At 44.1% G+C, this 461,373-nt stretch carries 404 protein-coding genes, 8 tRNA genes, 13 pseudogenes, 1 CRISPR repeat array and 1 riboswitch (2 of these 427 running past the window's edge); of the genes and pseudogenes, 165 read left to right on the top strand and 260 right to left on the bottom strand.

The window, feature by feature from the left end; all coding sequences use genetic code 11:
* The 4 genes in view from metG to parC are tightly spaced (at most 53 nt apart) and all read left to right on the top strand, a layout consistent with a single transcriptional unit that may run on beyond the window.
* Nucleotides 1–809, top strand: partial view of a methionine--tRNA ligase gene (metG, locus tag JGUZn3_RS08635; RefSeq protein ID WP_203413143.1) — the 3' portion only. It extends 724 nt beyond the left edge of the window; 809 of the gene's 1,533 nt are visible here — the last part of the coding sequence; its start codon lies beyond the left edge, outside the window; it ends in the stop codon at nucleotides 807–809.
* Nucleotides 810–860: 51 nt separating this feature from the next.
* Nucleotides 861–1,646: a TatD family hydrolase gene (locus tag JGUZn3_RS08630; RefSeq protein ID WP_203413142.1), complete on the top strand. Its 786-nt coding sequence runs from the start codon at nucleotides 861–863 to the stop codon at nucleotides 1,644–1,646.
* Nucleotides 1,646–2,431 (top strand): MBL fold metallo-hydrolase, encoded by a 786-nt coding sequence (locus JGUZn3_RS08625; protein ID WP_203413141.1) that lies wholly within the window; start codon nucleotides 1,646–1,648, stop codon nucleotides 2,429–2,431. Before JGUZn3_RS08630 ends, JGUZn3_RS08625 begins: the two co-directional genes overlap by 1 nt.
* A gap of 53 nt (nucleotides 2,432–2,484) precedes the next feature.
* Nucleotides 2,485–4,713, top strand: coding sequence for a DNA topoisomerase IV subunit A (gene parC, locus JGUZn3_RS08620; protein WP_203413140.1), 2,229 nt, complete (start codon nucleotides 2,485–2,487; stop codon nucleotides 4,711–4,713).
* Nucleotides 4,714–4,768: 55 nt separating this feature from the next.
* On the opposite strand, the gene JGUZn3_RS08615 is transcribed toward parC, so the two are convergent.
* From JGUZn3_RS08615 to JGUZn3_RS08605, 3 genes are all read right to left on the bottom strand, one after another.
* A complete protein-coding gene (locus tag JGUZn3_RS08615; RefSeq protein ID WP_203413139.1) occupies nucleotides 4,769–5,539 on the bottom strand; it encodes an arginyltransferase in 771 nt (256 codons plus the stop codon).
* Nucleotides 5,540–5,712: 173 nt separating this feature from the next.
* The gene (hemB, locus tag JGUZn3_RS08610; RefSeq protein WP_203413138.1) at nucleotides 5,713–6,711 is read right to left on the bottom strand and encodes a porphobilinogen synthase; all 999 of its coding nucleotides are present in this window, start codon (nucleotides 6,709–6,711) and stop codon (nucleotides 5,713–5,715) included.
* A 56-nt stretch (nucleotides 6,712–6,767) separates the two neighbouring features.
* A complete protein-coding gene (locus JGUZn3_RS08605) occupies nucleotides 6,768–8,225 on the bottom strand; it encodes an amino acid permease (protein ID WP_203413137.1) in 1,458 nt (485 codons plus the stop codon).
* Between the two features lie 263 nt (nucleotides 8,226–8,488).
* Here JGUZn3_RS08605 and glyA point away from each other — a divergent pair, with 263 nt between their 5' ends.
* Nucleotides 8,489–9,778 (top strand): serine hydroxymethyltransferase, encoded by a 1,290-nt coding sequence (gene glyA / locus JGUZn3_RS08600; protein WP_203413136.1) that lies wholly within the window; start codon nucleotides 8,489–8,491, stop codon nucleotides 9,776–9,778.
* Nucleotides 9,779–9,834: 56 nt separating this feature from the next.
* Here glyA and JGUZn3_RS08595 read toward each other — a convergent pair whose 3' ends face one another.
* Entirely contained in the window at nucleotides 9,835–10,842 is a 1,008-nt protein-coding gene (locus JGUZn3_RS08595) for a M14 family metallopeptidase (RefSeq protein ID WP_203413135.1), read from the bottom strand.
* Nucleotides 10,843–10,966: 124 nt separating this feature from the next.
* On the opposite strand from JGUZn3_RS08595, the gene JGUZn3_RS08590 reads away from it, so the two are divergent.
* Nucleotides 10,967–12,004 (top strand): mitochondrial fission ELM1 family protein, encoded by a 1,038-nt coding sequence (locus JGUZn3_RS08590; RefSeq protein ID WP_203413134.1) that lies wholly within the window; start codon nucleotides 10,967–10,969, stop codon nucleotides 12,002–12,004.
* A 77-nt stretch (nucleotides 12,005–12,081) separates the two neighbouring features.
* On the opposite strand, the gene JGUZn3_RS08585 is transcribed toward JGUZn3_RS08590, so the two are convergent.
* The gene (locus JGUZn3_RS08585; RefSeq protein WP_203413133.1) at nucleotides 12,082–12,756 is read right to left on the bottom strand and encodes a DUF421 domain-containing protein; all 675 of its coding nucleotides are present in this window, start codon (nucleotides 12,754–12,756) and stop codon (nucleotides 12,082–12,084) included.
* A gap of 233 nt (nucleotides 12,757–12,989) precedes the next feature.
* On the opposite strand from JGUZn3_RS08585, the gene JGUZn3_RS08580 reads away from it, so the two are divergent.
* On the top strand, nucleotides 12,990–13,805 hold the full coding sequence (locus tag JGUZn3_RS08580; protein WP_203413132.1) for a DUF3108 domain-containing protein: 816 nt from the start codon (nucleotides 12,990–12,992) through the stop codon (nucleotides 13,803–13,805).
* 142 nt (nucleotides 13,806–13,947) lie between these two features.
* On the opposite strand, the gene JGUZn3_RS08575 is transcribed toward JGUZn3_RS08580, so the two are convergent.
* Entirely contained in the window at nucleotides 13,948–14,646 is a 699-nt protein-coding gene (locus tag JGUZn3_RS08575; RefSeq protein ID WP_203413131.1) for an HAD-IA family hydrolase, read from the bottom strand.
* A 131-nt stretch (nucleotides 14,647–14,777) separates the two neighbouring features.
* Here JGUZn3_RS08575 and glmU point away from each other — a divergent pair, with 131 nt between their 5' ends.
* From glmU to JGUZn3_RS08560, 3 genes are all read left to right on the top strand, one after another.
* The gene (glmU, locus tag JGUZn3_RS08570) at nucleotides 14,778–16,127 is read left to right on the top strand and encodes a bifunctional UDP-N-acetylglucosamine diphosphorylase/glucosamine-1-phosphate N-acetyltransferase GlmU (protein WP_203413130.1); all 1,350 of its coding nucleotides are present in this window, start codon (nucleotides 14,778–14,780) and stop codon (nucleotides 16,125–16,127) included.
* On the top strand, nucleotides 16,128–17,951 hold the full coding sequence (gene glmS / locus JGUZn3_RS08565) for a glutamine--fructose-6-phosphate transaminase (isomerizing) (protein ID WP_203413129.1): 1,824 nt from the start codon (nucleotides 16,128–16,130) through the stop codon (nucleotides 17,949–17,951).
* 372 nt (nucleotides 17,952–18,323) lie between these two features.
* On the top strand, nucleotides 18,324–18,473 hold the full coding sequence (locus JGUZn3_RS08560; protein WP_203413128.1) for a DNA recombination protein RmuC: 150 nt from the start codon (nucleotides 18,324–18,326) through the stop codon (nucleotides 18,471–18,473).
* A gap of 77 nt (nucleotides 18,474–18,550) precedes the next feature.
* Here JGUZn3_RS08560 and JGUZn3_RS08555 read toward each other — a convergent pair whose 3' ends face one another.
* On the bottom strand, nucleotides 18,551–19,405 hold the full coding sequence (locus tag JGUZn3_RS08555) for an undecaprenyl-diphosphate phosphatase (protein WP_203413127.1): 855 nt from the start codon (nucleotides 19,403–19,405) through the stop codon (nucleotides 18,551–18,553).
* A 140-nt stretch (nucleotides 19,406–19,545) separates the two neighbouring features.
* Here JGUZn3_RS08555 and JGUZn3_RS08550 point away from each other — a divergent pair, with 140 nt between their 5' ends.
* Entirely contained in the window at nucleotides 19,546–20,010 is a 465-nt protein-coding gene (locus JGUZn3_RS08550) for an MlaD family protein (protein ID WP_203413126.1), read from the top strand.
* Nucleotides 20,011–20,104: 94 nt separating this feature from the next.
* On the opposite strand, the gene gcvP is transcribed toward JGUZn3_RS08550, so the two are convergent.
* Genes gcvP through gcvT form a run of 3 tightly spaced genes read right to left on the bottom strand, consistent with a single transcriptional unit; the run spans nucleotide 20,105 to nucleotide 24,626 of the window.
* Complete coding sequence (gene gcvP, locus JGUZn3_RS08545) at nucleotides 20,105–22,981, bottom strand: aminomethyl-transferring glycine dehydrogenase (protein WP_203413125.1); 2,877 nt, start codon at nucleotides 22,979–22,981, stop codon at nucleotides 20,105–20,107.
* A 47-nt stretch (nucleotides 22,982–23,028) separates the two neighbouring features.
* The gene (gene gcvH / locus JGUZn3_RS08540; protein WP_203413124.1) at nucleotides 23,029–23,397 is read right to left on the bottom strand and encodes a glycine cleavage system protein GcvH; all 369 of its coding nucleotides are present in this window, start codon (nucleotides 23,395–23,397) and stop codon (nucleotides 23,029–23,031) included.
* 38 nt (nucleotides 23,398–23,435) lie between these two features.
* Nucleotides 23,436–24,626 (bottom strand): glycine cleavage system aminomethyltransferase GcvT, encoded by a 1,191-nt coding sequence (gcvT, locus tag JGUZn3_RS08535; RefSeq protein WP_203413123.1) that lies wholly within the window; start codon nucleotides 24,624–24,626, stop codon nucleotides 23,436–23,438.
* Nucleotides 24,627–24,846: 220 nt separating this feature from the next.
* A riboswitch (glycine riboswitch) is annotated at nucleotides 24,847–24,933 on the bottom strand.
* 360 nt (nucleotides 24,934–25,293) lie between these two features.
* Here gcvT and JGUZn3_RS08530 point away from each other — a divergent pair.
* Together JGUZn3_RS08530 and JGUZn3_RS08525 are read left to right on the top strand one after the other, a co-directional pair.
* Nucleotides 25,294–26,757, top strand: a complete 1,464-nt coding sequence (locus JGUZn3_RS08530) for an amino acid permease (RefSeq protein ID WP_203413122.1) — start codon at nucleotides 25,294–25,296, stop codon at nucleotides 26,755–26,757.
* 209 nt (nucleotides 26,758–26,966) lie between these two features.
* The gene (locus JGUZn3_RS08525) at nucleotides 26,967–27,560 is read left to right on the top strand and encodes a CatB-related O-acetyltransferase (RefSeq protein WP_203413121.1); all 594 of its coding nucleotides are present in this window, start codon (nucleotides 26,967–26,969) and stop codon (nucleotides 27,558–27,560) included.
* A gap of 63 nt (nucleotides 27,561–27,623) precedes the next feature.
* On the opposite strand, the gene thiL is transcribed toward JGUZn3_RS08525, so the two are convergent.
* The 32 genes from thiL to JGUZn3_RS08365 all read right to left on the bottom strand — a co-directional run bounded on the left by thiL (nucleotide 27,624) and on the right by JGUZn3_RS08365 (nucleotide 62,038).
* Complete coding sequence (gene thiL / locus JGUZn3_RS08520) at nucleotides 27,624–28,577, bottom strand: thiamine-phosphate kinase (RefSeq protein ID WP_203413120.1); 954 nt, start codon at nucleotides 28,575–28,577, stop codon at nucleotides 27,624–27,626.
* Between the two features lie 5 nt (nucleotides 28,578–28,582).
* Nucleotides 28,583–29,077 carry a transcription antitermination factor NusB gene (gene nusB / locus JGUZn3_RS08515; protein ID WP_203413119.1) on the bottom strand — a complete coding sequence of 165 codons (495 nt, stop codon included), beginning with the start codon at nucleotides 29,075–29,077 and terminating at the stop codon, nucleotides 28,583–28,585.
* 23 nt (nucleotides 29,078–29,100) lie between these two features.
* The gene (gene nrdR, locus JGUZn3_RS08510) at nucleotides 29,101–29,601 is read right to left on the bottom strand and encodes a transcriptional regulator NrdR (protein WP_203413118.1); all 501 of its coding nucleotides are present in this window, start codon (nucleotides 29,599–29,601) and stop codon (nucleotides 29,101–29,103) included.
* 75 nt (nucleotides 29,602–29,676) lie between these two features.
* On the bottom strand, nucleotides 29,677–33,129 hold the full coding sequence (dnaE, locus tag JGUZn3_RS08505) for a DNA polymerase III subunit alpha (RefSeq protein WP_203413117.1): 3,453 nt from the start codon (nucleotides 33,127–33,129) through the stop codon (nucleotides 29,677–29,679).
* Nucleotides 33,130–33,300: 171 nt separating this feature from the next.
* A complete protein-coding gene (locus JGUZn3_RS08500; RefSeq protein WP_203413116.1) occupies nucleotides 33,301–33,990 on the bottom strand; it encodes an ABC transporter ATP-binding protein in 690 nt (229 codons plus the stop codon).
* Nucleotides 33,983–35,230, bottom strand: coding sequence for a lipoprotein-releasing ABC transporter permease subunit (locus JGUZn3_RS08495; RefSeq protein ID WP_203413115.1), 1,248 nt, complete (start codon nucleotides 35,228–35,230; stop codon nucleotides 33,983–33,985). The genes JGUZn3_RS08500 and JGUZn3_RS08495 overlap by 8 nt, the downstream gene beginning before the upstream one ends.
* Before the next feature lie 14 nt (nucleotides 35,231–35,244).
* On the bottom strand, nucleotides 35,245–36,570 hold the full coding sequence (proS, locus tag JGUZn3_RS08490; protein WP_203413114.1) for a proline--tRNA ligase: 1,326 nt from the start codon (nucleotides 36,568–36,570) through the stop codon (nucleotides 35,245–35,247).
* A 53-nt stretch (nucleotides 36,571–36,623) separates the two neighbouring features.
* Entirely contained in the window at nucleotides 36,624–38,270 is a 1,647-nt protein-coding gene (locus JGUZn3_RS08485) for a ribonuclease J (protein WP_203413113.1), read from the bottom strand.
* A 25-nt stretch (nucleotides 38,271–38,295) separates the two neighbouring features.
* A complete protein-coding gene (locus JGUZn3_RS08480) occupies nucleotides 38,296–39,084 on the bottom strand; it encodes a type III pantothenate kinase (protein WP_203413112.1) in 789 nt (262 codons plus the stop codon).
* An 11-nt stretch (nucleotides 39,085–39,095) separates the two neighbouring features.
* Nucleotides 39,096–39,854: a biotin--[acetyl-CoA-carboxylase] ligase gene (locus JGUZn3_RS08475; protein ID WP_203413111.1), complete on the bottom strand. Its 759-nt coding sequence runs from the start codon at nucleotides 39,852–39,854 to the stop codon at nucleotides 39,096–39,098.
* Complete coding sequence (gene nuoN, locus JGUZn3_RS08470; RefSeq protein WP_203413110.1) at nucleotides 39,851–41,275, bottom strand: NADH-quinone oxidoreductase subunit NuoN; 1,425 nt, start codon at nucleotides 41,273–41,275, stop codon at nucleotides 39,851–39,853. Before nuoN ends, JGUZn3_RS08475 begins: the two co-directional genes overlap by 4 nt.
* A 27-nt stretch (nucleotides 41,276–41,302) precedes the next feature.
* Nucleotides 41,303–43,243, bottom strand: coding sequence for an NADH-quinone oxidoreductase subunit L (gene nuoL / locus JGUZn3_RS08465; RefSeq protein ID WP_203413109.1), 1,941 nt, complete (start codon nucleotides 43,241–43,243; stop codon nucleotides 41,303–41,305).
* 5 nt (nucleotides 43,244–43,248) lie between these two features.
* Nucleotides 43,249–43,572, bottom strand: coding sequence for an NADH-quinone oxidoreductase subunit NuoK (gene nuoK / locus JGUZn3_RS08460; protein WP_203413108.1), 324 nt, complete (start codon nucleotides 43,570–43,572; stop codon nucleotides 43,249–43,251).
* A 9-nt stretch (nucleotides 43,573–43,581) separates the two neighbouring features.
* Nucleotides 43,582–44,307, bottom strand: a complete 726-nt coding sequence (locus tag JGUZn3_RS08455) for an NADH-quinone oxidoreductase subunit J (RefSeq protein WP_203413107.1) — start codon at nucleotides 44,305–44,307, stop codon at nucleotides 43,582–43,584.
* Between the two features lie 63 nt (nucleotides 44,308–44,370).
* The gene (nuoI, locus tag JGUZn3_RS08450; RefSeq protein ID WP_203413106.1) at nucleotides 44,371–44,859 is read right to left on the bottom strand and encodes an NADH-quinone oxidoreductase subunit NuoI; all 489 of its coding nucleotides are present in this window, start codon (nucleotides 44,857–44,859) and stop codon (nucleotides 44,371–44,373) included.
* Between the two features lie 6 nt (nucleotides 44,860–44,865).
* Nucleotides 44,866–45,885, bottom strand: a complete 1,020-nt coding sequence (gene nuoH, locus JGUZn3_RS08445; protein ID WP_203413105.1) for an NADH-quinone oxidoreductase subunit NuoH — start codon at nucleotides 45,883–45,885, stop codon at nucleotides 44,866–44,868.
* A gap of 4 nt (nucleotides 45,886–45,889) precedes the next feature.
* Nucleotides 45,890–47,956, bottom strand: coding sequence for an NADH-quinone oxidoreductase subunit NuoG (gene nuoG, locus JGUZn3_RS08440; RefSeq protein WP_203413104.1), 2,067 nt, complete (start codon nucleotides 47,954–47,956; stop codon nucleotides 45,890–45,892).
* 6 nt (nucleotides 47,957–47,962) lie between these two features.
* Nucleotides 47,963–49,291, bottom strand: a complete 1,329-nt coding sequence (gene nuoF / locus JGUZn3_RS08435) for an NADH-quinone oxidoreductase subunit NuoF (RefSeq protein ID WP_203413103.1) — start codon at nucleotides 49,289–49,291, stop codon at nucleotides 47,963–47,965.
* Between the two features lie 15 nt (nucleotides 49,292–49,306).
* Nucleotides 49,307–49,969 (bottom strand): NADH-quinone oxidoreductase subunit NuoE, encoded by a 663-nt coding sequence (nuoE, locus tag JGUZn3_RS08430; protein ID WP_203413102.1) that lies wholly within the window; start codon nucleotides 49,967–49,969, stop codon nucleotides 49,307–49,309.
* Nucleotides 49,970–49,971: 2 nt separating this feature from the next.
* On the bottom strand, nucleotides 49,972–51,183 hold the full coding sequence (locus JGUZn3_RS08425) for an NADH-quinone oxidoreductase subunit D (protein WP_408871776.1): 1,212 nt from the start codon (nucleotides 51,181–51,183) through the stop codon (nucleotides 49,972–49,974).
* 86 nt (nucleotides 51,184–51,269) lie between these two features.
* Complete coding sequence (locus JGUZn3_RS08420) at nucleotides 51,270–51,914, bottom strand: NADH-quinone oxidoreductase subunit C (RefSeq protein WP_408871744.1); 645 nt, start codon at nucleotides 51,912–51,914, stop codon at nucleotides 51,270–51,272.
* A gap of 26 nt (nucleotides 51,915–51,940) precedes the next feature.
* A complete protein-coding gene (locus tag JGUZn3_RS08415; RefSeq protein WP_408871743.1) occupies nucleotides 51,941–52,531 on the bottom strand; it encodes a NuoB/complex I 20 kDa subunit family protein in 591 nt (196 codons plus the stop codon).
* Nucleotides 52,532–52,560: 29 nt separating this feature from the next.
* Nucleotides 52,561–52,926 carry an NADH-quinone oxidoreductase subunit A gene (gene ndhC / locus JGUZn3_RS08410; protein ID WP_203413099.1) on the bottom strand — a complete coding sequence of 122 codons (366 nt, stop codon included), beginning with the start codon at nucleotides 52,924–52,926 and terminating at the stop codon, nucleotides 52,561–52,563.
* 187 nt (nucleotides 52,927–53,113) lie between these two features.
* Nucleotides 53,114–53,190, bottom strand: a tRNA-Asp gene (locus JGUZn3_RS08405).
* A 103-nt stretch (nucleotides 53,191–53,293) separates the two neighbouring features.
* Nucleotides 53,294–53,368 (bottom strand) — tRNA-Val (locus JGUZn3_RS08400).
* A gap of 51 nt (nucleotides 53,369–53,419) precedes the next feature.
* On the bottom strand, nucleotides 53,420–53,704 hold the full coding sequence (locus JGUZn3_RS08395; RefSeq protein WP_203413098.1) for an HU family DNA-binding protein: 285 nt from the start codon (nucleotides 53,702–53,704) through the stop codon (nucleotides 53,420–53,422).
* A gap of 166 nt (nucleotides 53,705–53,870) precedes the next feature.
* Nucleotides 53,871–56,252, bottom strand: a complete 2,382-nt coding sequence (gene lon, locus JGUZn3_RS08390) for an endopeptidase La (protein ID WP_238996961.1) — start codon at nucleotides 56,250–56,252, stop codon at nucleotides 53,871–53,873.
* A gap of 513 nt (nucleotides 56,253–56,765) precedes the next feature.
* The gene (gene clpX / locus JGUZn3_RS08385; RefSeq protein ID WP_203413097.1) at nucleotides 56,766–58,025 is read right to left on the bottom strand and encodes an ATP-dependent Clp protease ATP-binding subunit ClpX; all 1,260 of its coding nucleotides are present in this window, start codon (nucleotides 58,023–58,025) and stop codon (nucleotides 56,766–56,768) included.
* A 93-nt stretch (nucleotides 58,026–58,118) separates the two neighbouring features.
* The gene (locus JGUZn3_RS08380) at nucleotides 58,119–58,766 is read right to left on the bottom strand and encodes an ATP-dependent Clp protease proteolytic subunit (RefSeq protein ID WP_203413096.1); all 648 of its coding nucleotides are present in this window, start codon (nucleotides 58,764–58,766) and stop codon (nucleotides 58,119–58,121) included.
* A gap of 193 nt (nucleotides 58,767–58,959) precedes the next feature.
* Nucleotides 58,960–60,300 (bottom strand): trigger factor, encoded by a 1,341-nt coding sequence (gene tig, locus JGUZn3_RS08375; protein WP_203413095.1) that lies wholly within the window; start codon nucleotides 60,298–60,300, stop codon nucleotides 58,960–58,962.
* Nucleotides 60,301–60,412: 112 nt separating this feature from the next.
* Nucleotides 60,413–60,497: transfer RNA gene (locus tag JGUZn3_RS08370), tRNA-Leu, on the bottom strand.
* A gap of 89 nt (nucleotides 60,498–60,586) precedes the next feature.
* Nucleotides 60,587–62,038: an NAD(P)H-hydrate dehydratase gene (locus JGUZn3_RS08365; RefSeq protein WP_203413094.1), complete on the bottom strand. Its 1,452-nt coding sequence runs from the start codon at nucleotides 62,036–62,038 to the stop codon at nucleotides 60,587–60,589.
* Nucleotides 62,039–62,219: 181 nt separating this feature from the next.
* Here JGUZn3_RS08365 and JGUZn3_RS08360 point away from each other — a divergent pair, with 181 nt between their 5' ends.
* Nucleotides 62,220–62,672 carry a CopD family protein gene (locus JGUZn3_RS08360; protein ID WP_203413093.1) on the top strand — a complete coding sequence of 151 codons (453 nt, stop codon included), beginning with the start codon at nucleotides 62,220–62,222 and terminating at the stop codon, nucleotides 62,670–62,672.
* Between the two features lie 53 nt (nucleotides 62,673–62,725).
* Here JGUZn3_RS08360 and JGUZn3_RS08355 read toward each other — a convergent pair whose 3' ends face one another.
* Nucleotides 62,726–64,573, bottom strand: coding sequence for a glycoside hydrolase family 15 protein (locus tag JGUZn3_RS08355; protein WP_203413092.1), 1,848 nt, complete (start codon nucleotides 64,571–64,573; stop codon nucleotides 62,726–62,728).
* 376 nt (nucleotides 64,574–64,949) lie between these two features.
* Between JGUZn3_RS08355 and JGUZn3_RS08350 the strand changes: the two genes are divergently transcribed.
* Complete coding sequence (locus tag JGUZn3_RS08350) at nucleotides 64,950–66,539, top strand: DEAD/DEAH box helicase (RefSeq protein WP_456305646.1); 1,590 nt, start codon at nucleotides 64,950–64,952, stop codon at nucleotides 66,537–66,539.
* Between the two features lie 39 nt (nucleotides 66,540–66,578).
* Nucleotides 66,579–67,868 carry a 23S rRNA (uracil(1939)-C(5))-methyltransferase RlmD gene (gene rlmD / locus JGUZn3_RS08345; protein ID WP_203413091.1) on the top strand — a complete coding sequence of 430 codons (1,290 nt, stop codon included), beginning with the start codon at nucleotides 66,579–66,581 and terminating at the stop codon, nucleotides 67,866–67,868.
* A 90-nt stretch (nucleotides 67,869–67,958) separates the two neighbouring features.
* Here rlmD and JGUZn3_RS08340 read toward each other — a convergent pair whose 3' ends face one another.
* From JGUZn3_RS08340 to JGUZn3_RS08300, 9 genes are all read right to left on the bottom strand, one after another.
* Nucleotides 67,959–68,330 carry a HesB/IscA family protein gene (locus JGUZn3_RS08340; protein ID WP_203413090.1) on the bottom strand — a complete coding sequence of 124 codons (372 nt, stop codon included), beginning with the start codon at nucleotides 68,328–68,330 and terminating at the stop codon, nucleotides 67,959–67,961.
* A 30-nt stretch (nucleotides 68,331–68,360) separates the two neighbouring features.
* Nucleotides 68,361–68,819 carry an SUF system Fe-S cluster assembly protein gene (locus tag JGUZn3_RS12740; protein WP_203414878.1) on the bottom strand — a complete coding sequence of 153 codons (459 nt, stop codon included), beginning with the start codon at nucleotides 68,817–68,819 and terminating at the stop codon, nucleotides 68,361–68,363.
* 34 nt (nucleotides 68,820–68,853) lie between these two features.
* A complete protein-coding gene (locus JGUZn3_RS08330; protein ID WP_275402837.1) occupies nucleotides 68,854–69,312 on the bottom strand; it encodes an iron-sulfur cluster assembly scaffold protein in 459 nt (152 codons plus the stop codon).
* A gap of 26 nt (nucleotides 69,313–69,338) precedes the next feature.
* Nucleotides 69,339–70,583, bottom strand: a complete 1,245-nt coding sequence (locus JGUZn3_RS08325; RefSeq protein WP_203414877.1) for a SufS family cysteine desulfurase — start codon at nucleotides 70,581–70,583, stop codon at nucleotides 69,339–69,341.
* Between the two features lie 8 nt (nucleotides 70,584–70,591).
* Complete coding sequence (gene sufD, locus JGUZn3_RS08320; RefSeq protein WP_203413088.1) at nucleotides 70,592–71,881, bottom strand: Fe-S cluster assembly protein SufD; 1,290 nt, start codon at nucleotides 71,879–71,881, stop codon at nucleotides 70,592–70,594.
* Nucleotides 71,878–72,657, bottom strand: a complete 780-nt coding sequence (gene sufC, locus JGUZn3_RS08315) for a Fe-S cluster assembly ATPase SufC (protein WP_203413087.1) — start codon at nucleotides 72,655–72,657, stop codon at nucleotides 71,878–71,880. Before sufC ends, sufD begins: the two co-directional genes overlap by 4 nt.
* 10 nt (nucleotides 72,658–72,667) lie before the next feature.
* Nucleotides 72,668–74,167 (bottom strand): Fe-S cluster assembly protein SufB, encoded by a 1,500-nt coding sequence (sufB, locus tag JGUZn3_RS08310; RefSeq protein WP_203413086.1) that lies wholly within the window; start codon nucleotides 74,165–74,167, stop codon nucleotides 72,668–72,670.
* Between the two features lie 48 nt (nucleotides 74,168–74,215).
* Nucleotides 74,216–74,791 carry an SUF system Fe-S cluster assembly regulator gene (locus tag JGUZn3_RS08305; protein WP_203413085.1) on the bottom strand — a complete coding sequence of 192 codons (576 nt, stop codon included), beginning with the start codon at nucleotides 74,789–74,791 and terminating at the stop codon, nucleotides 74,216–74,218.
* Nucleotides 74,792–74,950: 159 nt separating this feature from the next.
* Nucleotides 74,951–76,243 carry a DUF445 domain-containing protein gene (locus JGUZn3_RS08300; RefSeq protein ID WP_203413084.1) on the bottom strand — a complete coding sequence of 431 codons (1,293 nt, stop codon included), beginning with the start codon at nucleotides 76,241–76,243 and terminating at the stop codon, nucleotides 74,951–74,953.
* Nucleotides 76,244–76,412: 169 nt separating this feature from the next.
* Here JGUZn3_RS08300 and JGUZn3_RS08295 point away from each other — a divergent pair, with 169 nt between their 5' ends.
* Nucleotides 76,413–79,262 carry a phosphoenolpyruvate carboxylase gene (locus JGUZn3_RS08295; RefSeq protein ID WP_203413083.1) on the top strand — a complete coding sequence of 950 codons (2,850 nt, stop codon included), beginning with the start codon at nucleotides 76,413–76,415 and terminating at the stop codon, nucleotides 79,260–79,262.
* A 101-nt stretch (nucleotides 79,263–79,363) separates the two neighbouring features.
* Complete coding sequence (locus JGUZn3_RS08290; RefSeq protein ID WP_203413082.1) at nucleotides 79,364–79,624, top strand: GlsB/YeaQ/YmgE family stress response membrane protein; 261 nt, start codon at nucleotides 79,364–79,366, stop codon at nucleotides 79,622–79,624.
* A gap of 58 nt (nucleotides 79,625–79,682) precedes the next feature.
* Here the strand turns inward: JGUZn3_RS08290 and fusA are convergent, their stop codons facing one another.
* From fusA to JGUZn3_RS08275, 3 genes are all read right to left on the bottom strand, one after another.
* Nucleotides 79,683–81,764, bottom strand: a complete 2,082-nt coding sequence (fusA, locus tag JGUZn3_RS08285; RefSeq protein WP_238996790.1) for an elongation factor G — start codon at nucleotides 81,762–81,764, stop codon at nucleotides 79,683–79,685.
* 210 nt (nucleotides 81,765–81,974) lie between these two features.
* Complete coding sequence (gene rpmB / locus JGUZn3_RS08280) at nucleotides 81,975–82,277, bottom strand: 50S ribosomal protein L28 (RefSeq protein ID WP_203413081.1); 303 nt, start codon at nucleotides 82,275–82,277, stop codon at nucleotides 81,975–81,977.
* 206 nt (nucleotides 82,278–82,483) lie between these two features.
* The gene (locus JGUZn3_RS08275) at nucleotides 82,484–84,325 is read right to left on the bottom strand and encodes an ABCB family ABC transporter ATP-binding protein/permease (protein WP_203413080.1); all 1,842 of its coding nucleotides are present in this window, start codon (nucleotides 84,323–84,325) and stop codon (nucleotides 82,484–82,486) included.
* Nucleotides 84,326–84,480: 155 nt separating this feature from the next.
* Between JGUZn3_RS08275 and JGUZn3_RS08270 the strand changes: the two genes are divergently transcribed.
* A complete protein-coding gene (locus JGUZn3_RS08270) occupies nucleotides 84,481–85,377 on the top strand; it encodes an NUDIX hydrolase (protein ID WP_203413079.1) in 897 nt (298 codons plus the stop codon).
* Between the two features lie 128 nt (nucleotides 85,378–85,505).
* Here JGUZn3_RS08270 and purU read toward each other — a convergent pair whose 3' ends face one another.
* The gene (gene purU, locus JGUZn3_RS08265; protein ID WP_203413078.1) at nucleotides 85,506–86,372 is read right to left on the bottom strand and encodes a formyltetrahydrofolate deformylase; all 867 of its coding nucleotides are present in this window, start codon (nucleotides 86,370–86,372) and stop codon (nucleotides 85,506–85,508) included.
* A gap of 253 nt (nucleotides 86,373–86,625) precedes the next feature.
* Here purU and JGUZn3_RS08260 point away from each other — a divergent pair, with 253 nt between their 5' ends.
* Together JGUZn3_RS08260 and JGUZn3_RS08255 are read left to right on the top strand one after the other, a co-directional pair.
* Nucleotides 86,626–88,749 carry a S9 family peptidase gene (locus JGUZn3_RS08260; protein ID WP_203413077.1) on the top strand — a complete coding sequence of 708 codons (2,124 nt, stop codon included), beginning with the start codon at nucleotides 86,626–86,628 and terminating at the stop codon, nucleotides 88,747–88,749.
* A 79-nt stretch (nucleotides 88,750–88,828) separates the two neighbouring features.
* Complete coding sequence (locus JGUZn3_RS08255) at nucleotides 88,829–89,932, top strand: AI-2E family transporter (RefSeq protein WP_203413076.1); 1,104 nt, start codon at nucleotides 88,829–88,831, stop codon at nucleotides 89,930–89,932.
* A 27-nt stretch (nucleotides 89,933–89,959) separates the two neighbouring features.
* On the opposite strand, the gene JGUZn3_RS08250 is transcribed toward JGUZn3_RS08255, so the two are convergent.
* From JGUZn3_RS08250 to JGUZn3_RS08220, 7 genes and pseudogenes are all read right to left on the bottom strand, one after another.
* Nucleotides 89,960–90,033: transfer RNA gene (locus tag JGUZn3_RS08250), tRNA-Pro, on the bottom strand.
* Nucleotides 90,034–90,338: 305 nt separating this feature from the next.
* Nucleotides 90,339–90,545, bottom strand: a pseudogene (locus tag JGUZn3_RS12985) (MerR family transcriptional regulator); the annotation flags it as partial.
* Between the two features lie 77 nt (nucleotides 90,546–90,622).
* Nucleotides 90,623–90,943: an integration host factor subunit alpha gene (locus JGUZn3_RS08240; protein ID WP_203413074.1), complete on the bottom strand. Its 321-nt coding sequence runs from the start codon at nucleotides 90,941–90,943 to the stop codon at nucleotides 90,623–90,625.
* 41 nt (nucleotides 90,944–90,984) lie between these two features.
* Nucleotides 90,985–91,947, bottom strand: a complete 963-nt coding sequence (locus JGUZn3_RS08235; RefSeq protein ID WP_203413073.1) for a beta-ketoacyl-ACP synthase III — start codon at nucleotides 91,945–91,947, stop codon at nucleotides 90,985–90,987.
* Nucleotides 91,948–91,993: 46 nt separating this feature from the next.
* A complete protein-coding gene (gene plsX / locus JGUZn3_RS08230) occupies nucleotides 91,994–93,091 on the bottom strand; it encodes a phosphate acyltransferase PlsX (RefSeq protein ID WP_238996789.1) in 1,098 nt (365 codons plus the stop codon).
* 111 nt (nucleotides 93,092–93,202) lie between these two features.
* Complete coding sequence (rpmF, locus tag JGUZn3_RS08225) at nucleotides 93,203–93,415, bottom strand: 50S ribosomal protein L32 (protein WP_203413072.1); 213 nt, start codon at nucleotides 93,413–93,415, stop codon at nucleotides 93,203–93,205.
* A 211-nt stretch (nucleotides 93,416–93,626) separates the two neighbouring features.
* The gene (locus tag JGUZn3_RS08220) at nucleotides 93,627–94,223 is read right to left on the bottom strand and encodes a DUF177 domain-containing protein (protein ID WP_203413071.1); all 597 of its coding nucleotides are present in this window, start codon (nucleotides 94,221–94,223) and stop codon (nucleotides 93,627–93,629) included.
* 197 nt (nucleotides 94,224–94,420) lie between these two features.
* Between JGUZn3_RS08220 and JGUZn3_RS08215 the strand changes: the two genes are divergently transcribed.
* Nucleotides 94,421–94,960, top strand: a complete 540-nt coding sequence (locus tag JGUZn3_RS08215) for an outer membrane protein assembly factor BamE (RefSeq protein WP_238996788.1) — start codon at nucleotides 94,421–94,423, stop codon at nucleotides 94,958–94,960.
* Between the two features lie 121 nt (nucleotides 94,961–95,081).
* On the opposite strand, the gene JGUZn3_RS08210 is transcribed toward JGUZn3_RS08215, so the two are convergent.
* The 3 genes from JGUZn3_RS08210 to JGUZn3_RS08200 are packed head-to-tail and all read right to left on the bottom strand — an operon-like array spanning nucleotide 95,082 to nucleotide 97,722.
* Nucleotides 95,082–96,467, bottom strand: a complete 1,386-nt coding sequence (locus JGUZn3_RS08210) for an ATP-binding protein (RefSeq protein ID WP_203413070.1) — start codon at nucleotides 96,465–96,467, stop codon at nucleotides 95,082–95,084.
* Nucleotides 96,468–96,507: 40 nt separating this feature from the next.
* A complete protein-coding gene (locus JGUZn3_RS08205) occupies nucleotides 96,508–97,218 on the bottom strand; it encodes a response regulator (RefSeq protein WP_203413069.1) in 711 nt (236 codons plus the stop codon).
* An 18-nt stretch (nucleotides 97,219–97,236) separates the two neighbouring features.
* Nucleotides 97,237–97,722 (bottom strand): MarR family winged helix-turn-helix transcriptional regulator, encoded by a 486-nt coding sequence (locus tag JGUZn3_RS08200; protein ID WP_203413068.1) that lies wholly within the window; start codon nucleotides 97,720–97,722, stop codon nucleotides 97,237–97,239.
* Between the two features lie 207 nt (nucleotides 97,723–97,929).
* Here JGUZn3_RS08200 and rpsU point away from each other — a divergent pair, with 207 nt between their 5' ends.
* The gene (gene rpsU, locus JGUZn3_RS08195; protein WP_203413067.1) at nucleotides 97,930–98,133 is read left to right on the top strand and encodes a 30S ribosomal protein S21; all 204 of its coding nucleotides are present in this window, start codon (nucleotides 97,930–97,932) and stop codon (nucleotides 98,131–98,133) included.
* A gap of 157 nt (nucleotides 98,134–98,290) precedes the next feature.
* On the opposite strand, the gene rplS is transcribed toward rpsU, so the two are convergent.
* From rplS to JGUZn3_RS08120, 15 genes are all read right to left on the bottom strand, one after another.
* Nucleotides 98,291–98,680 (bottom strand): 50S ribosomal protein L19, encoded by a 390-nt coding sequence (rplS, locus tag JGUZn3_RS08190; protein ID WP_203413066.1) that lies wholly within the window; start codon nucleotides 98,678–98,680, stop codon nucleotides 98,291–98,293.
* A 62-nt stretch (nucleotides 98,681–98,742) separates the two neighbouring features.
* Complete coding sequence (gene trmD, locus JGUZn3_RS08185) at nucleotides 98,743–99,444, bottom strand: tRNA (guanosine(37)-N1)-methyltransferase TrmD (RefSeq protein ID WP_203413065.1); 702 nt, start codon at nucleotides 99,442–99,444, stop codon at nucleotides 98,743–98,745.
* 26 nt (nucleotides 99,445–99,470) lie between these two features.
* The gene (gene rimM / locus JGUZn3_RS08180; protein WP_238996787.1) at nucleotides 99,471–100,070 is read right to left on the bottom strand and encodes a ribosome maturation factor RimM; all 600 of its coding nucleotides are present in this window, start codon (nucleotides 100,068–100,070) and stop codon (nucleotides 99,471–99,473) included.
* Between the two features lie 12 nt (nucleotides 100,071–100,082).
* Nucleotides 100,083–100,490: a 30S ribosomal protein S16 gene (gene rpsP, locus JGUZn3_RS08175; RefSeq protein WP_203413064.1), complete on the bottom strand. Its 408-nt coding sequence runs from the start codon at nucleotides 100,488–100,490 to the stop codon at nucleotides 100,083–100,085.
* Between the two features lie 26 nt (nucleotides 100,491–100,516).
* The gene (ffh, locus tag JGUZn3_RS08170; protein ID WP_203413063.1) at nucleotides 100,517–101,896 is read right to left on the bottom strand and encodes a signal recognition particle protein; all 1,380 of its coding nucleotides are present in this window, start codon (nucleotides 101,894–101,896) and stop codon (nucleotides 100,517–100,519) included.
* A 125-nt stretch (nucleotides 101,897–102,021) separates the two neighbouring features.
* Nucleotides 102,022–102,552, bottom strand: a complete 531-nt coding sequence (locus tag JGUZn3_RS08165) for a Spy/CpxP family protein refolding chaperone (protein ID WP_203413062.1) — start codon at nucleotides 102,550–102,552, stop codon at nucleotides 102,022–102,024.
* A 110-nt stretch (nucleotides 102,553–102,662) separates the two neighbouring features.
* Nucleotides 102,663–103,898, bottom strand: a complete 1,236-nt coding sequence (locus tag JGUZn3_RS08160; RefSeq protein WP_203413061.1) for an MFS transporter — start codon at nucleotides 103,896–103,898, stop codon at nucleotides 102,663–102,665.
* Nucleotides 103,899–103,960: 62 nt separating this feature from the next.
* On the bottom strand, nucleotides 103,961–105,307 hold the full coding sequence (der, locus tag JGUZn3_RS08155) for a ribosome biogenesis GTPase Der (RefSeq protein WP_203413060.1): 1,347 nt from the start codon (nucleotides 105,305–105,307) through the stop codon (nucleotides 103,961–103,963).
* Nucleotides 105,308–105,406: 99 nt separating this feature from the next.
* Nucleotides 105,407–106,801 (bottom strand): PQQ-like beta-propeller repeat protein, encoded by a 1,395-nt coding sequence (locus tag JGUZn3_RS08150; RefSeq protein ID WP_203413059.1) that lies wholly within the window; start codon nucleotides 106,799–106,801, stop codon nucleotides 105,407–105,409.
* A 3-nt stretch (nucleotides 106,802–106,804) separates the two neighbouring features.
* Nucleotides 106,805–107,506, bottom strand: coding sequence for a hypothetical protein (locus JGUZn3_RS08145; RefSeq protein ID WP_203413058.1), 702 nt, complete (start codon nucleotides 107,504–107,506; stop codon nucleotides 106,805–106,807).
* 128 nt (nucleotides 107,507–107,634) lie between these two features.
* Nucleotides 107,635–107,994, bottom strand: a complete 360-nt coding sequence (locus JGUZn3_RS08140) for a hypothetical protein (protein ID WP_203413057.1) — start codon at nucleotides 107,992–107,994, stop codon at nucleotides 107,635–107,637.
* A 93-nt stretch (nucleotides 107,995–108,087) separates the two neighbouring features.
* Complete coding sequence (locus JGUZn3_RS08135; protein ID WP_203413056.1) at nucleotides 108,088–109,407, bottom strand: dihydroorotase; 1,320 nt, start codon at nucleotides 109,405–109,407, stop codon at nucleotides 108,088–108,090.
* 58 nt (nucleotides 109,408–109,465) lie between these two features.
* Nucleotides 109,466–111,286, bottom strand: a complete 1,821-nt coding sequence (gene asnB, locus JGUZn3_RS08130; protein WP_203413055.1) for an asparagine synthase (glutamine-hydrolyzing) — start codon at nucleotides 111,284–111,286, stop codon at nucleotides 109,466–109,468.
* A 4-nt stretch (nucleotides 111,287–111,290) separates the two neighbouring features.
* On the bottom strand, nucleotides 111,291–112,343 hold the full coding sequence (locus JGUZn3_RS08125) for a glycosyltransferase (protein ID WP_203413054.1): 1,053 nt from the start codon (nucleotides 112,341–112,343) through the stop codon (nucleotides 111,291–111,293).
* A gap of 62 nt (nucleotides 112,344–112,405) precedes the next feature.
* The gene (locus JGUZn3_RS08120) at nucleotides 112,406–113,320 is read right to left on the bottom strand and encodes a glycosyltransferase family 9 protein (protein WP_203413053.1); all 915 of its coding nucleotides are present in this window, start codon (nucleotides 113,318–113,320) and stop codon (nucleotides 112,406–112,408) included.
* A gap of 160 nt (nucleotides 113,321–113,480) precedes the next feature.
* On the opposite strand from JGUZn3_RS08120, the gene ygfZ reads away from it, so the two are divergent.
* The 3 genes from ygfZ to lpxB all read left to right on the top strand — a co-directional run bounded on the left by ygfZ (nucleotide 113,481) and on the right by lpxB (nucleotide 116,310).
* Complete coding sequence (ygfZ, locus tag JGUZn3_RS08115) at nucleotides 113,481–114,374, top strand: CAF17-like 4Fe-4S cluster assembly/insertion protein YgfZ (protein ID WP_203413052.1); 894 nt, start codon at nucleotides 113,481–113,483, stop codon at nucleotides 114,372–114,374.
* Nucleotides 114,371–114,802 carry a phosphoribosyl-AMP cyclohydrolase gene (gene hisI / locus JGUZn3_RS08110; protein WP_203413051.1) on the top strand — a complete coding sequence of 144 codons (432 nt, stop codon included), beginning with the start codon at nucleotides 114,371–114,373 and terminating at the stop codon, nucleotides 114,800–114,802. The genes ygfZ and hisI overlap by 4 nt, the downstream gene beginning before the upstream one ends.
* Before the next feature lie 278 nt (nucleotides 114,803–115,080).
* Nucleotides 115,081–116,310 carry a lipid-A-disaccharide synthase gene (gene lpxB, locus JGUZn3_RS08105; RefSeq protein ID WP_203413050.1) on the top strand — a complete coding sequence of 410 codons (1,230 nt, stop codon included), beginning with the start codon at nucleotides 115,081–115,083 and terminating at the stop codon, nucleotides 116,308–116,310.
* 53 nt (nucleotides 116,311–116,363) lie between these two features.
* Here the strand turns inward: lpxB and JGUZn3_RS08100 are convergent, their stop codons facing one another.
* From JGUZn3_RS08100 to JGUZn3_RS08075, 6 genes are all read right to left on the bottom strand, one after another.
* Nucleotides 116,364–118,895 (bottom strand): cation:proton antiporter, encoded by a 2,532-nt coding sequence (locus JGUZn3_RS08100; RefSeq protein ID WP_203413049.1) that lies wholly within the window; start codon nucleotides 118,893–118,895, stop codon nucleotides 116,364–116,366.
* Between the two features lie 201 nt (nucleotides 118,896–119,096).
* On the bottom strand, nucleotides 119,097–123,659 hold the full coding sequence (gene gltB / locus JGUZn3_RS08095) for a glutamate synthase large subunit (protein ID WP_238996957.1): 4,563 nt from the start codon (nucleotides 123,657–123,659) through the stop codon (nucleotides 119,097–119,099).
* Between the two features lie 17 nt (nucleotides 123,660–123,676).
* On the bottom strand, nucleotides 123,677–125,167 hold the full coding sequence (locus tag JGUZn3_RS08090) for an NAD(P)-dependent oxidoreductase (protein WP_203413048.1): 1,491 nt from the start codon (nucleotides 125,165–125,167) through the stop codon (nucleotides 123,677–123,679).
* 281 nt (nucleotides 125,168–125,448) lie between these two features.
* Nucleotides 125,449–126,048 (bottom strand): methionine biosynthesis protein MetW, encoded by a 600-nt coding sequence (gene metW, locus JGUZn3_RS08085; protein ID WP_203413047.1) that lies wholly within the window; start codon nucleotides 126,046–126,048, stop codon nucleotides 125,449–125,451.
* 14 nt (nucleotides 126,049–126,062) lie between these two features.
* On the bottom strand, nucleotides 126,063–127,187 hold the full coding sequence (metX, locus tag JGUZn3_RS08080; RefSeq protein WP_203413046.1) for a homoserine O-acetyltransferase MetX: 1,125 nt from the start codon (nucleotides 127,185–127,187) through the stop codon (nucleotides 126,063–126,065).
* 148 nt (nucleotides 127,188–127,335) lie between these two features.
* Nucleotides 127,336–128,286 carry a complex I NDUFA9 subunit family protein gene (locus tag JGUZn3_RS08075; protein WP_203413045.1) on the bottom strand — a complete coding sequence of 317 codons (951 nt, stop codon included), beginning with the start codon at nucleotides 128,284–128,286 and terminating at the stop codon, nucleotides 127,336–127,338.
* Nucleotides 128,287–128,531: 245 nt separating this feature from the next.
* Between JGUZn3_RS08075 and JGUZn3_RS08070 the strand changes: the two genes are divergently transcribed.
* The 4 genes from JGUZn3_RS08070 to JGUZn3_RS08055 all read left to right on the top strand — a co-directional run bounded on the left by JGUZn3_RS08070 (nucleotide 128,532) and on the right by JGUZn3_RS08055 (nucleotide 131,315).
* Nucleotides 128,532–128,618, top strand: a tRNA-Leu gene (locus JGUZn3_RS08070).
* A 191-nt stretch (nucleotides 128,619–128,809) separates the two neighbouring features.
* A complete protein-coding gene (gene virB10 / locus JGUZn3_RS08065; RefSeq protein WP_203413044.1) occupies nucleotides 128,810–129,574 on the top strand; it encodes a type IV secretion system protein VirB10 in 765 nt (254 codons plus the stop codon).
* Nucleotides 129,571–130,650, top strand: coding sequence for an ATPase, T2SS/T4P/T4SS family (locus tag JGUZn3_RS08060; RefSeq protein WP_203412723.1), 1,080 nt, complete (start codon nucleotides 129,571–129,573; stop codon nucleotides 130,648–130,650). The genes virB10 (JGUZn3_RS08065) and JGUZn3_RS08060 overlap by 4 nt, the downstream gene beginning before the upstream one ends.
* A complete protein-coding gene (locus JGUZn3_RS08055; RefSeq protein ID WP_203412722.1) occupies nucleotides 130,647–131,315 on the top strand; it encodes a phospholipase D-like domain-containing protein in 669 nt (222 codons plus the stop codon). Before JGUZn3_RS08060 ends, JGUZn3_RS08055 begins: the two co-directional genes overlap by 4 nt.
* Before the next feature lie 17 nt (nucleotides 131,316–131,332).
* Here JGUZn3_RS08055 and JGUZn3_RS08050 read toward each other — a convergent pair whose 3' ends face one another.
* Complete coding sequence (locus tag JGUZn3_RS08050; protein WP_203413043.1) at nucleotides 131,333–131,608, bottom strand: hypothetical protein; 276 nt, start codon at nucleotides 131,606–131,608, stop codon at nucleotides 131,333–131,335.
* Nucleotides 131,609–132,801: 1,193 nt separating this feature from the next.
* Entirely contained in the window at nucleotides 132,802–133,053 is a 252-nt protein-coding gene (locus tag JGUZn3_RS08045) for a hypothetical protein (RefSeq protein ID WP_203413042.1), read from the bottom strand.
* Between the two features lie 107 nt (nucleotides 133,054–133,160).
* On the opposite strand from JGUZn3_RS08045, the gene JGUZn3_RS08040 reads away from it, so the two are divergent.
* The 8 genes from JGUZn3_RS08040 to JGUZn3_RS08005 all read left to right on the top strand — a co-directional run bounded on the left by JGUZn3_RS08040 (nucleotide 133,161) and on the right by JGUZn3_RS08005 (nucleotide 139,925).
* The gene (locus JGUZn3_RS08040) at nucleotides 133,161–133,376 is read left to right on the top strand and encodes a hypothetical protein (RefSeq protein ID WP_203413041.1); all 216 of its coding nucleotides are present in this window, start codon (nucleotides 133,161–133,163) and stop codon (nucleotides 133,374–133,376) included.
* 60 nt (nucleotides 133,377–133,436) lie between these two features.
* Complete coding sequence (locus tag JGUZn3_RS08035) at nucleotides 133,437–133,670, top strand: hypothetical protein (RefSeq protein WP_203413040.1); 234 nt, start codon at nucleotides 133,437–133,439, stop codon at nucleotides 133,668–133,670.
* Complete coding sequence (locus JGUZn3_RS08030; protein WP_203413039.1) at nucleotides 133,660–134,967, top strand: YcaO-like family protein; 1,308 nt, start codon at nucleotides 133,660–133,662, stop codon at nucleotides 134,965–134,967. The genes JGUZn3_RS08035 and JGUZn3_RS08030 overlap by 11 nt, the downstream gene beginning before the upstream one ends.
* Nucleotides 134,964–135,536 (top strand): hypothetical protein, encoded by a 573-nt coding sequence (locus tag JGUZn3_RS08025; protein ID WP_203413038.1) that lies wholly within the window; start codon nucleotides 134,964–134,966, stop codon nucleotides 135,534–135,536. The genes JGUZn3_RS08030 and JGUZn3_RS08025 overlap by 4 nt, the downstream gene beginning before the upstream one ends.
* A 39-nt stretch (nucleotides 135,537–135,575) precedes the next feature.
* Nucleotides 135,576–136,937: a hypothetical protein gene (locus JGUZn3_RS08020; RefSeq protein ID WP_203413037.1), complete on the top strand. Its 1,362-nt coding sequence runs from the start codon at nucleotides 135,576–135,578 to the stop codon at nucleotides 136,935–136,937.
* A gap of 137 nt (nucleotides 136,938–137,074) precedes the next feature.
* Nucleotides 137,075–137,851: a nitroreductase family protein gene (locus tag JGUZn3_RS08015; RefSeq protein WP_203413036.1), complete on the top strand. Its 777-nt coding sequence runs from the start codon at nucleotides 137,075–137,077 to the stop codon at nucleotides 137,849–137,851.
* A 10-nt stretch (nucleotides 137,852–137,861) separates the two neighbouring features.
* Entirely contained in the window at nucleotides 137,862–138,269 is a 408-nt protein-coding gene (locus tag JGUZn3_RS08010; protein ID WP_203413035.1) for a hypothetical protein, read from the top strand.
* The gene (locus JGUZn3_RS08005) at nucleotides 138,270–139,925 is read left to right on the top strand and encodes a hypothetical protein (RefSeq protein ID WP_203413034.1); all 1,656 of its coding nucleotides are present in this window, start codon (nucleotides 138,270–138,272) and stop codon (nucleotides 139,923–139,925) included.
* A gap of 669 nt (nucleotides 139,926–140,594) precedes the next feature.
* On the opposite strand, the gene JGUZn3_RS08000 is transcribed toward JGUZn3_RS08005, so the two are convergent.
* From JGUZn3_RS08000 to JGUZn3_RS07990, 3 genes are all read right to left on the bottom strand, one after another.
* Nucleotides 140,595–140,846: a hypothetical protein gene (locus JGUZn3_RS08000; RefSeq protein WP_203413033.1), complete on the bottom strand. Its 252-nt coding sequence runs from the start codon at nucleotides 140,844–140,846 to the stop codon at nucleotides 140,595–140,597.
* On the bottom strand, nucleotides 140,837–141,175 hold the full coding sequence (locus tag JGUZn3_RS07995; protein WP_203413032.1) for a hypothetical protein: 339 nt from the start codon (nucleotides 141,173–141,175) through the stop codon (nucleotides 140,837–140,839). Before JGUZn3_RS07995 ends, JGUZn3_RS08000 begins: the two co-directional genes overlap by 10 nt.
* Nucleotides 141,176–141,351: 176 nt before the next feature.
* Entirely contained in the window at nucleotides 141,352–143,487 is a 2,136-nt protein-coding gene (locus JGUZn3_RS07990) for a TonB-dependent siderophore receptor (protein ID WP_203413031.1), read from the bottom strand.
* Between the two features lie 1,794 nt (nucleotides 143,488–145,281).
* Here JGUZn3_RS07990 and JGUZn3_RS07985 point away from each other — a divergent pair.
* The 7 genes from JGUZn3_RS07985 (at nucleotide 145,282) to hpf (ending at nucleotide 153,212) form a co-directional block, all read left to right on the top strand.
* Complete coding sequence (locus tag JGUZn3_RS07985) at nucleotides 145,282–146,691, top strand: hypothetical protein (protein WP_203413030.1); 1,410 nt, start codon at nucleotides 145,282–145,284, stop codon at nucleotides 146,689–146,691.
* Nucleotides 146,692–148,036: 1,345 nt separating this feature from the next.
* Nucleotides 148,037–148,675: a ribonuclease D gene (locus JGUZn3_RS07980; RefSeq protein WP_203413029.1), complete on the top strand. Its 639-nt coding sequence runs from the start codon at nucleotides 148,037–148,039 to the stop codon at nucleotides 148,673–148,675.
* A 107-nt stretch (nucleotides 148,676–148,782) separates the two neighbouring features.
* Nucleotides 148,783–149,820 (top strand): KpsF/GutQ family sugar-phosphate isomerase, encoded by a 1,038-nt coding sequence (locus tag JGUZn3_RS07975; protein WP_203413028.1) that lies wholly within the window; start codon nucleotides 148,783–148,785, stop codon nucleotides 149,818–149,820.
* On the top strand, nucleotides 149,817–150,614 hold the full coding sequence (lptC, locus tag JGUZn3_RS07970) for an LPS export ABC transporter periplasmic protein LptC (protein WP_203413027.1): 798 nt from the start codon (nucleotides 149,817–149,819) through the stop codon (nucleotides 150,612–150,614). The genes JGUZn3_RS07975 and lptC overlap by 4 nt, the downstream gene beginning before the upstream one ends.
* Nucleotides 150,598–151,560, top strand: coding sequence for an LptA/OstA family protein (locus tag JGUZn3_RS07965; RefSeq protein WP_203413026.1), 963 nt, complete (start codon nucleotides 150,598–150,600; stop codon nucleotides 151,558–151,560). Before lptC ends, JGUZn3_RS07965 begins: the two co-directional genes overlap by 17 nt.
* 21 nt (nucleotides 151,561–151,581) lie before the next feature.
* A complete protein-coding gene (lptB, locus tag JGUZn3_RS07960; RefSeq protein ID WP_203413025.1) occupies nucleotides 151,582–152,352 on the top strand; it encodes an LPS export ABC transporter ATP-binding protein in 771 nt (256 codons plus the stop codon).
* A gap of 242 nt (nucleotides 152,353–152,594) precedes the next feature.
* A complete protein-coding gene (gene hpf, locus JGUZn3_RS07955) occupies nucleotides 152,595–153,212 on the top strand; it encodes a ribosome hibernation-promoting factor, HPF/YfiA family (RefSeq protein WP_203413024.1) in 618 nt (205 codons plus the stop codon).
* Nucleotides 153,213–153,320: 108 nt separating this feature from the next.
* Here the strand turns inward: hpf and JGUZn3_RS07950 are convergent, their stop codons facing one another.
* Nucleotides 153,321–153,584 carry a DUF1150 family protein gene (locus tag JGUZn3_RS07950; RefSeq protein ID WP_203413023.1) on the bottom strand — a complete coding sequence of 88 codons (264 nt, stop codon included), beginning with the start codon at nucleotides 153,582–153,584 and terminating at the stop codon, nucleotides 153,321–153,323.
* Between the two features lie 52 nt (nucleotides 153,585–153,636).
* A complete protein-coding gene (locus JGUZn3_RS07945; protein WP_203413022.1) occupies nucleotides 153,637–154,161 on the bottom strand; it encodes an Hsp20 family protein in 525 nt (174 codons plus the stop codon).
* A gap of 253 nt (nucleotides 154,162–154,414) precedes the next feature.
* On the opposite strand from JGUZn3_RS07945, the gene def reads away from it, so the two are divergent.
* The 4 genes and pseudogenes from def to truA all read left to right on the top strand — a co-directional run bounded on the left by def (nucleotide 154,415) and on the right by truA (nucleotide 156,930).
* Entirely contained in the window at nucleotides 154,415–154,948 is a 534-nt protein-coding gene (gene def, locus JGUZn3_RS07940) for a peptide deformylase (RefSeq protein ID WP_203413021.1), read from the top strand.
* Between the two features lie 6 nt (nucleotides 154,949–154,954).
* Nucleotides 154,955–155,127 (top strand): annotated as a pseudogene (locus JGUZn3_RS07935) (Hsp20 family protein); the annotation flags it as partial.
* Nucleotides 155,121–156,056 carry a methionyl-tRNA formyltransferase gene (gene fmt / locus JGUZn3_RS07930; RefSeq protein WP_203413020.1) on the top strand — a complete coding sequence of 312 codons (936 nt, stop codon included), beginning with the start codon at nucleotides 155,121–155,123 and terminating at the stop codon, nucleotides 156,054–156,056. The pseudogene JGUZn3_RS07935 and the gene fmt, both read left to right, overlap by 7 nt.
* A gap of 49 nt (nucleotides 156,057–156,105) precedes the next feature.
* Nucleotides 156,106–156,930, top strand: a complete 825-nt coding sequence (truA, locus tag JGUZn3_RS07925) for a tRNA pseudouridine(38-40) synthase TruA (RefSeq protein ID WP_203413019.1) — start codon at nucleotides 156,106–156,108, stop codon at nucleotides 156,928–156,930.
* Between the two features lie 26 nt (nucleotides 156,931–156,956).
* Here the strand turns inward: truA and JGUZn3_RS07920 are convergent, their stop codons facing one another.
* From JGUZn3_RS07920 to rpmH, 9 genes are read right to left on the bottom strand one after another with little or no spacing between them, the layout of a single operon-like run.
* The gene (locus JGUZn3_RS07920; RefSeq protein WP_203413018.1) at nucleotides 156,957–157,595 is read right to left on the bottom strand and encodes a hypothetical protein; all 639 of its coding nucleotides are present in this window, start codon (nucleotides 157,593–157,595) and stop codon (nucleotides 156,957–156,959) included.
* Nucleotides 157,582–158,763 (bottom strand): succinyl-diaminopimelate desuccinylase, encoded by a 1,182-nt coding sequence (dapE, locus tag JGUZn3_RS07915; RefSeq protein WP_203413017.1) that lies wholly within the window; start codon nucleotides 158,761–158,763, stop codon nucleotides 157,582–157,584. The genes JGUZn3_RS07920 and dapE overlap by 14 nt, the downstream gene beginning before the upstream one ends.
* A 10-nt stretch (nucleotides 158,764–158,773) precedes the next feature.
* Complete coding sequence (gene dapD, locus JGUZn3_RS07910; protein WP_203413016.1) at nucleotides 158,774–159,655, bottom strand: 2,3,4,5-tetrahydropyridine-2,6-dicarboxylate N-succinyltransferase; 882 nt, start codon at nucleotides 159,653–159,655, stop codon at nucleotides 158,774–158,776.
* A gap of 2 nt (nucleotides 159,656–159,657) precedes the next feature.
* On the bottom strand, nucleotides 159,658–160,563 hold the full coding sequence (gene argB, locus JGUZn3_RS07905) for an acetylglutamate kinase (RefSeq protein WP_203413015.1): 906 nt from the start codon (nucleotides 160,561–160,563) through the stop codon (nucleotides 159,658–159,660).
* Nucleotides 160,564–160,585: 22 nt separating this feature from the next.
* Nucleotides 160,586–161,239, bottom strand: a complete 654-nt coding sequence (gene yihA / locus JGUZn3_RS07900; RefSeq protein WP_203413014.1) for a ribosome biogenesis GTP-binding protein YihA/YsxC — start codon at nucleotides 161,237–161,239, stop codon at nucleotides 160,586–160,588.
* Nucleotides 161,240–161,263: 24 nt separating this feature from the next.
* Nucleotides 161,264–163,024: a membrane protein insertase YidC gene (gene yidC / locus JGUZn3_RS07895; protein WP_203413013.1), complete on the bottom strand. Its 1,761-nt coding sequence runs from the start codon at nucleotides 163,022–163,024 to the stop codon at nucleotides 161,264–161,266.
* Between the two features lie 24 nt (nucleotides 163,025–163,048).
* Nucleotides 163,049–163,303, bottom strand: a complete 255-nt coding sequence (gene yidD, locus JGUZn3_RS07890; RefSeq protein WP_203413012.1) for a membrane protein insertion efficiency factor YidD — start codon at nucleotides 163,301–163,303, stop codon at nucleotides 163,049–163,051.
* Nucleotides 163,300–163,674, bottom strand: coding sequence for a ribonuclease P protein component (gene rnpA / locus JGUZn3_RS07885; RefSeq protein ID WP_203413011.1), 375 nt, complete (start codon nucleotides 163,672–163,674; stop codon nucleotides 163,300–163,302). The genes yidD and rnpA overlap by 4 nt, the downstream gene beginning before the upstream one ends.
* A gap of 24 nt (nucleotides 163,675–163,698) precedes the next feature.
* Complete coding sequence (gene rpmH, locus JGUZn3_RS07880) at nucleotides 163,699–163,833, bottom strand: 50S ribosomal protein L34 (protein ID WP_203413010.1); 135 nt, start codon at nucleotides 163,831–163,833, stop codon at nucleotides 163,699–163,701.
* Between the two features lie 355 nt (nucleotides 163,834–164,188).
* Between rpmH and JGUZn3_RS07875 the strand changes: the two genes are divergently transcribed.
* Nucleotides 164,189–164,398, top strand: a complete 210-nt coding sequence (locus tag JGUZn3_RS07875) for a hypothetical protein (protein ID WP_203413009.1) — start codon at nucleotides 164,189–164,191, stop codon at nucleotides 164,396–164,398.
* 58 nt (nucleotides 164,399–164,456) lie between these two features.
* Here the strand turns inward: JGUZn3_RS07875 and gloA are convergent, their stop codons facing one another.
* The 20 genes from gloA to folK form a co-directional block, all read right to left on the bottom strand.
* Nucleotides 164,457–164,846: a lactoylglutathione lyase gene (gene gloA, locus JGUZn3_RS07870; RefSeq protein WP_203413008.1), complete on the bottom strand. Its 390-nt coding sequence runs from the start codon at nucleotides 164,844–164,846 to the stop codon at nucleotides 164,457–164,459.
* Nucleotides 164,847–164,886: 40 nt separating this feature from the next.
* Nucleotides 164,887–165,735 (bottom strand): LpxI family protein, encoded by an 849-nt coding sequence (locus JGUZn3_RS07865; protein WP_238996785.1) that lies wholly within the window; start codon nucleotides 165,733–165,735, stop codon nucleotides 164,887–164,889.
* Nucleotides 165,736–165,775: 40 nt separating this feature from the next.
* A complete protein-coding gene (gene lpxA / locus JGUZn3_RS07860; protein WP_203413007.1) occupies nucleotides 165,776–166,618 on the bottom strand; it encodes an acyl-ACP--UDP-N-acetylglucosamine O-acyltransferase in 843 nt (280 codons plus the stop codon).
* Between the two features lie 110 nt (nucleotides 166,619–166,728).
* Nucleotides 166,729–167,166 carry a 3-hydroxyacyl-ACP dehydratase FabZ gene (gene fabZ / locus JGUZn3_RS07855; RefSeq protein WP_408871775.1) on the bottom strand — a complete coding sequence of 146 codons (438 nt, stop codon included), beginning with the start codon at nucleotides 167,164–167,166 and terminating at the stop codon, nucleotides 166,729–166,731.
* Nucleotides 167,167–167,286: 120 nt separating this feature from the next.
* Nucleotides 167,287–168,360 carry a UDP-3-O-(3-hydroxymyristoyl)glucosamine N-acyltransferase gene (lpxD, locus tag JGUZn3_RS07850; protein WP_203413006.1) on the bottom strand — a complete coding sequence of 358 codons (1,074 nt, stop codon included), beginning with the start codon at nucleotides 168,358–168,360 and terminating at the stop codon, nucleotides 167,287–167,289.
* 25 nt (nucleotides 168,361–168,385) lie between these two features.
* Complete coding sequence (locus tag JGUZn3_RS07845; protein ID WP_203413005.1) at nucleotides 168,386–169,330, bottom strand: OmpH family outer membrane protein; 945 nt, start codon at nucleotides 169,328–169,330, stop codon at nucleotides 168,386–168,388.
* 11 nt (nucleotides 169,331–169,341) lie between these two features.
* A complete protein-coding gene (bamA, locus tag JGUZn3_RS07840; protein WP_203413004.1) occupies nucleotides 169,342–171,906 on the bottom strand; it encodes an outer membrane protein assembly factor BamA in 2,565 nt (854 codons plus the stop codon).
* 163 nt (nucleotides 171,907–172,069) lie between these two features.
* Nucleotides 172,070–173,188, bottom strand: a complete 1,119-nt coding sequence (gene rseP / locus JGUZn3_RS07835) for an RIP metalloprotease RseP (RefSeq protein ID WP_203413003.1) — start codon at nucleotides 173,186–173,188, stop codon at nucleotides 172,070–172,072.
* 37 nt (nucleotides 173,189–173,225) lie between these two features.
* Nucleotides 173,226–174,383, bottom strand: coding sequence for a 1-deoxy-D-xylulose-5-phosphate reductoisomerase (gene dxr, locus JGUZn3_RS07830; RefSeq protein WP_203413002.1), 1,158 nt, complete (start codon nucleotides 174,381–174,383; stop codon nucleotides 173,226–173,228).
* A 132-nt stretch (nucleotides 174,384–174,515) separates the two neighbouring features.
* Nucleotides 174,516–175,295 (bottom strand): phosphatidate cytidylyltransferase, encoded by a 780-nt coding sequence (locus tag JGUZn3_RS07825; protein ID WP_203413001.1) that lies wholly within the window; start codon nucleotides 175,293–175,295, stop codon nucleotides 174,516–174,518.
* 52 nt (nucleotides 175,296–175,347) lie between these two features.
* On the bottom strand, nucleotides 175,348–176,070 hold the full coding sequence (uppS, locus tag JGUZn3_RS07820) for a polyprenyl diphosphate synthase (RefSeq protein WP_203413000.1): 723 nt from the start codon (nucleotides 176,068–176,070) through the stop codon (nucleotides 175,348–175,350).
* A gap of 110 nt (nucleotides 176,071–176,180) precedes the next feature.
* Nucleotides 176,181–176,747: a ribosome recycling factor gene (frr, locus tag JGUZn3_RS07815; RefSeq protein ID WP_203412999.1), complete on the bottom strand. Its 567-nt coding sequence runs from the start codon at nucleotides 176,745–176,747 to the stop codon at nucleotides 176,181–176,183.
* Nucleotides 176,748–176,820: 73 nt separating this feature from the next.
* Complete coding sequence (gene pyrH / locus JGUZn3_RS07810; protein WP_203412998.1) at nucleotides 176,821–177,555, bottom strand: UMP kinase; 735 nt, start codon at nucleotides 177,553–177,555, stop codon at nucleotides 176,821–176,823.
* Between the two features lie 148 nt (nucleotides 177,556–177,703).
* Nucleotides 177,704–178,603, bottom strand: coding sequence for a GTPase Era (gene era / locus JGUZn3_RS07805; RefSeq protein WP_203412997.1), 900 nt, complete (start codon nucleotides 178,601–178,603; stop codon nucleotides 177,704–177,706).
* A gap of 11 nt (nucleotides 178,604–178,614) precedes the next feature.
* Nucleotides 178,615–179,382 (bottom strand): ribonuclease III, encoded by a 768-nt coding sequence (gene rnc, locus JGUZn3_RS07800; RefSeq protein WP_203414869.1) that lies wholly within the window; start codon nucleotides 179,380–179,382, stop codon nucleotides 178,615–178,617.
* An 83-nt stretch (nucleotides 179,383–179,465) separates the two neighbouring features.
* Nucleotides 179,466–180,242, bottom strand: coding sequence for a signal peptidase I (lepB, locus tag JGUZn3_RS07795; protein ID WP_238996956.1), 777 nt, complete (start codon nucleotides 180,240–180,242; stop codon nucleotides 179,466–179,468).
* Between the two features lie 169 nt (nucleotides 180,243–180,411).
* On the bottom strand, nucleotides 180,412–180,831 hold the full coding sequence (gene acpS / locus JGUZn3_RS07790) for a holo-ACP synthase (RefSeq protein WP_203412995.1): 420 nt from the start codon (nucleotides 180,829–180,831) through the stop codon (nucleotides 180,412–180,414).
* A gap of 53 nt (nucleotides 180,832–180,884) precedes the next feature.
* On the bottom strand, nucleotides 180,885–183,086 hold the full coding sequence (locus JGUZn3_RS07785) for a RelA/SpoT family protein (RefSeq protein ID WP_238996955.1): 2,202 nt from the start codon (nucleotides 183,084–183,086) through the stop codon (nucleotides 180,885–180,887).
* Nucleotides 183,087–183,307: 221 nt separating this feature from the next.
* A complete protein-coding gene (rpoZ, locus tag JGUZn3_RS07780) occupies nucleotides 183,308–183,646 on the bottom strand; it encodes a DNA-directed RNA polymerase subunit omega (protein ID WP_203412994.1) in 339 nt (112 codons plus the stop codon).
* A gap of 110 nt (nucleotides 183,647–183,756) precedes the next feature.
* Nucleotides 183,757–184,269 (bottom strand): 2-amino-4-hydroxy-6-hydroxymethyldihydropteridine diphosphokinase, encoded by a 513-nt coding sequence (gene folK / locus JGUZn3_RS07775; protein ID WP_203412993.1) that lies wholly within the window; start codon nucleotides 184,267–184,269, stop codon nucleotides 183,757–183,759.
* A gap of 229 nt (nucleotides 184,270–184,498) precedes the next feature.
* On the opposite strand from folK, the gene JGUZn3_RS07770 reads away from it, so the two are divergent.
* The 3 genes from JGUZn3_RS07770 to JGUZn3_RS07760 all read left to right on the top strand — a co-directional run bounded on the left by JGUZn3_RS07770 (nucleotide 184,499) and on the right by JGUZn3_RS07760 (nucleotide 186,918).
* Nucleotides 184,499–185,119, top strand: a complete 621-nt coding sequence (locus JGUZn3_RS07770; RefSeq protein WP_203412992.1) for a LabA-like NYN domain-containing protein — start codon at nucleotides 184,499–184,501, stop codon at nucleotides 185,117–185,119.
* Between the two features lie 68 nt (nucleotides 185,120–185,187).
* Entirely contained in the window at nucleotides 185,188–185,775 is a 588-nt protein-coding gene (locus tag JGUZn3_RS07765; protein WP_338030724.1) for a uracil-DNA glycosylase, read from the top strand.
* 36 nt (nucleotides 185,776–185,811) lie between these two features.
* A complete protein-coding gene (locus tag JGUZn3_RS07760; RefSeq protein WP_338030805.1) occupies nucleotides 185,812–186,918 on the top strand; it encodes a glycosyltransferase in 1,107 nt (368 codons plus the stop codon).
* Nucleotides 186,919–187,344: 426 nt separating this feature from the next.
* Here the strand turns inward: JGUZn3_RS07760 and JGUZn3_RS07755 are convergent, their stop codons facing one another.
* The 7 genes from JGUZn3_RS07755 to JGUZn3_RS07725 form a co-directional block, all read right to left on the bottom strand.
* Nucleotides 187,345–187,494, bottom strand: coding sequence for a hypothetical protein (locus tag JGUZn3_RS07755; RefSeq protein ID WP_203412989.1), 150 nt, complete (start codon nucleotides 187,492–187,494; stop codon nucleotides 187,345–187,347).
* Between the two features lie 505 nt (nucleotides 187,495–187,999).
* The gene (locus JGUZn3_RS07750) at nucleotides 188,000–190,369 is read right to left on the bottom strand and encodes a phosphoketolase family protein (RefSeq protein ID WP_203412988.1); all 2,370 of its coding nucleotides are present in this window, start codon (nucleotides 190,367–190,369) and stop codon (nucleotides 188,000–188,002) included.
* 92 nt (nucleotides 190,370–190,461) lie between these two features.
* Nucleotides 190,462–191,694, bottom strand: a complete 1,233-nt coding sequence (locus JGUZn3_RS07745; RefSeq protein WP_203412987.1) for an acetate/propionate family kinase — start codon at nucleotides 191,692–191,694, stop codon at nucleotides 190,462–190,464.
* A gap of 563 nt (nucleotides 191,695–192,257) precedes the next feature.
* On the bottom strand, nucleotides 192,258–192,752 hold the full coding sequence (gene smpB / locus JGUZn3_RS07740; protein ID WP_203412986.1) for an SsrA-binding protein SmpB: 495 nt from the start codon (nucleotides 192,750–192,752) through the stop codon (nucleotides 192,258–192,260).
* A gap of 5 nt (nucleotides 192,753–192,757) precedes the next feature.
* A complete protein-coding gene (gene dapA / locus JGUZn3_RS07735; protein ID WP_203412985.1) occupies nucleotides 192,758–193,648 on the bottom strand; it encodes a 4-hydroxy-tetrahydrodipicolinate synthase in 891 nt (296 codons plus the stop codon).
* 199 nt (nucleotides 193,649–193,847) lie between these two features.
* Nucleotides 193,848–194,717 (bottom strand): prephenate dehydratase, encoded by an 870-nt coding sequence (locus tag JGUZn3_RS07730; RefSeq protein ID WP_203412984.1) that lies wholly within the window; start codon nucleotides 194,715–194,717, stop codon nucleotides 193,848–193,850.
* A gap of 15 nt (nucleotides 194,718–194,732) precedes the next feature.
* Nucleotides 194,733–195,476 (bottom strand): 3-deoxy-manno-octulosonate cytidylyltransferase, encoded by a 744-nt coding sequence (locus JGUZn3_RS07725; RefSeq protein ID WP_456305645.1) that lies wholly within the window; start codon nucleotides 195,474–195,476, stop codon nucleotides 194,733–194,735.
* 327 nt (nucleotides 195,477–195,803) lie between these two features.
* Between JGUZn3_RS07725 and JGUZn3_RS07720 the strand changes: the two genes are divergently transcribed.
* The 4 genes from JGUZn3_RS07720 to JGUZn3_RS07705 all read left to right on the top strand — a co-directional run bounded on the left by JGUZn3_RS07720 (nucleotide 195,804) and on the right by JGUZn3_RS07705 (nucleotide 200,018).
* A complete protein-coding gene (locus JGUZn3_RS07720; protein ID WP_203412983.1) occupies nucleotides 195,804–196,334 on the top strand; it encodes a c-type cytochrome in 531 nt (176 codons plus the stop codon).
* 96 nt (nucleotides 196,335–196,430) lie between these two features.
* The gene (locus JGUZn3_RS07715) at nucleotides 196,431–197,183 is read left to right on the top strand and encodes an inositol monophosphatase family protein (RefSeq protein ID WP_408871774.1); all 753 of its coding nucleotides are present in this window, start codon (nucleotides 196,431–196,433) and stop codon (nucleotides 197,181–197,183) included.
* A gap of 67 nt (nucleotides 197,184–197,250) precedes the next feature.
* Nucleotides 197,251–198,513 carry a phosphoglycerate dehydrogenase gene (gene serA, locus JGUZn3_RS07710; protein WP_203412981.1) on the top strand — a complete coding sequence of 421 codons (1,263 nt, stop codon included), beginning with the start codon at nucleotides 197,251–197,253 and terminating at the stop codon, nucleotides 198,511–198,513.
* Between the two features lie 23 nt (nucleotides 198,514–198,536).
* Entirely contained in the window at nucleotides 198,537–200,018 is a 1,482-nt protein-coding gene (locus JGUZn3_RS07705; protein WP_203412980.1) for a YifB family Mg chelatase-like AAA ATPase, read from the top strand.
* 41 nt (nucleotides 200,019–200,059) lie between these two features.
* On the opposite strand, the gene metC is transcribed toward JGUZn3_RS07705, so the two are convergent.
* The gene (gene metC, locus JGUZn3_RS07700) at nucleotides 200,060–201,304 is read right to left on the bottom strand and encodes a cystathionine beta-lyase (protein ID WP_408871773.1); all 1,245 of its coding nucleotides are present in this window, start codon (nucleotides 201,302–201,304) and stop codon (nucleotides 200,060–200,062) included.
* Between the two features lie 331 nt (nucleotides 201,305–201,635).
* On the opposite strand from metC, the gene JGUZn3_RS07695 reads away from it, so the two are divergent.
* Nucleotides 201,636–202,724, top strand: a complete 1,089-nt coding sequence (locus tag JGUZn3_RS07695; RefSeq protein WP_203412979.1) for an AI-2E family transporter — start codon at nucleotides 201,636–201,638, stop codon at nucleotides 202,722–202,724.
* Nucleotides 202,696–203,397 (top strand): endonuclease/exonuclease/phosphatase family protein, encoded by a 702-nt coding sequence (locus JGUZn3_RS07690; protein ID WP_408871735.1) that lies wholly within the window; start codon nucleotides 202,696–202,698, stop codon nucleotides 203,395–203,397. The genes JGUZn3_RS07695 and JGUZn3_RS07690 overlap by 29 nt, the downstream gene beginning before the upstream one ends.
* Here the strand turns inward: JGUZn3_RS07690 and cls are convergent.
* Nucleotides 203,388–204,809 carry a cardiolipin synthase gene (cls, locus tag JGUZn3_RS07685; RefSeq protein ID WP_203412978.1) on the bottom strand — a complete coding sequence of 474 codons (1,422 nt, stop codon included), beginning with the start codon at nucleotides 204,807–204,809 and terminating at the stop codon, nucleotides 203,388–203,390. The two genes, JGUZn3_RS07690 and cls, sit on opposite strands and share 10 nt — an antisense overlap.
* 25 nt (nucleotides 204,810–204,834) lie before the next feature.
* Between cls and JGUZn3_RS07680 the strand changes: the two genes are divergently transcribed.
* Nucleotides 204,835–205,293, top strand: coding sequence for a YraN family protein (locus JGUZn3_RS07680; RefSeq protein ID WP_203412977.1), 459 nt, complete (start codon nucleotides 204,835–204,837; stop codon nucleotides 205,291–205,293).
* A gap of 45 nt (nucleotides 205,294–205,338) precedes the next feature.
* Here JGUZn3_RS07680 and JGUZn3_RS07675 read toward each other — a convergent pair whose 3' ends face one another.
* From JGUZn3_RS07675 to purB, 14 genes are all read right to left on the bottom strand, one after another.
* A complete protein-coding gene (locus JGUZn3_RS07675) occupies nucleotides 205,339–205,656 on the bottom strand; it encodes a hypothetical protein (protein WP_203412976.1) in 318 nt (105 codons plus the stop codon).
* 180 nt (nucleotides 205,657–205,836) lie between these two features.
* Complete coding sequence (gene grxD, locus JGUZn3_RS07670; protein ID WP_203412975.1) at nucleotides 205,837–206,163, bottom strand: Grx4 family monothiol glutaredoxin; 327 nt, start codon at nucleotides 206,161–206,163, stop codon at nucleotides 205,837–205,839.
* A gap of 22 nt (nucleotides 206,164–206,185) precedes the next feature.
* Nucleotides 206,186–206,419 carry a BolA family protein gene (locus JGUZn3_RS07665; protein WP_203412974.1) on the bottom strand — a complete coding sequence of 78 codons (234 nt, stop codon included), beginning with the start codon at nucleotides 206,417–206,419 and terminating at the stop codon, nucleotides 206,186–206,188.
* A 13-nt stretch (nucleotides 206,420–206,432) separates the two neighbouring features.
* Nucleotides 206,433–208,661 carry a phosphoribosylformylglycinamidine synthase subunit PurL gene (gene purL / locus JGUZn3_RS07660; protein ID WP_456305644.1) on the bottom strand — a complete coding sequence of 743 codons (2,229 nt, stop codon included), beginning with the start codon at nucleotides 208,659–208,661 and terminating at the stop codon, nucleotides 206,433–206,435.
* Between the two features lie 27 nt (nucleotides 208,662–208,688).
* The gene (gene purQ, locus JGUZn3_RS07655; RefSeq protein WP_203412973.1) at nucleotides 208,689–209,390 is read right to left on the bottom strand and encodes a phosphoribosylformylglycinamidine synthase subunit PurQ; all 702 of its coding nucleotides are present in this window, start codon (nucleotides 209,388–209,390) and stop codon (nucleotides 208,689–208,691) included.
* On the bottom strand, nucleotides 209,387–209,839 hold the full coding sequence (locus tag JGUZn3_RS07650) for a Rap1a/Tai family immunity protein (protein WP_238996782.1): 453 nt from the start codon (nucleotides 209,837–209,839) through the stop codon (nucleotides 209,387–209,389). The genes purQ and JGUZn3_RS07650 overlap by 4 nt, the downstream gene beginning before the upstream one ends.
* Nucleotides 209,836–210,078 (bottom strand): phosphoribosylformylglycinamidine synthase subunit PurS, encoded by a 243-nt coding sequence (gene purS, locus JGUZn3_RS07645; RefSeq protein WP_203412972.1) that lies wholly within the window; start codon nucleotides 210,076–210,078, stop codon nucleotides 209,836–209,838. The genes JGUZn3_RS07650 and purS overlap by 4 nt, the downstream gene beginning before the upstream one ends.
* Entirely contained in the window at nucleotides 210,075–210,848 is a 774-nt protein-coding gene (gene purC, locus JGUZn3_RS07640; RefSeq protein WP_203412971.1) for a phosphoribosylaminoimidazolesuccinocarboxamide synthase, read from the bottom strand. The genes purS and purC overlap by 4 nt, the downstream gene beginning before the upstream one ends.
* Nucleotides 210,849–211,042: 194 nt before the next feature.
* The gene (locus tag JGUZn3_RS07635) at nucleotides 211,043–212,542 is read right to left on the bottom strand and encodes an alginate export family protein (RefSeq protein ID WP_203412970.1); all 1,500 of its coding nucleotides are present in this window, start codon (nucleotides 212,540–212,542) and stop codon (nucleotides 211,043–211,045) included.
* Nucleotides 212,543–212,665: 123 nt separating this feature from the next.
* Nucleotides 212,666–213,604: a glyoxalase gene (locus JGUZn3_RS07630; protein ID WP_203412969.1), complete on the bottom strand. Its 939-nt coding sequence runs from the start codon at nucleotides 213,602–213,604 to the stop codon at nucleotides 212,666–212,668.
* 109 nt (nucleotides 213,605–213,713) lie between these two features.
* Nucleotides 213,714–215,603: an amidohydrolase gene (locus tag JGUZn3_RS07625; protein ID WP_203412968.1), complete on the bottom strand. Its 1,890-nt coding sequence runs from the start codon at nucleotides 215,601–215,603 to the stop codon at nucleotides 213,714–213,716.
* A 281-nt stretch (nucleotides 215,604–215,884) separates the two neighbouring features.
* Nucleotides 215,885–216,130, bottom strand: coding sequence for a DUF1427 family protein (locus JGUZn3_RS07620; protein WP_203414862.1), 246 nt, complete (start codon nucleotides 216,128–216,130; stop codon nucleotides 215,885–215,887).
* A gap of 130 nt (nucleotides 216,131–216,260) precedes the next feature.
* Nucleotides 216,261–216,896 (bottom strand): hydrolase, encoded by a 636-nt coding sequence (locus JGUZn3_RS07615; protein ID WP_203412967.1) that lies wholly within the window; start codon nucleotides 216,894–216,896, stop codon nucleotides 216,261–216,263.
* 662 nt (nucleotides 216,897–217,558) lie between these two features.
* Nucleotides 217,559–218,902 (bottom strand): adenylosuccinate lyase, encoded by a 1,344-nt coding sequence (purB, locus tag JGUZn3_RS07610; protein ID WP_203412966.1) that lies wholly within the window; start codon nucleotides 218,900–218,902, stop codon nucleotides 217,559–217,561.
* 265 nt (nucleotides 218,903–219,167) lie between these two features.
* Here purB and JGUZn3_RS07605 point away from each other — a divergent pair, with 265 nt between their 5' ends.
* Together JGUZn3_RS07605 and JGUZn3_RS07600 are read left to right on the top strand one after the other, a co-directional pair.
* Entirely contained in the window at nucleotides 219,168–221,180 is a 2,013-nt protein-coding gene (locus JGUZn3_RS07605) for a lytic transglycosylase domain-containing protein (RefSeq protein ID WP_203412965.1), read from the top strand.
* A gap of 29 nt (nucleotides 221,181–221,209) precedes the next feature.
* Nucleotides 221,210–221,725, top strand: coding sequence for a CinA family protein (locus JGUZn3_RS07600; RefSeq protein WP_203412964.1), 516 nt, complete (start codon nucleotides 221,210–221,212; stop codon nucleotides 221,723–221,725).
* Nucleotides 221,726–221,791: 66 nt separating this feature from the next.
* On the opposite strand, the gene JGUZn3_RS07595 is transcribed toward JGUZn3_RS07600, so the two are convergent.
* From JGUZn3_RS07595 to JGUZn3_RS07565, 7 genes are all read right to left on the bottom strand, one after another.
* Entirely contained in the window at nucleotides 221,792–222,145 is a 354-nt protein-coding gene (locus tag JGUZn3_RS07595) for a hypothetical protein (protein WP_203412963.1), read from the bottom strand.
* Nucleotides 222,146–222,452: 307 nt separating this feature from the next.
* A complete protein-coding gene (locus JGUZn3_RS07590; RefSeq protein ID WP_203412962.1) occupies nucleotides 222,453–222,902 on the bottom strand; it encodes a type II toxin-antitoxin system RatA family toxin in 450 nt (149 codons plus the stop codon).
* A gap of 29 nt (nucleotides 222,903–222,931) precedes the next feature.
* On the bottom strand, nucleotides 222,932–223,930 hold the full coding sequence (gene lipA / locus JGUZn3_RS07585; RefSeq protein WP_203412961.1) for a lipoyl synthase: 999 nt from the start codon (nucleotides 223,928–223,930) through the stop codon (nucleotides 222,932–222,934).
* Between the two features lie 17 nt (nucleotides 223,931–223,947).
* On the bottom strand, nucleotides 223,948–224,424 hold the full coding sequence (moaC, locus tag JGUZn3_RS07580; protein ID WP_203412960.1) for a cyclic pyranopterin monophosphate synthase MoaC: 477 nt from the start codon (nucleotides 224,422–224,424) through the stop codon (nucleotides 223,948–223,950).
* 11 nt (nucleotides 224,425–224,435) lie between these two features.
* Complete coding sequence (gene trpC, locus JGUZn3_RS07575) at nucleotides 224,436–225,296, bottom strand: indole-3-glycerol phosphate synthase TrpC (protein ID WP_203412959.1); 861 nt, start codon at nucleotides 225,294–225,296, stop codon at nucleotides 224,436–224,438.
* 39 nt (nucleotides 225,297–225,335) lie between these two features.
* Entirely contained in the window at nucleotides 225,336–226,463 is a 1,128-nt protein-coding gene (gene trpD, locus JGUZn3_RS07570) for an anthranilate phosphoribosyltransferase (RefSeq protein ID WP_203412958.1), read from the bottom strand.
* A 50-nt stretch (nucleotides 226,464–226,513) separates the two neighbouring features.
* Entirely contained in the window at nucleotides 226,514–227,131 is a 618-nt protein-coding gene (locus JGUZn3_RS07565; RefSeq protein ID WP_203412957.1) for an anthranilate synthase component II, read from the bottom strand.
* A 326-nt stretch (nucleotides 227,132–227,457) separates the two neighbouring features.
* On the opposite strand from JGUZn3_RS07565, the gene JGUZn3_RS07560 reads away from it, so the two are divergent.
* Nucleotides 227,458–227,679 (top strand): hypothetical protein, encoded by a 222-nt coding sequence (locus JGUZn3_RS07560; protein ID WP_203412956.1) that lies wholly within the window; start codon nucleotides 227,458–227,460, stop codon nucleotides 227,677–227,679.
* Here the strand turns inward: JGUZn3_RS07560 and trpE are convergent.
* Both trpE and JGUZn3_RS07550 read right to left on the bottom strand, forming a co-directional pair.
* Nucleotides 227,676–229,205 (bottom strand): anthranilate synthase component I, encoded by a 1,530-nt coding sequence (gene trpE / locus JGUZn3_RS07555; protein WP_203412955.1) that lies wholly within the window; start codon nucleotides 229,203–229,205, stop codon nucleotides 227,676–227,678. The two genes, JGUZn3_RS07560 and trpE, sit on opposite strands and share 4 nt — an antisense overlap.
* 77 nt (nucleotides 229,206–229,282) lie before the next feature.
* Nucleotides 229,283–231,208: a peptidylprolyl isomerase gene (locus JGUZn3_RS07550; RefSeq protein ID WP_203412954.1), complete on the bottom strand. Its 1,926-nt coding sequence runs from the start codon at nucleotides 231,206–231,208 to the stop codon at nucleotides 229,283–229,285.
* Between the two features lie 417 nt (nucleotides 231,209–231,625).
* Between JGUZn3_RS07550 and tpiA the strand changes: the two genes are divergently transcribed.
* The 6 genes from tpiA (at nucleotide 231,626) to JGUZn3_RS07520 (ending at nucleotide 237,511) form a co-directional block, all read left to right on the top strand.
* Nucleotides 231,626–232,381, top strand: a complete 756-nt coding sequence (gene tpiA / locus JGUZn3_RS07545) for a triose-phosphate isomerase (RefSeq protein ID WP_203412953.1) — start codon at nucleotides 231,626–231,628, stop codon at nucleotides 232,379–232,381.
* A gap of 114 nt (nucleotides 232,382–232,495) precedes the next feature.
* Nucleotides 232,496–232,858: a preprotein translocase subunit SecG gene (gene secG / locus JGUZn3_RS07540; protein WP_203412952.1), complete on the top strand. Its 363-nt coding sequence runs from the start codon at nucleotides 232,496–232,498 to the stop codon at nucleotides 232,856–232,858.
* A 115-nt stretch (nucleotides 232,859–232,973) separates the two neighbouring features.
* Nucleotides 232,974–234,608, top strand: a complete 1,635-nt coding sequence (locus JGUZn3_RS07535; protein WP_203412951.1) for a CTP synthase — start codon at nucleotides 232,974–232,976, stop codon at nucleotides 234,606–234,608.
* Complete coding sequence (gene kdsA, locus JGUZn3_RS07530) at nucleotides 234,601–235,443, top strand: 3-deoxy-8-phosphooctulonate synthase (protein ID WP_203412950.1); 843 nt, start codon at nucleotides 234,601–234,603, stop codon at nucleotides 235,441–235,443. Before JGUZn3_RS07535 ends, kdsA begins: the two co-directional genes overlap by 8 nt.
* Nucleotides 235,444–235,751: 308 nt before the next feature.
* Nucleotides 235,752–237,035 (top strand): phosphopyruvate hydratase, encoded by a 1,284-nt coding sequence (gene eno, locus JGUZn3_RS07525; protein ID WP_203412949.1) that lies wholly within the window; start codon nucleotides 235,752–235,754, stop codon nucleotides 237,033–237,035.
* A gap of 146 nt (nucleotides 237,036–237,181) precedes the next feature.
* Nucleotides 237,182–237,511 (top strand): FtsB family cell division protein, encoded by a 330-nt coding sequence (locus JGUZn3_RS07520; RefSeq protein ID WP_203412948.1) that lies wholly within the window; start codon nucleotides 237,182–237,184, stop codon nucleotides 237,509–237,511.
* 129 nt (nucleotides 237,512–237,640) lie between these two features.
* On the opposite strand, the gene rpmG is transcribed toward JGUZn3_RS07520, so the two are convergent.
* On the bottom strand, nucleotides 237,641–237,808 hold the full coding sequence (rpmG, locus tag JGUZn3_RS07515; RefSeq protein WP_203412947.1) for a 50S ribosomal protein L33: 168 nt from the start codon (nucleotides 237,806–237,808) through the stop codon (nucleotides 237,641–237,643).
* A gap of 191 nt (nucleotides 237,809–237,999) precedes the next feature.
* Here rpmG and JGUZn3_RS07510 point away from each other — a divergent pair, with 191 nt between their 5' ends.
* The 3 genes from JGUZn3_RS07510 (at nucleotide 238,000) to mobB (ending at nucleotide 240,709) form a co-directional block, all read left to right on the top strand.
* Nucleotides 238,000–239,220 carry a molybdopterin molybdotransferase MoeA gene (locus JGUZn3_RS07510; protein ID WP_203412946.1) on the top strand — a complete coding sequence of 407 codons (1,221 nt, stop codon included), beginning with the start codon at nucleotides 238,000–238,002 and terminating at the stop codon, nucleotides 239,218–239,220.
* Between the two features lie 127 nt (nucleotides 239,221–239,347).
* Complete coding sequence (lexA, locus tag JGUZn3_RS07505; protein ID WP_203412945.1) at nucleotides 239,348–240,058, top strand: transcriptional repressor LexA; 711 nt, start codon at nucleotides 239,348–239,350, stop codon at nucleotides 240,056–240,058.
* 123 nt (nucleotides 240,059–240,181) lie between these two features.
* Nucleotides 240,182–240,709, top strand: a complete 528-nt coding sequence (gene mobB, locus JGUZn3_RS07500) for a molybdopterin-guanine dinucleotide biosynthesis protein B (protein ID WP_203412944.1) — start codon at nucleotides 240,182–240,184, stop codon at nucleotides 240,707–240,709.
* Here mobB and bioD read toward each other — a convergent pair.
* The 3 genes from bioD to JGUZn3_RS07485 form a co-directional block, all read right to left on the bottom strand.
* Entirely contained in the window at nucleotides 240,690–242,117 is a 1,428-nt protein-coding gene (gene bioD / locus JGUZn3_RS07495; protein WP_203412943.1) for a dethiobiotin synthase, read from the bottom strand. The genes mobB and bioD overlap by 20 nt on opposite strands.
* A gap of 61 nt (nucleotides 242,118–242,178) precedes the next feature.
* Nucleotides 242,179–242,910, bottom strand: a complete 732-nt coding sequence (locus JGUZn3_RS07490; protein WP_203412942.1) for an alpha/beta hydrolase family protein — start codon at nucleotides 242,908–242,910, stop codon at nucleotides 242,179–242,181.
* Nucleotides 242,898–244,112, bottom strand: a complete 1,215-nt coding sequence (locus tag JGUZn3_RS07485; RefSeq protein WP_203412941.1) for an aminotransferase class I/II-fold pyridoxal phosphate-dependent enzyme — start codon at nucleotides 244,110–244,112, stop codon at nucleotides 242,898–242,900. Before JGUZn3_RS07485 ends, JGUZn3_RS07490 begins: the two co-directional genes overlap by 13 nt.
* Nucleotide 244,113: 1 nt before the next feature.
* Here JGUZn3_RS07485 and JGUZn3_RS07480 point away from each other — a divergent pair, with 1 nt between their 5' ends.
* A complete protein-coding gene (locus JGUZn3_RS07480; RefSeq protein WP_203412940.1) occupies nucleotides 244,114–245,397 on the top strand; it encodes an adenosylmethionine--8-amino-7-oxononanoate transaminase in 1,284 nt (427 codons plus the stop codon).
* A 102-nt stretch (nucleotides 245,398–245,499) separates the two neighbouring features.
* Here the strand turns inward: JGUZn3_RS07480 and JGUZn3_RS07475 are convergent, their stop codons facing one another.
* From JGUZn3_RS07475 to JGUZn3_RS07450, 6 genes are all read right to left on the bottom strand, one after another.
* On the bottom strand, nucleotides 245,500–245,970 hold the full coding sequence (locus JGUZn3_RS07475; protein WP_203412939.1) for a molybdenum cofactor biosynthesis protein MoaE: 471 nt from the start codon (nucleotides 245,968–245,970) through the stop codon (nucleotides 245,500–245,502).
* Nucleotides 245,970–246,233 (bottom strand): molybdopterin converting factor subunit 1, encoded by a 264-nt coding sequence (gene moaD, locus JGUZn3_RS07470; RefSeq protein WP_203412938.1) that lies wholly within the window; start codon nucleotides 246,231–246,233, stop codon nucleotides 245,970–245,972. The genes JGUZn3_RS07475 and moaD overlap by 1 nt, the downstream gene beginning before the upstream one ends.
* Nucleotides 246,234–246,245: 12 nt before the next feature.
* Entirely contained in the window at nucleotides 246,246–246,905 is a 660-nt protein-coding gene (locus tag JGUZn3_RS07465; RefSeq protein ID WP_203412937.1) for a hypothetical protein, read from the bottom strand.
* 84 nt (nucleotides 246,906–246,989) lie between these two features.
* The gene (gene pgsA, locus JGUZn3_RS07460) at nucleotides 246,990–247,598 is read right to left on the bottom strand and encodes a CDP-diacylglycerol--glycerol-3-phosphate 3-phosphatidyltransferase (protein ID WP_203412936.1); all 609 of its coding nucleotides are present in this window, start codon (nucleotides 247,596–247,598) and stop codon (nucleotides 246,990–246,992) included.
* A gap of 131 nt (nucleotides 247,599–247,729) precedes the next feature.
* Nucleotides 247,730–249,742 (bottom strand): excinuclease ABC subunit UvrC, encoded by a 2,013-nt coding sequence (gene uvrC / locus JGUZn3_RS07455; RefSeq protein ID WP_203412935.1) that lies wholly within the window; start codon nucleotides 249,740–249,742, stop codon nucleotides 247,730–247,732.
* A 401-nt stretch (nucleotides 249,743–250,143) separates the two neighbouring features.
* Nucleotides 250,144–251,190, bottom strand: a complete 1,047-nt coding sequence (locus JGUZn3_RS07450) for a dipeptidase (protein ID WP_203412934.1) — start codon at nucleotides 251,188–251,190, stop codon at nucleotides 250,144–250,146.
* A 129-nt stretch (nucleotides 251,191–251,319) separates the two neighbouring features.
* Between JGUZn3_RS07450 and JGUZn3_RS07445 the strand changes: the two genes are divergently transcribed.
* A complete protein-coding gene (locus JGUZn3_RS07445) occupies nucleotides 251,320–252,114 on the top strand; it encodes an exodeoxyribonuclease III (protein ID WP_203412933.1) in 795 nt (264 codons plus the stop codon).
* A 57-nt stretch (nucleotides 252,115–252,171) separates the two neighbouring features.
* Nucleotides 252,172–252,429: pseudogene (locus JGUZn3_RS12955) on the top strand (N-acetyltransferase family protein); the annotation flags it as partial.
* Between the two features lie 939 nt (nucleotides 252,430–253,368).
* Here JGUZn3_RS12955 and JGUZn3_RS07435 read toward each other — a convergent pair.
* Nucleotides 253,369–254,076 (bottom strand): response regulator transcription factor, encoded by a 708-nt coding sequence (locus tag JGUZn3_RS07435; RefSeq protein ID WP_203412932.1) that lies wholly within the window; start codon nucleotides 254,074–254,076, stop codon nucleotides 253,369–253,371.
* A 101-nt stretch (nucleotides 254,077–254,177) separates the two neighbouring features.
* Nucleotides 254,178–256,034 (bottom strand): cation:proton antiporter, encoded by a 1,857-nt coding sequence (locus tag JGUZn3_RS07430; RefSeq protein WP_203412931.1) that lies wholly within the window; start codon nucleotides 256,032–256,034, stop codon nucleotides 254,178–254,180.
* Nucleotides 256,035–256,335: 301 nt separating this feature from the next.
* On the opposite strand from JGUZn3_RS07430, the gene JGUZn3_RS07425 reads away from it, so the two are divergent.
* Nucleotides 256,336–257,613: a cation:proton antiporter gene (locus JGUZn3_RS07425; protein ID WP_203412930.1), complete on the top strand. Its 1,278-nt coding sequence runs from the start codon at nucleotides 256,336–256,338 to the stop codon at nucleotides 257,611–257,613.
* A gap of 992 nt (nucleotides 257,614–258,605) precedes the next feature.
* Here JGUZn3_RS07425 and JGUZn3_RS07420 read toward each other — a convergent pair.
* The 4 genes from JGUZn3_RS07420 to JGUZn3_RS07405 form a co-directional block, all read right to left on the bottom strand.
* Nucleotides 258,606–259,937, bottom strand: coding sequence for an RsmB/NOP family class I SAM-dependent RNA methyltransferase (locus JGUZn3_RS07420; RefSeq protein WP_203412929.1), 1,332 nt, complete (start codon nucleotides 259,935–259,937; stop codon nucleotides 258,606–258,608).
* Nucleotides 259,938–260,011: 74 nt separating this feature from the next.
* The gene (guaB, locus tag JGUZn3_RS07415; protein WP_203412928.1) at nucleotides 260,012–261,508 is read right to left on the bottom strand and encodes an IMP dehydrogenase; all 1,497 of its coding nucleotides are present in this window, start codon (nucleotides 261,506–261,508) and stop codon (nucleotides 260,012–260,014) included.
* Nucleotides 261,509–261,650: 142 nt separating this feature from the next.
* Entirely contained in the window at nucleotides 261,651–262,364 is a 714-nt protein-coding gene (locus tag JGUZn3_RS07410; RefSeq protein WP_238996781.1) for an RlmE family RNA methyltransferase, read from the bottom strand.
* A 479-nt stretch (nucleotides 262,365–262,843) separates the two neighbouring features.
* On the bottom strand, nucleotides 262,844–263,968 hold the full coding sequence (locus tag JGUZn3_RS07405) for a Ppx/GppA phosphatase family protein (protein WP_203412927.1): 1,125 nt from the start codon (nucleotides 263,966–263,968) through the stop codon (nucleotides 262,844–262,846).
* 336 nt (nucleotides 263,969–264,304) lie between these two features.
* Here JGUZn3_RS07405 and JGUZn3_RS07400 point away from each other — a divergent pair.
* A tRNA-Gln gene (locus JGUZn3_RS07400) sits at nucleotides 264,305–264,378 on the top strand.
* A gap of 91 nt (nucleotides 264,379–264,469) precedes the next feature.
* Here the strand turns inward: JGUZn3_RS07400 and ydiJ are convergent.
* Nucleotides 264,470–267,547, bottom strand: coding sequence for a D-2-hydroxyglutarate dehydrogenase YdiJ (gene ydiJ, locus JGUZn3_RS07395; RefSeq protein ID WP_203412926.1), 3,078 nt, complete (start codon nucleotides 267,545–267,547; stop codon nucleotides 264,470–264,472).
* A 260-nt stretch (nucleotides 267,548–267,807) separates the two neighbouring features.
* Between ydiJ and JGUZn3_RS07390 the strand changes: the two genes are divergently transcribed.
* The 4 genes from JGUZn3_RS07390 to JGUZn3_RS07375 all read left to right on the top strand — a co-directional run bounded on the left by JGUZn3_RS07390 (nucleotide 267,808) and on the right by JGUZn3_RS07375 (nucleotide 271,747).
* Entirely contained in the window at nucleotides 267,808–269,022 is a 1,215-nt protein-coding gene (locus JGUZn3_RS07390; protein WP_203412925.1) for a WD40 repeat domain-containing protein, read from the top strand.
* Nucleotides 269,023–269,417: 395 nt separating this feature from the next.
* Complete coding sequence (locus JGUZn3_RS07385; RefSeq protein WP_203412924.1) at nucleotides 269,418–270,386, top strand: aldo/keto reductase; 969 nt, start codon at nucleotides 269,418–269,420, stop codon at nucleotides 270,384–270,386.
* Nucleotides 270,379–271,140 (top strand): NUDIX hydrolase, encoded by a 762-nt coding sequence (locus JGUZn3_RS07380; RefSeq protein WP_203412923.1) that lies wholly within the window; start codon nucleotides 270,379–270,381, stop codon nucleotides 271,138–271,140. The genes JGUZn3_RS07385 and JGUZn3_RS07380 overlap by 8 nt, the downstream gene beginning before the upstream one ends.
* A gap of 19 nt (nucleotides 271,141–271,159) precedes the next feature.
* Nucleotides 271,160–271,747 (top strand): META domain-containing protein, encoded by a 588-nt coding sequence (locus JGUZn3_RS07375; RefSeq protein ID WP_203412922.1) that lies wholly within the window; start codon nucleotides 271,160–271,162, stop codon nucleotides 271,745–271,747.
* A gap of 140 nt (nucleotides 271,748–271,887) precedes the next feature.
* Here JGUZn3_RS07375 and JGUZn3_RS07370 read toward each other — a convergent pair whose 3' ends face one another.
* Both JGUZn3_RS07370 and rpsD read right to left on the bottom strand, forming a co-directional pair.
* The gene (locus JGUZn3_RS07370) at nucleotides 271,888–273,423 is read right to left on the bottom strand and encodes a peptide chain release factor 3 (protein ID WP_203412921.1); all 1,536 of its coding nucleotides are present in this window, start codon (nucleotides 273,421–273,423) and stop codon (nucleotides 271,888–271,890) included.
* An 82-nt stretch (nucleotides 273,424–273,505) separates the two neighbouring features.
* Nucleotides 273,506–274,123, bottom strand: a complete 618-nt coding sequence (rpsD, locus tag JGUZn3_RS07365; protein ID WP_203412920.1) for a 30S ribosomal protein S4 — start codon at nucleotides 274,121–274,123, stop codon at nucleotides 273,506–273,508.
* A 1,095-nt stretch (nucleotides 274,124–275,218) separates the two neighbouring features.
* On the opposite strand from rpsD, the gene JGUZn3_RS07360 reads away from it, so the two are divergent.
* On the top strand, nucleotides 275,219–275,761 hold the full coding sequence (locus JGUZn3_RS07360; protein WP_203412919.1) for an HdeD family acid-resistance protein: 543 nt from the start codon (nucleotides 275,219–275,221) through the stop codon (nucleotides 275,759–275,761).
* A gap of 104 nt (nucleotides 275,762–275,865) precedes the next feature.
* Nucleotides 275,866–276,264: pseudogene (locus JGUZn3_RS07355) on the top strand (transporter associated domain-containing protein); the annotation flags it as partial.
* A 40-nt stretch (nucleotides 276,265–276,304) separates the two neighbouring features.
* On the opposite strand, the gene JGUZn3_RS07350 reads toward JGUZn3_RS07355, so the two are convergent.
* Nucleotides 276,305–277,075 carry an RNA methyltransferase gene (locus JGUZn3_RS07350; protein WP_203412918.1) on the bottom strand — a complete coding sequence of 257 codons (771 nt, stop codon included), beginning with the start codon at nucleotides 277,073–277,075 and terminating at the stop codon, nucleotides 276,305–276,307.
* On the bottom strand, nucleotides 277,072–278,460 hold the full coding sequence (gene cysS / locus JGUZn3_RS07345) for a cysteine--tRNA ligase (protein WP_203414860.1): 1,389 nt from the start codon (nucleotides 278,458–278,460) through the stop codon (nucleotides 277,072–277,074). The genes JGUZn3_RS07350 and cysS overlap by 4 nt, the downstream gene beginning before the upstream one ends.
* Nucleotides 278,461–278,645: 185 nt before the next feature.
* Here cysS and JGUZn3_RS07340 point away from each other — a divergent pair, with 185 nt between their 5' ends.
* A complete protein-coding gene (locus tag JGUZn3_RS07340) occupies nucleotides 278,646–280,010 on the top strand; it encodes an MATE family efflux transporter (RefSeq protein WP_203412917.1) in 1,365 nt (454 codons plus the stop codon).
* Between the two features lie 329 nt (nucleotides 280,011–280,339).
* Complete coding sequence (locus JGUZn3_RS12675; RefSeq protein WP_275402836.1) at nucleotides 280,340–281,014, top strand: cold-shock protein; 675 nt, start codon at nucleotides 280,340–280,342, stop codon at nucleotides 281,012–281,014.
* A gap of 100 nt (nucleotides 281,015–281,114) precedes the next feature.
* Here JGUZn3_RS12675 and dnaQ read toward each other — a convergent pair whose 3' ends face one another.
* The 5 genes from dnaQ to JGUZn3_RS07310 all read right to left on the bottom strand — a co-directional run bounded on the left by dnaQ (nucleotide 281,115) and on the right by JGUZn3_RS07310 (nucleotide 284,892).
* Complete coding sequence (dnaQ, locus tag JGUZn3_RS07330) at nucleotides 281,115–281,801, bottom strand: DNA polymerase III subunit epsilon (RefSeq protein WP_203412916.1); 687 nt, start codon at nucleotides 281,799–281,801, stop codon at nucleotides 281,115–281,117.
* Nucleotides 281,779–282,402 carry a dephospho-CoA kinase gene (coaE, locus tag JGUZn3_RS07325; protein WP_203412915.1) on the bottom strand — a complete coding sequence of 208 codons (624 nt, stop codon included), beginning with the start codon at nucleotides 282,400–282,402 and terminating at the stop codon, nucleotides 281,779–281,781. The genes dnaQ and coaE overlap by 23 nt, the downstream gene beginning before the upstream one ends.
* Nucleotides 282,403–283,278 (bottom strand): shikimate dehydrogenase, encoded by an 876-nt coding sequence (gene aroE, locus JGUZn3_RS07320; protein ID WP_203414858.1) that lies wholly within the window; start codon nucleotides 283,276–283,278, stop codon nucleotides 282,403–282,405.
* Nucleotides 283,278–284,069, bottom strand: coding sequence for an N-formylglutamate amidohydrolase (locus JGUZn3_RS07315; protein WP_203412914.1), 792 nt, complete (start codon nucleotides 284,067–284,069; stop codon nucleotides 283,278–283,280). Before JGUZn3_RS07315 ends, aroE begins: the two co-directional genes overlap by 1 nt.
* Nucleotides 284,070–284,178: 109 nt before the next feature.
* Nucleotides 284,179–284,892, bottom strand: coding sequence for a JAB domain-containing protein (locus JGUZn3_RS07310; protein WP_203412913.1), 714 nt, complete (start codon nucleotides 284,890–284,892; stop codon nucleotides 284,179–284,181).
* Nucleotides 284,893–285,038: 146 nt separating this feature from the next.
* Here JGUZn3_RS07310 and JGUZn3_RS07305 point away from each other — a divergent pair, with 146 nt between their 5' ends.
* The 4 genes from JGUZn3_RS07305 (at nucleotide 285,039) to JGUZn3_RS12670 (ending at nucleotide 289,447) form a co-directional block, all read left to right on the top strand.
* A complete protein-coding gene (locus JGUZn3_RS07305) occupies nucleotides 285,039–287,258 on the top strand; it encodes an ATP-dependent helicase (protein ID WP_203412912.1) in 2,220 nt (739 codons plus the stop codon).
* Nucleotides 287,255–288,151, top strand: a complete 897-nt coding sequence (locus tag JGUZn3_RS07300; RefSeq protein ID WP_203412911.1) for a 50S ribosomal protein L11 methyltransferase — start codon at nucleotides 287,255–287,257, stop codon at nucleotides 288,149–288,151. Before JGUZn3_RS07305 ends, JGUZn3_RS07300 begins: the two co-directional genes overlap by 4 nt.
* A gap of 17 nt (nucleotides 288,152–288,168) precedes the next feature.
* The gene (locus JGUZn3_RS07295) at nucleotides 288,169–288,672 is read left to right on the top strand and encodes a GNAT family N-acetyltransferase (RefSeq protein WP_203412910.1); all 504 of its coding nucleotides are present in this window, start codon (nucleotides 288,169–288,171) and stop codon (nucleotides 288,670–288,672) included.
* A 649-nt stretch (nucleotides 288,673–289,321) separates the two neighbouring features.
* A complete protein-coding gene (locus JGUZn3_RS12670) occupies nucleotides 289,322–289,447 on the top strand; it encodes a hypothetical protein (RefSeq protein WP_275402835.1) in 126 nt (41 codons plus the stop codon).
* A gap of 621 nt (nucleotides 289,448–290,068) precedes the next feature.
* On the opposite strand, the gene JGUZn3_RS07290 is transcribed toward JGUZn3_RS12670, so the two are convergent.
* Nucleotides 290,069–291,364: a hypothetical protein gene (locus JGUZn3_RS07290; protein ID WP_203412909.1), complete on the bottom strand. Its 1,296-nt coding sequence runs from the start codon at nucleotides 291,362–291,364 to the stop codon at nucleotides 290,069–290,071.
* A 447-nt stretch (nucleotides 291,365–291,811) separates the two neighbouring features.
* On the opposite strand from JGUZn3_RS07290, the gene JGUZn3_RS07285 reads away from it, so the two are divergent.
* The 4 genes from JGUZn3_RS07285 (at nucleotide 291,812) to JGUZn3_RS07270 (ending at nucleotide 295,534) form a co-directional block, all read left to right on the top strand.
* Nucleotides 291,812–293,608 (top strand): aminopeptidase family protein P, encoded by a 1,797-nt coding sequence (locus JGUZn3_RS07285; RefSeq protein WP_203412908.1) that lies wholly within the window; start codon nucleotides 291,812–291,814, stop codon nucleotides 293,606–293,608.
* A 173-nt stretch (nucleotides 293,609–293,781) separates the two neighbouring features.
* Nucleotides 293,782–294,807: an isocitrate/isopropylmalate dehydrogenase family protein gene (locus tag JGUZn3_RS07280; protein ID WP_203412907.1), complete on the top strand. Its 1,026-nt coding sequence runs from the start codon at nucleotides 293,782–293,784 to the stop codon at nucleotides 294,805–294,807.
* Nucleotides 294,808–294,888: 81 nt separating this feature from the next.
* A complete protein-coding gene (locus JGUZn3_RS12950) occupies nucleotides 294,889–295,014 on the top strand; it encodes a hypothetical protein (RefSeq protein ID WP_408871772.1) in 126 nt (41 codons plus the stop codon).
* A gap of 160 nt (nucleotides 295,015–295,174) precedes the next feature.
* The gene (locus tag JGUZn3_RS07270; protein WP_203412905.1) at nucleotides 295,175–295,534 is read left to right on the top strand and encodes a DoxX family protein; all 360 of its coding nucleotides are present in this window, start codon (nucleotides 295,175–295,177) and stop codon (nucleotides 295,532–295,534) included.
* Nucleotides 295,535–295,781: 247 nt separating this feature from the next.
* Here JGUZn3_RS07270 and JGUZn3_RS07265 read toward each other — a convergent pair whose 3' ends face one another.
* Nucleotides 295,782–296,195, bottom strand: a complete 414-nt coding sequence (locus JGUZn3_RS07265) for a CHRD domain-containing protein (RefSeq protein WP_203412904.1) — start codon at nucleotides 296,193–296,195, stop codon at nucleotides 295,782–295,784.
* Nucleotides 296,196–297,026: 831 nt separating this feature from the next.
* Here JGUZn3_RS07265 and dcd point away from each other — a divergent pair.
* From dcd to JGUZn3_RS07200, 13 genes are all read left to right on the top strand, one after another.
* Entirely contained in the window at nucleotides 297,027–297,581 is a 555-nt protein-coding gene (dcd, locus tag JGUZn3_RS07260; RefSeq protein ID WP_203412903.1) for a dCTP deaminase, read from the top strand.
* A 76-nt stretch (nucleotides 297,582–297,657) separates the two neighbouring features.
* The gene (gene murA / locus JGUZn3_RS07255) at nucleotides 297,658–298,920 is read left to right on the top strand and encodes a UDP-N-acetylglucosamine 1-carboxyvinyltransferase (protein WP_203412902.1); all 1,263 of its coding nucleotides are present in this window, start codon (nucleotides 297,658–297,660) and stop codon (nucleotides 298,918–298,920) included.
* Nucleotides 298,921–299,156: 236 nt separating this feature from the next.
* A complete protein-coding gene (gene hisG / locus JGUZn3_RS07250; RefSeq protein ID WP_203412901.1) occupies nucleotides 299,157–299,894 on the top strand; it encodes an ATP phosphoribosyltransferase in 738 nt (245 codons plus the stop codon).
* Nucleotides 299,891–301,195, top strand: coding sequence for a histidinol dehydrogenase (hisD, locus tag JGUZn3_RS07245; RefSeq protein ID WP_203412900.1), 1,305 nt, complete (start codon nucleotides 299,891–299,893; stop codon nucleotides 301,193–301,195). Before hisG ends, hisD begins: the two co-directional genes overlap by 4 nt.
* A gap of 156 nt (nucleotides 301,196–301,351) precedes the next feature.
* Nucleotides 301,352–301,570 (top strand): translation initiation factor IF-1, encoded by a 219-nt coding sequence (infA, locus tag JGUZn3_RS07240; RefSeq protein ID WP_203412899.1) that lies wholly within the window; start codon nucleotides 301,352–301,354, stop codon nucleotides 301,568–301,570.
* A gap of 91 nt (nucleotides 301,571–301,661) precedes the next feature.
* Complete coding sequence (locus JGUZn3_RS07235) at nucleotides 301,662–302,291, top strand: Maf family protein (RefSeq protein ID WP_203414857.1); 630 nt, start codon at nucleotides 301,662–301,664, stop codon at nucleotides 302,289–302,291.
* A 53-nt stretch (nucleotides 302,292–302,344) separates the two neighbouring features.
* Entirely contained in the window at nucleotides 302,345–303,397 is a 1,053-nt protein-coding gene (locus JGUZn3_RS07230; protein ID WP_203412898.1) for a ribonuclease E/G, read from the top strand.
* A complete protein-coding gene (locus tag JGUZn3_RS07225; protein WP_203412897.1) occupies nucleotides 303,394–303,618 on the top strand; it encodes a DNA gyrase inhibitor YacG in 225 nt (74 codons plus the stop codon). Before JGUZn3_RS07230 ends, JGUZn3_RS07225 begins: the two co-directional genes overlap by 4 nt.
* Before the next feature lie 41 nt (nucleotides 303,619–303,659).
* A tRNA-Phe gene (locus JGUZn3_RS07220) sits at nucleotides 303,660–303,735 on the top strand.
* Between the two features lie 197 nt (nucleotides 303,736–303,932).
* Nucleotides 303,933–304,697 (top strand): type IV secretion system protein VirB10, encoded by a 765-nt coding sequence (virB10, locus tag JGUZn3_RS07215; protein ID WP_203412896.1) that lies wholly within the window; start codon nucleotides 303,933–303,935, stop codon nucleotides 304,695–304,697.
* Nucleotides 304,694–305,773: an ATPase, T2SS/T4P/T4SS family gene (locus JGUZn3_RS07210; protein ID WP_203412723.1), complete on the top strand. Its 1,080-nt coding sequence runs from the start codon at nucleotides 304,694–304,696 to the stop codon at nucleotides 305,771–305,773. The genes virB10 (JGUZn3_RS07215) and JGUZn3_RS07210 overlap by 4 nt, the downstream gene beginning before the upstream one ends.
* Nucleotides 305,770–306,438, top strand: a complete 669-nt coding sequence (locus JGUZn3_RS07205) for a phospholipase D-like domain-containing protein (RefSeq protein ID WP_203412722.1) — start codon at nucleotides 305,770–305,772, stop codon at nucleotides 306,436–306,438. The genes JGUZn3_RS07210 and JGUZn3_RS07205 overlap by 4 nt, the downstream gene beginning before the upstream one ends.
* Nucleotides 306,439–306,750: 312 nt before the next feature.
* Nucleotides 306,751–308,217 carry an L-lactate permease gene (locus tag JGUZn3_RS07200; RefSeq protein ID WP_203412895.1) on the top strand — a complete coding sequence of 489 codons (1,467 nt, stop codon included), beginning with the start codon at nucleotides 306,751–306,753 and terminating at the stop codon, nucleotides 308,215–308,217.
* 359 nt (nucleotides 308,218–308,576) lie between these two features.
* Here JGUZn3_RS07200 and JGUZn3_RS07195 read toward each other — a convergent pair whose 3' ends face one another.
* From JGUZn3_RS07195 to JGUZn3_RS07185, 3 genes are all read right to left on the bottom strand, one after another.
* Nucleotides 308,577–309,269, bottom strand: a complete 693-nt coding sequence (locus JGUZn3_RS07195) for an aspartate/glutamate racemase family protein (RefSeq protein ID WP_203412894.1) — start codon at nucleotides 309,267–309,269, stop codon at nucleotides 308,577–308,579.
* Between the two features lie 340 nt (nucleotides 309,270–309,609).
* On the bottom strand, nucleotides 309,610–310,131 hold the full coding sequence (locus tag JGUZn3_RS07190) for a hypothetical protein (RefSeq protein ID WP_203412893.1): 522 nt from the start codon (nucleotides 310,129–310,131) through the stop codon (nucleotides 309,610–309,612).
* Between the two features lie 73 nt (nucleotides 310,132–310,204).
* On the bottom strand, nucleotides 310,205–310,711 hold the full coding sequence (locus JGUZn3_RS07185; protein ID WP_456305643.1) for a pesticin C-terminus-like muramidase: 507 nt from the start codon (nucleotides 310,709–310,711) through the stop codon (nucleotides 310,205–310,207).
* On the opposite strand from JGUZn3_RS07185, the gene JGUZn3_RS12945 reads away from it, so the two are divergent.
* The 3 genes from JGUZn3_RS12945 to JGUZn3_RS07170 all read left to right on the top strand — a co-directional run bounded on the left by JGUZn3_RS12945 (nucleotide 310,619) and on the right by JGUZn3_RS07170 (nucleotide 313,085).
* Nucleotides 310,619–310,882: a phospholipase D-like domain-containing protein gene (locus JGUZn3_RS12945; RefSeq protein ID WP_456305642.1), complete on the top strand. Its 264-nt coding sequence runs from the start codon at nucleotides 310,619–310,621 to the stop codon at nucleotides 310,880–310,882. The genes JGUZn3_RS07185 and JGUZn3_RS12945 overlap by 93 nt on opposite strands.
* A gap of 126 nt (nucleotides 310,883–311,008) precedes the next feature.
* Complete coding sequence (locus tag JGUZn3_RS07175) at nucleotides 311,009–311,185, top strand: hypothetical protein (protein WP_203412890.1); 177 nt, start codon at nucleotides 311,009–311,011, stop codon at nucleotides 311,183–311,185.
* 154 nt (nucleotides 311,186–311,339) lie between these two features.
* On the top strand, nucleotides 311,340–313,085 hold the full coding sequence (locus tag JGUZn3_RS07170; RefSeq protein WP_203412889.1) for a hypothetical protein: 1,746 nt from the start codon (nucleotides 311,340–311,342) through the stop codon (nucleotides 313,083–313,085).
* Here JGUZn3_RS07170 and JGUZn3_RS07165 read toward each other — a convergent pair.
* The 3 genes from JGUZn3_RS07165 to JGUZn3_RS07155 form a co-directional block, all read right to left on the bottom strand.
* Nucleotides 313,071–314,369: an ATP-dependent DNA helicase gene (locus JGUZn3_RS07165; RefSeq protein WP_275402872.1), complete on the bottom strand. Its 1,299-nt coding sequence runs from the start codon at nucleotides 314,367–314,369 to the stop codon at nucleotides 313,071–313,073. The genes JGUZn3_RS07170 and JGUZn3_RS07165 overlap by 15 nt on opposite strands.
* Before the next feature lie 1,090 nt (nucleotides 314,370–315,459).
* Nucleotides 315,460–315,630: a helix-turn-helix transcriptional regulator gene (locus JGUZn3_RS07160; RefSeq protein ID WP_203412887.1), complete on the bottom strand. Its 171-nt coding sequence runs from the start codon at nucleotides 315,628–315,630 to the stop codon at nucleotides 315,460–315,462.
* Nucleotides 315,620–315,826: a type II toxin-antitoxin system RelE/ParE family toxin gene (locus tag JGUZn3_RS07155; RefSeq protein ID WP_203412886.1), complete on the bottom strand. Its 207-nt coding sequence runs from the start codon at nucleotides 315,824–315,826 to the stop codon at nucleotides 315,620–315,622. Before JGUZn3_RS07155 ends, JGUZn3_RS07160 begins: the two co-directional genes overlap by 11 nt.
* 476 nt (nucleotides 315,827–316,302) lie before the next feature.
* On the opposite strand from JGUZn3_RS07155, the gene JGUZn3_RS07150 reads away from it, so the two are divergent.
* From JGUZn3_RS07150 to JGUZn3_RS07135, 4 genes are all read left to right on the top strand, one after another.
* Complete coding sequence (locus tag JGUZn3_RS07150) at nucleotides 316,303–316,476, top strand: hypothetical protein (protein ID WP_203412885.1); 174 nt, start codon at nucleotides 316,303–316,305, stop codon at nucleotides 316,474–316,476.
* 287 nt (nucleotides 316,477–316,763) lie between these two features.
* The gene (locus JGUZn3_RS07145; RefSeq protein WP_203412884.1) at nucleotides 316,764–317,102 is read left to right on the top strand and encodes a hypothetical protein; all 339 of its coding nucleotides are present in this window, start codon (nucleotides 316,764–316,766) and stop codon (nucleotides 317,100–317,102) included.
* A 24-nt stretch (nucleotides 317,103–317,126) separates the two neighbouring features.
* Nucleotides 317,127–317,423, top strand: a complete 297-nt coding sequence (locus JGUZn3_RS07140; protein WP_203412883.1) for a hypothetical protein — start codon at nucleotides 317,127–317,129, stop codon at nucleotides 317,421–317,423.
* A gap of 126 nt (nucleotides 317,424–317,549) precedes the next feature.
* Nucleotides 317,550–317,774 carry a hypothetical protein gene (locus JGUZn3_RS07135; protein WP_203412882.1) on the top strand — a complete coding sequence of 75 codons (225 nt, stop codon included), beginning with the start codon at nucleotides 317,550–317,552 and terminating at the stop codon, nucleotides 317,772–317,774.
* A 312-nt stretch (nucleotides 317,775–318,086) separates the two neighbouring features.
* Here the strand turns inward: JGUZn3_RS07135 and JGUZn3_RS07130 are convergent, their stop codons facing one another.
* Both JGUZn3_RS07130 and JGUZn3_RS07125 read right to left on the bottom strand, forming a co-directional pair.
* Entirely contained in the window at nucleotides 318,087–318,707 is a 621-nt protein-coding gene (locus JGUZn3_RS07130) for a LysR substrate-binding domain-containing protein (protein ID WP_203412881.1), read from the bottom strand.
* Nucleotides 318,708–318,734: 27 nt separating this feature from the next.
* Complete coding sequence (locus tag JGUZn3_RS07125) at nucleotides 318,735–318,956, bottom strand: LysR family transcriptional regulator (protein ID WP_203412880.1); 222 nt, start codon at nucleotides 318,954–318,956, stop codon at nucleotides 318,735–318,737.
* 204 nt (nucleotides 318,957–319,160) lie between these two features.
* Between JGUZn3_RS07125 and JGUZn3_RS07120 the strand changes: the two genes are divergently transcribed.
* Both JGUZn3_RS07120 and JGUZn3_RS07115 read left to right on the top strand, forming a co-directional pair.
* Nucleotides 319,161–320,138: an NAD(P)H-dependent flavin oxidoreductase gene (locus JGUZn3_RS07120; protein ID WP_203412879.1), complete on the top strand. Its 978-nt coding sequence runs from the start codon at nucleotides 319,161–319,163 to the stop codon at nucleotides 320,136–320,138.
* An 851-nt stretch (nucleotides 320,139–320,989) separates the two neighbouring features.
* Nucleotides 320,990–321,931 carry a DMT family transporter gene (locus JGUZn3_RS07115; RefSeq protein WP_203412878.1) on the top strand — a complete coding sequence of 314 codons (942 nt, stop codon included), beginning with the start codon at nucleotides 320,990–320,992 and terminating at the stop codon, nucleotides 321,929–321,931.
* A 411-nt stretch (nucleotides 321,932–322,342) separates the two neighbouring features.
* On the opposite strand, the gene JGUZn3_RS07110 is transcribed toward JGUZn3_RS07115, so the two are convergent.
* Complete coding sequence (locus JGUZn3_RS07110) at nucleotides 322,343–322,549, bottom strand: hypothetical protein (RefSeq protein ID WP_203412877.1); 207 nt, start codon at nucleotides 322,547–322,549, stop codon at nucleotides 322,343–322,345.
* A 26-nt stretch (nucleotides 322,550–322,575) separates the two neighbouring features.
* Here JGUZn3_RS07110 and JGUZn3_RS07105 point away from each other — a divergent pair, with 26 nt between their 5' ends.
* Nucleotides 322,576–322,818 carry a hypothetical protein gene (locus tag JGUZn3_RS07105; protein WP_203412876.1) on the top strand — a complete coding sequence of 81 codons (243 nt, stop codon included), beginning with the start codon at nucleotides 322,576–322,578 and terminating at the stop codon, nucleotides 322,816–322,818.
* 1,512 nt (nucleotides 322,819–324,330) lie between these two features.
* Here JGUZn3_RS07105 and JGUZn3_RS07100 read toward each other — a convergent pair.
* On the bottom strand, nucleotides 324,331–325,410 hold the full coding sequence (locus JGUZn3_RS07100) for a glycosyltransferase family 2 protein (protein WP_203412875.1): 1,080 nt from the start codon (nucleotides 325,408–325,410) through the stop codon (nucleotides 324,331–324,333).
* Nucleotides 325,411–326,347: 937 nt separating this feature from the next.
* Between JGUZn3_RS07100 and JGUZn3_RS07095 the strand changes: the two genes are divergently transcribed.
* Together JGUZn3_RS07095 and JGUZn3_RS07090 are read left to right on the top strand one after the other, a co-directional pair.
* A complete protein-coding gene (locus JGUZn3_RS07095) occupies nucleotides 326,348–326,539 on the top strand; it encodes a hypothetical protein (RefSeq protein WP_203412874.1) in 192 nt (63 codons plus the stop codon).
* Between the two features lie 857 nt (nucleotides 326,540–327,396).
* Nucleotides 327,397–328,134, top strand: a complete 738-nt coding sequence (locus JGUZn3_RS07090) for a manganese catalase family protein (RefSeq protein ID WP_203412873.1) — start codon at nucleotides 327,397–327,399, stop codon at nucleotides 328,132–328,134.
* 2,147 nt (nucleotides 328,135–330,281) lie between these two features.
* Here JGUZn3_RS07090 and JGUZn3_RS12665 read toward each other — a convergent pair.
* On the bottom strand, nucleotides 330,282–330,413 hold the full coding sequence (locus JGUZn3_RS12665; protein WP_275402834.1) for a hypothetical protein: 132 nt from the start codon (nucleotides 330,411–330,413) through the stop codon (nucleotides 330,282–330,284).
* Nucleotides 330,414–330,984: 571 nt separating this feature from the next.
* On the opposite strand from JGUZn3_RS12665, the gene JGUZn3_RS07085 reads away from it, so the two are divergent.
* From JGUZn3_RS07085 to JGUZn3_RS07065, 5 genes are all read left to right on the top strand, one after another.
* Nucleotides 330,985–332,196 carry a tyrosine-type recombinase/integrase gene (locus tag JGUZn3_RS07085; RefSeq protein ID WP_203412872.1) on the top strand — a complete coding sequence of 404 codons (1,212 nt, stop codon included), beginning with the start codon at nucleotides 330,985–330,987 and terminating at the stop codon, nucleotides 332,194–332,196.
* Between the two features lie 3 nt (nucleotides 332,197–332,199).
* On the top strand, nucleotides 332,200–333,153 hold the full coding sequence (locus tag JGUZn3_RS07080; RefSeq protein WP_203412871.1) for a hypothetical protein: 954 nt from the start codon (nucleotides 332,200–332,202) through the stop codon (nucleotides 333,151–333,153).
* A 96-nt stretch (nucleotides 333,154–333,249) separates the two neighbouring features.
* Nucleotides 333,250–333,603, top strand: coding sequence for a helix-turn-helix domain-containing protein (locus JGUZn3_RS07075; RefSeq protein ID WP_203412870.1), 354 nt, complete (start codon nucleotides 333,250–333,252; stop codon nucleotides 333,601–333,603).
* A 144-nt stretch (nucleotides 333,604–333,747) separates the two neighbouring features.
* Nucleotides 333,748–334,437: a hypothetical protein gene (locus tag JGUZn3_RS07070; RefSeq protein WP_203412869.1), complete on the top strand. Its 690-nt coding sequence runs from the start codon at nucleotides 333,748–333,750 to the stop codon at nucleotides 334,435–334,437.
* Between the two features lie 189 nt (nucleotides 334,438–334,626).
* Nucleotides 334,627–335,001, top strand: a complete 375-nt coding sequence (locus JGUZn3_RS07065; RefSeq protein WP_203412868.1) for a hypothetical protein — start codon at nucleotides 334,627–334,629, stop codon at nucleotides 334,999–335,001.
* Nucleotides 335,002–335,229: 228 nt separating this feature from the next.
* On the opposite strand, the gene JGUZn3_RS07060 is transcribed toward JGUZn3_RS07065, so the two are convergent.
* Nucleotides 335,230–335,583, bottom strand: coding sequence for a hypothetical protein (locus JGUZn3_RS07060; protein ID WP_203412867.1), 354 nt, complete (start codon nucleotides 335,581–335,583; stop codon nucleotides 335,230–335,232).
* Between the two features lie 213 nt (nucleotides 335,584–335,796).
* On the opposite strand from JGUZn3_RS07060, the gene JGUZn3_RS07055 reads away from it, so the two are divergent.
* Nucleotides 335,797–336,324, top strand: a complete 528-nt coding sequence (locus JGUZn3_RS07055; protein ID WP_203412866.1) for a hypothetical protein — start codon at nucleotides 335,797–335,799, stop codon at nucleotides 336,322–336,324.
* 199 nt (nucleotides 336,325–336,523) lie between these two features.
* Here JGUZn3_RS07055 and JGUZn3_RS07050 read toward each other — a convergent pair whose 3' ends face one another.
* Nucleotides 336,524–339,988 carry an SIR2 family protein gene (locus JGUZn3_RS07050; RefSeq protein WP_203412865.1) on the bottom strand — a complete coding sequence of 1,155 codons (3,465 nt, stop codon included), beginning with the start codon at nucleotides 339,986–339,988 and terminating at the stop codon, nucleotides 336,524–336,526.
* A gap of 260 nt (nucleotides 339,989–340,248) precedes the next feature.
* On the opposite strand from JGUZn3_RS07050, the gene JGUZn3_RS07045 reads away from it, so the two are divergent.
* The 3 genes from JGUZn3_RS07045 to JGUZn3_RS07035 all read left to right on the top strand — a co-directional run bounded on the left by JGUZn3_RS07045 (nucleotide 340,249) and on the right by JGUZn3_RS07035 (nucleotide 341,965).
* Nucleotides 340,249–340,599, top strand: coding sequence for a helix-turn-helix transcriptional regulator (locus tag JGUZn3_RS07045; RefSeq protein ID WP_203412864.1), 351 nt, complete (start codon nucleotides 340,249–340,251; stop codon nucleotides 340,597–340,599).
* A 190-nt stretch (nucleotides 340,600–340,789) separates the two neighbouring features.
* Nucleotides 340,790–340,993, top strand: a complete 204-nt coding sequence (locus tag JGUZn3_RS07040) for a hypothetical protein (RefSeq protein WP_203412863.1) — start codon at nucleotides 340,790–340,792, stop codon at nucleotides 340,991–340,993.
* Nucleotides 340,994–341,242: 249 nt separating this feature from the next.
* Entirely contained in the window at nucleotides 341,243–341,965 is a 723-nt protein-coding gene (locus JGUZn3_RS07035) for a hypothetical protein (RefSeq protein WP_203412862.1), read from the top strand.
* A 5-nt stretch (nucleotides 341,966–341,970) separates the two neighbouring features.
* Nucleotides 341,971–343,729: direct repeats of the CRISPR family, unit length 36 nt; unit sequence GCCGTGGTTTCCTTACAGTTCTCTATATGCTAAGGT.
* Nucleotides 343,730–343,786: 57 nt separating this feature from the next.
* Here JGUZn3_RS07035 and cas2 read toward each other — a convergent pair.
* The 7 genes from cas2 to gatC form a co-directional block, all read right to left on the bottom strand.
* On the bottom strand, nucleotides 343,787–344,092 hold the full coding sequence (gene cas2, locus JGUZn3_RS07030; RefSeq protein WP_275402871.1) for a CRISPR-associated endonuclease Cas2: 306 nt from the start codon (nucleotides 344,090–344,092) through the stop codon (nucleotides 343,787–343,789).
* A gap of 13 nt (nucleotides 344,093–344,105) precedes the next feature.
* A complete protein-coding gene (gene cas1 / locus JGUZn3_RS07025) occupies nucleotides 344,106–345,014 on the bottom strand; it encodes a type II CRISPR-associated endonuclease Cas1 (RefSeq protein ID WP_203412860.1) in 909 nt (302 codons plus the stop codon).
* Entirely contained in the window at nucleotides 344,972–348,217 is a 3,246-nt protein-coding gene (gene cas9, locus JGUZn3_RS07020) for a type II CRISPR RNA-guided endonuclease Cas9 (protein ID WP_203412859.1), read from the bottom strand. Before cas9 ends, cas1 begins: the two co-directional genes overlap by 43 nt.
* 986 nt (nucleotides 348,218–349,203) lie before the next feature.
* Nucleotides 349,204–349,295 (bottom strand) — tRNA-Ser (locus JGUZn3_RS07015).
* A gap of 89 nt (nucleotides 349,296–349,384) precedes the next feature.
* Nucleotides 349,385–350,839 carry an Asp-tRNA(Asn)/Glu-tRNA(Gln) amidotransferase subunit GatB gene (gene gatB, locus JGUZn3_RS07010; RefSeq protein ID WP_203412858.1) on the bottom strand — a complete coding sequence of 485 codons (1,455 nt, stop codon included), beginning with the start codon at nucleotides 350,837–350,839 and terminating at the stop codon, nucleotides 349,385–349,387.
* Nucleotides 350,836–352,317, bottom strand: coding sequence for an Asp-tRNA(Asn)/Glu-tRNA(Gln) amidotransferase subunit GatA (gatA, locus tag JGUZn3_RS07005; protein WP_203412857.1), 1,482 nt, complete (start codon nucleotides 352,315–352,317; stop codon nucleotides 350,836–350,838). The genes gatB and gatA overlap by 4 nt, the downstream gene beginning before the upstream one ends.
* Nucleotides 352,317–352,604 carry an Asp-tRNA(Asn)/Glu-tRNA(Gln) amidotransferase subunit GatC gene (gene gatC, locus JGUZn3_RS07000; protein ID WP_203412856.1) on the bottom strand — a complete coding sequence of 96 codons (288 nt, stop codon included), beginning with the start codon at nucleotides 352,602–352,604 and terminating at the stop codon, nucleotides 352,317–352,319. Before gatC ends, gatA begins: the two co-directional genes overlap by 1 nt.
* A gap of 80 nt (nucleotides 352,605–352,684) precedes the next feature.
* Here gatC and ruvX point away from each other — a divergent pair, with 80 nt between their 5' ends.
* Entirely contained in the window at nucleotides 352,685–353,149 is a 465-nt protein-coding gene (gene ruvX, locus JGUZn3_RS06995; protein WP_203412855.1) for a Holliday junction resolvase RuvX, read from the top strand.
* Between the two features lie 1,072 nt (nucleotides 353,150–354,221).
* Here ruvX and JGUZn3_RS06990 read toward each other — a convergent pair.
* The 4 genes from JGUZn3_RS06990 to rpsB form a co-directional block, all read right to left on the bottom strand.
* The gene (locus JGUZn3_RS06990) at nucleotides 354,222–354,593 is read right to left on the bottom strand and encodes a hypothetical protein (protein ID WP_203412854.1); all 372 of its coding nucleotides are present in this window, start codon (nucleotides 354,591–354,593) and stop codon (nucleotides 354,222–354,224) included.
* A 389-nt stretch (nucleotides 354,594–354,982) separates the two neighbouring features.
* Nucleotides 354,983–355,717, bottom strand: coding sequence for a DNA repair protein RecO (recO, locus tag JGUZn3_RS06985; RefSeq protein ID WP_203412853.1), 735 nt, complete (start codon nucleotides 355,715–355,717; stop codon nucleotides 354,983–354,985).
* A 43-nt stretch (nucleotides 355,718–355,760) separates the two neighbouring features.
* Entirely contained in the window at nucleotides 355,761–356,666 is a 906-nt protein-coding gene (gene tsf, locus JGUZn3_RS06980; protein WP_203412852.1) for a translation elongation factor Ts, read from the bottom strand.
* A gap of 122 nt (nucleotides 356,667–356,788) precedes the next feature.
* Nucleotides 356,789–357,589: a 30S ribosomal protein S2 gene (rpsB, locus tag JGUZn3_RS06975; protein ID WP_203412851.1), complete on the bottom strand. Its 801-nt coding sequence runs from the start codon at nucleotides 357,587–357,589 to the stop codon at nucleotides 356,789–356,791.
* Between the two features lie 567 nt (nucleotides 357,590–358,156).
* On the opposite strand from rpsB, the gene ytfE reads away from it, so the two are divergent.
* Nucleotides 358,157–358,831: an iron-sulfur cluster repair protein YtfE gene (gene ytfE, locus JGUZn3_RS06970; protein ID WP_203412850.1), complete on the top strand. Its 675-nt coding sequence runs from the start codon at nucleotides 358,157–358,159 to the stop codon at nucleotides 358,829–358,831.
* A gap of 134 nt (nucleotides 358,832–358,965) precedes the next feature.
* Here the strand turns inward: ytfE and JGUZn3_RS12660 are convergent, their stop codons facing one another.
* From JGUZn3_RS12660 to JGUZn3_RS12940, 3 genes and pseudogenes are all read right to left on the bottom strand, one after another.
* Nucleotides 358,966–359,100, bottom strand: coding sequence for a hypothetical protein (locus tag JGUZn3_RS12660; protein ID WP_275402833.1), 135 nt, complete (start codon nucleotides 359,098–359,100; stop codon nucleotides 358,966–358,968).
* 594 nt (nucleotides 359,101–359,694) lie between these two features.
* Nucleotides 359,695–359,808, bottom strand: a pseudogene (locus JGUZn3_RS06965) (translation initiation factor IF-2 N-terminal domain-containing protein); the annotation flags it as partial.
* Nucleotides 359,809–359,989: 181 nt separating this feature from the next.
* A pseudogene (locus JGUZn3_RS12940) lies at nucleotides 359,990–360,208 on the bottom strand (glutamate synthase central domain-containing protein); the annotation flags it as partial.
* A 318-nt stretch (nucleotides 360,209–360,526) separates the two neighbouring features.
* On the opposite strand from JGUZn3_RS12940, the gene JGUZn3_RS06955 reads away from it, so the two are divergent.
* On the top strand, nucleotides 360,527–360,898 hold the full coding sequence (locus tag JGUZn3_RS06955; RefSeq protein WP_203412848.1) for an OmpA family protein: 372 nt from the start codon (nucleotides 360,527–360,529) through the stop codon (nucleotides 360,896–360,898).
* A gap of 96 nt (nucleotides 360,899–360,994) precedes the next feature.
* On the top strand, nucleotides 360,995–362,881 hold the full coding sequence (gene recQ / locus JGUZn3_RS06950) for a DNA helicase RecQ (RefSeq protein ID WP_203412847.1): 1,887 nt from the start codon (nucleotides 360,995–360,997) through the stop codon (nucleotides 362,879–362,881).
* A gap of 749 nt (nucleotides 362,882–363,630) precedes the next feature.
* On the opposite strand, the pseudogene purH reads toward recQ, so the two are convergent.
* Both purH and JGUZn3_RS06940 read right to left on the bottom strand, forming a co-directional pair.
* Nucleotides 363,631–363,813 (bottom strand): annotated as a pseudogene (gene purH, locus JGUZn3_RS06945) (bifunctional phosphoribosylaminoimidazolecarboxamide formyltransferase/IMP cyclohydrolase); the annotation flags it as partial.
* A gap of 129 nt (nucleotides 363,814–363,942) precedes the next feature.
* Nucleotides 363,943–365,169 (bottom strand): SMP-30/gluconolactonase/LRE family protein, encoded by a 1,227-nt coding sequence (locus JGUZn3_RS06940; protein WP_203412846.1) that lies wholly within the window; start codon nucleotides 365,167–365,169, stop codon nucleotides 363,943–363,945.
* A 102-nt stretch (nucleotides 365,170–365,271) separates the two neighbouring features.
* Here JGUZn3_RS06940 and JGUZn3_RS12935 point away from each other — a divergent pair.
* Together JGUZn3_RS12935 and JGUZn3_RS12650 are read left to right on the top strand one after the other, a co-directional pair.
* Nucleotides 365,272–365,490: pseudogene (locus JGUZn3_RS12935) on the top strand (glutamate synthase central domain-containing protein); the annotation flags it as partial.
* Nucleotides 365,491–365,741: 251 nt separating this feature from the next.
* Nucleotides 365,742–365,855 (top strand): annotated as a pseudogene (locus JGUZn3_RS12650) (translation initiation factor IF-2 N-terminal domain-containing protein); the annotation flags it as partial.
* Between the two features lie 445 nt (nucleotides 365,856–366,300).
* On the opposite strand, the gene cydC reads toward JGUZn3_RS12650, so the two are convergent.
* The 6 genes from cydC to JGUZn3_RS06900 form a co-directional block, all read right to left on the bottom strand.
* Nucleotides 366,301–368,163, bottom strand: coding sequence for a thiol reductant ABC exporter subunit CydC (gene cydC / locus JGUZn3_RS06925; protein WP_203412843.1), 1,863 nt, complete (start codon nucleotides 368,161–368,163; stop codon nucleotides 366,301–366,303).
* Nucleotides 368,164–368,166: 3 nt separating this feature from the next.
* Entirely contained in the window at nucleotides 368,167–370,104 is a 1,938-nt protein-coding gene (locus JGUZn3_RS06920) for an ABC transporter ATP-binding protein/permease (RefSeq protein ID WP_203412842.1), read from the bottom strand.
* 230 nt (nucleotides 370,105–370,334) lie between these two features.
* Nucleotides 370,335–372,182: a sensor histidine kinase gene (locus JGUZn3_RS06915; RefSeq protein ID WP_238996951.1), complete on the bottom strand. Its 1,848-nt coding sequence runs from the start codon at nucleotides 372,180–372,182 to the stop codon at nucleotides 370,335–370,337.
* Nucleotides 372,183–372,186: 4 nt separating this feature from the next.
* Complete coding sequence (locus tag JGUZn3_RS06910) at nucleotides 372,187–372,372, bottom strand: NepR family anti-sigma factor (protein ID WP_203412840.1); 186 nt, start codon at nucleotides 372,370–372,372, stop codon at nucleotides 372,187–372,189.
* 324 nt (nucleotides 372,373–372,696) lie between these two features.
* A complete protein-coding gene (locus JGUZn3_RS06905) occupies nucleotides 372,697–373,296 on the bottom strand; it encodes a sigma-70 family RNA polymerase sigma factor (protein WP_203412839.1) in 600 nt (199 codons plus the stop codon).
* A gap of 355 nt (nucleotides 373,297–373,651) precedes the next feature.
* Nucleotides 373,652–374,356 carry a sigma factor gene (locus tag JGUZn3_RS06900; protein WP_203412838.1) on the bottom strand — a complete coding sequence of 235 codons (705 nt, stop codon included), beginning with the start codon at nucleotides 374,354–374,356 and terminating at the stop codon, nucleotides 373,652–373,654.
* Between the two features lie 44 nt (nucleotides 374,357–374,400).
* Between JGUZn3_RS06900 and JGUZn3_RS06895 the strand changes: the two genes are divergently transcribed.
* Both JGUZn3_RS06895 and JGUZn3_RS06890 read left to right on the top strand, forming a co-directional pair.
* Nucleotides 374,401–375,189 (top strand): response regulator, encoded by a 789-nt coding sequence (locus JGUZn3_RS06895; protein ID WP_203412837.1) that lies wholly within the window; start codon nucleotides 374,401–374,403, stop codon nucleotides 375,187–375,189.
* A 139-nt stretch (nucleotides 375,190–375,328) separates the two neighbouring features.
* A complete protein-coding gene (locus JGUZn3_RS06890) occupies nucleotides 375,329–377,158 on the top strand; it encodes an ABC-F family ATP-binding cassette domain-containing protein (protein WP_203412836.1) in 1,830 nt (609 codons plus the stop codon).
* A 2-nt stretch (nucleotides 377,159–377,160) separates the two neighbouring features.
* Here the strand turns inward: JGUZn3_RS06890 and JGUZn3_RS06885 are convergent, their stop codons facing one another.
* Together JGUZn3_RS06885 and JGUZn3_RS12460 are read right to left on the bottom strand one after the other, a co-directional pair.
* Nucleotides 377,161–377,469 carry a hypothetical protein gene (locus JGUZn3_RS06885; protein WP_203412835.1) on the bottom strand — a complete coding sequence of 103 codons (309 nt, stop codon included), beginning with the start codon at nucleotides 377,467–377,469 and terminating at the stop codon, nucleotides 377,161–377,163.
* Nucleotides 377,470–377,908: 439 nt separating this feature from the next.
* A pseudogene (locus JGUZn3_RS12460) lies at nucleotides 377,909–378,094 on the bottom strand (F0F1 ATP synthase subunit gamma); the annotation flags it as partial.
* 187 nt (nucleotides 378,095–378,281) lie between these two features.
* Here JGUZn3_RS12460 and JGUZn3_RS06875 point away from each other — a divergent pair.
* A complete protein-coding gene (locus JGUZn3_RS06875) occupies nucleotides 378,282–378,932 on the top strand; it encodes a glutathione S-transferase family protein (RefSeq protein ID WP_203412833.1) in 651 nt (216 codons plus the stop codon).
* On the opposite strand, the gene JGUZn3_RS06870 is transcribed toward JGUZn3_RS06875, so the two are convergent.
* Complete coding sequence (locus JGUZn3_RS06870; protein WP_203412832.1) at nucleotides 378,929–379,981, bottom strand: Gfo/Idh/MocA family protein; 1,053 nt, start codon at nucleotides 379,979–379,981, stop codon at nucleotides 378,929–378,931. The genes JGUZn3_RS06875 and JGUZn3_RS06870 overlap by 4 nt on opposite strands.
* 732 nt (nucleotides 379,982–380,713) lie before the next feature.
* Here JGUZn3_RS06870 and secD point away from each other — a divergent pair.
* Both secD and secF read left to right on the top strand, forming a co-directional pair.
* Complete coding sequence (gene secD / locus JGUZn3_RS06865) at nucleotides 380,714–382,273, top strand: protein translocase subunit SecD (RefSeq protein WP_203412831.1); 1,560 nt, start codon at nucleotides 380,714–380,716, stop codon at nucleotides 382,271–382,273.
* 137 nt (nucleotides 382,274–382,410) lie between these two features.
* The gene (gene secF / locus JGUZn3_RS06860) at nucleotides 382,411–383,391 is read left to right on the top strand and encodes a protein translocase subunit SecF (protein WP_203412830.1); all 981 of its coding nucleotides are present in this window, start codon (nucleotides 382,411–382,413) and stop codon (nucleotides 383,389–383,391) included.
* Between the two features lie 290 nt (nucleotides 383,392–383,681).
* Here secF and JGUZn3_RS06855 read toward each other — a convergent pair whose 3' ends face one another.
* The 3 genes from JGUZn3_RS06855 to pdxY form a co-directional block, all read right to left on the bottom strand.
* Entirely contained in the window at nucleotides 383,682–384,182 is a 501-nt protein-coding gene (locus JGUZn3_RS06855; RefSeq protein ID WP_203412829.1) for a hypothetical protein, read from the bottom strand.
* A gap of 386 nt (nucleotides 384,183–384,568) precedes the next feature.
* Nucleotides 384,569–385,009: a large-conductance mechanosensitive channel protein MscL gene (gene mscL, locus JGUZn3_RS06850; RefSeq protein ID WP_203412828.1), complete on the bottom strand. Its 441-nt coding sequence runs from the start codon at nucleotides 385,007–385,009 to the stop codon at nucleotides 384,569–384,571.
* A gap of 267 nt (nucleotides 385,010–385,276) precedes the next feature.
* Nucleotides 385,277–386,170 carry a pyridoxal kinase PdxY gene (gene pdxY / locus JGUZn3_RS06845; protein WP_238996779.1) on the bottom strand — a complete coding sequence of 298 codons (894 nt, stop codon included), beginning with the start codon at nucleotides 386,168–386,170 and terminating at the stop codon, nucleotides 385,277–385,279.
* 255 nt (nucleotides 386,171–386,425) lie between these two features.
* On the opposite strand from pdxY, the gene rpmE reads away from it, so the two are divergent.
* The 5 genes from rpmE to JGUZn3_RS12930 all read left to right on the top strand — a co-directional run bounded on the left by rpmE (nucleotide 386,426) and on the right by JGUZn3_RS12930 (nucleotide 388,893).
* Nucleotides 386,426–386,659, top strand: coding sequence for a 50S ribosomal protein L31 (gene rpmE, locus JGUZn3_RS06840; protein ID WP_203412827.1), 234 nt, complete (start codon nucleotides 386,426–386,428; stop codon nucleotides 386,657–386,659).
* A gap of 405 nt (nucleotides 386,660–387,064) precedes the next feature.
* The gene (locus tag JGUZn3_RS06835; protein ID WP_203412826.1) at nucleotides 387,065–387,721 is read left to right on the top strand and encodes a DUF1013 domain-containing protein; all 657 of its coding nucleotides are present in this window, start codon (nucleotides 387,065–387,067) and stop codon (nucleotides 387,719–387,721) included.
* Between the two features lie 344 nt (nucleotides 387,722–388,065).
* A complete protein-coding gene (locus JGUZn3_RS06830; protein WP_203412825.1) occupies nucleotides 388,066–388,266 on the top strand; it encodes a hypothetical protein in 201 nt (66 codons plus the stop codon).
* A gap of 324 nt (nucleotides 388,267–388,590) precedes the next feature.
* Complete coding sequence (locus tag JGUZn3_RS06825) at nucleotides 388,591–388,749, top strand: hypothetical protein (RefSeq protein WP_203412824.1); 159 nt, start codon at nucleotides 388,591–388,593, stop codon at nucleotides 388,747–388,749.
* A 12-nt stretch (nucleotides 388,750–388,761) separates the two neighbouring features.
* Nucleotides 388,762–388,893, top strand: coding sequence for a hypothetical protein (locus JGUZn3_RS12930; protein ID WP_203412823.1), 132 nt, complete (start codon nucleotides 388,762–388,764; stop codon nucleotides 388,891–388,893).
* Here the strand turns inward: JGUZn3_RS12930 and JGUZn3_RS06815 are convergent.
* Both JGUZn3_RS06815 and JGUZn3_RS06810 read right to left on the bottom strand, forming a co-directional pair.
* Entirely contained in the window at nucleotides 388,832–388,990 is a 159-nt protein-coding gene (locus JGUZn3_RS06815; protein WP_203414938.1) for a hypothetical protein, read from the bottom strand. The two genes, JGUZn3_RS12930 and JGUZn3_RS06815, sit on opposite strands and share 62 nt — an antisense overlap.
* A gap of 626 nt (nucleotides 388,991–389,616) precedes the next feature.
* On the bottom strand, nucleotides 389,617–389,796 hold the full coding sequence (locus JGUZn3_RS06810; protein ID WP_338030718.1) for a YdcH family protein: 180 nt from the start codon (nucleotides 389,794–389,796) through the stop codon (nucleotides 389,617–389,619).
* Between the two features lie 206 nt (nucleotides 389,797–390,002).
* On the opposite strand from JGUZn3_RS06810, the gene JGUZn3_RS06805 reads away from it, so the two are divergent.
* The 3 genes from JGUZn3_RS06805 to JGUZn3_RS06795 all read left to right on the top strand — a co-directional run bounded on the left by JGUZn3_RS06805 (nucleotide 390,003) and on the right by JGUZn3_RS06795 (nucleotide 392,056).
* Complete coding sequence (locus JGUZn3_RS06805; protein WP_203412822.1) at nucleotides 390,003–390,206, top strand: YdcH family protein; 204 nt, start codon at nucleotides 390,003–390,005, stop codon at nucleotides 390,204–390,206.
* Between the two features lie 192 nt (nucleotides 390,207–390,398).
* Nucleotides 390,399–390,908, top strand: a complete 510-nt coding sequence (gene purE / locus JGUZn3_RS06800; protein ID WP_203412821.1) for a 5-(carboxyamino)imidazole ribonucleotide mutase — start codon at nucleotides 390,399–390,401, stop codon at nucleotides 390,906–390,908.
* The gene (locus JGUZn3_RS06795; protein ID WP_203412820.1) at nucleotides 390,905–392,056 is read left to right on the top strand and encodes a 5-(carboxyamino)imidazole ribonucleotide synthase; all 1,152 of its coding nucleotides are present in this window, start codon (nucleotides 390,905–390,907) and stop codon (nucleotides 392,054–392,056) included. Before purE ends, JGUZn3_RS06795 begins: the two co-directional genes overlap by 4 nt.
* Before the next feature lie 1,301 nt (nucleotides 392,057–393,357).
* Here JGUZn3_RS06795 and JGUZn3_RS06790 read toward each other — a convergent pair.
* Nucleotides 393,358–394,047: a JAB domain-containing protein gene (locus JGUZn3_RS06790; protein WP_203412819.1), complete on the bottom strand. Its 690-nt coding sequence runs from the start codon at nucleotides 394,045–394,047 to the stop codon at nucleotides 393,358–393,360.
* A 244-nt stretch (nucleotides 394,048–394,291) separates the two neighbouring features.
* Here JGUZn3_RS06790 and argH point away from each other — a divergent pair, with 244 nt between their 5' ends.
* The 3 genes from argH to JGUZn3_RS06775 all read left to right on the top strand — a co-directional run bounded on the left by argH (nucleotide 394,292) and on the right by JGUZn3_RS06775 (nucleotide 400,078).
* Nucleotides 394,292–395,737 (top strand): argininosuccinate lyase, encoded by a 1,446-nt coding sequence (gene argH / locus JGUZn3_RS06785; RefSeq protein WP_203412818.1) that lies wholly within the window; start codon nucleotides 394,292–394,294, stop codon nucleotides 395,735–395,737.
* A gap of 331 nt (nucleotides 395,738–396,068) precedes the next feature.
* The gene (gene lysA / locus JGUZn3_RS06780) at nucleotides 396,069–397,400 is read left to right on the top strand and encodes a diaminopimelate decarboxylase (RefSeq protein WP_203412817.1); all 1,332 of its coding nucleotides are present in this window, start codon (nucleotides 396,069–396,071) and stop codon (nucleotides 397,398–397,400) included.
* 2 nt (nucleotides 397,401–397,402) lie between these two features.
* Nucleotides 397,403–400,078: a DUF4175 domain-containing protein gene (locus JGUZn3_RS06775; RefSeq protein ID WP_203412816.1), complete on the top strand. Its 2,676-nt coding sequence runs from the start codon at nucleotides 397,403–397,405 to the stop codon at nucleotides 400,076–400,078.
* Nucleotides 400,079–400,182: 104 nt separating this feature from the next.
* On the opposite strand, the pseudogene JGUZn3_RS06770 reads toward JGUZn3_RS06775, so the two are convergent.
* Nucleotides 400,183–400,455, bottom strand: a pseudogene (locus tag JGUZn3_RS06770) (pyridoxal-phosphate dependent enzyme); the annotation flags it as partial.
* 215 nt (nucleotides 400,456–400,670) lie between these two features.
* On the opposite strand from JGUZn3_RS06770, the gene JGUZn3_RS06765 reads away from it, so the two are divergent.
* Entirely contained in the window at nucleotides 400,671–400,964 is a 294-nt protein-coding gene (locus tag JGUZn3_RS06765) for a hypothetical protein (protein ID WP_203412814.1), read from the top strand.
* Between the two features lie 466 nt (nucleotides 400,965–401,430).
* Here JGUZn3_RS06765 and JGUZn3_RS06760 read toward each other — a convergent pair whose 3' ends face one another.
* The 3 genes from JGUZn3_RS06760 to JGUZn3_RS06750 all read right to left on the bottom strand — a co-directional run bounded on the left by JGUZn3_RS06760 (nucleotide 401,431) and on the right by JGUZn3_RS06750 (nucleotide 406,540).
* A complete protein-coding gene (locus JGUZn3_RS06760; RefSeq protein WP_203412813.1) occupies nucleotides 401,431–402,954 on the bottom strand; it encodes a Ppx/GppA family phosphatase in 1,524 nt (507 codons plus the stop codon).
* 139 nt (nucleotides 402,955–403,093) lie between these two features.
* Nucleotides 403,094–405,331, bottom strand: a complete 2,238-nt coding sequence (locus JGUZn3_RS06755; protein WP_203412812.1) for an RNA degradosome polyphosphate kinase — start codon at nucleotides 405,329–405,331, stop codon at nucleotides 403,094–403,096.
* Nucleotides 405,332–405,802: 471 nt separating this feature from the next.
* Nucleotides 405,803–406,540: a P-loop NTPase family protein gene (locus tag JGUZn3_RS06750; RefSeq protein WP_203412811.1), complete on the bottom strand. Its 738-nt coding sequence runs from the start codon at nucleotides 406,538–406,540 to the stop codon at nucleotides 405,803–405,805.
* Nucleotides 406,541–406,812: 272 nt separating this feature from the next.
* Between JGUZn3_RS06750 and purM the strand changes: the two genes are divergently transcribed.
* Together purM and purN are read left to right on the top strand one after the other, a co-directional pair.
* A complete protein-coding gene (purM, locus tag JGUZn3_RS06745) occupies nucleotides 406,813–407,883 on the top strand; it encodes a phosphoribosylformylglycinamidine cyclo-ligase (RefSeq protein ID WP_203412810.1) in 1,071 nt (356 codons plus the stop codon).
* A 240-nt stretch (nucleotides 407,884–408,123) separates the two neighbouring features.
* Nucleotides 408,124–408,747 (top strand): phosphoribosylglycinamide formyltransferase, encoded by a 624-nt coding sequence (gene purN, locus JGUZn3_RS06740; protein WP_203412809.1) that lies wholly within the window; start codon nucleotides 408,124–408,126, stop codon nucleotides 408,745–408,747.
* 991 nt (nucleotides 408,748–409,738) lie between these two features.
* Here purN and ndk read toward each other — a convergent pair.
* A complete protein-coding gene (gene ndk / locus JGUZn3_RS06735) occupies nucleotides 409,739–410,161 on the bottom strand; it encodes a nucleoside-diphosphate kinase (protein ID WP_203412808.1) in 423 nt (140 codons plus the stop codon).
* A gap of 519 nt (nucleotides 410,162–410,680) precedes the next feature.
* On the opposite strand from ndk, the gene JGUZn3_RS06730 reads away from it, so the two are divergent.
* From JGUZn3_RS06730 to JGUZn3_RS06720, 3 genes are all read left to right on the top strand, one after another.
* Entirely contained in the window at nucleotides 410,681–412,552 is a 1,872-nt protein-coding gene (locus JGUZn3_RS06730) for an ABC-F family ATP-binding cassette domain-containing protein (protein ID WP_203412807.1), read from the top strand.
* Between the two features lie 248 nt (nucleotides 412,553–412,800).
* Nucleotides 412,801–414,198 carry a glycine betaine/L-proline transporter ProP gene (gene proP, locus JGUZn3_RS06725; protein WP_203412806.1) on the top strand — a complete coding sequence of 466 codons (1,398 nt, stop codon included), beginning with the start codon at nucleotides 412,801–412,803 and terminating at the stop codon, nucleotides 414,196–414,198.
* A 47-nt stretch (nucleotides 414,199–414,245) separates the two neighbouring features.
* A complete protein-coding gene (locus tag JGUZn3_RS06720) occupies nucleotides 414,246–414,464 on the top strand; it encodes a hypothetical protein (protein WP_203412805.1) in 219 nt (72 codons plus the stop codon).
* 377 nt (nucleotides 414,465–414,841) lie between these two features.
* On the opposite strand, the gene JGUZn3_RS06715 is transcribed toward JGUZn3_RS06720, so the two are convergent.
* From JGUZn3_RS06715 to JGUZn3_RS06705, 3 genes are all read right to left on the bottom strand, one after another.
* On the bottom strand, nucleotides 414,842–415,372 hold the full coding sequence (locus JGUZn3_RS06715) for a hypothetical protein (RefSeq protein ID WP_203412804.1): 531 nt from the start codon (nucleotides 415,370–415,372) through the stop codon (nucleotides 414,842–414,844).
* A 125-nt stretch (nucleotides 415,373–415,497) separates the two neighbouring features.
* Nucleotides 415,498–416,697, bottom strand: coding sequence for a DegT/DnrJ/EryC1/StrS family aminotransferase (locus tag JGUZn3_RS06710; protein ID WP_203412803.1), 1,200 nt, complete (start codon nucleotides 416,695–416,697; stop codon nucleotides 415,498–415,500).
* A 54-nt stretch (nucleotides 416,698–416,751) separates the two neighbouring features.
* Nucleotides 416,752–418,878, bottom strand: a complete 2,127-nt coding sequence (locus JGUZn3_RS06705; protein ID WP_238996778.1) for a polysaccharide biosynthesis protein — start codon at nucleotides 418,876–418,878, stop codon at nucleotides 416,752–416,754.
* Nucleotides 418,879–419,100: 222 nt separating this feature from the next.
* On the opposite strand from JGUZn3_RS06705, the gene JGUZn3_RS06700 reads away from it, so the two are divergent.
* Nucleotides 419,101–420,045 (top strand): MraY family glycosyltransferase, encoded by a 945-nt coding sequence (locus tag JGUZn3_RS06700; protein ID WP_203412802.1) that lies wholly within the window; start codon nucleotides 419,101–419,103, stop codon nucleotides 420,043–420,045.
* A 65-nt stretch (nucleotides 420,046–420,110) separates the two neighbouring features.
* A pseudogene (locus tag JGUZn3_RS06695) lies at nucleotides 420,111–420,371 on the top strand (preprotein translocase subunit SecY); the annotation flags it as partial.
* Nucleotides 420,372–421,062: 691 nt separating this feature from the next.
* On the opposite strand, the gene JGUZn3_RS06690 reads toward JGUZn3_RS06695, so the two are convergent.
* From JGUZn3_RS06690 to JGUZn3_RS06680, 3 genes are all read right to left on the bottom strand, one after another.
* Entirely contained in the window at nucleotides 421,063–421,527 is a 465-nt protein-coding gene (locus JGUZn3_RS06690; protein ID WP_238996777.1) for a hypothetical protein, read from the bottom strand.
* Between the two features lie 252 nt (nucleotides 421,528–421,779).
* Nucleotides 421,780–422,181: a MarR family transcriptional regulator gene (locus JGUZn3_RS06685; RefSeq protein ID WP_203412801.1), complete on the bottom strand. Its 402-nt coding sequence runs from the start codon at nucleotides 422,179–422,181 to the stop codon at nucleotides 421,780–421,782.
* A 200-nt stretch (nucleotides 422,182–422,381) separates the two neighbouring features.
* A complete protein-coding gene (locus JGUZn3_RS06680; protein ID WP_238996776.1) occupies nucleotides 422,382–424,019 on the bottom strand; it encodes a leucyl aminopeptidase family protein in 1,638 nt (545 codons plus the stop codon).
* Nucleotides 424,020–424,204: 185 nt separating this feature from the next.
* On the opposite strand from JGUZn3_RS06680, the gene JGUZn3_RS06675 reads away from it, so the two are divergent.
* The 3 genes from JGUZn3_RS06675 (at nucleotide 424,205) to fdxA (ending at nucleotide 427,802) form a co-directional block, all read left to right on the top strand.
* On the top strand, nucleotides 424,205–426,913 hold the full coding sequence (locus JGUZn3_RS06675; RefSeq protein WP_203412800.1) for a helicase-related protein: 2,709 nt from the start codon (nucleotides 424,205–424,207) through the stop codon (nucleotides 426,911–426,913).
* 45 nt (nucleotides 426,914–426,958) lie between these two features.
* The gene (locus JGUZn3_RS06670; protein WP_203412799.1) at nucleotides 426,959–427,255 is read left to right on the top strand and encodes an RNA-binding S4 domain-containing protein; all 297 of its coding nucleotides are present in this window, start codon (nucleotides 426,959–426,961) and stop codon (nucleotides 427,253–427,255) included.
* Nucleotides 427,256–427,469: 214 nt separating this feature from the next.
* Entirely contained in the window at nucleotides 427,470–427,802 is a 333-nt protein-coding gene (fdxA, locus tag JGUZn3_RS06665; protein ID WP_203412798.1) for a ferredoxin FdxA, read from the top strand.
* A gap of 112 nt (nucleotides 427,803–427,914) precedes the next feature.
* On the opposite strand, the gene cyoD is transcribed toward fdxA, so the two are convergent.
* The 7 genes from cyoD to JGUZn3_RS06630 all read right to left on the bottom strand — a co-directional run bounded on the left by cyoD (nucleotide 427,915) and on the right by JGUZn3_RS06630 (nucleotide 437,158).
* Nucleotides 427,915–428,250: a cytochrome o ubiquinol oxidase subunit IV gene (gene cyoD, locus JGUZn3_RS06660; protein WP_203412797.1), complete on the bottom strand. Its 336-nt coding sequence runs from the start codon at nucleotides 428,248–428,250 to the stop codon at nucleotides 427,915–427,917.
* The gene (gene cyoC / locus JGUZn3_RS06655; RefSeq protein WP_203412796.1) at nucleotides 428,247–428,876 is read right to left on the bottom strand and encodes a cytochrome o ubiquinol oxidase subunit III; all 630 of its coding nucleotides are present in this window, start codon (nucleotides 428,874–428,876) and stop codon (nucleotides 428,247–428,249) included. The genes cyoD and cyoC overlap by 4 nt, the downstream gene beginning before the upstream one ends.
* The gene (gene cyoB / locus JGUZn3_RS06650) at nucleotides 428,876–430,867 is read right to left on the bottom strand and encodes a cytochrome o ubiquinol oxidase subunit I (RefSeq protein WP_203412795.1); all 1,992 of its coding nucleotides are present in this window, start codon (nucleotides 430,865–430,867) and stop codon (nucleotides 428,876–428,878) included. Before cyoB ends, cyoC begins: the two co-directional genes overlap by 1 nt.
* Nucleotides 430,868–430,882: 15 nt before the next feature.
* On the bottom strand, nucleotides 430,883–431,812 hold the full coding sequence (gene cyoA / locus JGUZn3_RS06645; RefSeq protein WP_203412794.1) for a ubiquinol oxidase subunit II: 930 nt from the start codon (nucleotides 431,810–431,812) through the stop codon (nucleotides 430,883–430,885).
* A 524-nt stretch (nucleotides 431,813–432,336) separates the two neighbouring features.
* Nucleotides 432,337–433,068, bottom strand: a complete 732-nt coding sequence (locus JGUZn3_RS06640; protein ID WP_203414851.1) for a Bax inhibitor-1/YccA family protein — start codon at nucleotides 433,066–433,068, stop codon at nucleotides 432,337–432,339.
* 250 nt (nucleotides 433,069–433,318) lie between these two features.
* Nucleotides 433,319–435,355 carry a lysylphosphatidylglycerol synthase domain-containing protein gene (locus tag JGUZn3_RS06635; RefSeq protein ID WP_203412793.1) on the bottom strand — a complete coding sequence of 679 codons (2,037 nt, stop codon included), beginning with the start codon at nucleotides 435,353–435,355 and terminating at the stop codon, nucleotides 433,319–433,321.
* Nucleotides 435,356–435,547: 192 nt separating this feature from the next.
* A complete protein-coding gene (locus JGUZn3_RS06630; protein WP_203412792.1) occupies nucleotides 435,548–437,158 on the bottom strand; it encodes a lysine--tRNA ligase in 1,611 nt (536 codons plus the stop codon).
* A gap of 146 nt (nucleotides 437,159–437,304) precedes the next feature.
* Between JGUZn3_RS06630 and JGUZn3_RS06625 the strand changes: the two genes are divergently transcribed.
* Nucleotides 437,305–440,475: an ATP-dependent DNA helicase gene (locus JGUZn3_RS06625; protein WP_203412791.1), complete on the top strand. Its 3,171-nt coding sequence runs from the start codon at nucleotides 437,305–437,307 to the stop codon at nucleotides 440,473–440,475.
* A 318-nt stretch (nucleotides 440,476–440,793) separates the two neighbouring features.
* Here JGUZn3_RS06625 and JGUZn3_RS06620 read toward each other — a convergent pair.
* The 4 genes and pseudogenes from JGUZn3_RS06620 to groES all read right to left on the bottom strand — a co-directional run.
* Nucleotides 440,794–441,411, bottom strand: a pseudogene (locus tag JGUZn3_RS06620) (DHA2 family efflux MFS transporter permease subunit); the annotation flags it as partial.
* Nucleotides 441,412–442,371: 960 nt separating this feature from the next.
* On the bottom strand, nucleotides 442,372–442,575 hold the full coding sequence (locus tag JGUZn3_RS06615) for a cold-shock protein (RefSeq protein ID WP_203412790.1): 204 nt from the start codon (nucleotides 442,573–442,575) through the stop codon (nucleotides 442,372–442,374).
* Between the two features lie 268 nt (nucleotides 442,576–442,843).
* Nucleotides 442,844–444,478 carry a chaperonin GroEL gene (gene groL, locus JGUZn3_RS06610; protein WP_203412789.1) on the bottom strand — a complete coding sequence of 545 codons (1,635 nt, stop codon included), beginning with the start codon at nucleotides 444,476–444,478 and terminating at the stop codon, nucleotides 442,844–442,846.
* A gap of 106 nt (nucleotides 444,479–444,584) precedes the next feature.
* Entirely contained in the window at nucleotides 444,585–444,875 is a 291-nt protein-coding gene (groES, locus tag JGUZn3_RS06605) for a co-chaperone GroES (protein WP_203412788.1), read from the bottom strand.
* A gap of 445 nt (nucleotides 444,876–445,320) precedes the next feature.
* Between groES and JGUZn3_RS06600 the strand changes: the two genes are divergently transcribed.
* Nucleotides 445,321–445,986 carry a dienelactone hydrolase family protein gene (locus JGUZn3_RS06600; RefSeq protein WP_203412787.1) on the top strand — a complete coding sequence of 222 codons (666 nt, stop codon included), beginning with the start codon at nucleotides 445,321–445,323 and terminating at the stop codon, nucleotides 445,984–445,986.
* 971 nt (nucleotides 445,987–446,957) lie between these two features.
* On the opposite strand, the gene JGUZn3_RS06595 is transcribed toward JGUZn3_RS06600, so the two are convergent.
* From JGUZn3_RS06595 to JGUZn3_RS06580, 4 genes are all read right to left on the bottom strand, one after another.
* Nucleotides 446,958–447,104, bottom strand: coding sequence for a hypothetical protein (locus JGUZn3_RS06595; RefSeq protein ID WP_203412786.1), 147 nt, complete (start codon nucleotides 447,102–447,104; stop codon nucleotides 446,958–446,960).
* An 8-nt stretch (nucleotides 447,105–447,112) separates the two neighbouring features.
* Nucleotides 447,113–447,985 carry an S-methyl-5'-thioadenosine phosphorylase gene (locus tag JGUZn3_RS06590; RefSeq protein WP_203412785.1) on the bottom strand — a complete coding sequence of 291 codons (873 nt, stop codon included), beginning with the start codon at nucleotides 447,983–447,985 and terminating at the stop codon, nucleotides 447,113–447,115.
* Between the two features lie 36 nt (nucleotides 447,986–448,021).
* Nucleotides 448,022–448,855: a cytochrome c1 gene (locus JGUZn3_RS06585; protein ID WP_203412784.1), complete on the bottom strand. Its 834-nt coding sequence runs from the start codon at nucleotides 448,853–448,855 to the stop codon at nucleotides 448,022–448,024.
* 99 nt (nucleotides 448,856–448,954) lie between these two features.
* Nucleotides 448,955–450,286 carry a cytochrome b gene (locus JGUZn3_RS06580; protein WP_203412783.1) on the bottom strand — a complete coding sequence of 444 codons (1,332 nt, stop codon included), beginning with the start codon at nucleotides 450,284–450,286 and terminating at the stop codon, nucleotides 448,955–448,957.
* Nucleotides 450,287–450,544: 258 nt separating this feature from the next.
* Here JGUZn3_RS06580 and JGUZn3_RS06575 point away from each other — a divergent pair, with 258 nt between their 5' ends.
* The 3 genes from JGUZn3_RS06575 (at nucleotide 450,545) to JGUZn3_RS06565 (ending at nucleotide 453,169) form a co-directional block, all read left to right on the top strand.
* Entirely contained in the window at nucleotides 450,545–450,769 is a 225-nt protein-coding gene (locus JGUZn3_RS06575; RefSeq protein ID WP_203412782.1) for a hypothetical protein, read from the top strand.
* Nucleotides 450,770–450,936: 167 nt separating this feature from the next.
* On the top strand, nucleotides 450,937–451,836 hold the full coding sequence (gene hemF, locus JGUZn3_RS06570) for an oxygen-dependent coproporphyrinogen oxidase (RefSeq protein WP_203412781.1): 900 nt from the start codon (nucleotides 450,937–450,939) through the stop codon (nucleotides 451,834–451,836).
* A gap of 214 nt (nucleotides 451,837–452,050) precedes the next feature.
* Nucleotides 452,051–453,169 carry a hypothetical protein gene (locus tag JGUZn3_RS06565; protein WP_203412780.1) on the top strand — a complete coding sequence of 373 codons (1,119 nt, stop codon included), beginning with the start codon at nucleotides 452,051–452,053 and terminating at the stop codon, nucleotides 453,167–453,169.
* A 113-nt stretch (nucleotides 453,170–453,282) separates the two neighbouring features.
* Here JGUZn3_RS06565 and JGUZn3_RS06560 read toward each other — a convergent pair whose 3' ends face one another.
* The 7 genes from JGUZn3_RS06560 to mltA form a co-directional block, all read right to left on the bottom strand.
* Nucleotides 453,283–454,083 carry an ABC transporter ATP-binding protein gene (locus JGUZn3_RS06560; RefSeq protein ID WP_203412779.1) on the bottom strand — a complete coding sequence of 267 codons (801 nt, stop codon included), beginning with the start codon at nucleotides 454,081–454,083 and terminating at the stop codon, nucleotides 453,283–453,285.
* Nucleotides 454,084–454,086: 3 nt separating this feature from the next.
* Nucleotides 454,087–455,151 carry a FecCD family ABC transporter permease gene (locus tag JGUZn3_RS06555; protein WP_203412778.1) on the bottom strand — a complete coding sequence of 355 codons (1,065 nt, stop codon included), beginning with the start codon at nucleotides 455,149–455,151 and terminating at the stop codon, nucleotides 454,087–454,089.
* A gap of 74 nt (nucleotides 455,152–455,225) precedes the next feature.
* Nucleotides 455,226–456,386, bottom strand: coding sequence for an ABC transporter substrate-binding protein (locus tag JGUZn3_RS06550; protein ID WP_238996775.1), 1,161 nt, complete (start codon nucleotides 456,384–456,386; stop codon nucleotides 455,226–455,228).
* Nucleotides 456,387–456,692: 306 nt separating this feature from the next.
* The gene (locus JGUZn3_RS06545; RefSeq protein ID WP_203412777.1) at nucleotides 456,693–457,544 is read right to left on the bottom strand and encodes a Smr/MutS family protein; all 852 of its coding nucleotides are present in this window, start codon (nucleotides 457,542–457,544) and stop codon (nucleotides 456,693–456,695) included.
* A 279-nt stretch (nucleotides 457,545–457,823) separates the two neighbouring features.
* Nucleotides 457,824–459,323, bottom strand: a complete 1,500-nt coding sequence (locus JGUZn3_RS06540; RefSeq protein ID WP_203412776.1) for a cytochrome-c peroxidase — start codon at nucleotides 459,321–459,323, stop codon at nucleotides 457,824–457,826.
* Between the two features lie 311 nt (nucleotides 459,324–459,634).
* The gene (locus tag JGUZn3_RS06535; RefSeq protein ID WP_203414849.1) at nucleotides 459,635–460,459 is read right to left on the bottom strand and encodes a DNA-methyltransferase; all 825 of its coding nucleotides are present in this window, start codon (nucleotides 460,457–460,459) and stop codon (nucleotides 459,635–459,637) included.
* Nucleotides 460,460–460,631: 172 nt separating this feature from the next.
* On the bottom strand, nucleotides 460,632–461,373 hold the 3' portion of the coding sequence (mltA, locus tag JGUZn3_RS06530; protein ID WP_203412775.1) for a murein transglycosylase A. Its footprint extends 512 nt past the window's final position; the window shows 742 of its 1,254 coding nt (coding positions 513–1,254); its start codon lies off the right edge, out of view — the gene reads right to left on this strand; the stop codon is at nucleotides 460,632–460,634.

Raw genomic sequence — 461,373 nt, 5'->3', positions numbered from 1 at the left:
ACCCTGAATCTCAAAGTGACTTATGGGCATTCTGGCCTGCAAACCTTCATTTGGTTGGTAAAGAAATTGCCCGCTTTCATGCTGTTTACTGGCCAGCCTTTTTAATGGCGGCCGGTATTGAGCTTCCCGCTCGGATTTACTCTCATGGATGGTGGACAGTTGAGGGAGAAAAAATGAGTAAATCTGTGGGGAATGTTATTAATCCCTCTGATCTGGTCGATGAATTTGGCCTTGATGCCGTAAGGTTTTTCTTGATGCGGGAAATCCCTTTTGGTGGGGATGGGAACTTTAGCAGAGAATCTCTCATCCGCCGAATGAATGTTGAACTCGCTAATGACCTTGGTAACCTTGCCCAGCGTACATTATCGTTAATAGCTCGTCATTGTGAGGGTAAGCTCCCCCGCCAGGATGAGCACACTGTGGAGGATAAAGCGCTGCTTTCTCAGGCTCACGCTCTTTTAGGGCAGGCGCGTATATTCATAGATGCCCAACAGTTCCATGAAATATTGGAAAAAATCTGGCAGGTTATTCGGGCCTGTAATGCCTATATTGACGCACAAGCTCCCTGGGCCCTGAAAAAAACAGATCTATCCCGGATGGAAACCGTTTTACGGGTATTAACCGATACATTAAGGGTGATTGGAACGCTTCTCTTACCCTTTATGCCCGATACAATGGGCAAATTGCTGACCCAGCTTGGAATTCCAAAAGGGGAATACTCTTTTGCGTCTCTTGCAACGCCTTTACCAGAAGGTACCATTTTACCTCCCCCTCAAGGGGTGTTTCCTCGGTACCAACCCGCGGCATAATGGAAGGATGACAATCAAGAAAGGTGTAAGAATGCAGGGGATCTTTTGTTTATGTTAATTGATTCACATTGCCATCTGGATCATTTCTCCCCCGAGGAGTTACCCCAGCTCCTGGCCAATGCACAAGAAGCAGGGCTAGAAGGGGTGGTAACGATTGGAACCAGGCTTTCTGAAGCTTCACGCCAGATTGCCCTTGCTGGACATTCTCAGGGCATGAAAATATGGTGCTCTGTTGGCACTCACCCCGATCATGCCCAAGAGACCCCCGATTTTTCTGTAAAAGACATTATTGCTCTAACACAGGAAAATACCGTTATTGGTATTGGAGAATGCGGGCTTGATTATTTCCATAGTGGCCCAGAAGCTTACCTCAAACAAGAAGAGGTTTTTCGCTGCCATATCGATGCTGCCCGTCAAACTGGTTTGCCCGTTATTATTCATTCCCGTAATGCGGATACGGATATGGCCAGAATCCTCCAGGAGGAAACGAGGGAGAAGGGGGCCTTTCCTTTTCTTCTACATTGTTTTTCCTCAGGAGCTGATTTAGCAGAAACAGCAATTGCCCTTGGGGGTTATATCAGTTTTTCAGGGATTTTAACTTTTCCAAAAGCCCAAGTTCTTCGTGACATCGCCAAGCATATTCCTCATGAAAGGGTGCTGGTTGAAACAGACTCTCCCTACCTTGCACCAGTTCCTAAGCGTGGCCAAAGAAATGAACCCGCCTATGTCGCCCATACGGCTCGCATATTAGCCAAGACCTTAGAAATAAGTTTTGAAGAAGTGCAGACATTAACCACCGATAATTTTTTTAATCTGTTTAAAAAGGCACGCAGCTGATGAGGGTCATTGTCCTTGGATGTGGAGGGTCAGCAGGGGTTCCCATGGTGGGGGGCCATGATGAAAAAGGAGATTGGGGTGCCTGTAACCCACAGGAAATAAAAAATAAAAGATCTCGTTCATCGATCATTCTGGAAGGTGAGTCAGGAAACAGGCTTTTGGTTGATACAGGGCCAGATTTGCGCTACCAGCTCTTAAGGGCTGGTATTGCACGGCTTGATGGCGTGCTTTATACTCACCCCCATGCTGATCATATCGCCGGATTGGATGATTTGCGAAGTGTGAACCGTTACATGAATAAACCCCTCAATATCTATGGGTTTGAAACTGTGATGGAGGAGTTGGAACGGCGATTTTCCTATGCTTTTCGTCCATGGAAGCCTCCTGGTTTTTTTGCCCCTGTTGTTCATAAACATCTCATAGAGGCATGGACAACAAAAACCATTGCCGATTTTTCCTTGCAGTTTTTCCTTCAAAACCATGGTCGAGTTGATACATTAGGCTTTCGTTGTGGAAATTTTGCCTATTCTACCGATGTGGTAAGGTTGAACAAACAGGCTTTGGACATTCTTCACGGTGTGGATATTTGGCTGGTAGATTGCTTTCAGCGCGAGGAGCATCCGGCCCATGCCCATTTAGGAAGGGTTCTTGAATGGCATAAGCAGATTAAGCCTAGGCTTACCCTTCTCACCCATATGGGAACAGATATGGATTGGGATTGGCTGAAACAGAATCTTCCCCCCACGATTGAACCGGCTTACGATGGGTTAGTGTTTAACGTTTAGAATGGCCCAAATATTTTTAAAATCATACTCTACGACCTGCAAGTGACCAAGCCATGACAGAAAAAACCTTACCAGACCGGATTCAGAATGTACCGCTGATTGATGCCCTTAGCGAGCGTTATCTTGCCTATGCGCTTTCTACCATTATGTCACGTTCGTTACCGGATGTCCGTGATGGGTTAAAGCCCGTACATAGACGCCTTATCTATGCTATGTATCAGCTTAAACTCCATCCCGATACAGGGTTTAAAAAATGTGCCCGTGTTGTTGGGGATGTGATTGGTAAGTTTCACCCCCACGGGGATTCTTCCGTCTATGATGCCCTGGTTCGCCTAGCCCAGGACTTTGCCGTAAGATATCCCTTAGTGGAAGGTCAAGGAAATTTTGGCTCGATCGATGGAGATAACGCAGCGGCCATGCGCTATACGGAATCTCGACTAACCGAGGTAGCCCAAGCCCTGCTATTGCATATTGATGAAGATGCAGTTGATTTTCATCCCACCTATGATGGAGAGGAAAATGAGCCCGATGTATTACCCGCAGCTTTTCCCAATCTTTTAGCCAATGGTGCCTCGGGAATTGCCGTTGGTATGGCCACAAGCATTCCTCCCCATAATGCTGCAGAACTGTACAAGGCTGCCATAGCGTTGATTGAAAAGCCAGACATAGAAAACCATACACTCACAGAACTTGTTCCCGGGCCAGATTTCCCTACGGGTGGGATCATCGTAGAAGAAAAAGAGCATCTCCGCCAGATTTATGAGACAGGAAAAGGGTATTTGCGCCTGCGTGCCCGATGGGAAGTAGAGCAAGGCCGTTTTGGTACCTGGCAGGTGGTGGTTACTGAAATTCCTTATCAGGTCCAGAAATCCCGCCTTATTGAACAAGTTGCTGATCTTCTTGAAAAAAAACGTCTTTCTCTCCTCTTAGATATTCGTGATGAGAGTGCTGATGAAATCCGCCTGGTTCTTGAACCCAAAAACAAAAATGTTGCCCCAGACATGTTAATGGAAACCCTTTTCAGGCAAACAGCGCTTGAAACCAGGTTTAGCGTTAACATGAATGTTTTAAATGCCAATCATGTTCCAGCGGTTATGAACCTTAAAGCATGCCTTCAAGCCTGGTTAGACCATCGGCATAGCGTATTGCTCAGACGGAGCCATTTTCGCTTGCATGCTGTCGTAAGAAGGCTTGAAATTCTCGATGGGTTTTTAGCGGTTTACCTTAACCTGGATGAGGTTATTCGTATCATTCGTGACTCTGAACGACCTAAAGAGGAGCTGATAAGGCATTTTTCCCTTACGGAGATTCAGGCTGAGTCCATTTTAAATATGCGGTTACGGAGCTTGCGCAAGCTTGAGGAACTAGAAATTAAAAAAGAACATGAAGGACTTTTGCTTGAAGAGAAAAGTCTGAACAAACTCCTTAAAGATACAAAACTGCAGTGGGCCAGTATTGGAAAGGAGCTGAAAGAAGGGTTAAAAAAATTCTCTTCAGAAAAAAATCCTTATTCTGCCCGACGGACGGGGTTTGGGGCTGTTCCTACCCCAATTGACCTGACAGTGATTGATGATATTGAAAAAGAACCCATTACCATCATTATTACAGAAAAAGAATGGATCAAGGCTTTAAAGGGTCATAATCTCAACCTTGAAAACCACAAATTCAAAGAGGGTGATCGCCTTCAGTTCCAGATTGAATGCGAAACGACAGACAGGATTGGCATTTTTAGCAGTGCGGGAAAGGTTTTCAGCTTATCTGCTGGAGAACTGCCGAGAGGCCGTGGAGATGGGCAGGGGATAAGGCTTCTGGTCGATCTTGCTAATGATGAAACCATCGTGACAGCATTTCCCCTTGAAACCGGAGAAACCCCTTATCTCGTTGCCTCGACCTCTGGGAGAGGGTTTATGGTGCAAGGTGCTATCTTACAAGCAGAGAAACGCACAGGTAAGCAGATCTTAACACTAAAAAAAGAAGAAAAAGCTTTTACTTGCCAAAAAGCAACAGGAGATCAGGTAGCTATTCTTTCCACCAGAAATGATTTGGTTATTTTTCCTCTTGAGCATATTCCCGTGCTTACAAAAGGCGTAGGGGTCATCCTTCAGAAAATGATCACTGCTGATGATCAGGTTAAATCAATAAGGACATTTGATAGCCAGAAAGGTTTACAGTGGTCAGAAGAGGCCCCACTTAAGACTTTTTCCGAATTAAGGGATTTCTGCTTTAAAAGGGCTGCCAAGGGGAGAAAAATTCCGACTTCCTGGAAAAAATGGATACTGTAAAATTAATTTTGTATCTTTATAAGGCCTTATAAACTGTTTATAATTTATAGACCGTTTATAAAAGAGTATTTTTTTCTTCTTCTATAATAGAAAGAATTTTTCCTTTACTTTCATTTTGCCATTTACCTTGAAGATAGACTTCATAAGGTTGAAATGAGTCCTTGTAAGACATTTTGGAACTGTAAGGAACCCAATAGCCCAAATAAGTATAAGGTAAATACTGCCCTTTTGTTAACTCGATCAACCATAAGATCATATAAGTTCCTAAAGAACAGTCGGAATATTCAGGGACAAAAAAATTATAAACAGCTGAAAAGCCATCTTCTAATTCGTCAAACAAACTTACTGCTACGAGAATATTGTGGGAATCCCGAAATTCGGCCACATAAGTATGTACTGGAGAATCTTCAATCATGCTTTGATATTCCAGATATGTCATCACGGCCATTTCACCTTGCTGGTGACGGTAATTCTGATAGGCAAGAAATAACTGGTACTGCTCGTCAGTGGCTTGAGGAACCCTAATATGACAGCTCAGGAACCTATTGCCTTTTTTTAAAATTTTCCGATGGGTTCTATGAGCAAGAAATTCTTGGGTTTTAATTCTCAGGGAAAGACATAAATTACATTTTGGGCAGGCGGGTGCGTAAGTAATGGTATGGCTTCTTCTAAAGCCTGCTTGGGAAAAATGATTATTAAGAAGAATACTATCATGGCCGGAGAGATCGGTAATAATTTTTCTTTCTACCTGGCCAGGCAAGTACGGACACGGCGCGGGAAGCGTCGTATAAAACTGTCTTGTGTAGAGGAGAAAATAAGTATTCATCTGCAACTTGTTTAAAAACTATAATCCACATAATAAAACAGTAAACCAACCTTCTAACCCTTTATAAGGGTTATGTGGGGTGATAACTTTTTAAAGTTTAAAAGGTTTGGGATTATAAATTCAATTTTTTTATTATTTTTTTATTAAAAATAACAGCTATGCAGAAATAGTTACTATTTTTGAGTCAGATATTCTGCTGCTTCCAGGGCAAAATAGGTTAAAACACCATTTGCTCCAGCGCGTTTAAACGCCAATAGGCTTTCCAGAACTGTTTTTTCCCTTTCCAGCCATCCATTTTGGATCGCTGCCATGAGCATGGCATACTCCCCTGAAACCTGATAGGCAAATGTTGGGACTCCAAAATTCTCTTTAACGCGGCGTAGAATATCCAAATAAGGCATCCCCGGCTTAACCATAACCATGTCTGCCCCTTCCGCTAGGTCCATTTCCACTTCCCGAAGTGCTTCATCGGAATTGGCCGGATCCATTTGATAGGTTTTTTTATCTCCCTTCAGGAGCCCACCAGAGCCGAGGGCATCACGAAAGGGTCCATAAAATACACTGGCATATTTAGCCGCATAGGACATAATACGGGTGTTTGTATAATGGTTTTGATCTAGAGCTGCACGAATAGCACCAATCCGACCATCCATCATATCGGAAGGGGCTAGGGTATCAATCCCTGCTTCTGCTTGATTAAGGGCCTGCTTGATTAAAACCTCTACTGTTTCATCATTCAGGATTTCGCCGTTCTTTATTATGCCATCATGCCCATGATCGGTATAGGGATCTAAGGCAACGTCCCCAATCAGCAAAAGATCTGGAAAATGGGCTTTAATGGTACGCGCTGCACGGCATATTAAATTGTGCGGATTATAAGATTCACTTCCCATAGCATCTCTTTTTGCCTTATCGGTTAGGGGGAAAAGAGCAAGGGCAGGAATACCCAGTTTAATGGCAGGCTCAACATAGGCAACAAGCTCATCTAGGGTGGTTCTTTTAACCCCTGGCATGGAGGAAATCTTTTCCTGCTGCTGATGATCCATAATAAAAACAGGCCAAATGAGGTCTTTAACACTCAAATAATTTTCTGCGACCAGACTACGGATATTGGCATTTGTACGATTACGCCGTAAACGGGCCAGGGGATAGCGTCCTGAATAGGAAAACATTGATCAAATCTCTTGAAATTATAATAAAATCTATAGTGTATTATGGCCAATAAAATTTAGGAACGAAGCCTACTATGTCTATAACCATAACAAAAATATAAGGCAATTCCAACAGCTAACCAAATAACAAGCCAAGACCATGTACTGACCCCAAGGGAAAGCATCATGAGAAGGCAACTGAATATTCCGAGGATCGGAATAATAATTCCGCCGGGAACCCTAAAGGGGCGCTTGATGTCTGGCATGGTAAAGCGAAGAATAAGCACTGTAAAACAAACAATCCCAAAGGCAAGTAAGGTTCCAATAGAAATCATTCGCCCTAAGGCCCCGATAGGAAGAAAGCCTGCCAGCAAACTGGTCATCACCATAAAAAACATATTGGAACGCCATGGTGTTTGCCAGGCATGGTGCACTTCAGAAAATAAACGGGGTAAAAGCCCATCTTTTGCCATGGAGTAAAAAATACGGCTTTGAGCTAAGAGCATCACCAAAAGTACAGAGGTGAATCCACAAAGAACACCAAGCTTTACAGCCACCTTTAACCACGGAAAAGAGGTTTGATCGATGGCTGTGGCTACGGGAGCTGCATCGTTGAGCATATCCTTGTAGTTAACCAACCCAGTGAGGATCAATGAAAATGTAATATAGACAACCGCACAAACGGCCAGGCTCCCCAGAATGCCGATAGGCATATCTCGTGAAGGATTTTTGGCTTCTTGCGTCACTGTTGAGACAGCGTCAAACCCAATATAGGCGAAGAAAGTTGTGGCTGCTGCACGCAAAATACCAGAGTACCCAAAATGTCCAAATTCACCGGTATTTTCAGGAATGAAGGGGATATAGTTGGCAGGTTTTATATAATAAAAACCAAAGCAGATCACCAAAACAATAACCAGGAGTTTAATGATAACCATAACAGTGTTGAGCCGGGTAGAGTGGCTAATACCACGGATCAGCACTAAGGAGAGGCAGCAGATTACCAATATGGCCGGCAGGTTGATAATACCTTGTCCTACACTCCCATCAGACAGGGTTACGGTCTCAAAGGGGGAGGCCGTAAGTTTTACAGGAAAGTAAACCCCCCAGGAATGCAGAATGGAGCCCACATATCGCGACCAGCTTACCGCAACGATGGCAGCACCAACCGCATATTCCATAATAAGGTCCCAACCAATAACCCATGCAGCCAGTTCTCCCAGAGCAATATAGGTATAGGTATAGGCACTTCCCACGATGGGGATCATGCTAGCCAATTCGCTATAACATAGCCCTATAAAGCTACACACAATAGCACCGAGCAAATAGGCTAATGCTACAGCTGGCCCAGCATTTTCAGCAGCCGCCACCCCCGTGATAGAAAAAAGACCTGCGCCAATCGTTGCCCCAACCCCTAACGCCAGTAATTGTTTGGCTGTAAGGTTCCTTTTTAACCCTGTAGAAAGCCCACGTTCAGTGATAGATTTGCGCCTGAATAGCGGGGCAAGACTTGTACGTAAGAACCCTAGTTGAGGCATGGATATTTACTCTCTTATTAATCAAATATTTGTGTAGGGTTATGGCATGTTCTTTACAAAAAACAAAGGATTCATCATCCATAAAGTTTAGTTATTACAAACTTTATTATCTAGAAATATATTTCTCTTGTGTAGGGATGAACAATGACCATAGAAACACCCTTCTAGAGATCATTTTTTTAATGATTCATCCCACAAACCGGTGTAAAAATAATTAAAAATTTTGGCTGTGCCGTCTTTATTTAGGATTTTACAGGTATTCCATGACCCAAACCGATATACACGCTTTTTTTAATAACACTGTTGAAGTAACAGATCCCGCCGTAGCCGAATCCCTTAAGGCTGAACTGAAACGCCAACAAAATGGTATAGAACTGATTGCAAGCGAAAACATTGTTTCTAAAGCTGTATTGCAAGCCCAAGGGAGTGTCTTAACCAACAAATATGCTGAAGGATATCCAGGGCGGCGCTATTATGGAGGCTGTCAGGATGTCGATAAAATCGAAACCCTTGCCATTGAACGGGCCAAGGAATTGTTTGGGGTTCAATTTGCCAATGTGCAACCCCATTCTGGTGCTAATGCTAACCAAGCCGCCTTTATGGCTCTTATTAAACCAGGAGATACTATTCTGGGGATGAGCCTTGCTGCAGGCGGCCATCTTACCCATGGTGCAGCTCCAAATTATTCAGGCAAATGGTTCAATGCAGTACAATATGGTGTACGCCAGAAAGATGGACAGCTTGATTATGAAGAGCTTGAAATGCTTGCCCATAAAGAAAAACCGAAACTCATTATTGCCGGTGGGTCGGCCTATCCAAGAATCATTGATTTTCCAAAAATAAGAACAATCGCAGAGGCAGTCGGCGCTTACTTTATGGTGGATATGGCCCATTTTGCAGGCCTGGTGGCAGCAGGACTTTATCCTTCACCCATTCCCCATGCCCATATTATCACCAGTACTACTCATAAAACCTTACGGGGCCCGAGAGGGGGATTAATTTTAACCAATGATACAGATATTGCCAAAAAGGTGAATTCCGCCGTTTTCCCAGGCCTGCAAGGGGGCCCACTGATGCATGTTATTGCTGGAAAAGCCGTATCTTTTGCCGAAGCCTTAACCCCTGCCTTTAAAACCTATCAACAAGCTGTGGTCGATAACGCCCAAGCTCTCGCCGACACTTTGCTAAAATGCGGGTTCGACCTCGTCACTGGCGGGACAGATAGCCATTTACTCCTTGTGGATCTTCGCCCCAAAAAGGTCACGGGAAAAGCAGCTGAACACAGCTTGGAACGCGCCGGTATTACTGCAAACAAGAATGCAGTCCCTTATGATCCTGAAAAACCAGCCATTACTTCTGGCATTCGTCTGGGAAGCCCAGCAGCCACTACCAGAGGGTTTGGAAAGAAGGAATTCATAGAAATTGGCCACATGATTAATGATGTGCTGACCTCTCTTGCACAAGTAGGAGAAGATGGCGATAATTCAGCTGTTGAACGGGCTGTTCTGAGCAAGGTCCATACCTTGTGCCAACAATTTCCTATCTATTCATAGTCATCATAGCTTATCGATAGGGGAGTATCCCCTATCATTTTTGATTTAATAGGATTTTATTCCTTGATAATGGCCATTCTCAAGGCAGTATGCCCTTTAGAGGGCATAAGGTTGGGCAGCACAATCATACAGTCATTATAAGGGGTGTAAATTGGCCATTTACCATCAAAAGCCAGAAGGGTATTTTTTTTGGCAATAATATCGCCTCCTCTTACGGGTCTTACAAATTCAAACATATTGGTATTGGCTGTTATAATATGAGTAACATCAGCCCAACGTACGGGTTTTGAAACCTCAGAGAGGGTAGAGTGATGTGGGTTGTTTTTTCGTGCAGGCCCTTGAGAGGAAAGGTTGGTGACTGCACAATTCAGAAAATGACTTACGAGGTCTTTTAGGGTATTAACTGTTTTTCTGCTCCAGTGATACCCCCCCTCTATAAGGCAAGCCTGGGCTGGGCCAGTTTCTGTAAAATGTTCAAAATCAATCAGCCTGGGGCCATGGGTGTGTCCACTATCTGTGATAATAAGGGGAATAGCATTTATTTTTTTTGCAAGAAGACGATTTTTCTTAGCTCTATTACAGAGAATGGCTCTTTCACCACCCCAAAGCATTGAATGTAAATCAATGACAATATCTGTACTTTCAATAAAAGGAAGAAGCTCCCGTGCACGGTTTAATTCCGTTGATTGTCGATGGCTGCGTAATATGGGGTAACTCCATAGACGATTCATGTCTTCATCAACAAAACGGGCCATGAGGGGAGAGAGGGGATCGAAACATTCAAAAGCAGAAATATTAAGAAATGCAAAGCTGATTGTGCCACGATAGGGCTGAAAATTCCCTCGTAATAACTCATCGAGTGCTATGGCTCCGCTATATTCATTGCCATGCATCAAAGAAAATACCCCAATATGAGGGCCAGGGAGATTTCCCTTCATTTGGATAACGCCACTCACCCCCATATTTCCACTCTTCCACGCTGAGAGATCAGGCATTGGCAGAAGCGAGGAGAAATGTGATAGATTAACCGTTGAAGATGTTGAGGCACAAAGGGGTAAAAACATAGAAACACATATTCTGTTTATAATGTAGCACATTACCTAGTTAATAATCGTATTACCTAGGTAATAATAAAGTAAAAGTAAATTCCCAGAAAGAGGGCATTTTAAGGTTGGAGAAATATCATTAATGCGTAAAAAAAACGTTGAATTAATTCTTTCTCGGGAGCTACAGAACCATAACGTCTCATCGGGGGAGTCTGTTGCACAGGCACAGGCTCATGGTAAAGCCAGCCTTATCTGTCTTGATCTCGCTGGCATGCGCTCACAAGGGCTTGGCGTAGCAGAACGCTGCCAGCTGGAAACAACATTTGTTCCTGTCTCGCCGCGCTTTTTATACAGAAAAATTCCTTCACAATTCTGGATCAACCCTCACAAGACCATTCAACCAGGTGATAGGGGCTTAGCACCCTACATTATCAGCGTTGGCGGTACTGGTGGAAGAGTAGGAAGTGCCATAAAAAAGACCTCAAAAAACAACCATTTACTTATACAAATTCAAAATCCTCGCCAATCGTTGGAGCCATTTGATGTGGTGATTGCCAATTATCACGACGAAATTACAGGCCCCAATGTTCTTTTAACCCGCACAGCAATGCATAGGGTTTCTCAAACGGTACTGGAGAGAGAACGACAAAAATGGGATGCCCGTTTGGCAATTTATCCCAGACCTCTTATTGCTGTTTTACTGGGTGGGAATAATGGAAGATACTCTTTTGGCCCCAAGGAGGCTGAAAAACTTTCAGAAGACCTGGCAAAAATTATGCAGGAACAGCAGGCTGGACTGGTTATTACACCGTCTCGACGAACAGACCCCAAAGTTATCGCCATTTTACAAAAAAAGCTTGGTCCCTTAGGAGCATGGATTTGGGATATGCAAGGAGAGAACCCATATTTTGGTCTTCTCTCCTGTGCAGATTGCATAATGGTAACAATGGATAGTGTTTCCATGGTTTCAGAAGCCGTTGCCACTCAAGCCCCTGTTTATATTATTGAACTTCCGGGAAAATCTCGCCGAATTAAGCTGTTCCTTGAATATTTACTGAAGATAGGAAGAATTCGTCTCTTTGAAGGCCAGCTCCATATTTGGCCGGCAGAGAAATTGGATGATACAGATATGGCAGTTGAATATATTAAAGAAAAAGTCTTAAAAATAGGAAATCCCTAGAAAATAAGGATTCCTAGAGTGCCTTCTTACTAGAGCGCTTTCTTAAGAGCCAGTATTATTGATCACTTACAGCCAGACTAGGCAGCCAGATTATTAGGAAGAACCACCATATTAGTACTGCCAACATGGTTGATAATATAAAGCCCTTGGTTTTCTATCCATTCTGCATAGAAAATATCTTTTATCTCTGTATAGCCTTGACAAGAAATCAGTTTTTCCAGCCACTCGCGGGAACGGTTAATTTCTCGTATTCCGTTGAGCTCAATCTGGCCTTCATTAATGAGCATGGTAGAAAAATAACTTATGCCTGTGGTTTTTACAGTAATTTGCCCGTTAATTTCTATCTGGGCATGCTCTACCTCCATGAGGGAAAAAATCCCTTTCATTCGCAATTGTATTCTTAAGCTTCCTAAGGTTAACCCCGACCGGGATAGCCCATCCTGGACAATTCGGCCCTTGGTAATAAGCCGTATATATTCCCCTTGAGTTAAACTTTGCAGGAGAGGGTTTTTTTGCCTAAGATATTCGAAAAGGTGATTAAGCCCACCCCATAAAAGCAACGCCATAATCATAGAAAGCGGATGTACATTGGGGTTATAGATAATCCCGCCAATAATGGCCCCAATGACCATCATGTTTATCAGGTCAATGGGGTTAACCATCGACATAAATTTTCTGCCATATAAGCGCATATAGATGGTCATACAGACCATATCTATGATAAGACGAACAAGAATATAAGTTGAAGGCATAATGTGGGATTCAGTATAATAGAACTCAGTTTATCAGAATACTTTCTGTGCCTACAAACCTTACAGACCGTCAACATAATTTTAAGAAAAAATTAATTTTATTCTATCTGGAAAAACAATAGGGTTAATCCAAAATCTGTGCCCCTTTTAAAGCAGTGCTTGAAATAAAGGGGAGAGGTGCCTTTATTGTAAGAGGCTATTTGTAGAGAGTTATAAAGGTTTAGGGAGTAGGGATGAAAGTGAAAAAAACAGCATGGGTTCTCTTTCTTGGCTTTTCTTATTTATGGACTGTTCCATTAACTTCTCCCTCTTATGCCGCTCCTAAAAATTCCTCAACTTCTGAACCGGTAAAGCTGGTCTATGCTGTTTATAATAAAGGGTTCCATGTTCTAGACTTAAATGCCCAATACAGGTTGGCAGATTGGGGCTACACCGGTCAAGTTCGATTGCATACGATTGGGGTTTTTGGATTTTTTGTTCATATTGATACCTATACCACTGCCAGTGGCCGGTTTTTAAATGACGGAAGCTTACAGCCCGTCTCCTATGATAGCTCTGGCTATTCTCGAGGTACGCTCCGCCATACCGTTTTAGGATTTGATCATAATATTACGAGTGTAAAACTTATCACTCCCCCTGATGATCCGGATCGGGAAAAAATTTCCTCCGCAGAAATGCAGCATACAATAGATATGCTCAGCGGAATGGCCCTTCTTTTACATAAGGTACAAACACAAAATACCTGTAATGGTGTTGTAACATTGTTTGATGGTGTGCGCCTAACCACCATGAAGGCTACAACACAAGGAAATGTGCAAATCCCTGAAGACGATAGAAATGAGTATACAGGACAAGCTTTGGAGTGTGATTTTGTAGGCCAACAAATTAAGGGTTTTATAAAAGATTCCCCTAATCTGGAAAAATTGCGTCAACCTCAAATCGGTAAGGCATGGTTTCAACCTGTAGGAAGTTATGGAAAAATACCGGTCAGGGTAGAGTTTCATCATCCAAAACTGGGTTATATCCTCGCTATCCTCCAGAAAGAGTAACGGAATTCAAAAAATAACAGACCAAAAATAATAAACTAAAAATCATAGGCCAAACTCTGCCTCTGCTATTTTAGTGCTCATCATCCTGTTTCTGTAATGGCCAAGGTCGAGCCGTTAAGGAAGGTAGTTGAGTATTGGGACTTTAATCTCTTTGTTCTAGAATTTTTTGGCCGTATGTTGGCAGGTCTGTTATGGTCTGAGCTACCAAAGTCGCTTCCTTTTCCATTTCCTTGCGTCCATACCCCCATTGGGCAAAAATACTGCCAGCGATTTTTGCATCTCGTGCTGCAAAAAGGTCGTTATAATGGTCGCCGACCATAATTGTCTTACGGATATCCCCAGAGATTTTCTGGATTGTACCAAGCAAGTGCTCTGGATGGGGTTTCATATGGGGAAAGCTATCTCCACCAGAGACAGTAGAGAAAAAGGAATTTATTCCTAAATGTTGGAGAATAGTCTCTGCCGCTTTAACGGGTTTGTTGGTGCAAACAGCCATAGCCCACCCCTTTTCAGCTAAGTTTTGTAAGGTAGAATGGGTATGGGGAAACAAATGGGTAAGGTCTGTAGAGTGGGGCGTATAATACGCCATATAGCGACGTGTTGCTTCCTCTATCAGGGGGGTGGGCAATTCTTCTTCTGAAACAGATTTTGCCGTTGAGAGGATTTTTCTAATTAAAACTTTTACCCCATCTCCTATCATAGCTCTTATCTGGGTGTCAGAAAGCGGGGGAAGGTTATAACTTTCCAGCATATGGTTAGCGGCTACGGTTAGGTCTGGTAAACTATCAATAAGGGTTCCATCCAGATCAAAAACCATAAGAGGAGCTGTGGTGTGAAGCATATGCAGTATTCCGTAACGCGATGTGAATGGAAAGTTCTAAAAAACAGCTATAGAATTCTTTATTAAAGGCTTTTATACAGTTCTTACGGATTAAATAGAATATTTAAAACATGGGAATATGCAATACTATTATGAATAAGCCTCCCCTGAAAAATACAACGGCAGTTATCTTGGCAGCAGGGCTTGGAACTCGTATGAAGTCTTCTCGGCCCAAGGCTGCGCATACCTTGGCCGGCAAAACCATGCTGGAACATTTATTACATTCAGCCAGCCAGGTTTATGAGAATATTATTGTTGTTCTTGGCCCAGAGATGGATGAATTGGCCAGGCTGGCCGCTCCCTATAGGGTGGTCATTCAGCAAGAAAGAAAAGGAACAGCTCATGCTGCCTTACAAGCGGCTCCCTTTTTTGGAGAGGGAGATGTGACTATTCTTTATGCGGATAACCCTTTAATTTCGGCAGAAACCATGCGCAATCTTATGGTGGTTCGCCAAAATAGTACCGTCTCAGTGGCGCTTCTTGCCATGCGCCCAAAAGAGCCTGGACACTATGGACGTGTGATTGAAAGAGATGGTTTTGTTGAGCGTATTGTTGAATGGCAGGATGCTACAGCAGAAGAGCGTGCAATTACCTTATGTAATGCGGGGGTTCTTAGTGCATCTGCCAAAAAACTGGCCAACTGGCTAGGCCGGGTAGAAAATCATAACGCCAAAGGGGAGTATTATTTAGGCGATGTCATTAGTTTGGCGGTAAAAGACGGAGAGCAGGTTAAATCCGTTGAGGCTCCGGCAGAAGAATTACAGGGCATTAATTCAGGAAGCGAACTTGCCCAGGCAGAACATTATTTGCAAAAAAGGTTGCGGCAAGTGGCTCTGGCCCGCGGGGTAAGGCTTATTGCCCCCGATACCGTCTTTTTATGTAGTGATACTGAGCTGGCAGAAGGGGTGATAATCCATCCCTACGTGGTCTTCGAGCCGGGTGTGGTCGTTCATAGGGATGTCGAGATTAAATCCTTCAGTCATCTCGCAAATTGTATTATCCATAGCCAGGCCATTATAGGGCCTTATGCTCGTATTCGTCCCGAGTCAGAAGTAGGAGAGGGGGCACATATTGGCAATTTTGTAGAAATTAAAAGTGCTCGTATTGCTGAGAAAACAAAAATCAATCATCTCAGCTATATAGGAAATGCCAACATAGGCAGTGGCACTAATATTGGTGCTGGCACTATCTTATGTAATTATGATGGCTACTCCAAACATACAACCATTATCGGAAATAATGTTTTTGTGGGTTCTGATTCTGTTATGGTCGCCCCTGTCAGTGTTGGGGATTCGGCCATTATCGCAGCAGGAAGCGTTATTACCCATAACGTCGAGAAAGGCGCTATGGCCTTTGGTCGTGCTCGACAAACCAATATTCAAAATCGCGCTACAGACTTCCGGAATAAAAAATCCATCTTAAAGAAAGAGGGAACACCCTAAATGTGTGGAATTGTTGCGGCTATTAGCCAGACCCCTGTAACACAAATTATTTTCGAAGCTTTACGCCGCCTGGAATATAGGGGGTATGATTCAGCTGGCATTGCCACCTTAGTGACAGACCGTATTGAAAGAAGGCGTGTAGCTGGCAAACTGGATAATCTAGAAAAGCTCCTAAAAGAAAAGCCTTTGCCCGGCCATACCGGCATAGGCCATACCAGATGGGCCACCCATGGGGCTCCGACTGAAATTAATGCCCATCCGCACATGACGGATAAAGTCTGTATTGTCCATAACGGTATCATTGAAAACTATGAAGAGCTTAGAACAGAGCTGACCGAAGCCGGCCAGATTTTTAGGACTGATACAGATAGTGAAGCGGTTGTCCAGTTATTGGATTACTACCTTACACAGGGGAAAACCCCTCTGCAAGCAGCGATTGCAACCCTTCAACGCCTTCGGGGGGCCTATGCTCTTGCTATGATTTTTGCTGGATACGACAATATGGTGATTGGGGCCCGCCATGGGGCTCCCCTGGTGATTGGCTACGGAGAAAAGGAAATGTTCCTAGGATCTGACAGCCTCGCCCTTGCTCCGCTTACGCAAAAAATCAGTTACCTGGAAGATGGTGATTGCGTGGTGATGACACAGCATGATGCAACCATTTACACAATGGATGGTAATCCAGTTGAAAGAGAAATCAAAACCACCGCCCTTGCAGCTGGTTCCATTGGCAAAGATGGTTACCGCCATTATATGGAAAAAGAACTCCACGAGCATCCGGTTGTTGTAGGCCAAACCCTTCAGCGCTTTATCGACCCGACCACCCATAGGATTGTTCCTTTAAACCTGCCATTTGATCTATCCTCCATCCACCGTGTTAGCATTTCAGCGTGTGGCTCAGCATTTTATGCTGGCTTGATTGGGCGTTATTGGATTGAGAATTATGCCCGTATTCCCGTTGATATCGACGTAGCAAGTGAGTTACGCTACCGTAATCCCCCGATGGAAAAAGGGGGCCTCGGTATTCTGGTTTCCCAGTCAGGGGAGACGGCCGATACCCTTGCTGCCCTAAAAACCTTTAGAGAAAATGAACAGCATATTGTCTCCATCGTCAATGTGGACCAAAGCAGCATTGCCCGCCAAAGTGATTATGTTTTTGGCACAGTCGCAGGCCCAGAAATTAGTGTTGCCAGCACCAAGGCCTTCTCTGCCCAGCTTTCGGTGCTGGCATGCCTAGCCATTGCATTGGCACGGGCCCATAATAAGATCGACCCTCTCCAGGAAGAGGAAATGGTTAATCATCTCTTGGAGCTGCCCAGCAAGATCTCTCAGATATTTGTCAAGAAAAAAGAGATTCAACAAATGGCAGAATTTGTTGCTGATGCCAAAACCGTTCTTTATCTCGGCCGTGGAAGTTTTTTCCCCCTTGCTTTGGAAGGGGCTTTAAAGCTTAAGGAGATTTCCTATATCCATGCCGAAGCCTATGCGGCGGGAGAGATGAAACATGGCCCCATTGCCTTGATTGACCAAACTGTTCCCGTTATTGCTATTGCACCCTCTGGCCCACAGTTTGATAAAATCGCCTCTAACTTACAGGAAGCCAAGGCCCGTGGTGGCCGGCTTTTGGTCTTTACGGATCAAGCAGGGGCTGAGCGCCTTCAAACCGTGGCCGAACAATGTATTATCCTCCCAGAGGTTGATGCTTTTGTAGCCCCTATCATCTATACCGTTCCCATTCAATATTTAGCTTATGAAGTTGCTATCAAGAAAGGCACCGATGTTGATCAACCAAGAAATCTGGCAAAATCTGTAACAGTAGAATAGATGTAGCCGTAGAATAGATAAGAAATGAAAAACTGCTTTTTGGTTCTCTACAATTATTATGCCCTGAAAAGCAGTTTTTTAATATTTAATGACGTGTTCATAACTGATAAAGAAGCCTATTAGCGCTCTTACAAATGGTTAAGCTGTTTTTGGCAGAAACCCTTTTGCACTCTCCGAATGATGTTGAATCCAAGCTCTGTTGAAATTGTACCTTCACATACAACCGTAAAACAGATTGATCAGTTTGTGCTCTTCTTATAAGACCATTCTAATTTTTTTGGTCTTAATAAAGAAAAATTTCTTAGCCTCGCTAATATAAAATTAACAAAGCCTAACATAGAACAGAAAAGCACTGTACGTTCAGAGGCAAAAATGGCGAGCAAATATAGTGTTTCCCCTGTTACGGTTGATTTTGTCCTTCTCTATTTGCCAACGGATGGTTTGTATGCCGAAGTTTCTCGCATGGCCGGACTTTTTAATGAACTCAATCGTTTTCACAGAATTCTGGTAGTGGGCCGTTAACAGAAAATTTGTTGCTATCAAATAAAATCACGTCTTAGTCTCTCTATCTTAGAAAAACCCTTTATTAAGAGTAAACCTTAAAATATCGCCAATACTAAAAAGCTGAAGAATCCCAAGCCAATACAGTAAAGAGCGAAAGGGGTCAGGGCCCATTTATCGTTATTTTTAAAATACTTCATTAAAAAGGCTGTGCTCAGCAAAGCTGTAATCGCAGCCAAAATTGAGCAGAAGCCCGCTAAAGCCCATTGTGAAAAGGCAATTTGCACACGCACTGCCTTAAAGCCCTCATGTGCAGAGGCGGCTAAAATAATGGGTAATGCCAGTAAAAATGAAAAACGCGCGGCCATTTCATGGTCGAGTTTTCGTAACAATCCCGCAACAATTGTGACTCCTGAACGGGAAATCCCTGGCAAAAAAGCTGCACACTGAAAACAGCCAATAAATAAGGCATCTCGATGGGTAAGTTGGGCAATGGAGGGCAGGGGGGTACGCTTTTCAAAATCATATCGGCTTTTTATTTTCTCAGCAATCAGCAATACCAGCCCGTTACAGATGAGTAACAAGGCGACAATGTCGGGGGTACCAAAGAGTGACCGTAAAAGAGATTCAAAAATAGCTCCAATAATAACTGCTGGAATGGTAGCAATAACCAGAAGTGAAAGGATATGCCAACTTTCTCGTTGGTGGAACTGGCCATAATGCCCTAATGCCCCTTTGGTAAGGGCTTCCCAATCTTTCCAGAAAAAGAGTAAAAGGGCTACTGCCGTCCCCAGATGGAGCATCACCAAAAATGGCAAGAAGGCCTCATCATGTCTGTCAACATGCCATCCAAATAATGCAGGAACGACGACTGCATGCCCTAAGCTGCTTACGGGGAAAAGCTCGGTCATCCCCTGTAAAATAGCAATGATGACACCTTGAAAGAAACCCATAGAACTTACGCCTTCGTTTATTTGAATTTATCTAATAGTCATAAAAAACTATTTCCTTTATAAGATTGTCTATCAGAGCTTCATCATGCTGAAAAGTGCCTATAATGATTTGGCTGGATTTGAGAAGGAGAAACCCATAAATGGCACAGGCCCATAGTAAAAGTGCAATTGCGTTTAGTAGCCTAGTGATTCTAGTTGCAGGCCTGTTTTGCTTTTATGCGAAAACTTCCCAGGTTAAAGTTCATGGCGATCTTTACCCATTACATGCCCGTTTTGTTTCTGCCAATGGACTGAAACCCCACGATGCTGTTTTAATTGGAGGGGTCACTGTAGGGATGGTGGATCAAATCACCCTTGATAAAAACAGTTATATGGCCGATGTTATCCTGTTTATTAATAAATCTTTAAAAATTCCCGATGATAGCCGGTTTGATATCGACAGTGCCACCATGACATCTGATTATGGGGTTTTTATCCGACCTGGAACTTCTACCAAAATGCTTTCTGAAAATGCTACTGTTACCAATACAAGAGATGCAGCAAGCCTTGAGCAGCAAATTAGCAATTATATTTTTGGCAATGGCGGCCTTCCTGAAGATAACTAATCTTCATTAAAGAATCTGAAAAAACAGGCTAAACTATGAAAAAAGGAGTATGGGACACATATAAAATTGTTATGTGCCCCATTAGAGCAGATCTTTAGCTATAAGCGGCCATTGGAGGACAAGAACAGATCAGGTTTCTATCACCATAAGCGTTATCTACCCTGTTAACAGGGGGCCAATATTTAGCTCCAGGAGGTATGGTGCCAGGAAGAAAAGCTTTTTCTCGTGAGTATGGCCTAGCCCAAAGAGACTCTGTGGCATCTCGCACAGTATGAGGGGCATGCCGAAGCGGGCTTTCTTCCACCTTAAGGGTTCCATTCTCGATTTCAGAAATTTCTTTACGGATCATAATCATCGCATCACAAAAACGATCCAATTCGTACTTATTTTCTGACTCTGTTGGTTCTATCATGAGGGTTCCGGCAACTGGAAAACTCACCGTTGGTGCATGGAAACCAAAATCCATTAATCGTTTGGCAACATCCTCTACGGTTACGCCCGTTGCCTGCTTCAAGGGTCGTAAATCAATAATACATTCATGGGCGACATGCCCTCTTTCTCCACTATATAACACGGGGAAAAATGGGTTAAGCCGACTGGCAATGTAATTGGCATTCAAAATAGCTATTTCTGTAGCCTTTCTTAACCCTTCACTCCCCATAAGCAACATATAAACCCATGAGATTGGCAGAATGGACGCAGAACCAAACTGGGTAGCGGAAACAGCATAACCCGAGCCCTTTTCTGGTTTTTCTGGAAGATAAGGTATTAAATGTTTCTTAACCCCAATCGGCCCCATACCAGGCCCCCCACCACCGTGCGGGATGCAGAAGGTTTTATGCAGGTTAAAATGACTTACATCCGCCCCATAATCTCCAGGACGTGAAATCCCGATTTGGGCATTCATATTGGCGCCATCTAGATAAACTTGCCCGCCAGCCTGATGAACAAGGGCACAGATCTCTTTGATAGATTCTTCAAAAACCCCATGTGTCGATGGGTAGGTGATCATAATGGCTGCTATCGTTTGATGATGTTGGGCAATTTTGGCCTTTAGATCGCTAATGTCAACATTTCCTTTCTGATCGCACTCTACCACCACAACATCCATCCCAGCCATATGGGCTGAAGCAGGATTGGTCCCATGAGCTGAGGAAGGAATAAGGCAAATCGTGCGGTGAAAATCCCCTTTGGCATGATGATAGTGCCTGATGGCTAAAAGACCCGCATATTCTCCTTGAGCTCCAGAGTTAGGCTGAAAGGAAATGGCATCATATCCGCTGAGAAGACACAATTTTTTTTCCATATCCGCAATCATCTCCCGATATCCAGCAGATTGATCATCGGGAACAAAGGGATGGATATCACTAAAACCAGGCCATGTGAGGGGAAGCATCTCTATGGTGGCATTTAGCTTCATCGTGCAAGACCCAAGCGGTATCATGGTACGATCGAGGGCAAGATCCTTATCTGATAAAGTACGCATATACCGTAATAACGCCGTTTCAGAACGGTGTGAGGAAAATACTGGATGCGTAAGATAAGGAAGACTCCGTTGAAGAGAGTCTGGAATAACAGAAGGGAGTGCACCTAACTGAGACTCTATTGTCTCTGCTGCGATTTCACTCTTAAGAGAGAAACATTGCCATAGAGTGTGAATATGATCAGGGGTAGTTTTTTCATCAAAACTAATACCGATACTCTCTGGAGAGGAATGGCGTAGATTTATCCCTGCCTGCAAGGCGTTATGTAAAATGACTTCGGTATAACCATCTGTCTTTACAGTAATAGTATCAAAGAATGTGCTATTTTTAATATCGTACCCTAAAAGCCTTAACCCCGCGACCAGGGTTTTTGTTAGGGTATGAATACGGCTAGCCATAACGTGAAGCCCTTCTGGCCCATGCCATACCGCATACATAGAAGCCAAAATAGCTGGCAACGCTTGGGCTGTACAGATATTAGATGTAGCCTTTTCCCGGCGAATATGCTGTTCACGAGTTTGCAGCGCCAGGCGTAGGGCAGGCTGCTTACGGCTATCAACAGAAACACCAACGATCCTTCCAGGAAGGGCTCGTTTATACTCCTCTTTAACCGCCATAAAACCCGCATGGGGTCCGCCAAACCCTAAGGGAAGGCCAAAGCGCTGTACAGAACCAATAGCGACATCAGCCTGTAATTCTCCTGGAGATTTTAGTAATGTCATAGCAAGGAGATCCACTGCCAAACAGGCAATGGCGTGGTTTTCATGAAGCGAACTGATCGTTGAAGAATAATCTTCAACCTGCCCTGAGCTCCCTGGATATTGGAAAAGAGCACCAAAAACAGAAACAGGATTGAGCTCTTTGGGTGATCCCACCTGAATGTCGATTTCTGCAGTTTCAGCTCTGGTTTTGATGACGGCAATTGTCTGCGGATGGCAATCCTCATCTATAAAGAAAATATTCTTATCAGAACGGCTGACCTTTCTAGCCAAAGCCATAGCTTCGGCAGCAGCTGTGGCTTCATCAAGCAAGGAGGCATTCGCAACTGCCAACCCTGTAAGATCTGAGACCATAGTTTGAAAATTCAGTAAAGCCTCTAGCCTGCCCTGGCTAATTTCTGGCTGATAAGGGGTGTAAGCTGTATACCACGCAGGATTTTCAAGAATATTACGCTGTATCACAAGAGGAAGAACAGTATTGTAGTACCCTTGGCCAATCATCGAAAATAAGACCTTATTGCGGGCGGCTACTTCCCTAACCTTTTTTAGCGTTTCCTCTTCACTTAAAGCGTTAAAAAGGGGAACATCCTGACCTTGATGGATGGAAGAGGGAATAGTTTCATCCACCAGTTGCTCGAGGTTTTCAAGCCCAATCTCCTTGAGCATCTCTGCAATTTCAACAGGAGAGGGGCCAATGTGACGGTCTGGAAAATTTTGTATGCTCATTGGCACGCTCTGCCATAGGTTTTTATCTGGTGAATTCAACATGATATCGATCCTTGCAAGGGGCTAGCCTAAAAACGCGTTTTCTGGGCTTATGCGGTAAGTTTCTTATAGCCTTCCTCATCCAGTAGGTCTGAGCGCTGCTCCGGGGCAGTCAACTTAATGCGTACAAGCCAACCTTTATTAAACGGATCTTCTGCCACCAAATTGGGAGTAGCGCCTAATTCTGTGTTAATTTCAATAACTTCTCCATCCACCGGGGCATAAATATCAGAAGCCGCTTTAACAGATTCTACCACCCCAATCGAATCCCCTTGGCTAAAGGTCGTGCCCACAGCCTGCATATCCACAAAAACTAACTCTCCTAGTGCTTCAACAGCGTAAGGCGTAATACCAACGAGAGCTGTATCACCCTCAATTTTAAGCCATTCATGATCTTTTGAAAAATAGAGTGAAGACATTTAAGTTTCCTTTATTGAAAAATAGTAAAATATTGTCGTTAACGTTTATAATGCGAAGTCACAAAGGGGAGGGGCGTTATTTCAAAAGGAAGAAATTTCCCTCGAAGCTCAGCATAGACAGTATTTCCTACTATACTAAAAGAAGACTGAACATATCCCATGGCAATTGCGCAGGAAAGAGAGGGGGAAAAGGTACCAGAAGTAACATGCCCTATAGGGTTTTGCCCCTGATCATCTGCAAAAAGCTTAGCAGACTCTCTCACAGGAGCTCGCCCTTGGCTTTTTAACCCCACGCGGCGCAAGGCTGTCCCTTGTTCCAGTTGATCTAAAATACTCCTCTCTCCAGGGAAACCACCCGCCCTGGCGCCCCCTTTTCTGCGCACTTTTTGAATAGACCATTCAAGAGCAGCCTCAACAGGGGTTGTTTTTTCAGTAATGTCGTGCCCATACAAACATAGCCCAGCTTCAAGGCGTAAACTGTCACGAGCGCCCAACCCAACGGGTTTGACGTCCTTATGAGTCAGGAGTTTTCTGGCAAAAGGCTCGGCATCTACAGCATTAAGGCTTATTTCAAAACCATCTTCACCTGTATAGCCGGAGCGAGAAATGAGGAGGGGAACCCCATCACGATCTTTTACTTCATAGATATCCATAAACTTCATATTCGATATCTGTGACACAAAACGAGACAACACAGAATCTGCTTTTGGCCCCTGAAGCGCAAATAATACTTTTTCATCAAGCATTTTAACGGAATATTCAGACATATGTTCAAAAACATGAGTAAAATCTTTATTCCTGCATGCAGCATTTACAACTAAGAACACAAAATGTTCTAAGTTGGCTACCATCAAGTCATCAAGAATACCACCTTGAGTATTTGTGAAAGTGGAGTAACGCTGTCTTCCCGATTTTAGGCCCTTTATATCTGCGGGAAGTAAACGTTCAAGTTTTAAAAGGATATCTGATATCGGCTCATGAGGGAGTGATTTATTTTCATTTGTAAATGAAAAATCTATATTTGAAGATTTATGGGTAATGGCCATTTGCCCCATATGGGAAATATCAAAAAAACCGGCAGAGTTACGTGTATGTAAATGCTCTGCAATAATCCCATCTTCATAATGAACAGGCATTTCATACCCTGCAAATGGTACAAAACGGGCCCCCAGCTCTTTATGCAAATTATATAATGGCGTTCTCTGTAACGGAGAAGAGAGAGTTGTCATTCGTAAATCACCCAACAAAAAGTAAACCAATAGCCCCAGACTAAAGTGAACAGTGAATTTGTTTTGAGGATGTTTACGGATACGGACGGATTAAGAAAAACCTCGTGAATTTGACAGGCATAAGACAGTCCTTCCCTAAAATGGTTGGCGTCCCCTTTTCTGTCTCGCTTGCCTGAGATCGTTATCCTTCGGCGGGTCTTAACCTCTTTCCAGAATGGTATTGAGTGTCATGGTTCTTTTGCCTGAGAGTTTCCAAGGGGTGTTGCTCCTTCGGCGCCAATTGAATGGTCTCTCCCATGACCTTGATCATTTCGATAGCAAGTTTCAAAAGGGAAGGAAAGGAAATTTTTAAGCTTTTTGGAAAAATCTCGCATTTTTGATTTCTAATTTAATCTTTCAGAAGAATTCAGAAAATTTTATTTTTTCGATCTTAATTATAATATTATTTGTATTAATGAGTAAAATTTGTATTAATATTAAACAGCGAGATCTTTTGTGGCTTCTTGCATCAGCAGAAAATCAGGTTGCTCTTTTTCAATAACAGCTTTTTTCAATACCATAAGCAATATCGTAAACTGAGACGCCAATGCGACGAAGCAAGTTCCAGCTAATAATCTTCAACCCTTTATAGAGAACAAACCCCTTCCACCACGATTAAGGAGAGAGCATGTCAGGGGCTATCAAACCAAAGCTGCCATTCCTTCATTTTTCCTTCAGAAAAAAAGACATTAATGAACAGACTCCCTCCCATCAATTAAAAAGAGCGCTTTCAGCCGTAAGCTTGGTCTCTATTGGCATTGGCGCTATTATTGGGGCAGGGCTATTTTCTCTCACTGGAATTGCTGCTGCAGAAAATGCTGGGCCTGCCATAACCCTTTCCTACCTTCTCGGGGCTATAGCCTGTGTTTTTGTGGGCCTATGTTATAGCGAAATGGCCTCCATGATTCCCTTTTCAGGCAGCGCCTATACATATTCCTACGTTACCATGGGAGAGCTTGTCGCCTGGATTGTGGGCTGGGATTTAATTCTGGAATACGGGGTTGCGAGTGCTACCGTAGCCGTAAGCTGGTCACAATATGTGGCGAAGATTTTGGATTCATGGGGCATCCATCTTTCTCCACGTTTTCTCTCTACTCCCTTTGAAACTGTAACATTGTCTGATGGCAGCCAAGTTCAGGCTTTTTTTAATCTTCCGGCTGTCTTTATTATCTGTGCCATCTCATTGCTTCTTATAAAGGGCATTACAGATTCAGCACGAATAAACAATATAATCGTGGGGATTAAAATTGCCGTTATTGTTGCGGTAATTGGTTTTGGTATTCCCTATATAGAAACCGCTAACTATCAGCCCTTTATTCCTCCTAATACTGGGGTCTATGGTCACTATGGCTGGTCTGGTGTTATTACTGGAGCAGGGACGGTCTTTTTTGCCTATATTGGCTTTGATGCCGTCTCCACCGCTGCTCAGGAAGCCAAAAAACCCGCCAGGGATATTCCCATTGGCATATTGGGAAGCTTGGCTATTTGTAGTTTGGCCTATATTACTTTTTCAATCGTATTAACCGGTATGGTTCGCTATTCAGATATGGTAGGAGATGCATCACCCGTTATAACAGCGATCAATAAAACACCTTACCTCTGGTTAAAAAATCTGATTGGTTTCGGTATTATATGTGGGTTTACCTCGGTAATACTTGTGATGCTTCTTGGCCAAAGCCGTATTTTATTCAGCATGTCACGAGATGGTTTGTTGCCAAAATTATTCTCTACAACTCATCAAAAATGGCAAACTCCATGGTATACACAAATTTTGCTTATGATTTGCGTAAGTATTATTGCTGCGGTTTCTCCCATACAGAAACTTGCTCATATGACATCCATAGGTACCCTTTTTGCTTTCACCATCGTCAGCATAGGCGTGATTATATTGAGGGTTGTTGAGCCTCATAAAACACGAAAATTCCGTATTCCAGGAGGTTTTACCATACCCATACTAGGCATTTTAACATGTGGAATGATGATGTTATCTCTTGATAGTATGACTTGGTTGAGGCTCATCCTTTGGTTAACTATAGGGATTATAATTTATTTCTGTTATGGACGATATAATAGCAAACTACAAAAGAAATAATCTTCTTTAAAGACAAGGGGATATCCGGTAAAATCAAGAAGAAACTTTACGAAAAAAAATAAGGTTTTATCGGCTTTAAAAGAGAAATTTAGCAAAAGAGAATTCAGCTTTAATTTTTAAAAGGGCCTTAATAAGAGCCCATCTAAATATTTTATAATATATATTATGCCAAATTGTATCTTAGAAAAAATTATGATAGAGATAATGAAATGATACATAAGAGAATTAAAGATCCTAAATGGAACCTGCTAACCCGTTTTCAATTGGCATGGGAAGTAGATCAGTGGCAATGGGAAATTGGTGAGTATACCTACGGTAAACCTCTTGTTCTTGAGCCAGAAATGGCGATGCTTAAAATCGGCAATTACTGTTCTATCGCCCCTGATGTTACAATAGCCTTGGGTAATCATAGAACTGATCTGGTAACCACCTATCCTTTTAATGTTTTAAAAGAATATTGGGGTAATTTTCCTGAGCATTATGAAGATCATGATACTAAAGGTGATGTTATTATCCATGACGATGTCTGGATTGGTAAAAATAGTATCATACTTTCCGGTGTTGAGATTGGAACTGGTGCCGTCATTGGGGCCCACTCCGTCGTCAGTAAATCGGTTGCCCCTTATACGATTGTGGCGGGTAACCCTGCGCGTCCCATAAAAAAGCGCTTTTCTGAGGAAATTTGTAATCGTCTGCTCAAAATATCCTGGTGGAAATGGGAAAAAGAGAAAGTAGAAAAGTTTCTTCCCCTTCTCTTAAGTAATGATATAGAGAAATTTCTGACCGAGGCAGAAAAATCGTAAATGCTCAAGACAGAATGCTTGTTGTATATTTAAAGCTGAATTCTCTTTTGATAAATTTCTCTTTTAAAAGTGACTCCATCCTTGATTTGAGAATTTCATTTCATGACCTTCTTTATTGATAATCTTCACGCTTGTATGTTTTGCAGTAAAAAAACCGATCTGCGTAACAGGAATATTCATACGATGGGATATTTCTTGTAATTGTTTAGAATTCTTCGGTGAGATGCCAATAAGAAGTTCGTAATCATCTCCCCCCGTTAAGCAGGTTTCTAACCATGCAGAAGAAAGCGAGCGAGCTTGTTGTGAAAAAGGGATTTTTTCAAGCTCTATTGTAACCCCCAATTGATTAGCACGCACTAAATGCCCAGCATCCTGAATGAGCCCATCTGAAACATCCATGGCAACATGGGCTAATCCTGCAATGGGCAACCCTACCCTTGGTTGAGGCAGCCGATAACGATTGACAAAATAGCCTGTTGACTCTTCCAGTTCATTCAACAAAGCTTTTAGGCCAAGCGCACTATCCCCTATGATTCCTGTAACCCATAATTCGTCACCCTCTTGAGCACCCGTTCGTTTAACCGACAAACCTTGTGTTACAGTTCCCAAAATCGTCAGAGATAAAACCAAATTACCCTCTGTTCGCGTGGTATCTCCACCCAGAAGAAATATTTTATAAGTCTCTTGATCTCTTCTTAAGCCCTCACAAAAAAGCTCGAACCATTCTTCTGAAATATGAGGTGGCCTTGAAATGGTTAGAAGATACCCTAAAGGTGTAGCTCCCATCGCAGCCATATCAGAAAGATTACACCGCAAAAGTTTTTGGCCGACCGTATCCGGTGGGTCAGAGCTGAAAAAATGAACCCCCTCTACCATGGCATCAGCAGAAACTACCAGCTCGTCTCCTGCAGAAATCTTTACAATTGCTGCATCATCTTTTAACCCTAAAGCACCTTCACCCGCTAGAGAACGAAAGTTTTTTTCAATAAAAACAAATTCTTTAGAGAGTTCCACCATACCTTTTATTGAGAAAAATCGTCGGGTCTGAGGGTTCTTGCTATTGTATTTAAAATACCATTCGCCATTTTTGGCTCATCACCGGAAAAAAAACTATGGGCTACATTAATATACTCATTAATCACTACCCGCGATGGGGTTTCCTTAAAGGCGTATAATTCTATAATAGCCATACAGAGCAAAGATTTTAAAACAGGATCAATACGATTAAGAGGCCATTCCACAGGCAACGTTTGCGTAATCTGCTCAAGACTTGTAGGAAAATAAACCTGTGCCGATTGAATAAGCTGGCTAAAGAATTTTACATCGGCCTTTTCCATAAGGGTATTATCACCACTTGTGGCGTCTATTTCGGCAGGACGCAAACGGAAGAACAAAAACTGTTGCTCTATTTGGTTTAAATCTTCGCTAGACTGTTGATGTTGAAATAAAGCTTGAACAGCAGCTATCCTTGCCGCTGTTCTAGATCCTAGTCTGTAATGCTCTGAAGGTTTATTCATAGTTTAGCGTCATGATATCAATTTCATTCTTTATGAGTGGGAAGAGGGTCATTTTGCTTCCCTTCAACCTCGATAGGGTTTGTAATAGACTGAACAATTTCTGAAAAGTCTTTTGCACCGCGAAAATCCTTATAAACGCTTGCAAAACGTATGTAAGCAACAGGATCCACAGTCAGTAATTTTTTCATAACCAGTTCTCCAATATAACTGGATCTGATTTCATTTTCACCATAATTTTCCAGTTCTCTTACAATATCATTGACCAAGCGGTCAACCTCACTTTCCTGAATAGGACGTTTCCTTACAGCAATTTTTATAGACCGCGCCAATTTATCACGATCAAAGGATACACTGCGACTATCACTTTTAATCACTGCAAAATCTCGTAAATAAATACGTTCGATGGTTGTAAATTTTTGTTGGCAAGAAGGACAAAACCTTCTTCGTTTTATGGAGGTTCCATCCTCTTGAGAACGACTATCTTTCACCTGCGTATCGTCAGAACCACAAAAAGGACAACGCATAATATTTAATTAACCTTTTTAAAAACCAATTATTAAAGTTTATATTTATGTATTTTTTAGTTTATAAATATAAACTTATGCTTGTTCTACTTTTACAATGCCCGGGAATGTTTTAATTCTTTCAATGGCTTCTGGTGTTATGCCATAGGTATCGGGCAAGCACATCTCAAGCTCTCTTCCTGTTTTAATTTCTGGAACCATAAGAACCTGCCCCTTACCAAAGGCTAACTGAGACAGCAGATCTTTTAAATAAGGCAATGGCGTTGTATCTTTTAGCCATATTCTTGTTTGTGTTGCTGTCTGCCCAATAATCTCTTCGAGTTTTTCGGCATCAAAAGCTGTGATCCGCACAGCATCATCGACAATCCGCAATTCTGCAGTAATGAGAACTGCTAAACCTGGTATGAGGACATCTCTTACTTTATGAAGAGTTTCTGAAAAAAATGTTACCTCGAAACCACCATAGCTATCAGAAAGACGAACCCATGCCATTTTCTTTCCTGTTTTTGTGGGTCTTTCTTTCTTATCAATAATACAGCCCGCAAGAAAAACTCTGCCCTGCCCTGCCCTAGCACTATGGTCAATATAGGCAGAGGGAATAACACCCTTTTTTTTCAAAAAACCTTTATAAGAATCGAGAGGGTGATTCGTCAGGTGAAATCCTATGGCTTCTGCCTCCTGACTTAATTTCTCAAATTCCATCCATTTCGTCTCTTCTACCAGTTTCATTGGGTTTTTGGCAACCGTAACCCCGCTTGAAAACAGGCCATTTTGACCACTCTCCTTTTCGGAAAAAACGGCATGAGCATATTTTAAAATAATTTCTGCAGAATAATAAATCTTTGCTCGGTCTTTATCCAAACTATCAAAAGCCCCTGCCTTGGCCAGATTTTCAAGCTGCATTTTATTAAGAAATTTTGGGTTAATGCGCTCTGAAAAATCCTCTATCGAAGCGAAAGGTCTCTGCCCACGGGCCTTAACCAGTTGTTCCATAGCATGGAAACCCACTTTTTTTATGGCCCCCAAGGCATAGCGAATAGATTGCTTGCTACTCTCTGGGTTAATTTCAATTTTAAAATCTGGAAAAGATTTGTTGATGTCCGGCGGTAAAATCTCTATCCCCATCCGTAAAGCTTCCTGGCGAAGGGAAGCAAGCTTATCCGTCTTTTCCCGCGCGAGAGACATACATGCTGCAATAAAGGCTACGGGATAGTTGGCTTTCATCCAAGCCGTACGATAAGAGACAAGAGCATATGCAGCCGCATGAGATTTATTAAACCCATAATCTGCAAATTTTGCCATTAATTCAAAAACTTCTGCAGCTTTCTCTTCTGAAACTCCCCGTTCTATAGCACCTTGGGTGAAAATGATTTTTTGCTGGTCCATTTCTGAGCGTATTTTTTTCCCCATGGCACGGCGCAGAATATCAGCAGCGCCTAGACTGTACCCTCCCATTTTCTGGGCGATCTGCATAACCTGTTCCTGATAGACCATAATCCCATAGGTTTCAGCCAGAATGTCTCGTAAATCTTCATGGGGAGGTTGCCATTCTTCACCATGTTTTCTATGACAATAATCAGGGATATTAGCCATAGGCCCTGGGCGATAGAGGGCAACCGCTGCAATCAGGTCTTCTAAGCGTGAAGGACGCATTTGTTTAAGAACATCGCGCATTCCTGCCCCTTCAAACTGAAATACCCCGGCAGTATCCCCCCGTGAGAGCATCTCGTAAGTAAGAGGGTCATCTAAAGGGATTTGTGAAAGATTGATAGAAACATCCAGCTCTTTAAGCATGTTAACACCGCGCTGCAGAACAGTAAGCGTTGTTAAGCCAAGAAAATCAAACTTCACCAGTCCTGCTTGTTCAACATATTTCATGTTAAACTGGGTTACCAACATATCGCTTCGTGGATCACGATAAAGAGGAACAACTTCGTCAAGCTTGCGATCTCCAATCACCACTCCGGCGGCGTGAGTACTGGCATGACGGTAAAGACCTTCAAGCTGTTGGGCGATTTCTAATAAGCGCCTAATCTCATCATCAGAATCTCGCATCTCTTGCAAACGAGGTTCTTCTTCAATCGCCTGCGCCAGCTTAACAGGTTTGGCCGGATTATTGGGAATAAGCTCGGCTACGCGATTAACCATTCCATAGGGAAGCCCCAAAACACGGCCAACATCTCTTACTGCTGCCCGCGCCTGGAGTTTTCCAAATGTTATAATTTGAGCGACCCTATCTGCTCCATATTCATTCCGAACATAAGAAATGACTTCATCGCGCCTATCCTGACAGAAATCGATATCAAAATCTGGCATAGAAATACGTTCTGGATTTAGAAACCGCTCAAAGAGCAGATTAAAAGGAATAGGGTCCAAATCAGTTATAGTTAAAGCCCACGCAACAAGAGAGCCCGCACCAGAACCGCGCCCCGGTCCAACTGGTATATCATGCTCTTTTGCCCACTGAATAAAATCGGCCACAATCATAAAATAGCCGGGAAAACCCATGCTGGAAATTACGCCAAGCTCAAAAGTTAACCGCTCTTGATAGATACGCTTGGTTTTTTCATCCAGAGCCATATCCTTTAACCGTTCCTGAAGGCCTTTGTTAGCCATCTCCCGAAGGGTTTCATCTTCTGTTTTCCCCTCATCCACTTTGGGACTGACAGGAAGCATAGGTTTACGTGTTGGAAATTTAATGGAGCATTTCTGGGCGATGGCAATAGTGTTATCACAGGCATCGGGAATGTCAGCAAATAACTCACGCATAACAGTTGGCGGTTTAAACCAGTGTTCTGGCGTTACACGCCAACGGTTTTCTTCAGCCATTGTACAGCCCTGTGCAATGCAGATTAACGCATCATGGGCCTCATACATTTCTTGTTTAGAAAAATAGCAATTGTTAGTGGCAACAAGAGGTAGGCCATATTTGTCAGCAAGGCTAATCAGCTCAGGCTCTATACTTCTTTCCAATGGCTGGCCATGACGATTTATTTCTATGGCTATATTGTCTTTAAACGCTCCTGATAATCTTTCAAGTAGGATATAAGCCTCTTTTGATCGATCTTGCTCAAAAAGAGCGGAAAGAACCCCTTCACTTCCTCCTGTTAAAAGATAAACCCCAGAAGTATGCTGAAGAAGAACTTCCAAAGGAACACTCGGTTTTGAGGGATCCTCGCCATGAATAAAGGCATAAGAACTCAGTTTTTGAATATTGGATAAACCTTCTTCGGTTTTTGCCAAAATCACAACAGGTTTTTGCCACGGCTGGAAGTCTGATAATTTGTTTTTATTATCGGAAAAATCAAGAATAACTCCAATTTCGCAACCAATAATGGGTTGAATTCCCTTAGAAGTGCTATATTGCGAAAATTCAAGTGCTCCAAACATATTGCCACTATCAGTCATTGCCACAGCTGGCATAGAATAGTGTTCAGCTAGGGCGACAAGATCTGCCACACGCATTGCCCCCTGGCTAAGCGAGTAGGCAGAATGGTTATGGAGATGAATAAAGTTGGCGTATGTCATGAGTAGACTTATCCAATTTTTCTGAACATATTCTTAAAAAGTACAGATAAAAGGCGCAGGATAGAATGCCCCTTCGACCGTAGGAAACACAGTTCATACAATAAAGCAAATAAAGCCAGAGGGTAAAGGTTTTTCGTTACGCTTGATCAAAAGTGTGGCTCTAACCACTTCCTAACGAAAGCTACACTGCCCATTTTCCATTATGGCAACTTTATCCATCTGGTCTGTCAGTTCTGCATTATGGGTTGCAATTAAAGCTGCCAATCCATGATCTCTGGCGGCAGATAAAAATTCCTTAAAAACCACTTCCGCTGTCTGATTGTCCAAATTCCCGGTAGGCTCATCAGCCAGCAAGATTTGTGGACGATTTGCTAAAGCCCGGGCAATAGCAACACGCTGCTTTTCACCACCAGAAAGTTTTCCCGGTAAATGATTGACCCGTTTCGCTAACCCAAAACCTGAAAGGAGCTCTTCTGCCCTTTTTCGAGCCGTTGATTGATCAACCCCTGCAATCATCATGGGAAGCATAACGTTTTCCACCGCAGTAAACTCCCCTAACAGATGATGGAATTGATAAACAAACCCTATTGATTTAAGACGTATCCTTGTTTTTTCTTTATCAGATAAGGCCGTTATCGGTTGACCATTGACAACAACACGCCCCTTATCGGGTGTTTCTAAAAGCCCAGCAATATGCAACAAAGTGGATTTTCCTGTTCCCGATGGGGCTACAAGCCCAACAATTTCCCCAGCTTTTAGCGATAAATTAAGCCCTTTAAGGATAGTAAGGGTTTCCTCTCCGCTGATATAGCTATGCGAAATCTCTTCAAGGATCAGGGGAAGCACTGTTTGACTATTCATGGCGAAGGGCCTCTACCGGGTCAGTTTTAGCAGCCTTCCAGGATGGATAAAGGGTGGCCAGTAAGGAAAGGGCTAAAGCCATAACGACAACTTCTATCACCTGCCCCCACACCAACTTGGCCGGTAGATGTTCCAGATAATACACTTCAGGATTAAAAAGGTTGGTTCCTGTAATAGCCTGTAGTCCCTGGCGGATATGTTCAATATTGAGGCAGAAAATAATTCCTAAAACTGTCCCTGCTACCGTTCCGAAAACGCCCACAGAAGCCCCACACATAAGGAATATTCGCATAATCGCCCCCTTGCTAGCCCCCATCGTGCGTAAAACAGCAATATCACGGTTTTTATCTTTTACCATCATAATCAAGGAGGAAATAACGTTAAAGGCTGCAACAATAATAATGAGGGTTAAAATAAGAAACATAACATTTTGCTCGACCTGAACAGCCCCAAAAAAAGCGTTGTTACTTTGGGTCCAATCCTGCACGCGCACACGAGAATGCTGCAAGGCCTGTTCTATGGTCTTGGTTACACTCCTAACATGCTCTGGGTCTGTTGTTGCGACCTGAATAAGGGTGACGGCATCAGGCATTTGAAAGTAGATTTGGGCTGAATGAAGGGGAATAAAAGCATAACTGGCGTTATAATCCCTTACGCCCGCATCAAATATAGCCACGACATGATAAGTCTTGATCCGCGGCACTGTTCCAAAGGCAGTGGCTGCCCCATTAGGCGAAATAACGGTAAGGTCAGACCCCACTGTAAGATTGGCGCGCCGAGCAAGAGTAATTCCGATAACAATGGCATCTGGCTCATTAAAGTTCGTGAGATTTCCCATCACAATGGAGGAGCTAATAGCCGGCATGTTTTTGAAATCTTCAGGTCTGATCCCTCGAAGCAGACCCCCACCACTATATTGGCCCACACTGAGCAACACTTGTCCATCAACCAAAGGCGTAACAGATTTTACACCTGGAACCGTTTTTAATCTCTCTGCCAGGGTTTGGTATTGTCCCAAATAGGTATTTTTGCCGTAAATGCTTAAATCTCCATTAAGGCCAAGAATACGCCCCAATAGATCGGCCTTAAAACCATTCATCACTGACATAACAATAATAAGGGTGGCCACACCAAGGGCTATTCCTATTAAAGAAAAAATAGCAATAATGGAAACAAAGCGCTCCCCTTTACGAGCTCGCAAATACCGCCCTGCTATTTTTCTCTCAAAGGGGCCAAACATATAAATATCCCTTACTATTTAAGCGTGTTTGACGAAAACCGTGCCAACAAGTTCTCAACAGAAATTTCTTCCTTCTGCCCTGTAGAACGCCTTTTGAGTTCAACAGTATTTTTTACAGCCCCTTTCGGGCCAACAACAATCTGCCATGGATAACCGATCAGATCAGCATCAGCAAATTTAACCCCAGCCCTTTCGTTACGATCATCATACAGGCACAGCTCAGATAAATGTGCATAAATTTTTTCACATAAGGCAAGACTTGCCTCATCTTTATTCCCAAGGTTCAGCAAAACCACTTTATAGGGGGCAACTTCATCTGGCCAGATAATGCCATTCTCATCATGGCTTGCTTCAATAATAGCACCAACCAAACGAGAAATACCAATACCGTAGGAGCCCATTTCAGGAAAAAAGGGAGCACCATCAGCACCATTGACACTAACTCCCATGGATTGGGTATATTTCTGACCAAAATAAAAAATATGCCCAACCTCAATCCCCCGCCCTTCCCTTTGCCGTTCTGCCGGCACGAGGCTCCACGCTTGTGTATCGTGCTTTTCATCCGTAGCAGCATAGTGGTGGGTTAGCTCATCAAAAAAACGATGCAAATCCTGGGAACTCGTTGTATCAACAGCAGTTTGAAGCCAGTCCTTTTCCTCAAGGAGGCTATCGTAAAAAACTCCGCTTTCTCCTGTAGGGGCCAGAATAATAAATTCGTGACTTAAATCTCCTCCAATAGGTCCTGTATCGGCCACCATGGGAATAGCCCTTACTCCCAATCGTTGAAAAGTACGCAAATAGGCCAACATCATTTTTTGATAGGTTTTACGTGCCTCCCCATAGCTGGCATCAAAACTATAAGCATCCTTCATAAGAAATTCACGCCCACGCATAACGCCAAAACGGGGACGGATTTCATCACGAAATTTCCATTGGATTTGGTAAAAAAGTTGGGGCAGCTCTTTATAGGATTTGACCACCTGACCAAAAAGGTCAGTAATCATTTCCTCATTCGTAGGGCCATAGAGCAAATCCCTTTTATGGCGATCTTGGATTCTAAGCATTTCTGGCCCATAGGCATCGTATCGACCCGATTGTTTCCATAAATCGGCAGATTGTAGAGTTGGCATTAAAACCTCTTGGCCGCCAATCCTATCCTGTTCCTCTCTCACAATTTGGGCAATCTTTCTGAGAACTTTCAAGCCTAATGGCAGCCAAGTATAAATGCCAGAGCTTGTCTGCCTAACCATGCCAGAACGCAACATAAGCCTATGAGAAGCAATTTGTGCCTCTGCCGGTGTTTCTTTAAGTGTAGCAATTACGCTTTGAGAAAGGCGCATAAAGTACGATCCTGTCAACAGAAATAAAAAAGCAGTATGGTATAACCCTTGAGCTAAACTCTCAGCAGATGGACATCCACTAATGGTCTTTTTTGCAGCTTGTTACCAAAGGCGCGACGCAAAGCCGTTTTACTGGCCTCTTTGAGCAGGTTATCATCAAGGCGTATTTCTTCAGGAAGATTTTCAATAGCGACAGCAAAACTTTCCGTTACCCGTTCTGCTTCAGGATCTTCTTTGGTCAACAAGCCAGGGGCACTGATTTTAGGATCACCAATGAGGTAGCCTTCATCATCGATAGCCAAGCTTGCAATGATCATACCATTATACAACATTTTGCGTCGCTTGGACATAATATCACCATCGATAGGAAGTAGCCGCCCCCCATCAACTGCAAGCTGGCCTGTTACAGCTGTATCTATTACCTTTACCTCCCCTGGTGAAAGGTTGAGAAGATCACCATCCTCCAGAAGAATGGCCTGGGCACCATGCTCTTTGGCAAGGGTTGCATGGCTGCTTAAATGGCGCCATTCACCATGAACAGGAATAATATATTGGGGCTTTATGGCTTCGTAAAGCTTATGCATATCCCTTCTGGTCGCATGGCCAGAAACATGCACGAGATCATCACGATCCGTAATAATTTTTACTCCCCGACGTGCCAGAAGATCCTGAACACGGATAACAGCCTGTTCGTTACCAGGTATCATACGGCTACTGTAGATAACAGTATCCCCGACCCCAAGAGAAATATTCTGGTGGGTATCTGCTGCTATTCGGGAAAGTGCTGAACGTGGTTCGCCTTGGCTTCCCGTAATGATCATGAGGGTCTCATGATCAGACAGAGAATTCACCTGCTGTTCTGTTAAAAAGGGTGGTATATCTTTTAAATAACCACATTCACGGGCTGAACCATCAATGTTTTTTAGAGAACGACCAACAATAACAACCTTTCTGTTGGCTTCCTGAGCAGCTATGGCAATGCTTTCTATCCTTGCAACATTGCTAGCAAAACAAGTTACTGCAACTCGCCCCTGTAAGTTTGAAATAATCTTGGCCAGGCTTTCTCTTACGCTCAGCTCTGAATCAGAATCTCTATCCGTTAGCACATTGGTGCTGTCGCCAATCAGGGCCAATACCCCTTCCTGACCAACCGCTTTGAAACGTTCCATATCTGTAACAGGCCCAATCAAGGGGGTTGGGTCTATTTTCCAGTCCCCCGTATGGACGATAGTCCCATAAGGTGTACGCATGATAAGAGACTGGGATTCGGGGATAGAATGGGCAACGGGAACAAATTCAATATCAAAAGGACCTACCGAAAACTGACTTCCTGGAGGGATAATATGGATTGTTATTTTAGAAAGAAGCTGGGCTTCATATAGCTTCTTTTTTAATACAGCAGCTGCAAAAGGGGTTGCATAAATAGGGCATCCTAATCCCTTCCATAAATGGGCAACCGCACCGATATGGTCTTCATGGGCATGTGTTATAACCATACCGCACAAATCATCCCTATACCCCTCAATAAAGGAGGAATCGGGAACGAGAATATCGGCTTCTGGAGTATTATTTCCACTAAACCCAATACCACAATCCACGATTAACCATTGACCGTCCATACGGTAAAGGTTGAAATTCATTCCGATCTCGCCCGTCCCTCCCAAGGGAAGGAAAGCAAGACCTTTACTCTGATTATTCATTTATTATTCCTTATAGTATTAAAAATTACTCTTTATCTTTTTGCATTGTCAAAAACGTTCTCTCTGCAAGAATACGTAATCCGTTGAGGGTCAGCTCACCGTCTATATAGTCAAAAATTGCGGTACCTTCAGAAAAAAGCGGTGCCAACCCACCCGTGGCAACAATTTTCATGACAGGTTGAAATTCTTTTTTTATGCGCTCCACAATACCTTCAATAAGGCCGATATATCCCCAGAATAAACCAGAGCGCATAGCTGGTATAGTACTACGGCCAATGACAGTTTGCGGACGACCTATACCAATACGAGGCAACTGGGCTGCAGCCCTATGCAAGGCTTCAACAGACAGGTTAATGCCAGGCGCTATAACACCACCACAATAAGCACCATTTTCATCAACGACATCAAAAGTCGTTGCTGTTCCAAAATCAATAACAATCAATGGTCCCTTATAATAATCCTGTGCTGCCAGGCCATTCAACAATCTATCAACGCCCACTTCATCAGGGTTATCTACATGGATAGGAAAGCCCCAATTTAACTTAGAAGATGCAATAATGGGCTCTATATTGAGCCATTCCATACATAGATGCCTCAAATGATATAATGCAGCAGGAACAACAGTACCAATAATTGCACGGCGAATTAATCGAGGAGAAATATTACACTCTCTCAGTAAGGAAAACAGCCATACCGCATACTCATCAGCAGTGCGTTGAATTTCCATGGAAATACGCCATATACCCTGCCATTTTTTTTCGTGATATACAGCAAATACAACATTTGTATTTCCTGCATCAATGACCAGCAACACAATATAGCATCCTATTCCAGTAACAAAACCTCACCCGTCGAAAATTCCTTTATGTGGCCTTCTTGGTCAAGCAAAAGAAATCCTCTTTCATCAATCCCAGCAAAATGCCCTGTATACTGAACGTTTTTTATTTTCACTGCAAGAGGATAACCCACGGGAAAGCTTCTTTCCATCCAAATCGTAAGTATATAAGAAAAGCCTTTTTCTAAAAGTTGTTTTTGAAAAAAAGAAAATTTTTTCAAAATCTCATAGGCCAATTCCAACACTGAAATAGAGACATTTCTTTCCCGTAAAGAGGTAGCCTTTCCTCCTAAATTCTTTGGTGATTGCTCAAGGTTAACCCCAAATCCAATCACCAGCCATTCTGTCTTCCCTGGTTCTTGTGAAGACAATTCTTGCTCAATGAGAATCCCTCCGAGCTTCTTCGAATCAAGCAACAGATCATTAGGCCATTTTATTTGAAGACCCTTTAGCCTGGTTAAGGAAAATAGTGCTTCGTAGACCACCACGGCTGATAAAAAGGGCCAAATATAAGGAGTCTTCTCAAGGCCTTGTTCAGGTCTTATTAGAAGAGAAAGTGCCAGGTTTCCCTCCCCACTCTTCCAGCTTCTTCCACGACTTCCTCTCCCCTTCGTTTGCCGATCCGCCAAAAGAGCCAAAAACGACCTTTCGCCATTTCTAGCCCTCTCTTTACATAAATCCGAAGTGGAAGTTACTTCTTGGTAATGCTCAAGACGCCACTCCCAATCGACGATATGATGAATAGTCAATTAAACAGTACGGATGCAGCAGATTGAGCGGCCATAGTAATGGGGCCCAAAACAAGGATAAAAGCGACTGTCACGATCCCGGTGACCAATGAAATAAAGGAATAAGATGACGGCACTGTATCGATGCCCTCAATAGAAGGATCAAAATACATGATCTTTATAATTCTTAGATAATAAAATGCTGTAATAATACTGCCAATAAGGGCAAAAATAACCAAAGTATATAAATGGGCGGAAAGAGCAGCATAAAAAACCATGAACTTTCCAAAAAAACCAGCCAATGGCGGCACGCCAACCATGCTGAACATAAAAATAGCCATAGCCAGGGCTAAAGATTTATTCTTCTGGGCCATACCTGCAAAATCATAGATACTCTCCACAGCATGGCCTTTTCTACGCAGGGCTGCAATAACGGCAAATGCCCCAGCATTCATAAAAAGATACGCCGTAAGATAAATCAAAGAACCCCGCAGCCCTAAAGGGGTTGCAGCGGCAACACCCATAAGGGCAAATCCCATATGCCCAATAGAAGAATAAGCCATAAGCCGTTTTATGTTTGTCTGTGCAATAGCTGCAATCGCCCCGACAAGAATTGAAGCAATGGAAATAATTTCGATCAACAACTGCCATTGATAATAAGTATGGCCAAATGGACCCGAGATAACCCGCAACAAAAGGGCAAAGGCAGCAAATTTTGGCGCACTCGCCAAATAAGTCGTAACAGAAGTTGGCGCGCCCTGATAGACATCGGGTGTCCACATATGAAATGGAACAGCTGAGAGCTTAAAACTCAGTCCAATTAAAATAAAGACTATACCAATGATAAGGCCAGGGTAAATCTGAGACGTAGCAAGAAGAGCAGATTTAATCCCTCTATAATCTAAAGTTCCAGTATAACCATAGACAAGCGAAGCTCCATAGAGCAATATTCCTGAGGCCAAAGACCCCAAAACAAAATATTTCAGGCCAGATTCTGCCGATAAAATACTATCCCTTGCAAAGGCACAAAGAATATAAAGTGCAAGGGAAGAGAGTTCCAACCCAACAAATAACGTTATCAAGTTTTCAGCAGACGCCATAATAAGGGCACCGACTGTCGAAAAAAGGATAAGGACTGGAAACTCAAACTTATCTATCTTTTCAAAACCATTAAATTCAGTGGCAAGAATAAGAGTGAAAATTGCTGCAATTAAGATAAGTATCTTAATGAATTTGGCAAAACTATCATTAATGAAGGCCCCATTATAAGCCACTCCATCGGAAGAAGTTCCCACCAAGAAAATACAGGCAATGAATGATGCAATCGTTAGCATAGTACAAATAAAGGCAGACTGCTCTTTTTTCTGCACCAAACCAAAAAGCAGGATAAGCAACCCACTTGCAGAGAGCAATATTTCCGGTAGGGCAAGATTCCAATTCATAATTACTGCCTAACGATTACAAAATAATTAACGAAAAATTAGCAATGTTGTAATAAGAACAACCAGACCAATAAGCATACTGAATGCGTAAACAGCGAGAGAGCCAGTTTGTAATTTAACAATTTGTCGAGCACCGCTGATAGTGATCTTTCCTATGACAATTGGCAGCCCTTCCACGGTATTTTCTTCACCATTTTTCCATAAAGATTTCGCAATGGCTCTATAGGGTTTAACAAAGACGAAATCATAAATTTCATCAAAAAACCATTTATTTTTAAATATACAATAAAGAGCAGAAAACCGCTTAGCAAAGAAATCTGGGAGTTTTGGATTGTAAATATAACAGATATAAGCAGCTATAAAACCTAAAATAGCCAAAATACTGGGTACCAATGAGAGTAATTGGGGAATATGTTCATAGTTACTCATAATCGTATTATTGGCGGCATTAACAATTGAGCCATTCCAAAATACGGCCTGTTGACTGCCAATATAAAAATTATTGACGCACATCCCTAAAAAGATCGCTCCAGCTGACAAAACAAGAAGAGGAAACAGCATGATAAAAGAAGATTCACTCACCTCGGACAGCTTAATATCGCCTCTATTTTGTCCATGAAATACCAGGAAAATAAGCCTCCAACTATACAGAGCGGTCATAAAGGCCGTAACAGACCCCAAAACCCAACCATAGATCCCCATTGAAGTATGACTCATCCAGGCGGCTTCAAGAATAGCATCCTTAGACCAATATCCTGAAAAAGGATATATACCTGCCAAAGCCAAAGAGCCAATCCAGAAGCAGGCATAAGTTACAGGGATCCTCTTCCATAAACCGCCCATTTTAAACATATCTTGCTCATCATGAAGAGCATGAATTACCACACCAGCCGCCAAAAAGAGCAAAGCCTTAAAAAAAGCATGGGTTGTTAAGTGAAAAACAGAAATCTGATAGGCCCCAACACCTACCGCAATAAACATATAGCCCAACTGTGAGCAGGTAGAGTAAGCAATTGTCCGTTTAATGTCCGTCTGCACCAGACCAACAGTAGCGGCAAAAAAGCTTGTAGTAGCACCAATAAATAAAATTAATGCTTTCGTATGCAGGGCATATTCAATCAACGGAGACATTCTTGCCATCAGAAAAACACCTGCCGTAACCATTGTCGCGGCATGAATAAGCGCTGAGACAGGAGTGGGGCCTTCCATGGCATCCGGTAGCCATACATGCAAAAACAGCTGAGCTGATTTACCAACTGCACCAATAAACAGCAGAATACCAATAACTTCAAACACCCGATGTTCCCCAAAAAGGATATAAACATCTGAGATTTTGTTGGGAATCATGGCAAAAATAACATCGTAAGAAACACTGCCAAATTCTAAAAAAAGAAGGGCAATCCCAACGATGAAAAATAAATCTGCAATACGATTAACCACAAAAGCCTTAATAGCAGCCGCAGCAGCACTGGGTTTATTGTACCAGTATCCAATAAGAAGATAACTTGCCAAGCCAACCCCTTCCCAACCACAAAAGAGCTGGATAAGATCGTTAGCTGTCACAAGCATAAGCATGGCAAATGTAAAAAATGATATATAGGCAAAAAATCGATATGAAGGCATGGAATCATGCCCCATATAGCCAATACTATAGAGATGAATTAAGGTAGAAATAACTGTAACCATCGCTACAATTGTAACGGAGAGTGTATCAAGCCTTAAATTCCAACCCGCATGGAATTGCCCGGCATCAATCCAGTTAAGTAAATGAACCTGAACAACGGAAAACTGGCTATGTTGAAAAATATACAAAGCCATTACGGCAGCTAGAGCCGACAGGCTCATACACCCTAAAGTAACACATTGCGCAAACCTATCACCCAGAGGTCGTCCTGCAAAACCCGCAACAAGCGCACCCAAAATGGGAAAAAGAAAAGCTGCACAAAATAAAGAAGTTAAGGGCTGCATTTTCTTTAACCCTTCATAATAGTGGCATCTTCAACTTCAATAGAGCCACGATTTCTAAAATAAACTGTAAGAATAGCCAGACCAATGGCTGATTCTGCAGCGGCAACAGTTAAGACAAACAAGGTAAAAACCTGGCCTGAATATTCTCCAAAAGCAGAAGAAAACGCGACAAGATTAATATTTGCAGCCAGCAGAATTAACTCAAGCGACATAAGAATAACAATAATACTTTTTCTGTTAATAAAAATGCCAAAAATACCGATAACCAGCAATATGGCACTTGTGACCATATAGGGCGTTAAACCAATATGAGAAAGACCATGTAACATAATTTCTTCTTACCTTTGTTTCTCTTCTGATATTACAGATTCTCTTTCTCCAGGAATAAAAGAGTCTGGAGCAGCGGTAATATAATAAGACTGCACAGGTCTAAGAATGCCTCCATTCTCTTTAACGCCTTGGCCAATATTGGTATTTACCATAACAAGAGTATCTTTGGGCTCTCTCTCATGCTGGAGCGAAATAATCTGTCGGCGCGCCGTGGGCCTTTCTCGTAGAGTAAGAACTATTGCCCCTATCATGGCCACAAGCAGAATAAGAGCAGAGGTCTGGAAAAGGAATATATAATGGGTATAGATGAGCTGCCCTAACGCTGCCGTATTTGTTAAGCCTGAATCCACGCTGATATTATACTGGCTATTATGCTCAACCGAAGATGGAGACAACTCCCATTGACCGAATGCCATAATAATCTCTACCAAAAGAACAACACTAATGGCAGCACCTACTGGGGCATAACGTTGAAATCCTTCCTTAACACTCGCAAAATCTATATCCAGCATCATGACAACGAACAAGAACAAAATTGCTACGGCACCCACATATACAATGATAAGCAAAAAGGCTAAAAATTCTGCCCCTGCTACCAAAAATAAGCCTGCGGCATTAAAAAAGGTAACAATAAGGAAAAGGACTGAATGTACAGGGTTACGAACGCTAACAACCATAGCTGCTGATAGAATCATTATTGTTGCAAAAACATAAAAAACAACCTGGGTTAACATCGATTCTTCCCTGAAAAAAACAGGCCTAAACTATTTCATTAAATATCTGTGAGCATATCGTGTTTAACGGTATGGTGCATCCATCTCAAGTCTTCTAGCAAGAAGAGATTCCCACCTGTCACCATTACTGAGAAGTTTCTCTTTGTTATACATAAGCTCTTCTCGGGTTTCAGTAGCAAACTCGTAGTTTGGCCCTTCAACGATTGAATCAACGGGACAGGATTCTTCACATAAGCCACAATAAATACATTTTGTCATATCAATATCGTAGCGTGTTGTCCTGCGAGAACCATCCTCTCTTGGTTCAGATTCTATAGTGATCGCTTCGGCAGGGCATGTTGCCTCGCACAATTTACAGGCTATACACCTTTCTTCACCATTAGGGTAGCGCCTTAGGGCATGCTCACCTCTAAAACGTGGAGAAAGTGGGCTTTTTTCATAAGGATAATTAAGAGTTACGGCTGGTTTGAACATATAACGGAACGTTTCACCCATACCCGCTAAAAGCTCTGCTAGTAAGAAAGACCCCAAGGTTTTATTTAAAAAACTCATTATTCACTATCCGATCTGCGGCAAAAGGCCAGTTGCCAATAAAAAACCTGCCGTGAGAACAACCCAAACAAGAGAAAAAGGTAAAAATATTTTCCACCCCAACCGCATAAGCTGATCATAACGATAACGCGGGAAAGTCCCTCTGACCCAGACAAAGACAAAAAGACAGAAGAAAATTTTTCCTATCAACCACAAATAGCCTGGAATCCAGTTAAAAGGTGCAACATCAACCAAAGGAAGCCACCCACCAAGAAAAAGAATACTTGTCATGGCTGACATAAGGAACATATTCGCATATTCACCCAGAAAGAACAGCCCAAATGCTAGGGAAGAATATTCTACGAAAAACCCCGCGACAAGCTCACTCTCCCCTTCTGGAAAATCAAAAGGTGCCCGATTTGTTTCAGCAAGAGCCGAAATAAAAAAGATAATAAACATTGGAAACATTGGCAAACAGAACCATACATGACGTTGTGCCAATACGATATCGTTCAGATTCAAGCTGCCAACAGCCAATAAGACTGAAATAATAACCAGGCCTATAGAAACTTCATAAGAAACCATTTGTGCGGCAGAACGTAGCCCGCCTAAAAAAGCATATTTGGAGTTTGATGCCCACCCTGCAATCAGGTTTCCGTAAACACTTAACGAAGAAATGGCCAATAAATATAAAACACCCACATTAATATTGGCGATTGCCCAACCATTATTAACAGGAATAACAGCCCACGCAATCATTGCCAAAGAGAAACTCAGAAAAGGAGCAAACAAAAATAGAAAACGATTAGCGCCAGAAGGAATAATCGTTTCTTTGGTAATCATTTTTATGGCATCCGCAAAGGCCTGCAACGTGCCATATAAGCCATTAACATTTGGCCCTTTTCGAATTTGTATCGCAGCCAGAATTTTGCGCTCTGCCAAGGTCAGATACGCAACACCAATTAACAAAGGAACAAGTATGGCCAGGGATTCTAGTAAAGTAATAAGAACAAGGCCAATTGTGGTATGAAAAAAGAAATGTTCCATAAAATTACCCAACCTCCCTTTCAAAAGAAGGTTGAACATACACACGCGTGCATTCTTCCATTGTCGGGCTATTTAAACTAATGATATTGGTTTGGTAGTAATTGATAACGGCAGGGTGTAGCGGGCTATTTTCAATCACCTGCCCCACATGATCTGGCTGTATTGTACTAAGATCGACCCTCTCATCCATCCATCGTTCTTCGGCAAAATGCGGGTAACACTTATATAACTCTTCTCGGAGTTGTTGATGGGTATTATAAGGAAGAGAACTGTTCAGCACTTCAGAAAATGCTCTTAAAATACGCCAATCTTCCTTTGCTTCCCCTGGTGGGAAAACAGCTTGGAATGACTGCTGTACACGCCCTTCCGTATTAACATACAAACCTGCTTTTTCCGTATAGGCAGTCCCTGGTAGGATCATATCTGCCCTTTGGGCACCATATCCCCCGTGATGACCTTGATAGATGACAAAAGAACTCTCTGGGATGCGGTCGATTACATCGGGGTTATCAACCCCTAAGAGCCATAAAATATCGACGCCCCCGTTCAACATCTCCACAATATTCAGCCCACCCTCTTGCGGCAGAAAATCTATATCCAAAGCACCAACGCGCGAGGCATCCATATGTAAGACGTTAAAGCCATTCCATTCAGAAGTCAGTGCACCAAATGCAGAGGCAACTGCCCAACTTTTGCTTAATACGGCCCGAGCATCTCTTCTTCTTAGCGCCCCATGCCCAACAATAATCATCGGTCTTTTGGCATTTTTTAAGGCCGTAGCGAAAGGATGCGTGCCATCAAGAATATTTTCAAGCATAGACAAATCGTCCCCCAGAAAATCCACCGCATAAGTCAGGTCGACATCTTCATGGCCAATCACCGCTATAGGCAGCTGATTTTGCAAATAGCGCTTACGAATACGAGCATTAATCACAGGGGCTTCATGACGAGGGACAGAACCAATTATCAAAAGGGCATCTGCCTGTTCAATACCCGCTATCCCAGAGTTAAATGTATAAAAAGCTCTATGTTGGGTATCATAATCTGCACCATCAATACGACAATCGATATTACCCGACCCAATAGCTGCCATCACCCCCTTTAAGGCGAACATGCTTTCTACGTCACAAAGATCTCCCACCAAGGCGCCAATACGATTGGCAGAAGACTGCTTTATCTTTTCTGCTAAGGATACAAAAGCTTCCTGCCAAGAAACAGCAACTTTTTGGCCTTCTCTTTTTAACCATGGCCTATCAAGGCGGTTCCTCGTTAACGCATCGACAGAAAAACGCCCTTTATCAGCAAGCCATTCTTCATTAACCCAATCATTTCTTCTAGGGGTAATCCTTAAAACTGCCCCACCTCTTGCCTGAACAGACACATTTGTACCAACAGCATCCAGAACATCTATGCCGTCGGTCCTTCTCAGTTCCCACGGTCTTGCAATAAAAGCATAAGGTTTAGAAGTAAGAGCTCCCACGGGGCATATATCAACCAAATTACCTGAAAGCTCAGAAGTCAAAGCTTTTGATACGTAGTTGGTAATTTCCATATTCTCACCACGAGAGATCGAACCCAACTCAGGCACTCCTGCAATCTCTGTTGCAAACCTCACGCATCGAGTACATAAAATACACCGCGTCATGACGGTTTTAACGAGTGGCCCTAAATATTTATCTTTGACAGCCCTTTTATTTTCAGTAAAGCGGGAATGATCCTTGCCATAACCTACCGCCTGATCCTGTAAGTCACACTCCCCCCCCTGATCGCAAATGGGGCAATCCAAAGGGTGGTTAATCAGCAGAAACTCCATAACCCCCCTACGGGCCCTACGAACCATTTCAGTATCTGTCCATATGACCATTCCAGGAGAAATGGGAAAAGCACAAGAGGCTACAGGCTTAGGGCCATTTCCAATTTGCACCAGACACATTCTACAATTACCAGCAATGGATAATTTCTCATGGTAGCAAAAACGCGGAATCTCTTTTCCTGCGAGTTCACAGGCCTGCAAGACAGAAGAGGCTTCTGGAACATCAACAGGGATTGTATCGACTATAACCCTTACCATACCCTATTACTCCGCAGCTACTGTTGGAATATCGGAAGAAAGTTGCGCAACCCGACCACTTCCATGAGCAGCCTTATACTGCTGGATCCGCTCTTCTAGAATAGGGCGAAAGTTCCTTATCAACCCCTGCACAGGCCAAGCCGCAGCATCTCCAAAAGCACAGATGGTATGGCCTTCAATTTGTTTCGTGAGCTGATCAAGGCTGTCAATTTCTTCAATCTCTGCACGCCCATCAACCAAACGCTGCATCACCCTCATAATCCAGCCTGTACCCTCACGACAAGGGGTACACTGCCCACAGCTTTCATGCTTAAAAAATTCAGAAAACCGACAAATGGCTTTTACAATATCTGTTGATTTATCCATAACAGTCATGCACCCTGTCCCCAAGCCAGAACGTAAGGCGCGCAAGCTATCAAAATCCATAGTCACCGTCTCACAGGTGGCTGCTGGAAGCACAGGCATAGAGGCCCCGCCAGGGATAACAGCAAGAAGATTATCCCATCCGCCGCGAACCCCACCCCCATGTTTTTCAATCACTTCTTTCATGGGAACACCCATTTCTTCTTCAACGACGCAAGGATGATTAACATGGCCCGTTACAGCCATAAGCTTTGTTCCCTTGCTTGTTTCTGTTCCCAACGATGAAAACCACGAAGCGCCGCGTCTTAAAATTGTCGCAGAAACAGCGATACTTTCAGTATTATTGACCGTTGTTGGGCAACCAAAAAGCCCCATACCTGCCGGAAAAGGTGGCTTCAAACGAGGCTGACCCTTTTTGCCTTCAATACTTTCCAGAAGGGCTGTTTCTTCTCCACAAATATAAGCCCCTGCCCCACGATGGATAAAAAAATCAAAATCCCAACCAGAACCGCAAGCATTTTTACCAATCAGGCCCGCATCATAAGCTTCATCTATGGCAGTCTGCAAATGCACAGCTTCGTTATAAAATTCGCCACGAATATAAATATAGGCTGTATGGGCCCCCATTGCGAAAGAAGCAATTAAAGCACTTTCTACCAGCTTATGGGGTTCGTGACGGATAATTTCCCGATCCTTACAGGTTCCAGGCTCTGACTCATCTCCATTAATCACAAGATAATGAGGAAGCCCATTTGAGGTTTTCGGCATAAAAGACCATTTAACACCAGTTGGAAACCCTGCCCCCCCTCGCCCTCTTAAGCCAGAGGCTTTCATCTCATTAATAATCCAATCTCTTCCTTTAGCAAGAATGCCCCCAGTATTATCCCAGTCACCTCTTGCCCTTGCTCCAGCAAGCCGCCAATCATTTTGACCATAAATATTGGTAAAAATTCTATCCTTATCACTCAACATTCCGTTATCACCTTACTATTGCTTATCAGTCTGAGAAACGGAAGAGGATGTATCCGTAAGAACCGTTAATCCCCCCTCAGGAGCCGAATTAAGGCGATTGGCTACGGTTCCTGGCGTTACTTTTTCACCTTTTTTAAGCTTTTCTATAATATCAGTCACATCCTGCGGAGTAAGATCTTCAAAATAATCATTGTTGATCTGCAAAACCGGTGCATTGGCACAAGCCCCAAGACATTCCACCTCAGAAAGCGTAAAAAGCCCATCAGAGCTCGTCTGCCCTAATTCATCAACACCGATACTCTTTTTACACGCCTCCACCACGTCATCACTCCCCTTTAACCAACAGGCTGTTGTTCTACAAACCTGAAGATGGAAGCGCCCAACGGGTTGGGTATTGAACATGGTGTAGAAACTCGCTACTTCATACACTCTAATAGGAGCCATATCCAAAATCATGGCAACTTCATCCATAGCCACTTTAGGAATCCACGACCTTCCTGTTTCTTCCAATATCTGATTTTGCACCAGATAAAGAAGCGGCATCACAGCACTCGCCTTACGGCTAGACGGATATTTTTGCAAAATTTTTGCAATCTCAGACTTATTAGCTTCTGAAAAACTGAAAGATTTTGGTTCCTCTCCGCCCGCATGAGAGGAAGTATCATTGGTTTCTGTCATAATTATCTATCCACTTCACCAAATACCAGATCCAATGAGCCAATAATAGCAACTGTATCTGCCAGCATATGGCGGTAGCTTAATTTATCCAAAGCCTGCAAATGAGCAAAGCCCGTTGGACGGATTTTACAACGATAAGGCCTGTTGCTACCATCTGCCACCAAATAAACACCAAACTCTCCCTTAGGGCTTTCCACAGCTGTATAGGTTGCCCCAGGAGGAACGTGATACCCCTCGGTATAGAGTTTGAAATGATGAATAAGCGATTCCATCGAACGCTTCATTTCAGAACGCGGCGGCGGGGTGATCTTATGATCTTTTACTTTAATTTCACCAGGCTTTATCGCAGCTAAACATTGCCGTATAATTTTTACACTTTCCCGCATTTCAGCTACCCGTACAAGATAACGATCATAGCAATCTCCATTACGGGCCACAGGAATATCAAAATCAACCTTATCATAATTATCATAGGGCTGAGAGCGCCTTAAATCCCACGGGATACCCGAAGCCCGCAGACAAGGACCACTAAACCCCCATGCCAAAGCTTGTTCAGAAGTAAAAACACCAATACCCACCGTACGTTGTTTCCAAATACGGTTATTGGTCAGCATCCCCTCCAGGTCATCAATAAAAGCTGGAAATCCTTCTGACCAATTCAAAATCCGCTCTTCCAAACCTTCAGGCAGATCTTTTGCAACACCGCCAGTACGGAAATAATTGGCGTGGAATCGAGCCCCCGATACGGCCTCATAAAACTCCAGCAATTTTTCTCGTTCCTCATACCCCCATAAAGCCGGTGTAAGAGCTCCACAATCCAACCCCAATGCCGTAACGTTCAATATATGGTTTAAGATTCGGGTTATTTCTGCAAACATAACCCGAATCCACTTTGCTCGCTCGGGAACGTCTAAAGACAGCAACTTCTCTACAGCTAATACAAAAGCATGCTCTTCGGCCATGGGAGAGACGTAATCCAGTCTATCGAAATAGGGAAGCGCCTTTTGATACGTCTTATACTCTATCAGTTTTTCAGTGCCCCTATGGAGGAGGCCAATATGAGGAATGGCACGATCCACCACCTCTCCATCCATTTCAAGAATAAGGCGTAATACCCCATGGGCAGAGGGATGCTGCGGGCCAAAATTCAGAGCATGGGAGTTGATTTCAACAGTATGTTGCAGCTTCCGCTCTGCTAAAGGGGCCGGCAACATAGATTCAGGAATTTCTTCCTCTACTTTTTCCTCAAAAGAGGAAACATACGGCGTTGGTTTTTCCACTGACATATATCTTTACCGGCCTAATATTTTATTTTTTTAATATCCTGGCGAAACTGATGAGCCTTCTCATCCCCAGGCAGGGTTAAAAGCCCTTCCCATGGTGATTCGAAATCAAAATTACGAAAATCCTGCGTAAGGCTAACAGGTTCATAAACAATTTGTCGTCGGTCTGGATCATAGCGTGTTTCGACAAAGCCCGTTAAAGGAAAATCCTTTCGTAGGGGGTGCCCTTCAAAACCATAATCCGTTAGAATTCTTCTTAAATCAGGCTGTCCAGAGAATCTAACCCCGAATAAATCAAAACATTCCCTTTCCCACCATGTTGCAGACGGCCAAAGATGATGCACTGATGGGACAGGCGTTTGCTCATCGGTTGTTACAATAACCCTTATACGAATATTATGCAGAACAGAGAGCAGGTTATAAACAACATCAAATCTTTCTAGTCTTTGCGGAAAATCAACCCCACAAATATCCATAACCTGTGCACATTTGGCATGGGGATTCTCCTTAAGCTCTATCATAATAGCTAAAAGATGTTCCTTCTCCACCTTTATTACAAGCTCATTTTTTTCTAGAGAAGCGCTTTTTACCCCCAATATAGAGGTAGAAAAATAAACGGCTAAAGAAGAAAGATGCCCGACATTAATACCAACCTGTACCATTGGAATATTTTCCATTCCTGAATAAATTATCTAAGGATTGTACTCGTTCTACGAATTTTTTTCTGTAAAAGTAGAATCCCGTAAATAAGCGCCTCAGCGGTAGGAGGACAACCAGGAACATACACATCTACAGGAACAATACGATCACATCCCCGAACAACAGAATAGGAGTAATGATAGTATCCTCCCCCATTTGCGCATGATCCCATGGAAATTACCCATCTGGGTTCTGCCATTTGGTCATAAACACGCCTTAGTGCCGGCGCCATTTTATTTGTAAGCGTTCCAGCAACGATCATAACATCAGATTGTCGAGGAGAGCCTCGGGGAATAATTCCCATCCTGTCCAAATCATAACGAGGCATATAGGCATGGATCATCTCCACCGCGCAACAGGCCAGCCCAAAAGACATGGGCCATAAACTTCCCGTCCGCCCCCAATTCACCAACTTATCCAGATTGGCAACCACAAAGCCTTTATTTTTAATTTCGCCCGTTATGCCTTGAATGACAGCATCTTGCTCAAGCCCTGGAGGAAGCATGTCCTTGTTCCACAAGACTTCCGAAGATTCAGAAGCATAACTTTTTGATAATCCTGATTGCGATTTTGCTGCCATTGCCTTATTCCCCAGGAATTTTGCTTATACTAAACCCACTCAAGGGCACCCTTACACCACTCATAGACAAAACCAACCGTAAGAATAGCCAAGAATAGAACCATTGACAAAAAACCAAATAAGCCAATCTTTGACAGACCTACAGCCCAGGGAAAGAGAAAAGCAATTTCCAAGTCAAAAATTATGAAGAGAATGGAAACCAAATAGAATCTTACATCAAAGCGATGACGAGCATTCTCAAAAGCCTCAAAGCCACACTCATAGGCTGAGACCTTCTCCGTATAAGGTTTTTGGTGCCCAAAGAGAAGTGAGCTTCCCAGCATTGCACCTGCTATAACTACAGAAATAATACCAAAAACAAGTATAGGAAAATAATCCCCTAATATTGAATGCATGGAAACCTCAAAAAAAATAATAAAAGGGAAGATTACCCTTTAATGCACTAAAATATAGTTTACCTAGAACATATTATGGGTATTTGCAATATATTTAAATGCGGAAACAGAAATTTTATATAAAATACAAAGAGATAGAACAAAACTTTTATTTATTAGATGATAAGGCTGATAACCTTATCAGACATGGCGCGAGTGACGGGGCTCGAACCCGCGACCTCCGGCGTGACAGGCCGGCGCTCTAACCAACTGAGCTACACCCGCTTGATTGTTCAATCAAGTTGCTGTTTTCTTATAGACAAGAAATATTTTCGTCAACTCTGATTTGGAAAATATTTATTTTATTTTCAAACTATTATCAAAATTATGGTGGGCGATGACGGGATTGAACCGCCGACCCTCTCGGTGTAAACGAGACGCTCTACCGCTGAGCTAATCGCCCCAAAATAATGGGTTTTTTACGGCCCATCATTTTGTTGAACATACTCTTATATTAATTTACGGCATCTTTCAATGCCTTTCCGGGCTTAAATCGCACAGAATTTGATGCCGGTATACGAATTTCTTCTCCTGTACGTGGATTTCGGCCAGTTGTAGCCTTTCTTGAAGCAACAACAAAAGACCCGAATCCAACTAACCGAACCTCCTGCCCGTCAGCCAAAGACTTCTCAATAGACGCAACGATAGCGTCAATGACTTCCCCAGCCTTTGTTTTCGGAATATCGGCAATCTCTGCCACAGAAGCAACCAAGTCTTGTTTGTTGAGTGGCTTCTTCATCGTATTACCTTTCTTATATTTTAAAGAACACACCAGAGAATCTATGCCTAGATTACTCTACTCTTAGCCTTTAAACTACGAACTCCCTCAAGAGGCAGTCAACAGACTAAAGAAAAAGAGAGAAATTCTCTTCTCTTCTGATGCCTTAAGAACACACAAAAATGAACTAATGTGGCAAAGAAGACTCAGAGGGTGACTGTTTTTGGCCCGATACCGTATCTCCTACTGGAGTCTCTTCCCATTCAATAGGTTGCGGTTTACGAACTAAAGCATAACCAATAACTTCATCGACATGCGAAACAGGCACAAGATTCAAGCTTTTCTTAATTGTAGACGGGAGCTCTTTTAAGTCTTTCTCATTTTCTTTAGGGAAACAAACTGTTTTTATTCCCGCCCTTAAGGCTGCCAAAAGCTTTTCTTTAAGGCCACCTATTGGAAGCACACGCCCCCTTAAGGTGATCTCACCTGTCATTGCAATATCCCGACGAATTGGGATGCCGGTCATCACACTGACTAGAGTGGTAACCATCGCTATCCCAGCAGAAGGACCATCTTTTGGAGTTGCTCCTTCTGGAACGTGAACATGAAAATCATGCTTTTCAAACAGAGTGGGAGCTATGCCATAAGAAAGACAACGGCTCTTGAGGTACGAAAAAGCTGCAGATACACTTTCTTGCATAACATCGCCCAGCTTCCCTGTGCTTTTAACATTCCCCTTACCAGGAACCATAACACTCTCAATGGTAAGAATCTCTCCTCCCACTTCGGTCCAGGCTAACCCCGTAACAATACCCACCATATCTTCCAATTCGGTTTCGCCGTAGTGGAAGCGTTTAACACCCGCATAGCGCTCAAGGTTCTTTTTGGTAATATGAACCGTTTTGGCTTTTCCTGTTACGATTTCCTTTACAGCTTTACGGGCAAGATTAGCAATTTCACGCTCCAAGCTCCTCACACCTGCCTCTCGAGTATAGGTGCGGACTAACTCTCTTAGAGCATCATCACTGACCGACCATTCATGGGGCTTAAGACTATGGGCTTGTCCTTGCTTTTCAATAAGGTGCCTTTTGGCAATTTCAATTTTCTCATCTTCAGTATAGCCACTGATTCTGATAATCTCCATCCGATCCAGTAAAGGCTGAGGCATGTTGAGGCTATTGGCCGTTGTAACAAACATAACATCTGAAAGGTCATAATCAACCTCTAGATAATGATCTACAAAAGTCGCATTCTGTTCTGGATCTAACACTTCAAGCAAGGCTGATGAAGGATCTCCTCTCCAATCAGCTCCGAGTTTATCTATCTCATCCATAAGAAAAAGTGGATTAGAAGATTTAGCCTTTTTCATCCCCTGAATAATTTTTCCAGGCATAGCTCCAATATACGTTCTTCTATGGCCACGAATCTCGGCTTCATCCCTAACGCCTCCCAAGGAAACACGGACATAATTCCGCCCTGTGGATTTGGCAATTGAACGTGCTAAAGATGTTTTACCCACACCTGGAGGGCCAACCAGACACAAAATAGGACCTTTAATCTTCGAAGATCGACTTTGAACAGCAAGATATTCAAGAATTCTTTCTTTTACTTTCTCTAATCCGTAATGGTCCGCATCTAGAATTTTTTCGGCATAAGCTAAATCATTTGAAACCTTTGTGCGTTTTTTCCAAGGAATACCCAACAACCAGTCAAGATAGTTACGAACCACTGTTGACTCTGCAGACATAGGGCTCATACCACGTAATTTTTTTAAATCAGAAAGCGCCTTTTCATGGGCTTCTTTACTTAAACGTGTCTTCTTGATTTTCTCTTCAAGCTCAGCCAATTCATCCTTACCGTCTTCTCCCTCACCCAGTTCTTTCTGAATCGCTTTAAGCTGCTCGTTTAGGTAATACTCCCGCTGAGTCTTTTCCATTTGCCGTTTAACACGGTTTCGAATGCGCTTTTCAACCTGAAGAACCCCTATTTCTGCTTCCATGTGGGCAAAAACACGCTCAAGACGCTCATTAACTGAAACAATCTCCAGTACATCTTGCTTCTCAGAAATCTTAAGGTTCAAATGGCTTGCAACTGTATCTGCCAATTTTGATGGGTCTGTAATCTGGTTGAGTGAAACCAGAACTTCAGGAGCAACTTTTTTATTAAGTTTTATATAATGCTCAAACTGGGTTAAAACCGATCGCGCAAGCGCTTCTGTCTCTTCGGTGTTTCCAGAAAAATTAGAAGTAATCTCTTCAATTTCAGCTTTAAAATAATTGTCTTGCTCAACAAATTTTTTGATCTTCCCGCGCTGAATACCTTCAACCAATACTTTTACAGTACCATCGGGGAGCTTCAACAATTGAAGAATTGTAGCGATTGTTCCAAATCGATAAATATCCTCAACAGACGGATCATCTATTGTGGCATCTTTCTGGCTAACCAAAAAGATACGACCATTTTCCTTCGTAACAGCTTCGAGCGCTCTTACCGATTTCTCGCGCCCTACAAAAAGAGGTACAATCATATATGGAAAAATAACGATATCTCTCAGAGGAAGAATCGCCATTGTTTTTTTATGAAGAGATTCTCTCTTTTCAGCAACCTGAACGGTTAACCCCTCAAGAGAATCCATGTCTCTTTTTTTTGTCGCTGGTGTTTTTTTTCGCCTTCCTACTACAGATTCTCCTTCTACGGCGACAGTATCTGTTTGCATTTTTGATTCAAAAGGCTTATCGCCTGCAGAAGAGTATTCTTCAGGGGGTTGTTTTTTAGACTTGATGACCATGTTCTCTTTAGCCTGCTGGGGCTTGCTTTTTACACTCTTTTCCTGATCGTTCTGCTTTTGATTATTTTTTTTCACAGAACCACGAAGAGTTTTTCTTTTAATGGGGGCTTCCGACATTCCTGACCTCCTGCAAGGACGGTCTTTTTATACTGCACCCTAAAAGGCGTACAGTATAAAAAACCAAAATAATAAATACGAACTACCTCAAATTATATTGGATCGTGTGCTGCTTTACACAAGAAAAAAACGATAAAATACAAAAATAATTATTTGCAGCACAATTTATAAGGAGTTTTAAGCAGACTGTTCAGCGGGTTTTTCACCTGAATATACATAAACAGGCGTAGATTTATCCAAAATCACGTCTGAGTTTACAACCACTTCCTCAACATTTTCTAAAGCAGGAAGCTCAAACATTGTCGAAAGAAGGATTTCTTCAATAATTGAACGTAAGCCTCTGGCTCCAGTATGCCTGGATATGGCTTTTTTGGCGATTTCCTTAAGGGCATTATCTGTGAAGGTAAGCTTTACATTTTCCATCTCAAAAAGACGGCTATATTGTTTAACCAGAGCGTTTTTAGGGGCTGTAAGAATTTCTACCAAAGCAGCCTCATCCAAATCATCCAATGTCGCTAATACAGGCAACCGACCAATAAACTCTGGGATCAAACCGAATTTCAACAAATCATCAGGTTCAACTTTTCTTAGGATTTCTCCCGTGCGCCTATCTTCTGGCGATTGAATTTCTGCACCAAACCCCATGGCAGAACCTGTACTCCGAGCGCTAATGATTTTTTCCAGGCCCGCAAATGCTCCACCACAAATAAAGAGCATATTTGTCGTATCAACCTGTAAAAACTCTTGCTGAGGATGTTTCCTTCCACCCTGAGGTGGCACAGACGCCACAGTTCCCTCCATGATTTTCAGAAGAGCCTGCTGTACGCCCTCCCCGCTCACATCTCTTGTAATAGAGGGATTGTCCGACTTCCTGGAGATTTTATCAATCTCATCAATATAAACGATTCCTTTTTGAGCCTTCTCAACATTATAATCTGCAGCTTGCAGAAGCTTGAGAATAATGTTTTCCACATCCTCACCCACATATCCTGCTTCTGTGAGAGTGGTAGCATCTGCCATAGTAAAGGGAACATCCAATATCCGCGCAAGCGTTTGTGCCAAAAGCGTCTTTCCTGAACCGGTAGGGCCAATCAGGAGGATATTGGACTTTGCCAATTCAACATCGTTATTTTTCTGACCATGAACCAAACGTTTATAATGATTATGGACTGCAACCGAGAGAACGCGCTTGGCCTGAAATTGCCCAACAACGTAATCATCCAGAACTTTACATATTTCCTGAGGTGTGGGAACACCATCCTTCGATTTAACAAGAAGGCTTTTGTGCTCTTCGCGAATAATATCCATACAGAGCTCTACGCATTCATCACAAATGAACACTGTAGGGCCAGCAATGAGCTTTCTGACCTCATGCTGCGACTTTCCGCAGAAAGAGCAATAGAGTGTATTTTTTGAATCGCTGGATTTAGTATCCATTCCTACTCCTCATCCTCAGCTCCAAAAGAAGAACTGACTCCAGTATAGTGCCCATTTTGTTATTTTTGCAGCAAGCCTTCAGAAAATCGAAAATTATTTCTTGCTCTTATCTCCTTCTGCCACCGAAGGATGACGCTGAACAACCTCGTCAATAATACCAAATGCTTTAGCTTCATCCGGCGACATATAAGAATCACGCTCAAGTTTTTGTTCAATCTCCTCAAGCGTTCTTCCTGTATGATGCTTATATATTTCGTTAAGGCGCTTGCGTAATTCAAGAATTTCTTTTGCCTGAATTTCAATATCGCTTGCTTGCCCTTGCGCCCCACCTGAAGGCTGATGGACCATTATACGAGAATTAGGTAGAGAAAAACGAGCACCTTTTTCCCCTCCCGCTAACAACAGAGACCCCATTGAAGCCGCCTGACCAAGACAGACAGTGCTCACAGGACAGCGGATATACTGCATAGTATCATAAATCGCTAACCCCGCAGAAACCACTCCCCCTGGGCTATTAATGTAAAAGGAAATCTCCTTGGTAGGATTAACACTTTCCAAAAACAGGAGCTGAGCAGAAATTAAAGAGGCTACCTGATCATAAACGGGCCCTGTAAGAAAAATAATCCGCTCTTGTAAAAGCCTTGAATAAATATCAAAAGCTCTCTCCCCTCTCGAGGTTTGCTCAACCACCATCGGGACGAGTGCATTATTCCATATATCTACAGGGTGGGTATCCCTCATATCCTTACGATCCTTAAATACAACAAGCACTAAAAGCTAGTTAAAATAATTTGACAGCCTACACAAATTTTACAGCAACACCAAGCTAAAACCCTTCACAGAAGGTTAACCCAATGGCACAACCTTCTGTTATCTCGTGCTATAAATAAGGACTCAGATATCTTCAATACAAGAGAAACAGAAGAGAAAGCTACTACGATAGCTTGGCTGGCGGCAACTCTGTTAATTGCTCTGCCGTTACCATCTCATCCTTTATATCAGCCGATTCAATAATATATTTTATTACTTTATCCTCAAATAAAGGCCCACGTAAAGACTCAGCAACCTGGGGATTCTGGCGGAAGAAATCAAATACTTGCTGTTCCTGACCCGGATAACGCATAGCCTCGTTACGAATAGCGTTAGCAAATTCATCTTGTGTAACGGTAATTGAGTTTACTCTCCCAATTTCAGCTAAAAGAATCCCAAGACGCACTCTCCGCTCCGCTATCTTACGATAATCAGATTTTAAGGTCTCTTCGTTCTTGTTTTTATCGTCCTCATCAAGTCTGTCTGCTTTTTTATCGGCCTCAATCTGTTGCCAAATCTGATTAAACTCATTAACCACCAGAGTTTCCGGCACGGCAAAATCCACGATCTCGGCGAGCTTGTCTAAAATTTCACGCTTAATACGCATGTAGGAGATTTTGTTATATTCATCATCAATTTGTCGACGAATCATATCTTTTAGGGCTTCCAAAGCAGGAAAGCCTAGTTTTTGAGCCATAGCATCATCAATGGTAACTTCTACAGCTTTTTTAAACCCATTAGCCTTAATATCAAAAGTAGCTTCCTTACCAGCCAAATTCTGTGCCTGATAATTCTCCGGGAAAGTCACTGTAATGGTTTTTTCCTCACCAGGAGACATTCCTTCAACCTGCTCAGCAAAACCAGGAATAAAGCCCGAACCACCAATTTCTACATTAACATCTGTGGCTGTTCCACCTTCAAACGGAACCCCATCCATCTTACCAATAAAATCAACGTTCATCACATCTCCTACAGCAGCAGGACGTTTTTGATCGCTATCTTCATATTCACGCTGACGTTTGGCAATTTCTTGCAGGGCGTTTTCTATCGATTCTTCAGTTGGTTCAGATTTATAACGCGTAAGAGAAAGCCCTTTGACCTCAGGAATATCAAAATCCGGTAAAATTTCAGTCTCTACTGCAATTTCAACATCTTCAACCTTGGACTCGTCATTCCCTTTAACAATATCCACCTTGGGATTAAAGGCAGGACGAAAACCGCGTTCTTCCATGGCTTTATTGAGGGATTCACCAACCACTTGCTCAAGAACTTCTGCATGCACAGCTTTTCCATAACGCTGTTTAACAAGAGCAGCAGGAACTTTTCCTGGCCTAAACCCTGGAAGATCAATGGTTTTTGCTAATTCCTGAAGGCGCTCAGTGCGTTTCCCTTCAACTGTATCTGCGGGAATAGTAATTGTGAAGTTACGTTTCAAACCTTCAGAAAGCGTTTCTTGAACCTGCATCTGCCAGGCCATCCTCTCAAATCAAAACAGAATTTTTGTGTAATCACCTGAATTCAGATGAAATGAATCCTAGTAATATCCTAACAATATTACATAAAGCTATAGTGCTATATGGTGCGGGTGGAGGGACTTGAACCCCCACAACTTGCGTTACCAGAACCTAAATCTGGCGTGTCTGCCAATTCCACCACACCCGCGATTTTTCTAACCATATATTGCGCATGTAGCGCAATTATAGGTTTCGGGCAACCCTGAATCCGTCTTCTATAGCACGATTAAGATCATTTTATGAGAAAAAAAGAGCCTTATGATAAGATTGAGGTAAGCAGGCTGCCAAATCTTCTGCCCTTGGAAGAAAACCTGCCAGTTTTCCACACTCTCCATGGATCCAGACCGCAGCACAGGCGGCATCCCATACGGGCATACCTGCTGCTATCAGTGCGGCCACAACCCCGCTCAAGATATCCCCAGAACCCGCTGTACCCACAGCAGAAGGGGCGTTATGATTAAGAGCAGCTCGCCCATCTGGAGCGGCTATAACAGTATCTGCCCCTTTTAATAACACAACAGAATCAATTTTCTGTGCAACAATTCTCGCCGCCTCAACCTTATCCGCTACAGCATGAACAAGGGGACCAAAAACTCTGGTAAACTCTCCAATATGCGGCGTTATTACACTTACCCCTCGTAGGTTTTGCACTATTTCACTTGTACTTTTGCCAGCAAAAGCAGTTAAGGCCCCAGCATCAGCAACAATATTCTTCCCATGGCCAATTAACAGGGGGAGGATTTTTTTTACTTCCCGAACCGTAAGCCCAGGGCCACACACCCATGTCTTTTGGCGTTCATCTGCTACCTGCCCTTTGATTGGCATCCCATCAACAATAATACCAGGATCCTCATGGTTAAACAATTTTACATGGTCCCGGGCGGCTATCCTTACCAAGCCAGCCCCTGCACCCCTTGCCCCTCGAGCAGATAACCGTGCAGCTCCTGGCATAGTCTGCCCTCCACACACTGTGACCAGCCCTCTGCTATATTTATAACTGTCTATTTTTAACGTAGGAAGAGTCCATAAACATGGATCATTTTCCCACAAATTAATGGTTATTTCATTAAAAACCGTAGCGGGAATCCCAATATCATACACCTCAAGAGCACCGATATGTGCGCGGCCTGGGAGTAAAAAATGCCCAGGTTTTGGCCGAAAGAATGTTATAGTAAGGTCTGACATGGGGGCATAGCCCAGAATCTTTCCTGTCTTTCCATCAAGACCTGAAGGAATATCCACAGAAATACATTTTTTGGCAGCCTTAAGAAGATTTGCATCCTCTTCTGACAAAGCACGTGTTAACCCTGCTCCAAATAAGGCATCCACCACCAAATCAGCGGCGGCTACCTCTTCTACCGTATAGGAAGCCATTCGCCCCTTCCATCGAGAGGCTGCTAGGGCTGCCTCACCATGGACAGGAGCCCTATCATGATAATGCGCTACCGATATTGGCCACCCTTTTTCAGCAAGATAACGCGCAGCAACATATCCATCACCCCCATTATTGCCAGGGCCACATAAAACAAGGGTATGACACGGGCGATAACGTTTATGGAGAGCATTGGCAATGGCCCAGCCGGCTCTACCCATTAAATATTCAATAGAGACGGTTCGGCTGGCCAGAGAATCTATGATTGCCATTTCTGCAGGAGTGGGAAGAACATTTTGAGGACAAAACTGTTTCATTAAACTTGCCAATCATAAAATACTGTAAAAACAGGAGGTTAAAACGCCTAACCTTACAGGAGGGTTGTCATAAAACTTTCCCAAAAAAGCGTTCTCTATAAGATGATCAAACAATTCGTATTTTACATCTGCCAAGATTAACATATAACGACCACATGCAAAATTATTTATGGAGCAACTTATGCAAGGTTCACCCTTATGGAGCTTAATCCTCTTCCTGCATATCCTATGCATGACCTTATGGATTGGTGGTGGGTTCTATGCCATCTATGTTCTGCGACCAAGCCTTACCCTTTTGGAAAAAACACAACAGGCTTCTGTACATTTGCAAACCCTTAAGCGTTTTTTCTTTCTTTTATGGCATGTTATTCCCCTTACCCTTCTCAGTGGTTGGGCAATGATTATTCATATCGGGGGGTTTAAAAATCTTTACTGGCCCATTAATGCCATGCAAGGGTTAGGACTCCTGATGGGTATTATTTTTGCCATCATGTTTTTTGGACCCTACAAAAAAACACGGCGCGCCATTCGCCCACAACCAGCTGATTTTGCAAAAATAAGGAAGCTTACAATATTAAATATCCTCCTTGGTTTCCTGACTATTTTAATGGCTGTATGCAGCAGACCCTTTTAGCATCTTCAAGCCTTTTATGATGATAAAGCCTCTGGCAAGGAGGCATGGAATATTCATACAGGGCTAGGTTCTACCGAAGTTTTAATATCATCCAAAACCGGGACCTTACCGGCATTGAGATGCAGTGCGGTATTAATTAAAGCCAGATGAGAAAATGCTTGAGGAAAATTCCCTACCAGCCTTTTCAGCTTTACATCATACTCTTCTGAAAGCAGCCCTAATTCGTTACTGATAGAGAGAACACGCTCAAATAACTCTACTGCTTCTTGCTTTCTGCCCTGCAATATATACACATCTACCAGCCAAAAGGAACAGGCTAAGAAAACCCCCTCATCCTGCCCATCCAATCCATCTACACCTGTCTCTGGGCGATAACGCTGAACAAAACCATCCACCAGAAGCTCTTTCTCTATGGCAGAAACAGTTCCCTGAATTTTGGGGTCCGTAATAGGCAAAAAATTTACAACAGGAAGAAGCAGCAAGGTCGCATCTAACTCACTTCCTCCGTAAAATTGTACAAAGCTATTCTTATCCTTATCAAATCCTTGTTCACAGACTTGTTGATGAATGCGATCCCTAATGGCTTTCCATCGTTCTATAGGAGCCTCTAGACCATATTGGATAGCATCATGAATAGCCCGATCAAAAGCAACCCAGCACGACACTTTGGAAAAAGTAAAATGCTGCCGTTTTTCTCTAATCTCCCACATTCCCTCATCAGGGAGGTGCCAGATATGCTCTAAATATTTCAACAGATTCAGCTCAAAATACCAATCCTCATCCGGAGAGCGTAACCCTGTTTTACGGCTAAGATGCAAGACCATGGCCATCTCTCCGGCAATATCAAGCTGTATTTGCCCTGCTGCGCCATTCCCTATACGCACAGGCAGAGAATTTTCATAACCGGAAAGCCATGGAACTTCCCATTCATTAAGCTGTCTTTCTCCACGAAGCCCATACATAATTTGGCTTTGCGCAGGTGTTCCTGCTATCGCCCTTCTAAACCATCCTCTCCAGCTATCGGCCTCTTCATGATAGCCGCATCGAATCATAGCGATAAGTGTGAGAGTAGAATCCCTTAGCCAGCAATAACGGTAATCCCAATTGCGGCTTCCCCCAATAGTTTCTGGCAAAGATGTGGTTGGAGCAGCAACAATCCCTCCTGTAGGCTCGTAAATCATGGCTTTTAGAACCAAGAGTGAACGCATAACCTCTTTTTGATAAAGCCCCTCATAATGGCATCGCTCGGACCACTCCTGCCAGAATTTCTTTGTTTTTTTAAAAGAGTCCTCGACATTAAAAGCAGGAGGAATACTTCTATAAGAAGCAGAAGTAGAAAGAGTAAAAACCGCCTTTTCACCGGTATTGAGTGTAAATAAAGAGACTGTTGAAAAGTTTTTACCCTCAAGCGGTACACTACTGCGCATGACACATTGCTGCGGGCCGGCTACAGCCTTTATAGCGTAACCTTCTTCACACTCAAGCCGGCTGACCCAAGGAATGGAGCGACCATAATCAAACCGAAGGCGCATTTGGTTTTCTACAACGGCCTTCCCTTTTTTGCATTCCACAATCCGAACAATACTTGAATGTGAATTTCCTATCGCCATAAAGTCTATAATTGAGAATGTATTCCCATCAGAAGAAGTAAAGACTGTTTCAAGAATATTCGTATTTTCATGATAAAAACGAGAAGGCTGCCACTCCTGACCAAGCTCGGATACTGGCATAATCTGCCAGTGACCATTTTCTCGATTTCCTAACAAGGCTGCAAAACAGGCAGCACTATCAAACCGTGGCCAGCATAGCCAGTCGATAGAGCCGTTCAACCCAACCAGGGCACAACTATGCCCATCACCAATCATTGCGTAATCTTCTATGAACAAGGCTGGGGAAGCCATCAACTCTTTCCTTCAGAGGGTTTTTCTTTAACGAATCTCAAAATATTATCAAATAAAGAAGGCCACCAAAAAATAAACTTTTAATGAACCCGTCATCGGGGTATTTTTCATTATCGTTGTCAAGTCAATAAGCGTTTTTCATATTGTAGCCTATTCAAGCATAATGTATAAAAACTAACAACGTACCAAAAATTCATTCTTTCCATTTTCCACTTCGTTATTCTGAGACCGGCTTGAATATTTTCCTTTTCTATAAAAATACATTCAAAATATGCAGCATTATGCATTTTATAAGAACAAGCAAAACTATAATTAGTCAATATTTAACGATCTGTATTATCTCCGGATTTCAGAGCATAAAGAATGGAGCAGTCATTTGGTAAACAAACCATCGGAAAAAAAATTGGCCCCTTCCCCATCTGAAAAGCAAAAAAACAAAACCATTTCGTTCAACGATCTTGAGCTTTCTGCCCCACTTTTACAAGCTATTGAAGAAATCGGTTATAAAACCCCCACGGAGATTCAAGTCCAGGCTATACCTGCCATTCTTATGGGCCGGGATATTTTAGGTGTGGCCCAAACTGGAACCGGAAAAACAGCCTCTTTTACTCTTCCCTTGCTTGAAATCCTCTCCGGCTCACGGGCTAGGGCCCGCATGCCGCGCTCTCTCATTCTTGCCCCCACCCGTGAGCTTGCTCTACAAGTTGCTGAAAATTTCCAACAATATGGGCGTTATACAAAACTGACCCATGCCCTCCTCATCGGAGGAGAAAGCATGACTGACCAAAAAGAAACCCTCAATAAAGGGGTAGATGTGCTTATCGCAACACCAGGGCGGTTGCTAGACCTTTTCGAACGAGGCGGTTTACTCCTCAATCAAATTCGTGCCTTGGTTATTGACGAAGCCGATCGTATGCTGGATATGGGATTTATCCCTGATGTTGAGAAAATTATTAACTTGTTGCCTACCACCCGCCAAACGTTATTATTTTCTGCAACCATTGCTGACGAAATTAAAACCCTGGCCGATAAATTTCTGTTCTCTCCCTTAGAAATCACCATAGCCAGCAGTGCCTCTGTTGCCTCCACCCTCACAGCGAAAGCCATTCATGTAACGCCGAGGCAAAAAAACGATGTAATAAAAATCCTTTTGGAGCAAGAAAACATCCAAAGTGCGATAACATTTTGCAACCGCAAAAGAGATGTGGATATTCTTGTACGATTTTTAAGGAAAAATAATTTCTCTGCCCAGGCTCTTCATGGTGACTTAACGCAGTCCTTGCGGACATCAACTTTGGAAAAGTTCCGCACGGGAGACATTAAAATCCTTATTTGTTCTGACATTGCAGCCCGTGGAATCGATGTAGATACCGTATCGCATGTCTTTAATTATGATCTTCCACGTCATCCGGAAGACTATGTTCATCGTATCGGTCGCGCTGGCAGGGCTGGAAGAACAGGATATGCCTATAGTCTTGTAACCGATTTAGACCAAAAAAGCCTCCTTGCCATTGAAAAACTTATTGGGACCAAAATTGAATTTATCGACATAGAGGAAATTAAGCCAAGCCTACAGGATACACCCCCCCAACAAAGGGAAAAAGCAAGATCTCATAGTTCGCACCGTACATCATCTTCTCCACGCCGCGAACCTGCGCATTCAGCAAGAATCTCTTCTAGTCCAGATCCTCTCGCTAACGAAGAGGTACAAAACCGAGGAGATGGTTCTGAAACGATCAGAGGGTTTGGTAATATGATACCCTCTTTTATGTTAAGAAGCCCGATTTCTCTGCGCGCTCTTCCCAATAATGAAATAGGTGAAGCTTTACCGGACGAACAGGAAAAATTACCTGCACATGAAGAGAGCGAGGAGTCTCATCAGGAGCCCCTTCTTGAGGAGGTCTCAGAAATCCCCCCTCGTAGATCTACAAAAAGATCTTACCGCAGACGATATTCACGCCGATAACTGCGTGTTCAAAAGCATAATTTTTCTGATTTCCAAAAAATGAGTCATCAAAAAAGGTCCTCCACACTCAAAGGCCACGTCATCTCTATGGGTGGAGAAGGCGATGGTCTGGTCCAAACAGAAGAAGGCGCTTTTTATACTCCTTTTGTTATTCCTCAAGAAGTGGTTCAAATACAGCCTATTTCCAGTAAAAAAGCCCTTTTAGTGGAAATCATTCATCCCTCCTCTCAAAGAGTTACTCCTGTTTGTAAGCATTTTAGTGTCTGTGGAGGGTGCTCTTTACAGCATATCTCACGCCCGTCTTCCCTTCTTTGGAAGCAAAATGTTGTTCAAGCGGCACTCTCTCATTTCCCCATTCAGACTATTCCTCTGCAAGAGTATCAAACCCAGCCTTATCAAAGGCGGCGGATGGATCTTGCCGTAACCCGTTTACAAAACAATATGTTAGCGATTGGCTTACATAAAAGAAATACTAAGGATATTCTTAATTTAATGGAATGCCATGTATTACAGCCTGAACTTTTTGAAATTACCAAAACAATAAACCCAGTTTTACAAAAATGTTCTGCTATTAAAAAACAAGCCAGCCTAGTGGCTAACCATCTCACGAGTGGAATAGATCTCCTTTTAAAAACAGATGCCCCCCTGTCCACACAGGATAGAGCCCTTCTTATTGAGTTTAGTAAGGCCCACTCTTCCCTTAATCGACTATCATGGGCACTTTCGCCCAATAAAGGATACTTTTTTGGAGAGTCCATCATTGAGCCTACTCGCCCAGCTCACATCCTAAATAATATTCGCATAACCCCACCCGCGGGGGCCTTCTTACAGGCAACAGAAGATGCTGAGCAAAAAATCAGCCATATCGTTGCTAGCATGCTTCAATCTATCAAAAAGAAAAAACGTATTATTGAGTTTTATGCTGGCTGTGGAACCCTGACTTTTCTACTCGCTCACTATGGGCAAGTTACAGCCTACGAAGAAAACACAGAGGCATTACAAAGTTTGAGAGAAGCTGCACAAACAAATCAGCTCAAAATACAAGCCATTCAACGTAACCTCGAACGCCAGCCTCTTTTAGCAAAAGAGCTAGAGAAAAAAGCCGATGTTATTTTACTCGATCCTCCTTATGCGGGAGCAGTTCATCAAATCGAGTTTATCGCCCAATCCAACGTTAAAAATATTATTTATGTAAGTTGTAACCCCTATACTCTTAAAAAGGATTCCGAGATTCTCAAACAGCATGGCTATTCTTTAAAGGAAATCGCTGTTATTGACCAATTTTTATGGTCTGCCCAAATGGAGATTATCTGCCATTTTTATAAATAGCTTATTGAGGAGAAAGCTCAATTTTTAAAAAACATTTTCAACATTCACCACTTTTCTGTTTCCTTAAGGGAAAAGTGAAAAAATGACATTTTAGACGTGAAAGCTTTCCCCGCATCCACACCGACTTTTTTCATTAGGATTATTAAAGACAAAACCTGATGATAAATCATCTTCCTGATAGTCCATAACTGTCCCAATGAGAAATAAAGTGGCCTGACGGTCTACCAAAATCGTCATTCCCTTATCAGTAACAATCTCATCATTCTCGCTAGGCTTTTCAACAAACTCCATTTCATATTTCATACCCGAACAGCCTTTGGTAGAAATATAAATCCGTAAAGTTTTCCCAGTATGATCAGACTGATAAAGAACCTTAAGGCGTTCAGCAGCAGCCTCCGATAATTGCATGAGCGGGGGAAGAGAACGCTTAGGCGCTGTGGCTTGTGCTTTTTGTATTGTCATTTAAGAGACTCCTTAATTCAGAAAGAATCGTTAGAACATGTTCAAAGCCAGGCGGGCATCCTCGCTCATCCGTGACATATCCCAAGGAGGATCCCAAACAACCTCAACTTCAGCTTCTACCACCTCCTCAAGATGTTCAAGAGCCTCCTTAACCTGCACGGGTAGCTCTTGCGCGCTGGGGCAACCCGGTGCCGTTAAAGTCATGGTGACTTTCACTTTTCCATTATCATAAAGGTCAATCGTGTAAATGAGCCCTAATTCGTAAATATTCACAGGTATTTCGGGGTCATACACAGAAGAAATAGCTTCTATCACCCGCTCTTCACTGACAACGGAAAAGTTCCGTTCGGGCTGAATTTCTCCTTCTGGCGTCCAAGAAGTATGTTGAACAGAACGAGAGTCTGGATCTGCCTTAGAGGGGTCTTCATCATGAAAAAAGCGATCAAACCCTTTTGCCTCTTCAGTAGGAGCTTGATCGGCCTTCTGCATTGCGGAAAGGTCTCCTTGCGAGGTATGTAATGAGCTATTTTGATCCATAAGATCTCCCTCCCGGTTTTTCCGGTGTATTTTGAACACCCAGTGCCGACAATAAAGCAAACCAGGATAATGTGGCACAATTGATACGTGCCTTATAATGATATAGGGGTGCAAAACCAGAATACAAATCCCCTTCTGCAGGAGAAGTTCCACTGATAATAATATTTTGAAAGTGGGTAAACTCTTTTTGTATTTCAGGCAAGCTCAGCCCCACAACCTTTTCTGCCATAATATCAGCCGCAACCTTACAGATAAGGCACCCTTCAGTAATGTGCTGAATTTTTTCGATTTTTTCCTCTGAGCAAAAAAGATTAATCTGCACAAAGTCGCCACATAAAGGATTCTTTGCCTGACCCATTTTATTTACCTGGGGTAACTCCTGCTTAAAAAGGGGGTGATTGGCCCTTTTTATTAACAGGGATTGATAAAGATCTTCATGGGCCATTTTCTTTTCTTACCACTCAATGGCCATTACTGAAGAAGAGTACGTATCTGTAAAAGAGTTTTTGCCAGTGTCTCTATTTCCTCATGGGTATTATATAAACCAAAACTGGCCCTTGCTGTCGCAAAAACCCCTAAACGCTTCATCAACGGTTCGGCACAATGCTGCCCTGCTCTGATGGCTATTCCGTTTTTATCCAGCAATGTTGCCATATCATGCGGATGAACTCCTTCCATCACAAAGGAAATAACCCCTCCCCGTTTTGAAGCAGAACCCAATATTTTAAGGCTGTTAATTTGGCTAAGCTTTTCTATTGCGTAGGAGAGTTGATAACGCTCGATATTTTTTAACGTTTCAAAACCTATTTCTTCTACATAGTCAATCGCAGCCCCCAGAGCAATGACTTCAGCGATAGCTGGAGTACCAGCCTCGAATTTATGAGGAATATCTGCCCAGGTCGTGTGTTCAAAACTTACAGAAGAAATCATGTCACCCCCCCCCATAAAAGGGGGCATGGCGTGGAGAATTTCAGAGCGAGCCCATAATACACCCACCCCTGTTGGGCCATAAAGCTTGTGGCCTGTAAATGTATAAAAATCCACATCCAGGTCGGTCACATGAACAGGGAAATGTACAACAGACTGGCTTCCATCCACCAATATTTTAGCCCCAGCGGCATGAGCAAGAGCAGCATAATGCTGAATATCGACAATGGTGCCCAAAACGTTGGACATATGGGTTAAGGCAACAAGAGCCACTTTTCCATCACTGAGCAAGGTTTTAAAGGCCTCTTCATCCAATTCACCACAATCGGTAATAGGGGCAACCCTTAACTCTATGCCAACCCTGTCTCTCAGTAACTGCCAGGGTACAATATTGGCATGATGTTCCATCTCCGAAATCACGATCGCCTGGCCAGGCTTCAGTAATGACCCATAACTATAAGAGACGAGATTAATGGCTTCAGTGCTATTTTTAGTAAAAATAATTTCCTGTGAGGTGGGTGCCCCTAAAAAACGGGCCACTTTCTGTCTACTTTCCTCATAGGCCTGTGTTGTTTTTTCACTCATCCAGTGCAAACCCCGGTGGATATTGGCATACTGGCTGGTAAAAACCGCCCTGAGGGCTTCTATGACTTTAACAGGCTTTTGGGCCGACGCAGCACTATCGAGGAAAACAAGCGGCTTGCCATGCACTTTTTGTGCGAGAATAGGAAAGTCTTTCCTTAATTGAAGAATTTTACCTTCAATATCATTTTGAACAGGATCCGTCATAAAAGTCATTATTCTAAGCCTGTGGACAAGGAAAAATGATCCAGAAAAGCCCTAAGTTCTTCATTTTCAATAAGGTCAAAAGCTTCTGTAACAAAAGCTGAAACCAGTAAGTTACGGGCCTCTTCCAAGGGTATTCCTCTTGAGCGAAGAAAAAATAGCTGTTCTGCATTCAGGGCACCAACCGTAGCCCCATGAGAGCACTTTACATCATCGGCATAAATTTCCAGCTCTGGCTTGGCATCTATCTCCGCTATGTCAGAGAGGAGCAAGGCTTGGTTCATTTGATAACCATCTGTTTTTTGGGCTGCACGATCCACATAGATTTTGCCCTGAAAAATCCCTTTGGCTTTTCCAGAAATAACATTCTTAATCGTCTGACGAGAAGCGGTATGCGGGGCCATATGGGCTATATAACTTGTAATATCTGCCTGTTGGGTATTACGAAGAACCTGAACCCCATTCACATGAGCTTTGGCATGCTCCCCAGCGAGAATGACTCTAACCTCGTTACGATGAAATTCTCCCCCTTTTAAGCACAAAAAGCTATCATACACCCCATGCTCTGCGACATAGGCATACACTCCCCCAAAGCCTCTGGCACTGGAAGAGTGGTCAAACAATCGGACATGATGAAAAGAAGCACCTTTTTCTACCTTAATAGTCAAAAACGGATGATGACCATAACTGCCCTCTCCTGAAGCCACCTCAACCATTTCAAGCGATGAGCCTTCCTCAAGCGTAATGGCATAATGGGTATGGCTAACCACATTTTCCTTGCGAGCATCTTGTAGATCTGCCAGAAAAAGCTTTTGATGTGCAGCCCCTTTGGGAATTCGGATATGAATAACCTGACGAGCCAATAAAATATTGAGAAGGTAAAGGGTATGAACCTTACTGGGACTTTCAGTCTGCCACCAAGCTAACGCTTCCTTCTGAGAGCACGGCTCTTCAATGAAGACAAGAATATCACGATGACTTGGCCTGATAGGCTCCCCAACCTTGCCATTGAGAACAACAAGCTGGGTAGCTTCTTGTAAAAAAGTAAGAGAATTATAACGCTCAAGCTGCTCCGTTACCCATTTCTCCTGAATAGAAGAAGAGTGCGTTTTTTGGAAAAATCCATCAAGCTTGTGAAGAGATGTATATTTCCAACTCTCATAGAGTTCTGGCAAAAACGCGGAGCTATGCAACTGCTGGATGATATCGTGCACAGCACCTGACTCTAGAGAGGCATGATTTTTTAACTCTTCTTCCCATTTGTCTATCTGGGAAACAAAAGCTGCTTGTTTGGCGTTCATGCCATTTCCTCTTTCAAGAAGCGATTATACCCCTCCTGTTCCAGCTGCTTGGCAAGCTCTGGACCAGCTGAGTGCACAATTTTCCCCTGCGCCATAATGTGGATACGGTTAGGTTCCAGATAATCCAAAAGACGTTGATGATGAGTAATGATCAGGGCTGAAAAATGTTCGGACTGCAGACGCCCTATCCCGCCTGCCACAATACGTAAGGCATCAATATCCAACCCGCTATCTGTTTCATCCAATATAGCAAAGGAAGGCTCAAGCAGGCTCATTTGCAAGACTTCATTGCGCTTTTTTTCTCCTCCAGAAAATCCAACATTGACCATGCGTTTTAGCATGTCTTCAGGCATGGCCAGTTCTTTAGCCTTCGCACGAGAAAACTTTAGAAAAGATATAGCATCGAGCTCTTCTTGCCCGCGTGCTTTTCTGACAGCATTCACAGAAGTACGCAAAAAATTGGCGTTGTTAACCCCAGGAAGCTCCACCGGATTTTGAAAGGCCAGAAAAACACCGGCTGCGGCACGCGCTTCCGGCTCAAGACTTAATAGGTCTTGCCCCTTGAAAAGCACTTCCCCATCAGTAATCTCATAATCTTCCTGGCCTGCCAAAACACTGGCCAAAGTAGATTTACCCGACCCGTTCTGCCCCATAATGACATGGATTTCACCTTCTGGAATACTCAGATTTACCCCTTTGAGAATAGGTTTTTCTGGCTCGGCCTCTGCAACACGGGCATGTAAGTTTTTAACTTCTAGCATGTGATTTTTGCTCATACTCTCATTCCTATCCCACGCTGCCTTCCAAGCTGATTTCCAAAAGTTTTTGGGCCTCTACAGCAAATTCCATCGGCAGCTCTTTAAGAACTTCACGGCAAAACCCATTCACAATAAGACCAATGGCATCTTCCTCAGAAAGCCCACGCTGGCGGCAATAAAACATTTGCTCGTCAGAGATTTTAGACGTGGTAGCCTCATGCTCTATCGTCGATGTCATATTTCTATTTTCTATATAAGGTACTGTATGCGCTCCACACTCACTTCCAATTAGCAAGCTATCACACTGTGTAAAATTACGACTATTGGCTGCCTTGGGCATCATCCGAACCAAACCCCGATAAGTACTATCTGAATGGCCGGCACTAATAGTTTTGGCAATAATGGTGGAACGTGTATTACGGCCAAGATGGATCATCTTCGTTCCTGTATCCGCCTGCTGGTAGTTATTTGTAACCGCTACCGAATAAAACTCTCCAACTGAACCTTCCCCTTGTAAAATACATGAAGGATATTTCCACGTTACAGCTGAGCCGGTCTCTACCTGAGTCCAGGAAATTTTGGCTCTGGCTCCACGGCAGGCTCCACGTTTGGTAACAAAATTGTAAATTCCACCATTCCCCTCTGAATCCCCTGGATACCAGTTCTGAACAGTGGAATATTTGATGGATGCGTCTTCCATGGCAATTAATTCTACCACAGCAGCATGAAGTTGGTTTTCATCACGTTGGGGTGCTGTACACCCTTCGAGATAAGAAACGGAGCCACCATCTTCTACAATAATCAGAGTTCTCTCAAACTGGCCGGTATTGCGTGCATTAATACGGAAATAGGTGGAAAGTTCCATGGGGCACCTTACCCCTTTAGGGATATAAACAAAGGAACCATCCGTAAAAACGGCTGAATTTAAAGCCGCGTAATAATTATCTGAAACAGGAACGACACTGCCCAAATATTTCTGCACCAGCTCAGGATATTGAATGACTGCCTCAGAAATGGGGCAAAAAATAACTCCAGCTTTCTCAAGCGTTTCCCGAAAAGTGGTTGCTACGGATACACTATCAAACACTGCATCCACAGCCACACTCACGGAAGGTTTGCCTACCCCCTCCAGCTGTGCTCCTTCTACCCCTGCCAATACCGCCTGTTCTTTTAAGGGAATACCAAGCTTTTCATAAGTTTTAAGCAGCTCAGGATCAACCTCATTGAGAGATTTGGGAGCATTTCTTTTCTTGGGGGCTGCATAATAATGCAATGCCTGAAAATCAATCGGGGGGTAATGCACCTTTGCCCATTGAGGCTCTTCCATGGCTTTCCACGCAGAAAACGCTTTAAGACGCCATTCAAGAAGCCATTGGGGCTCTTTTTTTCGATGAGAAATAAAACGAATAATCTCTTCATTCAACCCTTTTGGGGCGAAATCCATTTCAATATCAGTTTCAAACCCCCATTTGTAGGAAGACTCCCCCAAGGCTTGAACGGTGGCAACGGTTTGTGCTTCTGCAACCATAGAGACTATTTCTCACTTTTCCCTAATCAACTCTGGAACATCTTGTTCCTAATCTTTCTGACGACCCACAACATCCATAACCGGTTTTTTCATAACGCCAGGGCCGCAATGTTTTTCATCACAATACATCTCACAAGAGGCTTCTCCCCCACAGGAAAAAGAACATGCATCGTCATTGTTCTGCAAATTCCTCTCCCGCCCGAGAGCATCATGTTTTGACCGTGGTATAAAATAAAGGCTCATCTCAGCCAAGGTAATGGTATTCATAACCTTTTTTATCGCCTTATCGACAATATCCCACCCCCCATAAATCTGGCAGTTAGGATGAGCCTTACAGGGTTGGCCCTCTACACAGGCAGCAATATCAATATTTCCCTCTATAGCCTTAACAACCTGAGCAACAGTAATATGATAAAGTGGGCTTACAATCTTGTAACCACCATGAATCCCCCTTTTAGATGAAACCAGGCTTGAAAGGGATAAAATTTTTAAAACTTTTGCGACGGTGGGCTCTGGCACGTCTGTATGACGAGAAATGGCTGGAACTGTGCTCACACCCTCCTGTTCTGCAAGATGTGTTAGTATAATAACAGCATAATCAACAAGTTTTGATACCTTAAACATTTTATGCGTTACATCCAATACAAAACAGGTTAAAAAGGATAAGCTTTCAGCGTGGAATTTATACAGGACAAAAAAAGTCTTCTTTATTGAAATGGTTTTACCACGAGAAAGATCAAGACCCAAGCCCAAAACTTTATTTTTTTAAACTATTCTCTGTTCTTAACTCACACCACCACCAAAACAGAGATGCAGTAAAAGCGAAATCAAGAGCCCCGCCAAAAACCCCACAATTGTTCCATTAATCCGAACAAACTGCAGATCTTTGCCAATTCGCAGCTCAATTTTGCGGCTGGCGCGCTTGGCATCCCAATTTTTTACAACATCCCCCACAAAAATAATGAGCCATTCACGACAATATGGAAGGGTACCAAGAATGAGCTTATGGGCATTATTAACAATTTTCTCCTGTAAACCCTGATCTGTATCAAGCTGAGAAGAAATATGAAGCATCATGTCTTTTATGAGATGGTTAACCCATCCTTCTGAATTTTCAACATCTTCTGTAATCAAATGGCGAATTCGCCCCCAAATATCGTTTCCCCAACCCTTAACACTTTCGTGACTGATCACCGAGAGTATAGCGTCTCCTATTTCCTTTCCCCGTTCAGAATCTTTTTCTATACGAATAATCTCATTTCTGATCCACGCAGAAAAACTGTTTCTCAAGTCAGAATCGGCAGGATCAATACGGTCTACTTCTTCAGCCGCAGCGACAAGAACTTTTGTAGCGATAGATGAGCCAATCATCCATCCTAAAAAACGCCCCCCCTGCTCGCGTACACGCTCCTCAATCATCTGGCGCAAGGCCCCTTCCTTATTTTTAATGAAGGTTTTGGCCTGCATGAGCAAAAACGTCAGCACTTCCTGATGGTGATCTCCATCAACTAAGGCATGAAGGGCTTTTGCAACAATGGAAGCTGCCGATTCTCCGCTTAACAAACGCGGAAGGATTCGGCTAAATAGGGAGCCCGCCCGCCCATCCTCAAAACGGTCCAGCATATTTGGCATAGCGCTCGCTACCGCCCGGCTTACAGCATCAATAGCTGTAGGGCTTGCTAAAATGCGAGAAAGCACTCTGGGTAAGTCAATCTCTTTAAGGGTACGGCTTACCTCTTCCTCTGTAAAAAGCTGATTGGCGATAAAACGCCCTAAGCCTACCCCCAACCTGTTTTTCTGGGCAGGAAGAATAGCCGTATGAGGCAAGGGAAGTCCTAAAGGATGGCGAAAAAGGGCCGTAACAGCAAACCAATCTGCCAGACCACCAATAAAACCAGCTTTGGTACCGGCCTTTAAAACCTGCATCCATAAATCATTTTCCACTAACCCATATACGGTAACACTATATTCGACTATCGTCATAGTGCCCATAACCCCTAAAAGGCCCGTGGCTATGCGCTTATGGCGTTTAAGGGCTTTATAGGACTCTGCCTCTTCGTCGTAATTTTCTCGCATGCTAGCCTAATGTATGATTATGTTTTTCAAAATATTAAGGGGGTAGCTATTTTATATAGAACTAAAAATATAGCCTAAACTAATATTTTACCTTGCACATCCCAGGTTTTAAGAAATATTTATCCTGTGGACAACGCACACATTTACCATAATGGATGAGATTTAGCCAATGCATACACCCCCATCTTCCTTACCTATCCTGGATAAGCTTATTGCTTTTACTCAACAGGTAACAGATAAAAACGAGATTAACTATTCTGGCAATCCTATCCTTATGGTCAGCCATTATATTAGCCAACAAATGCTTTCGGGCCATATCTCTCTCGAAGAGATCGATAAGCTTATTGAACTATTGCGCGATAAGGCCTTTGTAAAACGGGCTCATCGCCTTCGCCATTATGTCAGTGCAGACGAAGCCGATAAAAACACACAAAAAACAACGCATGTTTTCAAAACATTCTTGGAAAGCCTTAAAGAGCGCTCCACAGATGGTAGCCCTGCACCCCTTTCTTTTACTACCTTCCAATCTGTTATCGAAAAAATACACTACGCTGCTGTTTTTACAGCACACCCTACCTTTGCCCTGGCTAATCCAGTATATGCCGAGCTTGCCCAAATTGCCTCCCAAAGTGAACAAGGCGGACCTGGTGCAAAATCGGCCTATATCCAGAAAAAACCTTTTTCCACCCATCGTCGTCATGCTCCGCCAACTCTGGAGGAAGAGTTCCGCCTCGCTAATGAAGCCATTTTAAGAGGCCGTAACAGCCTTGATCAACTCAATGAAACAATTTTCGGCCTGGCCAAGCAACACTGGCCAGAACAATGGCACACCCTTACTCCTTCTCCCATTGTACTCACCAGCTGGGTTGGATATGATACTGATGGCCGTGTAGATATCGGATGGTGGGATACCCTACGATTAAGGCTTCGCATGAAACATATGCAACTTAGCCGATTCTATGAGCAGACCTCCTCTATTCAGAAGGCTGCCCAATCTCTACGCAGTCGGTTAGAACTTGCCATGTCTACTGTGCAACAACAAATCGATAACTGCCCTTCTTCTGCCAATCCCAAAGAGGTTTCAACATTTGCTGAAATTCTGATCAAGCACCGGGAAGATGCAATCCTTAGCGCTGACAGTTTAAAAGAGCTCTATATCCAAACGGAAGAAAACCTTAAAACTCCTGAGGAGCAGTTAAGCTTTGCAATGGCCAAATCGGGTTTTATAAGCCACGGCTTGAGCATTGCCCACAGCCATGTCCGCCTTAACTCCCGACAGCTCCATAATGTTGCCCGTCAGCGTCTTGGGATTGTTGATAGCCCAGAAAACCCCATACACAGGCGCAGTATCCTGAGCAAAATCAACAACGAACTCGCTAATGTTCAGCCCGAAACGTCTGATTTTGGCTCTCTTATTCTCGAGCAAGCTTCAGCTGCACGTCTGATGATGACGGTGAGCAAAATTGTTAAACATATTGATACCACCAGCCCCATACGGTTTTTGGTGGCTGAAACAGAAAGCGGTTATACCCTTCTTGTTGCCCTGTGGCTTGCCAAGCTTTTTAATGTTGAAAAACACATTGAGATCTCCCCCCTCTTTGAAACCTATGATGCCCTGGTGCATGGGGCCCGTATTATCGAAGAAGCACTCCGCTCGTCCCACTGGCGGCACTATCTCCAAACCACTGGAAAACTCTGCCTTCAGTTTGGCTATTCTGATTCTGGACGATATGTGGGCCAAATGGCTTCAACCTACCTGATAGAGCGTTTGAAGCTCCAACTTGCCAACCTATTAAAACGCCATAATTTGCAAGATGTTCAACTTGTATTTTTTGATACACACGGAGAGAGCATCGGTAGAGGAGCGCATCCCTACCGGCTCGCCGATAGATTGAACTATCTTTCCCCACCCTATATGAGGCACGTTTTTGAAAAAAACAACATTACCTTTCGAGAGGAAAGTGCCTTCCAAGGAGGAGATGGCTACCTATTATTTGGTACCCAAATCCTTTCCAATTCAACAATTACCACCATTGTCGAACATATATTCCGCCCGACTATGCCGGTCGATGACCCTATCTACAACGATCCTGACTTTTCATCTGAGTTTTTCTCCTCAATTGAAGCCAACATGAATGGCCTTGTAGAGGATAAAGGCTATGCCGCCTTATTAGGTTCTTTTGGCCCCTCCCTCATTGATAAGACAGGGTCTCGCCCAAGCGCCAGGCAAAGCGATGGCAGTGCAGGAAGCATCCAAATCCGCCATCCGAGCGAATTGCGTGCCATTCCTAATAATGCCATTCTTCAACAAATGGGGTGGTGTGCTAATACCATACATGGTTTAGGTTCTGCAGCCTTGCGCAATCCAGAGAGCTTTCAGGAATTCATTCATAAAAGTGAACGTTTTCGTGTGGCCCTCGACTTTGTAGATCATGCTTTGAAACATTCTGATACGGAAGTACTTGGGGCAACCATTTTACTGTTTGATCCTGGTTATTGGCTTGAGCGGGCATCAAGCGAAAAAAATGAAGATCGAAAAATTACCAATATTGCCATTGCGCAAAAGCTTCAAAAACTCAATTTATGGTCTATTACCCAATCCATGTTCCACACCATACAAGCTGACCATCTCGCTCTAAGAATGGCATGGCCAGAAGCACCTTCCATGGCCGCAGAAGAACAGCTCCTTCATGCTTTAAGGTTAAGCCTTATCGAAAGGATATGGTCATTGGCCACCCATATTCCCTATTTTTCTCCACAATTTTCCGTAAATCGGGAAACTTTAGATGTCCAAATCTTTTATCTTAAAATTCCCACTGCTCTTGAAACCCTTTTAAGAATTTTTCCTCAAGGGACAGACAAAACCCTCACCCTTAATTTTTATGAACCGGCCTCACCGCAGCATGAAACGGCCTATAAAAGAGAAAATCTCGAAATTTTTCAGCCTATGGGAAAGATGTTTGATCAAATTAGAGAAATTGGTGTTGCCATTATGCATAACAATGGCTCTTTCGGATAAAAATACCCAATAATGTTCCATTATTCAAAATATACTGAGTAAAATACAAAATAAGTGTAATAACTTTATAACTACACAACAAAACTTACAAAGGTAACTTTATGCATTTCATTTATAGCCTTATCATAGGGTTTCTTGTTGGCCTTATCGCCAAGTTTCTTATGCCAGGAAGAGACCCTGGCGGGTTCATCATAACCATTCTTCTTGGGATAGCTGGCTCTTTTCTTGCTACATGGTTAGGCCAGCTTCTTCATTTTTACCACCCAGGAGATAAAGCCGGCTTTATTGCCTCAATCATCGGGGCAATTATTATCCTCTTTTTATATCGTAAATTTTTTAGCTCTCCTGGAGAAATCTCATAGCTATAAAAAAGCCGGTAAATTACCGGCTTTTTTATTACCCTATTCAAGAAAAAAGGCATTAGGCTGATTTAGTCATAATCTCATCAGCCACGTTCTTAGGAACAGGATCATAATGATGGAACTGCATGGTAAAAGATGCTCTTCCTTTTGTCATGGAGCGCAAATTAGAAATATACCCAAACATCTCCTTTAGAGGAACCTGAGCACGCACCATAACAGTTGAACCAGACGTTTCCTGTGATTGAATAATCCCACGCCTTCTGTTCAGATCACCCACAACATCTCCTACATGATCGTTCGGAGTGGTAATCTCAACATCCATAATAGGTTCCAGAATAACAGGGCCAGCTTTTTTCATTCCTTCACGGAAGCACGCTTTAGCAGCAATTTCAAAAGCCAGTGCAGAAGAGTCTACATCATGATATTTACCATCCAGAAGTGTAAACTTAAAATCTACCGTTGGGAACCCTGCCAACACACCAGTGGAGGCTTGATCACGAATACCCTTATCAACAGCAGGAATATATTCTTTTGGAACAGATCCCCCAACAACCTTATTTTCAAACTCGATTCCTTTATTACGCTCCTGAGGCACAAATTCAATTTTCACCTCAGCAAACTGCCCAGCACCACCAGACTGTTTTTTATGCGTATAAATTTCTGTATGTGGTTTGGAAATAGTTTCACGATAGGCCACTTGGGGTGCGCCCACATTGACATCAACACCATATTCACGGCGAAGCCTATCGATAATAATATCAAGATGAAGCTCACCCATTCCTGAAAGAATGGTCTGCCCAGTTTCCTGATCTGTCTTAAGATTCAGAGAGGGATCCTCAGCTGCAAGCTTTTGTAAGGCCAAGGTCATCTTTTCAACGGCATCTTTTGTTTTTGGTTCAACAGAAATATCAATAACCGGAACAGGGAATGACATTCTCTCCAAAATCACAGGGTCAGCCGCATCAGCCAAAGTATCTCCAGTCTTGGTATTTTTTAGCCCGACAAAGGCTGCAATATCACCGGCGTGAACCTCTTTAACTTCCTGGCGCTTATCTGCATGCATCTGGAATATACGCCCAATACGCTCTTTATGGCCTTGGGTTGTATTTAATACGGTATCCCCTGATTTTAAAACACCACGATAAACACGCACAAAGGTAAGGGTACCATATTTGTCGTTAATGATCTTAAAGGCCAAACCTGCAAATTTTCCATCCGGATCTACGGGAATAATAGGCAGGTTATTTTCGTCGATATCTTCCTCATCTTCTGGTGGAGCAATACGGATACCCTCTACATCATCAGGTGCTGGAAGATAATCTACGATCGCATCAAGAAGAGGCTGAACTCCCTTGTTTTTAAAGGCGGTACCACACAGAACAGGGCGAAATTCTCCAGTAATGGCCCCCCGTTTAATGCAGCGTTTAAGGGTTGCAACATCTACATCCCCTTTTTCAAAATATTCTTCCATGGCCGCATCATCCATGGCAAGGGCAGTATCAAGAAGAGTCTGGCGAGCTTCGGCAGCCTTTTCCTTCATATCAGCTGGGATTTCCTCATCATGGAATTTTGCTCCCAACTCTCCGCCTTCCCAGATGATAGCTTTCATCTCTACGAGGTCAACGACGCCCTGAAAATTATCTTCAATCCCAATAGGGAGTTGAAGGGGCACAGCAACGATATCCAGCTTCTCTTTCAGAGTATCAAAAGCACGATAAAAATCTGCCCCGACACGATCAAGCTTGTTGATAAAGATAATACGGGGCACGTTGTAACGGTCTGCCAAGCGCCAGTTTGTTTCAGACTGAGGCTGCACACCTGCCACACCCTCAATAATAAACACAGCTCCATCAAGCACGCGCAGAGAACGGTTGACTTCAATATTAAAGTCAATATGGCCTGGGGTATCAATAATATTGATACGATAGCCATTCCACTCACACGTCACCGCAGCGGATGTAATAGTAATCCCTCTTTCCCGCTCCTGATCCATATAATCAGTCGTGGTGTTTCCCTCATGGACCTCACCAATCCGGTGAGACATACCAGTATAGTAAAGTATGCGTTCTGTTGTTGTGGTTTTGCCAGCATCAATATGTGCTGTAATCCCGATATTGCGAATCTTCGAAAGGTCAGACACGAAGGGAAACCTCCAAAAAAGAATAAGGCGCGAAGAAGGAGTCTATCTTTTCGCGCCTGTAAAAACAAAATATTTTTTTCACTATCAACCCAGAAAGATATTCAAATATTAAAATTCCGATGAAAACAACAGAACATTTCTATCTACCTTCTGGTTTCAATGCTTTACAGGTTTATGGGCTTTACAGGTTTATAGAACCAAATGCGGTCTCTACCCTGCGGCTTGAGCCTTTTTCTCCTGAGCACGACGAATACGACGCTTGATCACCTGGGCCGCTAAGGGCAGCTTACGGTTAGGGGTAGAAAGCAGGAATGAATCCAACCCCCCGTTATGCTCAATAGTGCGCAAGCCATGTGTTGTAACGCGAAGCTTAATTGAAGCAGACAATATATCTGAATAAACAGATGTTTCATGTAAATTAGGCAGGAAACGTCTGCGGGTTTTATTATTGGCATGGCTGACGTTGTTACCACTCAACACAGCCTTACCTGATATCTGGCAACGGCGGGACATAATACCTTCCTCGGATTATTCTAGCCGAGGTGTATTACTCGGCAAAACCAACTAACTCTATTATGGCGGTTTATCACTAAAAAAACAGAACAAGTCAAGACAAAAGCGTAATTTTATTTACGAAAGACCCCAAAAAACGATCAGTTTTGCGCTTTTCCTTTAAAAACCTTTGCTTGATTTCTGTCAAAGCCAGCGGAGCATAAAACCTATGAATGATCCTGTTCCTTAATTTGGGCAGCCCACATGGCTGCATAAACGCCATTTTTGTGCAAAAGTTCGGTATGGGTTCCCTGTTCTATAATTTGCCCATCTTGAAGGGTAAGAATAAGATTGGCATTTACAATTGTAGAAAGCCTATGGGCAATAATAATGGTTGTGCGATGTTCTGCAATTTCATCCAGCGCCTGCTGAATATCTTTTTCAGTTCGTGTATCAAGGGCACTGGTTGCCTCATCAAGAATCAGGATACGGGGATTCTTTAAGATGGCACGGGCAATCGCCACACGCTGTTTTTCTCCTCCAGATAGCTTAAGCCCCCTTTCCCCAACCATCGTATTATACTGGTCTGGCATTCGCATGATAAAATTGTGAATATGGGCAAACTTGGCTGCCCCTTCAACTTCCTCCTGTGAGGCTGTCAGCCGCCCGTAGCGAATGTTATATTGGATGGTCTCATTAAATAAAACCGTATCTTGGGGAACAACGCCTATAGTCTCTCGTAAGCTTGCCTGCTTATAGTGGCGGATATCTTCCCCATCAATTGTAATAACTCCCTGATTAACATCGTAAAACCTAAATAAAAGCCGACTAATAGTAGACTTCCCTGCCCCTGTTGGCCCCACAATGGCCACGCGCGCACCAGGGGGCACAGAGAAGCTTATGCCCTTTAAAATCATCCTCTCGGGCTGATACCCAAACCAGACTGACTTAAACTCGATCGCCGCTGCGGGAGCCTCTCCTAAATGGGCAAGAAGAGTCTTTGCTCCGGCTTGATCCTCAATTTCAGCATGTTCTCCCAACAGAGAAAAGAGCTGTTCTAGATCAACAAACGATTGTCGAATAGAAGAATAGACTGACCCAAGAAAGTTAAGTGGCATATAGAGCTGAAGAAGATAAGTGTTGATGAGAACAAATTTTCCAATGGTAAAACGTCCTTCCCTTACCTCCTGCCCCGCCATAAGCATGGTAGCCATTAAAGCCAGGGCTATTATGCTCGCCTGGCCAAGATTAAGCCCACTTAGGGAATACTGGGTACGAATGGCCGCTTGCTCATAGCGGGCCTGGGCTTCATCATAGCGGGTGGCCTCATGCTCTTCGTTACCAAAATATTTAACAGTCTCATAATTCAGCAAGCTATCTACGGCTTTTCCGCTTGCCTCTGTATTAATCTGATTCATCTTACGCCTTATGGCAATACGCCAGGCTGTAAAACTAAAAGTAAAAACGATATAGGCACTCACAGCGATCACGATCACCATGGCGTAGCGCCAATTAAAAAGTTGCCAGATGACTCCCATCACAATGAGGGCTTCTATCAGGGTTGGAAAAATATTAAACACACCCAATCGCAAAATGGTCTCTATAGCCTCGGTTCCGCGTTCAATAATTCGCGATACCCCTCCCGATTGGCGATTATAATGAAACCTAAGGGAGAGTTTATGAAGATGAATAAAACTTTTTAATGCGGCCTTACGACTTATACGAAAACGCACAGGAGCAAAAAGGGCATCTCTAAGCTCTGCAAAGGCACTGGAGATCATACGCAGCAACGCATACCCAATAATAACCCCTGTAAGGCCCACCAGGAGAGTCTCCTGATAAGTGCGGTCATGGGCTAGAATATCAATAATATAACTATACACAAAAGGGACGTAAATAGTGGCAACCTTTGCTGCTATCATCAACAAGCAGGCCAACACGACCCTTAAACGCATGGAAAAATCGTCTTTTGGCCATAAATAGGGCACAAGATCCCATAAGGTAGACCAAGCCGTGACCGGCTTAAGTGGCTGGGTTTTAAACGCTGTTTTTTTTGAATTTCTAAGCATATTTCTCCCTATCTCCCCCGTAAGGCCCTTGTTATATCTCTTCCAGCATCCACATCCATGGTCATATAACAAGTTGTTCCCCATTAAGGAGATGGCACTCGCACTATAAATGGTGGCTTTTCTCGAAATGATCCAAAATAATTGGAAAAAATCTCATGTCTATTAATTCATCAGCCCTCTTTCAACATATTCAGCGGTGTAATCTGGCAAGAATACAAGGCTATCGCATCCCATTTTTTGTATCAGAAAACACTTTTCCCTTTGGATGGGTAGAGCCTAACCTTATTGATGAGTTAAAAAATTATGGGGTAAGATATTATAACAACGCTTTATATACAGATCATACAGAAACAGAATTCCTTACAGGACTTGGCGAGTTTCTTGCACATAGGGGCCAATATAAACCTCATCACGAGCTTTTTGATGTCTATTCCGATATAACCCTCCCCCCTATCAGCACAATTGATAGAGGAGCCCTCCCCCTTTTGGGGATTATTGGCATGGGCGTACATATGAACGGCCTAACCCGAAAACAAGGAAAAACCTACCTATGGGTAGCCAAACGCTCTGCCGACAAAAGGCTGGACCCTTCAAAACTGGACCATATTGTTGCAGGTGGCATTCCCGCCGGGCTTAATGCTTATTTCACCTTGATTAAAGAAGCTGACGAGGAAGCCAGCATTCCCCCCTCTATCATGCAAACAGCGACTTACGCCAGAAAAATAAGCTATACGATCGACCGCCCTGAAGGGTTAAGAAGAGATATTTTATTTTGTTACGACTTGAATCTCCCTGAAGATTTTACCCCAACACCCAAGGATGGTGAGGTGGAATCCTTTTCTCTAATTCCTCTGGAAGAAGTAGCTGAAATAGTTTGCACCACACAAAGGTTTAAATTTAATGTCAACTTAGTTCTGATAGACCTTTTTATACGCCATGGCCTTATAGAACCGACAACACCAGAAGCGATAAAACTGAGTGAAATGCTCGATCCATTATGCAATTCTCAACCCGATCTTATAAAGAAACACCCCCTCTTTGCTCAATTGTAAAACCAAGATCTGGCCAGCCCTTCAAGTAGGGGAACGACTGGGGATTGGGTAGTTTGAGTTTCTGACATGGCGGCCAGCACCTTAAGTAAAGGAACGATCCTTTATGAACTTACCGCTTTCCAAAAAGCCTAATCACCAAATACTACGGTTTTAGAGCCATTCAAAATAATTCTGTCCTGAATATAATCCCGCACTGCCTGTGCTAGCACACGGCGTTCAATATCCCTTCCCTTGCGAATAAAGTCTGCTGGGGTGTCACTATGGGTAACCCGTGTAACATCTTGCTCAATAATTGGGCCTTCATCAAGATCCGATGTTACAAAATGGGCTGTTGCACCAATCAGCTTTACGCCCCTCTCAAAAGCCTGATGATAGGGTTTGGCCCCCTTAAAGCCTGGAAGAAAAGAGTGATGAATGTTGATACAATGCCCAATAAGCTTTTGGGAAAGGTTAGAAGATAAAACCTGCATATACCGCGCTAGAATAACCAAATCTGCTTGCGTTTCCTCTATGATGGATTGAAGCTTCTCCTCTTGGGTCGTTTTGGTTTCAGGGGTAATTGGCAGGTAATAAAAGGGTACCTCCTGCATATCAATATGGGCGTAAAGCTCTTTGGGATGATTAGCAATAATGCCTGCAATATCCATGATCAATTCACCTATTCGCCACCTATAAAGCAAATCAACCAGGCAATGATCAAACCGTGAAACCATAATCAGGACTCTTTTCTTACGGGTCCTATCCGTAATGTGCCAATTCATCTGATATTGTTTGGCAATTTTTTCCATATTGGCAAACATAAGAGCCTTGTGACGAGCACGATCCTGCAAGGTAAAAACCACTCGCATAAAAAAACGCCCCGTAATGGTATCATCATGCTGTTGGGCTTCAGTAATATTCCCAGAGGCCTCGTACAAGCAGGAAGAAACCACCGAAACCAACCCAGGCTGATTGGGACACGATAGGGTTAAAGCAAAACTATCGGAATTTAGCATTAAAAGCTCCTATCTTAAGATAACCGTATTCTATAAGCATAAAACTTGCCTTCTATTTAGAGGAATTTAAAGGGATCTACCATTATTTAGGTTCAGAGGTGGCTCATCTGAAGCACCCGCATTTGAATGGATTGAAATGAATTGAAAAGGAATATTACAATCTTCCCCTCATCGTACCCTTTCTTTTAATATTATATTCAATCTACCTTACGAACAAAACCCATTAAGCAATATCAACAGGCAGAGCCTCCTTATGTCATACCCCTCAGCACCGCGTACCCCCAAAAAAGATCATACCATCGAACAATTAGGGCATATACGTCATGATCACTATGCATGGCTTAAAGATGAAAACTGGCAAAATATATTGGTTAACCCTGCCCTTTTACAAGATGAAATTGCTCAACACCTCAAAGAAGAAAACGCCTATACTGAAGCAGTTCTTGCCGATACCCGCCCCTTACAGGAAACCCTGTTTGAGGAAATGAAGGTTCGCCTTCCCCCAAAAGACAATTTCCCTCCTTATCCAGATGGCCCGTGGGAATATTATCGCCGTTTTCCAGAAGAAGGTCAGTATATTCTTTATGCTCGCAAACCCAGAACTGCTGCTAAACACGTTGGAGAAAACAGCTCAGACAAATCAGACGAGGATGAAACAATTCTTCTTGATGTCAACGCAATCGCCAGAGAAGAAAACTACTGCCACATAAGCCATGCAACCCACAGCCCTGATCATCTCTGTTTTGCCTATGCCTTAGATACACAAGGCTCAGAAAATTATCAGATTTTTGTAAAAGATATCACCACCCAAACTATTCTTTCCCCCACGATAGAAAACTGCTCAGGTGCTTTTACCTTCGGTGCCGATAGCCGTTACCTCTTTTGGGTTTACCGGAATAAAAACGGTCGTTCCACGCGGGTTTATCGGAGGGACATAGCCCTTGGAACCGATGATCTGGTTTATGAAGAAGAAGATTCCGGTTTTTTTCTCACTCTTAGCAAAACGTCCTCTGGCCAGTGGATTATTATTTCCACACACGATCACGATACATCAGAAACATGGCTGATCCCCACCAGACATCCCCTAAACATTCCCTTTTGTGTAGAACCTCGCGCAAAAGGACTCCAATACGACGTTCAAGACTGGGGTGGCCGCCTTATCATTCGCACCAATTGCGATGAAGCGGTGGATTTCAAGTTGATGGAAGCCCCTATAACCACTCCCTCTCGTCCTTTCTGGAAAAATTTTTATTCCCACAAAGAAGGAAGGTATCTTATTGATTTTAAAGTTTTTTCTCATTACCTCGTCTGCCTTGAGAGAGAAGAGGCCCAAACACGCATTACCATCTTAGATAAAAAAGGGAACAGCCACCGAGTTGGTAAAGGAAACGATCTTGGCACCTATTCTTTCGATGGGTCTCTTGAGTATGATACAGATGAACTGCGTTATGGCTACCAATCCCCTTCTGTACCACGGCAATGGTATTCATACAAAATGTCGACCCGCACTCAAATTCTCCTCAAGGAACAAACCATTCCCTCAGGCCACACCCCATCGGACTACATAACGGTAAGGCTTTTCGCTTATGCGGCTGATGGAGAAAGAATTCCCATTACCCTTACACGCCATAAGGATACCCCACAGGATGGCTCTGCTCCCCTCCTTCTCTATGGATACGGCTCTTATGGTTATGCCATTGACCCCGTCTTTTCTCCCTCAACCCTTAGCTTGCTCCAAAGAGGCTGGTGTTATGCTATAGCCCATGTTCGCGGCGGTTCAGAAAAAGGATGGCGCTGGTTTGAAAACGGACGATTAATGAAGAAAAAAAACACGTTTACAGATTTTATCAGCTGCGCCGAATATCTTATTGCGGAACAATATACCGCAAAAAAACGCATCGTCGCCGATGGCCGCTCTGCGGGGGGAATGCTTATGGGGGCAATTACCAATTTAAGACCAGATCTCTTCGGGGGTATTATTGCTGTAGTTCCCTTTGTGGATGTTTTAAATACAATGTCTGATGCGAGCCTACCTCTTACCCCACCGGAATGGCCAGAATGGGGAAACCCTTTAACAGACCCCCTAGCCTATGAATATATTGCTAGCTACTCCCCCTATGATAATATTACCTCAAAGGATTATCCGCCCATTCTTGCTATGGGTGGTTTAACAGACCCCAGAGTTACCTATTGGGAACCCGCCAAATGGGTTGCAAAATTAAGGGAATATTCCACCTCTCCTCATCCTGTCTTATTAAAAATCAATATGGAAGCGGGACATGGTGGCTCTTCCGGAAGGTATAAGACCTTACAGGAAACAGCCCTTCTTTACGCCTTCGCTCAATGGGCTGTGAGTTCTTTTCATACAGACTCCTAAGCCCTTTATATCTTCATAAAATATTGCTAAAACCTGATTTCGTTGTAACTAATACGGCTTTATTTCTAAGGTTTCCTTCATGTCATCTCATGAAAATAACGTTACTGTCTCCTCCCTCAAAACAATAGACTATTATCAGAAACAGCAAAATGCGCGCATTATCCTTACCCTCATCTTGCTGGTTTTTGGAATTTTTACGATTAAAAATTTTATTCCTGCCCTCGTCTGGGGAGGAATTTTTGCCATAGCCTGTTGGCCTTTATACAAAAAGGTAAAGCAAAAATGGCCATTTTATAACCATTACAATATGCTTTTCCCTTTTTTATTCACCACGGCAGTCGCCATGATCTTCATGCTACCCCTGACATGGATTATAGTACAATTTGTTAACGAAACAAAAAGTATCAGCACCTGGTTAACCCATGTTCAACAAACAGGTGTTCCCATTCCCTCGTGGATGGAAAAAATCCCTGTGGGGAAAAACGCTCTTGAACATTGGTGGACAAAAAATCTCACTGACCCGGAAGACTTAGCCTATTTTATTCATAATATCCAAGAATGGATCGTAGCATTTACCACCAAGATTGGCTCACAGGTTGCCCATAGAGGGATCCTATTTTTCTTTTCCATTACGACCTTGTTCTTTTTATTCAGAGATGGAGATACCCTCATCCGTCAATCTATTATAGCCTCCCGCAAGTTATTTGGCAGGCAAGGCGAGGCCATTGCCCAACAAATGATTATCACGGTTCATGGAACCGTAAGCGGTATGGTTTTTGTAGGACTTGGGGAGGGAATCGTCCTTGGGGCCCTCTATGCCATTAGCGGTACACCACACCCCGCCTTACTTGGGATTCTTACCGCACTGGGTGGGATGATTCCATTTTGCTCTTATATCGTTATCGTTTTAGTCAGTGTCTTAACGCTCCTCAATTCCTCTTTCTTAATAGCTCTTATTGTTTTTCTTCTAAGCGTGGTCATAGTTTTTGCTGCAGACCATTTTATTAGGCCTACACTTATTGGCGGAAATACCAAGTTACATTTTCTATGGGTGTTATTAGGTATTTTGGGTGGTATAGAAACCTGGGGTTTCTTAGGGCTCTTCTTGGGGCCAGCTATTATGGCAGCCCTCGACCTCATGTGGAAAAATTGGGTAAAAGAGAAGAAGATCCATAAGAGCTAAAAACTACAATCTATTCCGATTTTAGTATCGGGCAGGCGGGATTCGAACCCACGACCCCCAGTCCCCCAGACTGATGCGCTACCAGGCTGCGCTACTGCCCGTTCTTAACTCCCCTATGCTCTTAGCAGTGCCAAACTGTTTCGACAAGGGGTTAATGGCTAAAATTTAACTGTTTTTTTAAAATCTCCAATTCATCAAGCACTTTTCTAAGGGTTTCGCAAAGAAGCAATTCCTTTGTGCTCTTTTGATCCAGAAGAGTATCTTTTTGAAAATCCAATAAATCTAATTTTAGAGACTCTGCCTCTTTATCACTTTTATTTTTAGGTGATGTATTCTCATTTAAAGAGGATACATTCGCTTCCTGCTTCTTTTGTGTTCCCATAACTTTCTCTTTTTCTTCTGCAAATAGCTTTTGTACCCCTTTTATGGTATATCCCTGAATATAAAGTAGATCAGCAATACGCCTGATAAGGGTTACATCTTCTGGTCGATAATATCGTCGCCCCCCATTTTTTTTAACAGGCTTAACTTCCTCAAATCGGGTTTCCCAGAATCGCAACACATGCTGAGGAATCTGCAAATCATCTGCTACTTCGCTGATAGTTCTGAAAGCATCAAACGATTTTTGCATGGTCTCTCCCCATTAATCTTTTACTGTACCAAATAATATGAAAGGTTTTACTGAATAGCTTAAAGCCTATCACCTTCTGCCTTATGATTGATTCTTGCTTTTAAAACCTGGCTTGGCCGAAATATAAGAACGGTATGGGCCCGAATGGGTACCTCTTCTTTTGTTTTCGGGTTTCGGCCAATACGTTCCTTTTTTTTTCTTACAAGAAAAGTCCCAAAGCCACTTATCTTTACACTCTCATTCGCTTCAAGCGCCTGGGCAATGAGCTCTAAGATACGTTCAAGAAAAATCATGGAATCGTGCTGCGATAACCCAACCTGGCTATGAATACGTTCTACCAATTTGATCCGTGTTAGCGTCTCTGTCTTTTTTTGTATCATTATCGTGCGCTCAACCAAAAGATAATTCCCTTAAACCCACTCTAATAGATTGCTAATATTGCACCCCATGTAAGCCCACCCCCTAGTGCCTCTAAAAGAATAGTATCATCTTTTTTTATTCTTCCCCCTCTAATGGCCTCATCAAGAGCGAGCGGGATGGAAGCCGCAGACGTATTGGCATGCCGATCAACCGTAACAATAACCTGGCTATCCATCAACCCAAGTTTTTTACCCATCGCTTTAATAATTCTAAGATTCGCCTGATGCGGCACTAACCAATTCACACTTTCCTTGGTCATGCCATTACTTTTCAGGGCTTCATCAACCACTTCAGATAAACGCATTACCGCGTGTCTAAAAACCTCACGACCATTCATTCGTATATACCCGCTTGCATCCTTAATGCCCAAAGCACCATCAACATATAATATATCCCCAATGCTTCCATCTGAGTGAAGATGGGATGAAAGGATACCACCTTCTTTGTTCTTTGCTTTCACTAAAACCGCGCCCGCACCATCTCCAAACAACACACATGTGCGCCTATCAGACCAGTCCAGCAGGCGAGAATAGACTTCCGTACCGATAACAAGAGCGTTTTTGATCTGCCCGGAAAGAATAAAAGCATTTGCCGTAGCGAGTGCATAGACAAAACCAGAACAGGCTGCTGTAATATCCATTGCAAAACCGTGCTTAATGGAAAGTTCAGCCTGTATTCGTGCCGCAGTAGAGGGAAAAATCTGGTCCGGTGTGCTCGTAGCAACAAAAATGGCATCGACTTCTTCAGCCTTCTCTCCTGCAAACTCCAGGGCTTTAAGGGCTGCTTGTGTCCCCATATAGACAGCTGTTTCTTGTTCATCAGAGATATGACGCTGAACTATACCCGTACGCTCGTAAATCCATTCATGGGAAGTATCAACATAATGAGCAAGATCATCATTCGTTACAATTTTTTTTGGAAGGTAGCTTCCAAATCCTACTAGATGAGACCTCTGAGGCATCATTTAATTCCTGACACGGGATGGCTGATTCGTTTTTGGGCAAATAACTTCAAGTAGAAACCAGGTGATTAACTTCTTTCTCTGCCTGAGCCCTTCGAGAGGTCAAAGAGCCAATTTCCACAAGCCCCTCACTGATTTTTTTGTTAAATTGTTGTGTTACCATGTCAATAGCCACATCAATCGCAGCAGCGAAGCCTTCTCCGTCCGTACCGCCATGGGATTTTACAACAACCCCATTCAGCCCAACAAAAACGGCACCATTATACCGACGTGGATCTAACCATTCTTTCATACGGCGCAAACCTGGTCGAACGAGCAAATAGCCCAATTTGGCTAGAAAATTTGCTGTATATACTTTTTGCAGAAGAGTAAAAGCCAATTTTAGAGCACCCTCACCTGTTTTAAGGGCAACATTGCCCGTAAAACCATCAGTAACAACAATATCAGTCGTTCCTGCGGTAATATCGTGCCCTTCAACAAACCCATAAAACTGCTTTGAAAGAGGGCTCTCCTTGAGGATCTCCGCAGCAACCTTTAAGCGTTCATCACCCTTCAATTCTTCAGAACCAACATTCAGAAGCCCTATAGAAGGAGCATTAAGACCTAAAACTGCTTTTGCAAAAGCATCGCCCATAACGGCGAACTCTACAAGATTTCTCCAGTCACAATTAACATTGGCCCCCAAGTCCAGCATCACAACATCACCCTTAGCCGTAGGGCTAATAGCAGCCATGGCTGGCCTGGAGATACCTGGTAGGGTTTTTATAACAATTTTTGCCAAAGCCAGCATTGCTCCACTATTTCCAGCAGAGACAACACCTTGGGCCTCACCAGTTGTTACAGCCTGCATCGCCATACGCATGGACGAATCCTTAACCCGCAATGCTGCGGTAGGTTTCATGTCCATACTGATAACTGATGAGGCGTGCCTTATAGTAGTGATGCGCGCTGCCCGCGGGTACTGCAGAAGAAGATCCCCCAGTACCGCTTCATCACCCAAAAGGAGTATTTTCGCTAATGGATGACGCTCAGCAGCAATATCAATACCCTGCAAAACAATATCTGGAGCGCCATCCCCTCCCATACCATCTATGGCAAGGGTATAAGATGCCATCTCTTCAGAAGGAGAGACCATTACCTGCTGCATGCGACCCCCGACCACTTCCTAAAAGCCAAGCTATACAATGAATGATATAACCTTCTTTCGATTGCACTCTAGAAAAAGGCCTATCTTCTTATACTCTCGACCAGTCAGATATCATGCACGAACAGTATGCTTCAAAGCTTTCCTCTGATTGCCTGAGGCCACAACTTCGCGGCCATGATAATAGCCACAATGAGAGCAAACATTATGGGGGCGCATCAACTCACCACAATTGGGGCATTCTTGATATGCCGCAGCAGATAGCGCTTCGTGACTGCGACGCATACCACGCCGGGATGGAGATGTTTTCTTCTTTGGAACAGCCATGGGCCAGAGCCCCTCCAATTAAAATGAATATTAAAACAGAACGTAATCTTATATCATAATTACCGCTTCAAATAACAATAAAATATAATGTTATATAAAACAGTAACCGATGACGGCTGTAACAGACTCATTCTCATTTTTCAAGCCAAAGATCGCGTTTTCTTTGAATATAGGTGAATAAAACGTTCTCTCTTCATCTAAAATCCAAGTTTTACTTCTTGGAAACAGGAGCACGCGGGCTGCCTTTTAACGGCTGAGCATGGGATCTTTCAGAGATCAGACTATCTTTTAACGTGGCCAATGCTGCAAAAGGGCTGGTACGAAAAGACGGGGTGGAATCAGACTCCGATTCTGCAAAAACAAACTCCTTATCAAGGAGATCAGGCTTATGGGGGTAAAGGTCTAAAACCAAAGCTAGCTGTTCTACTGTTGCATCCCCAATATTGATATGATCCCCATCATAAATAATTTCATCATCCATATCAGGATCAATAAGGTTTTCATTATAAATATCTGATTTTAGAACAAAAAATATGGTAAAATGATCTTCAATAACAGAAGAAAAAAGCTCTAAACTTACCACACATTGCTGCTGAAGACGCGCAACAAGTTTGCCATCAGCCCTAATTCTTCCATCTTTCTCGTAACTCATCGTGTAATCACACTTCAAGCTCTCGATAAAAGGAATATGCAAACGTTCAGCAATTTGCCGACATTCTCTCTCATGGGCCTCTACAGTAATTTTATACGGGGTTTTCCCAATATTTCTTACTGAAATAGTGCGTAATAATTCTGGGTAAACCGGCATATCACTTCTCTCCACTACGATAAGAAAACCACAGTGACAGAAAAATAGATAAATCTTACACTATGGAATTGACACCACTCTTTTTATCAGGCACCGATTATTGTAACGCCTAAGTCTTAAAATAGTTACGTGGGTTATCCTGATAAAAACTGTTTTGGCTTTAAATGAAGCATTTTAAACAGAAGTCTAGCGGCAGAATGATACATAACACAATGAAATTTTTTACAGCTGTTGGAACACTCTTGGCTCTTGCAGCATGCACCACCCCCATTCCTCATGGCTCTCTGGTCGAAAAGCTTGACTATGACCAATTAAAGCCTGGGACCAGCACGCGTGCCGATGCCAGCCAGATTATGGGCTCTCCTACAGCGAAAGCAACCTTTGATGAAAACACATGGCTGTATATTTCCCAAAGAACAGTGCTTGTTCCTATGAGTTTTCCTGCAGCTGTTAGCCAGGATGTTGTGGTTCTTCATTTCGATCAAACAGGAACCCTACAAAATGTTAAAACCCTTACCCTAGCAGATGCCTATGATGTTGGCATGGTTTCAGAAGAAACTCCAACCCCAGGCACACAAATTAGTTTTCTTGAGCAGCTCTTAGGGAATATTGGTGAATATACACCCTTGAGTGCCATTGGGAGCACCTTTGGGCCTGGAGCCAGCGGAAATGGCCCATTCTCTCACACCAGTAATCCTGTCGGTAATAGTGGTAATACGGTTGGAAATAACTTCTAAGTTTTATCACCCTTTCTTAAGTCTCTGTTAATGCAAAATAGCAGTTTCCTTTAATGGTCCAGTCTTTAATGAATTTTGTCGACTTGTATGAAATGGGCGACTAAAATATGAAGACCAAAATCTAATAAGGCAAAAATAAATAAACCCTAAGCCCTCCCATGGTGCTGGTACCCAAGGTAATTTCTCCACCGTGGGCTCTAATAATATCTCTTGATATTGTTAACCCAAGCCCAGTGCCACCATTTTTCCCGCTTTCAAACGCCCCAAAAGCTGATTCTCTTTGATCTGGTGGTATCCCAGGGCCATTATCATCACACAATATAACAACCCCTTTGGCCGATGATTTCAGCTCGATAACAATTTCCCCTCCATGGCGGTAAGCGTTAGTGATAACGTTATTTAATACCCTTCTGATAGCTTCTTTTCTAACAATAATGGGTTTTACCTCTGAGACTGTTGAGCGTAGTATTTTTGCCCCGCTCCTCCGAGCTGATAAAACAACCTCTTCTAGAAGTTTTTTCATATCAATCTCTTTCGGTAGTTCCAGCCCCTCTCCGCGTGCAAAGGTTAAGTAACCCTCAATCATCCTTTCCATTTCTTCTATATCTGTCACCATGTCGGAAATTTCTTCCTGAAGAGTCTTCGCATCAATGCTCCCTTTTTGGGGGATGATGGCAAGACTTAACCTCATACGTGTTAAAGGCGTGCGCAAATCATGGGAAACTCCTGCCAAAACAGCCGTTCTTTGCGTAACAAAGTTAAGAATACGCTCTCTCATCCTGTTAAAAGCCACCGCAAGCCTTCTGACTTCCTTTGCTCCTTGGGGTCTAACGGGCCCATAATCGCGCCCGAGCCCAAAATTTTCGGCAGCCTTGGCTAGTCTACGAATAGCCCTCACCTGATTGCGCGTAAAAATAACAGCCAAAAAAAACAAAATAATAAACCCAATACTCTGCCAAAAAACAAACATCCAGACAGAGCCAATATCGAGCCTCTTACGAGGAAATGTAATGCTCAGAAGCCCTGTAGGCAGCTGTACCCAGACAGTGATATTTTCAGGATCTGTGTTCCAATCGGTGTGAAAAGGATAAGAGAGAAAGGTTTTGAGTGCTTTATCTAAGTCCTCATCAATAGGGCCCAAAACATACCGAGCAGATCGTGTTTCCAATCGGCGATGGGGATAAAATTTTACCTGCATAAGCCATACTTGCTCTATTGAGCTCTGCAAAGCAGGATTTACAGGATGAGTGGCAGTGGCCCCAATATGGTGGTAATTCTCAACCACAACCCTAATTTCGCCGGCTATACCATCAGTCAGCCTACGCGAAACTGTATGGTAATAGCTACCATAATAGAGAGAGAGAGAAATAAGTTGGATGACCACAAGGGGGATTAAAATAATCAGTAATGAACGACCAAGAAAGGAACGAGGAAGAATACGACGAATGAACCGTTCTAGGGACTGATCCCAATTCTTATTTAAAATACGATGAAAATAGGGAACCATACCAATCTACTCGTCCTATTATGATCTGTTCATCTTATTTCTATCCACCTGGTTTAAGAACATATCCTTTTCCTCTCACTGTTTGGAGAAACTGAGGCTCTCTGGGGTCTTTTTCCAGGCGCCTACGAAGCCGTGTTATTTGCACATCAACCGCCCGCTCCCCAATGTCATCCAAGGAAAGAGCCCGAGCAATGCTTTCTCTTGAAAGGACCTCGTTGGCATGCCAGGTTAGAAGTGAAAGTAAAGCAGCCTCACCACTTGTTAAATGAATAAAGTTATTATTTTTATCTTTCAGTAAACTCCGTTGTGGGTCATATTCAAGAGTACCCAGCTTAACAGGGCCTGATGGTTCATTTGGACTAGGGGTTGAGACCCGTTTAATATGCAGTTTTAACCGTAACATCAGCTCTTTAGGCTCAAACGGCTTTCCCAGATAATCGTCTGCGCCTGCTTCTAGACCCGCAATTCTATCTTGGGGTTCTCCTCTGGCTGTCAGCAGCAAAATCGGAAAATGAAATCCTTCCTTTCTGAGAGATTCTGTAAATTCTAGGCCATTTTCACCCGGCATCGTTACATCGACCACCAAGGCATCAGGGTAAACTGCAAGAAGAATGGTTCTGGCCTCCTTTGCGGAAGAGGCAATACTCACCCGAAACCCCTGTTCTGTTAGATAGCGCTGCAAAAGACGCAACAACCGTAAATCGTCATCGACGACCAGAATATGGGCACCGGTTTTTATTTCAACACTCATACAGCCCTTCTCTATTAGCTAATCTTTTTTAAAACTCTCTAAAAAATAACGCGTGTCATGATTCATTAGACAAAACATCACTTTTCTAAAACCTTCTATCGCTTCGCTACCTGCCTCTTTAAAAGCCAAATACAAACGGGCCTTTAAAGCATTAAAAACATCTTCCTCAATCTTCTGCCCCGAGTCAGTGAGAAAGAGATGTTTTTTCCTTTTGTCTTCACAAGAAGGGTGAATTTGAATAAAACCCTTTTCAAGAAGATCCTTCATAACTCGCCCCAGACTTTGTTTGGTGATGTTCAATAACTCCAAAAGGCCACCCACTGTAAGACCAGGGTAATGAGCAAGCATTTGTAGGGCCCTGTAGTGAGCCTGCCCAAGGTTATGCTCTTCTAGAACCGCTCTCCCCAGTTGCCACAAGTCTCTTCCTACAAAAAAAATAACCGTCTGGGCTTTTCTGAGCTGTTCCTCTTTGAGATAAAGAAGCTCTCTTTCTGCGCTACTCATCCTTCTGTTACTTTCAAAACCACGCTCAAAATCACGCTAAAGAAAAATATTTCATATTTCTCACTATTGTAAAAGTTTTTTATTCAAAATACCCATATTATCAATATAATGATTGCTCTTATGAAGTTTGCATAGTATTAATCCCAGTTAAATATATTCCATTAGCTATAGTCCATCCATTGAAATTTGAGGGAGACGATCGCCGAAATGCAGGTTCTGGTTAGAGATAATAATGTAGATCAGGCTTTAAAAGCCTTAAAAAAGAAACTTCAAAGAGAAGGCATTTTTCGTGAAATGAAACTTCGCCGCCATTACGAAAAGCCATCAGAAAAAAAAGCACGCGAAGCTGCAGAAGCTGTAAGGCGCGCCCGTAAAATGGAGCGTAAAAGGCTAGAGCGTGAAGGTTTTTAGTCTCACTAACCTGCAATAATAATAAGCAAAAACTGGTTATAAATTATAACCAGTTTTTTTATGGGCATCATAGTACCATTTTTTATAAATTAAAGGCAAAATCTTAGAGAAAGCTCCATAAGATTGAAGCCCTCTCTTATTAACCCTTAAAGCATTTCTAGCTTGCTGAAGAAGCAGCAGATTCCACTTCACGTGGCCGCTCAGCAATACGAGCCGATTTACCCTGACGGCCACGCAAATAATAGAGTTTTGCACGTCTAACCGCCCCACGACGCACCACTGTAATTTCTGCAACAGTTGGAGAATATAAAGGAAATACCCTTTCTACGCCTTCACCATTAGAAATTTTACGAACAGTAAAATTGCTGTTGAGCCCCTTATTAGAACGAGCAATAACAACCCCTTCGTAATTCTGGATACGCTGCCTATCTCCTTCAATAACTTTTACAGCCACCCGTACGGTATCACCAGCATCAAAATTAGGGACAGCCCGTACCGCTGCTAAACGCTCTACTTCGCGAGCTTCAAATTGTTGAATTATGTTCATTATCTTCATCCTTGATCTATAGTGACTGCTTTACGCAAAAGTTTGCATTTGAGCAAGATTTTTTATTTTACTGACCTTGAAATATACGCCTGCCACAAATCTGGGCGCTTTAACTGTGTAATTTTTTCTGCCTCCTGCCGCCGCCATGCCCTTATGGCCCTATGATTGCCTGAAACCAAAATATCTGGAACGCTCATCCCTTTCCACTCTGCAGGACGTGTATATTGAGGGTATTCCAGTAAACCCTCTGAAAAACTTTCCTCATCGGCACTTTCTTCTCCCCCCATAACGCCCGATAATAACCGTATGCAAGCATCCATCATCACCAGTGCAGCCCCTTCCCCACCTGAAAGAACAAAGTCCCCTACAGAGACGAGTTCCATGTCGTGGCAAGAAAAAATCCGCTCATCTACCCCTTCATAGCGACCACACAAGATAGTCAATCCTGGGGCAGCTGCGTACTGCCGAACCTTTTTCTGGGTTAAAGGCTCTCCCCGTGGGGTAAGGTAGATCAGAGGCCTGTCCTTTGGATACCCCACATGCGATAAAGCATTATCCAGTACATCAACCCTCATAACCATACCAGCTCCCCCACCAAAAGGGGTGTCATCTACAGCTTGGTGTCGACCTAATCCATAATGTCGTAAATCATACGTATTATAAGACCATAAGCCATTTCTCAAAGCTTTTCCCGCCAATGATACCCCTAAAAAACCAGGAAACATTTCAGGAAAAAGCGTTAAAACAGAAACATGCCAAGCCATTTCACTATGCCTTCCGATACGAAACGCTAGAGAGGGTCATCTTGAGCTTCTTCGTTTGATGAAGAGGAAGACGTGTCTGTAACCTCTACCTCATCAGGAAGAAAGACACGCATATAGTCTGCAGACAGATTAACATCAGGAACAAATTTTTTCATAAAAGGAACAATATAATCTTCACCGCCTGCCCCTTTTATTTCCAAACTAGCACCTGCGCCATAATCCATGACAGAATGAATGATTCCTACTCTGTCGTCTTTCTCCTCCAGATTACAAATTAATACCTTTTTTCCGATAAGATCGGAGATATAAAATTCCTCTTCTTCTGGTGGTGGCAGCTGAGAACGAAGAACATACAACCGCCTGTTAGTAAGCTGTTCGGCCTGTTCACGATCCGTAATAGAACGCCCATTGTCAAAAGCTGCTAAAGATGCAACACCCTTTTTCTTCCATGATAAAATCCACTCCTGTCCTAACTCATCAATAATGGGTTGATAGGAAGAAAGACTTTCAGGAAGGCTCATATAGCTATGCACATGGACTAACCCCCGCACTCCATGGGGGCGGCCAATCACACCAACCAAAATTTTAGGGCTCTCTACTTTCGCAGACAACAGAGCTGCACTCACAAAAAACGAGCCTTATTCTGCCTTAGCTTCCTCAGAGGGAGAGGCCTCTTCCTGAGGGGCTGCAGCTTCAGCTTGCTTGGCTTCTTCAGCCTCTTTAAGAGCAGCCAAGCGTTCCTGAGCCTTCTTCTTAGGGGCAGATTTTTTAGGTTGCTCACTATAAGCAGGCATTGGTGCTAAACCAGCTTTCCCCAGAAAACGAGCAATACGATCTGTTGGCTGAGCCCCTTGGGAGAGCCAATAAGTTACACGGTCTTGCACAAGACGTATACGATCTGCATGATCTTGAGGAAGCATAGGGTTATAAGAACCGATTTTTTCAACAAAACGGCCATCACGAGGGCTGCGGCTATCGGCTACAACAATGTGATAATAGGGGCGCTTTTTAGCACCAGCCCGAGCAAGACGAATTTTTACACTCATAATAATCTCCTTAATTGAATAAAACTTTACCGACCAAACCCCGGTGGCATCTTCCCCTTAGGAAGCAGTGCCCCAAGCCCTTGTCGCATTAACCCTTTTATGCCCAGCTTGTTAAAGCGCTTCATCACAGCTGACATATCATTAAACTGCTTGAGTAAACGATTAACTTCCTGCACACTTGTTCCTGAACCTGCGGCAATTCTTTTCTTGCGAGATGCCTTGATAATATCAGGTTGTTTACGTTCTCCCTTGGTCATAGAAGAAATAATGACCAGATGGCGATCAAGGATTGAAGTATCGATATCCTTACCGGACATGGCCTCTTTGAGTTTCCCCATCCCTGGCAACATATCCATTATCCCTGTAATGGAGCCCATTTTGTTAATCTGGCGCAACTGGGCGGCATAGTCTTCCAGGTCAAACTTGCCCTTCAGCATTTTTAGAGCAAGCTTTTCACTTTCTTCCTCGTCAATGGTTTCAGCTGCCTTTTCAACCAGGCCGGCAATATCACCGAGACCAAGAATACGGCTTGCGACACGTTCAGGATAAAACTCCTCCAGCTCTGTAAGCTTCTCCCCAGAACCCACCAGCTTTATCGGGGTACCTGTTATGGCACGCATTGAGAGAGCAGCGCCCCCTTTGGCATCGCCATCCATACGGGTCATAACAACACCCGTAAGCCCTACAGCAGCCTTAAAAGCCTGCGCAGTATTCACCGCATCTTGCCCTGTCATGGCATCAACCACCAAAAGGGTTTCATGCGGATTCACAAGGGTTTTAACAGCCCCCACTTCTGCCATAAGCGCTTCATCTATCGAAAGGCGGCCCGCCGTATCTAGGATAACAACATCGTATCCTTCTCGGCGCGCTGTATCCATAGCCCGTGCTGCGATCTCCAAAGGGGGTTGCCCCGATACAATCGGCAAACACGCCACCTTGGCCTGCTCAGCCAACTGGGCAAGCTGCAACTGTGCTGCTGGCCTTTGGGTATCTAAACTCGCGAGAAGAACTTTTTTGTGCTCACGCGCTGTAAGCCGTAATGCGATTTTCCCTGAAGATGTGGTTTTGCCAGACCCTTGCAAACCAACCATAAGAATAGCAACAGGGGGTGCAGCATTAAAACTTAAGGGAACAACACCTGCCCCCCCGAGTGACTCCACCAGCGCGTCATTAACAATTTTGGCCACAGCCTGCCCAGGGGAAATGGTATCGAGCACCTCTTTCCCGACAGCGCCTTCTTTAACCCGAGAAATAAAATCCTTTACAACTGGTAGGGCAACATCGGCATCAAGCATGGCCAGGCGTACTTCTCGCATGGCCTCTGAAACGTCTGCCTCGGAAAGGAGGCCCCGTTTTGACATCCCTTCAAATATACCGGAGAATTTACTCGAAAGTGATTCAAACACTATTTATTTCCCATAGAAGAATACACCACTGAGCGAGCCTTCGCCGGGTGGTGTTTCTTTTTGTAAAGACCGTCCCTTCCTACCCGAAGGGACAACTCTCTGTCAATTGCAATTATGGAGAATTCTTAGTTTTTAGAAGAATTGCCATGCATTGTCTCGTGCATTTCTTTGCGCAGAGACTGCATTTTTTCATGCAGCTTTTCCATATTCTCTAAATTGGTCTTCACGCGTGTGCGTTGCTCAGCTGTCAGGACATCGTGCATTTTAATACCACAGTCCAGCTTTGCCATTTCAATCCGTTTGGAGAGATCTGCTGATTTTTCAGCCAAGGCTGTTAAAGCCGCTTGATCAACGGCACCGCTTGCAGTTAATCCTTCAGCAATTTTCTTGCCAATAGCTCTTTTTTCTTCTTTTAAAGGTTTAATTTGCTCCTCTGCACTGTTCATGACTGTTTTTATTTTTTCTTTTTGTTCTTTTGTCAGGTTTGTGCCATGCAGGGCGGCCATCATCATGGCATGATCTTTCCCATGCCTCATCATCCCCATCCTGGAAGAGGGCATATCGTCTTTCATCTCCTGGGCATGGGCTGGTAAAGTCGTGCTGCCGAGAATGGTGCCTGAAGCAATAAGAGCTGAAAATACTATCTTCTTAATCATTTTTATTATCCCTTTTGTGATAATCTAAAATTACGTCAACAGCGTTATTATAACAGTTTCGTGCTGATGATGCAAAATCAGCCCGTCCCTGCTTTTTATTCTGAACAAAACTATCTGGAATTATAAGATGAAGGTAATAAAAAAGTTCCAATAAAAATAAGCAGGCAAAATACCATAACCACAATGAAAATACCTGCCATGGTAAAATACTGTCCCACTAATCCTAACAAGGGGGGGATACCAGCCAGACCTGCATAGGCTAAAGAGGCCGCCCAGCCTATTGAATGAACCTCGCCATGAATGCCATGACTTTCTCCAATTCGTCCTGCCAAGGCAAATAAAATCGGTGCAGCATTACAAATGGCAAGTCCTGTTAGGGCAAAGCAGAGTATTGTAAAAGTCACTGAGGAAGAAATCAGGCCAATCCCCAAAATAACAACTCCCAGCAATGCAAGGCGTAATACTGTAAAATCTGGAAAATAACTCCGCACCTTATCTCCACTCAAACGCCCTATAAGCATAACAAGGGCAAAGCTGGTAAACCCAAGCCCAGCTGCCGAATTAGAAAGATGATAAAATTCTTTTAAATATAAGCCCGCCCAATCTAACAATGATCCCTCAACTGCAAAGGCGAGCGCCATCATGAGCGCTACCAAAACCAGAGAGCAATAATCCATTCTTCCCGTTGTAAGAACGGAGGAACCCTCTGAGTGAAATGTGCTTTCTGAAGAAGAACTCCCTAAGGAGAGAGCAGCTGAGGAGGCCGATTGCTGCAAAGTCAGCTCCAGCTCAGTGGCTTTTGGTGAAATCGCTTCAACTGGAAGAGGAGAAGGGTTAAGAAGATAATGGCTTGAAAAATAGATTAAACCGCCTGCTAATAGGGCAGAAAATATGATTTCAACCTGAACCGTGGAAAAATGCAGAATAAAAGCCCCTACTCCACTGCCCATCAGGGTTCCCAAGCTCCACATCCCATGAAAGCTTGAAACAATCTTACGCCCAGAGCGCCTCTCTATAACAAGGGATTGTGCATTCATGAGCTGATCAAGCAACCCCATACCGCAGCCAATAAAGAAGAGGACGATCGCCAACTGAACAGAGTTATGAACCAACAACAACGCCATGAGCATAAAACAGCCAAAAAGGCCGCTTAACCCTAAAACCCTTGTCAGGGAAAAATTTTTTATAAGCCAGCCTGCTAACCGCATGGCTATAAGCCCACCTACCGTAAGCGATAGTAAAACCATCCCCAAAAGGCCTGGGAGGATCTGCAGTTGATCGCGCAAAATAGGAATAAGCGTAGCCCAAACCCCAAAAATAAACCCATGCGACCAGAAAATGCTCATACAAGCATTTCTTTGTGTTTTCCAATGAAGAGACTTAGGAAGTGTGGAGAAGAAAGCGCACATTAATTCACATAAGGGTTTTTTGTACCCCTAACCTGTAACCTAATGGGTGTTCCTGGCATATGGAAAGAGTGACGAAGCCCATTCACAAGGTAACGTTTATAGTCCTCAGGTAATTGCTCCGCCCTCGTCCCGAACACGACAAAAGTAGGCGGGCGGGCTTTGACCTGGGTAATATAGCGTAGTTTCAAACGTTTTCCCTCAATAAGGGGAGGAGTATGCTGGGCAAGCATTTCATCGAACCACCGGTTTAACTCACCAGTAGGGATACGCTTGTTCCATATCTCATAAGCCTTTCTAACAGCCGGCAGAAATTTTTTGACCCCAGCACCCGTTAAAGCCGAAAAAGCTATCATAGGGAGGCCTCGCATTTGGGTAAGGGAAATTTCTGCCCGATTGAGAATCTTTTTCCGCACACCCTCTCTATCTTCAATGGCATCCCATTTATTAAGTACTAATACACAACACCGACCTTCTCTTTCAATCAGGCGTGCAATCTGTAGATCCTGTTCTTCAAGTCCTAAAGTGGCATCAATGACCAGGGCTACAACCTCTGCCATTTTAAGGGATTCAATCGTGGCAGAAGTAGACATTTTTTCCAAAGCATCCTCAATACGGGCTTTCTTGCGCAAACCCGCTGTATCTACCAACTCAACCAAACCCGTACCATCATATAAGAAAACCGCTACGGAATCCCTAGTCAGGCCAGGCTCAGGCCCCGTAAGCATCCGTTCCTGCCCTAACAGCTGGTTTAATAGGGTAGATTTCCCGGCATTGGGCCGCCCGACAATAGCCAGTTTAAGGGGTTTATCTTGGTCTTCCTCTTCTGCGGCCATATCTGCTTCAGGGGGTAAATGGGCCAATATCTCCTGCATAAGGTCGGTTATTCCTTCACCATGTTCTGCAGAAACAGCAACAGGCTCCCCTAACCCCAAACTGAAACTCTCCATTGCTTCAGCAGCGCCAGAGCGCCCCTCCGCCTTATTGGCAACCAACAAAACTGGTTTTCCCATCTTCCGTAGCCAGATAGCAAAGTGCCTGTCAACAGGAGTAATGCCTGCCTTAACATCAACGCAAAACAACACAAGATCCGCCTTGGAAAGAGCAGATTCCGAAGAAGATCTCATACGCCCATAGAGCGTTTCTGGTGCAGATTCCTCTAACCCTGCTGTATCCATCAATCTCACAGGGCGTCCGAAAATCTCTATCTCCTTTTCCTTATGATCGCGTGTAACGCCCGCAACATCGGCAACCAAAGCGTAGCGCCGCCCTGCCAAACGATTAAATAAGGTCGATTTACCAACATTGGGGCGCCCAGCAATAACAACAACAGGCAAGGGTACAGCCATCGTTAACCCATTCAAATATTATAGAATTTTCAAAAAAACCAACTTTATCACTTCAGCTATAAGTATAAGGGCACGATCAACACTTAACCAAGCCCAACCTCAACTTTCTGACGCCCCAAAAACATGTAAGTCCCCTGATTGAGAAATCATGAACAGCTTTCCCTCACCCACAACGGCTGGTACAGCAGGAACAAAAGAGAGCTGTTTTTCCATCTGGATTTTGCCAGTGGCAGGATCAGCCACTATCAGCCCATTATCAGGAAAATTACTGATACAAACCAGCTTATCGTTAAGGAGCAAGGGCCCCATCCAGAACACAGCATCAGACTGTTCTTCCTCATCCCTAAAACGCTGAAGCTGTGTTACCCACCTTACACGTCCTGTTATCCTATCTAGGCATGCCAATTGCTGATCAAGAGAAATCATGAAAATCCATTCTCCGATCACCAGTAATGTGTTCTGCCCCGATACTTCCCGCTCCCACAACCGGCGCCCAGAGCGAATATCAATAGCGACCAGCACGTCAGCAATACTTACTGTATAAACCGTACCATCCATAATCACTGGCATACCGCGGATAGAGGCAAAATCTAGCACCGAGCTCCGGCCATTGGCATTGCCCAGAACATCACTCCAAATCACCTCGCCAGTTTCTGCCCGCAGGGCAACCAGATCCCCTGAAACAAAGCCCGCCAACAACGTACTATTCTCAATAGCGGGTGCAGGTTGGCCAAAAATAACGGTATCAGCAGGGGTTGCCGCATAATTCCATTTTTGTGTCCCGGTATCGATATCCAGAGCATAGAGTTTTTGATCGAGCGTACTAAAATAAAGAGTATTTCCCAATACTGTGGGGGCAGAGCGACCTGGTACCCCAACATTGACCCGCCATTTTATATCATTCGTATGAGCATCGACCGCCAGGGTTTCTGCAACACCATCAACAATATAAAGCGTATCTCCATCGATACACAGCCCACCCCCTACATTACTAGACTGCAACTTGGGAAGTTTAGGAGTAAAGTTCCAGATCGTTTCACGAGTGGCTAAATTAATTGCACTCACATTCCCTTGGGCATCGACCACGTAAATACGTCCATTGGAAATAATGGGGGTTGCCCCCAAAACACCACGCCCATTATCCCCCAACGCGATATAAGAAAGAATATCCGGCTCTGAAATCCCAGCCCCAATACTGGTGCTCCATAAGGGGTTCAATCCATCAATGGCGGCATTAAACCCTACGTGAGAAGGTATCCGCCCCGGCTGCTGCCATTCTCGCTCTGCCGATACTGCAGGAATGGTAATCGCTGCATGTTCATCAGGGTCTACCGTAAGCCCCGCCCCTGTCGACAGTATATCTTTGCGGTTTCCTGTTAAAGGGGGCTTTACTGCTGAATCAAACATCCCGCACCCTGCAAGCAAAGGCAGCAACGTACCACCGGCAAGAATAGATCTGCGCTTAAGTAAAGCCTGCCTGGGTTTAGGATTCATAGTTTAATTCCCTGTTATAGAAGCTGACGATAACGTTTGTAATAAGGAGCCTGCCCTGCTTCTTACACCAGGTGAGGCCATAGGGTTTTGAACAAGACTTGCCAATATTTGCTTAGCTTCGGAAATTTTATTTTCCCGAAGCGACAACAAGGCAGAAAATTCATCTGCATAAGTAGCCCACCTTTCAGAGCGGCTATGCAGTTCATTAATTTTCTTTCGTAAATCAGCAGGTTGGGCTTTATCAATCATGTGTTGTAACCATAAAAGATTTGCCATACCACTTAGCAAGGGGTCAATACCCTGGCTCCCTGCTGATAATCCCAACCATATTTGCAAGGCCTTTTGCTGATCAGCATTACGTAAGGCCAGAGCGGCCTCGTTCAAAAGGGCAAGCGCTCGCATATTTTCAGGCGCTTTTTCGCCAAGGCTATTAAAAATCGCCATAGCCTCTGCCTTATTCTCCTTAGGGGCAGACTGGCCGAGCAAAATAGCAGACTTATCCATTAAATCCATGGCCTTAAAATATTCTGCCGAATCCTCTGCATCACTCCTATATTGTTGCCAGCTATGATACTGCCACCCCCCAACACCGGCTAACACCAATACCGTAACCAGGCCTAGCCATGGGGCAACCTTTTTTAAGATCAGCCTTATCCGTTCAATTCGTGCCTCTTCTTCAATTTCCTGAAAAATCTTATCTGTCACGAATTTTTCCCTTTATAAACAACACAGATAGCCTTTTAACCTCTCACCAGCAGCGCATATTCTCAGGCTTTTTCCTTACCCTCTTACAGCGAGAACATGTAGGCCGCAATTTCTATTACGTACACCCTCTATTTCTTACCCCCCAGCTTTTTATGCGCCGCCTGGAGCTTGGCATTCAGCCCATTTAGGTTTTCCGTCATCCGATTATGAATGGTTTTCATACCATTCATAATGGGAGCGGTTTCCTGCCGTGCTTCCTTAAGTGCACAGGCATAATAGCTCCGAGCAGCCTTTTCATATGCGGTAAACTTTTCTGTGCTGGCATTGTAACGCTCAACACTAGCGACATCAAGAGTTGGTTTCTCCGGCTCTTTCCCACATTGGGTAGGAGCCCAAGCCGCCTGTGCTGAAGCCCCAAAAGCAGAAAATACAATACAGGACAATACCATAACCTGTGGAATTCTTACCCAAAACAATTTTTTACTCATAACCAAATATTCACTCATTTTAAATATTAAAACTCACTCAAATCCTTGCCAACAAAACTTGCTAGTAAAACTTACCAGTAAAAAACGTATTTTTTATGGTGAAAACAACGCAAGCTTTCCCAAAGGTTCACCTTGCATTTCATCTTCACGCATAACAATATTGCCTTGAGATATTGTGATTTTAGGCCATCCCCTTACGGTATAACCATCATAAGGGGTCCATCCAATGGGAGAAGCAATCCATTGATTGGTAATTTGCCGTGTCAGATTCATATCTACAATGGTAAAATCCGCATCATATCCAGCAGCTATCCGTCCTTTGGATTGCAGGCCGTAAATTCTTGCAGGGCCAGCGGCCATCAGGTCAACCAACCGTGCAAGCGAGAGCCTTCCCCCATTGACATGATTGAGCATCAGGGGAACTAATGTTTGTGTTCCTGGCAAACCTGATGGCGCCTCAAGCCATGGTTTTTTCTTAGCCTCCAGGGGATGAGGCGCATGGTCTGACCCCAAGGAATCTACTGTACCGTCCTGAACGGCCCGCCAGGCCGCCTCGAAATGGCGCTTGCCACGAATGGGGGGATTCATAACAGCAAGCCCGCCAAGGCGCTCGTAACATTCAGGAGCAACCATGGTGAGGTAATTCGCCAGCACCTCAACCGTAGCAACATCCCTGTAATCTTTAAGAAAATTCAGCTCCTCTTCCGTGCTGGTATGAAGGACATGGACAGGACGACGCGTTTTTCTTGCCAAGGCCATAATCCGGCGTGTCGCCAAAAAAGCGCATTCTTCATCACGCCACACCGCATGATTATCATAAGACATGCCAGGAGAAAACATTTTACGCCGTTCATTCAACCGGTTATTATCTTCCGCATGAAAGGCCACCCGCCGATGGCCAGACTTTAATACCTGTTCAATGCCCGCATCATCTTCAACCAATAACGAACCCGTTGACGACCCTGCAAAAACCTTAATGGCGCACACCCCATCAAGCTGTTCAAAATGGGCCAGCTCGGAACTATTCTCCCGTGTTGCTCCGACATAAAAGGCAAAATCAACCCAACTTTGAGTAGAAGCGTGTTCCTGCTTCCAACGAATGACATCAGCATCCGTAATTGGAGGGGCTGTATTGGGCATATCAAAAACCAGGGTTATTCCCCCCAGAGCGGCTGCCTTGGTCCCCGTATAAAATGTTTCGACGTCATCCTTACCTGGTTCCCGTAAGTGAACGTGCGGGTCTATCAGCCCTGGAAGCACATGCAAGCCGCGTGCATTAATTTCTTGTGGAGCCGAATCTGAGCGACTGGCTGATAAAGTTTCTATTTTTCCATTTTTAATGCCAAGGGAACACGTCTCCTCTCCCCATGGAGTAAGGCAGAGGCCATTACGGATAATTAGATCATATTGCATGGAGCAAACTCTTTCTTCCCAGCTGGTCTTTCTACAGTGCCTTCATAAACTGCCAAATTCAAGCTGACAATATCTCAAATACCTCACCATACGGAGATACCCCCTCAACATGAATACGATGCCATAGAGCATAAAACAGCACGTTCCACGCAGCAAGTTGAGCTTTTCGCTGACTGGCCTGCGCAAAAAGAGCCGGTATTTTATCTCTCTTTACCAGTTTTTGAAGAGCAGGAAGACCACACACCAATGAAGAAAGCCGTGCTGCTTGAGCTTCTATCCAAGACCCGATAGGTACACTAAAACCCTGTTTGGGAGCAAAAGGCTGGGCATTGGGCATCTCTTTTTCAAGCCACTTCCGTAAAAGCCATTTTCCTTTCCCTTGCCTGATCTTTAATGCGACGGGCAAACCCAAGGCGAAATGGGCCATTTCCCTATCTAAAAAAGGGGTACGGCCTTCTATCCCATGAGCCATCAAACAACGATCGAGTTTTAAAAGTAAATCATGAGGAACCCATTCAGCCAAATCTCTCAACTGGGCTTTCAGCACCCTACTCCCTGCGTTAAAAAAAGAGCCCCTCTCTGAAGAATCCCAAATATTTTCTACGCTTTCTTCTGCTGTTACCCTAGCGGGCTGCCAGCTTTTTTCATATTCTCGATGGAAAAGGGAAAAGTCTTCGCACATTCCTTTTTTCGTGGATCTTCCCAGTATACCTCCCAAAAACCGCATAGCCTTACGGTAACGCCCATAGCCCGCAAAAAGTTCGTCTCCACCCTCACCGCTGAGAATAACCTTCACTTCCTTTTTGGCTTGCTGGGCTAAAAACCAGGTAGGAATAATGGCATAGTCTGCGACTGGGTCATCAACACAAGCAACAATTTCCCCCAATCTTTTCCAGACATCATGGGCTGAAACGGTTACCGTTTCATGTTTAAAGCCGGCCTCCTTTGCCATTGCTGCAGCCTGCAAGCTTTCATCCACCCCTGTGGACGTTTCGTTAAAACGGGCTGTCCAGGCGGTAAGACCTTGTTGACGAAAGCGACGCATCATAGCCAAAAGGGCTGTACTATCTACCCCTCCAGAGAGAAAAAGGCCAAAAGGCACATCAGCACGCTCGTGCAGGCGAACACTTTCCTCAAAAATGGTATCAAACTTCTCAAGGGCCTCAGCTTCATCAATAGGCGCTACTTTGGAAGAAAGAGCGGGATAAAAATTCCGCAAGGCATGAACAGAACGGTGGGAAGATTGTATTTCTCCCTTCTCAATACACAGGCTTTCTCCTGGGAGAACTCGTTTAATGCCTTTAAAAATTGTCTCTTGGCCAGCAACAAATTGCTGCTGGAGTAATTCTACTGCCTTGGGAAGAACAACCTCGGGGGTCAAAAGCCCCGTAGAGAAAAGAGCAGATGGCTCAGAAGCAAAGATAATCCCTTCTGGAATAGAGGTATAATATAAGGGCTTCATCCCAAAACCATCCCGAGAAAGGACAAGTCTTTGCTCATCACTTTCATAAAGGGCTATGGCAAACATACCGCGCAATGTTTCTGTATAAGCCATTTTTGACTGATACCATAAATGTAAGGCGACTTCACAATCACTCCCGCTCATAAAGGAAACCGTGGGCATGGACTGGCGTAAGGATAGATCGTTATAAATCTCGCCATTCGCAATCAAGCTTGTGGCCCCTTGTATAAAGGGCTGTTGACCACCCACCAAGTCGACAATCGCCAAGCGGGTATGCACAAGCCCACCCTGCGGTGTGGTTTCAACCCCAATTCCATCAGGCCCACGATGATGCAAGGCTTTTGCCATAGCCGCACAGACCTCAAAACCTTTAAGGCCAGCGGATTCAGAACACAAAAAACCTGCAATCCCACACATGGACCTATTCCTTAAAAAACTGCATCAGAAAATTGTTCCATAACGTAACAACAGGCGCTATGGCAAACTGGGTTTGATACGTTCTATAGCCTGCACTGGCCAAACGTTCTGACAAGGTTTTATCTCCCAGAACATCCTGAATGGCTATAGCCAATGCCTCGGCATTTTCCAACGGGGCCAGCAGACCATTCACGTTATGCACGATCAACTCCACAGGCCCTTCAGAAGCAGCTGCCACCACAGGTTTTTTTGCTGCAAACCCTTCAATAATTACATTCCCCAATGGTTCATGACGAGAAGGGCAAACCAAAACATCACAGGCGGCTATCCAACGACCTGGCTGCTCAATCCACCCAGGCATATGAACCCGACCTTGAAGTTTTAGTTGTTCAACCATCGCCTCTAAAGTGCTTCGCTCTGGCCCGTCTCCAGCAATCACCACATGCAGAGTAGAGCATAAAGCTACTGCACGTAAAAGAACATCAAATGCTTTGTTTGTATGGAACCGCCCTAAGGCCAATACAAAAGGAACACCCAAAGGTAAAAAGGGTGGTCTTTCACCATGAGAAGTAACCGAATCAACAAAATTGGGTAAGTAATGCACATTCTCTGCAGGCCAGTTTTGCTGTTTTATCCATTCCACAATTCCGTGGGTATTCCCTACAAGGTGAAGGCAGTTTTTATAATAATTCAAACTATAAAACCCCCCTAATCGCCCAACGGTCTTCCATTCTCCCCTGGGGATGAAACGAGCCGCCCTATTCATCCACGCGACAACAACATGGGGCTGAAATTTTTTAAGAGAGTCCTTAAGGCAAATACCGGTGCGCATATCCAGGTACCCCCCAAAATTTAACTCAAGGGGGTTGAGCCCCTTTTCTTGTAACCGTGCGGATCGTTTCTCATTTTTACGGATAATAGGAAAAACATTTACACCAACATTATGCTGCGCCACTACAAGCCGCTCAAAAAACAACTCTGCTCCCCCTGTTTCAGCCCCGGCCATAACATGGACGACACGCAGAGAGGATAAGGGATAACGTGGTTCGAACGTCATAGACCTTTACCGTTCCCACTTTTGCTGATGATTTGATTCATTCTTTCTTATCCCCTCCTTGATCAACCAATAGTACCAGTTTTTTTCATTAAAGCCAAAACCCCTTGTGCCACCTCTTCCACCGAAAGGCCTTCAATGGGAGCTTCCCCTTTTTTCCCAGGGGCAACAATCGCTTGGCTCCACTCCCCACTCGGGGCATATTCTTCAACCTGGCTCGGCCCAAAAAGCCCAATGGTGGGAACCCTGGCTGCGGCAGAAAGATGCATAAGACCAGAATCATTTCCTATAAATATCTGGCACTTTTTTAATAATGCAACCACCTCTGTAATACTAAGGGTACCCCCTGTATCAATAGCATTGGGTAAGGCTTGTATAACCTTTTGCGCCAAAGCATATTCTTTAGGCCCTGCCCCATAAAACACAAGGGGTGTGACCGACTCACCAATATGATGAGCAAGAGTTTGATAAAGCTTGACAAAATTTTTTGCAGGCCAAATCTTCCCCTCCCAATTTGCCGTAGGGCCAAGACCAATAATAACCCCATATCCAGCAACCCATTCTTCTGCCTTTTCCATTGCTTTTGGCGTTGTCCAAACCACAGGGAGAGGAGGAGGCACAAGTTTAAAAACAGCTCCTAAATGCTGAAGCCGGGGCCCTGCTCTTCTTCCTCCACGCATAATAAAACGTTTTTTGGCCCTCAGCAGAAAACTTACCACCGAACCGCGAAGGTCTACGATAATATCCCACCTTTGGCCAATACATTTTTTCCATAACAAAACCCAGTGAAAATCGAATTTTCGTTTAATAATCAGATAGATTTGATCTTTTTGCGGAAATGATTCAAACACACCTTGCGCACTTTCACCACACGCTATGGTAAATTGGGCTGATGGATATTTTTGTGCCAAATAATTTAAAATGCCCGTTGAAAGTACGGCATCCCCCAAACGGGTTGAGGTAATAAATAAAATCTTCATATCCCTATCATAGCTATTTTTGCTATTCTATTATAGAGTGTTCCAAATTCTATAAAACCCTATAATAGCGTAACAAAGCTATTGTGATGACTTTTTCTCCCTTCTTTAAAATATCTCGAGCAGACCTTGCAAAACTTATACTTTTTCCCAGATCATCATCATGTATTATCAAGCACATCTTACTGATCGACGCGTTATCGAGGTTTCAGGTTCAGATAGAACCGCCTTTCTGCAGGGCCTTGTTTCCAACAATGTCGAGAAAGCCACTGCTCATACCGCCGTATGGGCTGCACTTCTGACGGCTCAAGGAAAATGGAAGGCTGACTTTTTTATAACTTCCACTGACTCCTCGCTGTATTTGGACTGCGAAGAAACCCAAGCCGATATGATTTTTACTACCCTTACGCGCTACAAGCTTAAGGCCGATGTAAAATTAAAGTCTACCTCTTTGCAGGTTTTTGCCTTTTGGAGCCATGATCAAACCCCGCTTTTCCCCCTCAATCAGTCATCTCCCCCCTTCTCGACAGCAGAGGCACTGATAACCCCAGACCCTCGATGCCAGCAGGCAGGCTACCGATGCCTTATTGCCTCTCAAAGCATTGCGGCCCTCGATAAGGGGCTGATAACCAGTCAAGATACAATCTCCTTGACCTCTCTGGCAACCTATCATGCCCACCGTATTACTCTTGGCCTCCCAGATCCCAAGGATTGTATTCTCTGCACTCCTATCCTGCTGGAAGCCAATTTCGATATTTTTAACGGGATAGACTGGAAAAAGGGCTGTTATTTGGGCCAAGAGGTCACAGCGCGGTCTCACTACAGAGGGTTAGTGAAAAAACGGATTATGCGTATAGAGGCTGAAGAGCCCCTCCCCATGCCGGGAAGCTCTATCACAGAGAGTGAAAAAGAGGTGGGGATACTCTGTACAACCAGCCATACTAAGGGGCTTGCCCTTCTGCGCTTAGATCATAGACATAAAAACCTTACGATCAACCAGATCGCCTTAAAAGTTAACCCAATACCACAACAATTTGATGGAAAACCCTTTTCATGACTTCCTATACCCCGCCTTCTGAAAAAGATATCAACCAGTTTATTGATATGGTCTCCTTTAACGCCGATGGTCTTGCTTCTGCGATTGCCCAGCAGCATGATACCAAAAAAATCCTTATGCAAGCATGGGTTAATCGTGATTCCCTTTATAAAACCCTTGCCACTGGCCAGGTATGTTATTTTTCCCGCAGCCGCCAGAAATTATGGACAAAAGGAGAAACGTCTGGCCAAACACAGGAGCTCATTGAAGCACGCCTTGATTGTGATGGAGATTCTCTTCTCTTACTTGTTCATCAAAATGGTGTTGCTTGTCATACGGGAAGAACAACCTGTTTTTTCAACGCTCTCACTCCAGAGGGAATAATTCATACAGAAGAACCCCTTATTTCTCCAGAAAAACTCTATGGCCACCACCCCCATCCTAAATAAGGCTACCCTATATAAGGCACCTGTCTGTTCAGCAAGTTGCCACAAATAAGCCGCAACAAAATGGCGCTGTAGCTTCAAAGCGGAATAAAAGGGGAAAATGAACTTTTTATAGGGAGCCACATAAGGGGCCTATCATGTTCCAAATATTTTAGACTCCAAAGTTTTTCGTAAAGGAAGCTCATTCCTTATTTCTGTTAAGACTGTCTTTACCTGCTACTGTACCTAATACCTATTCTGTACCTAACTACACCTAACTACCTATTGTCATATGAGTTTTCATGTCTCTTATTCATAGCGATCTCCCTTCCCCTCTCCCATCTCATAGCGCAAAAAACCTTCAAAAACCTCAAAAGGTTATATGGATACTTGCTGGTGAAGCTAGTGGAGATATATTGGGAGCGCGACTTATGGAAAGCCTCTTAAAAATTAACCCTTCTCTTGTCTTTTATGGGGTAGGTGGGCACGCTATGAAAGAAAAAGGCCTGCATAGCCTTTTTCCCATTCAAGAGCTTGCCGTGATGGGGCTGGTAGAAATCCTCCCCAAAATTTTTCATCTTTTCCAACGCCTTAGGCAGGCAGAACACCATATTGCAACCTTAAAGCCAGATGCCGTAGTCACAATTGATAGTCCGGCATTTTCTTTACGCCTTCTTAAGCGAATATCACATTTACATATTCCGCGCATTCACTACGTAGCCCCACAAGTATGGGCCTGGAAAGAAAAAAGAGTTAAAAAATTCCCAGGTCTTTGGGAAAAGTTGCTTTGCCTACTGCCTTTCGAGAAAGATTTTTTCTCAAAACACCATGTTCCTGTCCAATTTGTTGGCCATCCCATTTTACAGTCAGGGGCAAACCAAGGCCAGGCAGAACGTTTTCTAACAAAATATGCTATTCCTCCTTCTTCTCCCGTACTCATTCTGATGCCGGGCAGCCGGAGGTCGGAAATTCCAAAACTTCTCCCTGTTTTTAAGGAGATGCTTACCCTTCTTTATAAGAAAAAACCTTCCCTCAGTGTTGTTATCCCTACCCCTTCCATCATGGAAGAGCACGTTCGGCACGCTATAGAGGACTGGCCCATTCACCCTATCATCATCACCGATGTACAAGACAAATACGATGCCTTTGCCGCAGCCCAAGCGGCTTTGACCAAATCGGGAACATCAACCCTGGAGCTTGCCTTTGCAGGTGTGCCAATGGCTGTAACTTATAGGGTTAATCCCATTACGGCCATTTTAGCCCGGAGGCTTATAAAGGTTAAAAACGTTGCCATGATTAACCTACTTATGGAAACCCCTGCTGTTCCGGAACTGCTCCAGGAACACTGCACACCGCCCATTCTTGCCCAAACAGTTCTGGATTTGCTGGATAATACTCATGAAAAGCTTAAGCAAAAAATGGCATTCCAGCGGGCCCTTAAAAGCCTTCATTCCCCCCAGCCGAACAAAACCCCTTCAGAGACAGCAGCTCAGGCAATAATGTCTCTGCTCAATAAGGAAAATCGATCTTAAAGGCCATGCTATCGGCTAAACTTCCTACCATACAAGGCCTCTTCTACAGAGCTTCAGCTTTGGGAGGGTGGAGGTAAAAGAAGAAATTCCTGCGGTGCCAACAAGCTTTTCTTAGATTTAATAATCGTTCTAATGTTTGTTGCAATAACAGGATAGTCTTGCAATATCTTAATAAACGCACGACGGCTTAATACTAATGTATGGCCAAACTCCACAGCCCGAATGGTAGCACGAGCACGAAGCTCTCCTTCCATAACCTCTTCTGCACCCAAAACGTCCCCAGAGCTAAAATGAACATCATGTTCAGCAATATGGGCATCCATCAATCCAGAGCTAATAAAATAGATATATTTTATCTTTTTTCCTCTTCGATACACTTCCTCTTGAGGAGAAAAGAAATGAATAGAAAAAACCGTCACCAAATGCTGTAAAACTGCTTCTGAAACATTTCTAAAAGCAGGCAAACTACACACCTGGCGCTCGATACCGCTTTTAATATTCAGCCTTAGCCTTTTGCCAAATCGGTTTTCTCTCCTCTCCACATCTTTAAACAACTCGCTATGCAATTCTTCACTAATAAGAGATTCTGCTAGAAGTTCATCATACTCCTCCCCTTCTGCCCGAAGAGAGAGTAGGCGAAGAATGCGCACTTCCAGAGCTTCCATATATCCTGAATAATGCAGCCGAATGGTTCCCATAGCATCAGAGAGCTGTTTGCTCTGGCGATCTTGGACTTCTGTAACAATCTCTGTAATACGGGGCCCTAAGGTCGGCTCGATCCGTCGGCGGATAAATCGGTCTAGAGATTGGGAAACGAGATGGGCGATAATTAATGTTTCAAAACGTTCAATAAGGCCAAGGGCTAAAAAATAGTCTATCCTAAAATGATTATGCACAAATTGTCCAAACCGAAATGCCAGTGTCGGCCGCAATCTTCTTCTTTGGGCCCTAAGATACCCAAAACGCCCTTCAAGCCTTGCTGCTTCAATCATAGAATCAGCACCACGCAACAACAACTCCATCACTCGTCTGGGTAGGCCCCGCATACGGAATAAATCCAGCAGAATAGAGCGCTCCTGAGAGGCAATGGTAATAAGGCTTAGAATCACACGCTGTCTGTCACCCAGAGCCGTATCAAAATTATTAACCTCCTGCTCTTCTTCAATACGTTCATTAAGGGTTTCTATCACAGTATTGGTGGTTTGGGCCGAAAAGCGGAGTTCCCCTGCCAACCTACGTGTTCTATCTCGCACCTCCCCCAATCCAATGCCGATAATCTGATGTCTTAAGGCTTGATCAATGGGAGGAAGCTGATCCAACTTAAAAAATACCACCATAGCCCTTAAGGTGGTTCCGTTAACCAAAAGGGTAATCAACACAAAGCCTGTGGCGATAATCCCCACATAATGCGCTATAGGCGTTGAAACCTGTTCGTTTTCCGTAACAGCAAGTGCCAGTGCGAGTGTAATAGCACCACGCAACCCACCCCATGCCATTGTCATTTTAAATGGAAACGGCACAGGGGGTGAAAGGCGTAAAACTGAAAGAAGCGGAAGCATGGCGAACACAACAAAACCCCGCGCTAATAACCCAGCTGCTGATGCAATTAAAATCAGCACAAAATCCCACCGAGTCATGCCGATTAATAAGCGAGGAATCAGCATGGAGGCCATAATAAACACCAAGGAGCCTGCCCAAAATACCAACTGTTGCCATAATTGTTGCAAGAAGCGCCAGGTCTGTGGATGAAATGTAGAAGGTCCATAAACTGAAATGGTTAATCCTGCCACCGCTGTGGCCACTACCCCTGAAAATCTGAAAATCTCATCACAAACAATATAGGATAAATAAGGGAGAGCCACTGTTAAAGTGACCTCTGCAGCTGGAGCTGCCCCCAGAGAAACGATAAACATTAGCGTAAGCCTTGCCAGGATAATCCCAACAATCACAGCTCCGCCAAATGAGATTAAAAAATCTAAAAATGCCTCTCCTACATGGATATCCCGGTGGGACATAATAGCGGTCAGAAAAACAGAGAAAATAGCAATAGCTGCCGCATCATTAAACAGGGCCTCTCCTTCAACAAGGCGAAGAAGCCGGCTTGCTGCTCCAATCTCTCTAAAAATTCCTGCTACAGCCGAGGGATCAGTTGTGGCAACAATAGAGCCTACCAACAAGCAAACCACTAATGGCACATTAGAAAAAGGGTAAAGAGCCAACCCAATGGTGGCAGTAGAAACAATAACCGCGACCACAGCCAGCAAGAGCACTGTTGCTGTCTCTCTCACTAGGCGCCTGACATCAATGGCCAAGGCTCCCTGAAAAACCAATATAGGCAGGAAAATAAACAAGAAGGCTTCACTACTCATAGGAAAATCCAAGAGGATTTCTATAAGTGAATCCATCATATGGCTATGAGGCATACGAACAGCAAAGTCAGCGACCGCCCCAATAGAAATTCCCACGACAGCGAGAAGAACAGTTTCCGAAAGTTCAAGCCTACGGGCTAAGGGCTGCACTGTACTAACAATAACCAGCAAAACAGCAGTTGCCAGCAAAACAGCCGCCAATCCCGTAATGTACATCGTTCCTCCTCTTTTCTTAATCGTCCCTTTTCAAGGAGACTGACTGTTTTTTCTATATTTTAGAGCTTTATTCGCCCTAATTGCAAAAATATAAAATCCTGTACATTAAACTGTATAAAAACAAAATAATGAATAGGCCTGTCCTCAAAATCAGGCCTATTCTTTTATAAGCTATTAACAATCACACAATATGGCCTAAAATCAGGCCGTTTTGGCAATTTCTTTTGCCGAGAGTTTAAACCCTGTCGCCTTAGCGTATTCTTTGGGAATAATCTGCCAGAATTTTGGCAAAACATCCTCCCATTCATGCAGCAATAGCTGGGCGAAGTGGCTATGCGTCTCCCGAGCATGGTTTTCTATCTGCTCTTTTAGTTTTGCAACAGACTGTGGATCAGATACACGCTGCCAATAAAGGGTATCAGGGTTAATTCTTTGTTCAAAACTTCCATCTGCATCAAATACAAAGGCCATACCACCCGTAAAGCCAGCACCGAAATTATCACCAGCTTTACCCAGAACAACCACTAACCCACCGGTCATATATTCACATCCGTTAGACCCACACCCCTCCACCACAGCTGTAGCGCCAGAGTTTCTCACAGCAAACCGTTCACCAGCTTGACCAGCTGCATAAAGATAGCCCGCTGTTGCCCCATATAAAACCGTATTACCGATAATAGCATTCTGGTTAGAAACAAGGGTAGAAGACGGCGGCTGCCTAACAATAATGGTTGCCCCACATAAGCCTTTCCCTACATAGTCATTGGCATCTCCCATGACTTCAAGCCTTAACCCTTTTACCGCAAATGCCCCAAGTGACTGCCCAGCAGACCCCCTAAGCCTTACGGTTAAATGGCCTGCATCAAGAGAATTCATCCCAAATTGGCGAACAATATGAGATGAAATCCGCGTGCCAATTGCACGTAAAGTATTTTGTACATTATACTCCAGCTGCATCTTCTCACCATGATCAAATAAGGGTTTAGCATCTTCAATCATTTGGGCATCCAGGGTATCTGGAACCTCGTTACGCCCTTCACGGGTGCAGTAACGCGCATGCGGACCCGGATCAGCCTGGGCAAGGAGTGAGTTCAGATCGAGATCATCGAGATAAGAAGCCCCTCTGGAAACCTGCTTGAGAAGATCTGTACGACCAATGACCTCATTCAAGCTAGAAAACCCAAGCGAGGCCAGAATATTCCGAACATCTTCAGCAATAAAAGAAAATAGGTTTATAACATTTTCAGGCGTGCCCATAAATTTCTGCCTTAACTGCTCATCTTGGGTGCAAACGCCAACCGGGCAGGTATTAGAATGACATTGCCTAACCATAAGACAGCCCATCGCCACCAAACTTGCTGTACCAATACCGAATTCCTCAGCGCCCAACATGGCTGCAATCACCACATCACGCCCCGTTTTAAGGCCACCATCAGCCCTCAAGGTTACCCGATGGCGCAGGCGGTTAAGCATAAGAACCTGGTGAGCTTCTGCCAGCCCCATCTCCCAAGGCAGACCAGCATATTTTACCGATGTCAGTGGTGCTGCACCCGTTCCGCCTGAATGCCCTGAAATAAGAATAGTATCAGCCTTGGCCTTGGCAACACCGGCTGCAATAGTCCCAATACCTGAACGGGCAACCAGTTTGACGGCCACAGTCGCGTAAGGGTTAATCTGCTTTAAATCGTAAATCAGCTGAGCCAGATCCTCAATGGAATAAATATCATGATGAGGAGGAGGAGAGATTAATGTTACCCCTGGCAGAGCATGGCGTAACTTTGCAATAATGCCCGTTACCTTAAAGCCAGGAAGCTGCCCTCCCTCACCTGGTTTTGCCCCTTGCGCCATCTTAATTTCAATTTCACGACAATCATTAAGATATTGCGCAGTCACCCCAAAGCGCCCAGAAGCAATCTGTTTAATTGCTGAGGAGGCATTATCACCATTCGGGCGCGGTCTATTACGAGAAGGGTCCTCCCCCCCCTCACCAGAATCGGATTTAGCCCCAATACGGTTCATGGCTATGGAAAGGGTTTCGTGGGCTTCTGGGCTTAATGCTCCCAGCGATATCCCTGGGGAAACCAGCCGCCTACGGAGCTGGGTAATACTTTCAACCTCTTCAACGGAAATAGGGCTCCGTTTGCTGTTAAAATCCAAAAGATCGCGTAAAGCAATGGGAGGCTGACGGCGAATAGTATCTGCATAACGTTGATAAGCAGAAAAATTATCTGTTGATACTGCCCTTTGCAACATATGGATAACGTTTGGGGCAAACCCATGTTGCTCCCCCTTGTCTCGCAGCTTGTAAAACCCCCCAATGGGCAACGGCACGCTGCTATTATTCCACGATTTATAATGAAGTTGGCTCACATTCTGGGCAATACCAGGTAACCCAATACCAGAAATCCGAGAAGGCATACCAGGGAAAAACTCTGCAACCAAAGCACGAGAAAGGCCTATAGCCTCAAAATTATACCCCCCGCGATAAGATGCCAAGACCGAAATGCCAAACTTGGCCATGATTTTCAGCAGACCCTTATCAACCGCTTTACGGTAACGGTTTACTGCTTCCTTTAAGGACATGGCCCCAAACAGTCCCTTGCGGTGGCGTTCTGCTATGGCCTCCTGAGTTAGGTAAGCGTTGACGGTTGTTGCCCCCACCCCAATGGTGACGGCGAAAGCATGAACATCTAACACCTCGGAGCTGCGAACGTTCAATGAGGCAAATGTCCGAAGGGACTGCCTGACCAAATGGGTATGCACGGCCGCTGTAGCCAAAATCATAGGGATAAGGGCCCTGCCTTCATCCTGATGTTCATCGGTAAGAAAGATATGGGTGCACCCCTGACGGACACTATCTTCTGCTTCCTGCCTAATACGAGTAAGGGCAGCCCTAAGGCCTGCCTCGCCTTCTTCTACTGCAAAAGTACAATCAATGGTTACACCATTCGAGCCGCAAAATTTCTGTAAAGCCGAAAATTCACTGGTCGTTAACACAGGACTTGGGAGCTTTAACATATCACATTGGGATTCAGACTGGTCAAGGATATTCCCCAAATTTCCCAAACGGGTAGCAAGCGTCATCACCCGGGTTTCCCGTAAGCTGTCAATCGGGGGGTTGGTAACCTGGCTAAATCCCTGACGGAAATAATGGGCTAAACCCCGATATTTCCCTGATAACACGGCCAAGGGTGTATCATCCCCCATAGAGCCAACAGCCTCTACAGCATCTTCTACCATAGGCTGCAAAACAGCCTCCATTTCTTCAAGGGTCGCCCCTACCGCAAGCTGACGCCTTCTGAGCTCTTCTGTAGAATAGAGCGTATCTTCATCTTCCTCTGCTCCTACAATTGAGCGGATATTCTGAGTTTTCTTAACCCATTGAGAAAAAGGATGGCGCTTTGCCAGCATATCCACGACTTCTGTGGGGGAGTAAAGTTTTTTCTCCTGTAAATCAAGGGCAATAGTCTCTCCTGGGCCAAGGCGGCCGAGGCGGAGAATCTCATTTTCAGGAACGCGCACCATCCCTGTCTCAGAACCAACAATCAGGAGGTTCTTGGTGGTAATGGTATAACGAGAAGGTCTAAGACCACTTCTATCTAGCCCTGCGATAACCCAGCGGCCATCAGTTGCACAAATAGCAGCCGGCCCATCCCATGGTTCCATAACCGCATTACAATAATGATACATATCTTTCCATTCTTCAGGAATGGCAGTATCTGGCCCCGCAGCAGCAGGAATCATGAGGGTTTTTGCCATTGGGGCATCACGACCGGCAAAAGTCAGGAGCTCAAAAACGTTATCGAGTGCCGCGGTATCGGATCCACTAGCCTGAATAACGGGCTTAATAGAGGCCATATAGGAGTCTAAACTGGGATGAGAAAGCCGTGTTTCATGGCTTTTCATCCAGTTAATATTGCCTGAGAGTGTATTGATCTCACCATTATGGGCCAATTTTCGAAAAGGCTGGGCAAGCTTCCAGGTGGGAAAGGTATTTGTGGAATAACGCTGATGATAAATAGCAAAGCGGCTAACAAAACGTTCATCTAGCAGGTCGGGGTAAAAGGTTGTTAAATGTTCTGCCAGAAACATCCCCTTATAGACCATCGTACGACACGATAAGGAGCAAATATATAAATCGACCTGATTAGTAATGGCGCTTTTTTCGATCCTGCGGCGAATAATATAAAGATCTTGCTCAAACTGCTCTTCAGAACGCCCTAAAGCGTTTCGAATAAGAATTTGTTCAATTTCGGGACGGGTCACATTTGCCTTTTCCCCAATGCACGATGTATCAATAGGCACTTGCCGCCACCCGTAAATTCCATAACCAAATTCCAGAATTTCGGTTTCCACTATCTGGCGGCACTGCTCTTGGGCTGCAAGGTCTGTTTTGGGGAGAAAAACCATTCCAACCGCAATCACGCCCCCATCGGCCTGATCCCCGCCATTAAGAACAGCCTCAACAAAAAAATCCTGTGGGATTTCTACAAGAATACCCGCACCATCGCCTGTTTTGCCATCAGCATCCACAGCGCCACGGTGCCATACGGCCTTAAGGGCAGCAATGCCTGCTTCAACCACATCACGGCGTTTTTGCCCATCAAGGGCTGCAACCACACCCACGCCACAGGAATCATGCTCTTGCGCTGCAGAGTAGGTACCAGCCAGGCGTTGGGCATTTTCCTGCCAGGCCGCTACAAACTCCTCACCACTTTCCTGGGGAATTGCTTTTACGACCATGTGTTGACTATCTTTTTGCATCATTTGCCTCTCCTCGCCTAACCTTGCTGTATCTTCTGCTTCTTTTGGCCATGTGTTTTATAACTCTTGCGCTCATGGTATGGGTTAGAGTCAAGCCATGTATGAATTTGCTCTGCAGCATCCCGCCCATCGCGGATGGCCCATACAACCAAAGACGCACCACGCACAATATCACCAGCCGCAAAGACACCCGGCAGGCTCGTCATAAAAGTATGCTCATCAACCATAACGGTACCCCAACGCGAAAGGCCCAGCTCTGGCTGATTCCACAAGACAGGCAAAGGTTCTGGATCAAACCCCAAAGCCTTAATAACAAGATCGGCCGTTATGGTCAGCCCCTCACCTTCTATCGGCATGACAGATTGCCTGCCAGACTGATCAGGTAAACCAAGACGCACTTGGGCACACCGCACCCCTGTCACATGGGTTTCACCCAACACTGCCTCTGGTGAGGCCAGCCAAATAAACTCCACACCTTCTTCCTCAGCATTTTTTACTTCTCGCGCAGAGCCCGGCATATTGGCACGGTCACGACGATAGACACATTTTACAGAACGAGCCCCTTGGCGAATAGCTGTTCTTACGCAATCCATTGCCGTATCACCGCCCCCAATCACGACAACATTTTTCCCTTTAGCATTTAACAGCCCCTGATCAAAATCGGCAACAGCATCCCCCATGAGCACACGATTAGAGGCAACCAAGTAATCCAGCGCCTTGACACAACCAGTAAGATTACTGCCAATACATTCCATTTCCTTGGCCTTATACACCCCTGTCGCAATTAAAACTGCCTCATGTTTGGCCTGTAATGTGGCAAAAGATATCATTCCTGAGCCATCATGATCCCCAATTCCCATATTAAGATGAAAAATAATGCCTGCTTCTTCAAAAAGCTTTTGACGGCGTTCAACAATATATTTTTCAAGCTTGAAGGTTGGGATGCCATACATAAGCAACCCCCCAATCCGGTCGTAACGATCATAAACATGCACCTTATACCCTTGCTGGCGCAGCTGTTCTGCTGCAGCAAGCCCAGCAGGGCCTGCCCCTATAATGCCAACGGACTGCCCCTTTTCTCCTTGGGGTTTTACAGGCTTTACCCACCCATTCTCTAAGGCCGTATCCGTAAGGAAACTTTCAACAGCCCCAATCGTCACACTATTAAAATCATGCTCAATGACACAATTGCCTTCACAAAGCCGATCTTGAGGGCAAATCCTGCCACAGATTTCGGGGAAAGTATTCGTGGCAGCAGAAACCTCATAAGCCTCCTGGTACCGACCTTCAGCGGAGAGTTTAAGCCAGTCGGGGATATTGTTATGAAGTGGGCAATGAATGGAGCAAAAAGGAACACCACATTGTGAACACCGGCTAGCTTGTTGGGCGGCATGGGGTTTATCGAAACGATCATAAATTTCCTGAAAATCCCGCTTACGATCCTGTGCCTTTCGTTTATGAGGGCGGTTCTGCCCTAATGACACAAATTTGAGCATTTTTTCAACCATACCCATTCTCCTAAACATGGCTTCTGGTTTTGTGGCCAAATTTTACAGGCCCACATCCCCAAGACTTAACCCGAGCGCTTATTGTGATAATCTCTTTTTTTCGTTGATTTAGCATCTATAGTAATGAGGGAGTAAAAAAAAGACAGAAATACTGACCTATTTTAATTTTAATAAGTAAAACAGATCGAAACCCTAAAAAATAACAAAAGAAGAGCCCAGAGATACCCAGAGATACCCAGAGATTCTTTTTGATCACAAAAGAAATTATGTCCGATATGGTACTAATTAAGGGCTGAAAGCATAAATATGCCCTCTCTCCCCCATAAATTAGCAATTTTGCCCGTACCCTTGAAGGGATAAGGGCGGCCAGCATTATCCAACACAATCCCTTTTTCCAAATGAGCCCCTTGAGCCTGGCTGAGAGAGAGAAAATCTAAAATGGTAAAAGGGTGAATATTGGGGGTTTCATACCATTGGGTGGCCCATAGGGCTGTCATGGGCATTCGGCCCGATTTCAGGAGGGATAGGCGAATTTGCCAGAACCCAAAATTAGGAAAAGAAACAATCACATGCCGCCCGATCCTGAGCATATTTTGCAAAACAAGATGAGGTTTTTTTACTGTTTGCAAGGTACGAGAAAGAATAACATAGTCAAATGAATGATCAGGGTAAGAGGTAAGATCCGAATCAGCATCACCCTGCACAACAGAAAGACCCCGACTAACAGCTGTTATAGCCCTCTCGTGGCTTATTTCCACACCACGGGCATCGCATCCCATATTTTGGAGATACTCCAGCAATTCCCCTTCAGCACAACCAATTTCTAAAACTTTGCTACCCCGTTCGACCATAAGGGCAATTTGTTTTTGGTCTGCTCGCATATAAACCCCTCTTTCTATGCTAACCGCGGGTTCATAAATCCTCGCATGACCATCTCAAATTCTGGAACATCCAAAAGAAAAGCATCATGACCACGATCACTAGAAATTTCCACAAAAGAGACATTCGCTGCCACTTGATTAAGAACCTGAACCAATTGGCGAGATTGTGCGGTTGGATAAAGCCAATCTGATGAAATGGAAACAATACAAAACCGTATTCCTGTTCCTTTAAACGCATTAACCAGTGAACCTTCATATTCTGCGGCCAGGTCAAAGCGGTCAATCGCCTGCGTAATAGTAATATAGGCATTGGCATCAAAGCGTTTAATAAACATTGACCCCTGATAATGCAGGTAACTTTCCACCTCAAAAATATTCCCTAAAAACGTTCCCGATCTAAACTGCCTACTGGCCTGGTTTAGCAAGGATTGAGGACGAATCTTACGCCCGAATTTCTTGTTAAGAGAAACTTCTGAGAGATAAGTGATATGAGCAACCATTCTGGCAACAGCCAAGCCTTGTTCTGGAATCGTATTGTAATGGAAGTAAGCCCCTTGGTGCCAGTTCGGATCGTTAATAATCGCCTGCCTGCCCACCTCATTAAAGGCAATATTCTGCGCAGACTGATAAGGAGAGGAAGCAACAACCATGGCCGATTCCACCACAGACGGATACAGCGCAGCCCATTGCAAAACCTGCATTCCCCCCATAGACCCTCCAATAACAGCTTTTACAGTCTCAATTCCCATCTGTTGGAGAGCTGCATATTGCACACGCACCATATCACGAATGGAAATAGGAGGAAAATCTGTTCCCCATATTTTACCTGTCTGCTCATTAAGGGAAGCCGGGCCAGTGGTGCCCATGCAACTTCCAAGCACATTCATGCAAATAACAAAAAACCGCTCCGTATCAATAGCGCACCCTGGCCCAACGATACGACTCCACCATCCTTCTTTTCCTGTAACAGGATGATGGCTTGCAACATATTGGTCGCCCGTCATCGCATGGCAGATAATGATCACATTATCTTTCTTGTCGGCAAGGGTTCCATATGTCTGATAAGCCACTTGGACAGAAGGTAAAACCACCCCACAATCCAGCTCAATACCATGCTCAAGCTTAAGCGATAAAGACATTTGTATAGCTGCAGATATATCCAGTTTCTATTTCCCTTACTTAAAAACTCCTGGAAAAATATACGATAATCTCAGCCGGAGCAAAACCCCAAACGAAGCTATTCCTAAAGCTTTTTACAAGAGAAGCAAGTTTTTGGACTGCACATTCTTATACAGCCTCAATGGGCCTTTTCTCACCGCCCACCCTATACCGAAACAAATAAGAAGAAGCAATCATTTCTACAGGCGTCGGAACAATCCCAAGTGCAGATAGCCCTGGCAACATTCCGCTCTCTATCGAATCAGAAACAAGAAGATCAATAATATCTGGTGTTACGATCTCTCCCGGTAAAAATCTGAGTAAATGTCCTGCCATTCGCATTAACGCAGGAGAAACATTGACTAAAGGCTGTGGTCTGCGGGTTATCTGCATGATCATGGTCATAAGCTCACGGACTGTCCATACTCGTGGGCCAGCAAGCTCAAAAACTTTTCCAGCCGTGGCTGGGGTTTGAAGGGCTATCCGTAATGCATCACCTATATCCCCTGCATAGACGGGTTGCAGGCGTGTATCAGGGTAAATTACAGGCATAATAACCATATACCTTCCCCAGCTTGCCAATACGTTTAAAAACCTATCTTCTGGGCCAAAAACAACCGACGTTCTGAACACTGTCGCCTGTGGGAAATGCTGGATCGTTGCTTGCTCTGCTAAAAAATGGCTTTTTAAGAATGATGAAGCGCTTTTTTCTTCAGCCCCAAGCACAGAAATATAGAATAACCGCTCAACTCCGGCAGCTGCAGAAAGCCGGGCAATAAATTCTGCTCCCTTAACGCCATTTCTTTGAAAATCAAGCTTAGAGCGGCCACGTCCCCGACCAGAAATATTAATAACATAACGGGCACTTTCCACAGCCCGCGTTAAAGTGTCTTCATCTTTTAAATTGGCATAGAGTGGCACTATTTGGCCAACACGCCCTAGCATCCGTAACCATGCCAGCTGCTCAGGACGGGAAGACGCAACACGTATGATATACCCCAGTGCAGCCAACCGTTTGACAACATAATGAATTAATGGGCTGTTACTATCAAAAATTGTAACAATATTACGTGTTTCCATAATTTCTTTCATCCGCAATTGGTAAGCCACAAGGACTATTTCTTACCCATGGGCAGAAATACCTGCTCATATCATAACATAGCCGGCTCTCTTATACTTCTTAATAACCTCAAAAGCCAAGAGGAGATCCGTTAAACTTCGAACAGAATTTTTCTTTTGAAAATGGAAACCAAAATGGAAAAAATCCTTCCTAAGCATTGACCCTATCTTTTTTTCGGGATAATAAGCTTACAGATTTGGTTTATGCCCAGATGGCGGAATTGGTAGACGCGCAGGTTTCAGGTACCTGTGACCGCAAGGTTGTGGAAGTTCGAGTCTTCTTCTGGGCACCATTAATTTTTTTATTTCAATGGTTTATGTGATCATTTGGTGTAATTGGGTGTAAGCACAATTACGTTATCGCTCTATTTTAGCAAACCGTTCCTTCTCCCCTTAAAAAATAAATAAGAAAAACCTTACTGTTGTAGTCTGGCCACCCACCTCTCTCCCAAAAAAGCATATTCCCACTCCTGAAGAGCTGGCCTTGCAGCGCAGGCTGGAAAGTGGGTTTGGGGGCTCCATGGGCTCTGGCATTGATACAGGAAGTGCCGAGAAAAAACCGATGCCTGAACGCAAGTCTGAAGAAAGTTCTGCCTTGAGCAGAAGACTTTCAGGCGATCACAGAGCTCCAGCTCCTGCTTCCGTCATGGCCCATCCCCGCTTCATGGTGCCCAAGGGAACAATGATCACCTGTGGGACATTAACAGAGCTCGATACCACTGTGGCAGGGCTGGTCTCGTGCCGGGTCAGCCGGGATGTGTTTTCAGCTGATGGCACAGTGCGTCTGATTGACAAAGGGGCTGTGGTGGATGGGGAGGTCTCTTCTGGTCTCTCCCACGGACAGGAACGTATCTTTGTCTTGTGGACACGCCTGCGCAACCCTGATGGTGTGGTGGTCAATCTTGACAGCCCCGGCACCAACCGGCTTGGCAGTGCTGGTATTGAGGGGCAGGTCGATACCCACTTCTTCGACCGCTTTGGCGATGCAATGATGATCAGCCTGTTCTCTGACCTAAGCCAGTCTACTATTGGCACGCTGTCAAATCTCACGCAAAAACACAACACGGCCAATATCTCCACCTCCAATACCCAGCAACAGACCAGCCAGATGGGCAATACTGTGTTGCAGAACACGGTCAATATTCCCCCCACCCTTTATGACCAGCAAGGTGATGTGGTCTCCATCTATGTTGCCCGTGACCTCGACTTCTCATCGGTTTACTCACTGGCTTATGGAAGTGCCCCATGAGCCAGAACCTAAGTCCGAGTCAGGATCACAGTCAAGAGCTACGTCAGGGCCAATCCCCTACTCCTAGCCCAAACCCAACACCACGGCGCGATTATGCTGCAAGACAGGTGCTCTCCCCTCTGGATCGCTATCTTGGTGATCCAGACATCTTTGAGATCAGGATCAACCGTTTTGGCGAAGTGGTCTGTGACACCACCACAGGCAAGACATTCTTTCCTGATCCTGCCATAACAGAACCCATGCTGCACACTTTGACCAACGCCCTGCTCGCCTTTAATGGCAAGGGCAGAAAGCCCATTAATGATGTGCTGTTGCCTGACGGCACCCGAGGGATCATCTGCTGGCCTCCGGCAACGCTACCGGGCACTGTGCTTCTCTCCTTTCGCAAGCATTTGCCCGTGACCAAAACTCTGGCCCAGCTTGAACAGGAAAAGCGCTTTGCAGGCTTCAGCCACAAAAGGCAAAACCAGAAAGGCGAGCTTTTCCCCTTTGAAATGGAGATGCTTAAACTGCTTGATAAAGGGGATTTGCCAACCTTCTTTACCCTAGCCGTTCAAAACCACCAGAATATTGCAGTCGCCGGGTCCACCGGCTCTGGCAAGTCCACCCTCACCCGTTCCCTGCTTTTGGAAGTCCCTTCCCATGAGCGTCTTATCATCCTCGAAGATATTCATGAGATCACCGCCCCCAATGCGGGAGAAGCAGGCTTCCTGATGTATGAGCAAAAGGGTGACGTGGGTCGGATTACCGTTAGTGAAGCCCTGCGTGCCTGCACAAGACTGACACCCGATCGGATCATCATGGCCGAGCTGCGCGATGAAGCGGCATGGGATTATCTGGCCGGGGCTAATACGGGTCATCCAGGGGGTATCTTCTCCACCCATGCCGACAGTGCGCTCACAACCTCCTCCCGTATTGCTGATCTCGTCAAGCAGAGTGCGGTGGGCCAGGGTATGGAATTTGAGACCATTCGCAGGAAGATAGAGCAGACCCTTGATGTGGTTGTCTTCATGAAAAACTGGGAAGTCAAAAAAATTCTCTATGACCCCAAAGGCAAGAGGGGCATAACGTCATGAACTGGAACAGGAATACAGTTTATGGAGTATTGTCAGCTTTTATCATTATTTTAAGCCTTTACCCTTATTGGCCAAGACTCAAACAGGCTTTTGAAACCACTCCTGCCCCCATTACCCTTGTGCAGGATCAGGCTGCCTCCCCCTCTCCTCATCCCCCTTCATCTGCAAACTCCCCTGTCCTTCCTGCGCCTACCCTACAGGCGGGCTTCTCACCCGAAGGCAGCGCTGAAGCACTCGTACTTTCTGTCATCAACAATGCCCAGTCCTCGTTGCGGATTATGGCCTATTCCTTTACCGCACCCAACATCACCACGGCCCTGATCAATGCCAAAGCGTGCGGAGTGGATGTCAGGATGGTGGTTGACGAAAAGGGCAACAGGGATCGCTACAGTACCAAAGCCCTTACCGCACTCAAAGAAGCAGGCATTCTCATCCGCACGGATAGCGATTTTGCCATCCAGCACGACAAGGTCATCATCGCTGATGAAGAAACCGTAGAAACTACCCCTTCAACTACACACAGTCTGCCGAAAGGCGTAACAGCGAGAACGCCCTCGTCATCTCCCATTCCCCACAACTCGCAAAAAACTACCTCACTCACTGGCAAAATAGATGGAATAGGGGGAAAATTATTGATGAGAATATTACACCAACAAATTATCTAGATACCCGGTTTTTTACTTTACGATAGGCAATATACGACTACATCATCAGGATTATCTTCTTTTTCTGGACAATTCTTTGGAAAAAAATATTTTATTTTAATATTTCCATATGAATTCGCAAGCATCACTAGACTTGTACAAGATAAAGTAATATGAAGTTCTGTATTGGATATCCTCTTTAACTTACCTTTAGAAGGATACCCCCGATAGAAAAGCGCTACAATTTCACTATTTATATATCGGAAAAAACTCTCTTCCTTATAGCCCAAGGTTTCAGTATCAACATCTTGCACAACAATACCGGTAAATATGATATCTGAAGGAAAAGAAATTTCTCTGTTCCAACATAAGAGGCTTTTAATGTTTTGTCTTGTGAGTATTCCGTAAAATAGACTGTATTAAACAGACGGGCGTTTTCAATCCAGAAGCACAAATTCTTCGCCAATTAATAAAATCTCAAAAGAAAGAAATCTCATAAATAAAATCTTATTTAATTAATTTACTATAAAATAAACGTTTAAATAAAAATAAGAAAATAAAAAGACTTAAAACAGAGATAAATAAACTTACACACATCAAACTTATATCAAAATATTTTGATATAAACAAAGGAAAATATAACGATACAGACAAGGATAGTGTCATTGATGTGGAGTATAATGAAAATAAAAATTTTTGTGTATCTATAGTATATTTCACTTGAATATTATATCTAATTAAATTATTTACAATATAAGATGATAAAATAGAAGAAAAAAATAAATATACCATATTAAACTTGTTAAAAGGATATAATACAATACAAAAAACAATGTAAAAATACAAAATAAAAAAACAGAAAAATGTTAATGTAGTAATTTTTATTTTAAAAAATCTCCTTTCTAAGGAAATTAAAATAAAATTCAATAAGTAACAAAAAATATATGAGAATAAAAAAATATTTTCAATATTATTATTTTTATTATTATTAATAATAATAATTGATATACACTCACTCATTACCTGACCAGACAGTGAGACAAAAAAGAACAAAACAACCAGAAATATACTATTATATTTCTTAATGTGTTTTTTTTCTCCTATATAGATAGATTTATTATCTTTTACTATTTTTCTGTTAAAAAAGAAAATATTAAAAATAATCATAAATAAGAAACAAGAAAAAGAAATTACTCTTAAGTAAAACCTCTATCTAAAAATATCTAAATTATCGTAATAATAAATATATAAAATATTTAAATACTTTAAAAAAACCAAGTTATTAAAACTATACTTATTCCCAATATCAAATCAGCAAAGAAAATTTTTTGTAAGGAGATTTTTTCTGCTGTAGAGGAAAATAATAATGGTATCAACAAAAATTCACAAGTACCATAAAAATAATTGGCAACAAAAAACCAATAAAAATTCCTACTAAATGACAATAATAGAATAAAGAAACAACAAAAATAAGAAATTGTATTTATGTTATACCATACCTTATCTTTTATAAAAAAGCCAATATTAAAGCTGATATGCTGCCAAAACATAAATTGGGAACACCAAATAATACAGCCATATCTATACTAGATACATTTAAGTCTTGTTTAACTGAAAAAAACAAAATTTTCTGACTTTGCTGTACAGCATTTAATAACCCCCCTATTACACCAATCATAACCGGATAAAGAAACCACAACTCTTCTATCCAATCTAAAAAATTAACAAAAAAAGATTTTTTAGAATTATTGATGAACATAACTTATATGTAACAATTTATTTATCATATTACTGCTTGCGTATTCTAACTTTTATGAAATAGTGTTTGTAAATGATAATGGTTATTAAAAACGATAGTGAGGCTAAATGAATAAAACCAAACCAATACAAAAATCAAGTGATCTACAAACATTTGAAGAGTATTTCAAAGATATGGATATCGATTTTCTATTAAATCAAGTTTCTGGTGGGGAAACTAGTTGTTTCGGTTCTGTAGGAACCGCAGGAACTGCTGGAACCGTTGGGACCGTTGGAACTTTCGGCAGTGGATCCTCTAGTATGTGTATGGGGTGTTCCTCTTAGGAGTTTCAATCTAGAAGATAAATAAATCTATATTTGCAACATAAATATAAGGTTGGCATCTTGGATAAGAAAAATTCTCTACAAAATGATGATTTATCTGACATACAGATTTCTGAGTCATCTGAAAGCACCACAAATAGAAAAAAAAGTTTCTCTTGTTTTGGCACCTGCGGATCTTTCGGGTCAGTAGGCAGTGTAGGTGGAACATTTGGAACAGCTGGAACTGCTGGAACATTTGGATGTACTGGTGGTATAAAGAGCACCAGTTATAAAAGAGACCCTAATGAATCCTGATAAGTTTATTAAAAGAATTACACAGGACTACTTAGCACCCCCTTTAATTTTGGGTGAGCAACTTTATCCAGATTTTTTTTCTGGAGATATTGGTAATATTAATCAAACTTATGTAACCCAAAATGGGCAACATAACGGTTCATATGTATTTGTAGATAACAACAGTGAACTTTCAGGAACTGGGGTATCTAAAGACCCAAAAAAAGCTTTATTAAAAGCTTGTATGGAGGGATTGGAGCGTTACTCAAGTACTGTTCTCGACCCTAAAGATATTATTTTTTCTTCTGGGAAAAATCTCAATAATCATATGTCAATGGACAATATCCCGTTATTTTCACAGAATGAACTTACCAATTATTCAAACATTACAGGACAATATCAAGAGAACGAAGAAATAAGATGGGTACTAGGGTACTCCTGCAGATCTAAAAAACGGGTATTTCTTCCTTTAGTAATGGCTTATTTTTTACAGAATAGGTTTGAGAATGAGAAGTTTTGTCTTCCTATTTCAACTGGCGTAGCAGCTCATTTTAGTCGCGATGAAGCAATTCAAAGAGCAATACTAGAAATTATTGAAAGGGATGTGATCTCTACCGTTTGGTTGGCTAATATCGCCCTACCAAAATTAGAGCTTTCTTCTGATTTAAGTCGTGATGTTATAGAGATAATAGAAAACAGTTATCAAATTGGTAGACCTATTACAGTTTTTGTTAACCTGGGAGAATTCTCTATACCAACATTTTATGCGGTTAAACGTAACCCAGATCATTTCCAGTTGGGTACTATTGTTGGTTGCTCAACAAACTCAGATATTAACCAAGGTATTCTAAAAGCAATTTCAGAAGTATTCTGTGTGGAAATCGCTTTAGAAAACATGATTACTCAAAACGATATAGTTGCTAAAACACCTTACGATTGCATTAAAATTCATGATGGTGCCCTATATACGGGGCAATCTATCTATAACTTTGCTTTTGATTTTCTGCTCAATTCTAACGATAAAATCACCTATTCCGATATAAATAAACATAGAATCAAATTCCAAACAACCAAAGAACTTATAGATCATCTCATTAGTAAAGGTCTTGATATATATCTTAGAGATCTTACCACTGATGACATTCGTGATTTCGGAGTTTATGTTATTCGCGCAATTATTCCGGAGTTAATGCCTTTCTCTAGTGTCATGAAGGCCAGGTATCTAGGAAGCCAACGCTTATACAATGTTGCAAACTCATATCATAAAAGTTCTTTTTGTGAAGAAGACGTCAACCCTTTTCCACAGCCTTTCGCATGATACTTAATTATTATTACAATAAAGATGATTATTTTGCTTTTAAAACAAAGCATAAAATTGATAAATTACTAAGCAAGTATGACCTTGATATAACCTCAAGCTCTCTTATAGTTATTAGTTCTTTAATGAATAAAACTCTTTTCTTAAAAAACATCAATACAATAGAATTTACGCCTTACCAATCCGTTTACGCCGTTTTTTTAGAGATGGGTTCCTTAGCAATCAGTCCAGGATTTGATTCTTCTGCAAATTTGAATTGTATTCAATGTTTTTATCAGAGACTTATAGCGCATTTTGCTAGACAAAGTTTGAACGAAAACCTATCAAAAATAAACCAATTTCAGCAAGAACAGGTTGTTTTCAAATCATTTTTAGAGACCCACAGCAACTTAGCAGCCAAAATTCTAAGTCAAAAAATTTTGCACCGAGAGCATTCCAATAAAACCACGCAATTAATCAATTTATTCTCTTTAAATTATACAAGTCTAAATTTTAATCCTCTGCACAAATGTCAATGTAGAAATAGCAGTGATGGCGTTTACCAAGATTTCTCTAGTATATTAACATGATTAAGTATTTAAACAAATAAAAATTAAGGTAAATATCGTATGAAGAGTAGTGTATCTTTTAATGAAGCTGTTGGTCCTTATTTGTTCGACTCCGAACTGTTTCAACGACTACCAGACTACCCAAAGGTTTCACTAGAACTAAAGATATACGAAGTTGATGATAGCACTGTATTGTTAGTTACAGACAACTCTTTTATAGTCATGCATGGTAAAAATATTTTTCAACGGATAACGCCTATTGTAAAACTGTTAGATGGACAAAAAAGTATAAATGCACTAATTAATGATAACCCAAACATTAACAAAATGGCTATTTGGGGTATGATTTCCTTTTTATATTCAAAAAATCTTCTAGAAAGTGGAAATGACACTGGTAATGATTTAACACTTGAATATGATGAATTCTTATCCAGTTATTTTGGTTATCTCTCTTCAAAAAATGGTTTAGCTCTGTCGAGGAATAGATTATATACTGAGCTAACTCAAAAAAAAATTGGTGTCATTAATGACTGCCAAAATATTTTCGAAGATTTTTCTCTTTTAGCAAAAAATATTAATACAATAGAAAACATTCACAAAGATTCCCCCTGTGATATATACATTATTCTTAATTATGAAGAAAAAAACGTAAAACTTACTGAAGCAGCTAGACTCATTCTTCAGACAAAAAAGAAACCACTGTTCTTTATAACATCTACTGAAAAGAAAGTATTGATAGGCCCCCTCGTACTGCCAGGTTTCGGTGTAACACCTGGTTGCTTTAGTGATTTTCTAAATAATCCTCACGAGGAATTAACGCCCTTTATCCAAGACCCATTAGATATTTCATCTCAAATTATTGAATCCATCATCGTATCGTTTTTTTCTTTAAATATGGAAAATGTTCCTATCTCCACCTGTATAAAAATTGATAAGCCAACAGCATTTTTTAATACTGCTCAATTAAAAATTCCTCACACACATTATTGGACATCCAACTTTAATTGGTTAAAAAACGAATTACTCGGTATTGATGAAATAAATAAAATTTTTAACCTCCATGTGACGACCCAGCGCCTACCGCCTCCGTATCGACCCATTGTTGGTTATGAAATGCATTATTATCCAAATAATAAGAAATTAGCCTCAACCAACATTCCATTATTCCCGAAAATACATAAAAAAGAAACAAATTTTCTATTATTGGAGTGGCTGGTTAAGCACATATTACCAATTTGCAAAACAATTTACAGTATCAATAAAAACACTGATCGTAGTTTGTGCCCATCTGGAGGGAATATTAAATCTGCTTTATTATTTATTTCAGCATATGATCAAGAGTCTTCTACAGAGGTTTTTTTTCAATATAACCCATATACTAATAGCTTTATTTTCATTAATGAAATTCATGCCCTGACGTAAAATATTTAAATTCAGGCTTAAAATACGGTGTTAGCTTTATATTATTAAGCAACATCAAAAATTTAAAAAGTAAGTATTACGATTTATCTTTTCGTATCTCTCTCCTTGATGCAGGAATTTTAGCAGAATTTGTTAAAATGTCTGTTTTTCTTCATGGATTTCATTGTAAAGTAAGCTTTTTAAATAATGAGGAAAATATTAAAAAAAATCTGTTTGTAAACGGTAATGATCTAGTCTATGTCAGTCAAACAATTCAGATTTATCAATCTCTCTACCCTTATTCAAGTAATGCTAATGATGAGTCGCCAAGCATTAGTGCTTTAACAAATTCTATAAAAAACTATTTACCTAAAGCCCCTGCCCTCGCTCTACACTCATTAAATATAGACTCTCCTCAGGCACTCTATGAGATCTTATGCCAAAGAGAGGCTATTAGAAACTTATCTCCTGATCTAAACATTTCTTTAGCAATTGATATAATAAAAAGTACACTTTCTATATCACCATTAAATTCAAACTTAGACATAAAATACATTCTATTGCATAAAAAAAATGCACAACAGAGAGCCATTTACACTATAGCTAGTAATGGTGATATCCTTTCGAGTGACATTATAGAAGAAAAAATAGCAAGTACTATTTTGATACAAAAAAATTTATCACAAGCCGCCTGTATTGTTTTTATTATTATTAACTTAGAAAAATATCTCTATCAACATGGTGCCATAGGTTATCGAATTGCAATGATGAAATCTGGTGAAAAAGTCATTGATCTTTGGTTAAGCTGCCTAGCACACAACCTAGTTGGATGCCCATGTGGTGGGTTTTCAGAAAGCATCTTGTTACCTTATGGTATAGATGGGTATTCTAACACCGTAGGTATAGCTTTTGCTTTTGGTGAAGAAGTTCTTTAAGTCATTCAAAATGGTAACAGATCATTCTCCAGATTCTAAAGAAATGATGTTATTTGGGAAAATTATGCACCTTCACACATTCTCAGATGATTTTTTATCTGAAGTGAGAATAAGACGTATTTGGTATTCATGTTCTTTTTTACAAGCAACCATAATTAAAAACCAAGTTCAAAATAGTATAGGATATCTTTGCTGGGGCATGTTCAATAAAGAATCTATTCTTATTTTAAAACACTTTGAAACATGGCCTATATATAACTATGAATGGAATGAGGGAAACATACCAACTTTAGTAGACCTATTCATCTTACAACGTTATAGGAAACAGTTTACAAGTAAAATTCTTCAAACAGTTAAAAACATTTCTTCTTCAAAAATATTTATTCCTAATAAAAACTGTTTTAAGAATGGTAGTTAAATGACTCTTCTACGTTGTATCTATACCAGCCCTACAACTGCCTATAAACTTAAAAGAACAGAACCAATTTGGATATCAGATACACTTAATTACCAACTATCTGACAAAGGCCTTTATTCAAATGATCTAGCCTTTGCCATTCCTGACAATCAATTTTTTTTACCGTCTCATTTTGATTTTTCCAAACATACAATTATACAGATGGAATATTATGGAGGATATGGTACACGTGGAAATGGAGGAGGAGTTAGAACCGCTAATTTTCTTGAATACCAATTAAAGGGCATCGGTAAAAACGCATTACTAAAAAACTCGTCCGACTATGCAGCCTATAGCCTTGGTGAACTTTTACTACAAGATGCTGCAACTGAAATCGTTTTTTCTAAACTAGTCGACCATTTATTACCTTTTGGTTCAGTAAAGCATTATGGAATAATATCAACAGGAATACATTTCCATTTTAACAAAAGCAAGACAAGCGATTTTTTTTACAGAAAAGACGGTATCGGCGCTATTCTTATCCGCGATCAAACTGTACGCCCAGCACATTTTATCCCCAGTTACAAATATCTTCCTAACTTATTTAGGCGCCCTTTGTTAGCAACAAATACTGAACGGTGTCGATATAGTAACAAAAAATTATTTGAAACAAAACAATACAACAACATACTAAAAACATTCTTAAGAAACTCTGCTACTCAGTTTGTATACTCTAAACTATCTAACCTCATGCATGGAACAATTGCCCCTGCCAATATCTCTCTTGATGGGCAATGGCTTGATCTATCCCATACTGGTATTGTGCAAGTAAACGGAAATAAAAAAGAAGCTCCAGAATCTCTCTCTTTTTTTGATGAAGCTTTCTACCCAAGCCAAATTGCTCATGAAATGACTTATAATTATAAAAAATTCAACTATCATGCTCCTGTTGAACACTCAATTCATCATACATATTCTGAATTATACGAACAAATATGGCCAAAAGCTTTGATAGATATATGGGACATCCCACATCAATGTATAATGAGTTGTAATTTTACGTATTTTTTAAAATTTATAGAAAGAGAAATGTTTGCAAACCACAGATATACGACTGACGAGGAGTTCAGCATTCATAAAAACACTAACTTTATTAACACATTATTTTTTCCTGATCAAAATGATCAGTTGGCAATAAATGCAAAAAAATTTTTTCTAGAGCAAAAACATCAATTACTAAAGGGATATACCTCTAATAACACAGATATTGCAGTTTATCTATATATTAAATATTATATAAAATACTATACTCTCAGTGAATTTACAAATTCTGCAGTAAAAAATAAATTTACTAACTTTGCTTTTAGTATAAAAGATATAAGAAAACATATAAATTATTATAATAACCTAATTCAATGTATTTTTTGCAAATCAAACGGAAGAGCATATTTATACAAAACAGATGAATTAAATATTTACTATGATATTTCTAATGGAAATTTTATTATAAAAAACGATTCTAATAAGAACAGAATAAAAAAAATAAATGACCTAATTAAAAAAATTTCAAATATGAAAAATACACTCCTTGATAAAAACATAATAGTATTAACTTCTATGATCAATATTTTATCAAAAGGGGTAAATAGGCTTACTAAAAATACAGATTTTTTATAAAATTTTACATCTACAGAATTTTATAGAGTTAAGAACGCGTAACGTTTTCAAACAACCCTCTACTTAGTCTTTTTTATTTTGTTATTAGCTTATTTTTCCCATAAAATTTTGTCTCTTTTCCTTTCCCCATGTGTCTCTCTTTAGCTCCAATACTGCGGTTTTGGTGGTTGGTTTGGCGATGGCTTCGGGAAATTTTTGACAGTCGTTGGTGTAAATGCTAGCCTTGTGCCTTACTCGTGAGATGCCAACGTCATAGACCTCTTTGCTGGTGGTTCAAGAATTGGATATTTCGCGATAGTGACCAACCATACCTAGGGTATCACCTTATCTACAGCGGGTAGATAGATGTATGAGCATACGAGACAGACCACCTACATATCCCGAAAAAGAAAACTTTCTTCTTCCCACGATTAATCTTTTCGCATTCTCTCATGCTTGTCCCGCAGGCTTCCTTTCCTGCAGGACTTCCATAGAAAAATACCCCTTTGATAATATCCCGCTCATTTTCATGGCATGCAACCCAAGCCGTTTGCTTGGAGAAAGCTTAATCTTTTCATTTTTAGAAATAAAAGAGATTTACCCTCATCTACCCTAGGCGGGCGCTGAGCAATTCTTATACAAAAAACTTCTCCATTCCTTCAGAATAATGCTCAACCATCCCTACTACCGCTATGGAAGTGTTGTCACATCAACCTTTTCAAGATGGATATGATCACTTTTAAAACTTTCCAGTTTCATAATCCCATTAACCCACGCTTTCATATTGGTCACAATCTCGTCTTTCTTTGGAATGTCCTTGACGTAAACAACCAGACGTGCGTTGACAGTGCAATTCCCCTTATAATTTGGAATGGCGCAGGGATAGTAGAGGATACCAGCCCCCACCATCTTTCCCTTCTCCGTAAAGGCTACTACCCCCATTTCTTGAGCTGAGTGGCGTCTGTATCCATTTTCATAGTAAAACTCCTCTTTTTTTGTGCTTTATCATTTACCGATATTGTAAAGACCTGTATGAGCTGGTCAATCAACGTGCCATTCTCATAAAGGTAGCTGTAACGGTGCCGGGCCTGCTTACCAAAAAAGGCATTTGCTTTTTTTATCCAATCAAGAGTCTCAATCTTCTTTTCTTCACAGGGCTGACCTGTAGAACAGAGGAGGCTTGATGGACCCGCCCCAAACCCTGTACGGGGAAACACTAAAAGGCTAAAAGATGCCCAAAGAACAAGTGCTCCAAAATGGTTTTTCCGCATTTTTACCCCTTATTTTAGCCGATCAGCTTTCAAATACCCTGCCTTAATATCCGCTTCTATCAAATTTTAGTCCCCTTCACTATTAGGGCAGTTCGAGGCAAAAGACCTTACCGTAATCTTGTAAGGTCATTAATATTCCTTTTATCAGACACATGTATCAGGTACAGGAACTGGCTTCAAAAGCTCACACCCATTGTTGCATAGACAGCTCTTCCTGGAGCGTAGGCACAGTTTGTTAATCTTTTACATTCTGCTACAAATTTGGCATTTGCCATGTTGGTACCGTTAACTTGCACATTCCATTGTTTATAACGAAGGCGCGCCATTACATCCATGACAGTATAAGCATTAACGAAATGCCTATTAGGCAAATCTGCGGGCGTATTTCCTTGATAACGGACCCCTACCCCAAGATTTAGGATAAGATCAGTCGAAAGATCAAACTGTTTTTCCACAAATAAATTGGCAAATCGATTTGGAATACTTGTTTGCCGATTGCCAAGATTTTCTTGCTGCTTAAGCGTTGTCACTTTTGTAATTCTTGGCTCCTGATAAGTCAATGATCCAATAATTCTACTATTAAAAGGTAGGCTCCCCTGAAATTCAAGCTCAACGCCCCGCGAACGTTCCTCTCCAATAGCAATTTGGGATGAAACATTTTGTGGATCGGGACCCAAGACATTTTTTTCTTTTAAATTATAAGCAGCCAACGTCACTAAAAGATTGAGATCGTCGGGTTTATACTTTAAGCCCACTTCAACTTCATCCCCAGTCAGAGGAGCAAAGGGTTGACTGTTAATATCTACCCCTGATTGTGGCATAAAAGATGTTGCATAAACAACGTAAGGAGATAATCCAATAGGTGAATTATAAATCAGGCCGGCACGACCAGTAAACTTTTTTACATTCTGGTGCGCCTCGCCCGCATCTCTATTATCAGTAATATTGCCTGTAAAAAAATCTTCTCGTCCTGTTAATAATACATGAAAACTACGCCAACTTAACTGATCCTGAAAATATAAGCCTGCTTGATCCTGAGTCTGATTAGTACTAATATTTGATCCATATCGTGGGTAGCGAATAATTGGATTATATATAGGATGCAAAAAATCCAATGATGGAGCAGCAGCTTCTCCACGCCTTTGCGCTGAAAAATCTCTTCTAAAATCAAGTCCCATCAACACCAGGTTTTCAACATCGTTCAATTTTATATTGTAGGTTGTACGTGTATCAAATGTTACGGTATTATAATTTCCACTTTGTAATAAAGCACGACGTTGAACATTAAGGAAAGCAGGCGTTAGTGCTGCTATTGCAGTAGTCGGTGTTACAGCACGATAAAGGGTATCTATATGGGAAAATCGGAAATTTTGAACAATTTTCCACTCATCGTTCAAGCTACGCTCAAACAGATACCCAACAGAAACCTGACGCTTTGAATAAATATCATAATCTTTATCGCCTGAAAGGGTATCTCTTGCTATCCTGCCAACGACACTTGGTGTATTTGTTCCAAAAAACGGTAAAAATTGTGTAGCCGATCCTCCCTCATTTTGCTCATAATGACTCAAGAGTGTTAGCTTGGTGTTTTTATCAATAAGATATGTAAAGGATGGAGCAACGAATATTTCATTATTTTTTATATTAATGGCATAAGTATCAGACCGACGAAGCAATCCAACAAAACGCCATAGTAATTTTTCATTGAGAGCTCCCCCCACATCAATTTGTCCTTGAACTCTATTAAAAGATCCAGTTTGCAATAAAAGCTGATTCAGAATATTTTTATGAGGTGTTTTACTGACCGTGTTAATAATCCCCCCAAGCTGACCAGAGCCATAAAGTGGCGAACTGGCACCTTTAATAACGTCAATCTCCTCTAAATTCCATGGTTCGATATTGTAAGATTGAGCATCTGGAGCGTTGGGAATTCTCATGCCATCAAGATAAATGCTTGGCTCAAAACCCCGTATCGTGCCGAAAAACCCTCGAGGATCATCCTTTGAACCATAATCACTTACACCTGCAATATAACGAATAGCCTCATTTATACTCCGTGCGTTTAAAAGATTTATCCTATCTTGAGAAACAACGGTAATACTTTGTGGAGTTTGATCAATAGCCGTATCCGTTTTTGTAGCAGTGGTATTGATGTCTTTAAATATTGAATAATTTTTATTAAATTTATTTAAATGACTTTTAACAACAATATTTTCAACTTGATTACTGCTATCAGCGAATGCTTCCGAATTAATACATATTAATGAAATATACAATACTATGTTTTGTTTTTTCACAAGAGATGTAAACACAGAGACACTCCAAACTTTTAATAAAATTTTAACTTCTATTAAAAGAAATACTAATAATGATTATTAATATCAACTATGCATACAAAAAAATAATATAAATTATATTTTAGTTGTCGGTATTATTGTTAAACTCTATAATGGAACGTTAGGACAATAGCATTTACCCTTGGCGGATGAAGAAAAATTCCTCCTCATAACCCCAACAAGAAAAGTAAATTTTAGAGATAAACGATTTTTTATTTTTTAGTATTGCTGTCCCATAATGGCCTTATATTCCTTACATAAGAAAATACAAGAATGATTGAAAAATAAGTTTTCTTTTGACAGAGAATTTATACAAGAAAATGTACCTTCTACACTTTAACTTAAACCTTATTGCGTCTTGAGTGAGATAATTGAATTCTTCTTTATTTTTCAGATAGTAAAACAAAAATATTCAGAATATCTCATGGTGCTTCCAGAAGCGACCAGTGCAAAACCAGAGCACCTCTCCTACGAATTTATTTGCATATACAAAATAGCCAAAGCCGTTCAGCGCCTTGATAAGGATGCGATTTCTGACGAATTTTCTGGTGAACCAAGAATGACTTTGATACTTCCTATTCTTTGAACGCCATCTCCTCTTTGAAAACCAATAAAAAGAAGACCTGCCTGCCACTTAGTACTATATTACCGATCGTAGAAATGACCGAGTGTAGAAAAGAATCAATCACTCCTGAAATCCGGAACCGTATTCGCTACGACTTGGTTAAAATTTCTTAATCCATCAATAATTTATAGTCATCTCCCATAATATCAAACCTTCCTTCCCTAAACCATACAGACCTCGATCTAAGTCATAAGACACGAAATTATCTCTGGTTCTTACAGTAGGCTGTATAACTGACCATTGAATAACAAAAGCAGCCCACACCCTTAGAACAAACGCACGCTAATATAATCTGGTGCTTCAGAAAACTGGCTTTGGGGCAAAAAGGAGGAGTCTGTTCGTGGGGAGGTGATCAGTTTCTTCCCATAGAGCCATTGGATGTCTCCAATGTCTGCTGTGTAGTATAACCCCATTTTCTGGAGGCCAATATGGCAATATCAGCACCAGAGATCCCTTTAGGAGCAGCATGCTTTTTCTTTATCTTCTGTCATGCTGGCCAAAAGGGCCGGCTGTCCTGATCAATCGTGACACAGCCTATCAGAGAAAGCCCTTATCAATCAGGCAGCCTTCCTCACCACATCCCCCTGCCCTTCACGAGGCTTCCACCAGGCTATCACTTACACCGAGCTATCACTTGCTCTGTTTCGTGGGGACAATAAAACAGGCCAGAAAGTGCATAATAGGACTGTGCCCTGAAATGCTCACGCTCCTTTCCCTACTGACAACGAGGCTTAATGTGGACGTCTGCGCACGCCCTGCCACCAACAGGGTTAATCCCCTGATCACGCACAGAGAGGGTATAGGTGCGGGTGTCATTCATCCCAATCAACCAAATCGACCTTAGAGCGCACGAGCGCTGCATGGCTCCAGCCTGAAAAATCTGCATGATCAATCAGAGTTGATAAAGCTTTACGGACAGAAGCCTTATCCTGTTGTTTAAAGATTTGTATTATTTTGCAAAAAGACCCTATATTATTAATAAGTCATTAACTGAAGCGACCACCATAAAAATCCAGATACTGTAATACCTAATCTGAGAGAGGTAATACCATAATCTGAGAGCAAAAAATGACCCACTCTTTAAAGTTCTTGTCAGTCAGTTATTTTGTCAATTCGTTACAATGATCCCTATGAAAGGTTTAGAAATGGCAACATTAACCTCATATAATAACACCAGAATTTCTGGCCTTTCTATTATATATATTGCCACCTATAAAGGAGGCGATACCCTTTATGATACAAGCTTTCTGGATGATACGGGAAGTGACTATGTTGCCAGAAACTACCACATTCTTCTTTCACCAATCAATGGAGGCTCACTGGCGTTTACGCCCTCCCATGAGGATTTTATTCCGACATTCTACAACTCAGTAACACCATCATCCGGGCAAACCCTTATCGATATTACCCAAGCAAATACCAATATGGTGAATGCTTATGGAACGGGAAGTCATTTCTCTTTTGTACTGACTGGTGAGCAAAATGGTAAATTTTTTGGCCATTCAGAAGAGGATAAGAACACTGTCTTTGTTACGGTTTCAGCCAATAACACCAATACAGCTCCGAGAAGTTACGAGCTTCAAAATACTCTTCTTGTTCTCAACGGAACGTACTCTGTTCCAAGCTTTATACTGGATTATGGCGGTAACATGATCTGGGCTGGAGATAAAACCCTTTCTATGAGCTTACAAGATAGAACAGCCCCCAATCCCATAGAATCTGAGCCTGGTTTTTCATCAACCTCCCTTCAAACTCTTGTTAACTCAAACCAAACGACCATTGCTGCCGGAAAAGCAACCGGCACGATCAACATCGATCAATTTCCCGATGCCGAATTAAGTGGGCGAAAAGTCAATATTATCCTTGATACCCTCAATACCAGTAACACCAGCTATACAGTCATACAAAATGCCCCTGTTGAAGCTGCAATTTTTCAAAAAACAGGGTCACTCTCTTTCAGCGGTAGCCACACAAACCTTATTCTAAACGATGCAGCCCTTTCAAACACTTATCTTTCTGCCACACTACTTGGTGAAGATACCATCTGGAATGGAAATGGCTATGCAGACATTACTCACCAAGGCGGCTCCAATGTTATTGTCACTAATGGCCGCGGAAGCCTTTCCATCACAGGGGCTTCTCAAGATAGTTCAGCCTCCAGCCTCTCCCCTTCTGATAACTCTTTGAAAATATATGGTCTTGGCCCTACGGAAGGAAACGTAACCTATAAACAGGGAATAGAAAATGCTACCATTTCTGGCCTGAACAGCCAGCTTAATGCTGTTCTTGGGCAAGGCTCTGCACTCATTGATACAAGCCAGTTTAAAGGAAATTCCGACAGTTTCTATAATATTATTGTGGGAACAGGAAATGTCATTTTGGAAAACTTTCTCCCTAAAACTGCAGGCTCGACCAACCATATCTCTCTAGGAACAGATCAAAATATTCTCTCGGCCTCATATACGAATTCCGGTAATACAGTTTATACGCTGAATACCGGAAACACTGTGACCCTAACCCACATAGATACCCACACCCAATCGATCTTCATCTAGTTTATTAAGATATTTCTGTTAAATAATATTTACGCTCTATTTAGAAAAAGAGGTTACAGAACCATCACCCTCTTTAGTAAAGTCGTCAATTTCATTTACAGCGTAAAGAAATTTTTTGTCATGAAATAAGGTAATAAAAGAGGAGCTGGCTCTTGTTCCAAGATCAGAAGAAAATATCAACATCGTCTTAAATGCTTTAGAGGAAAAATAACGGCTTATTCTTCCAGATAACCCAAAATGCTTCTGCCCATGCCAGCATCTTTCAGAAAACCGGCATTATTTCCTTCACGGGCCAAAATACTACCCTTGTTCTTAACCATAGCAATACAGAGTACCCTACCGCTTACCGGCAACACAGAATTTGGAATTGTAACGGCACAAGCTTTGAACGCCCCTCACAATTTGTTAAATTACCCTAACAAATAGAGCCACTATTATAGTTAATAGTGGAAAATACATAGTGGAAAAAGCAATTCTTGATCAACAATACCCAGCAGGCTAGTGCTGATCCTACGGCCTCCTCCTCTACAAAGAGTAACATGATATCTCTGCCATGGCCGAATCTACTGGAAAAACCACCTCCTACCAAGGCAATGAAGATGCCATATTCCAGAGCAACATTGCCAACCCATCAACTTAACTCGGAACAGAAACGACAACTATTGACCTGGAAAACACCTATAATCTTGAAAATTTCTCTGTTGTTTTAGGAACCGACAATATGATCTTACAAAATTTTTCTGAACTAGATCCCACCATCTAGCAAAAAACAGAAAATGGCCTTCACATCAACCAATATCCCACGATGTTTTCTCCACACGATTCCACAAGCCATGACACAATTATTCCCCTTGATATATATCCTTGATAGTGGAAACAACCAGACCTTTAAAAACTACGATATGACCCCTTCTTTTGTCAGCATTTTTTCTGAACCTTCTTTCCACCATCCGCCTACTCCACATTCAGAAAAAAAAGAAGAGGTTTATTTAAACAAATAGCTCATATAAAAATTTTTATATGAGCTAAAGTATTTTCTACTTATTAACTAGTTTGTTTATTTACCTGTTTTACGTACTTCTTTTCAGGCTTATAGATGTAACATTATAACAATGTTCTTTTTTGGGCAAAATTACGTTTTTTCTTTTGATCTTTATTTTTAAGATCTCTCCACCACCGCCAGATCACATTGCCAGGTAACATTGCTAGATAACACTGCCAAGTAACAGTATCAGATAACAAAATCTCTCTCTTTCATAAAGTTATACGAAATGGTATCTTTACTTTATAGTCTATAATCCAAAAAGTGGCTGCCATTACCAATTATGTATATGTGAGATTTTTGATGATACCCCCCTCAATCCATCTTTACAAAAACGATCTGCCTGATAACCTCAATCTGGGGAATATCATTGCAATAGATACAGAAACTATGGGCCTTAACCCACATCGGGATAGGCTTTGCCTGGTGCAGATTTCTGCTGGAGATGGGAAAGCCCACCTCGTTCAGATTATCCCCCGTGCCCTTGGTGGCAATGGTTATGACTGCCCTAATCTCAAAAGACTTTTGGAAGACCCCGTCGTTGTAAAGCTCATGCATTTCGCACGATTTGATGTGGCCATTCTGCAGCATACCCTAGGAATTGACATAACCAATGTAAAATGCACCAAAATTGCTTCCAAACTTGTCCGCACCTATACCGACCGGCACGGGTTGGCTGCTTTGTGCCGTGATTTACTCTCCATAGAGCTCAGCAAACAACAACAAACATCCGACTGGGGCACTGCAATCCTTTCTGAAGAACAAAAAAACTATGCAGCAGCCGATGTGCTATATCTTCATACCCTATGGGAAAAACTTGAGAAAATGCTTATTCGGGAAAACCGCCTTACTTTGGCTGAGCATTGTTTTGCTTTTATCCCGGCACGGGCCAAACTGGATCTACTAGGGTATGAAGAGCCCGATATTTTTTCTCATAGGTAATTATTTTCAAATAAATCACTATTATCACCTCCTTCTTCCTGTTATTTTACCATAAGGGTTTGCCAGGCTTTGCATTTCATCTGCTTTCATCACGGGTTTTATAGCCAATGACTACACTCGTATCGACCGAAAAGACCTGCGATACAGATATTGCTCTGGCCTATGCCTTTCTAAAAAGGGAGCAAGCCGGGTTGCAGACCCTTTTGGAGAAATTCTCTCCTTCCTCATTGGTATCCCAAACGGGCGAAACCCAGCAGCAATTTCAAACCCTTATCCAGGCTTTAGCAGACCTAAAGGGGAGAATTGTCGTTACAGGCATTGGAAAATCCGGCCATATTGGCAAAAAAATACAAGCTACCCTCGCTTCAACCGGCTCCCCTTCACTTTTTATTCACCCCTCGGAAGCCTCCCATGGGGACCTCGGAATGGTTCAAAAGGAAGATGCTATTCTTGCTATCTCCGCTTCTGGGGAAACCGCAGAGCTCAGCCATATCATCACCTATGCCAAACGCATCGGTATCCTGTTATGCTGTATTACCTTTTCTGCCCATTCAACCCTTGCAAAAGCAAGTGATATCGCCCTGATATTACCAACAGTTCAAGAGGCCTGCCCTATGGGCCTTGCCCCCACAACCACCTCTCTCATGCAATTGGCCATCGGCGATGCCATAGCCGTAGTCCTCTTGCAAAAAAAGGGGTTTACCCCCCATGATTTCAGCCTTTTTCATCCTGGAGGTACCCTTGGAGCTAAGCTGGCTTTCGTTAAAGATCTGATGCACACAGGCAAAGAACTCCCCCTTGTTTCTCCTTCAACCCTTATGCATGAAGCCATTCTTGAAATAACCCAAAAAGCTTTTGGCTGCCTGGGGGTTGTGAGCGATGATGGAAAGCTTGTCGGTATTATTACAGATGGAGACCTAAGAAGGGTCCTCTATACGCACGCCAATACCCTCCATAACCTTACAGCAGAAGCAGTCATGAATGTTGCCCCCCTTACCATCACCGCCGATATGCTAGCAGCAGACGCTTTAAGAATTATGAACGATCCAGCAAAACCCGTGACCTGCTTATTTATTATTAACCAAAACCATAGACCGATGGGAATTATCCATATTCATGACCTGTTGCGGGCAGGCTTAACATGACCGACCAGAGAAAAGACCCCCGTTTTGACAAGTCTCTTCCCCCTCAACGGGCAGATTTTAACCGCACACAGGAAGAAATTATCCGCCAAAGACTTTTGCTGGAACAAAACAGCCTTTCCTCCCGCCAGAAAATAAAAAATAAGGATCTGGAACGAAGAAGGATCTTATTACGCCTCGCTAAGTGGATCCTGCCTGCTGCAGCCCTTATTCTGTTGGGGCTTATTGCAGCATGGCCAGAGGTAGACCGCATTATCCACAGCAATAAAGCCGCCATCGCCCAGCTTGAGCATTTAAAAGTGGAAAGTGGAACCATGCTTTCAGCCACCTATCGTGGGCTTGATGCCCACTCCAAGCCTTTCATGATTACGGCTGATAAGGCTGTACAAAATAGTGAGGATGAAATATTCCTGACAAATCCTGCCGCTGATACTTTTAGTTCGGATAATACCTGGTTATTTCTTAGGGCTGATAATGGGGTTTACATCCAGCAAACCCAATATCTGGATTTATATAAGGATGTTATGTTATACAGAAACGATGGTGTCATTATGAGAGGGCCCAGTGCCGATATTGCTCTTAAGAGTAACATTGTTACATCAGAAAACTGGGTCCATGCCGAAGGCCCCTTTGGCATTTTGGATGCGCAGGGATATTTTATGGCTCAACATGAGGGGTTCTCGCAATTTAAGGGCCCCTCCCGACTCATCTTGAATGATGAACATATTGCCCCACCCCCCCCTTCCATTGCACACCCTATTGAAGATGAAGGATTGCCCCATGCCGCAGCCCCCTAAAAACCACTCTATATTCTCGGGGGTTGTTGCCGCTTTTTTTGTTTTCCTACCCATTCATGCTTCAAAAAGCTACGCTCAGGGTATTGATCTTTCCCATGGTGGACAAATTACCGTAACCGCTGTAGGAGGGTTTGACTGGAACCAAAATACCCAAACTGTCACAGCTTATAACCAAGCACAGGCCGTAAGAGGAGATGTTACCGTTCTGGCAGACCAGCTTATTGCCTATTACCGCAAAAAAGCCCCAAAGCCAGGAGAAAAAAAGGATACGCCCACCACTCAGGGCAAGTCCTCCACCCCAGATGATACGGGTGCTAATGAAATTTACAGACTGGAAGCTATTGGCCATGTTCATATTTTTACCCATACCGATCAGGCCTGGGGCGACAGAGCCTTATATGATATTGACCAAGCCGCTTTGGTCATGACAGGAAAAGCGATGAAGCTTACCACCCCACAAGATGTGCTCACAGCCCGGGATTCCATGGAGTATTATTCCCAAACCCATATTTCCATTGGCAGAGGAGACGCTACTGTAACCACTAACGAAGGTAAACAAGTCAAAGCCGATGTCTTGGTTGGGTACAGCGACCCAGATCAAAACAATACCCAGCCAAAACCCGCCAAAGCCAGCCAAAGCCAGGGTTCAGGGGGAGGACAAAAACTAAAAAAGGTCAATGCTTTTGGCCATGTTGTTGTCAGAACTCAGCTGGAAACCATCACAGGAGATAGAGGGGTCTATGTACCCGATACCGGCATCGCCCGTATTCTAGGAAACGTGATTATCACACGCGGGTCAAACCAGCTAAACGGTGCTGAAGCTATTATCAATATGCACACTGGAATTGCAACAATGACCCAAAGCCCTGGCAATAGGGTGCATGGGCTGGTCGTACCGAATGAAACTTCTCCCCAAACCTCACCTTCCGCTCCCAATAAGAATTAACACCCAAACCAGAGTCACCCCATGTCTGCATCGTCTGAACTGCTTCCTCCTCCTTCTGAAATTTTTAACGAAACAGGCCTGATTGCCCAAAATATTGGGAAAACCTATAAAAAGCGGCCTGTAGTACAAAATGTTTCCCTACGGGTCCATAGGGGGGAAGCTGTCGGGTTGCTCGGTCCAAATGGCGCTGGCAAAACCACAAGCTTCTATATGATTGTAGGACTTGTACAACCGGATACAGGCAACATTACCCTTAATGGGGCAGATATTACCTTACTGCCCATGTATAGAAGAGCACGACTTGGCATTGGTTATCTTCCGCAGGAAGCCAGCATCTTCCGGGGATTGAATGTTGAGCAGAATATTATGGCTGCCTTGGAAGTCATTGAGCCCTCTCTAGAAAAGCGCAAAATCATGCTTGATGGCCTTCTGGCCGAATTTGGCATCTCTCATCTCCGGCACTCTCCCTCTCTTGCCTTATCGGGAGGGGAAAGACGCCGGCTTGAAATCGCCCGGGCTTTGGCTAGCCAGCCCCATTATATTCTGCTTGATGAACCCCTAGCAGGGATCGACCCTATTGCTGTAGGGGAAATCCGTGACCTGGTCTCTCACCTTAAAGACCGTGGCATCGGGGTGCTCATTACTGATCATAACGTTAGAGAAACACTAGAGATTATTGATCGGGCTTATATTATGCATAGCGGCCAGGTGCTTATGGAAGGAACGCCAGATGAAGTTGTCGCCAACGAAGATGTCAGGCGTGTTTACCTAGGCGATAATTTTTCCCTATAAACCCTCATTATACTCTACTATAAATTCTCCTTCTCGTCTCAACTTATTGCCTATTTTAGGGTGGGCGAACAGATATTATTTTGCTAGAGTTTTTTTAGGCATAATTTCGTCACAAAAGAAAAGAACTTTTATCCCTATTTCAGGGTTTCTCTTTATGATATTGTCATAAGATGTTTTTGAAAACTTTCTTAAACCTTTATATTTTACGTTACTTATCAAAATAGTAGCGGGGAAACGATCATATGAAACTTCAGATTTCCGGTAAACAGATTGACCTTTCAGAAAGTCTACAAAACCAGGTTAGTACCCATCTAGACGCCATCATTGAAAAATACTTTGATAAAGCCATAGACGCTAAAGTGACTTTTAGCAAAGAACGTTCATTTTTTACCTGTGATATCAATGTCTATGTGGGGAATGGTTTTCTTCTCCGTGGCGAAGGTGAAGGAACTGATGCCATTGCTGCTTTCGATGATGCTGCAGAACATATCGCTAAACGGCTTAGGCGTTACCATAAACGAATTAGCAACCATGCGCGTACTCTTTCCATGAGCGATGCTATTAATGAGATGGCGAAAGAATATATTCTTAAGCAGGATCTTGATAAGGCCGATGCTCAACAAAATGACAATGAAGCCAACCTGCCAACAAACCAAGTAGATTCCCACACTCAAATTATTACTGAGTACCCTACAGAAATTGTACAACTGAATATTGATGAAGCTCTGATGCGCTTTGACCTGGCAGACCAAAACCTTCTTATTTTCAGAAATAAGGCCAATAATCAGATCAGTATCCTCTACAAGCGCATGGATGGCAATATTAGCTGGATCGATACGAGCGCTGCCCAAAAACGTTAAGAAAACCACTCTTTAATTAAGCAGACTAATTTTTAAGCATACAAAAAAGGGCATAGAATTTTCTACACCCTTTTTTCTTATCCCCCCGGATTCCCACGAACTCATTTTTTAGTGAACAAGGGTAGGGAGCATTTCCTGTTGAATAATCGCTGCAAATGCTGTGGCTTTATCACCAGCTAAGGCCATGGGTGTGCCATCTGCCGCATGGATAGCAAAAGCAGCTTCTCCATCCACAACAACAGATTTTACATACGCCATCTGTGCCATACCAAGAGATTTTAACTGATTATCGGTCAGGTGACGAATATCGACGGCTACGGAATGATCACCTTTTTGGACATTATTTTTATAACCAGGCGTTGAATTCTTCATTATAATTACCCCTAATGGAATGTCAGAAACAATAAGTGGACACACACCATCTCTATTCTCTATCGCCCAAAGCCCGTACGGCCCTATGCTTTGGCAGCATGACCTCTTCAACCTCTGAAATCTGAGCATCAATCTTCGGAGAGGTGCTCACTGACCGGGTCGGTTGCTTTCCCTGCATTATCTTAATACGTTTAATCCGCACCTCGGGTTGCGGTCTTATAATATCAATATGCAGTAGGCCATTATCCATCCAAGCGCCACTAATTTCAATGCCTTCTGCCAAAACAAAAGCTTTTTGAAATTGTCTTGCGGCTATCCCTCTATGCAAAAAAACCCTATTTTGCGACTCTTCATTCTGTCGGCCACGAATAACAAGCTGATTATCTTCTTGTGTTATTTGAAGGTCTTCCATCATGAACCCTGCAATCGCAAGGGTTATACGAAGAGCCGTTGAACTTAGCTGCTCGATATTATAAGGCGGGTAACCATCGGAAGTAACTTTTTCTGCACGCTCTAGCATTTCTTCCAAATGGTCAAAGCCGAGAAATAAAGGTGATGTAAACAATCGTCCTGACATATATGTACGCCTCCTCCCTATTGAGCGAGACAATCATTTTCGATCCATCCTGTTTTAACAGCAATGAATCTCTTGTCATAATATGGGTATATAGGCTTTGCATACAAGTACAAAATATTCAAAAACTTTATCATATCCTACCCAGAAAACCTTTACTCTTCTCACACCGATCTAGATATTCACTAAAAAACGCTCTATATAAATAAGGATCAAAGAACCTGTTCTTAATCTTCTGACAGAAATGCAAACACCGATGACTCACCAAGACCAACTGCAGATTCTAACTGTTCCCCATCCTGTTTTGCGGAAGAAGGCTGAAAGGATAACAGAGGCAGATTATAAAACTGTCAGTCAAATCCTCCCTTCCATGTTTTCTTCCATGTACCAGGCACAAGGCATTGGCCTGGCAGCTCCCCAGGTGGGCATAAGCTTGCGATTTTTCGTAATCGATCTCATGAGAGACGATACCGCAGACCCACGTATATTTATCAACCCTGAGATTATCTCTTTTTCTGAAGAAATTAATAGTCATCGTGAAGGCTGTCTTTCCATTCCTGACCAGTTTGAGGAGGTCACACGTCCGGCTGCTATTAAGGTACGGTTTCAGGATGAAAAGTTTAACCTTCAGGAATTAGAAGCCGATGGACTTTTAGCCACATGTATTCAGCATGAGCTAGACCATTTAGATGGGATCTTGTTTATCGATCATATTTCTAAACTGAAACGCGATATGATCATGAAGAAAATGCAAAAACGCAAAAAGCTTCTTTCCTCTTCAGCAGCTTAGTCTCTTTATAATATCGAACAGCTAAGCTCAACGGCCCTTCGTATTACTCTTGCGATTGCAGGGTTCATGATGGAAGACCTTCAAATAACACAAGAAGATAATCAGCTTGTTATTCGTGGCCGACAGAATGAAGAGTCGCAAAATAGGTTTTTTTGCATAGAGGGATAGCTGCATGGCAAAATTAAAAATTGTTTATATGGGAACGCCAGACTTTGCTGTCCCCGCCCTGAAAACCCTACATGAAAAGGGCCACATAATAGCGTGTGTGTATACCCAACCTCCCCGTAAAGCAGGACGAGGATATAAGGTTATTCCTTCAGCAGTACAATCCTATGCCGAAAAACTTTCGCTTCCAATCAGATCTCCACTCAAACTTAAAAACAACCTTGAAGAGCAAGTCCATCTTTTAGCGCTCAAGCCTGATGTTATTGTGGTGGCCGCCTATGGGCTTATTCTACCAAAGGAGGTTTTAAACATTCCTCCCAAAGGGTGCCTGAATATTCACGCCAGTCTTTTACCTCGTTGGCGTGGAGCCTCCCCTATTCAGTCTTCTATCCTTGCAGGGGATCAAGAAAGTGGTGTGTCCATTATGAAAATGGAGGAAGGACTCGATACAGGGCCAGTGTTTTTACAAGACCAGGTTGCTATTACACCCACTACAACCGCCCAAACCCTTCATGATACGCTTTCAGAGCTGGGAGCGTCTCTTCTCTTACAGGTTTTACAAATATGGCCCACCCCCACCCCCCAACCTGACGATGGAGTAATCTATGCCCCTCGCCTTACTAAACAGGATGGTGCCATTCATTGGGCACACCCAGCAGAACAGATTGATAGACAAGTACGAGCCTTTACCCCATGGCCCGGAACTTATACCCACTATAAGGGGGAAGTTCTTAAAATAAGCCGTGTAAAGCCTGTTCCTCTTCCCCATGGTATGACTGCTCATACCCCCGGCACCATAATAGATGAATCCTTAACCATTTACTGTGGTGAGCACACAGCCCTTCAAATTGAATCTTTACAGCGTCCTGGGGGGAAAATGCTTCCTACAGCTCAGTTTCTGCTGGGTTATCCCTTGCCAATTCATTCTATTTTGGGACAATAAATAAAAAATGTTTCCAGCCATTCCTTATTGACCGAGCGGGACTATAATTATGGGTATTTCCCGCTGGGCTGTTAAGCTTGAATATTGTGGTTCTGCATTTTCTGGCTGGCAACGCCAGGAGAGTGCCTTATCTATCCAACAAGTTTTAGAAGAAGCAGCCCAAAAGCTTAGCGGTGGCATTCCTGTGAGCAGTATTACAGCCGGCCGAACAGATGCGGGCGTCCATGCCCTTGGGCAGGTTGCCCACCTCGATTTCCCAGACTCTGTTTTTTATAATAGTAAAAAAATCAGGGATGGTCTTAACTTCCATCTTATCCCCCACAATGTTGCTATTCTTGATGCTGCTCCTGTGGATAAAGAGTGGAGCGCCCGTTTTTCTGCCATTTCACGAAGCTACCGCTACATTATTCTCAATCGGCCATCTCGCCCAGCTCTAGACGAAAACCGAGTTTGGCACGTTAAGCGCACCCTAAACCCCAACCTTATGGCTGAAGGGGCACAGTTTCTCATCGGAAAACACGATTTTTCCTCTTTCAGGGCCACAGCCTGCCAAGCCAAATCGCCTTTTCGTTCCATTAGCAACATTCACATTATCCAACAAGAAGACCGCATTATTATTGATATTTCGGCACGGTCTTTTCTGCATCATCAGGTAAGGAATATTGTGGGCACTTTAAAGCTGGTGGGAGAAAAAACATGGCACCCTTTACAAGTGAAAAGTGCGCTAGAAGCCCGTAATCGCTCTGCCGCAGGTCCCACCGCCCCAGCTTGCGGACTCTACCTGACTCATATAGGCTATCAACCAGATCCCTTTGAAAACCCCACCGCCCAAACCACAAGAGGCAATCAACTCGTTGATAAAGAAAGATCGTGAAACTTATAACACCAAGAAAAAGAACTTTACGAGGTCATTCCATTAATGGGAGGTAGCCCCTGCAATAATTCCTGATAATGCAAAAACTCATTGTGAAAAAGAAAAAGCATAGCCACACCACCTAACAAATTAATTCCAAAGAGGCACAAGAAAAACAAAATTCCAAAGGGCATTTTCAGTTTTAGGCCATTTAAAATCATAAAAAATGTTAACCACAGGGAATAAATGACAGGAATGATCAAAGCTGCTTTCACTATAAGGGGATTAGATGAGTGCACAAAAAGTGACCCTAAAAGAAGAATAAGGGCAAATGCACAGCCCACAATCCAGATGGACCAAAGATACGCAACTGTAAATCTTAGCCAATATTCCCGCCTTTTAAAGACCCCTGATAGAAGCTGAATCACCACAGGAAAAAACAACAGGCTACAAAGGCTAAAAAGGGCCCATTTTATAGAAATTAAAGTTGTATCTGACTTTAATCTTACAAAAAAACTTACTAATATTAACGCAATATGTGGGGCTAGAGCCCGTAAAAAACTTTCCTTATCCTCTCCCAAAAGCTGAAAAGAGTTGGGTTTTCCACGGGCTAAGGCCCATAAACCACGAGCGATATGGGTAACCTGAGAAGAGCCCTTCCCTGATCTTGGTTTATACTGTTTCATGGCCAGCCCCGCATAACATTTTCTGTAAAAATAGACGATAAATAGTCTCAAGCCCTCTAAGATCTGACAACTGAACCTGCTCATTAACCTTATGCATGGTTTGCCCCACAAGACCAAACTCAGCGACTGGGCAATAGTGTGTTATAAAACGTGCATCCGACGTTCCACCCCCAGTATCGAGTCTAGCATTTCGACCTGTCTGCTCCAGAATGACTTTCTGGAGTTCAGAAACTTCAACGCCTAGTGGGGTTAAAAAGGCCTCACCACTTATGGCGACCTCTAAAGAATAATGCGGTATAAAACGCTCAATACTCTCATTCAGCCACGTCTTTAAACTCTGCCCTGTATGCTCTGTATTAAAACGAATATTGAGGCGAATCTCCACCTCTCCAGGAATGAGGTTTGTAACATCATTGCCTGTATCAATGCTGGTAACCTGCAAGGAAGAGGGTTCAAACCATTCATTCCCCTTATCTAACTCATGAGTGACAAGAAAATTCAGTAATGAGGCTAATTTATGCAAAGGATTATCGGCTCTATGCGGGTAAGCCACATGCCCTTGTACCCCTTTAATAACAACTCTTGCATTCAGGCTTCCCCGACGGCCTATTTTTATGGTTTCTCCCAATATATTGGGATTTGTGGGTTCCCCTACCAAGCAAAAATCAGGAATCTGGTTTTGGGCTTTCATCCATTCCAGCACACATTTTGTACCGAACTCTCCAGTTCCTTCCTCATCTCCCGTAATAAGAAAACTTATTGAGCCTTTCCTACGGTCCCAGGTTTTAAGTATCTTCTCAACAGCGCAGACAAAGGCAGCTATGCCACCTTTCATATCACAAGCACCTCGACCATAAAGAATGTCTTTTTCTACCACACCAGAAAAAGGCGCATGAACCCACCCTTCTCCTCCGGGGGGAACAACATCCGTATGACCGGCAAAACAGATGTGGGGGGAATGCTCTCCTAACCGGGCAAAGAAATTCAGGGTTTTCTTTTCGCCACTTCCAAACGGAAGGAGAGTCACTGAAAACCCCATACGCTCAAGTTGAGAAATGAGAATACCCTGCACGCCCTCATCAGCCGGTGTGACTGAAGCTTTTTTCAGCAGAGCCTGGGCGAACTCTACAACATCATTATCATCAATTGATCCAGAAGAGTAGCCCATCTTATTCCTGCTAATCCCTTAGCAATTCATTAATTGAAGTTTTTGAGCGGGTCCGTTCATCAACCCGCTTAACTATAACAGCACAGGCCAAACCTGGTGATGGTTCTCCATTTTCGGCTGTGTTTTTAGCGGGCATAACCCCCGGAATAACAACCGAATAGGCTGGTACCCGTCCCATAAAGATTTCACCTGTTTTACGATCGATTATTTTGGTGGAAGCACCAATAAAGACCCCCATGGAAATAACACTTCCTCGCTCAACAATCACACCTTCTGCAATTTCCGAGCGGGCACCAATAAAGCAATCATCTTCAATAATAACAGGGGCAGCTTGCAATGGCTCCAATACCCCACCAATGCCCACACCCCCACTAATATGACAATTCTTCCCTATTTGCGCACAGCTCCCAACGGTTGACCAAGTATCGATCATCGTGCCAGAATCCACCCTAGCCCCCACATTTACAAAGCTTGGCATAAGCACAACCCCTGGTGCAATAAAGGCAGAACGGCGCACAACCGCACCAGGAACAACACGAAAGCCCGCCTGGGCAAAATCCTTTTCAGTCCATCGATTGAATTTTAGAGGGACCTTGTCGTATCCAAACGGGGCAGCATCTATCATAACCTTATTGTCATTCACCCGAAAGGACAGCAAAATTGCTTTTTTGACCCATTCATGAATAATCCAGCCATTTTCTGAAGGTTCTGCAACACGCAACTTTCCATGATCTAGCGCCAGCAAGACACGCTCAATAATTGCTTTTTCTTCCTGACCTGCTGAAGAGGACAGATTATCCCTTCTCTCCCAAAGAGCCTCTATCTGCTTTTGAAAAGTTCCATTATCCACAAAAACCTCCTTTACGATATAACACTTTAATTCTTGAGTCATCTTTACGCTTTTATCAAAGTGCCCGGCCCAGCTGCTGTAAAAAGCTCTAACAAGCAAGCATGCGCCACCCTGCCATCTAAAATCACAGCAGCTTTTGCACCAGCTTTAACCGCTGCAAGGCACGTTTCCACTTTAGGGATCATTCCATCGGTAATCATGCCGCTTTCAATGCCCTTAATGGCCTCTTCTGCGGTCAATTCAGAAATCAAATTACCGTTATGGTCCATAACCCCACTCACATCTGTTAACATCAACAAACGTGTGGCATTTACGCTCCCAGCAATCGCCCCAGCGGCCATATCAGCGTTAATATTATAGGTTTCATTATCTTCCTCCCCCACACCAATAGGGGCTACCACCGGAATAAGGCCAGAGCCAGAAAGAGCATAGAGCACCCGAGGATCTATCTTAACAGGGACCCCTACAAAGCCCAGATCCACTTCCTGTTTTTGGCCTGTAGCAGTATTTTTTATGTGCTTCTTTAATTTCCTGGCCTGGATAAGCCCGCCATCCTTACCAGAAATTCCTACGGCCATAGCCCCAGCACTCCCTATAAGGGCTGCAACCTGTTTATTAACGGTGCCAGACAGAACCATTTCTATCACACCAATCATAGAAGAATCCGTAACACGAAGTCCTTCAACAAATTGGGAAGTAATAGCCAATTTTTCTAACATGGCATTAATTTGCGGCCCACCCCCATGAACAATAATAGGGTTAACACCCACTTGCTTTAACAAAGCGATATCACGCCCAAACGACTCAGCCAATGTTTGGCTGCTCATCGCATGGCCCCCATATTTTACAACAATGGTATCGCCGGCATAGCGGCGTAAAAAGGGCAAGGCCCGTGCTAAAACAGCGGCTTCTTCATGGTAGTCTGGATGATGGGAGCTTTGTAACTTCATTTTAACCCGCTTCTAATCAATTCTACAAACGTGGTATCGCTAATTGCGCAAGCTGTGCCCGCAACTCATCAATACCTTGCCCTGACTTGCTGCTTGTTAGCATAATGTGCGGATAAGCGGCAGGCTGTTTCGCAACAATTTTATTAACTTCTCCTGTCTTGGCTACAAGAGCCGGCTGGGAAAGACTATCACACTTTGTTAAAATAACCTGAAAGCTTACTGCCGCACGGTTTAACAGGTCTATCATCTGCAGATCGTTCTGCTTAACTTCTATACGGGCATCAAGCAAGAGGAGAACACGTTTTAAAACCGGCCTGGCCCGTAAGAAAGTAAACATGGTGTTCTGCCAGCTTTCCTTAACCTTTTTAGAAGCTTCCGCATAACCATACCCAGGCATATCCACCAGAACCAATCTGTTTGCCAGAGAAAAAAAGTTTAGCTGCTGTGTCCTTCCTGGGCGAGAGGAAGTGCGTGCCAGAAAATTCTGCCCTGCAAGGGCGTTTAGCAAGCTCGACTTCCCAACATTAGAACGACCAGAAAATGCAATTTCTGGCAACTGCCCTTCCCCCAGCTGCTTCAGATCTTGAATTCCTAAAAAAAACTTACATTCTGAAGCAAAAAGCAGCCGCCCTTCTTCCAGTAAAGCCTGTTCTTCCTTTGAAGACGAAAATGGCATAAAGAACCCTTAAAAGCTAAAAACTCAGTTTTTCTCTGTTGTTACCAGGCCTTTACGTTTTGTGCTCCTATGCATAATCAGCTTCTGCTGAAGGATGCTTAAAAAGTTATTCCAGCAATAATAAATCACCAAACCAGCAGGTTGGCTGGCCAGAATAAACGTAAAGACTAAAGGCATAATCTGAAACATACGCTGTTGAACGGGATCAACAGGAGCAGGGTTGAGTTTTTGCTGAAAAAACATGGTAATTCCAAACAAAATTCCCCATACACCCAGATGTAACATAGGAGAAATTGTTGTAGGATCCCACGGTATAAGCCCAAAAAGATTAAAGACGTTCGTAGGGTCTGGTGCGGAAAGGTCGCGTATCCACCCAAAAAATGGGGCATGGCGCATTTCAATCGTCACATACAGATCTTTATAAAGAGACCAGAACACAGGAATTTGCACCAGCATAGGCAAACACCCCGAAGCAGGATTAACGCCTTCCTTTTTATAAAGCATCATCACTTCGCGGTTCATAGCTGTCGGATCATCCTTGAAACGCTCGCGTATGCTTTTCATCTTGGGCTGAAGATCTTTCATCCGGCCCATAGAATGATACTGTTTAGAAGCTAGAGGATAAAATATTGCTTTAACAATCAAGGTAAAAGCCATCAGGGCTAAACCAAAATTCCCTAATACCGTATTGAGCCAATCCAATACAAAGAAAATTGGCCGGGTCATAAAAGCAAACCAACCAAAATCTACAGCTTTCCAGAAGCTGGGAATATTGAGGCTTTTCTCATAAGATTCCAGAAGATGCACTTCCTTTGCACCAGAGAACACATAACTCTTCGTTTGTTCACTACCACCTGCTGAAACCGTAACAGGGGCTTGGTAAGTATAACCAACCTTATAGGTTCCAGCCCCCTCATTGGGAACATACCCGTAAATTGTGGTCACCCGATCTTTCTGGTAAGGAATAACAGCCGTCAGCCAATATTTATCTGTAATGCCAGACCAGCCTCCCATCGCCTGCTTGTTCCAAGCGATATTGGTAGGTGGTGTCGCATTTTTGCGAAGGTTTTTATAGGATTCTTCTTGCAAGCGGCCATCAATCACGCCAACCGGCCCTTCATGAACAAGATATCCTCCGGTTTCCACCGGTGTATAGCCACGACTAACTCGGGAATAGGGAAATAAGGTTATAGGCTTGGCCGTGGTATTTTTAACTGTTTGGTTAACGGTAAACATAAAATTATGATCGAGGAGAAGCTTGATTTCAAACTCCACACCCTCCCCATTATCCCATGTTAGAATGAGGGGTGTCGTAGGGGTTAGCTTAGTGCCTGAGGTCTTCCATAAGGTATGCTCATCGGGCAGTTTAGTCGTATCACCCGCCCCACGAACCCACCCGATTTCTACATAATTAGGCTGTTTACCGTGAAAGGAAGAAAGAACCCGTACCAACGGGCTATTGTCTTTGACTGTTTCGTGATAATCGGTTAGCAGCAGATCATCAAGTTTTGCGCCTCTAAGGTCAATCGTTCCTTTAACCCTGTCCCCTTCAATGGGGATACGGCTTTCACTTTCAGGAGACGGGGTAGAAACTGGCTGGCTACTTAAACCAGCCATAGGCGCCTTATTGACTGCAGCCTGATTAAACCCTGCCGGAATATTTTTACTGGTTTGTGCTATGTCTTTTTGGACATTTTTTTGTGTTTGGGACGGAATAAAATATTCAAACCCAAATAAAAGCAGGGCTGAAAGAATAATGGCTACAAAAAGACGCTTGATTTCCATCAATAACAACCAGATAAAAAATTACTAGAAATGGCAACGGGGAAATATTTTTTGCCCCTTGGGAGGAACTGGATCAATACCCCCTTTATGCCACGGATTACATTTTAGAATACGTAGAAAAGATAATACACATCCTTTACCGACACCATGGATTTTTATACATTGCAAACTATATTCACTACATGTCGGTGAAAAACGGCAATTATTTCCCAAAATGGGGCTTAGAAGCCATTGGTAACCCTTTATTAAAATGATTGCCGCAAGAGAGAAAACTCTCATTGGGCCATTCCGGCTTTTTTAAGGGCCTGTAGAAAATCATGCCGCAAATCATTATAGGGCCGTAATCGGGTTGCTGCCCGGCCGATCAGTACCAAATCACCGCCACAAATTGCTTGTTGAGCCAGAATATCTCTAACAACAGCCCTTAAACGCCTTTTAACACGGTTGCGAATAACGGCTTTCCCAATTTTTTTGGTTACAGTAAAACCAACACGTATTTGAGAACTCTCACGCTTTTCAAGAGCCTGAAGCACCAAACCAGGACGAGAGATTTTCTTTCCGGCGGCGGCAACCTTTAAAAAATCTTTACGCTCTTTAAGATGCTCTGGAAAACCAGAAACAGCCCCGTCTATTCCAGGTTCTGCAGGCATGGGCAAGAGATCCTGGCCTGTATATTAAGCAGATAAACGCTTACGCCCTTTGGCACGACGGTTAGACAGAACACGCCTGCCCCCCACTGTAGCCATACGAGTACGAAAACCATGACGACGCTTACGAACCAGTTTTGATGGCTGATAGGTACGCTTCATAACTATATTCTCCAGTAAAACCGTTAATTATTTCAACAAGGCTTATGAGACTTTGGCAAGCCCCTTTCTCTTTGTTTTGGGTTATACTCATCTCCCTATAAAAGGTCAACTCATTCTTCTGAGTTAATCCCAATAAGCTAGTCCTCACTAAGAGGCTGCTCTTTGAAAAATAAATTTTTAAATAGCTGTTTATTATCTCTCTATTTATTTCTCAGTAAATGCGTTAAAACCATTAAAGGCTAGGTCATAAAAACAATAAATACAAATATTATACTGAGCTTTCTTTTACTGGGCTTTCTTTGGGCTTTCTTTTTCAATATTCATCCCCTTCCATTCTCAAGAAGTTTTCTTACCTATGAATAAATCTCCTCACTCTTTCCCGAACCCCACAGAAAGTCAAAACACGCTTCTTTCCAGCATCCGTCATGATGTAAAGGGACTTCTTACCCCTGCCCTTCTCATGGCTGATAAATTGGCCTTGAGTAAAGATCCAGACATCCAAAAATCGGCCCAAATCATTATTACCTCTATTGAAAAGGTAACAAAGCGGCTTAATACCCTGTAAACCCGCCACCAGGCATATTGTACACTTGTTCACAGGTTTTGTTTTCCGCCAGAATTCTCTAGTCAGGCTGAATAACCTCCACCTTATAGCCATCGGGATCTTCTACAAAGGCAATCATTGTGGTACCAAATTTGACTGGCCCTGGTTCACGAGTGACCTTAAAACCGGCTGAACGAATACGCTCTACTGAGGCATGAATATCGTCTACCCCCACAGCCAGATGCCCAAAGCCGGTTCCCAACTCATACCCATCGTCCTGCCCCCAGTTATAGGTCAGCTCAACTTCAGCTTGACCATGGGCATTATCTGCAAACCCCACGTAAACGAGGGTATATTTCCCCGCCGGCACCTCTTTTCTGCGTATTTCCTTCATACCTAGAGCTTTGTAAAATTCTAAGCTTTTCTCCAGATTACTGACACGAATCATTGTATGTAAATAAGATGCCATTTTATTCTCACTCTATTCTGGGTTAATTCTTTTCACGTTCTTACAAGTCTATACCATATAAGAATATATTTTGTTGATCGGCGAGGTCGATACAAGCCTGCATATCAGTAAAAAGAGTACTACCTGGTTCAAAACCCACCCCTCGCAAACCTGCCTTCACCACATTGTCGATGGTTCGTGGACCAATAGTCGGCATATCAGCTCTTCGCTCTTGCCCAGGCTTGGCCAATTTAACCAAAACACCCCCTGGCCTTGGCTGACGACATTCACCAGCTCGTATAATCATTTTATCTGTTCCCTCCATGGCCTCAACAGCCAAAACCACACCAGACTGAACCACGCAGGCTTGCCCGATATCCAGCTTACCTAACGCATGAATAACCTTTATACCCAATTCAATATCATGCAGGGCAACTTCATCAGGAACAATCTTACCCATAACCCCTAAACGGCCAACGGACTCATGGAGAAACTCATGAGCTCCTCTCACATGGAAACCTTCTTCTGCAAGGATATTAACCAATGCAGCTAATAATCCATCGTCTCCACGGAAAAAAGCCTTTCCCAAACGCGCCAGGATTTTTGCCCCTTCCTTATCTGGGCGTAAATCCAATAAAGAAGGGCGCCTCACAGGGCCAATCAATACAATATCCTGGCAGTGGTTTTGACGTAATAAAGAGAGAAGCTGTCCTGCAGCCCCAAGCCTGACATACGCATGAGGAAAAGGCCTTATAACAGCCTCTTCAGCAAACCCTTCAAAGGCTATAATAAAAACAGACCGCCCTTGAGCGATAATCTTCTGAGCAACCTGTCCTGGCAGCACTCCTCCACCGGCAAGAATTCCTACAGCGCTATTATGGAAGGACATTCTATTTAATGGGGTATTCATATTAATGGATTATTCTTAATGGATTATTCTGGGCCAAGAATTATACAGCGCCTTCAATTTCTGAAGAAAAATCTACCCTTTTTGCAATACGAACCAGACCTCGTTTACTCGGCGCCTGAATAAACTCGATAATTTCGTTAATTTTGGGCTCAGAGGAATAAAGATTTTTAACCTGTTCCAACCTTTTCTCAAAAACATCCTGGTTCTTTTTTTCAATTCTTGGAAATAAAAGCCGAAAAGCTTGCCGCATGCGATGAATTTCTGCAGAGCTCACACCATTGCGCTTCAACCATACCCAATGTAAGCCAACAAGTCGGGCCCTGTTCCCCAACACACTCCCATAAGGAATAACGTCGGCCTCCACTCCACAAACACCCCCAATGAGTGCCCCCCGACCAATTCTTACAAATTGATGAAGGGCAGCAGCCCCCATCACCCTCGCATCATGATCAATATGAACATGCCCCCCCATGACCACATTATTAACAATAATGATCCGATCACCTAATAGACAATCATGGGCAATATGGGCATTGGCCATGATTAAACAGTTATTCCCTACAGAGGTTTGGCCATGACCGGTTGCTGTCCCCCGGTGAATAGTAACATTCTCCCGCACCACTGTGTCATCTCCAATAATACACTGGGTAGGTTCTCCCTTATACTTCAAATCCTGCGGTTCAAGCCCAACGGTCGTAAAGGGATAAAACACTGTGTTCCGGCCAATTTGAGTATGACCATCAACCACAACATTTTGAATAAGGCGGGCCCCTTGCTTTATTCTTACATTTGGCCCAACAGAACACCACGGGCCGATATAAACATCATCCTCTATCTGTGCCTTAGAAGAAACAATTGATGAAGGATGAATCTCACGCGCCATTTTATTTTACTACCTAACTGGCTAACACTGTATTTTTTAGAATCTTTTAACCCTCTGAACTGCAGAGGCTACTTTAACCCCACCATCAGCGTTGGTTTTTTCTACACAAACTAACCCATAATCATAGCGCTAAAAACAGCCTCGGCAACGGCATTACCATCCACCTGAGCCACCCCCTTGAACTTCCAAACATTCCCACGGTTACGCTCTTTTTCCACATGGATGCGCATCTGATCTCCTGGGACGACAGGCTTACGAAATTTGGCATTTTCTACCGTCATAAAGTAGACAATCTTCCCTTCGAACTCTGCGCCCAGGGTTCTTACCACCAAAACGGCAGCCGTTTGTGCCATGGCTTCTATAATCAGCACTCCCGGCATCACTGGTTTTCCAGGAAAATGCCCCTGAAAACAGGGTTCGTTAACCGATACATTCTTAATACCAATAGCAGACTGCCCTAAATAGACCTCCACCATTTTATCTATTAAGAGAAAAGGATATCGGTGCGGAATTGATTGCATGATGTTTTCAATATCCAGCAACTCTATGCAATGACCCTCTGCAAATTTGTCGTCAGCTGTATTCTCCACTGTCACCAGCCATTTCACTATGAATTAAATAAAAAACCAATTACTCATATTGTTTCCAAAAATTCAAGGCAGTCTTTATTAGTTTGTTGGCTTTTTTGCCAATTTTCGCAAAGCTGCCACATTTCGGAAAAATTCTCTAAACGGCATGGCCGGACTTCCAATAACATCCGAACCGGCCTCAACATCTGACATCACCCCACATTGTGCACCAATCCGGGCTTTCTTCCCAATCTTAATATGGCCTATCAACCCCGCTTGTGCTGCAATGGTGACAAAATCTTCTAATTCCGTAGAGCCAGAAATACCCGCTTGGGAAACAACAATACAACATTTACCCATTTTAACGTTATGGCCAATCTGCACAAGGTTATCAATCCTACTCCCCGCACCAATAACCGTATCCTGCACTGATCCCCTATCTATCGTTGTATTAGCGCCAATTTCCACCCCATCTTCTATAATCACCCTACCAATTTGTGGAACGCTTACAAAACCATTAGGGCTGACTGCAAAACCAAACCCATCCTGACCTATTCTTACTCCAGGATATAGCCTTACCCCACAACCCATAATGGCATGGCTAATGGAGACATGGGAGGCGATATGGCAGTTTTTCCCAATACTGACACCCTTGGCAATGAGGGTATGAGACCCCACAAAACAGCCATCTCCCACCTTGACATTGTCTTCAATAACCACATAAGGCCCTATCTCAACCCCACTTCCAATATGGGCACTTTCTGCAATAATTGCGGTAGGATGAATCCCTGGATTAGGAGGAGAAAAAGGGAAATACAACGCTGCCACATTGGCCCATGCCAAATAGGGATGCTCTGTCACAAGCGCAACACAGCTTTCAGGTACCTGATCTACAAAAGCAGGGGCAACAATAACAACACCTGCTTTTGTAGATTTTAATAAGGAAAGATACCGTCTGTTATCCAGAAAGCTAATTTCACTTTGGCCTGCTACCTGCAGGGGTGCAACACCTGTGATAACCACAGCAGAATGGTCACCGCCCTCATGCCCACAAGACTTCCCCGAAATATAAATTTCTGCAGAAGCGGCCTTTGCGAGTTGTTGAAGAGAAAAGGGGCCTTTCCTTACAAAAAAACGTTCATCTCCAGGGATAGAAACTTCATTTTCATGCATATTGGTAGATTACCCCACAGCCTTACTATTTCTTGGTATCACCTGCTTTTGGTGCGGTCTCACTTTTTTTAGCAGGAGCAGCTACCGGTTTCTCCACAGCATTTTCCGGATGCTCTGTTGTGGGCATTGCTCCAGATTTCGCAAGCACCTCTGGATCCACATTCTCATCAGGAACAAAAACGCTTGGAAGAGTAGCATTTAACTTTGTAGCAACTTCCGATGAAATATCCAATTCACGAATGCTTAAAACCGTTTGCTCCCGATGCAAAACAACATTCATGCTATGGCTTTCTGCCACAAGGCGGATAATTAACTCTAACTCTCTTTGGATCTGGCCAAAAGCGACTTGTGCTGCCTCCTGAATGATACGATTACGATTTCGCAGATCCTGATCAATCTTTGCTTCGCGTTCCTGCAGCTTTCTTACACTAACCTGAAGCTGTGCAGAGGTCATCTTACGGGCTTGCTGGCGCAGACTTTGTTCTTCATTTCGCATAGCGGCCTGCTGCTGGCGCGAGAACTGAATCAATTTTGCACGGCGCGCACTTAAAATTTTATCGGCCTGAAGAGCTGCTGTAGATTGCTTCATAACCTCAGGCACGCTTATAGCCCCAATGACTGGAGCAGGTGGCGGAGCACCTTTAGCGATAGGTGTTGGAGTGGGAACGACCGGCAATGGAAGAACGGGAGGAGCTCCCTGTTGACCATCTGGGTTTTCCTGCGCTGCACCTTGGGTATTTGCAATTGACAAAGGAGCACTCCTTTGAGAAGGAACTACACGGCTCCGATTCTGGGCGTGAGGGGGAGCAGAATGAGACGGAGCGGATACCGCAGGTGAAGGCTGGCTACTTTTAGGAACAAACCACCCTGACCCTCCTCCTGAAGAGTTTTGGGCAAATGCTGGACAAATAACAGGCGATGCCAAAAAAGCACCCAGTATTAACCATAATTTATTACTATTCTTTTGCATTACCATAGACCTTAGAATTGCTGACCAAAACCAAAACGCAGCAGCTGTTTACGATCGTGATCTTGGTGAACAATAGGCACACCCAAATCAATATTCAACAAACCAAATGGGCTCTTCCATGAAAGCCCTACACCGGTACTAACACGAGGCTTATAGTTATCACCGTTAATATCAGCCCTTAAATTGGCGGGAATATTTGCCCCATCGTAACGTTGTCTCACACGAATTCCACCCAATCCCCCCATATCAACGAAGTAACGCCCACGCAATCCCATATCTGCCAGCAAGGGCATAGGAAAATGGATGGTTGCCGAAGCTGTATAAATCAGCTTACCACCAAGAAAATCTTCCTGATCATACGGACCACCTTTATAGGCGTTGGCACGAGGGCCTACACCACCATCTCTAAACCCACGAAGGTTACTGCCCCCTAAATAGAAGTTATCAATAATATCCCTGCGTCCATCACCCCAGTTGCCTATATACCCAAAACCGGCAGCAAGAGCCAAGGTCCAGTCATGATCCTCGGTGATAGCATCTAAAGGTTGATAGTAACTCACATCCACCTTACCACGCAGATATTTTTCCTGACCACCAATTCCTGCAAAATCTCCCCCAAAGCGGGCATATGTTCCTGAGTGGGGCATCTGCCTATTGTCGCGCGTATCGTAGGTAATCATAGTTCCCAACTGGGAGAGGAACGATTTCCCACGCTGGTCAAAAATATAGGGAGAGGCCATACGATAATCTCCCCCCTCTATATAGGGACCGTCCCTATCAGCCTGATAACCATCATAAATATGGTTTATGTTTCTTTCAATGGCCGAATAGGTCCATGCCTGCGACCACTCATTATCGAAAGCATAACCAATACGGAAAGTTGCCCCATAACGGCTTTCATTATAGCTTTGGTAGGTCTGGAAATCATTGTTAATATAAAACAAATCTAACCCAGCCAGAAGGTTCCTATCCAGGAAGTAAGGATCAGAAATCGATAAATCAACTTGCTTCTGGTAATAGGCCGCAGTGCCAGAAATACCCGCATCAACCCCCATACCCAGGAAGTTTCTTTGCCGAAGCCCGGCATTTCCTAAGACACCTGCATCGGTCGAGTATCCCCCACCGAGCGAAAACTCACCGGTAGGCTTTTCAACAACGTTTGCAGAAAGGTTAACCTTATCCGGTGCAGAACCCGGAGCTTCCTCAACAGAAACACTCTTAAAATATCCCATATCTTCAAGAATACCTTTAGAATACTTCTTCCCTGCAGAGGAGTAAGGATCACTCTCGGCCAAAGGCAATTCACGACGAATGACCTTATCTTCCGTAATCGTGTTCCCGTTAATATCAATCCGTTCCACGTATACCCGAGGGCCCTCACTGACATCAAACAGCAAGTCGACATAGCCTCTATCCGGATTTCGAGCGATAGCGGGTTTGACTACGGCAAAGGGATGGCCCTGCCCTTGCAAAATTTCCTGCATATCGGTGGCGTTATCATCAACGGCTTTACCATCATACCATTGATCAGGGAACACCTCTATATATTTACGAGCATCATCAGCGGAAACATGGCGCAAGGTAGAGCGCACATCAACCTTGCGCAACCGGTAACGTGGCCCCTCATCCATCGTAAAGGTAATATAAAAATACTTCCTGTCTGGAGAGAGCTCGCCAGTGGCATTCCGCATGACAAAATCTACATAACCGTTTTTCAAATAGAACCGACGCAACAACTCAGCATCGTATTTTACCCGCTCGGGATTATATTGATCAGATGAGGAAAAGAAACGATACCAGGCAGATTCCCGCGAGGTAACCTCTTGCATCAGCCGTGCTTCACTAAAAGCATGGTTACCCACAAAAATAATTTTATTGATAACGGCTTTTTCCCCTTCATTAATCTTGTAAACCAGATTAACGCGGTTGTGGGAAAGCTGAATAACCTGGGGCGTAACCCCTACGGAATAAAATCCATGTACAGCGTAGGCATCCAGAATTTTCTTACGGTCTGATGCAACAAGGGCTGGCGTATAAATGGAACGTGCCTGAAGAGAGACAGCCTTACGCAGATCTTCATCCTTAAGCCCGCTATTCCCCTCAAAAGCAACTTGGTTAACAACGGGATTTTCTACTACACGAACCTGGAGGATATCACCACTACGGTGCAGGCTTACATCTCTAAAAAGACCAGTCGCGTACAGTAACTTAAGGGAGCGGTCTAACTGGTCCTGATTAAAGGTATCACCACGCTGGACAACGAGATAAGACAGGATTGTATTCGTTTCTACCCTATCGTTCCCACGAATTTCTATCCCCTGAATAATCCCCCCAAGCCTTATGGAGGACTCTGGTGCTGAGCGTGCTGTTTTTGCCTTACTCCGGCTATGGCGTGTGTAATGCTTGCCATGACGGGCAGAATACGCAGAGCTTACCTGCGTATCTCTCTCCTTTGAAGGGCCCTTTACCGCATTAGTTGCCGCAAAAATCTGCCTTTGATCTGCCAATAAAGACAATAAACAAACCGAAGCAAACAAAGCTGAACGTTTACTAGACAAAACCAGCCTTCTCCCCATACAGATACAGTAATGTAGAAAACCTCATACGCCAAGCTCTCTTTAAATGCGAATCATTACCGTAAAAAAATAACAGGACCATCTATCTAAATCACATGATGACAGGTATCCGTATTTTTTACAAAAAAGCAAGTATATCTATTCGTTTTACTGTCGTCTTATTTTAACTGCGTCCTGCAAGCCACTTAAATAGCCCAAGATGCAGCAAATCATTAAACGTTGAAAATACAAATAGGCTTGCAATGAGTAAAAAACCAATCTGGAACCCCAAAACCTGAATTTTTTTGGGAACAGGCTTGCCAATAAGAGCTTCCACACAGTAAAAAACCAACCGCCCACCGTCCAGAATGGGAATGGGCAAGAGGTTGATCAACCCTAAATTTACCGATAATAAGGCAATAAAGGATATGAGGCTGCTTAAGCCGTAATGGGCGACTTGGCCAGACATTTGTGCAATTCGTAAAGGCCCTCCCAAATCGCCTGCACTATGCTGGCCTGTCAGCATCTGCCATAGTCCTACAACAATCTGAACTGAGATGGTCCAGGTTTCCTTGGTTCCCTCCCAAATCGCCTGGTAAAAAGGTACGGGTTTGGAAACACCATAACTGGCACTCACCCCTAACCTGCCTTTAACAGTTTCCCCCCCCCCTGTTGCAACAGTATCAACAACCACCGGTAAGGTTATAACTTCACCATCACGCATAATCTCTAGCATAACGGTTTTTCCGGCAGATATTTCTATTTGACGTTGCAGATCAGCAAAAGTCGCAACCGTATGATCATCTATTTTCTCAATAACATCTTTAGGCTTTATCCCCGCTTTAGCAGCAGCACTTTCTGCGACAACGCCAGAAACAACATTATTAACCTGAGGTTTACCAACAAAGGCAAACAAAAAAGTAAACAGAATAATGGCCAGAAGAAAATTAAAAATAGGGCCGGCAGCAATAATGATTGAGCGGGACCCTACTGATTTTTCATGAAAGGCCTTTCCTGCCATCCAATTCGAGGATCCTGACCCATCATCAGCAATCGCATCGGCCTCAGCTGGGCCTTCAAACCCATGAGGCTTAACATACCCGCCTAAAGGAATGGGGCATAAACGCCATTCCGTACCAACACTATCATGCCATTTCAAAATGGGTTTACCAAAACCAATTGAAAAGACATCAACATGCACACCACGCCACCTTGCAGCGAGATAATGCCCCAGCTCATGAAAAAAAACCAGCACCCCCAAAACAACACAAAAGGCCACAATGGTTCTTAATAATTCATACATCTCAGTCAACACCTTTAATCAGAGCTTTTTTAACGAGTTAGGTAACCTCTACCCCTAGATGCTCCTGTGTTAACTCGCGTGCACGCTTATCCCAAAATAACACCTCTTCCAAAGTCTCTGCTGGTTGTGTTCCAATCTGCCCCATTACTTTTTCTACAACGCCAGCAATCTCTAAAAAGCCTATTCGGCCCTTTAAAAAGGCATCTACAGCAATCTCATTCGCCGCAGAAAGAACCGCTGGAACACACCCACCCTGCCTTAGGGCTTCACGTGCCAAGCACATGGCAGGGAAACGTTCTTCATCAGGGGCTTCAAAATTCAGTAATGCCAGTTGGGCCAAATCCAGCTCTGAGACATTCGTTGCCATACGTTTTGGCCATGCCAATGTATGAGCAATGGGAATACGCATATCAGCAGACCCAAGCTGTGCAACAAAGCTACCATCAGTATAATGGACCATACCATGGACCACAGACTGAGGATGAACCAAAACCTTAATCTTGTCTTCGGGAAGAGAGAAAATCCTTGAAGCCTCTATAATTTCCAGGCCTTTATTAAACATGGTTGCTGAATCGATCGTAATTTTAGCCCCCATTGTCCAGGTTGGGTGTTTTAAAGCCGCCGTAACGGTAACCGTTTTCATTTCCTTCAAACTCATCTGCCGGAAAGGCCCACCAGACGCCGTCAAGGTAATATGCTTAATCTGATCAATCTGCTTGTCTGCCATGGCCTGAAACACAGCATTGTGCTCTGAATCGACAGGAAGCAACAGGGCATTGGCCTTTTTTAAAGCCTTTAGCATTACATCGCCTGCACAAACCAAGGCTTCTTTATTAGCCAAGGCAATTGTCCCGCCATTCTTAACTGCACTCAAGATCGGCTCCAGGCCTGCAGCACCTGTAATAGCGGCCATGGTCCAATCAACCTTGATATGGGCTGCCTCAATCACTGCAGAACGCCCAGCGCTCACCTTAATCCCCATTCCAGAAAGCAGGGTTTTAAGTTTATCATACTGGCTCTCATCTGCAATAACAGCGTGCTCTGCTCGTAAACTGATGGCCTGCTCGGCCAATTTCTCCACATTGCTGCCGCCAACCAGTACCTTAACCTGGAACTGGTCTAGGGCCTGCTCAAGCAAGTTAACAGTTGAACAGCCTATACTTCCAGTGCTGCCAAGTACGGTTACAGTTTTCATAGTTCCCCTATTCGTCAGATGCGCTTGCATACCATGTTATAAAAAAGATGTTCCACAAAAATGCAAACAATAATAACTTTACCCTTACTAATAGCTTTTATAACCTTCACTCAACCCTACACTATAAATGACCTAATATAGCAGTAAGAACAAAACAACCCCTACGGGTGCTGCTACCAGATAGCCATCAAACCGATCCAAGAAACCACCATGCCCGGGGATCATATGGCTTGAATCCTTTACACCCCGCGCCCTTTTTAGAGCACTTTCTGCTAAGTCACCCACTTGTGTAGCAACCCCTAAAACGCCGCCACACACGCCATATAAGAAGATCCCACCCCCCGTCATGGGCAGGGTATAGACATATAAGCATAACACAATACCCACCATACAGGCAGCCCCTAAGGCACAAAGTGCCCCTGAAACGGTCTTGGCAGGGGAGATAGCAGGGGCAAGCTTGCGCCCCCCCAACAACCGTCCCCCGAGATAGGCACAACTATCGCTTGCAGCAACAATGCACACAAGGAATAAAACATTTTGTAAGCCTAGGGGTTGAACCCTTAACCATAACAAAGAAAGTGAGGAAACCCCAATAACCGATGCTCCAAACCAAAGAGTTGTTCCAGCAATCCACCCCATAGCCAAAATGGCAAAACTTTCTTGCCAATAACCAAAAGAGGCCGATAATACCGCAATAATGGGCCAGATAAGGCCCAAAAATCCCTTCACTGAATAAGGAGAAATATTATAAAGACCACACCATTCCCACATCATAAAAAAAACAAGCATAACCAGCAGGGTTATAAAAACCCAGCCACCAAAAAAAATCCCACCCCCAGCAATGATGACCATAATAACAGCAGAAAACAGGCGCATCCTGAGATCTTCCCAGCTGCTCTTCTTATTTTGCAACCTGTACATCCTTAGCTAAAACCAGACAAAGCCCTATCATTGGCCGCCTTATCTAAGCCCGCACTTCTGGTCTGCGACCAAAGCGGCGCTCCCTTCTTGAAAAAATTTTGAGTGCCTGTTCAAAATTATGTTCATTAAAATCTGGCCACAGAACATCTAAAAAAACAAACTCTGCATAAGCTGATTGCCACAAAAGAAAATTAGAAAGCCGGCATTCACCACTAGTTCTTACGATAAGATCAGGATCGGGCATAGAGGCAGTAAAAAGATAACGCCTAAAAAGGCTTTCAGAAATATCCTCTGACTTTATCAGGCCGGCTTCAATTTCCTTGCCAATATTTCGTGTGGCCTGAACCAATTCATCCCTACCCCCATAAGACAAAGCCAGCACAAGATTGAGGTTTTGATTATGTTGTGTAAGCTTCTGCGCTGTTAAAAGCTCATGCTGAAGAGAGACCCCAAAGCGGGAAATATCTCCTATAATGTGGATTTTTACCCCTTCCTTGTGTAAATTTGCCAACTCATGACGAACATAATATTGAAGCAAACCCGTTAGGGCGATGACCTCTTCTTCAGAGCGTTTCCAATTTTCTGAGGAAAAAGCATAAAGTGTAAGCCAGGGAATACCATGATGAAAGGCTGCCTTAATGCACCGCCTGACTGCTTCTGCGCCCGCTCTATGGCCCAGGGCACGCGGTAGGTTACGCAGGGTTGCCCAACGGCCATTTCCATCCATGATAATGGCCATATGCTGCAACTCGCCAAGGTCTTTCATGACAGGCTCATGGGGTTATTCATATCCACAAAAGGGGTTTGGGCACTTTCACCGATCATTCCTGACAGATGACGGTAAGATATACAAGGTTTTTAGCGAGCATAACTCAATTATACCTGCTTGATCTCCTTTTCTTTGTCAGCCTGGGCTTCATCAATCTTTTTAATATAACTATCTGTTAATTCCTGAATAACAACACCCCAGTCTTTTTCTTCATCTTGGCTAATATCTCCTGTTTTTTCAGCATTTTTAGCCTGGTCCATTCCATCACGACGCACCCCTCTAACAGCTATTTTAGCATTTTCGGCATATCGGCCTGCAGCTTTGGCCAACTCTACCCTGCGCTCTTCAGTCAGTTGCGGTATTGGCACGCGAACCAATTGCCCATCTGAAGCAGGATTAAGCCCCAATCCGCTATCACGAATAGCCTTCTCTACTGCAGAAACCAATGTGCGGTCCCAGACCTGTACAGTCAGCATGCGTGCCTCAGGAACAGCAATAGAACCCACTTGAGTTAAAGGTACTTCCCCCCCGTAAGCCTCAACCCGCACGGGTTCCAGAAGAGCTGGGCTGGCCCGCCCAGAGCGTAAGCCAGCAAAATCACGCTTAAGGCTTTCTATTGCTCCCTCCATTCGGCGGGTAAGGTCTGCTTTCAGCGACTTCAGTTCAGCAACCATATCTGTTTCTCCTTAAAAAACGAAAAAACCAATAAACCTATCTATTCCCAATAGACTTCTCGCCCAGGAGGACCTATTGGACATTGGGAACAATACGCGTAAACACACCTTGCCCAGCCATAACACGAGAGAAAGCCTGCTCCTTATGCATATTAAAAACAATAATGGGCAGGCTGTTTTCCATAGCCAAACTTACGGCTGTGGCATCCATAACATTCAATCCCTTGGAGAGCACCTCGCCATAAGTTAGCTCATCATAACGTGTGGCTGCGGGATCTTTGCGGGGGTCAGCTGAATAAACACCATCAACCTGCGTTGCCTTAAGCATTACATCGCAATCCATTTCCTTTGCACGCAAGGTCGCTGCGGTATCAGTTGTAAAAAACGGATTGCCTGTTCCGGCTGCAAAAATAACAATACGGCCGTTTTCCAAATGCTCAATAGCCTTTTTCTGCACATAAGGCTCAGCAACAGTTGGCATGCTTAAAGCCGAAACCACACAGGCAGGAACAGCCCTTTGCAAAAAGGCATCTTGCAACATTAAAGCGTTAATAACTGTGGCCAACATGCCGGCATAATCTCCCTGCACCCTGTCCATGCCTTTTCCTGCAGCGGTTAACCCCCTGAAAATGTTCCCTCCCCCTACAACCAGGCAAACCTGAACACCACTTGCAGCGACATCAGCAATATCGTCAACAATATTTCCTAAGACGTGCGAATCTATCCCATAGGATTGCTCACCCATCAGCCCTTCTCCTGAAAGTTTAAGAAGAACACGGTTGTAAGGCAGCATTGAGGGATCAGACATTTTTTTTCCTTCCACCTAACCCAAAAATTCAGACTTAAGAACCCTGCTTTCCCAAGTTTTCAAAAGTGCCTATTTTTACAGTGCTTTCCTGATCGCAATCAAGAGGGCGTGCCGGTATTTTTACAAAACACCTCAAATTTCAACAAATTCACTCATTATCCTGAAGCCCTATGGAACGAAGGTAACGCTTATCTTCAGCCCAGTTTTGTTTTTCCTTTACCGTTAAAAAAAGATGCACGGGTTTTTCAAACAACGTGGAAAGATAGGTTCTGGCCTTTTGCCCAATAGAGCGGATTTTACTGCCCCCTTCCCCCACCAGGATAGATTTGTGACTTGCCCTGGATACATAAATAATCGCCTCTATCCTGATAGAACCATCTTTACGACTCTTAAAACTTTCTGTTTCTACAGTTGTAGAATAAGGAACTTCTTCATGGGTCTGCAAAAAAACTTGCTCTCGAACAATTTCTGAGGCTAACAGGCGATCTGGCAAATCGGTCATCTCATCTTCGGGATAGAGAAAGGGGCCAGCGGGCAGAGAATCTGCCAGTTTATCCAAGAGATCCTCTACCCCATCCCCCTTACTGGCACTTATCATGAAAACATGCTCAACAGAGAGCAAGGCAGAAAGCTGTGTCGTCAACGGTAAAAGTTGTTCGGCTGGCACAAGATCAATTTTATTGAGTAACAACCAGATCCGTTTATGCGAAGCGGAAAGCGTTTTACAGATTTCTACAACCGTCTCTGATACCCCTTCACGGACATCGACCAAAAACAAGGTGATATCGGCATCCTTCATGCCACTCCATGCTGCTGATACCATGGCACGGTCTAAAGAACGGCGCGGCTTGAAAATACCTGGTGTATCAACAAGGATAATTTGGGTGGCCTTATGCACCAAAATGCCCAAAACCCGAAAACGGGTTGTTTGTGCCTTGGGAGAAACAATCGAAAGCTTAGCACCCGTTAATCTATTTAAAAGGGTTGATTTTCCTGCATTTGCAGCTCCAATAAGAGCCACAAAGCCACATTTTTTATCCAACTCCATACCCCTTTTACCTAGTGTCCTTCAACCATAACCAACTGGGCTAACAAATGGCCCGCAGCCAGGCGTTCTGCCTCACGCTTATTGCTAGCCTCCCCAATGCCTGTCAATCCATCCACAGCAACAGAAATAACAAATTTTGGAGCATGCGATGGCCCCTCCTCATGATCCAACTTATAAACAGGCAGGGCCTTGCCCCGACCCAGCAGCCATTCCTGTAAAGCTGTTTTGGGATCCTTGGGAGGGTTAATATGCTCTCCAATAACATCATCCCATAACTTACGAAACACTTCTCTAACCGGAGAAAGCCCCCCATCCAGATAAATGGCTCCAAGAAGGGCTTCCATGGCATCGGCCTGGACATTTTCAACATTCCGTACACCGGCAGCCTCTTCATGTTCAGCCACAAGAATAGCTTCATGCAAACGGATAATACGGGCAAGCCGGGCCAGAACCACCCGTGAGACCAGATAGGCATGGCGTGCCCCCAAGTCTCCCTCCTGCTCATCGGGAAATTGCTCAAGCAGTTTTTCTGCCATGAGCAGCCCCAACACGCGATCACCAATAAATTCCAGCCGCTCGTTTGAACGGCGCCCCTTGGGCTTCTGTGGCCTGCTTTTTTTATGACCCCCCCGCCCTGACCTGCGCCCCCCACCTTGTGCAACATGAAGGGCAGAACGATGGGTTAAGGCTTCTACTAGGAGAGGTTTGCTGGCAAAAGAGTAGCCTATCCTTTTTTCTATCTTATCACCAGAATGCTTATCGCCAGAATGAGGGGCAATCTCATGTGCTGCATCACGCGTAGAAAATCCGCTGCCGGTCTCGAAGTAACCAGTCTCAGGGTGAAAAGAAACAGCACGTGCCTTCACTTGACCTCCTGCAATATACGGTTCCAGCGCACTTCAGAGGGCCAATGCCAAAACTGCCAGAACGGATAGCGACTATCGACAGAGAAAAAAATTCTCTGTGCCTTCCCTATAAGGTTTTCCATAGGAACAAAGCCCAGATCTTGCGGGCCACTTCCCATAAAACGGCTATCGGCACTATTGTCCCTGTTATCACCCATGGCAAAAAAATAGCCTTCTGGCACGGTATATTCTGGCGTATCATTCTGCTCGCCATCTTCCATAAGACGAAGAATATCATGGGTGACAGAAACCGAAGTTTTTCCACGCCCTGGAAGGGTTTCACTGTATAAAAGGCCAGGCATACTATGGTGTTGTTCATCGAAAGCAGTATAAGGCCCCAGCAATTGCCTTGGAACACCCTCCCCATTAATATAAAGCAAACCTTTACGGACCTGTATCCGATCTCCAGGTAGGCCAATAATTCTTTTAATGTAATCTACGGATGTATCTTTTGTAAAACGAAATACAGCGACATCCCCCCTCTGAGGTTCTGTAAAAAAAATCCTGCCAGAAAACAGATTAGGCGAAAAGGGAAGTGAAAAACGAGAATATCCATACGAATATTTAGACACCCACAAATAATCCCCAATCTGCAAGGTAGGGATCATTGAACCCGAGGGGATGTTAAACGACTCAAATAACGTCGTGCGCACAAAAACAGCCACAAGAATAGCAAGAAAAATCGTACGAAGGGTTTCCCATTTTTTTTTCTTGTTTTTCCCTGAAACCCCCATTGATGAGGACTCTATACCTGGGTCAGTCATAAGAACAAAATACCAAAATTGACAAAAAAGAAGGGTGTTATTACCAAGTTTTTAACGAATAGCATAAATGTGTTTCCCAGTGATTAATTTTACAAAAATGAGCAGTTTATAAAATTTTTCACAGCCAAACCCATCAACGCTATATCATTGAAGAGGGGTATCCTTCAATCATCACTTGTGCCTGCGCATAAGGATATTCATCTGTTAAGGATAATACAATAACACTATTCAAAACATTTGCTTGAGTTTCAATAAGTTGTAAGCGTTTTTTTGCGCCGTTTGTTAATAACAATGTGGGTTGCCCCGTGAGGAGGTTGACAACACCAATCTGGCTATGAAACACATTTTGAGAAAAACCAGTACCCAATGCCTTGGCACAAGCCTCTTTAGCAGCCCACCGTTTAGCATAGGTATTGATTCTCGTCTGCCCATAGCGGCGCTCGGCCGTCACCCTTTCCTGAGGCGTAAAAACCCTATTTAAAAACCGTTCACCAAACACATCAATGACCCGGCCTATCCGGCGGATATCACAAAGATCAATACCCAAACCTAAAATCATATATTTCAACCAAAAAAAATAGATTACAAAAATAACCTATTGATAATACAATATTATGATACAGCCCTTTCGGCCTGAACCACCTCGGACGATCCTCTAATACCAGCAATAACTGAAGAAAAATGTTTCAGATCCCTTACCTCAACATCTAGGATAATCTCAACAAAATCAAGCTGCCGGTTGATCACCTTCATATTCACCACGGCCCCTTCATATTTTGAGATAATATTAACCAAGCTTGCCAGAACATTGCCTGAATTAACCCCAACAACATTAATACGACCCACATAGGGTAATGCTCCTGCACCTTCTTTTTGTTTATCAAGGCTTTGCCATTCAACTTCTAAAAAGCGTTCTGGCGTGCTGGAAAAATTTTCCAGCATCCGACAATTAGAGCGATGAATCGTTACCCCTTTTCCTGTCGTAACAATACCCACAATCCGATCACCGGGAAGAGGATGGCAACACCCCGCAAAACTGGTAGCAACCCCCGCCCCGATACCTGTGACCGCCATACCCTTTTTTATGTAGTTTTTCTCATCGACCGACCGTGACCGCCCAGAGATCAGGCGTGAGGGTACCATGCGTGAAACATTTGTTGCTTGCTTTAATTCAGGATAAGCCGCCCAGAGAACTTCCTTGATGTTGATATGGTTATTTTGTACAGCCACAAATAAATCATCGAGGCTTGCCATACGAAAAGTTTTCAAAAGCGGCTCTAAAACCTTATCGGAGCCATCAAGCCCTTCTTGACGAAACGCTTTTGCCAAGGCGGCTCGCCCAGCATCTAGGGAAATACTGCGTTGTTGCTGGGCAATAAAGCGGCGTATGCGCGCACGGGCTTTTCCCGTAACCACAAACCGCTCCCACGAGGAAGACGGTGTTCCCCCTCGTGCGGTAATAATTTCAACCTGATCACCATTCTGCAATTCATACCGCAACGGCATAAGGCGGCCATTAATCTTAGCCCCTACGCATCTATCACCGACCTGGCTATGGACAGCATAAGCAAAATCAACCGGCGTAGCCCCCCGTGGCAGCTGAATGAGTTGCCCCTTGGGGGTAAAACAAAACACTTGATCCTGATACAGCTCGAGCTTTGTATTCTCCAAAAACTCATCAGGAGCTGAGGAATCTTCAAGAATTTCCAACAGATCCCGCATCCACCTGAGCCGACCCAATGCCGAAACGGCACTCGGGATATCTTTTTCATCACTCTTCTGCTTATAGGCCCAATGCGCTGCTACACCATTTTCAGCAATATCGTGCATTTCAGTTGTGCGGATTTGGATTTCTATCTTCTGGTTTCTGGGTTCCCGTAATGTTACCCCCGTATGCAGGCTTTGATATCCATTCGCCTTTGGTGTGGAGATATAATCCTTAAACCGGCCAGCTATCATCTGGTATTCCGCATGCACAACCCCAAGGGCCATATAACAGGCCTCTCGTGTTGGCACGATAATACGAAAAGCCATAATATCTGAAAGCTGCTCAAACCTTACCTGCCGGCGCTGCATTTTTTCCCAGATCGAGTAAGGTGATTTTTCTCTCCCTGTTACCGTAACATCTTTCAGACCCAAACTCTGCAGAAGACCCAATAATTCCCGACGGATATCCTCAATAGCATCTGCCCCTTGGCCACGCAGATAATTCAAACGAGCGCGTATGGTAGAATTCGCTTCAGGTTCCAGCTCTGCAAAAGAGAGATTTTGCAATTCTGTCTTAACCTTATCCATCCCAATACGCCCTGCTAAGGGGGCGTAGATATCCATTGTTTCACGGGCAATACGCTGCCTTCTATCCTGGCGCTTCACATAGCGCAGCGTGCGCATATTATGCAGCCGATCAGCCAGCTTAACAATGAGCACACGGATATCTTTGGACATTGCTAAAACAAGCTTTCTGAAGTTTTCAGCTTGCTTTGTCCTGTCAGACTGAAGCTCAAGTCGGGTTAGCTTGGTAACACCATCCACCAATTCTGCAACGGTATTTCCGAACTCATCCCGAATGCGAGAAAGAGTTACCGTGGTATCTTCAACCGTATCATGAAGTAAGGCTGTGGCAATGGAAGGAATATCTAGGCGGAAACCCGCAAGGATACTGGCGACAGCTAAAGGATGGGTGATATAAGGATCGCCATTATCGCGTTTCTGGTCTTTATGGGCCTCCAGAGCAATGGCATAAGCTTTTTGCAGAACGTCCGTTTCAGCTTCTGGATTATAGGATTTTATCCGCTCAAGGAGTACCTTGAACATTTGACCGATCTCTTTATGACCTGGAGAAAGCGTTGCGCTTACACCTGGTGTATAAAGAGAAACGGAAACAGAAGGATCCTTTCCATTACCTCTTCCGTCGGGAGGAAGTAATGGCATGAAAGACGTTAACAATAAAAACCTTCCATGCCCCATAATACCCCTGCTCGTTCATAAAAAATACTTCCAAACAATAAAAGTATTTCAAGAAGACGCAATATCTTTTAGTCTAAAGCTGAATGAGCTGTTTCTTCTTCTGCTGAAACATCCTGCAGGCCAAAAATATTCTGTTCTGTAGGGATAAGATCCAGCACTTCCTCTTCTGTGGGGTCTGGTTCTGGCGCCTTACCTAAAGAGCGAACAATATCGTTCTTCATGTCGTTCACATTGATCTTGCTTTCAGCAATCTCACGCAGGGCGACAACTGGGTTTTTATCATTATCTCGTTCCACATGGAGCTCTCCCCCACGAGAAAGGTTACGAGCACGCTGAGCCGCATATAATACCAACTCAAAACGGTTTGGTACCATTTCAATACAATCTTCAACAGTCACACGTGCCATTCTATTATACCCTCATCGTTACCAGTTTAACGCTCAAAACAAGTCAAGAGACAGATTTACTCTTCTATAAAGATAGAGAGACATTCCTCAAAACACAAGAGCCAATCCATTTAAGAGCGGATCTTTACCATACTGAACCACTCCTCCTTTTGAGTGCTGAGAAAATGGTCTTTCATTTCCCTAACATTTTTTTTGAACAATGGATGAACCCACTCCGCAGCTATCTCTTCCATAGGAGCAAGAACAAATGCCCGCTCATGCATACGCGGATGCGGCAATACCAGATGAGGTGTAAGAATAGAAAGAGTGTTATAACAAATCAAATCCAAATCCAATACTCGTGCTTCATTCCTATTTTTACGAACACGACCTGCTTCTGCCTCAATGGCATGAAGCCGTGTCAAAAGCTCCTCTGGTAACAGATGTGTCTGGATTCGGATCACGCCATTTACATACCATGGCTGCTCAGAGTCAGGCACTGGCCGGGTTTTATACCAAGATGAAACAGTCATAACATTAATGTGTTCTTGATGAGAAAGCCTTGCTGCAGCCCATCGGCATATTTCCAGCGGTTCCTTGCCATACCTGTCCGCAAGGTTACTTCCAACGGCAACAACAATCATAAAGCCCTCTCATCTCCTAGTTAAGATTACTGTTTCGTCATTTTATACAATACAAAAATACTATATAAAGATATAAAAGTTGATTATATACACAGTCATCTTACAGCTTTCATCGAATACCCCCTTGCCAACTTATTACTCTTGTTGCAACAAAGAATAATAAAAATAGTTAATTACAATGCATTTTAGAACGCTTTACTTATAAAAAATGATATAAAAGGATTTTTTAATGTTATTTCAGCCAGATGAACGTGCTTGTCTTTTTATTGATGGCGCTAACCTCTATTCTGCCTCCAGAAGCCTTGGCTTTGATGTGGATTATCGTAACCTGTTAAGTTTTTTCCGCAAACATTGCACCATCATAAGAGCCTACTATTACTCTGCCGTTCTAGATACCGAGGAATATTCTCCCCTTAAGCCACTAACAGATTGGCTGGCCTATAATGGCTATTTTCTTGTTACCAAGAACGCTCGTGAATTTACAGACCAAAATGGCAAACGCCGTATTAAAGGCAGTATGGATATAGAATTGGCTGTGGATATGCTGGAACTTGCCCCACATATTGATCATGCTGTTCTCTTCAGTGGTGATGCTGATTTCAAACGTCTTATTGAATCTGTGCAAAGACAAGGGGTTAGAGTAACGGTTGTTTCCTCCATTCGCACCACACCACCTATGGTGGGTGATGAACTCCGAAGACAAGCAGACCAGTTCCTGGAATTGGCCGATATTGCCCCAGAATTTACCCGCAAACAAAATGACTTACGAAACCGTCCAGCATCGTCGTCCAATGGAGGGTATTTAAAAGCAACAGACCATAATGCCGCTATGCCCTATGACCCCGAATAGCCAAATCTCTCTGTAAAATGAGCCCTTGCCCCCCACCTCCGTCCCCCTGTTTTTTATGCAACCGTTTGGTGAGTTTCAGGGAAGAGAACAAGGCGAAATTTCCCGAGTGGTACAACGCTCCTATCCAACCCTGGGGAGACGAAAAAAGCACTTTTCTTATTGTTGGGTTGGCCCCAGGTTTAAAAGGAGCCAATCGAACAGGTCGTCCCTTTACAGGAGATTACGCTGGGGAACTGCTCTACTCTACTTTAATAAAGTTTGGTTTTGCCAAAGGTCATTACCTTGCTTCCCCCGATGATGGACTGACCTTAACAAACTGCCGTATTGTGAATGCTGTTCGGTGCGTGCCACCCCAAAATAAGCCCGTCATGGCTGAAATAAGAAACTGTAATCCTTATCTAAAAGAAGAAATCAATCAATTTGAACGATTAAAAGTAATCTTGGCTCTCGGGACCATTGCTCACCAGGCTGTTTTATTATCTCAAGGGAAAAGTATTCGGAACATTCCTTTTAGACATGGCCAACATCTTGCTCTTTCTTCGCAATTAACATTGGTGAATAGTTATCACGTGTCGCGTTACAACACCAGCACAGGCCGTCTTACGACGGAAATGTTTACTTCTGTAATTAAAAGTATTTTACCCTTAACTTATTAACTTAAACTTATTGATATTTTTAAATATCCTCTATAAATAGTCCCCATAAAAATTATATACCTTGTAAGCAGTCTGGAAGGCGGCGGCGCTGAATTCCCTATACCCAATATTATCCACGCTCTAGAAAAAGATGACTTCCATTTTCACGTTATAGCCCTTTTCCCACGGGATATGCTGGCTGCCAAGCGCCTTGAGGAGCATAATATTTGTTATACTGTTCTCCTTAAAAGCCGCAGAAATTTTCTTATTAACATTTACCAAATATGTCGTGATCTTGCGAAGGAACTTAAAAAAAACCGTCCAGATCTTCTCTGGACATCGTTGCCTACAGCAACCTTTTATGGTCAAATTTTTGGAAAATTATTAAAAATTCCTGTCGTCAGCTGGCAACATAGTGCCTATGTCAGGCCTTATAAAAAATTACTATTTTATTTCATGAGGAACCTTACCAAACTCTGGGTTGCAGATTCTGAAAACGTAGCTGTGTATTTACACGAACGGTTTCGCATTCCTTATAAAAAAATTCTCAACTGGCCTATTTTCTCTGTTTCTTCAACTCAACCACAAAGCCATTATAAGCCAGGAGAACAACCTTTTAAGGTTGGCTGTCTCGGCAGGCTTCACAAGCTTAAACGCTTTAATTGCCTTATTCAAGCAGCCCATATCCTCAAGCAGAAAGACCCCACTCTGGAACAGAAAATTCTTTTTTACATTGCTGGAAATGGGCCTGAGGAAAATAATCTTAAAGCCCTTACACAAACACTCGGTTTAAAAAATGTCATCTTTACGGGCTTTCTGTCAAACCCAGAACCGTATTTGGCCTCTCTTAATCTTTATATCCAGCCCTCCGATTACGAAGGCTTCTGTGTAGCTGCACACGAAGCCATGTCAGCTGGGTTACCCATTCTCTCCACTCCTGTTGGGCAGCTACAAATTAGTGTAAAACCTGGAATCACGGGAGAATATATTTCTGCCAGTAACCCCCGTGACATCGCAGATAAAATCTATTTTCTTTATCAGAATCCAGACCTACTCATTGGAATGGGCAACAACGCCAAGGCATATGTTCAGAAAAACTTCTCTCATGATGCTTTCCTTGAAGCTGCTAGAAAATTTACCAAGATCACTTCCCAATTTCTATAACGCTTTTTGATTTATAAAGACTCTCCTGTGGGAACGCCCGCTTTTAGTAAATTTTATAATATACAAGAAATAACCCCTATCATGAAATATTTTGGGAAAAAGAGAGAGGGTAAAAATCGTGAAAACCAATATTATTCCCCCATAATATCATTTCCCACCATTTCACTAACCATCTACCAGGATTTTTGCCCCTCCCTGATCTGAGCATCAATCCAACACTCGTTTTTAGTCGATTTTATACTAGCAAAACGCCGCTATAGCCCTTTTAAAGAGGCCATTACTCTTGCCCCCTACTTACTTACCAACAAATTTTGCAGAAAAATCTTTAACAAAAAAAGAGGAGCACCTCACAGCGGCAAGCCATATAATGGCTGATACAAGAATATCTGGATACAAGGGCCCTAACACAGGACCGTGGCAGTGGCTTTAATGATCATAACCGGTTTTTCTAGCCAAGGGGCGGCCGATATCTCCTACCCCTAAAAGGTACCAACAAAAAACAGGGCCTGCCCTATGGGTTAGCTGTGTGTTTGCTGATGGGAGTGGCAGCTTGTAGTCATTCTTCTCCTCAATCATCGGGGGGAGCCAACCCTGAGTTCTTCACATGACGGTTCCACTGGTACTAACGGCCAACCAGATTGCCCTTTCCCGTGTCATCATAGGCAGTAAGTGAACTGGCCTTTATTCGTTACAGGCTTCAGCCACACCAGATGTACGCCAAGGAAATATCTGTTCTCTCTACCAAGGGTTTGGAGGGAATGATAAAGAGAAGCCGGCCTACCAGAGCAGGTCTCAAGTCTGATATACGTATGAGAGAAAAACACATGAGAGAAAGGCCTTATAAAGATCTTATACCTTTAAAGATTTTATAACAGAGCTTTAAGGGGCTTTGGGTATCCGTATCTTTAGAAAACTCTTCAAAGGCTCCACTAAAAACAGGCTGCCCCCCCTTGCGAGCTATTGTTGGATGATAAAGAAAAATTCCATAGCTCAATGAGTGATTCTTCCAAAAATCAATACTCCCCAACCTTAAAGATTGGGGAGCATCATTAGTTAAACCTGTTGGAGAATTAAACAGTTTTTACCAAGTCCAGTTACGGATTTCTGGCATATCTTCACCATGTTCATGAATGTAGGCTTTATGCTCAATGAGCTTGTCACGCAGATATTGAACAATGTAGGCAGACTGATTGCCAATTGTTGGAACCCGGTTAATAACATTCTCAACAATATGATAACGATCCAGATTATTCTCTACTGCCATATCAAATGGGGTTGTGGTTGTTCCTTCTTCTCTAAATCCATGCACATGGAAATTACGATTATTTTTCCGCTTATAAATCAGGCGATGAATAAGAGCTGGATAGCCATGATAAACAAAAATGACCGGTTTATCTGCTGTAAACAACATATCAAAGTCAAAATCTTCCATACCATGAGGATGCTGATCATGAGACTGAAGCACCATAAGGTCTACAACGTTAATAACGCGCACTTTTAAATCAGGTAAAAGTTCTCTCAGTAACTTAACGGCAGCCATGGTCTCAAGAGTTGGAACATCCCCTGCACAAGCTAATACCACATCGGGATCCTGACCCTTATCATTACTGGCCCATTCCCAAATTCCAATACCTTGGCTGCAATGTTTGATAGCTGATTTCATATCCAGCCATTGTTGCTGAGGTTGCTTACCGGCAACAATAACGTTAATTCGGTCCCAGCTTCTCAAACAATGGTCAGCGACACAAAGCAATGTATTGGCATCTGGTGGAAGATAAACACGAGAAACATCTGCTTTTTTATTGACGATATGATCAATAAAACCCGGATCCTGATGGCTAAACCCGTTATGGTCTTGCCGCCATACATGTGAGGTTAAAAGGTAGTTAAGAGAAGCAATTGGTCTCCTCCATGGTAGCTCTTTGCAGTGCTTTAACCATTTAGCATGCTGGTTTACCATGGAATCGACAATATGGATGAAGGCCTCATAGCATGACATAAAGCCATGGCGACCGGTCAGCAAATACCCTTCAAGCCAGCCTTGGCATGTATGTTCACTCAACACTTCCATAACGCGACCATCGACTGCCAGATGATCATCATAATCGAATGTTTTGGCATTCCAGGCCCTATTCGTAACCTCCAAAACCGCACCCAAACGGTTTGAGTTATTTTCATCGGGTGCTAGAACACGGAAATTCCTGGTCGCTTCATTCATCTTCATGACATCACGCAGGTAATTACCCAGAACTTTGGTAGCTTCGTTAAAATCTTTACCTGGAGAAGAGATATTAACGGCATATTTACGGAAATCTGGCAACCGAAGAGGACGTTTTAACAATCCACCATTTCCATAAGGAATGGCACTCATTCTTTTATTGCCAGTTGGCGCAAGATCTTTTAGCTCTTGCTTCACTGAGCCATTCTCATCAAACAATTCTTCTGGTTTATAGCTTTTCAACCATAACTCCAGATCTTTCAAATGTTCTGGATTGCTCAATTCACCAAAAGGAACCTGATGAGCGCGCCAGTAATCTTCAGTTTTCAGGCCATCAATTTCTTTTGGCCCTGTCCATCCTTTAGGGCTGCGCAAAACAATAACGGGCCAGACAGGTCGGGTTGTATCGTTATTAACACGTGCATTTTTTTGAATGGCCTCAATTTGGTCAAAAGCCTCATCAAGGGCAGTAGCCATTTTTTGGTGCATAATATCATATTCATGCCCTTCAACATAAATAGGATTATAACCATAGCCCTTGAGCAAATCTGTTAGCTCTTCTTTAGGAATACGAGCCAAAACAGTGGGATTGGCAATTTTGTATCCATTCAAATGAAGAATAGGTAAAACAGCACCATCAGTTTTGGGATCAAGGAACTTATTACTATGCCAAGCTGTAGCCAGAGGTCCGGTTTCAGCTTCACCATCCCCGATAACACAAGCGCAGATTAGATCTGGGTTATCAAACACCGCACCATAAGCATGAGAAAGAGAATAACCTAACTCTCCCCCTTCATGGATAGAACCTGGCGTGCTAGCAGCTGCATGGCTTGGAATACCACCAGGAAAAGAGAACTGCTTAAAAAACTTAAACAACCCTTCTTCATCTTCTGTAATATCGGGAAAATATTCCGTATAAGTACCCTCTAAGTAGCACGCAGCCAAAATTCCGGGAGCACCATGGCCTGGACCCGTAATATAGAGAATATCTTTATCACGTTTTTTGATGATACGATTAAGATGCAAGTAAATAAAGCTTAACCCTGGCGTTGTACCCCAGTGCCCTAAAAGACGGGGCTTGGTATGTTCCAACTTCAAGGGTTCACGCAAAAGGGGATTTGCAAGAAGGTAAATCTGCCCTACGGCCAAATAATTGGCAGCTGCCCACCATTTATTAAAAAGTTTAACTTCTTGGTCACTTAAAGGCTTTTGTTGTACATCTGATTGAGCCATATCTCTCATCCTTGTTACCTTCGAGCTTGCCCTTAAAAACAGGCTTACTCTAAACTCATTTTAAAAAATAAATATAAAACAATAAAACTAAATTAATTCAGAACAGGTTGTGCAACAACACCATTGATGACACCAATAATCTCTTTAAGCATGACTTGTTCTTCATTTGTGCGAATAACCCGCACCTCTATCTGACTATTTTTTGTGCTAATCACCTCTGGTTTGCCAGAATTATTGGCCGCCACATCCAACTCTATGCCTAGCCATGCCAGACTATGGCAAACTCTCTCTCGTAATTCGGCATCGTTTTCACCAATACCGGCTGTAAAAACAATTCCATCCAACCCACCAAGAGCAGCCACTAAACTGCCTATTTCACAAACAATTCTGTAACTGAATAAGTCCAGTGCTTCTTTTGCGGGTAAAGAGTCGTTATTCTCCCTCTGGAATTGCCGCAACTCACGCATGTCATTTGAAATGCCTGAAACTCCCAACAACCCAGATTGACGATAAAGCAGATCAGAAATCTGATCAGCATTTAAATTTTGTTCACGCATCATGTAGAGTAGCACACCAGGGTCTATACGCCCACAACGTGTTCCCATGACCAAGCCATCAAGAGCTGTAAAGCTCATAGTTGTTTCTATACCAATACCCTCTTTTATGGCACAAAGACTTGCTCCATTCCCCAAATGAGCAACAACCACTCTCCCCTTAGCAAGCTTTGGCGAAATATGCTTGAGTTGGTCAGCAATATACTGGTATGAGAGCCCATGAAAACCATAACGACGTATATCAGAATCAAAATATCGCCGAGGAATAGCCAGCCTCTTCGCTACATCTGGCATGGTATGATGAAAAGAGGTATCAAAACAAGCAATCTGTAACAGATCTTTTCTTTTTTTTCTCAAAGTATAGATCGGCGCCAAGCTGCCAGGTTGATGAAGAGGTACAAAAGGTGTTAACCGTTCAAGCTCTAAGAGAACCTCATCTGTAATAATGGTGGGCTGAATATATTTTGCCCCTCCATGCACAACACGATGGCCAACCGCTCTAAGGGTCTTCTCTCCAAGAAAATTCTCAAGCCATTCGTCAATATAGGAAACGAGATGTTCTCTTTCCTGATGAGTCCCTACCGAGGCTTTCCCCCAGCTTTTCTCTACTAGAAGTTTTCCTTCTGCATTGACCGCTTTAAAATAAGGTTCCGTTCCAATACCCTCAAGCAGCCCGCAGGCCAATTGCTTGGAAGTGTGCTCATCCTCTATTTCAAATAATGAAAATTTCATGCTCGATGAGCCAGAATTTAAGACAAGGATTGCATCCATTACTTTTGCAGCATCCCTTCAAAAAAAATAAATAGGAGAATCTTCTCCAAAATCATATTTAAAAAACAGTTTAGCTAAAATATTTGTTAAGGCTATCGCCAAAAATGATTTTATGCAAGACGAAGCCACCCGAATCATACACAAAAAATTGATTTTGGATAAAAATTCTTTTTATAGGGCCAAAAACCTCATTTTTTTATTTTTTATTCAATCATATTCATCAAAATATAAACAAATATTCCCCCAAAATGGTTGCCATATGGGAGAACAAGACACTCCCAACAGCAAGAGTTCGAAGGGGCTAAAAACGCGCCACCTGCAGAGAATTACCTTTTTCCCACATAACGACGCTTATAAATTAAGCATCTTTTTAAGATCTAAAGAGGAAATGGTTTTTTCTTTTCCTTTTCGGATTTTTTCCAAAATATTAGCAGCAAGCAAGATAGTAATCTTCCAGCTCATCCAAACTGTTTTCAACCAGTTGGGCAATGTCATAGGTCTTGGTTCGGCCTGTCTGTTTTGCCAGAAAGTCAAGTCGTTCTTCAGTTCCCTACCTATTAAAACTAATCCAGGTTACGATTGCGCAAAAGACGTGCTTTATCCCTTTGCCAGTCACGGTCAGCAATAGCCTGTCTTTTATCGGCCTTTTTTAACCCTTGGCCCAGGCCCAATGTTACCTTGGCCATACCCCGGGAATTAAAATGGATATCCAATGGCAATAACGTCATTCCCTGGCGAGAAATAGCCCCAAGCAGCCTGTTTTGTTCTTTTTTATGAACCAGCAACTTACGAGGAGCCCTAGGTTCAAAGCGTGAAAGAACACCCCCCTGATATTCAGGAATATAAACATTAAATAGCCAAAGTTCTCCCTCCCTTTCAGCGGCATACGCCTCGGTGAGGGTTGCACGACCATGCCTGAGGCTTTTAACTTCCGGCCCCTTCAAAACCAGGCCGGCTTCCAGGGTTTCTTTAATAGCGTAATCGTGCCTAGCTTTCCGATTCTGAGCAGCAGTGCCAAACGAGATAAGACTATTCTTTTTCTTTGCACTTTTTGCCATACTGGTTATAAAATTCCTCCAACCTTATGAAGAGCCTCTTCCACTTTCTTCTTTGATTCTGCAGAAAGGGGGGCTAAAGGCAACCGGCAATGTTCTGTGCTTTTCCCAATAAGCGAAGCAGCATATTTTATAGGAGCAGGATTACTTTCACAAAACAAAGCATCATGCAGGGGGAAGAGCCTATCTTGAAGGTTTATAGCCTCTTGTGTTTGGCCTGATGTCCATAATTTCTGGATACGGGCACAAAGGGCTGGTGCAATATTGGCTGTAACACTGATACACCCTACCCCTCCAGCAGCCAGGAAGGACACCGCTGTCCCATCTTCTCCTGAAAGCTGAATAAAATCATTCCCCACAGCGTGTTTCACCTGGAGCGGCCGCAAAAGATTGGCTGTCGCATCCTTTACGCCAATAATATTACGATGCTGAGCCAGGCGGGCAAGAGTCTGGACCGAAAGATCAATAACAGAACGGCCTGGGATATTATAAACAAACAGAGGAAGGTCGATATTATCGGCCACAGAAGTAAAGTGAAGATATAATCCTTCTTGTGTAGGCTTATTGTAATAAGGCGTAACAACCAGTACCGCATCTGCCCCTGCTTTTTGGGCATGCCGAGCCATTTCCACGGCTTCAGCAGTACTATTAGAACCGGCTCCCGCTATAATGGGTACCCGCCCAGAGGCCACTTTTACAGCGATCTCCACAACGTCCCGATGTTCTTGATGGGTAAGGGTGGGGCTTTCGCCCGTGGTACCAACAGGAATAAGGGCTGATGTCCCTTCCTGGATTTGCCAGTCCACGAGGGATTCAAAGGCCTGTTTATCAACACTTCCATCTTTTTTCATAGGGGTGATCAGTGCAGTCATTGAACCTGAAAAGCGAGTCTGGCCCATAATGGATTACCTTCCAATAAACAAACAGAAGAACGTTGTAAGTAACGAAAGCAAGCCTTTAGCAGCGCAAAATCAGGAGCACATCCACAGGCTTTTATAAAATATTAGCACGCCCACATTTTTTTCCATAGTCCGTCTCTTTTTCTATCCTTTTTTCTATAAGAGGGGAAATGGCAAGGCATGCACACCACCGGCATCTTCAAACAGCAGAACCTGGCGTACTACTTCGGAAACGGGAGGCTGGATAGGCACCTAACACTTTGACTTGATCTGAAAAAAACACCAGTTCATCAAGAGCCTGCCGAAGATGAGGAGATTCGGGTGATCCCTCAACATCGATAAGAAATTGACTGGAAACAAAATTTCCATCAATCATATAGCTCTCTATGCGTGTAATATTTACACCATTAGTAGCAAACCCTCCAAGAGCCTTATAAAGAGCAGACGGGATGTTCTCACTCCGAAACAAAATAGTGGTCATCATTTGCTGAGTGTTACGTTCTGCACTGGCAGCACTATCATCTTCCTCTTTAGAGACAACGTAAAAACGCGTTGTATTATGGGCAGCATCTTCTACATTACGTTGTAAAATCTCAAGGCCATACAGCTCACCCGCCAGGGAAGAGGCTATGGCGGCATCTTCCTTATTAGCCCATTTGGCCACCGACTCTGCAGCACCGGCTGTATCGGATTCAACTACGGGTTCAACATGTAATTGCTCCAGTAAATGGCGCACCTGCCCCATGGCAACAGGGTGCGTATGAATGCGCTTGATATCTTTTATATGAGCACCTGGCACCCCTAAAAGGCAATGCTCAATCCTTTGAAAATGCTCCCCCACAATAAATAGACCTGATTGGGGCAACAGCACATGAATATCTGGCACTCGGCCTGCCAAACTGTTTTCACACGCCAGCATAGCTAGCCGGGCTTGCCCCTCTTTTACAGCCTGAATCGCCTCAGCAAAACTCAGGCAAGGCAGGGTTTTCCAATCGGGGTACATTGTCCTGCAAGCCAGGTCTGAATAAGCCCCTGGTCTGCCCTGAAAAGCAATTATTCTCGATGCCATAATTCTGTAAAATCCCTACACTTGCTCTGCTTTTTTTGCCATCAGTTTTTGTATAAGCTTTAGATCTTCCGGTGTATCGATACTAAAGGGCGGTGTCACCACACTGCTACAACCTATTCGCAAGCCCGCTTCCAAAGCACGAAGCTGCTCAAGCTTTTCACGACGTTCTAAAAGAGTTTGCGGATAAGTGACAAAACGGTGCAAACTTTCCCTTTTGTAAGAATAAATTCCTATATGGTGCCATCTATCCCCCTCCCCCCATGGAATAGGCTGTCGGGAAAAATATAGAGCCCGGGTATAGAGGCTGCCTGGCGTAAAGACACAGGCCACCTTGACATTCGATGGATTATCAGCATCGTTATTATCGAGATGGGAGACAAGAGTTCCAATATCAATGTCAGGGCTATTCAGTGGGATAAGCACCTTAGAAATCACTTCAGGATCAATATCTGGCAGATCTCCCTGCAGGTTTACAATTTTATCGAAACGGCCATCGGGGTCAACTTTCAAGAGCGCCTGATAGATGCGATCAGAACCACTGGGCATCTCTTGATCTGTTGCAACAACGTCCCCTCCTGCTGCTTGTACAACGCTGAGGATCTCCTCATCACCGCTTGCGACATAGACCGGCCCTATACCCGATCGTACAGCCCTTTCCCAAACATGAACAATCATGGGCTTACCATCAATCTCTGCCAAGGGCTTCCCTGGAAGACGAACAGAGGACATGCGGGCAGGGATAAAAATTGCTGTGGTCATCTTTAAAATAATTCAATATCAAACTTTAAAACTTGGTTATGTTAGCCATTATCATTATTTTTAGGTATTGTGCATTTATTTTTCCGATTATGGGAATTCACTTTAATGTTTTTATACCCTAAGCCCTCCTATCCCAAGCCAAACATCTTATAAACCTCTATGGTAAGTGCCATGTACCACGTACCACGTACCACGCTTTTATACAGATCAATAATACCTATGGTAAATGACTTTTAGCCTTCCTGCCTTTGATAGCAAGAATAAATCCCGTTTTATCATTGCTGACCCAACGGCTCTTTTAAACCTTGTTTCAAGTTAACGGATATTATGAATTTTCTGGATTGGAATAAAACGGCGATTGCCTTTGTTCTCTCTTTTGCAACCCTTGGAGGGTGTTGGTATGTAGGCCAAACCCTTGTTGCAGCCAAGCCCCCCCCAACCCCAGCCATACCCCTTAATAAGGAAAGTGAGCCAGACAAGGCAAAAGGAGACTCCCTCAAAGCCCTTATCACGCAGGCCAATGCACAAAACGGACAACATATGGCACAAATGCTTTGCTCCGTATGCCATACCTTTACCAAAGATGCTGCCAATACGCTCGGACCCAATCTTTATAACATTGTGAACAGACCCATTGCCTCCTCAAATGGCTATAGTTACACTCCGGCTCTTCATGCCAAACAAAAAGAGAGCTGGACGCTTGAAAATCTGTGGGAGTGGCTTACAGCGCCTCAAAAATTTGCTCAGGGAACAAAAATGGCTTTCCCCGGTATAAGCGATAAGCAGCAATTGGCCGATATGCTGGCTTATCTGCAAACCCTTTCTGATTCCCCTCCTAAAAACGCTGAAAAGAAATAACAGATCATGACTCACCCAACGCCTTCTCATGCCGATATTTCCTCTACACCCGATATTTCTCCCACACATTGGGCAGATTTGCTTGCCGTAGCAGAAATGGCCATAGAACAGGCGGGAAATATTATCCGCCCCCTGTTCCGCTCTGCCTTGGTTACCGAGGAGAAAAAAGATCTCAGCCCCGTAACCTTGGCCGACCAGGGGGCAGAACAGGCGATAAGACGATGCCTAACCCACTATTTCCCGCATTATGGTCTTATTGGTGAGGAGCAAGGTACACTCGCCACAGAGAGCCGCTTTTATTGGGTGGTTGACCCCTTAGATGGCACAAGGGCTTTTATTACAGGGAGGCCTACTTTTGGCACGCTCATTGCCTTACTGGATCATGGCACCCCCATCCTGGGTATTATTAACCAACCTATGACCAACGAACGCTGGATTGGCATAAAAGGCCAGCCAACACGCTTTTCCTCCCCCTTTGGTGGCCAGGCCAAAACACGGGCATGCTCCAAGATTGATGAGGCAGAACTTTCTTGCACTTCCCCGGAAATGCTGGAGCTTGCCCCAACCCCTTTCTGGCCAAAGCTCGCCAAAAGGGTAAAGCGAGTAAGTTGGGGAGGCGATTGTTATGGCTATGGCCTTTTAAGCCTAGGACTGATTGATCTTGTTGCGGAGTGTGATATGAAAATATGGGATTGGGCCGCTCTCGTGCCCATTATTGAGGGGGCTGGCGGGTATATTACGGATTGGGCCGGCCAACCCCTTAGCCATAACAGTAATGGCACGGTTTTGGCCGCTGGTGCTAAAAATCTTCATGAAGAAGCGGTTTCCATCCTAAGCCATTCAGGGTAATATCCCTTAACAACACCCTTGAGTTCCCGACAATGTCGGTCACACCTCTAATTTGTGGTAATTTTTTATGACATCGCATTTCTCTCTCGCCAAAGACAAAATCCGTATCCTTCTCCTGGAGGGGATCCATCAAAGTGCCGTAGAGCTGTTAAAAAATAACGGTTATGAAAACGTACAACTCCTGGGAACAGCCCTAGATGGAGCCCAGCTTAAACAAGCGCTGGAAGGTGTTCATATGGTGGGTATACGCTCTCGTACCCAGCTCACCCAAGAGGTTATTGAAGCGGCAGACCGCCTGATGGCCATTGGCTGTTTTTGTATTGGCACTAACCAGGTTAACCTTACCACAGCTGAGCATGCCGGTATTCCGGTTTTTAATGCCCCCTACAGCAATACACGCTCCGTTGCTGAGCTGGCTATGGGCGAGATTGTCATGCTCATGCGCGGCATTTTCCCCAAATCTCTCTCCTGCCACCAGGGAGGATGGACAAAATCTGCTGCCAATAGTTGGGAAGTCAGAGGGAAAACCCTTGGGATTATCGGCTACGGTTCCATTGGCTCACAGCTTTCCGTTCTGGCTGAGGCTTTTGGCATGCGGGTGATCTATTATGACGTGGTGGATAAACTTGGCCACGGAAATGCAACCCCTGCACCCTCTCTTGATGAGCTTCTTTCCCAAAGCGACGTTGTGAGCCTCCATGTTCCCCAGCTTCCCAGTACAGCCAATATGATTACCGCCGAACAAATTCACCGCATGAAGCCTGGATCATTTCTCCTCAATAATGCCCGTGGAAATGTTGTTGATATTGAAGCCTTGGCCGATGCCCTTAAAAGCAAGCATCTTCTTGGTGCAGCCATTGATGTTTTTCCAAAGGAGCCAAAAGGAAAAGATGACGAGTTTCTCTCTCCATTGCGAGGCTTGGAAAACGTTATTTTAACCCCCCATATTGGGGGCTCTACGGCAGAAGCCCAAAAAAGAATTGGTGAGGAAGTTGCTCGCAAACTGATAGACTATTCGGACATCGGATCAACCTTTGGTTCTGTGAACTTCCCTTCTGTTCAACTTCCCCCCACACCAAGGGGCACACGCTTTATGCATGTTCATAAAAATATTCCTGGGATATTAAGCGCCATCAACGATGTTCTGGCCCGTGAAAACACAAATATTACCGCACAATATCTGCAAACAGATGGGGAAATAGGCTATGTCGTTGTTGAAGCTGACACCAAAGGCGATACAGAAAAAGACTCCCGTATCTTATCTAGTCTGCGCAGCCTGGAGGGGACGATAAGAGCCCGTCTTTTATACCAACCCCCTGCTCGCCAATAACGGACGCGGATTGCCAATCCCAAATGGATGTTGTCCATATACAAAGTTTTGCTTTTGTAGGAATTGATGCTACCCCTGTTGATATACAAATCCAAATATCAACAGGGCTTCCTGCCTTTATTATTGTAGGGCTTGCCGATAAAACCATAGGGGAGGCCCGTGAGCGTGTTCGTGCTGCCCTCACTTCCTTGGGGTTGGCTCTCCCAGCCAAACGCATTACCATTAATATGGCACCAGCGGATCTCGTAAAAGAAGGCTCCCATTTTGATTTGCCTATTGCGCTGGGAATCCTTGCTGCCACAAATATTCTTCCTTTCGATATCATAAGGGCCTATGCGGCTATTGGCGAGCTTTCACTCGATGGTCATCTCCATCCTGTCAATGGGGTTCTTTCTGCCGCCATGGGAGCAGCCCAACTGTCTTTAGGGCTAATCTGCCCTGCCCAGCAAGGGAGTGAAGCCTTATTGGGGGGAGATATTAATGTGTTAGCACCCTCTAGCCTTAAAGCGTTGCTCAATCACTTCAAAGGCACTCAAGTTCTCCATCCCCCCTCTTTGCTCCCTCCGGAAAAATTTCATCCTGAACATGATTTATCCGAGGTAAAAGGAATGGAAAGCGCAAAGCGGGCAGTAGAAATTGCTGCAGCAGGCCAACACTCCCTTTTACTCTGTGGGCCGCCAGGAACGGGAAAATCCATGTTGGCTACACGCATGGTTGACCTCCTGCCAGACCTAACCCCTTACGAATCGCTAGAAACAACCCGTATCCACAGCATGGCGGGTATTTTAAAAACCCCCTCACCCGTTATTCGCCCCCCTTTTCGCGATCCCCATCACTCTGCTAGTCCTGCAGCTCTGGTGGGTGGTGGGACCAAAGCCAAGGCAGGAGAAATAAGCCTAGCTCATAACGGGATCTTATTTTTAGATGAGTTCCCCGAGTTTTCTCGACAAACACTTGAGGCCCTGCGCCAGCCCATGGAAACGGGTTATATGTCTGTCGCACGGGTGGCAGCTCATATCCGTTATCCTGCACGCTTCCAGCTTGTGGCTGCCATGAACCCCTGCCGCTGCGGCTATCTTTCAGATGCAAGCCGTGCCTGCACAAAGGCCCCCTTATGTGGGCAAGAATATTTTTCTCGCCTTTCTGGGCCCTTACTGGACAGAATAGATATGATCGTAACGGTCACTCCCGTAAGCCCTACCCAAATGAGCCAGCTCTCCACAGGGGAAAATACAGAAACTGTTCGTAAACGAGTACACCAAGCCAGACAAAAACAATATGAACGCCAAAACAACCAAAGCAATGCTTTCCTCTCCCTTGATGACATTGCACTGGATGAAGACGCCCGCGTTTTTACTGAAAAAGCTGCTGACAAACTCCGCCTATCTGGCAGGGCTTATACCCGGCTTGTACGAGTGGCGAGAACTATTGCAGACCTCGCCCAGGCTCCATACGTGACCACAACCCATATTGCCGAAGCCCTAAACTACCGGCATCGGCTATAACCTCCCAGCTATAACCTCTATGATAATACTTCTCTAACCTTTTAATTTTGCACCATTTTCGAGGTTGAGAGAGAATGAAAAGCGTGTTCAATATCAGCCACAAGATCCTGCCAATTTTCAAGCCCAATATAAAAACGGCACATTGGCCCTGGAAACGGCTTGCTAACATTGCGAGTAACAGACCCTAAACTTGGCAGCACCAAGCTTTCATATCCCCCCCACGAAGCCCCAATACCAAAGCGCTTTAAGGCATCAACCATCCTCTCGAGATCCTGGTAGGTATAGTCTGGCTTGAAAACCACCCCAAACAAGGGCGCTGCCCCTGAAAAGTCCCTCATCCAAAACTCATGCCCAGGAGAATCTTCAAAAGCAGGGTGCAGTAATTGCGCCACTTCTGGCCGTTTTTTCAACCAGCTTGCCACTCTATAGGCCGATATCGCCTGATGTTCCAAACGAACAGCCATAGTGCGCAAACCCCGCAAGGTTAACCAGCACGCATCAGGGCCTGCCATCTGACCAAGTTGAACCGCTGCATCTCTAAGGCTGTGCCAATCCTCTTCCTCTTGCACGCTCACAGCACCAAGAATAGCATCAGAATGCCCCCCAGGAAATTTTGTCAAAGCCTGGATTGAAACATCAACCCCATGCTCAAAAGGCTTGAAAATACCAATACCCCATGTGTTATCCATTATGAGCTTTGCTCCATTTTCGTGCGCAACAGCAGCCAACATGGCCACATCCTGAAACTCAAAGGTATGGCTTCCTGGGCTTTCAGAAAAGAGAACCTGAGTGTTAGACTGAATAAGGGTAGAAATCTCTTCAGCCGTCGCCAGAGGGGGATAATAGGTTGTGCTAACCCCAAAGCGCTTTAAAATCGTATTGGCAAAGCGCCGGGTCGGCCCATATACACTATCTGGCATCAGGCAGTGACCACCATGAGCCAAAAAAGTGAGCAAAGGTAAAGCACAAGCAGCAAGACCTGAACATACAACTTGGGTATGACTGGCCCCTTCTATCGTCGCAACAACCTGCTCTAGCCTGTGCTGGTTGGGAGAGCCCATGGCCCCATAAATGGTCTCATGCTCATAGAGGCGTTGTCCTTGTTTTTGCATGGCAGAAACACTAGGAAATAAAACGGTAGAACCCCGCTCCAAGGGTGGGTTAACAAAACTGCCATTTTCACGAGCCTTCTCCCGTCCCGCCTCAACAAGCATTGTGGCAAGCGTGCGCCATCCCTGTGAAACCCGTTCCAACATCGCCTCTTCCTGGTACTGTTTGTGCCGCATCACCCCAAAAACTCCTTATTTTCCACAGGGAAGGATTGTACCATTTTACCCCAGCCATTTAGTTTGTTCACATATCGCGTCTATTGTCTAATATGCAATCCTAAAATAAGCTTTCTTTTCTTAAAATAACTGAACTGTTTTTTTTCCTGAGGTGTTTTACAAAAGCGTTAGAGTTTTTAAATATAAGAATTCTTTTTCTGATATAGTACACTCGTCCTGATATAGTACACCCGAAGGATAGAACGTGCGCAATCCTTTAGCGCCAGTTTTATGGCGATAAAACCTTTCTATTCGGCATTTCTTTTTATTATAAAAATGGCATATTATGAGTATGGATTCCTCTTCCCCACCAAGTTCACCCCAGCAAGGGCCACCAGAACGCATTATGATGGGGCTTATGCTTGGTGGAATCGCTTATGGTTGCCTATTAACATTATATCCCTTTTTCTCCGCACTCTTGTGGGCAGGAATATTATGTTATGTAACCTGGCCACTTTTTTCTGCCATACGAAGCAGAACAAATAGCTTTATTGCAGCCCTCGCCATGTTAACCCTCTCTGCCCTGTTGGGGGTTCTTCCCATAGGGCTTATGGCCTCAACACTCCATACTTTCCCCGAAACCATGCAAGGAACTTTTCAACATATTGGAAACCACATAACTTTGCCTGCCCTTCCCAAGGCCATTACAACTCTGCCTTTTATTGGAGAAAAACTGTACCAAAAATGGGTCAGCTGGCAGCATAATCTGGCTAGTATTAGTGACTTTGTCCTTCCTTACCTTGGAACAGTAACCCGACTTTTTCTCTCCCTCCTCTTGCAGGCGGCCCAAGGAATCCTCCAACTTGTTATGGCCCTGTTCATTGCGTTCTTTTTTTGGCTGAATGGCGATATTTTGGGAGCAACCATTAAAGCCGTTATCTACCGCATTACCGGACCTTATGCTGAGCGGCTGTTACGCATGACAAGTGATACCATTCGGGGAACCGTTTATGGCGTACTCGGAACAGCTATATTACAAGGTATTCTCACCGGTGCTGGCTTTGCTTTTCTGGATATCCCTAATTCTGTTTTTTTTGGCTCTGTGGCTGCTTTTATTTCTGTATTGCCTATTGGAGCCCCTGTTGTGTGGATACCAGCAGCCTTATGGCTTATTTTTATGCATGGTAGAGTAGCGGCTGGTATCTTTCTTCTCCTGTATGGTGTTATTATTATCTCCGGTGCAGATCACTTTTTAAGACCAATGTTTATCTCTCGTGGAACACGCCTGCCTTACCTGCTGACCCTTCTGGGAATCCTAGGAGGGGTTATAGCGTTTGGCGGCATCGGTATTTTTTTGGGGCCTGTTCTTCTTGGTGTGGGCTTTACATTGGTTGCAGAATTCGCCTATGGACATGTCAGCCTTTATCAATCAAACAAATAATACCCCTATGATCCTTAATCCCCTCCATCCCCCCTTCAACCCCGATAGCTTTATGCACCATAAAGGATTGAAGATTATTAGCTGGAACTTGCTTCGTCGCATTGGTGCCTCGGTTTACGATATTGCTTATGTTATTGAAAAAGAGCAGCCTGATCTTCTGCTGATGCAAGAGGCCACAAAAGATATTGAACAGCTCCCCAACCTTTTAGGCGGTTATTACAAGCGCTTTCCCTTGCCTGATCGTATTCATGGGGTGGCTTACTGGGCCCCCTTTTACCCACTTCAATCGCAAACACTGACCCTTCCCAGGGGGGCACTTATCCGCCGTGTAGCCCAACTTTTACACTTTGGAAGTTTTTCCATTGCCAATGTTCATCTTTCTCATGGGCAAATTCTGAACCGAAGGCAATTACGCAGCATTAGCAAGGCCCTTCCCAAACATGCGGCTATTCTTGGAGACTTCAATATTATCGGCCCTGATTTCCTACCCGATTTTACAGACGTAGGCCCTAAAGAGCCCACGCACAAAATGATTGATGTGCTCCCCTTCCGTCTCGATCGATGCTTGGTGCGCGGCATGAACTGTGTGGAAGCTAACATTTTGCCCTATCAGTTTTCAGACCATATTCCCATTTCAGTCACTTTAAAACTGCCCCCCTATCATCATAAATAGGGCAGAAGAAGACGAGCAGAAGAATCCCTTAATTTTTGCAGCCATCCTCTTCTATCCAGATCGTAATGCGTTACACGCACGTGACGATGTTTGCCAATGAAATCGAAAAGCTCCTTGGCAAGGACTGAATCATAACATTCCAGGTTTGTTTCAAAATTCAACCGAAAGCTTCGAACATCCAGATTAGAGCTTCCAACAAAACTCCATATTCCATCGATCACCATCAGTTTAGAATGGTTAAAGGGCGGTTTGACCTTCCATATCCGACAACCTGCCTGCAAGAGCGGAGCACTGTTAGGAAGAGAGGCCCAGTCCACAATCGGGTGATTACTATATTGAGGAATTACGATATCTACCTCTACTCCCCTGAGAGCCGCCATAGAGATTACGGTAAGAAAACGTTCGTCGGGTAAAAAATAGGGGGTCATAATCCGAATACTACGCTGTGCCAAAGAAAGGGCTTCTAGCATGGTATATTCAATTTTACCCATATCGGCATCGGGGCCCGAGGTAACAACACGAGAAAGGCTGCTACCTTTAGAAAGTTGATTTTCTGAAAAAACCTCTTGGCCTAAAGCTTCTTTCGTAACAAAAAACCAGTCTGCAATAAAAGATTCCGCTAATTGTGAAATCACCGGCCCTTCAAGATAAAAATGGGTATCAGAAACCGGATGGCGAGGGTTTTGGGCCAGAATATTCTCATCGCCAATATTTACCCCCCCAATAAAACCTTTCTCTCCATCAATCACCAAAACCTTACGGTGAGTTCTCATATTAATAAACGACATGCCCCACGGTAAGGCAAACTGTAAAAAACGCCCGGCCTTAACACCATTTTTTCGTAATTTGGTAACAATAGGACATTTAAGATACCCACTTCCTATCCCATCCACCAACACATAGACCTTAACACCTTGCTTATGAGCACGAATGAGGGAATCAGCAAAGCTATTTCCAATATTGTCATTTCGTAAAATATAGGTGCTTAGTAGAATTGTTTTCTTGGCCTTTTCTATGGCCTCCAACATGGCAGGGTAGGTCTGATCACCGTTATAGAGGCATCTAATTTTATTTCCATTTAGTAACATTCTACCGGAAAGTTTATCAACAGCTTGCACTAAAGACCCGAAATATCCATCGACCCCACAACGAAAACGCTCAGAAGTAATATGCCCACTCCATGAGCGCTGCTGAACAAGCTTTCTGGCCAAACGGTTAACCCTGTTAATGCCAAAAGTGCAATAAAGAAGCACTCCAAGAAAAGGCATTAACCATACAGCGCCTATCCAACCAATAGCTGCGCCAGGGTCTCTTTTATAGAGGAGAATATGAAGGGTCGCCAAAAACGACAGCAAAATTCGTAAAGGAAATAGGGCACCCGCTATGGATATTCCAAAAAAATATTCTGTCATTTTTCTTTAATTAATTATAAAGTCAGTGAAACTCCAAACGGTCACTTTTCGGTCATACTCCACTTATCAAACCCTACGGCTCCCCTCTTCATTTTTTCGTTTTACCATGAATAAAATACGTCGCCCACAAAAAGGTGCCCTGCATTTTGCAATAGGATATAATGTTGAGCTGGCCGCATTACGGTATTTAACCACATCTGGCTGGCAAATACTCTCCCATCGGTACAAAACAGCCTATGGGGAGATCGATATTATTGCTCAACACAATGAGATACTGGTTTTTTTTGAAGTAAAACACAGAAAAACCTTACAAGATGCGGCTTACAGTCTATCAAGACGACAACAGGTGAGAATTTTAAACGCTGCCTCGTATATTTTGGCAGAACACACCCACTGGCACTATAAAGAGGTACGAATTGACGCGTTATTACACAATAGCCAAAACCAATGGGAGCATCTTACCAATATTGTTTCTATTGAATAAAATGCTCTTGTTATCGCTCCAGTAAAATAAGCTTTGTTCTAGAAATTAGGTACGGCTTCTATGCTTAGAAGCTTTCTTACCGTGATGATAGACGACATTATGAACAAGTTTTCTTGAAGAATGCCCATGATAAGCGACCCGAACCACGTTCTGATGAGCAGCACCCTTACGGCTATAATGAACACGGCGATAGGAATGATGCACTGCTGGTGGAGTTGCTGTTAAAGAGGCTAAGGTGAGTTTACCCGCTTCATAATCTGTAACAATATGTTCTGCCCTAGCTTTTTGCGGAGTTGAAAATGTTACAACAGCTGCACCAGCACAAACAACAAAAACCGTTTTGCTCACTAATCTACGGATCATCAACACTTCCTCAAACTTAAACGTTATGACGGCATGAATATGTCAAGATTTTTATACGTTATAGAAGAATTTGCAAGACCCTATTTCCAAAAAAATAAAAAAGGTATCTACCGAAGCAGATACCTTCAAAAAATAAACCCTATAAAACGAACCCATAAAGGTTATGATTTTTCCTTAAGGTTATGATTTTTCCTTTTCGCCCGTTAGCAGAGTCTCAAGCTCACCTGATTGAAACATTTCCATCACAATATCGCACCCTCCCACAAACTCCCCTTTCACATAAAGCTGGGGAATTGTAGGCCAGTTAGAAAACTGCTTAATACCTTCTCTGAGTTCAGTATCCGCTAAAACATCAGCAGTCTGAAAATCTACACCCATGTGCTGCAGGATTTGTACCACACGCGCCGAAAAACCACACTGAGGGAAATCTTTATTGCCCTTCATGTAAAGCATGATCGGATTCGAATCAATGTCGCTTTGAATACGTTGGAAGACGGGATTAGTCATAATATTTTCTCCGGTTTAAAAACTAGCTCGGTACTTTGGTCTGCAAAGCCAAGGCATGTAGGGTTCCCCCCATATGGCCCTGAAGGGCTGCATAAACAAGTTGATGCTGCTTAACACGAGAAAGCCCGGCAAAGGCTTTGCTGGTCACAACACATGCATAATGGTCACCATCTCCAGCCAAATCCTGTATTTCAACTACAGCGTCTGGAAAAGCGTCCTGAATAAACTTTTCTATTTGTTGGGCTGTCATCGCCATAGAGAAACCCCTCTTACTGATTTTTTTGTGTGGAAAAGTTCATCATCTCAGGGAAAAACCGCATGTGGACCTTCTTCATATCTTCTATGGATATTGTATCGCCGGTGGGTAAATGCAAACCTTCATGACCGGCCTGACCAACCAAGAACACCTCAACGCCAAATGCTTTTGCCTTTTCCTCAAATACTTCCCTGTTCTCAACAACCACCAAATAACGAGACTGATCCTCACCAAACCAGAAGGCAGCTTCCTCACGTTTTTTTGGGGTTGGTTCCAAAGAACAGCCAAAACCACTGGCCATGACCATCTCTGCCAAGCCTACCAGAATTCCTCCATCGGCAATATCATGGCAGGCTATAATGGTTCGCTCTAAAATGGCCGTGCGAACAAAATCACCATTCTTCCGTTCCAAAGACAAGTCAAGGTTGGGCATATCCCCTGCTTCAAGCCCTTGAATTTCACGCAACCAAAGTGACTGACCCAGCTCACCTTTTGTAGGCCCAACAATAAAGATGAAGCCAGACTTGGGCATGCTCATCCCCATAGCCAACTCAACCTTATCCAAAACGCCTAATCCCCCCACTACGGGGCTAGGAAGAATAGAACGCGCTGAACCGTTGGCCTCTTTGGTCTCGTTATAAAGGGAGACATTTCCACTCACAACGGGGAAATCCAAGGCCCTGCAAGCGTCTCCCATCCCCTGGACACATTCTGCTAACTGCCCCATAATCTCCGGCTTTTCGGGATTCCCAAAATTAAGATTATCGGTTATCGCCAAGGGCCTAGCCCCTACAGCAGAAAGATTGCGCCATGCCTCGGCAACAGCCTGTGCCCCCCCCCTACGGGGGTTAGCCTGGCAATATCGGGGTGTACAATCTGTGGTAAGGGCAAGACCCAGGTCAGTGCCCTCTACACGAATAACAGCGGCGTCGGCACCGCCAGGGCGCTTAACTGTCTGCCCGCCAATAGTGCTGTCATACTGGTTCCAGACCCAAGCCCTAGAGGCAAGATCAGCACACCCAACAAGGCGTAGCAAAGCCTCTTTTAGGGAAAGAGACGTACTAAACTGCACTGGCAGAGGTTCTGGTGAAGGATGAGGTGCTGTAGGGCGATGATATAGCGGTGCCTGATCAGCCAATGGCTCCAGCGGAATATCCGCCTCTATGGTCCCCTTATGTTTTACAACGATATGCCCAGTATCCGTTAAATGACCAATAACAGCAAAGTCCAGCTCCCATTTATCAAAGATTGCCTTGGCCTGCTCTATTCGCTCCGGGCTGATAATAATCAGCATCCGCTCCTGGCTTTCAGAAAGCATCATCTCATAAGCCGACATATGGGTCTCACGCTGAGGAACATGATCAAGATTCAGCTCAATCCCCACACCCCCTTTACCAGCCATTTCCACGGCAGAAGAGGTCAGGCCTGCAGCCCCCATATCTTGGATGGCCACGACCGCATCGGTCGCCATAAGCTCCAGGCAGGCCTCAATTAACAGTTTTTCTACAAATGGGTCTCCCACCTGTACGGTAGGCCGCTTTTCCATGGCATCCTGATCAAACTCTGCTGAAGCCATAGTCGCCCCATGGATGCCATCACGCCCCGTTTTAGAACCGACATAAATAACCGGATTACCCACACCTGCCGCTGCTGAAAGAAATATCCTGTCTTTTCGGGCGATGCCCACGGTCATGGCGTTGACCAAGGGGTTCCCATTATAGGAAGGATGAAAGTTGATTTCCCCCCCAACGGTAGGCACTCCTACACAATTCCCATATCCCCCAATCCCTTTCACAACACCATCGACTATTCGTGCTGTATTTTTATCCGCAGGGTCTCCAAAACGAAGGGCATTCAAATTAGCAACAGGACGGGCCCCCATGGTAAAAACATCACGCAAAATCCCACCAACGCCGGTTGCAGCCCCCTGATAAGGCTCAATAAAGGAAGGGTGATTGTGGCTTTCCATTTTAAAAATGGCCGCAAGACCTTGCCCAATATCTACAACGCCAGCATTTTCTCCAGGACCATGGATCACCCAAGGAGCCTGGGTGGGAAGGGTTTTTAGCCAAACCCGCGAGGATTTATAAGAACAATGCTCTGACCACATGACAGAAAAAATACCAAGCTCAGTTAATGTTGGTGTTCTGCCCATAATAGCCAACATATTGGCATATTCATCTGAAGAAAGGCCGAACTGCCGGCCAAGCGCCTCATCAACCTTCATTACGGTTCCTGCCATGATCTATTTTACTGCCCCTGCTGACTTTTAACCTGTAAACTGCTCGACCAAACTGGCAAAAAGGGGTTTGCCGTCCTCTCCACCCATCAGGGGGTCAACCAAATCTTCAGGATGAGGCATCATGCCACAAACCCGAAAATTTGCACTTAAAACCCCAGCTATGGCATGCGCGCTCCCATTCGGGTTGGCGAAGCAGTCATCTTGGTTCATAACGCCTTCTGCATTGACATAACGAAAAAGCACTCTCCCCTCTCCCTCAAGCCTGGAGAGCGTCTCAGAAGAGGCAACATAATTGCCATCTCCATGTGCCATAACTGTACGAAAGACCGCCTTCTTTTCCCATTGGCTGGTAAAGGCCGTATCGTTACGTTCGACGCGCAAATATCCATCACTGGAAATAAAGCGTAAGCTCCGGTTACGTAAAAGGGCACCTGGCAGAAGCTGGGCTTCCGTTAAGATCTGAAAACCATTGCAAACCCCAAGCACATAGCCGCCTTTTTCGATGAAAGCCTTAATCTCACGCATAATAGGAGAGTGAGCGGCCATAGCACCACAGCGCAAATAATCCCCATAGCTAAAGCCTCCTGGTAAAACCAGAAGATCCAGATCAGGCAATGAGGTTTGCCGGTGCCAGAGCATGACAGGATCCTGACCGGAAACTTTTTTTAAGGCGATGGCCATATCCCTTTCCCTGTTGGTGCCAGGGAAAATGACAATTCCAGATTTCATTGATGACCCTTAGATTCGGTTAAACCACTCTGTGAAGGAGCATTGCCCTCCGCCGGTTTTGCCTCAGCTCCCTTGCAGGGAAAAGTCTCGTGAAGGGCAGTATAGACAAGTCCCCCAACAGGTTCATGAAGATGATCCTTTTTGCTTTTCAACCACGCGACCACAGCACTGCGCATTTGCACACCTGTGGTGGAAACTGGAATACAAAAGCCAGCTGGTGCGGTGCTATCGCCCTGATTTTTATCAAAAACCTTTGTAAGGGCCACAGAATCGGCCATTCCTGTAATGTAGGCTTCGCAAATCTGTGCACCGGAAGAACGTGTACATAACTGAAGAAGCCGCCCAGCTTGCATAGAGGAAACACGCTGGGCGTATGCCAAATTTGTATAAGAGAGCAGAACACTCCCGACCAAACCGAAAGTAAAACCAAACTTAAGAAGAGAATTCATTGGATCACCTCAACTGAAAAATTTTCAATCACACCATTGGCAAGAAGATTACGCCCCATTTCTTCACCTTGCTTTAAGGCAGCTTCTTGTGTTTTGGCTGCGGTTTCCAGCTCTATGATCCTTCCTGCCCTTACGTTTTCCACATCTAAAAACCCAAGCACATGCAAGGCATGTTCTATGGCTTTTCCTTGTGGATCAAGCACGCCATCCTTTAACATTACTGAGACACGAATCTTCAAGATATATTCTCCGACCTGTTGGTATCTGTACCATCGCTGGCACCAAATTCTGGCAAAACCCCCAAACGTTTTGCCACTTCCTGATAAGCCTGCTCAACCTGGCCTAAATCTCGGCGAAACCTATCTTTATCAAGCTTCTCGCTGGTTTTCATATCCCATAAGCGGCAATTATCGGGTGATATTTCATCTGCCAGAATGACCCTTTTCTCATCCTCTTCGTAATGACGCCCAAATTCGAGCTTAAAATCCACTAACAGAACGCCGCTCCCCCGAAACACACCGGAAAGAAAGTCATTAATTCTCAAAGCGTAGGTATAAATATCGTTCAGCTCGTCAGACGTGGCCCATTCAAAAGCCAGAATATGCTCCTCACTCACCAGGGGATCATTAAGGTCATCATTTTTATAATAATATTCAAGAAGGGGGCGGGGCAGTCTCGTTCCTTCTTCCAGTCCAAAACGTTTAGCTAGGCTTCCTGCTGCAATATTACGCACCACAACTTCAAGCGGGATAATCTCCACCTCTTTAACCAGTTGTTCACGCATATTCAGGGTTTTTACAAAATGGGTGGGAATACCAAGCTCTTCAATTCCCGTCATCAGATATTCACTAATACGGTTATTTAGAACCCCTTTTCCAGCTATAACCCCTTTTTTGGTTCCATTCCCTGCCGTAGCATCATCCTTAAAATACTGAACCAACAAACCTGGGGTCGGCCCTTCAAAAAGAATTTTCGCTTTGCCTTCATAAAGTTGCCTTCTGCGAACCATTGTACTCCTTTGGTTATTCACCAACTTGTTCAGTAATTATAATGCCTATCATCCAAAAGCAGGTATTTTTTAAATCCTCTTACAGGAAGAAAATCACTTTAGGAAGAGAAATATTCTTACGCCTTCTGTTTTTACTCGTAAGCCATTTTCCCATCATTTCCCCTTACTTCAAGACGGGTCATCGTGAATGGATACTACCAGGCAAAATCCATTTGTGCACCTGTATAGTTGCTATTATGCCCACCGGCTTGGCGGATCGTATCACCCACCTGATAATAGGCTTCCATTACAGAGAAAGACAAATTAGGCATGACCGACCAGCCCAAAGTTGCTGCCTCGTAAACACCACTCCAGTGGCTTCCTTTTCCAGCTGTATTCCGCAAAGGAATATTAGGTTGGGTATAAATGGCATCATTTCGTGTTTCACGCCACTGCATCCCCACATCAAATTCAAGAGAGACACTCTTGATGGGATTGAAAGAGAAAGAAGGCTTAAGATGAACAAGGTTAGAGTACCCCGTAAACCCTGCCAAAGTAAAATAATACCCATTGGGATAAAGGGGATTAAAAGTACCAATCGTATGCCCATTAGGGTTATGGCTACCTGAGGCAGAGTCAAACTGAATACCAATACGAGGAGAGGTATCGACATCGAAAGTATAGCCTAGTCGGGCTGCTGCTGCCCATGCCTGGATATTTTTACCGGTGATATCACCAAACTGGCCCATACTTTCTACATCCCAATCAACTCCATATTTTTTGCCCGCAAAGTGGGCATCAATAATATTACGCCTTTCATTGCCTGGTGTATTGTAAACACTAGTATCGTGTTGTTCATAACGGGCATAATAGGCAGAAAGAGAGGCATCTCCCAGTACGTGCCGTTCAACGCGAAACATGTGAAAAGAGTTGCGAGAGTTTGAGTAGTCGTCAAATACTCGTTTGGCTTGATACTGAACAGGATGGCTTAAAATACCGATAATACGCCACTCCCCCAGCTCCAGATCTCCCCAAATGGCATCAAACGCCTGCTGAACGTTTGGCCCCTGCCGCAAAGATACAAATCTTTGTAAATCAAAGGCAAAACCCTGGCGCCCGACCCGAGCTTTTAAAACAGAATCCTCATCAAGGCGGGTTTGGTAGCCCACAAAGGCCATACGGACATCCAACTTGTTTTTATCAACGGGGCTAATAGTGTTTTTTTCAACCGGACGCACATCTTCAAACTGGGTGTAAATCTGCCAGTGCCTATCTACTCTTATATCAAAATGAAATAGTAGCCTGTGCAGCAGATAGTTATCATGCTTATTGGGCGTAATTCCAAATTGACTAGAGCTTAAGTTCTCGTAACGCTCCCGAACGTTCATCCCCAAAGAGATATAAGAATAAGGATCAGACTCATCGAGAGAAATATATTTTAATGAATCCAGTGGCTCAGTTCGTAAGGAAGGATTATAGAGAGCAGCCCATTTTTCTGTCCACCGGTTCGCTTCAATCTTGGGTCGAGTTTTGGAAAGGCTGTCATTCAAGTTCCAAGGTTCTTTTCCATCGTCCAATTTATCAAAAGCCAATGTGGAAATATAAGGCCCCCGCTCTGTCTGTTCGGCAGTGCCCTGAGCAAAGGATTCTTTTGAAAAAGAAACAACCATACCAACAATGAAACAAAAACCAACCTTTTTGTATAATCCCTGCATTCCGTTTCTTTTTTATGCTGCTTCTTTTTTTTATTTTTTTATTGTTTGTAGCAAAAAACCTTATTTTTAAGGCCTTTTGCTACATTTTTGATACTCTTACACCTTTTTAGGGGTATGCCTTTCTTAGGGCGTAGCAGTATGGATTTCGGCAATATAAGCGCCAGGGAATTCCAAGATCGCCCCTTTCTGCCCTTGTACCGTATAAGGCCCAGCAAGAACCTTAACCCCATGATCTTTTGCTTGCCTTATCGTGGCATCAAAATCTGTTACTTCATATCCTGAAATTTCATGCCCATAGGGGTAAGGCAAAAAGCCTTCTGTCACAAGAACAACCACTTTCCCAAAACCAGATTCCAAACGAATCCGCCTAAAAGTTGTATCGGGGCGGCCAATCTCAACTCCGGATACTGCGCTTTCATCTGAAACAACGCGCCCTCTGGAAAAGGTCACAAAACTTTTCACAAAAGCCTCTGCAGCCCGTGGCGTTAAATAGATCCGGTTTTCTGGAATAGTGTGTAATGGCTTATAGGAAGGAGACTTGAAATGCCAATAAATCTGCATATTCACCCCACCAGGCCATTGGATGACTGCATCACGCCCTATTGGGTCATTAAAGGGAGCAACGACAACGTACGCCCCATTTTTCTGCGCCCAATCAATAGCCTTATCCATATCCGTAACCAAATAACCCGTCCGTTCCTGACCAAATGGGTAAGGAATAGGAGTTTTAAACCCAAAGACGGAAAGGGTACCAACTGGAGTAAATAATAGCTGTGAAGTTGTTGAGCTTGGTGTGGGGGTTACTGTGGCAACAACCGTTTTAGTGGAGGTTCCCCCAAATGTCCCTAAAAAGCTTTTTACAAAATCATCCCTTTTATTAGGGCTAATATACACGTGCGTTGTATCATATTGGGGACCTACCGCTAAAATTGGTCCGCCGATAATTTGCTGTTGTGCGGGCTCTGCATCACCCGTGCGAGCAATTGCACTATTATTTCCAACAAAAGACAAACTTGCCATAAGAGCAAGCGCTGTATAACCAAACCAGCCACGCTTTTTCATACATATCCCCTTAAAATAAAAAACCAAACCAATATAGTAAAGAATATACTGTTGTTATACAGTAATATTCTTTACAAAAACATCACCTATAATATTTTTATAAGGAAACTTAAAACGCCCAACAAGAGCATCCCAGGGCTCCCCAGAAGCTCTTGAGGTCGGCTACGGGAATTTTACTAGCCCATGCCGCAGCGTGATCATGGCCATGTGTTGCACAGGCACTTTCACATCCACAGCTTGATGCAGCAGTCTGGCGCATAAAGGCGGTAGAATCTTTTTTCTCTACACCCCAGGCACCATACCCTTTATAGGTACGAACAGGAGACCATTCTGGCATAGCAGGAGGGACTTCCACCTCATTCAGCGGGCCAAATTCGCCTTCAGAATAAACGATTTTACCGCCAACCATTGTCAATTCTGAAACGATATGGCTAATCTCGTCTTCAGCACAGGAAAAATAGTCATGGTTTGGCACAATAAGGTCTGCATACTGGCCAACCTTGATTTGCCCCTTTTTCCCCACTTCGTTAGAAAACCATGTACTCTTTTCCGTATACATGCGTAGGGCCGTTTCACGATCAAGACAGTTTTGGTTAGGGTAAATTTTAAGGCCACCAACCGTTTTACCAGTCACCAACCATGAAAGCCCGACCCACGGATTGTAAGAAGAAACCCGCGTTGCATCCGAACCGCCAGAGGTTTTAACACCTGCGTCCATAATTTTCTTCACCGGTGGGGTCGCTTCCGCTGCGCCCAAACCATAGCGCTCAACAAAATATTCGCCTTGATAAGCCATACGATGTTGCAAGGCGATCCCCCCACCTAAGGCAGCGATACGATCAATTGAACGATCTGAGATGGTCTCTGCATGATCAAAAAACCAATTAAGACCTTCCAATGGGATATCCTGGTTCACTTTCTCGAAAACATCCAAAGCCCGTGAGATGGTCTCATCATAAGTCGCATGCAGCCGCCACGGCCATCTATTTTGGGCCAGAACACGAATAACACCTTCCAGATCCCCTTCCATATTAGAGGGCATATCAGGGCGAGGCTGGCGGAAATCTTCAAAATCCGCTGCTGAATAGACCAGCATTTCCCCAGCACCATTATGGCGGAAATAGCTATCTCCATCATGGTAAGTGGTGGTCTGGCACCAATTCAGAAAATCTTCCTTTTCCTGCTTGGGCTTTTGGGTGAACAAATTATAGGCAATACGTATCGTAAGCTGTTTTTCATCAGATAATTTTTTGATCACCTGGTAATCTTCAGGGTAATTTTGCGAACCACCGCCCGCATCAATAGCGCTGGTAATTCCTAAACGATTCAGTTCCCGCATAAAATGGCGTGTCGAATTCACCTGATAATCAAACGGCAGTTTCGGACCACGAGCCAGGGCTGCATATAAAATAGTGGCATTCGGCTTGGCCAAGAGAAGACCCGTTAAATTCCCTTGAGCATCTTTTTCAAATTCTCCGCCAGGAGGCGCTGGAGTATTTTTATCATAACCACAGGCCCTTAAAGCAGCAGCATTCAGAATGGCCCGATCATATAAATGAAGAATAAAAACAGGGGTATCAGGGGCAACCTGGTTAATTTCATCTAACGTGGGCAAGCGTTTTTCAACAAACTGGTTTTCGGTAAAACCGCCTACAATCCGAACCCATTGTGGTGGAGGGGTAATAGCTACCTGCTGGCGAAGCATGGCCATACCATCTGCTAGGCTCCTTACACCATCCCACCGCAGTTCCATATTAAAATTTAGGCCACCGCGGATAAGGTGCAGGTGGTTGTCAATAATGCCAGGAAGGACACGGTGTCCTTTAAGGTCGACAATCTTGGTGTTTTTTCCAGCCAAGGGCATAATTTCTTTATCATGCCCAACAGCAATAAATTCTCCATTCTTGATAGCTACGGCGTTCGCCGTAGGGTTTGCTGGATCAAGGGTTGTAAATAACCCTCTATGCAAAATAATATCTGGTGTCTCTACAGCAGGCATCCCTTTAACTCCCTATATTTAAAATTATACTTTTAAAGCCTACATTAACAAAAACCTAATAAAATACTCTGTATTTTCCTGTAAATCAGGCCAGTTGAGCTTAATAAAAACAAAAGCTAGCTCCAAACACCATCCCCCTAAAAAGAGATGATAAATCCTTCTGTAAAATCAATACCTCTGACTATACTCACACACCTAAACTGGTGATAGGCTGTTGTTTTACAATCATAATCTTTAGTAGGGATCATTCAACCAACCGGCGATGATTCCCTTTAATAGCATTAACCAACAGGAGAAGAGTTTTTTTCATCCTCATTCATAAAACTTTTAGAATGGCATAACTCAGCAACAGAATGCGTAATTTCCTTATGAGGCGTACGAATGTATTTTACGGCGGTTTCACCGGTAACCATCCCTAAAAGTCCCAACAGAGCAATGATAGGTGGGGCTGGCGAGGCAACACCCAAAAGGGCATACAGACCACCTACTCCCAAACCAATAACAAAAGAAAGCAAATATGGAATCATCACCAAGCACCCCAGTAGAAATTAAGAGTTAAAAATTAATCTATATATCTTCTCTAAAAACACTGACCTTCTCCCGCCTACTGACAGGAGAAGATAAGAAACTCTCTAGAAAAAATACACCGAACAGGCCTTAGCCAGGATGATCACCAAGAGCCCATTTAGAGAAGCGAACTTGCACTCCATAAGGGGTAAATTTCTTAAGGATCTCCATAACTTCTGGGTAAGTCTCTGTTCTGGCCCAATCCTGCTGTAGTTCAAACAAGAACTGTAGAGCAGTGACAGGAACCGCACCAGCCTGCACCATTCTGTCCATCGCTCTATCATGTGGTTCAAGGTTGGTGTCCCCACAAGCATCGGCAACAACGAAAACTTCAAACCCTTCTTTCAACATGTCAAACGTTGGGAAACTTACGCAGGCACATGTCCACAACCCGGCAATAACAACACGCTTCTTACCTGTTGCTTTAATGGCTTCACGGAACTTGGGATCCAGCCATGAATTAATAGAAGTCCGCTCAATCATGGGCTTCCCAGGGAAAACACCTTCCGTGATTTCAGGCATGAATTGCCCAGAAAATGTATTGGAAGCAACACTAGTTAATACGGTTGGAACTTTAAAAACCTTTGCAGTCTCTGCCAAGATCTGGACATTGGCCATGATGGTTGCCCGGTCATGGCTTTGAACGCCCTGATACATTGCAGGCTGAAAATCAATAAGAGTTAATACACAGTCATCTGGAGTGAGCATTTTAGCATAATTTGACATTTTATTACCTATTTTCATTTCCCACCGAAAAAGAGTATCCCTTCCGGGGGAGAGCAACATTCAAAACCTATTATTTTCTTCAAAAAAAGATATTTATATACTTCTGAAAATAAAAATCTCTGTATTATGAACTCAAACATGCACATATTTAAATTAAGGATATAATACACATAAATTTAAGGACATAATACACAAAAGTTTTATAATCATGAGTTTACCTAATTTCCAAGCCTTTCTTATTCAAGAAAAGTTGTTCTTAAAAAAAGAAAACCTTTGTTTCTAAAATTGAAGAAAAATTAAAGGTTTTCTTACCAAACCTAGCATGACGATTCAAAAACTCCACTCAAATATCTCAATTTTTTATTCATAATCCAGATTTTTCCTAAAACCTTCTGCCTAAACGCCTAGAGCATGATCCAGATTTGTATACTCGCCATTTCTCTTCTATATAAGAGAAACTGCTGTTGTTATATCTTCTTCTCTGCTTTACAAATTTACAAAAACTTTATGAAAAACCACTCATATTCCTAAAGAACATGTTCCTCAATAAAAAGGCTCCTATTTCTATTAAGGGCCTATCCTGTAAGAAATACTTTTATTCCTGATAGGAACCAGATTTCGACCATTTATACGGTTTATAATTAAGATTATGAGCAGCGGGCCTAGCCGGCCTTACCAAAAACCTTCTTAAAGCTGTAATCGATATGCTTAAGATGCTGGGCGTTATCCATCGCCGCATCAATGATATTTTCTGGCACCCTTCCACTCACTTCTTCATCCCCTAAAAGATTCTCCCTAAAGCACTTCCAGTCTTTCTGGCCAAGCCTCTCCCAGGTTTTCATGGCGTTTCGCTGAATAATACGATAGGCATCTTCGCGGGATATCCCTACCCTCACCAAAGCCAGCAATACCTCCCCAGAATGCACAACACCCCCTAGGCTTTCCAGGTTTGCCATCATCCGATCTGGATAAATAACCAGTTTTTCAATGACTTCGGCCAAACGGTTTAAGGCAAAATCCAAAGCAATTGTCGCATCGGGGCCAATAGTACGTTCTACAGATGAATGACTGATATCACGCTCATGCCAAAGCGCAACATTCTCTAAAGCAGGAAGACTATAAGAACGTACCAGACGGGCTAAACCAGTAAGGTTTTCTGTTAGAACAGGATTACGCTTATGAGGCATGGCTGAAGAGCCTTTTTGCCCAGGATGGAAATATTCCTCAGCCTCGCGCACTTCCGAGCGCTGTAAATGCCGTATTTCTACGGCCAATCGCTCTATTGAGCTTGCAACAATCGCCAAGGCCGTAAAAAACGCTGCGTGCCGATCACGTGGAATAACCTGCGTTGAGACTGGTTCTGGCTGTAAGCCCAGTTTACGGGCAACATATTCTTCCACCCGTGGGTCAATATGGGCATATGTTCCTACTGCGCCTGAAATAGCACATGTGGCAATCTCTTCTTGCGCTCTTTGCAGCCGCTGATAGTTACGAGAAAATTCAGCATAATAACCAGCAAGCTTCAACCCAAAAGAGAGAGGCTCGGCATGAATTCCATGGCTACGACCAATGGTTAAAGTGTGTTTATGTTCAAACGCCCTTTTCTCCAACGCTACCAGAAGGCGTTTTAAATCATCTAATAAAATATCGGCAGCCTGATTGAGCTGAACAGAAAAGGTCGTATCCAAAATATCCGAAGAAGTCATCCCCAAATGAACAAATCGACTCTCAGGGCCAATCTTTTCAGCAAGCCATGTTAAAAAAGCAATCACATCATGGCGGGTTTCGGCTTCAATGTCATCAATTCTGCGTCGATCAGCTTCAGAAAAAGCCGCCATGGCTTTCTCTCCATTTTGGCGAATGATCTGCGCAGAGGAAGCAGGAATATCTTCACCCAGCTCGGCCATGGCTTCACACGCGCTGGCCTCAATCTCAAACCATATTTTATACCGATTTTTAGCTTCCCAAATCGCTGACATGGTGGGGAGACTGTAACGAGGTATCATATTTTTAATCTTTCTGGTCCAAAGTAGTGTATAAAGGCATACGAACCTTTATAAAATAAAACACTCCGCTTTATAACGCGACCATGACTACAATAACAGGAAATTGTCTCCCTCATACACCCTATTCCTTATAAAGAGACCTTATAGGAAAATATTTTAAAATCGATCTATACCGTAAATTCGTTATCATAGGTAAATTCGTCATTATAGAGAGTATTATGCTCAAATATTTTCTTTCCCCTTTCTCAAAGTGAGTGCCCATTCCATGAGTATACGGCATTCTCACCAACACCTCCCTTCTAAATTTATAAGGCACAAGCCGGAAATGGTGGCCTATAAAATCATCGCTGCTTTTTTTCTTGCATCTTGTGCAAGCCAAACTCCTACCCCCTCGAACAACTCTATTTCACCAAGCTTCTATACTGGCCAAACTCTCCCCCCCAGTGAACCAGAAAATACCCTACAGGACAGTGTAAAGACCTACCTCTCCCTTCTTTCAACACAAGGGGGATCCCCAAGCGATTATGCCTACTTCCTTATCCAGCATCCCGCCTGGCCTAACCATCAATATATGCAAACAAGGCTATTGAAAAAACTCGCTAGCGAGCCGGAAGACGCTATTGCTAGCCCCTTATGCCTAAACCAGCCTATCCCCTTCGCCCCAGCCTTGGTAAGATGTGCCAACATTGCGCCCCTATTTCCTATTATAGCCAAAAAATCTCATCAGATCTGGCAAACTTCACTCCTTTCTACCGAGGAAGAAAACAAATTTTATGAAGTTTTCAAAAATTATCTCTCCACCGAGGACCATTGGAAGCGCTTTCTCCTTCTGGTGAAAGAAGACCATTTCCTATCTGCAAAACATCTTCTGCCCTTGCTTCTGCCAGAGCAGAAAAAGCTGGCCTCAGCGATCCTAGCCTATCAAACCAATACCCCCCAGGCAGACAGATTTTTACTGCCCCTTGAACCGAAGCAACTTTCCCATCCCACATTGTTTTTAAGCCGTGTCCGCTGGCTGCGAAAAAATAACCAAATTGAAGAGGCTGTAAAGCTCTGGAAAGACCAAGGAAACAGAGCAGAACTTTACGCAGCCTCTGATTTATTCTGGCAGGAAAGAAAAAAGCTTGTTCAGACCTTACTGCAACGAAAACATATTTCCAATGCCATTCTGATCGCTGATGATGGGAGTTGCCTACCGCATAAAAATTGCAATGATTCAGCCTTTCTAGCAGGGTGGATGACCTTAAGACTGATTCATCAACCAGAAAAAGCCAGAAAATATTTCGTATCTTTAACCCGCGAGCCTGCTCTTTCTGTTAAAGCAGAAGGCTATTTCTGGCTGGGAGAAACCTTTATGGAAGCGCATCAACCACAAGATGCTCTCTCAAGTTGGAGCAAAGCTGCCCAATATCCAACAGTTTTTTATGGTCAGATTGCCCTTTTTGCACGCAATACAGGCACCCAGCAAACCAACTTCCTGACCGATCCCATCCCTTATATTCCCATTCTGTATAAGGCCCTTTCCCACCATAAAGAACCTTTATGGACACTTAAACAGGCTACTGATTTTCTGGGTAATGAGCTCATCCAGGCCGCAACCCTTCTTATTGCTGAAAAAGACTATAAGCACGCCACAGCTTTTATTATGCAAGCAGGGCAAAATGATCCCACTCCTGAAGTTCTCTCCCTTGCAGCTGCTTTTGCCCATGGGGTTAACAGTGCCAGTGCCGCCGTAATGTTAAGCCGAAAGGCTAGCCAGGAAGGAATTGCCCTTTTCCCCCAGGGTTGGCCCATGCTTGAGTTATCATCTCCCCCCCTCCCCACCACCGACCAGCTTCTCACTTCCCTTACCTTGGCCATTATCCGTCAGGAAAGTAATTTTAACCCTACAATATCCAGCTCCGCAGGAGCGGTGGGCCTCATGCAGCTTATGCCTGCCACTGCAAAAGACATGGCTGAAAAAAACCATATAAAAATCACCACTCCTATTTCCATTTCTGCTCTAACCGATGCTACCCTCAATACCACTTTGGGAATGCTCTATCTTAAAATGCTGTTAAAAACCTTCAACAACGCTCTACCCTACACAATTGCAGCCTATAATGCAGGCCCTACACGGGTAAAAACCTGGCTGCCTACGCCCCCTGCAACCTCTCCTATCGCTATGCTAGACTGGATAGAGAACATGCCCTACCCTGAAACACGGCATTACATTAAGCAAGTATGGCAAAACTTTACCCTTTACCAGGCCCTTTATCACTCTCCCCCACCTAGTTAATCCATTATTTGTAACAGGCCCTATCAACCATGTTTATTAAAGATTTAGAAGACCTTCCTCCCCCTCTTATTCAGCGCTCCCTTACAACTTTAACACTCTTACAAAAACAGAACCTGCATGTTGTTACAGCTGAAAGCTGTACCGGAGGCTTAATTGCAGCCTCATTAACTCATCATGCAGGGTCATCAAATGTGGTATTAGGGGGGTTTGTAAGCTATGCGAACTCCTTTAAACAGCACCAACTTGGTGTACCCGCAGAAACGCTTAAAACAGTAGGAGCCGTTAGCCAGGAAACAGCCATTTTTATGGCCAAAGGAGCCCTTGAGAAAGCCCAAGCCCATATTGCCATTTCCGTAACGGGTATTGCCGGCCCAGGAGGCGGAAGTACTGAAAAACCCGTAGGACTGGTGTGGTTTGCAGTGACTTTATACAACCAACCCCATATTCTTGCACGTTCAAAGATTTTCTCTGGCACTCGCAGTGCCATTCGCATTCAGGCCGCTATTGAAGGATTACAACTCGTAGAAGAAGCCATTTCAAAGTAAAAATGGTATCCTTTTTAGGGATACCATTTTTACTTGGCAGGCCTATTAACCAATACTCAGAGACTATTATTCGTCATCATCTGGGGTTGGAGGTGGAGGAGGAGGTGCCATTGTGTTATCTTCTGAAGGCATCCCACCACCAGGCTGCGTTACAGAGGACTGCAGTCCACCAGGGGCGCCATTAACCGGTGCACCTTGACCAGACTGAGCAGCCTGAAGGCTACGGGCGTTCAGGTCAGCAGTTGTCGCATCTCCACCACCATGAGCAAAGCGGCCATGGCCATGACCATATTTGCCATTATGATATTGACCATGATGTTTTGATGTATGGTGTTTTGGTGTGTGGTTGGCCAAAGCAAGAGATGGTACAGCCAAAGCGACAGAAGCTGTCAAAGCTGTTATCCCAAACAAACGTTTCATATTTTTTAATTCCTTCATCAAAATTAGATTCAGCACGAATAAGCCATAAAGATTATGGCTATCGAATTTATTTTAACCCGAACTCGTTCCTAAGACGATAGTGAAACGAGATAATTCTGTATAAGGTTTCCAAAGCGTGCAATAAAAACACAGATATAATAGTGATTATTTACCTCTTGTATCTTTTATACAACACAGTGTTGTCAGGCCACAATGCCTTCTCATTGGGGCTAGAAAAACCCTTTTACTCTTCCCTTATTTAAGAAAATATGCCCTTTTCTACAAGATTGGGCGCTCTTGTCCCTTTCTATATTCCCCCACTGATGGGTTTGGCGTACACCTCTTCTGCGCGCCTGATAAAAGCAGAAACCATGAGCTTTACAGCCTCGTTAAACACCACACCAATGGCAGCTTGTAAAATGCGAGACCGAAACTCAAAATCTACAAAAAAATTAACATAGGTGCCATGAGAATCTTCAATAAAATTCCAAGTATTATTTAAATAACGAAAGGGGCCCTGCTCATATTTTACACGAATAAATGTAGGCTTTTCCAAAGTAACCCGACTTGTAAAGGTTTCCCGAAAAGGGCCAAAGCCTATGGTAAGATCTGCCAGCAATTCATTTTCCTGATGAGAGCGTACCCGTGCCCCAGAGCACCAAGGAAGAAAATCCGGATAATGGCCAACATCTGCAACCAGATCAAATAACTGCTGAGGGCTAAAATGGACCAAACGTTTTTCTGCATGTGTCGGCATTAGAAAACCACTTTTACCTTTATATTTGTTTATTGTTTTTCAACTGCCAAAGCCCTGGCTTCCTTTAATGTCCTGAAATCAGCATCTGCATGATAAGAGGAACGCGTAAGGGGAGAAGAGCTTACAAGCAGAAACCCCTTGTTTTTGGCCCTTAGAGCATAGTCAGAAAAATTTTCCGGCGTGATATAAGAATGAACAGGGGCATGCTTACGGGTAGGCTGTAAATACTGTCCTATGGTTAAAAAATCAACCTCTGCAACCCGTAGATCGTCCATAACCTGCCAAACTTCCCGCTCCTCCTCTCCGAACCCCACCATCAATCCAGACTTGGTAAAAATTTGGGGCGCTAAGCGCTTAACATCATCGAGTAAACGTAAGGACTGATAATATCGCGCGCCAGGCCGTATGGTGGAATAAAAACGCGGCACTGTCTCCAGATTATGGTTAAACACGTCGGGCTCTGCTTCAAGTAAAGCTTCATAAGCGCGCCCTTTACGCAAGAAGTCAGGTGTGAGCACTTCTATACTGGTTTGCGGGTTTTGCTGGCGAATAATACGAATTACCTTGGCAAAATGAGAAGCCCCTCCATCTGGCAAATCATCCCGATCGACGGATGTAATGACGATGTGCTTTAATTGAAGTTGGGCTACCATCTCGCTTATTCGTTCTGGCTCTGTTGCATCAAGCGGCGACGGGCTTCCCGTGGCCACATTACAGAAAGCGCAGCCACGGGTACAAATATCACCCATAATCATCACCGTGGCATGACGCTGAGACCAACACTCCCCCAAATTGGGACAAGCCGCTTCTTCGCACACTGTCGTCAAACCGGCGTTACGGATAATTTGTTGGGTTTCGGCCCGTTTTCCCCCTGCTGCGGGGGGACGAATACGTATCCATGCAGGCTTGGGAGGTGAGAGATGATCCTCCTTGCCAATTTTTTCAGGATGCCTTACCGAAGCACGCCCCAAAACATTCTGCTTACCAGGAGAGGCGTTACGATGATCTATCACCAAACGTGTTATCATACTCTGCTGCTTCCCTTCTACTCTGCTTGATAAAGCCCACTTTTTCCACCGGATTTAAAGACCAGACGAATATCTGAAATCCTCATGGCTTTATCAACGGCCTTACACATATCGTAAATCGTTAAAGCAGCAACACTGACAGCTGTTAAGGCTTCCATCTCCACACCTGTTTGGCCTGTCACACGGGCTTCGGCCTCAATCCTAACCGATGCTGTTTGCCTATCAGCAACCAAATCAACAACAACAGAAGACAGCGCTAACCCATGACAAAGTGGAATCAGCGTAGGAACTTTCTTGGCGGCCAGAATACCCGCAATCCTTGCTGTTGCAAAAACATCTCCCTTGGGAATTTTCCCCTCAGAAATCAAAGCTAGCGTAGCAGGGGCCATAAAAACATTCCCCCGAGCCACAGCCTTGCGCTGGGTAGACGATTTTTCCGAAACATCTACCATTCGGGCATGCCCTGAGGCATCAAGGTGCGATAAAGAAGACATTCTGCGCCTTTTTACTCAGCTTTACCCAGGAGAGCAGCCACCGCAGCCCCTCTATCTTTCTGCTTCAGTAAACTTTCCCCCACAAGAAACCCACTAGCACCCACCTTTTGTAAGCGCACAACATCCTCATGCGTTTTAATCCCACTTTCAGATACAATAATCTTATCGGGTGGTACCTGAGGTGCGAGCTTTTCTGTAGTGGCAATATCGATCTCTAAGGTTGAGAGGTTACGATTATTAATGCCGACAAGAGCCGTATCAAACACAAGGGCACGATTGAGTTCTTGTTCATTATGCACTTCTATCAGCACATCCATCCCCAGCGCTCCAGCAAGCTCGGCAAGGGCTTGGACTTCTTCATCCTTTAACACAGCCATAATCAGCAAAATACAATCTGCTCCGACCAGGCGGCTCTCATGCACCTGCCAGGGGTCTAATATAAAGTCCTTACGAAGAACAGGGAGAGAGCATGCCTCTTTTACCTTTATTAAATCTTCTACTGAACCCCCAAAGCTCGATCCTTCAGTAAGGACTGAAATACAGGCAGCCCCCGCCTTTTGGTATTCTTGAGCAATTAAGGCCGGATTGTAATGAGAACATAACAGCCCTGCTGAGGGGGAAGCCTTTTTGGTTTCGGCAATCAAGCCAATCTGATGTTTGGCCGTTTTTTCCTTTAAGGCAGCAGCAAAACCACGGGAAGGCGTTTTCACATCCCCCGCCTTTGCAGCCATTTCCTTTAAAGGGGTAATCTGGCTTTTCTTAGCAAGATCTGACCTTACACGGGCGCAAATTTGTAACAAAATATCTGGTACTTCATCGTCTGATGGACCAACGATATTTGTTTGTATATTCAATGTGGGTTTTTCGTTCATTCTCTTTAATACCAAAAAACAAAACCAGAATTCGTGCCTTTACGTAAGCAGAGTATGGCGCAAAGCATTCAGCACGTTAAAGGCTTTTCCCTCGTCAATAATTTTTGCTACAGCAGCACTGGCTTCCTGAAAGGACTTTTTATCAACACTGCCATTTTTAATAACATTAACTTTTTCAGCCACCTGTAATGCAAAAACAGTATTCAACAAGACAATATCTCTATAGGGGCTTTTTTCGCCTTGAAGCACCCGCTCAAGAGCTGCAGCATTTTCCTGAGAAGATCCCCCTGCTATTGCAGAAACAGGAGCAGGTTTAAGGCCTATATCCTCTGCTGTAAAGGTCAGATTAAAAACTTCCTTCTCCCTTAACACCGCTAGCCTGTTAGGCCCAGCTAGGGTTAACTCATCAGTAAAAGCCCCTTTTTCTGTTGTTCCTGTTAGGACAATAACATTTTCAGCTCCCAAATTATGAAATGTCTGAGCAACTGGCAAAAGCCATTGGGGAGCATATACTCCCACCAACTGCCTTTTAACCCCTGCTGGATTGCATAAGGGCCCCAACAAGTTAAAAAGGGTTCTTACCCCCAAGGCTTTCCGAATATGGCTGACATGAGCAAAGCCCTTATGATGCAAAGGCGCTGATAAAAAAGCGATATTATGCTGCCTGATCTGCCGAGACAAAACCACAGGGTTTCCTTCTGGTAAAACCCCCAGGGCCCCTAAAACATCTATCGCTCCCGAACGTGATGATAAGGCCCTGTTCCCATGCTTGGCTACGGGCACCCCCATGGCTGCAACAACAAAGGCCACTGCGGTAGAGATATTAAAGGTTTTTTGCCCATCTCCCCCTGTTCCACAAACATCTATTGCATTATCGGCTACATCTGGCACCTGTTGCATTAAGGCTCTTACCGCCTTTACTGCCCCTGCAAGTTCTTCTGGAGATTCCCCCCTCGTTCGCATAACGACAAGAAGGGCAGCCACCATGGCATCGGGGACATGACCTTGCAAGATTTGGCCAAACACCTCCTCAGCCTGCGTGCAGGAAAGCTTTTCCCCTGAGATGAGTTGCTCAAGAAGGAGTGAATAGACATTCAGCCGATGAGGAGCAGAGGAAGAGGCCTGTGCTTCAGCTTCTAAATTTTTGGTTTCTAAATGGTTCGTCATAATTCCCTAAGGTGGTGGAAGAAAAGTCTATCACCATTATTGTGCCCCCTTTAGGAGCAGGACTCACACGAGCCTTCCACGGCTGAAGTGGCATTTTTTCTTCCCGCAATTCTCAGGAAATTTTCTAGAAGCTTATGCCCTGAACGTGAAGCAATACTCTCTGGATGAAACTGAACCCCAAAAATGGGGTGCAGTTTATGGCGTAACCCCATAATAATTCCTTCTTCCGTATGAGCTGTAACCGCTAATGCCTCTGGAAAGGTCTCTTGTTCGACCACAAGGCTATGATAGCGTGTCATCTCTGCGCCTTCGGGGATATCTTCAAAAATATCAGTCCCTTGATGATGGATTGAACTGGTTTTTCCATGCACAGGATGCGGAGCTCGTACAACTTTCCCTCCAAAAGCCTGCCCGATAGCCTGATGGCCCAGGCAAACTCCTAAAATAGGGAGTCTACCTGTTGCCTGAGTAATCAGATCACAGCAAATCCCAGCCTCATCAGGTGAGCAGGGACCAGGTGAAATCACAATGGCCTCTGGCTGCATTTCTAAAGCCTCCTCTACACTTATGGCATCATTTCGTACCACATGGCAGGATGCCCCTAATTCACCAAAATAGTGCACCAGGTTAAAAGTGAAGCTATCGTAATTATCAATCAGAAGTAACATGATTTTTCAACCATCTGGAGAAAAAGAAGATCATTCTAGCTAAAGCTGCATTAAACTTCTACATAAAGCTATACTTTATTTTCCGTTTACCCTTTATAGAATGGGGATATAAAAGAGTTTTTCCAATACTCGCTCGCAGCTTTATTGTAAAATAGCTTTTCCCAACGAAGCTGGCCTTTTTTTACGCCAATCGGTACTCTTGTTTATTTTTTGAAGGGATACTGCAAAAGTAAAGGATGCAATCCTTGTTTTAAATTCTGGCCTTGTCTTAAATTCTGGCTCATCCCGCATGAAATTTTCAGTATAGTAGGGAGCTTTACATATAGTTGGACGCTTTACAAAACAGTACTGATCTTTGCAAACAACTCAACGCCGCAACCCAGTTACTAAAAGCCGCACTGCCAATTCTACTGGCCATTACGGCTTATGCCGAACGTATCGTGAGCTTCATGACCATTCCCCCAATTTTTTGGGGTTTTTTTGAAATTTCATCCCTCTTTAAAATCACCTTATGGTGGGAAAAGGCCCAGAAACGGTTTCTGCTTTAGGTTTCCGCAAAGGCCCAAGCGCCTTCCGCAGCCCGAAACAGAGCACGAGCCTTATGCTGGGTTTCCTCATACTCCAGTTGCGGAACACTCTCGGCGACAACACCACAACCAGCCTGCACATACATCCGCCCCTGCTTCAGCAAGGCCATCCTTAAACCAATACAAGTATCCATAGAGCCATCAACCCCAAAATAACCTATACAACCCGCATAGGTTACACGTTTCGTGCGCTCTACCTCATCTATAATTTCCATGGCCCTGATCTTGGGGGCTCCAGTTAATGTCCCAGCAGGAAAAGCCGCCACCAACGCATCAATACAATCATGGTCAGGCTTGATCACCCCCTCTACCGTCGAGGATATGTGCATGACGTGACTAAATCGCTCAATAATAAATTGTTCTTTTACCCGCACACTGCCAAGCCTGCAAACCCGCCCAACATCATTACGCCCCAAGTCTATTAACATTAAATGTTCCGCCTTCTCCTTGGAATCAGCCAGTAATGCCTTCTCCAACGCTAAGTCTTCTGCACGGTCCTTCCCCCGCGGCCGCGTACCAGCCAATGGGCGCACGGTCATGATCCCCTCGCGTAAGCGAACCAGAATTTCTGGCGAGGAGCCGACAAGGGCAAAACCCTCTAACTGAAGATAAAACATAAAAGGCGCTGGGTTAACGCGCCGCAATGATCGGTAAAGCGATAGGGGCGTTCCTGAAAAAGGTGCAGAAAACCTTTGGCTGGGAACCACCTGAAAAGCATCCCCTGCATAAATATATTCTTTAATTTTCTCTACCACCCCTAAAAAATCTTCCCTGGTAAAGGTCGATTCAGGCGTAATGGAAGATTGACCTTGCTTGTTGGGGGAAGCAGGAAGAACTGGCAAGGCCTGCTGAAGAACGTGATAAGCCCCTTCTACCCTTGCCTTGGCTTTTAAAACCTGCTCTTCATATGAGAATGACCCCTTGTTGGCCCTAACCGGAGAAGCGAGGATAAATTCATCTTTTACATTATCAAAAATAACGAAAAGAGAAGGCCTCACCATTACTCCTTCCGGCAAGGAAAGATCATCCGGAGGGGCATGGGGCAAAACTTCCATCTGCCGAACCATATCATAGCCCAAATAGCCAAAAACCCCTCCTATCATTGGGGGAAGGCCATCTGGCAGCACCATCTGACTATCTTTTACAAGCTGACGTAAGGATTCCAAGGGTAAGCCATGCTCAGAATCAGATGTAAAAAGAGGCGCTTCGGGCGAGTAATCCTGACTGATTTCAACTTTTCCGTCTTGGCATTTCCAAACCACATCTGGCATCAAAGCAATAACAGAGTAACGCCCTCTTACGGCCCCTCCCTCTATACTTTCAAGCAAAATCATATATTTGCCATCATGAGCAGACCATTTCGCCAAACGGAGATAGGCCCCAACAGGGGTTAGTAAATCCGCCGCACCCACTTGCCAGACAAGACCACACTCATTTTCCCCATGGTAAACCTGAAACTGTTCATCCTGTTTTGAGTGTGTTGTCATCTTTATCCTCATTTTTCATTTTGTTATGCTTGATTCTGCACATCTGGGCGCATCTGGCGTTATGAGCTGAGGGTTTTTTAACTATGGCCGGAAAAACCTGCCAAAATCTGCTCCACTGCCTTATTGTTAATTTTGGGCTTTTCCCGATCCATCAAAGACTGCACAAAAAACTGCTGAATTTCATTTTGCTGGGCCTCAGTGAGAGATTGCTGGAGCTGGGTATAAGCTTCCTTTTGCTGAGAAGGGTCCGCAGCCATCACATCCAGCAAGGTGATAACCTCATACCCCCCTCTATTGGCCTGCATGGTGCTCTCCCCCTTTTTCAGGGCAAAAACAACATTAGCAAGGCCAGAAGCAAGATCGGCCGGTGGGTTAGATCGGGTAAAGGCAGGGCTGATAACAGCTTTATAAGGTAACTTAGAAAGAGCCATAACACCCTTGTCTTGTGCACGTGCGGCTAGAAATATACTTGTCGCTTCTTGTTCTGCCTTATGGCGGCGAGACTGCTCCTGCCATGCTTGCCTGATGGACGCTAAATGGGTTTTAAAATCAAGCTGATGAGCAGGCATGACCTCCTCTACCTCAATGGCATAATAGGTATTTTCAGGGCCAAACGCCACAGAAGGATGATCGCCCTTATGGGCAGAAAAAATATCTTTCAGCAAGGCTTGTTTAACACTTTCTGAAACCGGGAGGGGCGCTGGTCTGTTCTCAACTGTCATACCCTCACGGTTTAAGGTTCCCTCCAAAGCGGCAGCCCCCAAGTCTGCTGGCAACTGATCAAAACTGTTTCCACCGGCCAGAGCATCTTGTAATTTTTGTACCCGCTCTGGCAGCAAACCCACCGCTTGCCCGGCAGCCTGAGAATCATGAAGCTCCTTCCTTGCCTGTTCGAACGAAATCTTCACCGCCGGATTGGTTTTATTCACCACGAAAACAGCCCACCCTCCAGACGTTTTGAGAGGCCCCATCACCTTATTAACATCTGCTCCAAAAAGAGAGGAAGAAAGTTCCGCAAGGGGAATTTGTTCACGGGTGACCTCTGCCATCTCCACAACGCTGATTTTTTCCTTTTTGGCCAGGTCTTTCATTTCAGAAAGCGGCGTTCCCGCTTTCCATTTCTCAGCAAGAATTTTGGCCTTTTGCTGATCCTCTGTATTAAAAAGCACAAAATTACGCGACTCTGGGCGATTATAATGGGCAAGATTGGCATCATAGGCCTGACGAAGCTGAGTTTCTGAAATATCCAGTGAACGACCAATGGTATTCGCTGATAATAAAACAACCCGAACTTTCCGAAACTCAGGAACGCTGAACAACCATGGATGGTTAATATAAAAACGATGCAGCTCTGACTCTGCAGGAAGGGGATCGGCTGAAAAAGCAGCCATCGGCACTTCAACCCTGGCAATCTGGCGCTGCTCATAACTATAGGCAAACGCACGCTTAACCAGCTCCTCAGAAGCTTGAACACCCGCAGCAATGGGCTGCAATACAGCCTGCGACAGAAGCTCTCCCTTCACAATATCAAGAAACTTCTTTTCATTCATGCCGGCTTGCTGGATACGGCTATCAAATAATTTACGATCGAACTGACCTTTACTATCGTGAAAATAAGGCAGGGAAAAAACGGTTTTCCTGAGCAAATCATCACTGATGACAAAGCCATATTCCTCGGCAATTTCTTGCACCAACTCCCGCATGACAAGACGAGACAACACAGCACGAGCCACTTGCTGGCGGAGCTCCTCTGATAACTTCGCAGGGGTATTTTCTCCCATCCTCTGGGCTGTAGCGGCCAGTTCCTTTTGCAAGGCTGCAGAAAACTCTTCCCGGCCAAGGGTATGATGGCCCATAGTTGCCACAGTCTCTGAATGACTACCATTAAAAAGATCTGTCAGGACATCTCCTGCGCCCCAACCAATAAAGGCAATAAACACAAGAACAGCCATAATACGGCCTAGCCAGGAATCTACAAAGATACGGCGTAAAAAAGAAAGCATCGATCATGCACCTTTAAACAGAAATCTTCCCTAGCAATACATGATAATTGCTGTAATTCAAAGGTACGGAATACAGGATTATACCTATTTTATTCTCTTGACCCATTGATTTTTTTCTTGCCCATCAAGCACTCTGCCTGCACATTTCGGGGTCATTCCTATCAGCAAAAGAAAATGGAGCTTCCCATTTTTACACCTGTGTGGCCTTCACAGTATTTTGTCTTGTGATTTTCTGGTAAGCTCCTACGCTTTCGCGGCGTTATTTGAATATATTTTAGTGAAACTTCATTTTATCGAATGCTTTGATATCGTTCATTTTTATTAAACCATACTGAACCTGGGCTTTAATAAACCTGGGCTTTCTTGATTTTAGGAAAGAATGGTATACATTCATTCAAAACCGCTTATGGAAAGCAGATGAAACAGATTATTATCGGAAACTGGAAAATGTTTGGCCTGACTTATCAGGTAAAAGACCTTGTCACCAAGCTTCTTTCTGGCTTAAAACAGTTTTCCCCGCAGGCAGATATTGTGATCTGCCCACCAGCCACCCAGCTTTCAAATGTCGCTTCTCTGATCCATGGCAGCCAGATTGCCTTGGGTGGCCAAGATTGCCAAGCCGATGACCTGGTCACACACACAGGCGACATTTCTGCAGAAATGCTTAAGGATATCGGTGCCCAATATGTTATTATTGGCCATTCTGAACGTCGAGAAATCCACCATGAAACAGATGCCATTGTGCAGACCAAAACTGTCCAAGCCCAAGACTGGGGGCTTATTCCCATCGTCTGCGTGGGTGAGACAGAAATAGAGCGCAGAACCGGCGCTTATAGGGATTCCGTAAAAAAACAAATCAACGAAGGCCTTCCCGATGATTTTAATGGCATTGTGGCCTATGAACCCATTTGGGCCATCCATGGGGGCATGAGTGCCTCTTTGCAAGAAATCTCTAGTATGATGCAAATTATCCGTAAAGAGCTTGCAAAACGCTTTAATCGTACCACTGCAGAAGGAATTAGAATTCTTTATGGTGGCTCAGTTAACCCTGATAATGCCGAATCTATTCTCTCTCTGGAAGGGGTGAATGGGGTCTTGATTGGTTCTGCAAGCCTTTCTGCTGAAAAATTCCTTGCTATTATACGCTCATCTGTGGTTGAAAATCAGGAATGAGAAAATCTGCTCCATTTTTTCGCCTTACCTTTATTTTTGCACCACCTTTAAGAGATTCTTTGTCTTGCCATTCTCTGTCTTGCCATAAGGTTCCTTTCGGTTTCTGGATATAACATGATTACTTTTCTCCTGATTTTGCACCTGCTTGTAACCCTAAGCCTTATTGCCGTTGTCCTTATTCAACGCAGTGAAGGAGGAGGGTTAGGAATCGGCTCAGGCCAAGGGCTAGGATCCTTCATGACGGGCCGTGGAACTGCCAACCTTCTCACCCGCTCAACAGCTATTCTGGCAGCCCTTTTTATGATTCTCTCCCTCGCGTTAGCCATTGTTAATAAGGGAGGAATCCATGGTGGCAATCATGATGTTTTGGCCCATCCTGACCTCCCTGCCCTTCCTGCGCCCTTACCCAATCAGCCACCTGCACCCGCTGCTGCCCCGCACACACAATTGCCACAGCAACAACCTCCTCATAAGTAATTCTTCAACAGCCCAATTCCAAAACCTCATAACCCTATAACTTCATAACCCTATAACATTGTATTAAAACTTACTCTTCCCCTTCCTGGGGTAAAAACAGTGTAGAAAGCCCTTCATGACAAGGTTTATTTTCATTACAGGTGGTGTTGTATCCTCTCTTGGGAAAGGGATCGCCGCCGCAGCCCTTGCTGCGTTGCTTCAGGCACGTGGCTATAGAATCCGCATACGAAAACTAGACCCCTACCTAAATGTTGATCCCGGCACTATGAGTCCCTACCAACATGGAGAAGTCTTCGTTACAGATGACGGCGCAGAGACAGACCTTGATCTCGGACATTACGAACGTTTTACGGGTGTCCATACCACAAAACTGGACAACGCTACGACAGGGCGCATCTACTCTGAAGTTATAGCACGGGAACGTCGGGGAGATTATCTTGGGGCCACAGTTCAGGTCATTCCCCATATTACCGATGCCATAAAAGCAACCATTGTCGCCGATACAGAAAATATTGACTTCGCCATTATTGAAATTGGTGGCACTGTTGGCGACATTGAAAGCCTGCCCTTTCTGGAGGCCATCCGCCAGCTACGAAATGACCTTGGCACCAACAATACCTTGTTTATCCACCTTACTCTTGTGCCGTGGATTGCCTCTGCCGGCGAACTCAAGACAAAGCCGACCCAACATTCTGTAAAAGAGCTTCAAAATGTGGGTATTCAACCGCAGATACTGCTTTGTCGTTCAGACCGTTTTATTCCTCCTAATGAACGAAAAAAAATTGCTAATTTCTGTAATGTCAAACCAGAAGCTGTTATCCCTGCCCTGGATGTCGATACAATCTATGCCTGCCCCATTTCTTATCATGAGGAAGGACTTGATACCGAGGTTCTGAAGCATTTTGATCTGCCTTACGAAAATACCCCAGACTTAGAACAATGGCACAATGCAGTAAACGCCATCAGAAAACCCAATGGAGAAGTGACCATCGGCATCGTAGGGAAATACACAGCCCTGCAGGATAGTTATAAATCCCTCACGGAAGCTTTACTCCACGGTGGCATTGCCAATAAAACCCGGGTAAAAATACGCTGGTTTGATGCTCAGGATCTTGAGGAGAACAACACTATTGCCCCCCATCTTTCCTCAGTTCATGCCATTTTAGTACCCGGAGGCTTTGGAGAACGAGGTTCAGAAGGGAAAATAAGAGCCATTCAATATGCCCGTGAAAACAAGGTTCCTTTTCTGGGCATCTGTTTTGGCATGCAAATGGCGGTTATTGAAGCCGCTCGTAACCTCGCCAACCTTCCAACAGCCTCCTCTTCTGAATTTGGCCCCACGGAAACCCCTGTGGTAGGCCTTATGACTGAGTGGGCCTATGGCAGCGAGCTTATGCGCCGTAGCGAAGGTGGAGATTTGGGAGGTACGATGCGGTTGGGAGCTTACCCCGCTAACTTGAAACCCGATAGTCAAATTGCTGCCATTTATCAGGCCACAAAAATCCGTGAACGTCACCGTCACCGTTATGAAGTCAATGTACATTACAGAAAACAGCTTGAAGAGTGTGGTTTGGTTATGTCCGGCATGTCACCAGACGATGTTTTGCCAGAAACGATAGAGTATAAAAACCATCCCTGGTTTATTGGTGTACAATACCATCCCGAACTTCTCTCTAAGCCTTTTGCGCCTCATCCACTCTTTTCCAGCTTTATTCAAGCTGCCATTCAAAAAGCGGCATCGCATGACTAACCTCTACAAAACAGTTTCCGTCGGTAGCATTCCCCTTGCTAATCATAAAAATTTTGTTCTGATTGCCGGGCCCTGCCAGATTGAATCTCGTGCCCATGCCCATGAAATGGCTCTGGCACTAAAGGAAATCTGCTCAGAGCTCAATATAGGTCTTATCTATAAAAGTTCATTCGATAAGGCTAACCGCACGAGTGTGGCCACCGCACGTGGGGTGGGAATGGAAAAAGGCCTTGATATTCTCGCTGATGTTCGCTCTTCCTACGATATTCCCACCCTTACGGATGTCCATCATCCTGAACAATGCCAACCTGCAGCCCATGCCGTTGACGTTTTACAAATTCCTGCCTTTTTATGCCGTCAGACCGACTTGCTGATTGCTGCGGGTCAAACAGGGTCCGTTATCAACGTTAAAAAGGGGCAGTTCCTTGCCCCGTGGGATATGAAAAACGTTGCAGAAAAAATTTCCAGCACCGGGAACCATAATATTCTCCTTTGTGAGCGTGGAACCTCTTTTGGTTATAATACCCTCATTAATGATATGCGCGGCTTACCAATTATGGCCCAAACGGGCTATCCTGTTATTTACGATGCCACGCATTCAGTCCAACAACCTGGTGGGCTTGGGTCTTCTTCTGGAGGGCAACGAGAATTTGCCCCTATTTTGGCACGAGCTGCCTTAGCCACTGGTGTGGCTGGTCTATTTATTGAAACCCATCAAGACCCAGACCACGCCCCTAGTGATGGCCCTAACATGATTCCGCTTAAAGAGATGAAAAATATTTTATCTTCCCTCAAAGAGATAGATACTCTTGTTAAATCTCTGTTTTTTGCCTAACATCACTCCGAGAAATGATAATTAGCAAATAGTTCCCTTTTTTCTCACCTCGCTGCCCCCTTTTTCAGGAGGTTTTATAAGCATCTCACTTTAAACAAAGTCAGGTTTCAGGCTTTTCTGCCTACAATCAATTCCCTTGTTGGCAAGAGCCATGGATTTTTCAGTATTCTGGATCGGCTCTGTTTTTTGTGCTCCATTTTACCTTTTTCAGGTTCCGGGCTTTTTGTACAGACTTTTTTAAGAGTGTGGCCCAATCTGAAAAAATAGCTTTTATTTAATGAATTTATTCTTTGAAAGGATAGATACCCATGAGTGCCATTATTGATATTATTGCCCGCCAAATATTGGATAGCCGCGGAAACCCCACAGTGGAAGTAGAAGTTGAGCTCGCCTCTGGTGCGTTGGGCCGTGTTGCTGTTCCATCTGGGGCTTCAACAGGTGCCCATGAAGCCGTTGAGCTGCGTGACGGAGATAAAAACCACTTTGGCGGAAAAAGTGTTCTAAAAGCCGTAGACCACGTCAGAAAAGATATCCGTGAGGCATTACTTGGAGAAGAGGCCTTAAATCAAATTACCATCGATCAAGCCATGATTGACCTTGACGGGACACCTAATAAAAGCCGGTTAGGGGCCAATGCCATATTGGGTGTCTCCCTAGCAACGGCCAAAGCCGCAGCAGAAGAGCTTGGCCTGCCGCTTTATCGCTATGTTGGGGGGACATATGCCCATGTTCTGCCGGTACCGATGATGAATATTGTCAACGGCGGTCAACATGCTGACAACCCTATTGATTTTCAGGAATTCATGATCCAACCGCTCGGTGCAGCCAATCTTGCCGAAGCCGTAAGAATGGGAGCCGAAGTTTTCCACACCCTGAAAAAAGCGCTCCATGAAGCTGGCCTGAATACCAATGTTGGAGATGAAGGAGGGTTTGCCCCTGCCCTTAAATCCACCGACGAAGCACTGTTCTATGTTGTTAAAGCCATAGAAAATGCCGGCTATCGCCCAGGCGATGACATTGCCATTGCTATTGATGCTGCTTCTACAGAATTCTACAAAAACGGCAAATACGTTCTTGAGGGAGAAGGAAAAAGCCTCTCCTCCAGCGAAATGGTGGCTTACCTTGATAACCTCACCAAACGTTTCCCCATCATTTCTATTGAAGATGGTTTAGCAGAAGATGACTGGGAAGGTTGGGCTGAACTTACACAAAGGCTGGGGAATAAAATTCAGCTTGTTGGGGATGATTTATTCGTCACCAACCCTGAAAGACTACAGCGCGGAATTGATCAGAATGTTGCTAATTCCCTTTTGGTTAAAGTCAACCAAATTGGCACATTAACAGAAACAAACCGTGCTGTAGAAATGGCTCATAGAGCAGGCTATACAACGGTTGTAAGCCACCGTTCTGGCGAAACTGAAGATGCTACCATAGCAGATCTTGCTGTGGCCTTTAATAGTGGACAAATCAAAACAGGTTCAATGTCTCGCTCTGACCGTATTGCCAAATACAACCAGCTCATCCGTATTGAAGAGGAACTTGGCACAGAGGCCAGATTTGCTGGCCGCTCTATCCTGCGGAAAGCCAAGTAAAACTCCCCTTTTATTTAGAAGAGTTTATACCCCTATACCATTCGCAAGAGTGGTATAGGGGGAGGTGTAACTATTATGGTTGTTTTTTATTCTTTTTTATATCAGAATAAGAAATCTCTTTCTTTATCATAAGTAAGGCAAATTCTATGGGTCTTGGTCGTGCGATTAAAAAGCTCATCAAAGCTATTATTCCGCCTTGTCTGTTTATTGGCCTAACAGCTTATTTCAGCTGGAATGCCATACAGGGAGAGCATGGAATAAAAAGCTACCAAAACCAGCTTAAACTTCTGGAAAAGGCCAAGCAAGCCCGCAAGGATGCGCTTTCTGAACAACAGGCATGGGCTAAACGTATTAAAGGGTTAAAAGAAAACGGTCTGGATAAGGATATACTCGATGAAAGGGCAAGGGCGATGTTAAGCCTTGCTAATAGCAACGATCTGGTCATCCCTTATAGCCAAAACGATCATCTCTTCTAATCAATCCTCCTTTTCTCTTTGATTTCCAGAAGAATGGTGAGATCGAATAAGCCTTCTCTTCCTCAAATTGGCTATAAAAAAACAGGCCTGAAAAGCCTGTTTTTTGCACAACCTAGATTTCAACAAAAATTACTTAATTTTTGCCTCACGAAACATAACATGTTTGCGTGCAACTGGGTCGTATTTACGCATTTCCATTTTCTCGGTTTTCGTGCGGGCATTTTTCTTTGTTACATAGAAATAGCCAGTATCTTCGCTTGAAACAAGCTTGATTAAAATAGTATTTGCTTTAGCCATCCGATCCTCAACACCTATTCCAACATGTCTGGTAACTATTATTGTTTTGACGTTTACATAAATATGTTCAATATATCAAGTCTTTAAGTCTCTTATTCTTCAGGAACCGCATTTTAAGTAAAATTGGTTTTGTTCCTTGCCATCCTAAAAATTTTCAGTCAATAAAATTTCTTTCTTCTAAAGGTAGCCTCATGCTTAGCGTTGCAGAAGCACGTCAAAAAATTTTTGATCTTCTTACCCCTGTCACAACTGAGCTTATCCCAATAACCATGGCAGGGCAGCGTATAACGGCTCAAAATATTTATGCCAATCTCACACACCCACCAGCCCATACTTCTTCTATGGATGGGTATGCCATCAGATACAAGGATAAGGATCATTACAATCATTTTGAAATTGTAGGCAGCATTCCTGCTGGTTCCATTTTTTCTAAAACCTTGCAGGCAGGACAATGCGTTAGGGTTTTTACAGGCAGCTTTCTCTCCCACGAATGTAACTGTGTGATTATGCAGGAAAATGCTGAGCTGTCTGAAGATAAAAAAACTGTGCAGTTTCATGAAGAAAATAGCCAAAGTGGGCAATTTATACGCCCACAAGGTATGGATTTTAAACTTCATGACCTTCTCATCGAAAAAGGGGAACTCTTAACGCCACGCCATATTGCCCTAGCCGCTGGAGGAAATAACCCATGGATAGAAGTTTCCGTTAAACCCCGAGTGGGAATTCTTACCTCAGGAAATGAGCTGGCCATGCCAGGAGCCCCCCTTTCAGCCGGGCATATCATAAACTCCAACCTTCCTATGATCGCCTCTCTTATCTCTGCAGCAGGAGGAGAGCCCGTCATGCTAACGCCCCTGCAGGATAAGGAAGAAGACCTTATTGCTTTGCTGAAACAACAAAACAGACTTGATCTACTCCTCACCCTAGGAGGGGCCAGTGTGGGCACTTATGATCTGGTTAAAACAGCCTTGGAAAAAGCAGGAGGGCACATTGAATTCTGGAGAATTGCCATGCGCCCTGGAAAACCCCTTTTCGCTGGAAACATAGGCAGCGTACCCGTTATTGGCTTGCCGGGTAACCCTGTTTCTGCCTTTGTATGCTCAGTTCTTTTTGTTTTACCGGCCTTGTCCTTCATCACAGGGCAAAAAAGCGGGCTAGAACCCCTTATTGAGCAGGGTGTAATAACAGTGGATTGGCCCGCAAATAATACCTCTTTCCTTTTGCATATCCGCTCCCAGCTCGATATTAGCCCCCAGAATGGCCACTTGTTTACCCCTTTTAAAAATCAAGACTCTTCATTAATGAATGTTTTAAAAAAAAGTAACGCTCTGTTTTTACATTATCCCCATCATGCCCCTATAAAAGCCGGTAGTGCATGTTCACTGATTGATCTGACACGTCTTCATTTATAAACTAAAATTCATTATGTTGCATATTTCCATTCTTGACAAACATAGTATGAACTTATAAAGAACATATAAAGAATATTTATTGTAATGAATGCCTCTTACGGCTTATTTTTAAGAAAGATGCCATACCATGCTGACTCCTCAGCAATACAGGCTTTTATTGTACATCCATACCTATTTACAAAAAACGGGGTTCTCCCCTTCTTTTGATGAAATGAAAGAAGCCCTGGCTCTTCGTTCCAAATCGGGAATCCACCGTCTTATCTCTGGTTTGGAGGAGCGGGGTTTCCTAAAACGGCGGCATCACCGAGCCCGTGCTCTAGAAGTGATCAAGCTGCCCGATAACTATGTCTCTACCGAAAACCCCTTTTATCCCAACAGGACTGCTACACATGATAGCACACCTCAACGAATGCCCTCTTCCCCTTCCTCACGCGGGGTAACACAGCACTCTTCTGATACCACTTTACTCCCACTCTATGGGTATATTGCAGCAGGCCTACCTATAGAAAGCCTGCCTGATCCAGAAAACACCATAGAAGTTCCTAGTTCCCTTATTACTCAAGGTGAGCACTACGCTTTAACCGTGACAGGAGATTCTATGAAAGAGGCCGGTATTTTAGAAGGAGATACCATTATTCTTCGCAAAGCTGAGCAAGCAGAAAATGGGCAAATTGTTGTAGCCCTTATTGAAAGTGAGGAAGTAACCTTAAAGGAATGGTATCAACGGGGAAATGTTGTTGCCCTAAAACCTGCGAATCCGGCTTATGAAACGCGTCTCTTTCCTGTAGAAAAAATTCAGGTTCAAGGGGTGCTCGTCAGTTTAATTCGCCACTACTGAACTGGTTATCACTTAAGAGTTAACTTTTTCGTTTTTACTGCTTATCATGACCACTCTTTTTCTATTACCAACCTCTATGGGTCTATTGAGAAAAGCACTTTCCTATTTTTGAACTCAAAAAACATGACAACACATATTATGGGCATTGCGGGCTGGAGTGGAGCGGGAAAGACAACCCTATTAACCAAAGTGATCCCTTATCTCAAGCACAATATGTCCCTTTCCATTTCTACTTTAAAACATGCCCACCATGGGTTTGATATTGACCAGAAAGGAAAGGATTCTTACTTACATCGGGAGGCGGGGGCTACTGAAGTGATGATTGCTTCAGATAAACGTTGGGCCTTGATGCATGAAAACACCTCCGACCCATCAGAAAAACCCTCCTTTTCACAGCTGCTGAAGCAGATGTCTAACGTTGATCTCATCCTCGTTGAGGGGTTTAAGTCCCTGCTGCCTGTTGCCCTTGAAATCCACCGAGCAGCACTTCAAAAGCCTTTTCTCTACCCCAATCTTCCATCCATATGCGGGGTTGCCACTCTTGAGAGTTTTAACTTCCCCTCTCATATCACTGCACTTAACCTTGATGATATTCCCTCCATAGCAACCTTTATTACCCACCGCGCTATTCCTATTGAACAAGTACGTTAAAAGCAGGTAAAGCCTGGCTCATGGCTAGAATAGTCTGTGGGGTTATGCCTTCTTCTAACCAGTCTAGTTCGGCAATAATCGGCACCCCAGTTCTTTCCTCTATGGCTTTACGATTATGCGGCTGGGGTTTCCCATTCATAACAATACCAGCAATGGCAATACCAACATTTTTTAAGCTTTCCACACTTAAAAGAGTATGATTAAGGGTTCCTAAGCCACTTCGCACAACGAGAATAACGGGCAAGCCTATTTTTAAAATGGCGTCACGGAGAAGGGTATGAGCAGTAAGAGGTACCATAACACCACCAGCTCCTTCTATAACAAGCACATCATCTGCCTTACAGGATGGCGTTAAATGAAAATCTTCAAAACTATAGCTTTTTTGTTCACGTAACATGGCCTCAAAAGGAGAAAGTGCTGCCGAAAGAACGAGCAAACTTGGTAAGATTTTGGGAAGTTTCCCGTCTTTTCGTCTTACCAGAGAGGTTATGATTGCATGATCGGGCTTTTCTTCCGCAACCCCTGTTTGAAAGGGCTTCCAATAGAGAGCTTGCCAGGCCTGCACCAACGCTGCTGAAACAACCGTTTTTCCTATCGCTGTATCAGTGCCTGTTACAAAAACCCCCTGACAGGGCGCTTTTCGAAACCAACCATAAGCAACAGCATAAGAGAGATAAGAGTAATGCTGATCGAAATAATACATAACACGACGTAATGAAGAGGAAGATACAGCCCTATACCCCGCTGGGGCCGTATGTGCACCAATCGCTTTTAAAGCTTGTAAAAATGCCCATGCATTGTCTACGGGCTCAATAAGAGTTTCACTAGACCACAAGCCATGGCCGCTCCTGGGGCGTTCTGCATTCAGTTGATCTATAGAAGGATAGAAGGGTACCGCACAGGCCACACCCATCTGGTTACAACTTTCCCGCCACTCCTCAAAGGTTCCAGCAGCTAAAGTACTGGCCATGAACAATCCTCCCGGAGCTAAATATTCATACAGCCTTTCTAGTGCAGCTTTCCGGCTCACAAACCATTGCATACACAAACTGCTACACACCAAATCAAATGAGCCGGAAAGGGCTAAATTTTCTCCATCCATAACTGCAAAGGCAATCTGGGAACCGTTATGATTTTCCCTCGCACGAAGAATCATTTCTTCACTTAAATCAACTGAAATACAAAAGGAATCAGGAAAATTTATTTTTAAAAGCTGTGTTAAAAAACCGCTCCCACATCCAATTTCTAAAATCCGTTTCGGTGGAGGTAACCCCAACATGGTATAACGATTGAGAATATGACCCATCAGCCGTTGGGCTACGGTTTTTTGCACAAGGGCATATTTTTCATAATGATGCGCATGAGAAAAATGAGACTGGATTTTTCGTTTATGCTCATTAAAGACCATGCCTCTAACCTTCACTATTCCCTATATTAAAGAAGACAAAAGCTCTAAGAATCTTATCCATCTATTGCCTGCTTAAATGTGCCTGCTTAAATCCCTTTCGAATAAAGTCAGCACAGATTTGGGGATGGGTTATAGGGAGCATGTGCCCCCCTTCCGACACCCATTGGATACACTCTTTTGGGAAAAGCTTACTTGTCATCTCTTCATTCACCAGACGATCTTGCCTTCCTGCTAGAACAGAAACACGCGGCAAAATCATCGGTAGGCTCTTACGGTAATCTTCTGTCTGGAGGTAGGTGAGCCCCAGCTGAAGGGCTGTAATATGAAAGTGCTGCGGTAGAGGCGTATAATCTTCTATTTTTCGGCGAAAAGCCTTAACAACGCTTAATGGTTTTTGAGAAATCTGCTTCACCATTGGCTCAATTTGATCACCAGCAATTCCTTCTTTAAAATCTTCCCGGCGCTTAAAACAGCTAAACCCATTAATCAGCGCAAAAGAGACATGCTGCATTACTTCCGCCTGATTATTTTTCTTTATAAAGTGAAAAAACTGCCTTAAACACCATAAGCTTCCAAAAGAATGCCCCACCAGAATAAGCGGTTCAGTCCTTTTCAGAAGAGAAAAAATTAATTTTTCGGCTGATCCAAAAACCGGGACTGTTTTCTCTTCTACAGAGAAAAGCTCAAACATATACTTCTCATATCCATCAAGATGGGCTTTTGTAGCTGACCATAGATCAGACTGATAGCTCCACCCAGGAGCAAAGGCGAGAACCGGTTTTACAGTTTCCATCTGCTACTTCTCTCTTCAGCGCCCTCTTCAATCTGGAGCTCAGAAATGATTTCTGCCATCGCTTGGCACAATATTTCTATATCCTTCCATTGATGAAAGGCGCAAAGCGTAAAACGAATACGGCTTTGCCCTACAGGAACAGTCGGTGGACGTATGGCTACCGTATAAATACCATAGGTTTTTAAACATTCAGCCACTCGAAGCGCCTGAGCACTGGATGAAAAAATAACCGGAATAATATGAGTTGTACTCTGCGCGATATTCAAACCCATAGCTCTAAATTTTTGCCTTACAAACTGGGCCTTTTCCACAAGCTCCTGCCGTTCATACCGCATGGAAGGAATTTTTTCCAAGGCTGCACTTAAAGCCCCCCAAACAGCAGGCGGTAATGCCGTTGTATGGATAAAGCCTGAACTTTTATTAACCAGCCACTCACACAGTGCTGCAGAGGTTGCAACATAACCACCAAAACCTCCAAAAGCCTTGCTCAATGTGCCCATAACCACTGCACATCCAGGCTTGCCATAGGAAAACCCCCTGCCTTCAGGCCCGTAAAGGCCACAGGCATGGGCCTCATCCACATAGACAAAGGCAGAAAATTGCTGAGCCAACTCTAAGAGGCTATCAATATCCACCTGATCGCCATCCATACTAAAAACACTTTCAGTAACAATAAAGCGCTGACCTTTTTTATGCTGGCAGGACTGCAAACGCTCCTTAAGATGATTCAAGTCATTGTGCCGAAAACGAATCTGTCTCGCTCCGCCAAGAGCACATCCATAATGTAAGCTAGCATGGTTAAGCCGATCGGTAAAAACAAGGGGTTCTTCCAAGTAAGTCTCACGGGCAAAATTTATTATACAAGAAAGAGCTGCCACGTTACACTGCCAACCAGAGGCAAACACCAAGGCCCGTTCTTTCCCGTGGAAATGCGCCAAAACACGCTCAACCTCTAAAAATGGACTTAAACTACCACTCACCAAGCGCGATGAGCCCACCCCGCTTCCGTAAAGTGATAACCACTCTTTTGAACGATCTTTTAAAAACGCATCCTGAGCGAGACCTAAATAATCATTTGAAGAAAAATCAATCCAGTTTTTCGGCTTTTCTTGACCGGAAAAGGGGGCATATACTGTACGCTTTAAATGTTTTTTCTCTAATAATTCCAGCGCTTCCCGTAGTTTAATTTCAAGGCCAGTCATAATGACGCATGTCCCAAAGCAAAGCAAAATTCCTTCAATCTCTACCCTTACCGACCATCTATGGCTGCCTTACACTCAGATGAAAACATCTCCTTCGCCTATTATGGCTAAAAAAACTCAGGGAAGCCATATTTATCTCGAAGATGGGACACGCCTTATTGATGGCATTGCCTCATGGTGGACAGCATGCCACGGCTACAATCACCCCGTTATTTTGGAAGCTGCCCAGCACCAGCTCACCGCCATGCCCCATATTATGTTAGGGGGTATTGTCCATCAACCAGCCCTTCAACTTTCTACCGAGCTTTCTGCCCTATTGGGCCATGATCTCAATCACGTTTTTTTCTCTGATTCAGGGTCTGTTTCTGTAGAGGTTGCCATGAAAATGGCCTTTCAGTATTGGCTCAACAAAAAACAGAGTCGCCATCACATTCTCAGCTTTAAAGGAGGCTACCATGGCGATACCCTGTATACCATGTCAATCTGTGATCCAGAAGAGGGCATGCACACACTATTTAAAGGCATCGTCCCTCAACAACCCATTCTTGACCTACCAGTTACTGCCGAACAGCGCAAAAATTTTGACGTTTTTTTAGAGCAGAATCATACCTCTATTGCTGCCATTGTTGTGGAACCTTTAGTACAAGGGGCTGGTGGCATGATCTTCTATTCGGCCGAAACACTTCACTACCTTTACAAAACCGCCCAAAAATACGCCCTTCTTCTTATTTGTGATGAGGTTTTTACAGGCTTTGGTCGCACGGGAAGCATGTTTGCTTTTCAACAAGCTGAGATTATTCCCGATATCATTACCCTCTCGAAAGCTCTAACAGGAGGAACAATGGGGCTTGCAGCAACCATTGCCCGCACACCAATATATGAGGCCTTCTTGTCAGATCAGCCAGAGCATGCCCTCATGCACGGGCCCACTTTTATGGGCAATCCTCTGGCCTGTGCTTGTGCCCTGGCCTCCCTCTCATTATTTGCCACACAACCGAGGCTAGAAGAAGTCCGTAATATTGGCCAACAAATGCAAGAACATCTCTCTGCCTGTACCAAATTAGCCTGTGTAAAAAATGTAAGAGTTATGGGCGCCATTGGCGTTGTAGAGCTCTATACAATCCCCGACATGGCTGCCTTAAAAAAAGAGCTCCTCAGCCATTTTGTCTGGATTAGGCCCTTTCGGAATATTGTGTATATTACCCCAGCTTTTACCATTTCATCTGAGGACGTGGCTATTTTATGCAGCAGTATTTATCAGACCCTTCAAAAACTTTATTCATAGGCCTACAATAAAATCCCAGCGCGAGAAAATTATACACTCTATTAAACCATACCAAGATTAGGACAGCATGCGCGTAGAAAACATATTATGAAAATCTTATGATTAAAATAAAGAGTCTTTCCAGTTTTGTGTAATAGCGTGATCGCTCTTTCGAGCTTCAACCCACTGTTCACTCCCATCAGTAAAAACCTGTTTTTTCCAGATAGGAACTTCGGTCTTAAGCCAGTCTATTAAAAACTCTGTTGCTGAAAGTGAGGCCTTTCTGTGAGAAGAAACTGTAAGGACGAGAACGATCTGATCTCCGCTTCCCAGTTCTCCTACTCTGTGAATAAGCGTGCATCCTAAAAGGGAAAACTGTTTTACAGCCTGTTCTGCTGCCATTCGCATATGGTTTTCTGTCATCCCGGGATAATGTTGTAAAATAAGCGATTTTACAGTTCGTCGATCATCCCTATCCTGGCGGACCAACCCGGTAAAAGCCGTAACGGCACCGACATGCTGACAGCGCTCTAAAAGCTCTGCCTGCTCATGGTTGAGATCAAAATCTTCATACTGAACGGTAATTTTAAGCATTAACCACCTGTAACAGGTGGGAAAAACGCAATTTCATCACCGGCTCTCACCACATCTTCCAATTTTGCAAAAGTCTGGTTCACGGCAACACGGATGGTTGAAACATCATCAAAAAGCTCACTAAAAGGTGGCTCGCGTTTTTGCATCCAGCCAATTAAGTCCCCAACATTTTCAATATCAGCAGGAAGAGTAAGGTATTCTGACTCCAACCCAATTTTATCCCTTAACCAAGCGAAGTACAAAATATGTAAACTGTTGCTCATTTTACTTTCAGTTTATGGTGTATGAGGGATCTCTTTTCCATTTTTATCAGAGGGCTGGCTACTAGCAGCCTTGGGAGATGCCTCAGATGCAGAAGAACTGGGTTTGTTGTACGAATTTTCCTCAGAATGTAAAGCAGAATCTTTAATAATTTTGACTTCGCCTCCAGGGGTAATCACTGTACTCGTTCCATCTCCATTAGGAACAATAATAGGGGCATTCAGTTGCTGCGGCTTGAATTTATCCGGCATAGAAGGCAAGGTTTGAGGGAGTCCCTGCCCTGAGAAATCCTTTATAACCCCTTTTTTAATGGCTTCACTTTCGCCGATATGCAGGCTGCCCCCCTCCTGAAGCAGCTTACCGGTCTGCCCACCGATAACCGTGCCCTTTGGCAAATATTCCTCAAAGCTCAGAGCCCCGCCAGAATCATGACTGCGTGCAACGTCACTTAAGGTTGGCAATGGCTTTGGCTCTCCAGGCCAGACATCTCCAGCTTGTGGCAAAATCGGAATGATTGTTGGTGCCCCACCCTGAGCCCTCAAGAGATTTTCTGAGTTACCAGATGGCATGTTAGGATTATCGCCAGGAAGTGTTGCGGTATCGCCAACAAACTTCCCAAATCCTGAACATCCAGAGAGAATTACGCATACTCCTAACAGAGCTAAGCTCCGCATACTGAGCCCCCCGAGGCTTAATCTTTAAAAATTCAAACTTAACTGCAACACTGCCTAGAAAGGCCACATAACACAAGATGCCAACTAAAAAATAGCTTTTGAAACATCTTTTTTAATATCTGGCTGTGATTTATTTACATGCCTGATGCTGGTATTGACATAATCCCATCCTGTTATAATCGTTAAAAAAGCGGCAAGCCACAATAAGAGTGCTCCGATAATGCTCACAGGGAGCCACCCAATGCTGAGCATCTGAGCGGAATCATCTCCTGCTAGCAGAAAGCCTATGGCGGTCATTTGCACACCAGTTTTCCATTTCGCTAATTTTGTTACAGGCAAACTTACCCGCGTTGCTGCCAAAAACTCCCTTAATCCACTTACCAATATCTCACGAGAGAGTATGACAATAGCGGGATAGAGCGAGCCATAAGGCAGCCTGTCTAACCCTGCCATAACCATAAGACAAACCCCAACCAATAACTTATCGGCAATGGGATCAAGCATACGTCCCAAATCTGAAAGTTGCTGCCAAGCCCGCGCCAGTTTGCCATCCAGATAATCCGTTATACCAGCGGCAATAAACAACAAACACGAGAGGAGATCAGTCACTGGGGTTCGTAATACCACCAAGAGAACCAGCATGGGAATAACAATGATCCGAGACAATGTCAAAATGTTGGGGAGATCTATCATCGTGCGTTATATTTCTGACATAATGAGTAAAAAACAGTAAATATTATGAATGTTCGCCAGTACAAATATTTCTTTGGGTTATTATAACAGGGAATACCTAAAATCTATATTATTCCACCCCGATTGCAAAACTATTTTTTTCTGGTGTTCTCTTGCCAATCTGGATGAAAATATCCGTAAATAGAATGAGCCATGTTATGGCTTATTCCCACCACAGACTCCAGATCCTGTAGGCCTGCTTGTTTAATGGCACGAACAGACCCAAAATGGTTAAGCAACGCCTTCTTACGAGAAGAGCCAATGCCGGGAATGACATCCAGCTCCGAGCGAATAAGGGCTTTAGAGCGCCCACTCCGATGGGTGGTTATGGCAAAACGATGAGCCTCATCACGTAATCGTTGCAGGTAATAGAGTAAATTATCGCGCTCAGGAAGCTGAAAGGGTGGCTGGCCTTCGCTATGAAACCATTCACGCCCTGCATTTCTATCTACCCCTTTGGCAATCGCTATAAGGCTAACGCCCTCTATAGCCAGCTCTTCCAATATAGTCTTTACAGCAGAATACTGCCCTACTCCCCCATCAATTAACAATATATCGGGGAGAACGGCCATCCCCGTCCTCTCTTTTTCAGACTCTTCCTGGCCTGTCTCTTCCTGACCTGCCGTTCCCTGCGTGGTCGCTTTTCCCTCCACCTCGTCTCTCTCTTGATGAGCTGAAAAGCCTACTGGTCTTTCAGAGGCAGAACTTTCCTTTTTTTCCTTTCTCATTCGGCCAAAACGACGATGAAGAACTTCTCTCATCATTGCAAAATCATCACCAGGCGCAATAGCCCCTTTGATGGAAAATTTACGATACTCTGAGCGTTCAAACCCTTCTGGACCCGCCACAACCATAACACCATAAGGATTCGTACCCATTATATGGCTGTTATCATAAACCTCAATACGTTTAGGAAGAGCGGGCAGATGGAACACCTCTTTCATCCGCAACAAATTCTGTTTTTGGGAAGCTTGCTCAGCCATTTTACGCTCTAACGCCTCACGGGCATTGGTAAGGGCATGTTCTACCACCGCACGCTTTTCTCCCCTTTGAGGAAAAAGTAGATCGACCTTGCTTCCAGCCTTTAATTTCAACGCATCGGCCAGCACAGTGTGTTGGGACAGATCATGACTTAACAAGATTTGGGCTGGGGGTATTTTATCTTCATAAAACTGGGCAAGAAAAAACTCTAAAACCTCAATATCGGTTGGCGTATCATGAAAAGAGTAAGAGGGGAAAAAAGCACGATTCCCATTATTTCTTCCCCCTCTAAAAAAAAATACCTGCACACAGCTTTGCCCTCCAGCCGAGTAAAGGGCAATGACATCGGCATCCTGAAGAGCGACCATGTTCACCACCCCATTGCTTTGCACATAGGCTAGCGCTTGAATCTGATCACGAAGGGCTGCTGCTTTTTCAAAGTCCAGATTGTCAGACGCCTGCTGCATTTTCTCTACAAGAAAACGTTGGACTTCCGGCGCTTTCCCCATCAGAAAAGCTTTGGCCTGTTTAACAGAAAGCTGATAGTCCTCGTAAGAAATACGCTCTACACACGGCCCCGAACAGCGCTTGATTTGATAAAGCAAGCAGGGCCTTTTTCGGGTTAAAAATACTGAATCCTCACAGGTGCGCAAACCAAATACACGCTGGAGAATATTCAAAGTTTGGTCTACGGCACGAGCACTGGCAAAAGGCCCCCAATAAAAAGTGCCTTTTTGAATTTTCCCTCGATATTTAGCAATGCGAGGATAATTTTCGTTGCCGATTATAAGCCAAGGGTAGGTTTTATCGTCCCTTAAAAGAATATTAAACCGTGGCGCATAATTTTTAATTAAATTCGCTTCCAGCAGTAAGGCCTCGGCTTCAGTATGGGTGGTTACAATCTCCACACTGCAGGTCAACGCCACCATGCGCTGTATACGCTCTGAGAGACGATTGGGCTGCGTGTAAGATGTCACACGCTTTTTAAGTTGGTTTGCTTTCCCCACATACAAAACATTCCCGTGCTCATCGAGCATACGGTAAACCCCTGGCTGCAAGGGCATAGTTTTTAATGCCTCTAAAATAGCAGCTGCACCCGTTTTTCTTGTTTCGTCCGTCATCATGCCCGTTAGATTTATTCTTATATCATAACAAAAAGAGAGAAGGTAACTGTTTATTAGTTTATTCGTCTATTTGCCCACGGCTTCTCCTCACCCACTGCTGTAGAAAACAATCTACCATTTCTGTGGATAAGTTTGTGGATCAGAAGTTAACATCAACCCTAAAGCCGCAACAATCCTAGGGTATATAGGGATTGCCTAAAAAAACATCACTCACGTAACCCATTGTTTTATATAGATTTGTTAGAAAAAGCGATTTTTTTTTGAAGAAACAGTTCCGGTTTTCTTTGGTTTTTCAATGTCAATCCCATGGGTGGATAATTTTTGGTCTTGACTACAATTTTTATCGTCAACCTTCCTCCCCATCCAGCTCTTATGTTGGAAATTTCCATGTTCTGCCAAGCTTAGAAATGGTTTTTTGCTTTTTTCTCCTGGCTATAAAATTGTGCCTGCCTCCACACACGCAAAAAATTTTCTCCCCATAGTGCCCGAATCTCAGAAGGATCAAACCCATAATTTTCAAGAGCTGCGGTAACATTTTGGGTTTCAGCGGTATTCTGCCAACCCTGTATGCCCCCTCCCCCTTCAAAATCAGATGAAATCCCCACATGTTCTATCCCCACACGGTTCACAGCATAGGCAATATGGGCAACCAGATCTGAAAGATTCACGGGATTATGGGAGGAAGCTGTTCTTCTTAAAAAAACATCCAGAGCCGTAATCTGAATAACCCCCCCTGTTTCCCGCAATAGATCCAATTGAGAATCATCCATATTACGGGGATGATCACTCAAGGCCCTTATACAGGAATGGCTTGCCACCACGGGCACTTCTGAACACTGAACGGCCTGCTCCATAGAGTGTTTTGAGCCATGCGAAACATCCACCATAATGCCCAGATTATTCATGTGCTGAATCACTTCTCGTCCAAAATCAGACAGGCCATGATGCAAATAGGCCTTCTCACCCAAAGCAGGGCGGAAAACCGCACTATCAGCGATTTGATTATGCCCATTATGGGTTAAGGTGATATAGCCTATCCCCTTTTGGGCTAACAGCTCTAATCGCTTTATATCCTCGCCAATAGGGTAAGCATTTTCAACAACCGGAATGAGCGCAACCTGGCTGTTATTATAGGCCATATTCACCCCTTCTGGCGTGACGCATAAGACTGCTTTATGCGCTGGAGAAGCCATATCAATAATAACAGAGAGCATTTTACAGCATCTCTGCCAGGCAGCCTCAAAGGCCTGACTATCGAGCCGGCCCTGAGGGGTAAAAGCTACAAAGCAGCCTGCATTCAATTGGCCTTTCTGCATCCCTAAAAGGGTTGCTTGGCGCTTTCCCTCACCTTCCCCTGTAAAACTGCCGGGCTGGTCAGGCCATGGAATATCAATATGGCTATCAAGGGTCAGACTATCCCCTCTCTTTGTTGATACAGAATTTGACATAAAAAATCCTCCCCCTTTAAACATCCCTCATCGGCTGGGCTTTTTCGATTGAGCTTCTTCGACTGGTCTTCTTCAAGTTTACAAGAAAATTTTTCTTGATTTCATCCTAAATTCACGCAATTTACTTCCATGCGCATTATGACATGGAATATTAATTCTCTCCGGTTGCGGCTACCTTTGGTTCATAAGCTAGTCACCAACTATTCGCCCGATATCCTCTGTTTTCAAGAAACAAAAGTACCCGACCCACTCTTCCCTCATCAAGCCCTACAAGATATGGGATACCCTTTTATCGCTTTCAAAGGGATGAAAAGTTACAATGGGGTTGCCATTGCTTCACGATTCCCTCTTCAACCCAATGATTCTCCACCCGATTGGTGTATGAAAACCGATAGTCGGCATCTTGATGTTGAAATTCTTCACCCTACGACCTCATTCCGTCTGCATAATTTTTATGTTCCCGCTGGAGGAGATATTCCCGACCCGGAGAGTAATCCCAAATTTGCCCATAAACTGGCTTTTGTCAAAGAAACAACAGAGTGGTTTACTCAAACACCCTCAAAAGCGACCATTCTGGTTGGAGACCTGAACATTGCCCCCTTGCCCGAGGATGTCTGGAGCCATAAACAGCTTCTTCCCATTGTGAGCCATACTCCGGTAGAAACAGAGTTGCTGACCCAATGGCAGAAAACCATTTTTGTCGACGCCATGCGCTTAATTACTCCTCCCCCAGAAAAACTCTTCACATGGTGGTCTTACCGCAACCGAGACTGGAGAAAATCCAACCGTGGTCGTAGGCTTGACCATATCTGGATAACACCTGACCTAACCACCAAACTTAAAACCATTGAGGTCCTTAAAGATGTGAGGGATTGGGAAAAAACCTCGGATCATGTCCCCCTGTTTATGGATATAACACTCTAAGCCACGGTTAAGCTACGGTAAGTTCAGAAATCCCCTCATGATCCTGTTGCAGGTTTTGGAACCTACGGACCTTTCAGACCCCATGCTGGCTATGCCCTCAGTATTGAGCATTCCCTCTACATTGCTACAGATCAGCAAGGAAAAGGATACGGCAAAGCCCTCCTCCAGCATCTCCTTCAAACAGCAACCGTCCAGAATTTCCACATCATGATTGGAGGACTTTCTGCCAATAACATAACTAAAACCTCAAACTATAGAACGAACAAAAAAAATGCTATGCCATTGATGTTATTCTATAAAGAGCTATGCTATTGAGAGAATACACAACCAACCTACTATTGATTATTGATTATTGATTATTGATTATTGATTATTGATTATTGATTATTGATTATTGATTATTGATTATTGATTATTGATTATTGATTATTGAAGGATTTAGCAATAACGAACCTGGTTGTACAAATCTTTTCTCTAGAAGTGAGAGATATCCTTGTCTCAATATTCCTAGTGAGGTGGCACACTTAAAGATCTTCACACATCTCAAGACCAAGAACCAAACCTGGCACATGATCCACCTAAAATAGAAGGTCTATCCCAATAGCCCCTCTTATGGTTGAGACAAACACTGGCCTTTTTAACACCAACCCCTGTTGCAAAATGCCGCCCTTCATAAAATTTCCAATCATTCAGCCCGGTCATCTGGAAAGAAGGATTTTGGAGCAGCCCGCAGAATCCCGCCCCTATGGCAAGATCATTGCGCCATTATACAGGCTAACACCCTACCGTACCAGTTATGGTATAACGCCCAGAAATATATTATAATGTCTAGAAAACAATATTTGGGGAAGGCAACATCCAAGCTTCATTAATGCTCGTCGGTGAACAAGTCTGGTGATCAGGAGGATAATGTGCTCACGCGTTTGAGGCTTTGGACCATCCGCAGAAAAAACCACCAGAATAGTACCGTCCATCTGCACAGCACCCATAATAGAGAGACTGCCCCTTTATTAGACGGCAGGAATAGGGCTTACACAAGCGATTAAACACGCTGGATTTGAAAGAGAGAATATTGATCTCACCAATGCCGTCATACATTTAACGCGCCAAAAGCTCGGTTATTCTAAAGGGCTTAACGATATAGTCATGGCACCCGCATCAAGTCCCTTAACAACATCCACTTCTAAGTTTAAGCAAACAGCCAATCAAGGAAGCATCCGCTATCCAAACAGGCATACGGAAAGATAGTCTTCTCTATAGCGTGTGTTGTAGGTTAAGCCGGTAACCACCCCCCTCGGTAATTAAAAGAGTAGCACTGGCAGGATCTGGCTCGATCTTCTGGCGTAGGCGGTATATATGGGTTTCTAACGTATGGGTAGTAACAGCAGAGTTATAGCCCCATATTTCATTGAGTAAAACTTGCCGTGGTACTGCTCTGGTGTCAGCGCGGTAGAGGAATTTTAAGATAGAGGCCTCTTTCTCGGTAAGCCTGATCCGTTTATTCTGCTTGGCATCCTGAAGGGTTTTTGCAGACGGCCGAAAAACATAGGGTCCAATGTTAAAAACAGCATCCTCACTATTTTCAAAAATACGCATCTGAGCACGCAAACGCGCCAAAAGCTCGGCTATTCTAAAGGGCTTAGCGATATAGTCATTGGCACCCGCATCAAGCCCCTTTACAACATCCACTTCATCGTCAGAGCCCGTGAGCATAATAATGGGAATACGCTTGCCTTCTTTACGAAGGGTTTTACAAAAGTCACGGCCATCACCATCGGGCAGGCTTACATCCAAAATAATGGAATCATAACGGTTGCTGCTGGTACCTAAAAGAGCACGTGCTTCAGCTAATGTTGCTGCATCATGAACTGAAAACTCTCCACCATGCTGAAGTTGCTCCTTTAACATATCGCGCAGAGCCTGATCATCATCTACAACCAGAACCGGTCTTGAGCCAACCATAAAATCCTCTATTCACTATCTATACTTCTTACTTGTAGTCTAACCTTCACAAAGCGTAGGTCAAGCATCTTTATACCATAAACGCCCCCTGTTCACATTTTTCATATTTCTGTTTCTTCTTTTTCTTCTAACTCTGGCATTGGAGGGGTTGGTACAAAAGCCGGATCACTGAAAACAATCAATAAATCACCAATCATCGGATCGGGAGGAGAAAGACTTTCTACAGAATTTATCCATAAATCCGTTTTTTGGCGAATAACCAAAAACAGCATTTGCTCGGATGTTTGCTGCTTTATAGAGGCAAGGGCCTCCTCTGTTGCCTCTAAGGCTTCAAACCGCCATCCTTGCCCATATAGAGCTTCAATAGAAGTAAAATTCCAGGAAGGTTCTCCCAGCAATTTCCCCCGTGCATCACGGCTTAACCCCCGATATAGATCCAACCTCGAAGTGCCTGGGCTGACCTGAAACACCCTTTCCCGCCCTAAATGAGGTGCAAAATGAGCACAGACCAGCCCGTTATAAATAGAATCCGGTGTTACTGAAATCAGATAGTCTACCGGCGTTTCCTCAAGCTGTTCAGTACCATAGACTGAAAGGATCTCCGCTCGAAGCACTGGCACACCTTCTTCTTCAGCGCAGGCCAGGGCGATTGAATAACTATCGCACAGTAGAACGGGCACCCCTATCTTATGTAATGTTAAGGCCAGGTTAGACGACCATTCACTAGCACCCACTATTGCCAAGGCAGGCTGATCAGGTTTGGCTAACCCCAACAATTTTGCCAGGGGCTGTAAGGAAAACCCGTGTAAAACCATTGTCGCGGCAATCAAAGCAAAGACAGCTGGGGTAATGAGCTCTGCATTAGGGTAGCCTACTTCTCGAAGCTTAATCCCTGCCACACCTGCTACAGCAGCTGCCACTATACCGCGTGGGGCAATCCACCCCAGAAGGGTACGCTCCTGCCAGCTTAACCCCGAGCGCATTGTAGAAAAAAAGATTGCCACCGGCCTGACCCCAAACATAACAGCAATGGTGAGCAGTAAGATAGGCAAAGACAGACTATATAAGACTGTTCTGTTCAAATCTGCTGTTAAAACAATAAAGAGAACAGAAACAATTAAAACCACAAGCGATTCTTTAACCCGTTTTAAATCATCAAGTCCACGCACGTGCAAATTTGCCAATGTCATGCCAAAAACAGTAACTGCAACCAACCCCGTTCCTTCCATGAACAAGCTACAAATAGCATATACACAAAGGGCTAAACCTAAAAGCAGAGGAATTTTTAAAACTTCCGGCATAAGGTCGCGAGTAAATAAAAATCTAATAAGGAAAGCAGGCAGAATGCCCAGCACAATGGAAACACACCCCCCTAATAACAGATAGGGCAAGATGTGAGTGGTCAGCATAAAAGAGGCGCTCCGTCCCCCATGAATAAGCAAAACCTGCATTACCAACGAAGCCAAAATAGACCCCACTGGATCGTTTAAAATCGCTTCCCAACGCAAAAAGGCTGCAACGCGGTTTTCCAGCTTAAAATGCCTTAACAAGGGCAAAACAACCGTAGGCCCGGTTACAACCGTAATGGCTCCAAACAGAAAGGCTACACCCCAAGAAAAATTACCCACATAATGAGCAGCAAGCGTTCCCAACACCCAGTTAAGGGGAAGGGCTACAATTGTTAGGCGCAACACGCCAGAGCTTGCTGCGTGCCACTCCCTAAAATCAAGAGCAAGGCCGCCTTCAAACACAATGATGGCCACAGCAAGCGAAACCAGCTGACGAAAAAATGGGCCAATATTCTCAGAAGGATGAATAATCCCAAACCCCGGCCCAAGAATAAGCCCCCAGGTAAAGAGCAATACAATGGCCGGTAACCGAAAACGCCATGCCAGCCATTGCGCGCCAATGCCACCAGCAAGCACACACACCAAACCCCAAACAAAGCTTTCATGCATAGGCTATATCTTTTTCCCATTTTGCTATACAAAGAACAGGCTTTTTCACTTTAGCCACCTTATTCATCGAGTATTTCTAACCTAATCTTCACGCTTCCTTTCCACCTTTATAAAACCATATGACCAAGTTGTGTTACAACATTACCATAAGAAGGGTTTTTTTAGAAATTTTCATAACCAATAAGGTAGAAATACGTTCACTCTTGAAAAAACCTTTCTCCCCGGTAAGGCTGACCATTAGGATAGAAACTATTAGTTTTCCCTTACTTTTCCCTTATTAAACCGCCCAAAGAGGCCCACTTTGCCCCACCTTCTTATCTTAACGACGTTCACTCTTCTCTTAAGTGTCATTTGTGGGCTGATTAATAAATATACCCTAAAAATGCCCACCCATATGGGGATTCTAGCGATTGCCTTAATGGGATCCTTATTAGGAGCAATTATTAACTTTTTTTTCAATAACCCCTTTCAGTCTGCAGCCCTATTCTTGCTTCAAGAAGTTGACTTCTCAACCACCCTCCTCAAAGGCGTTTTGGCCATCCTGCTTTTTGCAGGGAGCTTGCATGTGAATGTAGAAGAATTATGGAAAAACCGTTTAAGCATCGGAATGCTGGCCCTTGTAGGAACCTGCATTGCCGTGGCTCTAATCGGAAGCTGTTTTTGGCTTATTTTTCCCCTCTTCCAGCTCAATATTCCTTACATATGGTGCCTCGTGCTGGGGAGCATTCTGGCCCCTACTGATCCCGTTTCGGTTATTGGCATGCTTAAACGGATTGGCCTGCCAGAAAAACTTCAGGCTATTTTTGCAGGAGAAAGCCTTTTTAACGATGGGGTAGCCATTGTTTTTTTTACGGTGACCTACCTCATCGCTACCGAGGCTTCCCATTTCACCCCTTCGATAGAATCCATCGGACTCCTGCTTTTAAAGGATATTCCAGGGAGTATTTTTCTAGGATTTATAAGCGGTTTAATAACAACCCATGTCATTAGAAAAGCCGCTGACAAAGATATGGAAATCCTTCTTTCCCTTACCTTGGCCACCGGTGTTTTCAGCCTTGCCGAATATCTCGAATGCTCTGGCCCTATAGCCGTGGTCACCGCAGGCCTTATGCTTGGGCACAACTCTGCCCACCATAAAAAGCACAATGACCGCTCCCATAACTTTATGCTGACATTCTGGGAAATTCTGGACGAAGTTATTAACTGCATGCTGTTTATGCTTATTGGGATAGAAGTTCTGGCCATTCCTTTTAACAGCACGGTGTTTTTTATCTCCTTGCTTGGTATTCTTATTGTGTTGGCCAGCAGAGCATTAAGCGTTATTTTAAGTGGATGGGTCCTTATTAAGGCAGATCCCAAACCCCTCTCCATGTTTTCTATTCTCACATGGGGTGGGCTCCGTGGAGGAATATCCCTTGCCCTTTCTTTTACCCTTCCCACCACCGGCCCACGTGAGCCCTTTTTGGGCATCACCTATACCATTGTTATTTTTACCATTCTTGTACAAGGTTTAACGATGGAAAAGGTCTCTCGTTACTTTTATAAAGACTACCTTATGAAGAAAGAAAACGCCCACTAAGATGCAAGATTTCCTTGCTTAACCCACAGTGATTTTCTTATTCCTTGCTGGACTGGTAGAGCATATTAAGAGGCTTGAGAGAACGATACTGAAGGAACGAGGCAAATTGCTCGTGTAACTTCAGGATAAGCAAAACCCGTGGGTGGGCAATTATTTGCAGATGACCTTCTAGAATCTTTCCGTCAAGCTTAAAAACTCGTAGGCAGCTATATTGACACAATAAAACTGTTCCAAAAAAGCAGAAAGAGATGCGGTCAGCAGAAAGAAGAGACACTCTTCATTGCCTTATTTTATTAAATAAACCTCATGACCTAGAAGGTCATAGCCATACGATGTGTATTTTATCTTTTTAGGCATTCCAGTGAGGGGTTAAGGTCTATTATCTACTACGGTTAATTTTGTACTAGGCTATCATCCCTGCTGGTTGCATTGCAAATTTTACCCCTGAAGGCCCAAAAGGGTTATACGGATTCACAATCACCTGAATAGCGATGAACCCCCTCGAAAAAGCATGACACCTTATCACTTGGGACTACCGACCTGACCATCATCTACACCAGATCTATACTCGCTAAGATTATAAGGTCAAAAATCATATGATGATCAATTGAGTCCACATGAGGGTTAAGAGGATCACAATTGATAGGAACAAGAAATAAAAAAAGCGGTAAATGACACCAAAAGGAATTCATGCAGCAACCAAAGGCCATACACTGATAAAGCGTTTAAAATTAATAAGGTTTTTGCAGAAAGTGGCCCTCGTTCGGAAGGGATAAGCAGGTTCTGATTAGGCCAGAGGGTGGCTTTTCACGAGTAGCCCTCATTCAGAAGAGATAAGCTTGGATATTGTTCCTGTTAACAGGCCGGAACTACACCTGAGTGCCTTTCAATAGGGATATCTGCTTTTGTTCAATATAACAGAATAATTTCGGTTATAATAAAGCCAGTATGGGCAGGAAACCGTGGCTCTCCTGTTTATTCCCTTTTATGATTTATTCTGTCTGCTGGGAGTCTTTTTGTTCCATTGTTTGTCGTTGCAAAACAGAACAGAAAAAACCATCCGTACCATAGCTTGCCGGCGTAAGCTCTAAAAAAGGCTTTTGCCTCATGGCCTCTGGCAAGATTTGAGCAGAATCAATCTCCTTTAACCAGAGTTGTTGGAAGTCTGGGTTCGCTTGCAAAAAGGCTTCAACCTGTGCCTGGTTTTCCTGTGAAAGGAGCGAACATGTCGCATAAATGAGCCTTCCTCCGGGTTTAACAAGGCGTGATGCTGTTTGCAAAATGTTTCTTTGTTTAACTTTAAGCTCGTCAAGATCTGTTTGTGTTAGACGTAACCGACCATCTGGATTTCGCCGCCATGTACCCGTTCCCGTGCATGGAGCATCTACCAACACCCTATCAAAGCGAGCTTTTTGCCTCTTCAGCCATTTATCACCTTCTACCAAAAGATGACGCTCAACATTATGAACCCCAGCACGGCGCAATCGCTTTACGGCAGCTTCTAACCTGTGTGATGAAACATCACAGGCAACAATATGCCCCTGATTTTGCATAGCCATAGCCATACCAAGGGTTTTCCCACCAGCACCTGCACAATAATCCATCACACGCTGGCCCGGTTGAGCTTCAGCCAGCAAGGCGATTAACTGGCTTCCCTCGTCCTGTATTTCAATGTCTCCAGAACGAAATAGAGCAGACGAGGTAATAGAAATACGGCCATCAATTCGAATCCCCCAAGGAGAGAGAGGACTTTTCTCTGCCATAATTTTTTCTTCTGCCAAGGCAGCCAAAGCCTTCTCGCAACTGGTTTTCAACAGATTAACCCGTATATCAAGAGAGGCGGGCTGGAGGAGGGCTTTTGCCTCTTTTTCCAGCTCTTTTCCGAAACGCTCCTCCAAGAGAGGCATGAGCCACTCTGGCATTTCCAAGCGGACAGCCCTAGGCATAGAAGCAACCTCTAGCGTACGGCCAACAAGGCCAGCAAGAATCATCTTCTCCTTATTGGTTAAGGCGTCTGGAGCATAACGACCGCCTGAAAATAAGGCCTGAACATGCTCAAAAGGCTGACCAGACAATACTGCCCACCCAGCGCACATCAACCGTGATGAGGGCACTTGCACATTCATTTGCGCAAGCCACCATTCCAATTTTTTCCAATGCCGAAGAATATCCCAGATACGGGCAGAAATAGCTCTTCTATCTCCACCGCCGATATAACGCCGATCACGGAAAAAATTATTGGCTACAGCATCTGCCGGGCGCTGAAAAGACATAACTTCCGACAAAAGCTCAATACTGGCAGCAAGCCTAGCCGCAGGCGTCATGGATGTTCCTCAAATAAAAAACCGTTTAAACACCTGCAAGGCAGACATTCACCCTTTATACAAACTTACCAACCTTATTCCTGGCGGTAATTAGGGGCCTCACGGGTAATAGAAACATCATGAACATGGCTTTCACGTAAGCCAGCCCCTGTAATGCGCCTAAATTGAGGCTTACTCTGCAACTCTGCAATATTGCCACAACCTGTATAGCCCATACCCGAACGTAAACCACCCACCAGCTGATGCACCACAGCCCCCATTGCCCCTTTGTAAGGCACCCGGCCTTCAATACCCTCAGGTACCATCTTCTGAGTATCCTTAACCTCTTGTTGGAAGTAGCGATCAGCAGAACCGCGGGCCATAGCCCCTAAACTCCCCATACCACGATAGGATTTATAAGTTCTCCCCTGATAAAGAAACACTTCACCGGGGGATTCTTCTGTACCAGCCAGCAAGGAGCCAACCATAACAACATCAGCGCCTGCAGCAATGGCTTTGACGATATCTCCCGAAGTACGAATACCACCATCAGCAATTGCAGGCACATCTTGTTCATGGCATGCAGCAGCTGTTTCCAGAACAGCACTAAACTGCGGAACACCAACACCTGCTACAACCCGTGTTGTGCAAATAGACCCTGGCCCAATACCAATTTTTACCGAGTCAGCTCCCGCATTAATTAAAGCCATGGCCCCTTCTGGAGTAGCCACATTCCCTGCAATAATCTGAATATCGTTTCGTAGGGATTTAATACGCTCTACTGCTGCCAAAACACCAGAAGAATGGCCATGCGCAGTATCGACCACTAAAATATCCACCCCGGCATTAACCAATGCTCGGGCCCTTTTAAACCCATCATCTCCAACACCCGTTGCCGCCGCACAGCGCAGCCTACCCATTTCATCTTTATTGGCAAGGGGAAAAGTGACAGATTTCTCTATATCCTTTACAGTAATAATCCCTACGCACCGGCCTTCCTCATCAACCACCAATAATTTTTCAATCCGGTGTTTATGGAGCAAATGCTCAGCATATGCCCTATCGAGTTTGCCGTCTTTGCGGATGGTTATAAGATTATCCCTTGTCATCAGCTCAGAAACACGCTGTTTGGGATCGGTTGCAAAACGGACATCTCTGTTGGTCAGAATCCCTATGAGCCGCTGGGAGCCATGCTCAACAACAGGCAAACCACTAATTCCATTAGCACTCATAATCTGACGGGCATCTTGTAATGTTTCATCAGGGTGGATGGTAACCGGGTTAATTACCATGCCCGATTCAAAACGTTTCACACGGCGAACTTGTTCAGCTTGCTCTTCGATATCCAAATTCTTGTGAATAACTCCCAAACCACCCTGTTGGGCCATTGCTATGGCCATTTTTTCTTCAGTGACCGTATCCATGGCAGCAGAAACAAGGGGAATATTAAGATTAACCCTCCGCGTAAGCCTGGTGCTGGTTACAACCTCACTCGGCAATACTGAAGATTCGGCTGGAATAACCAGCACATCATCAAAAGCCAAAGCTTCACTAATACGATTATAAAGAGATGATGAGGGTTTGAAAGACATGGTTACTCCTAACAGCTATAATTCAAGGAGAAACCCTAAAGCCTTATATGCCACGGTGTTTCATCCGTTGCCTGTTCCTCTTATGCTGATAAAACAGGATTGACAAGCATTTTGTTTTGTTTCCCGCAAAGAAAATCCAAAATTAAAGGCTATTCTGTATTTCTTCCAATACAGGCTTCATCCGTTCTGGCCTAAAACCTGTGGCTATAACATAAAGCTCACTCGACTCCTTGCGGCTTGCAGGGGGCTTGGCATGCTTAACAACAGAAAAACCTGTTTTAAGCATATGAAGCATTCTTTTCTCAGAGCCACCTTGAAAAACCTTGGCCACAAAACTCCCCCCCTCCTTTAAAATCTCTGCGGCAAAGATTAAGGCCTGCTCGGCGAGATCCATAATTCGTAAATGATCGGTGGCTGCATGGCCGGTGGTATTTGGCGCCATATCTGAAAGCACAATATCTGCAAACCCGTCGATCATTTGTTTAAGGCGATCAACCATTTCAGGATCTGTAAAATCTCCCTGAATAATCTCAGCTCCTGGCACGGGCTCAACCTCTAACAAATCAATCCCGACAACCTTACCGGCCTTCTCTTTTAAGGCAACCTGGCTCCATCCCCCAGGGGCTGCACCCAGATCTACAACAGACATGCCCTTTTTTATCAACCCATACCGATCATTCAGTTCAATAAGTTTAAAGGATGCCCGTGAACGCCAACCCTGCTTTTTGGCTGCCACCACATAAGGATCATTCAATTGGCGGGCAAGCCATTTCTGTTGGGCTGTCGTTTTACCACGTGTTTTTTTAACAGTAACACTTTCCAGTCTTTGAGCTGGAATTCCTGATTTCTGTTTCACTCCACACTCCTGGATAATTTTATAAAATTCTGGCTTAGTAAGTTGGGGCCTTTGGCAAGTTAGCCTTTAAGACAGCTTATCAGACTTTACTGGCCTTAAAACCCTCACTTCCTCCACAGCCGATGGCAGGGCCTTTGTCAAAGCTGGATATTAGAGAGAGATGATGAATTTTAGAAGCCAAAAGAATACCTCAGCACACTTAAACTCCCACCCTCATATTTCCTTCCCGCAACCCCATCCGCAAAATAAGCAAACCACCTCATAGTCCACCCAAAACATGACCATTGCATTCCCTTTTTATGGGAGGCCCTTTATTTTATAGGAAACCCTTTTCCTTAAGATGACAGATCCATATTTTCTCAAATTTTACTTTACCCTCTTCTGCCGCTAAAACTCTTCACCACCACGCCCTCATGACTTTCTGAAGTAGAAAGTAGAATATCTTTATAAAAAAGTACAACTTTATAAAAATATAGGATCTATATGATTTTTCTGCTTTTTGAGCGTTCTTTATAACCAGGTGTACGATAATAATTAGGCCTTCTTGCAGGCTTCATCATTTGTGAGAGAAGGCCATCTCGTAATCCACGATCTGCAATAATAACATTTTTTATAGACCATGTCCGCACGATCGCCTCAAAAATGGCACAGCCTGGCAAAATATAATCTGCCCTATCAACCCCAATCCCAGGATGTTTTTTAAGTCCTGAAAAGCCAAGCCCAACCAAGGTACGAATAACCCCTATAGCCCGTTCACACGCCAAAAGAGAGCCATCAATGGCCGCGCGATTATATCTCTCCAACCCCAAAGCAATACTCGCCAGAGTTGTAACCGTACCGCTCGTCCCCAAAAGACGAACATTCCTTTTGGATATTTCGCGCCCTATACAATGCACATCTTCAAACTCTTCCAGATAATGGGTAATTTCATCCACCATGGCCGCATAACCGGATTGGGTAAAAATTGCATCCCCATATTGCTCTGAGAGAGTGACCACCCCTTTAGGAATGCTAATATAGCCTATTAGACTTTGCCTATTTTTATTGCTATCCATACGAATCCAGGCAATTTCCGTAGAACCGCCCCCAATATCAAACAGTAAGGCCCTGGAGGAAGTTCCCCCATAGGCAGACCCATGCAAAAAATAGGCGCAGCTTTCCAGAGCAAGCTCAACTTCTTCCCGAGATGAGATAATATCGATATCCAAACCCGTTTCTTTACGAACGCGCTTAAGAAAAGATTTGCCATTAGCAGCCCTTCGACAGGCCTCAGTAGCTACAGCACGCATATTTTGAAGAGAATGCCCTTGCAAACGTTCTGCACAAACCTGCAAGGCATCTAGCGTTCTCTCCATAGCCTCGGAACTCAGCATACCAGAAGTATGGAGCCCTTCGCCCAAACGCACAATACGTGTAAAGTTATCAACAACCCTAAAACCCAAGCGTGAGGGCATAGCCACCATCATGCGACAGTTATTGGTACCAAGATCAATAGCCGCATAGATAGAATCTCCCTTTTCCGCGGCAGAAAGATTCAGTGCTGCGGCAGGAAATAAATCACTAGAAGAAGGTTCGTTTAAAAGACGAGTCCTGCTTCTTTTCATAGCACAGACCCCCCTCTGCTGATAAAATGGATCACTTATCGAAAAAACAAAGCATTTCTTTGTATAATATAGAAAAAAAATCTATTTTCTAGAAAAATATCTAAATTAAGCCTTTTTTAAATAGATTATTTGTGTTTTATTATCTTCCTGCTGTTGGATACCTCATTTGCTATCCCCCCAATTTATTACGGTTTCATACTAAATTGGGCCTGGTCATTTCCTTTTAATTTTCCTTCCGCCACATCCTTCCAACGAAATGACCTGACCAAAGAAATTAATTTTGTAATGTCTCTTGCACGCCCGAAATTATGATGTTATGAGGAGCAGCATACACATTGGGAGATAGTTTAGCGGTAGAACTACCGGCTCTGACCCGGTCAGCCCTGGTTCGAATCCAGGTCTCCCAGCCATTTTTTATTTTATTTCCTAAAAAACTCTGCAAGGATACTGCACAGTATCCTTTGATTTTTTACCTGCCCAATTCCCTCGCCCAATAACCTCTTAAAAATAACTTAAAAGGGCTTGTACAGGATGGCGAAGCTGTTTATTTTCCACTCTCTTAGCCTGACTGCGGCAGGAATAGCCCGTTGTTAAACAGAATTGGTCTGGGAGGGAGGAAAGCTTGACTTGCCAGGAAAGCTTATAAATATCCTGTGACATGTCCTTATGCTCACTTTCGTGCCCAAAGCTGCCAGCCATACCACAACATCCGACAGCGACATTTTCTAATGTCAAACCAAAATAGGCAAACAGGCTTTTCCATTGCTGAAAACTTTCAGCCACCATGGTGGTTTCTGTACAATGCCCCAGCAAATACCATTTTTTTTGACCAGTCTCCCTTTCCAGATACTTATGAAAATGACCTAACCCATTTTTTTTCTGAATTTGCTGAAATAGCCACTCTTGAAAAAGAAGAACCCTGAAATTCCTTTTCCCTGGCTCCAACTCTTTGGTATATTCATCGCGATAGCACAATGTTAATGCTGGATCGATGCCTACCATGGGAATACCGAGCTTTTCCACCTGACTTAAAATCAGGGCGGCCTTGGTGGCTGTTGTTCTAAAAAGCTGCAAAAACCCTTTCACATGTTGTGGCTTCCCATTGGGAAGAAACGGAATGATAAGGGGAATAAAGCCTAGCTTTTCAATTAATATAATAAAATCCATCACCAGTCTTGCTTCATAAAAGCTGGTAAAGGCATCCTGGACGATAGCAACATAACGGGTTTTCTCATTTTTCTTCATTAACGAAAGCTGCTTTACCCTTTCCTCATTTAAAAAATAAGGACGGCCTGTTTTCGCTAAGGTGGGCTGAGAAAGGCTCGGCATATCTACCATACGGAAATATTTTTCTATAAGCCCAGCACTACGTTTTTGGTGCATGACCCAATTAAATATTTTTCCATACCGAGCCATAAGGGGAGCATAATATTCCACCCCTGCCACCAAATAATCCCTTAATGGCCTTACATAACGGGTATAATATACTTCCAAGAAACGGGCTTTAAAGGCTGGCACATCTATTTTAACCGGGCATTGGCTTGCACATGCCTTACAGGCCAAACACCCCGAAAGAGCAGCCATAACCTCATGGGAAAAATCATAAGAGTCCGAGCGGTTCTTCTCTCTTCTTAAAAACCCTACCACTTCATTCCACCAGACAGGGCGTTTGTAAGATTGCTGAGCAATAGCTTCAGGACTCACCCCATAACTTGCAAGTAATGTCAGCCACTCGCGCACGACACCTGCACGCCCTTTAGGAGAATGCACCCGATCTGCACTGACCTTCATGGACGGGCACATGGGAGTATATTCATCAAAGGAAAAGCACAGCCCATTTCCATTACACGTCATAGCACCTGAAAAAAGCTGCCGCGTGGCAGAGGGAACTTGTTGGTCCAACAAGCCACGCATAGGACTTTCTACCCCCATTAACACCCCATCATTTTGCCATGGCACACAAATCTTTCCAGGGTTAAGCTGATTATAGGGGTCAAAGGCAGCCTTGATTTTCCGCAAAGAACGATAAAGAATTGAACCGAAAAAATCTTCTGTATATTCGCCTCTTATACCCTTGCCATGCTCACCCCACAACAATCCCCCATAATGAGCTGTTAAGGCTGTCACTTTATCGGATATTTCCTTAACGAGGGCCCTTTGCCGAGCATCATACAAATTCAGGGCGGGTCGAACATGCAAAACCCCTGAATCGACATGCCCAAACATCCCATAGGAAAGATGATAAGAATCTAATAAAGCACGAAATTCTGTAATATAATCTGCCAAACTGGCGGGGGGAACGCAGGTATCTTCCACAAAAGCTACAGGTTTGGCTTCCCCTTTGGTATTCCCCAGCAAGCCTACCGCCTTTTTGCGCATGGTATAAATCCGCTCAATATCGGCAAGGGAATGACACACCTGAAAGCCCATAACACCGTTTTGGCTGGTTTGTTGCTGCTCCACCAAAAGCTGGCATAAATCTTCAACCTGTTTTTCTATCGCAGCAGCTTCATCACCTGCAAATTCTACAATATTCAGCCCCTGCACTGTATGATCTGAAACCTCGGCGAGAAGCCCCTTCACTGAATGCCAAACAATATCTTCTCGCGCGAGGGAAAGCACCTTGGAATCAATTGTCTCTACCGAGAGGGCCTTAGCTGCCAGCATAAAAGGGGCATGACGAAGGGCGGAGTCAAAATCCTTATAATGAATATTAACCAATCGACGAATAGCTGGCAGAGGCTGAATGTGTAAACGCGCTTCCGTTACAAAAGCCAACGTCCCTTCTGAACCCGCAATGAGACGCGATAAATCCACTCTCCCCTGTTCTGGATTATAAACATGCTTAAGGTCATAGCCTGTTAAAAAACGATTTAAGGGTGGAAAGTGCCTCTCAATTTCCTCTTTATTTTCAATACATTCTGCCAAAACTGCCGAAAGCAAGCGACCATAGCCCCCCCCTTGCTGCATAATGCCCTTAGCTTCTTCCAGAGATAGGGGCCCTGTTTCTATCACCTCTCCCCCTAAGAGAACCACCGTAAGGTTAAGGATATGATCCGATGTTTTACCATAAACAAGAGAACCCTGCCCTGAGGCATCGGTGTTAATCATCCCGCCCAATGTCGCCCTGTTGCTGGTGGAAAGATCGGGAGAGAAAAAATACCCAAACGGTTTAAGGTGTCTGTTGAGCTGGTCTTTTACCACACCCGCCTCAACCCTGACCCATCCATTTTCGGCATTCACTTCCTGAATATGCTTCATATGCCGAGAAAGATCTACGGTAATACCATAATTCAAGGATTGCCCATTTGTGCCCGTTCCACCCCCCCGAGGAGTAAAGGCAATGTGGCGAAAGGGCGCCTTCCCTGCGAGCTTGGCGAGCAATACCACATCGGCCGTATTTTTCGGAAAAAGAACCGCTTGCGGTAAAAACTGGTAAATACTGTTATCAGTAGCCATACTCAAGCGGCTGGCATAGGCTGTTTCGCACTCTCCTTGGAAGCCTTCGGCTTGAAGCTGATCAAGGTAAGCATGCACCTCTTTGCTGATCAGAGGTTTATGGGAAAGGCGAGGAATCATAAAACCATTACTTTCAAACAGGTCATATCCAATAATACTCTACAAAACCTCTTCTTTTTAAAAAGCCCTTTAAGCTTTAAAGCAGAGTCCACACCAAACCGCTTTGGCATTTATGCTATTATTAGCAAACAAATATACATCAAAATACCGAATACGTGATGAGATTTTTACTCATAATCTCCTTATAATCCCGTAACGCGTCGTCCAACCTTATTTTGATACACTCTTGACCCTTCGTGTCATCTTTCAGGATATGTTTTATGAAGAAATACAAATCCAAAAAGCCCCTTATGGCCACTGCTCTTCTGGCCATTGCCGCCACATTCTCCTTCTTCTCCTATAAGGAAAGCCATGCCCAAGAGCTGGTCATCTCTGCCCAAGATGGAAAATTCCAGCGTGTTAACGGAGCTACAACCATTCCAAACCCTCTTGTCTCTGATAGCCTTGTGGTTATTGATCCAAGCCCCACACAACCCAAGGTTATTGCCAAGCTTGATGCAGGTTTTGAACAAAGTATTGCAGGCCCCCCTCAGTCCATTGCCCTATCGCCCAACCATGAATTTATTATTGCTGGAGCAGCCAGTAAGGTGGTAGACGCCAAAGTGGTTAATAACCCTATCCTTCAACTGATCACCTTTCATAATAATACCTTAACCCCTGTTCAATCCATAACCCTAAAAAGTGTTGTGAATGGAGTGGCCATAAGCCCGGACAATTCCTTGGCCGTTGCTTGTGGGCTGGATGGTATTCTCTATGTATTTCACATTCATAAAAACGCCAATACTTACACCCTTGAACCACTTCAGCCCATTCCCCTCTCCAAGGGGCGCCTGGCCAGTGCCCAATTTACCCCCGATGGAAATTGGATCTTGGTTTCCAGGCGCGATCAAGGTGGTATAGCTGTCCTTTCTGTAAAAAACGGGCAGGTTGTAGCAACCCCCACTATTCTCTCCTCTGGTCTAGCTCCCTATACCATGGCTATTTCCAATAACGGCCACTGGGCTGTTGTCTCCAACGTAGGCTTGGCAGGATTGCCTGATTTTAACCCCAAAACCTCTGTAGGCGATGTCAATTCCATTACCCTTTATGATCTCTCTTCTTTCCCCTTCCGCGCCATAGAAATGGATACCACCCCCAGTATACCCGAAGGGCTTGATATCTCAGAAGATGGAAAATGGATTGCTATCCAGGCGATGGACGGCTCTTTTTTACCATCGAATGCTAAAGGGCATACCAAAAATGGCAAAGTGCTCCTCTATTATAACCAGAATGGCCATCTGGTCAAAAGCTCAGAAATCCCCTCTGGCACGGCTGGACAAGGGGTGGCTTTTGCCGATCACGGCCAAAAACTGTATGTTCAACACAATGTTGAACACCAATTGGCCATTTATAACCGTAAAGGAGGAAAGCTGGTCGATAGCAGTCAACGAATTTCCCTCTCAGCAGGGCCTGTTGCCATACAAAGCCGGCCATAAAAGATCAATAAATAGCCCATTCAGCTGGAACTTATGCTCAACTTGTTGGAAAAGATCTAGACTATTCACAGGTTGAGGCTATGCACAGATTCAAGTCAATTCCAGCCTAGATGGAGTAACGGAGCATATGTCCTTATATTCTCCTTATCCGCTATCCTTCTCATTGGTAACTGATACCTGATATTGGCACTGGCACTGGCACTGGCACTGGCACTGGCACTGGCACTGGCACTGGCACTGGGGTAGAAATACACCTTCAAGGGAGTAAAAATACATCGTCTTTTTCTTCCCAGTGTTTTCTATACCATTATGCTCTCTATCAGGGTGATTTTCTACTTTTAACTATTTCTCTTCATTGAACCATTTCTCTTCATTGTCAGAGTCGGAAGTGAATTATGCAATTTCGATCATTGGGCCATTCTGGGCTTTCTGTTTCCCTAGCAGGGCTGGGGTGTAATAATTTTGGCGGTCGTATCAACGAAGAACAATCGCGCAAGGTGATCTTTAAGGCCTTGGAAAAAGGGATAAATTTTTTCGACCTGGCTGATATTTATGGACGTAGAGAAACAGGCTTTGGCGCTGCAGAAACCTGCGTGGGAAAAATTCTTGGCCCCGAGCGGCACTCTGTGATTCTGGCAACAAAATTTGGCAAACCCATGAACACAGAAGGCACCCTTAAAGGAGCCTCTCGGCGTTATATCCGTACAGCTGTGGAAGCCTCCCTCAAGCGTTTAAAAACCGATTATATCGATCTCTACCAACTCCACATGCCTGACCCTCTTACCCCTATTGAAGAAACACTCGATTGCTTGAATGACCTTATTCGAGAAGGAAAAATTTTATATGCAGGCTGCTCAAACTTTGCTGCCTGGGAGATAACCGAAGCCCACTTCCTCGCTAAGAAAAATCACTGGAACCGATTGATCTCCGCGCAAAACGAGCTTTCCTTACTGAACCGCAAGGCCAGGGAAGAGATTCTTCCTGCATGCCATAAATTTGGTGTGGGTTTTCTTCCCTTTTTCCCCCTCGCGAGTGGTCTTCTTACAGGAAAATACAAACGCAATGCCCCAATGCCCAAAAATAGCCGCTACACAGCCTGGACCTATCTTATTGACCTGTACCAGACAGAGGAAAACTGGAACCTTGTAGAACGCCTAACAGATTTTGCCCGCCAAAGTGGAAGAACCCTGACATCTGTGGCCCTCAATTGGCTGGCCCATATTCCTCAGGTCAGCTCTATCATAGCGGGTGCCACCACATTTGAGCAGGTCGAACATAATACGGATGTCCTTTCGCACCCTCTTACCCTTGAAGAAAGCCAACAACTCGAAGAAATCTTGCAAGGCCATCCCCCCCATGGCTGAACAAAACCATAAAAATTGGAAAACTACAACGCTGGATAAAAACCTTGTTATAGAATGTCTTCCACCACCTTCTCCTCCGCCCCCTGCTATCCTCATGGAAATTGAAACTTTATGGGAAAAAGGCAAAAAAAACCTTCCCACCCTTTATAACGGGTATATTTTCTGCGTAGACCATCTTTCTGCCCATCACATAACAGGACATTGGGATCAGTTCTCTCACCTCTATGCCCAAATGAAAAACCCTAAACTTCAAAAGGGTCTTCACCTACAGTCATTGGCCGTTATTGGCTTGATTTTAACACCTGAAGGAATTGTGCTAGCCAAACGCTCACAACACGCCTTTTATAAGCCTAACTCCTGGCAATCCCCACCAGCGGGAAGTGTAGAATGCCGAGAGAGTTCTCCTCCCTTAACACGGTCTATTTCCCTTTCTGAAAACCTTCTCGCAGAAGCAGAGGAAGAACTTGGCCTACCACAAGACACCCTTGTTGTTGGGCCTGCCCTTGTGGCTGTCACTCATCCGAATGCTTCAGTGATTGATATTGGCATCATCCTCACTACATCTCTCTCCTTTAGCCAGATCTTTCACTGTTGGAAGAAATGTCAAAATACAGAATATTCAGAACTGGCTCTTGTGGAATTCGAACGTCTTGCTTCTTCTACCTGGCAAACACACTTTCCTGAACTGATCCCAACCACAGACATCTTGATTAAAACCTGGCAAAAGACAACACATCATTTTTTAAACCAGTAAATCTGGACAATCACAGGCAATGCCCATTATTATTGCCTTTCTAGCAATTCCCCCACCACACATTCTTTCGGTTATGGATATGGTTTACACGTCTTTAAAAAGTGCCCTCACAAACTATAAAATTGGCCTATCCTTTTCTACTTTTGCTTTCTATGCCGTTATGGTCAGCCCCCTCTATATTTTGGGTTCAGCCTATGGGGTTACGGCCTATGCCCAACAAAACCCCCAACAAACTCCCCAAAAAAACAGGCTGACCTCCACTCAATGGAAGCTTGCCTTTCTTTATGGCAACCGAGTCCCCGATGCCAAATATAATATGGAACCCAGAATTGTTTTTGATCCCGCTGCTAATCGCTTTATGGGCTCAGGCACCTGTAACCGTTTTATAGGCCAATATAGCAGTAGTGGAACCTCCCTAACGCTTCATCCCGTTGCCACAACCAAGCGCATGTGCCTGGACCACACCATGATGGAAACTGAAAACAAGTTCTTTACCATGCTCACACAAACAGTCCGTTACGAGATTACAGACCGTTTTTTATATTTTTTCGATCAATCCGGCAAAAAAATTGGCCAACTTTCTGAGAAAAAGATCGTCACCCCGTAAAATTATAGGCAACTTTCCAGGCTTTTACCCACACCCTTGCCCTGACCATCCACACAACCATCCACGTCTTTATCCCAAATTTTGTGGATAAGTGAATAATCTTTCCCAGAAAAAATCTTTCCCAAAAAATAGGGAAGATCTTAGCTTTCCAACCCTATGCCTATTTGCTTAATTGCATGAAACTTCAGCTCTGGATTGGCATCAATACTTCTTTGCATCATAAAAGAGGATCCTGAAAGAAAGACAGGGTCACCATCCAAATCATCAACAATTGCTGCACGGTTAGCCCCTATAAATTTTTCAAGAAGCCCCCTCTCACCTGTAATCCACCGTGCAAGAGAAAACGGGGTCGTATCAAACCCCACACTGACACCGTATTCCCCCTGGAGCCGGGCCTGCAACACATCAAGCTGAAGGGTACCCACCACACCTACAATCGGGGCTGCCCCATCCTGAGGGCGAAAAAGCTGAACAACGCCTTCCTCAGCCAGCTCCGTAAGGGCCTGGCGTAATTTTTTAGCCTTCATGGCATCATCTAGCCTGACACGGCGCAAAATTTCCGGGGCAAAATGGGGCACCCCGGTAAAGCGAATATCCTCCCTCTCGGTGAGGGTATCTCCAATACGCAATGTTCCATGATTGGGGATCCCCACCACATCGCCCGCAAAAGCTTCTTCAGCCAATTGCCGATCCCTAGCGAAGAAAAACTGTGGGGTATGTAAGGCAAATTGCTTGCCAGAGCGAACATGCCTAACCCGCATCCCCCTTGTAAGGGTACCTGAACACACACGGGCAAACGCAATACGATCCCGATGGTTAGGGTCCATATTCGCCTGAATTTTAAAGATCAGCGCGGTCATTTGTTCTTCATCAGCATTCACCTTTCTGGTCTCTGTCTCCTGTGCACGGGGCGAAGGGCCAAAGGCTGCCAGAGCATCCAGAAGGCTGGTTACACCTATTTCCTTCATAGCGCTTCCAAAGAAAACAGGGGTAAGATGGCCTGCATCAAAACTCTCCCTATCGAAAGGTGGCAGTGCGGCCTCTACCAACTCAAGCTCTTCGCCTAACTGAATGATTCGCTCGTCAGACTGGGGTAACTCTTCCTCCATGAGAAAGCGCTTATTGAAAATATCGTAAGTCCCCACAAACTGGGCAGCACGCCCAACAGGCCAAGTAGCCGGCGTTACATCAAGAGCTAGCGAGGATGAGATTTCATCCAGAAGGGAAAAAATATCCTGGGATTCACGATCCATCTTGTTAATGAAAGTGATAATGGGAATGTCACGCAGGCGGCATATTTCAAACAGCTTACGGGTTCTCTCCTCAATACCTTTGGCAGCATCAATCACCATGACCGCTGAATCAACAGCTGTAAGAGTACGATAAGTATCCTCTGAGAAATCCTCGTGACCAGGCGTATCCAAAAGATTGAAGACACACCCTCCATATTCAAATGTCATGACAGAAGTGACAACGGAAATACCCCTGTCTCTTTCTATCCCCATCCAATCAGAGCGCGTACGCCGTCGTTCACCTTTAGCCCTGACATTTCCTGCAAGCTGAATAGCCCCCCCCGCACGTAGAATACGCTCTGTAAGTGTAGTCTTTCCCGCATCAGGGTGAGAGATAATGGCAAAAGTCCGCCTACGTGAAATTTCAGCAACAAGGTCCGTCATAGCAGGAACATCCCTATAAATACCAAAGCCGGATAGGGGCTAAAACCCCTTATCCGGCATAGAAAAAAACTATTAAAGGCAATTAACGTGAATAGAACTCAATAACCAAGTTGGGTTCCATCATCACTGGGTAAGGAACATCAGCAAATTTTGGAGCACGGAGGTAGCGGCCTTTCATAAGGCGATAATCTACTTCCATATATTCTGGCACATCCCGTTCTGTATTCTGTGTTGAATCCAAAACAACGGCCAACTGTTTTGATTTTTCCCTTACTTCAATCTCATCATTATCTTTGACTAGATAAGAAGGAATGTTAACGCGCTTGCCATTCACCAGGATATGACCATGGCTAATAAACTGGCGTGCCGCAAAAGGGGTCAGTGCAAATTTCATGCGATAGACCACAGCATCCAAACGCCGTTCAAGCAACCCTATCAGGTTTTCAGAAGTATCCCCTTTCCTGCGAACAGCTTCCTGATAATAGCCGCGAAATTGCTTTTCGCCAATATTGCCGTAATAGCCTTTGAGCTTTTGCTTAGCCATTAACTGTACGCTAAAATCAGAAGGTTTGGCTTTACGGCGCTGCCCATGCTGGCCTGGCCCATAATCACGACGGTTAACCGGTGATTTCGCCCTTCCCCAAAGGTTAACCCCTAAGCGGCGGTTAATTTTAAACTTACTTTCCTCGCGTTTGCTCATAAACGCATTCCTCTCTTTATACTTTGCTATTTTATCAATAGCTCATTTTGTTGAACCGGTAGGCCTTTATTCCCTGCCCTAGCCCCCAAAACGGTTAGACAAAAGGCAGAATCAATAACAAAGACGGGCGCATCCCTTGGAATTATGCCTTATTCTCTAGAGCAAAAGCATAAAACTGGTCTGTCCACGTTCCCAGCCATGTGTTGGCTATAATAATAAAGGGCAGCCTCTGTCAATAGTTAAAACTATACCCTTCAACCCTGGAGCCTAATCCTGAAACCTATCTGGCATCCCCCCAATGAGGAAATATCAGAAAAGGAAATGTAGGACAGTGTTGGATAATGAGAATATGGCCTGTGCTGACAGTTAGATTAGGTATCCACTCAATAGAGAGAAAGGGCTGTTTTACTTTTTCCAAGTCTTCTGCTGGATGGCTTTTGATTAGGCTATTGATGATGCTACTCTCTACAACCTAGAATCTTCTATAACCAAAAAGCTCCCAGAACATAAAAACTCCGAGAACCTAGAAACTCCCAAAATAATGGAAGACCATGAGACATGACATTCTTCAACAAGCCTGCGAGGGAAGGATTTGATAAGAATAAGAACAGCTTCGTGCAGTTTTAAGGGGAAAACGAGCTGGATTACTCATTGCTGCTGCCTCCTCTTGTAAAGTTTTTGTTGTAAAGTTTTTGCCCCTTACTGACCCAAAAATTCAGGAAATCGCTTCTCCTAATAGAAACAAATGGTTTTGCATCTACGAGCGGTAAGCCCCTTTCCTCATTCGGGATTAGCCTCAGTTGTCGTGACCGGCTGGCTCATTCAAACTGTTGATAAACAGGAAGATTGGCCAATTAAGGTTACTTAAACCTTTTAAAACCTATGACCTGTCTCAATAAAGCCACCAACATTTTGTTTTTGGCAAAATGCCCTTTCCCCTATACCCCCACCAGGCAAATCATACTAGTATTGTTGGGCTATTATAATGAATAAACGATTTAAAAAGGCAACATTTCAGCCTGACGGGCTTTTTATATTCAAGACCACAATTCCCTCAGGGCCTTTTTAAAAACAGTTGAAATAAGGATTATTTCTATGACCCCTCTACTCGCAACCCATTGGAAAAGATTTTACATATTAGGCATGATCTGTATTGCGCTTGGGGTATTCGCCCTGATTGATACAAGCCTGGCAACCCTTGCCAGTGTTATTATGCTGGGTCTTTTATTAATTATTGCTGGCATGATCCAGATTTATCACAGCTTCTCGGTAAAAGAATGGAGTAGTTTTATCTTCTCCTTTGGAATAGGGGTTCTCTACTGTATTGGCGGGATCTTGCTGATGAAGGAACCTGTTACTGGTTCAATTTTCCTCACAGCCTTTATTGCTCTCTGTTTTATTCTTGGAGGAGCCATGCGGGCCATTATTGCAACCCGCCATACTGACCTGAAAAGATGGTGGGTCATGTTATTGAGTGGCCTGCTAAGCATGTTGGTGGGAGCAGCCCTTTATATTCTTCTACCTTGGTCTGGTCTTTGGGTTTTAGGCACCTTGTTAGGAATTGACCTTATTTTTAGTGGAGCAAGCTGGCTCAACTTCGGTATGATTTTAAAGCAGCAAAATGAGAACTCACCCTGAGGGAAAATTCCGGTGAAATGACTAGGGGATTGAACCCAAAACCAAACCTATGCTCCCTTCAGCACCAAAAAACAAACCTGCGAAAGAATTGGTCTGCGACTGTATTGGAGCGTTTACGCTCGAGCGATATTGGGCTTGTCCTGGTGCTGGATGAATATGGCTCATTTGAGGGGATTGTGACCGCGGGAGATGTGTTTGAGGCTATTGTAGGAGGGAAGAAAGCCCAGAAAGATAAAAAAGATCAAATCCAAGCCCACCCTATTGTAGCAGATACCTTCGAGCTAGAAGGGTTTTTACCGGTTGATGAAATTAGAGCCAACCTGGACCTTGCAGAAGAGCCCCCTGCTTATGGCAGTTACCATACATTAGCTGGGATGATCCTGGCCCTCTTGCGGCGTATTCCCGCCGTAGGTGATAAGGTGGTTTTTTCCGGCTGGTTGTTTGAGGTGACAGAGATGGAGGGCCGTAAAATCACAAAGATAAAAGCCAGTCGCCAGATTTTGAGAGTATTCCCCTCTCTGGTGGAGCGCTCTGGTTTTTACACTATGAGGATTGGCCCATTTTTGCCAGTTCTGCCACCACCCCGTGTAATGTACGCAATTCTTGCTCGGTCACTTCGCCACGCTGAAAAAAATGCCGCAAGTTACGCACCATACCGGGCTTTTTTTGTTCATTACGTAAAAAACCAGATTTATCAAGTTCCCGTATCAAATGCGCCATGAAATTTTCCAGCTCTCCTTTCGTGGCAACATGGGTTTCATTGGTTACAAATGTTTTTATGGGGGTCATTTCGTTTTGCATCCACCATTCATAAGCCATAATCATCACAGCCTGCGAAAGGTTAAGCGACATAAAATCTGGATTGAGTGGATACCTAATCCAACTGTCAGCACGGGCCATATCCTCATTATCCAACCCTGACCGTTCTGGCCCAAACAAAATGCCAGCCTTAAGCCCACGATTGATAATGGAATGAAGTTCGCAAGCCCCCCCTCTGGCCGTCATGACGGATTTAATGATATGCCTTGGCCGAGGGCACGTTGCCATAACGTGGTGCAAGTCAGCAATAGCCTCATCTACCGTTTCAAAAACCTCAGCCTCTTCCAAGATACGGTCCGCCCCAGAGGCAGAGCGCCAAGCCCGCTGTTGTGGCCAGCCATCACGCGGGGCAACCAAACGCAGGTGGAATAATCCTCCATTTCCCATGGCTCTAGCGACACTGCCAATATTTTCAGCAAGTTGAGGACGTACCAATATAATAATGGGCGATGGCCCCAAGGGCGCTATATCCGCGCCCTTATCCCGTCCGGTCATTTTATGCGCCATTCCGTGCCTGATGGGGTATCTTCCAGAAGAATACCCTGCTCTGAGAGGCTCTGCCGTATGGAATCTGCCAGGGCAAAATTTTTCTCTCGTTTCGCTTGCAAACGTTCTTCAATTTTTTGTTGGATAAAAGCGGCCTCCACCTTGATCCCTGAACGAAACCAGGCCTCTGCTGTGTGAGTCATTAGCCCAATGATTTTCCCACTGCCCTTAAGCTGAGAAGCCGCCTGGGCATTGCCTGCCAGGGCTCTATCGGCTAGAGTATGCAACTCAGCAATGGCTCTGGGCGTGTTCAGGTCATCGCACAGGGCCTGTAAAAAAGCCTCGCTATACCCTTCTTTACTTTCTTCCCCTTTATCATCGCCCTCAAAAGGCTCAATGGCACGATAGAACCTATCCAACGTTTGGCGAGCCTCTTTTAATCCTTTAAAAGAAAAATTGGTCACCGAGCGATAATGAGCTTGCAGAATATGCAGCCGCAATGCCTCTGGAGGGTGCTCTGCCACAACCTCCCTTACGGTATAGAAATTCCCAAGGGATTTGGACATTTTTTCCCCTTCCACCAAAAGCATGGCGTTATGAACCCAGTAATGGGCAAAATGACTCCCCGGGAAACAGCACAAGCTTTGGGCCCGTTCATTCTCATGATGAGGGAAAAGAAGGTCATCCCCCCCGCCATGAATATCAAAATCTGCTCCTAAAAACCGGTGCGACATGGCTGAACATTCAATATGCCACCCTGGCCGTCCCCGTCCCCAGGGACTATCCCACCCCGGTAGCCCTTCTTCTGAAGGCTTCCATAGAACAAAATCTCCAGGGTGATGTTTATAACTGGCAACCTCTACTCTTGCCCCTGCAATCAGCTCTTCCTGCTTGCGACCTGAAAGAGCTCCATAATCCTTAAAATCCCCCACGGAAAAGAGAACGTGCCCCTCGGCAACATAGGCGTGCCCATTGGTGATTAAGGTCGCAATAATCTGCTGCATCTCGGGAATATTTTGTGTAGCTCTTGGCTCAATATCCGGCCGGGCAATCCCCATTATTTCGGTATCTTTATGAAAATCGATAATGGTTCTTGCCGTTAAGGCCTCAATCGGCTCATGATTAAGCCTTGCGCGCTCATTGATTTTATCGTCCACATCAGTAATATTACGTACGTAGGTGACATGGGGATAGAGAATACGCAAAAGCCTTACCAAAATATCTGCTGTCAGCAGGGCGCGTAAGTTCCCGATATGGATAAGATCATAGACTGTAGGCCCGCAATAATACACCCTGACATTCTCTTTATCGAGGGGAACAAACATCCTTGATGAGCGCTTATGGCTGTTATACAGGAAAAGCTGCGGCAATGCGGACACTATGAAACCTCCCATAAAGGTCATGGTTAAGCCATAAGGAGCGTATATCTACCTACCGAACCTATAAACACAGTTCAGCACGCTGTAAATATAATATCCAACAGCCCAATTCCAAAGAGGTGTTCTTTGAGAGATTACAAACGACCTTAATCGGTTTTGTCTATATTTTATCCCATCTATTTTATTGCAAAGGTCTATTCGTGCATATCTCCCATAAAGAAGAGCTCCGCGCCCTTCTTGCCATAGCTGCTCCTATCTGTTTTTCTCAGCTTTTTCAAATGGCTATGGGAATAACAGATACCATATTGCTCGGCGGTATCAGTGAAAGGGCATTGGCCATTGGGGGCCTTTCTACCGGCCTTTTTTTTACAATCTGTTTTATTTTCCAAACGGCCCTAAACGCTGCAGGTGTTTTTATAGCCCAAGCCCTTGGGAAAAAGCAGCCGCACATTATTCCAAGCCTTTATGCAACCAGCTTTGTTTTTGCCCTTTTGCTTACTATACCCTGTATGGTTTTGATCCATTATATCCGGTATTTACTGGAATGGCTTAACGAATCCCCTGATATTATCGACCAAACTGTTCATTTTATCGGTATCTTACAATGGGGAACTTTCCCCCTCCTGATGGGGGTGGGCCTGTTTAGGGCTGTCCTTCCTGCCCTGAACGCAGCCAACCTCCTGTTAAAGACAACCATCCTCATGACAGCCCTAAATGCCCTGCTCAATAGCAGTTTGATCTATGGTCTGTTTAGCATGCCCCGGCTTGAGCTCTATGGCTCCGCATTGGCAACCACCATAACCCTTTGGCTGTCTTCCCTACTCTTGTTGGGAATTGTATGCTTCAGCAAAAAACTCCGCCCCTATGTTTATCCCTTATCAATTGACCTACGCTGGATATGGCCCTTTGCGAAGCTGGGAGTCCCGATGATGGCAGCAGCAGCGGCAGAAATGCTCCTTTTCCAAGCAACAACCTTGCAGGCTGCCCTTTTTGGCACTTCTGCCCTGGCCGCCCATCAAGTCGCCCTTAACACCTGTACAACCAGCTACATGGTCTCTTACGCCTTAGGGCAGGCTGCCAATGTACGAGCTGGGTTTTGGACCGGCACAAAAAACTACCCTATGCTAGGGCAAGCCATTCTTATCGCCTTTCTTTGTACAGGGCTGATTGCATTCGCCATGTCTGGACTTATTGCAGGATTTTCCACCCCCATTGCCAAGGTCTTCCTTGGCCACACCTCTGTGCCCTCAGCCGATGGGCTGGTTCTTGCCAGCAAGCTCCTGATCATTGCTGGCCTTTTTCAAAGTGTTGATGGCCTGCAAACCGTAGGTAATGGAATATTACGCGGCATGGGTGACACGTTTGTGCCCATGCTCTTCTGTATATTGGGTTATTGGGCCGTTGCTTTTCCGGCGGCCAATTATCTGGCTTTTACTCTCCACTATCAAACAATCGGGTTATGGATAGGCCTAGCTGTTGGCTTGAGCATCGTAGCATTCCTGATGATTTTTCGGATCTATCTCCTGGTCAAAAAGCAGCAAACGCAGCAGAAAAACCTTCTATAATGGTCTATTCCTATAAACTTCATGACGGAAAACACAGATCATCACCCTTGAAAAAATATCTCCCTTTATCCCCCTATTAACCATGCAGAAAGCTGTACAGATCTTAATATTTTCTTAAAAAGAAAAAGGATAATTTTTGTAGTGAAAAATCCATTTTTATGTTAAGTTTAAAAAGTGTAACAGTCATGGAATTGCCGGGGAACTTTTTAGCCTTCCAAACATTGTGATTATATGAAAACCTCATCAATACCATGTTAGCACTTTCCTTTGTACTTTTTTCATTTGGGTAGTTGTTTTGCTTCTGCCACTAAACTTCAGGATTTCAACACTTGAAAAATAATAGAACCGACCGCAGCTCTCGTTCTCCAAACCGCGGCGGATTTCGCTCTGACTCTGATATGTCATACGCTTACCACGACCATGGTGGATCCAGGGGGGACCAGGGCTTTAACAGTTTTTCCTCCTCCACCCCAACTGGGCCTGAGATTGGAGCTGTCGTAAAATGGTTTAACCCGACCAAAGGGTTTGGCTTTGTTGAGCTCACCGATGGCTCAGGTGATGTCTTCCTTCACGCCAATACCCTCAACCAAGCCGGTTATAAACAAACCCTCCCTGGTGCCACCCTTAAAGTCTATGTGGGGAATGGACCTAAGGGCCGACAGGTGACTGAAGTGCTCTTCGTTGATGAAAGCACTGCAGAACCTGAGAGCCATGCGCCAAGGCGAAGTGAAAATAGCTATGGCCAATCTTTTCAAGGAGCCAAAGGCGGTAGCCGCACTTCTCCAGACCTTTCACACGCAGAAGAAGTGGAAGGGACTGTGAAATGGTATAATCCTACAAAAGGATTTGGTTTTATTACTCCTCATAATGGCGGAAAAGATATCTTCATTCACGTTTCAGCCGTTGAGCGTGCAGGGCTGCATAGCCTTAATGAAGGACAGGTCATGGTCGTGCAGGTTGTGCAGGGCCAAAAAGGCCCAGAAGCTGCTGCCATCCACGTATAACCGCAGAAATAATAAGCAGAAATAATACACTGAACAGTAAGGTTTTATCGCCTTATTATAAAGGGTAGAAAGAATAAGAGCAGCGCTTACGCGACTGCTTTTATTCTTTAAGCCACATCGCGTGAGGCAGTGCTTTTATAAAAGCCGCATGACGCTCCAGTTCTTCTGGAGTGGCCTTCACTAAAACTGGTGCTTTGGTCCGTACCGCCACTTTATGGCCTTGCTGGAGTTCTGCGCCCTTTAATTCTTCCTGCAATAAGGCAAGACCGTGCTGGCGCCCCCCCATAAGCTCTACATAGACCTGGGCGAGCAAGCGACAATCTAGCAAAGCATTATGGGTCGTGCGTTCAGAAATATCGATAGAAAATCTTCGGCACAGGGCATCCAAACTATTAGGCATTCCAGGAAATTTTTTGCGAGCTAACTCTAATGTATCAACCATTCGGTCCATATCGAGCCCTTTCCGGCCAACTCGCACCAGCTCTGCATTCATAAACCCAAAATCAAATCGTGCATTATGGGCAACTAATGGGTCATTCCCTACAAAATCCAGAAAATCATCCACAATCTCAGCAAAAACAGGCTTGCCTTTCACATCTTCTGTTTTATAGCCATGAACTTTACTGGCCTCTTCTGGAACATCTCGCTCTGGATCAATAAGGGCATAAAAATATTTATCAGTAGGCAAGTCATTAATAAGCTCGATAACGGCAATCTCTATAACCCTATCGCCGCTTTCAGGACTTAATCCTGTTGTTTCTGTATCAAACAAAACGGTGCGTGCCATAGCGTCTCTCTCCTTCAGCTCTAAGAGCTGTGATAATTTTTCTGACCTGCCTTAGACTGTTCCATAAAGACAGGCCGGTAAAAATAGTAAAATTTGCCCGCCTCCGGCGCTCAAAATCAGGCATTTGCCTTTGGATCAATTTTTCTGCCTGCGCTGCCGTCATAGAACGACGCTTCATAATACGCTGCCGTTGCAAAGACGGTGGAGCGGAAACCGTAATCACCACCGAGCACTCTTTTTCTATCCCCACCTCATAAAGTAAGGGGATATCCAACATACATAGAGAGACGTGCCGCCTACGCATTTGCCTTATGAAGCGCTGACGCTCCTTTTTAACCAAGGGGTGAATAACCTGTTCGAGGTCATATAAAGCCTTTGGGGTTTTTCTTACCTTTTCCCTTAGTAGGGAACGATTGATAATACCCTTTTCCACAACATCTGGAAAAAGCCTCGCAATAAGGGGCACAGCTTCCCCCCCAGGGGATTGCAAAACATGCACACAGGCATCGGCATCGAAAACGGGAATCCCTGCACGCCTGAACATATGGGCAATTGTTGTCTTCCCCATTCCCATACCACCAGTAAGGCCAACCACCAGCATTTACAACCTTTCTACAAGGAGATCCCACAAGCGGGCATCCACCTCTGGCATCGTTCCAAACCAGGCTTTAAAAGCTGGCCGTGCCTGGTACACCAGCATTCCTAACCCCCCAATAGCAACCAAACCACGGGCCTCTGCAGCCTGTAGAAAAGGGGTATATTGAGGAGTATAGACAATATCGGCCACAACCAGATGAGGTTTTGCCGCTGAAAGATCTGGGGAAAAGATCTCTGCTGGGTTTTTTCCTCCCATTCCTAAAGATGTGCAATTCACAAGAAGGTCAAACTTATCCAGCTCATCTTGCCAATTCTGCCACTCTATCACATGAACAGGACCCAAAACAGAAAGCTCCTGGGCCAAAACCTGCGCCCGAACCAGACTACGGTTGGACAGGCTAATATCCATTTCCTGTTCGCTTAATAAATAGCCTGCTACAGAACGAGCAGCCCCGCCCGCTCCCAATATAAGCACCTTCTTATCCGCAAGCTCAACAGAAGAAGCCTGGAGGCTATCCCAAAAACCTTGCCCATCTGTTGAAAACCCATAAGCCTTGGAAACCTCCTTGGGAGCCTCCTTACGAAAAACCAATATATTGACTGCCCCAAGCCTACGAGCCTGCTCATCCACCGTATCAACCAAATGAAATGCTTGTTCTTTATAAGGGATCGTCACGTTAGCGCCACAAAAATTGCAGGCCATAACCCCTCGGAAAGCCTCTTCAAACATGCCTTCTTCCACATCTATCGGAATATAAACCCCATCTAGAGCGTATTTTTCTAACCAATAATTATGGATAAGAGGAGAAAGACTATGAGAAACAGGAGAGCCCATGACCCCTGCCACCCTTGTTGTGCCTGTAATGAGCTTTTTTATCATCACTTTGAGGGCTCTTGACTGAGAGCGGTACGGGTTTTTTCAATAACTTCGGCAATACGCGCTGCCCAAAGTCTTTGCCCCTCTGGCGCATCAATGAGATCCTGACGAATTTCTAGCTCCAGGTAAGGCCGTGCACTCGCTTCAGCATGTCTGGGAATGGTATAGTCATTTTCATCCGTCAGAATATAAGGCTCATTACTTCCGACAATCCACGGCCCATCGGATAATTGTTCCACCTGTTTTATAAATTCTAAAGCAAAAACTGGATTACGATTATGCAGCACACCCAAATGCCAGGGCCGCTCCTGCTGCTGATAAACAGGGGTAAAGCTATGAAGGGCAATGAGGATAATAGTGCCACGGATGTCCGCCTCATATTCTATAGCTTGATGATAGGGCCAAAAAATCCCTTCTTCACGAGCATGCCGTTCTTCTGCAGAAAGCCCTTTATTAGCAGGAATAATTGTTCCGTCACTGACTTCCGGTATGGAACCACGGTGGCCAGGTTTACGGTTACAATCGATGACCAAACGGGAATAAGCCTGCTCCACAAGGGGCGCTTTGAGAAAGTCCGAAATATGGCGAGCAACTTCTGCAATGCCAATATCCCATGCGATATGCCTGTTCCAGTCAGAAGCCGGCACCCCCATATCCCCAAGAGATTGAGGAATTTTCCGTCCTGCATGATCACAAACCAAGAGGTAGGGGGAAGAAAATTCCATATTCCTGAGCTTTACTGGCGCAGGGTCTTCTTTCGTCAATAAAATTGTTGCTGTGTGTGTTTCACTCATACCAGGCCACTTTCTCTGCTTTAGTCACTCTATTTCTCAGTGCTCTGCATATTACTATAAATAGAGCGCTTTTATAAAAGCTTATTTTACGCCCCTTTTTCATCAAAAATCACCCCTCTATCATGCTATAAGCCTCTAGCCCTGCTTTTTTCTCATAAAGGCATATATAATCATGCATCGTGATATCAAATAATTTTAGGGCATTATGAATTTCTTCCGATAAGATCTTGTGACCCTGAAGGGCGGTTTTAGGCATTTTCCCCCACATGTTTGTATCGTAAGCAATAATTACGGCACTGGCATGGGTAAAGATCGCTCTTCGGATCATGGAAACGGCCAAGGTTTTTTGAATATTCTTGCCCCACTCCCCGTTATCAGGAATAAATTCCTTCAATAATAGAGCGTTCCGGACATTCACATAAAAAACCGACCACCCCTTACCAAGAGGGCTTGCGCTCCCCCGCTCCTTTTGGAGGTAAGCGAGAATGGCACCCGTATCCTGTAATATCGTCTGCACGTTCTGTTGTGGCTGCGTTAATGCTTGGGCTAAAAGAGCTGGCAACTGTAACAAGTGGCTGACCCGATGGGAAAGCCCTTTTTCCTTGAGCAGATCCTCCCCCGCTTCCAACACAGCTGAAAGTCCTCCCATCTGTTCTATCAAGGCTTTTGCCATGGGTTTGGTATCTCTTCTGGGAATGACAGAAAAAAGGGCTGCCTCCAACAATTCGTAATCCGCCAAGGAAGAGGCCCCCGATTTTAACACCCTCTCCCTAAGCCTTTTACGGTGTCCAATTCCGTAAGACTGTCTTTTTTTTTGTGACACATCACCCTCTGTGAGTTTTTCTTTCCTTGATCTGATAGACAGACTATCATAGCCTGTCCTATATAACAGTACAGCCAAAAAAGCTGTAGAAACGTTTTCTTTAATTCTTCCACTCAAGATTTTATGAGCCTTTAGATTCCCACATAATGACGGATTACCTCTCTCCCCTAAACCCTGCCCAGCGAAAAGCAGTAGAAACGTTAGATGGGCCTGTTCTGATCCTAGCTGGTGCCGGTACAGGAAAAACCCGCGTTCTCACAACACGGTTTGCCCATATCTTGATGTCTGGCAAGGCACAGCCGTGGCAAATCCTTACGGTAACATTTACCAACAAGGCCGCACGCGAAATGCGTGAACGGATTGCAGCCCTCATCAATCGCCCGGTTGAAGGGCTTTGGCTCGGCACCTTTCATTCTCTTTGTGTTAGAATCCTACGCAAGCATGCCCAGCTTGCAGGCCTCACCCCTGAGTTTACCATTCTGGATACTGATGACCAACTCCGCCTATTGAAACAAGCCCTTGAGCCTTTAGGGATAGACACCAAACGCTATACCCCCCCTGTTTTAATGGGTATTATCCAGCGTTGGAAAGACAGGGGACTTACCCCTGAACAAGTCACCCCGGCTGAAGAAAATGACAACACCAATGGGTATGCCCTCAAAGCCTATAAAAATTACCAAAGTCGCCTGCTTCAACTCAATGCCTGCGATTTTGGCGATCTATTGCTCCATACCACCCAAATTCTTAAAAACAACCCAACCGTTCTAGGAGAATATCAACGCCTGTTTCACTATATGCTGGTGGATGAATATCAAGATACCAACACAGTGCAATATCTCTGGTTACGGCTTTTAGCTTTACGCACGGAGGAACCAGCCAATATCTGTTGTGTAGGCGATGATGACCAATCAATTTATTCGTGGCGTGGGGCCAATATCCAGAATATCTTGCAATTCGAGAAAGACTTCCCCGGGGCAAAAATTATTCGCCTGGAAAGCAATTACCGCTCTACCCCTGCCATTCTTTCAGCAGCCAGCACCCTTATTTCTCATAATCAAGGGCGATTAGGCAAAACCCTTTACAGTAGCCAACAAGATCCAAAGCACGAGAGCGGTGAAAAAATTCAGATCTACTCTACCCATGATTCAGACGAAGAAGCCCTGCTTGTTGCCAAGGAGACAGAAAAACTTAGTAAAGAGGGCCATAGTTTGGGAGAAATGGCTATTCTCATGCGGGCTGGCTTCCAGACCCGTAGCTTTGAGGAAAAATTGATTACCTTTGGCATTCCCTATCGGGTCATTGGCGGTATGCGCTTTTACGAACGTGCTGAAATACGCGATGGTCTGGCTTACCTCCGTATTCTCCGCCAACCCTCTGATGACCTGGCTCTGGAGCGGATTATTAACCTCCCCCGTAGAGGAGTAGGAAGCGTTGCATTACAAAAATTCCACCATTATGCGAAAACGCACAATATCCCCCTTTTAGCTGCTGTACGAGCCCATATTGAGCAAAAGCTCATCAAGGGAAAATCAGCCAATGAACTCACCCATTTCCTGGAAGTTCTTGAAAATAGCGCTCTCCTTCTGGAGCGTGATGGCCCGATTGTTGCTGCTGAACATCTCTTGGAAGAAAGTGGCTACCTTCCCATGTGGCGCAACGATCTTTCGCTTGAAGCACCCGGGCGCGTCGATAACCTTAAAGAGCTTGTCCGAGCCATGACCGAGTTTGAAACCTTAGAAGGGTTTCTTGAGCACGTTTCCCTTGTGATGGAAAATGACGAAAATACCGAAAATACCGCCAAAATCAGCCTTATGACGCTGCATGGAGCCAAAGGCTTGGAGTTCGATACAGTTTTTCTGCCTGGATGGGAAGAAAATATTTTTCCTTCTCAACGCACGCTTGAAGAATCAGGATTAGAGGGGCTGGAAGAAGAAAGACGCCTCGCCTATGTGGGCCTTACCCGTGCCCGTCAGCGTATTATTATTACCCATGCAGCCAACCGGCGCATGTATGGAGGCTGGCAAAGCTCCCTTCCCAGTCGCTTTTTGGAAGAACTGCCGGAAGAACATATTTTACACCAAAAATCTGCCCTTGTTCAACGCGAACATCGGCTTATGGCCCCCTCTATGCACCATCATATGGCTTATTCCCCACGGTCTCTCCCATCACGATCTGCTTCTAATCCCTATTCCGCCGCTTATAAAAAGCAGGAACCCATCACAGTTTTTTCTGAAGGAGAACGGGTTTTCCATCAAAAATTTGGTTATGGAACCATCAAGTCTCAGGATGGCGAAAAACTGGATGTTATTTTTGACAAAGCCGGGCTTAAACACGTGCTCGGCAGATTTCTTGAGCAAATTCCATGAGATTATCACACCGACGCCATGCCACCCAATTAGAGACCCTATCGCTTGTTGTACCAGATTATGCAGTCGAGGCTTACGAAAAAGCTTTAGGCAATGTTTGTACCACTGTGGGTATTTTTGAAATAGAAACCGATGAAGCCCATTGGCGGCTTGAAGGGGTAAAAGATACAGGCTACGGGGAAAGTGAATTAGCCGCAGCCTTAGCCATTGCTGAACTTACGACGGGCTATAACGCCCCGCTTGAACGGGTCAATATTCCCGCTGAAGGATGGCTGGCCCGAACCTACGAGGCTTTTCCCGAGCAAAATATTGGTAGAAGGTTTGTGGTGCGGGGTACTCATTTACCCGCCAGCACCTCTTCCAAAATTACCCTTATCCTTGATGCAGGGATTGCCTTTGGCTCTGGTGAGCACGGCTCCACCCGCGGTTGCCTTCGTGCATTAGAAAGTATAGCCTGGCGCAAACCTCAACGGATTATTGATATGGGATGCGGTTCTGGCATATTGGCAATGGCTGCCAGCGCACTTTTAAAAAAGCCTGTTATTGGGGTAGATATTGAGCCGTGGTCTGTGCGTGTTGCCAATACCAATGCCCAAATGAACCACCTAGGCCAACAAGTTAAGTTCTTTTTTGGCAATGGGTGGAATACCCCCCAGCTGACCTCCTATAAACCTTTTGATCTCGTTTTCGCCAACATCCTGGCCCGCCCCTTATGTAAAATGGCCTATCAAATGAAACACTATCTTGCCCCAGGGGCCAGTATTATTTTGGCAGGTCTTCTGAAAAATCAAATCCGCATGGTACTAGCAGCCTATAGTAGACAGGGAATTGTACTAGAAAAAATTTTTCTAGAAGGAGAATGGGCTACCCTCTTATTACGTAACCCCTTCTAGCCAAAGGATAATACCATATGCCTTATATCCGCAATGCAACCCTTGCTGATATTCCCTTCATGACCCGTGTTATTAACCACGCCATACTCCATAGTAACGCATTATGGGAAGAAGAGCCGGTAACCGAAAAAAATAGACAAGAGTGGTTAGACCATAAACATCAACAGGGTTTCCCAGTTTTTATCATTCAGAAATCCCCTCATGATCCTGTTGCAGGTTTTGGAACCTACGGGCCTTTCAGACCCCATGCTGGTTATGCCCTCAGTATTGAGCATTCCCTCTATATTGCTACAGATCAGCAAGGAAAAGGATACGGCAAAGCCCTCCTCCAGCATCTCCTTCAAACAGCAACCGTCCAGAATTTCCACATCATGATTGGAGGACTTTCTGCCGATAACACGGCTTCTATAGCGCTCCACAAACAGGCTGGTTTTACAGCTGGCAGCACAATTCCCCAAGCTGGACGAAAATTTGGGCAATTCCTGGATCTGGTCTTTATGTATAAGCTCTTACAAAAATAAAGGCCAGCGGCCTTACCGTCACTCTTTCATAATACTAACTCATAAAACTCATCCCCTTCATATCCGAACCCCAAGAAACCTCCCTTATTCTCCACGAGTATAATCTCTATAAACTCAGCTCTATAGACCAAGAAATTTTTGAAATTCAAACCTTTATATTCAAATCTTTATAACGATATAATCACTCCTGAAGATGTGCCGATACATGCTGTTTATGGCTTGACCAATAGGCCCGTTTTTTAAAGGAAAGGGTTGGCACCCATCTTGCCTTAATATTTGATGCAAGGCGGTAGACTTTCTGAAATAAATTTATCCTCAATATAAGGCCCATCGTCTCGATAGGCCAGAAGACTGGCTCTCAATTTACTCTTATGTGCAAGACCCATAGCCTTTGGAATTCTGGCCATTGATTCCACAGACTATTGGTTCCAGCAATCAATTCTAACAATTAATTTCGGCAATGAATTCTGACAGTTAATTCTGGCAATTAAAATGCAAGGATGGGAAGCAGATGATCTTATACTGCTTCTGCCAAGAAAGCTTCTGGGTGCACTAAAATGAGAAAACACTTCTAAAGAGAAACATGATATGGGCGGCGATGATCTTTTAGATCAGCCTGTTAGAGCTAAAAACCCCTGTTTCTTTTGCCATGTTGTTAAACCTGGTCAGTGCGGCCAATGCCGAGAATGCTGATATTCTCTGGGGATTTCTCAAAAGATACGATCCTACCCTTACGCCAGAAGCCTACCCAGAAGTGAGCTGGTTAATGGAATAAAACAGCCTATCAGAATATTCTCAGCAGAACATTCAAAGAAAATTTTTCTGACAGATTGCTACTCACCAAACCTTTTTAGGCCTTTTCTACCATATTATTTTCTACCATGCTAAAAGCATCTCTTCATAAAAGCATCCCCTTCTTGTCTTGTCCTTCAAAAAACACGCACTTTTACAGTGTAGGGGTTATTTCCATTAAAAAGCGTACTATCCTCCCACAATAAAATTGTAAAACCCAATAGCGCCCATCGGAGGTAGAGTAAGACAAAGTCCAAAATACGTTTACAGGCCGCGGGATCTTTTTGTAGGTTATCTTGAGTGTCTGTTTTGTTTTACAAAAATAGTAAAACTCTTGTAAAAAGAACTCTATACAGAGAATGGCAAAATATTCACTCTAATGTGGGCTTGACAAAAGCGTAGCTGTTTCTATTACCAAGGAAAATTTTCTCTATTAGAGCCTTCTCTATTAATAAGCCTTACAGAGTAGAAAAGGTGTTTTTATTGTTATTACTCGCCTTGAATAGGCCATAACCGGGCCAAATTTTATTAAAAAGCTTACCCTTCCTTATTGATCTCCATATTATAAGGTGCATAAAGATAAGCTTTTTATAATCAGTCGAACCTATTTTTTTTCCAGTTCTACTGTCCATTCTGGAGGGGGTGGAATAGCTAAGACGACCTTTGAGTGAGAAGGAGCAGCATTAAACTTCTGTACTTCCTGGGCCCAATGATAATCTGGCAAGGGTGGAAGAGAAAAAAACTTTATACCGATACCTAAGATGGTAACAGAAAAACAGCCGATATAAAGATACTGAAAGTTTTTGGACTTTATAAGGGCATAAAGGCCAATGGCCACAACCCCAAACAAACACATTTGCGGTATAATGAAATATCTGCCTGCCGCACCAAAAATTCTAAAAAGGGACCATACATCGCTTTGGCTTGCAATAACAGGAGTATAAAGTGCGGCTGCTACAAGCGAAAAAGTAAATGTTATCACACTCAGGAAACGCCAATCTCTGTAAGACAACATCCATAATACAGCCAGAAAAAACACAACCGTTATCCCCACCGCTAAAGACGGATGCTGCCAGGGGAGATCGCTGATGGAATCAGGAACGAAGCCGTTTAAAATACGAGAAGAGATAATTTTGCAGAATTTCTCAAAATTAACACCAAGATCCAGTGAAGCGGCAATGCGAGTTTGCCTTTCCATCACGACACAACTGATCTGAACAAAGCATCCTAACCCAAGACCCAATACTCCAGGCGTAACAGCATAACTTGCTAATTTCTTAATATTATAGAGCCCATACACACCCTCTTTTGCCCAAAACCGTATCAGCAAGGTAGGGAGGATAAACAACGGAGAAGGGCCACTTACGGCAGCAATGAAAGTAATAAAAAAATCATGGACACCCCAGCCTATCCCCTTGGAAGGTTTGGCTATAATAATCAAAAAAGCGTAAAGGGCAAGATACCAATGAGTATTCGTGACGTTGGCGTGCACTTCTGAAATATTTGGCAAAAGAGCAGCGTAAAAAACAGTAAAAACACGAGGGACAATGGGAATATCATCGAACCGTTTCCCCAGAAAGAAGGTCAAGACCAGCACCCGGACAACTAAAGCGATAAGGTTGTAAATAAGGGGAGCATAGAGAAGAGGAAATAATAACGACAAAGAAGCAATAAGCCTGGAAAAGGTCTGAAAATATCCTGTAATCGGAAGAGTAAGGGAATGAAGAATACCGAAATTATACGCATCAGCATACCACACTTTTCCATCCTCTGCCCAGAACTGGGCGTTGGTAAGCAAGTCAGGCCGCCGAGCAATCAGGATAATAAAAAGCAAAATCCCCATACCCAGTATAAAATAGGCCGATGTTTCTCTCTTTTTAACACTATTCTGCTTTTCCATTCCATCTCCCTACAGTAATGATATTTCTATCAAAATACTATGGACTACTCTGTTTCATTATCAACAACGTTACCACCGACCTCATGCAAACCTTATTAAATATTTTTTGTTATAAGTTTTTCTTCACAATAGATAAAGTTATATAAAGAACACAACCTTGCCAACTCATACAGAAACTTTCCCCTTCCGTAAATCCCTTCCAGGTGCTTTATCATACTCATGATATTAAAATTTTATGTTACTTTTCTTTTCAAGGGGCTCACTATTGTTAAAGAAATATCAACAAACTTGTTCCAAAAATTTTACACACCCGACCTTTCTATAGGGCGGCCTAACCCTAGCAGTAGGAACCTGATCTAAACCTTGTAAGAGCAATGGTTTTTGCCAATTCCTAAAACCGTGAATAAAAACTCTTAGTTTAACCTTATAAAATTATAGAGAAATCCCATGGCTACAAGCACGCTTTCCTCCGCCGATAAACTTTCCTCTCTTCGTTCTCTTCTGAAAGAAAGCAATCTGGGGGGGGTTATTATACCTCATGATGATGAATTCATGAATGAGTATACAGCCCCCTATGCCGAAAGACTCAAATGGATTAGTCATTTTAGCGGCAGTGCGGGCCTAGCCATTGTTACACAAACCCATGCTGCCCTCTTCTCAGATGGGCGCTATACCCTTCAGATGAAGCAGCAAGTAGATCCTACCCTTTGGGAAACATTTCATATGACCCAAACGCCTCCCAGTCAATGGCTTAAAACCCTCCTGCCCGCAGAGGCTTTACCGATTGCCTATGACCCATGGCTCATGACAGAACGCGCGCTTAAACCTTTCCAGGATGCTGGCCTTCCCCTCGCCCCCATAGACTATAATCCTATTGACAGGCTATGGAAGGATCAACCAGCTTATCCCCATTCCCAGCTGGTTGTGCATCCCCTCTCTTATGCTGGGGTCAGCAGCGAGAGTAAACGGCAAACATTAGCGCAGACCCTTCAAAACACAAAAACCGATCTTTTGCTTTTAACCGACCCCACCAATATTGCATGGCTGTTAAATATTCGTGGGCATGACATCGCCTATACCCCTATTGCATTGCTCTGTGCCTTATTTTTTCAAGATGGGCATATGGAGGTTTTTACCAACAAAAACGATATTTCGCCCGAAATCAAAGAATGGGTCGGGAAGGATGTCAGTTTTGCCAACCGCTCTTCAATGGCTGATATCCTCACACAACAACACCATAAGGTGGTACAATACGACCCAGCGACTACCTCTGTTGGTTTTCTCTCACTCCTGAGGGCTGCTCAGGCCCAGCTTATTCCCAAACCTGACCCATGCCTGATCCTGAAATCCTGTAAAAACCCCATCGAGCAGGAAGGCGCTCGGCTGGCCCATCTCAAAGATGGGATTGCCCTATGCCGTTTTAATTACTGGCTCCATTTCCTCTCATCCGAGCAACTTGAACAGCAAACAGAGATAACAGCTGCTGCCAAACTAGAAACCTTGAGAAAACAAGACAAAACTTACCAGGAAGACAGTTTCCCCGCTATATCAGCGATTGGGCCACAAGGGGCCATTATCCATTATAAAGCCACCAACGAGAGTGCCCATACTCTTTCGACCAACGCCCTTTACTTACTTGATAGTGGGGGCCAATATCTGGAAGGTACAACAGATGTCACCCGTACGTTCTGGTTAGGTAACGAACCCCCTCCCCTCGAAATAACCATGATGTATACTTTGGTATTAAAGGGGCATATTGCCTTAGCCAGCGCACATTTTCCAAAGGGTTGCACAGGGTCTCAACTTGATAGCCTAGCCCGTATGTTTTTATGGCGCCACCATGCTGACTATGACCACGGCACAGGCCATGGAGTAGGCAGCTATCTCTCTGTCCATGAAGGCCCCCCACGCATTTCTTCTGTCCCATCTATCCCCTTACAAGCAGGGATGATCCTTTCTAATGAGCCAGGCTATTATCAAGAAGGGCAATATGGTATCCGCCTTGAAAACCTTATCCTGGTTCAAGAAGTGCCCGATACTCCCCAACGTCCTTTTTTAATGTTTGAAACGCTAACCCTTGTCCCCTTCGACAGAAGGCTCATTAACCCCACCCTTCTTACAGCGCCAGAAGTAGAGTGGCTTAACACCTATCATTCGCGCATTTTTCAGACTATTTCCCCTCAGTTAACCCCGCAAGAGCAGGACTGGCTTAGAGTAGCCTGCGAACCTATAACTCTATCATGATCATCCTTTCAATAGTTCTTATTCCGCCTATCCTCAACGCAGAAAATCTTAGCTTCCTATAACTTCAAAACCGTCATAGATAGAAAGATTATAGAGAAAAATGACCGCCTGTATTCTTGCCTTTTCGTTTTTCATGCCTTAAAAAATTAAAACCTTTAAGGAGAAAACCCAGCATGAGCCTTGAACAGATCCCCGCCACACTTATTCCTGGAGATGGCATTGGCCCAGAAATTATGGACTCTGTCACAGCTGTCCTCACAGCGGCCCAAGCCCCCTTTGTATGGGAATCCCATAAAGCAGGCCTCGCAGGCATTGAGGAGTATGACACACCTCTTCCCCAAAACACTCTTGAGAGCATCCGTAAAACCGGTTTGGCTCTTAAAGGCCCATTGACCACGCCTGTTGGTGGGGGCTTTAAATCCATCAATGTCACACTCAGGCAGGAATTTGGCCTTTACGCTAATGTGCGCCCGGTAAAAACCCTTATTCCTGAAGGCAGGTTTTCTGATATCGACCTTGTGGTGGTTAGAGAGAATCTAGAAGGGTTTTATGCGGCCCAAGAGCACTACCTGCCTGCTGACGGCTATAAAGAAGGCATAGCAACCTGTACTGGCTATACAACCCGCTTGGAAAGCCAACGTATTGTAAAATTTGCTTTTGACTACGCTATGGCCAATGGCCGTAAAAAAGTTACCATTGTGCATAAGGCCAACATTCTTAAAAAACTCTCTGGCCTTTTTCTAGAAGAAGCCAGAAAAGTCGCCAAAACCTACGCAGGAAAAGTGGATTTTGATGAACGTATTGTTGATGCCTGCGCCATGCAGCTTGTTATCAACCCTTGGAATTACGATGTGATTGTCACCACCAACCTGTTTGGCGATATCCTCTCTGACCTTGCCTCAGGCCTCGTTGGTGGTCTTGGGTTAGCACCTGGTTCCAATATCGGAACTGACGCTGCCATTTTCGAAGCGGTTCACGGTTCAGCGCCCGACATTGCAGGAAAAAATACCGCAAACCCTCTTGCCCTTCTTATGGCAGCAACCCTTATGCTACGCCATGTGAAGCACGAAAACACCGCAAAACGGATCGAAATAGCCATAGAACGGGTTATCAAGGATAGAAAAGCCCTGACCCCTGATATTGGGGGAACTGCCAGCACACGTGATATGGAACAAGCCCTTATCCATTTTTTAGACTAAATGATTTTCTATTGTCTTAAAAAACACCTTCACAAACTCAACAAATCTCCTCTCACCTTTTAAGATTACGTACAATAATGGATTGTTGAAAACATATTGGCAGAACATGACGATACGGTTGAGCAATATAAGAATGAAGAAGATAAGGTGTTTGGTTTTTTTGTTGGTCAGGGATGGGGAAAGATCACAATATGCTGTTCCTCATAGAAACCAGCAGGTAGACTGCTTATAATATATTAAGAAGATAGGCCACTTTACGCTTTCAGGATTGTATTTTTATCCCAGACAAGACTAGTAAGATAAGGTAAACCTTTCTATGTTTCATTATTAAGTTAATTTTTATCCATTTTGTAGCGGAGAATTTTATATGTCTAAAAAATGTGGCTGTATTATAAGAACTGTTGTAACATTGGCCTATGCTGGCTGTGGAGCTGCCAAACTTGCTGGGCAAGCCAGCTTGCGAGAAAAGTTTTTTAACTGGGGCTGGAAAACCAAAGATATGAAAATTATGGGGGCGGCCGAAGTGGCTGGCGCTGCACTCCTTACGCTTAAACCCACCCGTAAACTGGGTTGCCTGATATTAGGAGCGGCTAGCATTTGCAAAATAATCGCTAGCCTTACGCATAGCAGCCCTAAAGATGCCCTGCCTGACAGTATTGGTCTTATTGGCCTTTTGTGCATCTTCTTCAAAAAAAAGAAAAATTACACCTCCCACCCCTCCGCCTAATAAACTCTTATTATTTTCTCTGATCTCAATAGAATTCATCTATTTATTATCAAAAAAATATTACTTCTCATTTTTATTCAATAATACGCCCCCTACCCTGCCTTTTTTGGCGATAGGGGGGTTGCTTTCAGTCTGATGAAAAAAGCTCCCAAAGCCGACCTTAACAGCGATTTTAGCTCGTAAAGCCTTACTACTAAATCAGTGCCTATACTATAAGTGCCTGATACTAGTCAGTGCCTAATACTAACTAGTAAGTACCTGACGCTTTTTCTTCACCTGGGACACCCAATGGGTCTTCCTTAACATTTTGATCGAGTTTATCGTCTACTTTACTTCGTATCAGATGGGCCCTGGCTTCTCCTTTAATGTTCTCAATCGTGTGTAAGTTAATATAAACCTTGTCTTGCTTTAGGTAATTTTCCATTGCTGGGGAAATTGTTACAACCCTATGCATGCCTGTTTCATAGGGAGGAGCAATTGTTAAAATGGCGGGAGCATCTTTCCCCTCCTCAGCAGGACCATGAAAATGCGCTACAGTAATGTGCCCTGATAACCCCTGATAGGCAATTGTAAAACTCAAGCGATGGGTAACCGTATTGAGCACCGCTGTTACCATACCACTTGGCACCACAGCATTGCCTAGACGGGATTTCTTATGCACGCCTTTTTCCGCAAAAAGATGCCCTCCAAAACTGATTATCTCAGCTGAAGCTTTAGAAGAATAAACCAAGCTCGTAACAAGCAAAAATGCAGATATGGGAACCCCTAGCGATGCGAAGCCCCGTGTTTTGTTATAACTCCTACGACAGAGCATAAAATGTCCTTTTTTATTTAAAATACTAACGAATATCTTTAGCCTACCTCAATAGGCCACACGAACTGGCACTTTAACCATCTGGCGTAATCGGTCTTTCCCCTAATATAATAAGATAGGCTATTATGCTTGTTAAACAACATTATTCCCAAACATAAAACAGTAGAAGAGATAAAACAGCAGAAACAAAATAGGCCTGGGCCCTTCCCGTACCAAAAAGCGCCTGAATATTTTAGCCCTCTTCACGCCCCCGCTTTACGATTTATAACGCTGCATTATAATTATAGGTTTTCAGCGCTTGGTTTCTGATGTAATAAAAAGGGTATTCGTCTATTGTCCTGTCTCTTAACGCTTCTTTGTGGTCTTTTGCCTCACGATCTTTGCCCCAACATCCAGCTTGCTTGACGTATGAAAACTTTACCGCCAGACCCGCCGCCCCACTCCCAGACTAGAAAAACCCGGGAAGCTACTGCTCTAAGGGAAAACCTTCTGAAAAGAAAACAACAGACACGAGACCGCACCCCTGCGTCTACGTCTTCTTCTCCACTCCAGAAAAATGATCAACACCCTATTAATCGCCATAAAGATACACTAACAAACCCTTAAAAACTCTGCCCTTCCTTTTTTATCCCTACAAGTGTGAGCTCTGGAAAGCGCCTAAATCACAAGGAGATGCAAATGTCTATCATGCCCGATACATGGATTCGAACCATGGCACAAGACCACGCGATGATAGAGCCTTTCGTAGAGCGCCAAAAACGTGACGGTGTTATTTCTTACGGGCTTTCCTCCTACGGATATGATGCACGGGTGGCAGACGAGTTCAAAATTTTCACTGATGTTGATAATGCCTTGGTAGATCCCAAGAATTTCCAGACAGAAAGCTTCGTTACTCGCAAAGGATCCACCTGCATTATTCCCCCCAACAGCTTTGCCTTGGCCCGTACTGTAGAATATTTTCGTATTCCGCGGGATACTCTGGTCATATGCCTTGGAAAATCCACCTATGCCCGCTGCGGCATTATTGTTAATGTTACCCCCCTTGAGCCAGAATGGGAAGGCCAGGTAACAATTGAAATTAGTAACACAACCCCTTTGCCAGCCCGCATTTATGCCAATGAGGGCATATGCCAATTTCTGTTCTTTCAAGGTGCTAGCCCGTGCGAAACGAGCTATGCTGACCGGGCAGGAAAATATATGCACCAACAAGGTGTGGCAGGCCCACGTCTCTAGGGAATTTGGCTCTAGGGAATTTTAAATCCTCTCTTTCACTCTCTTTCCAACACAATTCTACAGGCTTGGTAAATCTATGGATCGTTTTCTTATTCGTGGCGGCCGCCCCCTTAAAGGCCAGATTGAAATTGGGGGAGCAAAAAATGCGACCTTACCAATTATGGCAGCCGGTTTGCTGACATCAGAAAAACTCGTTCTTAAAAACGTTCCGAAAATTACCGACATCCAAACCATGTGCAGCCTCCTGGCCCAACATGGCATTACCGTAGAGAAAGACCATAATCATCCCCATACTCTGACCCTGGGGGGAGAAATTACCAACACAGAAGCCCCTTATGACATTGTTGCCAAAATGCGTGCTTCCATCTTGGTTTTGGGCCCTCTACTTGCCCGTGTGGGTAAGGCGCGAGTCTCCTTACCAGGAGGATGTGCCATCGGCACCCGCCCTGTGGATCTCCATCTGAAAGGCCTGGAGGCCCTAGGTGCTAAAATTAACCTTGATAATGGCTATGTGGATGCCCAGGCCCCTAAAGGGTTAAAGGGCGAGCGTATTGTCATGCCTTTTGTTTCGGTAGGGGCAACCGAAAACCTGGTTATGGCAGCAACGCTGGCCAAAGGTGTAACTGAAATTGTCAATGCAGCCCGTGAACCAGAAATTGAAGACCTTATTGAATGCCTCATAAAAATGGGGGCCAAAATTAAAGGGATCGGCACCGATCATCTCCTCATCGAAGGGGTAGACCAACTTCATAAAGCCACGCATAGTATTATTCCAGATCGGATAGAATGTGGTACTTACGCTTGTGCTGCCGGTATTACAGGGGGGAACCTCAAACTTGTGGGGGGCAAGCTGGAACATCTGGGCAGTGTGGCCCGTCTGCTGGAAGAAGCTGGGGTCGAAATTACGCAGGAAAAAGATGGCATACGGGCCCAGCGCACCGGAGCCCTTCGCGGGGTCGATATTATGACAGAACCTTACCCTGGCTTTCCTACCGATATGCAGGCCCAGTTTATGGCTCTTCTCAGTGTTGCCGAAGGCGCTGCAATGATTACAGAATCCATTTTTGAAAACCGTTTCATGCATGTGCCAGAACTTAACCGTATGGGTGCGCGAATTAACGTACATGGATCATCGGCTATTATCCGCGGTGTGCACTCCCTTTCTGCAGCGCCTGTCATGGCCACAGATCTACGGGCTTCTTTTTCTCTCATTCTTGCAGGCCTTGCTGCCAACGGAGAAACTGTTCTAAGCCGGATTTACCATCTTGATAGAGGCTATGAGGCTGTAGAAAAAAAACTCAGCCATTGTGGCGCTCAAATTGAACGTATTCACTCATAATTCTTGAAAAATAAGAATAACTGGTTAATAATTTTTCCCCTATCTGCATGGACTGTTCTTATCGTCATGAGCCACTAACAATGCTGTATTATCGAACCTTTTGGAGGAGATAAACCCACTATACCTTACTGCCCTGCATTTTCTAGTGGTTCGGTTTTTTAAACTGTTTTCCCTTTCTGGTGCCTAAAAACCTTAACGATCTTCATCCCTTATCCCAATACTGTTTTTTAATCCTTATGGCCCATTCCCACACTCCTCCTTCTTCTCCCCTGCAGCACCCAACACCCTTTTCTGATAAGGCAAGCCCTACCTGCCCGTTGGTTATTGCTCTTCCCAAGGGACGCATTCTCAAGGCCAGCTTGCCCTTGCTGGAACGGGCCAATATCATCCCTGATCCGGAATGCCTTGACGAGAATAGCCGTAAGCTTCGCTTTTCGACCAATCATGATACGATTGAAGTCATTCGCGTGCGTTCTTTTGATGTGGCAACGTTTGTTGCCTATGGTGCCGCACAAATTGGCATTTGCGGTGCTGATGTGCTGATGGAATTTGATTATCCGGAAATTTATGCCCCGCTAGACCTTAAAATTGGGGCCTGTCGCATCTGTATTGCTGAACCAACTCAAGAGGCCAATCATGACGATCCTAGTCGATGGTCACAAATCAGGGTAGCTAGCAAGTATCCGAACATCACCAAAAAATACTTTGCAGCCCAAGGGGTTCAGGCCGATATTGTACACCTCCACGGAGCTATGGAGCTTGCCCCCACACTGGGCCTTTCACGCTTCATTGTCGATCTTGTTGATACAGGGTCTACCCTTAAAGCCAATGGCCTCAAAGAGATTAAGGAAATTGCTCATATCACCAGCAGGCTTATTGTTAATCGCACAGCACTGAAAACCCAACCGCAAAAAATCAATCTCATTATTCAGCATTTCCAAAACGCCCTTGCCGAAGGTTCGACAACATTATGAAGCAGCTTTCTACCAATGATACAAACTTTACGCAGGCCTTCGCCGCTATATTGAGCCAGCGGGAAAACAACACCTCCTCCGTTAGTGAGCAAGTCCGGGAGATCCTTACAGAAATCCGCCACAAGGGCGATACAGCCCTGTTTGCCTATACCCAGCAGTTTGACAAAGTGGCTATTTCAGAAACCACTCTTCGCGTAAAAGATACAGAAATTCTGGACGCATGGAATTCTCTCTCCTCCTCCCTACGGGAAGCCCTTATCCTAGCAGCCCAACGTATTGAAAGTTTCCATAAAACCCAAATCCCCGAGAATATAAAATATACCGATCAGGCTGGGGTCTTACTGGGGATGAAATGGCTCCCCCTTGATGCAGTTGGTCTTTATGTACCCGGTGGCAAGGCGGCCTACCCTTCTTCGGTGCTAATGAATGCCATTCCTGCTAAGGTTGCCGGGGTAAAACGTATGGCCATGTGTGTGCCAACACCTGCAGGACAGCTCAATCCCCTCGTGTTAGCTGCAGCCAAACAGGCAGGTGTGACTGAAATTTACCGCGTTGGTGGTGCTCAAGCTATAGGAGCCATGGCCTATGGCACAAAAAGCATTGCCCCAGTTGACCGTATTGTAGGCCCAGGCAATGCCTATGTGGCTGAAGCAAAGCGTCAGGTTTTTGGTTACGTAGGGATTGATAGCATTGCAGGCCCTTCAGAAGTGGTCATTATTGCCGATGCCCAAAACTCTCCCCAACATATTGCCATGGATCTTCTTGCGCAGGCTGAGCACGATGAAATGGCCCAATCTATTCTTATGACCGATGATGAATCGTTTGCCAAGCAGGTGATTGAAGAGGTCTATAAAACCCTGATAGATTTGCCACGAGCAGCTATTGCCAAAACCAGTTGGGAAAACCATGGTGCTGTTATTATTGTTAAAAACTGGCAAGAGGCACTAGAGCTCGTCAACCAGATTGCTCCTGAACATCTTGAGTTGATGGTCGAGCACCCAAAAACCCTTTTTGAAGGTGTTCGCCATGCTGGCTCTGTCTTTATGGGGCACCTCTGCCCTGAAGCCATCGGTGATTACGTTGCGGGGCCCAATCATGTCCTTCCGACCAACCGCACAGCACGCTTTGCCTCTGGACTATCAGTTTTTGACTTCCTCAAGCGTACAACTTTTATGGAGACCTCGGCAAACAGTTTACGCCGTATTGGGCCAGCAGGTGTTACCCTTGCCGAGGCCGAAGGCCTTCATGCTCACGCCGCCAGTATAGCCCTTCGCTTAAAGGATCTGGATCCTCTTCCATAAAAGCCTAATCTAAAAAGCTTGACCTAAAAAGCAAGAAACTTTACTTATTCAGCCCAGAGAATTACTTTCTCGGTATAAGGTCAGCAACCTTTGCCGATTCTATTGGCTTTGTTTTGTTTAATTCAACTTTGTTTTGTTTAATCTAAAAGGATACGAATGTCTAAAGAAGACATGATAGAATTCAGTGGCACAGTTACTGAACTTCTTCCCAATGCCATGTTCCGGGTGACGCTGGATAATGACCACGTAATTTTAGCCCATACAAGTGGTAAAATGCGCAAGAATCGCATTCGGGTGCTTGCGGGGGATCGGGTAAATGTAGAAATGACTCCTTATGACCTAACCAAGGGGCGTATTACTTTCCGCTTTAAATAGGTTTATTTTAAGGATTCCTCCTATTTCCTCCCTTTTCAATACCCAGGCAGGCTCTTTAGAAAAAACCTTCCCTGAAGAGGGTTCTGTACCTCTGCTACAAAGAAAAAAAGCTTTCTTTGTACTGGCCTCTTCTTCACCAAGGCGGCTAGAACTCTTAGCCCAGATTGGCCTTACCCCTGATTTGCTCCTTTCTCCTAACATCGATGAAGCTTTGCATCCCCATGAACTGCCAAGAGTCTATTGCCAAAGGGTTGCTCATCTTAAAGCTTTGGCCTGCTTAAGCCAAGCAGCAGGCCAAGCCCCCCCTGAAAGCCTTCTTCTCGCTGCTGATACCGTTATCTGCACTGCCCGGCGTCTATTTCCGAAAACAGAAGATCCTCAACAAGCGCGTTCTTATCTTGAATATTTGTCAGGGCGCAGGCATCGGGCCATTACCACTGTTGCCCTTTATAAATTTTTGCCAGCCCATTCCTCCTCCGTGCCTCCCAAGGCTCTAGCCAGCCGCACAGTGCAAACTGTTGTTAGCTTTAACCGCCTTTCGAAAACACAAATTGCTCATTATCTCAGTACGGAAGAGTGGAAAAATAAAGCAGGGGGCTATGCCATCCAGGGTTATGCCGCAAGCTTTGTAAAATTTATCTCTGGAAGCTATAGCAACGTTGTAGGGCTTCCCCTTTTTGAAACAGCACAACTCTTTCGTGGGCAAGGATGGCTCCCATAAGGCTTTCTATCTATATAGACTGCTCACCAGGCAGAATACTGGCAGGTGCCTTAATGGGTACAGACTTGCAGGACTTTGCCTATTATTCACCCCTCACTCCAGACGGATTAGGCAATCAATATATAGGGCGCATTACACAATATGTCCCCACCCTGAAAGGGGCTTTTGTTGATATCGGCGAAAAAGAATGTGGCTTTCTTGCTGATGAAAAAGACAAAACCTTCAATCAGGAAGGGGAATTTGTGCATGTGCAAATTGTAAAAAGCGCACAAAATGGTAAAGGACCGCGCCTACGCCCCCAAGCTTTTCATACTTCTCCTTCAGAGCGCTCTATACAGCTTATTCAGTATGGGGCTACCCCTATCGACACCCTGATTGCACGCTATCCAGACGCACCCCTCTATATTAATAGCTTGCAATATTTGCATATACTCCCCACCAATCGGCAGAGCCACTGTCATGTTTTGTCCTCTTCTCACAAAAATCCCTTACAAGACCAGATAGAAGATCTCCTCTCTCCTATTATTTCCCTTCCGAATGGAATGACAGCAAGCTTTAGCCCCACACCTGCGGCTATTGTTATCGATATGGACACTGCCCAGGCAACTCAAAGCCACCATACAAAGCTTTCTGCTCAATATGCATTAAATCAGCAAGCTCTCCCCCTCATTATGCGCCATATCCAACTAAGGAATCTCTCAGGGGCTATCCTTATTGATCTTGCAGGCCTACCCCAACGCAAGCGAAAAACCTTTGCTCATATGCTCACAACCCTTACAAATCTTGATCCTCTCAAACCTAAATTCTTGGGATTCTCAGCGTTAGGATTTGCAGAAATCCTTCGCCCACGCTTACGCCCTCCCCTACATGAGCTATTTTCCCTTCCTTATGGCCAAACTTTGGAATGCTTGTGCCAAATTTGGAAGCAACATACCCATTTTCCTCCCTCAACCCTATTGACTATTGAATGTGGAAAACTTTTATTAACACTGATGACCGATCATCCAGAGCTTTCGGAAGAATTCTATAGATTTAGTGGATACAGACTTTCTTTTGTTCTTTCTCCCGCTTTAACTGGTTTTCAATGGAAAAGTGCCACCTTATGAGCTCAAAATCTAGCACCTCTCAAGCCGTCTGTCCCATTTGCCATAAGCCAACCATAGATCAATTCCGACCATTTTGCTCTGCCCACTGCTCACATATTGACCTTGGAAAGTGGCTGAATGGGCAATATGCTCTTCCCGATAAAGAGTCAGACCCTGAGAATGAAAAAATATTATTAGAAAATCACAAAACACGGCTTGATCAAAACGACAGTATAGGGTAAAGCCTTTGGTTACGAAGAAAGGTTATTGAAATACCCTTCTTGCCCAAGTAGCTCAGTTGGTAGAGCATGCGACTGAAAATCGCAGTGTCGGTGGTTCGATCCCGCCCTTGGGCACCATTAATTTTTTTATTTCAATGGTTTATGTGATCATTTGGTGTAGTTGGGTGTAAGCACAATTACGTTATCGCTCTATTTTAGCAAACCGTTCCTTCTCCCCTTAAAAAACAAAAACAAATAAGAAAAACCTTACTGTTGTAGTCTGGCCACCCACCTCTCTCCCAAAAAAGCATATTCCCACTCCTGAAGAGCTGGCCTTGCAGCGCAGGCTGGAAAGTGGGTTTGGGGGGTCTATTGGTTCTGGTAGTGATACAGGAAGTGCCGAGAAAAAACCGATGCCTGAACGCAGGTCTGAAGAAAGTTCTGCCTTGAGCAGAAGACTTTCAGGCGATCATCGTGCCCCAGCTCTGGCTTCTGTTATGGCCCATCCACGCTTTATGGTGCCCAAGGGAACAATGATCACCTGTGGGACATTAACAGAGCTCGATACCACTGTAGCAGGGCTGGTCTCGTGCCGGGTCAGCCGGGATGTGTTTTCAGCTGATGGCACAGTCCGTCTGATTGACAAAGGGGCTGTGGTGGATGGGGAGGTCTCTTCTGGTCTTGCTCACGGACAGGAGCGTATCTTTGTCTTGTGGACACGTCTGCGCAATCCTGATGGTGTGGTGGTCAATCTTGATAGCCCCGGCACCAACCGATTGGGCAGTGCTGGCATCGAGGGACAGGTCGATACCCATTTCTTCGACCGCTTTGGCGATGCAATGATGATCAGCCTGTTCTCTGACCTAAGCCAGTCTACTATTGGCACGCTGTCAAATCTCACGCAAAAACACAACACGGCCAATATCTCCACCTCCAATACCCAGCAACAGACCAGCCAGATGGGCAATACTGTGTTGCAGAACACGGTCAATATTCCCCCCACCCTTTATGACCAGCAAGGTGATGTGGTTTCTATCTATGTGGCTCGTGATCTTGACTTTTCCTCGGTTTACTCACTGGCTTATGGAAGTGCCCCATGAGCCAGAACCTAAGTCCGAGTCAGGATCACAGTCAAGAGCTACGTCAGGGCCAATCCCCTACTCCTAGCCCAAACCCAACACCACGGCGCGATTATGCTGCAAGACAGGTGCTCTCCCCTCTGGATCGCTATCTTGGTGATCCAGACATCTTTGAGATCAGGATCAACCGTTTTGGCGAAGTGGTCTGTGACACCACCACAGGCAAGACATTCTTTCCTGATCCTGCCATAACAGAACCCATGCTGCACACTTTGACCAACGCCCTGCTCGCCTTTAATGGCAAGGGCAGAAAGCCCATTAATGATGTGCTGTTGCCTGACGGCACCCGAGGGATCATCTGCTGGCCTCCGGCAACGCTACCGGGCACTGTGCTTCTCTCCTTTCGCAAGCATTTGCCCGTGACCAAAACTCTGGCCCAGCTTGAACAGGAAAAGCGCTTTGCAGGCTTCAGCCACAAAAGGCAAAACCAGAAAGGCGAGCTTTTCCCCTTTGAAATGGAGATGCTTAAACTGCTTGATAAAGGGGATTTGCCAACCTTCTTTACCCTAGCCGTTCAAAACCACCAGAATATTGCAGTCGCCGGGTCCACCGGCTCTGGCAAGTCCACCCTCACCCGTTCCCTGCTTTTGGAAGTCCCTTCCCATGAGCGTCTTATCATCCTCGAAGATATTCATGAGATCACCGCCCCCAATGCGGGAGAAGCAGGCTTCCTGATGTATGAGCAAAAGGGTGACGTGGGTCGGATTACCGTTAGTGAAGCCCTGCGTGCCTGCACAAGACTGACACCCGATCGGATCATCATGGCCGAGCTGCGCGATGAAGCGGCATGGGATTATCTGGCCGGGGCTAATACGGGTCATCCAGGGGGTATCTTCTCCACCCATGCCGACAGTGCGCTCACAACCTCCTCCCGTATTGCTGATCTCGTCAAGCAGAGTGCGGTGGGCCAGGGTATGGAATTTGAGACCATTCGCAGGAAGATAGAGCAGACCCTTGATGTGGTTGTCTTCATGAAAAACTGGGAAGTCAAAAAAATTCTCTATGACCCCAAAGGCAAGAGGGGCATAACGTCATGAACTGGAACAGGAATACAGTTTATGGAGTATTGTCAGCTTTTATCATTATTTTAAGCCTTTACCCTTATTGGCCAAGACTCAAACAGGCTTTTGAAACCACTCCTGCCCCCATTACCCTTGTGCAGGATCAGGCTGCCTCCCCCTCTCCTCATCCCCCTTCATCTGCAAACTCCCCTGTCCTTCCTGCGCCTACCCTACAGGCGGGCTTCTCACCCGAAGGCAGCGCTGAAGCACTCGTACTTTCTGTCATCAACAATGCCCAGTCCTCGTTGCGGATTATGGCCTATTCCTTTACCGCACCCAACATCACCACGGCCCTGATCAATGCCAAAGCGTGCGGAGTGGATGTCAGGATGGTGGTTGACGAAAAGGGCAACAGGGATCGCTACAGTACCAAAGCCCTTACCGCACTCAAAGAAGCAGGCATTCTCATCCGCACGGATAGCGATTTTGCCATCCAGCACGACAAGGTCATCATCGCTGATGAAGAAACCGTAGAAACTACCCCTTCAACTACACACAGTCTGCCGAAAGGCGTAACAGCGAGAACGCCCTCGTCATCTCCCATTCCCCACAACTCGCAAAAAACTACCTCACTCACTGGCAAAATAGATGGAATAGGGGGAAAATTATTGATGAGAATATTACACCAACAAATTATCTAGATACCCGGTTTTTTACTTTACATAAAGTTTCTTATGAGTAATTAATTTTGTAATTATATTATTAAAAATTGGAGGTTTTATGATTTTTCAGAAGCCTGAAATATAATATTAGATAATATATTTATCAAAATAGAAATCCCTAACGATCCACATAACATAAATTTAAAATTAGAAGGACTATCAATAACTAACTCTATAAAAATAAAACCAGCCCTATTTATAATTGAACAATTAGAAAAAGATAAACAACTACACACTGATAACATTCTCATTGAAAGCTCATCAGGTAATATAAATATATAAAGAGGCTTTATGGAACTTCTATCTATACTCCCCTTGATAATATGTGCTGTTTCTATTGTCGTATTTAGACAATCAGCCATATTAGGTGCTGGGTATGGAATTTTAACAGCATGTATTCTTTTTTATCTTGCTGCTGATATTTTTCCTATTTCAGCACATGTATGCTTCTCCATAGTCATAAAATCTCTAATCCTTACCTGTAGTGCTGCCATTGTTATCATTCCTGGTTTGTATTTTAACGCTATTCTCAAAGAACAAGACATTATCAAAAATATCCAACAATGGATAGAAGCCCTACCCTTTGCCAAAGAACATAAGGTTTTTCTGCTGTTATTTGGTCTTCTTCCCGCCGTTGAGTCTTTAACAGGATTTGGTGTTTCTCTATTCCTGTCTATTCCAATATTTTTTCATATGTTTCCTTCTTTCAAGGCTTACCGACTGGCCATGCTCGGTATGAATATTATGCCGTGGGGTACACTTGCTCTTGCTACTATAGTTGGTGCAACTTTATCCGATACCACTATCCCCAATCTTGGATGGCAAACCGCTTTAATCAGCGCACCAGTTTTCCCTATTTTATCATTAGCAGCTCTTTACACCATGGGAAAACCATCTCAAAATTTGAAAAATAGTGTAACAGGCTTATTGTTAGCTTCTTTACTTTCCTGTGCGTTAATATTTTTTAATAAACTCAATCTAGTAGAAGTTGCGGGAGTTATGGCAGGTCTTAGTGTATGCCTAATTGGTGCATCACTATTACCTCGAACCTTTAACCTTTCATTAATGGAAGACAAAAGAACGGTCTATAAAGCTTTTACTCCTTATGGGCTTATTTTAGTTCTTATCCTGCTCGAACGTTTTATCCCAGGCTTATATGATTTTTTAGGTAAACTTTTAGTTTTACACTACGGAAATATCTCTTTTAAAGTTTTAACGAGCCCTGGAATTATTCTTTGCATTGTGGCTATTGCTCTCTTTATTGGTCATACTGTACCCTTACCTCATAAAAGAATAATAAAACGCAGCTGGATTGCATGCTTTAGCCTATTTTCTTTCATTCTCCTTTCGCAAACTATGAAAGAAGGCAGCATGATTTCCGTGTTTGCCCAGATACTTAATCATTGGGGAAATACTATCCTCCTTACTTTATCTCCTCTTATCGGTATGAGTAGTGGTTTTATCACTGGCTCCAACCTTGGTGGCAACGCCCTAATGATGAATATGCAAGCTAACATTGGACACCATACCGGGTTATTAAACTCCCTTACTGGCGCTCAAAATAGTGGGGCAGGTCAGGCTGTTTTTACATCCATTCCTATCATTGTTCTTATTATGACCATCGCCAAAGATATACCTCAAGAACAAGAGAGCGTTATTAAAGAATACCAGTTGTTAAGATTTGGATTAGGAGTGGCTTTCTTTATTCTACTGACCCTTATTTTTTCAACATGGATAAGTAAAAATTTTTTATCATAAGTAAAATATTAAACCTCTATAGGATTTCTCTCTTGTTTTTACTTTTTCAACTTCATAAAATCATCATCACTGATGAAGAAACGGTAGAAACTGGCTCGTTTAATTACATCTAGTCCGCCGAATGGCGCAACAGCGAGAACGCCATCCTCATCGCCCATTCCCCCCAACTCGCAAAAACCTACCTCACTCACTGGCAAAATAGATGGAATAGGGGGAAAATTATTGATGAGAATATTACACCAACAAATTATCCTAGATGCTTAATTTTTTACTTTACCATAAGAAATTTACGGCTACATCATCAGGATTATCTTCTTACTTTAAACAATGATAATATTACCTCTAAAGAACATAAATATTCATTCAGAAACAATATCAATCAACAATTGTATGTGAAGATCGAGAGCATCTAAAACAGGTATTGGCAAACGAATATTACGAAATAGCAAAGGTAATTCTGTACAACCTAAAACTATTGCCTGAATTTCTTCTTCTTCATGCATTCTTTGAATAATATGAAGAAACTCTTCTTGAGTTTTTTCTAAAACAACTCCTTGCTCCAACTCATTGGAAATTTTTTCACCAACAAAACATTGTTCATTTTCATTTGGCACCAGAACTTGAATATTTTTATTCAAAAAAGAGGTCTTAAAAAACTCTGATTTCACTGTAAATTTAGTGCCAAGCAGGCCAATTTTTGAATAATTTCTTCTCTCAGCTTCTATACTTGTTGATTCTACAATGCTAATCAAAGGGACAGCTGTAGCAAGCTGCAATTGTTCAAAAACAATATGAGGAGTTACTCCCGTAAGGGCAATAACTTCGGCACCTCCAGCAATGAGGTTGTTAATACCCTCCATTAAGTATTGAATGAGCTTCTCATATTCTTTATTTTCACACAGATCAAGAACCTCAAAGACATTTAGGCTTTCTATAATAATATTAGGGAAAAATTTATGTCCGATTTTACTTTGCAATCCATAAACCAATTTTTGATAATATAAAATTGTCGATTCTGGTCCTATCCCACCAATTAATCCGAGCTTTTTCATATTTATCCTTTCTGTCTCCGCTCAGTCATTATCTTTCCAGCAATACCTCTTACCATTTTCTCTTATAACAAACATATATTTCCAGAATAAAAACATAAGGGTGGTAAACATGTATTTTAGAAATATTTTCACTTGTTCATAGCCCCGTTCGTAAGTCTACCACTATTAAACAGCTCGTATCCAAGCTTAATATCTTCTAAATTCCGTTCAGGAAGAAAATAGAGGAAACTTCTTATAGTTTCCCATAAATAACCCAATAAAAAAGCCCCTCAAAAGAGGGGCCAGAGCAATGCTGATCATGCAATATGGTACACATAGCTATTAATATACATTATCTCCTTTATGGAAGCGTTATCACATCAACCTTTTCAAGGTGGATATGATCACTTTCAAAACTTTCCAGTTTCATAATCCCATTAACCCACGCTTTCATATTGGTCACAATCTCGTCTTTCTTCGAGATATCCTTAACATAAATCGTAAAATAAGCCCTTTTACTACAATCTTTCACACTCTTCGGAAGGTCACATGGGTAGTAAAGAATACCGGCCCCTACCATTTTCCCCTTCTCCGTAAAGGCAGTTAACCCCATTTCCTGAGCTAAGTGATGCCTGAAACCGTCCCTGTAATAAAAATCCCCTTTCCTTTGGGCATTTTCATTAATACCTGACATGGTAAAGACCTCCAAAAACTGGTCAATCAACGTACCATTCTCATACAGGTAGCTGTAACGATGCCTAGCAAGCTTACCAAAAAAGGCCGTGCCCCTTTTCTGTAAATCAGAAGTCTGAATAACCTTTTCTTCACAGGACAGGCCTGTAGAACAGAGGATGCTTGGCGGGTCCGCCCCAAACCCTTGCACGAGGCAGGGCTACAAGGCCAAAAGATGCCCAAAGAACAAGTGCTCCAAAATGGTTTTTCCGCATTTTTACCCCTTATTTTAACCGATCAGCTTTCAAATACCCTGCCTTAATATCCGCTTCTATCAATTTCGCTTCATCCTCTCTTCTACTTTTATAAGCATCGTGAAAATTACGTAATTCATCCACAACATCCTGCCAACTGCCAGAGGCGATGAGAACGGTATACCCCGGCGTTACATTTACACCTGGACCATACTGGTAGCGCAGATCAACAATAGCCGTTTTGGTATTATAGGGAAGGTCTTCAAACCGCAATGTTGAATCAGGATTAATTGCCTGCACAGTGGCATTAAAATTCTCTGCCGTGGTTTTTTCCCGGTAAACATAAGAAATACCCAATGCTTCCTCCTGAGTTAAATCTAATGGATGTTCTGCTACATACCTGGCAGCTACGCTCCCTTTCATACCCGTATAAGGCACAAGCTTGTGAGCCAGGGCAGGGTCAACCCCATCCTTGATCAAGGACTGCTCCGACCTCCCACCAAGATCCGCACTGATAACGATTTTGTCATCCAGCACGACGAAGTCATCATCGCTGATGAAGAAACCGTAGAAACCGGCTCGTTTAATTACACCCAGCCCGCCGAAAGTCGTAATAACGAAAACGCCCTCGTCATCACCCATTCCCCTCAACTCGCAAAAACCTACCTCACTCATTGGCAAAACAGATGGAATAGGGGAAGGGATTAATGGCGGCTATCCAGCATTTCGATTGAAAGTTAAAATTACACTGGTTTCAGGCAAACAAAATACTATATATATTGTAGTTTATTAAAAATAATTCTATATATTGATTTTAGAAGGGAACAATTAAAAATGGCGACAAATCCACCAACAGGTGACAATCATCGCAAGGGTGCTGTAAAAGGCAGAAGCCAAGTGCACAATCCAGCAAATAACACCTGGGTTAAACGCGACTCAGAAACTGGTCAATTTATGGATGTTAAATCTGATAAGGCTCCTTTTAAAGGTGTTAGAAAAGAAAAACCATAAACCATACTCAGAAATACAACACAGGCCGCAAAACAGGTCTGTGTTACTTTCTACATCTTAAAATCCCATTCCTTCCTTTTTCTCTCCTCTTGTCTTCAGCTATAGCTTCGGAGAAAATAGATAGAACTAGATAGAAAATTATTGTTATTTTATATTGATTTTAAAAGAAAATATATTCTTAGATAACTTTAAACTTATAGAAAATCTAAATAAATGCCTAATTTACAAAGAATACCTTTTTTGTAATACTAGTAACTTAAAAAGTGATGATAATAGCTTAACTAAGTTTTTTAATAACTTCTATGATTTTATAAAACCTCTTCCTGAGAAAAAAGAAGAGATTGAAGCTCTCTGCCCAGATCTCGATTTAAAAACAGAATTAGAAGATGTTGTAAAATATATAACAGAGCCTATCTGGAAAGCCATTGTCTATGAAGCTTTATGGATATTTACTTCACGAAAAGAAAAAACCTTTATCAACCAATCTCTTATGTTTTATTATGAAGTAATATCTTCTGCATCAAAGTCTGATGATCCCGAAAACTTTGTTAATATAAGTATTCCTCTGCACAGACTAAAGCCTTTTTTAACTAAAATCCTTAAAATTTGCCATACGTTTGGAGCCAAAAACAAATCCCCTGAAAGAATTTATAAATTCTTCCTTAAAGAAGAAAATTTAGCTTTTCAAAAGCAATTTCCACACTTGATCAAACTATATGGGCCCTTACACTTGGAATATTACGATGATATAAAAATACATGATAACAATCCTCAACACTCCTCAAAAAAAGAATATGCAAAGTATGTAGGGAACTTTCTTTTAGATTGTATCCCAAAATGGCCTGGTGACAATAAAGAAAACCTATATGAATTGATTTATTGTTTTTATAAGGAATCTGGTAATGAAAAACTAACCAACAGTGTACTTATAAAATGGATTCTATATTTAGAACAACTTAGCGATGAAAAACAAAAAAACAACGATACAGATTATGGATGTTTTCTAAGGAGTGCTCTCTCTTTATTAAAGAAGATAACTAATAAAAAAAATTATCCAGAGCTTCAAGATATTGAAAATAGAATTAACAACAAATTAAAAAACAGAGCAAGGCTTAATCCCGATAAAGCACAAAAATTCTCTCTTGAAATTCCCTATCTTCCCATGGAAAAAGATTTGTTTTCGCCTAATGATTTTATTAGTTCATTAAAGATGTTGTTAATAATTTTTGATAAACACATACAACCTTGTATTGATACAGGAAATGTACCAGAAAATATCCTCTCCAAGATAGCTATATGCAAAACATCTAACGCATCAGATCAATTATATATATCACCACCGCAAGTAAACCCCCTTGAAAAATTAAATGAAAAAATTCAACTTCAGTATATTGGTAGTAATGTTTTGAGATATGTAAAACTATTTAAAGAGGAGGTTAAGTTTTCAGAAAACGACATAAGAAATCTTCTTGTACAGCTTCAGATTGTTAATGAAGAATTTATAACAACTTATGCCAAGGGTATATACCATTTTTTACAATCTAACTTTACCGAGGCAATATATATACTTGTACCACTACTGGAAAATCATGTTGTTTATCTCTTATCAAAACATGATAAAAAGACATTAACAGAAAAAATAAAAGTTGGTGGTGCAACTACCCTTGAAAACATATCCTCTTTATTAGAAAAAAACGAAGAATTTTTTAAAAACACTCTACATTGGAACAACCATTATAATGTTATAAAGAGTATTTTCTTTGATACTGAATATAATTTACGCAATACCGTGTGTCACGGATTACTCCCTGATGCGGTAGTAAATAACACAGGGTTACTATTGGGACTCTACTTATTTTTACAGGTTATCTTTCTTCCTGAATTACTAACGACTAACTAACTTTCTCTCCACATCCTTTTTCCCTTTCTCTTTCCCCCGTTCATCTTTCTTCAGCTCCATGGCTGCGGTTTTATAGGTGGGACGGGCGATGGCTTCGGGGAGTTTCTGGCGGTCGTTGGTGTAGATGCTGGCTTTGTGCCTTGCCCGTGAAATACCCACATAATAGACCTCTTTGGTTGTGGTGCGGGACTGGGTCTCGATGTTAACCAGCACACGCTCCGAGGTTAGCCCCTGACTGCTATGAATGGTGGTGGCATAGGCATGGGAGACAAAGAGCGGTTGTGTGCTGGCATGGACGACCCTCTTTCTGATATTGCCAACCTCTTCGAGTTCAATCCTGCCTTTCCCCAGTGAAGTCACACGGAAGCTGTCGCCATTGGCCATGTTCTGCTCATGCTCGTTGCGGGTGATCCTGACCCTGTCGCCTGCGGAAAGCTCCACTTCCCTTTTCTCATAAACAGAGAGCTGCCTTGCTCGTGCTGGTGAGAAGGTCACCTCTTCACCTGTATGGATATGTTTAACCCTCAACTGATTTTTCCCATCCCCATTATTAACGACCTCATAGGCCTCTCCTTTTCTTAGGCCCGTTCTGGAGTCATCCACCTCCTGCTGAATGATAGAACCAACACTATAAAACTGGCTCCACCGCCGTTCGGCCTGTGTGGTATCCAGCCTGTTGAGGGTCACCAGCTTTTCCCCTTTACCAGCCAGCCCCAGCTCTTCCCTGACCTGACCGTTAATAGCATGGCGGCTCTCATTGGTGCCGGTCACAATCAGGGTCTGATCCCGCTCTTTGGAAGGCAGACTGGTATAGTCCTTAACAATCCGGCTATAGCGTTCACTGTTATTTTTGATCTCGTGAATATCCTTTTCTATAGTCGCAAGGCTTTCTTTCGTCTTGCCTTCTGCGGAATATTGCACCGCCTGTAGGAGAGCCTCATCCTTCTGCCTCTGGATTTTGGACACATAGGTGGTCTGCATCCCTGCCGCAATGAGCTGGTCAAAAGGCCTGCCCGCTTCAACCGCTTTGGTCTGGGCAGTATCTCCTAAAAACACGGCCTTTGCCCCATGGGCTTCGATGACTTCCATCACCTGCTGCATCTGACGGGCTGGTATAACACCAACCTCATCAATGAAGACAACGGATTTTTCACCAATGCGCCTGTCCTTGGCTGCCAGAAAACTTGCCACAGTGCGGGCATTAATCCCTTCTGCCTCCAAGGCCTTCTTCTGGGAACCATAGGGCGCAAGGCTGGTCACATGGTAGCCCTGACTCTCTAACAGCTCCTTGGCCGAAAAGATGGTTTTTCATACCAATTAATAAAAATTATATTGAAATAACATTTTTATTTTGTAGATGATTTTTTATTACTATTTTTTATTATAGGTATAAAATAACCAGAAAACATACCCTTCTCATGGGAGCCACCCCTTCTGGCTTCCTGCCGTGGACCATAATGCTCATGCAGAAAATTTTCTCTCATCTGCCCAACCGAATATCTCTGTAATAGGCGATAACACTACGTCCACCTTTGACGGGCCAGAGGCTAACCCTAACTACTCCTCCTACGATAAGCCAGAAAATAAAGCCCATATGGGTGATCATGGAACCATCAATGGGAGTAACAACATACTACACCAATGCTTAAGCCACCAAATATGACCGGTAATAGCAATATAATCGATAATGGCATTACTCTACGGAGGATAATACGGAAATGGTGAGTGAGGATGTTGATCGAGACGTTGTCAGCACGGCCCTTCGTTAAGTCTCCTTTTTACATTCCACAGTTAATGACTTACTCAACTATACTTATAAAGTTGTACAAGAGAACAAGAGCTTTAGTCCGACTATGTTTCTCTAATCCCATTTCATTGCTAATCACGGTAACCTTAGCCTTCTCCAGAGGGCTTTTTTATTGCAGGGGATGAGGAAAAGGCTGCATGGATAAGAAGTAGATTAGCCTAAACACTCAAAATGCTATTAAAAGCAAAATTGTTAACGTCTCTTATTCTCTCAACGATCAGGAACAGGGCCAGGCGTACACGCATGAAAATCTTAGTAATCTTACCCGCCTGCAACGTTTTAAAATCATGAAGCAGGAGGCCTCACAAAAGGTAGAGAGAGATTTTAGTGGCGTCAAAAAAGCCGCAGACAGCCAAAACTCTACAAGCCCCTGCTCGATACCGGAGAAATGGCCAACAAGATTACCTATGTGATTGAGGAGTAAAAATCATGCGGCTGTTAAGGTTTCAATGTGTGAAACATCAATATTATGATCTGCTTTCCAGATATCATATTCCGCCTGCATCCTGATCCAGAGCCCCATTCCATTTCCAAAGAGCTTGCCTAAACGAGCAGACAGATCGGGGCTTACGGCATTTTTTTATTTAACACGTCATAAATGGTCTGCCTGGAAATACCCAGGCGCTTTGCGATTTCTGTTTTGCTATACCCAAAGGCAGGAATAACAATTTCTGCCAGGAGTGTTGCTGGTGGTGTAGGTGCAATAGTCTTTGCTCTCAGACTTTGTTTATTTGCCATGATAATCCTCCAAATCAATATCGATAGCCTCTGCATTGCACCATCCAAATGTTATGCGCCAGTTTCTTAAAACTGTAATGGCATAACGTCCAGCCTTATCCCCTGTTAGGGCATGAAAACCAAAACCAATAATATCAAGCTCTTCTAGAGTTTGAGCAACCTCAATAACATCAAGAATAATCTTGATACGTGGCACCAGTCAGCACGAAGGCCTCTATCATCACCTTTTGTCCAGTAGCGTTTAAGCGCTTTATTCCTGAAACTTTCAATCATTATTGATCTGTAAATTTTAACCTTACAGGTATCAATAATATATTTACAAATTTAAGAGGAAAGTAACGAGTCTTCTCAATGTCACTGAATTGCTATTTGATCCCCTGTTTATAGAGAGTTTTACAATTGAACGGCTCAGTGTGGATCCCCTTACACTATTGGGGTAGTTCGAAGCGACAGGATGTTTACAACGATATAGCCAGAACCTTTAAAGATGTTCTTGGACGAGACGTTTCCCAAGCAGATGCTCAATGATTTCAGGGTATGTATGAGGTGTTAACACACCACAATACTGACAAAAGTCTGCAAAACCTTTGTGAAGAATGGATTGATAGTATTCGTCCCTTTCTCCACGATATATTCGCTGTTGATATGCAATAATATTGGGGTATCAGCATTTTGACCATAGAAATGGATACAGCCATCAATAATACCATTGATGCTATCAAGTTCAACGAAGACGCAACAGGCGACGTAACCCATAATGATATCCTCAATGCCATTATCAAGAGTGCTATTGATACAAAACCCCTTTCTACAGTGGGGATTACCACAAAGGAGCAGCTAGCCTAGTATTTTGATACACTCATAAACAGTGTTAAAAACCCGCACTCCCCTATTGAACATTTCTTTGGAAAAAATTCAGATGGTTCAGAGCGCTTCATGTTTTGGGACAATGAGAAAGGTATTTTCAATATTCAATACATCAGGAAAAAATTATTATCTTGATGAGGTTGAGCGTTTAAAAAATCCACTAGAAAGATCAGGAAAACAATGATATGAAACGTATATTAAGAGACTAAAAAAACGATATCTTTATCTTTGAAGCTACGAAAGAGGAATTGCGGGTTTGCTGGAAGGTGCTTCATGTTTGCTTAAAACAATTAGGCGAAGAATTTAATACTCGCCATCAAGATATCCATGAAGATCCTTACGAAACAGGACTGGAGCTTGATAAAAAACTGGAAGCCTTATTTGAGCAGCATAAGAACTATACTTCAGACGATATTATTACCATCAAAATAAGAGCTTTCGAAGCTGGTATTATTTACGATGCTTTTAATGAAGTCTGCAATGGCCTCTCTTTCGGATTTGCAAACATTCCAACTCGTAAACAATTATTCGGATATGATAGAGAAGCTCTTGTAGAATTTTACGACCATTATGAAAAAATATTTTTAAATAAATACAATTCTTAATTTACAAATAAAAGTAAAACAACCATGAAATATCTCTCAGAAGATAGAAAAAATGACCTATTCATCTTCGCAGCGACTAAGGAAGAGCTGGAAGTCTGCTCAAAAGTCACCCATCTTGCGCTTGACTGGTTAGGCGATGAGTTTGATGCCCGCAATCAAAATACCTATGAAAGTCCCTATGAAACAGGGCTGGAGCTTGATAAAAAACTGGCTACCTTGGTAGAAGAGCATAAGAATGCTGCTCTCACCGATATCATCACCGTGAATATAAGGTTTTTCGAGGCCAGTATTTATCTATGCCTGTTTCAACGAAGTGTGTAATGGTATTCCCTTTGGGCGCAAGACAACCCCATCTCTTGAACAATTAACGGGTTATTCTCGCGAAGAGCTTCAGGAATTTTACGACTGTTACGAAAAAGTCTATTTAAACTAAACAGAACCATGGCAGTGAAGTATATATCAGAAGACAGAGAAAAAGACACTTTCGCTTTTATAGCCACAAAGGAAGAGCTGAAAGTCTGCATTAAAGTCGTGCACATCGCCCTTGAACGGCTGGGCGAAGAATTTAATGACCGCCATCAATTTTCTGAAGAAGAACCCTATGAAACGGGTTTAGTTCTGGAAGAAAAACTAAAAAATCTCCTGGAACAACATAAAAACTCCTCCTCCTAGGATCTCATCAACGTTATGATCAGACCTTTTTAGGCTAGCATCATTTTTAGTGCTTTTAATGATGTTTGTAACGGCCTCCATTTTGGGATTGCTCATATTCCACCCCTTGAGCAGCTCTCTGGCTATAGCTGTGAAAAGATTCTGGAGTTTTTTGACCGTTACGAAAAAATCTATTTTAACAAACAGTAGCCCATCAAACACATTTCATTATCTTGGCAAATTTTCGACTTACTATCATGAATAAATTCCCTTCTATAAGAATTATAGAAATTAACGTCCTCATCAATAAGGAAACAACCCTACAATAGGGCTCTAGCCAATCGGCAAAATACGTACCTTTTGTGAAAGATTCCTGTGAGGATACAAGAGCGATAATTGGCGCGGCGGGACAGGATTATGAGGCAATACTTCGACCAAGGCACCGCTCTCAAGATGGGGCTGTAAAAAAATATTTAAGCCTTGTAATATCCCAATTCCAGCAAGCCCTGCTGCCACATAAACCTCTGAATTGTCTAAAACAAGCTGGCTCTTCAAATATAATTCCACTACCCTTTCCTCTGTTTGAAACATCCACGGTACCACCTGACGTTTGGCTCTATTTATCCAATTAACAGCTTTATGACGATGCAAATCTTCTAGCGTTTCTGGCATACCGTATCGTGCAAGATATTCAGGGCTGGCACATGTTGTCATGGCAATGTTGCCCATATTTCGAACTATATAGTCGCTATCTTCCAAAGCGCCCACACGTAATACACAATCCAGCCCATCACGCAAAAGATTACGACGGCGATCACTGCCACTAAGCTCAATTTCAATATTCGGATGAGCAGTATAAAAACTTGGTAAATGCGGCACAACTAACAAGGTAGCTAATGCTGTTGGCATATCTACCCGCAATTGCCCACTTAGGGAGCCTTCCTCAGTAAACATCTCCAGTAAATCGCCAACCTGGGACAGTCAGGGTTTACTACGATGATAAAAATCTTTTCCTTCTGGTGTTAAATAAATTTGACGGGTCGTACGTTGCAATAAACGCACGCCATTAGAATGCTCTAGTTGCTGCAAGGCGCGGGTAACCGCCGGACGATGCATTCGCAGATTTTCTGCTGCACGCGTTAAACTGCCCGCATCAACAATTTCAACAAAAACTTTTACCAGCTCAAGAAAATTACTTTGCATAGGGTGCTGTTCTCATCCTCCCAAAAACTCTCTCAAGAGGGTTAACTCTGCTTATTGTTAATAATTTTGCAACAATATTGTACTATTTTTGCTATTTATATAAAAATTTTGCTATTTATATAAAAATAAATTTCTCTACATTCATTTTATTCAGAAACCTTCATCAAGCAATTATTTGATCATTCCATTTAAGGGAACTCCATTATGCACCATGACCCTATTGAGCACATTATAGGCATCGAAAAACCCGTTATTCAGGGCCCATTAGCATGGCTTACCGATGCCCGTTGGGTAGCAGCTGTCAGTAATGCCGGTGGGCTGGGTGTTCTTGGCCCCAACGCTGGCCTTACGGCAAAAACGGCCGTATCGACCCCAGAAGAAACAGCCAACAAATTACGTGAAGAAATTCAAAAAACCAAAGCCTTTACTAATAAACCCTTCGGCGTTAACCTTATTCCTGTTTCCGAAAATGATGTCTGGACCCCACCAATTATCCAGATTATCAAGGAAGAAGGCGTTAAAGCAGTGGTTTATACCGGCTATGGAGAAAATGCTATAATCCCTGTCCTCTTCGATGAATTGAAAGAGGCAGGCATAAAAATTCTCTACCGTGCCCTCAACCCTACTCCACACAATACCCACTTAGCGGAAAGAGCAGGGGCAGATATCATTGTTGCGACAGGTTTTGATGAAGGAGGCACTTTACCGGGCACTGCTCTTGGAACATTTTCTATTGTCCCTCTTATCGCTGATGCCGTTCAGAACATCCCCGTTCTTGCTGCGGGCGGTATCACTGACCATCGAACCGCAAAAGCAGCCCACGCCCTTGGGGCAAAAGGGGTTTTTGCGGGCTCAGTATTTATCAGCACAATAGAGAGTAGGGTACCACAAATTACAAAAGAAAGAATTATCAACGCCAACGGGTTAGATCTCCTTCTTTTCCGCACAATCCCTGATTATTATCGATCCCTCCCTGGCAAGCTTGTTACCAAGCTTACTCAAATGGATAAAGCAGGCGCCAGTAATGAAGAAATTGGTGCGGCTATGGGCGGATTAAAAAGCTTAAGAGTTGGCATGCTGGAAGGCAATATAGATGAGGGCTATATTTCACTTGGAACGGGCATCGGCAACATTCGCAGCATAAAAAGTGCCGCAGAGGTGGTAAATGAATTAACCGTTTGATGATCTTGGGTGCCCTTATAGGGTAGTGGGGAAGACAATCTTATTTAAGAACCAATATATTGAAAAATAATAAATAGCATTTTTATTTGCCTATTTATCCTATTTTGACCCGCTATTCTTTATTGCTGATCAATGTCAAAGTAATAAATATGGCTGACAATACAAGTTTTTAGGGTTTATACAGCTCTGTGAGCTCAATCTGAAAGCACGATGTAACTCTATGATTGATAATGATTAAAACAAATAAGGCTCTCTTGGCTCATTTTTCTCTGCCATAGGCAAATTATCTGCCGCGCACTTTCATATCCAGCACGTTGGTTTGAAACCGAAATCTTACGCAGCTTATGAGATGTATAAACCTTATTTTCCAAAGAGGGATATATATTGAAAAAATACGCCCTAGGTCTGGATTTTTGAGAAACATTCTTTCTCTGCTTTGCTTATTCTGACACCAGGCTCATATCTATTCAAATACACAGAAAGACTAATATTTCTGCTCTATTTTTTGGTATCCCTCTCTTTTTACTGCTCTATCAAAATTTTACCACTCTATCAAAAGCCAAAGAAATGGCATCAGCCCGTTTAATCTAGCTTTCTACTGGATCTTCATCGAGTTGATTATTTCGCTCTTTTCTCCAATACTCTTTACCATACTACCAAGCTGGAATATCTGCTTCTACGCCTTCAATAAACTCAACTATATTTTATGGACTGTTTTGAAAGCAGGCTCTTCTTAAAAATCATTTACAAGACGCCTATGTGCAATATTATGGAGTTTTTGGAATTCAGCGCAAACCAAACCTTGCAAAGATTAGAAATTCAGCAATTCTGACCTGTAGGAAACCTCTCAAATGAAAGACTTTTTGCTCTTCCTGTTATTATGTGTGAGTTGGGGGTCAACTTGGGTGGCTATTAAGGTCGGCGTTTCTGCTGCTCCACCTCTCTTCTTTTCTGGGTCTCGTTTTTTTGGGGCCGGATTAATTATTTTAACCTTTCTGGCCTGTAAAGAAGGTAGAAATACAATAAAAATTCCTTCTGAAGACATTAAAGCTTTATGCCTTATGTCTCTCCTCATGATTGCCGTTTGCTTTTCTCTCATCTTTTGGGGTGAGCAATATGTTTCCGCTGGAGTGACAGCCATTATCGTCCAAGGATGTATCCCAATTTTTCTTCCCTTTTTCTCCACCCTCATGGCAGGAGAAAAATTATCTCCCTCCAGGATCATTTCTATTATTCTTGGGCTGATAGGAATTGGCTTACTGTTCGTAGAGGGAATACAAACCGTATTCTCAGAGAACCTTCTTTCCGTAGCCGGTATTGTTGCCATTATTCTCGGAACATTATCTTATTGCTATGGGTCTGTACTAGGCCGGCCTTTATTAACTAAAAACTTGCCCATCGTCATTGCCGGGTGGCAAAATATTTTAGGGGGGATATTTATTTTGGGGGCCTCTCTTATCTTTGAACTTCCCACCATTCAAGCCGAAAAATTCCTCTCTCTTCTTAAACCAGACATTTTCCTTGCCTGGCTTTGGCTTGTTTTTGTGGGGTCCATCATTGGATTTGTTCTTTATATTATTTTGCTTAAATCATGGGGCCCAATAAAAGTCTCTCCCTACGCTTTTCTTACACCCATCATCGCCGTTGCCCTTGACTATTATATTCTGCACAAACAGATCCAATCCATGGAACTCTGGGGAATGCTTGTTATTTTTCTGGCAATGATCTTTGCCTTTTCTACAACGCTCTTCCCTAAAGCCACTTCTAATAATCCTCTGCCCAAAAAACAATAAGAGCACATGAATACTGTCCCTTCCGCAAAAGAGAACCCTACTCTCCTTCAGTATTCTTCATTAAGGAAATATATAAAACCACTACCCACCCCAAACCTTATTTGCGGATTATTCCGCACCCCTCTACCCGTAATGTTATAGATGAACCTATGATAGCTTTAGAGAAATTTTCTTATTTATTTTGTCCTTGTACAATGAAAAAACCTCAAAATTCTCCATTAAGAATACATTCATACTCTCACGATCGTCCATGGCGCTTAAGAGCGACTTTTTTAATATCGAATAAAAAAGCCACCCTATGAGGGACTAAAATGGGGTATGATAAAGCGACTATGATATATCAATTTTTAATTGGTTCATTTTTCTTACTATAGCTATATGTGCATTCTCAAAGTTACTCGCTCAAATCCCTTAAGAGCGAAAATGCTGACCCAAGAGTGTACAAAACTGCAAAATATTCGCAATATCCTGAAAATCAATGAATGCTAACGTCCCTAAGTGAATAATAACATGCAGAATAGCCTCAATAATAGCACCAATCCCACGGCCAATAGCTACCAGCAATAGCAACAGAGGCTTTGCCAGAAGCAGGGGCTGAACCTTGAAAGAAGTTACCAATCAATTCACCAATCTAGGTGCCCAGATTGGCAAAAGCCCCTGGGCCAACCCCACTCAAACCGCAAGCCATCAATAAAAATAAACCAATTATAGTGATTGAACATCTAATCGATGGTCTTATTTCTTCTCTGTTCTTCATCACCCCCCAACCCAAGGGGCCTATCGTTACTATACAGGTCAACGGTCCCTTGAAAAGCAAGCCCTCAATAAGAGGAGAAACACTACAAGATGGTATAGAGCTACCAGTATTAACTGCACTTTTTCCATAAAAGATAATGCCATAAAAATAGGCCCTGTCGAATCTTAATTGTTATAAAGAAAAATCGTCAGGAGAAAAATTACAGAGCGAAGAAAATTCCCTCGAATGAACTTGAGGCCACTCACCCGTATTAACACCCCCATTAAAATCTTCTTACATAGAAGCCGAAGAAGCTTAGAAGTAGGTACCGTATAAGGCTTCTTATCCTTCTTCAATGGATCATCATAAGCAGAAGAAGAGGAATTTGAATGAAGAGATTGAATTCTTTCAGCCGGCCTTACACCAAACTTTATAATATCCCAATAGAGAGAAGAGTTTTGAGAAACCGCTCCTGCTTTATATTCATCAAAAGAAAATCTTTTAACATTTCTTGGCAAAGCAGCAGATATTTCACCCCTTTCAGACTGTGCCGATATAAAAGGGGTCAGTTTAACATTAGAATAAAACCCTTCTTCTCTATGGCCAGCCCATTTTACCTAGTATTTTACAATAAAGTCTCCTTCAAATGTCCTAGCAATTTTGTAGGAAATCTTGATAGGTTCTTGAGAAATCCTACCACAGATGAAACCCGAATGAACAGTGCACTCGCTTTCGAGAACACAGGGTTCGGCTGTATATAATCCGCATAAAAGGGTACATAATACACATAGAAGGATTGATTTAGAGTTTGCTTTTGCCTCTAAATAAACTATAATGGTCATAGTAATTACTTTCTATAGTAATGAAACAAATTCTTCAAAAGCAGCAGAGACCGGGCTGGAAACCAACTCTGTTGCTTTTTTGTTTTTCAAAAAAATAATAACATTTTAATAAAACATTCCTTACCTCCTCATGATTTTTTCTAAAATCTCATGTGGTGTAGGCTTTTATGAATTGAGTTCTGCTTCCTTCTTCTCTTCAATAAGGATTAATCTGGTTGTTAGGATAACTTATATTTTTTAGGGCGTGACGTCAATTTATGTCCGACCCCTGGGAGATGAACGCAAGAGGATTCCCCGACCCTTCTAGCATTATCCCATTTTTGCTAAAGGATATTTGTTTTACTTGCAATGTCCATCTACCGGCTCAAAGCTACAGCCTGAAAAATTTCTAAAAAACATAACACACTCTAAAGCCTCTATTCGCCTTTGCTTTTGCATATCCTGATACCTACCTTTTCTCATGACGAAAAACGCCGATAGTGGGGGTCTATATCCTCTTATATCAATGAAGGAAATATATAAAAAAACCTGAGATTTTTTCTGGAGAGCTGAGAGTTACATCCTTTACCCTAGTGTGCAAATACAAGAAAGACCATAAGCCCCTACAGTTCGCCTCAAAACTGATAGATAATTTTTAATATTAAACACAAAAAATCAAAACATAAGCTTTCTGCTTACGACAATAAATACACCACATAATACCACATTTAAATGGGGTTTGGTCTTAAGCCACCCTCAAAAACTCTCGGTAAAGAGACGAATTCTTTCCTTGAAAACATCAAAAGACAACAAGGTATTTTCCCCTCTTCTCTTTTCTCTCGTTAAGAAACATCACTACTAAACGCTTGGAGCGTTAAACCACTTCCCTTTCTTCCTTCATAATAGCCATAATTGATAAAATGAACTAAAGGCCATATTTTGAAAAAGGAGTGATCATGAACATCAGGGTTATTGTGTCTATAAAATTTTTCATCGTAAAATTCTACCGTAGAACTATCTTTTTCTTTGAAGCTGATCAGATGATATTGGATATTATACTGATGATAAAATTGAGTAATATTATGATAACTCTGTGAAGAATAGGCCTCTTGACCAAAAATTTCTTGTAAACCGCATCCTAGATTTTGTAACTTTGCAATAAATTCTCCGCCATATAGCAACCCCTTATCTCTATACTGATATTTATAGTCCTCTTCTGTATGAAAAAAATCTGCAACGAGGTGAGAACCAATTCCCGTATAATTTTTTAAGGTTTCCCCATTGAGTAGCTCTATAAAGGGCATTAATTTTTCGCTCGAAAATCTTTTAAGCTCTAAAAAATCATACCGATTGTGTAAATGTATGTAGACAAAGCCTGTCCATATCATCTTATCATCATAAATGGTCACAGGTTCATGATAGCCGTTATCAAGCCCAACAAGGGTATTTTTCTTAAAAAAGGACTTCCTGATAATTTGAGGATAAAACAAACCCATATTGACTGGATCATTCATCAAAATTCGATGCAAAAGAAATGTTCCGTCGTATTTTTTTAGATGCCTAAACTCTGCGAGAATATCGTCCCTATTCATTAAAATTTTCTGATCAAAAAAAGCCAGAAATTCATCACAATCAAGTGGTACAGCAAAATCATACGGTTCATGACTTCTATCCCACTCCTGGATAATTTCGGTAATAATCTTTCCTTTATCAACAAAATTCTGCCTCTCCGTAAAAGAGCGGATAATATGGCATCCTCTTTTTTCATACTTATTCAGTAAAGTCTGCACTCGCTGGTTGGTAGAGCCGTTATCCAGAATGGTTAAATTTTCAAACCCAAATAGATGAGCGTGATAAAGAATCCACGGTTCAAGCAAAACCTCCTCATTCTTTTCCATCATAATGCAGCGAACCGTTACCATAAAAACCACCTATTTTTCAGGTCGTTAACTCTCGTAAAAATCACAACACATCCATAAAATCATTTCATGATGTGTTAATAATATCTTCCTTCTCTCTAAGATTCACCACAAAAATGACCCCATAATCAAACTTGACTACGCAAGAATGGCCTTTATTCCTTCTATTCAAGGCTATGGATATGAAAGGTCTCCTATGAATTCGTATCAACTCGTTTATTAGAAAATAAGCTGACACTCACCCCTTAAAAATTATCATGGAAACTTTAGTAAGGAAGGAAATCCATTCATGACTTTACTATGACTCTTCTGAACATTAGAGGAAAATCCAACAATAAGAGTCTTCCTTAACACGGAATCCTCCAAGGAAGATAAACTGAGCAATATGGAATAAACCTGCGGATAATCAGAGTCTAGACCTGCCCCTGCTACATCCAATTCATTCAGTTCCATAAACGATAACTGTCATATTCTTAATCTTCTATTTTGCTGATCTCATTTTCAGAACTATAAGATTTTAAAATACAAATAAAAAATTTTGATAAAATTTATTTTTATTTAAATAGGTTAAAAAATAAGCCATAAACACATAATAAAATATATATTTAAATATTTATTATTTTCTTCTTTAAAATTCTAAAATTTCTTTTTTCTGTAAAATATTATTGAGATTCTTCTAAATTTCTAGAATTAATAAAAAATAAACTTACATTTTTTCATTTTTTAATTGTTCTTTATTAAAAGAATGCCCCTTTTATAAAAAAATCGTCTCTTTATTAGAAACAAAGGGACAAGCTAGGCGCGGTTATCTCTTAAAAACTCTTTCTCTCTTTAATTTCCAAAGTAAAACTTTGTTAATTCTTCTTACCTTTCACTTAAACTTTTACAGTTTTCTCTTCGTTGTATTGCTTAGTCATTCACCAACACAAAGGAGATTGAAATGACTGAAAAAAATCTAAACCAACATCAACAAAACCATGACCAGTCTCATAAAAATGAAACAAACAGGGTCAAGCAAGCTGATTCACATCAACAGACTCAGCATACCAATAAACAGGTGCATGCTGCTCCCTCAGACACCAAGCACAACACTTCTCAGCAGAACACCCAAAATAAAGGGTTACAACGCTGAGAGGATTATCCATAATGGGCGATAATTCAACATTTTATACCCCATTATGACTGTTATCTGGAAGGACAGAAGGGGTTAGAAGAGCTTTGGCCAGTATTCTGATAAAATCGTTCAAGAACAAGAGATAAAAATCATTATCATTATTTGTTTTTTAAGATACAGTACTGTGTGAATTCTCTTCTCTAGTAGAATTATCTTCTCTAGTAAGTGTTACATACCTTGTAATTAGAGGCGCTTAACACCTACTGGCCTTCCAGCCTATTAAACGTAGCATTAAACGATGTACGTTTTTATCCTATGGTTATAAAAGACAATTTATTACGCTTTTACAGGTGCTAAATTCTCTTATTTCCCCTTAAACACCCCATAAAATCTCTAACTTTACCCAAAAGCGGCTCTACCAAAGCCCAAATCTGCTTTCAAGCGGCCCTTAAAGTGAGAAAACCTTTCCACTCCGTAGCAACCTTATAGATAAGGGGCCAATCCCAAAAATATACTCTAAAAAAGAGCCCTTAAAAAAAAGGCTCTTAGGGCAGAGCTTTTTTACGTTTGCAAATTTTACCCTTGGCAAAATGGATCTCTCTAAAAACCCTGTATCGTTGTTTCGATCTTCTAATCCTGTATTTTCCTTTTATTAAAAATCTTAAATAGGGAATAAGGTCTTATAATACCGTAAAAGAGAAAAAATTACCCAAGAGTAATATGGGATGGATCCCTCCATTTGGGGGATTAATTTTCTTCCTGAAGATAAACTGAATGAAAACTCCTTATATTCCACCTCGTTAAATAACAAAAATGCACGCTACAATCGTGCGTTTCCTTTTTTAACGTATCCTTGAAAGGCTAGGATAAAGACAATGTTTTTTCACACAAAAAAATTAATGTTTCCTGTTAATGTGGGTACACCTAACGCCAGTTTCGGGCAATATTTATTAGAACAGTTTGGGGGAGCTACAGGTGAGCTTACCGCCGCTCTACAATATTGGGTACAGTCTTTTCATGTGACTGACCCTGCAATTCGAGACATGTTACAAGATATTGCGGTTGAAGAATTCAGCCATTTGGAAATGATGGGCCAGCTTATCGTTCAACATACTTCCAAACTCGATAAGGAAGATATTTATGATGCACCACTTTTTCAGATGAAAGGCATAGGCCCCCATTTATTTGATAGTCAAGGGAGTGCGTGGACAGCCTGCTATGTGCAAGAAGGCGCCAATGTTGTACGAGACCTACGGGCCAATGTTTCTGCTGAGGCTGGTGCACGGCAAACCTACGAAGCTTTGCTCAAACGCACCAAAGATGAAGGAACCCAGAAAGCCCTTCATTTTTTGCTTACACGTGAAATTACCCATTCTGACATGTTTATGAAAGCCCTAGACAAGCTTGGTAAGCTTGATACCCCATTATTTGGGAGTGTCCCTCCGGATGATAGCGTTAATATCGTCTTTAATATGTCACAAGAAGACGACCATCGTGGCCCCTGGAACAAAGGAAAAGCCTACAATGGAGAAACCATAAAATATGTTGAGGCTCCAGAACCTCAAGGCGAAGTTCCTCTAATGGCAAAAAACCCAGATGACGAAAAAAAATAAGCCGTTCAACTACACTAATATTACTCCAAAAACCTAAAGAGCTCCCTATAATATTTCCTATTTATTTAAACTATTCCAGAAGATAATAAATACTTATCTACAGTTTTTAGCTTTTATATTTACCATATATTTATAAACTATAGATTATATTGATCGTTATAGACGGAAGGTAATTCATCTCTTCAGTGAAAGGGAACTAAAATGGCTTCTCAAGGTCTCATTTACCATCTCGAACAACCCTTAAAACATTTACCTCATTCAAACGGACAGCAGAAAAAGGAAAAGGGATGGGAAAAGATTATTCACGCCTCCCAGGTCGACAACTGGGTGTTTCAAGCAGATAATCCTGCCTATCAAAAACTGCCTTTCATCCCTTTTACCCCCAAAGAACACGTTAGATAGAAATAATATCTCTACTGTACAAGGTCAGTAATAAGACAGACAATTGAAGCGAACGAAAACCATAAGTCTTCGCTTACTCTATTGTTTTTATGCATAGGAAAAGTAAATGATTCCTTAATAACCAATAATGGCCTTTAGATATCAAAAAATTAAAAGAAATTTAATAAAATCAATTGTTCTATAAAATCAATTGTTCTCTTCTTCTGAAGATTTATTGCTATATCGTTTTATTCTTTGCTTAATGATGATGATCATAAAAAATTTCTCATTTTTTCCTTCAATTTTGATATAAATCAAGAACAGATATTTAAAACTCATGTAGTTTACAGGAACAGATTGATTCAGATCTTTCTTTAAAACTTGTACTTTATAGTTCTTAGTTTAGTTTTCTTATAATACAACTTGAGCCGCTCTTGTATAAACAAGAGCGGTTTTTTTATCTTGGGAAACTATGATATCTACAAAATCCTATTACCCATGAAAGCTGAGTAAAACTTGAAAAAAGCATGATTCTCTTTTCATGATATTTGGAAAGAGAATAAGCTTAGTCAATAAAAATAAAACGTTTAGAGCTCCCCCGAAACTAAAGGACGCTTTGATTATAACGTAAGAATTTACTAAGTATATTAAAGTTCAAAAGATCCCTTTCCAGAGAGTAAACACTTTTAATACTTTCCCCAGACGTAAACTTAGCCCTCTTTTGGCATATTGGACAACAAGTGGCGGATAACTTACAATCAAATCCTCAACGCGCTCATGGGCTTTTTCCAACACTTTTGGCCTCATCGAGAATCTCAGTTACCACACCCAGTTTTTTAGCTTTTTTGGCCATTATTTTTCTATTCATTTCAACCCTGCTACACAACACAAAACCACAAACGCATTCACACCCTACCCACGCCATACTGAGGGAAAGACCAGGGTGCAGTCTATAACCGTAAAATGTAGATATTCAGTACAATCCAGCTATACAGATAGCCCGCCACAAACGCACACAACCCCCGTAATAACCAACTGTTAGTACCCAGTGAAACCAGCTATAAAACGTCGTGCCCATATTTTGCCCATGATCAGAATTTGCCACACCACAGATCAGGCAGAATAGGGGTAAAGCCTAAATCCGGCGGCTATATTCAAAGGCTGAGTTTGGCATATCAAACAATGCGCAAACAACATAACCCCACCAGAGTCATTGCCCCCCTTCAGAACTCCGCATACCAGCCTTCCTTGCGAAACAGGTTTGGCTAATAGGCTTTCAGGTAACATCACGATTCCCCTAATAAAAAAAGCCTTCCTAAAGAAGAAGGCTAGGGTTAACCTGATAAAAAGAGAAACATAGTCGGACTAAAGTGCTTGTCCTCACTGGCAACCTTATAGATGTGCCTGATAAGGTAGTTTACTGCTGCTGATAAAAACCTGATCTGTTCACAAGCCAGATTGATGGCTTTCGTAAAACTTAACCTTTAATGCTTAAGAGTTTTACATATAAAGTTCTTAGCATATAACAATGAAGAAAAAAACAATGAAAAGAGCTATTATAATAGGTAAGGACTATAAATCTGATATATCATTAGGATTTTTTTCTATCTTTTTGATTTTTTTTAATGAATTTTATTTACAAGAAAAATCAGGTATCCCTATTTTTATTCCTCTATTATTAACAAGTTTATTACTTTGTTACGCTTTTTCTATATCACGACTATATTTAATATTAATTATTCCATTCTTGTTTATGTTTCTCTAATTCAAATCCAGAGATTTCTCTTTCTCCTCTCCCTCTCAAACGCCAACTTCTGGTGTTTATAATCGAAATAGAGGCGGATAGCACCACGAAAGGTGGCCATAACAACGCCCCCCAAGGCAACGAACATAATCATGATGGGATGCTTCCAGCCATGAGAGTTCTAGTTCCTTTATTTTGATCCTACCGTACAGCTGTGACACCGCAAAGGCATTTACTACCCCCATCCACACCACACCAAGAGCAAGCTCCGAGTGAAACCCATAACCATAGATGTTTAGATATTCAGCCTAATCCAGCCATACAACTAGCCCGCCACAAACGCACATATTCTAAAATCCGAAATAGCAAGATATTTACGACCTCAGCCACCACCTGGGGCACAGCTCAGTAAAAGTCACAGAAATTTATCTTGGTTACGCAGCTGGAGTTAGGTCTGTATCACGAAAAACAGGCAGGTAGCACAAAACATGACACACCACCCTAGGCAACTAACACAAAAACCGTTGGCAAAAATTGTAAAAACACTAGGGATTTGGCGGAGGGGATGTCCGTCATTATAGTGTTTCTGTATATATGTAAGCACCTCATAATACTCTTATATACCAAGCAATATTAGATTTTTGTGTGTCTTGATGCCTCTCTTAATCTACGTTAATCTCATTTTCTATGATGGGTTATATGATGGGTTATAAAAAAGGTGAAGCATGAGCACAAAAATGCCAGGGCAACTAAAGACCACACAATTAAAATCCCTTGCCAACGGTTACCACAATGATGGAGGCAATCTCTATCTCTCAGTTCAAAACTATTCACGTAACTGGGTATTCCGGTTTAAAAGTCCTGTCAGTGGGAAAAGACGTGAAATGGGACTTGGCACCTTGAATGATACTCCCCTTGCACAAGCACGTGAACTGGCACAACAGGCACGTAAACTAATCAAGGAAGGATTTGACCCCATTGAATGGCGTAAGAACAAGCGTAACGAAAAATCCCAAAAAAATATACTCACCTTCAGAGAAGCTGCTGAAGCCTATATCAAGACCCAAACACCTTCATGGAGAAATCCCAAATCAGCCCCTATATGGCGCAATACATTGACAGACTATGTCTATCCAACCATTGGGAATATTCCTGTTTCAGATATCACAACAGATCATATGCAAGACATATTAAAGCCCATATGGTACACAAAAACTGAAACTGCCAAAAGGATCAGGGGACGTATTGAAAACATCATAGATTATAGTATTGCCCACAAATGGTGCAAAGGCACCAACCCTGCTATTTGGAAGGGTCACCTTATCCATATCCTGCCCAACCCATCCAAGACTACACCTGTAAAGCATTTCAAGGCTCTACCATGGGATAACCTCCCCAAGGTAATGAGTGCTCTAACCCAACAAAATGGCATTGCCACACTAGCCTTTCAATTTCTTTGCCTGACTGTAACACGTTCATCTGAAACAAGGTTGGCACAGTGGTCAGAAATTGACACGGAGCAGCAAGTATGGACCCTTCCAGCAAACCGGACAAAAGCTTTCAGGGAACATAGGATTCCACTATCAGAAGCGGCAATAAATATTCTTGTAAATATTAACTCCCTCTCCAATTCCCCAGAAGATTACATATTCCCAAGTATAAAAAGCAGGAAACCACTTTCAGATGTTGCCCTTTCAAAGGCTTTTCATAGAGCCACTGACAGTTTGGGAATAGATAGATACACCGTCCATGGCATACGTTCCACATTCAGGGATTGGTGCGCTGAGAAAACCAGTTATCCCAGAGAAATTGCCGAGCAGGCCTTATCACATGTCCTGAAGGATAAAACAGGGGCTGCCTATCTCAGGAGTAATTTATTTGACAAGCGTAAAGATCTCATGAAAGACTGGGCAATATTTTGTAAAAATGGAAAATAATAAATGACAGTTGAACTGATTGAAGATGCAGGTAATAATTTATTGCACCGTACTTACTCGGGCCTCCCCTATTTAATTCCAGATAAAACGCATTTTAGATCAGTATTGTGCTTTATTGCAAAAACTGGTGAGCTCATTCACTGTTGTGATAGCAGAATTGAACATATTCTTGAGGACAGGATTCAAAAATATAATGAAGAACAAGGTCAGAAATTTAAAAAATATGTTGAACAGCACAAAGACGATAAGGATAGCCCAGCACCTCTAAAGTTACTACCCATAGTTCCAGAAATAGTAAAAACACTATTTACTCCATTAAATGGGAAAAATAAGATCCAACCAACTGATGAGCAATTCGCATTGTTATCTCATATCCTTGGATGTATGGCTATTTCCAAACAAAGCGATAACGACCCTGCTGGTCAACAAACCCTACCTCAGTTTTCAAGAAAAATTTACAGAGATATAAAAAGCTTAAAGAATAGCATCAATTCTTACATTAACCAGGCAAAAACAAGCCTAAACCATGAGCTAGATAAATCAAAAATCTATGGAAAAAATTTTAATGATAAAAACTTTTATATATATGCAGAAAAAATTACGGTTTACACCGATATGCTTAAGGCTCTTGAACCAGTAGAGGAACTAGGAAAAATATATGGTTCATCAAAAATTGACAATAAACGTCCCCGATTTGATTGGGCAATGGATGCTAGTCATATTGTTGGGTTACTACAGAGATTTGCTGATGTTAATAATCAAGATTTTCCATATACTTTTAAAAAATCAGATAAGACCGGAAAGATTGGTCAATTTATACAAGACTGCCTTATCCTTGGAATTGGACAGGAACATACGCCTGATGCCATAAGTGATGCGGTTATTAGAATAACTCAACATCATAGAGAGGTCATATCAAACAACGTAATACAAAAAGGAGAAATCCATGACTTTTAGGATTTCTCCTTATTAATTAAAAAACCTTCCTGATATTCCTTTCTCACGGCTCAAGAAATGGTTTCTTGAGATTAAACAAACCGTGAGGAAAAAAACATGATAAATATAATTAAAATGATTACAATCAGAGAGACACAATCTCTGTTGAGTATATCCCGTGCCTCGGTATATCGCCTAATAGATTATGGAGAGCTGGAAAAGGTTTATATCCTAACAAGCCCCAGAATCAGCCTTAAATCGATTCAAGACTATATAGAACGACAAAACGCAAAAAAACATCCTGTAGAGCTTCCGCGGAAAACCCTTCTGGAAGAGACAGGAAGAGATATCAAAAAGCAAAAATTCAGACAGGGAGGAGAAGAGTTTATCTCCTCTTCTCCCTACACTCCTGAAGTTATACAAGACAATATACCAACACTCAAAGAAGATAATGTCAAGAAGGCCTCATAGGGATTAATACATATAGTATTTATTATACCCTTTATAGAAACATTTCCATAATTATAATCAATATCAATTCAACAATAATCCTTATGAAATATTCATAAAGATAACAGGAAAGTATTGCTTATTTTAAATAAAAGGTTAAAAAAAATGACTAATAATTATTATAATATATCGAAAACAATAAAATATAAAAGTGCACAGACTTTATACTATGCTATAGGAGAATTGTCTGAAACCATTAACCAGCCTTTTAATTATTTTATAACCATCAATTTTAAAAACATTACAGATGATGGATACATTGTTCCTATACTTTTTGCAAAGTTTAGAAGAGATAAATTAAGCAAATGGTATTACAGGACATTTAGCACCAAAACTCAAAAAGCTCCCCCCTTAACCTATGCCTACTGTTTTGAAAATGCCTTGAATAAACAGCCCATTTATTCATTGGGTCATGATCATAATATTCATCTTCATTTTCTGATTCACCTTCCTGATCTTCATCTCCTGGAGCTTGATGATATTGAAGAAATATTTGAAAAAATATGCTCTTCCCATTCTGTACCAGCTGGAACCATACATATTGAAAAAATATGGAATGGTTCATTAAAGAATATAAGAAAATATCTTTTAAAAGGTGTTGATCCATCATGCCAATATTTCTGCAATGACAATCAACCTCAAGGTGATATTGCTGGCAAGAGAGCTGGCACATCAAGAAATCTTGGGCCAAAAAACAGAAGAAAGATAGACAAGCTCAACAATATTACAAGGCCTACCCCACAATTACTTAATTACTTTAATCAGAACAATTCAAAATACAAAAAAACTGGTTAGAGTTTTTTACCCACTCCAAAACATTTATAAATAATGAGTACTAAATGCTTCCATAAATTAATGATGATCCACATCCCAGTATGAAAAAATGAAATCCTTTCATACTGGAGCACATAACACGGAATATCTTTACGAAGCATACAGAAATTAAAAAAAATTAAATAAATTTAAAAATAAAAGGAGCAAAAAATGCTTACAGATTTACAAATCAACAATGCCAAACAAGGGTTCTCTTATCAAGATATAGAACCCTTACACGAACATAATGATTGTATCAGGATGGCTTATGAATGGCTTGATGCTCAAAAGAAAACCAAGTCTCCAACAAAAGATACACGTGCTCTAAAACATATAATTGAAAAATGGGCAGGCCGGTATATCTCTGCTTCAGATGTAGAAATTGCAGCCTACCTTCATCCAGATATCCATGGGAAATATCCTTGGTATAACATTAGTTCTCGTCTTACACTTCCTTCAGATAAACGATTGCAAAATATAGGAGAAGCATTCACACAAGACGATAGAAAATTTTTTAATAAAATGACTTATAAGATAATAGAATAAACAATCAATCATACCATTTTCAAGCTTCCATTATATCAAATGCCATATGTAATGGAAGCTGATTTACTAAAGTGTATATATCTATAATATAATTTTTCTTCCGATATTTTATTACTCTTTTAACCAAGATATAAAATTGCCATCGCGTGGATGGTTCTATATTTTATACACTAACAATAATGATAGAATCATTGATCTGATAGCTATAAACACAGTCCCAAACCAGGATTAATAGCCCTGTACGTAATGAATACACAATTCAGTCCATTTCCCATTAAGTAGGCTTTTCTTAAGGTCATCTGGATTTTTATAGAGAAAGTTTACTGATTCTATCATAAAATTCTGATAATCAGGGTTGGCATTAATCATATTATAAATAGGTTTTTTTGCTTCAGCTATAGGAATACCGCCTTGCCTTAACATCAAGGTTTGTCCAAGAAGTAGATTTTTTCCATTAAAACAAAGTGCTTGAGCCATATATGAGTCAGCAGCATACGTCTGTGAAATATTCTCAGCCATTATTATTCCAAGAGTGATAACAATACCTGCTATTTTTCCTATCTGGAGTTTTTGTATTTTCATACGATAATTCCTCTTTTTAAATATCAGGAATTTTATATATTGCTAATTAATAATAAGCAATATATAAATGCTAAAACTCCATTAAATCGTATAAATAATCTAATTTTCTTTAATTTTAGACATAAACTAACAGAAATAAAACTTATATTTTTAATAATGCTTATTTATTATAAGCATTATTGGCTGGACATACATTTAGAACTGGACTCAACCATGAGTAATAACCCATCTCTCAAAAAAAGCCTTATAGAACTAGTAATCTGCACACCAATCATACTTGTATTTCTATATTTGGGATTAGTATCACCCACCACCTCAATTGATGAAAACTCTGCTGTTAATGAGTTACAGAAATATCTGAAGGGTTTCTTTTCAAGTCCAGAAACACGATCGTTTCCTTCTCATTTGGACATATTGCTGGGTACACAACAACCTATAATTTCAAATTATACCAATAATGAAATGCAACAACCAGAACAGTGGAAAATTGATGATATAACATTTTCAACTATTAATAGTGGAATGGGAATGTTTCAGGATAAGAAATATCCAGCAGCAATTGTTAAAATGAATATTCATTGGATTAACCGTATACTTGCGAAAAGATCCAATTACTGCTTTGTAGTATCAGATCTCAATGATACAGATTTTAATGTTTTACGCAATATTGACGGTGTTGAGTGCGGAGATAAAGAAGAAGAATTTATTACCAGGTTCAAACAGGATGTTGGATTCCATTAAAAATCTAAATATTATAAAAATTGTTTCAGTTAACTGCAGTAGAATAAACAGCAGCAGTTTACCAAAAAATATATTTAAATCATCAATTAAGAAAATTATTTTTATAGTATCTCTCAACTATCTCCTTAATCCAATATCAGATTAATTGGTAATTAAGCGGTAAGTTTACATATCGTAACCTTTCTATCAATACTTTCCTCTAACCGTTTATAATCTTCCGTAAACGTTTATAATCTGTCTCATCCTCTAACAAGGGATTGTATTTAATCAGATCATCAAGCAATTTATTTAAATCAAGAGAAATAGAAATTGCCCCCTTCTCATATACTACATTAAAAATATCCAATAATTCTTTTCCATAATGTTTTTTTGCATATTCGAAAGTCTCAGCCTCAACTGTAGAAAGATATATATTCAAAATAAGCAAAGGTCTCAGTAAACCTCTCAAGGTATTGTAAACATCAAGAAATTTTTTCCTTGATAAAAGGATAATCTTTAATATGCAACCTGATGATACACCATCCTGAAATTTATCATCCTTGGGCCATAATGAGAACAGGGGCTTATAGAAATCATTCCAGCTTTGTTCGACATTTGAAAATGATGGAACAACAGACATATTATTGATAAATCTTATAAATGTTTTTCTATATACCTCACTGGCTTTAAGAAGAACACGAACCTTACCCTCAATTTCTTTTTGGAAAACATTGTCCAGATTGAAATTTTTTTTCTCATAGTAAAAAATTAAAACCTGTAGCAATTTCCACAGATATTTGTCTTTTTCATTATGCTCAAGAAAATCAAGGCTATTCACATCATGATCTATCCTACCCCATAACAAGCTGAAAAAATCACTAGATCCTATACTATAATGTGTCAAATAAGCCCTAAGAAGGTAAGGATAATACTCAGAAGATAAAAACAACCCATCAATATTTTCTTGATACCAGACAGGATCAAAGGAATAAATGTAACCCATATCTTTACCCAAAATATATAATGTTGATTTTGAGTTGTTGCTTCCCTTTTTTATAAAGCCAACACACTTCAAAAAAAGATCCTTAAGTTTATCCCACGCCAGCTTTCCCTGATTTAATTGCTTTTTCTGTTCTGTGCTCAAGACGGAAAAGAGCAGTTGTACAAGCATACCCTCTAACGTATTCAAGGCAGTATTTATTGTTAAATTTTCTAATGATCTGTCCCTATTCTTGAAGACAATTTCGGAAAGAGAATTCCATAGCTCAATAAAACTCTTGCCTTCATCCCAACGAAACACAAGTGGCATTTTCTTTATATCGATTATATTTTGAAAAAAGCACAATAATTTTTCTTCATTTCTGCAGGAGATATTTAACAGTTTTTTTAAAAAATCCAGAGAAAGACTAAAAACTGTACCATTTATAACTTTTCTTTCGTTGATAACCTGAAAATAGTCTAAAGCTTCATCAATTAATTTGTTATATCTCTCATCGTCATTGATTCCATCAACGCGTTTTATTAAATCACTGACAGTGCTAACAAATTCTAACACTGTTTTATTTTTACCTGCTATTCGTGTTGGCAGCACCTTTACAGAGATAGAGCCTGAATTTTGGGGCATAGCCTCTTTAGCCCAACCTAGATTATTGTTTTCAATTTCTTTAAATTTCTCCATCCCTTCAGGCGACATTTCCAAACCATGACCCTTAAAACCTCGTAAGAACCAGTATGAATCTTTTTCATCTTCCCAACCACAAATGCGATGAATTATTAGATCTTTCTGGTTAGCAGAAAACTCACTCCAGAACTTCTTAAAGACATCTATTAATTTGTATCTTGAGCAAATCCAGAAATCATCTTTTCGATGCTCAATTGCTGAGTAAACCTCTTTGGCTGTAAAAAGATTATTGCTTTCTGAAATAGCGTGAGTTGCTGCTAAAAAATACAATCTATCATCTTCTAATAGCCACTTCTGAACATCGTGTTTTGCTTTTTCAGGACTTTGAACAGCAAACTGTTTCCAACATCCTATGAGGATCCAATATAAACAGTTTTGGCTATCTATATCTTTCTCGTTAATAAAATGCAGAAAAATCTCTGTTTTATCTGTTAATTTTCCATACCATACATACTCTCTGAAACGTGCATCCAGCTGGTAGAAAAGATCTTCTGTTGCGCTTGTGTCAGAAAGTATCTCTATTTGATTAAGGGGTATGGTATTACTGATATCTAATACGTCACTCAATTGTATTGCAGTAATATATAACCACAATGAGACCTGTTCAACATCAATACATGAGTAAAAACCGGTCTTTATTCTTTTAACCAGTTCATATTTGTCTCGTATAAGAAGTTTTTTATATAAGCTATATTTATAAAAAATAATCTCCCAATCTTTTTTATGAGTTTCTTCAAGATTATTATTATAAATTAATCTAAATAAATTATCTATTACGGATAAGATATCAGCGCCACCATACTTAGACAGAAATTTATCGAGTTTTATCAAACCAATTTTTTTTATTATATCAATAACTAGAGGGTTATTTCTGTTTTCTATAATAAACGGTACAATATTTATGTTATAGTAATCGGGAATAAAGACATTATAAAAAAGATAATCAATCCATTCCTTAGAAAATAAATGACTGGGTAGTAATCTTTCGATTTCCTTGTGAGAAAAAATCTGCTTAACCCATTCTTTCCTTTTGTTATCATCATAGTTTGGAATTTTATCTTTAGTTACTTCTTCTAATTTTTTTTTAACCCAGTTTTCAGGATTGTTTTTGTAACAAGACCACTCTTCCAGCGTTTTATATGCTAAATCCCAACCATCAAAAATAATTGGAGTAATATTCATGCTTTCAAGCCGTTTGTAATCATCATTACTCTCTCCGCCTTTAGAGGAAGTAATAAAATAAACTTTGTTCTTGAAAGGAAATCTCTGGCTATCAATAGCCAAGGCTTCAAGTAAGTACCTTACAGGTGGATCATTCAGGCTATACCCGATAATTACCACAGTATAGGCTTGCATCAGTTCATATACAAAACGCGTTGCCCAACCAGCACGGGCGTAGGCTTCTCCAAAATCAGAACTGAATAGCACAAGCTCTGTATCCTTGAGCTCATTTCTCTCATCTTTCAACCTACCATGAAGATGCATTGCCCCTTTAAATTTAGGTGAACCAGGCAAAGGCATTCCTGCACCCGCATGACTCTCTATTTTACCATCTTTAGCTTCTTCAAAGAGTGTATCAAAATTCGTTGTAACAATCCTACATTCTCCAGAACTGTCTTCTGACAGGGAAAGAAGAACCTCATGATTGCGCAAATTTCTGTTTTTTCTAAGTTTAGCTTTAAAATTCTTTTCAATACTTTCTATAATCAGCTTTGTATAGTGAATGTGATTGTCAATTTTTTGATTAGCCCCTGCTAACCGTTGCTTTAGATAAAAGAGAGTTCTATCAAATTCATTGTTATTAAAAGATGTTTTTTCTAAACGGTTTAGAGAGCTATTAATGTGTTCTCCTAAATCTTTATAAATAAACTTCACCAGTTTTTTAAAGTCAGGAAGACCTGCAGGCATTGACACTCCTGCACCACAAAGAAAAATTAACCTCCCATCCTTCTGCTGCTGTATCAGTTCATCTGGAATATCTGGACCATCTTCAAAAAATCGCATAATTAGCCAACATATTGAAATTTATTTTGTGATTAATATTAGTATTAATTAATCATTTCTAACAGAGTATAAATTTTCTATCTGTTTTTCCTGCAACAAAGATCCAAAATCAATCATTATCATACTCCCTTGAACTGATCGTTATTAAGCTTGTAATTCGTTTACAAACGTCACCAGACAAATTTGCTTATAAAGAATAAGCATATTTGTCGTTTAAATTACTAAGTGTTCCTTAAGGTGTTCTTTGTCATATAGGATATATGGACATCAAAGACATCATACGAACTGAACGCATGCGACTTAAGCTTAGCCAAAGAGATCTGGCAAAAGCAATGAAAGTATCGCCTGCTGCCGTTGCTCACTGGGAATTGGGAACAACACGGCCAACCATGGACAAGATGGTCGACATCTGTACCTTCTTTGGCATCACAACAGACTCTCTCTTTAACAAAGACGGCCCCTATCAGGGGCAATTTGTTTACGAAAGCGATGAACTGACGTTACTAACCCTTTGGCGTAGCCTTTCTCCCGAAGATAAAGCGTTTTGCTTAAAACTGATGCGCAATTCAGCGCTAAGCAATCGTAAACAAAACCCCTCCACACCAGACTGAGCATTGTTAGCCATACTCAGTGTCACCACCACTAAATCCACAACAAATCAATGGGTTATTAACAATAACAGATATTCAATTCCTTTAATAATAGCCTTAAGCACTTGACAGATTAGCTTATTATTAATAAGCAAAATACGTTAATTGCTTATTATGTATAAGCAATTCGTTATTGTCAAAAGGATTTAAAATGTCTACAACTCATCTCCGTGATGCATCTGGAAGTAATATTGGCTACATAAGAACTGAAAGTAATGGTAAAAAAAGCGCCTATGGAAAGACTGGGTCCTACCTTGGGTGTTATACCCCAGCCAATAATACAACCTATAATGAAAACGGTTCTGTATGTGGTCAGGGTGATATGACTTCTGCCTTGGTTTATAATCAAAGATAATAATCAGACCAGAATTGCGTAAGGGTCTGTAATATTAAAAAATAAACCATCAAGAGCTGTATATAAGAGTAAACACGATACCAGATATCTTGAAACAAATATAAATCTTAACTGATTTAATAAACAGATCTGTATAAAAACATAACAGACAAACCTGTAGCTTATTATATGTAGAAGATCTTTCCTGCATATAATAAGCTTATTGTTAATTCAACAAACATAACTTTTTTCTTACTTTTAGGATATTTTATGAAACAATATTTCAAATTATATTCGCTATTTTTTTTAGTTCTAATAGCTGTTCCCGCAAAAGCTCAAAGCTGTGGTAACAATACTGTTGCTAACCTTGATAACATATCAACGGCTATTGTTTTGGAATCTAAGACACACTTCATTGCTGATGAAAATGAAATACAAAAATGCCCAAGCAGTAATGTTCAATGTCAAAAAAAATCTTATTTGGTATCTGGAGATACAGTTCTTCTTACAGAGCAAAAGAATAGTAAATTTGTTTGTGCTTCTTATGTATCTGCAAAAGGAAACCTGTTTCAAGGTTGGCTTTCCAAGGATTCTTTAAAGTTAATACCTGCTGAGGAAGCTACAAACAATGATTGGAATGGAATATGGAAAACAAATCGTGGAAGCAATAGCAGTATAATTACTATTAAATCCTCAGAAAATACTTACACAATTACAGGTGAGGCTGAATGGCAAGGAATGAATGATGTTATTAACACCGGAGAGATTAGCGGAACAATTAAACTTAACAATAACATACTAGCTTTTGTTATGAATAGCATGAACGGAAAAACGCTTCCTTATACAGAAGAAAATACTAATAATTGTAAAATTAAAATGATTAAAAAGGGTCCATATCTTCTTGCTGAAAGCAATCTTGCATGTGGTGGTATGAATGTCACCTTCTCTGGTATATACCACCGTCAAGCCTCTGTAAAAATAGATAACCGATAAGCAGGTAACTCGTTTCCTTACAGTTCTCTATATGCTAAGGTTTAACCAAACTTCTCGTGTAGAAATAGCTTGCCGTGGTTTCCTTACAGTTCTCTATATGCTAAGGTAGCTACACGGGAATGCATAAAAGTAGAAGAGCCGTGGTTTCCTTACAGTTCTCTATATGCTAAGGTAGTATCCCGTTTATTGCGAGAAGAGAAGATGCCGTGGTTTCCTTACAGTTCTCTATATGCTAAGGTATATCGATCTTTCTTTTGTATCGATGGATGGCCGTGGTTTCCTTACAGTTCTCTATATGCTAAGGTTGAAGTCATCTCAACAATATTTCTAATATAGCCGTGGTTTCCTTACAGTTCTCTATATGCTAAGGTCCAATATACTTCTAATGGATTAATTGTTGGGCCGTGGTTTCCTTACAGTTCTCTATATGCTAAGGTCGGGAGGCCCCTACCCCTACAAACATTTCAGCCGTGGTTTCCTTACAGTTCTCTATATGCTAAGGTTTATAGTTGTTGCAATACTTGCACTTGTCAAGCCGTGGTTTCCTTACAGTTCTCTATATGCTAAGGTTTCGACTTAATGCCACTTTTAAAATATTTAAGCCGTGGTTTCCTTACAGTTCTCTATATGCTAAGGTGCTGGATTTGAGCTACAGATTAGGTCTAGAGCCGTGGTTTCCTTACAGTTCTCTATATGCTAAGGTAAATGTAAAAGAACAGTTACAGGAAAATGGGCCGTGGTTTCCTTACAGTTCTCTATATGCTAAGGTTTAACCCCTATCCCCCGTGATTTTTGGGAAGAGCCGTGGTTTCCTTACAGTTCTCTATATGCTAAGGTTAATGAGTGGAATGAAGCTTTAGGTAAAACGCCGTGGTTTCCTTACAGTTCTCTATATGCTAAGGTTTACAAGATCGAAACCGAGGCCATCTCTCAAGCCGTGGTTTCCTTACAGTTCTCTATATGCTAAGGTTGAGAATAGCGAGCACCGTAAAACGTAGATGCCGTGGTTTCCTTACAGTTCTCTATATGCTAAGGTCGACACGGTTAATTGCAACCAGTTTATCGGGCCGTGGTTTCCTTACAGTTCTCTATATGCTAAGGTGAGCCGAAAGAGGCTATTGCACAGAAATAGGCCGTGGTTTCCTTACAGTTCTCTATATGCTAAGGTAATAGTACCTAGAAAGGTTCACTCAATGAATGCCGTGGTTTCCTTACAGTTCTCTATATGCTAAGGTTGTTCTGGACAAATACGAGCAGATTATAGGGCCGTGGTTTCCTTACAGTTCTCTATATGCTAAGGTGGTCTGTATTTCAGAAAAACGGCCATTTAAGCCGTGGTTTCCTTACAGTTCTCTATATGCTAAGGTAAACACAAAAGAATGGAACACCTACGAGCAGCCGTGGTTTCCTTACAGTTCTCTATATGCTAAGGTTTTTAAGAGCTGGTGCATATTCCCGAAGTTGCCGTGGTTTCCTTACAGTTCTCTATATGCTAAGGTTAATATTACCTTACCTATGGGGAGCCAGAAGCCGTGGTTTCCTTACAGTTCTCTATATGCTAAGGTTTTATGACATTTAAGCAAATTAAAGAATACGCCGTGGTTTCCTTACAGTTCTCTATATGCTAAGGTTGGAATGCTGTCGATGATTTATTGCAAGAGGCCGTGGTTTCCTTACAGTTCTCTATATGCTAAGGTGTATGGGTTTGGAACAGCCCTGACCTAGAGAGCCGTGGTTTCCTTACAGTTCTCTATATGCTAAGGTAGGCCTAATGTAACCAACTGATATTTCTTGTTTTTTTTGATTTTTCTTTTAAAAAAATTATAATAATATCAGTTGGTTTCCTCTTTTTTTCTCGTTTTTTTTGGCTAATCCAAGCAAAATCTTCATACGACCATATTGACGATCGGTGATTGATAGACATCGGATTGATCCTTCGCTTGGTAAAAATTTTCGAATGCGATCAACATGTTTTTGGTTTCCATCCTCACCTTTACATACACGAGCATAAACTGAAAACTGGATCATGATGAAACCGTCATTTATTAAATGGTTTCGAAAACTTGTGGCCATTTTTCTTTGTAATTTTGTTTTTACGGGTAAGTCAAAAAAACAAAAAAGCCACATAAACCTTGCCTCTTCATATTTCATCAGGAACAATTTCGTAAGGCATAAAAACAGGCAATTCCAATTTTTTGGGATCATTATCAGAAATAGCTTGCACCAAAGAGAAAACCATTTTCTCTATGGCAGGTAAGAGTCCCATAATATTTTCTCCCATTTTTACGGAATATTGCATAACACCAACCAGTAAGCGCCGTATTTCCAATGTAAGTTCTGTATGGTTTGCATTTTTAACAATAGTAAAAACACAGGAATCAACAACTGGTCGTAAAGGTTCTATCAAATCGTCAGAAAGATTAAATCCATTGGAAATAGAGGCATGATGCAGGCCTAATGCAGGTAATAATCCTGCTGCTACAATGGATCGTGACAAAGCTGCCCTGATAATGGCATAACCATAATTGAGCATGGCATTGCGGATATCATTCTCATCGTGCCGGCGATAGTTTTTAAAAAGAGCAGACCAGTAAATACGAGCAGCTTGAGCCTCGAGATTGTTTGGATCGCCAGAGCGTATCATTTTTGTCATTCTGCTTAACGTCGCCAGTGGAGAGGCAATGCAGGCAAGGTGTCTGTTTTGGTTGTCAATTTTAAATTGAACAATTTGTTGCCAGAGACGCTTTTTTAAAGCAGCAGAACACTTGATCTGTAAATGCGCAATTTCTGCCTGTTTATAATGGCTATGAAAGGGTAGACAAATCATAGTGGGATGATGTTTTTTATTAGATTGTATAACAACAATCCCTGCACCAGCCAAAGCAGATAAAACCGCCCCTGTAAGGGTAATTTGTGGTGTATCTAAAATAATACAGCATAAATCTTCCAAAGGAAGGGTTGTTTGCTCGTGTTCTTGATCAATGCAAAGCTGATTATGTTTCAGGCTTATTCTTGCTGGTTGGCTGATGTGTAGATTTTGCCATGCCATAATTGCTTTTCCTGCTTAATGAAATGATATTTCCCTAATCGATCTATCTGATATTTTTCAATCTTAAGTAAATTGCGAGAGCCTATAGTTTGCTTGCTGCCCGAACTTTTATGATCAGAAATGGTAATTGATCCTGTTAATCTATGAATCCCTACATAATAACCTTCAATGACTTCGTTTTTAGAAGTTGTGACCTTAATATAGCTTCTTCTGTGCAGACTAAATTCGAAATGATAACTGGTATCCATGACAGGCCATTCACTTTCAGGTTTATGAGCTGTAATGGCTTTATGGGGTGGTTGATCCTCATTGATTTGATGTGGGTAAATGGGCACTATATAGTATTGTTTCTTTCCTTTTTTACTCGCTTTTGAATAAACATCAACGCGAGCCATATCCCCACGTGCAGCACTGCCACTACGAACAATTACTTCTATTTTATCTTTAGTTGTAACTTTTATTTTTCGAATAGGGTCACCGTTTGGTCCTTTGGGTAAATTATCTTTAGGACAATTATCTACCTGCCATTTTATTAAGTCTTGAATAATAGCTTTATTGCGTTCAGGATCCTTAATTTTTTGTTTTAGAGCTTCTTCCAAACCCAAAACTTCAGATTGTTCCTTTATACTTATTAATAAATCAGTTGGGCTTAATCGTTTAAACACAACGCCTGATGTCTTATCAAAAGCACGAATGGTATCTAAATGCTTTTGACCGCTTACTTTAACTATTTCAGCACGAGCGACAACAGTTTTATTATATGAATTTGCAAGTTGCTGTCGAAAATTATCAAAAGGCTGAAAGAAAGTTTTAAATGGCCTTTTTAATCCCATATCAGTAGCTTGTTTGTTTTCTTGTGTAAAACGATTTAATAAAGATTCTGAAATGCATCCAACAACGATGGCATCCACAGCATGATGACGATCATCTGTTAAGCGTCTCCCTTTCTCATCTTTTTTATATAATTCAGCGTCCCATGCCTGACGTATTTTTGAAGTTAATTGGCCTGGGCGTGCGTAGATTCTTCTTGATGTTTTAACTGAATTTTCATCAGGATAAAATAAATCTAGACATTGTAAAAAAACTTTGCTGGCCCATTGGGTGTCGTTCAAGTTACGGTTTCTGAATGTTTCTTCTACCTCTTGGGCGTTCTTCAACAAATAATTGCGTTTCTTTTTTCGACTAAGTTGAGAACATAAGTTAACGCGTGCAGAATAATAACTGAAGTCGGGCACATTTTTTTCACCAGAAGTCATCCATTCATACGGTGTGTTATTTTTCTTTGCTTGATTAGCGTTAGCTGTACATAGGGTCAAATTTTGATAACTATCATCGCCAAACCGGCTCCATGGCAAAATGTGATCCACTTGATATGAGATTCCATCAAAAAGTAAGCGTGGATTAATAGGTTCACCTGTATAGAGACATTTAAATTCCTGTTCTTTAGCCAAAGCATAAAGAAGCAATGCGTTTTTACTTGGTGTATATTCAGGAAATAATTCAAGAAACTCCTCTTCTTCTTTTTGTTTTCGAGCTGTTCCATCTTTGATAGCATTATCTAACTTATTTCGTTCAGTAATGCTTTTGCCTAATTGTCTGGCCAGTTCGACATGAACCTTTCCTGGCAAGCATCCATTCAGTGAAGAATGGTTATTAACGATAGCAACAAATTGTTTAATGCCTTCGATAACAGCTTTACATGCAACTGGAGAATTTATGATATGACTGTCTTTATCAGTCAGTTTTTCAGAAATTTTTCTACGAATAAGGGAAGTTGATAAATTTTTTGTTTCTTTTTTTAACTGAATCAAGGGTGACATGTCTGGGGCTGTATGATCGTATCCTGCGGCTTCACAAGCTTCTGAATAAACCATTCCCTGTTTTAAAAAAGGAATAAGTGCACGGCAAGCCTTGGCAGAAATATGGGCAGCTCCTTTAAATTTAGAAAATTTATTCTCCCTTACACTTTGTATTAAAATACCTTTGACTTCTGTTGAAACAGCTAGACTTTCCAATGCCTTTTCAAGGTTGGAAGCACTTTCATAAAAACTGATAATAGAGGCAGCTTTATCAAGCTCTTCTACTGAAACAGTATCATAAAGTTTGCCTAGAATTTTTTTAAATATTGATGTGCCAGACGCTGAAGCAGACCGTTTTGTAATAATATCAGAGCTTTCTTCATCCTTGCCCGCACTGTTTTTACGACTTATGCCTTCAAAATAATCTTCCTCTGGCATATCTAATATTTCTCGAAACTTTTTATAAGTAAAACTTGCTCGCACTCCAAACTGTGCATCTAATTTGTCAATTTCATCACTTGTAAGCTTGCGCGATTTTTGCGATTGATTTGGGGAATAAATTTTAAGGTGGGCCAACGATTGTAAAAAACGAAACCGTTCAAAAGAAGGTGACTGTTTTGAAGCTCTTTTTTCGCCTTGTTCAAAAGGACAAGCACCGATTAAATCAATAGAATCTTGTAATTCTCGCTGAGAGAAAGCAATTTTTATATAATTTTCTTCCAATTCTGAAGTTGCCAGATTTGGCTGATATTCTCTTTGCTTGGTAAAAATTTCATGTATTTCATCTTCAAGCCATATTCTTTTTGGTGTTTTCCCATACTCTTCAGCAATATTGCGTAAACGTATGGAAGAAGAGGGATTTTTTACAAGACCATGAGCAAGAGTATATGCAAAACTTTTCTCAAGTGTATTTTCTAATTTTTCCATAGCGCCCAATAATTTCTTATCCTCCCCAACGTTTGCTTTATCACCTCCTTTACGGTTGGATTTAAATCCTCTATGTTTGGAAATATGATATAAAGTTATGGCAAACTCTTCATGCGTCAATTGCCGTTCAAGACCTTGAATGCGTAGTAACCAGGGGTTTGTTTTTTTTTGTTTTTGTAATGTAGAAATTATTTCTTTACTATTTGTTGAAATAAGCTGAGCTTGGTACAATAGTTCTCGAATGGCATTCATACGCTGTCTTTTACGACGCACAGTTCTTCTAGCCAGTCGCTTTTCTCTTCTAATTTGATTAGTAATACGTCTTTCTTTATCATCCGTTTCTGGCGCGTTAAAAAGCCAAACGCCGGCATCAAGAATTTCATTAACAGTTTTATCTTGATTTGTTTTTAAAATAGCCCAGCCGATGCTGGAAGTTCCTAAATCAAATCCTAATGTGATATTTTCTAAAATTTGCATGGTAAATTCCTTTATCTAATGAAACGATAAAGTAAAACTATTGATTGAACAAACAATATATGATATCTACTCTAATCAGAGAACTGTGAGGAAGCCACGGTAAGTGTTTTTTCACGAAGAATTACCTCCTACCCAAGTCTAAGAATTTTAATTCATAGACTTGGGTAGGGGGGATTTTATTAACTGGCAGATATCACAATCAGTCTTGCCAAACTAATCCTGATACTCATAAATTTCTCTAGTCATCTCATATAGCTGAGGTGTTGTAGTGCATTTTCACGTTGCAGAAATGGTAATGAGAGTTCTCACTTCTAACATTCAGGATAACGGCTAACACCCAGTTTTGTCAGAATAACTTTATGCTGTGGATATGATCTGATGTTAGAAAGAAAAAAATTAAAGATTCTTTCTAATATTTCAAAAATCACCTGAGATAATACAATAAGTGGTGATGTATTTGTATTATATTCATTACCCTCTGAGTTACCGTCAGATAGAAGATTTGTTGTAGGAACGAGCGACAGATGTTTATCATGAGACAATACGTTATTTGGAGGAATCTTTAGCAAGAAGTTGGAGATTATCTTAACAACAAGAAGAAGCTATGAAGAAAAGACAAAGTAAAATACAAACTGATTTTTAGGGAGGACGAAATATAATTTCTTTGCTTATTTACATAAAGAAATAACCAGATATGTAAATATTTTGAAAAATATGACAAACAAGCTTAACACGTAAACATACTCAATTAATTTAAAATAGATCTCCCTAATCTTCAAAAATGCAGAAGACTTGTAATTCCTCCCTATTAAAAACCAATATTATTGAAATTCTCTGACGAGCAATATTTGAAATATTTCTTATCATTGTCTCTGAATAATTCTACATTATTCAGGCCATCTCAAAACTTAAGATGGGTTCTATGATGGGTTATAAAGAAATAACTATAAATTATTTATATAAATCAATATCTTATGAAAGGTAATTGGCGGAGGGGATGGGATTCGAACCCACGATACGTGTTACCACGTATAACGGTTTAGCAAACCGCCGCCTTCAGCCTCTCGGCCACCCCTCCGCTTTGCAGGTGTAACACGGCGTTTGCCCTTTAGTTTCTAGGTGGGAAATATCATATAGTCAATAACCACTTTGTGCTTTTTGAAAAAATTATGCTCTTAGTTTCTTTGCTATCACTTCATTCACAATCGCAGGGTTGGCCTTTCCAGCCATTGCCTTCATGACCTGGCCCACAAAAAACCCAAATAACTTGTCTTTCCCACTCTTATATTGCTCAACCTTATCGGCATTTTCTGCCAATATTTTTTCAACAATCCCTTCGATCTCCCCAATATCGGTAACCTGTTTTAGTCCTTTACGCTCGACAATACTGGCAGGCATTTCCCCCGTTTGGGCCATTTCCTCAAACACGTCTTTGGCAATCTTGCCGTTAATGGTGTTATCGGCCATTAAATCCAGCATAGCGCCTAAAGCTTCTGCACTCACAGGGGAGCTGTGAATATCTTTTCCTGTGCGGTTCAACAAGGCAAATAACTCCCCTGTAACCCAGTTGGCTGCCAGACGACCATTCCGCCCTTTGGCCACTTTTTCAAAGTAATCGGCAATTGCCTTTTCTGCCACCAACACTGAGGCATCATAATGAGGAAGGCCATATTCCTGTTCGAAACGAACCCTTTTATCGTCGGGAAGCTCCGCTAAGGAGGACTTGAGCTGATCCACCCATGCTTGCTCAATCACCAGGGGCAAAAGGTCAGGATCAGGGAAATAACGATAATCGTGGGCATCTTCCTTAGAACGAAGCGAGCGAGTTTCCCCACGGGTAGGATCAAACAGGCGGGTTTCCTGTTCAACAGTCCCCCCATTCTCCCATATTTCTACCTGACGCTGGGCCTCTACTTCTATGGCCTGCATAACATACCGAACAGAATTGAGGTTTTTAATCTCACAGCGTGTTCTAAATTCCTCCCCGGCTTTACGAACAGAAACATTCACATCTGCCCGCATGGAGCCTTCCTCCATATTGCCATCACACGTTCCGAGATAACGCAGAATACTCCGCAATTTGCGCAAATAAGCCCCTGCCTCTTCTGGCATGCGGATATCAGGCTCGCTGACAATTTCCATCAAGGCCACCCCTGACCGGTTCAGATCGATAAAAGAGCGTACTGGGTCTTGATCATGAAGCGATTTACCGGCATCTTGTTCTAGATGAAGGCGGGTAATACCAATAACGCGGGTTGTTCCGTCCTCTAGCTCAATCTCTACAGCCCCTTTACCCACTATGGGATGGGCAAACTGGCTGATCTGGTAACCCGTGGGAAGATCGGCATAAAAATAATTTTTACGGTCAAAACGGCTAAACAGGTTAATTTCAGCCTTCAAACCAAGGCCTGTACGCACAGCCTGGGCTACACATTCTGCATTCAGAACGGGAAGCATACCAGGAAAGCCTGCATCCACTAAGCTCACATGGGTATTGGGTTCTGCTCCGTAAGTGGCTGAAGCACCAGAAAATAGCTTGGCCTGACTAATCACCTGGGCATGAACCTCAAGGCCTACCACCAGTTCCCATGGGCCTGTACGCCCTTCAATAACGTAACTCATGATTTTACCCCTGCATAAATCGCTGGTAAAGCCTTAAAGGCGGCAGCTTTTTCTAAACCATATCCCACGCTAAACATTGTTTCTTCATCAAAATGGCGCCCAATAAGTTGCAGTCCCAAAGGCAAACCTGTCTGAGAAAGCCCAACAGGAAGGGAAAGGGCTGGCACACCGGCCATAGAAGCCGGCACTGTAAAAATATCGTTCAGATACATCTGAACAGGGTCTTCCATTTTTTCACCTTTGGCAAAGGCGGCACTAGGGGCTGTGGGGGTTAACAGCACATCGACCTGTTCAAAAGCTTTTATAAAATCATTTCGGATTAAGGTACGGATCTTCTGGGCCTTAAGGTAGTAAGCATCGTAATACCCAGCAGACAGCACATAGGTTCCTATCAAAATCCGGCGCTTAACCTCATCTCCAAAGCCTTCTGCCCGCGTGCGCTCATACATTTCGTCCAGTGTTGTAGCCTCAACCCGCCTGCCGAATCTTACCCCATCATAGCGGGCCAGGTTAGAGGAACATTCAGCAGGGGCCACAATATAATATGTTGCCAAGCCGTATTTGGTATGAGGAAGCGAAACATCCACAAGCTCACACCCTGCCTCCTTCAACCATTCCTTGCCCTTTTGCCAGATGCCCAGAATTTCCTCTGACATCCCTGCAATTTGATATTCAGCCGGGATCCCCACTTTAAGCCCTTTCAGACTTTTACCACAGGCGGCAAGATAATCGGGCACCTCTCGGTTAACCGAAGTACTATCCTTGGGATCAAAACCCGCCATGGAGCCAAGCATAACCGCACAATCCGCAATGGTTCTGGCCATGGGACCAGCTTGATCAAGTGAGCTGGCAAAAGCAATGGTCCCCCACCGGCTACACCGCCCATAGGTGGGTTTTACCCCTGTAATACCACAAAAAGAAGCCGGCTGACGGATAGAACCCCCAGTATCGGTTCCTGTAGCCCCCAACGCCATACGCGCGGCAACCGCTGCTGCTGATCCTCCTGATGATCCACCCGGAACAAGAAAGGCTTCATCCCCTTTACGCTTCCAGGGGTTTTCTACCGCTCCAAAGGCTGAAGTAATATTAGCCGAACCCATGGCAAATTCATCAAGGTTGGTTTTGCCCAAAAACACGGCACCATCTCGCAGAAGATGCGCAGTAACAGTACTTTCATAGGGGGGCACAAAATTTTCCAGAATACGGCTTGCTGCAGTCGTTAACACGCCTTTTGTGCAGAAAAGGTCTTTTATTCCCAGAGGAATACCCGATAAAGCCTTTCCCTCCCCTTTGGCGATCTGCTGATCGGCCTTTACAGCCTGCTCCAGGGCTTGATCCGCCGTTACCGTAATATAGGCATTAAGACGAGGGTTATGAGCTTCTATGGCATCAAGATAAGCCTTTGTAAGTTCTGCTGAAGAAAATTTCTTTTCAGCCAGCCCCTTACGGGCTTCAACCAACGTTAAATCTGTCAGCATTATTCAACTACCTTTGGAACTGTGTAAAAAGCATCTATCCGATCAGGAGCATTCGAGATTACCTCTTCCCTACATTCCCCATCCGTTACCTTATCTTCTCGTAGGCGAAGGCCCGCCTGCTCTGTGCCCACCATTGGCTCTACCCCCTCAACATCTACTTCGTTAAGCTGGTCTATCCATTGGAGAATACTGTTGAGTTCCTTGGGAAGGGTTTGCAGCACAGTCTCATTAACCCCAATACGGGCAAGCCGGGCTATGCGAAGAACGGTGGTTGAATCAAGTGACATGATCAAGCTTTCTTTACAGGTGAATAATCTCTATAATTCCTTATATATATTTTTTTACCTGTAATATAAAGCCATTTGGGATGCTATTGACCCTGCAAAATCTGTATCACACCCTTCCCGCCCATCATCGCCTATTGGGGGTTGACCCTGGGAAAAAGCGAATAGGCCTGGCTTTGTCAGATCTTTCCCTGATGTTGGCTTCCCCCTATAAAACCATTAAACGAGGAAAAATCAGCCAGATTGCCCAAGATATTCAAGCCTTGCAAAGCCAGGAAGCCCTTGGTGGCATGGTAATCGGTTTTCCCCTCAATATGGATGGCACTATTGGCCCCGCAGCCCAGGCTGTTAAGGATTGGGCAGCAGTACTGGCTCAAACCGTTCATCTTCCCTTTTGCCTATGGGATGAAAGATTGAGCTCGGCTGCGGTAAATCGCATGCTTATTGAAGATGTGGATGTTTCACGCCAACGCCGAGAAGAACTTGTTGATAAACTGGCCGCCACCTATATTCTCCAATCAGCGTTGGACTCTTTGGTGAGAACCTGAATGTTCTTCTCCTCACGTGGAAATTTCACAAAGTAGAAATTTCAAAAAACAGCACAGACTTTCCATCCTTTGGACAAAAGACAGATGATCGACAATTTTTCTTAAAACCCCTTTGTGAGGAATGATATGTTAGCAATCTGAATGACTTCTTCTGATATTTTGTAGGAATTTTTATCTAAGCCCTACAACCTGTTAGGATGCTTTTTTATTTTTTATCTATTCTCTTTAGACGATGAACATCCTAGCCCTGTTTAAAGGGGATTTTCTCCAACACCCTCTCCTGATAACCGCCCCCCATGATAAGAGGGGCATAGTCCCATAAGAGTGGCCTAGTCTAAAAAGACTGCAACACCCCCCTTTAATTTTACAACTTTAATTTTACAACAATGATAAACCCTCTAACCTGATTTACAATGGACTGATTGAAAATCTCTTCTCTGCCCCACAAGGAGGCGATCTGATGAAGAGAACAGCCATGTGCTGTTAGGGGTGAGTGAAAAAACCATTTTTGAATGGAAGTCCCCTCATATTCCATGACTGGGCAGCCTCATCAGTCACGGCTCCCCCCGTACGGGGGGAAACCAGGATAGGATGTTGGCAAGACTGTTTGTTATCCCAAGACTATTTGTTATCCATAGCTCACCCCGTGGGAGGAAACCACACCGCATCATGGCGCTTCGGGCCCAGGACCATTCAGCTCACCCCGTGAGAAAGAAAACCCCGTTTTTACCACGCATTCTCAAGTCAGTTTCTCCCGACCCGACCCGCACGGGGGAAGCCCCTTCACCCTGTATTTTCGTCGGTAAGAACACAAAATTCCAAGTCTAGCCTCTATCCCAACTGACCGTCATAAAGATGAATGCTTTCACCAGGTTTTCTGATCATTCTGTTTCTTTTGACCCATCTGGTCGCTCCAGCACTTCTGGTCCAAAGGGTCAGGCCATGCCCGCTTGGCCTGATGGGATACTAGGCCCTGAGAAAAACTTATTGGTTATGGCGCAGCGGCAAAAGAGAAAATACCCCTCTATGAAGAGAAGGGCCTGTCACAGAATAAGACTTAATGCAGAGGGATTTATTGCTCGTAAGCAGAAGTGGCCCCCAAAGCTGCCAGATAGGACTTCATAACGTAAATAGAGCGAAGAGCCTTAATTTTCTTTTCCTGTGAGATCTGCTTGGTTTTGACCACTTCATCATGAAAAGCAAGAACATCCTGATAAGCCTGAGCCTGATAGCGTTTAAGCCGGGGTAAGGAATCGGGTTCAGGTTGGCCGTATTCTCCTGCACGGTACTGCTGGGCTATACTAACAACCTGCCCGTACTGGCTTTGGACTTCAGCAACCTCGCCACTTCTCTGATTGGCTGCTGTACACCCCAGCAGAACCACCACCATACCGGATAAAGCTATTTTCTTAACCCAAAAACGCATCATGTCTTTTGTTGGCATTTCCGTTCTACATCGCCTTTAGCGTTGAGTAATCCTATCTTAACCGTAAGCAAGCTATACCATAACAGGGATAATCACAACATCTCCCTCATGGCCTTTCTTAACAAAACCCGCCAAAATGAAGGCCAAAATGAAAACCCAGAATGAGGGCCTAGATAAAGGCCCAAATAAAGACCCAGAATAAACGTAAGAGCCGACCTCATAAAAGATAATGGGGCCACAACACAATAAGGGCCCTTCTCAATGCGGCCTCCCACGTCTCTTACCCAGCCCTCTCCTGCTGAGAGCGCATTGATAGACAAGGCCAAGAAAGAAAAGAATAGTAATTTCACCCTTAAAAGAGTAATAACTCAGCCTTTTTTCCCACAGGACCGGGGTTATTGCCACACCTACTTTGCCTGTTCATACAAACGCACATAGGCCGCCGGAAGAGGCTTGTTACACGGGCTAAAAATATTTTTCTGAAAAAAATAGCCCAGTAACTGTAACCCTTTCAACCAATCCTCTGGCAAAAAAGGAGCCGATGGCTTAACCAGGCATTGCGGCAAGGGAAGAAGATGCTTTTTCCAGGGCTGGGCGGCCTCATCGGTTACGGCCCGCCCCGTACGGGGGGAAACCCACTTCAACCCTGTATTTTCACCGGTAAGAGCACAAGTTTCCAAGTCTAGCCCATATCCCAACTGATCTAGCAGCAGCTTGCCCCAGAGTAAAAAATACCTCTGAACTTCTCCTTGCTCCCCTTTTTGGGCAGAAGTGGCAATTTTTTCCACCAGCTCTAACGTTCTATCAAACACAACGGGCATCGGATCATATTCCGGCCAGGCTTGGCTGACCAGGGCACAACTTGCCGTTAATAAGGAAAGATGAAACCCTGAGACCATAACCCTTGCAGCAAGAGCCTCTTGTAACTCTCCTTGAAAAGACCCCAACTGCCCAGGCAGTTTGGCATACCAGCGCAACATAGCGATATTTCCTGGTTGCCATAAAGCGGATTGCCGACGTGAGGCCCCCCCTTTAACCAAGCCACTGCTCACACCATGCTCGCGTGTAAGAACCTTGGCAACTAAGCTATTTTCCCCATAGGGAAAAGCCGATAGGATTAGGGCTGGTGCTTTCCATTCCACTGCACCGCCCCCTTACCTATTCCCCCAATGGCCAACAGGGAATTTACTGCCCTGCGGCCTTAGCCACTTCCTCAGCAAAGTCGCTTTCTTCCTTCTCTATGCCTTCCCCCAGCTGAAAGCGGGTAAAGCCTTTAAGGGTCGCCCCAGCTTTTTTGACAACATCCTTGACTTTGCTTTCCCCATCATGAACCCAGACTTGTTCCAGCAATACCACCTCTTCGTAAAATTTACGGATACGCCCATCCACCATTTTTTCAATAATGGCATCAGGTTTACCAGAAGCCTTGGCCTGCTCAACCAAAACGGCGCGCTCACGCTCAATCGCTTCTTGATCAACACTATCCGTATCAAGAGAGATAGGCCGTGTTGCTGCTACATGCATCCCAACCTGACGGCCAAGAAGGGTTACAGCCTCGCTCTCTGAAGGCGCTTCAACAGCCACCAACACCCCAATACGACCCAAACCAGACTTAAGAGCAGAGTGAACATAGCTTGCCACCACCCCAGAAGAAACCTTTAAAACACTTGCACGGCGGATACTCATATTCTCGCCAATGGTGGCAATCAGCTGGGTTAGCGTTTCTTCAACTGTTTTACCATCGGCCATTTTTGTGGCCTTAATGGCTTCTACATCTTCCCCAGCCTTTAAAGCCACATGGGCAACGTCTTGTACAAACTGCTGAAAGGTTTCATTTCTGGCCACGAAATCTGTTTCAGCATTCACTTCTACCATCGCCGCACTGTTTGCTGCTGAGGCAATACCAATGAGGCCTTCAGCTGCGACCCTGCCAGATTTTTTAGCTGCAGCAGCTAAGCCTTTTTTCCGCAACCAGTCAATCGCTTCCTCAATATTGCCTGCAGTTTCAGCCAATGCCTTTTTGCAATCCATCATTCCAGCGCCAGAACGCTCCCGCAGTTCTTTCACTAAAGCTGCTGTAATTTCTGCCATAACGATTTCTCCCAAATTCCAAGTAAATGCGCGCCCTCTTATCAGGGCGCGTCTAGAGAGTGCTGTTTTTATCCTTTATCGTTGAGCGTTTAAAAAACCGCTCAACCTATAAAAACCACCCCTTATTCTGCTGAAGGCTGCTCCTGAGTAGAAGCGGCAATGGCGGAATTTTCTTCTGCCATAATCTCTACAGGAATTTCTTCCATCGCTCCAATATCTCTGCCAGTAGCACTCATCTCCGCTGATAATCCATCCAGAACAGAGCCAGCAACCAAATCACAATAGGTCATAATAGCACGAATGGCATCGTCATTGCCGGGAATCGGATAGGTGATGCCTGTTGGATCGGAGTTGCTGTCCAACACGGCTACAACAGGAATCCCCAGCTTATTGGCTTCACTAACAGCGAGCTTTTCCTTATTCGTGTCAATAATAAAGAGAATATCTGGAAGACCGCCCATATCCTTAATTCCCCCTAAAGAGCGCTGCAATTTATCGCGTTCACGGGTTAGATCAAGAATTTCCTTTTTGGTTAACCCTTGGGTATCGCTCTCCAGGGTTTCCTCAATCTGGCGCAGGCGCTTGATGGAACCTGTAATGGTTTTCCAGTTTGTAAGCATTCCCCCCAACCAGCGGTGGTTGACATAATACTGGCCACAACGCTGTGCAGCCTCGGCAATATATTCTGAAGCCGCACGCTTGGTGCCAACAAACAACACACGCCCACCACCGGCAACACTGCTACGAATAGCCTGCAAGGCACGGTCAAGAAGGGGAACGGTTTGCTGAAGATCGATAATATGAACCTGATTGCGGACACCAAACAAGTAAGGTGCCATACGAGGGTTCCAACGACGGGTGTGATGGCCAAAATGTACACCAGCTTCAAGAAGTTGGCGTAAAGTAAAATCTGGCATTGCCATTTTATTGTCCTTTTCTGGTTACTCTTCCATAGGGCCGGAACGAAGTTCTCTTTATTATAAACGGGTTACAAACAAGGAAAACTGCACCAGAAACGCCCTATGTGCGAAATAGCCTTAAATTGCGCAAGGGAAGTAAAAAACCCTCTTAAGGCCTTTAAAGGGTATGATAAATTTTTAAAAAAAAATCAAGCCTTTCTCATATTTTCCTGTAAAATTAACCCTCTAAAACACTCCCCCCAAGACATGGCAAGAAATCTCCCCTTATAAAAGGGGCCATTCTTTAAAGAGGAAAACCGCACCAGAAACGCCCTATATGCGAAATAGCCTTAAATTGCGCACGGGAAGTAAAAACCCTCTTTAAGGGGATCTTAAATTTTCAAAACCCTGCAAAAATTAGGCTATGAAACATCTTGAAGTTTTTTAAAAAATAATTGGCAATAAATAATGTATATTATTTACATATTTATTATTGCCTTCTTTAAAAGATGTACTTATTATGTATCTATTAAAGACATTCTTTTCATTAAAAACTTTTTTGAACAGAGACAACCACGAAAGATATTTCTCATGAACTATATGGAACAGCCTCTTGGCACTTTAGCGATTAATATTCCTGGTGCCACTCAACTTTTTAGGGAATATGACATAGATTTTTGCTGTGGGGGGAAAATAACCCTTGGCCATGCTCTAAAAAATAAAAATCTGGATACACAAAAAATTATTTCCGCCCTTTCCTTACTGGAAACCCGCAAAACTCCCCAAATCCATGACTGGAATACAATGCCATTGCATGAGATGACCCATTATATCGTTAAAAATTTCCATCAAGTGCATCGTCAGCAATTGCCTGAGCTTATCGCCATGGCCCGAAAGGTAGAGAGTGTCCATGCCAATAAGGACAGCTGCCCAAAAGGCCTAGCCAATCTGTTTGAAGAAATTTATGCAGACCTCGATAGGCACATGCTTAAAGAAGAGGAAATTCTTTTCCCTCTTATTGAAAACAATAAGGGGTTTATGGCCCAGGGGCCCATTAGCGTGATGGAAGCCGAGCATGATGAAGCCGGTGAACAGCTTGAAACCGTTAAAAAACTTACCCATAATATGACCCCTCCTCCAGAAGCGTGTAACACATGGAAGGCCCTTTACAACGGGGCAGCTACATTTATTCATGACATGATGGAGCATATCTTACTCGAAAATACCGTTTTATTCCCACGTGCCCTTAAAACAAAACCCGTGTAACCCCCGTATAACCCCTGGGTCTATCCTCCCGATATAACCCCAAGTCTATCAGGCACGTGTGAACGCTTAAACCCTTACTCCCTTACACTCTCATGAAAAGAGCCTTATTGGGATCTCGTCCTTAATCATTGAGTTTACACATCTCGTACCCTCACGAGAAAAGCCTTACGCCTCAACGAGATAATTCCCAGTAAGACAACCACTAAGACAACACGCATCTCCCTTTCAACCCGCTCTAGAAGCTTTTCCAGAAGCACTGGATCATTCAATAAATAACACTCCCCCTCAAGCCAGATGGGTCTATAAAACCTAGCTGGCTTGAGGGCTATCTTTGAAAACTTCCCGTTAAAGAGGAGGGCTTTGCTGGAGGTTTTATATTGAGGGAGTGGCAATAAGCCGTGTTTGTTTACAGTTCAGTAGAGGGGAAGAAACCATCCTTTTCCGTGCCAAAACTTCCCTCGCAAGACTTCCCTCCTAGGTCTGTCCTCGTAGTCTGTAAACCGCAACCGACAACCCTTTTCAGAAAAATTCCCCTAAGAGGGGCATAAGGTGCAGATAAGAGGCTCTCCCTCCCTCTCTTGCACACAACAAAGACCTAACCCATGCTCTGTTCTGCACTCTGTTTCCCAATTCCAGATGAGGATGATAGAAACTCCACTTAAGAATCCGACCTGCATGAAATTCTAAATACTATTCACCCGTCGAGGAATTTGGATCGCCCAAAGCAACAGGCTCAAGATTGGCTATACCCTTACGGACTTCATGCGAGAAAGTAAGGGCATCTCTTCCCTTAGCTCACAGCATCTATTCCTCTCAAAAAGGCAATAATGGGGTAAAAGCCACCAACTAAGCTATGCAGACTCCCGATGAACCCGATGGCCAAATTCTTCTACCACGAGCTCTGCAGTATCGGCATCAATAATTTGTGGCCCTGTCGCCATGACCCCCATCTTCATAAGGGCTTTAATAACCTCACCCTATAGAATATCAAAGGCCAGCCTGTTTGGCCAGAAACTGAAATCTTGCTGAGGCTGACTCTCAAAAGAGATTAGAAGGTAAAACTAAAAATTCCTATCAGGGTACAAGCTTGTTGCAATTGTCAGAGGATGACTTAAGATTTTGGTGTTTGGTGTTTGGTGTTTGGTGCTTTGGCTGACAGGTCACAAGCATCATCACCCGGGTTTTCCGTAAGCTGTCAATCGGGAGTGGTAACCTGACTAAACTCCTGACGGAAATAATGGGCTAAACCCCGATATTTCCCTGATAATACGGCCAATGGTGTATCATCCCCCATAGAGCCGCCTCTACAGCGTCTTCCACCATAGGCTGCAAAACAGCCTCCATTTCTTCAAGGGTCGCCCCTACCGCAAGTTGGCGGCTCAGGTAAGGTGGAGATGTAAAATCTTCTTAAAAGAGAAGCGCTATAAAGGTTGGCAGGCTACTTTTTTTGAGGTTATACTAAAATGATAGGGAATATTTATGCCACATTTTTCAAGGAAGTGAGGCCTATATGCATTTTCCAGTAGGAATTTTAAGAGGGAAACTGTATCCCTTTGCCAAAAGGATCGAGGATTGTAGGTGAGGCTATGGGTTAATAGCCTTGTAGCATTCGTCTCTTTAATCCCTATAGAAACAAATGGATTTTACGGTATCTGCCAAAAGGCCATACCAGAAGGTAGTAAAAAGGATTGGAAAATGCGTCGAGTAATATGTGCCATAACTACGTTAATGTTTCTTGCCGGCTGTGCAGAAGGAGGACCTCGGAAATATGTGGTCTTCTTTACACCGGGTTCTACGGTGCTGGATGATGCTGCCCAAGATGTTGTGGTTCACGTGGCTGATGAAACATCACCGGGCGATAAGGTTCTGGTAGAGGGGTATTCTCCCCCGGTTGGCAACCTCAACGCAGAAGAGCTTCTTGCAGCAGACCGTGTCAAAGTTGTGTCTGATGAGCTGGTGAATAAGGGGATTTCTGCATCAGTCATTGTTCAGCAGCCGCGCCTTGCCAATCAAGAAGATAAATCTGTAGCAGCCCGTAGGGTTGAATTAGAAGTTATTAGCCCCTAAAGCAACCCTTATAAAAGTTGCTGATGAACTTACCAGATGAGCTTGCCAGATAGAGGCGGGCTGATCAAGCCATTAGGAAAAAGGATTAACCCCCCAATGGTGTATTCCTCTCTGCAATCAGATAGGCAGGATGACACGGTTGGGGGTAAGGCTATCCCTACCAAAAACCTGCGGGAAGTCCTCTCGCAGGTTTTTGGCTTTCCTGACTATAGGGGCATTCAGCGCCAGGCCATTGCCAGCCTAATGCAAGGGGAAAATGTGCTGGCATTAATGCCAACAGGTGGGGGTAAAAGCCTGTGTTATCAGTTGCCAGGGCTTTGCCGAGCGGGAACAACCTTGGTTATTTCCCCTTTAATTGCCCTTATGGAAGACCAGGTTGCCCATTTATGCCAGTTAGGCCTTAAAGCCTGCGCTTGGCATTCGGAGCTTTCTCCAGAAGAAGCGCAGAAATTGACCCAAGCCATGCAGGCTGGTGAGATGGATTTTGTGTATGTTTCTCCTGAACGGTTGACAACAGGGAATGCCCGCATTCTTCTTCGTAAAATTCCCTTATCGTTGATTGCTATAGATGAGGCCCATTGTGTTTCCCTTTGGGGCCATGAGTTCAGGCCAGAATATAGGGCGCTGGTTCGCCTGGGAGAGTGGTTTCCCAATGTGCCGCGGATTGCCTTAACGGCAACCGCTGATTTACGCACCAAGACCGATATTTTGACTTGCCTGAATATCCCCCAGGCCAAGGTCTATGAATCCAGCTTTCATCGCCCGAATATCCATATCAGTGTGCAGATGAGGAATGATGAAAAACACCAGCTGTTGGGTATTCTAAGCCGCCATAAGGAAGAGACCAGCATAATCTATTGCAATAACCGTAAAAAAACCGAAAGGCTCGCGGCCTTTTTAAGTGAAAAAGGGTGGCCTGCCATAGCTTATCATGCCGGGTGTAGTGCTGAAGAAAAAAAACGTAAACTGGCTTTTTTTCGCTCTGGTGAGGCATTGGTGGTGGTGGCAACCGTAGCTTTTGGCATGGGAATAGACCGCCCAGATGTCAGGTTGGTGGTGCATGTTGATATGCCAGATTCCCTTGAGGCCTACTATCAGCAAATTGGCCGAGCAGGGCGCGATGGGGGCCCAGCAGAAGCGGTTATGCTTGCGGGAAGTGAGGATATAGCCCAGCATCATCTTAGGCTTTACAATTCAGCTTATTCTTCCTCAACGCAAGGGGAGAGCACCCGCCAGCGCATGAGAGGAATGGCGCGCTTTGCTCATAGTACGGAGTGCCGTACAAAAACAATTCTTCAAAGTTTTGGAGAGGAACTCGCAGAGCCTTGTGGCCATTGTGATAATTGCCTTTCACCACCGGAAATGGAAGATATAACACAAGAATGCCGTATGGCGCTTTCAACAGTGTATCGAACGGGACAGGCTTTTGGGATGACCCATCTTATTGCCGTTCTTCAGGGGAAAAAAAATGCAAATATTCTTCGATATCATCATGATGGTCTGAGCGTTTTTGGCCTTGGGCGGCAAAAAAGTACCTTTTATTGGAAAGGCGTTTTGCGCCATCTTCTGGCCATTGGCGCCCTTGATTATGATGGTCAAAGTGGCGGGTTCTCCCTTCCCCTGAAATTGGGGGGGCAAAATGTTCGGCCCCTCTTACGAGGGGAGCTGCCAGTATTGGTGAACAAGCATGTGGTAACAGAAATACGCCCATCATCTGGTCGTTATCTTTCTTCTGTGCAAAAGGCCCTGCCAAAAGCATTGACCGAGCAAGAGCAGGAAAGTGTTAAAAGGTTGAAGGAATGGCGGCTAGAGGTTGCAAAGATACAGGCCGTACCACCCTATATTGTTTTTCAGGATACAGTTTTAGGAGATATTGCCCGTATAAAGCCCCAATCGCTTGAGGAGCTGGCCACTATTAAAGGGGTGGGGCAAACCAAACTTGCCCGTTATGGGGCTACGGTTTTGCGAGTTCTATGGTCCTAAGCCGGTTTTTGGGCTTTGAGAGAAGAAGAGCGTTTTTTGCAAAAATAGTCATTGATACAAATGAGCCGTTCAGGATGTAAAGCCCTGAAGTTTTTACGTTAAAGTGACTGCAATTGGGGTATGGCCTGAAAACTGGTAAGGTAAAATGCTGGTTTCAGCATCGTTCATGGTATGCACTCCGTCTCAGTTGAGGTGGCAGGAGAGTACCTTGATCATTATATGGGTGGGTTCTTTGAGGCTTGGATTTGTAGGAGCCTGGATTTGTAAAATCGGGAAAGAAATTTGGACCGATAATTTTGGGCCAATAATATTGAAGCCCCCAAAATACTAAAGCCCCACAGGATAGTCGCATGTTTGGGGAGAGCCTCGCCAATGTTATGTCATTGCCTTCGATGAAGAGTTTGTCCATGAGCCCAAACAATAGCTCTAAATGTCTATTAAATGGTTTCGAACCAATTAGGGATAATTTTATTCTCTGATTTTAATGCCATTATTATTCCTCTGAATGACTTCTCTGAAATCGAGCATATTCGCAAATGTGTCTATAGTTATATCTCCTGTATCCACAACACTTCTCGTTGCCGGGATAATGGAAACCCTCTTGCCCCAAGAATTTTGGCCATACACTCGCCTCCTTTTCCCACTTCTATACTGGCCGTAGAGAAGCCCATAAGAGAACAAGCCCGTATCAGCTTATTCTTTCTAGAAAAGCTGATAGGGACTAAAAATTCTGATATGGGTGGTTTTTTTTAATGCCTGAAATGACGCATACCCGTAAAGACCATAGCCAGATTGGCCTTATTGGTGGCATCAATCACTTCCTGGTCACGAATAGAGCCACCAGGTTGGATAATAGCTGTAGCCCCCGCTTCAATGGCAATCATAACCCCATCTGCAAAAGGGAAAAAAGCGTCTGATGCCACTACACTTCCTTTGGTTAAAGGGTCTGGTAAATGAAGCTTACTTTATTGCTAGGATGCGCATGCAAGTGTTACCAACTTGCGGTGGGCGACAAAGAGCTGGTTATGAAAAAACCTGTTCATTTAACCCCATACGACCACTTAACTCATACCAGCACCTTGGGTGTTAACCATAAGGCTATAGATGGATTGCCCGGCACACATGATTAGTATATTGCGTTTGGGACCGCCGAAAGTTACATTAGAACATATTTGGGGTAACCTGATACGAGCAACCATTTCCCCTTTGGGAGAATAAACAACAACACCCGCATAACCTAACGGCCCAGCTGCCCCACACCAGAGGTTACCCTCAATATCGCAGCTCATGCCATCGGCCCCACAGGGCACACCATCGACATTCAGTTCTGCAAATAGCCGCTTACGGGTGGGTTTGCCATTGGTAAGATCAAAGGTGTAAATGGCTGTTTTATCCTTGGGTTGGGGGATATAGCCAGGTGGAGGGCTGGCAGCAGAGCTAATAATGTAGAGAGTTTTATAGTCTGGTGAAAAGCACAGGCCATTGGGTACGGGCAGGTCACTTTCTGATAAAACCTGCTCAAGGATGCCGTTAGGGTCTAGCCGGTAGGTAGCTGTGGGCAGTTCTCGCTGAACATTTTTAAGGAATGTTCCCACCGAGGCCTGCCCACCATCTCCAAGAAAACCACGGATTTTCCCTGATGGGTTAGCAGGCCCACCGGGAGCATCTGCGTGGCCCTCTATGATATTATCCCCATAGGCTGGATCGGTAAACCAGATGCTTCCATCTTTATGGATAGCAATATCATTCGGGGAGTTTAGCCTTTTTCCTTTATAGTTATCGGCCAGGACTGTCAGGCTGCCATCATGTTCCCAGCGGACAAGACGGCGGAAAAAATCTTCTGTTGAAACTTGTCTTCCCTGGGCATCAAAAGCATTGCCGTTGCTGTTAAAGGAAGGGTTGCGGAAAATACTAACCTGTTTGGTTTCCCATACCATACGGTATTGGACGTTTTTAATGGTATCACTAAAAACCACATAACGCCCTTCGGCTGACCAAGCTGGCCCTTCTATCCACGCCCCGCCTGCCCATAGGCGTTCAAGAGCTGTGATGGTAATAAATAACCCCTTGTAAGCCTTGTTATAGATTATAACGTCGGGATCCGGATAGATCGGTGGGCTGGTATTTTTTCCCCATTGGCGCGGTGGATTTGAGATGACGCTGGGAGGTGAAAAGCTCGTTTTGATAGCAGAGACCGCAAGGGCCTGGCGCTGGTTAATAAGGCCTAAAGGGCCCACAGTGCCAACAAAAATTCCCTGGAGTAACTGGCGTCTTGAAAAATATGGCATAAATATTCCCTATCGTTTTAGTATAGCCTCAAAAAAAGTAGCCTGCCAACCTTTATAGCGCTTCTCTTTTAAGAAGATCTTACATCTCCACCTTACCTGAGCCGCCAACTTGTGGTAGGGGCGACCCTTGAAGAAATGGAGGCTGTTTTGCAACCTATGGTGGAAGACGCTGTAGAGGCGGCTCTATGGGGGATGATACACCATTGGCCGTATTATCAGGGAAATATCGGGGTTTAGCCCATTATTTCCGTCAGGAGTTTAGTCAGGTTATCACCCCCGATTAACAGCTTACGGAAAACCCGGGTTATGATGCTTGTGACCTGTCAGCCAAAGCACCAAACACCAAACACCAAACACCAAACACCAAACACCAAACACCAAACACCAAACACCAAACACCAAACACCAAACACCAAACACCAAACACCAAAATCTTAAGTCATCCTCTGACAATTGCAATAAGCTTGTACCCTGATAGGAATTTTTAGTTTTACCTTCTAATCTCTTTTGAGAGTCAGCCTCAGCAAGATTTCAGTTTCTGGCCAAACAGGCTGGCCTTTGATATTCTGTAGGGTGAGGTTATTAAAGCCCTTATGAAGATGGGGGTCATGGCGACAGGGCCACAAATTATTGATGCCGATACTGCAGAGCTCGTGGTAGAAGAATTTGGCCATCGGGTTCATCGGGAGTCTGCATAGCTTAGTTGGTGGCTTTTACCCCATTATTGCCTTTTTGAGAGGAATAGATGCTGTGAGCTAAGGGAAAGAGATGCCCTTACTTTCTCGCATGAAGTCCGTAAGGGTATAGCCCGCTCCCTTCGACTCAGGGAAGGAGCCAAATATATTAAAACCAAGAGGCATATAGACGTAAAAGAGTGGGGCCCACACCTATTACAAGGGCAAAACTCTCTAACTGAAGATAAAATATACATAAAAGGGGCTGGATTAACGCGCCGCAATGATCGATAAAGCGATAGAGGGGTTCCTGAAAAAATGTGTCTTAACACCCCCCAAAGCAGACCTCCAACGCCATGGATGCTAAGAAAATATGACCGATCCCCTAAGATTCCACAGACCTCAAACCCCTTTACGCCGACCAAGAGCGACCCTTACAGCCAACGATTCCATTGTGTTAGATCATAGGGTGGACAACGCCATTTTCCATCATCCAAACCTGATCTAATTTTTCTACCCCCGTTAACCGATGGGTTATTAAGATGAGACTACGGGTGGGCTCTATCTGGTTTAAAAGCTCCAGGAACGCTCTTTCTGTTGTAGAATCCAACCCTGTTGTCGGTTCATCCAAAAGCAGAATGGGAGCATCGCGCAGCAAGATACGGGCAAGAGCAATACGCCGCCCTTGCCCGCCAGAAACCTTTATTCCTCCCTCTCCTAGCCAGGTATCCAGCCCATCAGGCAGGGAGCGCACCATATCCCCAATGGCAGCATGATCAAGAGCTTGCCATAACTCCTGTTCTGACGCATCGTCTTTTCCTAGAAGGAGATTAGCCCTTATCGTATCGTCAAAAATATGGGTTGCTTGGGAAAGCCAGGAAATATGGTTTCGCAACGCCTCTCCATCAAGTTCAGAAAGGTCTACCCCACCAATGCTGATGGTGCCCCCTTGAGGCTTTACAAGGCCCAATAACATCGCCACAAGGGTTGACTTCCCTGCCCCAGAAGACCCTAACAGGGCCATATGACTTCCCGGTTTAATGGTAAGGTTTAAATCATTAAAAACAGGCTTTTTACGCCCGGGATAGGAATAGACAACATTTTTGAACCGAATAGTTAAATCCGTCGGCATAACCTTCTTTCCAGAAGTCTGAGGAGAAACCCTGTCTCCAGCCGTAACCCCCATAATCCGCTGGGCAGCACGGACTATAGTGCCAGCCTGCACTCCAGAGCGGGTAAGGCCTGCCACCAGATCGTTTACTGAAACCAGCAAAAACAAAATAAAAACCGCAGCAATTGGGGCAATAAGGCCCCAATCCGTACGCATTGCCGCGATAAGCACAAAGGCCATACCCAACTGCATGGCCAAAAAAGCACCACTGCCTGCAAAAGCAGCCGCCCTAATCTGACGCAGCTGAATAGTTTCCAGAGATTTTTCCTGCTCTATAATACGATTAAGCATTCTCTCTTCTGCCCCAAAGGCCCAAATCTCGCGCAGACCCATAACCAAATCCAGCACGGTCACACGCAAGCGGGCCTGTTGAACGCCTTTCTGGCGGCTTATTTTATACGTTACGGCTGCCATGATGGCGGGAAGCCCAAAGGCTGAAAAACCAAATACGCCACCCAATATTACGGCCACCATATAGGCGTGGCAATAAAGGGCTACACCTACAAGGATAACACATGCCAGGGCCGCATTACAAAAGGGAAGAAGAATACGAAGGTAAAGCCCATCCAGTGCACTGATATCGGTTACCAACCTTGAAAGCAGATCTCCAGAACTTAAAAAGGCCAACCCGGCAGAGGAGCTTTGAGCGATTGCCTTAAAAAACCACACTCGCAAATCCATCAGCGCTTTAAACATGGCATTATGGGTGTAGAGCCTTTCCCCATAACGGGAAATAACCCTGCCCATACCTAGCACACGCAAAACCCATACCCCCAAAAAGATGCTCCCCAGAACACTGCTGGCAATTCTTAAAACAGCAAAACTGAGAATGCCAATTCCCAAAAGCATCGCCAGAAGGGAAATACCCACACCGACAAGCAGCTCAACCTTACGTTTCCCGGCCCAAACCGCAAACAGCCTGCACAAGGTGGAGGACACTGGACCATCCTTTTCATGGCCAATGGCTTTTAAAGCGGCTTGCATATCTCCTCCCTGAGAAGAAGAATTGTGGTCTTTTCCCTTTTCCTGCCCTGAAGTTCCCTTCCCTGAGGAAAAGCAGGCTGCCTGCTGGTTTTCTTTACCTTCTGGCAAATCTTTACCATCTGACAAAAGAGAAGAAGCCTGCTGTATGTCCTGTTCTTGCCCCATGGCTTAATCCCTCTCGCCTTCAACCCGATCTTCTAGCCGTGGGGCAGTAACAAGTCGACCGTTCTGAAGATAAACTTTAAGGCCTGCCATAGCCCTTACCGCTGGAGAATGGCTGACAATAATCACCGTCTTCCCTACTGCCAGGGCTTGCAGACTTGCCAAAATCTCCTGCTCGGTATGGGGGTCCAGCGCTGTTGTGGGCTCATCCAAAAGCAGGATGGGGGTATTTTTCAAATAGGCCCGCGCAATGGCTACACGCTGCGCCTGGCCCCCAGAAAGGCCATAACCCCCTTCCCCCACGAAAGTATCGAGCCCATGGGGAAGATCTGCCAGAAAATGGAAAATACCGGCCGCCTGAAGAGCCTGTTCTACCTCTGACTGACTGGCCTGGGGGTTTGCAAAAATAATATTCTCGCGCAAGGTGCCCGCAAATAAAACAGGGTGTTGGCCAATCCATGAAACGAGACATGCATTCTCTTTCGCCGTAAGAGTTGCGGTATCGATGCCATTAAACAGAATCTGGCCAAATTGGGGGGCGATAAAACCCAGCAAGAGCTCCATAAAGGTTGTTTTCCCTGCCCCTGAAGGGCCGGAGAGAATGGTGGTCGTCTCCGCGGGCATCACCAGTGATATCTGCTCCAGGGCATAGCCACGCTCTTCCTCCCAGGAAAAACTGACAGAGCGGAACTCAATATGTATCCCCTTTTTTGCCCCAACCGCTGCTTCTAAAACGGTTTGCCCTTCAGCTGTTGGTGTAAGAGCTGGACGAATTCTTACCGGGTTTGATCCTGTTTTCAGGCCAGTTCCTAATTTTCTCTCTGTTGGGTTTTCCTCTTTCTGAAATGGTGAGAGCAACCCTGTTGTTAACGCCACCCCATTCTTGGCCAAGGATTCTCCAGGGTGAGCCTTATGAGCATAGACAGAATAAGCTTTCTGTAAGGGCAAGATTTCCTCTCCTGCACTGGTAATATGGGCCCTATCTTGATAGGCCAGGGCCAGGCTTCTGAAGGGTGAAAAAAACTCAGGAATCAAAAGCAAGGCGAAAATGGCGTGGGTAACCCATAACACAGCTTGCGGGCCCAATATTTCTTCCTCCATGCGGAAATGCCCATGAAATATATGATACAACACCATACTATCAGAAGTGGCAATGACAATAATGGCGATAATCATCACACAATCAATCGTTGCAGAGGAAAGAAAAGCCACCCGCAAAATCCGCATGGTATTGCTCCGCAACTCATTAGCCGCATGATGCAATTGAACGGCCTCCTGATTGATACGGCCTAAAAATACAAGTGTAGCAATGCCGCGTATACGATCTAAAAAACGGGTTTGCAAACGCGCCATGGCTAAAAATTGTTTACGGGCTGCCAGAGCTGCCCCAATACCAAATATGGCCTGAGCCAATGGAATAACCAGCCCACATACCCCCAAAACTACGGCCACCCAAGGCTGGATAAAAACAATAATCCCCAATATTAATGCAGGCGCAGCCACCCATAAAATGGATACGGGCAACCAACGGGAGAAAAAACCATCGACCACCTCGACCTGATCAATCACCAGGTTGGTTAATGCTGCCGTGTGTTTATGCCGTAAAAGTGCCGGCCCACCTTGCAAAATATACCCTAGCACGCTGGCGCGTAAATCTCTTTGGGCCTTCACCCCAACCCGCCCTGAGACCACTTCCACACTGTAAAGCAGTACAGCACGGCATAAAGAAGCCACAAGCCATAGCCCTATCGGGTGGCTAATCCCTAAAATATTGCCGGTTTTACCCAACAGCACAACACTTAATATATCTGCCAAAAGCCATGCCTGTACAACAGCAATACCGACATCAAGCAGACTTAAGAAAACAATCCCTAAAACCTTACGCCGGCCCTTTGCGGCCTGCTGCCTTACCCAGGCCTTGACCTCTTTTTTCGTTATATCCATAATTTTTCCAAAATGCCAGACTTCCAGCCCTTAACCTTACTGCAAACCACCATCGACCTTAAAAAAACCCGAGTTTTTCAGACCCAGAATTTCTCAGGCCCCAAATTTCTCAGGCCAAGCCGTTACCCCTGTCCCAAAAATCACCTTAGGCACTTTACACAAAACCCAAACTGAATGGCCTTACTGAATTGGCCTTTAAGAAAGAGTCCGCTAGCCTCGCCCCTAAAAGATTAGGTAAGGCCACTGCTTTTCTCCCCACCTGGAGTGGGATAGGGAATAGTAAAAGTATAGATAGTGCCATTCTTTTGCGATACAGCCCCCAGGCTTGCGCCAATCTGGCGAGCAAAACCCTTGATAAGCTGCATGCCAATCCCCTTTCGCTCCTCTTGGTTACGCTCAAGGTTAAACCCAACACCATCATCTGCAATGGTTAATTTTATTGTCCCTGGCTCTCCATGGCAAAGCGTTATGGTAATGGTCCCTTTTTTACGACCTACAAACGCATATTTCAAGGAGTTGCTTAAAATTTCAGTGACAATTAAGGCAAGGGGAACGGCCTGGTCAATCGTCAGGGTAATATCTTCTACCGAAGATTGAAAAGAAACAAGCGTATCGCCTGAATCATACCCAAAGGCCTGAATGATCTGACAGCAAAGCTCTTCCATAAAGTGGCGCATGTTAACCGCCTGCACATCGCTGTCTTCACCATACATATAACGATGCAAGGTGGCCAGGGCCTTAACACGTTCACGAGCTGTTGCAAACTCAGCCCGAGATTGGGGATTTTTTATCCGGTTCATTTGCAGGTTCAGAAGAGAGGCAATAATTTGCAGATTATTTTTAACCCGATGATGAATTTCCCTAATCAACAGCTTCTGCTTTTGGTCCACCACAATCAAATGCTCTTCATGACGGGTAAGCCTGCGGGTGGCACGCATAAAGGAAAACCCCAACTGGCGGAGTTCCAAGGGCATATTATACATGACACTCCCATCAAAAACCTTGGTCTGCTTCCAGTGCTGGACAGCCTCTGTCAGGCGTTGAAGGGGTGCTGTAACAAGAATATTGCCCCCCACCGCAACGGCTCCCAAACCCACCATGAGGAAAAATACAATCTCCACCACCCTTACCACAAAAAAGGCAAAGGCATGTTGTTCAACATCGGTCTGCCCAGTTCTTACCACCAGATTTATACCAGGGGAAACCTGCATAAGGCTATACACTGCCCCTCCCTCGTTTGAAGACACTCGTGAAGGACGCATATAAAAGGAATGCTCCCCATTATATAAGCGGTTTAAGATAGTACTGTTTAAAAACTGACCGTGCGACCACATACAATCCCGGCAAAGGGGCACAATCTGCCGATCGTTATAAATAATCCATGCTTGGGTATCTGACATATCCTCGTCATCATTGCGCCAACGCAGAAGGGAGTCATAATTCTTCTTGCTGCCTCCTATCGTGATCACCCCTGTCATATACCCATCGCCCTTACGGCTGAAGGTTTTTTCGCTGTTAAAGAGCCTGCGTGTGATTTGAATAAAAAAATAGCCTGCATGAGGCCCTTTATCATAGGAAAAAGGAATGAGCAGCACGGGGCTTTTCCGCTCCCACTGCACCTGAGCTTGCTGAAGTAAAGATGTATCGCCTGTTGAGCAGACAATATAGCCCGTTACATACCGAAATTGTAAAACCCGATAGCGCCCATCGGAGGCGGAGTAGACAAAATCCAAAATACGTTTACAGGCTGCTGGGTCTTTTTGCAGGTTATCCTGAGAGAGGGCTCGCATAACCGAGCGACTACCTGCAATATGGTTTTGAATGGCCGCATTAATGCGGCTGGCAGCCACCACCCCCCGGTAAAGGCTGCCGGAAAACGTTAAACGATAATTGTTCCAGGCAAAAATAATGGCAATGGTGGCAATAGGAACCGCAGAGAAAAAAATGATTAATAAAAGCCGCACACTGACTTTATCAACCATTTTCCGCAGTTTTATGAAAGGATATAAAACAAATGAAAAAATAGGCTTTTTATGGGTAGAAACTTTCGGGTCTTCCTTTTTTTCAGGAAATTCCATCACATCACTGATTTCTATCTGCTTCAATTAAATTGAGCAGTTCTTCAGGGATTGGTTCGTTGGCCACACTATCGAACAACTGATGCAAACCCTGATCAAGCCATAAATCAAAAGCAGACGCATCGCCCTCCTTTGAAAGGTCACTCCCTTGCAGGGAATTCTGCTTTTCGCCCTTCGTAGGTTCAGACATACAAGGCGTATGTCTGGGCTTCTCAGGGGGTATTTTGGTTTTTTTTGGCAAAGCCATAACGGTCATGAACCTTCTAAACCTCTAGCTATGAAATCTCATGACTTCTCTGTTCAATGTCATCACAGTAAGAAATCTTTTTCAACAATATGAAATCAATAAAAATTATGTAATAGCCTGACGATCTCTTAATACCAATTATTTTATTTTCAATAGGCTCCTTCTCTTCTGAAAATAAGGCCACCCTGCGTGGCAAAGCAGCCTTATCCATTAATGTAAACTTGGTGTTAATGTAAACCTAGTATTAATGAAACCTAGTTGAGAGTTTTAGATAAAAAACTGATGGGCCTTATTCTGGCCTTCCTTCCGCAAAAGAGATTCTAGACGACGCACCTGGGCTGCCATGGATTTTTCTTTCTCCACACTTTCTTTATCCTTACGAGGGGCCTCATCCCCAATAAGCCAGGCCTGAAGCTGCCTACGAGCCCTAAATACCCGGCTTTTTGCAGTCCCAATTGCGCAATTTGTGGCCTGAGCCAGTTCTTCATAACTAAGCCCATGGACAACCACCATAATTAACGCTTCCCTCTGGTCAGCAGGAAGGCAGGTAATCGCCCGAGCCAATTCCTTAAGAGCTAAACGGTTTTCATGCATGGCTTCAGTGGCAAACATGGCACTGGGCACATCATCAATATCTGTGGTTTCATGATGTTTACGCAAGTTAGAAATAAAGCGATTGCGCAATATCCTATGCATCCAGGCTGCAAAATTCGTCCCTAATGTAAAACTCTCCTGAGCAGCTAAGGCATTACATACAGCATCCTGCACAAGATCTTCTGCGGCCGCCCGATTGCGCGTTAAAGCCAGGGCTTGCACCAGCAGCTTAGGTAATATGGCAATAATCTGGTCATGAAAAGTAGCGGTCATAATAACATTCCTGCTCTCTATTTATTTTTATAGTTTATCGCTTTACATAAATACTAATGCTTTAGTCTGCAGAAATGTTGCATGTTTTTTTGATGTTTTTTTGAAAAAATTTTTTCGCTTTTTCGTGAAGGTTTTTCCTTTTATTTAAAGATTTCTTTATCTTTACTTTGTATGCTGATTCCCCTCCCAGCAAGAATTTTCACCGCCATACCCTTAAACGATGTAGTGGTACAAAAACACTCAAGCTTAACAGCAACCAAGGAAGAGATAAATTCTTACTTATCCAACCTCTTATCTTCCTTCCTTGCGCCTTTCATCACCGACCTTTACCTCTGAAGGGAAAATACGCTATTTTTTATTTATCGTCTTCTTCTCTATTCTCTTCTCTCTTCTGGCGGCTTTGCTTTTCGTGATGGTGCTCATAAAGAGCAGCAAGCTGTTTTCTGGCTCTGGAGACCCTGGCCTTGAATGTTCCTATTCCAATACCACATATTCGCGCAGCCTCTTCATAAGAAAGCTGCTGGCCCCCAACAAGAATAAGGGCTTCCCTTAATGGAGGACTTAACTGAGCCAGATTCTGTTCAAGATCCCATACAGCATCGGCCGTAGCTGCATTTTCTGCCTGAAAGACAGGAGCCTCATCATGAAAGACCTGCAGACCCTTTTGCTCTCGCCTGGTTTTGCGCAGATAACCATAATAAACATTTCTCTCAATGGTCAGCAGCCAGGCTTTCAGGCCCTTCCAGGGGGAAGCGATCTTTTGGGGCAAAACCTTTTCCCCAAGGGGGGGATCTTCTACAGAAAATGGTTTTTCAGAAAATGGGTTTTGAGGAAATGGTTTTTCAGAGGCTGGTTTTTCTACAATGTCTGGGGGAAGTGGAGTAAATTTATCAAGATTATCCATCACCTTTACCAACGTTTCCTGAAGCAGGTCATCAGCTTGGGCAGCATCACGCGTCAAAAAACGGGCAAAAGCGCGCATGGCAGGCAGATATTTTACAATTTCCTGCTTCATTCCAGAAAAATCATCTACCGTTTCGGCTCTGCCTGCATTCACCATCAGTTTAATTTCCGGTTATCGTCAGCAATAAAGGAACCACAATAATGAGCACTCTGCAACAAAAGGAACTAATCAGCGTTCTCCCTTATGCCAGGCGTTATGCCCGTGCCCTGACCGGAAACCAAATCTATGGAGATAAACTGGTTGCAGAATGCTTACAAATACTGGTGTCCAATAAGAATAAAGATCATTTTTCCCCAAGGGAAACCCTTTACTATCTGCTCACCAAACGGTTTAACCAATTGCAGGAAAAACTTCCCTCCCAGGCTAATCGTCCAGGGCTAACCTCTGTCCAGCGCCAGCTCCTGCTCCTTACCTCTTTGGAAGAGCAGCCCATTTCTCTGGCTGCAGCCATTACCGGTCTTTCCCCGAATCGAGCCAATGAACTGATTTTTGATGCCCGTGAAAAACTCCACCATGCGGCTTCCACTTCTGTGCTCATCATCGAGGATGAACCCATTATTGCCATGGATATTGAAGACCTGGTCAGAAAATGCGGCCATACCAGCGTGGGCATTGCCGGCACAGAGGATGAAGCCACCATGCTGGCCATTACCAAAAAACCTGGCCTTATCCTGGCAGATATCAATTTGGGACTCGGCGGAGACGGCATGCTTGCCGTAGAAAGAATTTTAAAACATCACCCTGTACCCGTAATTTTTGTTACCGCCTACCCCGAGCGCCTGCTCACTGGCAGCCGCCAGGAACCCTGTTTTGTGATTACCAAGCCTTTTGAGCCCTTAACCTTGGCTGTGGCCACATACCAGGCTGTAACAGGGGGGCTTGATACAGAGCTTTACTCTACCCAGCATGACTTTGAAGGCCGAGCTTAAGCGCGCTTATTGCCTACTGCTTACGTCCCCCTTATCGCGCATATTACGCCCCTATCACGCATAAGACACTCAAAAGCCTAGCAGACTGAGTAAACAATTCTGCTTGCACAATATACGCTGTATAGGTATGTGGTAAAAAATGGCACCACCACTTCTTTCCTTACAGAACATCTCCTATACCCTGGGCGGCAAACCCCTGTTGGAAGGGGCAGAAATCAGCGTTGGTTATCATGAAAAGCTTGCCCTCGTAGGGCGCAATGGCAGTGGAAAATCTACCCTTCTTCGTATTGCCTCGGGCCAAATCCTCCCCGATTCTGGAGAGATCTTCATTCAACCTAGCATTACGCGGCGTTACCTTTCTCAAGAACCTAATCTCAGAGCCTATAAAACCACGCTCGACTATGTCAATACTGGGCTGGTCGACCCCCACTATGAGCACGAATCGCTCTCTCTCCTGCAAGAACTTGGCTTAACAGGCCAGGAAAACCCTCACCATCTCTCCGGTGGCGAGGCCCGGCGGTGCGCCATTGCCCAGGCTCTTGTAGGCCACCCAGACCTTCTGATGCTGGATGAACCCACCAACCATCTGGACATGCCGACTATTGAATGGCTTGAAAAAAAGCTGCTTTCCCTTTCCGCTGCCCTCATCCTTATCAGCCATGATCGGCGCTTGTTAGAAACAGTCTCTCAGGCTGTTATCTGGCTCGACCGTGGCACCTGCCGCAAGTTGAATCAAGGCTTTCAACATTTTGAAAGCTGGCGTGATGCAGTTTTAGCAGAAGAGGAGCTCACGGCCCATAAGCTTGACCGCCAGATTGCCCGTGAGGAAGACTGGATGCGTTATGGTGTCACGGCCCGACGCAAACGCAATGTGCGCCGTGTTCAGGAACTGGCCCAGCTTCGCCAACAGAAACGAGAGGCCATCAAACAACCCAACCAGCTGGCCTTGCAGGCCAGCCAGGCCATCCTTTCTGGTAAGCTTGTCATTGCCGCAGAAGGGGTAAGCAAATCTTATGGGGAACGTCCCATCGTTAAAGCCCTTTCGCTCCGGCTCCAACGTGGCGAAAAGCTTGCCATTGTCGGAGCGAATGGCTCGGGTAAAACAACCCTTTTAAATCTGCTGACCAAAACCCTACCGCCTGATGAAGGGGAGATAACCCTTGGCAGCAACCTAGCGATGGTCACCCTGGACCAGCAACGCAATGCCCTTAACCCAGCCACCACCTTAGCCGATACCCTAACCGGTGGGGGAGGTGATATGGTTCAGGTCGGCTCCGAGCACCGCCATGTGATAGGCTATATGAAAGATTTCCTCTTTAAACCAGAGCAGGCCCGCACCCCTGTGGGCGTTCTCTCTGGTGGGGAGCGTGGGCGCTTGTTATTGGCCAAGGCCCTTGCCCAACCTTCAAACCTGCTAGTGCTGGATGAACCCACCAACGATCTGGATCTAGAGACCCTCGATCTTCTGGAAGAAATGCTCTCCCAATATGAAGGCAGCGTGCTCCTTGTGAGCCACGACCGTAACTTTATTGACCGTATCGCAACCTCGGTTCTTACCCTTGCTGAGACTGCCCAATGGGTGGAATATGCCGGTGGCTATAGCGATATGCTTGCCCAAAAGCAAGCCGTACCCCCTGCACCCCCTTCTGGCAAAAAAGAAACTCTTAAGAATGGTAACCCCTCTGCCAGCAAAAACAAATCTGCTTTTAGTGAGGAAAAAGGCCCAAAAACCAAACTCTCCTTTAAAGAAAAATTTGCCCTGGAAAACTTGCCAAAAACCATCGCTGGCCTTGAAGAGGAAATTCAGAAACTCAGAACTATTCTCTCTGATCCCGCCCTTTACCATAAAGATCAGGCGAAATTCACCCAAACCTCCACCCTGTTAGCTCAAAAGGAAACTGCCCTGAGAGAGGCCGAGGAACGTTGGCTGGAGCTGGAAATTCTTCGCCAGGACATCGAAAAAAAATAACTCTACCCCTGTTCATTCCAGCGCCTGGAATAGGGGCTTGGCTTGGCTTGGCTTGGCTTGGCTTGGCTTGGCTTGGCTTGGCTTGGCTTGGCTTGGCTTGGCTTGGCTTGGCTTGGCTTGGCTTGGCTTGGCTTGGCTTGGCTTGGCTTGGCTTGGCTTGGCTTGGCTTGGCTTGGCTTGGCTTGGCTTGGCTTGGCTTGGCTTGGCTTGGCTTGGCTTGGCTTGGCTTGGCTTGGCTTGGCTTGGCTTGGCTTGGCTTGGCTTGGCTTGGCTTGGCTTGGCTTGGCTTGGCTTGGAAAGAGCTTACCCAATTTTTGCTACAGTACAACCCCTTTTGCCGATATTTTTTCTTTCTTTAAAGAATTTATCAAACCACAACTCACCACTATAGGTTTCTAGCTTTGACTTTCTAGGTTGTGAGCTTCGACTTCCTCAAAAGAAATTCCTAACCCCTTCCTATGGTGCATTCCCAACACAAAGCAGCTGGCCTGCTACGGCCACATACACCTTACCCAACCAAGCCCTACACAGAGAGATTTTTCAGAATAGAAAGAGAAAAAAAGAGAAGATGTGAGAAATGCAAAAGATAAAGATAAAGACATATCCCAACTTGGGAAGCATCCTTCCCTGTTATTGATGGCAACCGCACCAAGATTTGACATATCTGCAACTTGAAGACCATCTCCTCTCTGCCTTGCCTAGAGCAGCAAGCCTTCTGAAGATTTTATACGCTAAAGGCTTTGGAGAAGAGTTAGCGTGTCGTGTAGTATGATACTGCAGCGAGAGGCGATCGATAGATTTGCCAGCATTCCGTGTTACGCCATCCATAGCAGACATGCGAACCCCTTGTTCATCCGCTGCAGATTCCAGTAATGCTGCAAAAATCTGGATTTGCAGGTTTCTCGACAAAGGCTGATCAAGAATGGTCTGCTCATCAGCTTTAAACAAGGCGTGCCTGTAAAAGCTCCTCCCCTATTGGCTCCTATCGAGGAAAATACACAACAGCGTTTTATTATCGGCCCTTATCAGGCGTATCAACTTTACCCTACAGTAAAATTTATCTGGCTTTTCCTGTCTGTTTTCCCTTATAAAATAGGTGCTACGATATCTTGAGAAAGAATTTATGTATACACTTTATTACTATCCCAGCAATGCCAGCAGTGCCCCCCATATGCTATTAGAGGAGCTAGGAGTTCCCTATCAACTGGTTCTGGTCGATCGAAAGGTCAATGCCCAAAAATCCCCTGAATATCTTAAGCTAAACCCTAATGGGCGTATCCCGACTTTAACCGATGGCCCCGTCGTGATTTTTGAATCCGCTGCTATTCTTCTTTACCTCGTCGATAAACACCCAGAAAAAGGCTTTGCACCAGCCGTTGGCACCGCAGAACGAGGCCATTTTTACCAATGGCTGGTTTTTCTGACCAACTCCTTACAAGAAGCCATGATGAACTGGTTCTACCCCGAGCGTCTTGCCAACAATAACGAAGCGGCAATGGCCTCCATTAAGGCTGGCGCCCAAACCAGAGCAAATATGTTTTTTGCCGTAATTGAACAGCATTTAGTGGCTAATGGGCCTTTCTTCCTGGGCAAGAAGCTCAGCGCTGTCGATTTATATCTGACCATGATCTGCCATTGGGCCCATCGCCGTGGCCTTGTTCCACCCCCACGGTCTCATCAGGCCATTTCTCGCCTCCTGGATACGATCATTAACCGTCCTGCTATTAAAAAGGCCTTTACCGACGAAGGACTCACTACCGACAATATCGCCTAATAGTCCCCAGCTGGCTTTTGGTGGATAAGGCCAGAAAGTATCATACGCTCTCGGGTAGCGGCGATGCTTTCTGTTACAGCCAAAGCCGCTGCAAGAGCCCTGCGGCCTGCACGGGCATCCACCTTTACTGGAAGGCCCTCAAGACAGGCTGCTGCAAATGCGGCATGCTCTGCTTGCAGCATATCGGATTCCTTCCAGCGAACACTCTCTCTTTTAAATCCATTAGTGCCCGGTAGGGGAAGGCCATTTTTACGACCAATCATCACCAATTCACGGGTGACAAAATCGGCTGAGAGATACCCTTCTTCAGAGAAAATCCGCATTTTCCGCTCGGTTTTTAAAGAAATACGGCTGGCCGTAATGGTCGCCACACACCCATTGGCAAAGCGAACACGGGCATTGGCAATATCCTCAAAATGCGAGCTGACGGCGGCTCCCAGGGCATCTACCGATTCAATCGGGCTATCAACAATAGCTAACACCAAATCCAGATCGTGGATCATCAAGTCAAGAATGACAGAGACATCCACACCGCGTTCTCTAAAGGGAGCAATGCGCATGGTTTCAATATAAAGCGGCCGGTCAATACGTTCTGTAATGGCCTTTTGTTCTGCCGAATATCGTAACAAATGGCCGACTTGTACAACAAGCCCTGTTTTTTCAGCCAGGGCCACTAAGGAGTCTGCCTGCTCCAAGGTGGAGGCCACGGGTTTTTCCACCAGAACATGCTTGCCAGCCTTAAGGGCTTGCTCTGCCAGGCTAAAATGCTGCTCAGCTGGGGCTGCAATCACGACAGCATCAGCCTGTTCCAGCAGGGCCTCGTAAGTGGGAGCAACAAAAGTACCAAATTCAGCCCCCATCGCTGCGGCCCGTGTTGGATCAAGATCATAAAGGCCAACAAGTGCTTCACGAGAGGAAGCCTGCACCTTTTGTAAATGGAAACGGCCAAAATAGCCTGCCCCTGCTACACCCACCCGTAAAGGGCCTTGAGCCTGATTTGGATGGAGAGATTCTACCCCCCCCTTAGGGAAAGCCTTTTTACCGAACATTCAATTTTACCCTAATGTACCCTAAAATTTACTGAGATCGTTTAATTGCACTTTAGAAAGTTGCATTTTGAAAAGTGAGAAGTTTATTTGAAAAATGAAGAACCGATAATGATGTTCTTCTACAATTTTGGATTTAGCATGAGAAATACAATCTTTATTAGCCATTTCACCTCCCCTTTTACCAGCTCATTCTCCCAATGGCTGCCCCCAGTGGCTGATTTCTTAGCTTAAACGCTTTTTTTCAGCAGAACTGCCAACACTATCCCTAAGAAAAAACAACCATATTCCTAAGAAAAAATAAGAGACGCTTCCTGCAGGATGGTTGATTACTTTCATCAAGAATCGTTCCCTTTCATTCACAAACTTCAGAAACGCAGGCCATCCTCCTTAAGGCTTTCCCTATTTTTGAACCTCTATAAATCTTGAGCCTCTATAAACCACTTCCTCACTCATAAACCAAGCAATCAAACCCATTCCTCAAACCTGTCAACCTGTAGAATATTTTCCGCAGGCTTTTTCACCAGTAATACTGTAAAAAATGGGATACCGTAAAAATGGCACCCAAACACTGCCGATCTTCCCTCTATTTACTCCAAATGTGACTTAATAGGAATAACCTGTGCAGAAAATGACCTTCTGCCCCTAATCATGTGTTTTCATGGCTCCCTTTTCGTTATAGACAGTTTTCATACATTTTCCAAATTGGGTTTCAGTAGGGGGCTGTACGCGTTTATGATGTATTATAGTCGGTTCAAAATGCTCTTAGTGGGCCTTGTCTGCCTGATAGGGGTTCTTCTCTGTATTCCCAATCTTGTTGCCAAGCCTTCCCCTGCACTGCCCTGGCGGCAAATCCACCTAGGGTTAGATCTTAAGGGGGGATCTTATCTGCTGATGCAAGTTGACCTGAAAAGCCTGGCCAATGATAGACTCCAAACCTTAAACGATTCCATCCGCCAAAGCCTCTTAAATGAAAAATTAGGCTATCGGGATATCAGTGTTGATACAACCCACCATAGCCTGAAGTTCCTGCCACGTGAAGCTTCGGAAAGCACTGCTGTGCATAAGGTGCTGGAAGAGCTCCCTCAAGCTGTGCCGCATGAATTCAGCATTACAACAGATAAGGCGGGCTATTTTATCGTCTCCCTTTCTGAAATCGCCATGCAGGAACGCGCCAAGGAGGCTATTAGCCAGTCCATTGAAATTGTACGCAAGCGTATTGATGCAACAGGGGCTGTAGACCCCGAAATTACCCGCCAGGGAGATGATCGCATTGTTGTTCAGCTTCCCGGCATTACCGACCCAGAGCGAGTTAAAAAACTCCTGGGGACAACAGCAAAAATGACCTTTCACCTGCTTGATGAACAAGCCATTAGTGCTGTGGTTGCTCCCCCTGGGGTAACCATGATGCCCATGGTTGAAAGCCCCGAACAAAAATTGCCCGTTTATACCCATGTCGATGTGGATGGCGCAAACCTGACCAATGCCAGTGCTGCTGTTGACCAGCAAACCGGCGAATGGGCTGTTAATTTTACGTTTGACCGTGTCGGTGCGCAGAAATTTGGTGAGATTACCAAAAACCACATCGGGCATCGTTTTGCCATTGTGCTTGATAACAAGGTGATTAGCGCCCCTGTGATTCGCTCGGCCATTACCGAAGGAAACGGGCAGATTACCGGGGGGTTCGATGCCCAAAAAGCCACTGATCTGGCCCTTATGCTTCGTGCTGGGGCCTTACCCGCACCATTAAAGGTCATAGAACAACGCTCCATTGGCCCCTCCCTTGGAGCCGATTCCATTAGGGCCGGAGCCTTAAGCCTTGCTGTAGGCTTTGTGCTTGTGATTATCTTTATGGCCCTATTTTACGGCCTTTTTGGCTGGTATGCCAATATTGCCCTGCTGGCAAACCTGATCTTGATGATGGCTATTCTCTCCCTTTTTGAAGCCACGCTGACCTTACCGGGTATGGCCGGTATCCTTCTTACCTTGGGAATGGCCGTTGATGCCAATATCCTCATCAATGAGCGCGTAAGGGAAGAGGTTAACCGCGGCCGCACCCCTTTGGCCTCTCTTCAGGCGGGGTTTGAACACGCGACTGCAACCATTATTGACAGTAACGCCACAGCCCTATTAGCCCACGTCATGCTGTTTGTGTTTGGCACAGGCCCGGTACGCGGGTTTGCCCTCACCATTACCATTGGGATTGTTACCACCTTGTTTACCACCCTTCTTCTCTCCAGAATGCTTATGGTTCGCTGGTATGCTATAACTCACCCTAAAGAGCTCCCTGTCTAAAGCCCAAGCAGACCTACGATATTTCTCCTTTTAATGATGGAACACTATTTTTAAACTTTTAAACCTCATCCTCACAACTTCCCTCTCTTTCGTTTCATTATGGCCCTGTGGCCTATCAGACTTGTAAGGTTTTACCAATGTTTGTTCGCCCCGTTTTACGGTTTGTACCCAAGGGAACCAAAATTAACTTTATGAAAGGCCGCTTTATTGGCCTGGCGACGTCAGCAATCCTTTCCCTGGCCTCTATCGGCCTGTTTTTCTATCCGGGTCTAACCCTTGGTCTGGATTTTAGGGGCGGTGTGGTGGTAGAGGCCAAAACCCCTGGGCCTGCGGATTTCTCTAAAATACGCTCAACCCTTTCCTCCCACAATATTCCGGCTGCTGGGCTGCAATCCTTCGGGGGGAATGATGATGTGCTGATCCGTCTTGACAGCCCCCCACCCCAACCTAACGGAGCCGATGGCACCCAGACCCTGATTGAAAAAACCCGAGCAGCCCTTACCGAATCCCAACCTGGTATCCAAATCCTCCGAGCAGATGCCGTAGGGGCTTCGGTATCGGCCGAACTGTTCCGGAATGGCCTTTTGGCCTTGGCCATAAGCCTTGCCATGATCTGTGCTTATATATGGATACGTTTTGAGTGGGAATTTGCCATTAGTGCCGTTATAACCCTTATTCTTGACCTAACCAAAACCGTGGGCTTTTTGGTACTGACCCATTTTGAGTTTGACCTGGTTATGGTTGCGGCCATCCTGACTATTTTGGGTTATTCCACTAATGATAAGGTCGTGGTTTATGACCGGGTCAGGGAAAATCTACGCAAATACCATTCCATGCCCCTGCAAGAGCTGATCGACCTTTCCATTAACGAAACCCTGAGCCGTACGCTGGGCACTTCATCTACAGTCTTTTTGGCAGCTCTTCCCCTAGCCCTCTTTGGGGGAGCTACCCTTTCAGGTTTTGCCTGGGTTATGTTGTTTGGTATTGTAGTGGGGACCTCTTCATCCATCTTTATTGCCGCCCCGATTTTGCTTCTATTAGGCAAAAAACATATCAAACGCGGCACCCCGCCTGCTAAGGCCAAGAGCAAGGACAAGCCCCCTACATCGAAACCCTAGAATTTTGCTTCCCAACAAGAATAAGTGTTTAAGACGGACCGGGTTGGGCAACCTCGCAGAGGGAGAGACCGTACTCTATGATGCCAAAGGCCAGAACTGTATTTTAAAGAGGGCTCCCTGATCCGCATTGATGCCAAAACCCGTCTAGACGTGCGTATTGCCGGCCCACTGGTGATGCAGGTGAATAAAGAAGATGTAACCGTTAAAGGCAAGCTCCAGGTGAACGGAGACATCAAGACTGTTTTCTTGCTATTTATTCTTTTCACCTATTATTTATTGCCCTTAGATTTCTAGCTATTTCCTTTAGAAGCTGGTGGGGGCAAAGCAGGAGAGCCAGGCTTTAAAACAGGGGCCATAGAAGGGCCCATTGGTCTGTTTTGGCCCTCTCCTATTTGGTGAATGATGGCCAGAAGGGTTTTCATCTGCTTGGCGGCCTCTTCCATATTCTCCATAGAGGGGTACAAGCCCTGACGCAGCACAGCGTTACGGGTTAATTGATCTTGTTTAAGCAAGACCAGCGCATTTTGAACCGTAAGCTTCCCCGAAAGGATTAACCCTTCTATCATTCCCTGGGTGGTAAGAAAAACGTCCACCATCACAGCTGGATTGTCCTCTGCCAAATAGGGCGTATATTTTTCAGGCACCTCGTCTGTTGTTGTACAAGAGGCCAGAAACAGGAAAGAAACAGAGAGGATGCACCATTTTTTCCCTCTTTTTTGTATAACACTCACCACCACTTCAACTTTCTTCAGAAGTAACCCGCTTTGCAACCCGACCTTAACAGAAATCAATCGATAACCCTACCTTAATAAAAACGATCCCGCCTTGGGATGATTTTACCCAGCCTGTTATTCATTCAATTTCTACCAAGACCAGTTCCCCCTTCGAGGACAACTAATCTCTTCAAACTATAGGCCAACAAGCCCTTTTCTACCCCTATTTATTAAGGGCCCTGTTTATTAAAGGCACGCCGAGAAGAGCTTACCTCTAGCGCCCCATGATCCGGCTAAAGATTCTTTTGGCCAGACCCCTACTGAGCTACCCTATTTGGGCTACCCTATTTGGACTACCCTATTTAGGCCCACCCTACTTGGGCCGCCTTAGGCCACCTGACTTAGGCCAGACCCCTAAGTGAAAGGGTAAGGCCCAATAAAAGGCAGCCAGTAGAAGGCAATAATTATTTTTTGGCAAGGATATCACGAATATTTTCAAGCAATGTTTCGGTTTTTGTGGGCTCTGCTTCCGCTTCTTTAGAGGAGTATAACTTGCTGATGAGTTTTACGACCCAAAAAATGACAAAACCGATAATTAGGAACTGGATCAGGGCATTGAGAAAAAGCCCGACATTCATAGTCACTGCCCCAGCTGCCTTGGCTTCTTCCAACGTGGCAAAATGCCCTCCCCGAAGGGTAATGAACAGATTGCTAAAATCTATCCCCCCGATGAGCAAGCCGATTAAAGGCGTAAAAACATCCTTTACCAGGCTGTTAACAATCCCTGTAAAAGCAGCCCCAATGATAACACCCACGGCGAGATCAACCACATTGCCCCTTAAGAGAAATTTACGAAACTCCAAAATCCATTTGGAGAGAGGGGATTTTTTTTCTAATTCGTTCATTTTGTACTCCTTGTAAAATTGTGCTTTTATGGGGGTTCTCGCTAAACCTTTAGGCGTAACCTTATTTCAAAATACAGAGAATTTTGTTTATTTTATTAAAGAATACACCGAATAAAAAGCCCAGTCATTACCATAACGCTTATGGTCTTTTAACAAAATATTTCTTTTTGCACACCCCAAACCTGCTACAATTCCTACCAACCCAATTGCAGCGTCAATTTTAATCCCAAAATTAACCCCAACATTACCCCTAAAACGCCTCTGGTCCTAAAATGCCTCTGGGAAGAAAAGCCTTGATGGATGCACCAGTTCATTCCGTGCCGCTATAATCTGTAATTCCTCCTTCCCACTCTCATAAGTCTTTTTCATAACGCCCCATATGGCAGAGACCATAAGTTTTAACGCTTCTTGTAAAGTACGACCAGCGAGAAGGTGAAAAAGAAAAACCGCAGAGGCCAGATCGCCCGAACCCGTTGGGGAAAATGGCAAATCAGGTGTGGCCACCCGAAAGGCGTTGCCCTTCTTATCCATGGCGAGGACCTCGAGACAGTCTTCAGCAGTATCCTCCACCTTTATGCTGGTGGCGAGAATGATTGCCGGCCCATGTTGGTGCATTTTCCGGGTTAATTGATACATAGCCTGCCTGGCTGCATGAATGGTGGTGATAGGCGATTGGGCCAGATATTCCAGCTCAAAATGATTGGGGGTAATAATATCGGCCAGGCTTAGGGCCCGTTCGGCAAAAAAAGCGGGAATCTCATCTGCCACATACATCCCCCTGCCCCTATCACCCATAACCGGATCACAACAATAAAAGGCATTGGGGGCATGGTGACGCACGCACCTAACACTTTCCAGCACGGCATCGCCAATGTCTACAGCGCCTAAATATCCTGATAAAACAGCAGAAAGTTCCCCCATCTTCCCCCTCTGCTCCACCCCCTTAACCAGAGAGAGGATCTGCTCCCCGGAAAAGACCATTCCTGACCAGGCCCCATAACCCGTATGGTTGGAAAACTGTACCGTGTTGACCCCCCATACCTCAGCCCCCAGCATTTGCAAGGGGAACATGCTGGCAGAATTTCCAACATGGCCATAACTTACCCAAGACTGAATTGAGAGAATCTGGATAATATCAGCAACTGGCAAAAGCTTCATCATGTCTCCCCACAGGGGTGACTTTACCCCACCATGGCTTTTCGTTATTCTTGACCCTTACACTGCCCCTTAACGAGCTCTCCCCTGGCTTGTGCACAGCCCACTCACCTTACCTTATTGAAGGAATTATCCCCAAAGAAGAGATGATAAAGAGAAATAGCATATAAAATATTGAACATTTTTTACGAAAAAGCTATAGAGGTAGTAACTTTCCTCTCCGGTCGGTATCGGAGACCTCACGTTTATGGATTTTAAAACATGAAAAACGATATACACCCAGACTATCATGAAATTACAGTGATCATGACAGATGGCAGCGAATTTAAAACTCGCTCCTGCTATGGCAAGCCTGGCGATACCCTTCGCCTTGATGTTGACCCCAAATCCCACCCCGCATGGACAGGCGTACACAGGCTGTTAGATACTGGGGGACAAGTGGCAAAATTCAACAAACGCTTTGCAGGTATTGGCACGCGAAAAGCTGGGAAATAATCTCCTTTTAAACCTGATTTTAGCCCACTCCTCGTTCGAAGATCATCCCTTTAACAGGGATTCTCAAAGGGTAAGAAATACTCAAAATAGCAGCTGGTAAGCAAAAGAGCTGGTGGTTAAGGAAGAGAATGTTCCTGAAGCTGACGGCAAAAACTTTCCAGCTGGCTGACTACTTTTCCAGCCCGATGAATCAACAAAGGGCATGGCTTAAGGGGGTGGGTTTTTATCCTCCCCTTTTATAAACTTTGCCTAAATACTATGTTCCCACTCGAAAATATGTTATGTGTTCGGCATAGGCGATAACCTGTTACCGCGCCCCTTACTTGTGGCTTTCTGTTTTTGCTGATGTTGAGATTTTACACAACAAAGGCAGGTTTCCGTAGTGTCAAACCCCAGGATTTGTCAATGAACTTACCATTAATGCCAAAAGCCACAGCTGTGTGGTTGATAGAAAAAACTGCCCTTACCTTTGACCAAATTGCAGAATTTTGTGGTATGCACCCCCTTGAAGTACAAGCCATTGCCGATGGGGAAGTAGCCCATGGTATTGTTGGGTATGACCCTGTTGCCAACCATCAGGTTAAAGCAGAGGATATCGCCCGTTGCGAGGCTGACTCAAAACGAAGGCTTACCCTTCTTAAGCCTTCTAACCCCTTGCCTAGAAGAACCAAGGGCGCCCGTTATACCCCTGTAGCCAAACGCAACGACCGCCCCGATGCCATTGCTTTTCTTCTTCGCAATTTTCCGCAGCTTTCCGAGCAACAAATTAGCAAGCTTTTGGGAACCACAAAAGACACGATTATCAAGGTTCGGGAGCGCCAGCATTGGAATAGTGCCAATATTAAACCACGCGATCCCGTTATTTTGGGGCTGTGTAGCCAAACAGACCTGAACGCAGCCGTAAATGCAGCCAATGAGCGCCTCACCCGCGAAGGCCAAGCCATACCCCCTTCCACGCTTTATCCTCCTTTTGAAGGGTTTGAAAACACCGAACCCCCTACCCCTACAGAGACGAAGGAAGGCACTACCGCTTTTCCTATGTTTTACCAAAAGGAAGAATAATATTCCTTCCTCTTCAACTCTTTCCTCCCTGAATTCAAAGGGAACTCAGCTTTTGCCTCTTTTCGACAGAAAGCCGAATCGAGGCACACTTCTTCGCTTTGTGCTCTTTTCTCCGCTTCGTGCCCTTAAGGAAAAAGCCACCTTACGAATTGAGTAAGATTAAGAGAGATTAAGCCTATTTTAAGGGCTGTTTTTAGGATTGTAAGACCTTGCTCGCTGCAGATGATGAAGAAAGTCTTCTAACAGGAAGAGGGTAAATCTATTCACTCTTCCTGGATAATCAATCCTTCTCAATCCTTCTGGGGCCAACGGGTCACCAGCCCCTGTGAATCATCACAAGGTAGATGAAACAGCTGGCGGAGATATGGGGGCCTCTGGCAGAATATTCGGGTGAGATTCTTGAGCAGCCCGTTATAGCCAACCTTAAGGAAGGGCTGTCTGTTCTTCACTACTGTATTTGGATAAGGCAGACATTGGTAAACCCTAAATCCGGTGGCCATTCCCTATGGGCCTCAGGCATATCCACCTTAGCCCATAGGGCATAACAAATAAAAACAATGGATGACCAAAACTCGGCATACCAGTGTTCCTTCTGTACTAGCCTTTTTGCCAAATTTTAAAAAAAAACAAACATGACCCCCTCTTCTCAAAAAAAAACCTCTCTATGGAAAAAGAGGGAAATAACAGAAATGTTAAAGCCTTTTTAAGGCCCACCCTACCCGACTTTTTTGGAACAGAACCCCAATAATGGCCTTTATCAAGACCATGAAATATGAAGGGCTAGATGATTTTCATCAGCCTTATCTATATAGGGGCAGAGATCAACCCCGGCGATATTCTGATTGGAAAGGTTACTCCTAAAGGGGAAGATGCCCCCTGAGGAGAAGCTTTTATGGGCCATTTTTGATGAAAAAGCCTCACCTCTTCCCTTATGCCCGTATCAATCTACCCCGCAAGAGGAAGCGGAAATCCTCCATGAGCTTTATGGGTGCCTGTCCGCCAGCCAAGCGGGGAATGTTGCCTGGTAGCACTCCCAAGCCTTGGCAGCCTTGGATGCGGCGACACAGCAGCAACATTTTCCCGTTCTTTGTGGGGGCACAGGCCTGTATTTTAATGCCCTGGTGAAGGGTTTGGCCAGCATCCCCGATCCCACTCCAGAAGTGCGCCTGTAAAGCCGCACCCTTTTACAGGCGAAGGGGAGCGAAAGGCTGTATCGGCAGCTGGAGCGGGTTTGAAAAGGTGGGCCGATACAGCACTGAAGGCGGCCAATGAAGGTTCTAACCATGGAAAGGATCCCTTAAAGGGAAAAGCCCACTGGCTTAAAAAATACTGGCTTCCCTAGCCTCTTCTGCTAAGGATAACAGCCTTTCCAAGCTTTTCCCACGCTCACACATTTTTCCATGCTCGCACCTTAAGAGATTTGCAATACAAAAACTCAGGCCCCTATCTGCTCTTAAAGAAGCTGTTCTTAAAAAGGCTGAGAAAGGCCACGCAAGCTAAAGCTGAAGCCCCTCAGGAAGAAGTCCCTTCCTCCGAAGACCCTCCCTAAAAGCCGAGTAAGGCCGTTTTATTTGTGAGTACAGCTCTGTTATCTGCGTAAAATAGAGAGCTATAATAAAGTTAGAAAGCCATACAATTTTCGTTGGCGCAATTAGCCGGCCTCATGAAGTCAAAATGGAAACGATCAGCCTTCAAGGCTCCCTTATTCCCCCTCCCTTATTCCAAGGCTCCATCGGGCTTGGCTGTGGGCTTTTTTGTCTGCCCGTATAGTGCCCGTATCTTGATAGACCTATCATACAAAAAGATAACAAACGGGCTGTAAAACCTTCTTATGCTCAAGGGCTCACTTAGCCTTGAGAAAATTTCTTTTAGAGGCCCTAATGATAAGAATGATGCTAATGCATCTGCCTACGCAATTGTTCAATTTCATCCTTCAGCCGGAGCTTTTCCATTTTCATCTTCACAAGCAAATTCTCATCGGGGGCGGGGCGCCCTTCTTCATGTGAGATATTTTCATCAAGTTTATCGTGACGGTCCTGCAAAGCCTGAATGCGTCCATTAATTGTCATCGTCATATGCCCTTATGGATAAATGAAAACTGAAAAAGAAATCAGAAAGGCCTTTCATCATTTTTTATATATAGATCTTGCAGGCTAACAAAAAAGGGAACAAAAATTAAAAGGGAACAAAAATTGTAATTTACTGCAGAATATTATAGTGTAAAACCAACTTTGTTGCCGGCGTTTGGCCATTTCCACACGAACTGAAGAATGAGCCTGTCATGTATTTAAATCGTGATATCCTGTTAAATCGACTCCATGAGCTTAGAAGTGAACATAGAGACCTAGATACTGTCATCAACAGGTCTATCCACCATGTCCCGGCAGACCAACTCCACCTTCAGCGTTTAAAAAAGCGTAAACTCCTTTTGAAAGATGAAATTACCCGGCTGGAAAATTATATTATTCCCGATAATATTGCCTAAAAACATTAGAACTTAAAGACCATTACACGCCATGGTCAAAAAACTTTTTCTAAAAACCTTTTCTAAAAACCTTTCTGGCACGACCTTAAAAGCCCAATCCCCCAAAGAGGCCGTGGTACTGGCTCCCTTGGGGACACCTTCCCTGAACTTTTATCTTATTTACTCAAACTACGGTTATAAACTACGGTTATTATGTCCTCATCCAGCCTTTCGGCCTTTTCTTCTTTCCCCCAAATTGGGATTATTATGGGTAGCCAATCTGACTGGGCTACCATGCAACATACAGCCCAAGTGCTCACCAGCCTTGATATTGGCTTTGAAATCCGGATAGTCTCAGCCCATAGAACCCCTGACCGGTTGCGCGATTACGCCCTAACCGCTGAAGAACGGGGCCTTAAAGTTATTATTGCCGGCGCAGGAGGCGCTGCCCACCTACCGGGTATGTGTGCCGCCTGGACCCATCTACCTGTATTGGGTGTGCCCGTTAAATCCCGAATACTTTCAGGGGTGGATAGCCTACTCTCCATCGTGCAAATGCCTGCAGGAATTGCTGTGGGCACATTGGCAATTGGTGAAGCAGGCGCTGTTAACGCAGCACTTATGGCAGCTTCCATTCTTTCCCTTTCTAGTCCTGGCTTAACTGAGAAGCTGAAAACATGGCGCGCCCAACAAACGCACAATGTGGGGGAAACCCCTTCATGAGTCCCCTTCCGCCCGGATGTGTTATTGGTATTATCGGCGGGGGGCAGCTAGGGCGCATGTCCGCTACAGCTGCAGCCCAGCTGGGGTATCACACCCATATCCTCTCCAACGATGCCGACTGCCCCGCCAGAGATACCTCCACCTTTCTGACCATTGGCTCTTATGAAGATGAAGCCGTTTTGCAGCAATTTGCCAATACGGTGGATGTTGTGACCTTTGAATTTGAAAATATCAGTGCCAAAGGCCTCGATATTCTGGCCGCCCGCAAACCTGTTCATCCCTCTGGTCATATCCTGCGCATTAGTCAAGACAGGATAAAAGAAAAGACCTTTCTGCACTCCTGTAATATTCCTATTGCCCCATGGCTGGAAATAACCACTCTGGAAGACCTTGCCCAAGCAGGCCGCCAGTTTGGCTATCCTTTCCTCGCCAAGACCTCTCGCCTGGGCTATGATGGCAAGGGTCAATACTGCCTCCAAGGAGAAGCTGACCTAGTGCCCGCCTTTGAAACACTTTTCTTTCACCCCCTGGTCGCTGAAAAAAAAGTGGATTTTTTTTGTGAGGTCAGCATTCTTGTTGCCCGCAAGAAAGATGGAGAAATCGTTGTTTTTGATCCGGTAGAAAACCGCCATAAAAATGGCATTCTTGATCTAACACTCGCTCCAGCCCGCCTGCCTTTTCCTGTGATTGAGCAAATTCAAGAAATTGGCAGAACCATCGCTCATAAATTAGCCCTCATTGGCCTGCTGGCGATTGAGCTCTTTATTGATGAAAATGGGCAAGTATTGGTTAACGAAATCGCTCCCCGACCCCATAACTCTGGGCATTGGACACTCGATGCCTGTCTTTACAGCCAGTTTGACCTGCATATTCGCGCAGTTGCCAACCTTCCTCTTCCGACCCCTCAGCGCCATTCTGATGCGGTGATGAAAAACCTGATTGGCCCTGAAGGCATGGCGTTGTGGGAGGCTGCCTTGAATACCAACCTTTTTGCTGGCCATCTCTACGGTAAAAAGGAAACCCTGCCAGGTCGCAAAATGGGGCATCTGACGACCCTTTTCCCACATGGAGCCCTTCCTGGTGAACACGCCATTGCCGAGCGCCTTGCCCTGCTGGCCCCGCATCAAAGCCAAAGCCCAGAAGAGTAAGGCTAAAAGAAGAGTAAGGCTAAAACAAAAATAGAGCGAGCAATAAAGCTTTCCTATAGAAGATCCACACCTCTCAAGCAGGTTGCTCTTAAGCAAGTTGAGAGAAAAATTTGTAAGCAACGCTCTTCCTAATTGGCCACTTTATTTTAATTCCTAGATAATGAAACTCCCATCATGAAGGGCTCTGCTCTGGTAGCTTTTTCTGATAGCCGTTTCGGCCTCCTTTTTGGGCACCCTCTAATAATAGTGACCTAAAAATAGAAAAAACCGTATCTAAGATCTTATGGAGACCTCGTGAATTCTTACTCTTTTTCTATACGAATCATCTCATTTCTGATCCACGCAGAAAAACTGTTTCTCAAGTCAGAATCGGCAAAATCAATATGGTCTACTTCTTCAGCCGCAGCGACGGTCTAGAATTTCTAAAATACAGGAAACGACGTTATCATAGACTTGAGCGCTTTTTCTGGGAACAAGATTGGGCTTTTACAACGATAACCTGACCCATCAAACCCTGTAAGTCTATGCGAAAATAACTCGGTTAATGAAGAAGCAATGGCAAGAAGAAGGGGGGTTCCCTGACATAGTTTATGCCCGGACATAATCAATCTAGATTAATCTAGACATAATTAATCTGGGCATAATTAATCTGGGCATAGTTGATCTGGATATAGTTAATCCGGATATCATTAAGCTAGGCTTCCACCAAAAAACGGATAATAGGTAGAGCTCCTTCCTTGATCATGCTCAGAATATTTCTCAAGGGAAAAACATTTTTTCTGTTCGATAACACCAAAATCACCTTTACTAGTGTTGATAATCTATCAGTTCATGACTTCAAACTGGGCTCATACCTTTTCTCCGATTACTCAGTATTTCTGATGATTCAGGATTATTATAAAAACCAGGCACAGCAATATGTCTGGTTTTTTATTTGAAAGGTACCTAGGGGAAAGGTTGTTAACAGGATCCCTGGCCAATCCTTGTAAAATTTTTCCAATGCCCACATCTCAATAAAGCTCCCATACGAGAACTCCTTTCTCAATCACACTTACCGTCCCCCAGAAAAAAATTGAAAAAACTGAAAAAGTTGGAAAAGTTGGAAAAAATTGCATAACCTGATGACTTCAATGAAAAGAGGTAAACCCTATTTCACCCCCTTATAAAACCTTCCATACCCTTGCCCTATCAGCACATAGCCATAGAAGATTATACGGATTGATGACTCCTCATAGTCCTTCTGATATGAAATCTGTAAAGACCCATAATATTGGGAAGCGTGGAGTTGGGTCATACAACCTTTACAACATTCCACTTTGGGCCATGCTGACCCAGCCACCGCGGCTGATAATCATATGATCTTTGAGCTCACACCCTAACAGGATACAGATTTTACGCATACGGCGCGTTAAGGCGTCATCCTCTTTCGAAGGGGTGGGGTCACCCCCTGGATGATTATGAACCAGCACAATTCCCTTAGCCCCCAGAGAGAGGATCTGCAATGCAACCTGTCGGGGATAAACCGGCACAAAATCAACCGTACCAGAAAACAGCACCTTATCAGCCAGTAGGTTAGAATTTTCATCCAGAAACAAAACACGAAACTGCTCATTCTTCTGCCATGAAAGGCATGCCATAAAGTAGCTTGCGATCCTTTCAGGACTATCAAGCACATTACGATCTCCCAGGTGGGAATAAAGCAAGCGGATAGACATCTCCTCTATGACTTGCTTCTGTACCATAGTTTGCTCTGTTGGAGGAAACAGAACAACTTTTCCCTCGTGCTCGGCTGCGCAAAGTTCAGCAAATGTGCCGTATTCTGCGCAATAGCTGCGCGCTTTGGCTTGAGCAGCGCCCTTATCGGCCATAAAAAAGGAAAGCCAAGCTGTTATTTTTTCTTCTTCAGAAAAAGACCCCCAAAAAAAATGCTGCCCTTCAGTGTTTTTCCTTTCATCACCACGATGAGAGGGGTAAATTTCCTTCCCAGACATTGTCTTTCTCTCTTCCAGTGTCTATCTCTCTTCCTGTAAATTCTCAGCAACCAACAAACCTTCCTTGCAAGCCCCCTCAAAACTCACAATATGTAAAACCAGTCAAATAAAAACACACAGATTTTACGGCCAACAATCGACAGGCGCAACTTTTTCTCGTAAAAAGCACAAGGTGGGGAAAAGTCTTTCCCTGTTACGGGTTCGTATTGTTTTGTTCTCTAGTTACTGTCAAGGCGCTTTGTTCATGAATACCCATCCTCCCGCCTCTGGGGGCCCTCAACGACAAGATAAAGCCCCCACCAAAGCCAACCAACAATGGGGTGGGCGCTATGCTGATGGCCCCGCTGCTATTATGAAAGAGATCAATGCCTCTATCGGGTTTGATTATCGACTCTGGCAGCAAGATATTCAAGGGTCGTTAGCGCATGCCGCCATGCTTGCTAAAAAGGGCATTATCTCGCAGGAGGATGAGCAGGCAATCCGCAAGGGGCTTGAAGAAATTGCCGAAGAGATTCGCACAGGGCTTTTCAAGTTTGATGAAAATCTTGAAGATATCCATATGAATATCGAAGCCCGGCTTTCAGAAAAAATTGGAGAGGCAGGCAAGCGCCTCCATACGGCCCGCTCCCGCAATGATCAGGTTGCTACAGATTTCAGGCTTTGGTTACGAGAGCAGATCGATCATATCTGCCAGACTCTTAGCAGCCTGATGCTGGCTTTGAGCGAGCGTGCAGCCGAATATGCAGCCACCCCCATGCCTGGTTTTACCCACCTACAAACAGCTCAGCCCATTACCTTTGGCCATCACCTTCTCGCCTATGTGGAAATGCTTCACCGCGATTATACCCGCCTGCAAGATGGCCGCGGGCGCCTGAATGAATGCCCTTTAGGCTCGGCTGCCCTGGCGGGCACCTCTTTTCCCATCGACAGGGCCATGACAGCCACCCTACTGGGGTTTGATCGCCCCACTGCTAACTCCCTCGACGCCGTCTCCGACCGGGATTTTGCCTTGGAATATCTTTCTTCTCTCTCCATTATGGCCATGCATCTCTCCCGCCTGGCAGAGGAAATTGTTATCTGGTGTTCTGCCCCTTTTTCCTTTATTCGCCTCTCTGATGCCTTTACCACCGGCTCGTCCATCATGCCTCAAAAGCGCAACCCCGATGCCGCTGAACTGGCGCGTGCCAAAATTGGGCGTATTGCGGGTGCTTTCTCTACCTTGCTCATGGTAATGAAAGGCCTACCCCTCGCTTATGCCAAAGATATGCAAGAAGATAAGGAACCCGTTTTTGCTGCAACCGATGCCATAATGCTCACCTTAGCGGCCATGGAAGGCATGATATTGGATATGCAGCCCAATACCCACAAAATGTATGAATTGGCCAGTAGTGGTTTTTCTACGGCCACCGACCTGGCCGATTGGCTGGTACGGGTGCTTAAACTGCCCTTCCGCACGGCCCATCATATTACGGGACGACTGGTCAGCAAGGCAGAGCAGAAAGGCCTCCGCCTTGACGAGCTCTCCTTAACAGACATGCAAGCAGAAGAACCACAAATAACCGAAGATGTTTTTTCTGTCCTCAGCCTTGAAGCGTCCCTCGCCTCTCGTATCAGCGAAGGGGGCACTGCCCCGAAAAATGTTACCAAAGCAGCCCAGGCCTGGCTTAGCAAGTTGAAAGCACAATCATGACCTATCCCTCATTTTTAAGCCGTCTCACCCTTATGGCTTGCCTTGTCACGCTGGGCCTGGGCCTTGTTGGCTGTGGAAAAAAGCGAGCCCCTTCCCCTCCGGGACCCCCGCAAGAGATGACCTACCCACAAACCTACCCCAGGCCAGACTAACCTACCATAAGTAACCCACTATTAAGGTTTGGATATTGATAAGGTTGGGATACTGCCTTTAAAAAGGCCAAATTCTCCGGCCCTCTTGGTTGAAAGAGCCTACCCTTTTAGTCCATTTGGCTTTTTAAACTTCTTTTGACAGAACATAATTTTTGACAAAGCACATTGCGGAACTTTTTATGACGTCCTCCCCCCTCCAGCATGCTGACCCCTCCCTTCAGGCCCTTATGGAAAAGCGTCCCAACCTAACCCTTACTGAACAGGGCTTGAGCATGAGCGGCGTCGCTCTTAGCGATATTGCTGCTGAGTGTGGTACACCGTGCTGGGTTATAGATGCCACCTTTCTTCGCAAGCGGTATCGGCTTTTAAAAGCCACCATGCAGGCAACAGGGCTAGACATTGCCCTGCATTACGCCATGAAAGCCAATAGCCACCTTGCCGTGCTTTCCCTGCTGGCCACTGAAGGAGCGGGGATGGATATTGTCAGCATAGGAGAGTTTGAAAAGGCCCTTCACAGCGGGGTTCCCCCTGCTAAAATGATTTTCTCTGGTGTGGGCAAAACCCATCAGGAGCTGACCTTAGCCGTGAGCCACGCGATTGGGCAAATCAACATTGAAAGCGCTGAAGAGCTGGAAATGCTGGCCGAGGTCTGCACCCATTTGCAAAAAAAGGTCCCCATTGCCTTACGGGTTAACCCCGATGTCGATGCCCAGACCCATGCCAAAATCACCACTGGTAAAGCCGAAAATAAATTTGGCATTGCATTTGATGACGCCTTGGCCCTTTACGCCAAAGCCCAGGCCCACCCCTACCTAGAACCCCTTGGGTTTGCCTGCCATATTGGCAGCCAGATTACGAACATGGCCCCTTTTAATGTAGCCTTTGAGCGTCTGGCCGGGCTGGTTAGAGCAGCCCGAGAACAAAACCTTACCGTTAAAACCCTTGATTGCGGGGGAGGGGTGGGTATTTCCTATCGCCTAGAAGAAGAAGGGTCCATCTCTTCATTAGCTGCGTGTCTTAGCCAACATTTTTCCGGACTGGATGTTAAAATTTCCCTAGAGCCAGGCCGCTGGCTGATTGGCCCGTGCGGCGTATTGTTAAGCACAATCATTCGTAAGAAAAAAACCAGTCTCACCACCTTTCTAATCATCGATGCTGCCATGAATGATTTACTCAGGCCCAGCTTGTATGAAGCTTGGCATGGCATTCTTCCCCTCCGCACAGCCGCCTTTTCTCAGCCTCAGGAGCATGTGGCAGTTGTTGGCCCTGTATGCGAAAGTGGAGATACTTTCTCCTCTGATCGGGTGCTCCCCCATTTGCAACCCGACGACCAAATTGCTATTTTAGATACAGGGGCTTATGGTGCCGTTATGAGCTCTACCTATAATGCCCGCCCGCTAGCGACCCAGGTGATGATTGAGAACGGGCAATGGTCTGTTATTACACCCCGGCTTCCCCTTTCTGCCCTTTGGGAGAGGGAAACTATCCCTTTTACAGAAACTGAAACGTAAGAATGCGCCTACCTTTTTTCAGGTATTTTTCTGGTTTTCATACCCTTGAGAGAGCCCAAAGGCGGGCTGTCTTCATTCTCTGGCTTGAGCAGATCTTTCGTGCGCTCTCGCTTCCTTTTGTTATTCTCTGTCTCTATACTTTCCTGGGGCTTTTAGGCTGGCCCCAACTTTTACCAGATGAGGCCCGTGCGCTTCTTCTTGTGGGGTTGGCCACATTATGTGGGTGGTTCATTTACCGAGGCATACATGCTATGGTTTCTCCCCCCAAAAGCCTCGTCAATAAAAGGATAGAAGAAGCCTCCAGGCTGACCCATCACCCCCTTACAACCCTTGAAGACAAACCTGCAGAGGGATTTTCCTCCTTTTTATGGCAGGCCCACCTTGCGCGTACCCAAAAGAAAGTCCGGAAACTTAAAACTGGCTGGCCTCATTTCTCTTCCCTGACGCAAAACCATGTTCAACCCATCTATTTTGTCATACCCGCTATTGTTGCGGCCTTGTTTTACACAGGGGAGGCCACGCCACAAATGTTATATTCCGCCTTCTGGCCTGGCGTGGATACCCCCTTTACCCCTTTGCCCACCCTTCAGGCCTGGATTGTTCCCCCCGCTTATACCAACCATCCCCCCATTTTTTTAGACACAAATGCTCAAAAAATTACCACCGAGCAGAACGCTGTTTTAACCCTAACAGTCAGCCATAGCCGCTCTGCACCCACCCTTATTGCTGAACCTCACAGCCTCTCCCAAAATCGTTTTACTGCCCAATCCAGTGGAAAAGACTGGCAACTTCACACAAAGCTTCTCGCCAGCACAACCCTGACTATACGTGCACGGGGCCGCACCATCAAAAAGCTGGAAATCCAGGTGACTCCCAACCCACACCCTGCCATAAGCTGGCTTTCCCCCCCTTCTATTGTCCCCCATACCACCAAAATCCAGTTAGACTACAGGGCCAGTCAGCCTTATGGCCTTAAAGAGATCACCCTAACCCTAACCCCTCTCACCCCTCCACCAAAGGGAATGCCCAGCCATTGGACAAAACGCCTGGCATTTGATGGCCAACCCAAAACCTATACCGGTCACACACAGCTTGACCTTGCAGATAGTATCTGGGCAGGGGAACGTGTCAATGCCCAGCTCAGTGTCACCGATATCACAGGGCAGGTAGCGACCAGTAAACCTTTACCTCTTACCTTACCTCATCCTGTGTTTCGCAATCCAACAGCTGCGGCCTTGCAGAAAATGCGCAAACGATTTTATCTGGGCCATATCAAACGCAAAACCCTTTCTGAAGACCTTGCAGGTTTAACGGAAATACCTGGCCGCCCTTCAACAGACCCAGGCATTGTGGTTAATCTTTCTAGCCTATCCTGGCTGGCTGGTGCCTTTTTTATTCCCCATGAGACGATGATTGCCGAAATGCTGGACAGAATGTGGCTGATTGCTCAAGACCTGGAAACCGGGCACCAGACCTCTCCCCAAGCCTTGATGGCAGCGCTTGAACTGAAAGCCGCCCAACAAGCCGTAAACCAACAACTTGAGCGAATGAACCGCCTGGGCCCAGCAGGCCAAAATGAGGAAGAAAAGGCCGAGCTGGAACAGCGCCTTCAACGCCTTAAACAGGCCGTACTCCATAAGATGGAAAGCCTGATGCAACAGGCCCATAATGGTTCTATGCCCCTCCCCTCCATGGCGCCAGTCGATGGGTTGGTGAAGAACTTTCTCTCTAAAGATATGGAAAAGCTCCAGCAAAATGCAGAAAACAACCATACGGCTGAGGCCCTTAAAAACCTGCAAGATATGGCAGACTCTCTCCAAGGAATGCGCCAGGCCCGCCCCGAAGATGTGATTGACCTGGCCAAACAACTGGCCTTACAGCAACAATTTAACGAGCAGCAGGCCCTTGTAAAAGAGATGATACAGCACCAGAAAGCCTTGCTTGACACCACCCAAAAAAGACGGGAACAGCCAGAGGACTCTGCCTTTTCTGCTCAGCAGAGTGAACAAGACAACCAGCTTGCCATAACACCACCCAATGCGCTTACCGAACAATTCAGAGAGCATCCAGACGCCTTTAAACCCGATGGCTCTGTGACCCCCACCACCCCCCAACAGGACGAACGAAAAACCGAACAAAAAATGCAGCACGCCTTAGCCCGCGCCCTGAAAGAGCTCCAAACAGAATATGCAGAACTCTCAGGGGGAAAAATACCAGAAACCCTCAAAAAAGCCCAAACAGCCATGCATAATGCCCAAACGGCCTTATCCCATGGGGATGATTCTGCTGCCTTTAATGAGCAAAAAACCGCTTTAAATGCCCTCCAGCAGGGCCAACAGAATATGCAGCAAACCTTACAAAACCAACAAGGAGCAAGTGGACGCAGAACAGTGTTATTTCCACTTCTTTCCTCCGGAGGAGCCCAGCCGCATCATTTTGGCAATAAACCGGGGAAAACAGCACAGGAATCCTCCCAAAAAGCTGATGAAGACCCTTTAGGGCGCAAATTGCAGAATGGGGGCAGCCCTGCTCCCAATACAAACGAAACCAACCTGACAGATACAATCAGCCCGAATCAATCTCGGGCCATTCAAGAAGAGCTCCGTAAACGAGATTCCGATAGAACCCGCCCGCAACAGGAGCTGGATTATCTTGACCGGCTTTTAAAATCGTTTTAGCTAGACAATCCATACGCTAGTTAGTCAGGCAGCCTACGCGCAAGCTTTTAGGTGAGGAAGATATTATGCGGGCCCAAGCGCTAGGGTTAAGCCTGCGTTTGGCCTATACCATGCTGGCCCGCTTCAGTTTCAGCAATAATGCGTTTGCGCCCCATGCGGCGGGCGAGCAAGATTTGTCCCATAACATTGTTAAGTTTGTGGGAACCAGTGTGGTTAAGCTCTTCACATTTGAAATAGATTTTTGCATCTTTAAGCTGTTCGCTTAAATGCTGGGCATACCATAGTGGGCTTGGACGGCCGACATAATGTTTCAGATAATAGGCAAGCTCACTATGAAATGCCGGATCAGCTTTTGCCGCCTCATAGGCTTTTTTCAAGTTGTGGTGGTACTCCTGATCTGTTGGAAGGCACAGGAATTGCCATTGAAGGGAAAAAACTAACCCTTCAGCATCTTCCATCCCGGATAGCCATCATAGGGGAAAGTGTAAAACGCCGTATGAGCCGCCTGGTACAGGCCTTAAACTGGTACAGGCCTTGAAACCGATAAAACCAATAGGTGCAAAAGAGCTAATCAAGCTTTAGAACCTGACCGATGAGTACGCCCAATACCCCTGATCAGGCTTCGATACAAAAGAGAATTTATGACCTGAAAGTAACAGGCCATCTGATGACACTGGATCCTGGTCTGTATTGTATTTTTCATACCAAGAACCAGAAACCCGCTGATGATCATGGTTTTCCTGGTATTCGTATTTCTCTTCCTCCCTTTTTAAAACATAACCCCAATGTGCAGATTACGGGTTTTGAAGGGGATGGGTGGATTGGTGCAGAAAAAGGGGTACTCCTTGTTCAGGTCTCCGGAAAAGAGTCTACTCAGGTAAAGTAAGAAAACATACCTCATCTCCCCGCCAAGGGATCATAAAAACGCCCTTAAAGCCAGTATTAAAACCCCGTAAAGGAAAAAAACCCATAAGGGGTAAAAGCTGAGTAAAGGGCAGAAATGAAAGTTTCCTATTCCCCTAATCCCAGATCATCTCCCCATTAAAATACCACCAAACTCATACCACCTGGACTAATATCGCCAGAGCAATACCGCAAAAGACCAATACCACCAGAGCAATGCCAGAAGATAATTTAAAAACATCCTGGCTTTCAACTGGTAAGGGAAAGGTGCTTTACCTGATGGGGGGGGGCGTTTCGTACGTTAGCGCAGCTTTATCAGACTGGTTCTGGTTAACCTGAGAGAAGAAGGTTCATAATCTTGCAGAAATGGTTTGTCCACCTAAGCGAAGAACCAAACATCTTTGTACCTAAAAATAAGCACTGCATGAAGGATAAGGGATCATACAAACTTACCCCCCACACTCTTCTCCCGTTTCTGCAATTTTTACCTTCAGGTTCAAGGCCTGTGCCAAGCGGCTCATACGACGTTTTACACTTTCCCCCATGACAGCTACCCGGGATGGAAGATGTTGAAGGGTCAGTTTTTTCCCTTCAATGGCAATTCCTGTACCTTCCAACAGATCAGGAGTACCACCACAAATGGTATAGGCCAAACGCAGGCTTAACCCTAGCGCTTGGGCCCGCATAATATCTTCCTCACCTAAAAGCTTGCGCGTAGGCTGCATAAAGGGGGCATTAAGATCAGCCCCATACCGCATGGCCACAACCATGGCAAGATAGACCCGTTCATAATGATTAAAACTCATTGAAGGCAAAAGCAGCAACCGCCTATAGCCTTCTTCCGCCCGATAGGCAGGATGGTCAAGGGCACCAATATCAGAAAACCAGCAGGCCAGCTCCCGCAAGGCCGTTTGAGAGGGTTTTTCATACGGGCGTAAAAAATCTGTCCATTTGGCGAGGATACGTGGCAATTGCATGCTACGACCAAATTTTTTACACATTTCATAGGCCATTTGCTGCCTTGGCTCTTCTGCTGCTACAGAAAAAGCCACTTTTTGCATATACCATCCCTCTCGCAAGCCTTCTGTACTAAAAATGATTTCAGAAGGTTGAACCTCCTGCATCAAGCGCTTTAAAACAATGGCAGCGTAGGGAATGTCTTCCAACCGTTTTAACAGATCGGCCGAATAGTTCTGAATCTCCTTGGTAGGGCCTGATAAAAACCACGTCACCATTTCCTGGGCTTTAGCGGGAGATAAAGTATAATAATGAATAATGTTGAGCGGATATTTGGTATGGTGCATATAAAGCTGCGCTAGCGCACGAAACGCCCCCCCCACCAGGTAAAGCGCCTTTCCCTTACCCACTGAAAGCCAGGACACTGTTTTTAAATCATCTTCAACAATTTTACGGGCCTTGACCAAATTCCCCTCTGCACGATCGGAAAGGCGTATCACACCGAGCTTCAGGGTTTTAGCTCCTTCCACCTTCCCCTCTTTAACCCTAATCAATTCCAAGGAACCGCCCCCAATATCGGCTACGGTTCCAAACGCATCGGGAATACTACATAAAACCCCCGTTGCCGAATATTCTGCCTCTTCCTCTCCCGAAATAATCCGGATCGGCACACCAGGCAAATGGTTTTGTAACCCAGCAATAAAGTCCGCTCCATTGGTGGCATCCCTCACAGCAGCCGTTGCCATAACCTCGTAAGGAGTAGCCCCCATGGCACGGGCTATGGTATTAAAACGCCTTACCACATCTAAGGCCAGTTTCATGCCCTGGGCATTGAGCTTGCCAGTTTGGGTGAGGCCTTTGCCAAGCTTTAAAACTGCTTTTTCATTGAAAATTGTCAGAGGATTACGCGAAACTCCTTCAAAAATAACCATACGGGTAGAGTTAGAACCCAAATCAATCAGGGCAGACCGTGGTAAAAGGCTCGTTTCTGTTATTTCTGGCTCGTAAGGGGACATGTAAAATACACTCTCCTGTTTTAACTGATAACACCCAAGCCCCCATAAGGGAGCCGTCTAGACATGGCCCCCGAATGATGGGGTTTGCTGTTTACGGGTAACCGAATAGCCCTTTTTATGCAATATAACATTCCAGCCCTTACGTGATTTTTGTACCAGAAAGCGGTGTAGCGGGAAGCATGCGTTGTTTTTCCCTACGGTGATAGTCTTTCTCAAGCGAGGGGTTAGCCATGAAATAATTATGGGCCGAAAAGGGATGCTGGCCAATCCTCACATGTTCCCAATGGCCATCTGCGCGCAACATCCAAGATTGGAGGGTATCCTTAAGGTTGGCAACCATAATCTGGTTAAGGATTTTGGCATGAATGGCCGTATCATAAATAGGGACCATGCTTTCTACCCGCCAATCCATATTCCGTTCCATCCAGTCTGCTGAAGAGATATAAACCTTGGCCTGACGTGAAGGAAGCCTACGGCCATTGCCAAATACAAAAACCCGCGCATGCTCCAAAAAACGCCCGACCACTGATTTAATCCGGATATTTTCTGAAAGTCCCGGCACACCGGGGCGTAAACAGCACATCCCCCGAACAATACCGCTAATTTTTACCCCCGCTTCTGAAGCCTCATAAAGCTTGTCAATCAAGGCAGAATCAACAAGAGAGTTCATTTTTAACCATATCGTGCCAAACCGCCCAGCCTTGGCAAAAGCAATTTCCTCGTCAATCAAGGCCATTAGGCTAGGGCGAATCGTAACAGGGGAATAGGCAATAGCCTCCATTTTTTCGGGCCGTGCATAACCTGTCATGTAATTAAAAAGGCGCGCGGCATCCCGCACCAGGGCCTCATTACAGGTAAAAAAGGAAAGGTCTGTATAGATACGGGCAGTAATGGGATGGTAATTTCCCGTCCCAAAATGGGTATAAGAACGCACCCGGCCCCCTTCCTTGCGCACAACAAGGCTAAGCTTGGCGTGGGTTTTAAAATCAGCAAAGCCAAAAACCACTTGCACACCAGCTGCTTCCAAGGCGCGGGCCAGGCGGATATTGGCTTCTTCATCAAAGCGGGCGCGCAGCTCTACCATGGCTGTAACCGATTTGCCATTTTCAGCCGCTTCAATCAAGGCCTTAACAATCGGGCTGTTATGAGAGGTTCTGTACAGGGTTTGCTTAATCGCAATGACCGCCTCATCAGTAGCTGCTTGACGAAGGAACTGGACAACCACGTCAAAACTCTCAAAAGGGTGATGCACCAAGAGATCGCCCGCACGGATCGCTGCAAAACAATCCCCCCCAAATTCCTTTATTCGCTCAGGAAACTGTGGGGTATAGGTAGGAAAGAGCAAATCGGGACGAGAATCGGTAATTAAATGGCGAAGATCGGTTAACCCTAATAACCCCTTATGAATAACCACTTCATCACCGGCTATTCCTATACTGTCGGCAATATCATGGGCCAAAGCCAGCGGCATACGCGAGTCGATATCCAGATGAATCACAGTTCCGCGCCGGCGAAGCTTAAGGGCGGTTTCATAGGAGCGAACAAGGTCTTCGGCCTCATCTTCAAACTCAACATCCGTATCACGAATAACGCGCAGTACCCCCCATTCGGCCAGTTTCATCCCTGGAAACAGAATATCCATAAACAAGGCAATCATTTCTTCCAGAACAACAAACCGCTGAACAGAAGGCGATTCTGGCTGAAATGGCAGGCGGATAAAGCGTTCTATCTGGCCAGGCAGAACAATCAATACCCCTCGCCCTATTCGCTCAGCCTCCCCCTTAAGCTGCATGACCATGGCCAAACCCATATTGGGAATAAAGGGTAAGGGGTGGGCAGTATCCATGGCCAAAGGGGTTAAGACAGGAAAAAGCCTGTTCATAAAAATATCACGCAGCCAGTTTTTATCCTGCTCGGAAAGGGCGGTGGTATCACAGACCTCTACACCCTTATTTTTTAGCTCTTGGCACAATTTAAACCATATGCGCTGCTGTTCATTCATTAACTGGCGCGTTCTCTCCCTGACTGCAGTAAGCTGCTGGGCAGGTGTTAACCCATCTGAAGAGGGTTTGATCAATCCTTCCCTGACCTGGCCTACCAGACCTGCAAAACGTACAGAAAAAAACTCATCGAGATTACTGGCACTGATAGAGAGAAAACGTAACCGTTCTAAGAGAGGGTTGCGGGTATTATCGGCCTCTTCAACCACGCGATGATTAAAATCCAACCAGGAGAGCTCACGGTTAATAAAACGTTCAGGCTGGCAGGCCATCATATGATCCTCTCCCTTATGGGCAGCAAGGGTGGACGGCTTTTCGCTATCCTGTAATGGCTCAGAGGAAGTTATGGGATGGGATGACATATCTGTTGGGGACATTTTCTGTATTTATAAACCACTCTCTCAACATGTTTCGCTCATCATTCTACATTCAAACCCGCATGCCCCTCCAAGCGAAAGTAAAACACAGCCTTTAAGGGCCTAAGGCTCTGAGGAGAATGCTCTTCTCTTCTCTTGGACTTTCACTTAAAAGTGTTAGCCGCCTTTTTGCAAGTTACCATTTTGTTACCCCTTTCCCTTCCTTTATAACACCAGTTGGTAGAAATATATGCCTCACAGAATGTTCATTTTATCATAACTGCCCTTATGCCCTTTTGCTATCTCTTTAAGGGGTTTGCCGGCTCTTTAAAGAAAAAGAGGCCGGGGAGAAGACGAAGTCTCTGAGCCATAAATTTCACTTTAAAAATTAAATCTTTAAAAATTCAACTCTGGAAAATGACATCCTGTAACAATTCAACTCTGAAAAAAAATTAAACCCCGTTTGAAAATCAAATTTTGCAATAGATGCACCTATTTTTCCATATTCAGGCAACCCATTTGCTGAAGGACCTGGCCTGCAACCTCGCGGGTTAAGGCTAATCCATGCTGGAAAGAAAAACGATCTATCCGCTCTACCGCCTCATAAACTGCTGGGGCCGTTCGAGGTAGGCGCTGCAACAGCCAATCCACCACAGCCGTTGAAACCACAAGTTGATGGCACGCCATCAGTTTAAGCATTAAGATACGCAACAAATCATCATCGGGAGGCATCATTTGCACGGAGAGCGATGCCCTTATACGGCTTTGCAAATCAGCCAACTGATAACGCCATCCCCAGGGAGAGGAGCGCCCCACCAATACCAAATGCCCCTTTTGTTCCTGAATAAAGTTCATCAGATGCAATAACAGGGCTTCACTTTCTATCAAATCCGCATCATCAATGCCTATAGCCCCACCGCCATGCGCACTCACCAACGAGAGAAAGGCTTCCTGCATCCCTTCCCTTAAGGCCGTGCCAGGTAAGATAAGGGCATTGTGAGCCCTGCCCCATACATGGAGAAGATGGCTTTTTCCACACCCCGAATGCCCCCATAAGATCAATCGTCGCTCGGGCCATTCCTCCTTTATCCCTTCGCGAAGCAACCAATGACGTGCCAGAAGATTCGATGTCCCCGCGATAAACTCCATCTTATAAGAGTCGGTACTGGAAATAAGGGGCAATACCAACTGACGAGGTACAGAATAAAGGGGGGAGGCTGTGTCTATCATTCTTCCTGTGGGGGAGGTTTTCTCATGAGCATTCCTCCTCTTGGGGCTGGCTGGTGGGAAATACAATCTGGCTAAGGGATGACTGGGGTGTTGGCTGGTGAAGGCTGGAGGACTGACGGATGGATTACCTAATGGCTGACTAATGGACTGACTGGGGGGGAACGATTTATTTCCTTCAGGCTAAAATGGCGGTCTATGAACGTTGCCTTTCAGCGTAAAGCACTTTATTGGTTAAATTCAATAGTTGTTTTTAGCCAAGGTTTCTTCTTACGATGTGCCCTAACGCAAAATCTCCCTCATCCTCTTCCAGTACTTATCACAAAGCCGGTGTTAACATAGAGGCAGGCGATGCCCTGGTCGAGGCGATTAAGCCTGCTGTTCAGCAAACCTCTGTTCCAGGTACAATGGGTGGGATAGGAGGCTTTGGGGCATTGTTTGACCTTAAAGCCGCAGGGTTTACCGACCCTGTTCTTGTCTCTTGCACAGATGGGGTGGGTACTAAGTTGATGCTTGCCATAGAAAGCGGGCTCCATACAACCGTGGGGATAGATCTGGTGGCTATGTGTGTCAATGACTTAATTGTTCAAGGCGCTAAACCACTATTTTTTCTAGATTATTTTGCCACCGGGCAGCTTAACGTCGCCGATGCCCAGCGCATTATTCTGGGGATTGCCGAAGGGTGTAGGCTTTCAGGCTGTGCCCTGGTGGGCGGTGAAACGGCAGAAATGCCCGGTATGTACGGCCCTGGCCATTACGATTTGGCTGGGTTTGCTGTGGGGGCTGCAGAACGTACAGCCCTTTTGCCCAAGCCCATTAAGGCAGGCGATACGCTTATTGGTTTGCCATCCTCAGGGCTTCATTCCAATGGGTTTTCGCTAGTTCGCCATATTCTCAAACAAGCCAACCATTCTTTGGGGGAAAAGGCCCCTTTCCAACCTGAGCGCACACTGGCCGAAGCCTTAATGGAGCCCACACGCCTCTATGTTGCGTCCATTCTTGCCCTTCATGCTCAAGGGCTTATTAAAGCTGCAGCCCATATTACCGGTGGGGGACTGCCTGGTAACCTGCCCCGTATTTTCCCCAAAGGGTTAGGCTGTATAATCGATGGTTCAGCCTGGCCAATGCCCAAGGTTTTCCCCTGGTTAGCCCAAAACGGTAAAGTTGAACCCGAAGAAATGCTAAAGGTGTTTAACTGTGGCCTTGGTATGGTTGTTGTCACCGAGCAGCCAGACCATGTTCTTGAGGACCTCGCCCGTAGGGAGGAACAAGCCTTTATTATCGGCCATGTAGAAGCTTCCACCAGTACTCCAGTACGCTTTAATCCCCTTCCCACTTTTTCATAATGCTCAGAGGTCAAACGAAAGGCCATTCCAGAAGAGAGGTATAAACCCCACCTACAATAGAACTCCTCGCCTATAATAGAACTGACCTATAACAGAACTATAAGAGCTGGAACGGCCACCTTTTGCCGCCTCTTTTCTTATTCTCCCTTCTTCTTTTCTTGCCATGATCTTCTTTTTTTACAATTATCTTTTCTTACAATTACCCAAGACTTTCTTGCAATTATCCAAGAGTTTGCCTGCATGACACCATCTTCCAAACCTCGTATTGCTATTCTCATCAGTGGACGGGGCAGTAACATGCTCGCCCTGATACAGGCAGCCGAACAGGCATTTTTCCCTGCAGAAATTGGCCTTGTGCTCAGCAATACCCCCCATGCCGAAGGCCTTGCCATAGCCAAAGCCCACCATATCCCCACCCATGTTGAAGACCACACCCTTTACAAGAAAAATCGCCAAAGCCATGAAGAAGCCATCCATGCCGTGTTAAAGCAAGCCAATATCGAGCTTGTCTGTCTTGCGGGTTATATGCGAATGCTGAGTGATTACTTGGTTACCCAATGGGAAGGCAAAATGCTGAATATCCACCCCAGTCTTCTGCCGACCTTTCCTGGGTTGAACACCCATAAAAGAGCGTTGGAGGCTGGGGTAAAAATTCATGGGTGTAGTGTCCATCTTGTGACCGAAATAATGGATGATGGCCCTATCCTTGGCCAAGCTGCTGTTCCAGTGTTGCCTGATGATACAGAAAAATCCCTTGCCTTACGCGTATTAGAGCAAGAACATAAGCTCTACCCGCGAGTGATCAAGCATTTTATCGAGCGTGCCTCCGCTCACCCGAAAGGGGAGTTTCTGCTGAACGGGTAACCCTGTTATGCCGCATCCGCCAAAAACAACCTCACCCACACCTTTCCTTTTTATTGAGAGACAATTCTGCAAAATAAGGAGCTCAACGAGCGCCAAAACGCCCTTGAGCATGGCACAGGATTTGACCCTGGCACAGGAAAGGTCAAATCGAACACTCCCCATGGAATAACCCCCAAGGTTAACGATAATCCCGACCTTCCAGCATCTCAATGGATGATGGCCCTATCCTTGGCCAAACTGCTGTTCCAGTGTTGCCTGATGATACAGAAAAATCCCTTGCCTTACGCGTATTAGAGTAAGAACATAAGCTCTACCCGCGAGTGATCCTGCTGCTGGGGGGGCCTACCATGAAACCAAGGCCGATGCTGTAGATGTTACAGGCACCAAGGCCCCACAGAAATGCACAAAGCGCCTCTTCGTGTTCGTTATGGAAGGGAGACAAAAAGCAACCGGGCTATTGTGCAGATGGATAGTGGTTTTCAAAACAACCACCAAGATCATACGTGATCGTACGTTGTTTGCTGTAATCCCCAAAGTGGAGTCTAGCTCGAAGGCCATGATGACCGCATGATCGCCCTCAATGCCGATACAGAGGCTCAATGCACAAGGCTTCGGTCAAGACGAGAGTTTAACCTCTACGACTATAGACCTGTTAAAATATGCCCACCAAAACATGCTAGCCAAAACATACAACCAAAATACGGGATAAAACACACAAGGTTAAACACACGAAGTAAAACAGGGGTAAAATAAAAAGCAGCCCCTTTAAGAGGAGCTGCTTTAAACGATATGGCCTTAAAATGAGAGAGTCTTTGAACCTAGAGAGTATAGATTAATCCCCCCTGAATCGCTCTATTATTGAGCCAAAAGGCCAGAATTTTCTTTTCCAGCCTCTTTATTGGAAATCCCCTATTTCTCTCTTGATTTTCAAGGACTTTTTCTCAACGAATCAGCCCTCTCTTAGGCCCTTTTACTGCCTTATAAGGGTGTTTTATGGGCAAATTTCAGTTTGGGCAAAAAAGAAGGCGATCTCGTTACGAGCGTTTTCCAAACTGTCTGATCCATGAACAGAGTTTGCCTCAATACTTTCAGCAAACTGGGCCCGAATGGTGTTAGGGTCTGCTTTGGAAGGATCTGTTGCCCCCATCACTTCACGGTTTTTTGCCACAGCCCCTTCCCCTTCTAAAACCTGAACAACAACAGGCCCAGAAATCATGAAACTGACCAGGTCATTAAAGAAGGGGCGCTCATTATGAACTGCATAAAAGGCCTCGGCTTGTTCTTTTGATAAACGAATACGCTTTTGACCAACAATCTTTAAACCAGCTTCTTCAAACTTGGTGTTGATTTTACCCGTTAGGTTCCGTCGTGTTGCATCGGGCTTGATAATGGAAAGGGTACGTTCACTCGCCATAAGATTTCTCCTCTTTGTAATCTGTCTAAAAATATTCTCCGTTTAGGCATACTGCGTTTTCTGCCATAAAAAAACACCCCAAGGGCATAAAAATCTTCTCTTTCTTATTTTTTCTCTGCCATACTCCACTTTTACCCTATTGAATTGTACCTTATTGAAAAAGAAGCAGGTTGGTTTTGGAGAGATGATTATCTTTGGGTGAAAAAGAATACAACAACTGGGAAATGGCCAACAGGTTCAAAGAGAGTTGTGAGCATTGCTCTCACTTCTCCAAATCCTTACGCCCTCTCATGAACTAAGATATTGTACCCTCAAGACATTGTACCCTATTGAAAAAACTTCCTTCCCCCTCTAATTCCTTTTCGGCAAAAGGCCCCCTTAATCTGTTGCTGACAGGACTGCCATAAACTGGCATATAACCTTCTTATCACGCCTACCTCTGCCAAGAGGATCACTCAAGCCTTTTTAAGGGCCTTCTCGCCACCCCTTCCTTGCATCTGAAATGATTACAACACGGTTATGAGTATTCTTGTTATTTCCCATCTTACCCTTCGTATTGCCGGCAGAACGCTCCTTGAAGAGGCAAATCTTACGCTTGAACCGGGTAAAAAAGTGGGCCTTATTGGTAAAAACGGCACGGGCAAATCTACCCTTTTAAGAACGATTACAGGAGAGATGAGCCATGAAGGCGGAGAGATCCAAATTGCCAAACGGGCTCGTATAGCCTATATCCGCCAAGAACAATCTAATCCGCAGCTTTCTCTTTTAGAGACGGTTCTGCAAAGCGATACTGAACGCACCACCTTACTCCAACAGGCCCAGCACCCTGCCAATGCCCATGATCTGGCAGAAATCCACGAGCGACTTAGGGTCATTGAGGCGGCCAGCGCCCCCGCCAGGGCGAGTAGTATCCTGGCAGGCCTGGGCTTTTCAGCCGAAGGGCAAAACCGCCCCTTAGCCGATTTTTCAGGCGGTTGGCGTATGCGGGTGGCCCTGGCCTGTGCCCTCTTCCTCAACCCCGACTTACTCCTTTTAGATGAGCCAACCAACCATCTGGATCTGGAAGCCACATTATGGTTGCAAAACTGGCTTCAACGCTTCCATGGTGCTGCACTCATTGTCAGCCATGATCGCGAAATTCTCGATAACACTGTTTCAGCCATCGCCCATCTTGATCATAAAAAACTTTCCCTTACCCCTGGGGGCTATACAGAATTCGTAAGAATTCGCCAAGAAAGACAGCTTCAGCATAACCGCACGGCCGAGCGCATTGCCCAAAAACGAGCCCATATGGAATCCTTCATCCAGCGCTTCCGGGCCAAGGCTACTAAGGCACGTCAGGCCCAGGCCCGCGTCAAAGCCCTTGAAAAAATGCCCACCCTCGATGCTATCGTCGAAGATAACCCTGTTCATTTCAGCTTTCCAGAAATCACTGCCTTACCACCCCCTTTAATAAGGGCAGACTCTGTAAGCCTGGGATATGATGGACACCCCCTTCTCTCTAACCTGTCTTTTAGGATCGATCAGGAAGACCGGATTGCCCTGCTGGGAGCCAATGGAAATGGGAAATCCACCCTGGCCAAATTCCTTTCGGGCAAGCTCGCCCCTTTACAAGGAGAATTGCTTCATTCCCCCAAATTGCGCGTGGGCTATTTTGCCCAGCATCAGGATGAAGAACTCAACGAGCGCCAAAATGCTGTTGAGCATTTGCTCCAGGCCAATAAGAACTTGACCCCAACCCAGGCCCGTAGCCATCTGGCCCATTTTGGCCTGGAGGCCCAAAAGGCAGAAACAAAAATCGCCAGCCTCTCAGGGGGAGAAAAAGCACGCCTCCTCCTCGCCTTATGCACCCTTCATGCGCCCCACTTATTAGTGCTGGACGAACCCACAAACCATCTGGACCTTGACGCACGAGAAGCCCTTATCCACGCACTCGCAGCCTATAATGGAAGCGTTATCCTCATCTCCCACGATCCCCACCTTATCACCACCGTTTCTGACCAATTATGGCTGGTTAAAGATGGACATGTTCACCCTTTTGAGGGCGATATGGAAGATTATCGCCAATGGCTTTTAGAGCCAGCCCAGCCAACCTCTTCTGCCTCTCCCCCTGCCAACAGTACCAACAAAAAAGATGAGCGCAGGGAACGTGCTGAGCACCGTGCAGCCCAAGCCCCTTTGCGCAAGAAAATCCAGCAAGCCGAAACACAGCTTGCCAAACTTGCCCAAGAACAAGCTGAGATTGAGCACCAACTTGCCCAGCCAGACTTTTATACAGAAGCCAACAAGCACACTCTTGTAACCCTTAATAGCAGGCTTGCACAAATCAAAGATGAGATACAGACAAAAGAAGAAGAATGGCTGCTTTTTCAGGAAGAAATAGAGGGATAACCCTTTCCTCTCAGCAATATTACAGTCTCTAACCCAAGAGAATGAGAACAGAAAAATATTCTCTCCCATTCTGGATTGACCTTTGCTTATCCTCTTTCTTTTATTATTTAATTTTTAACAATTTCTTTTTTGTCAATATTGTATTATTTATATTTTCATGTTTTTTATTACTTAGCGATTTACTAAAAAGACCGGATCTCCTTTTTAATAAAATTTGCGAAAGTTTAATAAATTTTGCGAAAGTAGTTATGACACCCGAAAATTCCAAACACTGGCATTATGGATATACCAAAAAAAACCCAGACAAGGGGGATATTACCCTTGTTGATACTAACCTGCTCAACAAGGCTGTTAGCGCTGCAGCCTTAGGCAATGCCATGGAATGGTTTGATTTTGGGGTGTATGGGTACATGGCGGCCACTATTGGCAAGGTTTTTTTCCCCTCTCAAGACCCTGTCACCAGCCTTATTTCAACCTTTGGAGCGTTTACGGTAGCCTTTGTTGTGCGCCCTATTGGGGGCATGGTTTTTGGCCCCTTAGGGGATCGTTACGGCAGGCACAAAATTTTAGCCCTGACCATGATCCTTATGGCACTGGGTACTTTTTGCATTGGGCTTATCCCCTCTTATAACAGTATTGGCTTATGGGCTCCTATTTTGTTGTTGCTCGCCCGCCTTATACAAGGGTTTTCAACAGGGGGAGAATATGGGGGAGCGGCTACCTTTATTGCTGAATTCTCCACCGATGACATCCGTGGAAAAATGGGAAGCTGGCTTGAGGTGGGAACCTTAGTAGGCTATATCGCGGGGGCAGGAATTGTTACCCTGATAACAACCCTTCTGGATGAAGCCAGCCTACTCAGTTGGGGCTGGCGTATCCCCTTTATGATCGCAGCCCCCATAGGGTTGTTAGGGCTTTATATGCGGGTAAAGTTAGAGGAAACCCCTGCCTTTAAATCCTTTAGTGAGTCTAAGGCCGATACCGAGACCCCACGCCTGCGCTTTAGTGAACTGCTAAAAACCCATGGCTATCAGCTTATAAAATGCATGGGCCTTGTTATTCTCTACGGCGTAACAGATTATATGGTGCTCACCTATATGCCCAGTTACCTCACCATTGTTGCCCATCATTCGGAAACGGCGGGCCTCGTTTTAATCCTTATTGTTATGTTTATCATGATGCCCTTCACCCTTTGGGGAGGAATGCTAAGCGATAAGCTGGGCCGAAAACCCGTTATTGCCTCGGGCTGTGTGGCCATGATTGTGCTGGCCATCCCGTGTTTTATGGGGTTAGCATCCAGTAATCTCACGCTTGTGCTGTTATCTCTTTTTACCCTTGGGATTATCCTTTCCTGTTTTATTGGTACCATGCCCGCAACACTGCCTTCCCTCTTTCATACCCCCATACGCTACAGTGCCTTGGCTATGGCCTTTAACCTGACCATTTCGATATTTGGTGGCACTACGCCCTTGCTAACCTCCTGGCTTGTTAAAACCACAGGTGATACCCTTGTTCCCGCCTACTATCTTATGGGGGCTGGCCTTGTTGGGCTTATTACTGTGTGTTTTATTAAGGAAACAGCAGGCAAACCCCTACGGGGATCGCCACCCTCCCTTCCCATGCCCAAGGGAGAAGAAGCCCTTTAACCAGTGCTTGCTCTCCTGCGATAAACGCCTAACTTTATCCCCATACGATGTGTTGTATTGACTGCCGGCTTGATAATACCGGTGTAGGCAAAGCTGGCAATAGCCGTATGGTTCTTACCGATGGAGCATCCCTTCTGAACAGAATCGGTCCCCTGGCTGCTCGTATTTTGAACAGGCAAGTCCGTCTTAAGCGCCCCAAAGAGATTATCGGTCTCCCTGGTGATCCTTCCATTGCTCCCAATTTTTCTACGGCAGCCGGTTTATGAAGAGGAAAAAAACCGCTACCAGGTTTTGCGCACAGGGATGAATGGCCGACTTGATACTATTTAGGATGGCTCACCTAGGCTGCTGATGCTGGGCGTTCATTAACCGATATAGAGTTTACCGAAAACGGATAACCCAATAGAGACTAGAGACTAGAGACTAGAGACTAGAGACTAGAGACTAGAGACTAGAGACTAGAGACTAGAGACTAGAGACTAGAGACTAGAGAAGATAGTTCCAAGGGAGCTCCCAAGCAACCGAATAAATGAAGCTTGGTGGGATATGAATAAGGGCAGCATGGCCAGAATAACCTTATCTTATAGAGTAGACTTTATCTTATAGGGTAGACCTAGTGCTAAATGAGTCTGGTGCTGAAGGTTTAGGGATAGAGAGACCTTTTATAATGATACCCATCAAGCAACAGGCGAATAAAGGCAAACTCTTTTTGTGAGAATTTTTTCTTTTTAACAGGCTCACCTTCTCCTCGCTCGAGAATAATGGTTCTGTTCCAGTCGCCCATATTAATGCCATCCCAAACTCTCAGGCTAAAACGATGCTCATCCTCGTCTTTTCCAGATATATTTTGGCCTTTTTGCGGGGACAGATGGTGATTGTTAACCACAATAATGGCATCTCCACTCGAAGGTGTTTCCTTATGAACTACGGGCCTCCATCCTTGGGTGTTATGGTTAAGCCATTCTTGCAGATGCTCTGTTTCCTCTGGTGATAAGACACGGCTGGTCCGTTCGGGTCCAATTTGGATTTCGGCGGTTACCACTTGGGGAAAGCTTAGAGGCTGTAAGGTGGGAAGAGCCATCATCCACACCCCTATTGCTGAAACAATGGCTATCGTTAAAATAATGATAACAGCGAGTGTTTCTTTACGAATAAAGGCTTTTCTGGCATTCATGTTTTATCACCACGGTTTTAGGGGTTCTTTAGTACAAGCGTTACAGAATTTTGATAAATCCTGTCAAGCATGTCTCCTCATAGAGACAGACAATGAGGACGACCCCCACCAACCGAGCAGAGAAGCTAACCACGCACCCCCTTAATAACTCTGGCAATTTCTTCCTCTGTAAGCTCTGGATGAAGGGGGAGAGCCATAATCTGCTCGGCAACAGTTTCAGAAACAGGCAAGCTGACCCCATCATGATAGGATTTATAAGCCGGCTGGTGATGGAGAGGCATAGGGTAATATATCGCAGAGGGAACCCCCCCAGCTTTAAGAGACTCCTGAATGGCGGCACGGTGTTGGGCATTTTGGGCAAGAATGGAATAAATCGCCCATGCACTCTGGCTTTCAGCCACACGAACCGGGGTTTGTACAATACCCTGCAAGGCTTTATCATAGGCTTGGGCAATTTTCTCGCGTCTTTCCAGCTCGGCTTCAAACCCTTCCAGCTTGGCCAGTAATATCGCAGCCTGAATGGTATCAAGGCGGCCATTCATGCCTGTGCGCAAAACCTGGTAACGGGTTTTTCCCTCTCCATGGGAGCGAAGGGAACGATACAGGGCCAATTTTTCCTCATCGTCACTTAGTATAGCGCCCCCATCTCCATAACCCCCTAAAGGTTTTGAAGGGAAAAACGACAAGGTTGTTGCATCAGCCTGGCTGCCCAATTTTTTCCCTTTATAGCTCCCCCCAAAAGATTGGGCACAATCATCAAGCAAAAATAATTTTTCTGCTGCTGCAATGGTACGCAGCTCGTCCCAAGGAGCTGGCTGACCAAACAAATCCACCCCCACAATCATGCGGGGCTTAAGCTTGCCTTCCCTTTTAACAGCCTGAAGGCGAGCCTTAAGGTTTTGTGGGTCAATCTGGAAAGTATGGGGGTCGATATCCACAAAAACAGGCGTAGCCCCCAAAACCAAGGGAACTTCCGCAGTGGCCGTATAGGTGAAGGCTGGTAAGAAAACAGCCTGCCCCGGCCCTATGCCTTCAGCCATCATCACAATCTGAAGGGCATCAGTGCCAGAAGAAACCCCCACACTCCCCTTAACCCCTGCATAACGGGCAAGCTTTTCTTCTAGCTCGCCTACTTCAGGACCAAGAATAAACTGACAATGCTGAAAAACCGCCTGCACCCGTGGCCATATCTGGTCATGCAGGCGTTTTTGTTGAGCCTGCAAATTCAAAAACGGTACGGGCTTTTCTTGTGCCAGTTTTTCTTGCACCTGTTTTTCTTGCTCTGGCTTTTCTCCCACTTGCTCTAAATGGGTTTGGCTCTTCATGGTATTACCCCTTCATCATTAATTTGTAGCCCCAATATAGCCTTAGGCTTTGGCTTATCCCCTCCGGTGGAGGGTTCCCGTTACAGATATCACTTCTTCCTGCCCAGCACCCTGCCCAGAGTCCAACCCTATGTCCAGCCCAATGCCCTGTTCTGAGTTCAACTCAGAGTCCAACCCAGTATCGTGCTCAGTATCCTGCTCAAAGTCCAGTTCAGGAATTATCGCCACATGGTCGGCCACACCTTTTTCAGCTGTTGGGTCAGACACAGCGTCTTTGAGTAGGCCTGTATCAACATCGACCAGAATACCCTGCGCATTATGGACAAATTCCGGTACCAAAGCCCTGACATAAGACATAGCCCTTTCTGTTGCCCCCTCCTGACAAGCGAGATGAATGTCTTCAATAATGCGATTCACCTCTTCATATTGGGCTTTACGAGGAAGGGCAATTTTTAACCCAGGATGATCCGTTTCCAAAATGGGTTCACTCCCATGAAACAACTCTTCAAATAATTTTTCCCCAGGGCGCAAGCCCGTATAACGGATGGCTATATCTTCATCAGGCTTGAGGCCTGCTAGACGAATCATCTGCCGGGCCAAATCTTCAATCCGTATGGCCTTGCCCATATCCAGAACAAAAATCCCCCCCTTTTTAAGGTTTTTATCGGTATCATCATCCTCAACATTGCGCACAATGGCACGCACACTGGCTTGCAAAACCAGCTCTACGGCTTCTGGCACGGTCATAAAATAACGTTGCATATCGGGGTGAGTCACCGTTAGAGGGCCACCCTTGCTTAACTGGCGGCGGAAAAGAGGAACCACCGAACCAGTAGAGCCCAAGACATTCCCAAACCTTACCGTAACACAGGGCAATCCAGCAGGGTCACCCACACGAGCCATAATATCAAGGGCCTGGCAATACATTTCTGCCACCCTTTTAGAGGCCCCCATCAGGCTGGAGGGATTGACGGCTTTATCTGTGGAGACAAGAACCATCGCAGCGCTGTGCCACTTGCGGCAACTATCTGCAATAATTTTGGTCCCCACAATATTGGTGCACAGACCTTCTAGCGGGTTGGCCTCTACCATGGGCACATGCTTTAAGGCGGCGGCATGAAAAACAAAGGCTGGCCGATATTGGACAAACACCCTGTCAATGCGCAAGCGATCCCGCACATCGGCCATAACAATCTTGCGCGGCACTTCTGGCTGGGTTTCCCCCAATTCTACATCAATACGCCACAGGGCATATTCATTATTGTCCAGCAAAACCAAAAGGCCAGGGGAAAGGCTTGCAATCTGGCGCACCAGTTCTGAACCAATACTCCCGCCTGCCCCTGTTACCAAAACAACCTGGCCCCTAATCATCTGATCCATCCCCTGGCGGTCAAGCTCCACAGGGGGGCGGTTCAGCAGCTCTTCCAGCGCAATGGGGCGTAATTCAACTGTGGAAGCTGGGGACAATTCTGTCATGTCAGGAACACGCTCGACAGGCACATCCCATTGCTCAGCGCCATGGATAAGCGCCATAAGCCCATGCCCGCGAAAGCCGTTATCCGTTACAATCAACAAATCAGGCAGACGTCCTTTTTCGGCCAGGCGTTTGAATAACACGGCAATGTCTTCGACCGGGCCAATAATGGGAAAACCATGAATACGCCGCCCTGTCTGATGGCGGCTAAGGGTAAAAATACCGGTAACCCGTATAGGAATATTCCTAAGGCGGAGCAAAGAACGGGCAAAAAGTTCAACCGTTGTCTCAGAGCCTACCAATATCGCCTTGCGGTAATTTTTACGCTGGCCTGGAGCCCAGCCATGCAGCAGGCGATATAACAGGCGTATCCCCCCCATGAGCACCAACAAAACCAACGCATGAATAATGGGGAAAGTCGGCGATGGAAGCGAAAAACCCGTAACCCACAACCCCACCATAAACAAAAAGGCACTCGCTGTCGAGGCACCAGCAATTCCCAAAAGATCGGCCACACCGGAAAAGCGCCAATATTGCTGAAAAATCCGAAAAGGTAGCCCCCCCATGGAAAGGGAAATAACCCCACCTGCCAAAAACCATAGGGGATGCAACAACCCTTCCTGCGGGACAGCAAGCCAACGTGCCAAGGGGGCGGCTATCGCTGCCAGCAGCCCATCAATCAGTACATTGACAAAGATACGGTTCACAAAATTATTTACCTCAAGAGGCCCACACAAAACCCTAAACCGTTGTCATCACAAGAGTTTTAAGGTAATGGCTAGTATGGCTGGTGTCCTATCATTTCGATTTAACAGCGCCTATAGTAACAGAGAACGGAAGTAATGTTCTATTCCTTTTTTCCATCTCTTCTTTCTTTTATTTTCATTCTCAGCCTGGCTGGGGTTTTTGTTATGACCAAGGTAGCCGTTATGGATGTACCTAGTCACCGGAGTTCCCACCAGGCCCCTACCCCTAAGGGTGGCGGTGTGGGGGTGCTTGTTGCCTATCTTTTTGGGGTAGGAGTTATAACACTCTTTCCATTTTTTCCTACTCTTGCTAACACCCCCATAATGGCCCTTTGCATTGCCATGGCCATACTGGGAGGGTTTTCCTGGCTGGATGATCTCTACCAATGGCCTGCCATAGCAAAACTTGCCATACAGGTGGGGGTGAGCCTTTATCTGGTTGTAAAGGGCTATCATTTCCCCTTCTGGGGTGAAAGCAATAGCTTTTTAAACAGCCTAACCCTGGTTTTTTCCCTCTTATGGCTGGTTTTTATCATAAATGCCGTTAACTTTATGGATGGGCTCAATGGGCTTGTTTCAGGCTGTATGGCCATAACATGTTTTTTAGCAGGCATCGGGTTATTTAACGCTATTCCCCCCCAACCCCTCGCCTTGCTTTACTGGGCCGCCCTGATGGGATTCATTCCCTTGAACTATCCCCGCGCTCAAATCTTTCTGGGGGATGTTGGCAGCCAAACGGGAGGAATGCTGATGGGGGTTTTTACCTTTACAACCGCCCAATACCCTTATGCCCCCTATTGGAGCATTCTCAGCATCCCTCTTATGCTTTCTCCCCTCTTATATGATACTTTCTTTACCCTTATCCGGCGCAAACTGGCCGGTGAAAAGCTCCTGTTGGCCCATCGGGGACATTTATACCAACTCGCCCAAAGATCTGGCATAAATGCCAGCCTTGTTACCCTTATAGAATGGGGGTTCTGCCTTTATGGCTTCCTTATCGCCTGGATGGGATTTTACACCACTCTTTATAAGGCTATCCTTCTTTCGGGGAGCGTGTTGCTGATTCAGATTGTATGGAGTGTCTATATTATAAAAAGAGCAAAAAAGGCCGATTTTGGCCCTTGGTAACCCCTCAACACAGCACAACCAACTGATAAAACCCCTCTCTCTCCAATTAAATATCTTGTTCAATTGAGCAGATTACTTTTCGTGGGATTGGAAATGGCATTTCGCTCATTATTTTTGCAGGGATTGTCGCTAATCTTCCTCAAGCATTGGTAAGTTTTTTTCAACTTGGTTATACAGGCGCTTTTTCACCCTTTTTTGTTTTGGTGTTTCTTGTCTTGGCGGCTGTAACTATTGGTTTTATTGTGTTTATGGAGCAAGCGCAAAGACGTGTTGTAATCCAATACCCCAAAAGGCAGATTGGCCAGAAAATTTATGGGGGCGATTCAAAGACGCCTTTAAGTCCACAAGGTGCCTTTTAAAAGAACCTTTCCCGTAAAAAGATTTTTCCCTATCCCTTCTATTACTCATAAGGAGAGTTTCCTGTTAGGAAATTCTTCTTCCTTGCACGCATGCTAATAAACTGGCGCTGTTATTTTAAATGAAGAATAGACCTTTTTGTATAGAGTTAGGGTACAATGGTTTCCCATAAAAATGGCGATTTATAATGGTATTGAACCAATCAAGATATTTTTTAAAAAGCTCGAACTCATAGGGAAAGTTGCCAAACCATTCTCCTTCCTTACACCCTAACTAACCCTTCTCAACCCTCTCCAGAATAGGATCAAGGCCGCCCCATACACGCTGCAATGAGGACCTATCAATGCAAATTTCCTATCGATACAAATTTAAAGAAGAAGGATTTTTTGAAAGAAAGGAAATATTTGATACGCTGAGAGGACAAGGGGCTGTAACCCAACCTTGATATTTTCAATCGGTTCCAACCGGCTATCACCCTTGTATTTCACCAAGCCTTTTTAGGCCTGTTTATACCATTGAGTTCCCACGATGAACATCGATGACTATCCCAACAAAGATGATCACCCAATAAAAAAGTGTTCCAAAATTTTCGGAACACTTTACAAGCAGACCCAGAAAACCAGAATGCCTTATCTAGCAGTTCTTCTTCCAAAGGACGTGTTAGTCGTTATCGTCATTAAGCTCTATACTAAAGCCTTGTAATGCCCCAGCCAGGCGAGCTCCGCGGGATTGGGTATCAAGCTGGATTTCAACCCCCTTATCATTTTTAAGAATCTGTACCCCTTGGCCGCGCCCTGCAGTAGCCTCACCATTGACAGCCGCATAATCCCCTTCAAAATCACGAATGTCGTGGAGATTATAAATTTTCCCACTACCAGCAATATTGGAATATCCTACAGCAACGAGATCTCCACCATCGATGGAAAACTTATAGCTTTTCCCTCCATAATGCAGAGTGCCCTCACCCCAGGTATAACCAACCCCTACATCGGCCGATTTTATGGAGATATAAACCGTGCCGACAGGCCGATCGGTGGAAGAAGCAGCATGGGCAGAAGGTAAAGTGGCTGGCAACAGGCTTGTTCCGGCTAACCCCAACCCTAAAACCATGACTAAATGACGCATATATTTTCCTCTCAAATTGTTTTTTTGATAAAAAAAGCTCACTATCGTATAACAGATTCATTCACCATAACAATGCAATACCAGATAGAGCCGTTACAAAATAAAATGTAACAGAAGTTTTGCTTTTTCTACTCAGAAAAAATTCTACTCAAGGGAAACTCTACTCAGGGAAAATAAATAACCTTATAAAATACCCCTTAGGGGTAGAAGGCCCCTCACCTCATCATAGACATTTACCCCACTCTAGCCTTTTTAGCCCGCTGTGCGGCGGGATTCCGAGCGAGAAGGATTTTCTTTTTGCGTAGCTTCAGCCTGTTGGGCATTACATTCCGTCATGATTGAGCGCAACTCACGCAGATAGGCCGCCCCTTTTAAGGTTCTCTGCACCAGGATAGAGCGACGGTCCATGGGGTCAACCTTACGACGAGCCAAATCCAGCTCGCCCAACCGATCAAGGGCGCGGGTAATGGCGGGTTTAGAAATATTCAACGCCAGGGCAAGCCCACGCACTGTATGCCCCCCTTCGTTCAGATAACATATCAGAAAGACCGCTAGCTGCCGAGCCGAAAGATCTGGTCCATCGCGCCGAACCATCGCAACAATCGTATCCTGTAACAAATGAACAAGCTGGTCTGTTGATGAACCATGCTTCATATCTGGGATTCCTTTTCTCTGCTTTTTATTTTATTTTTCAAAGAGTTATTATTTTTTTATAGTACAACTATTCATTATAACGTTATAATTAATGGTTTGTTGTTTTTACGAATACAAAAACAACAAATAATATACACCTCTCCTTTTTTTTGCTTTTTTACTCTGCCAATACTTCTAACAAGCCACTATTATTCCTACAGCTAATTATTATTCATGTTAAAATTGTGACCTTTCATGAAATAATAAAGAGTCCGTAATGCGAGTGCCTCCCCCCCTTGAGGGCGGCCAGGGCGCGTAGTATCGTTCCAGGCATAAGTATCGATATGGGCCCACAGCGCTTCTGATCCAACAAAACGCCTTAAAAACAAGGCCGCTGTAATTGCCCCGGCCATGCCAGTGGAAGAAACATTGTTCAGATCGGCAATGGAGCTTTTTAACCCTTCTTCATAATCCTCCCATAACGGCAAAGGCCATAAGGGGTCATCCTGCTCGCCAGATTCCAACAACAAGGCTTGAGCCATCTCCAGATTATTACAAAATAAGGCTGGAATATCAGGCCCTAATGCTACGCGGGCGGCCCCGGTCAGAGTGGCTGCGTCAATAATCATAGCAGCCTTATTCTCAGAAGCTTCCGCTAACAGATCACAAAGAACCAACCGCCCCTCGGCATCTGTATTACCAATCTCAACCGTTAACCCCTTGCGGGTATTAATCACATCCAGCGGGCGCATAGCCTGGCCAGATACGCTGTTTTCTACACACCCCAGGCGCAATTCAAACCGCAAAGGCAAATCGGCTTCTATGAGCAGGCCTGCCAAACCGGCCATAAGAGCAGCCCCCCCCATATCTTTTTTCATGCGAAGCATGCCCGAAGAAGGCTTAAGATCATATCCCCCGCTATCAAAACATACCCCTTTTCCCACAAGGTAGATCAGGGGAGAGGAAGGCACAGCATGGCTGCCTTGCCAAGAAGCAACCAAAACACAGGGCTTTCTCTCAGAACCCTTGCCCACTTCTGCAATAGCGGGATAGTGGGTTAAAAGTTCTTCACCCCTAATAACTTTTTCCTTTAACCAGCCCTTGGCCTTGGGCTGAGCATGCAAATAGACTTGGACGTGCCTGGCCAAATCTTCCGGCGAAAGAAGATTGGCGGGCATATTGACCAGGTCCCGTATGAACCATATCGCTTGAGCGATATTTTTGGTTTCCTCTGTAAGGTCTCTTACCACAAGAACGGGCGCATCTTTTGCCATTCCCCGCCAAGATAATTCTGAAATAGACTGCCCAAGAAAATGGCTAAAGGAATGACCAGGGAAATTGCCAGGGGAGTTGCCAGAAGAATTACCAGGAAAATGACCCGAAGAATTGGGTGCGGTAAGCCCCCTTCCTTCCTGCCTCTCCTTTCTCAATCTCTCCTGAGGCCTTCCCTCTTCTTGCCCTAGAAAAAAACGATAGGCCCCTAAGGCAAACCCCAAGACGGCATCTTGCATACCCACTCCAGCGGGTAAAACCAGCTGCCAGAACCCTTCGGGTAAATGGGTGGCCAAACTGCCGAACTCATAAAGATATCTTTTCCCCGGTTTTCTTTTCCCAAGGCCAAAAGCTGCCGATAAAACGCCCCTCTCCTTCCCAGGGTGGTGAGAAGGTTTTTCTTCCTCAAAAAAGATAAGTTTGTCTGCCTGACCTTCAAAACCTGCCCGATCCAGAAAAGTGGCCTGATGTTGGCCAAGCTGATGGCTCAGATGATCCATTTCACCGGCAAAAAAAACATACACCTTAAAGGGTATGCCTTTAGCCTCTTCTGGCCTGGCAAGGCAGCCTAAATTGACTTCAGGCATTTGCTCTCCTTCAACAAGCTCCTATATAACAGAAAGATAGAAATTTTGCGCACCGTTATTGTTGTTTATATTTTAGAAATACAATTTAAGGTTGTTTTGAGTTTTACTATAATAGGTTGTTGTAATATTTCTAGTAGGTAATTGTTTCATTTTCTTATTATTATTCTTATTAACGAAAATCATTCATGATAAGGTTGCTATCGCTAAAAGCATTCTCTGATAGTCAAAAAAAAATTACTGCGATATTGGGCCCTACCAATACGGGTAAAACACATATTGCTCTCGAGAGAATGCTTGCCCATCACAGTGGAATGATAGGGTTTCCCTTGCGGTTGTTGGCACGGGAAAATTACGACCGCATGGTGAAGGCCAAGGGGGAAAAGAAAGTAGCCCTTATTACGGGCGAGGAAAAAATTATCCCTCCGCAAGCTCAATGGTTTTCCTGCACCGTTGAAGCCATGCCCCTTGATCAGCCCGTTGAGTTTATGGCCATTGATGAAATTCAGCTCTGCGCAGACCCCGATAGAGGCTATGTGTTCACTGACCGGCTCCTCCACGCCAGGGGCTTTAGTGAAACCCTCTTCTTAGGGGCAGAAACCATTAAGCCTTTTCTGAAGCGGCTCATCCCTCATATCCATATTGAAACACGCCCCAGACTCTCAACCCTTTCCTATACCGCCCACAACAAGCTCTCACGCCTGCCTAAACGCTCGGCCATTGTGGCCTTTTCTGTGGCAGAGCTCTATGGCATTGCTGAGCTGATCCGCCGCCGGAAAGGGGGATGCGCCATTGTAATGGGCCGGCTTTCTCCTCGTACCCGCAATGCCCAGGTGGGGATGTACCAAGCTGGGGAGGTGGACTATCTGGTGGCAACCGATGCCATCGGCATGGGATTGAATATGGATATCTCCCACGTCGCCTTCTCCAACATCATTAAATTTGATGGAACGAAAATACGTCCCCTGATCCCCGCTGAAATGGGGCAGATCGCTGGCCGGGCTGGCCGCGGCATGAAGGATGGAACCTTTGGCCTAACCGGCACCTGCCCGCCCGTTAGCGCCGAGAATGTTACAGCGATAGAAACCCATCTTTTTCCCCCCAGTGACCATATTTTCTGGCGGAACCATCAGCTGGATTTTTCTTCTCCCCCCGCACTGCTCAAAAGCCTCTCCCAAACCCCACCCCCTGGTTATGGGCTTATTTTGGGCAATCATGGCTCTGATATGCGGGTTCTGGCCACGCTGATTAAGGAAGGCCCCCCGTTGGCCTCCATCACTTCTCGGGGGCTTACTCAGCTCTTATGGGAGAGTTGCCAGATTCCAGATTTTCGAAAACTGGGCGAAGACAGCCATGCCCGCTTATGCCTGCAAGTTTTTCATTTCCTTCAAAATAAGGGGCATATTCCGGCGGAATGGCTACGATCACATATTCACGCCCTTAACACCACAACGGGCGATATTGATACCCTGATGGGCCGTCTGACCAGCACGAGGATCTATGCCTATATTGCCGCCCGGAAAGGGTGGGTTAAAAATGCCTTACACTGGCAAGAAAAAACCCGTGAGATTGAAGACACCCTTTCTGATGCGCTGCATGAGCGCTTAACTGCCCGTTTTGTAGACAAACGCGCCTCGGTTCTTCTCCGCACGCTTGATGCAGACTCTCCCCCCTTGGCAGCTATCACCCCAAAAGGGGATGTTCTGGTGGAAGAGCAGCGGATTGGCAAAATGTGTGGCTTTATTCTCAAGACCGATCAAGAGCTCAATGCAGAAGGCCGCCAACTGATGTTAAAGGCCGCCCGCAAGGCCCTTCATCAGGAAATTCCCTACCGAGTCAATAAACTCCTGCAAGAGGATGACGCAGCCTTTTCACTCAGCAGCCCCACTTCCACCATTCTCTGGCATGATGCACCTGTGGCTATGCTGCAAAAGGGGCATGATTGGCTCCACCCTCAGCTTACGCTCCTTGAGAGTGAATATCTTTCCTCCCACCACCGCACGCTTATTCACCAACGCCTCACCCTTTTTCTCCACACCCATATTCGCACAGGCCTTTCTGTTCTTTTCTCCGCTCTCGAAGCAACCCAAGGTAAGCCTGCCTTAAGGGGGCTTACGCATTCATTATACGAGCATGGTGGATGGCTCCATAAAAGCCAGGCCGTTATCCCACCTTTTTTTAACAAAAGGGCCATAAAAAAGCAGCTTCATGCTTTGGGAATCCGTATAGGATGTCACTATATTTTCTACCCAAAGCTATTCTCCCCTGAAAGTCAGTCCCTACGCCTGATGCTTCTTGGTCTGTGGCACAGCTTTTCTCCGCTGCCCACATTTTCACCGACCCAATCCTCACTTCATCTCCCAGAATACCATCAAAAAAACGCGCAGACCATACGGCCTCTCTTGACGGTTCTGGGCTGGATTCCCGCTGGCGATTATATGATCAGGGGCGATAAGGTAGAGGATCTCTTGTCTCACATTCTCTATCGCTCCACGACCCAGCGCCAACGAATGATTAACCTCAAAGATATTGCCAGCCGCTTAGCTATTCCCTTGGCCAAAACCCCTCTAGTGCTCCAATCGTTGGGATGTAAGCTCATCCTCCCACCGCCCTTGGCGCCGCATGACTATGGCCCTATTGCCCCGGTTTTTCTTCGTATGCCAAAAGCCTATTCAGCGCCAAAAAAAATACCGCCTCACGCTTCTTCCTCAAAACATCCTTATGCCAAAAAAGAGAGAAAAATTCCTCCCACCCAGTCAGCAAACCGACAGGGCTCAGAAAAACCTTCCCAAGAAAAACCTCCCCAATCTGGCCCGCCCATCCATTCTTCAGGAAAACGTAAAAAGACCCCTTTTGCTGAAAAACTGCTACAACTTCAAAAACACTTTTCACACTGATCCTTGCCTCAAAAACACAAACCTCCGCCTCAAGAATACGACTTTATGAAAAACACACCTGCTGCTGAACCCTTTATCCGGCTTGATTTGTGGTTATGGTATATACGCTTTACACGAACCCGAAGCCTCTGCACCCAGGCCATTGCCACAAACAGTATAAGGGTTAATGGCCAACATGCGCAAAAACCACACCATAAAATCAAAGTAGGGGATATTTTAACACTCCCTCACCATGCAGGCAGCCTTCATATCCAGACCATCCAGGTTCTCTCCCTTCCACAAAAGAGGGGCTCACCCGCAGAAGCCAGCCAGTTTTATACTATTTTAAAGAATTTACCCTGACAGTCCCCCATTAATATGGTAAATCAGTTTACTGGCATTATATATATTATGTATGCTATATATACCTTTTATGGGAAAGGTTAGCTCTTGCCCTTTATAAGAGAAAGCTGGCATATAACGTCTAATTGTTAATATAACCATGTAAAAAACCTTTTATGGTTCTGTCTGTTGCCTTTAAGGTTTGTTTACACAGTGAAAAAGACCGGAGAGAAGGATGACTTACGTCGTCACTGAAAATTGCATTCGTTGCAAATACATGGATTGTGTAGAAGTCTGCCCTGTTGACTGCTTCTATGCTGGTGAAAACATGCTTGTTATAAGCCCCGAAGAATGCATTGACTGCGGCGTTTGTGAGCCTGAATGCCCTGCTGAAGCTATCTTCCCCGATAGCGATGATAGGTCAACTGCTTGGGCTGAAGCAAATGCCACTTATGCCAAGCAATGGCCTAATATGACCAGAAAGGGTACCCCACCGGCTGATGCTGATGAATGGAATGGTAAAACCAACAAGGCCGATATGCTTTCCAAAAACCCTCATTCAGACTAATCCATTCAATTTCCAGTAAAAAAGCCCTTCATTAATGAAGGGCTTTTTTATTATGGTGGGTTAAATGAAGCTCATAGTCCCCTTTTTAACCCCATCTCAAAGCTCTTTTTCCTTAACGTGACATCATGTTCATAGCGATGTTCCACATGACAAATAATGTTCCCGCGACAATCACACTCACGAAAAAAATAGTCACATAGAGTGCATAACGATTCCATCTTTCATCTTCTGAAAAATCAAGATGGAGAAAAAACTTTAAATGCACAATCACCTGGATAAATGCCAAAAGGGCAATTGCCACAACAGTGGCCTGTGGTGTCAAGCTCTGCGACATAACAAGGACAAAGGAGGCAACCGTTAAAATAACGGCCAGGGCAAACCCAATCAGGTATGAACCAACAGTAATATGGCTTCCCCCATGGGTATTTGCATGTTCATTTTGGTTCATAACACAACACTCATCAAATAGACAAAGGTGAAAACACAAATCCAGACAACATCAAGAAAGTGCCAGAACATACTTAAACAAGAGAGTCTGGTCAGCTGCACGCCTGTCAGTTCCTTTTTCCCGACCAGCTGCACCATTAACAAAACCATCCACAGCAAACCTACAGAAACATGCAAGCCATGGGTGCCCACCAGGGTAAAGAAAGCTGAGAGGAAGGCGCTTCTATCAGGACCAGCCCCTACACTCACCATATGGCTAAACTCTTTAATTTCCAGGCCAATAAAGGCAGCACCGAGTAAAAAGGTGATCACCAACCATAATAATATGGTGCTTACCTTGTTTTGATGAGCCGCCACCATGGCAAACCCATAGGTAATACTACTGAACAAAAGAATAGCGGTTTCTAGAGCAACATCTTGAATTTCAATGAGATCTTTCCCCGTTGGCCCACCGGCAAACTGATCGTGCATAACGGCAAACACGGCAAACAGGCCTGCAAAAATCAGGCAGTCTGTCATCAGGTAAAGCCAAAATCCAAAGAGTTTAGTTCTATCCGGGCCAGCATCATGATGGCCGTGGCCATCATGTGCATTCAACCCAGCTGTTGTTGTATCAAATGTTGTCATTATTCAGCTGCCTGTCCCATCATAAGTTGCTGTTTATGCTGCTCTTCTGTTTTTGCCACAACATCAACCGGTATATAGTAGTCAATATCTGTTTCAAAGCTACGAACAATAACCGCCAAGCCGAGGGCTATAAACGAAACCGCAGCCAACCACCAGATATACCAAACCATTGCAAAGCCAAAAACAAAAGCTAGCACACCAATAATAAACCCAACCGATGTATTCTTAGGCATGTGAATGCTCTGGTAGTTTGTACCAAAACTCCTGGTATCAATATGATGTTCTTTATCGTAAGCAAAAGCATCCAAGGCCTTAACAGTAGGAATAACAGCAAAATTATAAACTGGTGGGGGAGAAGAGGTAGACCATTCAAGCGTACGGCCATTCCATGGATCCCCATCCACATCAACATATCCAGGTTTTTTGCGGTTATAGACAGAAACCCCAATCTGAAGCAGCTGGAAAATAATCCCACACAGAATAAGCAGAGCTCCAAAACCAGCTAACAACATCCATGGGTGCCATGCAGGGTTATCATAATGGTTCATGCGCCGTGTCATTCCCATAAAGCCAACGACATAAAGCGGCATAAAGGCAAAGTAAAAACCGAAGAACCAAAACCAAAACGCAGCTTTACCCAAAGTATCATTAAGTTTAATGCCAAAAACTTTGGGGAAGTAAAAAGCAAGACCAGCAGCATACCCAAAAAACACACCCCCAATAATAGTGTTATGGAAGTGCGCCACCAGGAAAAGGCTATTATGCACAAGAAAATCTACCGGTGGGATGGCCAACATAACGCCTGTCATTCCCCCAATAATAAAGGTAACCATGAACCCCATAGTCCAGAACATGGGGGCATCAAAAGTTACCCTGCCCTTATAAAGGGTAAACAACCAGTTAAACAACTTTACACCCGTGGGGATGGCAATAACCATGGTGGCAATACCAAACACCGCATTGACGTTGCCACCAGCCCCCATGGTAAAGAAATGGTGCACCCAAACCAAACCAGAAAGGAACATAATGGCACAGGTGGCATAAACCATGGTGGTATAACCAAATAAGGGCTTTTTGGCATAAGTAGGCACAATTTCGGAGAAAAGCCCAAATGCGGGTAGAACCAGAATATACACCTCAGGATGCCCCCAGGCCCATATCAGGTTGACATACAGCATTTGGTTACCACCCATATCATTTGTAAAGAAATGCATACCCAAATAACGATCAAGGCTCAGCAGAGCCAAACTAACCGTTAAGATGGGGAAGGTGGTCATAATCAAAACGTTCGTGCAGGTGAATGTCCAGGTTAGAACTGGCATTCTCATCCATGTCATGCCAGGAGCACGCATTTTAACCACTGTAGCAAACAGGTTAACCGCTGTAAGCAAGGTTCCCATACCTGAAATCTGCACCGCCCAGATATAATAATCCACCCCAACATCAGGGCTATAGGCCACTTCCGAAAGGGGTGGGTAAGCCAGCCAACCTGTTTTGGCAAACTCCCCAACCAGAAGTGAAACATTCACAAGCATGGCACTGACTGTGGTCAGCCAAAAACTAATGGAGTTCAATGTCGGAAAGGCCACATCCCGAGCGCCAATCTGTAAGGGTACGGTAATATTCATTAAACCCGTCATAAACGGCATGGCCATAAAGAAAATCATAATGGTACCATGAGCCGTAAAGATCTGATCATAATGATGAGGGGGTAAATAACCAGGGCTGTTATAGGCCCAAGCCAACTGTAAACGCATCATGATCGCATCGGCAAAGCCACGCACAAGCATGACTAAGGCCAGCACAATATACATAACCCCAATACGCTTATGGTCCACCGAAGTGAGCCACTCTTTCCACAGATAGCCCCACTTTCCGAAATAAGTTATACCCAGCAAAACAAGCGCTGCTACGACAACTATACATGCCCCTGTTACCATAACGATGGGTACATCCCATGGAACAGAGTTGATCGTTAATTTCCCTAACACTCTATATTTCCTTAATTACATACCTGTGCCAGACATGCCGGCATGCACATGTATCATTTTCCCTGTTTCTTTATCTTTCACCATGCCGTTATTGTAACGGCCGACAATGGAATCAAAAGTACCGGGTTTAATATATGAATAATAAACAACGGGGTTATTTACACTGGGGGCCTCAAGCTCTGCGAGGCTCCTCTCATCCAGTTTCTCACCTGTTGTTTTTACTTTCTGGATCCACTGCTCATACCCTTCTTGCGGAAGGGCAAGCGTACGAAATTTCATATCTGAAAAGCCACGCCCACTATAATTGGTAGAAAGCCCGGCATAATTCCCTTCGCTCGTTGCCATAAGGTTGAGCTGGGTTTGCATTCCCGCCATGGCATAAATCATCGAGCCCAGCTGCGGAATAAAAAAGGAATTCATAACAGAATCAGAAGTAATGGTGAACCTTACAGGCCTGTTCACAGGTATGGCTACCTGGTTAACGACAGCTAATCCTTCATCGGGATAAATAAATAACCACTTCCAATCCATCGCCACCACTTGGATCTCCAGCGGCTTAACGTTGGGATCTGAAGCCGGGATAACTTTATACGGGTCAAGCGAATGGGTGCTCTCCCATGTCAACGTAGCCAAAAAGGCAATCATTAAAACGGGGATACCCCATATCACCACTTCAACTTTATTGGAGTGGGCCCAATGGGGAAGATATTCTGCCTTGCCTGCATCCACATTTTTTTGCCTATATTTTATGGCAAATATAATTGAGAGGATAATAACCGGTACGACAATGAGCAGCATTGCTGCTGTACATAACAATAGAAGATACTTTTCTTCTTCTCCAACGGGGCCTTTTGGTACCAAAATACCCTCATCACAAGCACTTAACAGCACCAGCACGGGAATAAGCCCTATACGACGAAACCAGAAGCCATATTTTCTTATCATTTAAATTCTGCTCTCAATTCCAAAACTCTATCACTTTTAATATCTGTTTTTAGAAACAATACTTTGCATTTTTTTACCGTTTACATAACTGTCTATAAAGCTATTGTAGAAACAGTATCTTTATAGACAATTACAAAACGATTCTATATTTCTTTAACGCTTTAAAAAACGCTAAAAATGATCTTATACGCAAGAATCGTGCGCAAAATGCCCACAAAACCCGGTAAACACTTTTGCGTAAGACTTGTTTATAAAAGCTTTGCTCTAGTAATGCGTCAATTTCGCATGATCTAAAACAATTTGTCAAACCCAATATGACTTGTCTTTATACATATCTGCCATCGTATTTGAGTATGTGTGATTAACGCAAACTCAAAATCGGGTTTTACAAAAAGGAAGCCAGGGGCTTTAACCTGGGGTCCTAAAAAGAAAAAAGCAGCCAGTTGAAGGCTGCTTCTTGCTAAGATAAACGATTTTAATGCGCTTTTATCGTCATTTCATCAAGGGTCTAAAAATGAGTCCCCTTATTCCCTACTACCTTGGCGGTCACCCATAAAGGCCAGAAGGAATTGAAAAAGGTTAATAAAATTAAGATAGAGAGTGAGTGCATCATACACGCTACGGCGCAAAGCCCCTTCTGGACCTTCGTAATAGGCAAATTGTTGGTAACTCAGTTTAATACGCTGAGTGTCATAAGCAATGAGCCCTACAAAAACAAAGACCCCAACAAGACTCAATAAAAAAGCCAATCCAGAACTTTGAAGAAAAAGATTAACCAGCATGGCGATCACAATGCCAAACAAGCCCATCATCAGGAAGGAACCAAAGCTTGCAAGGCTCTTTCCTGTCGTGTAACCCCACAAAGACATACCCCCAAACATGGCTGCCGTAATAAAAAAGACACGAGCAATAGATGTAGCAGTATAGCCCAGAAAAATATTGGCCATACTAATCCCCATCACGGCACAGAACGCCCAAAAGAGACTCCGCACAGCCTGTAATGAGAGCCTGTTAACCCCAAAGCTCATAACCATAACAAAAACAAAAGGGGCAAAAATACCAATATAACCCAACCCTGTGGGACGAATCATAACCCCATTGCCGCTTGAGACAAAGTGAAAAAATAATGCACGAACCGCTGCCACATGGGCTACTGCATAAGCCACGACACCTGTCACAGCGAGGCCAGCGGCCATCCAATTATAAACACGCAGCATATAGGCGCGCAGACCTGCATCAAAGGCAGCAGCCTGCATTTGCGCTGTTTCGGCATTCCTCGAATTTGAAAAATTGGAGTTAAACACCTTCTATCCTTTCTAATAAAGCCCAGGCTGAAAGCCCTGACTGAAAGCCCTAACTGGGCATTTATTTTTCATATCATATCTTTTTTTATGAAATCAAGGGGCCCCTTATTTCTGGCTCCTCCCACCTTCTGTGCAAACCTTATCCCTTCAATCCTTTCAATAAGAAACATCCCCCCAAGAGTGTGGTGTAAGAGAAGGGTTTTTACCGAGAAAGAGAGTTAACATAGCGTTTTTTTAACAAAATGCCGATCAGAAATTTCTCTTCAGCCTGGCAGCAAATATAGGCATTATTACAATCTTGAAGCTGTTTGATCTGATAGGGATACAAGCTGAGATCTTTATAAAGATCCAACCAGGTTTCACGCACATTCCAAAAAACAACCCGCCGCCCTTCCTGTTCTGCTAAATCGCGTAAATAGCGAATGGTCTCCATGGTATCACTCTCCTTACCAACAGGATCACCCATACCAATAATAAACCCCTCTTCCCGCAAAAAGGGTAAGGCCGTTTCCTTGCTTTTGCTCATCACCACGCCATCGGGCTTTATTTTAGCCAGATCGCTGCATTTGGCAGGAAAAGAATGATAATATTCCGCTGTTTTCTGTGTCCAGGGGGCAACTGTAACCACCCCAGGGGTTACCAACCCATACAACATCAAAAGCCCTAGCAGAAACGCGGCCCCCACAGCCCCCTTGACCCCAAGGGGAAAAGAGGTTGACACCAGCACATCGTGCCAGTTTTCCGCATGAATATAATCATGGTTAATCCACCACAAAAGAAGGCCTGCCAGCCCCAATACCCCTAACGATAATAAGACAGAATAGCGATGAGAGGCGTTCAGCATCTTGGCCTTGCGGTAATAGGCCCCCCGGAAGGGTAGAATAAGCAAAAATGTTAGCCCTATAAAAAGAAGGGCCAGCCATGATGACCCACGAAGCCAACACAAAATAAAGGAGCTGACCAGCAGGGCAATTTCCAGATACCAAGCCAGCACAACCCTGTGGGCCAAACCAATTGAAACCCCAATAAGGCCTGCCGCTGCCACAAAAAGGGCGTTATCAATCGCGGTTTTCATGGTAGCCGTAAGGTCTAGCCGCCATAAAGGGTAGGCAACAAAGATGGTTACCAGAACCCCTATACCACACAGAAAGGAGGCTACCATGGAAACCGCTACTGAAAGTTCCGCCTCACTCTCACGAATGGCGTTTCGACTGCTGATGGCCCGATGCCCTGCCAAAGATTCTTCACCAAGGCTCTCTTCAGCTATCGTCTTCTTGGCAACCTTACGGGAAAAAACTTCATGCAAGGCAAACATTCCCCCTGCCACAAACAGGGGAATAACATAGTAAAAAAGGCGAAAAACCAGAATAATACTTAAAATATAAGACGTCGTCATATAAGGGGAGAGCGCCATAACCATAGTGCTCTCAAAAACCCCTATACCTGCTGGTACGCTAGAGATAAGCCCAGCTGTATAGGCTGCAATATAGATTGCCAAAAACGACCCATACCCCAGCCCCGCAGAGGGGGGAATAAGAATATAAGCAATGCCAGCAGTCGCAGCGACATCTGCTGCTGAGACAATGACCTGGCAAATAGCCAACTGAGGACTTGGCAGGGTAATTTTATATTTGCCTATCGCCAATTCCTTAAGCCGGGCAGAAAGGGCCACATAGGAAAGGGTTAAAACCCAGGCTATTCCTCCAATGGCTTGCAACACGGGCACAGACATCTTCTGCCCCAAAATGGGCACTTCGGCAGGCTCTAAAATAAAAACCGTGCCAATAAGGGCCATAGCCCCTAACAGATAAGTGGTCGAGCAAAAAGCAATAATCTGGGCAATCGCAAAGGGTTTTACTCCCCAGCTACCATACAGCCTAAAACGTACCGCAGCCCCTGAAATGGCCGAAAAACCGAGATTGTGCGAAAGCACATAGGAGCAAAAAGCGGCAAAGGCTGTTCTGTGAAACGGCAAACGGCAGCCAATCTGCAAGGTAGCCAGCCGATCATAAAAAGAGAGGATGAAATAGGATAAGAACGTAAATCCTATTGAAAGAAGCAAGGTAAAACAAGGGATATTATGCAGCGCGTTCTTGATATCTGAAATACGCAGCTCACGAAATTGGCCCTGCACAACGTAGAGAGCTCCTATCATCAGAAGCAATCCAACACCATGGGAGGCAAAACGCAGATATTTCTGCCAGCCTGACCCTTTTGAAGAAGCTGTAACTGGTTTCATTCCGATTTCCGAGGAGACCTGTGCTTATCTGGCAAAGCTTATCTGGCAAAACAGAAAGCCCTTTGCATCCCCATCATTGTTTCAACCTATCATTCAGGCCCTTTAATCAGGGAAAGGAATAAACCAAACTTCCCTATAATCGTGGCCGTCTTCACAAACTACAACCCAGACTTGAATAAAGAGTTGTTCTGTTTATTTACGCTCTAATGCAGATTTTATCAATCCTATTGTTGCATCAATTCCATAAAGAGCAACAAAACTGCCAAATCTTGGACCCTCTTTTTGCCCCAACAACACTTCGTATAAACAGGAAAACCAAGCCCGCAAGGGCGTAAATTCATAGGTTTTGCCAATTTCAAAAACCAGGTTTTGAAGGGCTTCTCCTTCCTGCCTTTTCGTTTCATCCAGGCTGGCCAGGCCCTGGGCAAGGGCGTGAAGGGCATTGCGCTCTTGGTCTGTGGGGGCTCTAAACTCTTTATAGGCTTTTACAAAGTCCGCATAATAAATGAGGGCGTATTCAATTAACCGGCTTACTTCTGGATAGGCTTCTGGCGTAAGGGTAGGATCGTATCTTTTGAGAAATCCCCAGAGAATATCAGCATTCTCGGCATTGGCCGCACTGACCAAGTTTAACAACATGGCAAAAGAAACAGGGGTTTTCAGCTGAGTAGGAATTTGCCCTTTGTCAATAAACCAGGCTGGGTTGGTATATCGCTGCACCTCTCCTTCGGCCTCCTCCTGCGAGGTACGACGCAGAGTTTCGGCATGGCTATAATATTCATCGGTGGCTTTGGGGATGACGTCAAAATACAGTCTCTTAGCCCGTTGAGGAGCATTAAACATATATTGCGCCAAACTTTCGGCCGGTGCGTATCTTAACCATTCTTCCACTGAAAGCCCATTGCCTTTGGATTTAGAAATTTTCTGACCCTTCTCATCCAAAAACAATTCATAAGTCAGCCCTTGGGGCGGCTGGGCACCCAGTATTTTGCAAATCTTGCCAGAAAGCTTAACACTCTCTATCAGGTCTTTGCCCGACATTTCATAATCTACACCCAACGCATACCACCGCATGGCCCAATCCGCCTTCCATTGCAGTTTGGCCCGCCCAGCGGTAACCTCTGTCTCAAACAGCTTTCCGCTCTCATCTCGCCAGGCAACTGTTCCGGCAACAGGGTCAACCTTTTCCATTTTTACTTGCATCACCACACCTGTCTCGGGATGGATGGGCAAAATGGGAGAATAGGTGGCTTTACGCTCTGGCCCCAATGTGGGCAAAACGGCCTTTACAATGGCCTCATGCACTTCTAGCACACGTTTTAAGGCAGCATCAAAACGCCCTTCAGTATAATACTGTGAAGAGGAGGCAAACTCATACTCAAAACCAAAACTGTCCAGAAAAGAGCGGAGCATGGCATTGTTATGGGCTGAAAATGAGTCGTATTTTCCAAAAGGATCAGGGATACGCGATAGAGGATGGCCCAGATGCTGACGCAACATCTCCTGGTTGGGCACGTTATCAGGCACTTTTCGCAAGCCATCCATATCGTCTGAAAAGGCAAGCAACCGTGTTGGCCTACCGGTTAAAGCCGTAAAAGCCTGCCTCACCCACGATGTACGGGCAACCTCCCCAAAAGTGCCAATATGGGGCAAACCAGAAGGGCCATATCCTGTTTCCATCAAAACCGGTTTGGATGGATCCTCTTTCCCATTCTGTTTTAAATAAGCCGCTATTTTCTCTGCTTCTTCAAAGGGCCATATCTTTGGGCGCGGAGTGATCAGGAAAGGGGGTAAATCGGTCATATTTAGCCATATATTCTGGTGAAAAAATTCTGCATTATGGACTTCTTCTTTACATTTTATGCAGAGTTAGTAAATAGTAGGTTTGGATATTCTCTTTTTGAACCCTCTTTGTTCATGTTTTGCTTATTTTTCATCTTCTTAAAACCATGCCAGCCATACAGACCCTTTCTCCTATTTCCCAGCTACCAGCCCTTATTACCCGCAACCGTTTTGCCCATTTAACAGAAAGCGAAACAGGCAAACCCCATATTATCCCCCCCAATAAGCTCTTAAAAAAGCTTTCAGCCTACTCTTCTCTGCTGATGGTTTATCAGCCCTTTACATTTCAACAGCTGAGAATTTCCCCCCTCAAACCGCCCCCCACTTTAAGCTGTATGGATATTCTGGAACTCTTCACCTTTGCTTTTCCTGCCCAAAATGTTGTTCCTACTCTGAGGGGAATTCTGGATTTTTTTCATCACCCCAACGGAGTAAAAATTTACTCTCATCCCCAGCCTAGCACCTTTTACAGCTATGCCTCTGCTGAAGAAACACCCTACCTCCTCTATGAAGTCGCCCAACAGCTTCTTTCACATATCAAGGGCCTGCAATATACCCCCAATGCCCCTGAAATTATCGCTCTAGCCCTTTTCTTGCATCATCATCACTGGAATTGGGCGCCTTATGTGCTGGATGCCCTCAATATCACCCCACAGACCCCACCCCAAATGCGCATTGAAGATGCTATTCGCGTTTGGCGACGATTGCCCAAATGGGAAGAACCAGCCCCCACCCCACCCCCATCGGAAACAAACGCAGTCTCTTCTGAGGAAACCCGTACCTATCTCGCCCAGCTGCTAGGCAGGAAGGCAGAAAATAGAGCCGGCCAGGCCGATTTTGCAAGCGTGATCACCACAATCTTCCAGCCCCCCCAACCCGATACAGGTCCCCCTGTGATTCTTCTGGCAGAAGCGGGCACAGGAACCGGCAAAACCCTGGGCTACCTTACCCCTGCCCTGCTCTGGTCTAAAAAAAACCATGCCCCCGTCTGGATCAGTACCTATACCCGCTACCTCCAACATCAAATCTTCAAAGAACTCCAAAAATTCCTCCCGCACCAGGAGAAAGCCAAAAGAAACATCATTTTACGAAAAGGGCGTGAAAACTACCTTTGCCTTTTAAACATGGAAGAAAACCTTCCCACATCCCTTTCGGTTTTCAGAAACGAAAGCAACGCCACAGGAAGAGTTTATGGCACCCTTTCTGCGTCTTCTGCGGGATTTCCCCCTGAGGAAGCCCCCCCTGAAGAAATAAGGGGCCCTTCAAACCGGCATATTGCCTATGCTCATCTTGCCCGTTGGGCTACAGCAAGCCAGGATGGCGATATATTGGGAGGGGATTTACCCGGATGGTTTGCAGACCTTTTCCCCCAGCTGAACCTTTCAGCCCTCACCGATAAAAGGGGAGAATGTATCCATGGGGCTTGCCCGCATTATCAGTGCTGTTTTATTGAACATTCCATCCGCAAGGCCAAAACGGCCGATATTGTTATTACCAACCATGCTCTCAGCATGTATCAAATCGCCTGGGCCCACCCCGAAAAGACCCAGGCCGATCCTTCATCCGAGCAAACCCCCGAAACCCTGCCTACACATTATATTTTTGATGAAGGCCACCACCTGCCAGAAGCGGCAGATCAGGCTTTTTCAGTTGCCCTTTCCGGCCTTGAGGCCGCTGAGCTACGCCGATGGTTATTGGGAGCTGAAGGAAAAAACTCCCGTGCAAAAGGGCTAAGAAGAAGGTTTGATACCCTGCTTGATGCCATCCCTGAACTTGCCGAGCACCTGCACAGCCTCTATCTTGTCACCCATAAAACCCTCCCCGAAAGTGGGTGGAACAAAAGGATCGATCAGCTTTTTGAAGACACATTGTCACAGCCAGAGAATGGGTCACAGCCAGAGAATGGGTCACAACCAGAGAATGGATCAGAACCAGAGAATGGATCAGAACCAGAAAACAGATCGCAACCAGAAGATGGCCAACTCCCTTTTTCTTCCCCTCTTATACCCCTTACCCTTGTAGAACAGCTTTTATTGGTTTTCCGCAAACATATTCACCTGCACAGTACCGCCAAAAAAAACTCATCAACCTATGCTTCCCGAGAAGCCGACCCTTTTCCGCTTCCGGCCCATTCCCTGCCCGTTATCCAAAATCTTAAATCAGGGTTAAGAGAAATTGCCAGTATCCTTAAAAAACTCGCAACAGCCTTAAAAACCTATCTGGAAGCCAACCCTCAAACCCTCGAAAAAAACATACGGCTTCATATTGAAGGGCTTCTCGTTAGCCTCCAGCGCCATGGCATAGAGCGCCTTACCGCCTGGGATGCCATTCTAGAAAATCTTATAGCCCAAAATACACACCCTTGTTCTGAAACCTCTGAAACACCCGCCACCATTTCCTTCCTCAGTCTGGACTATTTTTCAACCATCTCCCCTGGGGCCTATAATCTAGGCATTTACCGCCACTGGACAGACCCATCCCTGCCCTTTTCCCTGAATATGGCGCCCCTCAGCAAGGGAATTGTCATGACCTCAGCAACGCTACGGGACCAGGCCGATACCCAAACTGAAGAATCCTGGCACATGGCAGAAAAAAGGCTGGGCGCTTGTCATTTTCCTTTCCCAGCCATACGGGCTTCCCTCAGCAGCCCCTTTAATTATGCAGAGCAAACCCGAACCTTTATTATCACCGATGTCCAACATAACGACATTGCCCTTTTAGCCAGTGCCTTTAAGGCCTTATTCTGTGCGTCAGGTGGTGGAGGGCTGGGGTTATTTACCGCTATCAGCCGCTTGCAAGCCACCTACAAGCTCTTGGTTGATCCTTTACAACAACAAGGCATTACCCTTTTTGCCCAACATGTTGATGGGATTAGTAATACCAGCCTGATTGATCTGTTTAAGGCAGACCCCCATTCGTGCCTGTTAGGGACGGATGCCATGCGAGATGGGGTTGATGTGCCCGGCAATTCCTTAAGATTGGTGGCCTTTGAGAGAATCCCTTGGCCACGGGGGACAATTCTTCACCGTGAACGGCGCATTCATCTTTCAGAAGGCAATCCTTCCCTTTATGATGAGCAAAGCGTTCGCCTTAAGCTTCGCCAGGCCTTTGGCCGTCTTATTCGCACGCAAAATGACAAAGGTGTGTTTGTTCTGCTCGACAGGCGTACCCCAACCCGAATGCTCTCTGCCTTTCCCCCTGGAACCAACCCCCTACGGGTGGGCCTCAAGGAGGCCTTGGAAGAAATTAAAAAATTCCTCGCTCCTAAAAATTCCTAACCCCCCTATTGTTAAACCCCTCTTGCTAAACCCCTGTAGAAAATTGCTAAACCCTTTATCACCAGACCGGTTCTTAACGACATTCCTTTCAACAATGGCATCACTTTAAAAACAACTCCCTTTGGCTAGAAATCACTTTTTCTCATCGATAAAGCAAAAAACCTCACAGAGGCAAAACCTAACAGGTGAGAAAAAGCCATTGCCTCGCCTCTCAACTGGCCGCCCTCATACCCTAAAGCCCCGAAGACGACAAATCAATGAGCTTATCACCTGCCTTAATGGGTGTGGACAAAAGGGCTGTACGTTCTGCAGGCTCCACAGCAAGCCCAGCCCAATCGTAATAAGGGACAGTCCTATAACATCAACCGAGGATTTCTGTTTTTTGGCCCAAGGTGGATCATCAACCACAGCAGCAACTGCAAATGTGGTTAAAACACCAATAGGGACGTTAATGAAGAAAATCCACCGCCACGAGTAATTATCCGTTATCCACCCTCCCAATGTCGGGCCGATCACGGGAGCAACAATGGTTGCTACAGCCGTCAACCCAAAAGCTGCTCCCCTCTTTGCAGGGGGAAAAGTGTCAAGAATAATAGATTGCTGGTTAGGTTGAAGACCCCCACCAAAAAACCCTTGCATGAGGCGAAAAATAATCAGCTCAGGTAGGCTAGTAGCAATACCACACAAAAAAGAGGAAAAAGAAAATGCAAGGATACAAATAAGAAAATAGCGCCGTCGGCCCAGAACACGGCCTAACCAGCCTGAAATGGTCAGCACAATGCCATTAGCAGCCAAATAGGATGTCAGTGTCCAGGTTGCATCATCGTAAGTGGTTGACAAGTTCCCTGCAATATGCGGAAGCGATACATTCACAATAGTGGTATCAAGCACCTCCATAAAAGCAGCCAGCGTCACAACGACGGCAAAATGCGCTGGGCATCGGTGACATTAAGCTCCCGGTGACAAAATAATCAAAATACTATCGTCTGCAGCAATACTCTGTAGAAATATCCCCACCGGAATACCCAAGCGATAAAGGCATTTTTCTGAAAAATGTAATTGTATTAAACGTCATTTATTAAAAAGGGTAGAATCGGGGATAATCTCAATTTTGTTGCCGTGTTTAACCTTACAGCAGAAGTAAATTTCGACTTATTACCGGCTGCCCCTCTTCGTAGAGGTCCTGACACGCGGTCCTAAGCGAAAACCCTCTACTTTCAAATGGAAGGAAAGAGCATTCACAACAAAAAACTCTCACCATGAAGGCCAGCTGATAAAAAAGAACAATCCAAGATAAGAATATTTCAAGGCAAAAGCAAATCCATGGCCATCCGCTGTAAAAGCCTGACCAAAGAGATAAAAAGCATCGGCAAAAACAAGAAAATTATAATCCCCACACAGCGACATTGGCTTCATCCGCGAGGGTTTAAACGCTTGCTAAGGATAGGAATGGTGCAAGGACAGCTTTTTAGAGCTGATCTGATGTCTCGCTTTTAAGGCACGCACTTTAAAAAAATCAATGCGCCCTTTATAACCACCCTCATAGGCCACTTGGGCAAAACTCTTTGGATAAAAAAGCTTTTTAATAAGCCCTCTCACCTCGTTTAGCCGCACGGCTCAACAAAATTGGTTGCCTCCTCGCAACACGGAGAGGAAAAACCTTTATCCGTCCTGGCATTCTCAAACTCAACCTGCTTGAGTTGTTACGTTGTTGGTAGAGATATTCCAAATAAAGGGTACAATATCCAAGCCATAAAATATCATCACCTTATCCTATTATGTTTAAACCTATAATGAATGTGACGAATCTCTAAAAGTAAGCACTCGTAAAAAACCTTTATAAAAAAAGAAAACCGCCAAAAGGCGGTTTCCCTTACGCTACAACAAAAAAGATTCTTACAGAACCTTCAGGTTTGTTGCCGCTGCTTTCCCACGCTCAGTAACAACTTCATAGCTGATACGTTGATTTTCTGCCAAATCACGCAAGCCTGCAGCCTGAACGGCAGTGATATGAACAAACACATCTTTGCCGCCATCTTCTGGCATAATAAAACCGTAACCCTTAGTGGTATTGAACCATTTCACGGTGCCTGTGGCCATTACCGTGTATCCTTTTTAGTAAGCAGCCCCAAGGGGCCTAAATTAACATAACAAGCTATATATTCGCCCTGCCGAGACAAAATGAACATATACCAAACTTTACCCCCACCTTAAAGATGGAGCAGGAAAGTACACTTTCCCTCTATGTTTGTAACACCGAATAACGGTTACGAAAAGTAACAAAAGTATGTTCAGCACACAAAAAACAGTAAAAATACAAAAAGGCCCCAAATAATGGGGCCTTTTCGAAAGGGATAATAGAAAAAAACTAGAAATCCATATCACCCATGCCACCGCCAACACCGGCAGGAACAGGTTTTTTCTCTGGCTTTTCTGCAATCATCGCTTCTGTGGTAACCAAAAGACCGGCTACAGAGGCTGCATCCTGAAGAGCTGCACGCACCACTTTGGTTGGATCGATAATACCAGCCTTCACCAGATCCTTATATTCAAGCTGTTGAGCATCAAAACCAAAAGCATAGTCTTTGCTTTCCAGCACCTTGCCAGCAACAACGGCTCCATCTTCACCAGAGTTTTCAGCAATCTGGCGTAAAGGCGAAGTCAGCGCACGGCGAACAATTTCTACCCCTACGCGCTGATCATCATTGTGAACCTTCAGCTTGGACAACTCAAGAGAGGCACGAGCCAAAGCTGTACCACCCCCAGGAACAATCCCTTCTTCCACAGCCGCACGTGTGGCATGCAGGGCATCATCTACACGGTCTTTACGTTCCTTAACTTCCACCTCGGTAGACCCACCAACACGGATAACAGCAACACCACCTGCCAGTTTAGCGAGGCGTTCTTGCAGTTTTTCGCGGTCATAATCAGAGGTTGTCTCTTCAATCTGGGCCCGAATCTGGCCGCAACGGGCTTTAATGTCGTTTTTGCCGCCATTGCCTTCCACAATTGTGGTGTTCTCTTTATCGATATGAACTTTCTTAGCACGGCCGAGCATATCAAGCGTAACGTTTTCAAGCTTAATGCCAAGGTCTTCACTTACAACCTGGCCACCAGTCAGAATAGCAATATCTTCCAGCATGGCCTTACGACGATCGCCAAAACCTGGGGCCTTAACAGCGGCAATTTTCAGCCCACCACGCAGCTTGTTCACCACGAGGGTTGCCAGAGCTTCCCCATCTACATCTTCAGCAATAATCAGCAATGGCTTGCCAGACTGAACAACACTTTCCAGCAATGGAAGAACAGGCTGTAAAGAAGAAAGCTTCTTCTCGTGAATCAGGATATAAGGGCTATCCAGATCAGCGGTCATCTTCTCGGTGTTGGTAACAAAATAGGGAGAGATGTATCCACGATCAAACTGCATCCCTTCAACAACATCTAACTCGGTATGCAGGCCCTTGGCTTCCTCAACGGTGATAACACCTTCATTGCCCACTTTCTGCATGGCCTGGCTGATCATATCGCCAATTTCTTTTTCACCATTGGCAGAAATGGTTCCAACCTGAGCCGTTTCAGCAGGGGTGGTAATCTTTTTGGTGTTTTTTTTCAGCTGTTCAACAACAACACCGACTGCCTGGTCAATCCCACGCTTAAGATCCATAGGGTTCATGCCCGCAGCAACCGCTTTTGCGCCTTCACGAACGATAGCCTGTGCAAGAACTGTTGCTGTTGTTGTGCCATCACCAGCGATATCGTTTGTTTTAGAGGCCACTTCGCGCACCATTTGTGCACCCATGTTCTCAAACTTATCGGCCAGTTCAATTTCCTTGGCAACAGAGACACCGTCTTTGGTAATACGGGGAGCGCCAAAGCTTTTATCCAACACAACGTTCCGACCTTTTGGGCCGAGTGTCACTTTTACCGCATTGGCCAGAATATCGACACCACGCAGCATACGTTCACGGGCATCACTGCCAAATTTGACTTCCTTAGAGGCCATAATCTTAAAACTCCTAATAAATAGACAAAAGGGAAAATGCTCTTTTCATACCCATAGAGACCCCTCACTTCCTGAAGCAGAACAAGAAGCAGGATCAGGGAATGAATTAGCCAATAATTCCCAGAATGTCGCTTTCTTTCATGATCAGCAGGTCTTCACCGTTAATTTTCACTTCTGTGCCAGACCATTTGCCAAACAGCACGGTATCGCCCGCTTTAACATCCAACGGGGTGACTTTTCCTTCTTCGCTCCGAGCACCGGAACCTACAGCAATCACTTTACCTTCCATAGGCTTTTCTTTTGCTGTATCTGGAATAATAATGCCACCAGCTGTCTTTTCTTCACTATCGAGGCGACGAACCAGTACTCGATCATGCAAAGGACGAAACTTCGTCATAATGGATCAAACTCCACTTTTCTATGGCAGGCTCTTCATGAAGCAGCCTTGCCGGTTAATACGCGCGTCATGCCGCGTTTCTACAAACAAACTTCGCACTTAATTTTGAGGGAGAACGACTTTTAGCACTCTCCTACCTCAAGTGCTATTGTTAGGAAATAATATAGTTCCTCTTTTCTGTCAAGAAAATACTTACCAAAACCTTATCTCTTCCCAACAAAGGGGAAAGCCCCTATAACGGCTAAATAAACATTCCGAGTAGAACGCTCTTCTTCTGGAATATGTTGTACTAAACTCACCCCCCTTCATTTAATCAATGACCGAAAAACCATCATGGTGCTTTGCTCAACCCTGCTACTTCTTTTTTGCAGATTATTCTTAAAAGCATTTCTTGCTATGATGAGCAAAGCTGCCATTTCAAAACCTTTAATCTATGGAGCATTCTATGGGCCAATTTATTACACTTACCGCCGCCGACGGCCATCAACTTAAGGCGTACGAGGCAGGCGTGGGCAACCCTCACAAACTGGTTGTTCTTCAGGAAATTTTTGGGGTTAACCACCATATCCGCGCTGTATGCGATAACTTTGCCAAAGAAGGCTACCACGTTATTGCTCCGGCCATGTTTGACCGTATCAAGAAAGATGTTGAGCTGACCTACGACTCAGAAGATTTCAAGGCAGGCGTTGAAATAGTGACCAAAATCCCCGTAGAAAGCAGCTTAAAAGACATTCAGGCCGCAGCAGAAAAACTGGGGGATGGAAAGAAGGGCATTATTGGCTATTGCTGGGGCGGCTCACTCACCTGGGAGGCAGCAACGACAACCTCCATTTTTTCCGCAGCTTCAGCCTGGTATGGGGCGGGAATTCCCCATAATAAAGACAGAAAAGCCAACTGCCCCGTGCAGATGCATTTTGGGGGTAAAGACACCCATATTCCTATAGAAGGTGTAAAAGAGGTTGAAAAAGCCCATCCGGAAGAAACAGTAGAAGTTTTTATATATCCAGAGGCCGAGCACGGGTTTGGCTGTTCTGAGCGTTCCAGCTTTAATAAGGCGGCCTATACACTGGCCCAGGAAAGAACCCTGAAATTTTTTAAACAATATTTATAGGTTAAACAATGAGGGGAAGCCCCCCTTTCCCCTCAAAGCCTTGGCCCCCAAATTTGGCCCCTAAAATTACCCCCTAAACAAGAAACTACTCTGCCACGCAGGGCTTTAACCCTCGTAATCGGCTCTACAACACCACTAGAGGTGGTTCCAGGGATAAAGCCCTTACTGGCAAACTATAGCCTATCCGTTGGAGCACGAGACTTTGTTATAAGGATCATACCTCAAGGTTATAATGGCCATATCCCCAAGAAATCGTCCCCCTCTACCGTCTTCCTTACCACAAAGGCGGTTTTTTTAGGGAACTCGCTGTAACAGCCCAAGAGAAAGGACGATCCACACAAACACAAAAATATAAAAGCCATATATGCTCAGTAACAATCAACAAATCAGGCAAGCATTCTTTCTTGGTAAGGTGTTTTTAAATACCACAGCACCATCTTTGAGCAGCCAATCATGGAAAACCCATGATGCCACCACCCTATCTTGCGCCAGCTAAGGGCAAAATACCGGTGATGCTATAGGAATCTTCCTAAAACGGAGCAAGGTTCTAAAACCGAGCAAGAAACGAGCAAAAGTTTACTATACAGGGGAGTTCACTATAGGAGAATGTCAACATCCCACTTAAAGCCCCCTCTTTTGACGACTGCTTTGGCTTCAACAGAAAGCTTTAGGGCTATCCATTAAATCTGCATATCCTTCAAATTTGCACCCTATTGCTGTTGCTGTATAGGATTGTAAGCCTCCTTTCAGAAGCCCCCCAAGGGTTAGAAGACCAAAAAATTAGAAGCCCCCAAGAGTTACCGGAAGTTACCAGGAGTTAGAAGATCAGGCGGGGGGGGACTGCAAAAAACGATACCAAATCGGCCTTTCCCCGCGATTGCTCCCCAAGCGGAAGGATCACGGCTTCAACCCATTTGCAGGCCTTCATAAGGGCTGGATCACGCTTTGAAGGAGCGATGATAAGGGCGTGATCAAGAGCATATTCGCACCCCAGCTGACATACGCTTCAAGGGTTGGTCCAAGCGGGGAAGCACAGCCTCAATCAGCTTGCGGGCATTGGCAATATTGGCGTGCAGGGTTTTTATGACAACAAACCCTTTGCTCCCCTCATATTTCATTGCCTATTTTACAGCACACGACCAGCTATGGTTTGCAGTTTTTCCAAAAGGGCTGGATCACGCTTTGAAGGGGCGGTCATAAGGGCGTGGTCAAGGGCATGTTCGCACCCCAGCTGACATACGCTTCGAGGTTGACCCAAGCGAGGGATCACCGCTTCAATCAGCTTGCGGGCATTGGCAATATTGGCGTGCAGGGTTTTTATGACAGCATCAACTGTAACATGCTCATGCTCTGGGTGCCAGCAATCATAGTCTGTCACCATGGCTATGGTCGCATAACACATTTCGGCCTCACGGGCGAGTTTGGCCTCGGGCAGGTTGGTCATCCCTATAACCGAGCACCCCCAAGACCGGTAGAGGTGACTTTCCGCCTTCGTGGAAAATTGAGGGCCTTCCATCATCAAATAGGTTCCCCCCCGCGTAAACGGAATAGCCACGTCCTGGGCTGCTTCCGCCACCTTATCACCCATACGCTGACAAACCGGATCTGCCATGGAGATGTGAGCGACACAACCCGTATCAAAAAAGCTGCTCTGACGGGCTACTGAGCGATCAATAAACTGATCAACTATCACAAAATGCCCTGGCGCCAGCTCCTCCTTGAGGGAACCTACTGCCGAGAGAGACAAAATATCCGTAACGCCCAGAGACTTAAGGGCATGGATATTAGCCCGGTAGTTTAACCCAGAGGGAGAAACATAATGCCCCCGCCCATGGCGTGGTAAAAAAACACAGTCTACCCCTTTTAATGTGCCTAGCAGCACCTCATCAGAGGGCTCACCCCACGGGGTGCTCACCTTGCGCCAAACCTTGTTTTCCAGCCCTTCAATATCATAAAGGCCAGAGCCTCCAATAAGGCCAATAACCGGTTTTGTAGACATCGTGCTTACCTTTCCTGTTTTTCTCTCTGTTTACTTCTACTCTTCTTTACTTCTACTCTTCTGGGCTAGGAGCCATAGTCTTCTTTTAAGAAGGAAAATACATACGCCCACAAAAATCAAATATAAGGTTGCGCTTATCCCCCATTGCCTGCGCTCTATGAGATGGGGATGAGCCACCCACTCTAAAAAGCTGCTCACATCATGGGCTTGCTGGGCCAGGGAAAGGGCATGACCATCCCTATCGTGTATCGCCCCTACCTGCAATGGGGGGGGCATATCGGTAGAGTGGTTTTTAGCGTAAATATTGTAATAAGACCCTATGGGAACTTTCTCACCCTCAGGTGCTGGCCTATACCCCTGCAAAAAGGCCTCTATACGAGAAGCCCCACCCGGCCAGTAAGCCGCAAAGCTGGAAAAATCCGGAGGGAGTGCCCCGTTATTAGCACGTTTTGCCTCTTCCTCACTCCTGAAGGGAGAGGGAAAATAATCCCATCGCCCAGCTGGGCGGCTCTTTGGCCCTGCCTCACCTAATGGATTAAGAGAAGATAGGCTCCCCGCAGGATGTTCTGTAGGATGTTCTATGGAATGCCTGCCAGCAATTTGTTTAACCTGATCGTCGGTTAAACCTAGGGCCTTAAGGTCATCAAAGCGCATATATTTAACGCTGTGGCACCGCGCGCACACCGTATCGAATACGACAAAACCCCGCTGAATACTGGCAATATCCGGCCCAGAAAGCCCATCTTTCCGAAGAGGATAAGGCGAAATAGCAGGAGCAGCCCAGAGGCTTTTCACCCCAAGGCCAATCCCCAAAATGGCCAACCCTACTCCTCGGTTAATCCGCCTTCTCCCGCCATTTCTTATCCCCATGGCCCCTTTATCCTATCCGCCTTATTGACTGCCTACCCATCCTTTGTCCTCCCACCAACCCAGCTGCTTTGTAAAGCTACCACCTTACCCACAACATTCTTAGCCCTTTCCTGTTATCCCTGGATTTTCTTCTTCCCCAATTTTCTTTTTCCCTGAAGAGAAAAAATTTCCCGAAGAGAAAAAACCGGAAAGAAGAGGAACAGCCAACAGAAAAAATACGTAATACCATACCAAAGCCAAACGGGCTGTCCAAAGCCACGCCCCTGCCATATGCGCCTTGCCTGCCAAACCTAGCACGATAAAGGCTATAACCGTTAAGGTCAGCCCCACGCGATATAGCCACCCCTCTTTTAACAGGTGCTTTTTGCCACAATCCAGCCATGGTAGAAAAAAAAGAAGGCCAATAGACCCCCCAGCCAGAATAACCCCCCACATTTTGGAAGGAACAGCTTGCAGCATGCCGTAAAAGGGCTGAAAATACCAGACAGTTTCAACCTGAGCCGGGGTTTTAAAGGGATTGGCCGGCCGCCAGTTATCGGCTTCCACCAACCAGGAGGAGAAAAAACACCCCAGCACAACCATCGCCAGAAAAGCAGCGATCATCACCAAGGCATCCCTCATTAAAAAATAGGGCGCAAAAGGAAGAAGCACTTTTTTTACCGCCCCGCTATTGGCAACCTTTATTCTAGCCTGTTCCCCCCCTTCAGGAGGGACTGCGGATGAAGGTGAGCCTCCTTCCTTTTTGCGTTCTTTTTTCCGATGAAAGAGAAACCCGTAAACACACCTGACCATAATGATATGGGCAAAAATAACGCCTACGGCTACAAAACCCAATACAAAATGCAGCACAAATAACCGGTGAAGGTAAACCTCCGTGGGGCGTTCTGCCCCTTGTATCCACACCACCAGACTGTGACCAACCAAGGGAATGGCCCCCATGGCCTGACCTACCACATCGGCTGCCCAATACGAGATTTGTCCCCAGGGCAGCACATACCCCGCAAAGGCTACGCCCATAAACATCCCCAGCAGAAGTAGGCCGCTCCACCAGGCCAATTCCCTCGGAGCGCGATAGGAAAGGTAATAAAGCCCACGAAGAAGATGCCCGTACAAAAACACCATGAATATGCTGGCTCCGCTCACATGAATAGCCCTTATCAACCACCCGCCAGGAATGTGGCGTTCAATCTCCTGGATCGAAGAAAACGCCCCTTCTGCGGTAGGAACGTAAAAAAGGGCTAGGAAAACGCCACTCAGGACCATCAGCAAAAACAGAATACATAACACATCGCCCAGTGCCCATAACCAGCTTATGGCTGCGGGCATGGTGTAGTCTTGAAAATGCCTTTTAAAAAAGGCCTTGACTGGCAACCTTTGTTCCAGCCAACCTAAGGAAGAAAGATCCTTTGACGAAGGAGTATTCTTATCCATATCTGTTTGATCCCTACCGATGTGGCCAATCCTCTCTTATGCATCCCACCATATTTTCCCCTTCTTATTAGGGCGCTCCTTATCGGATTCCTCCTGATTGGAACCCTCTTTGTTGGACTCCTCTTTATTGAACCAAGACCTGTTATATGGCCTTGCTGTTCAGGGACAAAACCACTTTCTATTCTACAATGACCCTATAATTAATGGCCCTATAATTTATCTCTCAAAATTTTGCCTATCAAATAGGCTCCACCATCCATGCGGAAGATTTGGCAGCTTTCATGGGGCATGCAGGGGCGCTTTGCGCAAGCCAGTATTGTGCAAAAAACCAGCATTATGCAAAACCAGCATTGCGTAAGCCAGTATTATGTAAAACAACATTGTGTAAAACTAGAAAAACACAGCATGTCTTTCTTAAAAATTCATTCCTCCATCATTTGTTCCAGCTGCTGTTGTGCCGAACATAACAACCCTCTGCATTGATTTATCGTTTTAGGTTCGCCTAATCTTGATAGGCCTATCTTGATAGAATGAATATTGATATAACTAATAGGATTATTCAAAATATTTCTATACACCCTAATCTACGACTTTCTATTTTAATTGTATTTTATTCAACATATTTATTCATTTTAAAGGATCTGACAGACATGTCTTCCATACCGCACAACGCCTATCGTGAAAAGGCCCAGCACTGGTTTGAAACCTTACGGGACATGATCTGTGGCGAATACGAAAAAATCGAGCAAGAGGCAAAGGACAGCAACGCCCCCACATTGCCGGGCCACGATGCCCCAGAAAAACCAGGAAAACTAGGAAAATTTGAACGCAAAGCCTGGACACATCCCCAAAAAGGCGGTGGGGTTATGAGCGTCATGCGAGGGCGCGTGTTTGAAAAAGTCGGCGTCAATGTCTCGACCGTCGAAGGGGAGTTTTCAGAAGAGTTCCGAAAAACAATCCCTGGGGCCGAAGAAGACCCACGCTTTTTTGCCACAGGCATCAGCCTTGTTTCCCATCAGTGCAACCCTTTTGTACCAGCAGCCCACTTCAATACCCGCATGATTATTACCAGCAAGGGTTGGTTTGGGGGGGGCGGGGATTTAACCCCCATGTTTTTGGAAACACCAGAAACCAAGGAAGACACCCTCTCCTTTCACGAACGATACAAACAGGCCTGCGACCTGCACGACCCAACCTATTATCCCAAATTCAAGAAATGGTGTGATGAATATTTCTATCTCCCTCATCGCAAGGAACCCCGTGGAGTGGGAGGCATTTTTTACGATTGGCTCAATACGGGCGATGTGGAAAAAGATTTCGCCTTTACCCAAGATGTTGGGCGTGCCTTCCACGAGGCATATCCTGCCATTATCCGCAAGAGACTCCATACCCCCTGGACCCAGGAAGACCGCGAAAAACAACTGGTCAGACGTGGACGATATGTAGAGTTTAACCTTCTTTACGACCGTGGCACGCTTTTTGGCCTGAAAACAGGGGGCTTTACCGAAGCCATCCTTATGAGCATGCCGCCAGAAGCCAAGTGGCCGTAGCCCCTTATTGTAAATATTTGATTTTTTTCTTTATAGCCCTTATCTCAAGGGCTATATTACGTTATTTTAATCCAACAACCTTGCCTGCAAAGGCTTTGCTGCTTTATTATAAAAGGAAAATACCCCTATAAAGTTGGCTATAGGGTTTGCAATTAGGAAAAGTGGTCCCTAGCCAAAGGGAACAGGGCAAAACAAACAAGGCACAATAAACGCTGTGGTTAAAATTTTTGAAAAAAGCCAGATTCCATTACCCTCTACCCTTTCTCGGCGTCAATTGCTCACGGCACTCCTCCCCTCGGCAATAGGGCTTTCCCTTGGAAGTATCCCCTTCCAAGCTTCTTCACAGCCCCTGCGAGCAACCTTATCCTCAGCTACACAAGGCATACCTGATCCCACTGCCTATACTCTTCTTGTGGCAGCCCCTGGCCTTCCCTCACAGGAACGCTGGAAGCAGATCCTCCTTTCCGCCCTGAAAGAGACCCTGCCCGGCGGGGACATTCAGGCTTCTGCCGTTCCTGGGCAAGATGGGGTCAGTGGGGCTAACCAATTTGACACTCGCCCAGAAAACAGTAGCCATACAGCCTTGCTTGTACCGGGGTCTGCGATTATTGCAGCCCTTGCCGGTGACCCACGGGTACATTTTGATTTCGGGCGATGGATTCCCATCTTTAAAAGCCTGACAAACTGTGTGGTCGTAGGCCCACAGGCCCTTCAGCATCCCCTGCAGGCCCGTTTTCGCAAACATAGCTTCAAGGTGGCAGTTTCAACCTATATTGGTGCAGAGCTCCCCACCTTGCTGGCCTTGCATCTTCTGAACTTTACCCCCTTGCCCATAGTGGGAATGGGAAATGTTGACGAGGCTGTCAAGGCCCTGCTGAACAGGGAAGTCGATATTATCCAGATGGATAGCAAACACTATGCTGACCACCAGGATGAAATAAGCAAAGCAGGGTTTGGAGCCCTTTTTTCCTTTAATGCCACCGCCGATACCAGAGCTATTCCCACTTTTTCCCAAAAATACATAGTGGAGCGTAATCATCCCCCCCAAGGCCTTCTTTATGAAGGCTGGCAAAGTCTGGCCAGTGCAACAACCCTTGAAACAGCCTGTGTCATGCCCATGCTTACCCCACCTCAGGAAATTGCTCAATGGCGCCACGCCATAAACCGGTTATTACAATCCCAAGAAGTCGTAACGATGGCAAAAGAGAATTTTTTAACCCTGCAAAGCCTCAAAGAGTCAAATGATGCTTCTTTCAACATCATGCAACCCTCCCTTTCTGCCCAGCTCGCCATTAAGCGATGGCTCACCCCATTGCTTTCTGAATGGAAGTAGGCAGTGCGTTAACCATTCATAAAAAATGCTTTTACCTTTGCCGGCTAAGTCTTGTGCGAGCGAGGTATTGTTTTGGGCTAGATATTATTCTGACCTAGGTCTTGTTCTCGTTTTCAGGAAAGTTCTTCTGAAACACCATCAACCATCACATGCAAAAGACCTTTAGAGCAAGGCTCGATACGCGCCTGAACATGGTAGACATCAGAGAGTGCAGCGGGCGTGATCACCTCTCTCGGTTGTCCGTAGGCATAAATACGCCCCTTTTGCAGCATAACAACCCGATCAGTTTTCTGCATGGCAATGTTCAAATCATGCAAAACCATAACCGTAATCATATTACGCCGGATGGTTTCTTCACCAATAACATCCATTACCGAAAACTGCCTATTCATATCCAGAGCGCTCAACGGCTCATCCAGTAATAAGAGATGCGGCCGGCATGCCAAAGCCTGGGCTAACCCAACAAGTTGCCGCTGCCCTCCTGAAAGCTCGTCCAGATAGCTCAAAGCCAAATCATCAATCTTTAAGCGGGCCAATATTTCCAAAACCTCATCGACCTCATCCAGATAGGAGGCCGCATTGGGGGAAGAGGCTGCTATTTTACGGGCTGTGACCACCGTTTCCAAAACCTGCATGTGGATTCTAGGAGGGAGGGACTGAGGGAGATAAACGCAGATTTTAGAGCGCTCAAGAACAGATATACGGGAAATATCCTGCTCTCCCACAAACACTTTTCCCTGCTTGCCAATTTTTTCAAGCCCTGCTATAGCCCTCAATAATGTTGACTTGCCACTGCCATTTGGCCCTAAAAGAGAGGTCACCTCCCCTTGCGGTAACGGCTCAAGCGAAAGGTTATGAATAACCCGTACATGATGATACCCGACATCCAGATTTTCTGCCCGTAGAAAGCGCATCGGCTAAGCCCTTTGCCTCCGAAGAATAATCACCATAAAAAACGGTATCCCCACCAAGGCGGTTACAATACCTACGGGTAAAATAACACCGGGGAGAATATTTTTTGCCGCCACCGATGAAAATGATAAAATAACCCCACCCACCAAAGCACAACCTGGCAGATAAAAGCGGTGGTCTTCCCCAAGAAGCCTACGCGCTATGTGAGGAGCTACCAGCCCCACAAACCCAATGGTTCCGACAAAGGAGACAGCCAAGGCGGAGAGGATGCTAATACGAAACAGAGCCGCAATACGGGTTTTGCGAATATCGACCCCAAAGCTTGCAGCCCGTTCTTCACCCAAGCGTAAAATGGTCAGTTTCCAAGCCGCTTTCAAAGACAGGGGAAGAATCAGGAAAAAAGCTGCCACCAACAGCCCAAGCTTAGGCCAATTGGCGCGGGTGAGGCTCCCCATTGTCCAAAATACCAAATCTTGCAAGGCATCTTCATTCGCTACAAACTGCACCATGGACACAAGGGCATGGAAGGTAAAAACCAAAGCAATACCAAACAGCACAACAATACTGGTCGAAGAGCGGCTAACCCTGGCCACCAAATCCAACAAAAAGGCCGAACCTATCGCAAAGACAAAAGCATTGCCCGATACAATCCATTCTGGTGGAATACCTGGAAGACCCCAATGCAGGATAATAGCTAGCGAGGCCCCAAAAGAGGCCGCCGCCGAAACCCCCAGCGTATAGGGGCTGGCGAGTGGGTTATCCAATATTGTCTGCATTTCTCCACCGGAAAGCCCTAAAGCCATACCCACAAATACGGCCATAAGGGCGTAAGGCAACCTAATTTGCCAGACAATAACCGATTGAGAAACATTGACCAAATCGGGATGAAAAAGCGTATGCCATAACTGGCCGGGCGTAAGGCCAGAAGGGCCAAGCATGAAATCTGTTAACAAACCGGCCCCAATCACCAACAGCAACCCCATTAGCACAGCAATTCTGCGCTTGAGCACCTTTTTATAGGCTCCTGCAATTTGGGTGCGCCGCTCATGAGGAACTGAGACCTCCCTCATAAGATTGAGCCTTGCCCTTTCCTCTGACCCAATCTTGGCTTTTTTACTTTCCAACTTGACATTAAAAGACATAGTCACGGCTTTGCTGCAACCCAATAGGTCCCTGTAAAGGGAATGGATAAAAAGCGATTATACAATTCCTCTGCAGTTTTTTGGGGGTTTACATCTTTAAAAATGTCTGGATGGAACCAATGGGCCATAACCTCTATGGCGATAATATTATAAGGGGAATCGTAAAAAGAATGCCAAAGGGCATAGGCTTTGCCATCCTTTACAGCCCGCAAGGTGGAAATACCGGGCCGTTTAAGCACCTCCAAAAAGGAAGACCGAGCCAGTGCCTGGGAAACCTCTGCCCCCATGCGGATTCCTCCCCCCGTATAAGCAGGGCTTTTTGTGCCATCGGCTAGGTAAATATCGGGGTTAGCGGCGATAACTGCCTCAAGAGAGAGCTCACCTATCACGCCAGGGAGCTTGTCCTTGGCGATGTTTCTCCCCCCCGCAGCTTCAATAAATGCCCCCATATTGCCATTTCCCGCAGTATGACAGCACCCTTCACGCGCACCTGCCAGCATTTCAATAAAAACAGTGGGTTTTTGGGCCGCAGAAAGCTTGGCTACACCTTCCCGAATATGATTTAAATGCGCCTGGTAAAAATCAACATAGGCTTGGGCCTCTTTTTCCCGATGAAGGGCTTTTCCCAAAATCAGCATGGAAGGAACGGTTTCTGCAACGGGCTGAGTTCGAAAATTCACAAAAACATAGGGAATATGGGCAGCATCAAGCTGGCTAACCAACTGGCTGGAAGGGCCTGGACCATGGCCCACAAGACTGAGAATGACCAAATCTGGCTTAAGCTCCAAAACCTTTTCGGAACTTACAGAATCTGCTGTATTTTTACCAATAAGGGGAATATGAGCCACCTGGGGAAAACGTTTGACATATTGGTCATAATTCTGCTGGTCAGCCTTACGGAACTCTCCTTGCCAGCCAACAATTCTCTGAAAAGGATTTTTGCCTTCCAGCAAGGCCATGGCGTAAATAAGGCGCCCCTCACCCAGCACAATACGATTCACATGATCAGGAATCACCACTTCACGCCCGCTGATATCTTTCACTGTTTCAGCAGCCAAAGCCCCCCCAGAAGAAAGGACTGAAGAAAGAACGGCCACAGAGGCCATCACCATAGCAGCACTCTTGGCCACACCCTTGGCTACCTGCTCAAAACATACCCTCATGAATCCCCCCTGTGCTGGTCTAATCTATCATTACACTGAGCTGTGTGATTTAATTTTACTAAGAAGCATTCTTAATACAGCATCTTTTACTCTTTAGAGCAACCCCGCTTTTTTTAGAATTCAGCCTCTATAACGATAAAGACTCCATAAAATCACGATAAATAAGGATTTTTCATCATTTATTATTTATTAACTCTTTCATCACCGTTAAGGACCACCCAAGCCTTTAAAGCCCTACCGACATGCTCATAGCCACTGAAAATCTAGAAATAGAGACTTAAAAAATAGAAACTTAAAAATAGGGGCTTAGAAATAGGAATTTCGTCCCTTCTTTTTCCGTAACAAAATCTTTAACGCACCATAATTCCGAGGGGAAGAATAACATACTGCATGAATAAAATCGGCAATATCGGGCCTTTCCAACCATAGAGGAAGCTCCCTTTTAATAAGCCCCCCTGTGGTGCTCCCTGTAGTGTTCCCTGCGGTGCTGTTACCCATACCAGTGATGACTTCGATACAACCAATGTCATCCCTATAAGCGTTTATAACGAAATCGTAAAAAATAACAAAGGCCTTATGAACGGTTAAACCATGCAAATCCAGCTTTCGCAAAGGCCTTATAGTCTTTTCCCCTTTTTTCTTTTCCCCTTTTTTCTTTTCCCCTTTTTTCTGGGCCCTTACCCCTTTACCCCTGCCCTTAAACTCCGTGAGTTCTGATACTCGCCACTCCCATGCCGCAAAATCATGCTCGTGCCTGAAAACATGGGCCTGCAGAGGCCTGAGCCGTGTTTGAGCAGAGATTTCTGATCTTTGGGGGGTACCGCCGCTAGCCTGTTCTTCCAAATTTTTTATATCGTCCCACCGTCTTCCCTTCTTTTTAACCTGTCCCTGGTTAGCCTGGTCCTGATTAGCCTGCCCTTGGGAAAAGGCTATATTCGGCTTCTCTTTTTTTTCCTTCAAAAGAGCATTCTCGATAGGTCTTTTTTTTCCCTCTTTAAAGAACCCCTCTGAAGATCCATCAAAGGCAGAAGCCTGAAAATATCCATTCCTGACATAGTAGGGTTTTCGTTGAACAGGGGTTACATAACGGGAGAAATGATGCCAAACGCTATAATCCTCTGTTGCCAAGCTGTGAGCCGGACGTGGTGGCTTTTGCATTTTTTTTGTTTTTTTCATCATAACTATAAACAGCCACACTCAAAATAGGCCTGATAACCACTCTTGACCCCGTCATTCCGATAGGGAGCATCATAGGCAATAACATAATGTTTTTTCAATATTTTTTAAGAGGAATAGCAGTTTTTTCCACAAAGGAAGATAAACCCTCAAAGACCTATTTGGTAAAAAACTGTAAAAAAATTTTCTAAAAACAAAATAAAAAGGCCAGGATATCTCCTGGCCTTTGGTAGGGTATCAAATCAACTCCACCTTGAGCAATTATTGGACTTTCTCAGGATAGGTTTTCTGAACGGCTGGCTTCTCAGCTTCTGGAGCAGTCGAAGCACGAGAAGGAACAGCTTTCTCCATCTGATCCAAATATTTCCCCTGATATTTCCCTGTCAAAGTTTTCAGGAAGGCTACAATGTCCTTAATATCAGACTCCGGTAATGTCCCAAAGGAGGTTTGATATTTCACCATGGATTTTACAGCACCTTCAAGGTTATCAACACTTCCATCATGGAAATAAGGAGCTGTCAGCTCGATATTACGCAGATTAGGAATTTTAAAGCGATGTAAATCTTCTTCAGCCTTGGTTAAGACAAACATTCCCTTATCTGCATCTGACTGCTCATTCCCACGAGCTGCAAAATAATTATCTTCAAGCCCCATAACCTCAAAGCCGTCACCCCCCAGAGCAACCCCACTGTGGCAGCCTGAACAGCCCACAGATTTGAAAAGCTGATACCCATGACGTTCCTGGGCTGTAATAGCCTTGTCATCTCCTTTAAGATATTGGTCAAAACGGCTATCAGGGGTAATTAAGGTTTTCTCAAACTCGGCAATGGCATCCGTTGTTGTTCTTTTGGTAACCCCTTCACTGCCATATACCTTGGCAAAAAGTGGGATATATTCTGGGTCTTTCCGTACCTTGGCAACTACACTATCCCAATCATGGGCTCCCATTTCAAGGGGGTTCGTGACAGGGCCTGCAGCCTGGTCTGCCAGGTCTACTGCACGACCATTCCAAAACTGTTTAATATTGAAAACAGCGTTAAAAACGGTTGGGGCATTAATGGGACCCTTTTGGCCATGAATACCAGTTGAAGTCTTAAGCCGGTCTACCCCCCCTGTTTCCAACGCGTGGCAGGAAGCACAATTTAAAGTGCCATCACCTGAAAGCTGTTTGTCAAAAAACAATTTTCGACCCAGTGCCACTTTCTCAGCATTCACCGGCAGGGATTCAGGAATAGGTTGCACAGGCTCAGATACAAATTGCGGGGCCACCCCTGGCGTGCTGTAATATTTCCGGCGGACTTCATTCACCCACGCCAAAATAGCTTCTCTCTGAGCAGCAGAAAGAGCCGCATGCCAGTGCATAAGCAGATACTGAACCGGGGGCATACGATTTTGCTTGATCACGGCTTCAATACGAGAAATCTGCTCTACGGAAGAAGGTTTACCCTCTTGGAAATTTTTGATAATTGACTCAAAACGATAATGCAGCAACCCCCGGCGCCTATCACTTTCCATCAATTGCTGTGCACCTGGAACCTTAAAATAAAAAGGCAGGTTCACATTCTTGGTATGGCAATAATCACATCGTGCTTCAGAGATAGCGTTATACGCTGCCAAGGCTACGGGGTCTTTAAGGGTAGGGGAATTCTCCGGCAATTTAGGAGCCGTTGAATGATCGAAATGGGTAAGATAGGCAACAGTGCCCCCATAAGCCACCCCTCCCAAAATAACGAGTGAAATCATTGCTTTTTTGATAGACATTCTTTGATAAATTCTCAATCAATTGGAAAATTAAATGACAGAAATCGCTTGAACTTTCTTTGCCATGATAATATCCATCTGTCAAAACCTCCAAAACCAAAACACGCTCTTTCCTGAAATATTTTCAAACTGTTTTTATTTGGCAACTCTATCAAAACTCCTACTGAGAACCCTCCTACTAACCCCCCTACTGGGCAAAACTCCTGCTGAATAAAATCCCTGCTGAGAAACCTTCTTTGGATACCCCCTTCTCTTGGTCAACCAACTACTGGGCCAGCTAATAATGGGTCAGTAGCTGGGAAAGTCCTACCTTACGGGGAGCTTTCTTCTTGTAAGAGATACTCTAACCTTTGGCGTGCTATGGTCACATAGGCAGAGTCTATCTCAATGCCAATGCCTTCTCCCCCTTCATAATGCGTAGCAATAAGGGTGGTGCCCGTGCCCGCAAAAGGGTCTAACACCACTGGGTTTTTAACCCCGTGCAACCTTATACAGGTTTGGGGTAGCTCCAGGGGGAAAGTACCGGGATGGTTATATTTCTGGCTTTTGCTGCGTACTGTTTTATAGGGAATAAACCACACATCCCCCCGGCATCTTCTATCGACATCATGGTGACGTCGACGAATATTGGATTTATCCTTATAAGGAACGCCAACTCCAAGCCTATCGAGTGATTTTTGACCATCGAGCGTAAAATGAAAAAGATGCTCATGATTATGATGTAAAAACCGTGCACTATTAATAGGTTTAAAATGGCCAAACGTATCCTCTCCGATGGAGATGGATTTGACCCAGGAAATATGATTTTGCAGACAAAACAGGCCTCTCAACCTTACAGCCAATTCAAATGGCAGCCACGGGCTTGAAGATGAGCCAGACACATTCAGAAAAAAAGACCCATCAGGGCGGAGCACACGCTTGATTTGGGCGCAGACCTCCTGCATCCATGCCAAATAGGCCCCTTCTTCTTTCCTGTCATCATAAGTAAAATAAGACAGCCCGATATTATAAGGCGGAGAAGTGACCACAACATCGACACTTTCACTGGTCAAGCGTTTAAGAGCGGGCACACAATCACCCCGCACCAACCTATGCGGGCCAATGCAAAAAGTGCGGGCCCGTTTATATCCTCCCATCCTGAGAGGAGCTTCTATCTTATCCACTATCTGCCTCTCATTCAGGCTATTTCTCCTTCAGGCGGATCTCCTATAATCCCCTAAGAATAACGAAGGCTGATTTTTGAAAAATTCATTCTCAAAGGATTTCCATAGGAGAGGGTCCACAGAGGGGTTTCCTCAAGGGGAGTCTTTAGGGGGTTTTTGGTTGGCGCGGCACCAAAACATAAACGGCCCCTTCACTTTGAAGGTAGCCTGCTTTCCATGCTGCCTTTTCCCCCCACCCCATATATAGGTCTATTCTCTCCGGCCCTTTAATATTTTCCCCTGTATCTTGGGCGAGCACAAGATGACTCCAGCTTTTTTGTTGCCCTGTTTTTAACGAGGGCACATGAGTAGAAACCCATAATAACGACCCTAACGGCAAATAGCGTGGATCAACAGCCGCCGACCGACCAGGAATTAACCCAACGCCTAAAGTGCCCGGAGCCCCTTGCCAGGCGGTGGCACTGCCCTCAACCACACGAAAAAACACATAGCTGGGGTTTTGCTCCATAATCTGGCGGGCTTGCTTGGAGTGCTGTTTTAGCCAGCGAGCCACAGTTTGCATGCTGACCTCCTCACTCTTCAATGCGCCTTGTTGAACCAGCACACGCCCAATGGGAACATAAGGTTGGCCATTTTTACCCGCATAAGCCAGCCTGACTGTACGACCATCTTCCAGCAACACCCGACCAGAGCCTTGAATTTGCAGGAAAAAAAGATCAACCGGGTCTGCAACCCAGAGTAATTCCAGTTGGCGACCAGACAAAACCCCTGAATTAATCTGCGCCCGACTCCAATAGGGAACAAAAGTGCCATTCTGCCATGATCCACTCACCTTGCTACCATCGGTTGCCACGACGGTTTTAAGATCGGGCGGACGGGCATAGACA

The sequence above is a fragment of the Entomobacter blattae genome (assembly GCF_014672835.1).
In the GTDB taxonomy this organism is placed as follows: Bacteria; Pseudomonadota; Alphaproteobacteria; order Acetobacterales; family Acetobacteraceae; genus Entomobacter; species Entomobacter blattae.
The sequence above is the reverse complement of the archived record's forward strand: the minus strand, read 5'-3'. Positions and strand labels throughout refer to the sequence as shown.

What these genes read in the sequence shown, in the direction of transcription:
- JGUZn3_RS08630 (WP_203413142.1), top strand. Translation starts at nt 861, where the DNA reads ATGTTAATTGATTCACATTGCCATCTGGATCATTTCTCCCCCGAGGAG.
- JGUZn3_RS08625 (WP_203413141.1), top strand. Translation starts at nt 1,646, where the DNA reads ATGAGGGTCATTGTCCTTGGATGTGGAGGGTCAGCAGGGGTTCCCATG.
- parC (WP_203413140.1), top strand. Translation starts at nt 2,485, where the DNA reads ATGACAGAAAAAACCTTACCAGACCGGATTCAGAATGTACCGCTGATT.
- JGUZn3_RS08615 (WP_203413139.1), bottom strand. Translation starts at nt 5,539, where the DNA reads ATGAATACTTATTTTCTCCTCTACACAAGACAGTTTTATACGACGCTT.
- hemB (WP_203413138.1), bottom strand. Translation starts at nt 6,711, where the DNA reads ATGTTTTCCTATTCAGGACGCTATCCCCTGGCCCGTTTACGGCGTAAT.
- JGUZn3_RS08605 (WP_203413137.1), bottom strand. Translation starts at nt 8,225, where the DNA reads ATGCCTCAACTAGGGTTCTTACGTACAAGTCTTGCCCCGCTATTCAGG.
- glyA (WP_203413136.1), top strand. Translation starts at nt 8,489, where the DNA reads ATGACCCAAACCGATATACACGCTTTTTTTAATAACACTGTTGAAGTA.
- JGUZn3_RS08595 (WP_203413135.1), bottom strand. Translation starts at nt 10,842, where the DNA reads ATGTTTTTACCCCTTTGTGCCTCAACATCTTCAACGGTTAATCTATCA.
- JGUZn3_RS08590 (WP_203413134.1), top strand. Translation starts at nt 10,967, where the DNA reads ATGCGTAAAAAAAACGTTGAATTAATTCTTTCTCGGGAGCTACAGAAC.
- JGUZn3_RS08585 (WP_203413133.1), bottom strand. Translation starts at nt 12,756, where the DNA reads ATGCCTTCAACTTATATTCTTGTTCGTCTTATCATAGATATGGTCTGT.
- JGUZn3_RS08580 (WP_203413132.1), top strand. Translation starts at nt 12,990, where the DNA reads ATGAAAGTGAAAAAAACAGCATGGGTTCTCTTTCTTGGCTTTTCTTAT.
- JGUZn3_RS08575 (WP_203413131.1), bottom strand. Translation starts at nt 14,646, where the DNA reads ATGCTTCACACCACAGCTCCTCTTATGGTTTTTGATCTGGATGGAACC.
- glmU (WP_203413130.1), top strand. Translation starts at nt 14,778, where the DNA reads ATGAATAAGCCTCCCCTGAAAAATACAACGGCAGTTATCTTGGCAGCA.
- glmS (WP_203413129.1), top strand. Translation starts at nt 16,128, where the DNA reads ATGTGTGGAATTGTTGCGGCTATTAGCCAGACCCCTGTAACACAAATT.
- JGUZn3_RS08560 (WP_203413128.1), top strand. Translation starts at nt 18,324, where the DNA reads ATGGCGAGCAAATATAGTGTTTCCCCTGTTACGGTTGATTTTGTCCTT.
- JGUZn3_RS08555 (WP_203413127.1), bottom strand. Translation starts at nt 19,405, where the DNA reads ATGGGTTTCTTTCAAGGTGTCATCATTGCTATTTTACAGGGGATGACC.
- JGUZn3_RS08550 (WP_203413126.1), top strand. Translation starts at nt 19,546, where the DNA reads ATGGCACAGGCCCATAGTAAAAGTGCAATTGCGTTTAGTAGCCTAGTG.
- gcvP (WP_203413125.1), bottom strand. Translation starts at nt 22,981, where the DNA reads ATGTTGAATTCACCAGATAAAAACCTATGGCAGAGCGTGCCAATGAGC.
- gcvH (WP_203413124.1), bottom strand. Translation starts at nt 23,397, where the DNA reads ATGTCTTCACTCTATTTTTCAAAAGATCATGAATGGCTTAAAATTGAG.
- gcvT (WP_203413123.1), bottom strand. Translation starts at nt 24,626, where the DNA reads ATGACAACTCTCTCTTCTCCGTTACAGAGAACGCCATTATATAATTTG.
- JGUZn3_RS08530 (WP_203413122.1), top strand. Translation starts at nt 25,294, where the DNA reads ATGTCAGGGGCTATCAAACCAAAGCTGCCATTCCTTCATTTTTCCTTC.
- JGUZn3_RS08525 (WP_203413121.1), top strand. Translation starts at nt 26,967, where the DNA reads ATGATACATAAGAGAATTAAAGATCCTAAATGGAACCTGCTAACCCGT.
- thiL (WP_203413120.1), bottom strand. Translation starts at nt 28,577, where the DNA reads ATGGTGGAACTCTCTAAAGAATTTGTTTTTATTGAAAAAAACTTTCGT.
- nusB (WP_203413119.1), bottom strand. Translation starts at nt 29,077, where the DNA reads ATGAATAAACCTTCAGAGCATTACAGACTAGGATCTAGAACAGCGGCA.
- nrdR (WP_203413118.1), bottom strand. Translation starts at nt 29,601, where the DNA reads ATGCGTTGTCCTTTTTGTGGTTCTGACGATACGCAGGTGAAAGATAGT.
- dnaE (WP_203413117.1), bottom strand. Translation starts at nt 33,129, where the DNA reads ATGACATACGCCAACTTTATTCATCTCCATAACCATTCTGCCTACTCG.
- JGUZn3_RS08500 (WP_203413116.1), bottom strand. Translation starts at nt 33,990, where the DNA reads ATGAATAGTCAAACAGTGCTTCCCCTGATCCTTGAAGAGATTTCGCAT.
- JGUZn3_RS08495 (WP_203413115.1), bottom strand. Translation starts at nt 35,230, where the DNA reads ATGTTTGGCCCCTTTGAGAGAAAAATAGCAGGGCGGTATTTGCGAGCT.
- proS (WP_203413114.1), bottom strand. Translation starts at nt 36,570, where the DNA reads ATGCGCCTTTCTCAAAGCGTAATTGCTACACTTAAAGAAACACCGGCA.
- JGUZn3_RS08485 (WP_203413113.1), bottom strand. Translation starts at nt 38,270, where the DNA reads ATGAATAATCAGAGTAAAGGTCTTGCTTTCCTTCCCTTGGGAGGGACG.
- nuoN (WP_203413110.1), bottom strand. Translation starts at nt 41,275, where the DNA reads ATGAATTGGAATCTTGCCCTACCGGAAATATTGCTCTCTGCAAGTGGG.
- nuoL (WP_203413109.1), bottom strand. Translation starts at nt 43,243, where the DNA reads ATGCAGCCCTTAACTTCTTTATTTTGTGCAGCTTTTCTTTTTCCCATT.
- nuoK (WP_203413108.1), bottom strand. Translation starts at nt 43,572, where the DNA reads ATGTTACATGGTCTTTCTCATATTGGTTTAACGCCCTATATGGTCACA.
- JGUZn3_RS08455 (WP_203413107.1), bottom strand. Translation starts at nt 44,307, where the DNA reads ATGTTAACCCAGGTTGTTTTTTATGTTTTTGCAACAATAATGATTCTA.
- nuoI (WP_203413106.1), bottom strand. Translation starts at nt 44,859, where the DNA reads ATGAGTTTTTTAAATAAAACCTTGGGGTCTTTCTTACTAGCAGAGCTT.
- nuoH (WP_203413105.1), bottom strand. Translation starts at nt 45,885, where the DNA reads ATGGAACATTTCTTTTTTCATACCACAATTGGCCTTGTTCTTATTACT.
- nuoG (WP_203413104.1), bottom strand. Translation starts at nt 47,956, where the DNA reads ATGGTAAGGGTTATAGTCGATACAATCCCTGTTGATGTTCCAGAAGCC.
- nuoF (WP_203413103.1), bottom strand. Translation starts at nt 49,291, where the DNA reads ATGTTGAGTGATAAGGATAGAATTTTTACCAATATTTATGGTCAAAAT.
- nuoE (WP_203413102.1), bottom strand. Translation starts at nt 49,969, where the DNA reads ATGACAGAAACCAATGATACTTCCTCTCATGCGGGCGGAGAGGAACCA.
- JGUZn3_RS08425 (WP_408871776.1), bottom strand. Translation starts at nt 51,183, where the DNA reads ATGTTGCCGGCCCCTTTAGCAGAGCGGAAGCTGCAACATACTGTTGAA.
- JGUZn3_RS08420 (WP_408871744.1), bottom strand. Translation starts at nt 51,914, where the DNA reads ATGGTACAGGTTGGTATTAATGTCGGGCATCTTTCTTCTTTAGCCGTT.
- JGUZn3_RS08415 (WP_408871743.1), bottom strand. Translation starts at nt 52,531, where the DNA reads ATGGCAGCAAAATCGCAATCAGGATTATCAAAAAGTTATGCTTCTGAA.
- ndhC (WP_203413099.1), bottom strand. Translation starts at nt 52,926, where the DNA reads ATGCATTCAATATTAGGGGATTATTTTCCTATACTTGTTTTTGGTATT.
- JGUZn3_RS08395 (WP_203413098.1), bottom strand. Translation starts at nt 53,704, where the DNA reads ATGAAGAAGCCACTCAACAAACAAGACTTGGTTGCTTCTGTGGCAGAG.
- lon (WP_238996961.1), bottom strand. Translation starts at nt 56,252, where the DNA reads ATGGCGATTCTTCCTCTGAGAGATATCGTTATTTTTCCATATATGATT.
- clpX (WP_203413097.1), bottom strand. Translation starts at nt 58,025, where the DNA reads ATGGATACTAAATCCAGCGATTCAAAAAATACACTCTATTGCTCTTTC.
- JGUZn3_RS08380 (WP_203413096.1), bottom strand. Translation starts at nt 58,766, where the DNA reads ATGAGGGATACCCACCCTGTAGATATATGGAATAATGCACTCGTCCCG.
- tig (WP_203413095.1), bottom strand. Translation starts at nt 60,300, where the DNA reads ATGCAGGTTCAAGAAACGCTTTCTGAAGGTTTGAAACGTAACTTCACA.
- JGUZn3_RS08365 (WP_203413094.1), bottom strand. Translation starts at nt 62,038, where the DNA reads ATGAAACAGTTTTGTCCTCAAAATGTTCTTCCCACTCCTGCAGAAATG.
- JGUZn3_RS08360 (WP_203413093.1), top strand. Translation starts at nt 62,220, where the DNA reads ATGCAAGGTTCACCCTTATGGAGCTTAATCCTCTTCCTGCATATCCTA.
- JGUZn3_RS08355 (WP_203413092.1), bottom strand. Translation starts at nt 64,573, where the DNA reads ATGGCTTCCCCAGCCTTGTTCATAGAAGATTACGCAATGATTGGTGAT.
- rlmD (WP_203413091.1), top strand. Translation starts at nt 66,579, where the DNA reads ATGAGTCATCAAAAAAGGTCCTCCACACTCAAAGGCCACGTCATCTCT.
- JGUZn3_RS08340 (WP_203413090.1), bottom strand. Translation starts at nt 68,330, where the DNA reads ATGACAATACAAAAAGCACAAGCCACAGCGCCTAAGCGTTCTCTTCCC.
- JGUZn3_RS12740 (WP_203414878.1), bottom strand. Translation starts at nt 68,819, where the DNA reads ATGCAGAAGGCCGATCAAGCTCCTACTGAAGAGGCAAAAGGGTTTGAT.
- JGUZn3_RS08330 (WP_275402837.1), bottom strand. Translation starts at nt 69,312, where the DNA reads ATGGCCCATGAAGATCTTTATCAATCCCTGTTAATAAAAAGGGCCAAT.
- JGUZn3_RS08325 (WP_203414877.1), bottom strand. Translation starts at nt 70,583, where the DNA reads ATGACGGATCCTGTTCAAAATGATATTGAAGGTAAAATTCTTCAATTA.
- sufD (WP_203413088.1), bottom strand. Translation starts at nt 71,881, where the DNA reads ATGAACGCCAAACAAGCAGCTTTTGTTTCCCAGATAGACAAATGGGAA.
- sufC (WP_203413087.1), bottom strand. Translation starts at nt 72,657, where the DNA reads ATGAGCAAAAATCACATGCTAGAAGTTAAAAACTTACATGCCCGTGTT.
- sufB (WP_203413086.1), bottom strand. Translation starts at nt 74,167, where the DNA reads ATGGTTGCAGAAGCACAAACCGTTGCCACCGTTCAAGCCTTGGGGGAG.
- JGUZn3_RS08305 (WP_203413085.1), bottom strand. Translation starts at nt 74,791, where the DNA reads ATGTTTAAGGTATCAAAACTTGTTGATTATGCTGTTATTATACTAACA.
- JGUZn3_RS08300 (WP_203413084.1), bottom strand. Translation starts at nt 76,243, where the DNA reads ATGCGAGAAAATTACGACGAAGAGGCAGAGTCCTATAAAGCCCTTAAA.
- JGUZn3_RS08295 (WP_203413083.1), top strand. Translation starts at nt 76,413, where the DNA reads ATGCATACACCCCCATCTTCCTTACCTATCCTGGATAAGCTTATTGCT.
- JGUZn3_RS08290 (WP_203413082.1), top strand. Translation starts at nt 79,364, where the DNA reads ATGCATTTCATTTATAGCCTTATCATAGGGTTTCTTGTTGGCCTTATC.
- rpmB (WP_203413081.1), bottom strand. Translation starts at nt 82,277, where the DNA reads ATGTCCCGCCGTTGCCAGATATCAGGTAAGGCTGTGTTGAGTGGTAAC.
- JGUZn3_RS08275 (WP_203413080.1), bottom strand. Translation starts at nt 84,325, where the DNA reads ATGCTTAGAAATTCAAAAAAAACAGCGTTTAAAACCCAGCCACTTAAG.
- JGUZn3_RS08270 (WP_203413079.1), top strand. Translation starts at nt 84,481, where the DNA reads ATGTCTATTAATTCATCAGCCCTCTTTCAACATATTCAGCGGTGTAAT.
- purU (WP_203413078.1), bottom strand. Translation starts at nt 86,372, where the DNA reads ATGCTAAATTCCGATAGTTTTGCTTTAACCCTATCGTGTCCCAATCAG.
- JGUZn3_RS08260 (WP_203413077.1), top strand. Translation starts at nt 86,626, where the DNA reads ATGTCATACCCCTCAGCACCGCGTACCCCCAAAAAAGATCATACCATC.
- JGUZn3_RS08255 (WP_203413076.1), top strand. Translation starts at nt 88,829, where the DNA reads ATGTCATCTCATGAAAATAACGTTACTGTCTCCTCCCTCAAAACAATA.
- JGUZn3_RS08240 (WP_203413074.1), bottom strand. Translation starts at nt 90,943, where the DNA reads ATGATACAAAAAAAGACAGAGACGCTAACACGGATCAAATTGGTAGAA.
- JGUZn3_RS08235 (WP_203413073.1), bottom strand. Translation starts at nt 91,947, where the DNA reads ATGATGCCTCAGAGGTCTCATCTAGTAGGATTTGGAAGCTACCTTCCA.
- plsX (WP_238996789.1), bottom strand. Translation starts at nt 93,091, where the DNA reads ATGCAGCAGGTAATGGTCTCTCCTTCTGAAGAGATGGCATCTTATACC.
- rpmF (WP_203413072.1), bottom strand. Translation starts at nt 93,415, where the DNA reads ATGGCTGTTCCAAAGAAGAAAACATCTCCATCCCGGCGTGGTATGCGT.
- JGUZn3_RS08220 (WP_203413071.1), bottom strand. Translation starts at nt 94,223, where the DNA reads ATGCCGGTTTACCCAGAATTATTACGCACTATTTCAGTAAGAAATATT.
- JGUZn3_RS08215 (WP_238996788.1), top strand. Translation starts at nt 94,421, where the DNA reads ATGATACATAACACAATGAAATTTTTTACAGCTGTTGGAACACTCTTG.
- JGUZn3_RS08210 (WP_203413070.1), bottom strand. Translation starts at nt 96,467, where the DNA reads ATGGTTCCCTATTTTCATCGTATTTTAAATAAGAATTGGGATCAGTCC.
- JGUZn3_RS08205 (WP_203413069.1), bottom strand. Translation starts at nt 97,218, where the DNA reads ATGAGTGTTGAAATAAAAACCGGTGCCCATATTCTGGTCGTCGATGAC.
- JGUZn3_RS08200 (WP_203413068.1), bottom strand. Translation starts at nt 97,722, where the DNA reads ATGAGTAGCGCAGAAAGAGAGCTTCTTTATCTCAAAGAGGAACAGCTC.
- rpsU (WP_203413067.1), top strand. Translation starts at nt 97,930, where the DNA reads ATGCAGGTTCTGGTTAGAGATAATAATGTAGATCAGGCTTTAAAAGCC.
- rplS (WP_203413066.1), bottom strand. Translation starts at nt 98,680, where the DNA reads ATGAACATAATTCAACAATTTGAAGCTCGCGAAGTAGAGCGTTTAGCA.
- trmD (WP_203413065.1), bottom strand. Translation starts at nt 99,444, where the DNA reads ATGGCTTGGCATGTTTCTGTTTTAACGCTTTTTCCTGAAATGTTTCCT.
- rpsP (WP_203413064.1), bottom strand. Translation starts at nt 100,490, where the DNA reads ATGAGTGTAAAAATTCGTCTTGCTCGGGCTGGTGCTAAAAAGCGCCCC.
- JGUZn3_RS08165 (WP_203413062.1), bottom strand. Translation starts at nt 102,552, where the DNA reads ATGATTAAGAAGATAGTATTTTCAGCTCTTATTGCTTCAGGCACCATT.
- JGUZn3_RS08160 (WP_203413061.1), bottom strand. Translation starts at nt 103,898, where the DNA reads ATGAGCATTTTCTGGTCGCATGGGTTTATTTTTGGGGTTTGGGCTACG.
- der (WP_203413060.1), bottom strand. Translation starts at nt 105,307, where the DNA reads ATGGCTGTACCCTTGCCTGTTGTTGTTATTGCTGGGCGCCCCAATGTT.
- JGUZn3_RS08150 (WP_203413059.1), bottom strand. Translation starts at nt 106,801, where the DNA reads ATGAATCCTAAACCCAGGCAGGCTTTACTTAAGCGCAGATCTATTCTT.
- JGUZn3_RS08140 (WP_203413057.1), bottom strand. Translation starts at nt 107,994, where the DNA reads ATGAGTAAAAAATTGTTTTGGGTAAGAATTCCACAGGTTATGGTATTG.
- JGUZn3_RS08135 (WP_203413056.1), bottom strand. Translation starts at nt 109,407, where the DNA reads ATGCAATATGATCTAATTATCCGTAATGGCCTCTGCCTTACTCCATGG.
- asnB (WP_203413055.1), bottom strand. Translation starts at nt 111,286, where the DNA reads ATGTGTGGGATTGCAGGTTTTTTGTGTTCTGAATCCGCTGGCCTTAAA.
- JGUZn3_RS08125 (WP_203413054.1), bottom strand. Translation starts at nt 112,343, where the DNA reads ATGACGTTCGAACCACGTTATCCCTTATCCTCTCTGCGTGTCGTCCAT.
- JGUZn3_RS08120 (WP_203413053.1), bottom strand. Translation starts at nt 113,320, where the DNA reads ATGAAGATTTTATTTATTACCTCAACCCGTTTGGGGGATGCCGTACTT.
- ygfZ (WP_203413052.1), top strand. Translation starts at nt 113,481, where the DNA reads ATGTATTATCAAGCACATCTTACTGATCGACGCGTTATCGAGGTTTCA.
- hisI (WP_203413051.1), top strand. Translation starts at nt 114,371, where the DNA reads ATGACTTCCTATACCCCGCCTTCTGAAAAAGATATCAACCAGTTTATT.
- lpxB (WP_203413050.1), top strand. Translation starts at nt 115,081, where the DNA reads ATGTCTCTTATTCATAGCGATCTCCCTTCCCCTCTCCCATCTCATAGC.
- JGUZn3_RS08100 (WP_203413049.1), bottom strand. Translation starts at nt 118,895, where the DNA reads ATGTACATTACGGGATTGGCGGCTGTTTTGCTGGCAACTGCTGTTTTG.
- gltB (WP_238996957.1), bottom strand. Translation starts at nt 123,659, where the DNA reads ATGCAAAAAGATAGTCAACACATGGTCGTAAAAGCAATTCCCCAGGAA.
- JGUZn3_RS08090 (WP_203413048.1), bottom strand. Translation starts at nt 125,167, where the DNA reads ATGGTTGAAAAAATGCTCAAATTTGTGTCATTAGGGCAGAACCGCCCT.
- metW (WP_203413047.1), bottom strand. Translation starts at nt 126,048, where the DNA reads ATGCGAGCAGACCAAAAACAAATTGCCCTTATGGTCGAACGGGGTAGC.
- metX (WP_203413046.1), bottom strand. Translation starts at nt 127,187, where the DNA reads ATGTCTTTATCGCTTAAGCTTGAGCATGGTATTGAGCTGGATTGTGGG.
- JGUZn3_RS08075 (WP_203413045.1), bottom strand. Translation starts at nt 128,286, where the DNA reads ATGGAAACACGTAATATTGTTACAATTTTTGATAGTAACAGCCCATTA.
- JGUZn3_RS08060 (WP_203412723.1), top strand. Translation starts at nt 129,571, where the DNA reads ATGAGCCAGAACCTAAGTCCGAGTCAGGATCACAGTCAAGAGCTACGT.
- JGUZn3_RS08055 (WP_203412722.1), top strand. Translation starts at nt 130,647, where the DNA reads ATGAACTGGAACAGGAATACAGTTTATGGAGTATTGTCAGCTTTTATC.
- JGUZn3_RS08045 (WP_203413042.1), bottom strand. Translation starts at nt 133,053, where the DNA reads ATGTTCATCAATAATTCTAAAAAATCTTTTTTTGTTAATTTTTTAGAT.
- JGUZn3_RS08040 (WP_203413041.1), top strand. Translation starts at nt 133,161, where the DNA reads ATGAATAAAACCAAACCAATACAAAAATCAAGTGATCTACAAACATTT.
- JGUZn3_RS08030 (WP_203413039.1), top strand. Translation starts at nt 133,660, where the DNA reads ATGAATCCTGATAAGTTTATTAAAAGAATTACACAGGACTACTTAGCA.
- JGUZn3_RS08025 (WP_203413038.1), top strand. Translation starts at nt 134,964, where the DNA reads ATGATACTTAATTATTATTACAATAAAGATGATTATTTTGCTTTTAAA.
- JGUZn3_RS08020 (WP_203413037.1), top strand. Translation starts at nt 135,576, where the DNA reads ATGAAGAGTAGTGTATCTTTTAATGAAGCTGTTGGTCCTTATTTGTTC.
- JGUZn3_RS08015 (WP_203413036.1), top strand. Translation starts at nt 137,075, where the DNA reads ATGTCTGTTTTTCTTCATGGATTTCATTGTAAAGTAAGCTTTTTAAAT.
- JGUZn3_RS08010 (WP_203413035.1), top strand. Translation starts at nt 137,862, where the DNA reads ATGGTAACAGATCATTCTCCAGATTCTAAAGAAATGATGTTATTTGGG.
- JGUZn3_RS08005 (WP_203413034.1), top strand. Translation starts at nt 138,270, where the DNA reads ATGACTCTTCTACGTTGTATCTATACCAGCCCTACAACTGCCTATAAA.
- JGUZn3_RS08000 (WP_203413033.1), bottom strand. Translation starts at nt 140,846, where the DNA reads ATGGGGGTAGTAGCCTTTACGGAGAAGGGAAAGATGGTGGGGGCTGGT.
- JGUZn3_RS07995 (WP_203413032.1), bottom strand. Translation starts at nt 141,175, where the DNA reads ATGCGGAAAAACCATTTTGGAGCACTTGTTCTTTGGGCATCTTTTAGC.
- JGUZn3_RS07985 (WP_203413030.1), top strand. Translation starts at nt 145,282, where the DNA reads ATGGCAACATTAACCTCATATAATAACACCAGAATTTCTGGCCTTTCT.
- JGUZn3_RS07980 (WP_203413029.1), top strand. Translation starts at nt 148,037, where the DNA reads ATGATACCCCCCTCAATCCATCTTTACAAAAACGATCTGCCTGATAAC.
- JGUZn3_RS07975 (WP_203413028.1), top strand. Translation starts at nt 148,783, where the DNA reads ATGACTACACTCGTATCGACCGAAAAGACCTGCGATACAGATATTGCT.
- lptC (WP_203413027.1), top strand. Translation starts at nt 149,817, where the DNA reads ATGACCGACCAGAGAAAAGACCCCCGTTTTGACAAGTCTCTTCCCCCT.
- JGUZn3_RS07965 (WP_203413026.1), top strand. Translation starts at nt 150,598, where the DNA reads ATGCCGCAGCCCCCTAAAAACCACTCTATATTCTCGGGGGTTGTTGCC.
- lptB (WP_203413025.1), top strand. Translation starts at nt 151,582, where the DNA reads ATGTCTGCATCGTCTGAACTGCTTCCTCCTCCTTCTGAAATTTTTAAC.
- hpf (WP_203413024.1), top strand. Translation starts at nt 152,595, where the DNA reads ATGAAACTTCAGATTTCCGGTAAACAGATTGACCTTTCAGAAAGTCTA.
- JGUZn3_RS07950 (WP_203413023.1), bottom strand. Translation starts at nt 153,584, where the DNA reads ATGAAGAATTCAACGCCTGGTTATAAAAATAATGTCCAAAAAGGTGAT.
- JGUZn3_RS07945 (WP_203413022.1), bottom strand. Translation starts at nt 154,161, where the DNA reads ATGTCAGGACGATTGTTTACATCACCTTTATTTCTCGGCTTTGACCAT.
- def (WP_203413021.1), top strand. Translation starts at nt 154,415, where the DNA reads ATGACTCACCAAGACCAACTGCAGATTCTAACTGTTCCCCATCCTGTT.
- fmt (WP_203413020.1), top strand. Translation starts at nt 155,121, where the DNA reads ATGGCAAAATTAAAAATTGTTTATATGGGAACGCCAGACTTTGCTGTC.
- truA (WP_203413019.1), top strand. Translation starts at nt 156,106, where the DNA reads ATGGGTATTTCCCGCTGGGCTGTTAAGCTTGAATATTGTGGTTCTGCA.
- JGUZn3_RS07920 (WP_203413018.1), bottom strand. Translation starts at nt 157,595, where the DNA reads ATGAAACAGTATAAACCAAGATCAGGGAAGGGCTCTTCTCAGGTTACC.
- dapE (WP_203413017.1), bottom strand. Translation starts at nt 158,763, where the DNA reads ATGGGCTACTCTTCTGGATCAATTGATGATAATGATGTTGTAGAGTTC.
- dapD (WP_203413016.1), bottom strand. Translation starts at nt 159,655, where the DNA reads ATGACTCAAGAATTAAAGTGTTATATCGTAAAGGAGGTTTTTGTGGAT.
- argB (WP_203413015.1), bottom strand. Translation starts at nt 160,563, where the DNA reads ATGAAGTTACAAAGCTCCCATCATCCAGACTACCATGAAGAAGCCGCT.
- yihA (WP_203413014.1), bottom strand. Translation starts at nt 161,239, where the DNA reads ATGCCATTTTCGTCTTCAAAGGAAGAACAGGCTTTACTGGAAGAAGGG.
- yidC (WP_203413013.1), bottom strand. Translation starts at nt 163,024, where the DNA reads ATGGAAATCAAGCGTCTTTTTGTAGCCATTATTCTTTCAGCCCTGCTT.
- yidD (WP_203413012.1), bottom strand. Translation starts at nt 163,303, where the DNA reads ATGAGAGTTTTCTCTCTTGCGGCAATCATTTTAATAAAGGGTTACCAA.
- rnpA (WP_203413011.1), bottom strand. Translation starts at nt 163,674, where the DNA reads ATGCCTGCAGAACCTGGAATAGACGGGGCTGTTTCTGGTTTTCCAGAG.
- rpmH (WP_203413010.1), bottom strand. Translation starts at nt 163,833, where the DNA reads ATGAAGCGTACCTATCAGCCATCAAAACTGGTTCGTAAGCGTCGTCAT.
- JGUZn3_RS07875 (WP_203413009.1), top strand. Translation starts at nt 164,189, where the DNA reads ATGAATAAATCTCCTCACTCTTTCCCGAACCCCACAGAAAGTCAAAAC.
- gloA (WP_203413008.1), bottom strand. Translation starts at nt 164,846, where the DNA reads ATGGCATCTTATTTACATACAATGATTCGTGTCAGTAATCTGGAGAAA.
- JGUZn3_RS07865 (WP_238996785.1), bottom strand. Translation starts at nt 165,735, where the DNA reads ATGAATACCCCATTAAATAGAATGTCCTTCCATAATAGCGCTGTAGGA.
- lpxA (WP_203413007.1), bottom strand. Translation starts at nt 166,618, where the DNA reads ATGGCGCGTGAGATTCATCCTTCATCAATTGTTTCTTCTAAGGCACAG.
- lpxD (WP_203413006.1), bottom strand. Translation starts at nt 168,360, where the DNA reads ATGCATGAAAATGAAGTTTCTATCCCTGGAGATGAACGTTTTTTTGTA.
- JGUZn3_RS07845 (WP_203413005.1), bottom strand. Translation starts at nt 169,330, where the DNA reads ATGCAAAAGAATAGTAATAAATTATGGTTAATACTGGGTGCTTTTTTG.
- bamA (WP_203413004.1), bottom strand. Translation starts at nt 171,906, where the DNA reads ATGGGGAGAAGGCTGGTTTTGTCTAGTAAACGTTCAGCTTTGTTTGCT.
- rseP (WP_203413003.1), bottom strand. Translation starts at nt 173,188, where the DNA reads ATGTATGAATTATTAAGAACCATTGTGGCCTTTTGTGTTGTTTTGGGG.
- dxr (WP_203413002.1), bottom strand. Translation starts at nt 174,383, where the DNA reads ATGAAAACTGTAACCGTACTTGGCAGCACTGGAAGTATAGGCTGTTCA.
- uppS (WP_203413000.1), bottom strand. Translation starts at nt 176,070, where the DNA reads ATGAAAGACCTTGGCGAGTTGCAGCATATGGCCATTATCATGGATGGA.
- frr (WP_203412999.1), bottom strand. Translation starts at nt 176,747, where the DNA reads ATGGTTGCTGAACTGAAGTCGCTGAAAGCAGACCTTACCCGCCGAATG.
- pyrH (WP_203412998.1), bottom strand. Translation starts at nt 177,555, where the DNA reads ATGTCTGATCCCTCAATGCTGCCTTACAACCGTGTTCTTCTTAAACTT.
- era (WP_203412997.1), bottom strand. Translation starts at nt 178,603, where the DNA reads ATGGAGTTGGATAAAAAATGTGGCTTTGTGGCTCTTATTGGAGCTGCA.
- lepB (WP_238996956.1), bottom strand. Translation starts at nt 180,242, where the DNA reads ATGGGGGTTTCAGGGAAAAACAAGAAAAAAAAATGGGAAACCCTTCGT.
- acpS (WP_203412995.1), bottom strand. Translation starts at nt 180,831, where the DNA reads ATGATTTTAGGTTTGGGTATTGATCTTTGTGATATCCGCCGGATAGGC.
- JGUZn3_RS07785 (WP_238996955.1), bottom strand. Translation starts at nt 183,086, where the DNA reads ATGTTCAAGGTACTCCTTGAGCGGATAAAATCCTATAATCCAGAAGCT.
- rpoZ (WP_203412994.1), bottom strand. Translation starts at nt 183,646, where the DNA reads ATGGCACGTGTGACTGTTGAAGATTGTATTGAAATGGTACCAAACCGT.
- folK (WP_203412993.1), bottom strand. Translation starts at nt 184,269, where the DNA reads ATGATTGTTGTTGCCGTTGGAAGTAACCTTGCGGACAGGTATGGCAAG.
- JGUZn3_RS07770 (WP_203412992.1), top strand. Translation starts at nt 184,499, where the DNA reads ATGTTATTTCAGCCAGATGAACGTGCTTGTCTTTTTATTGATGGCGCT.
- JGUZn3_RS07755 (WP_203412989.1), bottom strand. Translation starts at nt 187,494, where the DNA reads ATGATTGAGGAGAAGAATGACTACAAGCTGCCACTCCCATCAGCAAAC.
- JGUZn3_RS07750 (WP_203412988.1), bottom strand. Translation starts at nt 190,369, where the DNA reads ATGGCTCAATCAGATGTACAACAAAAGCCTTTAAGTGACCAAGAAGTT.
- JGUZn3_RS07745 (WP_203412987.1), bottom strand. Translation starts at nt 191,694, where the DNA reads ATGGATGCAATCCTTGTCTTAAATTCTGGCTCATCGAGCATGAAATTT.
- smpB (WP_203412986.1), bottom strand. Translation starts at nt 192,752, where the DNA reads ATGGCAAAAAGTGCAAAGAAAAAGAATAGTCTTATCTCGTTTGGCACT.
- dapA (WP_203412985.1), bottom strand. Translation starts at nt 193,648, where the DNA reads ATGGGCCAGACTCGCTTTTCAGGTTCAATGACTGCACTGATCACCCCT.
- JGUZn3_RS07730 (WP_203412984.1), bottom strand. Translation starts at nt 194,717, where the DNA reads ATGGCATCGAGAATAATTGCTTTTCAGGGCAGACCAGGGGCTTATTCA.
- JGUZn3_RS07725 (WP_456305645.1), bottom strand. Translation starts at nt 195,476, where the DNA reads ATGACCACAGCAATTTTTATCCCTGCCCGCATGTCCTCTGTTCGTCTT.
- JGUZn3_RS07720 (WP_203412983.1), top strand. Translation starts at nt 195,804, where the DNA reads ATGAATTTTCTGGATTGGAATAAAACGGCGATTGCCTTTGTTCTCTCT.
- JGUZn3_RS07715 (WP_408871774.1), top strand. Translation starts at nt 196,431, where the DNA reads ATGGCCATAGAACAGGCGGGAAATATTATCCGCCCCCTGTTCCGCTCT.
- serA (WP_203412981.1), top strand. Translation starts at nt 197,251, where the DNA reads ATGACATCGCATTTCTCTCTCGCCAAAGACAAAATCCGTATCCTTCTC.
- JGUZn3_RS07705 (WP_203412980.1), top strand. Translation starts at nt 198,537, where the DNA reads ATGGATGTTGTCCATATACAAAGTTTTGCTTTTGTAGGAATTGATGCT.
- metC (WP_408871773.1), bottom strand. Translation starts at nt 201,304, where the DNA reads ATGCGGCACAAACAGTACCAGGAAGAGGCGATGTTGGAACGGGTTTCA.
- JGUZn3_RS07695 (WP_203412979.1), top strand. Translation starts at nt 201,636, where the DNA reads ATGGATTCCTCTTCCCCACCAAGTTCACCCCAGCAAGGGCCACCAGAA.
- JGUZn3_RS07690 (WP_408871735.1), top strand. Translation starts at nt 202,696, where the DNA reads ATGTCAGCCTTTATCAATCAAACAAATAATACCCCTATGATCCTTAAT.
- cls (WP_203412978.1), bottom strand. Translation starts at nt 204,809, where the DNA reads ATGACAGAATATTTTTTTGGAATATCCATAGCGGGTGCCCTATTTCCT.
- JGUZn3_RS07675 (WP_203412976.1), bottom strand. Translation starts at nt 205,656, where the DNA reads ATGATCCGTAGATTAGTGAGCAAAACGGTTTTTGTTGTTTGTGCTGGT.
- grxD (WP_203412975.1), bottom strand. Translation starts at nt 206,163, where the DNA reads ATGACTAATCCCGTCTTCCAACGTATTCAAAGCGACATTGATTCGAAT.
- JGUZn3_RS07665 (WP_203412974.1), bottom strand. Translation starts at nt 206,419, where the DNA reads ATGGCGATGACAGCCCAACAAATAGAAAAGTTTATTCAGGACGCTTTT.
- purL (WP_456305644.1), bottom strand. Translation starts at nt 208,661, where the DNA reads ATGGCAGGAACCGTAATGAAGGTTGATGAGGCGCTTGGCCGGCAGTTC.
- purQ (WP_203412973.1), bottom strand. Translation starts at nt 209,390, where the DNA reads ATGAAATCTGGAATTGTCATTTTCCCTGGCACCAACAGGGAAAGGGAT.
- JGUZn3_RS07650 (WP_238996782.1), bottom strand. Translation starts at nt 209,839, where the DNA reads ATGAATTCTCTTCTTAAGTTTGGTTTTACTTTCGGTTTGGTCGGGAGT.
- purC (WP_203412971.1), bottom strand. Translation starts at nt 210,848, where the DNA reads ATGGTTCGCAGAAGGCAACTTTATGAAGGCAAAGCGAAAATTCTTTTT.
- JGUZn3_RS07635 (WP_203412970.1), bottom strand. Translation starts at nt 212,542, where the DNA reads ATGCAGGGATTATACAAAAAGGTTGGTTTTTGTTTCATTGTTGGTATG.
- JGUZn3_RS07630 (WP_203412969.1), bottom strand. Translation starts at nt 213,604, where the DNA reads ATGAAAAAGCGTGGCTGGTTTGGTTATACAGCGCTTGCTCTTATGGCA.
- JGUZn3_RS07625 (WP_203412968.1), bottom strand. Translation starts at nt 215,603, where the DNA reads ATGCCTGCTGTAGAGACACCAGATATTATTTTGCATAGAGGGTTATTT.
- JGUZn3_RS07620 (WP_203414862.1), bottom strand. Translation starts at nt 216,130, where the DNA reads ATGATTCCATATTTGCTTTCTTTTGTTATTGGTTTGGGAGTAGGTGGT.
- JGUZn3_RS07615 (WP_203412967.1), bottom strand. Translation starts at nt 216,896, where the DNA reads ATGTCAAATTATGCTAAAATGCTCACTCCAGATGACTGTGTATTAACT.
- purB (WP_203412966.1), bottom strand. Translation starts at nt 218,902, where the DNA reads ATGATACCTCGTTACAGTCTCCCCACCATGTCAGCGATTTGGGAAGCT.
- JGUZn3_RS07605 (WP_203412965.1), top strand. Translation starts at nt 219,168, where the DNA reads ATGAGTATACGGCATTCTCACCAACACCTCCCTTCTAAATTTATAAGG.
- JGUZn3_RS07600 (WP_203412964.1), top strand. Translation starts at nt 221,210, where the DNA reads ATGTTTATTAAAGATTTAGAAGACCTTCCTCCCCCTCTTATTCAGCGC.
- JGUZn3_RS07595 (WP_203412963.1), bottom strand. Translation starts at nt 222,145, where the DNA reads ATGAAACGTTTGTTTGGGATAACAGCTTTGACAGCTTCTGTCGCTTTG.
- JGUZn3_RS07590 (WP_203412962.1), bottom strand. Translation starts at nt 222,902, where the DNA reads ATGCCGACACATGCAGAAAAACGTTTGGTCCATTTTAGCCCTCAGCAG.
- lipA (WP_203412961.1), bottom strand. Translation starts at nt 223,930, where the DNA reads ATGATAACACGTTTGGTGATAGATCATCGTAACGCCTCTCCTGGTAAG.
- moaC (WP_203412960.1), bottom strand. Translation starts at nt 224,424, where the DNA reads ATGTCTTCTTTATCGCACCTTGATGCCTCAGGGCATGCCCGAATGGTA.
- trpC (WP_203412959.1), bottom strand. Translation starts at nt 225,296, where the DNA reads ATGAACGAAAAACCCACATTGAATATACAAACAAATATCGTTGGTCCA.
- trpD (WP_203412958.1), bottom strand. Translation starts at nt 226,463, where the DNA reads ATGACGAACCATTTAGAAACCAAAAATTTAGAAGCTGAAGCACAGGCC.
- JGUZn3_RS07565 (WP_203412957.1), bottom strand. Translation starts at nt 227,131, where the DNA reads ATGTTACTTCTGATTGATAATTACGATAGCTTCACTTTTAACCTGGTG.
- trpE (WP_203412955.1), bottom strand. Translation starts at nt 229,205, where the DNA reads ATGACAACACACTCAAAACAGGATGAACAGTTTCAGGTTTACCATGGG.
- JGUZn3_RS07550 (WP_203412954.1), bottom strand. Translation starts at nt 231,208, where the DNA reads ATGCTTTCTTTTTTACGCCGTATCTTTGTAGATTCCTGGCTAGGCCGT.
- tpiA (WP_203412953.1), top strand. Translation starts at nt 231,626, where the DNA reads ATGAAACAGATTATTATCGGAAACTGGAAAATGTTTGGCCTGACTTAT.
- secG (WP_203412952.1), top strand. Translation starts at nt 232,496, where the DNA reads ATGATTACTTTTCTCCTGATTTTGCACCTGCTTGTAACCCTAAGCCTT.
- JGUZn3_RS07535 (WP_203412951.1), top strand. Translation starts at nt 232,974, where the DNA reads ATGACAAGGTTTATTTTCATTACAGGTGGTGTTGTATCCTCTCTTGGG.
- kdsA (WP_203412950.1), top strand. Translation starts at nt 234,601, where the DNA reads ATGACTAACCTCTACAAAACAGTTTCCGTCGGTAGCATTCCCCTTGCT.
- eno (WP_203412949.1), top strand. Translation starts at nt 235,752, where the DNA reads ATGAGTGCCATTATTGATATTATTGCCCGCCAAATATTGGATAGCCGC.
- JGUZn3_RS07520 (WP_203412948.1), top strand. Translation starts at nt 237,182, where the DNA reads ATGGGTCTTGGTCGTGCGATTAAAAAGCTCATCAAAGCTATTATTCCG.
- rpmG (WP_203412947.1), bottom strand. Translation starts at nt 237,808, where the DNA reads ATGGCTAAAGCAAATACTATTTTAATCAAGCTTGTTTCAAGCGAAGAT.
- JGUZn3_RS07510 (WP_203412946.1), top strand. Translation starts at nt 238,000, where the DNA reads ATGCTTAGCGTTGCAGAAGCACGTCAAAAAATTTTTGATCTTCTTACC.
- lexA (WP_203412945.1), top strand. Translation starts at nt 239,348, where the DNA reads ATGCTGACTCCTCAGCAATACAGGCTTTTATTGTACATCCATACCTAT.
- mobB (WP_203412944.1), top strand. Translation starts at nt 240,182, where the DNA reads ATGACAACACATATTATGGGCATTGCGGGCTGGAGTGGAGCGGGAAAG.
- bioD (WP_203412943.1), bottom strand. Translation starts at nt 242,117, where the DNA reads ATGGTCTTTAATGAGCATAAACGAAAAATCCAGTCTCATTTTTCTCAT.
- JGUZn3_RS07490 (WP_203412942.1), bottom strand. Translation starts at nt 242,910, where the DNA reads ATGGAAACTGTAAAACCGGTTCTCGCCTTTGCTCCTGGGTGGAGCTAT.
- JGUZn3_RS07485 (WP_203412941.1), bottom strand. Translation starts at nt 244,112, where the DNA reads ATGACTGGCCTTGAAATTAAACTACGGGAAGCGCTGGAATTATTAGAG.
- JGUZn3_RS07480 (WP_203412940.1), top strand. Translation starts at nt 244,114, where the DNA reads ATGACGCATGTCCCAAAGCAAAGCAAAATTCCTTCAATCTCTACCCTT.
- JGUZn3_RS07475 (WP_203412939.1), bottom strand. Translation starts at nt 245,970, where the DNA reads ATGCTTAAAATTACCGTTCAGTATGAAGATTTTGATCTCAACCATGAG.
- moaD (WP_203412938.1), bottom strand. Translation starts at nt 246,233, where the DNA reads ATGAGCAACAGTTTACATATTTTGTACTTCGCTTGGTTAAGGGATAAA.
- JGUZn3_RS07465 (WP_203412937.1), bottom strand. Translation starts at nt 246,905, where the DNA reads ATGCGGAGCTTAGCTCTGTTAGGAGTATGCGTAATTCTCTCTGGATGT.
- pgsA (WP_203412936.1), bottom strand. Translation starts at nt 247,598, where the DNA reads ATGATAGATCTCCCCAACATTTTGACATTGTCTCGGATCATTGTTATT.
- uvrC (WP_203412935.1), bottom strand. Translation starts at nt 249,742, where the DNA reads ATGATGACGGACGAAACAAGAAAAACGGGTGCAGCTGCTATTTTAGAG.
- JGUZn3_RS07450 (WP_203412934.1), bottom strand. Translation starts at nt 251,190, where the DNA reads ATGTCAAATTCTGTATCAACAAAGAGAGGGGATAGTCTGACCCTTGAT.
- JGUZn3_RS07445 (WP_203412933.1), top strand. Translation starts at nt 251,320, where the DNA reads ATGCGCATTATGACATGGAATATTAATTCTCTCCGGTTGCGGCTACCT.
- JGUZn3_RS07435 (WP_203412932.1), bottom strand. Translation starts at nt 254,076, where the DNA reads ATGGTTGGCTCAAGACCGGTTCTGGTTGTAGATGATGATCAGGCTCTG.
- JGUZn3_RS07430 (WP_203412931.1), bottom strand. Translation starts at nt 256,034, where the DNA reads ATGCATGAAAGCTTTGTTTGGGGTTTGGTGTGTGTGCTTGCTGGTGGC.
- JGUZn3_RS07420 (WP_203412929.1), bottom strand. Translation starts at nt 259,937, where the DNA reads ATGACGCCTGCGGCTAGGCTTGCTGCCAGTATTGAGCTTTTGTCGGAA.
- guaB (WP_203412928.1), bottom strand. Translation starts at nt 261,508, where the DNA reads ATGTCTTTCAAACCCTCATCATCTCTTTATAATCGTATTAGTGAAGCT.
- JGUZn3_RS07405 (WP_203412927.1), bottom strand. Translation starts at nt 263,968, where the DNA reads ATGAAAAGAAGCAGGACTCGTCTTTTAAACGAACCTTCTTCTAGTGAT.
- ydiJ (WP_203412926.1), bottom strand. Translation starts at nt 267,547, where the DNA reads ATGATTCCTCGCCTTTCCCATAAACCTCTGATCAGCAAAGAGGTGCAT.
- JGUZn3_RS07390 (WP_203412925.1), top strand. Translation starts at nt 267,808, where the DNA reads ATGAAGAAATACAAATCCAAAAAGCCCCTTATGGCCACTGCTCTTCTG.
- JGUZn3_RS07385 (WP_203412924.1), top strand. Translation starts at nt 269,418, where the DNA reads ATGCAATTTCGATCATTGGGCCATTCTGGGCTTTCTGTTTCCCTAGCA.
- JGUZn3_RS07380 (WP_203412923.1), top strand. Translation starts at nt 270,379, where the DNA reads ATGGCTGAACAAAACCATAAAAATTGGAAAACTACAACGCTGGATAAA.
- JGUZn3_RS07375 (WP_203412922.1), top strand. Translation starts at nt 271,160, where the DNA reads ATGCCCATTATTATTGCCTTTCTAGCAATTCCCCCACCACACATTCTT.
- JGUZn3_RS07370 (WP_203412921.1), bottom strand. Translation starts at nt 273,423, where the DNA reads ATGACGGACCTTGTTGCTGAAATTTCACGTAGGCGGACTTTTGCCATT.
- rpsD (WP_203412920.1), bottom strand. Translation starts at nt 274,123, where the DNA reads ATGAGCAAACGCGAGGAAAGTAAGTTTAAAATTAACCGCCGCTTAGGG.
- JGUZn3_RS07360 (WP_203412919.1), top strand. Translation starts at nt 275,219, where the DNA reads ATGACCCCTCTACTCGCAACCCATTGGAAAAGATTTTACATATTAGGC.
- JGUZn3_RS07350 (WP_203412918.1), bottom strand. Translation starts at nt 277,075, where the DNA reads ATGACCGGACGGGATAAGGGCGCGGATATAGCGCCCTTGGGGCCATCG.
- cysS (WP_203414860.1), bottom strand. Translation starts at nt 278,460, where the DNA reads ATGGGAGGTTTCATAGTGTCCGCATTGCCGCAGCTTTTCCTGTATAAC.
- dnaQ (WP_203412916.1), bottom strand. Translation starts at nt 281,801, where the DNA reads ATGGCACGCACCGTTTTGTTTGATACAGAAACAACAGGATTAAGTCCT.
- coaE (WP_203412915.1), bottom strand. Translation starts at nt 282,402, where the DNA reads ATGCTGGTGGTTGGCCTTACTGGTGGTATGGGAATGGGGAAGACAACA.
- aroE (WP_203414858.1), bottom strand. Translation starts at nt 283,278, where the DNA reads ATGATAAAAAAGCTCATTACAGGCACAACAAGGGTGGCAGGGGTCATG.
- JGUZn3_RS07315 (WP_203412914.1), bottom strand. Translation starts at nt 284,069, where the DNA reads ATGAGTGAAACACACACAGCAACAATTTTATTGACGAAAGAAGACCCT.
- JGUZn3_RS07305 (WP_203412912.1), top strand. Translation starts at nt 285,039, where the DNA reads ATGACGGATTACCTCTCTCCCCTAAACCCTGCCCAGCGAAAAGCAGTA.
- JGUZn3_RS07300 (WP_203412911.1), top strand. Translation starts at nt 287,255, where the DNA reads ATGAGATTATCACACCGACGCCATGCCACCCAATTAGAGACCCTATCG.
- JGUZn3_RS07295 (WP_203412910.1), top strand. Translation starts at nt 288,169, where the DNA reads ATGCCTTATATCCGCAATGCAACCCTTGCTGATATTCCCTTCATGACC.
- JGUZn3_RS12670 (WP_275402835.1), top strand. Translation starts at nt 289,322, where the DNA reads ATGTTGTTAAACCTGGTCAGTGCGGCCAATGCCGAGAATGCTGATATT.
- JGUZn3_RS07290 (WP_203412909.1), bottom strand. Translation starts at nt 291,364, where the DNA reads ATGGAAAAGCAGAATAGTGTTAAAAAGAGAGAAACATCGGCCTATTTT.
- JGUZn3_RS07285 (WP_203412908.1), top strand. Translation starts at nt 291,812, where the DNA reads ATGGCTACAAGCACGCTTTCCTCCGCCGATAAACTTTCCTCTCTTCGT.
- JGUZn3_RS07280 (WP_203412907.1), top strand. Translation starts at nt 293,782, where the DNA reads ATGAGCCTTGAACAGATCCCCGCCACACTTATTCCTGGAGATGGCATT.
- JGUZn3_RS07270 (WP_203412905.1), top strand. Translation starts at nt 295,175, where the DNA reads ATGTCTAAAAAATGTGGCTGTATTATAAGAACTGTTGTAACATTGGCC.
- dcd (WP_203412903.1), top strand. Translation starts at nt 297,027, where the DNA reads ATGTCTATCATGCCCGATACATGGATTCGAACCATGGCACAAGACCAC.
- murA (WP_203412902.1), top strand. Translation starts at nt 297,658, where the DNA reads ATGGATCGTTTTCTTATTCGTGGCGGCCGCCCCCTTAAAGGCCAGATT.
- hisG (WP_203412901.1), top strand. Translation starts at nt 299,157, where the DNA reads ATGGCCCATTCCCACACTCCTCCTTCTTCTCCCCTGCAGCACCCAACA.
- hisD (WP_203412900.1), top strand. Translation starts at nt 299,891, where the DNA reads ATGAAGCAGCTTTCTACCAATGATACAAACTTTACGCAGGCCTTCGCC.
- infA (WP_203412899.1), top strand. Translation starts at nt 301,352, where the DNA reads ATGTCTAAAGAAGACATGATAGAATTCAGTGGCACAGTTACTGAACTT.
- JGUZn3_RS07230 (WP_203412898.1), top strand. Translation starts at nt 302,345, where the DNA reads ATGGGTACAGACTTGCAGGACTTTGCCTATTATTCACCCCTCACTCCA.
- JGUZn3_RS07225 (WP_203412897.1), top strand. Translation starts at nt 303,394, where the DNA reads ATGAGCTCAAAATCTAGCACCTCTCAAGCCGTCTGTCCCATTTGCCAT.
- JGUZn3_RS07210 (WP_203412723.1), top strand. Translation starts at nt 304,694, where the DNA reads ATGAGCCAGAACCTAAGTCCGAGTCAGGATCACAGTCAAGAGCTACGT.
- JGUZn3_RS07205 (WP_203412722.1), top strand. Translation starts at nt 305,770, where the DNA reads ATGAACTGGAACAGGAATACAGTTTATGGAGTATTGTCAGCTTTTATC.
- JGUZn3_RS07200 (WP_203412895.1), top strand. Translation starts at nt 306,751, where the DNA reads ATGGAACTTCTATCTATACTCCCCTTGATAATATGTGCTGTTTCTATT.
- JGUZn3_RS07195 (WP_203412894.1), bottom strand. Translation starts at nt 309,269, where the DNA reads ATGAAAAAGCTCGGATTAATTGGTGGGATAGGACCAGAATCGACAATT.
- JGUZn3_RS07175 (WP_203412890.1), top strand. Translation starts at nt 311,009, where the DNA reads ATGGCGACAAATCCACCAACAGGTGACAATCATCGCAAGGGTGCTGTA.
- JGUZn3_RS07160 (WP_203412887.1), bottom strand. Translation starts at nt 315,630, where the DNA reads ATGGCAAATAAACAAAGTCTGAGAGCAAAGACTATTGCACCTACACCA.
- JGUZn3_RS07140 (WP_203412883.1), top strand. Translation starts at nt 317,127, where the DNA reads ATGAAATATCTCTCAGAAGATAGAAAAAATGACCTATTCATCTTCGCA.
- JGUZn3_RS07130 (WP_203412881.1), bottom strand. Translation starts at nt 318,707, where the DNA reads ATGTTTACTGAGGAAGGCTCCCTAAGTGGGCAATTGCGGGTAGATATG.
- JGUZn3_RS07125 (WP_203412880.1), bottom strand. Translation starts at nt 318,956, where the DNA reads ATGCAAAGTAATTTTCTTGAGCTGGTAAAAGTTTTTGTTGAAATTGTT.
- JGUZn3_RS07120 (WP_203412879.1), top strand. Translation starts at nt 319,161, where the DNA reads ATGCACCATGACCCTATTGAGCACATTATAGGCATCGAAAAACCCGTT.
- JGUZn3_RS07115 (WP_203412878.1), top strand. Translation starts at nt 320,990, where the DNA reads ATGAAAGACTTTTTGCTCTTCCTGTTATTATGTGTGAGTTGGGGGTCA.
- JGUZn3_RS07100 (WP_203412875.1), bottom strand. Translation starts at nt 325,410, where the DNA reads ATGGTAACGGTTCGCTGCATTATGATGGAAAAGAATGAGGAGGTTTTG.
- JGUZn3_RS07095 (WP_203412874.1), top strand. Translation starts at nt 326,348, where the DNA reads ATGACTGAAAAAAATCTAAACCAACATCAACAAAACCATGACCAGTCT.
- JGUZn3_RS07090 (WP_203412873.1), top strand. Translation starts at nt 327,397, where the DNA reads ATGTTTTTTCACACAAAAAAATTAATGTTTCCTGTTAATGTGGGTACA.
- JGUZn3_RS12665 (WP_275402834.1), bottom strand. Translation starts at nt 330,413, where the DNA reads ATGATTATGTTCGTTGCCTTGGGGGGCGTTGTTATGGCCACCTTTCGT.
- JGUZn3_RS07085 (WP_203412872.1), top strand. Translation starts at nt 330,985, where the DNA reads ATGAGCACAAAAATGCCAGGGCAACTAAAGACCACACAATTAAAATCC.
- JGUZn3_RS07080 (WP_203412871.1), top strand. Translation starts at nt 332,200, where the DNA reads ATGACAGTTGAACTGATTGAAGATGCAGGTAATAATTTATTGCACCGT.
- JGUZn3_RS07075 (WP_203412870.1), top strand. Translation starts at nt 333,250, where the DNA reads ATGATAAATATAATTAAAATGATTACAATCAGAGAGACACAATCTCTG.
- JGUZn3_RS07070 (WP_203412869.1), top strand. Translation starts at nt 333,748, where the DNA reads ATGACTAATAATTATTATAATATATCGAAAACAATAAAATATAAAAGT.
- JGUZn3_RS07065 (WP_203412868.1), top strand. Translation starts at nt 334,627, where the DNA reads ATGCTTACAGATTTACAAATCAACAATGCCAAACAAGGGTTCTCTTAT.
- JGUZn3_RS07060 (WP_203412867.1), bottom strand. Translation starts at nt 335,583, where the DNA reads ATGAAAATACAAAAACTCCAGATAGGAAAAATAGCAGGTATTGTTATC.
- JGUZn3_RS07055 (WP_203412866.1), top strand. Translation starts at nt 335,797, where the DNA reads ATGAGTAATAACCCATCTCTCAAAAAAAGCCTTATAGAACTAGTAATC.
- JGUZn3_RS07050 (WP_203412865.1), bottom strand. Translation starts at nt 339,988, where the DNA reads ATGCGATTTTTTGAAGATGGTCCAGATATTCCAGATGAACTGATACAG.
- JGUZn3_RS07045 (WP_203412864.1), top strand. Translation starts at nt 340,249, where the DNA reads ATGGACATCAAAGACATCATACGAACTGAACGCATGCGACTTAAGCTT.
- JGUZn3_RS07040 (WP_203412863.1), top strand. Translation starts at nt 340,790, where the DNA reads ATGTCTACAACTCATCTCCGTGATGCATCTGGAAGTAATATTGGCTAC.
- JGUZn3_RS07035 (WP_203412862.1), top strand. Translation starts at nt 341,243, where the DNA reads ATGAAACAATATTTCAAATTATATTCGCTATTTTTTTTAGTTCTAATA.
- cas2 (WP_275402871.1), bottom strand. Translation starts at nt 344,092, where the DNA reads ATGTGGCTTTTTTGTTTTTTTGACTTACCCGTAAAAACAAAATTACAA.
- cas1 (WP_203412860.1), bottom strand. Translation starts at nt 345,014, where the DNA reads ATGGCATGGCAAAATCTACACATCAGCCAACCAGCAAGAATAAGCCTG.
- cas9 (WP_203412859.1), bottom strand. Translation starts at nt 348,217, where the DNA reads ATGCAAATTTTAGAAAATATCACATTAGGATTTGATTTAGGAACTTCC.
- gatB (WP_203412858.1), bottom strand. Translation starts at nt 350,839, where the DNA reads ATGAGTTACGTTATTGAAGGGCGTACAGGCCCATGGGAACTGGTGGTA.
- gatA (WP_203412857.1), bottom strand. Translation starts at nt 352,317, where the DNA reads ATGCTGACAGATTTAACGTTGGTTGAAGCCCGTAAGGGGCTGGCTGAA.
- gatC (WP_203412856.1), bottom strand. Translation starts at nt 352,604, where the DNA reads ATGTCACTTGATTCAACCACCGTTCTTCGCATAGCCCGGCTTGCCCGT.
- ruvX (WP_203412855.1), top strand. Translation starts at nt 352,685, where the DNA reads ATGCTATTGACCCTGCAAAATCTGTATCACACCCTTCCCGCCCATCAT.
- JGUZn3_RS06990 (WP_203412854.1), bottom strand. Translation starts at nt 354,593, where the DNA reads ATGCCAACAAAAGACATGATGCGTTTTTGGGTTAAGAAAATAGCTTTA.
- tsf (WP_203412852.1), bottom strand. Translation starts at nt 356,666, where the DNA reads ATGGCAGAAATTACAGCAGCTTTAGTGAAAGAACTGCGGGAGCGTTCT.
- rpsB (WP_203412851.1), bottom strand. Translation starts at nt 357,589, where the DNA reads ATGGCAATGCCAGATTTTACTTTACGCCAACTTCTTGAAGCTGGTGTA.
- ytfE (WP_203412850.1), top strand. Translation starts at nt 358,157, where the DNA reads ATGAACTATATGGAACAGCCTCTTGGCACTTTAGCGATTAATATTCCT.
- JGUZn3_RS06955 (WP_203412848.1), top strand. Translation starts at nt 360,527, where the DNA reads ATGCGTCGAGTAATATGTGCCATAACTACGTTAATGTTTCTTGCCGGC.
- recQ (WP_203412847.1), top strand. Translation starts at nt 360,995, where the DNA reads ATGGTGTATTCCTCTCTGCAATCAGATAGGCAGGATGACACGGTTGGG.
- JGUZn3_RS06940 (WP_203412846.1), bottom strand. Translation starts at nt 365,169, where the DNA reads ATGCCATATTTTTCAAGACGCCAGTTACTCCAGGGAATTTTTGTTGGC.
- cydC (WP_203412843.1), bottom strand. Translation starts at nt 368,163, where the DNA reads ATGGGGCAAGAACAGGACATACAGCAGGCTTCTTCTCTTTTGTCAGAT.
- JGUZn3_RS06920 (WP_203412842.1), bottom strand. Translation starts at nt 370,104, where the DNA reads ATGGATATAACGAAAAAAGAGGTCAAGGCCTGGGTAAGGCAGCAGGCC.
- JGUZn3_RS06915 (WP_238996951.1), bottom strand. Translation starts at nt 372,182, where the DNA reads ATGGAATTTCCTGAAAAAAAGGAAGACCCGAAAGTTTCTACCCATAAA.
- JGUZn3_RS06910 (WP_203412840.1), bottom strand. Translation starts at nt 372,372, where the DNA reads ATGTCTGAACCTACGAAGGGCGAAAAGCAGAATTCCCTGCAAGGGAGT.
- JGUZn3_RS06905 (WP_203412839.1), bottom strand. Translation starts at nt 373,296, where the DNA reads ATGACCGCTACTTTTCATGACCAGATTATTGCCATATTACCTAAGCTG.
- JGUZn3_RS06900 (WP_203412838.1), bottom strand. Translation starts at nt 374,356, where the DNA reads ATGGTGAATGCAGGCAGAGCCGAAACGGTAGATGATTTTTCTGGAATG.
- JGUZn3_RS06895 (WP_203412837.1), top strand. Translation starts at nt 374,401, where the DNA reads ATGAGCACTCTGCAACAAAAGGAACTAATCAGCGTTCTCCCTTATGCC.
- JGUZn3_RS06890 (WP_203412836.1), top strand. Translation starts at nt 375,329, where the DNA reads ATGGCACCACCACTTCTTTCCTTACAGAACATCTCCTATACCCTGGGC.
- JGUZn3_RS06875 (WP_203412833.1), top strand. Translation starts at nt 378,282, where the DNA reads ATGTATACACTTTATTACTATCCCAGCAATGCCAGCAGTGCCCCCCAT.
- JGUZn3_RS06870 (WP_203412832.1), bottom strand. Translation starts at nt 379,981, where the DNA reads ATGTTCGGTAAAAAGGCTTTCCCTAAGGGGGGGGTAGAATCTCTCCAT.
- secD (WP_203412831.1), top strand. Translation starts at nt 380,714, where the DNA reads ATGATGTATTATAGTCGGTTCAAAATGCTCTTAGTGGGCCTTGTCTGC.
- secF (WP_203412830.1), top strand. Translation starts at nt 382,411, where the DNA reads ATGTTTGTTCGCCCCGTTTTACGGTTTGTACCCAAGGGAACCAAAATT.
- mscL (WP_203412828.1), bottom strand. Translation starts at nt 385,009, where the DNA reads ATGAACGAATTAGAAAAAAAATCCCCTCTCTCCAAATGGATTTTGGAG.
- pdxY (WP_238996779.1), bottom strand. Translation starts at nt 386,170, where the DNA reads ATGATGAAGCTTTTGCCAGTTGCTGATATTATCCAGATTCTCTCAATT.
- rpmE (WP_203412827.1), top strand. Translation starts at nt 386,426, where the DNA reads ATGAAAAACGATATACACCCAGACTATCATGAAATTACAGTGATCATG.
- JGUZn3_RS06835 (WP_203412826.1), top strand. Translation starts at nt 387,065, where the DNA reads ATGAACTTACCATTAATGCCAAAAGCCACAGCTGTGTGGTTGATAGAA.
- JGUZn3_RS06830 (WP_203412825.1), top strand. Translation starts at nt 388,066, where the DNA reads ATGAAACAGCTGGCGGAGATATGGGGGCCTCTGGCAGAATATTCGGGT.
- JGUZn3_RS06825 (WP_203412824.1), top strand. Translation starts at nt 388,591, where the DNA reads ATGCCCCCTGAGGAGAAGCTTTTATGGGCCATTTTTGATGAAAAAGCC.
- JGUZn3_RS06810 (WP_338030718.1), bottom strand. Translation starts at nt 389,796, where the DNA reads ATGACGATGACAATTAATGGACGCATTCAGGCTTTGCAGGACCGTCAC.
- JGUZn3_RS06805 (WP_203412822.1), top strand. Translation starts at nt 390,003, where the DNA reads ATGTATTTAAATCGTGATATCCTGTTAAATCGACTCCATGAGCTTAGA.
- purE (WP_203412821.1), top strand. Translation starts at nt 390,399, where the DNA reads ATGTCCTCATCCAGCCTTTCGGCCTTTTCTTCTTTCCCCCAAATTGGG.
- JGUZn3_RS06795 (WP_203412820.1), top strand. Translation starts at nt 390,905, where the DNA reads ATGAGTCCCCTTCCGCCCGGATGTGTTATTGGTATTATCGGCGGGGGG.
- JGUZn3_RS06790 (WP_203412819.1), bottom strand. Translation starts at nt 394,047, where the DNA reads ATGTCTGGGAAGGAAATTTACCCCTCTCATCGTGGTGATGAAAGGAAA.
- argH (WP_203412818.1), top strand. Translation starts at nt 394,292, where the DNA reads ATGAATACCCATCCTCCCGCCTCTGGGGGCCCTCAACGACAAGATAAA.
- lysA (WP_203412817.1), top strand. Translation starts at nt 396,069, where the DNA reads ATGACGTCCTCCCCCCTCCAGCATGCTGACCCCTCCCTTCAGGCCCTT.
- JGUZn3_RS06775 (WP_203412816.1), top strand. Translation starts at nt 397,403, where the DNA reads ATGCGCCTACCTTTTTTCAGGTATTTTTCTGGTTTTCATACCCTTGAG.
- JGUZn3_RS06765 (WP_203412814.1), top strand. Translation starts at nt 400,671, where the DNA reads ATGAGTACGCCCAATACCCCTGATCAGGCTTCGATACAAAAGAGAATT.
- JGUZn3_RS06760 (WP_203412813.1), bottom strand. Translation starts at nt 402,954, where the DNA reads ATGTCCCCTTACGAGCCAGAAATAACAGAAACGAGCCTTTTACCACGG.
- JGUZn3_RS06755 (WP_203412812.1), bottom strand. Translation starts at nt 405,331, where the DNA reads ATGTCCCCAACAGATATGTCATCCCATCCCATAACTTCCTCTGAGCCA.
- JGUZn3_RS06750 (WP_203412811.1), bottom strand. Translation starts at nt 406,540, where the DNA reads ATGATAGACACAGCCTCCCCCCTTTATTCTGTACCTCGTCAGTTGGTA.
- purM (WP_203412810.1), top strand. Translation starts at nt 406,813, where the DNA reads ATGTGCCCTAACGCAAAATCTCCCTCATCCTCTTCCAGTACTTATCAC.
- purN (WP_203412809.1), top strand. Translation starts at nt 408,124, where the DNA reads ATGACACCATCTTCCAAACCTCGTATTGCTATTCTCATCAGTGGACGG.
- ndk (WP_203412808.1), bottom strand. Translation starts at nt 410,161, where the DNA reads ATGGCGAGTGAACGTACCCTTTCCATTATCAAGCCCGATGCAACACGA.
- JGUZn3_RS06730 (WP_203412807.1), top strand. Translation starts at nt 410,681, where the DNA reads ATGAGTATTCTTGTTATTTCCCATCTTACCCTTCGTATTGCCGGCAGA.
- proP (WP_203412806.1), top strand. Translation starts at nt 412,801, where the DNA reads ATGACACCCGAAAATTCCAAACACTGGCATTATGGATATACCAAAAAA.
- JGUZn3_RS06720 (WP_203412805.1), top strand. Translation starts at nt 414,246, where the DNA reads ATGTGTTGTATTGACTGCCGGCTTGATAATACCGGTGTAGGCAAAGCT.
- JGUZn3_RS06715 (WP_203412804.1), bottom strand. Translation starts at nt 415,372, where the DNA reads ATGAATGCCAGAAAAGCCTTTATTCGTAAAGAAACACTCGCTGTTATC.
- JGUZn3_RS06710 (WP_203412803.1), bottom strand. Translation starts at nt 416,697, where the DNA reads ATGAAGAGCCAAACCCATTTAGAGCAAGTGGGAGAAAAGCCAGAGCAA.
- JGUZn3_RS06700 (WP_203412802.1), top strand. Translation starts at nt 419,101, where the DNA reads ATGGATGTACCTAGTCACCGGAGTTCCCACCAGGCCCCTACCCCTAAG.
- JGUZn3_RS06690 (WP_238996777.1), bottom strand. Translation starts at nt 421,527, where the DNA reads ATGCGTCATTTAGTCATGGTTTTAGGGTTGGGGTTAGCCGGAACAAGC.
- JGUZn3_RS06685 (WP_203412801.1), bottom strand. Translation starts at nt 422,181, where the DNA reads ATGAAGCATGGTTCATCAACAGACCAGCTTGTTCATTTGTTACAGGAT.
- JGUZn3_RS06680 (WP_238996776.1), bottom strand. Translation starts at nt 424,019, where the DNA reads ATGCCTGAAGTCAATTTAGGCTGCCTTGCCAGGCCAGAAGAGGCTAAA.
- JGUZn3_RS06675 (WP_203412800.1), top strand. Translation starts at nt 424,205, where the DNA reads ATGATAAGGTTGCTATCGCTAAAAGCATTCTCTGATAGTCAAAAAAAA.
- JGUZn3_RS06670 (WP_203412799.1), top strand. Translation starts at nt 426,959, where the DNA reads ATGAAAAACACACCTGCTGCTGAACCCTTTATCCGGCTTGATTTGTGG.
- fdxA (WP_203412798.1), top strand. Translation starts at nt 427,470, where the DNA reads ATGACTTACGTCGTCACTGAAAATTGCATTCGTTGCAAATACATGGAT.
- cyoD (WP_203412797.1), bottom strand. Translation starts at nt 428,250, where the DNA reads ATGAACCAAAATGAACATGCAAATACCCATGGGGGAAGCCATATTACT.
- cyoC (WP_203412796.1), bottom strand. Translation starts at nt 428,876, where the DNA reads ATGACAACATTTGATACAACAACAGCTGGGTTGAATGCACATGATGGC.
- cyoA (WP_203412794.1), bottom strand. Translation starts at nt 431,812, where the DNA reads ATGATAAGAAAATATGGCTTCTGGTTTCGTCGTATAGGGCTTATTCCC.
- JGUZn3_RS06640 (WP_203414851.1), bottom strand. Translation starts at nt 433,068, where the DNA reads ATGCAGGCTGCTGCCTTTGATGCAGGTCTGCGCGCCTATATGCTGCGT.
- JGUZn3_RS06635 (WP_203412793.1), bottom strand. Translation starts at nt 435,355, where the DNA reads ATGAAACCAGTTACAGCTTCTTCAAAAGGGTCAGGCTGGCAGAAATAT.
- JGUZn3_RS06630 (WP_203412792.1), bottom strand. Translation starts at nt 437,158, where the DNA reads ATGACCGATTTACCCCCTTTCCTGATCACTCCGCGCCCAAAGATATGG.
- JGUZn3_RS06625 (WP_203412791.1), top strand. Translation starts at nt 437,305, where the DNA reads ATGCCAGCCATACAGACCCTTTCTCCTATTTCCCAGCTACCAGCCCTT.
- JGUZn3_RS06615 (WP_203412790.1), bottom strand. Translation starts at nt 442,575, where the DNA reads ATGGCCACAGGCACCGTGAAATGGTTCAATACCACTAAGGGTTACGGT.
- groL (WP_203412789.1), bottom strand. Translation starts at nt 444,478, where the DNA reads ATGGCCTCTAAGGAAGTCAAATTTGGCAGTGATGCCCGTGAACGTATG.
- groES (WP_203412788.1), bottom strand. Translation starts at nt 444,875, where the DNA reads ATGACGAAGTTTCGTCCTTTGCATGATCGAGTACTGGTTCGTCGCCTC.
- JGUZn3_RS06600 (WP_203412787.1), top strand. Translation starts at nt 445,321, where the DNA reads ATGGGCCAATTTATTACACTTACCGCCGCCGACGGCCATCAACTTAAG.
- JGUZn3_RS06595 (WP_203412786.1), bottom strand. Translation starts at nt 447,104, where the DNA reads ATGAAATATGAGGGGAGCAAAGGGTTTGTTGTCATAAAAACCCTGCAC.
- JGUZn3_RS06590 (WP_203412785.1), bottom strand. Translation starts at nt 447,985, where the DNA reads ATGTCTACAAAACCGGTTATTGGCCTTATTGGAGGCTCTGGCCTTTAT.
- JGUZn3_RS06585 (WP_203412784.1), bottom strand. Translation starts at nt 448,855, where the DNA reads ATGGGGATAAGAAATGGCGGGAGAAGGCGGATTAACCGAGGAGTAGGG.
- JGUZn3_RS06580 (WP_203412783.1), bottom strand. Translation starts at nt 450,286, where the DNA reads ATGGATAAGAATACTCCTTCGTCAAAGGATCTTTCTTCCTTAGGTTGG.
- JGUZn3_RS06575 (WP_203412782.1), top strand. Translation starts at nt 450,545, where the DNA reads ATGCGGAAGATTTGGCAGCTTTCATGGGGCATGCAGGGGCGCTTTGCG.
- hemF (WP_203412781.1), top strand. Translation starts at nt 450,937, where the DNA reads ATGTCTTCCATACCGCACAACGCCTATCGTGAAAAGGCCCAGCACTGG.
- JGUZn3_RS06560 (WP_203412779.1), bottom strand. Translation starts at nt 454,083, where the DNA reads ATGCGCTTTCTACGGGCAGAAAATCTGGATGTCGGGTATCATCATGTA.
- JGUZn3_RS06555 (WP_203412778.1), bottom strand. Translation starts at nt 455,151, where the DNA reads ATGAGGGAGGTCTCAGTTCCTCATGAGCGGCGCACCCAAATTGCAGGA.
- JGUZn3_RS06550 (WP_238996775.1), bottom strand. Translation starts at nt 456,386, where the DNA reads ATGAGGGTATGTTTTGAGCAGGTAGCCAAGGGTGTGGCCAAGAGTGCT.
- JGUZn3_RS06545 (WP_203412777.1), bottom strand. Translation starts at nt 457,544, where the DNA reads ATGCAAAAGCCACCACGTCCGGCTCACAGCTTGGCAACAGAGGATTAT.
- JGUZn3_RS06540 (WP_203412776.1), bottom strand. Translation starts at nt 459,323, where the DNA reads ATGTCTATCAAAAAAGCAATGATTTCACTCGTTATTTTGGGAGGGGTG.
- JGUZn3_RS06535 (WP_203414849.1), bottom strand. Translation starts at nt 460,459, where the DNA reads ATGGGAGGATATAAACGGGCCCGCACTTTTTGCATTGGCCCGCATAGG.